The following is a 461,373-nucleotide window of genomic DNA, read 5'->3' as shown; positions in this document are numbered from 1 at the left end:
AAGGTGTGGGTGGTTTTGCGGCCATTGGCGGACTTTTTCCTGAAACATGGAACTGGGAAGTGTTCTGGGGCACAACGGCTTTCTTGTCCATTATGTTGGCCGTTCTGAACCTGTTGCCAATTCCAGCTTTAGATGGGGGGCATGTTATGTTTTTATTGTACGAAATGGTTTCCGGGCGTAAGCCAAGCGATAAATTTTTGGAATATGCACAAATGATAGGATTCTTTATGTTGCTGGCTTTGATACTGTTTGCCAACGGAAATGACCTATATAGATACTTAATGGGAAAATAGATTGCAAAATTTATTTGGGACAATAAAAAAAACAATTATATTTGCACCCGCTTAGATAAACAAAGCGAAAATATTTTCCTCCTTAGCTCAGTTGGTTAGAGCATCTGACTGTTAATCAGAGGGTCCTTGGTTCGAGCCCAAGAGGGGGAGCAACAAAAAGCTAGTCGAAAGACTGGCTTTTTTTGTTTTAGGCTATCTTCGTTGGGTTTAAGCCTGATTATACCGTTGGTTACTTCTCTTCTGAAAAGCTAACTTGTATGTAATTATTTAATGCTTGAAGTCTAGGCAAGACTTATAAAAAAAAAAGGTCCTGATGTTTTTATATCATCAGAACCTTCGTTTGTGTTAGGCAATTTTGTTTAAATCAATCCCAACCGGAAAGGCCAATAATTTCGCCATTTGGTCCTACAAAAAAAGTGTATTTGTCACGAGCGTAGTTTTCATTTTCCAGTTCGTAACCTTCTTCTTTTAGCTTATCGCCAATTGGGACAATGTCGTTTACTTTTAGCATAAAGTGGTTGTGGTTGGTGTTTCCTATGGGACCTATTGTATCTATAAATTCTGGAGCCGTTAGTGATAGCCCAATAGTCAAATCATCGGCCTTTAGTTTCATTACGAGCATTCCTTCAAGTCCAGGTCCGTGAAGTACTTCGGCATCGGCCATTTTAAAACCCAATATTTCACGGTATAACTTTAGGGTCTTTTCAAGCTCCAATACGTGCACACTAATGTACTTTAAACCTGTAACCCTTGCTTCTTCCGTGCTAGCTGCCTCAATAGCTTTAGGAGAAGAATCTGATGTTTGTGCAAAGCCATAATTAATGCCTGCTAATACAAAAGCTAATAAGAAGCAGATTTTATAAAGTGAATTTAGTGAACTGTGGTTTTTTTTTGTTCTGTGACTAGTAGTAGCCTTCATAATAACTTTCATAATAAATATCGTTTTGTTAAAACTATGATATTATATGATAATCTTAACCTCAATATAGCTTAACAAAAACTGAACATTTGCAATGTTCAAGACCTGCAACCATAGACATTTTGCACTGCGCTTCAATAAAAACTGAACAATTAATTATTGGTCGGAAATTCACAGGTTATGGTAAATATTTCTTTGTAAAATTACAATACGTGCATGCTTCGTGTAGCCCTAAAACCTGCTTGTCAGAATGGTTTTGGCCGTTTGAAATCAGCTGAAAACTTAATAGGGTAAACGGCAATAACCAACAATAAATAATATGAAACATTTTACACTTTATTTACCACTTTTCTTTCTTGTGATTTCCTGTTCTGAGGTAAAAAATGAGGAACAAAAAAAACCTGAAGAAACATACGAGTGGGAAGAATTAATTGATAAGGATTTAACCCAGTGGGATAATTATTTGAGCTATCAGCACCAACCCGGTTACGACGGTTCCGTACCACTAGATGAAAATGGGGAAGAAATAGCTCCGATAGGTTTAAACAATAGCGACTATACCGTTTTTTCAACGGTGAAAGAGGGCGAGGAAACCATTATCAAGAATACGGGAGAATACTATGGTTGCCTGATTACTAAAAAGGAGTATAAGAATTATCATTTTCAGTTAAAGTACAAATGGGGAGATAAAAAATGGGCCTACCGAAAAGATTTATTGAAAGACTCTGGAATATTGTACCATTCCGTGGGGCCAATGGCTGTTGAGTACTGGCGTTCATGGATGCTTTCTCAAGAATTTCAGATAATGGAGGGGCATACGGGAGATTTTTGGAGCCAGGCTAATTCTGCCATAGATATTAGGGCGTACAAACCGGAATCTGTTTTGGATCCATTGGCGCATGAGTCACAGGAGTATTTACCAATTGGTATGGGTAGTCCGTATAACAATTATTGTTTACGAAGCGGAAATTATGAAAAACCACATGACGAGTGGAATACGCTTGAGTTGATCTGTTATGAGGGTAAAAGTCTTCATATCGTAAACGGAGAGGTTGTTATGATTTTGAAGGACTCAAGATATATAGATGAAAACGGTAAGGAAGTGCCGTTGATTCAAGGGAAAATTCAATTGCAAAGTGAAGCTGCAGAGGTGTTTTTTAAAGATATCAAGATAAGACAGATTGATTCGCTTACACAGCAGCAAAAAGCACTTTTCTAAATTAAGACAAATTATAAAGACAGTATCATATGAAGATTAACGTGTTTCTGGTATGTAGTATTATAAGTGCATTTATTGCGTGTTCGTCAAATTCTGACGATGATGAAGAAATGGATAAAGGTCCTGAAGACCCCATGCAAGTAGATGATAAGGAGGAAGACAAGGAAGATGAGATAGCACCTTTCCAACTTTCTGATTTGGACCCTGATTTGCCTTCGTTTGTTTCTGTAGTTGATGATACCCCGGAGGGAATGGAGTGGGTAAAGGTGGAAGCCATGTCCGATGAGTTTGATTCATGGGACGATGATAAGTGGTTTAATTCTTTTTGGAACTATGGTAACACCCCGGTTTCTATGCGAAGTGAAAACTCTAGTGTGGTAGATGGCAAACTAAATATTCAGGCCACATTGGATGAGGGTAGTTCCCAATGGTTTCAAACGGCAAGAGTTCACTCCAAAACTAAAATAAGTTATCCTATGTACACGGAGTGTAGTATGAAAACCTCAAGTATTTCTGCGTTCAATACGTTTTGGCTGAACAATGGCGATATTGATGATAGGGATGAGATAGATATTGTTGAGAGCAATGCAAACCCAACTCCTGAGTGTAGTGATCAAACTACGAAACCAAGTAACTACCCATGGGCTCCGTGGGATTTCCCAACGCAGATGAACTCACAGTATTTTATTGCTAAAAGTGGTGTTACGGAAAGGCATGAGGATAATTTTGATACGAGAATGTTATCGGATGCAAATCCTAACAAAGGAAAAACGTGGGATGAAACCTACCATATTGTTGGTGCTTGGTGGAAGGATGCTAGAACGGTTCAGTTTTATTTAAATGGAGAGCCAGCTGGTGTTGTTACCACTAACCAAGACTTTACAAGAGAGCTAGAGTTAATATTTGATCTATGGACATCTGAAGAGTGTTATTTGGGAGGTTTACCACAAAAGGAAGAGCTAAATGACGATTCTAATAATACCATGCGTGTAGATTGGGTACGCACTTGGAAACTTGAAGAGAAATAGTAATACTTAACCTATTGGCATAGGATTATGTTTTAAATATAATGTGCAGAGTTTGTTTAAATTGAGTTAGTTTTCAGTTAGTTTAGTATGGGTTAGGGGCATGGTTAAAACCAGGCCCCTTCCTTTTTTAGCTGCCTTTTGCAGTTATATTTTGCAGATTTATTGTTGTTGTTTGATATCGTAGGTAAAAACGAATTTACCCTATCCACCGACCTGAGGGAAATTCAATTACCATTTCAGGTGGTATTAAAAATCAGGTGTAGTGTTGGAGACGCAATAAGTAGGTTGGTGCCCTTTATCTGGTGCCGGTATTCAATTTGAGGTTATAGTCATAGGTGTCATTTTTCATGTAGTCTTTGACCATTTGGTATTCTTCGTTTACCCTGTTGCCTTTTTCTAAGGACAAGTCGCATTCAAAACGTACAAAATGATAATTGGGGTACAATTCGTGACTAATTCCCCATGTTATGCCTTGTCCAGGGCTTGTGTTTACATCGGTAAAATTCCCTGGTCGGTAAGCACCGCCACCCTTGGGAATGGTTAAACCTTGAATTTTTGGGTAAAAATTTACACCGTCTTCAGAAAATAGAATGCTGTTTCTTTCAGGTCCTTCCGGCAAGGTAGCGCATACACCGTTACGATATGGCCATACCATGCTGCCATGTCCGCCCATTAAAACAGGATTGTACTTAGATTTAATATACGGGCCTTCAGGGTTATTGGCTATTGCAACCCCTGTGGCTAAGGGTATATCGGCATGTTCTTTATTAAATTTACCCGGTGATACGTTAGGGGTCCATGGTAAGCGGCCATGACTTTTGTAGTATAGAAAATATTGTCCTCCCTTAACAAAAAAGGTGGGTTCGTGTATAACCTCGGCATCCCAACTTTCTTCAGAACCGGTTTTTAATATGGGTTCATCCAATGCTTTCCAAGGTCCCGCCGGAGTGCTGGCTACGGACATGCCAATTACGTTAGGCGTAAAATCTCCGGATGTTTTGAATTGTTTTGACCAGCGAGCATCTTCAATGCTTCTTGCTGCTTGATAAACTAGATAATACTTGCCATTTGCAAACAAAATATCAGGATTAAATACGCTGCGGTGGTCATAACGGCCAGCTGTGCCACGCGAAATTGCCACTCCCTGTTCCTCCCAATTTAAGCCATCGGTAGAGGTTGCGTACCAAACATCGCACAAATCCCAGTGAAAAGCTCTTAGTGAATCGGTAGCGTCATTGGGGCCTACCACTTCGCTGTTAGATAGAGGTTTTGAATACCACATGTAATATTTACCATCAGTCTCTATTACACTAGAGGGGTAATAACGTTCTGCGCCGTCTTCCAACCCCTGTAGTTTTTTAAATGTGAATTGGGTATTGAATTCGTTATACTTTTCGTAAGAAATCTGATTTTCGCGAAAACGCTTGTAAGAGGCGCTTTCGTACGTCTCTGGTTCTTTGTGCTGGCACGAAGATAAACTTACTAGTATCAGTGCTAAAACAATGTTTGTTCCAGTTATAATTATGGCCTTTGCTGTCATAAAACAGTGGGTTTTATTATTTTCTTAGCGATATCTTTATGTTCAAATGGTGTTGCATTTTTACGAAAAATGAGGTTTAAGTAATATTCAACTTATTAAAAAGGACAGTAGCTACATGTAACATACTGTCCTTGCTTAATCAAACTCAACTCAACTCGTATTTTATTCTCCTTTGGCCCTATGTTGGGTCTTTCTTTCTGATGTAAAGCTCATAATACTTTGATAATCCCAGCTATTGTACATATGAGAAAGTCCCCAGCGTAATATTTCTGTAGGTTCTTTTTCATTGTCCGCAGTTCTATTTAAGCCAATGGCATGTGCAGTAACTCCGGGAATGACGGACATTATTTCAAAATTAATACCGTCAGGTGCCCATTGAATGGTGTTTTTTTCTGGACCATCTGTAGTAATTAAGGCCGCAACACCACCATTGTATGGCCAAACACAAATTTCATGACCGCTATTGCTAATTGGGTTGTATGGTGATTTTATGTATGGTCCTTCAGGTTTGTCTGCAATGGCAAGACCATGACGGATTTGTCTTCCGCCAAATGTAATTTCTTCTCCCATCTGTTCACCTTTGTAGTACAGATAAAACTTGCCATCAAACGGTATAATGCAAGGGTCATGAACCTTATGGCTGTCAAAGTCGCCTTTTCTTTCAACAGCAAATCTATCTTGTTCCTCACCTTTCCAAATACCATTGTCGGCAGGACTTAATATAGGTTCTTTACTTTTTGTCCAAGGGCCGTCAGGAGAATTGGACCAAGCTAGGCCAATTTGGTTTTTTACACGTACCGTATAGGGAGATTTTGCGGTTTGGTAGCTCAAATAATATTTGTTTTCATGTTTCATGATTTCTACGGTAAATACCGATCTGTCATCATATTCCCCTGCCTTGCCTCTAGGTACGGCTAGTCCTTCTTCTTTCCAAGTCTCTCCGTCTTCCGAAGTTGCATACCAAATGTCACAACGGTCCCAAGGAAATACCTTGTCGTTTTCAACGTCGCCCCCAAAACCTTGTGTTGGTCCGGTACTTTTGGAATACCATACATAGAACTTACCATTTTCTTTTATGACAGCACTGGGGTCTCTACGTACAACACCTTCTTCATAGGCTAAATCTCCTTTCAGCGGTTTTAAGTTAGAAAACTGAATAAACCATTCATTTCCTAAATCTACGGGCCATTTTAAGGCCCTTTTAGAAGCGGCACTTAAATGATCTATATCTGTAATGCCCAAATGGTCTATTTGGGCCTGAGTTATCCCTAAAGAGTCTAGTTTTTTCTGGTCATATGTCGTATTCTGGGCATAGCTATGATATGAAAGCATAGCGAAAAAGAGAAACGAATATAGGATTGTTTTGGTTCTAGAAATCATTGTAATAAGCGTTATTTAATTTATATGAATTTTGATGTTTCGTTTAAAGTGGGGCCGGTAAAATAGTTGTATTTAATTTTTGCCCATGTTTTGTTTCGTAATGGTACTTTTTATGAAATGTTTGGAAATAGACTAGTACGTTTATACTTGGCATATTTACCTTTTCTAGGTTTTTGTTGGGTTTATTTTTATGCTCGCACCTAAAATCATGTGTTTTGGTTCTGTTTTTTCTATTTGAGAAATCTGAACGAAAAATTGATGTATCAGTAATTTTTCCATTATTATTTTGACAAATATTAGTTAATAGTGGGTAAAATCTTTGGTTTTCTAATGAATAAAAACTGAACATTCTTAAAAACCGGTTCAATTTTCATGAATTTCAACTAAGCAAATATTATATTGACTTTGACTAGGAAAAAAAGACCCATGTTCAGTCTTGTATTTTCTAATGTTTAGTTGATTTTTAATTGTTCGGCAATAATTTTTAGATATGATGAAGCGTAGGAGATTGCTAAAAATGCTTAGTACTGTTTTTATTTTGAGCTGTTTGTTTGTAAAGGCGCAAGAGCCTTATGGCACTAATAAGTATATAGACAAGGCAAACCAACTCACGGCAAAAAAATTAGATAGTGCTATCTATTATCTGAAAGCGGGTATTGACTATTATTCGGAACAAAAGGATACCATAAATTTAATCAACAATCTGTGCCAGTTATCTGCGGTTTATGATAATGTGTTGGATTACGGAAAATCTTATGATGGATATTGGGAAGCGTTAATTTTAGCCGATCTATCCAATGATGATATTTCAAAATCCCGTATTTATCAAGAATTGGGTTGGCTGTATACCGCCTATAGAAGGGAAGAAGAATCATTGCGTTATTTTAATATGTCCCTTAAGCTAAAAAAACAGCTTTTTAAAGAGAAAAAGATAAGTCAGGATTATCTGGTCAGTAACTACTTTGCTATTGTAAATTGTTATAGGGTAAACCATAATTATATAATGGCAAAGACGTATCTAGATAGTTGTGAGCTGTCTTTAAAAAAGATAGACCCCAATAAAAAATCATATTACGTAGAAACGGAGAAGGGCTATTTTGATGCCATTGCAGGAGATTATGAAAATGCATTGAACACGTTAAACGAATCTAAACTCTTTTTTGAAAAGAAGAGCCCTTCATACCTTACTATTGTCTATTTTTTAATTGGAGAGGTGTATAAACTAAAAGGAGATTTTGAAGAGGGAATAAAGTACTATAAGGAATCTCTTAAGTTCTCGGAAATGTATAATAAGCATTTGGGTTACAAGCTATTTAACTATGAGGTTTTGTCCGAGCTGTATTATAATCAAAACAATTTTAAAGAAGCCTTTTACTACAATGATAAGGCACAAGAATTAAATGAAAATATATTCGGCAGAAAAAGTAAAAATCATAAACATTTATTTGAAATAAAAGATCGTTACAGACTTCAAAAAGAAAAAGAAAAGGCACTACTTAAAGAAGTACGAATTGAAAAGCTGGAAGACCAAAAAAGAATAGGTTTCTTACAAAATATCTTAATGGGCGTAATAGTGGTCTTTATGTTTTTATACGGGGTTCTTTTGTTTAGAAACCTAAGAAGAAAACACAAACTAGAAAAGCAAAAGACCAATGAGGTTATGATGTTGAAAAACAGGGAATTAACTGCGTCTGCCCTTCAACTGATTGAAAAGGAAGAATTTATTGCTAAACTAAAGCAGAATATTTCCAAAAGTGATGCCATAGACGCAAAGGCCATTCATAATATGCTCAAAGGTTTTCAAAATTCCCCAGGTGGAAATTGGAAGGAGTTTGAAGCACGGTTTACTTCTATAAACCAAAGCTTCTATGAAAAAATAAGGACAAAATATCCAGACTTGGGACAAACAGATTTAAAGCTTTGCGCTCTAGTAAAGTTAGGGTTTTCAAGTAAGGAGATGTCTTCTTTATTGGGCATTACAATAGAAAGTGTACATACTTCGAGATATAGGTTAAGAAAGAAACTTGGATTAGAAAAAGGAGAAAATCTTATAGATTTTATGTCCACAATTTAAAAGCGCTATATCTTCTAATATGTGGTATAAATAATACTTAAAAGAGTCAATACATGACTTGCAATTAAAAATGGGCAGCCTATTCAAAGACTGCCCATTTTACTATTTAAAATAGCGGTTAAGATTCGGGGGTTATACCTTTATGGTCTAACAGGTACTTCTGCTAAGAACATATCATCTATATGAAATTTAATAGCTTGTGGGTTGAACTCGTTATACCCTCTAATGAACCAACTTACTTCACCTGTAAAACCTGCATCAAATTCTTGTTTTTGATATACCCATTCTCCGGTAGGTAGGTCAGGAGTGAATACGGTAGGTATCAGTTCAAAAGCCCAGTTTGAAGGATATATTCTAATATCTGAGGATTCAGTACCTGAAGGAACTCCTGATAAGTCACTTTCTATATATATCCAGTAGCCAAACTCATATCTTTTACCTTCTTCAAGGGTTATTACCACAGGATTTCCACCGGCATCTCTATGTTCAACGATCATACCACCGTTGGGTCTAAAGTTGATATCGAGGCTCTTGGTTCCAGTGCGTGTGTTAACCACACCAATATCCAAATCATATTCGCCCCAATGACCTCCCCAACCTAGGTAAGCCCAATTATCAGGAGTTGATGTTTCTAATCCATAATCATATGGGGTAGAAGGATAAAGGTTGGCCAGTTGGTCAAAATCTGTCAAAAGAACATCAGTAAATGCTTCTGACTCCACTTCATCTACGGTTGTAAGTTTCCCGGGCGTATAGCTTACGTAAACTTGGTCATCATTATAAAGTTGTTCTCCACTTAAATCAAGAATAACAATATTGGCTTCGTTCTTGTCTATGGTCGCCGTAGATATAACAGGATTGATCAGAATAGGATTCATTTCATCTCTGTTATTTTCTATTCTAACGGTAAAATCGGCTGGATCTACCGTGCTTCCATCTATTTCTCGGCTGAATTCTAAAGCAATCTTGTCTTCACGTTCGGCCACTCTATCCAAAGTTACGGGAGCGGAAGATGGTATTACTTTTATCACTTTCTCAAAAGAAAGGGTATCCGCATCCGTTGGTCTAAACCTTGAGGCAATAAATTCAAGATCCCAAGACCCTAATCTATTGAACCGCATGTCTACCTCTTCTTCTGCACCGGAGTTTATAGTGGCAGGTTTTCCTCCATCCGAAGACCATGCAATTGCTTCCGGTTCGCCTATTGCGGTGTAGGTTAAACGAACGGAGTTACTGGCTTCTATTTCATTTTCTGCTCCGTTGGACAAATCCAATTCAGCTCCTACACTTCCATCAGGGTTTACATGATAGGCCCTTAGGACAGATTTAATAGAATCAATTACAGTGATTACGATGGTGGTGTCCAACTGCTTGGTGTCGCTTGGAACCGTACTATCATCATTTCGAAAAACATTGCCCTTAAAAGTTTGGCTTAGTTTAACGTCATATACTCCGGCCTTGTTAAAAACACCTTTTACTACCTCTTTGGATGACGTATTGGCTTTTTCTCCTGAAATACGAGAGTTTTCGGGGAAAGTCCATGTTCTGGTTTCAACTCCTCTAGAGATATCGCCAAAATCTATATGACCTCCAACAATTACTTTGTTTTGGAAATCCATTTCGGATGTTACGATAATTCTATGGTTCACATCGCTTATGTTCAGCTCCTCTTCTTTTTCGCAACTGAAGACAAGCAGAGCTAGGATGAAGAGTACACTTAGGATATTATATTTTTTCATGTCTAGCGGTTTTAGTTGTTTAAATTAGGATTGTTTAATACTTCTCCAGTAGGAATAGGAAAATAGTCATGTTGCGCCGAGCGATAATTTTGTGAGGATTGAATAAAGTCCGGTCTAACTCTTCCTGATATAAATAGAGGGGCCTCACCTTGTCCGGTCACATCTAAATTAGCTTCACGCCAAACTTCATCGGCACGTAAATCATCAAAAACCTCTTTAACAATACCCCAACGTACCAAGTCTTTATAACGGTGTCCTTCAAAGCATAATTCTATTGCTCGTTCCACACGTTGAATATGCGTTAATACAGTTTGTGCATTTGCAACTACCAAAGGATGGTCTCCATGAACTTGTTTGCTTACGTGCAGCTGTGGAAACATGCCACCGTTCAAATCCATATACTGTTGTAAAGTATAGACACCGGCTCTACTTCTTACCATGTCTATATATTCTATGGCAGTCATAAAGTCTCCGCTATCATTAAGTACGGCTTCGGCATACATTAATAAAACATCTGCATAACGGATATGTCTGAAATTAATACCACTACGTCCTCTTGGTGGTTCTGCATCTAGATGGTACCAGTTAGAGTGTTTTTTTAGATAGGCACTTTGTCCGCCTCCCCAACTTGCCTTTGCTTCTGCAAAAGGAGCAAGGTACCAGTCGCCTTCACCATTTCTAGGTGCAATGGTGGCGTTCATTCTTCTGGACTCTAAGTTGGTGTCGTTTATAGAATTGTTGGGGTCTACTTCATCGTAAACCAACATTTCGTGCAAGTTGTAAGAAGCGATTACGGTATTAAAAGCTCCGTATTGTAGGTGCCCAACTTCGGTACTGAGGGTAGTAGATTCAGCACCTGCTCCACCATTGGTAGTATCATCTTCTGCAAAACCGCTATTGCCAGGTTTTATATCAAAAGAATAATTTACTTCAAAAATAGATTCTTCATTAAATTCATTTTCGTGCCAGAAATTATCTTCAATATTTCTTGTTAAGCTATATATTCCAGAATCTATTACTTCTTTAAACAAAGTGGCTGCTTGCCCCCACTGTTCATCATAGAGGTATGTTTTACCTAATAACGAAGCTGCAGCACCCCAAGTGGCTCTACCTACATCGTTAGCTTCCCAAGATTCTGGTAAATTATTCATGGCAAACTCTAAATCTGGAATAATTATTTGAGTATTTACTTCTTCCATAGTAGATATGGACTTACTCAATTCTTCAATAGATTCTGCTACTCCATCATGTATCATAGCTCCTCCATAGGTATGAACAACTTGGAAGTAAAAGAAAGCCCTTAAAAAACGAGCTTGGCCCTCTATTTGCGCTTTGGCTTCATCATCAAGAGTATCTTCGTCTACTTCTTCTAGTTGAGAAATAATAGTGTTTGCCCTAAAGATGCCAACATACAGTTCTTCCCATTTGTTGGTTAAGTGAATTTGCCCGTTTGTATAAGTTAGATTTCTAAACGGATAAGGCCTATACCAAGATTCAGTACCAGCAATATCTCCTAACACAAATTCCTGCACTAACTCGGCACCACTAACGGAACGATATTGTAGAGCGCCATAAACCGCCGCGAGAGCAGCGTTAAAATGTCCTTCGTTTTTCCAAAAATTTGTCTCCGTAAGAGCATTTGGATTTTCTTCGTCTAAAAATGTACTTTCATTACAGCTAGCAATAATTAGTGCAAGAAGTACAAGACTTTTTGTTATTATTTTGTTCATTGATTTCATAGTTATTTTTTTAAAAACTTAATTGAACTCCTAGCATAAACTGGCGAGCAATAGGGTAGTTGCCATTGTCCACACCTCTTTGAAATAGACTATCACCACCTACTTCAGGATCATACCCCGTATAATTCGTAAAAGTGAAAGGGTTTACAGAGTTTAAATAGAGTCTTATTTTGTCTACTCCGTAGTCTTGAGTGTTTGGAATCGTATACCCTAAGGATATGGACCGGATACGTAGATAAGTTCCGTCTTCTAAGAACCAATCTGAAAACCCTCTTACATTAGAATGGCCTTCATTTTGTCTAAATGTTGGAATGTCCGAGTCCGGGTTTTGTGGTGTCCATTGGAAAACTTGATCTTGATGGCGCCCACCTATATAGGCTAGGTTTTTATTACCATTGTATACTTCAGTACCATAAGCCATATAGCTTTGTACGGATAAATCCCAATTGTTGTAATCTAGATTAAGATTTAGACCGGCTTCCCATTGTGGAATACCAGAACCAGAGAATACACGGTCATTGTCATTAATAGCTCCATCTCCATTTATATCTTTAAAACGTAAATCACCTAATTGTGGAGAGCTAATAGCACTTAAATCTAACTGTTGGTATTCCGTCAATTCTTCTTCGGTTTTAATTACACCATCGTTTTGTAATAAGAAGAAAGAACCGGCCGGATTATTTAAGGCTAAGAAGGTGGTGTTATCTCTATTAATAGTTCCCCCGGACTGGCCAAGCGTTTTACCATTTAAATTGGTGATTTTATTATCGTTAAGAGTCCATGTTCCTGATATGCCAAAGTTTAATTTGTCTCCTATTTTTCCTTTGTAGTTAGCTGCAAACTCTACACCTTTATTTACCATGTTACCGGCATTAAGGGCTACACTACCGTAAGTACTTTGAGCACGTGGTTGCCACAAACCGGAAGAAGGAGCGGTCTGCTCGTTAATTAACATGTCTTGTTTATCATTTTTATAGACATCGGCAGTTATATTTAATTTGTTTTGAAAGAGACCCAGCTCAAAACCAATGTTTTTAGAAACAGTTGTTTCCCATGCCACATTTGGATTGGCATATCTACGTTGAACTTGACCGTTTACTAGATTTTCGTCCGTTCCAAAAGGGTAATTTACCCCCGCTTCTATGGATGGAATAAAGGCATAATCCGGTATTCCATTAAAGCCTGTTTGGGCCCAGCTTCCTCTAATTTTTAGATTGTTAATGGCATCTACATTAAACCATTTTTCATCAGTAACATTCCACCCGGCAGAAAATCCATAGAAGTTACCATATCTTGTTTCTGGGGAGAACTTGGAAGAACCGTCACGTCTAAAACTTGCCGTTAATAAATATTTTCCATCATAGTTGTACTGTAATCTGGCCAATTTACCGGCAAGCGTATAACCGTTTTGGAATTCATTAGGGGATTTAGGGTCCGCTCCTGCATTTAATACTTGAACATCGTTTGATGCGTCATCGGCAAATACAGTTCCTACGTTAAGACTTCGCCACCTATATTTTTCATAAGAAGCGGCTCCTAAAAGATCAAAGTTGTGTAGCCCAAAAGATTTTTTATAATTTAAAATATGCTCAATGGTTTCTCTTTTGGAGAACCAATAGTTATAGTCTAATTCTGCGTTAAGGGTAGAGGCTGCAGGACTTAAATTTCCATTTCTATCTAAAGCAAGGTATTGTGGCTGAAAGAACTTTCTAAAATACTGTCCCTCATTACGACCTAAATTTAATTTATAACTTAAGCCATCTAAAACCTCATATTCTAAATTAAGAGATATACTATTGCTCTTATTTTCTCTTTCATCAATATTATCTAATTGCCTTGAAAGAAAGCCATAGAAGATTTCATTGGCAGCAGATATGAGTACGGTATTTTCACCAGTTCTATTTATTTGATCAAAAGGAGCACTATGCGGTACATTTTGTATGGCAAAACCGAATAAATTCCATGGTTCTTGTTTTCTGTTTTCAGTAGTTAAACTAGCAGAACCAAAAGCTTTAAATTTACCCTTGGTAAATTGTCCCGTAATTCTGTTTGTTAACCGGTCAAAATCAGAACTTATTAAAACCCCTTCTTGTTTGTAGTAAGTGGTGTTGAAATTATAAGTCAAATTTTCTGCACCGCCAGATAAGTTGAAAGAAACATTTTGAATTATAGCATTGTCATTTTGAACTTCATCAACAAAATTTGTATCCCAGTCTAGTGCGTTCGCATCCAATAAAAATGTCTGTGGCTCATCTCCTCCCACTTCTGCGGTGGTTTCTCTGTTATAGAGAAAATCTACCGTATTTGATAGAGGTGTTCCTGAAGTAATGTTTTGAATCCCGGTAAAGGTATTCAGGTCTATTTTCATTTTACCTTTCTTACCTCTCTTGGTTGTAATTAGGATTACTCCACCAGCTGCACGAACCCCATAAACAGAAGCGGATGCACCATCTTTCAGGATATCTATGGATTCTATTTGTTCTGGTGCAAGGTTAGGATTTCCTTCTTGAGGAATATTATCTACCACATAAAGGGGCTCTCCGCCATTTATGGATACCAAACCTCTAATTTGAACGTTGGCAGCTTCTCCCGGACGTCCACTAACAGCTTGAATGTTTACCCCGGAGACTTTTCCTTGAATGGCGGCTCCAATATCTGATACAGGAATTTTAACCAATTCTTCGGACGCGACTTGCGCAACGGCCCCGGTTACCTCTTTTTTCTTTTGGGTTCCATACCCTACAACAACCACCTCCTCTAGAAGTTGAGAATCCTCTTCCATAGATAGGCTTATAGTTTTGTTGTTGGCAGAAACCGAACGTTTTTCGGTTTTGAAACCTAGGTAAGAGAACACCAATGTTACACCCGGCGAGGCGGTAATTGAATATTTACCGTCAAAATCTGTTACTGCACCCTTGTTAGTGCCTTCTACAACAATAGAAACCCCTGGCAGTGGAGTTTTTTGTTGGTCTGTTACAACACCTGAAATGGTTTCTTGTGCGTACGCCCAGCTTATTCCTAATAGGAAGTAGAGCAGAAGGGCGCTCATTTTCATAAATCTTGGTTTTTGTCCTTTCATAATAATGAATTAGGTAGTTGGTATTTTAATGACAGTAGTAATATGTCATTGAAATGGATTAAGTATTTAATTATTGAAAAAAATTCAGGGATAAATTTATCAGATTATGAATTTGGGTAATAAAATACGTCCTCAATAAAAACTGGACATAGCTTTCCTATTTTCAAATTATTTATTGGTTTTAACTGAACTATGAGGATATTGGGAGAGTTTCAGAACGTATTTTATAGGGGATGAGCAATTTTTATGAAGTCTACATTTTCATTATGGAAAAGTTCTGGGGTAAATTACCTTATTCCTGTATTTTAGGTTGATTCCAAGGGGTGTTAAGAACCAAAGGAGCTTAAGGGTATTTGCTGAGATAACCAGTTTGTTCAGGTTTTGTTCAGCTCTTAAACTTAAATGAACAAGATATTTTTACCGTTCAGATATTGCTGTACAGGTAATGAATGTTTATAGCATAATTCATAGAAAAAGTATGTTGATATCTATTGGGGAAATGTAAATCATGACAATTAAAGTAAATAATGGCTAAAACTTTTGGATTGTCCTTTCTATAATGCTCGGTCTATTACAAACAGTAGAGTAGTAGTCAGTTATCTTTATTAGAAAGATATAGTACATTTTAGAGAGGTTTATAGTATAGGATAGAACTAGCGGGTTCTTGTGATTCTTGACATTTCTAAAGATGAAAATAATATTCAAGAAAGAAAGTGAATCTTGAATATTTGCGTCTTATAAATAGCATACTGTAGAATAATACTGTAGGAACATCCTGATTTTTCATTAATGAATTTATTTTTGGTCTAATAGTTTGATTAATAGTTAAATAAGTGTGTTAAATATGCTATCTTGTTTCGGTTGGAATTTTGCGTAGTACCCGTTCTGGAATTTAAAGAAACTGTAGCGAGATATTTGTCATGTTCGAATTCAATACACTAAATATCCATTAAAGTTTTGCCTAATAAAATGTCGATTAACTAATATTTAGGTCAATTGCCCCAGAAGATGTGATATTCGTGAAATGTTAATTATTTCATTCATATATTTGGCCGCTGTTGGATAAGATGCTAGTTATAGGATTGATTTTATAAACTATTAAAACCGACATAATCCCCCCATGAATTCAAAAAATAGATTTATTCTAATAAATTTACTTGCCTTTGAGTTTGTTCTGCTCAATGTGGTTTTGACCATATGTTTTATGTTCAAACTACCAGATTTTTCATTTAGCGATACAGCTATTCTTTGGAATATGGTTCGTTTAATGGTTATTTACAACGTTACATGGTTGGTAATCATTATGTACATACGCAATAGTGAGTTCTATTTTAATCCTGACTTTGGGTATTTTAAGAGTATAGTGACCTCGTTGTTTTTCTTTGTAGGTTTTGTGATTAGTGTGGTTATCTTGTTGAAAATTAGATACTTTGCTAGGTCAACTTTCATTATTCCAATTTTTATTTTTTCATATTTAAATCTTGTTAGCCATAAATATTTGTTGAGGTATTTAAAGAAAAGAGCGTCTCACCTTTTTTCTGATACATTGCTTATTGGTGCCGGCTATGATGAAAATAATATAAAAGGTTTTACAAATGCAATGACTCAATATGGATACAACATAATGGGGTATTTAGAAAACAAGGAGAAGAAACCAAATAATATTTTAGGGTTTCGCGTTTTTGGTGGTATTGATGATTTGTCTAAAGCATTAACAAATAATCGTATAGACGACATCTTTATAGCAATGGCCGGGATGAAACATGAGAAAATCATGGAAACCATTCAAATAGCAGATAGTTTTGGGGTACGAGTAAAATTGATTCCTAAAAACCCATTGCTTAAATCAAAGAATTATAAAGCAGTTACCATGGGTGATCTTGCTGTTTTTAAGCTAAGGGAGTCGCCTTTAGATCATTTTAGCACTACAATTCTAAAACGTTTATTTGATTTTTGTTTTGCTTTTCTTGTGTTGGTACTGTTGTCTCCAATTTTCTTGATTATTGCAGCTCTGATTAAAATTGATTCAAAAGGCCCGATTTTTTATACTCCCTATAGGAAGGGAGAGGCAGGAAAGACTTTTAAATGTTACAAGTTCAGGACTATGTCCGTGACTGAGGACCCGTTACATGGAGCGAAGTCCACAGTTGTGAACGACCCAAGAATTACGCGTATAGGTAAATATTTAAGAAAGGGAGATTTGGACGAATTGCCACAGTTTTACAATGTGCTTGTAGGCGAAATGAGTGTAATAGGACCACGACCTCATAGAATAAACCTGCAAAACGACTTTAGGAAAAGTGTAAACCATTATATGGTGCGGAGTTATATTAAGCCAGGTATTACAGGTTGGGCACAAGTTAATGGTTGGCGAGGGCCCACTGTAACCGATGAACAGAAAAATCAACGGGTAAACCATGATTTATGGTATATAGAAAACTGGAGTCCTTGGTTAGATGTAAAAATTATCTTCTTAACACTTTTTGGAAGTCATCATAAAAAAGCTTTTTAGCTATAGCTTTCCAAATGTGAAGTCGGACTAAGATTGACAAGCATGCTTATTTCGATTAAAAAAATTGACAAAAGTAAACTTTGAAATATGAGAATTATATCAAGTATAAAAAAATCAGGACTTTTCTTTTTGAAAGGGGTATACGAGGCTTTATCATTCAAGCGAATTAGTATAGCGCTAGTTACGTTGGTTTTGACCTCTTGCTATACCTCTAAAGGTGTAAATTATCTTCAAAGCCCGGATAGTGAAATGACCATAAGATTGCGTCCAACCGAATATGGTGTTCAGCCAAATGATGTGTTGAGTGTAAAGGTGCAAAGTAGAGATCCCGATCAAGTAGCATATTTTAATAACTCAACCGAAGAAAACATAAATCTACAAGCTAATCCTGCTTCGTTATTTTTGACAGGCTATACGGTAGATAAAGAAGGTGCGATAGATTTGGCTATTGTTGGAAAAGTCCATGTTCAAGATAAAACAATTGAGGAAATTCGTGATTTTGTTCAGTCGGAAATTGATAAATACTTATTGAATGCGGTGGTGTCCGTTAAGCTTACAAGTTTTAAGGTTTCAGTGTTGGGAGATGTCAAAACCCCCGGTACGAACTACATATACAATACCCAAGCTACTATTTTTGAAGCATTAAGCGCTGCGGGAGATTTGAATATTTCAGCTAAGAGAAAGAACGTAAAATTAATTCGCCAGAAGGGAGATAAATCTATTGTAGTTGATTTAGATTTGACGAGTCCAGAAATTATCCGTTCTCCATATTACTTCTTGCACCCAAATGACGTTCTATATGTAGAAACTTCAAAGGAGAATTTGTTTCAGAAAAACTTAGGGGTTTTCAGCTTGGTGCTATCTGCCATATCTACTACTATATTGGTCTTAAGTTTCAATTCCAACTAATCAAAGAATCGTAGTCCTTCTTAAAGTATAAAATAAAACTTCATTGCAATTTGACCACTTCAAGAGTTAGGAGGCGATGAGAGTTATAATGACAGCGAAATGAAAGAGAAAAAGAATAATCAAGTTAACCCTCAGCAAGAGATTAACCTAAAATTATTTTTTCGGAAAATCTATAAGAACAAGATGTTTTTTATGGCTAGTATAGGCCTGTTTGTGCTTTTGGCTTTAATATATATAGCATCGGCAACATCTATTTATGAGGTTTCAACTTCTATATTGATAGATTCAAAAGGTAGAAACCGAGTTTTGGGAGATAGTGAATACGTTGAGGGAGGTGTAAGTCTTATTGAGATGGAAAAAAACCTTTACAATGAAATAGGTATTTTAAAATCTTTTAGTCTCATAAGGCAGACCATTGAAGACTTAAATTTTGATATTTCTTATCACACAGAAAGCTTATTCTCATCAGAAGAGAAATATGGTTATTTTCCTTTTGAGGTGATGATGGACCGTTCCAAACCACAGTTATTTGGTGTGCCTTTTGAAATTGAATTACTGTCCGGTGATAATTATAAATTAACCATAGAGGGAGATGAGTTTGGAGTTTCCAACCCTTCCAACGGCTCTGTTAGGGAAGTTGAGCGAAGTTTTGATTTTTCTGGGGAATATAAGTTTGGAGATAAAATAGAGCATGAGTATTTTACATTCACTCTTAACAGACCCGAGTACAAGGTAAACCTTGAAGATTTTGAAGGAGAGGATTTAAGTTTTGTTATCCATAATATTGAAGGAGTGGCCAAAGGTTATATGGGTAAGCTGGAGGCCGATAATATTGATATACAGGCAAGTATTTTTAAAATTGTTTCTACAGGTCCAATTGTTAGTAAGGAAGTGGATTTTTTAAAACAATTAACGGAGAACTATGTTCAAAATGAACTCTTCTCCAGAAACGAGATTGCAGCAGGTAAAGAAGCGTTTATTAGAAATCAGTTAAGAGTAATTTCTGATTCTTTAACAAAGTTTGAAGTAAAATTAGAAGCTTATAAAATTGATAAGAAGGCCGTGGATCTTGGAGCAACAGCTTCCAATGCTCTGGACCAAACCAACAATTTACAAGTTGAAGCAGCTAAGATTAAAATGAGTATTAATTACTATAACTCTATTATCCGTAGCGTGAGGAACAATAGAAATAGTGATGAATTTATAATGCCTTCGGGAATTGGTATTGAGGATCCTTCTATTAATCAAAACATACTTGAATTAAAAGAGCTTTATGCGGAGCGATCAAGAAAAAAATTCTTTGTTACCAGCAATAATCAGGAGATGACTATTCTAAACGGCCAAATTCAGGAGTCTACAGAGATTTTGCTCAGTAATTTAAGAAGTGCGGTAAGATCTTCTCAGGCGGCTTTAGCCGGTATAACTTCCCAATTGTCTAGTATTGATGAAGAAATAAGTTCTTTACCTACACGAGAAATACAATTGTTGAATATTCAACGTCAAAATACGCTTTACGAAAACCTTTATAAGTATTTGAGTCAAGAATTGGCTAAAACAGGTATTGCAAGAGCGGAAAGCACATCTGATACGCGAATACTGGACGAAGCCAGAATGGTTGGTAACGGCCCTGTTGCACCTCAAAAGTCGCTTTTGCTGGCCCTAGCGGTAGTAATCGGTATGCTTATTCCCTTGGGTTGGATGATATTCTTTTCTCCTGACGATACTATAGAAAATGTACATCAAGTAATGGCTAATAGTGACATGCCTATCATTGCCAGTATTGTGCATTATGATGACGAAGTAAAAGAGAAATCCTTTAAAGTTCCTTATATAGGCCAAGAGCTGGAAAAGGCCATAAAAAAAATTAAGGGTAGTCAGCAGCTATTTGATTTTGTTGGACAGAATTTTAAATCTTCCGAAGCGGACTCAGAAGTAGCACTTTGGAAATTAAAAGAATCTTTCCGGGATTTGACGACCAATCTTAAACTGATAAATTCACAAGACAAGGGTGTTATAGGTATAACTTCTATTCTGCCGGAAGAAGGAAAAACATATAGCGCAATTAATCTAGGAATTACGCTTGCCGAAGCCGGAAAGAAAACAGTCATCATAGATGCAGACTTGCGCAACCCAAGTTTGGTAAACCATGTAGGTAAGGTAAAAGGTAGAGGACTTTCAAATTACCTGAAAGGTGAAGTGAACTCTATAAAAGATGTGATTCGAACGCATGAAAAGTTGGATAATCTAAAATTTATTCCAACAGCCGTAGTAGATGGTAATGTACATGAGCTTTTATCCGGAGATAAGATGAAAGCTGTAATAGAGGAGCTAAAAAAAGAATATGACTACGTGATTTTGGATACCCCAGCAGTAGGGTTGGTATCAGATTTCTTATTGCTCTTAGATGTTATGGATATTAACCTATTCGTAGTAAGAAGAAATGTTTCTAAAATAGAATTTTTAGAAGATTTAGAGAATTTGATTCCACGGGACAAGAAGAAAAAAAGTTATATCATATTTAATGATGCTCTCAAGGAAGACCATAAGTATGGGTATGAGGCCAAATATGGTTTAAACAAAGAGAAACAGTTGGTGGATAAATCATTTTCAGTTTAATCAGGTTACGTTGGATCTAAGAGAGATGTGATAGCTGTTAAGGTTTGATTGATTATGAAAAACTTGCCGAAGTTTTTATTTTTTTTAATTCTGCTTCTATATCCATTTTTTAGTTATGTGGTGTACAAGGTGACAGGAATGGAACCTAATTATGTATTGGGAATGATATTCCTAGTCTATCTAGTTTATCAAACCTATGCTTTGTATAGAACTAATACATCGTTTAAACTTCCTAATTATGTTATATTCTATGGTGTTTTTGTTTTATATGCCGTGCTTTGTAATATGTTCGTTTCAGAAGAACTAGAGGAAGGTGGGGTTGTAAAATATCTTTACTCTGATTCACTTATTCAAACGTTTATTGCTTTTTTGCTATTAGAGAATATTTCTTTTCCTTCCAAATGGATGGATTGGGCTTTGAAGGTTTTTGGCCTTACTCTTGTACTGGCTGCGATTGTTTCGGTTATACAAACTTTTAAACCTTTCTTTTTTCTAAAAACGGATGATCTTGTCCAAGGTTTGTCTTATGCAAGAATGCAAGAATATTATAATAATAATCCTCAGGAGGTTACGGGAGATGTGAATAGGTTTATTGATGGTTATAGGCATTCAATCTTTTCATATATCAATAAGGTGTCCGTTGGGGTTGATGCTATGGCAATATTTAGCATATTAATAGCAGTAAATTCCAAAAAATGGATAAAGACAACTTTGGTTTTCGCTTCAGCAGCAACAGTAGGCTTTTTATCTAGCGCACGCTGGATAATGTTGAATTTTATCGTTATTTCCAGCCAAAAAATATGGATAGGGAAAAACAAATTTGTGAAAGCTCTTAAATATGGTTTATATGGTCTTTTGCTTCTAACTTTAGTAGTAATTGCTCTTAGTTTTTCTGGTATTGATTTGGAGAAATTTATAGAAGAAAGACTTTTGTCTGATAGTGCAGGTACGCGATTGCTGGCTTTTGAGGTATTTTTTAAAGTGTTTCCTCATAATCCTATATTGGGAACCATGGGTATAGATACGGAGGAAGTTGTTAGATTACTAAGAGGGCGAAGTTCTCAGATTCATGTAGGTTATTTAAAGTTATTCTATTATTACGGATTGGTAGGCGGTCTTATCTATTTAACATTTTTGGGTTCGCTGTTGAAACGTATGTGGAATATGGGATTAAAATCTGGGTATTGGGGCGGTTTTTTTGCATTCATGGCATTTGCTGTAGCCAATCTTACTTTAGTGATATTTGATCTGTTTCATTACGGCCTCATGTTTGCCATTATTTTCTCAAACTATTACAGTACTAGTCAGGATTCTACACTTTCTTTTTCTACGAGAAGTAGTGCAACTAGTTCAAAAGTGAATTTATGAATATGAATAGTGCCCAGACCGTAAATAAATGTATAGAGTTATAGTCAACTTCATAAAGAAAATTGGACAACGTCTAAATAATGGTCAAAAAAGATCAGTAAAGGCGAAGAAGAATATTCTAGCTTCTTTTTTGATTAAGGGTACAAGTATTTTAATAGGTTTTTATATGGTTCCCTTAACAATTGGTTATGTTGATAAGGAGCAATATGGGGTTTGGCTTACCTTATCTTCTGTAGTTGGTTGGTTTAGCTTTTTTGATATAGGTCTAGGTAGTGGTCTTAGAAATAAATTGGCCCTTGCCCTTGCCAGAGATGAGATGGAAAAGGCCAAATCTTACGTAAGCTCAACTTACGCAATATTAGGAATGATAATTTCTGCAATCTTAGTTCTTTTCTTTATTATACAACCCTATTTAGATTGGGAGGTCATTTTGAACACTACAGAGGTTAGTGGGGCGGAACTTCGCTTGGTTGCTATTGCTACCTTCTCTTTTTTCTGCATTAATTTTATATTGAAATTAATCTATTCTGTTTTTTTGGCCTATCAACGCCCAGCATATCAGGGTTTCTATAATTTGTTGAGTAATATTTTGGCTTTGATGATTGTATTTGTGCTCACAAAGACTACTAAAGGTTCTCTCTTCTATTTAGCACTTGCCCTTGGCGTTTCTCCTATGGTTGTTTTAATGTTGGTAAGTGTTTTTATGTTTTATGGAGGGTATAGATCTATAGCTCCGTCTTTAAGTTATGTAAGGAAAGAACAGTTCGGAGAATTATGGGGTATTGGGGGGAAGTTCTTTATTGTCCAAATATCATCTATTATAATCTTTTCTACGGACAACGTAATTATCACTCAATTACTAGGTCCTTCCGAAGTGCCGGCATATGCCGTAGCGTATAAATATTTTGGATTAATTACGGCTGTATTTGCTATTGTTTCATCTCCTTTTTGGTCTGCTTATACAGAAGCATATGCAAAAAAGGATATTCAATGGATTTTAACTACTAATAAAAAACTCATTAAAGTTTGGATGGCACTGTTCGGACTTAGTTTGTTAATGTTACTTGGGTCTACTTATTTTTATCATTTTTGGGTCCCGGAAATTGAAGTTCCGTTCCTGCTTTCTGTAATTATGTGTATCTATGTAAACGTTTTAGCTTGGGGTAATATTTTTGTGGTATTTATAAATGGGGTAGGTAAAATTAAGCTTCAGCTAGTGGTTGGAATTGTAAGTATGTTAGTGAATGTGCCATTGTCCTATTTCTTTGCTAAAACATTAGCTTTAGAATCTGCGGGGGTAATTTTAGCGAGTATTATTTCAGTAGCGTATGGCCCTATTTTGGCGCCAATACAGTTTAAGAAAATTTTAAACGGTACTGCAAAAGGTATATGGAATAAATAATAGAACAAATTATAGAATAAAAGTTCAAAAAACTAAATTATGCGCGTACTCTGGTTTTCAAATAGACCCCCTTTAGGGGCATCTAACTCTAAAAATAGAGTTGGAGGAAGTTGGATTGAATCATTGGAGCAAGAGATAATGGCTAACTCGGATATTGAACTGGGAATAGTTTTTAGTGAGCTTGAAAAGGAAGGAAAGGAAATTACATCAGCAACCTCGCGTACAAGGTATTTTATGGTGCCGAGGTATCCATATGGTAAATTTAATCGCTGGTATAGCCGTTTTTTTGCAACCCCGCCTTCCGAAAATTCTTTGCAGCATTACTTAGATGTGGTTAGGAGTTTTAAACCGGATGTAATCCTTTTTTTTGGCACAGAATCAGATTTTCCTTTGATTATCCCAGAATTGGAGGTTCCCTCAATTATTTGGTTTCAGGGTAACCTTACAGTTTATGAAATGATGTATGAAAATGGACTTAAGGTAAGAAAGACTTTTGTGTTAGAGTCTATGAAACGTATTTTGTCTGGGGATACGATGTACCATAATTTTATAAAATTTAAGCGCTTGGTTCATCGTGAGAAGCGTATTTTTTCATTTGCTCAAAATTTTATAGGAAGAACTAATTGGGATAGAAGACTGGTAAGGACAATGGCACCTCAAGCTCAATACTTTCATTGTGATGAAGCTATGCGACCTCCTTTCTTGGCTAACCAATGGAAACAATGGACGAATAGAGACAAGTTTGTTATTACTACCACCATAAGAGGAAATCTGTATAAAGGTTTAGAAACCGTTTTCAGGACAAGTAAAATTTTAAAGGATAAAATAGGAAGACGTTTAGAGTGGCGTATAATTGGTATAGCCGAAGGAACTGTTTATACTAAGGCCGCACGAAAGGAAGCTAATTTTCCTGCATCTTTCCCCGAAGTAAAATTATTAGGTAATAAGACCGCTCCTGAAATGATCGAGGAATTGTTAAATTCTGACATATATGTACACCCATCACACATTGAGAATAGCCCAAATGGTGTTCAAGAGGCTATGTTGTTAGGGATGCCTGTAGTTGCTACTAACGTTGGGGGAACTCCAAGTATGCTTGTTGATGGAGAAGAAGGACTTTTAGTGCAAAGTAAGGATCCTTATGCTATGGCCGGAGCCATATTAGAATTTTCTGAATTCCCTGAAACAGCAAAGCTCATGGGTCAAAATGCTAGAAAATTAGGGCTAGTTAGGAATAGTAGCAAAAAAATATGTGATGATTTATTGAAAATATTTAATGAGTTGACAAGGCAAGATATATAAAATTCAGTCTTTCTTAAAAAAATTGTATAGAACACAAGGATTTGTCCTGAAAAAAATGAAATTGGAAAAGCAAACACAAAAGACCAAGCCACATGTTGTATTCATGGGAGAAATTAGATTTCCTTTTGGGTTGGCAGCCGTACAACGGCTTACTTTAATGAGTAGAGCATTTTTGCATGAGGGGTGTAGGGTAACGGTAATTTGTAGAAAGGGTTCTTGGGGCCATGACGAACATAAGAATTTTGAATATAAAGGAAACTTTGAGGGCATAGATTATATCTACACTTCAAAAGATGTTTATAGGCCAAATGGTTTCTTGAACCGGAATATTCAAAAACTTAAAGGTATAATAGGTGAGTTTAAGTATTTGCGAGAACTAAAGAAAAATGATAGGATAGACTTGGCTATTGTCCCCAATAGAGAAGTAATACACGCTCTACGCTATGTACTGTTCTCATATTTTCATAAAATTCCCACGGCTACTAATTTTGTCGAAATGGCCTCTTCTATGGAGCATAGAACCGGTTTTTTTCAAAGGATTAATGACAGATTAATAGATAATTGGGTTATAAAACAATATAGCGGAGCATTGCCTATAAGTGATCGGTTAATGCATCATTACAAGTTAAAGTCTCCATCTAAACCTTGCTTGAAATTGCCTATTTTATGTGATTTTGAAAAATTCAATAAACCTAAGAGTACCGTAGAGAAACCTTACTTTCTGTACTGTGGGAGTATTCGTTACAGAGAGGTGTTCAATTTCATAATAGAGTCATATAAGAGTTTGAAAATAGATGAAAGCACCAAGTTATATATGATTGTTAGCGGCGGAACTAAAGAAGAAACAGCACGACTAGAAGACGAGATAAATAATGTGTTTAGTACTCAGCCAATAAAATTATTCACCAATATTCCTTATGAAAAGCTAGTGTATCTCTATACAAATGCAATAGCGCTGCTCATTCCGTTAAGACCTACAATACAGGATACCTCTAGGTTTCCTCATAAGATAGGAGAATACTTAGCTTCAGGGAATCCAATAATTACAACGGGAGTGGGTGAAATAATGAATTATTTTGATGACGGAAAAACGGCTTTGGTGGCAGAGAAGTATGACGTTGTTTCTTTTGCAGAAAAAATGAAATATGTTATAGATAATCCTGAAATGTCAATAGAAATAGGGTTAAAAGGAAAGGAACTTGGATTAAGGGAGTTTGACTATAAGGCACATGGTAAAAGAATGTTGAGTTTTCTAAATTCACTATAGGGTTTGTATGGTCTTTTGAAGCTATTGATGCGTATATGGGGTAGACTTAAATGACGGTTTCAAGTACCAAGAAAAAGTATAAATAAAATCTATGAAATTATTTCTTGTTGGCGATTTTCCTGAAGATAATAAGACTTATGGGGGTGTCCAGGGTGTTTTGGTAAATATGGCCAATGAACTTGTAAAGCGTTCGGATGTGGAGCTGGTTCTTGTTTCTACTTCTTTTAATAGTGGCTTTACAAAATTTGAAAACGAATGTTCGGTTTACAAGTTAAGTTTTAGGCAATCTTTCTTAGAAGCAAGAAGGCAATTTAATAACATTGTTATAAAGGAAAGCCCAGATGTTATACACCTTCAAGGCGTAGTGCCTGGGGTGCTTTTATATAGGTCTAGCTATCGAAATTTTTTTGTTGTGACTCAGCATGCAATCCTTAGTGAGGAGCGTTTGTTACAGGTAACTATAAAGAGAAAAGTTCTATTTAGAATAAAAGAGATAGTTGAAAATTACTATCTGAATAGGATAAAAAACATCATTTTTATATCTAAATATAATAAGAGGATTTATTTTAGGAAAAATGACAAAAACTTAGATGTAAATTCTGAGCTAATCGTTAATCCGGTAAATGATATTTTTTTTCAGAATGACTCCAAAATAAATAATGGACAGGGTAGAAATGAAATGTACTTTGTTGGAGAGATAAAAAAACGTAAAGGACTGCATGTTTTAATACAAGCACTTCATTTGCTTGATAAAAAAGGAATAGATAGTAGGCTCCATGTAATTGGTGGATATAAAGAAATGGAGTATAAGAAAGAAATTGATAAATTAATAAGCTCACTTAATGTTTCTGAAAAAGTAATATTCTGTGGTTGGAAAAACCAAATGGAGGTTTTGCGATATGCTCAGGATATTCCGGTATTCGTTTTGCCCTCCTTTCAAGAAACATTGCCTTTAAGTATAGCCGAGGCTATGAGTCAAGGAAAAATTGTTGTAGCTACGGATATATGTGGAATACCTGAAATGATAAAAAATAACGAATCAGGTTATCTTTTTCCAAAAGGAAATTCTAAAAAATTAGCGAAGGTATTAGCTCAGATTTTTCAAAACCCCAATAAACAAGAAAAAGTACGGGAGAAGGCAAAATTTGCGAGTAAGAGATTTCAGCCAAAGGCTGTCATTGAAGAAACGATTAATTTTTACAAACATGTTTTATCAAAAAAATAAAGTCTCTTTGCTTTGATATATCGGAATAAGCCGTTTTAAATATGAAAATATTATTACTTATAGAAAGCCTAACCTCAGGGGGGCGAGAAAGAAGGTTGATTGAATTGTTGAAGGGCAGCAAACAATATAGCGGTATAGAACTAGGTTTAGTGGTTTTTTCAGATAGGATTCATTATAAAGAAGTTTATGATTTGGGTGTGCCCATTACTATTTTAAAAAGAGTGCCCAAAAAGAACCCAATGGTTTTTTATAGGTTGTTTAACCTATGTAAAAAATGGAAGCCAGATTTACTTCATAGTTGGGGGTCAATGTCTACCATTTTGGCTATACCATCTTCAAAGTTACTAGGTATACCCCTTGTTAACGGAAGTATTGTTGATGCGCCCGAAAATCTTAGTTTCCGTAATAAGGATTATTTTCGGACTAAATTGGCCATACCGTTCTCAAAAGTTATTGTAGGGAATTCTTTAGCAGGCTTAAGAGCCTATAATATTCCAGCTAAAAAAGGTCTTTGCATTTACAATGGTTTTGATTTAAATCGGATTTCAGAATTAAAGAACGAGTCCAAAGTTCGTCGGGAATTTAACATTACGACCCCTAAAATTGTTGGTATGGTTGGGAATTTTTCTGAAAGAAAAGATTTTAAGACCTACATCAAAGCAGCAATGATTGTATTGAATCAAAGGGATGACGTTACTTTTTTGGCTATCGGGGAAGGTCCAGATTTGGAGGAGTGCAAAAAAATGGTAGCAGATGAACATATGAGTAAGATTATTTTTACAGGTCTTCAAAGAGATGTAGAATCAATTGTTGCCATATTCAATTTGGGGGTATTAGCAACGAATATGAAGGTGCATGGGGAAGGTATATCTAATGCTATATTAGAGTATATGGCATTAAGCAAAGCTACAGTAGCTACTATTGGAGGAGGCTCTAATGAGGCTGTCGGAGAAGGTGAAACTGGTTTTTTGGTGGCACCAGCATCTCCAGAGGCAATGGCTAATAAAATTTCGCTCCTTCTAAGTAAGGAAGACTTATGTGAAACCATGGGTGTTGCTGCAAGGAATAGAATGGAGAATATGTTCGGTCTTAAAAAAATGACTGATTCATATGTTAAGTTGTATAAGGAGAGTCTTTTGTAGCTTTTTTTTGTGTTATAAAGGACTTCTAATAATCAGGATTGACGGCTCTATTGAGTTAAATAAACTATAGCAAAAATGAAAAATAAGCCGAAAATCGCATTTTTTGGTATTAAGTATTTTCCTTCTCGAGGGGGGACGAGCAGAGTAGCTGAGAATTTAATTGCTAACCTGGTCAGCGATTTTGATGTTACAGTGTATTGTTTTAAGAATGAAAATGCAAAAAATCACATAACCGGAGTAAAAGTAGTAGAGTTCCCTGAAATTAAACTTGGGAGTATTGGGGTATTTCTATACTACGGCCTCTGCTATTTACATATAAGGTTTTTTGGTGATTATGATATAATACACGCACATAAGATTGATAGTTTCTTTTTTCTTGACGGACTTTCAAAAAAAGCTAAAGTTATTGCTACTGCGCACGAGGCACCATATAAAAGGGATAAGTGGGGCAGTGTGGCTAAAAAATTCTTTAAACTTTGTGAAAGGCGTTTTTTAAACTTTAAAGGAACTAAAACAGCTATTTCAAAACCGCTTTGCGATTTTTATAAAGAAACAGAGAATGTAGATGTTCTCTTTGTTCCTAATGGAATTAACCTTTCTGAAAACAGATCCATAGCCCTTGGTGAAAAGTTTTGGCCGGTTCAATTACCAAAATTTACGCCTTTTGTTTTGTTTGCGGCACGTAGAATTATGGGTACCAAAGGTCTGCATACCATGCTCGAGGCATACAAGAAAATTAACTATAAAGGACATATCTTTGTAGCAGGGGAATTGGACAATTACCCGGCATACATTAAAGAGATTAAAGGGTTGAGCAAGGGGCTCAACGTGCATTTTCTTGGTTTTGTAAATCCATTACCAGCCTTACTAGCCTTGGTAGATTCATGTGAATATTTTGTATTTCCTTCCGAAACGGAAGGAATGTCAATTATGTTATTGGAAGTGGCAAGTACGGGGAAACCAATATTAGCTAGTGATATTCCAGAGAACACTCAAGTTTTTGACGAAAATGATGTGCTTTTTTTTAAAAACAAAAATGTTGAAGACCTTGTTGAAAAAATACAGTGGGCGGAAAAGAATGCGAGCAAATTCCAATTACTTGGAAAGCATGCAGAAATTAAAGTGGCCAATAGATATACATGGGATCGAATTGCTTTAGAATATAAGGGTCTTTATGAGAGTCTTTTGTAGTTGTGTTCTTTTTAATTTGAGTTATATTTTTTAATTAAATTACTTAGAATCCATTCTAATAAATAATGAAATTTTTAACCTTCTTGTTTCTATTCGTTTTACTCTCAATATCTGGGGATAGGAGGGTTTATGTTTTTGGGTTTCTAGATATAGTAGATTCCGAGTATACCTCGCCCGAAATTAAGAAATTTGGTCATTTTGTAAAACCATATTTTGCATCTGATACTGTTTGTAAAACAAAAGGAGGTAAAGCAAATGATACAGGGCTGAAAGTTTGGTGTTGGGATGATATTACTATACCCTCTTATGTTGGAAAGAAATCAATGAATTTTAGTAATAACCAACTAAAAGTTGATTCTGAGTGTTGTGAGAATCAGGTTTCGGTTGTAGAAGGAAGGCTTAAGTTTAGTATTACCCCCCTAATTGCCCAGCCCAATGATTGGTGCGATAATGATTTTAATATGCGGGCGGAAATTAGTACCACTCCTTGGTTGGTAAATCATCCAAAAGGAACAGAAGAGTGGTTTGGGTGGAGTTACATATTGGGTGAGAATTATGTAATTGACCAAGAAAATCCTTGGCTTTTGTTTCAAGTACATGAAGGGTCAAGAGGAAAAACACCTCTTATTGCATTGTGGGTCATGAATAAAGGGGGTCAGGGAAGTGGTCGCGCTGGAGAATTACATATTGTAAATTCTTCAAGTAATTATGGCAACCATTTTTATCCTACCAATATCATCCCCAAAGCAGGCCAAGCTTTAAACATTGTAGTACATGTTGTTTGGGGCGACGCATACAATGGTCTATTACAAGTTTGGATAGACGGAGTTAAAGTTCATGATCGCCAAGCAAGAACAGTTCGTTTCTCAAATCCGGTAGGCGGAAATGCCAAATGGGGCATTTATAAGTGGCCTTGGAGGGATATTAATGGGGTTACTAAATCTCAAAAGCAAGGGATTGACCAATTACAGGCCTTTATGGGGCCTTTGCGAATAATTACCAGAAGCCCGAATGACAAGGATTATTTTGCTAATTCGTTTAAATTGGTGTCTCCTTAATCTATTCTTTTTATGTAATGGTATTATAAGGGTTGTTTGTCATTTTTATACCGTTGCTAAAATAGGCTTGTATATCTTCCTCTAAAAAATGATTGTTTTTATTCGATGAGTAACCTTTCCTTAAAGTACTAAACACATTCAGGCTCCGTTAGGTTTAAACCCAAATAATAATTATTGAGACGTTTAAAAAAGTGTCCTAGTAATCTTTAAACCTACTTACTATGAAAATATTGAGAGCAGCTTTGTCTATTCTTGTATTGACCTGTTTTTTTTCTTGTGGTAAAGATGAGTCGCTTGATGTAAAAAGTGACGATGCTGAAAATAACCAAAACATTGTATCAATAACGAACGGAGAAAGTACGGAAAAGAGTAGTGTTACTAATAATTCTGGGGTTAAACCTGCTTCAAAAGATGATAAAGAAACGGTAGGAAGTGTTACTTGTTATACTAAAGGGGGAATGGGCAACACCACAGGTCTAAAGGTCTGGTGTTGGGGAGACATAGAAATTCCCGAGTATTCTTCAAAAGTAGGGGTTCCTTTTAGTAACGGGCAATTGAAAATCAATTCGGAATGTTATGAGAAACAAGTTTCAAAAGATGAAGGCTTTCTTAAGTTTAGTATAAACCCTACATATCCAGAGGTGGGCAATTGGTGTTCCAATGCATATAATATGCGGGCAGAGATAAGCACTGAACCTTGGAAGGTAAATCACTCTATTGGAACCGAAGAATGGTTTGGATGGAGTTATACATTTGGAAAGGATTATATAATAGATAAAGAAAGCCCATGGGCATTTTTTCAGGTACATGAAGGAACAGCAGGAAAAACGCCACTTATAGCTATGTGGTCTGTAAATGAAAATGGAGCTGGCTCCGATAGCGGAGGAGAAATTCTTGTGGTTAACAATAGTAGCGACGGTAAAAGCATTTATTACTCTACAGGAATAATACCAAAAGCATCTCAGACACTGGATATAGTGATGCATGTAATATGGGGAGATGAAAATAGTGGCATGTTGCAAGTTTGGATAGATGGTGCAAAAGTTGTGGATAAGCAGGAGCGTACCGTGCGGGCTTCGAATCCTGTTGGTGGAAATGCCAAATGGGGAATTTATAAGTGGCCATGGAGAAATGCGAACAATGTTCAGAAGTCTAGAAATCTTGGAATATCCAAATTAGAAACTTATATGGGGCCTTTGCGAATTATTACACGAAAACCTGACGATTTAGAGTATAAAAAGAATTCTTACTCAGTAGTGGCACCACGTTAATTGATTTGGTATGTATTATTGGCACTGAATTCTAGTCTATTTTTTTTTGATAGATACAACGTAATATTCTTATCGAATATTCAAAAGAAAGTATGTGGCCGTTGGTAAATTGGAAAATAGCATTAATTTTGGGCGCTTTAATAAAAGTTTCATGTTGCCTTATAAGGTAATGTCTATAACAGCCAAACCATAGGGAAGTGTTATTCAACTCCATAGAGTTTCTTATATTTTTACCAGTAGTATTTTTTTTCTATTGGTCTGTTTTTGGTAAGAGCCTAAAAGGTCAGAACTTACTCGTATTAGTAAGTTCCTATGTTTTTTATGGTTGGTGGGATTATCGTTTTTTATTTCTAATCTTTCTGTCTACGATTGTAGATTTTTTTATAGGGAAGGGCATTCCTGTACAAACTCAGGAAAGTAAGAAGCGTCTTCTTTTGTATGGAAGTATGCTATTTAATCTGGGGGTTTTAGGTTTTTTTAAGTATTACAATTTTTTTGTTGAATCTTGGATAGATTTATTTCACTCTTTTGGGTATGAAATTCAGAGTAAATGGACTCTTAATATTATACTGCCGGTTGGAATATCATTTTACACATTTCAAACAATGTCTTATACCATAGATGTATATCGTGGTAATCTTAAACCAACTAGAGATTTTGTTTCTTTTGCGTCTTTCGTTTCTTTTTTTCCTCAATTGGTGGCAGGGCCCATTGAACGGGCAACCAATCTGTTGCCCCAAATATTGAATGCAAGGGTATTTAAATATGAAATTGCTGTCCAAGGATTACGGTTGATACTTTGGGGTATGTTCAAAAAAGTGGTAATTGCAGACTCACTAGCTCCTGTTGTGGATAATATCTTTACAGGTTATGAAACATTTGGAGGAGGAACTTTAATATTGGGGTCAGTGTATTTTGCCTTCCAGATTTATTGTGACTTTAGTGGGTATTCGGATATTGCCATTGGTATCTCAAAACTATTTGGTTTTGAGCTAATGTCAAACTTTAAGTTTCCGTACTTTTCCCGAAATATAGGAGAGTTTTGGCGGCGCTGGCATATTTCACTCTCCACTTGGTTTAGAGATTATTTGTATATACCCTTGGGCGGGTCTAAGAAGGGTAAATGGATATCATTAAGAAATATTTTTATAATTTTTCTTGTCAGTGGTTTTTGGCATGGGGCTAATTGGACCTTTTTAATATGGGGTTTTATTCATGCTGTGTTATATATTCCTTCCTTTGTCCTTAAGACGAATAGAAAATATGTAAGTGTTATTGTTGCTGAGAATTCTTTCTTTCCATCACTAAGAGAGGTATTACAGATGGTAGTCAATTTTTGCTTTGTCACCATGGGCTGGGTATTTTTTAGGAGTGAAAGTACTGAAAAGGCAATCTCAATTATCGGAAAATTTTTCACGGAGTTTTCATACCATACGCCGTATAAGGATTACTTATTTTTCTATGTAATGCCATTTGTTATATTAGAATGGATATTCAGAAGAGATGAGCGTCTAACAGATGTCAACAAATATCTTTGGTTGGCATTAACTGTTATATTTTTAATACTTATAACGGCTAAATTTGGCAATCAACAATCATTTATATATTTCCAATTTTGAAAAAATTATTGATATATTTTTTTAAGTATTATGGGGTTCCTGGTGTTTTTGTGATTTTCTTTTTTCACACGCCCATGTCTTTATATTTAAATAAAGCGAATGAGGTTTACGATTTGGTCTCACGTGTACTAGAGGGAGGTATATCTACAAGGACCCTTCTTCTAGGAGATTCCGTGTGTAAGCAGTTTTATGGAGCAATAAAGAATGATGAAAACTACTGTCTTTGTGAAAACCAAAGCTATGAAGTGCCAGGTAACTATTTGTTGCTAAAAACTTTGGTAGAGGGTAATTCTCGTTTTGATAGGATGGTTCTGGTTATAAACCCTTTGACATTAACTTCGTCCCTAAATCAGGACTACACGTATAATTATTTCGTAAAGCCATTTAGAAAGCAATTAAAGGGACTCGACCAAAGTGAATTAAAGTATATAAATACTACATTCCCAAAAGAGGAGGTTTTGAAATTCAAATTTTCAAATTTTCAAATTCCAAATTCCTCTAATTCATTACAGATAAGTGAACTAGATTCGTTATGTATTTCTGACGTGAATTTGAAGTATTTAGGAAAAATTGATTCTATTTGTAATAAACGTGGAATTCAATTTAAACTGGTGAGTCCACCCTTGCCTTTGAATAACAAAGAAGTTATCAATAAATTTTCTGTAAGTAGGAAAGCTTATCTAAAAGATTATTTTAAGTCTATTGTTTATTATGATTCAGTGGATAGCAAGGATGGCATACATCATAAGAATGCAGAAAACTATATCCTTAAAAATAGTGGTCAACTAGAAAGTTTGTTACAGTTTTAGGAACTGTAAATGCTTAATCTGCATAGGGAATAATTTTTTTAATATCAATTTCTTTAATAATCTTCGCTGGAGATCCGCCCAGTAGTACGTTGTTTTCCAAGAAAGTTTTACTTACGGATGAATTGGCCGCTATGGCTATATTGTTCCCCAGAACTATATGGCCATATATTTTAGCGCCTGGGCCTATATAAACATTATCTCCAATTTGTGGAGCCTTACTAGTTCCGCCGGATGCGCCTATATTGGTACAGGCCTGTATTCTGCAATTCCTCCCAACTTTTGCTGCATTATGAACCACTATGGTTCCATAATGAAGAATAGCCAACCCTGGCCCAAAAACATTTGGCGCTATTGAAAAGCCTAGTTTAACTGATATTTTTTTGAACCGTAGTCGTAAATATTGATAATATAACTTGCCTAAAATATCCTTCCTGCAATTTTTATAATACTCAAGCTTCCTAAGTTTTTTTTGAAATTGCCACACATAATGGGGGGCAATAAATTCTTTAAGCGGAGTTTTCCAGTTTGCCTTAATGTCTAAAGCTTCTTGGTCCAATCTTAAATAGTTTAAATAGTCTTTTTTTGATTGTATCATTATATGCAAATATTACGAATATAGTAAGTAACAAAATAGATTTTACTTAACCATTAGCCAAGATAATATTTTATAGACTATTGTTAGCCGTAAAATAGGTTGTTCAAGAAGTGAATAATTATAATGAAGCTTTAAGCGAATAATTTTGAGTAAAGCTAGTTTGCTTTAAAGCTGGTCTTATCGCTATTTATAAAGTCAGGTTATAAGTGCTTTTTGAAAATAAAAGATGCATTTCAACGTTTTTTTTACATATTTCGTCGGCCAAAAGTTAATATTACACCGTATATAGCCCGAGTTTATATAGTAAATTTTTAACCCTACCCCAATAGGACTACTTATGAATTATACCCCAAAACGGACTTTGTCCTATTTTTTGTATTTTCTAGGAATAACTTTTTTATTAAATCTTGCCTGTAGTAAAGACGTAGAAACTTTAAGAGAAGCTGTAATTAGCAAAGATATTAGTCCTGTTGTAGATCAAGGAACACCTTCCGGTAGTCAGCAAGATAGTCTTGAGATAGAAGTTGAAGAACCACAGGTTAAGGACTCGGTTACAGTAGAAACCGAAATTAGGACATTTGTTTTTTATCCAATAAACGATGCATATCTACAGAATGGTAAGGGGTATAATGAGCCAATTGTTAGGTTAGAAGAGGAGAGGCGCACAAGCTATCTTATGTTTGATTTTAGCCCAATAGATTCTATTGGGGGTACTATTAATGCGGCAACCTTGATGTTCACGATTAATACGGATGATGGAAATGGCGAAGTAGATGTTTATAAGGGTGAATCGAGTAATTGGACGGAAACTGATCTTAGTGAAAAATCAGCTCCCGAGACAGGAGAGTTATTAGGGGTTGCCAAGCAAGAATATAGAATAGGAACGGAAGTCTCAATTGATTTGGAAGTTGGGGAACTTCAGTTGGAGCCTGCTACTTTTATATTAGATCATAAGGACGGTGATGATTTGGCATTTGCATCAAAAGAACATGAAAGTCAAGCAGGAAGTAGTTTAATAGTTGAATATGAAGTGCCTATTGGTGCAGATGATATTGCATTATTTGTAACGTCTCCGAAGGAAAATGACGATGAGACTCAAAATCCGAATAACATAGAAGAAGATAATACTACTGTAGAAGAGGCCCCAAAAGAGGTTCCTGCCGAAGAGGAGGAAGATAGTTCAGAGCAAAATGACCCTACAACAGAAGAGGAGGAGGAAGTAGATGTTGAAGAGGAAACACCACAGGAGGTTCCTGCTGATGCCTCTGAAAACGACCCGGACCAAGATACTACAACAGACAATAAGGGAGAGGACGATACAGATTCCAATATTGATGCGCTTCCAAACACACCATTTCCAAAAAATGAACCTCCTGTGGCAATAGCTAACGGTTCTCCGGTAAATGGGCAAGCTCCTTTAAAAGTTTCTTTTTCAGGTATTGATTCTTCAGATGATAAAGCTATTGTTTCTTACAAATGGAACTTTGAGGATGGCCAGACAGGTAATACAGCGGAAATTGAACACACTTTTGATAAAGCCGGCTCTTATGAGGTTACTTTGGTAACAAAGGATGAAGAGGGAATCTCTGCTTCAGATGTAGTAATGATAACCGTAGAAGAATCAAAGGGGAATAGAGCTCCTGTAGCTAAGCTAAGTGCAAGCAAAACCTCTGGAACTCTTCCCTTGGCGGTGAAGTTTACGGGAAGCGGATCAACCGATGATACTGGCGTCACGGCTTATTCTTGGGATTTCAAGGACGGGAATAGTTCGGATAAGTCCGATCCTTCACACACTTTTGAATCTGCTGGCTCTTATGAAGTAGAGCTAACGGTTACGGATGCAGGAGGCCTTAAGAATAAGGAAACTGTTTCCATTACTGTAGAATCAAAGGAAAATGGAGCCCCTGTAGCCAAGCCAAGTGCAAGCAAAACCTCTGGAACACTTCCTTTGACGGTGAACTTTACGGGAAGTGGATCAACCGATGATACTGGCGTCACTGCTTATTCTTGGGACTTCAAGAATGGGAATAGTTCGGATAAGTCCGATCCTTCACATACTTTTGAATCGGCTGGCTCTTACGAAGTAGTGCTTACAGTTACGGATGCAGAAGGGCTTAAGGACACGAAAACTGTTTCTATTAGGGTTGATGCTCCTGCAAATCAACCACCTATAGCAAAAGTTAGGGCAAGTACGCAATCGGGTCAGGCACCTTTAACAATTAATTTTACGGGAAGCGGATCAACCGATGATATAGGGGTTACAGCATATATGTGGGATTTTAAGGATGGTTCAACATCTAATAAATCCAATCCGTCACATACGTTTGATTCAGCCGGTACATACGAAGTAGAACTAACAGTTGCTGATGTTGACGGACTTCAAAATAAGGAAACAATAACTGTTAATGTTCAGGAACCAGTCAATAACCCTCCGGTTGCTGTAGCACATGCAAACACCCTTTCAGGTGAAGCACCGTTAGCAGTAAGTTTTACAGGTAGCGACTCGTCAGATGATAAAGGAGTTACTCGTTATGATTGGAATATTTCAGGAAATTATTCTAATGAAGTAAACCCATCACATGTCTTTACCGCTCCTGGGTTTTATGATGTTTCACTAACTGTAACTGATGAAGAAGGGCTTACGAGTACTTCATCATTAAGTGTGGATGTAACTCAGCCCAAAGTAGAAGGCCCTATTGATTGTAGCGTTGGGGGTAAAACTGCTGGGGAAACAGGTGAAAAAGTATGGTGTTGGGGCGATATTTCTTTTCCTAGTTGGTCAGGAAGTTCAGGAGTTTCGTTTAGTAACAAACAATTGTATATTGATTCGCAATGTGATGAACAACAAGTGACTAAATCTGGTAATAGACTTAAATTTAAAGTTAACCCTAAAAGTCCAAACACAGGTAGCTGGTGTAGTGAGGATTATAATATAAGAGCGGAAATAAGAACCGAACCATGGAATGTGCGTCACCCTAAAGGAACTGAAGAGTGGTTTGGGTGGAGTTATACATTTGGAAACAGCTATGTTATTGATAAAAATAATGAATGGCTATTTTTTCAAGTACATCCTGGCGTTTCGGGGAAGTCACCTCATACGGAATTAATGGTAAATAGGGAGGGGCAGTACGGAGGTCAGGCAGGTGAAATATATGTGATTAATCACGTTAATTATCCTGATTATGTTGCAACGGGTATTGTTCCTAAAGCGGGCGAAACCATAGATATTGTTGTTCATGCTATCTGGGGAGATAGTTCTAATGGTCTATTACAGGTTTGGATAAACGGTCAGAAATTTTATGATCAACGGACAAAGACTATTTATGATTCTCACCCTTGGGGAGGGAATGCCAAATGGGGAATATATAAGTGGCCATGGAGGGATGGGAATAAGGTGCAGGAGTCCGTTCAACAAGGTGCATCTGAAATTGAGACTTATCTTGGGACGATAAGAATGATTACACGTAGACCAGGAGATTCTGAATATGGAACGGATTCTTACAGTCAAGTTGCGCCTAACTAGTTTAATTAAGTTTTGGTTTTATTTAATAATTGAACGGTGTCTGAATATTTTACTTAACTATTGATATTCTGACGAGTTTGTAAAGATGATAGGTAATGAATAAAACCATTGTAGGTGCCATTACAATAAAATTTCTGCCTCTTCCGTCTAAGACTATAATTCCGCAGGCGTATATTAGACTAAAGAGCATTAATGCTTTTAATGCAAATGGAACATTTTTCCTTGCAATTATGAAAGGATAGAGACTAAGAAGCCAAAAGAATATTATAATCATATTAGGAATCATATATCCGTAAGTATTCATGCTTTGACTTCTATATGAGAAGGGGTAATGAAAAAAAAGTCTTCCAGCATTTGCCACAGTGTTTTTTAGATACTTAATAGGGTGGGCTTTCATATTGGTAATGGCTAGTGATTTTAATGCACTATCTCTTTGAATATGGGTTAATGACTGTAATTCTATAAAATTCTGTTTATGGTTTCGTGAAAGACTTTCGAGATTGTCGTAAGCATCATCTGAACTATACGTTTTGCTGCTACCATATAGAACGTCGTTAAAGGAAAACCAGTTTCCATATTCATTTTCATATGGGGTTGAGCGATGATATAAAATTTCTCCCCCTGCTGTGCCTAGATAAAATAATTTACCAGTTATTGAGAAGGCATATGCCAAAAAAGGAGATGTTAATATAAATCCGAAAATAAGAATGAAGAAAGATTTTTTCAGCTGGGGCCTATAATTTTTCCAAATAATCATACATGCTGGAATAAGTATTAGGCTGACCAAGATAACATGAAGAAAAATAATTTTCACAAATACAAGTAAGGCAAGGAATATAGAGGAAAAAATAAAATATCTAATAGGAGGGCGTTCTTTTTCGAATAACTTGAGAGTATAAAATAGAAGTCCGCATGTTGCAAAAAATGCTAAATGTTCAGAATATATGTAGGGAAGCCAACGTATTATGGGGGGGTATAACCCTAGTAGATAGACTAAATAAATATTTTTTTTGCTATCGGAAAAAATTTCGAGTGTCTTTTTAAAATAGACGAGCGAGAATAGTAGAAGTATGGCATTGATAAGTTTTGGCAGTACCAAGTCGGTATTTAAAGCAACAAAAGGTGCAATAATAAATGGATATGCCGGGCCATTGCCAAAACTAGGATTTTCAGTTTCCTCAAAAAAACCATTGGAAATATTTTCGGCATAGTGAAAATATCTATATTCATCTCCAATTAATTCATTGGAAGAAAAATATAGAACTACAAAGGTGTAAACGGCAAATAATGGTAAAAGTGGTAAAAAATCTTTTTGAAATCTTTTTTTGATCATGGGGAATAATAATATTATGGATTTCTAGTTTTTTTAAGGATTTCAGAGTTTAGATGAAACAATTCATCAAAATACCTTTTCTTTTGGAGCGATATAAACCCAAGCCCTAATAGTTGAATAGAAATTATCATTGCGGTACCGCCTACAATAAATGAGTATGGCCTTTGGCGAAACACCTCAGAAATAGCAGCAGCAAATCTATGCCCAAAACCTTTGGTTATCTCGGCCGTCATTGGATAAAGTTGAATTGCATCAATAACAATCCATAAAATCATGTAAAAGGAAGGGAGAAAGATAAGTAGCCCTAATATCCAAAAGAACATATAGGGCCTGAACATAAAACTGTTGGCCAAACCATTAAATATGCCCATAACAATACGTAAACTTGAGGTACGTATCTTACCAAGCTTTTGTTGTTCGGACCAATCTAGATGTGCAGGTATTTCTATAACTCTGGCTCTTAAAATATATGCTTTCAATAAAATCTCAGTATTTATATCAAAAGTACTGGATTTTGTGTTTAAAGAACGTATAAAATCACCATTATAGGCTCTTACCATACCCGTGAAAGTGTAGATGTTAAGCCTTGAAGCTTTTCGCATCATAAAGTTTACCGTCTTGCTTAACAATAGTCTCAGTTTTGGAACCGCGGTGTTCTTGCCCCCTTTCATATAAGGAGAGGCAATAACCATATCAGCCTGAGTGGTCTTTATTTCAGATAATAATTTTTCTATATGGTCTGGGGAATAACTTAGGTCAATATCCAGAACAATAACATAGTCGCCGTTGCTATGCTTGAAACCGGTTCTTAGCGCAGTTCCTAAATTTCTATTTACGATATGGTGATAGGCACTTAAATTGGGTTTTGATTCCGCTAAAGCATCGGCTATGAATCGCGTGTTGTCCGTGCTACCATCATTTACGATAATAATTTCCCATGCGTATAGACCCTCAAGAGTTTCTAAATAGTCATAAAGGAGGGATACGTTATTTTCAAGTATTGCTTCTTCGTTAAAAGCAGGCAATATGATAGAAACAAGAGGTTGCTTTAAATCGATTTTATTGATGGTGGTAGGCATATTGGTATCTTGTTTTCAGGTAGGTACAGGCACACAATAGTATAGGTTTTACGTATGTGATAATGGTAACAAGTTCAAAATTATGAAAAATTACTAGGAAAGCGTACGGACACCGACAAAGAGGGGTCTCAACACGGTAAATTCCCATTATTGCTTAGAGAAAGTTATGATAATTTTGTTTTTTCACTTGTTAATCGGGTACTTGCTCTGTTTTCAACCCCTTTTTATCGAGTATGCTATTTACATGCCCGTTCATATCTGTCAGGGTAAAGTGTTTGCCCAATTTTTTCATTACTTTCTTAAATAAGAACACCTTTCTTTCACTAGAAACATTCATTCCAGGGAAAAAAGCCAAACTGGTTATTTGATCACCTCCTATTAAATCTAACGGGTGCAACAAAAAGCTAGGTTGAGTCTTGGTTATCTTACAAAGGAAAATAGCTATATTCAGGTAAAGCGACATCAAATGGATGGAGATATTACTTATGTAAATAAGATAGCTGAGGTGAAAGGGAATTCTAAATATAGGCATGGTCGTTACCGGTAATTCCAACAACCGTTGGTTTTTTTTGGTCTTCCAGTAATAAGGCTTCAGCTTTTTAAATCCATCGGAAAATTTGCCAAAAATTTCTTTCCTATCCTCTTTTTCTTCCTTGGAAAGATTAGATGTGCTAAAATAGTACAGTCTGGCTAAAGGGCCTATGACGGTTGGTAATGTGGATGCATCGTATACATAACCTTTATCTGCGAGAACTTCCAGCAAAGTGGGACTCCAACTAAATCCAGGCCCCCTAAAACCCGTTGGGGCTTTTCCTGTTATTTTTTCAATAATATCATGGGCCGTATCTATTTCGGTGGTCATTTCTTCTCTAGAGTAGAGATGAAGCCACGTTTCGTGTACAAAAGAATGGTTGCCTATGTCATGACCAGCATCTGCAATATCTCTTAAGTATTTGTGATTCTTTTCAAAAGCAGCATCTTGACCCACAATAAAAAAAGTAATCTTCAGATTTAATTCATCTAAAACTTTTAAAACGTGTGGTACAAAGATATCCAAGTATGAAGGATAGCTTTCCCAACCCTCTTCACCATGTATCTTCATATAGGACCATTGGTTATCCATGTCCAAAGAAAGACTCGCAAAAGGTTTACTCATTTTATTGGGCTATACTTTTTTCTGAATACGATTCTATGTCACTTTTGAAATTCTTCATGAATTTATCCACGTGTGTAACTACCGAATTGTTGTTTACGGACTCACTTACAAACTGTGAGGTGTTAAGAACATAAAAATCTGGATGAGGTGTATTCACCTTTGGAACAATTTCAGAGTAATTAAGCACCTGCATGGGCTGCACCTTAAAAGCTCTGTGTACATGAGAGGAAATCATATCGGCTTCATCAAAATCCGGATAAAGATATTTAACCCCATCTAGGAAGTCGGCTGTAATTTCTTCATCTGATTTTGACCAAAGTTCGTTATCCTGGCCCACATATTTTGGAAAATACGTAATATGTTGGTTTGCGGTCTCTTCTAAATCTACCAAAGAACTCATACCGATTACGCCCGTAAAAGGAGTGTCATTATCTCCAATATTCAGCACGTAAAATGGTGTAATGGGTTTTTTGGTAACCAAAATGAGACAAACTACACCAAGATAGTCTATAGGTTTCGTGCTTTTTGAGATGTTATAGAGCTCAGGAACGGTTACCTTTTCCATCACATTAAGTGGGGAAGTAAAAACTACTTTATCAAAATGTTCAGTAGTGCCGTTGTAGCTTATATTCATTCCTCCGTCTGGATCTGGAGATATGTTTTCGACTTTACTGTCTAAAAGCAGGTTAGAACCTTTTTGTTTTAAATTTTCCTCAAGACGGTCAAAAATAGTCTTGTATCCACCATTAACATAGGCCATGTGCTCTTTTTTGGCTGCAGAGCTTCTTGCTTTGAACAATCTTTTAATGTAAGTCCAGATAAAAACAGCTGAAACTTTCTTATGGTTTTCTCCTAATTTGGCGTGTAACATGGGAGCCCAGAACTTGTCATAAGTCTTTTTGCCACCCAATTTAATTAGCCAATCGGTTACATGAATTTTTTCAAGTGCTTTCCAATCATCAGTTCTGGAGCCTTTTAGAATCGTATACCCTAACCTCATTTTATCAATAGGGCCAAGAAGGGGAAACAGTAGAAATTCAAACGAACTACTTACGGAATGAAACTTTTTGTTTTCGTAAAATCCCGTAAGTGAACGGCGCCATTGTATTTGGTCCTCTAAACCTATCTCGTTTAGAAAGTCAATTAAATCTGTATCCGTTGGTGTAATGGCATGATAAAACTTATCCCAAGTAAAATCTCCATAATTGTGATATGTAGAGAGCCCGCCTGGTAAATTATCCTGCTCTAATACTTTAACGGTTGCTTTGGTTGAGGAAGATATTTTCTGGGCCAATACTAGTCCCATTAACCCTCCTCCAACTATTGCTATTTTCATAAAATTTAAGCTTTTTGCAAAGAAACATTTTTCTGCCAATTAAACGTAATTCGGAGCCCTTCTTCTAACGAAGTCTTCGCTTTTATGCCAAGAATCCTTTCCGCTTTGGAATTGTCGGGTACACGTCTCATGACGTCTTGATATTTTCTGCCGGCAGATATTTCGTTATACGGAATCAACTTTACCTCAGAGGTTGTTGGTTCATCAGAAATTTCTTTTATCAATTTTGCAAGGTCTAGAATGGTAATTTCTTCGTTTGCACCAATGTTGAAAATTTCACCGTTTGCTTCGGGCTTAATGGTTGCGGCGTAAATGCCTTCAACGGTATCGTTTACAAAAGTGAATGTCCGGGTTTGCTGCCCGTCTCCATGAATAGGGATTTCTTTATTGTTCAAAATACAATCAATGAAAACAGATTGTGGGCCTCCCCACCATGATAGATTTTGATTTGGTCCGTATGAACCAAAGAATCTAAGGATAACTACAGGAAAATCGTAATCTTCCATATAAGCCAAGGCTAAGTGCTCATCAAAAAGCTTTGAAACAGCATAGGCCCAACGGGGCACTTTTGAATCGCCTATAAGACAGTTGCCGTCTTCTTTAAACGGGATATCCGGACTCATGCCGTACACATCAGAAGTGGAGGCAAGAACAAATTTGCATTTCAGTTTTCGGGCAAACTCCAACATGTTTTCACTGCCCTTGGAGTTGATTTTCAATGTATCAACGGCGTTACCGTATCTTGGTATTTTAAATGCCGCTAAGTGAACGATAACGTCAAAGTCATCGTCCAATCGGTTTATTAGTGTGGTGTCTAAAACATCGCCCTTGATAAAGTCAAAATTTTTGTGGTCAAGGCTAGCTTCAATATTTTTTAGAGAACCCATAGAGAGATTATCTATCCCTACAACACGGTGTCCTTCGTTTAACGACTTAACTAAAAAATTTGAGCCCAAAAAGCCGGCAACGCCGGTAATAAGAATTTTTTTGCTCTCAGTAATCATATGGTTAGGTTTGATTTTGTACTATATAGTTGTTTTGGGGGCGCAAGATACCGTAATAAAACAGTTTTATAAAATGGGAACTAGGTGTTTGGTAGAGAAAAACCGGGTCCATGTCGAAAATTCACAGATAGCTAATTTCTAAAAGGCTGTTTTATGAATAATTGATTGAAAGTAGGATATTTTGACATTTTTAAAGGAATTGTATAAAAACGCTATAATGTTGATTTTCAGAACTTGATATTTTTTCTCTTTTGGTTCGTATTTGAGGAGATATTGAAGGTTTTCAAGAAGATTTTTTCAGCGGAGACCCCTGAAAAATGTCTCAGATACACTTATACAAGGATTCTTTGCGTATTTTTGAAGGAACCATTAACAATAGTTTAGAATAAAATGGATAGAACATATAAGGATATACAACAAATTACATTGGCAGTAGATTGTATCATATTCGGTTTTAATGATAATAGGCTGGAGGTACTTTTGGTACATAGAGGTTTTGAACCTGAAAAGGACAGGTGGTCCCTTATGGGCGGTTTTGTTGGAAACCATGAAGATTTGGATGATGCGGCGCACCGGGTTTTAAAAGACCTCTCCGGTTTAGAGGATGTGTACATGGAGCAAGTGCGTACTTTTGGCAAAGCCAACCGCGACCCCTATGAGCGTGTGGTTTCTACTACTTATAGTGCATTGATCCTTAAAGAAAAATATAACCAGGAGTTGATAGAGGAGTACCGTGCGGAATGGTTTCCTATAGATGAGTTGCCGGATTTGATTTTTGACCATAAGGATATGGTAGAATCGGCCATTAGGCGTCTTCAAAGAAGAGTGCGTACATTCCCGATAGTGTTTAATCTACTCCCGGAGAAATTTACATTACCACAGCTGCAGAAGTTATATGAAGGTATTTTTCAAGTGGAAATGGATAAGCGCAACTTTAGAAAGAAACTTGCTACAATGGACTTTTTAGTGAAATTGAACGAAAAGGACATGTCGGAATCTAAAAAGGGGGCTTTTTTATATCGTTTTGACGAAAAAAAGTACAATAAAACAAAAAACTTTACAATTTAGGTATTAAGTGTTTTTGAAACACTTGTAAAAAGTTCTATATTAGTCTCTTTTACAAGGTGGCCTACTCTAAAACGCTATCTAAATTTTAAAGTTAATACACATGAGGTCACAATACGCCTATAGCTTAGGCTTGGATTTTGGTTCGGATTCTGTCCGTGCGCTATTGGTCAACACCCAAACGGGCGAAGAACTTGCTACTGCCGTACATTATTATAAACGTTGGAAAGAGGGTAAATACTGCAATCCTTCCGAGAACCGTTTCCGTCAGCACCCGCTAGATTATATTGAAGGAATAGAATCTACCATAAAATCCGTGGTTGGCGCTGTAGGGCCTGAAATTGCCGCTCAAATCGTTAGTATAGGTGTAGATACTACGGGAAGTACTCCTGTGGCGGTAGATCGGAATGGTACCCCTTTAGCTTTGCTAGATGAATTTAAAGAGAACCCTAATGCTATGTTCGTGCTTTGGAAAGACCATACGGGTATTAGGGAGGCAAACGAAATCAATGAACTTTGTGAGAAATGGGATATAGACTATTCACAATACGAAGGAGGAATCTATTCTTCCGAATGGTTCTGGAGCAAGATATTACACGTATCTAGAACAGATACTGCGGTGCATAAAGCTGCCTATTCATGGGTGGAGCATTGTGATTGGATACCCTTTTTGTTGACAGGTGGCAAAGATGTTCAGGAAATGAAACGCAGTAGATGCGCCGCAGGACACAAGGCTCTTTGGCACGAAAGTTATGACGGACTACCACCAAATGAATTTTTTGTGGCCTTGGACCCGCTTTTGGATGGATTAAGGGAACGGCTTTTTAATAAAACATATACTTCGGATATTCCTGTAGGTACCTTAAGTCCCGAATGGGCAGGGCGATTGGGGATTCCAGAGAATACGGTGGTTTCCGTTGGGGCTTTTGATGCCCATATGGGCGCTGTTGGTGCAAAAATAGAACCATATTACCTAACGAAAATTATGGGTACCTCTACCTGCGATGTTTTGGTAGCTCCTATGGAAGGCGAGGAAAAATTGGTCAAAGGTATTTGCGGACAAGTAGATGGTTCCGTCATTCCGGATATGTTGGGCTTAGAAGCCGGCCAGTCTGCTTTTGGTGATATTTACGCTTGGTATAGTAGGGTATTGGCATGGCCAATTGAAGAATTGATATCCAAGTCGTCCTTAATTGATGAGGATACCAAACAAAAACTGATTAAAGAGGCACTCAACAACCTTATTCCTGAACTTAGTGATGCGGCAAGTAAAGAGCCAATTGGAGCTTCGGGCGAGTTGGCATTGGATTGGATGAACGGAAGGCGTACCCCGGATGCCAATCAGAATTTAAAAGGGGTCATTGCAGGTATTAACTTGGGTAGTACATCACCTAAAATATTCAGGGCTTTAGTAGAGGCTTCTTGTTTTGGAGCAAAGAAAATAGTGGACCGGTTCCTTTCCGAAGGTATTCCCATAAAAGGGATTATAGCGCTGGGAGGCGTGGCAAAGAAATCGCCATTTATCATGCAAATGATGGCCAATGTGCTAAACATGCCTATTAAAGTAGTGGCTTCCGAACAGGCTTGTGCATTAGGTGCGGCTGTTTTTGGTGCTGTAGCTGCCAAGGTGTACAACAGCGTTCCCGAAGCCATGGAGCAAATGGGAAGCCCTTTTGAAACCATATACGAACCTGACCCTACCGATGCACGAGCATATTTAGAGGTGTATGGCGACTACAGTAGACTGTGCGAGACTATGGAACAACATATTATGAACGAAACCAATAGAAATGGGTAAGTATACAGCGTTAAAAGAGGAGGCCTTTGAGGCAAATATGCAACTTCCGGAATTAGGGTTGGTCCTGTTCACGTTTGGTAATGCAAGTGCCGTAGATAGAGATAAAGGGGTTTTTGCCATTAAACCAAGTGGTGTGCCTTACGCTTCGTTAAAAGTAGAGGATATCGTTATTTGTGATTTTGACGCTAAAATTGTGGAAGGTAAAATGAGACCTTCTTCCGATACAAAAACGCATGCCGTTCTTTACAAAGAATGGGATAAAATTGGTGGAGTCGTACATACGCACTCAACTTATGGTACGGCATGGGCACAAGCAATAAAAGATATTCCTATCTTCGGAACCACTCATGCCGATCATTTAATTGCTGATATTCCGTGTGCTCCTCCTATGAAAGATGAGTATATTCAAGGCGATTATGAGCATATGACGGGTTATCAAATAATTGATTGTCTAAAAGACAGAGGCTTGGATTATAATGATATAGGCATGATACTGGTTGGTAGTCACGCTCCATTTACTTGGGGAGCAACGGCAGCCAAGGCAGTTTATAATAGCGCAGTTTGTGAGGAAGTGGCTAAAATGGCACATCTAACTTTACAGATAAATCCCAATGCTGCAACGCTAAAGGAAGCTTTAAAGAAAAAGCATTTTGAGCGCAAGCACGGTAAGGACGCCTATTACGGACAAGGATGTTAAGTTTTAATTGAAATATAGTTTATGGGAATAGCAACGTTCATCGGGTTTACACTTTTAGTGGCAATTATTGCCTATTTATCAACCCGAAAAACAGATGAGACCTCTTCAGACGGTTATTTTCTGGGTGGTCGTAGTCTTACCGGTCCGGTAATTGCAGGATCATTACTTCTAACAAATCTCTCTACGGAGCAGATTGTAGGTATGAACGGTATCGCATATAGCGAGGGGATTCTCATTATGGCTTACGAGGTTTTGGCCGCTATAGCTATGGTGTTTACCGCTTTGGTATTGTTGCCAAGATATTTAAAAGGGGGAATTGCTACCATTCCACAATTTCTAGAAAAACGATATGGTAAATCAACAAAAACACTGGTGTCTCTTCTGTTTTTAGGAGGTTATGCCATTTCAATGCTTCCTACCGTTCTTTATTCAGGTGCTTTGGCGATTAATACCATGTTTGATTTGCCGCAGGCAATGGGTATGGGCGAAGAAGGAGCTCTTTGGGTTACCGTCTGGGGAATAGGTATAATTGGAAGTATCTACGCCATTTTCGGTGGATTGAAAGCGGTTGCTGTATCCGATTCTATAAATGCAATAGGCTTGATTATTGGAGGCTCCCTTATACCAATTTTCGGATTGTTGTATGTAGGTGACGGAAGTCTTTTTGCCGGAATGGACGTGCTTACGACTAATTTCCCTGAAAAATTCAATATTTTAGGAGGACCCGATTCTTCGGTGCCTTTCTGGACGCTTTTCACAGGTATGGTCATTGTAAACTTTTATTATTGGGGAACCAACCAAGCGATTATTCAAAGAGCGCTTGGAGCCAAGAACTTGCGTGAAGGTCAAATAGGATTAAGCCTTGCCGCATTCGTGAAGATTTTAGGACCTTTCATTGTAGTATTGCCGGGTATTATTGCTTTTCAGATTTTTAATGGCGAATTGACCAATGCGGACCAAGCGTATCCTATGGTGGTTAAAAAGGTGTTGCCAACGGCTTTTATCGGTTTCTTTGCAGCTGTCCTTTTTGGAGCTATACTTAGTTCTTTCAATAGTGCCCTAAACAGTTCTGTTACCCTTTTTGGTCTCGATTTTTATAAAGAATACATCAATAAAGAGGCTACGGAGAAACAAGTGGTAAAAGCAGGAAAGATATTCGGAATGTTCTTGGCCATTATTTCTATGATTATTGCCCCGCTATTATTTGGAGTTGAAGGTGGTATTTTTAACTATCTGCAAGAATTGAACGGGTCGTACAGTGTGCCAATTTTAGCGATAATCTTAGTAGGGTATTTAACTAAAAAGGTACCGGGTATTGCTGCCAACATTGGTATTGTTTTCGCCGTTGTTACGTATTTGGTAACCCTTTATATTGTTAAGCCGGATATTAGCTTCCTGCATGTTATGGGTATATTGTTCGTTTTGGTGGTACTATTAATGTTCGTTATTGGCAAGTTTTGGCCAAGAGAGAATGAGTATGTTCAGGTGTATACGAAGCAAGTGGATATCACTCCATGGAAATTTGCCAAGCCCGTTGGCTTTGTAATATGTTCCATTGTAGTGGGCATGTACGTGTACTTTTCTTAAGAATTAAAGTTTAAAAAATAATGATCGATTTAAGCAAGAACGAAATCTGGTTCGTAACGGGTAGTCAACATCTATACGGGCCGGAAACTTTGGCCCAAGTAGCGGAACATTCTTCTGAAATCGCCGAATATTATAATGTAAACCCAACAATTCCTGTTAAAGTCGTTTTTAAGCCTGTGGTTAAAACCCCAGGTGAAATTAGTGCTTTGTGCAAGGAAGCGAATAATACAGATACTTGTGTAGGACTGGTTATGTGGATGCATACTTTTTCTCCTGCAAAAATGTGGATTGCTGGTCTGCAAGCACTTCAGAAACCCTTTTTACACTTGCATACACAGTATAACCGTGATATTCCGTGGAACGCCATAGATATGGATTTTATGAATCTGAACCAGTCGGCCCACGGAGGCCGAGAATTTGGTTTCTTGGCTTCAAGGATGCGTTTGAACCGTAAGGTAATAGTTGGACATTGGAAAAGTGAGTCCGTTTTGCTAAAAGTTGGTAACTGGTGCCGTGTAGCTTGTGCCGTTGCCGATTCAAAAAATATGAAGGTGGCCCGTTTTGGTGATAATATGCGCCAGGTAGCGGTCACGGAAGGCAATAAGGTCTCTGCTCAGTTAAAATTCGGTTACGAAGTAAACGGGTACGGCGTAGGTGATTTGGTTAAATATATAGACGGAGTTGCTGAGGGCGAAATTAATGCATTGATTCAGGAGTATGAGGATTCGTACATCATTGCATCTAAAATAAAGCTTGATGGAAGCATGCGTAATTCTTTAAAGGATGCGGCCAAAATAGAATTGGGTATGCGCGCTTTTCTAGAGGAGGGCGGTTATACCGCTTTTACGGACACCTTTGAGGATTTACACGGAATGAAACAATTACCGGGTATAGCAACACAAAGATTAATGGCCAGCGGTTATGGTTTTGGTGGCGAGGGCGATTGGAAGACTGCCGCATTGGTACGCACCATGAAAGTTATGGGTTCTGGCCTTGAAGGAGGAAACAGCTTTATGGAGGATTATACCTATCATTTTGATCCTAGTAACACTACTGTTTTGGGTTCCCATATGCTGGAGATATGTCCGTCCATTGCTAAAGGAGATGTTTCTTGCGAAATCCATCCTTTGGGAATCGGAGGAAAAGAAGACCCCGTACGCTTGGTTTTTAATGCAGGCGCGGGTAATGCTTTAAATGCATCCATTGTAGATATGGGCAACCGTTTTAGAATGTTGGTCAATAAAGTAGAGGCTTTAGAAATTAAAAATGATATGCCAAACCTTCCCGTTGCTAGAGTGCTTTGGGATGCCAAACCTGACCTTCAAACGGCCGCAGCTGCTTGGATTTACGGTGGCGGGGCTCATCATACCTGTTATAGTCAGAATATCTCCGCAGAATCACTTGAGGACTTCGCCGAAATTATGGATATAGAGTTTTTATTGATTGATGAAAAAACAGACCTCCATCGCTTTAAACAAGAACTACGTTGGAACGATGCTGCGTATGGCCTAAAAGGGATTTAAAACTTCTAATCCAGTTCCAGTGCCTTTACGTGAATTATTTTAGAGCTAAGCTCCATTCGGTCAATGCCGTTTACTTCCATGAAAACCTCAAAGAACTGGGGTATATCCCCTAAGTCGGTTTTCATACGAGATTCCAATTGTTTTATTAAAACAGGGTTGGTGAAGTTTTTTAGACTTTGAGATGCTCCCGTATCCCATAATCCGGCAAAAACATAGATGGCATTGTTGTTAGGGCCTGGTGCTTTAATAATTATGGCGTAATCTTTATGGTATGTTTGGGCATCTCCACTGGGGCGGTAAATAGTGTCGGACCCTTCGGGTGAAAAAGTATCGCCAAGAGGATTGTATTTCACACTACTTTTCTCAATATAGTCTTTAAATATTCCAAGGGTCTTCGCCATTCCTACAACCATAAAATCGTTTTCCGGAAGCTCTTTTGGACCAAAACGTAAAACCGTACGCACGTTAAAATCTTTGTTCTTGGAAGTAAGAACTTTGCTAATATCCTTTACCCATTCCGTACTATTTCTAATTAGAAAACTGTATTCCATAGGCTCGTATATATAACCTTCACTATCAATTTTAGGAAGTGAATCGTAAAGTTGGTTCTCTGAGTTTATGAGCGCATTCCTAATCACTTTCTCGCGATGGGAAGCAGTATCTATTTCTCTGTAAATAAAAAGGTCTCCTAAGACCAGGATCATGGGCTTTTTTGAATTGAAAATACCGTTCCAAATTACAGAATCGGAAAATTGGTCCACAGTTTTATTGTTTCTATATAGTATCCAATTTCCAATAACAGAGGTCAATAAGAGAAAGCCAAGTAGAAGTAGTATCTGTTTTCTAGATAGAAATCCATTGGATTCTTTCGGCGTCTTTTTTTTAGTTTCAAATTCTACTTTGTAACTGCCTTTTGGTACACGCAACAAGATGGGGTCGTTTAACCCTTCATTTTGATAATAGGCCTTGAGTTTTTTCCTAAGGTTATACACATAGACTCGAATAAGTGTACTTTGTGAGGGGTCAAATTCTTTCTTGGCAAATATTTCTGTGGCAATGGTAGTTTCCTTGGGTACATCATCTTCCAAAGTACACTGTACAAGGTATCGCAACAGGTTGGCGTACGTAGTGGAATTGCCAAAAGACTTGCTTGAAATTATCTTGTTGACATAAAAAGTGTAATCCTTGGAATTCATTGCTTCAAAGAAGGAGTTTTTTAAAGATAACTAAAATTATTAACAGTTAACGAAACAGTTTTTTAACGCATTAACAGTTAAAATGCGGTTGTATATTGATAAAAATTCCAAAACCAATGCGATTTTTATCGAGACTATTTTTAGTTATCTGTTGCCTGTGTTTGAGCAGTTGCGGATGGAACGCACCCGAAGAAATTGAGGAAGCAATGGCCAAACTGCCGGAACGGGTAGATTTTAATTATCACGTAAAACCTATATTATCGGATAAGTGTTTTGCTTGCCATGGTCCGGATATGGCCAACCAAAAAGCTGGACTTCGTTTGGATATTGCCGAGAGTGCTTACGAAGCATTGGAAAGCTCGGGAAAGCATCCTATTGTACCTAAAAAACCCGGAGAAAGCGAGGTGGTAACTCGAATTTTATCCGATGACCTAGAACTGAAGATGCCACCTGTAGAGTTTAATGTGGCTTTGAGTAAAAGTGAAATAGCCACGATTACCAAATGGATCGAGCAAGGTGCCGAGTACAAACCCCATTGGTCGTTTATAAAGCCCAAAAAAGAAGAAGCTCCAGAAGTGACCTTCGCTGAATGGCCTAAGAACACTATTGACCAATTTGTTTTGGCCAAGTTGGAGCGTAAAAATTTAAGCCCTTCTGAAAGGGCTACAAAAGAGCATCTTATTCGCCGGCTCAGTTTCGATTTAATAGGATTGCCACCAACCTTGTTACAGATTGAGGATTTTCTAAACGACACATCGCCGGATGCGTATGAAAAAGTAGTGGACCGCCTTTTGGCGTCCCCGGCATATGGAGAGCGTATGGCTGCCGAATGGATGGATGTGGCCCGTTATGCGGATAGCGATGGCTATTTGGATGATAAACACCGTGATTTTAGTTCGTATAGGGATTGGGTGATAAAAGCCTTTAACGAGAACATGTCCTACGAGCAATTTGTAACATGGCAGTTGGCGGGAGATCTTGTTGAAAATCCATCGCAAGAAAGTATTTTGGCAACCGCCTTTAATCGCTTGCACAAAAAGAACTCTGAGGCGGGAATTGTCTTTGAAGAATATCGGGTGGAGTATGTGGCGGATCGTACCTTGTCTGTTGGTAAAGCATTTTTAGGATTGAGTGTGGAATGTGCCAGATGCCATGACCATAAGTATGACCCGATCAGCCAAAAAGACCATTATGAGCTTTTTGCCTTCTTCAATAGTACAAATGAAATTGGGACGCCAGTATACGGGCCAGGTCAAGTACCCGGACCATCACTTTTGCTGACAAATGATGAGCAGAAAGAAGTGTTGGAGTTCATGGATAGAAATATCGATTTAACACATAAACAATTGATTTCGGTTGAAAAAGAAACACCGGATGAGTTACACAATTGGTCAAGAAATCCTAAGGTTCTAGAGACTTCGCTGCAGAAAAGTTTAAAAAAGGGGTTGCAGGCCAGTTTAAATTTTGATTCGTTTTTACCTCGGGATAAGAAATCGTTCAGCACTCAAAACAACGGGGGAGACAGGCAGTCGGTAACCGTCAGGGAACCAATTATAGACAAGGGTCTAAACGGAAAAGCAGTTTTTTTTGGAGATTATACCACTATGAGAATGCCCGGAAAAGTAGGATGGTTTGATCAATCTGATCCATTTACCATTTCCATTGCCGTAAAACCGGATAGAAACTATGAAGAGGCCGCAATTTTCACGCATTCCGAAGAAGTTAGGCAAGGATTAAAAGGCTATTCTATGCACCTAGAGGATAACAAGCTTAAGTTTATAATTGCGCGTTCCTGGCCATCCAATGCCATTCAGATAAAAACAAAGGAATCTATTCCTGAGAAAGAGTGGAGCTCCGTAACCGTGTCCTATGATGGGTTGGGCAAAGCGGATGGAATTCATATGTATTTGAATGGAAAAGAGGTGCCGGTAGAAATTGAAATAGACAACCTTTATAAATCAATCTTATTCAAGAAAAATGCACATAATTATGCCTTTACCGGTTTTACTGTTGGCGTAAGTGGCAAATTTAAATCCTTTAAGGACGGTGGGGTGGATAATCTCAAGATTTATAACAGACAGCTGTCCCCTTTGGAAGTGCTTTACAGCATGGCTCCAAAAACGGCAATAGAAAAAGCAGGGCGTAACGGTAAGGAATTATTGACGGATTTCTACTACCTAAGTATAGACAAGGAGGCGGAAAATACAAGAATTAAGTTGAAGGAACAACGAGAAAAACAGCTTAATGAATTAGAGCCTATAAAAGAAATTATGGTATTGGGAGATTTGCCAAAGCCCAGACCTACTTATATTCTTGATCGCGGAATGTACGATGCTCCTACGGAAGAGGTGCAGCCCAATGTGCCGGAAGTTGTAATGCCCTTTGGCGATGATTTGCCCAAAAACAGGTTGGGACTTTCACAATGGCTGTTCGATAAAAATAATCCGTTAACAGCCAGGGTCTTTGTAAACCGTTTATGGCAAATGCACTTTGGTCAAGGTTTAGTGTCCACTTCGGATGATTTTGGAAACCAAGGCAGCTTGCCGTCCCATCCCGAATTATTGGATTGGCTGGCCGTAGCGTTTATGGAGTCCGGTTGGGATATCAAAAAATTACACAAGCTAATTGTTATGTCCGCCACCTATCAACAAAGCTCGGAACTTACCCCGGAATTGTTGGAAATTGATACAGACAATATCTTATTGGCGCGAGGCCCTAGTATGCGAATGACCGCAGAAATGGTAAGGGACAATGCTTTGGCTATCAGTGGGCTTTTGGTTTCTAAAATTGGAGGAGAAAGTGTTTATCCCTATCAACCGGAAGGCTTGTGGGACGAAATCAGCAACAAGCCCTGGCGCTACAGATACAAACAGGAGCATGGGGAGGGTTTGTACCGAAGAAGTCTTTATACGATATGGAAACGAACCTCGGCACCACCGTCTATGCAAATTTTTGACGGTGGAGACCGGAGTGTGTGCACCGTTAAAAGAAGGGAGACCAGCACTCCGTTACAGGCTTTGGTGCTATTGAACGACCCTCAATATATAGAAGCTTCGTACGTCCTTGCCGAAAGTTTGATTCAGGAAACCGCCTATAACCCGGAACTACTATTGCAAAAGGCGTTTCAACTAAGTACAGGTAGAAAAGCCCAAAAGGAGGAAATGGGTGTTTTGAAGAAGTTTCTTGATGATGAACTCCACCGTTTTTTGGAGCATGAAGAGGATGCCATCGCCTATTTGAATATGGGCGAAACCAAAATAAAAAACACCTCGGACCCAGTGAAGGTGGCGGCATTGGCAACGGTTATTAACGGAATTATGAATACTACCGAAGGATTCACCATACGATAAGAAGAAGATTATGAGAGATATTCATGAACAAAAGAAGTTTGAAGATACCCGTAGGGGCTTTTTAAAGAAAGCGTCCTTGGGGTTTGGATCCATTGCACTGTCCAGTCTTTTGGGTCCAACAGAATCTTTTGCCAATGATTTGCTGGTTTCTAAAAGGCCTTCGTTGGTAAACGCTCATGGAGGCGCATTGGGGGGAACCCATTTTCCCGCTAAAGCCAAACGGATTATTTATTTGTTCCAGAGTGGTGGTCCGTCTCAAATAGAAACGTTCGATTATAAGCCTTCCTTGGCCAAATGGCATGGTCAAGAAATACCTGATTCGGTTAGGGGAACACAGCGTAATTCTGGAATGGTGACTTCACAAAGCACTTTTCCCTTAGTACAGTCCATTTTCGATTTTAAACAACACGGTCAATCCGGTGCTTGGGTGAGTGAGCTTTTTCCGCATACCGCTGGTGTTGTAGATGACCTTTGTATTATAAAGTCAATGTATACCGAAGCTATTAACCATGAACCAGCGGTTATGTTTATGCAAACAGGCTCTCAATTAAGTGGTAGGCCTTCAATTGGGTCATGGTTAAGTTATGGCCTTGGGAGCGATAATAAGGATCTGCCTAATTTTGTAGTGATGCTTTCCAAAGGAGGAGGTGCCCAACCCTTAAGTTCGGCGGCTTGGGGTAATGGATTTTTGCCTTCCCACCATCAGGGAGTTCAATTTCGCTCGGGCAAAGATCCGGTGTTGTATTTGAATAATCCGCATGGGGTACACGATCACGACCGTAGGCGGGCGCTGGACTATATTTCGGATTTGAACAATCAGCAGTACGATATCTGGAAAGATCCGGAAATTCAATCTAAAATAAATCAATATGAAATGGCATATCGCATGCAGAATTCGGTACCGGATGCGGTAGATACTTCCAATGAGCCAGACCATGTGTATGAATTATATGGTGAGGATGCCAAAATTCCGGGCACCTATGCTGCCAATTGCTTACAGGCAAGGCGTCTAGCGGAAAAAGATATAAAATTTATACAGCTATACCATATGGGGTGGGACCAACATGGCGGGCTCCCCAATGGAATTAAAAGACAGGCATTGAGCACAGACCAAGCTACTGCTGGTCTTATTACGGACTTAAAACAACGCGGACTTTTAGAGGATACTTTGGTAGTTTGGGGCGGAGAGTTCGGGCGCACCAGTTTCTCGCAAGGTAGACTAACCGCTGAAAGTTATGGAAGAGACCATCACCCGGGTTGTTTTACCATGTGGATGGCAGGTGCGGGCGTCAAGGCGGGAATGGTCTATGGTGAAACTGATGATTTTAGCTACAATGTTGCCCGGAACGGGGTACATGTTCATGATTTCCAAGCCACCATAATGCATTTGTTGGGTATAGATCATGAAAAGCTTACCTTTAAACACCAAGGTAGAAGATACCGTTTGACCGATGTTCACGGTCATGTAGTAAAAGATATTTTAGCTTAATGCGCATGCCAACAAGAAGAGAATTCATGAAAAAAACAACCATGGGTACGGGAGGTATTTTAGCCATGACCACTGTGCCGTTCTATATTAATAATTCAAAAGTTAACCTCAGCGAAGAGATTATTGGACATGGTGATTTTAAATATCGGGTTGAAATGGGTTGGGGAGATTTGGACCCTAAGAAACACCCTGTAAATAATTGCCATGAAATGGTGATGGATAAAAAGGGAAGGTTATTTATGCTTACAGATCATGCCAAGAACAATATGTTGGTATATGATAAATCTGGGGTATTGCTACACAGCTGGACATTAAATTTACCTGGGGCACATGGCCTTACAATTCACGAGGAAGGAGGCGCGGAGTTTCTGTACATTACCGATCCGTCTTTGGGAAGGGTAATAAAGACCGACCTAGATGGAGGTGTGGTACTAGAGATAGCATCACCTGCTTCAAAGGGTATATATGAACAAAATGCACCGTTCAAACCCACAGAAACCGCAATAGGGCCCAATGGAAATATTTATATTGCCGATGGATATGGGTCACAGTTCATCCTGCAATATGACCCAAAGGGTAATTTCATTAGAAAATTTGGGGGAGACAGTTTTCTTTCGCCTGAAAAATTTAAACAGGCACATGGTGTTGCTATTGATAATAGGGATCCAGCAAACCCAACGCTACTTTGCACCGCACGTATTAAGAATTCATTCAAAAGGTTTTCCTTGGAAGGGGAGTATATAGAAGATTACTACATGCCCGGTTTGTTTGTGAGTAGACCTGTCATAGATGGTGAAAATGTTTACTCGGGAGTTTGTTTTGGTATGGAAGAAGGCAATTATAATATGCAGGCCAACAAGGGTTTTGTAACCATTTTGGATAAGGATAATAAGGTAGTGTCCAACCCAGGAGGCACGGAACCTACATATGAAAACGGGAAATTGAAATTAATGCTCCAAGAAAAACCGATTTTCAAACACTGTCATGATGTATGTGTAGATAACGATAAAAACCTATACGTATGTCAATGGAATGCGGGTGGAATCTACCCATATAAGCTCCATAGAATTTGAAACTAGTTTCATATTTGAAACAAATTATTTTTTGCTTGTTGGTTATTTTCTGTTATTCAAGGTTTTAATGAAAGTTGTAAATGTGTATCTTGGGCATTTAACAGCGAATTGAAACTTTATGAAAATCTTCTTTGTAGTTGTAGCCATTGCCCTAGTTATACCGTTTATGGGTAATGCTCAAAATGATGCCGAATATAATCCAGAAGCTAAACTTGCAGAACTTGGAATTGAACTTGTAGAGCCCTCCGCTCCCATGGCCAATTATGTAAATGCGGTACGTACCGGCAATCTTATTTTTCTTGCCGGTAAAGGACCAACAAAGGCAAATGGTGAGAATATTACAGGTAAGTTGGGGCAAGACCTTACAATTAAAGAGGGTTATGAAGCTGCAAGGATAACGGGCATCAATCAAATTTCGGTCTTAAAATCGGAATTAGGCGATCTTAAAAAGGTAAAGCGTATTGTAAAAGTGCGTGGTATGGTAAATGCCGTTTCGGATTTTACCGATCAACCCAAAGTTATTAATGGATATTCGGATCTAATGGTCCAAGTTTTTGGCGAACGTGGCAAACATGCACGTGCTGCAGTTGGCATGGGTTCGTTACCCGGCAATATTGCCGTGGAAATAGAAATGGTGGTTGAGGTAGAAGATTAGATTATGCGCAATCAAGGAGTGTTAAGTTGTATTTTAAAGAAGGCAGTGCTATGTCTTTTTGCCCTGTTATGTTTCAATAGCTGTAAACCGGATAAACCTGAACCGGAATTTTTGTTGCGAACGGCCCTTTTGGTAAACGAAGAACATACCTGGTATAAGGCTTTTGTATATTTTGGGCAGATTCTAGAAGAACGAACCGAAGGACGAATAAAGGTAGAGATATACCCTTCCGAGCAGTTGGCCAAGGAGGTTGAGGCCATTAGGCTCATTCAGGCCGATGTGATAGATATGACTACCACGGGTTCTATCTTAACCAATTGGTTTGAGGTGGCCACTTTCTGTGAGCTTCCTTTTTTAATGCAGGATTCAACGGATATGAATAGGTACATTAATGGTCCTATTGGTAAGTTGATGGAAGAAGAAATGATAAACAAGGCCGGTCTACGGTCATTGGGTCATTTTGAACGTGGTCCTAGACATTTAACATCAAACCGTCCTATCCGGCATCCGGATGATTTAAACGGGCTTATCGTAAGAATTCCCAATGTTCCATCTTTTGTTACGTTATGGAAAGCCCTTGGAGCAAAACCCACGCCCATGGCCTTTTCCGAAGTTTTTACCTCTTTACAGCAAGGTACTATAGAAGCACAGGAAAATCCGTTTGCATTAATCAACAATGCGGGCTTTTCCGAAGTACAGCAGTACCTGAACTTAACGAGCCATGTTGTAAGCTGGGTGTATCCCGTAGTGGGTGAAAAGCAGTTTCAAAGATTACCTCCGGACTTAAAGAAAATTTTTATGGAAGCTGCCAAAGATATGCAGGCCTATGAACACCATCTTTTTTTGGAAAACGAAAAAAGTGTTCAGGAAGAACTAAAGGCCAAGGGTATGGAATTTATAGAGGTGGATAAAGATGCTTTTCAACAAAAATGTGAGGAAGCTATTTACAATAGCCTTTCGCCTGAAATGCAAAAAATTTACGATCAACTGAAAACAGAGAAAGATGCTTCATAAAGCTATTGGACGTATTCTAAAAGTGGGGGCGTTACTAAGTACGTGGGGGCTGATTGCCACGGTGTTATTACAAATCTTTTGCAGATTTACTCCGCTTGCAACTCCTTCTTGGACGGAAGAAGCCTCAAGGCTCTTTTTTATATATGCTACATCTTTTGGTGCCGGTCTGGCCATGAAGAGCGAATATTATGTGCATTTAGATATGTTCTTTAGCAGGTTTCCTGTACGTATGCAGCGTACGTTGGTTAAGATTATTCCGGTAATAGTCTTGCTTTTGTTTGTGCTCATGGCTATTTATTCTATACAATTTGTAGTGTTGGGTATTCCTGAGAAGTCCCCCAGTATGGGTTTTAATATGGGTATTGCGTTTTTTAGTATGTTCATTATGTCTGCTTCTATTAGTTATTACCTGGGGAAAAGGATTCAAAGAAATTATAAAAATTCTAAAATATGATTTGGGTTCTTGTTATTGTATTTATCGTGTGTCTTGTGCTGCGTTTTCCAATAGCCTTTGCGCTGGGACTTTCTTGTTTGAGCTATATTTTGATGAAAGGTATTCCGTTGATTATCGTTCCTATGAAAATGTATGCAGGAATAGATGTATTTGTGCTTTTAAGTGTTCCCGGCTTTATTATGGCAGGAAATCTTATGAACCAAGGCGGACTAACGGAAAAAATCATCACGTTTTGTAACCATTTGTTGGGGCATATTAGAGGAGGACTTTCTTTAGTGAACATTGGTGCGTCAATGCTGTTTGCCGGTATTTCCGGTACGGCTATTTCAGATACGGCAAGCATGGGGTCTATTATGATTCCTGCAATGAAAAAGGAAGGTTACGATACTGGTTTTTCATGTGCGGTTACTGCGGCTTCCTCTACTATAGGGCCAATAATACCACCAAGTGTGCCTATGATTATTGCGGCTACTTTAAGCGGACTTTCCGTGGGTAAATTGTTTCTTGCCGGTGCGCTGCCAGGATTACTTTTGGGAATAGGGTTATTGTTGACCGCTTATTTCATATCAAAAAAGAAAAATTATCCCAAACATGCCCGTAGCAGTTTTAAGCAAGTGGCACGTGGTTTTGTAGATACGTTTTGGTCGCTTTTAATGACTTTCATTATTCTGTACGGCATTATCGGCGGAATTTTTACTCCTACCGAGGCTTCTATTATTGCCGTGGTGTACGCTTTAGTGATAGGTAAATTTGTTTATAAACGCTTGAATTTTAAGAATATTCAAGTGGTTTTTCTAGACAGCATGAAAACTTCGGCATCGCTTATGGTACTGGTTGGTTTTGCCAATCTATTCGGTTATATATTGATTACGGAGCAGATTCCACAAAGTATCTCCAATGAGATTTTAGGTTTCACGGACAATAAATACGTAGTGCTATTGCTAATTAATTTACTACTTATAGTGGTCGGGACCTTTATGGAAACTATTGCGGCATTACTTATTCTTTTTCCCATTTTGTTAAAGGTTGCTTTGGCAGTAGATGTTGATCCTATTCATTTTGCGGTAATAGCCGTATTGAATCTAATTATTGGTTTAACCACTCCACCTGTAGGTGTTTGTCTTTTTGTGGCATCTAGTATCGGTAAAATATCTATTGGGGAAGTAAGTAAGGCGGGTATGCCGTTTTTATTGGTCAGTTTTTTGGTACTCATTCTGGTAACCTTGTTTCCTTGGTTTTCGTTAGCTTTACCTAATCTGTTTATAGATTAAAGCTAGAGCGTATGATATTTAGTGTAAGGGTTGTTTTTTTCAGTTTGTTAATGGTGGTTACCACCGCCTTTGGTCAAGAGGGGTATATCTTAAAGGAGAATATTCCCTATTACCCGGAAACCGTCCAATCCCAAGATCAATACTTAAAAGAACGTTGCAAGTTAGATGTTTACTATCCCAAAGATAGTGTTAGTGCTCCCGTTGTGGTTTGGTTTCATGGTGGCGGGCTGGAAAATGGAGAGAAGAATATTCCGGAGGGACTGGAGGAAAAGGGTATTATAGTGGTGGCCGTTAATTATAGGATGCATCCCAAAGTAAAACACCCCGTCTATATAGAAGATGCGGCAGCGGCAGTAGCTTGGGTTTTTAAGAATATCTCTGAGTATAATGGTAGTTCTGATAAGATTTTTGTTTCCGGTCATTCTGCCGGCGGATATTTGGCAAGTATGGTTGGGCTGGATAAATCCTACTTGGAAAAACATGGTATAGATGCCAATAAAATTGCAGGCCTGGCTCCGTTAAGCGGGCATACCATAACACATATGACCGTTCGTAAAGAAATGGGAATAGAAGGAACCCAGCCTATTGTAGATAAATATGCGCCCTTATTTCATGTTCGTAAAGATGCTCCGCCTATGTTGTTGGTAACCGGTAATCGTGAGTTGGAGCTGTTAGGACGTTATGAAGAGGTAGCTTACTTTTATAGGATGTTGAAGGTTTTGGGCCACCCAAATGTACAGCTCATGGAACTTGATGGTTATGGCCATATCATGGTCTATCCGGCCTTACCGTTGATTGTTAATTTTGTAAAGGAAATAACAGAGTAAGCGTCAAGAACTTTTTACCTGAAACGGTTTAAAATTAGTTGTCCGGTTGTTTCTGCACTTCTAAAAAAACTTTATTTTTGCCCTCTGGATTAATTGGCCCCGTAGTTCAATGGATAGAATAGAAGTTTCCTAAACTTTAGATGCAAGTTCGATTCTTGCCGGGGTCACTTTTCTTGGAAATGGTTTACTAGATTTTATAGACGTCAAATTTTTTCACCAACTCGTCTATCCTTTTTTTGTTTTCCTCTAGCTTTTCCTGAAGTTCTTTTATCTGTTCTTTCGTAAGGGGGTTCATACCATCATTATTATGATTGTCCGTTTATAACGGCGCATGAAGGCTTACATTGTGTTTTATTTTTATGAATTACGATATTTTTATCATAAGAATTGTTGATAACTTGTTTTAAGACCGAATAATTTCAATTTTTTCTCTTGGCCCAAATCTCATACATAGGTTCTCCTTTACTGTTCTTTCCGGTATGGTGCCAGTCCGCATTCTTTAGCTCATAATTAAAATTTAGGGTAGCACCAACACGGGAATTATCTTTTGAGAAAAATTCAATATGCTCAACATACTTTCCGTTTTTAGAAGAAAAACTTCCGCCGCCGGTGCCAAAAAATTTCATGATATCCGTATTGTAGGCTATCCATTGAAAACGACCGTTCTTTAGAAATTTTAGTGTTTTTCTGGGGTTTTCCTCTCCCCTTCGTTCTTGTCCCGTATCTGGGCCACGGGTAGCGAAAAGCCACTTGCCATCCAGCTCTTGTTCTAACGGGGCAATGGGTTTAAAGGTTTGTTTGGATTTCATTTCAAGGATGAGATTTTCACCTTCGGTTTTAAAAGGAATATTGAGCGTTTTTAATTGGTCATTTTCATAATTAGAGTTGAATTCCAATTGTAATACGAGTTTGTTATCTTTTACTTGAACAAAACCGCCGCGCGTCATGATAAATTGGGCCGGCTTCTTCTCGTAGACGGTATGTGTAAAATAATCACCATCAATTTTGAGTTCATGGGTGATATTTTTTGCATCAACTTCTTCCTCAAAAAAGTAAGTGTTTGAAGGTATTTGCGCATATAATATGTTTGTAAGAGCCAAGAGTAAGCATAAACTGATGCTTTTTAGGTGGGGTATGCTGTTTTTTTTCATTTGTCAAGGGTGTTTTAATGTCTTAAAAATAAGATAATTAGCTGACATTTTTTGATTTTGTGGTAGTTGTAAAAACTTTTTTTCGCGTTTTATCGTAAATTTTTTGAAAACGCTTGTTTTTACAATTTTTTTGTTTTCATTTGTCCTGTCTTTAGCGACGTAAAACTGAAGGCATTATGAGCTTTTAGCTGAACAACATGCAGTGTGTTTCTATGTTCGGGCTATGGGAGATTAGGAAGTCAAATCTCATAGCAACCCATAAGATGGGCGACCGGATTTTAAAGCTAACTTCCGATTTTTTCACTTCTATTGTGCAAAGCCAGCACAACTACTTCTTTATTCCTACTACTCAGGAACAAATTCTTATATGATACCATCGGTAACAATTTCATAACGCGTACAAACGCATTACTTAAAAAAAATATACCGATTTTCATTCACAAGAATTAACAATGAATAATAAATATATCGATCTAATCGATCAGACTTACTTTTTCCCTCAAGAAGAGTTTACGCTTGAGAACGAGCATTTAAAATTTCACGATATTCCGCTTAAAGAGCTGGTAGATAAATATGGTAGCCCGTTAAAATTCACTTATTTGCCTAAGATATCTGACAATATTAATAAGGCAAAAAACTGGTTTGCAAATTCTATTGAGAAGAACGCCTACAAGGGCAAATACCATTATTGCTATTGTACTAAAAGTTCGCATTTTCAACATATTCTACACGAGGCTTTAAAGAACGATATCCATATTGAAACGTCTTCCGCTTTTGATATTAATATTGTAGAGCAGTTAAAAAGGGATGGTAAATTAAAGGACAATGCCTATGTAATCTGTAACGGTTTTAAACGTGAGCAGTACATAGAAAATATTGCTAGACTTATTAATAACGGTCATAGGAACTGTATACCCATTATTGATAATTATGAGGAGATTGACCTGCTGTCCGAAGTAATTGATGATACCTACAAAATAGGCATCCGTATAGCTTCTGAGGAAGAACCAAAATTTGAGTTCTATACCTCTAGACTGGGCATCGGCTATAAGAATATTGTACCCTTTTACGAGAACCAGATTAAGGATAATGAAAAGGTAGAGCTAAAAATGCTTCACTTTTTTATAAACACCGGAATTCGTGACAATGCTTACTATTGGAACGAACTGCTAAAGTGTCTTAAGGTCTATACACGTCTAAAAAAGATGTGCCCGTCTTTGGATAGCTTAAATATTGGAGGTGGTTTTCCTATAAAGAACTCTTTGGCCTTTGAGTACGATTATCAATATATGATCGATGAGATTCTAAATCAGATCAATATTACATGCCAAGAGGCAGATGTACCCGTGCCTCACATTTTTACGGAGTTCGGGAGTTTTACCGTAGGCGAAAGCGGTGGTGCCATTTATGAGATTCTGTACCAAAAGCAGCAGAACGATCGTGAAAAATGGAACATGATAGATTCTTCTTTCATTACCACATTACCGGATACTTGGGCCATTAACAAACGTTTTATCATGTTGCCTATAAACCGCTGGAACGATGAGTATGAGCGTGTTTTATTGGGTGGTTTAACTTGTGATAGCGATGATTATTACAACAGCGAACAAAACATGAACGCCATTTATCTGCCTAAATATAGACGGGACAAGCCCTTGTATATAGGGTTCTTTAATACTGGAGCTTACCAAGAGACCATTGGTGGTTACGGCGGTTTACAGCATTGTTTGATTCCGCAACCCAAACACATATTGATAGATAAGGATGCCAATGGCAACTTTACCTATGAATTGTTCAGTCCGCAACAAAAAGCAGAAGACTTGCTTAGTATATTGGGTTACGAAACCGAAAAAACCGCTAAGAACGGTAGTGTTGAGACCATTTCACAAAAAATTACATCAAACCTATAAACTTCATTTAATCAAGATGAGCACAACAAAGAATTATGCGGGAATTCCCGATAAATTCGCACAATTAGAGACGGCCAAGGTAGTTTTAATACCTGTGCCATACGATGGAACAAGTACTTGGGGAAAAGGAGCCGATAAAGGCCCTCAAGCATTTTTAGAAGCTTCTGAGAATATGGAGCTGTATGATATTGAGACCAATACAGAGGTTTACGAGCAGGGTATTCATTTAGCCGAAGCCATTACGGAAAACAGTTCTCCGGAAGCTGTGGTAAACGCCGTGCACAAGAGAACCAAAAAATACATTAAACGCAACAAGTTCGTTACCCTTTTTGGAGGAGAGCATTCTATTTCAATAGGTACAATACGAGCATTTAACGAGTGTTTTGATAATTTAACCGTTTTGCAGATAGATGCCCATGCAGACTTACGTGAGTCTTATGAGGGTACAAAGTATAACCATGCTTGTGCGGTACATGAAGCCAGCCAGACCACGAATTTAATTCAGGTGGGTATCCGTTCTATGGATGCCATTGAGAAAACGTTCATGGATGAGGAAAAAACGTTCTTTGCACATGACATGGCCCAAGATGAATACTGGATGGACAAGGTTATTGAGGCAATGACCGATAATGTTCTAATTACTTTTGATCTTGATGCGTTTGACCCTTCCATTATGCCTTCTACAGGTACTCCGGAACCAGGCGGTTTGTTCTGGTATGAAACATTGGAGTTCTTAAAACAGGTATTTGAGGAAAAGAATGTGGTAGGTTTTGATATTGTTGAACTTTGCCCTAACCCAGCCGAAAAATCTTCGGATTTCCTTGCCGCAAAATTGTATTATAAAATGCTTAGCTATAAATTTATGGGTGAGGCGGTAGATGATGAATATGATAACACCTATGATGTTGATAGTAAATCTGGAAATAACGGTTTAAAATTTGAAGATGACGAAGACTAAGGGAGCAATCTCAGAATTTATAGAAAAATACTATTTGCACTTTAATGCGGCTGCTTTGGTAGACGCAGCTAAAGGGTACGAAGCACAACTGGAGCAAGGCTCAAAAATGCTCGTCTCTTTGGCAGGTGCTATGAGTACCGCGGAGTTAGGTAAAATATTTGCCGAAATGATCCGTCAGGACAAGGTGCAGATTATATCATGTACCGGTGCCAATCTTGAAGAGGATATCATGAATTTGGTAGCACACTCACATTACAAGCGTGTACCTAATTATAGAGATCTAACTCCAAAAGAGGAATGGGAGTTATTGGAAAAGGGCCTGAACCGCGTAACGGATACTTGTATCCCGGAAGAGGAAGCTTTCAGAAGGTTGCAAGAGCATATTGTTAAGATCTGGAAGGAGGCCGAAGCTAAGGGAGAACGTTATTTACCACATGAGTACATGTACAAAATGTTACTTTCCGGTGTTCTTGAAGAGCATTATGAGATTGATTTAAAAGATTCTTGGATGTACGCTGCCGCGGAAAAAAACCTACCTATTGTTTGCCCAGGTTGGGAAGATAGTACCATGGGTAACATCTTTGCATCATACGTGCTAAAAGGCGAATTGAAGGCAAGTACTGTAAAATCAGGAATTGAGTACATGACCTTTTTGGCAGATTGGTACACTGACAATTCCGAAAACGGAATCGGGTTTTTCCAAATTGGTGGTGGTATAGCAGGAGATTTTCCTATTTGTGTAGTGCCTATGCTTTATCAAGATATGGAAAGAACAGATACACCTTTCTGGAGCTATTTCTGCCAGATTAGTGATTCTACAACAAGTTATGGGTCGTACTCCGGTGCGGTTCCCAATGAAAAAATCACTTGGGGTAAATTAGATATAGATACCCCTAAGTTTATTATTGAGAGCGATGCAACCATTGTTGCGCCATTAATTTTTGCTTATCTTCTTGACCTATGAGTAACAGAAAAGAAAATTCAAATTTAAAGCGCGTTATAGTAGACTTTAAAAAGTTGACGCCTGAAGTCCTTAAGCTGTTGGTAGAGGCATATCCAGATGGGTATGATGATAGAAATATAATATCGTTCAAAAATGCCAGTGGAGAACGTATTGAGGCGGTTGAGGTTTTAACGGAGGATACTAAGTATTTGGTTAAGATCAGTGCCAAGCTTGAGTATACGATGGAGAATTATGACGAGGATGATTATGAAGATTTTGATGATGATGATCCAGAAGCGGTAGTGGAGCCTGACCCAGAAGACATGGCTCAAGACGATGAAGACTAATATCGTTAATAGGTTTATGAACCCCCTTGTTCTATTCCAAGGTTTTATTGATAGAGATAGTAATTATATAATGTCCGTTCAATGAAAATAGAAGAAATAGAGAATATAGAGTTAAAGTTTTTGGACCTTGATGATTATCAAGAGCTTAAAACTGCAATGATATCCGCATATACCAATATGCCCGGCTCATACTGGAAAGAGAAGCACATTAAATCGCTGATCGATAAATTTCCGGAAGGTCAAGTCGTGATAAAAATTAATGGACAGTTGGCCGGTGTGGCCCTGTCCATTATTGTAGACTATGATAATTTTGATGATGAGCATACCTATGAGCAGATTACGGGTAACTATACTTTTGCCACGCATGAAGACAATGGTGATGTTCTTTATGGAATAGAGGTTTTTATAAAGCCGCAGTTTCGTGGACTTAGGTTAGGGCGTAGATTGTATGACTACCGTAAGGAACTGTGCGAAAAGCTCAACCTTAAGAGCATAGCTTTTGGAGGTAGAATGCCCAATTACCATAAATATAAAGATGAGCTTACTCCAAAAGAATATATTGCCAAGGTACGTAGAAAGGAAATTGCAGATCCGGTACTAAATTTCCAGATCAGTAATGATTTTCATCCTGCCAAGGTTATGAAAGGCTATTTGGAAGGAGATAAAGCATCTAGTGATTTTGCCATTTTAATGGAATGGGACAATATTTATTACCAAAAGCCTTCCAAAAAAGCATCGGCAAAGAAAACTGTTATTCGTCTGGGGCTTATACAATGGCAGATGCGGCCGTATAAAGATTTAGAGGAATTATTACAGCAGGCAGAGTATTTTATTGATGCCGTTTCTGGCTATAGGTCGGATTTTGCGCTGTTCCCCGAGTTTTTCAATGCACCGTTAATGGCCAAGGATAACCATTTGTCCACCCCTGATGCTATTAGGGAGTTGGCAAAACATACCGGTGCTATAGTACAGAAGTTCTCGGAATTTTCCATTTCGTACAACATCAATATCATTACAGGAAGTATGCCCGAAATGATTGATGGCCGCTTGTACAACGTTGGTTACTTGTGCAGACGTGATGGGAGTATGGAGCGCTATGAAAAGTTACACGTTACTCCGGATGAAGCCAAAGTTTGGGGTATGCAAGGGGGCAACCAGTTAAAGGCTTTTGACACGGATTGTGGAAAAATCGGAATTTTAATCTGTTATGATTCGGAATTTCCGGAGTTAAGCCGTTTATTGGCCGAAGAGGGAATGGATATTTTGTTCGTTCCGTTTTTAACGGATACCCAGAACGGATACTCAAGGGTGCGGCACTGTGCGCAGGCAAGGGCGATAGAAAACGAGTGCTATGTAGCTATTGCAGGTAGCGTAGGCAACTTGCCCAATGTTCAGAATATGGACATTCAGTTTGCCCAATCCATGGTATTTACACCTTGTGATTTTTCATTCCCAACAAATGGAATAAAAGCAGAGGCCACTCCTAATACCGAAATGATTTTGATTGCTGATGTAGATATAGATTTACTTCGTGAACTCAATCAATTTGGAGCCGTACGCAATTTAAAAGATAGGAGAAAAGATATTTTTGAACTTAGAAAAAAAGTATAGTTTGACTGATTTAAAGATTATAGGTAGTGAAGAATGGTGCGTGTTTGAAAACTTGGGTATTCCTGCCATTAAGGCAAGGGTAGATTCAGGGGCAAAAACATCGTCAATACAAGCAACCAACCTCAAGATAATTATGAAGGGTACTCAAGAATGGGTAAAGTTCGAGGTAAGCCCTTTGCAGGAGAACCGGAGTATAGCCATTCCTTGTCAGGCCAGATTGGTGGACCGTAGGATGGTTAAAAGTTCTTCCGGTATCTCCGAAGAGCGTTTGGTGGTACGCACACCTGTAACCATAGGAGAGGATACTTTTGAGATTGAACTTACCTTGGCCAACCGGGATACTATGGAGTTCCGTATGCTTTTGGGTAGGGAAGCCATTAATGAAAGGTATATTGTAAATCCGGCTATAAACTATCAAGTACAGGACTTTAATGATGAGGAGGTAAACAAAATGTACGCTCCTTACTTTAAAGAAAAGTCAGGTCTTAAAATAGCTTTGTTGGCAAGCAATCCGCAGTTGTATAGCAATAAGCGCATTATAGAAGCCGCGGAAGCACGTGGCCATGAAATTGTTTTTCTTAATGTAGAACATGCTTACATGAAGTTGGATGCCCGATCCCCCGAAATACGGTATAGGGGAGGAAATATTCTTAACGCTTTTGATGCGGTCATCCCTAGAATAAAACCATCGGTTACCTTCTATGGTTGCGCCTTAATCAGGCAGTTTGATAATCTTGGGGTATACTGCCAGAATTCGGCGGAAGCCATTACCCAATCTAGGGACAAGCTTTTTGCCTCTCAGTTGTTCTCCAAGAACGATATTCATATTCCTATTACTGGTTTTGCAAAATCGCCAATGGATACCAAGGACCTTATTAAAATGGTTAACGGTGCCCCATTGATTATAAAGTTGTTGGAAAGCACACAAGGTAAAGGAGTGGTGCTTGCCGAGACCAACAAGGCGGCGGAGAGTGTTATAAACGCCTTTAAAAGTGTAAATACCAATATCTTGGTGCAAGAGTTCATTAAAGAGGCCAATGGGCAGGATATTCGCTGTTTCGTGGTAAACGGAAAAGTGGTAGCTTCCATGCAACGTCAGGCAGAGAAAGGAGAGTTTAGGGCTAACATTCACCAAGGAGGAAAAGCCTCTATTATTAAAATTACCTCGGAAGAGCGTAAACTTGCTCAAAAAGCAGCCAAGGTTTTGAACCTTGCCGTAGCGGGTGTAGATATTATCCGTTCAAACAAAGGACCATTATTGTTGGAAGTTAATTCTTCTCCGGGTCTTGAAGGTATTGAGAATGCTACCGGTAAGGATATAGCCAATGAAATGATTGTGGCTATTGAAAAGAAGCTGAGGTTTAGTATGTAGCGTTCAAGTAGTTAAAAAACAACCTTTTTATAAAATGCGATTGTCTCTAGATTATGTAGATGTCAATCGCATTTTATATTTACGATAGGGAGCAGAGTAAAATTTGCATCTGTTGCCGGTTTCTTGATTTCAAGAGACTTTCTTTCCTATAAGTTTAAAATGCGCTATTTTTTTGTCTAATGCGCTTTTCATCCTCATTTCCTAATACTTCGTCGGGTTTGCTAAAATTAGCCTATCGGTCAAGTAATTTCTTTTTACGATTAAGTGTTAAATCATCGGCGTAGCACATGTTTTTTCCGATATAAAACACACTTTATTTGAGTATAACTATTTGATTAGTAGTTTTTTACACTTTAACGAGTAAAACGTACCACTTAAGAGAATTTCGTCAAGTATCCTGCAATGTGCCGTTCATAAATAGAGGAAACGAATTACAAAAATTAATTCTCTTAAGTTATGATCAGATTCAATATTTTACTTCTTATCGCTCTTGCAACTTTAATGACTTCATGTTCTACTTCTACTACAGAAGAGGATGAATTGTACAAGGTGGTTGCAACAACAAATGAAGAAGTAGAAATATCTATTATAGAGCAGGAGGTTATTGATGTTGTTAACGAGTATAGAGTTTCTGTTGGTTTAAACGAAGTAGAGTTTAACAGTGTGGCATATGGTTACGCAAATGCACACAACGAGTATATGATTTCCGAAGGAGTTATCAGTCATGATAATTTTGATAAAAGGGCTTCTAAATTATCAGTAGAAGCTAATGCGGATTTTGTTTCTGAGAACTTAGGTATGGATTTTACAAATGCTGATGATATTATTGAAGCGTGGAAAAATAGCCCAACACATAAGAAAGTAATGGAAGGTGATTTTAATTATACAGCGGTTAGTGTTACTGCAGATGAGAATGGTATTCTTTATTTTACACAGTTGTTTTTTAAATAGAACAAGAGAGTTGAATTAATCTTTAGTTACCTTATAATATAAGGCCTCCTATTTCGCATGAAGTAGGGGGCTTTTTTTATGCATTAATTATGGGGAAATCATATTGTCCTTTTTATTAGCATTGAATAGTATTGAGGCTATTCTCTTTACAAACATTGTAAAGTGTTGTTTATCAGTAAATAAAATATTTGTAGGTTTTGGAACTCGATAAATGACACTTTTAAACTACATTTTATCGATAAGAAATCCTTTCATCGAATAAATACGCATTTCACCGAGGGTATATAATAGCATAAACAATAATGTTTCTCGTATTTGAGTTTTTTATAAGACTTAACCTACACAGTTTGCCTATGATACGTAAAACTACGCTGAAGCAAAACTTTTTAATCTGGCTATTTTTTGTTTGTTCGGTCTCCTATGCACAGGATAGGGTTTATGCCGACGCCATTTCAAACCAAAGTTCAGTTACCCAACCAAATAACGCCATAGATTCGGATTTAGCAACCAATGCAATTGTACGGGCCGGTTCCGGAATTGTATTGGGTATTGGTAATTATAACGGTCTTTTGGAACTTAATTACCCTACTACGGTACCAGCAAACACTACCAGTTTTATAAAAATTGCTACTGAAGATGATATACTATCCAGTCTATTGGGTGGTAGCCTAGGTGGTCTACTTTCTGATATTGTTGGAACATTACTTGTTGGTAATCAAGAATTTTCTGTAGAGGCGTTCAATATTGATGATAGTGTACTTCAGACTAGTTCAGGACTTGTTAATGCGTTTTCATCAGATGAAGCGCGTGTGGTAAAGGATAAGAACGGAGATTATTTTCTGGCTCTTACGCCATCTAGTCCTTATGATAGGGTTAGTATAACCAATAGTGTTGGGTCCTTAATAGGACTGGGCCAAGAACGAGACCTTAATGTGTATGGGGCCTATTATGGAGAAGGAGATACTACATGTGGTGCACCTAATTATACTTCTTTTAGTGGAGAAGGCCTAACGCTAGATCTTTTAGGATTAGGCGGAGCCGGAGTTGCTAATCCCGAGTTTGCCATAGATGGTGATGATACTACCTTTTCTGAATTAAGTTTAGGCCTTGTTGACGTTTTAGCCGGGATTGAGCAGACATTTTATTTTGATAGTCCGGAAGATACAGGGGATAATTATTATATAAAGATGGCAATGGACCCGTCTTTGCTACAATTGGGTATAGCTAATTCAATTGAAGTAATTGGTCAAGATGGCGCGGGCCAATCTATATACTCAGATAATTTATCAAGTTTATTGGATTTAGATGTATTGGGTCTGTTAGAAAGTGGCCAGCCGGCAGTGATAGGTTTTGACCCTACGATCCCTGTTGATCGGGTAACTGTACGTTTATCATCCTTACTAGGTATCAGTATTGATCAGGAACTTTTAATTTATGATGTGTTTAGGGCTCCTGCAAGACCAGTAATAACTTCTACTTCAGATGACCTAAATATCTGTGCCGGTTTTAGCACTCGCGTTGTTGCGGAAGTTGAGAACGACGATAATGTTGAGTTAAGGTGGTACGATTCAGAAGAAGACGGGAATCTATTGGCAACCTTAGACTCAGGTGAAGCTTTCACTACACCTATACTTAACTCGGATACTACCTATTATGTAGCAGCTGCGGAAATAGGTTGTCTTAAAGAATCACCTAGAACCGAGGTTACGATAAATGTGGAGTCTGTTCCAACAGCAGATGATATAACTGTTTTAGGAAATGAAAACCCCATTTGTTCTTCGGATAATGTGGTATTGGTTCCAACCAGTTCTGTAGATGGTACATATTCATGGTATTTTGATGCAAACAAAACCAATGAGATTACAGACGGTCTGGTTTCTGGAGGAGCTACTTATGAAATAGATTCCAATGGTGTAATGACCATTACGGGATTAACGGAAGCAGGTGGCCCATACACGTATTTTGTATCCGTTAAACATGATTTGGCGGGTTGTGAAAATGCTCCGGGCGATTTACAATCGGTTGAAGTTAATGTTGTTGATTTTACAAAAACGGTATCTATTGATTCCAACCCAATGGTTAGCCTAGATAGTCTAATTGATATATTTAACGGTAACAATTCAGTAAATGTAACCGGAACTGTTTCTGGTGATGTTATGGTTGGTGAAACTATATCCTTAAGTATTAACGGTAATCTTTTTGATGGTGTCGTAGCGGCAGATTCATCGTTCAGCATTGCAGTAGATGCTATAGATTTGGTTTCAGATATAGATAATACGCTTGAAGCTTTTGTACAAGGTGTTTTGTGTACCGTATCCGAAGAAATTCCTGTAGACCTTCCGGATTTAATTATAGATGATATTTTTCAAGTTTTTTGTGCCTCTGATTTTGCTACTGTTGCAGATTTGGAAGTAGGTCTTAATGATATTGTGTTCTTTAATGACCTTACGGCAGGATTGCAATTAAATGCTAATACTCCTTTGGTTGATGGTGAAGTTTATTTTGCAGGAATTGCAGGTATACCTTCATCCGTGTTAGCTAGGGTGCAGATAACGGTACAGGTGAATGACGTTCCTATGCCCACGACAAATTCTAGTAGTCAGGTTTTTTGTGAAAGCGATGACCCTACGGTGGGAGATATTCAAGTTGATCAAACCAATGTTGTTTTTTATGATAGCCGTTTACGTGGAAACGCAATTGACCCTTCAACACCTATAGAAGATGGCCGTTGGTATTATGTTGCCGCTGTTGAAAATGGTTGCGAAAGTAGTGAGCGATTAAGAATTATGGCAAATATATTTGCTGATGGTATTTCACCTATTACAATAACCGGAGAATCTGAGGAAGTATGCCGAGGGCGTTCGTATACGTATGAAACCAATGCAGACAAAGAAGATTATGTTTGGACTGTAGCTGGTGGTACCATTACAGAAGGAGGTACTTCTACGGATAACTTTGTAATCGTTCGTTGGACGGAGTTAACCGGCACCCAAATTAGTGTTTCGTATACAGATGATTCAATATGTAGCCCAAGTAAAATGATGTCCTTAGACGTTGAGACAATCTCTTGTGGAATGGTTCTGGGCGAAGAATTTTGTTTAAAAGTCTTCAATGAATTCACTCCTAACAATGATGGTTTCAATGATTTTTTCACGGTTCAATGTATTGAAGATTACTCGAATACCGTAGAAATTTACAATCGTAATGGAAACCTTGTATATAAAACGGTAGACTACCGCAATACTTGGAACGGTCTAGCTAATGTAAAAGGTGTTCTGAACAATGGAGATCATTTGCCATCCGGAACATACTACTATTCCATTAAGATTCCTGAATTAGAAAGAAACCTTGTTGGCTGGCTTCAATTGGCTAGATAATAAGAAGTTCTTTAAACTATTCACACCAAACCTTTACCAGTTATGAAATCACTTTGCACCACTATAAAGATAGTTATGCTCTGCTATCTTGTTTTTAATATGAGCAGAATATATGGCCAACAACCGCCTCAATATACCCAATACATGTATAATACAGCGGCCTTAAATTCCGGATACTCGTCTAGAGGTATTCTAGAGGCTACGCTTTTACATCGTTCGCAATGGGTTGGTATAGATGGAGCCCCAGAGACACAATCCTTTTCTGTTCAGGGTAGATTGCGAGAAAGAGTAGGAGTAGGTCTTACAGCTATCAATGATAACATTGGGGCAGCTAATAATTTAGATGTAAACGGAACCTTTTCTTATGAGATTCCTACGGGCTATTTTACAAAGTTGTCTTTGGGAATCAATGCAGGTATAGATGTTTTAAAAGTAGACTGGTCCAAAGGAAGTTACCAAGACGGACTAGATCCTATTTTTGCCGAAAACGTAAATAAATTACGACCTGTATTTGGTGCAGGAGCATACTTTCATAGTGATAGGTGGTATGTTGGGGTTTCTACGCACAACTTTTTAAATTCTCAAATCTACAATGACAACGAGATAGAGGTGACTGATCGAAAAAGTCAGTATTATGTCATGGCAGGTTATGTTATGGACCTCTCCGATAATTTAAAATTCAAGCCGGCCATTCTAACAAAACATGTGGCCGGAGCGCCTATAACTGTAGATGTATCCGGTAATTTCTTGATAAAGGAAACCTTGGCTTTGGGTTTGGCCTACCGCTATAATGATGCGGTGAGTGCATTAGTTGGGTTGCATATTTCTAAAAGCTTCTTCTTAGGATATGCCTATGATTATTCCATAACTGGTTTAGAGAGTTATAATGATGGTTCGCATGAGATTATTCTCAAATACAACTTATTTGATGCTAAGAAAAGAGCATTGTCACCCAGATTTTTCTAAAAACCGACAACCATGAAAAAAATAATACTATACCTATTTTTGGGCGCATACCTTAGCGTTTCCGCCCAAAGCAAAGAAGAAAGGGCCAATGCCTATTTTGCCGATTTTAAATTTGATAAGGCAATTGAACTATATAGCAATCTGGCAACGGAAAAAAAGAGACCTTCTTTGGAAGTTATACAACATCTTGCGGATAGCTATTTTAATATGAATAGATATCAAGAAGCTGTAAAATGGTATGAGAAGTTGTACTTGATTAAAGGCAAAAATGTTGGTGAGAGCAACATTATAAAATTGGTGCAAAGCCTTAAGGCGAGTATGAAACTAGAAAAGGCAGATCAATTGCTGAGGGATTTTTATACGGATGAAAGTAGATTGAACATGATGTTGTCACAAAAAAAACATTTGGACAGCACACTTGCAGAGAAAGAGAAATACGAAACTACGAACTTGGCTTTCAATAGTAGAAAATCTGATTTTGGCCCCATGTTTTTTAATGACGGATTAATTTTTGCTTCTGCCAGGGACACCATAAAATCTAATGGGGAATTGTATCCATGGAACAAACAGCCTTATTTGGACCTCTATATTACAAGACCTGATGACGCGAGCTATATCCCGGAAAAATATTTGGAGAATTTAGAGTCTTCTTACCATGATGCCACTTTGACGTTTTCTTGGGATGGCCAGACCGTATATTTTACAAGGAACTATCTTAAAAAGAAAAATAAGTTGAGCGCCAATGAAGATGGCCTCTCCAATATGCAGATTTTAAGGGGAACGATACGTAACAATGAGCTGGTCAATGTAACTTCATTAAGCTTTAATAGTAAAGATTATTCTTGTGGACACCCAGCATTGAGTCCGGATGGGAGACATTTATATTTTACTTCTAATATGCCCGGTGGGTTTGGTGAGACGGATATTTATGTGGTTGATCTAAACAATGATGGCGATGTGCTTTCGGACCCTATGAATTTGGGTCCGGCAATAAATACAAGGGGTAGGGAGATGTTTCCGTTCGTAAGTAATGAAGTATTGTATTTTTCTTCGGACAGCCATTATGGATTGGGAGGACTGGACATTTTTGGTTCTGTAATCTCTTCAAAAACCGAGTATTCCCTTCCGCTTAATATGGGTAAACCTTTGAACAGTAATATGGATGATTTTTCGTTCATTAGAGCAGATAAAAAGGGCGATGGTTATTTTGCTTCTAACCGGTCAGGAGGTAAGGGTGATGATGATATTTACCGCTTTGAGAAGGTGAAACCTGTAGATTGTTTGGAATATTCAGGTTATGTAATGAACAAGCAAACGGGCGAACCCATTGCAAATGCCAATGTAGAACTGAAAAATGCGGCAGATGAACTTGTTTCTGTCCATAGAACGGATGAATTGGGTTATTACAACGTAATACTTCCTTGTAATAAGAAAAATACGTTGGTTTTTTCTAAAGCAGGGTTTTCCAAAGAAATAATCGTAATTGAAACTGGAGAAAACCCGGAAGCACCTTCTAAGGATAATAAGGTATACTTAACTCCTTTTGATAGTTTGGTTGAAAAAGATGGAGATGTAGAGAAGATAAAGGTAGATCCAATATATTTTGAGTATGATAAATTTGATATAACAGTTAGGGCAGAAATAGAACTGGAAAAAGTGCTTTTTGCCATGACTAAATTCCCTGAAATCAAAATTAAAATTGAGTCACATACGGATGCTAGGGGTACGGATGACTATAATTTGGAGTTGTCCGATAATCGTGCAAAGTCTACAAGACGCTACCTGATTTCAAAAGGTATTGATGCCGATAGGATTGAGAGCGCTCATGGCTATGGTGAATATCGTTTAAAAAATGAATGTGCCAATGGCGTAAAATGTAGTGCCGAAAAACATCTTGAAAACAGGAGATCCAATTTCATCATTGTTTCCAAACAAAGTAACGAAATCCGTAATTCTAAAAAATAAACTTGGACTTTATTCCGGATTTAAGTTTGTGATCATATGTTGGAAAATTTGGCTTAAGGAGCCAAGTTTTCCAACATTTCTTTTGTGGTTTTTTCTAGGTCAAATTCCGCTTGCCAACCCCAATCATTACGAGCTTCGGAATCATTAATGCTTCCGGGCCAAGAGTCCGCAATGGCTTGTCTAAAATCTGGTTCGTAAGAAATTTTAAAATCGGGAATATGTTTTTGGATGCATTTTGCCATTTGGGCAGGGGAGAAGCTCATGGCCGACAAATTGTAAGAAGAGCGCACCTTTACTTTTTCCGGTTCGGCATCCATAAGCTGTAGTGTAGCTTTAATGGCATCCTCCATAAACATCATAGGAAGTTCCGTGTCTTCTTTTAAAAAGCAGGTATAGGTGCCTTCAGATAATGCTTTGTGGTAGATTTCTACGGCATAGTCCGTTGTGCCGCCGCCCGGCATTGTTTTCCAACTTATTAGTCCTGGATAACGAATGCTCCGTACATCCACACCATATTTATGAAAATAATAATCGCACCAGCGCTCACCGGATTGTTTACTTATGCCGTACACCGTGCTGGGTTCCATAATGGTGCTTTGTAAAGTACCTTCCTTTGGAGTGTTAGGTCCAAAGACTGCGATACTGGAAGGCCAAAATATCTTATCTATTTTTTTCTCCTTTCCTAGGTTAAGTACATTAAAGAGCGAATTCATATTTAGGTTCCACGCCCGCATCGGAAATTTTTCCGCAGTTGCGCTTAACATGGCTGCCATGAGGTAAACTTCGGTAATTTCATAATAGGCCACAACCTCTTCAAGAGCATCGTAATCCGTAGCGTCTAAAATCTCGAACGGACCTGAATTCATCAAACTTTCGTTTCCTTCTCTAATATCACTTGCAATTACACTTTCGTTGCCATAAGTATCGCGTAAGGACAACGTTAGCTCCGTGCCTATTTGACCGCAAGCACCTATAATCAGAATCGATTTTTCCATTAATGTCTCGTTAAATGAATTGGGAATAAAGATAGCGTTTCTTAAAATTTGTACATTCGCTTTATGAAAAGAATCTTCTTCTTTGGTTTAGCGTTGTTGACCATAATGGCGTGTAAAGAACAGAAACAGGAATTGGTTGTTGAGGATACGGCAACTTATGAAATAGGTAATGAAAAATGGCCCAAGAAGCTGCCTATAAAGCCAGAAGCGCAGGCCATTTTGAAAGACTGGATAGAATTTGCGTCTTTTGAAACCAGTTTTGATGCCCTGCAAACGGTTGCCAATAAGGAAGATTTAAGTTTAGTGATCGAAGATATGATTACGAAACAAAACCAATTGGCGGAATCTACTTACCCTAAAGAATTTGATATTCCACAAGTAAAGAGTCGCCAGAAAATATTCAAAACCTATATGTTAAAGGTTAAGGGCGATTTGTACTATAGAACGGACCCCAATGAGTCGCTTTTACAAATGATAGAAGCCTATAATGCGTTCAGGAACCAGTTTAATGTTGTAGTAAATAATAAGCTGGATACAAATTTGATTTTGGATTTCTAAATAAAAAACGGCCTGTCTAGAATAGATAGGCCGCTTAGTATAAGAATGGTATAAGGATGGGTCTATTTAAAGTTTGTCTTTACCATGTAGAGTGAACTAGCGTCTATATCTGTAGTTCCTGGCAGTATTTTTTGCTCAATAACACCGTCTCCATCATTGTCCGATACCGCAAAGTCATCATCGTTAATAAAAGCAAGGGTGTTACTGTTCATAATCCAGATGCCCTCAAGTTTATCATGGGCATAACCAAATTCTGCTACAAGGTCTACTACTAGTTCCTTTTGAACTGGAACAATGTTTGCAGCTGCCAATTCCTGAATGGTTAATTGCTCAATGGTCTTATCTCCTATCATGAGGCCGTTTTCATCTTTAGGGTTGTTACCGCTTATATCAGTAGCCCCGTTAAGATTTATTTTGTAGATGTGTTTTTGGGCCGGTCCTTCACCAGCAAATTTGCCATCGCGTTCTACCACCAAAAACTCGGTGTTGGAAATTGCGGTAATTTCTGAGTTGGAAAGGTTGGCTTTTTCCTGAACGTATACATATTGTCTGGTGTAGCCCGTTTCCAAATCAAATGTTACGATGCGCGTAATATTGGACTGAATTTTTTCTGGGTTGTACATTGTAGATTGCATAATACCCACAAGGGTCTTTTCGTCTGGAGTAATAGCAAGACCTTCCATTCCCCGGTTGGCACGTCTTTTGGCAAAGACAGCAGGTAATTTTCGATCTCCCATACCTTCATTGACACCCATTGGGGATATGCGCTCTATTTGAACCCCATTGGCCGAATAGTGCACGATATGTGGCCCGTATTCATCGGAAACCCAAAACGTACCGTCTTTTAATGCTACGATACCTTCGGAATCCAGACCAAAATCATCAAAAGGAATTGCATTTCCAGCGGCATCATAAGGTATTTCACCAGTAGCTCCCTTTCCTTCGGGATTGGGTATTCCGGTTATGGTTTTGCCTCTTGGGTCTTTTAAAAGAATTTCATCAAGAAGTTCTATTTTTCCAGAAGAGGTAACGGTAAAGTGACCAATGCGTGGCGTGTATTCTGCAACAGGGAATTTCTTTCCATCCAAGTAGTTGGTATTCGGTCCACGGTCGGTAATAGCATAAAAATCGGCTTCTTCGGTAGGGTGAGCGGTAGCACCTGAGCCAAAACCGCCATTTCTAACTTCAACACCTCCGTTTATAGTGTTCAGGACCGTATGGGGCAATAGATATTGCGTGTTGGTTTTTAAAACTTCAGTAGGAGATACTGATTTGGGCGCGGGACCCTCACCAACAAAATCATCAATGTAATCGCAAGAATTTAGCATGCAGAGACCTGCACCCAGGAGCACTAGTTTTTTCATCTTTAAATATGGATTTTAGGGTTATATAGTTGGTGCTAAAGTTCCAATATTTAATAGGCCACATTGTTAAGTCAAAATGAAGAGATGGTTATCAAAAAAATACCGCACAATAGGAAAAACCTAAGTGCGGTATTGCAATGTTGTACAGTAAAGAGAAAAAACCTATTGCTTGTTTTTCGCTTCTTCCGCTGGGGGAGGATTTTTTCTAGATAGCAAGGCTTGTTTGCTTAAGCTTGCTAAATTAAAATTAGGGTCTATGGCAAGAGCTTCATCTATTTTGGCTATTGCGGCATCAATATCGCCTTTATTGTTGTCATATATGGTAAGTGCCCTTAAATGAAGAAAAGCCGCTTTTAAAGGAACTTCGTAAGGTTGTTGTCTTTCATAAAAAGCATATTTCATATCATCTTTTGCGTTGGCAATACCATACTCAATATTGGCAATGGCATCAGAATTAGCTCCAGTCTGGATTTTTAGATCGGCAAGTTCGTACGCCAAATAAGGGTTTGGTGTTCTTTTAAAAAGTTCTTCAAACTGCTCTAACGCGCGTTTAGGCTGGTTCAATGCCTTTAATGAAATAGCTTTTACCTGAACGGCCATATCTGAATCCGTTGGTTCTTTCTCAATACCAATGGTGTTCAGTGCCTGCATGTGCTGGTTGTTGTTGGCATAAACGAACGCCAAGGTGTCTTTGCGCTGTTTAGACGGAGAAATAACATTTAGGTGGGTAAGAGCGCTTATTACTCCATTGACATCTCCTTGAAGTCTCATTTCATCATAAAAGGCTTCATAGTGCTTTTGCAAATCGCTTTTGGTTTGTGCGGTGGCTGAAAAACTGATGCTCAAAAGCAATACGACAATTAATTTTTTCATGTATAACTATGTTTACGATTCTATCGTTTAGGTTGCGGTTGGCAAAATTAACAATATTATCGGTATGTAGCTGTGAATAAAAGCATAATGAAAAAGGATAAATGAAAAAAGGATGCCCAACGGCATCCTTTTTTATGTCGGTTTGGTTGTTTGTACTAGGCAACAAGTGAAATCTCGTTGTTTTGATACGATTTTAAAAGCATGGAGTAAAAAGCCACGCTTTTAGGGTCTTGATCAATACATGATACTAAAAAATCATATAAGTTTCTAAACCATAGGTTGGTGTGCAACGTAGGGATAGAGAGATTTACCTTTTTAGGGTCATAATCCTTGTCATCCATAACGATGTCCATTTCAACCCTGCGTCTATGATAATCTATAGACACTTTTGCTGCATTATAATGATTTTTTAAAATCGCTATATGCAACTTTTTCATTGATGGGGGAACTTTTTGCTTGGTACAGCTTGAAGCGATCAGATTCTCGATTTCTATCAGAATCCGGCTTCTTAAACCTGAATTTTCCATGGCAAATAGTTTTAAATTACAGACCAAAGTTACTTTTAAATCGATGAAATACAGGGTATATTAACAAGTATCCCGCCAGTTTGTTGTGAAATGATACGTAGCTGTGGTGAAAATCAACTACAACGTTGTAGTAAATTCAAATTTTTTAACGTTTGTAAGGGTGTAGGACTGTATTTGCTTGCCTTTTACGGCTGTGTCGTTATCATATTCAGGTAATGGTAAATCTAGTTTTTGAGCCTGTAACGTGTAATATTCCTTCTTACTTGGGTGATACGGGAAGACGGCATTAAACAGTTCTGGTGCCCAACCTTCATGCACGGACTTAAAGAGGATTCTTATACAATCGTTTAGATGAATTAGATTGATGGGGGCATTGCCATTTTTAAGGTTTTTTTTCTTTGATAACATTGTAACCGGATTCCTATTTGGCCCGATCAATCCACCAAACCGTACAACGGTAGTTTCAAATCCGGATTCGTTTTGAAACAGTTGTTCGCATTCCAAAAGTTGTTTCCCGGATTCAGTTGAGGGCTGTGGAGTAGTTTTTTCCGTAACCTCTCCATCTATAGCGCCATACACAGAAGTGCTACTTACGAATATTACTTTTTTTACGGACGAGGATTGCAGCGCAGTCCGAATCAGTTTCATTTTCTGAACGTAGTTTTCTTTGTTCTCTCCCCGTAATTTTGGAGGTACGTTTATAATAAGAACATCGGCATTGCTTAAAAATAAATTGATGTCTCCGGTTATTTGGGTTTCGGAAAGCGAAATAAGGAAGGGTTGAATACCGGCAGCGGAAAGGGAGGGGAGTTTATCCTTTGATGTTGTGCTTCCGTTTACGGTATACCCATTTTCTATAAATTCTTTGGCTAACGGTAGGCCCAACCAACCGCAGCCTATAATAGCTATTGTCTTATTCAAATTTGATGGTTTTGGTGGTGATAATTGCATCGTTGAGCACAAATGGCATAGGGATGCTGTTTTCCGGTCTTTTTGGGACGCTAAAAAGCGGATGGTCCAAAAGATTGTTTGAAGCTTCTTGAAAGGTGAGTTCAAGAATACTGTCTTTGGGTATGGTTATCTCAATTTCGGTATAGGCGTTGTCCGTGATGTAATGGGTAACCAATTTGGAAGCTTTTCTACTTTCTAAATAATATGGGGAAAGCTCAAGTTGATTAATTTTTACTTTTTCAACATTCATACTTTTGGTAAAGATATCCAGTCGGTTTACATCGCGTTGTGGCGTTATGCATAACTCTATGATACGGTTATTTTCAATAATCGTATCTCTTACGGTTTCAACTTTGGGGCCTTCTATTGCCTTTAGCGGAGCTTTTGCGGAACGTTTAAACAAAGTATTGTATTTACTGCTGATGAGGTGTTCGTTCAGCTTTTCGTCAATTTTATCTTCTTTTCCTAAAAAGGCTCCGTTCCATTCAATGGGCACTTGGTCGTAACTGGCCCATTGGGCCGTATTTGTTTCTTCATTAAGTATGTATACGAGGCTGCTGGGTTTGCCATTTTGGGCGTCAAATCCTGAGTGTATATGGGCATACGCCATAGTACCTATAAAACCGAACAAACCTAGGTAGGCCCACTTTTTTTTACGTGTGTACATACCAAATAGAGGCAACAAAAGCACAAATGTAAGTGTAACCAACAAAGTGCAACCAATCATCATTTTTAGGCCAAGACCCACAGGAAAACCTTTAATCAACGGGGTATAGAGCCATACAGCTGGCAGGCCTAAAAATACCATTAGTAGTACATTGGGCATTTTTTGATTCTGAATCACGTACCAAGCCGCAAGAAGAGCAAATACGGGTACAATAAAGAAACTTGCGCCCGGCAAATATTTTGCTAGTATACCACAGATAAATAACCATAATAACAGGGGTGCTACCACCAAATCTGCTGGGGCCATTTTTCTGAACTTATGGTATACCCCAAAAAAAATTGCCAAGGAAAGACAGGCAAAGGCAAATATATAGGCGTAGCCATTATACGTAAAACCGTGCAGGATATCATTGTAATTTGGGTAGGCCCATTTAAGAACGGGCCAGCTAAAATATCCTATGACTCCATTTAGGGCTATAACAAGCAACAGCGGAACAAATCCTGTTAGAGTAGCTTTAATGCTCAGTCTTTTTTTTCTGATTCCAGAGATAAAAATCAAGAGAAACAGGAAAATGGCAAGCCCTAACATGGGCCAAATCCAATCAAACGGATAAGAAATAACCCCGAACAAGGGTATGTTAAAGTACACATAGTCATTTAGACTTGGTAGTTGATCAAGCGCAATAGAACTAAAATGGACTAAAAGCGGAGCTAAATAACTGCCTTGGTGCGCCAAGGTGTTTTTATCCAAGCGCTCATAGGAATCTTGTGCTGTGTGGTAGTCAAAATGGTCGTCAATAAAAGCAAAATTGAATCCTTGAATATCCCGAGATTCCCTAAATACGGTAAGGTCCGTATCATTAGGAAGCATTTTGTAGATGCTGTAATAAAGGGAGTTGGCCATAGGAAATTTGGGGTTGGCCTTTATAAATTCGCTCACCAGATGTTGATTGCCCCTATTGGTTTCCATAAAGGTATAACTGGGGCCTCCGCTTCCTCTGGCCTCAAAATTAAGAACCAATCCTACATCTTTGGCCCAGTTGTGTTCGTTTACAAAAAGGTCCGCCCCGTTAAGACCAAGCTCTTCCCCATCTGTAAATAAAATAATGATGTCATTAATGGGCTCTTTACCTCTGGATAAAAAGGCCCGTACACTTTCTAAAATTGTAGCAACCCCGCTGCCTGCATCACTGGCACCTAAAGAAGAATGGGGGTGACTGTCATAATGGGACAATAGTAGCAAAGCTTTACCGTTGCCGCTCCCCTGTATCCTGGCCAAAATATTTATAGGTTTGCTCATGTTCCCCCAATCACCTACCGAATACCCACTTTGAAGCGAAGTCTCAAGTCCCATTTCTTCTAATTGGGAGATAATATAATCCTGTACCTTTTTATGTCCCGGAAAACCAATGGCATGTGGTTCTTGGGATAACGCCTTTACATGTTCTAATGCCCGGTCTGTAGAAAAAGAGCTTTCGGGAGCGGAGATATCTTCTTCGTAAACGGGCATTGAGGTGTGAAACCCCCAATAAATGGCAAATACTAAAAGCAGAAAGGAAAGTATGGAGGAAAATCTTTTCATAGGTTAAAGTTCTCAATTAAAAACATAAGATTCTAATAGATGATAGCTTTTCTTGTTTGTGTATTTTGAATGAAAATTAATATTATTTTTATTAAATAGATGAGAATATGATGGGTGATTCATCGAATAATTGGATTTTTCATTAAAAAAATCCTTATCTTTAGTAATTAACCTAATCTGCCGCTAGGCAATAAAAGCTAAACTATATGGGAATAAAAAGTTTTCAAGGCCCACGGGCAAAAGTAGATGTAAAGAAAGAATATGACGCGCCCATTCTAGTGTCTGACTACATGACCAAAAAGTTGGTGACCTTTACACCTGACCAGTCCATTTTGGAGGTTATGGAGCAGTTTACCAAGTACAATATTTCAGGTGGACCCGTCATGGATGACAACGGTTTTTTAGTAGGAATTATTTCTGAGGCCGATTGTATGAAACAGATTTCTGAAAGTAGGTATTTTAATCAGCCTATTTTGGATAAAAGTGTAGAGAAGTTCATGACCAAGGAAGTTGAGACCATTCCTCACGATATCTCAATTTTTGATGCCGCCGGTATTTTTGATAGGCATAACAGAAGAAGGCTTCCGGTTATGAAAGACGGTATTCTAGTAGGCCAGATCAGTAGAAAGGATATTGTAGTGGCCGCACTAAAATTATCCGGGCATAGTTGGTAATGTCATTTTATCCCCAAACACATTACTTAAAAAAATGAACATAAGATGTCTTCCTGAATAGGGAGGCATTTTTTTATGGTAAGCGTATTAATTACTCCCGCTTTACGATCATGTAGAAGTCATTATCCAATGGCAAATAACCTAAATCATATACAAAAAAGTACACCGTGCCTTTTTTGGTGGTGTAGAGACTAGTTATAAAATCAAAATCAAACCCTTTGTCTAATAACTTGGCTTTTGGAGTAGTGGTTTTTCCATCCTTTAGCGTAAAACTATCCAGTATTCTATAGTTCTTTCGTAAGCGGTTGTTGGTATTACGAATGAGGTTGTTACTATCCTTATTGGCTTGGTTGTGGTACGCATTTCGGCAATAATCGGAGCAGAATTTTTTGTCTGCTCTGCCTTTGATCTCGCTGCCACAGTCTAAACATTTTTTCTTCAACCTATTACTTTTTAAAATTGAATGTTACTTCTTGGGCAGCCCCGTCTTCATTACCTATCTGCGCATAGATGTTAATTTCATTGTCGCTTACTTTTTCAAAAGTAAAGCCTTCAAAATATACTCGGTTTGCTTCAACTTTAACCAACTTAAAAGATTGTACATCATCTTTTTCTTCCCATCCTTTTAAATCGGCATTAAAATGTTTAAGCTCGTATACCAATGTTTTATTAAGTTCTCGAATATGTCCCAGTTCATAAAATGAAACTTTGCCATCTGCCACCAGTTTAAAGGAGAACATCATGGAGCCTCCGGAAGGTGGTCCCCATATTTCTTCCGTAATTCCGCCAAAGGCCTCGCCTGACCAATTGCCTTGCATCCATGAAATATCGGACAGCGTAGCGTTGGGCGATTTTGTATTTTCCGGTAATGTTGTGGTGTTTTGAGCTTTAATGCTCAAGGAAAGAAAAAGGAAAACAAAAAAAAATCGGTTCATGGTTTACAAGTTTAAATGTCAGTAAGATACTGATTTATCCGTTTGTAAACGCATTTGTCCGCTTAGGGTTCTATATTAAGGTTGTATTTCTTTAAGAGACCTATAATCCCATCTTTGGAAAAGCGAGCCTTTTTAAGGTTTGTTGTTTCCGGATCTATGACATAGTTAATGGCGGTTCTAAAATCTGTGTTTGCAAGATCGGTACGTGCAAAAATAGCGGCTTTCAAATCACAATCATCAAAAATGCCACTCTTTAAAGTTGCTTCGGTAAAGTCGGCCTCAATCAACTTACACGAAATAAATTGTTGCTTAAGAAGCGTTAGCCCGTAAAAAGACGAATAGTTTAAATTGCAATTATTAAAACTAAAGTTCATTAAGAACGTATTGCAATCTTCAAATTTTAGTCCCATCATTTTACAATGGGAAAATGAAATTTCGTTAAAGGTGGTATGCCTAATATTGGCATTACTTAAATTACAATCTATAAACTCACAGTCCATAAAATTCTGGTTGTCCAGATAGGCATCGGCAAAATTACATCCTTCAAAAACGCAGTTTTCATAATCTCCTTTTGCCAATTTACTGCCCGTAAAATCCTGTGATGTATAAGTCTCGTCTGTAATAAAGGGCTTGCTCATAGGCGGAAAACGAATTGGTAGAATGTTACAATTTCTTGAATGGAGTTTGCAAAATCCTAAATTAAGAAAACGCTTTCACCTAACAAATTAATCTGCGCGCTCAACTTCACTTTCAAGCTTTAAGACCTTGCTCCCGTCTTTTTGTTTAATGTAGAGTGCCCTATTGTCTTTTGATCCTTTACGGGTAACTTCATTACCATCAATTTTTCGGGTTACGGACTCCTCATAGGTGTTTTCTACTTTTCCCGGGGCGCTTCCTGAGCCCCATTTCCATTTTACTTCTGTTCCTTTTCTGATCATTGCTTTTTATATAAACGTTTTAAAGCAAGGAATAAAAAAGCAAACACATCTATAGGAACAAAAAGAAAAAAACATACCTCAATCCATAAATGGATGATGGTCGGTTTAAGTTGAAGCCCTTCCAAGGCCTATCCTATAGATGTGTTAAAAAATAGCTTGCCTTATTTGCCCCCTCTTTAAAACCTCATTTTACACCTCAAACATTCTATAGTTGCAGTTCTTTGAAGCACATAACTAATTAACTCAGTAATTATGAAAAAAACCGAACTTAGACTAAAGACGTTCATACATAGCAAGGCTTTGCTATGTTGTATGTTGCTTTTAACAAGCTTTACCGTTATGGCCCAAAATTCCATTACGGGTACGGTATCCGATAGTAACGGACCGTTGCCAGGGGCTAATGTTATAGTAAAAGGAACTAATACCGGTGCTCAAGCCGATTTTGACGGGAATTTTACTTTAAACAATGTAGAGTCTAATGCTACCCTAGTATTTAGTTACGTAGGGTTCAAGACAAAAGAGGTGGCTTTAAATGGGCAGACCGTAATCAAGGTTACCTTAGAAGAGGATGCAGAGTTTTTGGATGAAGTAGTGGTAGTGGGTTATGGAACCCAGAAGAAAAGTGACCTGACCGGCGCTGTAGCAGTAGTAAAGGGCGAAAAAGTAAATATTGCACCTACCCCAAGTTTAACCCAAAACCTATCGGGTAAATTACCGGGGGTCATCACTAGGCAAACCACTGGCCAACCCGGTGCAGATGCCGGAGAATTTTTAATTCGAGGTAAAAGTACTTTTGGAAACAATAGCGCCCTTATTCTTGTAGATGGTGTAGAACGTAGTATAGATAGGATAGACCCCAATGCCATTGAAAGTATTACGATTCTAAAGGATGCGGCTTCTGCCGCTATTTATGGGGCACGAGCAGCAAACGGGGTAGTTTTGGTTACTACCAAGCGCGGTAGCCATGGTGCACCAAGCATAAGCTACAATAGTTCTTTCGGATTTCAATCTGCGGTTCAGGTACCGGAAATGCTAAATGCGGGTGAATTTGCCCAATACTTTAATGAGGCAAGTTTGAACAGTGGTGATAATCCTGCTTTTACGGACGAACAAGTACAACAATACCAAAATGGAACTTTGCCAAGTACAGATTGGTGGGGAGAAGTAATTCGTAAATCGGCTCCAATACAACAACAAGGTATTACCGTAAGCGGTGGTGGTGAAAGAGTGCGCTATTTTACTAGCATGGCCATGTTGGACCAAAAAGGACTGTATGAGACCTCTTCGTTTAAAAGGTATAATGTAAGGGCCAATGTAGATATTGATCTAACAGATAGATTTACGTTGGGTATAGATTTGGCAGGTAGAAAGGAAAGAATTGAGGATTCGAGTAACTCTCCGTTCAATCCACTATTGAATTCACAACCAACCTCACCTGCTTATGTGCCAGATAGTGTAGAGCCGGGTGGGTTAGGATATAACGGGGTTAATATCAATCCTATTGGAGAGGCCATTCACTCTGGATATAACCGAACCAATTGGAACGTTTTTCAAGGGAACTTTAAATTAAAATATGATATACCTATAGAAGGCTTGAGCACTACGTTCAAGTATAATTATGACCATTCTTTTAAAAATGAAAAGGAATTTAATGAGCCTTATACATTTTACGTGTCCGATCCAGTAAATAACATTTACACACCATTTACAAGTATTTCCAATATCACATTAACCGAAGGTTATGACGAAATCGTACAGGAGACCACACAGTTTTTTGTGAATTATGACAGGGAATTTGGGAAGCATAATTTAGGAGCCTTATTTGTTTATGAGAAAGTAGATAACGAAAGGAAAAATATAGAAGCGGGCCGCCAAGGTTTTGTTTCCCCATCTATAGACCAATTGTTTGCCGGTGGAGCAACAGGGCAAACTTCAGATGGTGGTGCTTCAGAAAGCGCAAGACAAGGTTATATAGGTCGTCTTACGTATAGCTATGCAGACAAGTATTTGTTTCAGGCCAATGTAAGGCATGATGGGTCCTATAATTTTCCAAAAGATAAAAGATGGGGTACGTTCCCTGCTTTTTCTGTAGGATGGAAAATTTCCGAAGAGGCATTTTTATCCAATGTAGATGCTTTAGAAACCTTGAAAATTAGGGCCTCATGGGGTAAGTTCGGTAATGATAGGGTAGATCCTTTTCAATTTTTGTCGGGGTATACCTTTAACTCAGGGTCAGTAATAGGAACTTCCGGGGCATATAGGCCAGGTATTCAAGATACGGGTATTCCAAACCCAAATATTACTTGGGAAACGGCAACTGCCAAAAACCTTGGATTGGATTTTAGTTTGTGGAAGGGGCGTCTTTCCGGAGAGTTTGATATTTTCAGTAAGCGCACCGAAGATATTTTGATAGCTAGAAACGCTTCTATACCGGATAGTTTTGGTGCAAGTTTGCCCAAAGAAAATTTGGGAATAGTAGATAACAAAGGTTTTGAATTGGCCCTGACCTACAAAGGTACTATTGGAGAAAATTTCAGGTTTGAAATATCGCCCAACATGACCAAGGCTACCAGTGAAGTTGTTTTTATAGATGAGCCAGAAGATGTAGAGGATAGAATACGAAAAACAGGCCGCCCGTTTGACCAACTATACGGGTACACTTCCGCAGGTTTGTTCAAATCTCAAGAAGAAATAGATGGGTGGGCAGACCAGGACGGTCAAGGCAACTCATCCCTTAAAACAGGAGACATCAAGTATGTGGATATAAATAATGATGATGTTATTGATGGTTTTGATATTCAACAAATTGGTAAGAGTGTTATCCCGGAAATAGTGTATGGCCTAAACTTTTCCATGGCGTACAAAGGGTTTGATTTAAATGCAAGTTTCCAGGGTGCAACAGACTTTAACAGCTATGCCTACATAGGGGCTTTTAGCCTTGGTTCTAACGCTATTTGTGGAAGGGTTTTGGATTCCTATAGAGAAGGCAATGAAAATGCCGCGTTCCCAAGAACCTACTTCAACACACCTCCAAATAACGAACGTACTTCTACTTTTTGGATGATAGACGGCTCGTACTTAAAGCTTAGAAATGTTGAGGTTGGCTATAATTTGCCAGATACGGTAATGGATAAATTGGGAATTGATTCAATCAGGTTCTTTGTTTCCGGTAACAACCTTTTGACATTTTCCAAATATGACTTCTATGACCCGGAGCGGCCCTCGGAAAAAAGTGGAAACTCTCTTTACTATCCGCAGTTAAGACGTGTAAACCTTGGTTTTAGTGTAAACTTTTAAAATTATAAAGATGAAAAGGATAAAAATATATACCGTTCTAATCGTAATATTTGCTTTTGCGATTTCGTGTGAAGATGGCTTTTTAGAAAGAGAACCGTTAGATATTATCAGTGAAGATGTTGTTTATAACGATCAGGGTTATGTAGAATCTGTTTTATACAGGCTGTATAACTATATGCCCGTGGGTTTTCCCGGTAGGGGTCAAACCAATCACCCGGGAAAAAATGCAAATGGCTTTTCCTCTATTTTGGATAATAATACGGATATAGCCATGACTAAAAGTGGGTGGATCGAATCATGGAAGGTAATTCGCCCAGGTCTAATTGACCCTACGAACAACCCGTTGGACAATTGGGATGTACTGTACAAGGGTATTTATCTTTCCAATACCATTCTTTCTAATATTCAAGATAGCGAGTTAGACGCCGATGTTAAAGTTAGAATTATAGCAGAAGCCAGATTCATAAAAGCCTTTTTATATTTTGACTTGGCAAGAAGATATGGTGCGGTACCGCTAATCAAAGAACTACAATCCATAGATGATGATCTATTGCTACCTAGAACACCGGTAGAAGAGGTTTACGCCTACATAGATGAAGAATTTACTGCTGCTGCGGCAGATTTACCCTCGGTTGCGGATATGCCGGATTCTGAATTGGGTAGGGCTACAAAAGAGGCCGCATGGGCATTTAATGGTAGAGCACAGTTATTTGCTAAAAACTACGCACGTTCTGCGGAATTGTCAAAAGCGGTTATAGATGGTGGTGGTTATACACTATCACCGGACTACGAGGGTCTGTTCCAAACATACGGTGGGGACACAGAAGTTATTTTTGAAGTACTTTTTAACGGTACGGATAAAGGTCACGGAATGGATAAAATAATGCTTCCGTTCAGTTATAGGGCAGATTGGGGTTCTCAATGTAATCCTACCCAGGAGTTTGTAGACAGTTATGAAATGGCCAATGGTCTACCAATTACGGACCCTGCATCCGGTTATAATCCCTTAAAGCCTTACGAAGGCAGAGACTCCAGGTTTTATGCAACTATTTTGTTCCAAGGAGCGGATTTTATGGGAAGGGAAATGGATGTTATTTTTCCTGACGGTGTAGATGCTCCGCTACGTACAGGGCTGCATAGTATAACCGGTTATTACATTAGAAAGTTTATGGATCAAAGTGCGCCTTTTGGTGTTGATTTTGGACAGAGCAAACAAAGCTGGATAGAAATGAGGTTGGCTGAAGTATTGCTTAATTATGCCGAAGCACAGAATGAAATATCAGGACCGGATGCATCAGTATATACTGCTATTAATAGTGTGCGTGCTAGAGCCGGTCAGCCAGATTTGGCAATGGGACTTTCTAAAGCAGATATGTTCAATGCCATTGTGCACGAACGTAAAATTGAATTGGCATTGGAAGGCCACCGTTTTTGGGATTTAAAACGATGGGGCATGGGAGTAGAAGTGTTGAACAACAAGGTGTTTACAGGAATGAAGGTATTGGCCGTAGACCCCGTAACCGGTGAAATGGAATTGGAACGTTTTCCAGTGGATAACAGGCCTGCTACCATATACCTTGAAAAGTTCGATTTATTTCCCGTTCCTCAAGCTGAAATTGAAAAGAACCCGAATTTGCTTCCTCAAAATCCGGGGTATTAATAGAAGTTTTTGTTAGCTTAATTTATGATTGAGTGAGTTGTAAGGGTTACAGGTGGTTCTGTAACCCTTTTTTAGTTTATGGGTTTGGTGTCGAGGTGTTTTTATGTTGCGGATTATCCATTTAATGTGTCCAATAAAGTAAGCGTTAGGTCTTGGAATAAAAGTCGAAGGGCAGTTACATTTGGTTTTTTCTTTTGAGGTTATCTCCGTCAACGGAAAAGAATCTAAAGGAAATGTTAAAATTAATGGCAAAAACTTTATATTTATCCCGATAGCCTAACCATTATATCTCACACATTATGAAAATATTTAAAATGAAACAACTAAGTATAAAGCTTGCATTAGTAATAGGAATGCTCTTTTTTTCAATAGATACATCTGCACAGGTCACGGATATTGCCGTAAAGGACAGTATGGATGTTGTAGATAAACGCCTGAGGTTTGGCTGCGGATTTGGTTTAAGTTTTGTTGGTGGAACAAACATAGCCCTATCTCCAAATTTAATTTATAGCGTTAGCAACAAAGTAAGTATAGGTGCAGGTATTCAAGGAAGTTATACTTCTATCAAAGATTTGCAGAATACCACAACTTTTGGGGGTAATGTGCTCACGCAATATCGTCCTGTTGAGAGATTTACTATGCTCTTGGAGTTTGCTCAACTTAAGGTAAACACTAAAACAGAGGCGGTAACGGGAGACATAAAACAAGATTATTGGGATTCTGCTCTGTTCATTGGCGCAGGATTGAATATTACCGATAAAATTGCTATTGGTGCAAAGTATAATGTTTTGTATGACAAAGATGAGAGTGTTTATACCAGTCCCATACTACCTTTTGTGAACATCGTGTTTTAATAAGCAAGATTTTCGCTTACATTAGTTTTTGGAGTTCTTCCATAAATTGGCCTACATGATAACCGTCTACCAAGGCATGGTGTACATGAACGGAAACGGGCATGAACAACCTGTCGCCTTCAGATGTCATTTTTCCAAAGGCAAACTTGGGGCAACTGTCCGGGCGTGCATAATGCCTAGCATGGGATATGGAAGTAAAATCTATCCAAGGAATAGCAGAACAATGTATCACGTTTTCGCCGGATTCCGAAGGCATAAGTCGGTTAGAATTACGTACTTTTTCTATGGCGGGAAGCGCTAAGTCAAGAAAGTCTTCAAAGTTTTCGCGATACTTTAAATGAGAAAAACCAAACGTGCCGTTTGCCCTGTTTATGGTGGGTGAGGCGTCAGTAGTTTCGTATTCGTACAACTTGCCATCAACAATTCTATACCTAAACTGAACCGTTCTGTTTGCGGCCACCAAAGATTTATGCAGATAGGACAGGAAAAAAGAATGGCCTTTCTCTTTTGCGGTGGTGTAGGTTTGGGTGCAATCTACTTTAGCGGTTATACCATAGAAGGGTTCATCAAACTTTGAAAAGAATTCAAAATGGTCTTTTCTGTACCAAGTTTCAATGGCTATTTCTTTACGCATAATTGGTGTTTACTGAGTGGAAATATTCGGTTTGGAAAAATAATCAATACAAGGGAAAATGGAGTACCCGGATATATTATTTTTTAGCTTAGGTATGACTAAGTTCAATAGTGTTATAAGTAAGCGTGTTAGTTATACAGGGTGTTTTCATGGGATATTACATGCTCCTTTACCTTGTTCTGAAACTCTTGGGGAGTTTGTTCTGCATGTAGTTTAAAAAACCTACTAAAATAGGAATGATCCTTAAAATCCAGATTGTACGCTATTTCCTTAATGGTATTCTCACTATGAATAATTTGTCTTTTCGCTTCCAGTATAAGTCGGTCGTGAATAAGCTGTACCCCGGTTTTATCCAGCTTTTCCTTTAAAATCTGATTCAGGCGTTTTGCACTTATACCTAATTTTTCTGCGTAGAACTGGGCATTTCTTTGGGTCTTATAATTTGCTTCAAGTAAGAGCATGAATTCGTAAACACGCTTTTCATTAATATCCTGTAAGGTAAAATGTTGTTCTTTTAAGTGAATCAATTTTAAGAGAAATACCTTTAAAACAGCTTTTATCATTACCAGATTAATGGCTTCTTGGTTATACTCTTCTTCTAAAAGCTGGAGTACGGATGCCAAGCCCTTAGAACTCTCAGTGTTAACTTGTAGGCAGGAGAATTCGCCCTGTATATTGAACATTCGGAAAACGTCCAGTAAAAATTCCTTTAAATCACCTTCCAAGAGCTCTTGTTTAAATGAGATAAGGACCCCATTTTTTCCGGCCTTATTAAGTTGATGTACACGATATGGGGGAATTAAATAAATCCAATCTCCTCTTAGCGTCTGAAAATCATGTTGTGGTTCATGAAGGGCGTCTTCATTTTGCAACCAAACAATTTCATAAAAATCCCGTCTTGCCGGATCGTTCAAGTATGCAGGAGGACAATTTCCCAAATCTCGGATGTACAATACTTTATCACTGAGCATAGCTGTGCTTTTTTTTAGAGGTTGAAAGGGGCGCGGTTTAAAGGCGAAAAATCGGCCGTAAAATTTCCCATTTCCAAAATGTACCACAAAAGTAGCGAATAACACCACACATAAAATGTATATGGGCAGATTGTACCAGTCATCTGTCAAATAGTATCAGTGTAAAGGCTATTTGCTAGGATAACTTTGTACTCGTTAATGAATAGAAATAGTTAGAGCTGATCGAGTTATGGAAAATGTACTGGAAAAAAAAGACGCAGAATTGGTTGAAAGTGCTTTGAATACCATCATAAATGAGCATATAAAACTAATTCATACCATCTCGTATTCCGAGATAGCAAAGTTGATTCCCGCAATTACCAATGCAGAACACATTTTTATAATGGGAGCGGGGCGTACGGGGCTTATGATGAAGGCCGCGGCCATGCGTTTAATGCATTTGGGGTATAAAGTGCATGTAGTTGGAGAAACTACGGCACCGGCCATTGAAAAGGGAGATGTCCTTATAGCAGGTTCAGGTTCGGGTACAACAAGCGGAATTGTTAGGGCTGCGGAAACTGCTGAAAAAGTGGGTGCGGGTGTCCTTTGTTTTACCACTAATGCCGATTCTCGTTTAGCGCTTTTGGCAGACCATACGGTAACCATACCTGCCGCGCAGAAACAGGAGCGCAATGAAACTATTTCCAAACAATACGCAGGTAGCTTGTTTGAGCAATCGTTACTGTTGGTGTTTGATGCACTTATACAGACGCTATGGGGTTTGGAAGGCGGTTCTGCCTCTGAGCTTTGGAAGCGACACGCAAATATGGAATAACAGATTTTGAATATAAATACATATAGAACATTTAAATAGCAAATTATGGCAAAGTTACAAGTAGCAATAGATTTATTAAAAATTGAGGATGCCATTGCATTGGCAACAAAAGTGGCACCTTACATTGATATTATTGAATTGGGTACACCGCTTATTAAAAGTGAAGGTCTATCCGGAATCAGAAAAATGAAAGATGCTTTTCCCGATAAATTGGTCTTGGCCGATTTTAAAACTGCGGATGCAGGTGAGTTGGAAGCTAATATGGCTTTTGGGGCTGGAGCGGATTATATTACCGTATTGGGAGCAACCGGAGACTCTACTATAGCAGGAGCAGTAAAAGCAGGAAAGGAACATGGTAAAGGTGTAGTGGTAGATACCATTGGAGTAAAGGATAGGGTAAAGCGTGCACAGGAAGCCATAGCTTTGGGTGCTGAGTTTGTAGAGTTACATGCCGGTTTGGACGAGCAGGCGGAAGATGGTTATTCAATTCAGGTTTTGATAGATGAAGCCGCAAGATCTGGAGTATCCGTTTCTATTGCAGGTGGTGTTAACAAAGGCAGTATAACGGCCGTTAAACAATCCGGTGTAACCGTAGCGGTAGCTGGTGCGGCCATATACGGAGCAGAAGACCCTGCACAGGCGGCCAAGGAATTAAAGCAACTATTGGAAGCATAAGTACGCTGGGTACAAGTTAGGGCAAAAGCCAAATTGGGTTAAATGAGGCATTAAAGGAAGGCCCATTTTGGCAATTGCCTATTTCTTGAAAGTTATATGTGCTTTGGACAAAGACAAAGCAAGTACCATTGGTTTAGTATAGGCTTGCAGGATGATTACCGTTGTGCAAGCCTATAATTTTTTATTAGAAACTGCTCCTCAAAACCTAGTTTTAGATATAGGTTTAACCCCATGTTGGAAGCCTGCAGTGTTATATACTCAAATCCGTTTTTGATGATTTTGTTAATCAGCAATCTCATAATTTGGTCTGCGTAGCCTCTTCTTCTCATTTCTGGAGGTATGCCAATGGCATGGATGCCCATAACCGAATTGGTTTGGTGCAGTATGGCCGTTCCCACGGCAAGTCCATCGGAATAGGCTATATAATACTCAATTTCATTGAGTGTTTTGTTAACGGTCTCCGGGCTAATTTCATAACCGAACGATTTTTGAAAGAGCACGGACCATAACTTGGCTTCGGTAGAATCCGTAACCCGTTCAATATTTACATCGCCATGAATATCAAAAAAGTGCGAAGGTTTTAAGGACATGCCCACTTGTTCAAAAATGAAAACAAAGTCGTTATTCTCTAAAAGCGCACTTTGGTTATCATCATAAATATCCCAAACCGGTAAGGTAATAGGTGCGGCCATTTCCCCTATTTTCTGTTTGATCAAGTCAACTGTTTCTTGATTTATAGGTTGATGTAGCCATAACCTATTAGGCCATTCAGAACCATGAATCTCGCAATATTCAAAAACCGGTGTTTTGTGGTAGCTGTCAAAAGCCGCTCCGGCGGTTTCCCAGAGCGATTTTAGATTCTTTATGTTCGTATGTATTAATTCCGCCCTTGTTTTCATTTTATATTGATTAAAATAATTCCTGAAATGAGTATAGCAAAACCTGCCCCTCTCTTAAATGTTATGGGTTCTACAGGTAGGTTTAGCCATCCAAAGTGCCCGGCAACAATAGAAAAGGCCAATTGCCCGAACAAACCCAAAGATATCATTGTGGATATGCCCAGTTTTGGAATGGTGTAATAGTAGAGGCTTATTCCCATTACACTAAATAATCCACCGGTAAACCAAAGGTAAAGGGGTATCTGTTTTACCTCGGTCCAATTTGGGGAGCTTTTAGAACTTAAGAGTACAAAGGTCACCGCAAAAATGGTACTGCTAAAAAATGCGGCAACAGATGCCAATAGGGGATTTTTTAACAGCACGGCCAAATTGGAGTTGAAACCACCTTGCGCAGCCAAAAAAACTCCACCTAACACGGCTAGAAAAGATAATGCGGTCTGGTTCATACAGCTTTAAATAATTCTTCCAATGGTTTTCTAACCTTAGGGCGATGTTGGGTGTGGTCTTCATGGGAGCGGTAGCCAATGGTTGCAACTACGGCGGCATTCAAGCCCTTTTCGGTAAGGCCTAGAATAGCGTTGTATTTATCAGCCTCAAAACCTTCCATAGGGCAGGAGTCAATTTTTAGTTCGGCACAAGCACTGAGCAAATTGCCAAGTGCCAAATAGGTCTGCCGGACCGTCCATTGAAAAGACTCCAATGCTGTCATTGTCTTAATTTTTCCTTTCATAAAGTTGCCATAGTCACTTAGGTTGTTCATTTCAATGTTCTGTGTGATGGCCGTCCGGTGTAGAAAATCATCTACGTGCGTATCTTCCACATAGGTATAATTACAAAAGACTATTAAATGCGAAGCGTCCGTAATTTGGTCTTGCCCCCAAGAAGCAGTTTTTAACTGTTCCCTTATTAACGGATTTTCAATTATGAGCACTTTGTACAACTGTAAACCGTATGATGAAGCGGATAGTTGAATGGCCTCCTTTATTTTTTTAAGGTCGTCCGGAGCTATCTTTTTTCTGGCATCGAATTTTTTGGTGGCATAGCGCCATTTTAGATGGTCTATGTAATTCATGATATTCTTGTTTTAAATTGATTGGACAAAAATATCAGAACGGAAAACCTTAAGCATTTACATATGTTGATTCAGGCTCTTTTTTTTAAATCTTTACGGATTCTACTGAGCTGAGTGGGCGTTATACCTAGGTGGGAGGCCAAATGGAGTTGTTGTATTCTTTGGTCAATATTGGGGTGTTTGGCGCGCAATTTTAAATACCGTTCTGTAGCATTTTCCATAACTAGGGAAATTTCCCTTTGTTCTTTTTCAATGACCCAATTGTATTCTAGATAAGCGATGTAGAAATCTTTCAAGTCGGTTTGGCGGCTAATGAATTCTCTGTATTTTTTATAATTTAGACTTATGAGAATGGTATCCTCTAAAGCTTCTAGGGTAAAATTTGAGGGCTTGCCCAAAATGCAGGAAACCGTAGAACCGGCAAAATCCGTTTCCAAAAAAATGTTTTTGTTGTAGATATTGCCTTCGGCATCCGTTACGTATGCCCGTAGTGCTCCTTTACATACAAAATGAATGTTTTTTGCTATTTGCCCGTTTTGGAGTAGGGTTTCGTCTTTTTTCAGCTTTCTAAACGTTACTATAGACTGAATTAAAGACCAAGATTGGGCCGAAATTTGAGTATAGCTTTCAAATTTTAGTTTTAAGTCCTTTATGTATTCTTCTTCTGTCAATAGCAATAAGATTGGTTCGGTGTCAAGCCATGTATTCAGCTTACAATACCACAACCTAAAAATACGTTTTCATTTCTAATCATAAACAAAAAAAGCCCTGTGAAGGGGCTTAAAACTATCTGTTTGCTGGCGGAATAACGGTTGCTATTTTTTTTCTTCACGTAAAATTTTATTCATCTTACGGCCTTTTGCCAATTCATCTATGAGTTTTTCCATACGTCTACATTGTTTGTACAGCTCAAACTCATCCTCAATTTCTTCAATCCGATAACCACAAACCACTCCTTTGATCAAATGTGCGTTTGGGTGTATTTTAGCCTCTTCAAAAAATGTTCTAAAGGTTACTTTTTCATTAATAAGTGCCTGTAAAGCATTTTGGTCAAACCCGGTGAACCATTCAATTACTTGATCAAGTTCTTCTTTTGTTCTTCCATTTTTCTCCAATCTAGATAAGTAAAGCGGATAAATGGAGGCAAATATCATGTTGGCAACCTTTTCGTTTTTTTCTGGTGTAACTTTCATTTTATTTTCAATAAGTTGGCGCTAAGGGTTTACCTAACTGAGGTAGTATACTGTTGCACCCCAAGTTAAAACGTGTTATTTTGTTTTTACCGTAAATGATGCTGTCAATCCAACACTAAAGTTTCGCGGTAATTTTTCAACCCCAAAAATAGCTCTTGAGTGTTGGCCTTTTTCTTCCAGCACTTTTACGAATATATCCGAAGCTCCATCTACAACAATTGGGGAGTCGTCCCAATTGGCTCCTGATTGAAAATAAGCATCAATATGGTTAAGGCCAACAATGTTGTTAAAACCAATTTTAGCCTCTACCTGAGCTAAAACATTTAAAGCACATAATTTCATTGCTTCGTAGCCCTGTTCTGTAGAAATTTCATTTCCTAACCGTCCTTGATAGCGGTATTCTGTATTTAGTATAGGAAATTGAATGGCTATGTAAGCTATATTTCCTCTAACATTAACAGAAACATAGCTCCCACCCGGTGTAGATACTTCTGGAAGTTCAAGGTTCAGTTTTTTTAGATTCTCTTTTGGGTTCATACGTTTAAATGGCGCTTACCTATTTTGGCAATTTTCTGTTCTGTCTTGTGTTTTCTTTGAATTCTATAACTCCTACATTTCTACATTGGCACTGGTGCATGATGAGAATCATATGTATATACAGTTCAAGGGCAAAGGGTGGAGTGAAGAATCAATGATGTTCAACCCCAAAATTAAGTTTGAGTTTTGGACAATGAGCTTATTGAGCTACATTTCTTTTATTATTTCATTCATTTGTTTAAATACTAGCTCAATATCATTTTTGGTTGTTCTCCAATTTACAAAAGACACTCTAATTCCTTTTTGGTGACTATAGACTGTTGGTGTCATAAATACTTTTCCCGTTTTGTTTAATTGAGTTAAAAATGTACCAACTTTTTCTTCGTTCTGAGGGCTGTTGAGATTAAAAACAATATTATTCAATCTTACGGGTGCTAGTAATTTAAAATTCTCGGATTCTTCTATTTTAGCTCCAAAATGTTTAGCTAAATCAATTGCATTTTCTACAATTTGCTTATAACCTTCTTTTCCGTATGCCCTTAATGAAAACCAAGCGGGTAAAGCTTTTAGTCGTCTTGAATTTTCAGGAAGAAAATTCAGATAATTAAAATTTTCCATTGGGTCTCCAAGGTAGGGGGCATTAGAGTTTTGAAAACTTTCAACTTGTAATGAACTATGTTCTCTTTTTACCAAAAACACTGCGCTTTCATAGGGTACATTTAGCCATTTATGACAGTCAATGGTTATGCTATCAGAATACTCCCAGTCTTGTACAAAGTGATTGTAGGCGTCAGAACAAGCAGCAAAACCACCAAAAGCAGCATCTGTGTGCCACCAAAAATTATACTTCTGTTTTAATTTGTTTATAGCATTAAAATTATCAAAATCAACTGTATTTACTGTTCCCGCACTTGATATAAGAATAAAAGGTTGCCCATTTAAGGCTCTAATTTTGGCTTCTAAATCGTCTATTGAAATAGCTTCCCTATTTCCTTCTATTGTATTTATTTTTGTAATGTTATTGCTGCCAATGCCCAATAGAGCAAGTGATTTTAGAGCAGAAGAATGCGGTGTGGCCGTTAGGATATTTATTTTTTCAGTAATACCTTCTTTGGCAAAATCTTTACCAAAGTTTTTACCAAACCACTGTTTGGCCACAGCTAGACAAGTAAAATTAGACATGGTCGCACCTGTTACAAAACCACCAACAAAAGATTTGGGAAGATTAAAAAGGTCTAAAATTAATTGTATGGTTTCTAATTCAATATTTGCAGATATATCTCCTTCTCCATTTATTGCTTGCGGATTTTGGTCGTAGATTGTTGCCAGCCAATCTCCCATAATAGATGCTGGCGTAGATCCGCCAATAACGTAACCCCAAAATCTAGGTCCAGAAGAGGATACTATTGTTGGTTCGAACCTTTGGTTGAATAATTGCAAAGTATTACGCGCACCAAGACCTTTTGAACCTAGATTAATCAATTCAGTTTTGTGAATATTTGCTGAGGTTTGTCTTTCATCTATTTTGTTTAGATAATCAATTCCCTGCTTTTTAACTTGTTCAAGTAGTGATTCAATTTCTAATAAGTCTGTTTGTAAAGTTTTGTTCATTTTTTTGGCGTTAACAACGGTTAGTGCGTGACACGTAGTGTTTAAAAGGTGCTAATTTTTGAATCTACACAGAACAAAATTAACAATTTGACTCCGTTAACAAAGAAGTATAATTTTTTGCTCCGGTACCTTTTAACCCAGTTGTTTATTGTAGCCAATGAATTTAAAATTAACTCTTGTTGGACTATCACTCGAATTGTGCAAAAATAACTTCACGAGTTACTTGCCAACGATTTTCTTCCCAAATTAGATCAATACTTAGGGCTATTTTTTGTTCCATTCCAGTCAAATTTACCTTTCGTTTTAAAACAACATGACCTGTATTTCCATTATGCTCTATATGATTAAACTCTGCCCAGGTATTTAAAGGAGCATCTCCATTGTCTCGTTTGGATTTGAATAAATTCACGAATGTTTGTTTGTCAGAAATCGTTTTTTGCCCTAAAGGATCAATCATAATAACCTGAATATTATCGTGATATATAGATTCTAGTTTATTTACATCAAAGCTGGTGGCTGTTTTAATGAGATTTTCAATGGTTTCTTTTACACCTATTTTGGATTGCTGTGTCATATTATTATTTTTTAGAGATATTTAAATTTTGTACATAATTCCCGAACACCTTACGGTCATATATCCATGAAATTATGGTCAATATAAGAGCTACAGTAGAAAACAGGTATTCTCCGTCTGATACCATCAAATGGGCAAAAAACGCTAAAACAGCATCAAATAGAAAACCGGCGTATGCCAACTCTTTTAAGAAATTTGATTTTTTAGTTAAAATGGCAATGGGAGCTAATATTTTGAGTATCGCTAAAGGGTAGATAATCCAAGTAGGAAACCCTAAACTTATAAAGAAGCCCTCTGCTCTTGGGTAATTAAAAATATACATCATGGCACCCATTATGAATAAGGCACAGAGCAATATGGTAGAAGCCCAGTAAATAATTTTGTTTTTTTTCATGATATTAAGTGTTTTCTGTTATCAAATTGTTTTTTAAATTTTTTAAAAGTTCTGTGGGTTCAAGTCGTGTCATATAATCTTCTTCAAAATGAGTGTACACGATTTGCATATTTTTATTAATTACATAGACGGCCGGCACTGGCAGTTCAAAATTGCTATTGCCATGAATTTTGGTAAAATCCATACCAAAGTTTTTGAATTCCTTTTTGGAGGCTTCATCTAGCTGAAAAACAATGCCAACAGCTTTCATAGATTGTGCATCTATATCTGTTAAAACCGGGAAGGATATTCCGTTTTTATTGGTAGTTGTATTAGCGAGTTCGGGTATTTCCGCACTTATTCCAACAATGTCCGTATTTAGTTGATTAAAAGATTTTCTTAATCGTTCATACTCTCTAAGCTCCATGTTACAATATGGACACCAGCCACCTCTGTAAAAGTTTAGAATTAGAAATTCCTGTTCTATTAAATTGCTTAACCATAAATTGTTTCCATTGCTGTTTTGAAGATTCATGTCGGGAACATAGTCGCCTACCTGTAGAGCATTTTCTTTTAACTGGCTTTTTCTGATGTCAGCAATACTATCGGTAAAGACTTTCATTATTGATTGCGGCATCCTTTCCATAGAAGCATGGCGCATTTGTTTTAGTTGTTCTTGTAATGTCATTTCATACCAAATTTTTGTTGGTACAAATATCTTGTCAAACAACTGTAGTTTAATTATCTCTGTTTGCAAAAAAATAGTCAATATCTAACCAAGTGTATTTTTTAGATTCTCTTAAATTTGATTTAGGGTTAGGTTTTAAGGGCTGCACAAACGCTTCTTGTTGGACATAAAAAAAAGCCCTAAAGGGGCCTATGTGAATCTATTTTTTGACTTATCCAGCGGTTTGTGAAATGGGTACTTTTGTTGTAGCTAGTTTTTTATTCATTTATAACACCAAACGGCTAATTCGTTCCCTGACGGGTCAACAAAATGAAATCTATGTTCACCAAGGAAAGAAAAAATCTGTTTAGAGATTATTCCTCGATTCTTAACAATCGTTTTCGTTAAACTTTCAAGACTCCTATGATATAAGACCACCAAAGCTCCGCTTATTATTTCATCTTCTGACTTTTCAAAACCATCTTCTAATCCACTATTTAAAAAAGCGGTATAATCAGGCCCAAAACCCTTCAATTTCTAATTGAAAGTTTTTTCATAGTAAAACTTTATTCTTGCTAAATCTTTGGCTTTGAATTCAATCTAATTGATGTGGTTGTTAGTTTCTATCATAAGTTTTAGTTTTTAGACTAAAATGCTAATTTTTAACAATTCACCTTCTTTGAGAGATAGTTTATTTCTTATTTCCAGTTTTATAGGCAAAATATAACAACCAATTTTTGTGTCAAACCAAATTGAAGTATTCCATTTAAAGTCTTCTAAAATTGCTGTTACTTTCATTCTGCCCCAACCTTCTTCTTGCCATTGTAAATTATCTCTAATTTCTTTTGATATATCATTTGGAACAGATATAAAATGCCAACTTGAGAAATTGTTTTTCCACAATTCATTTGAAAAGTTGTACCTGATTTTTGACATCATTTTTAGTTTTTAATTGGCTACAATGGTTGGGCTCGTATGCCTTGCACGGAGGTACGCCGTGTGCGATAGCAGCAGGCTAGCTAAAGCGCTGGCCAGTTTCCGTCTACGCACGAAACTAAAGCTTATTGTTTAGTTTTAATTTTTCTTGTCCAAAGCAAAAACCATAAGATTAAGCGACTTCATAAAAATATGCAAACCCTGCGACTAAGCCCGAAACCCGTATTGTTTATAGGTTCTGTTGTCATTAGTTTTTTCCGTTCGAGTTAGTTTTCTTATCGAGTAAAAATTCCATTTTCGTAAACTTGCTAAAAAGTCCATCAACACACCGATTGCGTTTGAGTAAAGTCCAATTGTAAAGTTAGGATACAATTAAAACCATTACAAGGGTTAGAATCCCAATTATGGTGGTTAAAATTCCCATGGTTTTTGATTTGGTCCATCCAGATAATGCAATAAGTGTAGATAGGGCGATTATCCCAATCATGAATGTTACTCCTCCGATTATTCTTGCAGTATGAAATTTGCTTTCCTCTATTTCTAAAGGATAGCCTTTGGTTGTCATCATCAAAATTGTTGTCATTGAAAACACGGAAATAAGGAAACTGCTTGCAGCAATGGTTGCCGTTATTTGTAGATATGTTGAAATTCGATTATTCGTATCTGAAACAATTAAATTAGCAATAAAAGCTATAGAGAAACCTGCTAATAATGCACTTATGAGGATGAAATGATTTGCAAGTTCATTCCAATATTCTGGAGTCATTTCAATCATAAATCGTACTGTTTTTTGAATTTCGAATTCTACTAAAATATTTTTTCAAAATTAATGACAACGGACTTGTGTATGAAATGTAGCGTGCAAAAAGACACTAACTTTTTGGATTAGCACTGAGCCGAATTTTTATATTTTGTTTTTAATTTCTCTCTTTTTAAAAGCCAAATTAAAAACTTGGCGATACTTTGCAAATATGCACAAACCTTACGGTTAAAAACCAGTTAGCTATGTTTTATACATTGTGTTACCGAACGTTTTTTTAATTCCAAAAATTTATTAAATCATCAATTTCAAAGTTACTTTCAGGAATGTAAATATTATCCCAATATACGTTTCCATTGATTTTGACAAAAACTTTATAATAACCAGAATTTAAGTCTTTTAAATTCAATACTAAATTTTTTGAATTCAAGTCATTTAACTCTATTTCGGGATTCAATTTAATTTCAGATTCAGAATATAAGCCCAAGTTTAAAATTGAATTAAAGTCTGTTTGTTCATATATTTTTTCTGCATTGGCACTTGCAAACCAAACATCAGAAATATTTTCAGATGCGGATAAGCTTAATGCTCCAGCTGGAGGGTTTGGATAAGCAGTAAATTTATTATCTGTAAGAACATTTGGGTTGCCTAATTTTATAGGTGCACTAAATTCAGAGTTTCTAATATTAATTCCAGTTACTAATTCAATATTAGTTTCAGACATAGAATTGTTGTTCTCATCGTCATTGCTACAGCTAATCGATACTAAAAGAGCAAAAATAATTGTCATTTTTTTCATTCGTATTCTTTTTTTTCAAATGTGGCGTAACGATTGATCTTTGAACAGTATGGGAGCAAACTGGCGTTTGCTTTCCGCCACGCACTTAGCGAAATCTTTTTTTTTGTTTTTTCTTTTCCTTGTTTAGAGCAAAATCTCAAAGATTTTGCGGACTTCATAAAAATACACAAAGCTTGCGATTAAGCCCGAAACCCGTATTGTTTATAGAAATGTTGTAGCCAGTTATTCTTCTCCGTAACTTATTTTAATATCTGGATTTTCATTTCTCCACCTTTCAATTTCAAGCATATTAATTCTATTCCCGAATAGTTCAACGTACTTCAATTTTGGGAGTTTTTTCAATTTCGGAATTTCATTAATCATGTTCAATTTATTCATGGATAAGTCCAAATACTCCAACTCTTTAAGTTTCTCCATATCGTCGGGCAAAGTTTTTATGTCCAGTCCATATAAGGTGAGTTTTTTAAGTCCATTAAGATATAGTAATTCCTTTGGTAAAGTTCTGAAAGGTGGGGTATAATTTCGTTGATTCATTGCACTTAATGGCGGATATATGGTCCAGCCTTCTATGCTGTCGTTAAATATTTCCAATTCCTTGGCTTTTTTCAATTCACCTATTTCCTTCGGTATACTATCCAGTCCATATTCATCAAGAGCGATGAAGACCTTTTCTTTATTTTCCAAATTTTTGAAAATGTGATTTGACTGACAGGAACAAATAAGGAAAAAAAATATTAAGAATATAAAGTTGTTCATTGGAAGGTTTTGCATAATGTTTGCCACCGGTTTAGCTATGAACAGTACGGGAGCAAACTGGCGTTTGCGTTCCGCCACGCATGTAGCGAAATCTTTTTGTTTTGTTTTTTCTTTTCCTTGTTTAAAGCAAAATCCCAAAGATTTTGCGGACTTCATAAAAATACACAAACCTGGCGGTTAAGACCAAAGCCCGTATTGTTTATAGGTTTTGTTGTGCTTTCGTTATTTCCGCTCGTAATTCATCTCCGATATTTACCCATTCCGTTTTGTCGGTCAATTCGAGCATAATTGAACATTCAGATTTCACAACGCCTATAATGTGCAAATACCATTCTAAATAATTCCAGTCAGTAGGTTTTGGCGAGTAAAGAGTTTTCTTGTTTTTGTCCCAATGAACCTCAGTTGCCGACCGGTAAATCATTGGATAAGTTGTCGAACAAGGTTTAATGTTTAATTTTCCTTTATCATCAATTTCAATTAATAATATTTTATCTCTATCCATTTTTCATTATTCCTTGAACTTGAACGGAATATGCAGAGTTCCTAAATTCATCTACTCCAACATATGTATAATATTCAGATAGGCATTTACTACAAAGAATTTTGTCAAATACGGGAAACCCACCATCTTTCGATTTTTGCGACAAACCAATGTTGTAATGTTTCTTCAGTCCATCATATTCTTGTTCGCTTATATTTTCCGTTTTACCTGTCCAACTATTTTCGATTTGGATTTTATAATTCAGTTTTAACTGATTTTTACAGGATAAACAATCGAAATCGTAGAATTCAATTTTGTCCTTTTTTCCTGTTACGAAATCAGGATTCTTAATATATGTTGGTTTTAAAATTTCCTCTTTCATTTTTTTATAATGAAGCACAACGGTTCGGCTCGTATGTTTGTTTCTATAGTTGAAGATAAGATATTTAAAATAATGCATTAGCTTAAACGAAAGAAAGCAAAGCCATTAGTAGCCTTAATAGCGGTTCAAAGAAAATTACTGATATTGATGTACACGCTTTGGAAAAATGAAGAGGTTTATGATGCCTATTTTGAAACAAAAAAGCAGCAAAAACATAAAGCCCTTGCTGCGCAGGATAACAAATTGATTACTCAACCTGTTTCCTAAAATATCAAAGAAAAAACTTGTTTTTTAACACAGTACCTAAGCGTAGTGCGGAAATAAGGAAACCTTTCGTTTCCGTCTACGCACGAAGCTAAAGCTTATTGTTTAGTTTTATTTTTTTTTTGTCCAAAGCTAAATCCATAAGATTTAGCGACTTTATAAATATACACAGACCTTTCGGTTTTGTCCTAAACTCCGCATTACGTTTAGGCTTTGTTATATTGCGTTTTTTTCTTCATATTTTCTTGCCGAATTTCCTAAAGGCACTTACGAATTGATAGTAACACCAACCCATTAAAATTCTTGAACTAAATGAAATAAAATAATTCATCCCTGATAATTCTGGTACAGAACTATTCTCAATTAACTGACTTAATCTGTGAGTTGGATTTGCCAGAACATATAGATTTTTCCAGTTTTCTAATATGAAATTGAATGTTTCACAAACACTCGTCCAATATGACTCTAGGCTAATCCAACCTATTGAATATGGAGCTTGCGGAAGGGCAAGCACATAAAGTAGATACAAGCCAGACAATACAAGAATGAAGCAAATGAAAGAATGAGTAATTGAGGTGCCGTGTTTGTTAGAAATGTTATTCAGGAATAAAATAATTTTGTCTTGACCACTTAGTTTTTTACTTTGTCGAATCGCTTCATACATTTTTCGGTGCATTTGTAACGCCTGTATCTGGTCCGATTGGTTTGATAAAGCGATTTTCAGTTGCTTATAATTTTCATATTGATTATTAAAATATTCAGATTCTTTTTTTAGAGGATAATGTATGTTTTCTAAGGCTTCAATAGACTTTGGAAACTCTGTTGCAGAAAATTTGGTATTTTCCAATGTAGTTCTGTAAAAACTAACAATGTCAAAGCTGTTTATTTGGACTTTGTTAAACCATGTATTTGATAAATCTGAATTTTTAATTTCCAGTTTACTATCTTTTTCTATGGCATGGAAATCATATAAGAGTAGTTTCGAGCTACTAAATTTATCAATAAATAGGCGATTACATGTAGTATGTTTGATATCAATAATTGCTTCTGAATCGCCCTTTAAAGAGATGTCTTTAAAAATGGCGTTTGAAATCTTGACACTTTTTGTAATATTTGAATCAAGACGAATTGAAATGGAAATATCTAGTTTTTTCAGTTCGTCGTTTGTCAAATGATATTTTGCCTCTATCAATGAATTATCTTCATTTTTTATACGCTTAATACCTTTTTCGGTTGATTTCTTAAACTCAACAATTAATTCTTGTGGATTGGTTATGTAAAAATTAGTTTTATATGAAAAAATCCTATCTAAAGATTCTTTTTCTTTGAGCTGCCTATTTACCTTTCGCATATGAAAATCTTCTATATAAAGATTATCGTCAGCATAAGAAATAAATAATTTTGTTTTTGGGTTATTGTTTATAAATGCTTTACAAAAGCTATTACGAATTGAAATAATTCTTATAGAAGAGTTAGTTATTACCAATCTTTCTAATACAATACATTTGAAAACAGAAGTATTGGTTAAAGAACATTTGTCTATTTCTAAATCTTGAATGAAGCAATTGACAAAATATAATAAGAAAGTTTGTTTATTTATATTTGATTGGATTTCGTGTTTATGCTTGTTCTTTTCAATTATGCAATCCTCAAATATCAATTCCAATTCCGTTATGTTGGTTTGAGTGAGATGAATCAGAAAAACTATTCCTTCTCTAAAAATGCATTTGCTGAAAACAAACTTTTTTTTTTGAAGTATGATATTTTCTAAATATTGAATATTTACTGCATTGGTAAAATCAATATTGGAAATTATTTCTTCATTTCCATTTAGATTTATAATAGCTCTACTAGATTCTGTCATTTATTTTAAAGGTTTGTAGAAATGCAATATAACAATTGTATAAAGCAACTAGTTGCTTTATCTCTATTTTAGACCTAATTTAATTAAATCTCTCAAACTATACTGGTTTGCAACGGTTGAAGTGTCTTCTTACAGAATATTTATTCGTTTTCAAACGTTTACAAACGAAAACAATTGTTTTGTAACCGAATACAATTTGCACCCCGTTCTATGTTTGCAGTGTTGAATCATTGTGGTTCAATAGTATGAACTGTTTAACGTAAAAATTAGTAAAATGAACGCCTTAAAAAACAAAGTACAGTTGATAGGAAACTTGGGTCAGGACCCGGAAATCGTAAACATGGACAATGGTAATAAACTGGCCAAATTTTCCATAGCTACTACAGAGAGTTATAAAAACGCACAAGGAGAGCGGGTAGATGATACCCAGTGGCACAATGTAGTGGCCTGGGGCAAGACCGCAGAAATTGTAGAAAATTATCTCAGCAAGGGAAAACAGGTTGCGGTAGAGGGCAAGCTTACCCACCGCTCCTATGAGACTAAAGATGGTGAAAAACGATACATTACAGAGGTACGTTGTAACGAACTTTTAATGTTGGGTAAATAGAATATACCGTTCTTTGCAAACCAAGCGATACCAAGATGACTCAATACCGTGTTTTGGCTTCGCTTTGTTTGTTAAACTGGTCCTTCCGGACAAGAATCTCTTTACGTACTACATGACGCTTACAACAGAACAAGAACTTCTTCCTCTTTTAAAAACAAATTTTGGTTACGATTCATTTCGGCCCAATCAATGGAACATCATTAGTGATGTGCTCGCCCAAAAAGATGTTTTGGCCATTATGCCAACGGGTGGCGGAAAATCGCTTTGCTTTCAACTTCCGGCCTTGGCCATGAACGGTACGGCTATTGTTATTTCCCCGTTGATCGCCCTGATGAAAGACCAGGTAGATGCCTTAACGGCAAATGGTATTTCCGCGGCCTATTTTAATAGTTCTCTAGAAGCGGAAAAAAGGGAAGCGGTAGAAACCCATTTGTATAAAGGCGAGCTCAAATTATTATACGTGGCACCGGAGAGTTTGGGGCTCTTACAACACATTCTTTCGGAAATAACCATTAGTCTCTTTGCCATAGACGAAGCGCATTGTATTTCTTCCTGGGGACATGATTTTAGGCCTGCCTATACCCAATTGGGCGGTTTAAAACAGCAGTTTCCCGAGGTTCCTATAATTGCGTTAACGGCCACTGCGGATAAAACCACTCAGGACGATATCCTGGAACAATTGCGTATTCCACATGCGTTGCGGCATTTGGCCTCTTTCAATCGTCCTAATATTTCATTGGAAGTACGTCCGGCGCAAGACCGTATCGGTCAGATTTTGGAGTTTTTGGCGGAACGGCCCAATGAAAGCGGAATCATCTATTGCCTTAGCCGAAAAAGTACGCAGACCATTGCAGATAAGCTATTGGCATCCGGTTTCAATGCCAAATCCTACCATGCCGGACTTCCCGCAGAAGAGCGGAGCAAGGTACAGGAAGATTTTATTACCGATCGCGTACCCATTATTGTGGCTACGATCGCTTTTGGTATGGGTATAGATAAAAGTAATGTGCGTTGGGTTATTCATTACAACCTGCCCAAGAACGTAGAGGGCTATTATCAGGAGATTGGCCGTGGCGGAAGGGATAGCCTACCTGCCCACGCTTTGCTTTTTTATAGTTTTGCCGATGTGGCCCAGCTGCGCAGGTTTATTGCCAATAGCGAAAATGCAGATGTGGAATACGCCAAGTTGGAGCGGATGCAGCAATTTGCCGAAGCATTAAGCTGCCGCCGGATTGCCCTGCTCAATTATTTTGGGGAGCACATGACCCAGAATTGTGGCAATTGCGACATTTGTAACCGTCCGCCCCAATATTTTGATGCTACCGTCCTCACCCAAAAAATCTGTTCCGGAGTGGCCCGTTTAAAGGAAAAGGAAGCCATGGGCATGTTGGTTGATGTACTTCGCGGCGCACAGAACGCCCAAGTGGTCGAAAAAGGGTATCAGCATATCAAAACCTATGGCGCCGTCAAGGACGTGTCTTGGCAAGATTTACAGCAGTATATCATTCAATTGCTGAACCAAGGGGTGCTTTCCATTAATTTTAGGGAAGGTGGCCGTCTTTCGCTTACGCCCCTCGCCAAAGAGGTACTATACGATGGCAAGCAAATTCAGCTGGCTATTCTGGAGAAAAAAGAAAAATCGCAAGCCAAGAAAACCAGTAAGAGCAAAATGGCCGCAACCGGATTGTTCGAGCGGCTCCGGGTGTTGCGCCAACAAATTGCAACTGAGCAAAATGTTCCGGCTTACGTAGTTTTTAGCGATGCCAGTTTAAAGGATATGGAACAGAGGCTGCCCAAGAACGAAACGGAATTTATGGAAGTTTCAGGTGTAGGTCAGGCCAAATTGGAAAAGTACGCCGCTCCATTTTTAAAGGAAATAAAGGCGTTCAATCAACCGGTAAAGAAGAAGAAAAAGAATCCCAGTCATCAGCTTTCGTTTCAAATGTTGAAAGATGGTTTTTCGGTGGAAGAAATAGCAATGCAACGCGGTATACAGGAAGGTAGCGTTTACAATCACCTACAAAAAGCACATGCCGAAGGCGCAGATGTAGATTTGAGTCGGTTTATTTCCAAAGATGAAATTGCAAGCATTAAAAAAGCACAGTCCGAACTTGATCAGCCCGAAGGCCTAAAAGTGTTCTTTGAATATTTTGAGGAGAAAATGCCCTACTGGAAAATTCAAATGGGCTTGTACCTGATCGGGAAGTAAAATGCTGGCTTCGGCTGCGCTCAGCCATGCATTTTACATGAACATGCAAAAAGCAAATTTTATGGGACCATACTATGTTTACATCTTAGAATGTGCCGATAAAAGTTTCTATGTAGGTTTCACCAATAACGTTGAGAGAAGGTTAGAAGAACACCAAACGGGATTTTACGAGAATGCCTATACGAATAAAAGACGACCGGTGAGGTTGCTATATCACTTACAATTCACAAAAGCATATCAAGCGCTTCAGATTGAGAAACAGTTAAAAGGCTGGTCTCGTGCTAAGAAAATAGCATTAATGAACCGTAAGTTCAAAACGCTTCAAATTCTTTCTGAATGCCGGAATTACTCGCATTCAAAGTATAAACCAGAGTAGGATGAGATTCGCAATGTCAGCAGCACCGTATAGCTGAGTACAGCCTGAAAATAGCTTTTGTTTATTAGCACCGTATGGCTGAGCGCAGACGAAGCCAGGTGCTACTGCCTCTTATCGATTACGCTAATAGGTTTTCTTCCCAGTTTGGACATCCGCAGTTTTTGGATTTCCTCGTTAGGACAGATTTCAATATTTGGGGAAACCCGCAACTTGGACCTAAAATGGTCCTTAATGGCCTGCATCAATTTAGGGTCTGCCGAGGAGGAAGCTATCTTTATCAGGATTTCATCCGTACCAATATCGTTATGATATATCTCGAACACGTAACCGTCCACTTCCTCAAAATCGTTCAAAAGATTGTCCATTGCGGGCGGGTAGAGGGTGGTGCCCTTGTACTTTATCATTTGTTTTTTTCGGCCAACCACAGGTCCTAAGCGCATGGTGTTCCTGCCACAAGCACAGGGTGAGGTATGCGCAACCACAATATCTCCGGTCTTAAAACGAAGCAAAGGCATAGCTTCTACACCCAAAGTGGTAATGGTGAGCTCTCCTTCTTTCCCATGGGCAACGGGCTGGTCGTTCTCATCTAAAATTTCCGCGATGATAAGCTCGGGATGGTGATGCCCTCCTTGCTGCTCCGAACATTCGGCAAAGGCGGTGCTCATTTCAGTGGAAGCGTAGGTGGAATACAGTTCAATATTCCATTTTTCCTTAATTTTTTGGGCAAGGACGTTCAATGAAAAATCTTGGTTTCGCAAAGATTCGCCAATGCAAATGGCACCTTTTACACCAGAAGCGTTAATGTCTATTCCATGATTTTCGGCATATTGAATCAATTTCAACAAAAACGAAGGCACCACAATCAGATAGGTTGGTTGGAATTTCAGGATGGTGTCCCATTGCAATTCCGGAATACCTGCACCCACACGAATAATACCTGCGCCCAATTTTCTCACTCCTAGAAAATAGGCAAGACCGGCCATAAAACGGCGGTCCATAGTAGTGGTCATTTGTATAATATCATCTTTACCCACTCCCGAACAGGCCAAAGAAATGGCTTCGTTATGCGCCAAGCGGTCTAAATCCTTATCGGTCTGGCCTAAAATTACAGGGTCGCCCAAAGTGCCCGATGTGGTCACAAAATCTATAATCTGCGATTTGGGCACGCAAAGAAAATCATTGTTATGTTGCTGTAACTGCTCCTTGGTGGTTACGGGCAGTTTGGCCAAGTCCTCAAGTGTATTAATGTCCGTTGGATGTATTTTATATTGACGAAAAAGACGTCTGTAGTAAGGCGACTTCTCGCTTACGTAACCTACGAGTTCTTTTAGCTTTTCTTCTTGAAACGCCTTGATTTCCGGGATGGATGCTTTTTCTATTTCTGGAATCATTATTTGAGCTTCCTTTTGGTTTTTTTAATGTACTTGTCTAGGACTTCCGTATCGGGTACTGTGGTTATCTCTTTGGAGCGTGCCGTCTCAAAAGCTTTGAGCGCTTCTTGATAGTTCTTTTCTTCATAGTGGTACTGTCCCACAAGAAAATGTACCTCCCAAAAGTCGGGATTTATGGCTACAAATTCGGACAAGACTGCAGGTTCAATTTTCTCTTCGGAAGCAATAGCAGCGGTTATTTCTCGGTTTAAATCTCTATAGCGTTCATAATGACGATAGGCCAAAGTACGCAGAAAAGGGTCCGGAGCTATATTTTTATCGGATAAAGAAATAGGTTTGGCCCCAGGGTTTTGGTCGGCATTTTTAAAGACCTCGTTTAGGTCATAAGCCACAAATTCTCCCAATTGATACGGGTTGCTGGAAACCCAGACCATAAGGTCTTCCGGTTGAAATACAATACCGTGGTGCGCCAACATTTGGTTGAGCGCCTTTTCATTCCCGTACCCGATACGTTTGTTATCCAGTCCGTTTTTGTTCCTTAGGATGTCTACCGCGAGCTTCGGAGTAACTTTGGGAGCTTCGTCCAGAAGTTCTTCCATACGCTCATAACGGTATTGGGAATGGCTTTCAAATATGTGTTTCCGGTTCTTTTTATCATCGGCGTATGCCTCACTTTGAAAGTGATTGGAGCAAACCAGTTGGTTCCCGTTTTCTACTTCGTAAACTCCAAAGTTATGCGGCGAAACCTCAATAAGAGCGGCTTTTTTATCTTTGGCACTTCCCACAAAAATAGATTCGGAAACAAAGACTTCGCGCTTTCGTGCAATGGCTATGGCTTCCTCAATGGTTGAGGCATACTGTAGAATTTCCCGTGTTACCAATGAAATGGGAGTCTTGGCCACTAGGGGGAATTTAGATTTTCCGGCATTGATGGTTACCGTTAGTCCTTGGTCGTTCATACCTGAGACTACGCCCACCATACCTGCCCAGGTAACGGACATGAATTTGTGGCCTTCATCGGGGGCTACAAAAGCAATGATTTTGTTCTTGGCAAAATCATCTCCCGCATAAAAATCAAAGTTCCTGCCTATTAAAAGTTTGCCGTCCGCAGTATGGTCTCCCCAAGCAGCAAAGGAGGAACAACCTACCAATGCAAGGTCTTGCAGGGCATGGCCAATGTCATGCGCTCCATGAAAGTACATGACGCGTGGGTATGGTGCTGCTATACGGTCATAGTCTTTGGAAGCATATTGAGAAATGCCATAAATTTCGGCCTTGTACTGCTCATCTAAATGCTTGTACATTTTTCGGTTGAACCAAGCCAAGAATTTCCGGAGCAGTTTCTGCTTTCCTTTTTTGGGTACGAGGTCGTCTATTTTTTCAATGAACACACGTTCCTGTTCCTGAAAAAGCTCTTGGGTGAGATTTCCTGTTTTAAGCCCCAGTTCATAAGGATTTCCGGAGACATAAAGTTCATAAAGCCCCTGTTGGTTCTTGGTCAAAAAATTAGTGCCCAGTAGATATGTTGAATCTGTAAGTTGCTGCCGCTCCGATACATTTGCTTCGTATTGGCTTATGTTGGGCAAGTCTTTTAGTGATTTAGAAACACCGCAGGACCCCAAAAGAAGGCCCAGGACCAGAAGAACGTATATTTTTGGTGCTATTTTTTTCGACATTACATCAATCAGTAAAAGCTAATAGGAACAATTAAGAGGTAAAAGTACGCCGCCTCAACTGTTTTTTATGGTTTTCAAGTTCTTTTCTGTCCGTTTTTTTGCCCATCGGTCTTTATAATCCAACCATTTTTGTCCGCGGTATTTGCGTGTTATATTATCTATGTGGCGCATAATCATAACATTGTAGAGCATATTGGCAAAACGCCCCGGGTGCCTAGGTAAGGCACGTAGCGTCATAGAAAAACCACCGTTTAAATAGCGTATGCTATGCCAATAGCCACTGGGCATATAGAGGGCATCTCCGTGTTTCATTTCGGCACGAATACATTGGGCATACTGTAAGGCCGGGTATTTCTCAAAATCCGGATGGTCCATGTCTATATCTTCAATATTATGAATGGAAAAAGGCACTTTGTACAGGTATTTTGTTTGTTCGGGAGAGAAGAGGTTTACCACTTTGTCCCCATCAAAATGAAAATGCATACTATCCGGTAAATCAATATCATAATGCATAAATACTTTAGACTTGCCACCACCAAAGAAGAGTGCCGGTAATTTTTTAAAGAATTTTAGGCCAATATCCGGGTATTCAAAGTCTTTGAGCAATTCGGGCATTTCCTTTAGGATGTTGTAAAAGAAAATCCGTAGATCCGTGGGTTCGGTTTTTAGGATTTCAATGTACTCGCTCAATTTCATTTCCTTTTTGGGCGCATAAACACTTTCCTTGTCCTTTGCAGGTTCATTGTTGTACAAGGGCACAATTTGGTCTCCGGCACGCTCTTGAATATAATCTAACTTCCATTTGGTATAGGCAGGCCAATCTTTGGTAAGCCCAGTAATTAAAACCGGCTTTTGTGGCTTGTAATAGTTTTTAATGAAGTCCGCTTTTGAGATGTTTTCTACGCGTTCTACCGGAGTTGTTTTAAACTGTCCCATTATGCATCTATTTTTTCGTTGGTCTTTGTGTGCCCTTTGGTTATTTTTTCAAGCAAATATTCGCTGCCTAGAATTTCGGAACAGGTAACTACGCTACTAATGGTCACGCCTAAAATACCGTGCATATTAATGCTCTGTCCGGTAAAAAATAGATTTTTTATTTTGGTTTTTGGGGAGATAAAGGTCTTTAGCGGATTGTTGAAATCTTTGGCGTAACCGTACATAGAACCCTCATTGCAACCAATATAATCCCTGTAGGACAATGGTGTAGATGTATGAATTGATTGTATGCTTTGCCGTATGTTCGGAAATTTTTGCTCAAGGGCGTTTAAAAACGCATCTATCTTGGTCTGTTTGAATTCTTCGTACGTTTCGCCCCTGCTATTTTTTTTTGCCACCGTATTAAAAGTTCCGGACCAAGGCTCTAGTTCTTCATAGCGCATATAGGTTATGGCGGTCAATTGATCCGCCCACTCATCTTGGTTCTTACGGGTGCCCATAGAGACCATGTAAGCTTCGGGCCAGGATTCTTGGGTATAGCGATGCGAGTTCCAGACCGACTCATAATTTTTAAAGTGATAGTAATTATGGTTCAGGTATTTAAACGTTTTGGGCTTTAGTACAATGTGAATGCTAAAGGCCGAAATAGTGCTATCTATACTCTGGATGCGGTTGGCGTACGACTTTCTAAAATGTTCTTGCCCTACCATCTTAATGGTAAGCTTGGGCTCTATATTGGATATGAAAAGGTCTCCTTTTATAACAGCACCGTTTTTTGTAGTGACCGATACTATTTGCTTGTTTTCAACATTAAACCGGGTAACCTCACTATGTTTATAGGTTTCGCCTCCGCTTTCCTTTAAACGCTTGATGAGCAATTTGGTTATTTGGCTGCCGCCATCTGCACATCTATAGGAACTTTGAATGTATGAATTAATGGATAGGGCATGCACATAGAACGGCGTTTTTCCTTCCTCACCTGCATACAATAAATTTGAGCCGGCAAGTACGGCACGCAACTTTTCGTTTTCCGTAACCGAGTCTATATATTTTTTGGCCGGTAAGGTAAAAAGCTCAGTGTCCTCATGATAGGGTTTACCAAGTCTTAGATTGTAAAGGGGAAAACGGCTGCAGGTTTCCTGAAGTTTTTTGCAATAGGTACTAATTGCTTCTTTTTCCTCCGGAAATTCCTTAACGAGTTTGTCTTCAAAATTTTTGTAACCCTGGGCATGCGGATATTCCTTTTCGTCACCATCAAAAGTAATCAGGTCAAAGCCGTCTTCGTCCAGTCTTGTAAGGGTTAAGCCGTCCAAAATATCAAGATACTCAAAGTAACGGTAAAGGTTCTGGCCTTTTTCAAGTCCTCCTAAATAATGAACGCCCGTATCAAAAATGGCCCTGTCGCGAACAAAGGTCTGTAGGTTGCCTCCGTATTGGTTGTTCTTTTCCAGAACACAGACACTTTTGCCCTCGCGTGCCATAATAATAGCAGAAACGAGACCGCCCATGCCACTACCAACTATCACAACGTCATAATGTTCTTTCATTGACCCTTTGTCTTTTTTAGTAGCCTAAAGTTATCATTTTGTTCGCTAGTAATGAAACCTAACGTTTCTAGTGGCTCCACTTCAATTTCCCGCGCATTTTTTAATAGAATCAATGTATTGAAATTGTTGTTTAGATGTTCCGCAAGCTGCTCCATTTCTAATTGAACGTCCAGAATAAGCACATCGGCAATTGTGGTAAGCGCTTCTTCCGGACTTTGGGCAATATTAATTTTGCTGTAGTGCCGGGTTAAGAAATTATGTTGAAGTAAAGAAGTGGCTTCTTGATCCTTAAGGTGTACCGTTATTTTTCTGTCTATGGAATCTAGGGCAAGGAGCAAATCTAACTGACCAAAACCCTGTGACAGATGTACGATTCTACTTTTTAAGTCAATTTTTTTCAGAAGGGAGTAGTAAGTCTCTTTATGGTTTTCTAAATCTTGTTCAACCGCTTTATATATTTGGTCGCCCTTGTATCTGTAATTTTCCAGCAGCGTTTTCTTCCAGTAATCTTCATCTTCTATTTCGTTTCTAAGTCTTCTGAATTCGCTTCTAAAATAGGCACCCAGCTGCTTGGCGCGCTCACTGTAATTTTTACCGTATTGGGTATCATGTGCCTTGATTCTTGGTAGCAGCTCAATGGTTATGCTACCATCTCGGATAATAAAACTGCCCTTGGGCAATACTTCGGAATTTCCGTGAATGAGCACCGGAAGAATGTCCAACTCAAATTGTTGTGCCAAATAGAAAGCTCCTTTGTGAAATCGCTTTATTTTATTGGTGGAAGATCTAGTGCCCTCCGGAAAAGCAATAATACTAAACCCTTGGGCCACTTTTTCTTTTAAAAAAGCCTCGCCATTTTCTATGCCACCGGAAACGGGGTAAGCTCCCGCCAGTTTTGCCGCACTACCAAAAACGGGAGAATTATAGACCCAATCATTAACCATGAATATAATCTTTGGATGCAGCATGCCAATGGCCAGGATATCCAAAAAGCTGGTATGGTTGGCAATAATCATTACGGGTTTTTCAAAAGTTTCGTTAAGCGGATTTCTTATTTCCTTGGATACAAGAGGGTTGGTGTACAGTACGGAACCCATTAATTTAGAAACTGCTCTATGAAAGCCCCGGTTTTGTTTCGTACGGCTTTCCGGTGATAGTTTAAGTTTTAACCATCCGTATATGGAGTATAAAAATCCGCCTGTTCCAAAATACCCGAACGATAACACTGAATGTATAAAGTACCGTACCGAAATTGGGCGTTTATCCGCACTGCCAATAAATAACCTAAACAATAAGGGCTGCACGGTAAAGGCCACGAATGCCGCAGATAGAATGCCTATTAATGATACCGTTGAAATGGTATAGAGAACGGGATGTTTCGCAAAAATTAAAACCCCCACCCCTGCAATTGTAGTAATCACCGAAAGTAAAATAGAGGTTTTATGGGTATGCAATACAGTTTCACCTGTCCTATATTCCGTGAGTAAACCGTTAGTGATAAATATGCTATAATCAACCCCAAGCCCAAAAATAAAGCTACAGATGATGATATTGAAAATATTGAATTCAATGTGAAAAAGGCCCATTATACCCACGGTTAAAAACCAAGTGAGAAAAATAGGGATACTCGTTACTACCGTTAGCGATAGGCTGCGGTAAAATAGCAAAAGGATAAGCAGTACTACAATAAGTGAGTACCCGATTAGGCTGTTAAAATCGTTTTTAAGGTTGCCCAAAAATGTCTCGTTTACTTGCTGGCGGTCTATGAGAAGTGTATTGGGTAAATTTTCGAACTGTTTGCGCAGCGCATCAATATGGTAATCATCTACCTTTACTAAAGAGGTAATGGTGGTGCCGTTATCATCATGAACAATGTAATCGTCTAGAGAAAAAGATTTTATGGGTTCAAAATCGGTTACCTCCATCGGCTTAAAATCCGAATGTAATAAATCATAGAATTTGGAGAACGTAGTGGGTTTGAACCCAAACTGGGCACTATTCTCAATTAGATTTTCTTTAGTAGTATTAATTTTGTCCGGACTCCAAAATTGTTTCCACACCCTAATTTTTTCTTCCTGTGTTTTCTTGGAACGAATGAGTCCACCAACCGAACTAAAACTTAATATGGACTTATTTTTTTCCAAGGTTTTAAGTACGTCGTAAAGCGAGTCGTTTTGCGCTAAGACCGTTTGGGTATCATTTCCGTAAGTAGAAATGTAGATAGATTTTGAACTGATGTCAGTTAAAATTTCCAATCGTTTTCTAGCCTCGCTAAGTACTTCGGTTTCATAGTTTAGCTTGGCAATGTCCTTGTTAAAAACAACCTTGTTATAAGTGAAAATACTAATGACCGAAAATAATACCAGTACAATAATGGCCCATTTGGATTGGTGAAAATCGAAAGCCGCCACACAATCTAAAATGGTCTTTCTTGAACTTACGGCTTTACTGGCAGAGTAAACCTGGGGAATGAACAACAGGGCAAAAACGGAAGCGCCAAGCACACTTACCGCTGCAAAAATACCAAGGTCCTGCAAAGCTTGCGACTCTAAGAAGAGAAGGCATAGAAATGCGGAAGCGGTTGTAAGGCTGCTCATAAGGATAGAAGGTGCCACCTCTTTGTAAAGACTTTCCGCACCATTCCCGTTACGGATGTGGGTAAGGATATGCAACGCATAATCTAAAGTGACTCCCAGTAGCACCGAGCCTATACCCAAGGATATGGCCGAAATTTTCTCACGTAGTATACAGAGAAAGGCAATGGATAATAGGGCGCCAATAAGCGTAGGTAAAAATAGGATAAAGGGTAATGCCAACTTACGGTAGAACAACATTAAAATTATAATAAGCAAGGTCATGGCAATGCTTACCGTAAATTGAATATCGCTACGAATCTGTTTAGCATTGGCCACGGCAACAAGGGCCGCACCGTAATATTCACTGTGTACTTTTGTGGCGTATGCCTTATTCAACTGCTCTTGCAAATCATAAAGTGCGTTTGAAAAAGGTAGATTTTTATCCGTCTCGTTAGAACCAAAAGCAGGGGTGAGGAAAAGCAGGATATTTTTTTCCTCTTTATCCAGAAGAAACCCGTTCTTTAATTTAAAATCATCTCCAACGCCTAGTTCTTGGAGCCTTTTGAGGGCAATAAAAGATAGCCGCAAAGGATCTTTGATGATGGTTTTTTTGGCTACAATACCAGATGGTGAAATCAGGGTACGGTAATTTTCGGCGGTTACTGTGGCAATACTATCGGGCTCAATTTTATCTGTAATGCTCGGGTAGTCTTCAGTTTCTAAAAAGAGTGGGAGGTTATTGTAAACTAAATCCAGTGTCTTGGGAACATCATCGGAATTTACCCGGCCTTGTACACCTTTTATAAAGTTGGCTTGGTTCTTTTCCAAACTGTCCAGTATGGCCTTCGCATATTTAGTGAGGTTGTCAACAGTACCTTTTTCTTCTTTTTGTATGTTGATGATAATCTTGTCCGTAAATGTTATGGACTTTAAAACTTTTTGTACCCGCTGAGCTTCTTCATTGGCGGGAATAAGAGAGGTAATATCATCTTCAAATTGAATTTTGGATACAATAAGGGAGAGCCCAATTAGAACCAATAAGAGTACCGCAGTGGAAAGGAGCCTTTTGCGGGCAATGAACTTATATGCTTTAAAGAAGAAATTACCCATTGTCTACCACCATTTTTTTCTTTCCCAAGAATAGAATTGTAAAGTAACCTACAATTCCAAAAAATAGGGCGGATAGGATAGCCAGGGCAAAACTGCCGATTAAATAGGTTTTCAAATTTTGAAGCATTCCAAAGTTTTCGGTCATGTTCTCTATTGAAAAAGAAACCTCTTCGCCGGTAATCAATACGCCTATTTTTACACTAAAATAGATAATAAAAGGTATTAAAGGAGGAAGACTAACGTTAGAAAATGCAAAGGTAATTGCTTTGTTCAGGCCAAATAGCGCTGCCAAAGCAAAAACGAGAATGGTCTGAAAACCCCAAAACGGAGCAATGCCCAAAAATACGCCCAAGGCAATGGAAAGCGCTTTGGTCTTTGGAGGGTCGTCACTACGCAGCAGGTCTTCTAAAAGGAATTTTTTAAATCCTTTTTTTTTTATTTTCCGAAGGAAGTTTCGGGGTTTGATGTATAAAATGGCTACAATTACCAACCAAGTATTGAGGATGCTTATGCGTGTAAAATCTGGTACGGTCCTAAAGTGGGAAACCCTTTCCGTTTCATCGTACAGGATACGCACGGGAACATTTTTAACCAATGTTCCATCCCATGCCAACCGAACGATAACCTCAATTTCAAATTCAAATTTTGGGGTGTAAAACTTTAAATCCTTCAACTGTTTTAAAGGGTATAGGCGGTAACCGCATTGGGTGTCCTGAAGTTTGGTACCAGTTTCGAACCAAAACCAAAAATTGGAAAATTTATTTCCAAAACTACTTTTGCCCGGCACGTCTTCTTGCTGCATGTTTCGTGAACCAAGGTACAATACATTGGGTGTTTCCTCTTTTTGCAGTTCATCTAAGAAAACAGATAGGTCTTCAGGAAAATGCTGACCATCCGAATCTATGGTTATTGCATAATCATATCCTTGGGTAATTGCGGCTTTAAAACCCACTTGAAGCGCATTTCCTTTGCCTTTGTTTTCCGGTAAATGAATTTGTTCAAGGGTAGGGTAGTCTTTTAAAATTTCAGCTGTGTTGTCCGTTGCGCCGTCATTAACGATGATAATGGAGTGGGTGCGTTCTAAAATACCATCAAGCACCCGTCTTAAGGTTCCACCGTTATTGTATGTGGGTACCAATACGCAGCAATTAAGTTGCTGCATAGTATTTTGGAGTGTTGGGGTAGGGGTTGACACGAGCAATTTTTTTCAAAGGGTTCAGCAGACCGGACCTGAATTTTCTACAAAGATACGTATTACGAACCTTGTAGCAATTGTCTTTCCGATTCGCTAAAAATCTCGGATTTGGAGATATATCCTTTAACGAAATCCTTGCTGTTTTTATTGGAAACGGAGTTAAAATTATCCAATATAAATTGCTTGTCTTCTTCAATGTTTTTAGTGTAGCCCGTAATCTTGGGTACATTCTCTTGTACGCTTAAACGAATGCACCGTATTTCTACATTTTTAGGCTTTGCCTCCAGAGCATATTCCAAAAGCTCCGCTCCTTCTTTAAAGTAGTTTTTCTTTTCTTTTATTCCTTTGGCGTACTTGGCCATCATAGTGATGACCGCTCCCTTATAAGCTACGAGGGTTTTGTCATCTGTCTTGGAGACGGACATTAGTTCTTCATGGAGGGTTTTTGTGGCCGCTTCACTATCCGCTGCCTCAATATAAGCCGTTCTAACTTTTGGCAAGTCTACTGGGCGTGCCATGGATAAAGCGGATACTATAAACAGAAAAACGAGCTTTAAATTCATAATGTCTAGGTTAGAACATTAAAAGTAGCACTAAGCTTTAGCGCCAATGTTTCTTCAAAGGAAGTGGTGTTTTTAACTTTTACCGTTTCATCATCCTCGGCAATGGTTAATGTAAGCTCAATAACATCATTTTTTTCGGGATTGATAATCGCCATAAACTTAATGTTTGACGCAACAGAGAGAAATAATTTTTTCCCAGTGGCCTGTTCGGTCAGCTCTTTGATAATCTGAATCATGCAAACTCCGGGCATTACAGGGTTTCCTGGAAAATGCCCTTTAAAGACCTCATGTGCGGCGTTCAGTTTAACCGTAGCCTGTACCGTTTGGTCTTCTTGTTTAAAATTTTCTACGGTGTATAAACCTTCGATCAACATGTGTTTATAGTTTAAATTTATATGCGGCACCTATCTGGAATACACCGTTAAGGTTACTTCCCGCTTCTTCGTACAGGTCATCTTCCCCAAAGAAATCAACGCTTATAGTACCCTGTTTGTAGCGTGCTTCAAGAATCAATCCAAAATCGAACTCATAACCTATACCTCCAAAAACGGAGACGTCTACAGGTAAAATTTCATCATCACCGTTAAAGTTGGTCAAATTAACAAAATTGTTTTCAAAGTTAATATCCACACCTAGGCCAACTATAAAATGAATGCCACTATTTGGGCTCACAAAGAATTTATTGGGTAACCCAATGGAGATGTAATTGATGTTAACGTCTCCATATTGGTCGGAGTTGGATTTTCCACCTTGATTGGAATACAATAGTTCTGGTTGTAGGGAGTAATAGTCAGAAAATGGAATGTCTACAAATGCTCCTACATAAATTCCGGATTTTGTGTCTAGGGTGGTGTTGCTAATGTTGGAGTTGTTCAATCCTAATTTTATTCCTGGGCGGGTCTGCGCGACTGCCGTTCCCGACAAGCCCAGAACCATTAGGGCAAAGAGTAGTTGTATTGTTTTCATTTCAACGCTTTTAATGCAATATGAAGTTTAAAATTATGGTGGGCTATTTCAATTTCTTTTGCAAATTGCTCTTCTATACGGGTGAATTTGAATTCTACTTTTTCTTTGTTTCGGTCTACGCGGGCAATTTTATGTAGTTGCCCATTGTTGTAATAAAAATAATGTTTTTTAGAGAGGATGTCCGTTTGTAAGACCGTATCCTGAGCTAGTTTAAAACTATTCTTTACCCTGGATTTCTCTTGTATCAAGGCTTTAAAATCCCTTTTTAATATATTAAGGAGTACTTTCTTGTCCAATTCCTTAAGAATGCGATTTACCTTAAAATCATTCCCTTTAAAAGTAAAATCAAAAATGGTATTCCCTATTTCTGTGGTAAATGCAATGCGGTGGTGTCTCTCACCTAGCTTTTTCACTATGAACAGGCCACCAAAAGATTTGTTGAAAGCATCTATTTTAGCCTTGTATACATAGTCTTTTTTGGTATTGGAAAAATAAGGGTTCGTAGTTTTTTCCTGAAAATCGTTAGCAGGCTCAAATCCTTTTTGAGAGGGATAAGAAGCACAGCTTACTAAAAGAAGGAGGCAAAAACTACTGAGTAAAAACCGCATCGGACACGTTTTTGTTCACGACGCGATCTGAAAATTTAATGTGCGTATAATCGTCGGAAGGTTCAATCATCTTTACCTCGGTAACATCGCCTTGGGCGTTAAACGAAAGGTGAAAAGCCTTTATAAATTTGGAGAACTGCTCATCTTTAGGGAGAAAGTAAACTAAGCTAGAATCGTTTATTTTAAAATATTTTATGTTGAATTCATCATCATTGAACATATCCCCGCGAATACTGGCGGTAATAAGTTGATTCAATTGTTTAAATATCTTGTTGGAGCCCACATCCATATTACTTTTATTACCGTCATCGTTAATGAACAGTGTTTCATTTTTGAAGAGAACGGAATAGGCAAAAGGCTTGGTGTATTCCCACTTTACCAAATTGGGCACTTTAAAAGCCAACTTGCCCTGGGAGACGATATCATCCGAAAGGAAATCTAAATGCTTGTATTGCGTAAAACCGCTCAATACCGTGGTTGTGGCGTTTGCCCTGGTCTTTACCTTGACCTTTAAAGCCGTAGCTTCCGCAGGGGTCATTTCTTTTTGGGCCACAGCGGATAAGGATATAAAAAATAAAAGAAAAAGTATCTTATGCATACGCTTCGATTTCTAGTAAACGGTCAACAGTAACCGAACTCAGATTTTTCTCTCGCAAAAATAACAATAACTGTTCCAAAACACGTATTGTTTTTTCGCTAGTGTCGTGAAGCAGTATAATATCACCTTTTGAAACCTTTTTCGTAATGCGTTCTAATATAGTTTTTTCGGACCTAGATGTGGTGTCCAGTGAACGTACGTTCCATCCAATGGCCTGTATGTTTAGCTGGTTAACGGCTTTTGCAATCTGTGGATTGGTTACCCCAAAAGCTGGGCGGTAGAGTGTCATCTCTTTTCCGGTTAATGTGTGCACTGCTTTTTTTGTCCTAGTAAGTTCGTTCATTACTTTATCCAACGAAAAAAAACCGAAGGTATTGGCATGCGAGTAGGTATGGTTACCAATAGTATGCCCTTGGGCAATGATTTTTTTTAGGATTTCCGGGTGTTTTTCAACCTGTTCGCCTATGCAGAAAAAAGTTGCTTTAGCATTATATTTTTCAAGTAAATCAAGAACTTTTGGGGTGAATTCCCTATTGGGTCCGTCATCAAAAGTTATAGAAACCCAATTGTTGTGAAGGGCTTTGTTGGAGTGTAAGGCGTATAAATGGTAGTTCCATTGGATAAAAAAAGAGCCAAATACGGTTATGGCGAACCAAACGAACAGTAATAAAAGAATAGTATGCCAAGGCGCATGACCAAAAAAATAAAGTGTTCCCAGTAGAAACAAAAGAGCAATGGCGGCGGTATTTACCCTATTCCGCTTTAGCATTTTTGGATTAAGGTGAGGCTATGGTTTTCTCCTCGGTATTGGTTGTACACCAAGATGGTCTGTAGTTTAGCAGGCTTAATAGAATTTAGTTGAACACTGTCCGGAACGGTCTGGGTCTTTAAAATTTTATTGGCCAACCAAAAGGCAAACCCCGTTGCGGTATCATATTCTCCTGAAAGATGCTTGTAATAAGCTTGCGGTGTGTTTGTTAAAAGGGAGTTGCTAAGTCGCTCATAATAATGGTCATAATTAGCATCACCATTGTTACCAAGAATAACCACGTCTATATCCTTAACGGTCATTTTGTTGCTTTCAAGAAAAGCAATGATTTTTGACTCTACCTGTTCTTTGGCAAGTGTATTGAACGTTTTTACTGCAAGTAATTCTGCATAGCAAGAGTTTGATTTTTCCTTGGAGAGCACAAAAAAGTGAGACCCTTCGCCCATGACCATACCTTCAGAATTGGATTGCAAAAGGTCTTTTGAGGCAACAGGTTCTTTTTTAATATGCCCGATCAGACGGTGCGTTGTTACGTGATGTTCTACCAATTCATCTACTCCTCCAACTAAAACCGTATCGGCCTCATTGTTCTGAAGCATCATTTTTGCATCTATAAGCGAAGACTCAAAAGAAACAGCCGAATGTACAAAAGTGAAATTATGTCCTTTACAGCCCAATCCTAGTGCAATTTGCCCGGCTACGGTATTGTGGGAAGACTGAATAAAGCGGGTAGGGGTCAAAAATTGTTCGTCGTTCTTTATGATGTCGCTAACGAAACGTTCCGAGTCTCCAATGCAACCTAGACCGGTACCAACGATAATGGCATCTACATTTTCTATTCCCGCCTCGGTAAGGGCGTTTTTAGAGCTTACAGTACTCATTTTTATACCACGGGCCATGCGTCGCGCCGCTGCTGGTGGAATGTATTCTTTGTAATTAGGGTTTATTACGTGAACCACGGAGTCCGTATACTCGGTTATTTCGTTAAGAAACTCGCTGTTGTCAAAAGTTTTCTGTGCCGAAACGGAACCTACGCTATTTATATATACTGGTTTCATTGGCTTCTTTGGAAAAGATTAGAGTAGAACAGTTGCCGCCAAACCCAAAAGAATTGGAGAGTACATGGCGTAACTCTTTTTGTTTTACCGTGGTTTGCGGGAGCAAATTAAACTCCTTCATGGGAGTCTTGAAATTCAGGTTGGGATAAATTATGTTGTTCTGCAATGCCAGAACAGAATATACGGCCTCTATACCACCCGCAACCGCCAATGTATGGCCTGTAAACGCTTTGGTGGAGCTGAATTCCGGTACTTGGTCTCCAAACATACGGAGCAATGCACGACCTTCGGAAAGGTCGTTGTTAGGGGTTGCGGTACCATGGGCGTTCACATAATCAATATCCGAAGGCTTTAAACCCGAAACTTTTAATGCTTTTTCCATGGCAAGAACCGCTCCATCCCCATTTTCGGAAGATGCAGTCTGGTGAAAGGCGTCATTAGCATTGCCATAACCCGTTACATAGCCCAATACTTTTTTGTTGTCCCTTTTTACTATCTCGTCGGATTCCAAAACAAGATAGGCAGCGGCTTCACCAAGATTCAACCCTTTTCTTTCATCGTCAAAGGGGGTGTTATAGGTGTCGGATAAAATCATCAAGGTCTTAAATCCGTTTATGGTGAATTTACAAAGGCTATCCGTACCACCCACCACTACACGGTCTAACTGTCCTGATTTTATCATTCTCGCTCCCAGCATAATAGCATTTGCAGCAGAGGAACAAGCGGTACTTATGGTGGAAACAAAACTTTCCGTTAACCCTAAATGGTCTGCAAGTTTTTGGGTAGAATCCCCAGCGTGGAGTCCGTTAATATGACCCCAATGCTCATCGCTCTCAAGGTATTCAAAATAATATTTTTCGGATTGGTCCATGCCACCCACGGTGGTCCCGGAGATAAGTCCGGTTTCGCAATCGTTTATATCGGTAATTCCAGCTTGGTTTAGGGCTTCATCGGCAGCAAGCATAGCCAAAAGAGCAGTTCTTGATACTGCTGTTTCTTTGGCAATACCAAGTTTTTGCTTTAATTGGTCATTGGTCATTTCAATTTCCCCGACCATAATATCGTTTTTATGAACGGTATCTACTTTAGAAATTCTTGAAATACCAATTTTACCGGAAACCAGCGCATCGTAGTTTTCTTGCACATTGTTTCCAATGGCAGAAATAGCGCCCATGCCGGTAATTGCTATGCCCTTGCACATATTAATTTGGATGTATTAATAGATATGGAATAAAAATACGAATCTTAGGCTTAAGTGCTATAGTTGTATGCGGCTAACTGTGCAGTACAACCGTGTGCTTGGCAACTTAAAAGACGATAGAACCTTTAGTTGGTTCGGTTAGCAGCTATATATGCGGCCATTGTATTTATAGATTCAAAGATTTTACGGCCCTCTTTTGGGTCTGCCAATCTAATACCGTAATCTTTGTCCAACATTACAATTAGCTCTAGCGCATCAATTGAATCAAGACCAAGACCTTCACCAAAAAGTGGGTCGTCGTTTGCGATTTCGTCAACGGAAACATCCTCCAAATTTAATTGTTCGATGATTTTTTTCTTCAATTCTTGTTTAAGTTCGCTCATTTTGTTCTGTATAATTTGGTAAGTTCTCCTGTATTATGGGGCAACACACCTTTTTTAGCGATAACGTATAAAAACGCATCATATTTTCCTTTGTCATAATCAACCCAGCCACATAAAACCTCTTTGGCTTTGCCTGATATCAGCAAATCATTGGCATAATCTGACAATAAATAGGGGTTAAACTCGGCAAATATAAAGAAACTATTTTCAGAATACAGTTTGTGGCGAATGCTAATTTCACCCATACAGATATTCGGAAGTGTGTAAACAAACACAGCGGGACTAGCAAATGCTCCGGATTCGTTACTGATGGCAGCTTGGTGCTTACGGTCAGTATCCAAACTTGAGGCTTTGTTTGAAAGGACAAGGGCGGTATTTTGTTCGCTGGTGTCCCGTAAAAGTACCTCGGCTCCCATAAATGCCAGTTTGCTGAGGTTGTCCATTTTAAAAAACTTTGAATAATCGGTTTTAAAGTGTTTGTATGCTGATTTTATAAAAGCCGGAAATTCTTCGGAATCATCGGAAAAGAGAATCTCTCCGTTCTTTGAGACTTTACCGTTTCTAATATGGCAGTATGATTTTATGTGATATTCAGGACTGCTCATGAATTAACTTTTTTAAAAATTGCCGCTGTATTACAACCCCCAAAACCGGAAGCGGTCTTTAGGAAAATATGATTTTCTTTTGGTGTGGTCTTGGTAATAATATTCAATGGTTGCGATACACCTAGTTCTTGGAATCCCGGCGAAGCAAAAAGGGTATTTGTATGTAAGGAGTGCATCCCGATGATGGTTTCCAATAGTCCGGAAGCCCCAAGCGTATGTCCAAAATAACCTTTTAAACTGTTCAAAGGTGTTTTTTGTAAGTTGGCCCTGTTGAAGGCAATGGCTTCCATTTCATCATTGTACATGGTAGCCGTACCATGAGCCGAGATGTAATCTATAGCGTCTGCATCTACTTTTGCTTGTTCCATTGCAGAAACAATACTTCGGTATAATCCTTCCCCAGTCCTTGATGGACCCGAAATGTGGTTGGCATCGTTACAGGAGGCCTCGCCAATAATTTGCACAGATTCGTCTACAAGATAGGCTTTGTCCTTGGTAACAAGTATGCTACAGCCTACCTCTCCAATATTAATACCTGCGCGAGTTTTACAATAGGGTCTGCAGGGAGATTCACTTAAGGCTTGAAACGAGTTAAAGCCGGTTAAAATAAATTTACTTACCAAATCCCCGGCAACTACAAACAAGTGGTCATAGCGTTCTTGGTGTATCAGTCTTTTGGCTACGGCCAAGGCTAAAACTCCGGACACACAAGCGTTGGATAGCACTATGGCTTCGTTTTTAAACCCGAAAAAAGTTTCTATTTTTTTTCCTAGCTCACCAAGATATGCCCGGTTTTCGTCAAACGGACTATCCGCATCCAAGACATCTATATTTCCTTTTGTGGTGGAAACGATCAAACCTACACGTTCCGTAAGTTCTATGCCCGATTTCTTAAGCGTATCCGCCAAGGAAACCAGAAGTATTTGCTCAAGTCTCGTGTGAGCTTCCTTAGAATCTAATTTTTGAAATTCGCTTTCTAGGTTTTCCTGATGGATTAGAGAGGAGTAAAACGGATTTGGCAGAACTTTGGAATCATCTACCAATGTAAGTCCGGTTACCTTATTTTTAATGCTATCTACCGCAGAAGCACTATCAAAGCCATATGCGGAAACAATGTTGTTATGTGACAAGTAAACGTTATTCATCTAAAAGGCCAACTTTTTTCTTCCAATCTGCAAAAAACTTTGGGATTACCAAGGATAATTCGCCCCCCAATTCAACAAAAACCTGAACCGTTTCTCCAGTGCAAACAACTGCCCCTTTAGGATTATAGATTTCATATTTAAAAATCATCTTTGCCGCTTGAGAGTCTACATAAGTTGTTTTTATGGTTGCAACATCTCCATAGCTTAATGGAAGCTTATGTTCACAGGAAGACTTTACGATAGGGGTTGAAAAGTTATGGTCTTTTTGGTCTAGGTACGAAATACCGTGGTGCCTACCAAAGGCCTCCCGACCATCTTCAAAATACTGAATATAATTGCCGTGCCAGACAATACCTAGAGGGTCCGTTTCTGCAAACCTTACACGGACTTCACTCGTGAAACTAATTTCTTTTTTGGTGTTAGACGGCATTTTTTCTTTCGTTATAAATTATGGCGATGAGCGTGGTGACCACAAAAAATATGAGTAACAGGGATATTTCGGGTATAATCTCAACAAAGGTCGCGTTGCGCAAAAATACATTATAAAATGCACTTAGCCCCCAATTCATTGGAGATAGGCTAGAGAGTACTTGCATGAATTTTGGCATGGCAAAAACAGGAACCCAAACCCCGCCAATTGCGGCCAAAATCACAACGAAAGTGGCTCCAAATGGTGCGGATTGTTCTTGTGTCTTGGCAACGGTACCCAATAAGAGGCCAAGGCCAACCGCCGCTAGACCAGCAAAAAAAGCAACTACGAACAATAGGGGCAGTCTTCCGGAAATATCTAGTTTAGGTAAACCGATGAGAGGGAAAAGAAAAATTCCCAATGCTAACATAAGGGCAAATTGAACTAATGAAACACCCAAAAAAACAATGGTTTTACCCCCCAATACGGTAGCGTAGGAAACAGGGTTGGTTCGTAACCGTACAAAAGTGCCCTGATTCTTTTCTTTCACCATATTAATGGCCAATGGCAGAATTATAAAAAATATGGCAAAGAGGGTCCAGGCAGGAATGTTATGTTGTGTAGAGTTAGGTATTAGTGCTTCTTTATGCTTGCTAGGTACAATTTCTGTAAAAGTGATGAATTTTTCGGTTTCAAAAATAGCTTCTGAGGGGTCGTCCGTTAATTGCTCTTGAAAGGCTCTGTAGATGGTTTCGGTTTCTATTTTAGAAATCATCTTATCAATATTACTTCGCACGGAACTTTTGAACGATTGCTGCGTTGCAGGGTCAAAATACAGTTTCACCTCTTTGGGTTCCAATTTGGACTTTACTTCGGGAATGTTTTCTTCGCCATCACTGAACTTAGCTAAGATGCCATCTACGTTCTCGTTAATTTTAATGTCTAGTTGAGAGGATAAGTCTTTTGGTATTACAATAGCCAATTGATAATCGCCCTTTAAGACTTGTTGTTTGGCTTCCTCATCCGTAGCGGCCATATCTACTTGAAACAATTTGGAATCGGCCAGGCTTTTTAAAATATCTTCGGATACTTTTCCTTTGTCCATATCTACCAAAAGAATAGGTAGTTTGGTCTCTTTTATACTTTTGAATGAATTGTCCTGAATTGTGGTAATGACAATGACCAATAGCAAGGGCATAAGAAATAGTACGGCCAACCCACCAATATCTCGGGTAATGAGTAAAAACTCTTTGTATGTAGAGGCCCAAAGTTTATGCATGGTCACGTAAAGCTTTACCGGTTTTGGCCAAGAATACTTCTTCTAGATGTGCTGCATTTTCTTCTTGGGCTATAAGTTCTTTAGGTGTGCCAATGCACACCAGTGTGCCGTGGTCAATAATACCTACGCGGGTGCAAAATTGTTCGGCCTCGTTCAAGTGATGTGAAGTGTAAATAATGGTAGTACCCGCACTGTTCAATTCCTTTAGGTAAGCCATAATAACGTTCTTAGACTGTACGTCCACACCAACGGTAGGTTCATCTAAAAATAGAACTTTTGGATTGTGTAAGATGCTGGATATTAGGTTTATGCGGCGTTTCATCCCTCCGGAAAAACTTTTAATTTTTTTATGGGCGAATTTTGATAGTCCCATGGTCTCAAGATGGGCATGGATATCGTCTTTTAAAGACTGACCTTTAAGTCCGTACATGCTTCCAAAATAGACGAGGTTCTCATAGGCCGTTAATGACGGGTAGAGAGCATATTCCTGAGGAACAATGCCTATTATTTGTTTTAGTCTGTTTTTATGGTCTTTGTAATTTAGCCCGTCTATAGTAAAGTGTCCTGAAGTAGGTTTTAGTAGAGAGCTAAGCATTGATATGAGAGTGGTCTTCCCAGCTCCATTTGGACCTAAGAGGCCAAAAATCTCACCTTCGGTTATGGTTAAATCCAAATCACGGACGGAAAAATCGTCGGCCCCTTTATATATCTTAGAAAGCTGGTTGATTTGGATCATGACATCAAAACTAATCGAAATTAACAAGATAAACCACGGTTTGTCTTATTAAAGACGATAAGGTTAAAAAGAGGGTTTTAAATGGCCTTTTTAAGTTTTTTGAAAAATTCCGCTTCGCTATTGGCAATAGCTTCAAGTTCATCGGCCACCTTATTGTAGGCATCATTTTCGGGGCTACGGTTTTTGTAGATACGTGAGGCATTCAATGCAAAGTCTCGCCAGTCATCTCCAATTTTGGTCATTTCCTTTGAGAGTTCGTTTAGTTTTTCGTTGTCTAGAACTTGGCTTGCCTCCTGTAGAAAAGCGGCATAGATATAACGGAAACCTCCGCCACCTGTACCTATTTCTTCTTGCATACGTACAATCTGGCCTAAATAATGATTAGCCACTTTAGCACCTTTTTTCTTGGGCCATTTACGAATAAGCTTGGAAATGGTCTTAATGCCGTTTGTTCCTACAATAGGAAAAGGGGCGGTCATTTCGCGACAGGTCTGTTTAATACCCTTTATAATCGCACTTTTCAACTCTAATTTTTCAGGAAATGAGGTTGGGTAATAGATATGGCCTTTAGGGGCGAATGCGCCTTTGGCAAAGCGTACTTTTTCAAGCTGTTTTTCGGTTAGGGTGGTAACCTGTTCCATAACAGGGTCACTGATTAAGTAGTTGCCCTCTTCCTTGCCATAGACCACTAGGTTATGTGCGTTAAAGTGAAAGCGGTAATCATCCGGAAAGTACATAAGGTTGTAAACACCCACTTGTAGGCCTACGGGGTTGTTCTTGGACAGATTTTCATCCAGGCGTGATTTTGCCGCTTCCGGATTGCTGAATTTTTCCCGTTTTATTTTGATACCTACTCTTTTGGCGAACCGGTTAAAAATAAAACCTGGCATAGCCCTATAGGTAACTACCGGAGCATGGTTTACTTTTAAAAAGGGAATATAACAGAACAAAAGGCCGGAACCTATGCCAAAGACCATGGGTTCGCTTACCTCAAAACCGTTGTGGCGCATTAGGTTACTTACCACACCGTTTTCGCAGTGTGCCGATTGTTTGTGGGTAAATTCTATTTGCATGCGGATGTTTAAGAAATGTGTTTCAATTCTTCAATACTGATTTCGAAAATATCAGCATATTTTTGAAGCGTTTTTTGGTTAAGTTTTTGAAAAACCTTTGGTTTAAAATGTCGCTTTACGCGCCATTGCCAAAGTCCAACATAGCTAGATAGAATGGGGAGGTCCATTTTGTGTAGCTCCATATAATATTCAATGGGGCTGGTCTCATTGTTTTCTACCCGTTTCTTAGCCGCGGCTACGCGCTCTTCAATATCTTTTATGGCGTTACTAAGAGCAATAGTTTTAGGGTCCCATCCGGAACTCAGTTCTGTAGTGTACTCGCCATTTTCATCAACGGCATAAGTGAGTTCTTTGGTTTGGGCAGAATCTAAAAGGCCTTTGTCCTGTGGTACTTCTTCTTTTTTCACTGGTCGTTATTTTGGGGGATTGTCACTATTTTTCCCTCTTAAACCTCATGGATCAAAAAGTTCAAAGTACAAGCTACGATTAATTCTTCATTTCTGAAAGTTTCAGAAGCTATGGTGCAGCTGCTAAAAGCTTCATTATCATATCTGGAAACGAGATTGCCTTTGGTTACAATGGTTTCGCCCACTTTAGGCAATGCGGTAATATGTACTTTTTTTACAGCGCTTATATAGCCAATGACCTTACTTTTACTTCCGTCTTTATCATCATCGTCAAAAAAACTTTGACCAACAATGGCGGCGCAGGTTTGGGCCGCGTTTTCAATAAGTCCGGTTTCGGATAGGTATTCATTGGCGACAAAAATACAGGATTCTTCTATTTTAAAATGCGTTTCAACCGAAGTTTCGTCAAGAAAAGGCGTTACGCTTGCCATAAGCATAGGTTCTCTATGGGGCAGGAAATTCTTAATGTCTATGTTTACGCGTGCTTCCAAATTAGTTTGCCAGTGCGGTTTTCATTTCACTTGTAGCCAGTATAATTCCTTCGCAGGTTACAGTGGCGGATACCATGGTTATGCCCATAATATCATGAAGGATTTCTACCGTGGTTTCCAGTTCTTGGCCTACAAATGGCAAGGCATTAACGGTAGCTTTTTTTATGGCGCCTATATATCCCGTCGGAGCGGGTTTCTGGGCCAAATAGTATTTGTAACCGGTGTGCAATGCCACGGTCTGTGCCATATTTTCAATAAGGCCCGGGGCCATAAACCGGTTTTCAAAAACAAACAGATTGTCTTCTGGAACAATAAGCCCGGAAACAATTTTTTTTTCTGAATATTCAAGCAATTTGCCCACCATAATAAAAGGTGGTTTTTGCGGAATAAGGTTTTGTAGAAACTCTTTATCGGTAATGGTTTCTTTCAATACATTCATGCTAGCACACAGTTAGATAGGCGTAAGTGTATGAAAAACGAGCACTTTCCGGAACATGCAACAATATTCTATCACCCTTTTTTAGTTTACCCGAAGAAACCAGTTCTTCTAGCATAAGGTATATGGATGCCGCACCTACGTTACCCACATGTTCAAGATTTAAAAACCATTTATCCCAAGGCATTTCTACGCCTTGTTCCTTCATTTCGTCATAAAGTCCCTGTTTAAAAAAGTACGAAGAAATATGGGGGAGGTAATAGTCAACATCATTGGGGCCAATACCATGTTTTTCATAAACCATTTTTAGGCAATCCACACCTTTTTTTAAGATGTTTTCACCCAACAGTTTTACATCCTGCTTAATGGCAAAAACAGATTTTTTAGCCCAATCTTCCGGAGCAAATTCACTCCATGGTTTTAGTTCGCCGCTCTCAAGCTTCTCGCCACCGGCGTACATGCAGGTCTCCATTTCATAAGCGTATGAAAAACCTTCCATCCACTCAATTTTTATAGGCGTATCTCCTTTGGGTTCGTTTTCCACTAAGATGGCTCCTGATCCATCGGAAAGCATCCATCGTAAAAAATCTTTATCAAAGGCAATCATTGGGTTCTCTTCCAATTCCTTTAAATGCTCAATTTCTTCCTGATAGAAATCTGCTTTGGTCCAAGTAGAAACTTTTTCTGAACCGGTACATACGGCATTGTTTACCTGCCCTGTTTTAATGGCCATATAGCCATATTTTAAGGCGTTCATGCCGGAACAACAAACACCGGAGGCGGAATTTATTTCCATATTGCCGTTTTTCAATACACCGTGTACCATGGCCGCATGAGACGGTAAAAGTTGGTCTGGTGTAGAGGTTCCGCAGGAAAGAAGTTCTATGTTTTGCTTGCTGAAATCAGAATCGCAAAGTTCTTCTATTGCTGCCGCGGTAAGCTGGGCATTATTATGGGTTACATTGCCATCTTCATCAATGGCATAGTACCTTTTCTTGATTTTGTTGTTACGTAGAATTATGCTCTTTGCCCTAGACTTTTGTCCGTCTATAAACCCTAATTTCTCTTCAATTTGGTCGTTTTCGACAGGTGAGTTGGGCAAAAATTTAGATATTTTGGTAATGTAAGCGTTTTTCATGTGTCAGTCTTACTCCTTATAGTCTACAGAGGCGTAATATTTATTTTCCCTTTTGATTTTCCTATACATTGGGATATAAGTGAGCAAAAATACAATAAAAACTATAGGTGCGATTATCCAAATGGCAAATATCAGGTAATAGTTGAAGAAACGTAGCCATTTTTTACGGGCAGGGTCTCCTTGGTCTCCCTTCTTTTTAATAAGGTTGGCCCATTTGGAAAACAATATGTTTCCACGTTTGTCCATCTGAACCAGTAGGTTACTGATTTTGGAAGCATCCAAACGATTCAATTTTTCTTGTAGGTAAGAAAAATCGGATTTTAAAAGAGCTTCGTTAATCGGATGGCCAAATTTATCTGCGGATGCAATGGTGTTGTCAGAAACTCCAGGTTTTGGAAAAACGCCCCAAAGGCGGTCCTTTTTGCCTTTTAGCATCCAATGCACAATAGTAATTACGCTAATATGATTGATGTTTTTGTCCACCAAGGCAATGTTTCCCACTAGTTTGGCATTTAATCCAATGAGCATTTTTTTCACCTTTTCCTGTGACATGGCCCACATATTGCGTACCCCAATTACGGTAATGACCGGGGTATTGTTCAAAAGGTTTCTTGCCGCTTCTGATTTTAAAAAGGAATTTAAGGGTATGGAAGGGGATAGGTACCAGACTTGGTGCCCTAAAATTACCAAATCATACTTCTTGGAAAGCACCGAAGCATCAGGTTTATTAATGGGTGTAGGAATTTGAAGGAAGGATTCCGGAAAAACATCAAAGAACCGCTCTTTCTTCCATGGGAATTCGTAAGGTTCCTCAGGAATAATTTGGTGGTAGGTGATGTTTGTTGACTCTCGGTTTAGAGGAGATAATACAGAATCTATAATTGTACGTAATTGCCCTGTTTGGGAGTAGTATACAACAAGTACTTCTTTCATTTTCATAAGGTTACGGTACAGCAGTTAGAAACATAATGATTAATAGCTGCCTTAGGGATAGACCAAATATCCTATTTATTTGTCTTATCTCCCCAAAAATCAAAATAATTAAACCATTGTAGTGGATATTTTTTAATAATCCACTCTAGGTTTTCGGTATATTTTTCCAGTAGACCTTGGGCATCACCACGTTTTACTTCTGCAGTTCGTGCGTATAGGTGGTAATGTTTTTTAGATTCTTTCATCACGTAAACGAACAAAACCGGAACCTTTAATCTGGAAGCCAATAAATAAGGACCCATAGGAAATTTTGCCGTGGCTCCTAAGTATTGCTGTTCCAAGAATTTTGTGCCCTCAATGTAGCGGTCTCCCGTAAAGCATACGAGTTCTCCATTTGTTAGGGCCGTATGAATTTCAAAGATATGGGACATATCTTCTTTTATTAGAATAAGCTTGATGTTGGATTTTGAGGTAACACTTTCCATATATGCCTTGATTTCTTCGTGCTCGCGATCCCATGTTACTAAGTTGATCGAAGAAAAGGCATTTATATCTTGGAGAAAATGTTGTGCAACTTCAAAATTACCAATATGGGCGCTTAATAGAATACCTCCTTTTTTCTGTTCTAGAAGACTTTCAATCTTTTCAATTCCGTCAAAATCATAGCTAAACCTGTCCCTTAAACCTGCGGATATGGCCGCCTTATCTATAATTGTCTGGCCAAAGACGTAATAGTTGCGGTAGACGTTATAGAGACTTTTTAAAGTAGAATACCCAAGTCTTTTGTGAAAATAGTAGAATATAGCCTTAGTACTCGCTACAGAAAATATACAGTAATAAAAAACTACGAAATGAAGGAGTAGGTATGAAGCACCTAGCCCTAGTTTTTTGATAAAGAAAATATAAATTCTATATCCTAAAACAGTGCCTTTGGATTTTCCTTCCCATTCTGTTGCCATATTTGGGTTTTCTCAGGGGAGTATCAGTGAAGTTTACGCTCAATAAGGTCGTAAAAATTCTGTAGGGTAGTAACGTTTATAAAGTCTTCACCTACTAGCTTTACGCCAAAATTGCTTTCTACGGCCACTACTAAATCAACAAAATCTAAGCTGTCTAAACCTAGAGTATCTTTAAGATTAGCATCGGCAGCGATTTCTTCTTCTTCGACCTCAAACTCGTCGATAAGGAAATCATCTATTTTTTGAATAATAACTTCTTTGGTCATCACCATCTTTCGCTAGCATTTTTTTAATATCAAAGCGGAGTTTGTACCACCAAACCCGAATGAATTGGACAAAAATACGTCAATTTTTTTATTTAACGTTTCCTTAACTATGTTTAATTTTGCTGCATTTTCATCAATATTTTCTAGATTGATGTTGGGTGCAACAAACGAATTTTGCATCATAATCATGCTGTAAATAACCTCGCTTGCACCAGCCATCCAACATTCATGTCCGGTCATAGATTTTGTTGAGCTTACCGGTGGGTTGTGCTGGCCAAAAACTTCATAAATGGCTTTTGCTTCATTGGCATCGCCTACCGGGGTAGAAGTAGCATGTGCATTCACATAATCTATTACCGAGGCTTCTATATTGGCATCTTGCAGTGCATTTCGCATAGCACGCGAAGGTCCGTCTACATTTGGTGTAGAGATGTGTCCTCCGTTTGATGAGAACCCATATCCTATAACTTCCGCCAAAATAGGCGCTCCTCTCTTTACTGCGGAATCATAGCTCTCTAAAATTAAAGTTGCTCCACCACCGCTAGGTACCAAACCGTTTCTGGCTTGGTCAAAAGGTCTTGAGGCTTTTGCCGGATTGCCATCTGTAGTGGCAAAAACACCAAGGCCGTCAAAACTGCCCATGGCCAGTTTATTTATTTCTTGTGCGCCACCCGTTATAATACAGTCCTGAAGACCACTTTTTATAAGGTGATAGCCCATACCAATAGAATGAGACCCACTGGCGCAAGCAGCACTAATAGTAAAGTTTACCCCTCTAAGCCTAAATATGGTAGAAAGGTTCATAGTTACGGTAGAGTTCATTGCCTTAAAAATAGCACCGGACCCTACTAATGTAGTGTCTTTTTTTTCTCGTAATATATCGGTAGATTCTACAACAGATCTTGCGGTACTGTCATTACCGTAGATGACACCAACTTCATTTTCATCAAAAAAACTGTCTTCTATCTTGGCATTTTTTAGGGCTTCAATAGTAGCCATGTAGGCATACTGGCCTTCTTCACCAAGGCTAAGTCTTTGTCTTCTGGATAGTAATTTTTTCAGATTAGGTTCTTCAACCATTCCTGTGAGCCCAGAGCGATAACCGAAATCAAGTCGTTCTTGATCATTGACGATACCTGATTTACCTTCGTATAGGGATGTTTTTACCTCGTCTAGGTTTTTGCCTATACAAGAATATATACCCATACCTGTGATTACTACTCTTTTCATTGCCCCTTCTGAAATTTAAGAATAAATACCGCCGTTGATATTAATGACTTCACCAGTAATATAACCCGATTTTTTTGAAGCTAAAAAAGATACCACATGTGCTACTTCTTCCGCTTCTCCAAACCTATTTGCCGGAATCATTCTCTTTAATTCCTTTTCGTCTAGGTCATTGGTCATATCCGTTCTGATAAAACCGGGTGCAACAGCATTTACTGTAACGTTTCTTTTGGCAATTTCTTGTGCAAGTGCTTTTGTTGCTCCAATAACTGCCCCTTTTGCGGCGGAGTAATTGGTTTGGCCGGGTGTGCCTTTAAGCCCTGAAACGGAAACCATATTAATAATCCGTCCGTATTTGTTGACCAAAAGCTTTTGGATAAGGGCGTTGGTAACATTAAAGAAACCATGAAGGCTGGTATCTATTACTTTGGACCAATCTTCATATTTCATCCACATGAACATGCCATCTTGTGTTATACCGGCATTGTTGACGATTACCTCTATAACATCGTTTTCATGTGCTTCTTGCCAAGCTTCCAAAGCGGCATTTACAGCTTTCGCATCGGTTACGTTAAAGGCCATAAGCTCACCTTTTCCGCCAGCTTCTTCTACCAATCTAAGTGTTTCGTCCGCAGCTGCTTTGTTGCTATTGTAATTTATAAGAATTTGGTAGTCCAAGTCTTTGGCCAGTTGTACACATACGGCACGTCCTATTCCTCTAGACCCTCCTGTTACCAATGCGTATTTTTTCTTTTCCGCTTTCTTTTCGTTCATCTAAGAATTGTAGATTTTATAACCCCTAAGGTTTTGGGTGTATGGTTTCCGTTCGCTAAGTCTTTGTTTAAAGCTAGTGAAATTAATAATTAAAAAAAGGAACAACCTTATTTAACGGTTACAAACGGTTCTGCATTTTGAAACCACTTATCGGCCAACAATTTGCCTTGTTCGTTAAAGTAGCCCCAACCTTTTTTTGATTTTACACGGGCAAGCCCATTTACAAAGCCTTTTTCCTCGGCACCTTTTAGGAAAGCAAAGTTTCCGGAAATACCATATTCCATTGGAATAATAATTTTACCGGTAGTGTCTATAAAGCCCCAATTCTTGTCCTTAACAGGAGCAAGGCCATTTTTAGAAAATACCTCTGCATCTCTAAATTGTGGTTCAATGACCATTTCTCCCTTTTCGTTAATGTATCCCCATTTTTTGCCAATTGCAACAGGGGCCAAACCGTTTGAAAAGGCTCTGGCCTTATCAAATGTAGGTTCCAGTACCCATTCTCCTTTACTATTTACAAAACCTGCTTTTTTCTCTCGGGAAGCATAGGTTAGTTTAGAGTCGCCATGAAAATTGTAAACCTTGGTAGCGTTGTCTATTGGGTTAAAGTTACCGTTGTGTATGATTCCAAAAGTCCCATCTTTTTTACCATAAACTCCGGCCTCTTTAAAAGTGTTACCTATTTCATCGTATTCAACGGGAATAACAACTTTTCCTGATGTATCAATCATTCCCCATAGTTCTCCTTTACTTACTTTGGCATGGCCATTTCGGAATTTTTTTATGGCATCGTAAGTGGGTTCCAAAATTAGCTTTCCATTGGTTCCTAGAAGTCCAATTTTATCTCCTGAACGGAAAAGGGCAACTCCTTCTTCAAAGTCATAATATTTTTCGCTACTTGGTGTTTCAAGTTTTTTGCCATTGGTGTCAATATATCTCCATTGGTCATCCTTAAGAACTAAGGCATAGCCTGAATTGAACATTTTTACCCTATCATATTCAGGTTTAATGGCCCATTCCCCTTTGGTGTTTATGAATCCCCAGAAATCGTTTTCCATGGCAGCGGCCAATCCGTTTGAAAAGCTATCCGCTTTGTCAAATTCTGGTTGAATAACATAGGCTCCGGTTTTATCTATGAAGCCAAATTTTCCATCTTCTCTGACCAAAGCATATTCCTGTGCACAAAGCGTGAATGCGTTGACGAGAAGTACGAATAAAAATGCTAGTTTTTTCATTTTACTTCTTTGTTTTGATGGTTAATAATATAGTTTTTTACCTCGTTTACATAAGGGTACATAATAGTGTCATCTTTAAACGGGGGAACTATTTTACGAACCGCGTCGTACATCATTCTTGTTTTTGAGGAAACTTTGTCCTTTAGATCTAGGTATTCTATTGCTTGGACAACGGTAATCATTTCAATAGCTATCACCTCAAATCCATTTTCTATTACTTTTTTGGTAATATTGGCTGCATTGGTACCCATACTAACAATGTCTTGATTGTCATTGTTATTAGGTATACTATGTACGTACATGGGGTTTGAAAGCATTTGATTCTCTGCCGTCGTAGATGTTGCCGTAAACTGTACACCTTGCATCCCAAAATTAAGGCCTAAGGTTCCTAGGTTTACAAAAGGAGGTAGAATGTCGTTAAGTTTTGAGTTCAGGAGGTAATTAAGTTGTCTTTCGGCCAACATGGTCATCTTGGTTACAACTAGTTTAAGCTTGTCCATTTCCAACGAGATGTAGTCTCCGTGAAAATTCCCTCCGTGGTATACATGTTTCTTTTCTACATTAACAATAGGATTGTCATTGGCAGAATTAACCTCTTCTATGAGTGTTTTTTCTACATGGTCCAAAGTGTCCAGCACTGGCCCTAAAATTTGGGGAACACAACGTAGAGAGTAATATTCTTGCACTTTTTCCTCAAAAACGGAAACGCCATTATTGTCAACATACAAATGATGTTCCCTTTTACGGGTAAGAGTGCTATCCTTTAAGTGGCTACGCATGGCCCGTGCAATTTCACGTTGGCCTTTATGCCGCTTGGTTTGGTTAAGGTCTTCCGATAAATGATCATCGTATGCCTGAACAATTTCATTTATGGCAGAGGAACAACAAATAGTCCATTCCAATAGCCTACGGGTGTATATAGCATTTACAATACCTATACCGGTCATTACGGATGTTCCGTTTATTAGACCTAAACCTTCGCGTAATTCAACTTTAATTGGTGTTATGTTCAGTTCTTCAAAAACCTCCGGAGTAGGTCTTCTTTCACCTTTATAGAACACTTCGCCTTCACCTATAAGAACAAGGGCTAGATGTGCCAATTGAACCAAGTCTCCACTGGCGCCAACACCACCGTGCTCATAAATAAGCGGTGTAACATCTTTATTTATTAAGTCGGTCATTGTTTCCAAAACGGATGGATGAACCCCTGAGTTGCCCAGACTAAGTGTATTCAAACGGGCAAGCATGGCCGCCTTTACATATTTGGGAGGAATAGGATTGCCGGTGCCGGAAGCATGGCTTCGTATTAGATTATATTGTAATTGAATGGTTTCAGAGTCCTTAATTTTATACTGTGCCATGGGCCCAAAACCCGTGTTAACACCATATATAACCTTGTTCTTTGAAAACTCTTTAAGAAAATCAAAACTGTCTTGTACCGTTTTAATTACCTTGTCATCTATAGATAAAACATCTTCTTTAAAAATGATACTGTAGAACTCTTCAATTCCTAACTTTCCTTTTATTTTCGGCATCTATGGTTGATTCTATGAGGTATTTGTAATATTTTAGTGACGTCTGTAAATAAGACTTGGCAACCTAAAATTAGCGATTTTGGATTGCAAATTTATAATAATTAGTGAATCAATGTCTTAATTTAGCACACAATACAATGTTCTGGTAACAGAAACCGTTTCCGAAACCAATAGAAACCTTGGATTCTTTCATTTTAAAATCAAATAAATGCAACAAGAAAATGTTGACGTACTCATTATAGGCGCAGGGCCATCCGGTTCCGTTGCTGCTGCCTATCTTCATAAACAAGGGCTTAAAATTAAGGTTGTTGAGAAGAGTAAATTTCCCCGGTTTGTAATTGGCGAAAGTTTAATTCCAAGATGTATGGACCATTTTGAAGCGGTTGGCTTGTTAGATTGTCTTAAAGCCATGAATTTTGAAGTTAAGGACGGCGCCCGTTTTATGAACAATAAAGGGGTCGTGTGTAATTTTGATTTTAGTAAGAAGCATGGAGATGGATGGGATTGGACGTGGCAAGTGCCGCGGGCAGATTTTGATGAGGCCTTAACGGACGAGTTGCAATCCTGGGGCGTGGATATTGCTTTTGAACAAGAGGTGACCGCAGTTGATTTTTCTGAAGACGGTTCGTCTAGCACAACTATAAAAGGTATAGATGGAAAAGTATCTACGGTTCACGCTAAATTTATAGTAGACTCTAGTGGTTTTGGTAGGGTGTTGCCCCGTTTGCTAAATCTGGAGAAACCATCTGAAATACCTATGCATTCTTCAATTTTCACCCATGTTGAAGATATTAAAAGACCCGAAGGCAAAGAAGGAACCATCATTACTTTTGATGTAATTGATACCGATACTTGGCTCTGGGTAATTCCTTTTTCCAACGGTTCTACAAGTATTGGGTTCGTAGGAAAGACGGATTATATGGAATCTTTTGAAGGCTCGAATACGGAGAAACTTCAGCAAATGATGAAGCTTTCGCCATATTACTTTGATAGGTTTGATGGGGTTGATTATACGTTTGAACCGCGAATGATTAAGAACATTGCAAAGTCTGTAAAACAACTATATGGTAAGGGTTTTGTGCTTACTGGTAATAGTGCGGAATTTTTGGATCCTGTATTTTCATCTGGGGTTACGTTTGCTGTGGAGTCGGCACATTTGGCATCTCAGTTAATAGCCAAAGAATTAAATGGTGAAAAAGTAGATTGGCAGACCGAATATACGGATTATATGTTGGAAGGAGTGAATGTATTTTCTACTTACGTAAAGGAGTGGTATACCGGAAATCTACAAACAATTTTCTTCCACAGTACGGAAAATCCGGTTATTAAGGAGCAGATTTGTGCTGTGCTGGCGGGTTATGTATGGGATAAGACCAATCCGTTCGTAAAGAACCATAATAGATTGGTAAAGACCGTTGCCCGTATAGCGGATATGGAAATGGAAGCCCAGGACAACTCTTAAAAATCTATTCAGGGTCTAGTTGATGTGGCCGTTGAAAATTTGGTTGGAGCATTCTAGTTGTTCAAAACGGCTTGTGCTTGAGCAAGGCTTAAGTCTATTTCTTCATCTAATTGGCTTACCTTTTTCTCTTCTTCTAACAACCATTCTTGTTTTTTAGGAGAGAGCGTCTTGCCTTTTAGCATTTCATCTGCATCAAAACGTTTTCCAAAGTTCTCCATCCAAACCATCATAGACTCGTTCGCATTTTTTAAATCTGCGATGGCGTTCTCGTATTTTGATTTTTTATACGAGGCGTTTGCTTTGGTCTGCAGCTTGTTGATTAGTTTGGAAACTAAAGGCATTTTATCCATTACCACATCATGGGATTTCATGACCTCTTCCATTTTTGTAGGCGGGGTAGTGGTGGTTTGTGCATTAATAGCAGCTGTACCCAAAACAAAAATTGTAGCAACGGTTAAAAACAAGTTTTTCATAGCAATAGGACTTTAGAAATTCTGTGCTTGGTAAAAATACGGGTTACGCAGGGCTAGAGGTTTTATTTATCTGCTAACGCATTGTTTTTTCGGTATACTACGCAATGCAATGTTTATTTTTTCAATAATTCTTCGGCATTTTGGATGCTTCCGTTTATTTGATCGCGTAAGTCCTTCACTTTTTCTTCCTCTTCATTTAACCAGATTTGCTTTTCTTTGGACAGTTCTTTGCCGTTAAGAATCTCATCTGCGGTAAAACGTGAGCCAAAGTTTTGCATCCAATCCATCATACTTTTGTGCGCGGCCTGCAGTTCTTTTCGGGCTTCCTTATATTTTAGGCCAACCTCCGTGCTGTCTTCCTTGCTGCTCAGTTCACCAACAAGTTTCCCCATTTTACTTATTTCCGGCATTACTTCGTCATGTATGGCCATAACGCTTTTCATCTGGGTAGTTTCTTTTTTTGAATTGCAGGAAAAGGTTAGCAAGGTAAATGCAAATGCTACAAATAGGGCTATTTTTTTCATCATTAGTTTTTTGCAAATATAATACTCCTGCAACGGTTAAAATAGCAGACGGAAATCAAAATTATGTGATAGTTGAAATTTGTGATTGTTTGGGTGTTTTGATATACAAGTACGCGTTGTGTTTTCTAAAAAAAGCCGCATCTTTACTTCTTTGTTTTAGACGCTATTCAACCCCAAGGAAATTTGAACGATTACAGTAAAAAATGGCTTTATTTAGTTCTACTATCTTTAGTGTGGGGCTCCTCGTTTATACTTATTAAAAAGGCTTTGGTAGGTCTAACGCCAATGCAATTGGGAGGCTTACGAATTGTATTTGCTTCATTAGTATTGTTTTTGTTCGGTTTTAGAACTGTTCGTACTTTAAGTCTTAAAGATTGGAAATGGATAACATGGGCAGGTTTGTTAAGTTCTTTTTTTCCGCCTTTTTTGTTCGCTTTGGCACAGACCCAGATTGATAGTGGCGTGACGTCTATATTTAATTCGGTTGTGCCGCTGTTAACTACCATTGTAGGAGTGCTTCTTTTTGGGGCAATTATTACCAAAAGGCAGGTGGCCGGGGTGTTCATGGGTTTGGCGGGTACGGTGGCGTTAATTGTTGCGGGAATGGATTTTAATCCCGATCAAAATTATTGGTACGCCATATTTGTACTGCTTTCCGCTCTAGGTTATGCGCTTAATATTAATATTATAAAGAAACATTTGTCTCACTTAAGACCGTTGGCGGTTACAACTTCTAGTTTCGCAATAGCGTTTCTTCCAGCATTGGCCCTAGTCTTTTATTCAGGGTTTTTTAACGAGGTTTCTGGCAATGTAGAAATGCAATCTTCTTTATGGTATCTTCTTGCATTGGCTATTATTGGTACTTCTATTGCTAATATTTTCTTCAACAAACTTATAAAGTTATCAAGTCCGGTTTTTGCAGCCTCGGTAACGTACACCATTCCCTTAGTGGCCATCTTTTGGGCGGTTCTTGACGGAGAATCACTTAACGCCTATCAATTGATAGGTGGGGTTGTGATTTTGTTGGGTGTCTGGATGGTCAACAGAAAAAAATAAGACTTTTCTACTCTTCTCTACATTTGAATCTTACCTGTGTTCTTGAGTAAAATCCTGATACGTTTCATAAAATTATTTCGATTTAATCTAAATAAAGGTTGTCGGTTCTAAATCGAAAAAATATATTTGCGCTTTATTTTAAAACAGTCTAAATAAGAATCATATGAAAAGACCAATTTCAAGATTATACGCAATGAGTGCTTTGGCCTTAGTGTTATCCGCTTGTTCAAGTGATGATAATAGTACTCCAGATGTTGATAAGGGAGAGCTTTTAGTGCGCGCTGAGGCAATTGAAAACTATGCAGATATCGTACAGGCCAATTATGCCGATGCTCTGGCAGACGCCCAGGCATTGCAAACGGCAATAGATACATTTGTGGCCGATCCTACTGAAACTAATTTTGAAGCTGCTAAAACCGCATGGTTGGCATCCAGAGAGTCTTACGGGACTACAGAAGCTTTCCGTTTTGCAAATGGTCCTATAGATTCTGGAGATACGGAAGATTTAGAGGGTTTGTTGAACTCGTGGCCTATGGATGAGGCGTATGTAGATTATGTTGAAGGAGATGCCAATGCGGGCCTTATTAATGATGATAATGCCACTTTTGAGATTACCAAAGAGAATTTAGTGGTTAAAAACGGTGAAGGTGATACTGAAGAAAATGTATCCGTAGGGTATCATGCCATTGAGTTTCTGCTTTGGGGTCAAGATAATACGGATCCATATGAAAAATTAAACGGGCAAAGACCGTATACTGATTATGTTGATGGGGGTACGGCAGCCAATCAAGATAGGAGAAGAGCTTATTTGCAACTTACCGCAGAACTTTTGGTAGATGACCTTCAGGCAGTTATAGATGCTTGGTCAACAAGTTATAGAACTGAATTTTTGGCTTTATCCGAAAAAGAGGCGTTGAACAATATTCTGGGCAGTATTGCAGAATTATCAAGTAGCGAATTGGCCGTTGAGCGTATGGCTGTTGCTCTAAAAAATCAAGACCAAGAAGATGAACATTCTTGCTTTAGCGATAATACACACCGTGATATTAGATTGAATTTTGAAGGGATAAAAAATGTATACACTGGGTCTTACAGCACTGTAAGTGGAGTTTCATTAGCTGATTTGATTAAAGAGGCCGATGCCTATTTAGCTTCGGAACTAGATACATTACTTGCTGCCGCTGAAACTGCCGTGAATGGAACGGCCATTCCTTTTGACTTTGCCATTGCTCAAGGCAACACAGGTGCTGAAGGAGCAAAAGTGCAAGCTGCAGTGGTAGCGCTTACTGATTTTGGAAACAAGCTCTTAGAGGCAAAACAAGCATTGGAAATCGACTAGAAATCGCTTTTTATAATATTGAAAAACAGGGTTGCTTTACTGCGGCCCTGTTTCATGTTTTAAGTTAATTATGAAACCATCAAACTATAAAATTAAAATTGATCGGTTCAAGTTTAGGGCAATGTTGGGTCTGTTGCTCTTATTGGCGGCTTCCTGTAATACAGCAGATGATTATGTTCCCTTGGTCCCAGAAGAGGGCGAAGAACGCTCTGGCGGCAACGCAACTTCTTTTATATTTTCTCCCGATGCTTTTGGCTTTTCGGTAGATGGTTTGTCCTTGGATGAGCAGATTACATTTGGGGTGGGTAATTCTCTATTCAATCAGAATTGGGTTACGGCTCCGGCATCTACAACGGCCCGCGATGGTTTAGGTCCTTTTTTTAATGCACGTTCTTGCTCCGGTTGCCATTTTAAAGATGGTAGGGGGCGTCCTCCCGTTTTTGAAGGTGAATTGGCCCATGGCCTGTTGTTGCGTTTAACTTTACCGGGAACAGGCGCCAATGGAGGAACCATTCCCGACCCTATCTACGGAGGACAATTTCAGGATAATAGCATTCTGGGCGTAGATAAGGAAGGTGTGCTCAAAGTAACATACGAAACGGTAGGGATAACCTATCCTGACGGAAGCTCCGTAGATTTACAAAAACCCATTTATGAAATGGTTAATTTAAACTACGGCGCCATGAACTCCGCGGTTCAGGTGTCGCCCAGAGTAGCCAATCAAATGATAGGTCTTGGGCTGTTAGATGCTATTCCCGAATCGGTTCTGCTGAGTTATGAAGATGAAAGCGATGCTGATGGAGATGGTATTTCCGGACGTGCCAACTACGTTTATGATGTGGAGTCTGCCAGCTTAAAATTGGGGCGGTTTGGGTGGAAAGCCAATCAGCCTACTGTAAAACAACAAGTGGCCGCCGCATTTTCGGGGGATTTGGGTATTACTTCTTCGCTTTTCCCGGACGAAAACTGCAATGAGACTCTAAATTGTGATAAAATTGCCAACGGGGGCAGTCCTGAAATTCCAGATGATAATTTAGACAATGTGGTTTTTTACTCTGCTACGCTATCCGTGCCGGCAAGACGTGATTTTGATAATGAAGAAGTACTCCAGGGCAAAGAACTGTTTAATTCCATTAAATGTTCGGGCTGCCATATCACTACTTTTCAGACAGGCACTTCCAATATTAATGCGCTATCCAATCAAACCATTAGACCGTATACGGATTTGCTTTTGCATGATATGGGGGACGCCCTTTCGGATAATGCACCTGAATTTAAGGCTACTGGTAATGAGTGGAGAACGCCGCCGCTTTGGGGTATTGGGCTGATCAAAACCGTTAATGACCATACAAATTTACTTCATGATGGGCGTGCTAGAAATATTGAAGAAGCCATATTGTGGCACGGTGGAGAAGCGGAAACCATAAAGAATAATTTTATGGACCTAGACAAAGATGACCGTGCGAAAATTATAAAATTTATTGAAACCTTATAATCTAGTTGATAAGATGAAATATCCGAAGGTAATAGTATATATAAGTCTATTTTGTGGCGCCTTTGCCCTGAACATATCCTGTGGGTCCGATGATAATCAGGCTGAAGAGAAAATGACCAGTGTTGAAGAAGGACGTAGGTTGCAGATCGAGAATTTGTACGATGCTCAAATAGAGCCGTTTCAGGGGTCACATATAGCCCTAACGGAAACGCTCATGGAGGCAGCCAAGGCTTTTAGGGAGCTGCCTACGGAAACATCGTTGGTAGACTTAAAAAACAGTTGGTCGCAAGCGTTTATGTTTTGGGAACAAGGAGAAATTTATAACATAGGTGTAGTCAGGAATTCTTTTGTGCATTCGCAAATTCATGAGTGGCCTGTGAACGTTGAGGTCATTGAGGAAAATATTGCTGGCGAAACCAGTATTGATGAAGCCTATATTGCTAGTTTGGGGGCTTCTTCAAAGGGGTATGGTGCCATGGAATATTTACTTTTTCATGCTTCTGAAACGGAAATTCTAAGTGAAATGAGTTCCGAAGAAAATGGCGAGAGCCGTTTGGATTATTTGGTCGCTTTGGCCGAAAGCTTGAACGGTAGCGCCATGAGCTTGCAGGAATTATGGACGGCAACGGAAACTTCTTTTAAAACTAGGCTTGAAAGCGGTGTAAACGGGAGTCAGAATTTGGCGGTAAACGCGGTTATAGCAGAACTAGAGACCATTAAACTAAGAAAGCTTGAACAGATAATCAACAACCCTAATAGTCCGGAAATGGGGTTGGAGGCTTTTTATAGTGAAACTTCAAGAGAGGCTATTCTTGTAAACTTGGAAGCTCTAAAAGAGACCTATACCGGTAATTTTGAAGCAGAAGGTTTTGGAATGGAAGACTATTTAGTAGAAGTATTGGACCGGCCGGATTTAAACGACTTAATACTTGCTAAGTTTGATGAGGCCCTTACTTTGTTCAGAGAGACTCAATCAAGTCTAGAGATTCTTGCAAAAGATAACCCTGATGCAATTGTAGAATTAAGGGATGCAGTTACAGAAATCATCGCTTTGTTGAAAAATGATTATTCCAGCGCTGCCAGTATTGTGGTTACCTTTAATGATAACGACGGGGATTAAGACCTATGGTTTTACTTCACTAGCCATTTTATTTATAAAACTTGGATGCAGTTGGGTAGTTTCAAAGCAACCATCTCTTTAATAAATACGGCCAAAGAATAGAGTGAATTCCCCATTGCTTTGGCCGTATAAAGAGTTCTGTTTACCTATCGTTCTTACTCAAAATCGGTTTCAGAAACTCCTTCGTTCACTTTTATTTCCGAAACGATAAATTCAAAACGTTGAGGTCCTACGGTCTGTGCCATGATAAACGGGAACTGTATACCGGAAACCTCTTTGTAATCCATGTAGTTTATGGTACTGGTCATAGTTTGGCCACCCATTTCGGCTGTTGTGGTTTCTTGAACTTTAAGTCCGCTTTCCATATCGTAGAAGACCGTTTTTTCTGCAGATATTTTAAGTTTATAGGCTTTTTTGCCATCAATACTTTCCACACCCTCTAAAGAAATATCGCTGTATAGGTAATTCAATTCAGGAAAAGGAGCGGCTTCATCCTTTACTTTTACAATTTCTTCTGGACCCATATCTTTTCGCTGTCCTTGCATCACCATATAGCCTTTGTCTCCATTAAATACTTGTTTGCTCATGGAGTTGCCGGCAACTTTTACATCTTGCATAAACTGGTCTTTTGCCGTTTTTTTAACTTCAAGGTTCAGTTTCATGCCTTGCATTTCCGCTTCGGCCAAAAGAAAATAGGACTCAACTCCGGCCAGTTTTTCTTTTCCTCCTATTGCTTTAATATAGTTGTTCAGAACTGTTTGCGCGGTAACATCTGCCGGCAGACTAGCGTTGTAGTCCGGTTTTTCGGTAGCATTGGCATACTTGTCAAAATATTTGACCGGAACCTTTTTGCCCTTGAACGTTACATTCTCTAAATTTTCAAGTATTTCACTGCCCTTACCTGCTACAACAATACGAATGTTGTTCGGTTTTAAGTATTTCTCTGCCGCTTGCTGTACGTCTTCTATAGTAATCGCATTTATTCTCTCAAGATAAGTCTTGTAAAAATCTTTGGGCAGGCCTTCGGTTTCAATATCCAAGGCATAATCTGCAATGGTAGAAGGGTCTTCCAATGCCATTACAAAACGGCCAGTGTATTTAGCTTTTGTATTTTCTAGTTCTTCCTTGGTAACCGGTTCGGTACGAATGCGTTCAATTTCCTTTAAAATTTCAACAACGGAACTATCCGTTACGGCATTACGGACACTGGCAGTAGCCCTAAAACGAGCAGGTACATATTTGTCATTGCCCAAACGGGAGTATGAACCGTAAGTATAGGCCTTGTCTTCACGTAGATTTAGGAACAAACGTCCTTCTCCGCCACCGCCCAAGATTTCATTGGCCATTAGTGCAGATAGGAAATCCGGGTCTTTTTTCTGTAGGCTTACCAAATTCTCTACCGTAATTTCAGATTGAACGGCATTGGGAACGTCTACAAAATTGATTTGTGTGTATTGGGCGTCCGCAGGTTTAGAGAAACCAAAAGAAGGCGGTACCGCTTTGGTCCAAGGTGTAAATTGTTCCTCTACCAAAGTTTTTACTTCATCAAACTTTATATCTCCCACAATTACCAAATAGGCATTGGCAGGAACAAAGTAGTCTTCGTAAAATTGAATAACGTCCGTAAGGGTTACTTTGTTAACGCTTTCTTCGGTCATGAACTCTCCATAAGGGTGTTTTTTAGTGTAGGCCAGAGCCAAACCAACCCTACCCGATATAGCGGAAACACTTTTTTCTTCGGATTTTAGGCCGGTTATAATTTTCTGTTTTTCCTTATCAAATTCATCTTGAGTAAAGTTTGGGTTTAAACCGGCATCTGCCATAAGCTCCAATACTCTAGGAAAATATTTGGAAAGCGAGCTGGCAAATGCACTTTGGGAACCAAAATTAATACGTGCTCCCAGAAAATCCACCTCCTCGTTAAAGTCGTCTTTTTTGATGTTTTTAGAACCTTTGCCCAACAAACTGCCCGTTAATACGGAAACACCTGCCTTGGTTCCTTCTAGAACAGGAGGGTTGTCTATACTTAGTTGAATGGAAACCCGTGGGAGTTTATTGTTTTCTACTACTAGGACCTTTAATCCGTTTCTGAGTTCAAAAGTTTGTGGGTCTTTCAGGTTTATCTCCGGAGCCGGACCTGCTTCCGGCATTTGGCTACGGTCTATCTGAGCCTGTCCAACGAGGACAAAGGCAAGAAGGAATAGGGTTGTAAATATATTTTTCATGAATAGTGTTTTTTCTTTTGGCGAAATAATAAAAATGGAACGGCGGTTTCTTTGATCCCGCTATGCATAGTTTTTAATTGGATTGTGATTCTTCAGGAAGATAATCTATAATTACCCGTTGTTCGGGTCTTAGGTACTTGTTCGCTACTTCCATGATCTCTTCGCGGGTAATGGACCTAAAAATGTCTATTTCTTTATTGATAAGCTCTGTATCGCCATACAACAAATAGTTACGCGCCAATGAATTTGCTATGCCTTCTACGCTAGAATTTGAGTTTACGAATTGGTTCTCGAACTTGTTCAGTAGTTTTTGATGGTCTTTTTCTGAAATTAGGCTATCCCTAACTTTTGCAATTTCCTCCTCCATTTCCGTATTTAGGGTCTCAAGACTGGTTTCTCCTACGGGAAGCGCATATACCAAGTACATGCCGTAGTCTTCCTGCCCTACGTTAAAAGCACCAACTTGCAGTGCCTGTTTTTGGTCGTCTACAATTTTCTTGTATAACTTGGAACTACGACCATCACTCAAATAAGTGGATATCATATCCAGAACATAGGCGTCTCTTTCTTTAAAACCTGGGGTTCTATATGAAATAACAGAGGCCGGAATCTGTATGTTGGGGTCATAGGCCTTGGTTCTAACCTCTTTAAGAATTGGGTCTTCTTTGGGATAGTTACGTGTTATTTCCTCACCTTTTGGTATGGAGCCAAAATAGTCTTCCACCATTTTTTTGGTGTCGGCTATATCAATGTCACCGGCAACTACCAATACCGCATTGTTAGGTACGTAGTATTTATGGTTATACGCAACAACATCATCTAGGGTTGCGGCGTCCAAATCCTTCATATAGCCAATATTAGGGTCTTTGTAAGGGTGCTTATTGAACAGATTTTTACCTACAACGGGAATGAGTTGGCCGTAGGGCCTGTTGTCATATCGAAGCCTTTTTTCTTCCTTGACTACTTCTTGTTGTGTGTCAATACCTTTTTGGTCAATAACGGGGTGCAACATGCGCTCGGATTCTAGCCAAAGCCCTAATTTTAGATTATTGGAAGGGAACACCTCGTAATAATAGGTGCGGTCTTGGGAAGTGTTCGCATTGTTTTTGCCTCCGTTGGAAGAAACGATTTCAAACCATTTGCCGCGCTCTATGTTCTTGGTGCCCTCAAAAAGCAAATGTTCAAAAAAATGGGCAAAACCGGTACGCCCTTCGGTACGGTCCTTTCCGCCCACATGGTACATAACCGAGGTTGTGACTATAGGCGCCGTATTGTCTTGGTGAAGAATTACATGAAGTCCATTATTGAGTTCGTATTCTTGATAAGTTACTTCTTGGGCCTGAAGGCAGAGCCCAGCCATAAGAAGAAAGCCTCCAGTAAATAGTTTGTTTTTCATTGTGTAGTGTTTAGATATTTTGTTAGTAGTTGACCAACTGGTATTGTTACACGAATATATCTGTTTTTGTAAGAAAAGTTAACTCTATCGCTTTTAATTAACACCTTTTTATAGCATCGTTTTAAAATAATTATTACCTTAAAGAATTGAACTTCAAAATATTGTAAAAATGAAACAATTTGCTCAACCCATTAGATTTGGAATCGCTACGAGCGGTTGCTTGATTGCTTATTTTTTGATACTCTCATTGTTTAATTTGCACACTAATATTTTCTTTAGCCTTTTTAATGGTGTCATTACAGGCTTTGGAATTTATGAAGCAATCAAGTATTTTAAATTGAAAAACCCGGATAGTTTTGACTATGGAAAGGGGTTTACCGCTGGTTTGGTAACCGGTTTTGTAGCTACATTGGTATTCACCATATTTTTCGCCTTCTACAGTACGGAACTAAACGGTATGTTTTTGGAACAACTGTCTACTGCCTGGTTCAATGATTACAAAAGTTTTGAAGGAATAGTATTCTTTACCGTTGCTATAATGGGGTTTGCTACATCTTTGGTGTTGACTTTATCGTTTATGCAACTCTTTAAAACAAGTCGTAATCTTAAGAGAAAATTGGTCAATCATCCCTGATAAAGAGGTTGATTGAAATAATGTAAAAGCTGCAATTTTATTTTGCGGCTTTATTTTTGGGCTTTGGACCCAAAAAAATGAGGGTAAAATATATAAAAAACACTTGTGGGTTAACGATTTAGACGTATATTTGCATCCGCTTATTGAAAAAATGGGCGGAAACAATAAACTAATATATACACAATTATGTACGCAATCGTAGAGATGGCAGGGCAGCAATTTAAAGTTGCGAAAGACCAAAAAGTGTATGTTCACCGTTTACAAACTGAAGAAGGTAAAAAGGTAACTTTTGACAATGTACTTCTTTTAGCGGACGGAACGAACATTACTGTAGGCGCCCCGGCTATAGACGGAGCCACTGTTGAGGCAAAAGTCGTTAAACACCTAAGAGGTGACAAAGTAATCGTTTTTAAGAAGAAAAGACGTAAAGGGTACCGTGTTAAGAACGGTCACCGTCAAGCTTTGACCGAAATCGTAATCGAGAGCATCGTTGCGAAAGGTGGTAAGAAAGCTGCTGCTCCTAAGAAAGAGGAGAAGCCTGCTAAAAAGGAAGCTGCACCAAAAGCTGCCGCTCCTAAGAAATCCGGAAAAGCGGACGACTTGAAAAAAGTTGAAGGAATCGGTCCAAAAATTGCCGAGACTTTAATCGCTGCAGGAATTTCTACCTTTGCCGAGTTGGCAAAGACAGATGCAGCTAAGATTTCTGAAATCATCGCAGATGTACGTGGTAACCACGTAACTGACACATGGCCTGCACAAGCTAAATTAGCTGCTGAAGGTAAGTGGGATGAGTTGAAGAAATGGCAAGACGAATTAGATGGTGGTAAAGCATAATTGCTAACCCCTTAAAGTATAATCAATATTGTGCAACCTGAAGTTTTCTAACGGAAGCACTTTTAAAAACCTAATATCATGGCACACAAAAAAGGTGTAGGTAGTTCTAAAAACGGTAGGGAATCAGAATCGAAACGCTTGGGCGTTAAGATTTTTGGTGGCCAAGCCGCTATTGCCGGAAATATCATCGTTAGACAACGTGGTACAAGACACAATCCAGGTGAGAATGTGTATGCCGGTAAAGACCATACATTGCATGCCCGTGTAGACGGACTAGTAAAGTTTGAAAAGAAAGCTGGTGGAAAATCTTATGTTTCCATAGAGCCGTTTGAGGCTTAAGAAGTATTTCTTTTATCGTATAAAAACCCTTTCCAAGTTTTTGGAGAGGGTTTTTTTGTGTTTACATGTCAGTTGAATTTTGACGAAATAGTGTCTCCTGATTTAATGGAAAAAACAAAAACCCCTTACACTTCTGTAAGGGGTTTCAATTCTAAATAAAAATTATGTCTTGACTACAATATTCTAGTATCTGTAATACTCAGGCTTAAATGGACCTTCAACCGTTACGCCAATATATTCGGCTTGTTCCGGATTAAGTTCCGTAAGCTCGGCACCTAAACGAGACAGGTGTAAAGCAGCTACCTTTTCATCTAAGTGTTTAGGTAGCATATATACCTCGTTTTTGTAATTAGCGCTGTTGTTCCAAAGCTCTATCTGTGCCAAAGTTTGGTTCGTGAACGAGTTACTCATTACAAAGCTTGGGTGCCCTGTAGCGCAACCTAGGTTTACCAAACGACCTTCGGCCAATACAATAATATCCTTGCCATCAATAGTGTATTTATCTACTTGAGGTTTTATGGTATCCTTGGTAGCTCCATGAGTTTTGTTCAACCAGGTCATATCGATTTCATTATCGAAATGGCCAATGTTACAAACAATAACCTTGTCTTTCATAGCCTCAAAGTGCTCTGGGCGAATGATGTCTTTATTACCTGTTGTGGTAATAACAACATCTGCGGTACCTACTACAGTTTCCAATTTTTTAACCTCAAAACCGTCCATACAGGCTTGAAGCGCACATATAGGATCAATTTCAGTAACGGTCACAATTGATCCGGCACCTCTAAAAGAAGCAGCAGTACCTTTACCAACATCTCCATAACCGGCAACTACAACTTTTTTACCTGCAAGCATGGTATCAGTAGCACGGCGGATAGCATCTACGGCACTTTCACGACATCCGTATTTATTGTCAAATTTTGATTTAGTAACCGAATCATTTACGTTAATGGCCGGCATAGGTAAAGTTCCCTTTTTGACACGTTCGTACAAACGGTGAACTCCAGTAGTGGTTTCCTCGGAAAGACCTTTAATGGCTCCTGCCAATTCTGGATAATCATCCAGCACCATATTGGTAAGGTCGCCACCATCATCTAAAATCATGTTTAGGGGCTGGCGCTCTTCACCAAAGAACAAAGTTTGTTCAATACACCAGTTAAACTCCTCTTCGGTCATACCTTTCCAAGCGTATACTGGAATACCGGCAGCGGCAATGGCAGCGGCAGCATGGTCCTGAGTAGAGAATATATTACAAGAGCTCCAAGTAACATCGGCACCCAAGGCTACCAAAGTTTCAATAAGCACAGCGGTTTGGATGGTCATGTGAAGACATCCGGCAATTCGGGAACCTTTTAAAGGTTGCTCTTCTCCGTACTCTTCACGTAAGGCCATAAGTCCTGGCATTTCGGCTTCTGCAAGTTCAATTTCCTTTCTTCCCCAGTCCGCCAAAGAAATATCTTTTACCTTATAAGGCACATAAGAAACAGTTTTGGTATCCATATTCTTTTTTATTTTTTACTTTCGTTATATTAGCTAAACAGCTATTTGTGGTTGCAAAGTTAAGAAAAACGTATAGAACCATATGCCTCTTTATAAGATAGTAAAGGTAAATAAGGACACTAAGGTGTACATCTGGAAGGTTACCGAAACAGAACAGGAGCTTTCTAAGGGTATAGACCTGACCCCGCATTGTCAAAACCGAATGGATGGTATGAAATCCGAACTACATCGTAGAGGGTTTTTAAGTATCAGGCATTTAATGGCTGAGGCCGGTTATGTTGATAAGGACCTTTTTTATGATGAATTTGGTAAACCCCATTTAAATGATGGTAATAAGATAAGCATTACCCATTCAAACCATTTTACGGGTATCATTATAAGTAGTAAGAACGAAGTAGGTATTGATATTGAAATGCAGCGCGAAAAAATACTGCGTATTGCCCATAAATTTACTCCTATTGAAGAGTACCGTACCATTGCCAATACAGATGCCCTAATACGGAAGCTTACCATAGTTTGGGGGAGTAAAGAAGCACTTTACAAGATATATGCACAACAAGGCCTTAGTTTTATACATCATATAGATGTATCGGACTTTACTTTTGACAGTGCCGCTACCACTGCCGAAATTTTATATCACGGAGATTTATCCCACTATCAAATACGTTTTATGGAGTTTGAAGGGTTCACTTGTGTTTATGCAATAAAGAGTTGAAATCAATAGTACGAGAACTAAAGATCACGTTAATAGTACCCCTTATAATAATCCTAGAAAATGAACATATCTGTAGAGCTTACTTTTTCTCCTCTTCAAGACGATTTTGAAAAGCACATTATAAATTTCATCAAAAAACTCCGCGCTTCCGGTCTTATGGTTTTGGAAAATCCGTTGAGCACCCAAGTTTACGGGGAATATGATCAGGTAATGGATGTTTTAAAAAATGATATAAAAGAAGCTTTTGAATTAATGGATAAAGGTCTGTTGTTTATGAAAGTAGTAAAATCTGACCGAAGCTCGTATGAACCCCATTTTTGATTGGATTTTTGCCCAGTACGGAGGCACGCCTCTACACTTGGTAGTGCTAGAAATTATTGGGGTAATCTTTGGTTTTCTTAGTGTCTGGTTCTCAAAGAAAGAGAATATTCTGGTTTTTCCTACCGGAATTATAAGCACGGCCATCTTTGTCTATATTCTACTGGTTTTTGGACTTTTAGGAGATATGCTTATAAACGCTTACTATTTTAGTATGAGCGTATTCGGGTGGTATGTATGGACAAGAAAAGTTGATGACACCCATTTTATTCCCATTACACGTACCTCTAAAAAGGAGAAACAATGGTCTGTTTTGCTGTTCGTGGGTACTATAATTTTTGTGTGTCTGATTTATCTGTTTTTTGATAAATTCAATAACTGGACGGCCTATGTGGACACCTGTACTACTGCAATTTTCTTTGTGGGAATGTGGCTTATGGCCAAGAAAAAAATAGAAAATTGGGTGTATTGGATTATTGGGGATGTCATTAGCGTTCCCCTTTATTGGTACAAAGGCCTTATATTTACTTCTCTGCAATATTTCTTGTTTACAATTATTGCAGTTTACGGTTATCTCGCATGGAAAAAAAGTTTGAACAAGAGCCCTCAGACATTGTTAAAGTAGTATTGTTCGGTCCGGAATCTACCGGAAAAACCACACTTTCCGATCAGTTGGCAAGGCACTATAATACCGTTTGGGTGGCAGAATACGCAAGAGAGTATCTGCAGAACAAGTGGAACAATGAACGAAAGACCTGCGAGCCTAAAGATCTTTTACCTATTGCCGAGGGACAGATGAAGTTAGAGAACGAACTCTCCAAAAAGGCTTCGGACCTGCTCATTTGCGATACAGATTTGCTGGAGACCAAAGTATATTCAGAAGCTTATTATCTTGGGTATTGCGATCCGGTTTTGGAGAAGCATGCATTAAATAATCATTATGATTTGTATTTGCTTACCTATATAGATGTGCCTTGGGTGGGCGATGATTTAAGGGATAAGCCCAATGAGCGGGAGCGCATGTTCCTCTACTTTAAAGAAACCTTGGAAAAATATAATCGTAATTTCATTATATTGAAGGGCGATAGAAAGGAGCGCCTAGAAACCGCTGTAGAACACATAGATAAATTATTGAATAAAAGATTAGATGACACTAACAGAAAATGATTTGGCTTTATTGGCTAAAAAGGGAATTTCAGAAAAAAAGGTACACGACCAAATAGAAACCTTTAAAGAAGGTATTCCGTTTGTGCAGTTGGAAAAAGCCGTTACCGTTGGTGAAGGTCTTTCTAAGTTTACCCAGGCCCAAGAGAAGGAACTGATACAAAAATTTGATGCCTCGCAGAGTAACTTATCTTTATTAAAGTTTGTACCTGCATCCGGAGCAGCATCGCGTATGTTTAAGGCGTTGTTTAATTTTTTGGATGCGTATGATCCATCAAAAGAAACGTTAGACAGTTATTTTGAGCGTACAAATGACAAAGCCTTAAAAGCTTTTTCCGAGGGGATGACCAACTTTGCCTTTTATGATTTGGTAAAACAACGTATTGCGGGTAAAACTTCGTCCAAGGATGAAGAAGTATATTTATTTGTAAAGCAAATGATGTCAGAAGATGCCCTGAACTATGGTTTTTACCCTAAAGGTCTTTTGCCGTTTCATAATTACGGAGATCATACCGCTACTCCTTTTGAGGAGCATTTAAAAGAAGCGGCGGTTTATGCCAAAACTGGCGATACGGCAGAGTTGCATTTTACGATAAGTGAGCAGCATGGCGATATGTTCAATACGGAATTCAATACCGTAAAAGAGCGTGTTTCCTCAGCAACCAATACTTCTTTCAAAGTAACGTATTCCAATCAAAAAACATCTACGGATACCATAGCTGTAGATATGCAAAATGAGCCATTTAGAAATGGCGATGGTTCTGTTCTGTTCAGACCAGGTGGTCATGGTGCACTTATAGAAAACTTGAACGAGCAAGAGGCGGATATCATTTTCATAAAGAATATAGACAATGTTACCGTACCAAAATTTGCAGGTGAGGTTGCAGATAGTAAAAAGGTACTGGCCGGGGTGCTTATAACGGTTCAAGAAAAAGCGTTTGACTTTGCAAAGCGTTTGGATAGTGGAAATCTAACTGCACAGCAGTTAGATGAAATCAAGAGCTTTTTAGAGAACGATCTTAATGTTCGTTTTTCAGATAGTTTTTCTGGTTTTAGCATAGGTGAACAAATAGAGGTTTTAAAGGATAAAATCAATAGGCCTATACGTATCTGTGGTATGGTTAAGAATGAGGGAGAACCTGGCGGAGGTCCGTTTTGGATCAATGATAGAAAGGGTAATATATCGCTTCAGATAATAGAATCGGCTCAAATAGATATGGAGAATGACCAACAGGCCGGTATTCTTAAGAATTCAACTCACTTTAATCCTGTTGATTTAGTGTGTGCTGTTAAAAACTACAAAGGTCAAAAGTATAACTTAATGAATTTTGTAGATGTAAAACAAGGTTTCATTACCGGTAAAACTAAAGAAGGTAGGGAGTTGAAGGCATTGGAGCTTCCTGGATTGTGGAATGGTGCCATGGCTTTTTGGAATACCATATTTGTAGAAGTACCTTCTTCTACTTTCAACCCGGTTAAAACTGTAAACGACTTATTAAGACCTGCCCATCAGGTAAAATAGGTTGTCTTACTGGTAACTCAAATAATTGTTTACTCAAAAAGTGTGTAATTTTTACACACTTTTTTTGTGTTTTACACATGTGTATACATTGTGTTCTAAATGTATTTTTATTGTATAATATTGATATTTAGGTGTTTGTGGTCTGTTTAGGTGTAAAAAACACTCTTGGCATTATTTTCTCTCTATACTAAGCAGTATCAAAACAAATCAATAATTTAAACACACACAAAATGAAAAATTTAATGTTTGCTGCAGTATTGTCTTTAGGTACAATGACTGCTTTTGCTCAAGAAGAAGAAACAGTAGTAGAAGAAGTAGCAACTGAGGTTGTTGAGTCTCAAGATGCATATGCTGAAATAGCTGCGGAAGAAGTTCCTGCTGCTATCTCTGAAGCTCTAGAAGCTGCTCACCCAGGAGCAACTATCTCTAAAGCTTACATGAACGAAGAAGCTGAATATAAATTAGAAGTTGCTAAAGAAGATGGCGAAACAGCTGAATTATATGCTGACGCTGAAGGTAACTGGATTGAAAAATAAGCTAAGTAGTTAGCTATTAAGTAAAAATGTTAGTAGAAAAGCCCTGTCTCATATGAGACAGGGCTTTTCGTTTTTAGTGACTTTCAAGTTTTGTTACTTAAGTTTTCCAAGTGCTCAATTTTACTTGCTCCTCGTTCATTGTCTGTATGGATGGTAGAAGCTGTATTGCAATTGAACCATAGAAGGGCGGGTTCGTGTATAATTTACACATTACACACCTAAAAATACACACATTTACACACTCTAAATATGTCTGAAATATTATAAGTATCTAGAATACAGTTATTTGTGTTGTTCGGGGTGTTTTGGTATCATTATTTCTATATACATATCAGAATATTAAATAAAGCATACGATCATGAAAAAAATATTTATCACAGCAGTTTTCGCAATAGGAAGTCTTTCAGCTTTTGCTCAAGAAGAAGCAACAGCAGTTGAAGCAACAGCAACAGAGGCAGTAGCCGCTCAGGATGATTTTTCTGAAGTATCAGCAGATGAATTACCAGAAGCTGTGACAGCAGCAGTTGCTAAAAACTATCCTACTGCATCTATAGACAAAGCATACGCTAACGAAGCGAAACAATACAAGCTAGAAGTATCTCTAGAAGATGGTACTGCAGGTACTTTATATGCTGACGAAAATGGTAACTGGATTGAAATGTAAATAACTTGAGTTATTTGTTTTGTATCAAGTTGGTTTGGTCAGAAAGGGGTTGCATCTGCAGCCCCTTTCTATATTTAATAAGGTTTCGGTTTTAAACTATTTTGTCCGCTATATAGGGCTCCTCTTAATCCGAAGTATAGTATCCGGTGTAATCTACATCCGGATTTTTTTGGGTTATCACTTTTCTGTATTTGTCATTTTATAGCTCGTTATGGGAGCCAATAGTTTTGGTGTTGCTTTCTGTAATACCATTTTGCTTTAATGGTAGGCCAATTGTGCACTTAACAGGTTGGTGATTGAGTAATGTATACTGTGGAATTATTACCCAAATGAAACAGTATTTTACAATAATACACACTTTCAAAAAGGATAAAATATTGTAAACACCTGTTATTTAGTGTATTGTGGTTTTTTAAAATATTGGTATCATCTTTTCTATATACTAAGGGAAATCAATTATTAATAAACATAAGACCTTAATATCATGAAAAAATTATTTATCACATCTGTATTCGCTTTAGGAAGTTTAACTGCATTCGCTCAAGAAGAACAAGCTGCCGAGGCTGTTGAAACTGCAGCAACCGAAGCTGTTGCTCAAGAAGAGTTTTCTGAAGTGGCTTTAGAAGAAGTTCCAGAAGCTGTAACTGCAATGGTAGAGACTAACTACCCAGGAGCAACTATCAACAAAGCCCACAAAAACGAAGCTAACCAGTACAAATTGGAAGTTTCTTTGGAAGATGGTACTTCTGGTGCCCTAATCGTTGATGAAGAAGGTAACGCTATTGAGCAATAAGAATCACCTTAAAGAGTTCCCCCAAATAAATTAATTACCACTATATATATTCACATTAAAATAAGAACAAAATGAAAAAATTATTTATCACCACCGTATTCGCATTAGGAAGTTTAACTGCATTCGCTCAAGAAGAGCAAGCAACTGAAGCTCAAGATACAGCCACTGAAGCTGTAGCTCAAGAGGAGTTTTCTGAAGTAGCTTTGGAAGAAGTTCCAGAAGCGGTAACTGCAATGGTAGAGACTAACTACCCAGGAGCAACTATCAACAAAGCCCACAAAAACGAAGCTAACCAGTACAAGTTGGAGGTTTCTTTGGAAGACGGTACTTCTGGTGCCCTAATCGTTGATGAAGAAGGAAACCCTATTCAACAATAAGAAGGGATTAACTTCATTGTTCCCCCTATAACAATAACATATCACCATTAATTGTTAACATATATAAAATAAGAATATCATGAAAAAATTATTTATCACCACCGTATTTGCATTAGGAAGTTTAACTGCATTCGCTCAAGAAGAGCATGCAACTGAAGCTCAGGATACAGCCACTGAAGCTGTAGCTCAAGAGGAGTTTTCTGAAGTAGCTTTGGAAGAAGTTCCAGAAGCGGTAACTGCAATGGTAGAGACTAACTACCCAGGAGCAACTATCAACAAAGCACACAAAAACGAAGCTAACCAGTACAAGTTGGAAGTTTCTTTGGAAGATGGTACTTCTGGTGCCTTGATCGTTGATGAAGAAGGTAACGCTATTGAGCAATAAAAATAGCTAAATTGTCGGAAGAGATTCCGAACCAATTTTGAGAAAGGAACCGTGCGATAACGGTTCCTTTTTTGCGTTTTGGACCACTTCTATAAGTATCTTTTATGATAAATTTAGAGGAGAAACAGCTTTCTTGTGCTATTTTTACGTAGATAGATACAGAACACTAGATTGCTTTTATGCCAAACCTTTTAATCATTGAAGATGATGCCGCATTTTGTCAAATGCTCCAAAAGTTTTTGACCAGACACGGTTACGAAGTAGAGACCAGTTTTACTGCCCCAGATGCCAAAGATAAATTCGGTAAAACCAATTTTGATTTGATTCTGACCGATTTACGTTTGCCCGATTATGACGGTATTCAACTTCTAACGGATATCAAACAGGTAAGTCCGCAGACCCAAGTTATTGTTATGACGGGTTATGCCGAAGTAGGTACTGCCGTAAACGCCATGAAAAAGGGAGCGTTCGACTATATTTCAAAGCCTTTTACTCCAGACGAGATTGTGATGATTTTGGATAATGCCTTAAAGGTAGAATCCGCTACAGTGGTAAAAACGGCTCCAAAAACCAATGAAGGAAAAAATAGTGCCGAGCCTAAAGTTGAGAAACAGCCAAGTCAAAATAGTGGCAAGAGTACTATTGTTAAAGGCATTAGTGATGCCTCTAAAAAGCTGGACGATTACATAAAGCTAGTGGCACCTACAGATATGTCCGTATTGATTACTGGTGAAAGCGGTACCGGAAAAGAGGTAACCGCTAAGGCAATTCACGATAACAGTAAGAGAAAAGATTTTAATTTCATTGCTGTAGATTGTGGGGCTATACCCAAAGAATTGGCTACAAGTGAGTTTTTTGGACATATAAAAGGAAGTTTTACCGGCGCGGTAGAGGACAAAATCGGAAATTTTGAGGCGGCCAATAAGGGAACCTTGTTTTTGGATGAGGTAGGAAACCTATCTTATGAGAACCAGATACAGTTGCTTCGGGCCCTTCAGGAACGAAAGATAAAACGTGTAGGGAGTACCAAAGAAATAAATGTTGATTTACGAATTATTACGGCAACCAATGAAGATTTAACGGAAGCCGTGGAAAAAGGAACTTTTAGAGAAGACCTTTTTCACAGATTGAACGAATTTTCTATTCAAATACCTTCGCTACAAGAACGTTCCGACGATTTAGTGCTTTTTGCGGAAAACTTCTTGAACAAGGCCAATGCTAGTTTAGATAAAAATGTAGATGGTTTTTCCGGTGAAGTTTGGGAGGCCTTTCAAGAATACCATTGGCCGGGTAACCTAAGGGAGTTGCAGAACGTGGTAAAAAGAGCGGTACTGTTAACCACAGGTGATGAGGTGCAATTGGATGCCTTGCCCAAAGAAGTACTTCAGCCGCAAGAAAAGGAAACTCCCATAGAGAATTTTTCAAAATCGGAATTTGAAAAAGACCGAATCATCAAAGCTTTGAAGAAAACTAATTTCAACAAATCAAAAGCGGCCAAATTACTACAGGTGACCAGAAAGACGCTCTACAATAAAATTAACCATTATAATCTTGATTTGTAGCCAGGCGTTCTTCCAATTCCGTTACTAGTTTTCTAACATCGTGTTTTAGAACCGTAAATGAGCTAGAGAGCATATCCGGGTCAAGGTCTTGGGGCGTGCAGAGCTCCATTTTTTCCAAAAGTGTTACACAGTTTTCTACTTTTAATTGCCTGAACATGGGTAGCATGCGGTGTGCCAAATGGTTTACTTGTGGGTAATCATTTGCGGTTACCGTTTCTTCAAGAAGCTGCATATTGGTTTTGGTATCGCTCAAAAATGTTCCTAATACGTCTTGGATGGCATCTTCGTTTTTTCCTAAGAACGAATGGATAATATCAAGATTGTACAGCTTAGGACCTTGATCGGAGACTTCCGTTTTTTCTTCGCTCTCTTCTTGCTTTTGGGTAGTTATGCCCAGTAGTTTTAGCGTAGCTATGAGTTCGCCTTTGGAAAAGGGTTTTTGCAAGACTTGAGAAAAACCTACTCCTATATACGCTTCGGGCCCTAAATCCCTTCTGCCCGTCATCGCAACTATAGGTTGGTTCGTGTAGTGTTTATATACCCCGGATTGCAGCTTTTTTAAGACTTCAAAACCGGTTACCTGTGGCATTTGAATATCGGTCAATACTAAATCATACGCAAGATGCGAGTCTTTTTCTATGGATAGAAAATTGGTAAAGGTATGCGCTGTAATTCCCATACTTTCGGCCAGTTCCCTTAACATATGTAACAGGGCCGTATCGTCATCAATAATAAGCATGCGCAGTTTTGGTGCCAAATAGGGCATTTCTTGGGTGGGCTTCTCTACTGCATCCGTTATTTCCAGAGGAAGCAACAAGGTAAATGTGCTTCCCAGGCCCAGTTTACTTTCAAGGGTTAATTTTCCTTTAAGAAGTTCTGCCAATTTTTTGGATATGGTAAGTCCCAATCCGTGACCGCCAAATTTCTTGTCGGTATTACTATCCGCTTGCGTAAATTCCTTAAATATAAGATGTTGTTTTTCTTTGGCGATACCAATACCGGTATCACTTACCTGAATACGTACGGAAATGGCTTTATCCTTTCCTTTTTCCGCGGTAGCGGTAATTTTAATTTGTCCTTCTTCTGTAAACTTAAAGGCATTGCCCATGAGATTGGTGAGGATCTGTCTGATCCTAAAGGGGTCTCCCAATACGGTTTGCCGTAATTGAGGAGCTATTTCCAACACTAATTTTAAACCTTTGTTGGCGTGAATTGCCTGTAGGTTTTCTGCGGTTTCCTGAATAAGGTGCGCAGGTATAAAGGGTACTTTCTCAATCTTGAGCTTACCGGCCTCCAGTTTAGAAAAATCCAATAAATCGTTTACCAAATTCCCCACATACTCAGATGCCGATTTTACGTTTTTAATGTAGCCGCTCTGCTTGCGAGATAGTTCTGTGCTTTCAAGCAATTCGCTATAACCGCTAATGGTATTTAGGGGTGTTCGTAGGTCATGACTAACGGTAGAAATTAACTGTTCCCGACTTTTTAAAAGGGATTCCGAAAATTTCTTTTCTTTTTCCAATCGTACACGGTAGGTCTGTACTTTCCAATAATCCCTGGTAATGAGGAAAGAGAATATGCCAACAATGAGAAAACCTAGTAATGCGGCCATACCGGCAATACGCGTGGTTCTTTTTAAGGTTTCCCGTTTTACGATACTGGTATTGTAACTGCTCGTGATTATTTCTTTTTCAAATGCGGCAATGATATTTTGTAGCTGTCTAGACAATTCAAGGTCGTTGCGGTTAGCCTCAATTTCTTTTTGGGCCAAAGAGCGTTGTGATCGTGTATCCACAAATTTTGCTCTGCGCAACATGGCTTTTGAAACGTTCAAAATAGAGTCTACATAGGCGGCATTCTTTGTGTTGTCTCCGGAATTTGGTGCGTTTCTGTTAATCAAATCGGCATATTCGCGTAGTGACTGCTGTACTTTGGGGGAGAGTTGTTCAAAATTTGTAAATAGATTCTCGGCAGAGAATTTACCGAACGATTCTTCTATTTTTTCAAATTCCTTAAGTGCTTTGTCCAAAGAGTTGGCGGAGTTGCTTTTGATTTTTAAACTACGTAGTTCGTTATTGTTGTTCACCTTTTGGTTCAATAGAACCTGCAGGCTGTCCAAAAGTCCTTTTTGTTCTTCGCCCAGCATCAACTTCTTTAGCGTGTCAATCTCTACCTGTATGGAGTCAATTTTAAGGGCGTAGGCATCAAAATTTAATTTTTCATTGCTCTGCAGCGCCAGTTTAGACAGACTTTCCGCTTCGTAAAGATTGGTCATTAAAGAACTTGTACGTAATAATTTTTCATCGTTTACCTCGGCAGTTTCGGTAGAAATGTAGGTTTGTATTTCGGTGTACACAAAATACCCTACACCCGCTGCCAATAATGCCAAAATAAGGTAGCTGGCAATAATTTTCAAGGTAAACTTGTTCTTGGATTTTCTAGAGGTGTTCGCCATAGGGGATCATGTGTACTAAAGGTGTTTTAAAAATACGTATATAATGCGTTTAGGGTTTACAAATAACCGTTAATTGTTTGACCCAATTGGTTAGGAAGCGGTCCTGGTAGGTCTTTTGCTTGAATTAGTTATGAAATATGGAAGTCCGTACCTATCTTTGCGCCATCTCAAAGGGGTGCAAACTCTTGTTGTATCAGATAAAACCAACCGTGTTTTGTTTGTTTCAGGATGAGCTGAGATTATACCCAATGAACCTGGGCGGGTAATGCTGCCAAGGGATAGTGATTCTATCACTTCTTGGAATTATGTATGTCCACTACCGGACGGAAATCAATCTAAAATCAGAATAACGCCCCTTTTATTCGTAGCTAATTTATACGAATGAAATACATTGTAATACTAGCGGTCTTTATAGGAATAATAGGCCCAGCTTTTGCTCAAGAAAAAGAAATTGACTCTGTAACGGGCAAGGAAATAAACCTAGATGAAGTATTTGTTTCTGCCATAAGGGTCAACAAGGCCACTCCTGTTACTTTCTCCAATCTAAAAAAGGAAGCGTACGCCTCCCGTAACTTGGGTCAGGATATTCCTATTCTCATGAACTTTTTGCCGGGTGTGGTAACTACCTCAGATGCCGGTGCAGGTGTTGGGTACACAGGTATTCGGGTACGTGGTAGTGACAATACACGTGTAAACGTAACTATTAACGGTATACCCTACAATGATGCTGAATCTCACGGTACGTTTTGGGTAAACATGCCGGATTTTGCTTCGTCTACGGAGAGTTTGCAGTTGCAACGTGGTGTGGGTACCTCTACCAATGGTTCAGGTGCTTTTGGTGCTAGTCTTAATTTGTTGACTGATGCGGTTGCGGATGAAGCGTATGCTCAAATTTCATCTTCTATAGGCAGTTTTAAAACGTTGCGGAACAATATAAAATTCAGTACGGGATTGCTAAACGACCATGTTGAAATTTCAGGGCGACTTTCAAGAATAAGTTCGGATGGGTATGTGGATAGGGCTTCGTCAGCTTTGGATTCCTATTTTCTTCAAGCGGCTTACACAGATGAAAAAACGCAGTTAAAAGCATTGCTATTTGGAGGGCATGAGGTTACTTACCAATCTTGGTTTGGATTTGACCCTTCGCCAATTAATCGCATTGGGCAAGATGGTAACATTGATTCGAATCGTTCTTTCAATATTGGGGGTGTGAAACTTGATGACAATGGCGATTTAGAAGGGTTTTATGATAAGCAGGAAGATAATTACAGGCAAAATCATGCTCAATTTCTTTGGAACGAAAAGCTATCGGATTTATGGAGTTTTAACCTTGCTTTACATTTTACGAATGGACGTGGTTTTTTTGAAGAATATGTGGATGATTATTACTATACCAATGTTTTATATGAAGGGGATTCGCAATTAAATTTTATTGGTCGAGACAATTTCATTTTAAATGGCGAAGAAATCACTTCTACCGATTATATCCGCCGCCGTTGGTTGGATAACAAGTTTTATGGGACCGTTTTTTCTGCTAATTATACCAAAGACCGTTTGGATGTTATTTTAGGCGGAGGCTGGAATTCCTACCAAGGCGATCATTTTGGAGAAGTCATTTGGGCGCGTTATTCAAATGATAACCAGATTCGTGATCGCTATTATGAAGACGATTCCAATAAATCGGATTTCAATTTTTACAGCAAGGCCAATTACGGGCTAAACGATAAGTGGAGTCTTTTTGCAGATCTTCAATATAGAAGGGTGGGGTATACGGCTAATGGCGAGGAAACAGGTCTGGTAGATGATACGTTTCACTTTTTCAACCCTAAAGCCGGAGTGGTGTTTGATTTAAACCGAAACAACAATTTTTATTTCAGTTATGCGGTGGCCAATCGTGAGCCCAATAGAAACGATTATGAAAGCGGAAGCCCAAAACCTGAAAAATTGAACGATTTTGAGTTGGGTTGGCGCTATGTGTCCACATCATTTCAATTGAATGCCAATGCCTATTATATGAGGTACAAGGACCAACTGGTGCTAACAGGGCAGTTAAACGATGTGGGAGCGCCGTTGCGTGCCAATGTAGGAGATAGCTACCGTGCAGGTCTTGAGTTGGATGCCAATATATTTTTGGGTGAAAAATGGCAAATACAACCCAATATTGCCATCAGTTCAAATAAGAACTTGGATTTCTTTTTTGAACGAGACGGGGTGCTGCGCGACCTTGGGAATACCAATATTGCGTATTCTCCAAATGTGGTCATAGGCAATCGTTTTGCATATTCTCCGGTAAAAAATCTTCAGATTTCGGCACTGTCCAAATACGTAGGCGAGCAGTATATGGGTAATATAGATTCAGAAAATTCTATTTTGGAAGCCTATTCGCAAACAGATTTTAATGTACAGTATGTGCTTAATTTTAAGTCGGTAATAAAGCGTATCACTTTATCTGCACTGGTAAATAACATTTTTGATGAGGATATAGTCTCCAACGGATATTTCTATACGTATGATGATAATTCCTCAGGTTCGGTTCAGACTATTGAAGGAGCAGGATATTACCCTCAGGCGGGTACTAATTTCTTATTGGGAGCAACGGTTAGGTTTTAAGTGCGATAGTAATTTTTTTCCTAAACGGATTGCGTCAATAACTTGTTGAATTAGTTTCTCTAGGCTTTACAAGCTGTTCTTAAATCTGTTATTTTTACTACAGATTCAAAGTATGGACTATATGGAAGAAAGAACAAAAGTTCGCTGGGGTATTTTAGGTTGTGGAAATGTAACCGAGGTAAAAAGCGGACCTGCCTATCAAAAAACAGAAGGTTTTGAGGTAGTTGCCGTCATGCGCCGTGATGCGGAAAAAGCAGCAGATTATGCCCAAAGGCACGGTATATCCAAATATTATTCAGATGCAGAAGCATTGATAAATGATACCGAAGTGGATGCCGTCTATATTGCCACTCCTCCTGATAGCCATAAACTGTATGCATTAAAAGTTGCTGCTGCGGGAAAGCCTTGTTGTATAGAAAAGCCAATGGCTCCGAGCTATGCGGATAGTCTTGAGATTCAGCAGGCGTTCACACAGAAGAATTTACCGTTGTTCGTGGCGTATTATCGCCGGTCATTGCCTCGTTTTTTAAAGGTGAAAGAATGGTTGGATGCTAATGAAATAGGACAAGTGAGACATATTCGTTGGTTTTTGGGAAAGCCTCCCAATGCTATGGACTTAAGTGGTGCATACAATTGGCGTGCGGATTCCAAAGTAGCCCCGGCAGGTTATTTTGATGATTTGGCCAGTCATGGTCTAGACCTTTTTGCTTATCTGTTGGGAGATTTTAAAAACGTCTTGGGAACTGCCTTGAACCAACAGGGGCTGTACTCGGCCAAAGATGCAGTAACAGGTCATTGGATTCATGAAAACGGAATTACAGGTTCCGGTACTTGGAATTTTGGCACTCACCAAAGAGAGGATTTAGTGGAAATATACGGGAGTGAAGGTAAAATCAGTTTTTCTGTTTTTGAAGAGGCCGATGTGGTCCTTGCCAATGCAAAAGGAAAAACACAATTGTTCATAGCGCATCCGGAGCATGTGCAGCAATTTCACGTAGAAAACTTGGAGGAAGACCTGTCTGGTGGAAAACGGCATCCTTCAACCGGAGAAACAGCTTTGCATACCAGTTGGGTAATGGATAGTATTTTGGGTAAGCTGTAACGGGCTAGGTCCATCGCTTTTAAAATTTCACAAAGAATTTATTCCAACTATATGAAAAAAATACCTGCTTTTGGTAGTAAGCTGCGTAAGAACATTGTGTCGGTTCCCGAGATTATAGATGAGTGCTCGGGAATACGGGTTTTTGGGCAGTTGTTGAAGTCCTTTCTGTTTAGTACGGATGTGGCCATTATTAGAAATACAAACGCCAATGCCATTATTGCCGTATATCCTTTTACGCCACAACCCACCATTTCCAACGCGTTGATTTTGGCGGCGGACAAACCTATTTTTTGCGGAGTGGGCGGAGGAATTACAACCGGTAACCGTTCTGTAGAGTTGGCGGTGCATGCAGATTTTCAAGGTGCTTTGGGTGTGGTCTTGAATAAACCGGCACCTAATGATCTTATCAGACAGTTAAAGGATAGAATAGATATACCGGTAACCATTACCATAGTATCCGAGAAAGATGATATAAAAGGCAGAATAAAAGCGGGGATTGATATTTTTAATGTTTCCGGTGCAGGAAAAACGGCCGATATCATTAAGCGCATACGCGATATTGATGAAGAGGTGGCTATTATAGCTACCGGAGGAAAGACAGATGAGACCATTCAATTGGCCATAGAAGCAGGTGCCAACGCCATATCATATACACCTCCAAGCTCCGGGGAGTTATTTAAAGATATTATGGAGCGTTATAGGAACGAATAAGCAGGCTTAGTTTGAAATCAATACAATATTGCCACTTCTTGTAGCGCGATACTCTAGCATGTCATAACGCCGTTCGTCATCCTTTGGGGCATTGGTCAGCTGGCCGGTATACAGGTTGTATTCGTAATCTTCGCAACCACAGGTAGCAACTATACCGTTTAGTACAGTTTGCGAGCAGTCGTTAGGTACATGGTTGGGGCATGAGGCCTCAAAAGCCCTGTATTGATCAATACCGGATTGAATTACGTAGACTCCCTTTAACCCAACTCCCGCATTCTCAACAAAAACAATGCTGCCAATGTTCGTGAGCTTGCTATATAGGGGCAGGTTTAGGTTCATATCAAACCTAAAGCCTACTTCTTGCAGGTAGGGATTGCGAACTACACCATCATTACTGCATGAGAGTAAGAATATCATAATAAAAAAGCTTAAAAAATACTTCATGGCAGAATTATCAATTAAAATGCATGGAACAAAATTGAACAAAAATTATGTATATTTGCGTTAAATCCTCTCTAAAATAACCGTTAATGTAGCGGTGTATGTAGAGGATTTTCTTATTTTACAAGATGTTTTAAACGAGTATCATATGAGTAACGTATCTTACTATACAAAAGAAGGATTGCAAAAATTAAGAGACGAGCTTAACTATCTAAAAGATGTTGAGCGTCCTAAATCTTCTCAAGCGATTGCTGAGGCAAGGGATAAAGGAGATTTATCTGAGAATGCCGAGTACGATGCCGCAAAAGAAGCACAGGGTCTGTTGGAGCTTAAGATTTCAAAGATGGAAGAGACTTTGTCCAATGCACGCTTAATTGATGAATCACAACTAGATACCTCTAAGGTTTTGGTGCTATCAACGGTAAAGTTGAAAAACCAGACCAACGGTATGGAAATGAAATATACATTGGTTGCCGAAAGTGAAGCGGACCTTAAATCGGGTAAAATATCCGTTAATTCTCCTATTGGCAAAGGCTTGTTAGGGAAAAAAGTAGGTGAAACAGCCGAAATTACAGTGCCTAACGGTACATTAAAATTTGATATTTTAGAGATAACAAGGTCTTAAAACTATCTACAATGGCATCTATCTTTACAAAGATTATAAACGGCGAAATTCCTTGTTATAAAATAGCCGAGGACGATAATTATTTTGCTTTTTTGGATATCAACCCCAATGCCAAAGGGCATACGTTGTGTATTCCTAAAAAAGAAGTAGACAAGATCATGGATCTTGATGAGGATTCCTACATGGGCCTTATGGCGTTTTCGAGAAAAGTTGGTAAGGCCATAGAGGCTTCCATTGAGTGCAAGAGGGTGGGTATGACCGTTATTGGTCTAGAAGTACCTCATGTACATGTGCATCTTATTCCGCTTACGAATATGCAAAATGCAACGTTTCAACATAAGGTTTCGCTGTCAGAAGAGGAATTTAAGGATACGGCCGAAAAAATTAGGGCCGCACTTCAATAGGCATTATTGAATCAGGAAATAAACTCCCGCAGCTACTACAGCTATCAATAGGAGGGAAAGTATCCAAAACAAGGAAGTAAACGTTAATGTACTACGGTCCGGGATGACCATTTTTTCATAGTATTTAAAACTTCGTTCAATATCGTCCGTCCAACTTACCGGATAAATGTCCGTACCGCATTTATTGCAGACAATTTTAGAGGTAACCTCGTTGGTAATGGAATTGAAAAGTTTCCCCGCTTTGTGTTTTTGGTAAAATGAAAGCTTTAAATCTTGATTAAAACATTCCGGACAGTTGTTTGTCAGGTCCGCTTCTTTTATCATTACTAACTTTTCCTTTGCCATTTTACTGCGTATAAGAAATATGAAATTTCACTTTTTATAGATTAGCCTTCTAACTTAGTGTCTTTAGGGTAAGTTGCATAACTGTACCCTGTTTATTCGACGAAAGTACTTTTATTTTCCCCTTATGGTATTCTTCCACTATTCTTTTGACTAGGGAAAGTCCTAGTCCCCAACCTCTTTTTTTACTGGTAACCCCAGGGTTAAAAATAGCCTGGAAATCGCTTTTAGGAATCCCATGGCCGGTATCCGAAACCCTAATATGAACCTGTTTCCCTTCCTGAATAATATCAATATGAATGCTTCCTTTGCCTTTCATTGCATCAATACCGTTTTTAACCAGGTTCTCAATAGTCCAGTTAAACAATGAAACATTCAGCATAACCTGAAGGTGGTCTACATTGGAGCTAAAAGAAAATTCAATAAGTTTTGAGCTTCGCAATTTAAGATATTCATACGCATCTCTGGTTTCTTTAACAATATCATGTGGGTCTAACTTAGGTAATGAACCAATTTTGGAAAATCTTTCGGTAATGGTTTCCAACCTAAAAATATCCTTTGCTATTTCTTTTGTAATCTCCGGGTTAATGTTTTCCGTCTTTAGAAGCTCGTTCCAGCCTAACAAAGAAGAAAGGGGCGTACCGATCTGGTGTGCCGTTTCTTTGGCCATTCCCGCCCATAGTTTATTTTGTTCGGAAGCCTTGTTAGTTTTGAAAAAGAAGAAAATTACCGCCGCAAAAAGAAATATGATGAGCAAAAGGGCAATGGGGTAGTACCTTAACTTATTCAGTACCTCGGAGTTGCCATAGTATAAAGTGGCCAAATGTTCGCCCTGTTGATCAATGGAAATGGGAATATTCTCATTCTGAAATTTTAGTATTTGATTCTGTACATAAACGGAATCTACAACCTTGTCCTTGGCCATATTATTGGTCTTGACAGACCCGTCTTTGTTTACCAGAATCATTGGGGTAGAGGTATTGTTCTGGAACACTTTAAGATGAAGGTTTCCTAAATCAGCATCTTCCGAAGATTGTTGGAATTCTGATTGCGCCGTGGCCCAAATTTCCATTTTAAGACGTTCTTCCTCTTTGAATTTTTTAAAGAAACTATTCGTATTCCAAAGTATAAGACTCACAATAGCAAAGGATGCAATGAGTAAAATAAGATTGGAAGATTTGTTCTTAGGATTAAAATTCATCCGAATAAATAGCTTTTAGAATCCGTGCGTACTTCAATTTTGGTATAGACGGAATTCATCAAAGATAACGTAAATAAGAAGAAAATGGTGTATAGGCTATCTGGGGTCTTGCATTTAATGCAGGCAATTTTCTTACCTTTATGCCATGGCAAAAGAGATGATTTCAGTACTTCCGGAGGCGGTTTCTACCGCACAGTTACATGGTTACCTTTTAGGAGCTGTAGGGCCTAGGCCAATAGCGTTTGCGAGTACCGTAGATGAAAAAGGGCATCCTAATCTTTCTCCTTTCAGTTTTTTTAATGTTTTTAGTGCCAATCCGCCTGTGTTGATTTTTTCACCGGCACGAAGAGTGCGGGACAATACCACCAAGCATACATTGCAAAATGTATTATTAACTATGGAGGTAGTGGTCAACATTGTTAATTATGATATGGTACAACAAATGTCCTTGTCCAGTACGGAATACGGAAAGGATGTAAATGAATTTGAAAAGGCCGGACTCACCATGGTGCCATCGGATATTGTAAAACCTTTTCGTGTGGCTGAATCACCGGTGCAGTTTGAGTGTAAGGTAACGAAGGTTGAAGCCTTGGGGCGTGAGGGAGGAGCAGGAAATTTAATTTTTGCCGAGGTAGTTAAAGTGCATATAGACCCGGATGTTTTGGATGAAAACGGTGCCATTGATCAACGAAAAATAGATCAGGTAGCCCGAATGGGCGGTAATTGGTACAGTAGGGCCAATTTGGGACTTTTTGAAGTACCTAAACCTCTTTCTACTTTAGGTATTGGTGTAGACAATATACCGGAACACATAAGGACAAGTAGTGTGCTCACCGGAAACGATTTGGGCATGTTGGGTAATGTAGAGGAAGTTCCCGATCAGAATGCAGTACAAGAGTTTGTGTCCGCACATGTAGAAATACGTTCGCTTATCAGTGGTGGGGAAAGAAAACCATTGGAATTAAAAGCTCAGGAGTTTTTGCGAAAAAACGATGTGCTTTCTGCTTGGAAGACATTATTGGCAGAGTAAAACTACTGGAAAACCGGTATGTTAGTAGGGTTTTATCAGATGAAACTGTTTCAGGGCAAAATAATAGCCACGTATAAATTTGCCCATTATGAAACCTTCTTTCCTTATCCTATTGCTTTGCTGTGCCATCACTTCAAAAATATTCTCCCAAGAAAATAGAGGCTCCCATCATATAGGGTCGGATTCATACATAACTGCTAACCCTTTCTCATTGTTGGATACATACGCCCCTAGATTGCGTTTGGGGTATATTCAACATATAAAAGGGCATTGGAAAATGGGTCTGGACGTGGGCTATGGTGGTAAAGGAATGGCTATTTTAAATGAAAATTTAGGCGAAAGTTATCGCTTGTGGGAAGTAAGACCTGAATTTTATTATATACTTAATCCTAAACTAAGAACTTTAAAATATCTAGCGGCGGAGTTGTTTTATGTAGATCAGTCCAATACTTTTTTAAATGGTGATTACCAGTCGGGAGGCTCAGGAAACTACACCTATGACCAAGCGGATTTTACACGACAAAAGTATGGTTTCCATCTAAAATTTGGTTTACTGTTAAATCTGGGAAAAAAAGCGGGCATCAATTTCTACGGGGGTATTGGCCTGCGCTGGCGTACAAGTGCATATGCCAATATTATTAATCAGCAGAGTGCGGATATCTTTAGGGAGTGGTATACTTCTCTTTATGAAGATATAGGTAAAAGGTTTGGACCAAACCCATCTTTGGGTATAAAGTTCTTTTATAAACTATAGCTCATAACCTTTAATAACTTCTGTTTGTTTTTTTAGGTGAATTATGCGATTAAAACTACTTTTATTGCTATAAAAATTAGTTCACATATAATTCATAATCATGGAAGTTCAAGGAAAAGTAAAGATGGTAGGAGAAACCCAAACGTTTGGTAACAATGGGTTTAGAAAGCGCGAAATAGTAGTAACAACAGAGGAGCAATATCCACAACATATAATGGTAGAGTTCGTACAGGACAAAACGGACTTATTAAACAACTTTAGTGTTGGTCAAGATGTAAAAATCAGCATCAACTTAAGAGGTAGGGAGTGGACCAACCCACAAGGTGAGGTTAAATATTTTAACTCTATACAAGGGTGGAGAATTGAAGGCGTTCAGACTCAGCAAAGTGCACCGGGAATGCCTCCTGTTCCACCAGCGGAAGCTTTTCAGCCTGCCGATAACCTTAACGAAGAAGATCACGACGATTTGCCTTTTTAGGAGTCAAACGTTTTAATCGTAATGTTAAAAAGCCCCAAGGATATAAAGTCTAATGGGGCTTTTGTATTTTTGTATATCTCATAACCCCAAAAGTGCAGGACCAAGAATCCAGAAATTCTATAGTTTTTTTGTCTGAAGAATTGGCGTTTCCCGCTGTGGAACATGCTAATTATGACGGTCTTTTGGCAGCTGGCGGAGACCTATCTGTAGAACGTTTGTTACTGGCCTATAAAAGTGGAATTTTTCCTTGGTTCAATGATGATTCATTGATTCTATGGTGGAGCCCGGACCCACGAATGGTTTTATTTCCCCATAAAATAAAAGTCTCCAAAAGCATGCGCAAAATACTGCGGGACGGCCGTTTTACACTAACAAAAAATACTTGTTTTAAGCAGGTAATAGAGGCGTGTTCCAGTATAAAAAGACACGATCAAGACGGTACTTGGATTACCAAAAGTATGAAGAATGCATATTTAAAAATGCATGAAAATGGGTTTGCCACTTCGTACGAAGTATGGGAAAATGATGACTTCGTAGGCGGACTTTACGGTATAGACTTGGGTACGGTTTTTTGTGGGGAAAGTATGTTCAGTAAGGTTAGCAATGCTTCAAAATTTGCCTTTATTAATCTGGCCCAAGAGTTAGAAGGTGAAAATTATAAACTTATAGATTGCCAAATACATACCGATCACTTAGAAAGCCTTGGAGCAGAAGAAATTCCGCGAAAAGAATTCATTAAAATCTTAGAGGCTGAAAATAAGAGAGGTCAATAAAAAGAAAATATGTTGTGTTTCATGGGTGTAATGCTCCGCACGATATTCTCCACCCACTTCTAATTTGGTTTCCCGGTTTAATAGCCAGCCCATATGAGAGGTAATCCTTTGGTCATAAACAGGTTTGTTGCCTTTGGCTACGCTCAACAAGGATTCTGTAGATGCTGAAACATAGGGCTCGCCAATATCCAATTCTTCTCCTTTTAACGGAGCATCAATAGATAAGCGATATCTAAAACGATGAACTGTTTGTGATGGGCTTATGCGTTGTTCGGCACGTAAACGGCTCCCTACGGTTATATTTTCATAAACATGTGAAAACTTATACTGTTCGGTTATTCTCAGCTCGTTTTCTCCCGGAGCATCAAAAGAATCCCTAAATCTATATTGTACGCCTAGGGCTATACTCTGCTCAAACCCAATTTTTATAGTTGAAAAATGAGAAAGGTCCAGTTGTCTTACTTGATATTTAAAATCGTCTTTGAAAATATAGGCCCGTTGGGCAATCTTAAAGTTGTGTGAGTAATTTGGGCTTACCTTATAGTTGAGCGAAATATCGGGCTCAAAATAGCCCGTAGTGTTTTCTTGACAGTAACCTAAGCTGCTTAAAAGTAGACCAAAAGCAATAAAAAGCGTTCTAGTAGAGTACGTGGTCATAGTTTGGTGGTAACGCTTTTTTAATCAGTTCAAACTTGCCTTCGGCATTAAAAAGTATTTCAAATTCTTCAAAGCTTTTTTCGCGCTTTCCATCAATGATCAATTCGTATTTTATGGAAGGTAACATTAGATTTTGAAAGGCGTTTTTTAAGGTCTGGTCAATATCATTTTCATCGGCAATATACTGCTGTTGAATTTTTTGTATTCGATATTTTTTAAAGTTGTTCTCCAAGTACGAAGTTATCTTTGCATAAGCCTCGTTAGGGATGTCTACTGAGGTTATAGTAATTTCAATATCTTCTAATTTGCCCTGTGCATCAAATTCAATGCTGTATTTTAAACGGTCTTTTTTAAATTTGGTCTCATAGCTTATTTTATCACCATCTATCTCTTTGTAAAAACGAATGCGCTTGGCATTTATCAGCTTTTGATGTATGAATAGGCGTGCATTTTCGGGAAACTGCGATTTTCTAATACGATGTTCGCGCTCATCTTTTATTTGTGCAAAGGCCATACTAGTAAAAAGAGTAAAAAACAGGACTAGAAAAGAGACGGACTTAAAATTCATAACAATTAAATTTTATACAATTTAGACTTCATCATACCTAAAGCAAGAAACTACATGGTCGTTTACCATTCCTACGGCTTGCATAAAAGCGTATACAACGGTACTGCCTACAAACTTAAAACCTCTTTTTTTTAAATCTTTGCTCAGAGCATCCGAGATCTTTGTTGTAGCGGGAGCATCTTTGTAATGTTCGTAGCTGCTTTTAAGGGGAGAGTGATTTACAAATCCCCAGATATAATTGCTAAAACTTCCAAACTCCTCTTGCACGTTCATAAACGCTAAAGCATTGGAAACTGTTGCCCTAACCTTTAATTTGTTTCTAATGATGCCCGCATCCTGGAGCAAGTCCTGAATTTTATTTTCATCGTATAAAGCAATTTTCTTATAGTCAAAATTGTCAAATGCTTTTCTAAAATTCTCGCGTTTCCTTAAAATAGTAATCCAGCTTAATCCGGCTTGAAAGGTCTCTAGGACCAAAAATTCAAATAGTGTATCGTCTTCTTTTACGGGAGATCCCCATTCTTCATCATGATAAGCTTCATAAAGCGAATCTCCTTTGCACCAACCACATCTTTGTTTTTCCATGTTGAGAATTTGAGCTGTAAAAATACGCCTTTATCATCAAAAGGTTACGGCTATGACCTATACAATTGCCTATTGTCCGTTAAGTATTAAGAAACTATAAACTTAAAGTTAAGAAGAAACGCAATGTTAAAAACTAACATGGAGAGGTAGGGGTTAAGGGTAATTTTGCCGCTTTAATTTTTCAAAAACCACTACAAAGAAATGAAAACAAATTACTTAAGCTATTTAAGAATAATGACCTTGTTCCTGTTTTTTGGAGCAGTACATATGTCTTTTGGCCAAGCAACGAACGCATCTGTAAGCGGGACTATAAAGGACGTTACCGGAGAACCTTTATTAGGAGCGGAGATTATCCTTAAGAATACTTCTACAGGTTTTATATCCGGAGCTATAACCAATGAGAATGGAACCTTTAAAATATTACAGTTGCCTTTGGGAGGTCCTTATGAAATAACGGCAAAATACTTAGGCTTCGCCGATGCCAAACAAGAAGGTTTTATGCTGAATTTAGGTGATGCCCTTACGGTGCATTTTGTGCTTCAGGAATCTTCTACCGCTTTAAATGAGGTAGTAGTCTCATCTAACAGTTTGTATAAAAGAATTGAGCAAATTGGAGCTTCTACAAAAATTGGAGCGGGACAAATAAAAAAACTGGCTACGGAAGGTAGAAACTTTACAGGCTTAACCAGTCTGTCCCCATTACAAGGTGCGGGAAGTATAAATTTGGGAGGGCAACGTAGAACATCTACAAACGTTACCATAGATGGTCTAAATGCTAGAAATACCTTAACGGCCGGTGAAATTGGTCGTGGTCCTTACACTATTTCACAAGAGGCTATTCGTGAATTTGAGGTCTCTACCAATGACTACAATGTTACAGAGGGTAGACAAGGTGGTGGTTCAATTTCAGCAGTAACCAAGGCGGGTACCAATGAGTTTAGCGGGAGTACGTTTTTCTATCATCGTGCAGATGGTTTACAGAGTAAGTATACCATTCAAGGTCAGGAGAGGGATGCAGATTTCTATAACTCGCAATACGGTTTAAGTATTGGTGGCCCAATCGTAAAGGATAAGTTGCACTTCTTTGCCGTTTTTGAAAGACAGGATGCAGGAGAGCCCACGAGCATTGCCGAAATACAGAATGCAGATGATGAAAATAGATTAGGTATTACTTCGGGTAACTTAGAGCGTTTTTTAGATATTGGCCGCAATGTTTACGGTCTAAGCAACTCCCAACAAGTAGGACAGTTTGACCGGGAAACCGAAGCAAACAATTTGTTCCTAAGGTTAGATTGGCAGATTAACGATAAGCATCGTTTAACCGTTAGAAACTTATACAATAAATGGGACAACCCTTTTAGTGTAAGTGACAATTCCAATATACAGGTTGCTGAATCTTATTCTGATTTTGAGTCTCAGGAAAACAGCATTATGTTGTCTCTTAGATCTATGTTGAGCTCTAAGGTAACCAATGAGTTTAAGTTTCAATACCAACATGCAGAACGTGCTTTTACCCCTAACTCCGAGCTTCCCCAATCTAATATTCCAAGGGCTATTGTTGAGGTTTCATCGGTTTTACCAAATGGAAATACTAGAAGTAGGAGCGTACAATTGGGTGGGCAGCGATTTACTCCGGAAACCAATCAAGAAAACCAAATTCAGTTTACGAATACCACATACGTAAATGCAGGAAAGTACAACCTTACTTTTGGTACGGATAATATGATTACCAATTTGGAAACCTTACTTTCCAACGAGCAAAACGGTCGTTTTTTCTTTGATTCGTTAGATGATTTTGAAAATCAAATAGCTTCGCGTTATGCTAGGGAAGTACCTCTACAAGGCCTTCCTCTTGTTAAACAGACCGTCTTAGATCTTTCATTGTTCGCTCAGTTGGAAACCGATATTACACCAGATCTAAATTTGGTTGCAGGCGTACGATGGGATGCTACCAAGTTTTTAGATGAGGCAGAGTTCAATCCTGTAGTGTTTAATGAACTGAACATTCGTACCAATGAAAAATTGGATGACTACAATAACATTCAGCCCAGATTTCAATTAACGTATAACCTAAAGGGAAAGAATACGGATATCTTTAAATTGGGGGGAGGTATTTTTTCGTCGCAGCCTCATTATTACGCACAGGTAAACAATATACAGAACAGTGGTACGCTGTTAGGTGCTATTGATGTTACCGGTGCCAGTGTTCCTACTCCGGACTTTGAATCCTACCGTAATGACCCTAGCACGGTTCCGGGTGTACCGGCGGGCGTTACTCCTTTTTCAACCATAAACGCGGTTGGTAAAGATTTTCAGGTTCCCACTATATACAAGGCCAACTTGAGTTATACGCACTTCTTTGGTGAGAGGTATAGCCTTGGTTTTAATGCACTTTATAGCCATACCAGTAATAATTATATTTATCAAGAAGCCAATCTTGTAGCGGAGCCTTACTTTGTTACGCCTCAGGGTAGGGAAGTCTTTGTTCCTGCAAATACCATTTCTGAAAATGGAGGGACGGATTGGACAAATTCTAGAATTTCTGACCAAGTGGGCAGAACTTTAGTACTAACTTCTGATGGTGTTCTAGATAATGTGGCCCTTGTAATAGAAGGTACGGCACAGATTGGCCAAGATGGATACTTAAATGCGAGTATGACTTTTAACCGATCAAAGGATAACTCTTCCTATAACTGTTGTGTGGCCAATACATCAACCTTTATTCCCGTGGAAGGTGATCCAAGAGATTTGAACTATGGGTATTCAGATAATCATTTTGATACCAAAATGGTCGTAAATGGCGCTACCCCTACGTTGAAAGGGTTTACGCTTGGAGCAACAGTAATTGGCCAAGGAGGAACGCGGTATTCTTTGCATGTAGATGATAACACCAGCGCCAATGGAGATTTTAACCTAAGGAATGACATAGCCTATATTTTTGACCCGAACGACCCTAATACGCCACAGTCTATTGTAGATGGGTACAATCAAATATTGAGCGATCCGGAAACTCCTGAGAATTTCAAGGAATATTTGAGAAATAGTTATGGTGGTTTTGCGGAACGTAACGGTGGAAAAAACCCTTTTGCGGCAACTGTTGATCTACGGCTTCAAAAGAGGTTTGAGACTAAAAATAAAAAGCAAGGTCTTGAACTGTCCGTAGACGTTTTCAACTTTGCTAATTTGTTGAACAAAGAATGGGGCCGAACCCATAATTTTGGAAGAAGACGCGATTTTATGCGCATTAACGGCTTTGATCAAGCATCTCAAGCTTATGATTATTCCGTTCAAACGGGTGCCGGTACTGAGCCTATTAATGGTACGCCATGGAGGCTTCAGCTAGGGGCGAGATATACATTCAACTAATCGTATTTTTTATTTTTTCTCAATCTAGGGGGCGTCAAAATCGTTTGGCCCCTCTAGTTTTTACAATCTAATTTAGGACATGAAAAAGAGTATTTTTTTAGCATTTGCATTGGTTATGATAATCGTGCAGTATGGAAGGGCGCAAGAAGAGAGCTTGACCCAACACGTAGTTTTGGTATCGGTAGATGGTTTTAGGCCTAATTTCTACCTAGAGGATAAATGGCCTACTCCAAACCTAAAAAAGATGGTTCGCGAGGGTGCTGCTGCAATGGGAGTAAGAGGGGTATTTCCTTCTGTTACCTATCCTTCTCACACTACAATAATAACAGGGGCATATCCTGCGGAACACGGTGTATACTACAATAGTCCGTTTGAAGAAGGTGGGCAGACAGGCCGTTGGTACTGGGAAAGTAATCTTATACAGACAGAAACGTTATGGCATGCCGTAAAAAGCGCAGGAAAGACTAGTGCTAGTTTTATTTGGCCCGTATCCGTAGGGGCTCCTATTGATTATAATATTCCGGAATACTGGTTGTTAAACAGTAAGGTGAGTAGAATAGAATCTATGCGTACCAAAGAGAATCCTAAGGGATTTTTAAAGGAAATGGAAGAAGAAGTTTTGGGAAAACTGAACGAAAAAACCTTTAATGGCGATTATTTAAATCGCGAAGATAGAACGGGTGAAATGGCGGCCTATACTTTGGAAAAATATAAACCCAATTTAATGACGCTGCATTTAATAGCTACCGATCATTTTCAACATGAGCAAGGTAGGGACGGAGAAAAGGTATTTACTGCAATTGCTGCCGTAGATCGGGCCATTGGTAAAATAATGGAAGCTGCGGAAAGGGCAGATATTCTTGATAAAACTACGTTCATTATTACGGGAGATCATGGCTTTGTTGATATTCACTCTGCTTTAAATCCAAATATCTGGTTAGTTGAGGAAGGTTTAATGGAAGACCAAAAAGACCGTGGCAACTGGAAAGCTAGTTTTCATACGTCAGGAGCATCGGCATTTTTAATGTTGAAAGATAAGAGCGATAAAAAAAGTATTGCCAAGGTACGTGCAAAATTAAATGGACTACCAGCTTCGATCAAGAAATTATTTAGAGTTGTAGAAAGAGACGAACTAGATGGTATTGGTGCAGATCCCAATGCAGTGCTCGCGTTGGCGCCTATACCTGGTGTTGCTATGTCATCAAGGACAAATGGAGAGGTGCTAACGCCAAGAAGGGGCGGAACCCACGGTTTTTTTCCCGATTTCAAAGAAATAGAAACCGGTTTTATTGCCTTTGGGGCGGGAATATATAAGGGCAAAAAAATTGAAAAAATGGGATTGGAAGATATTGCACCAGTTGTTAGCGAGCTGTTGCAACTCAATTTTAAAACTAAAAACGGTGTACTTTACCCCGGAATCTTAACCAATAAAAACTGATTTTTTCTTTAGTGCATTGGCAATAGTTTGGCGGGTGGCCCCTATAAGGTCACCCTTGTCCTTTTGGGTCAGCAAGTTGTAAAGAAGGTGTTCTTCTCCGTGTATATCCAACACGGGAATATTAAAGTGGGATTTTAGGAATTCGAGCTTTTGAAAAGTGGATCTCTCGTTTACTTGCCCCAGTTTTTTTTCGGCAAGACACCATCGTTTTAAAAGGTAGGCAATGAACCATTCCGAAGTAACTGGATTTTCAATAATGGTCTTTTTAAAAAAAGCCAAATCGTAAATGCGTATTTTGCTGTCTACCAGTGTTTTTGAAAATTCAAAAAACTGTCCGTTCAAGTATTTTAGGTTGCCAAAATAGTCGCCCGAGTAAATAACGTCATAGGTGTTCTCTTCTCCAGTTTCTGAATAGCCGCCTAACTTAACAACGCCTTGCACCACCTCGTACATATAGTTTTCTGCAAAAGGCGGTTTATAGATAATTTCGTTTTTGGGAACAATTACCTCTTTAACCGATGTGAAAAAACTGGGGTTTTCGCTATTTTTTAAATAACTATAGAAGCAAAACTCATGTTTTTTGTGTAATTGGGGTCGAATATTTTTCATAGCTCATCTACATTTATCTTTATCGGAACCCACAAATCTATTTTTGAAAAGTCAAGTTAACGTTAGGTGAATATTAAGATTAGTGGGGGTCGCGGGTGTTGCGGAATGCGGGGTTTCAAAATAATACAACCTTAATCTAATCGTAATCTACAGCTAAACCGCTTCTAAGATCTATATGGCATCTTGCGGAACTAATAAAAAATGAAAAATGAAAAAATTTAGTTTAGAAATATTCGGATTGGTTATTCTTACCACTATTATATCCTGTGAACACATAGATGATTTTATAGGTCATGGCGGTTCTACTACCAATAAAATTGAGAGCATAGAATTTCTTGATGAATATGTTTTGCCAGATGGAGCGGCGTATGCCAATACAACTGTAGGTGGGCTATCTGCTATAGATTATGCAGATGGTAAATGGTATATGATCAGTGATGATCCAAAGGCGCCTATCCGTTTTTACACAGCTGATATTTCATTTGGTGAAAACCAGTTTAAGGAGGTAACCATTAATGGCGTAACGGAATTGTTGAACGGTAGTAATTTGCCTTTTTCGGATGATGAAATTGATCCTGAAGCCATCCGGATTACACCTGGGGGTAGTGTGTTATGGTCTAGTGAGGGGAATGTTAAAGGCGGTGTAGATCCTTTTGTTCGTGTTGCCGGTTTGGAAGGTACCTATAAGTCTAGCATTGCTTTATCCGAAAAATTTAAAGTGTCCGGAGATGAGAATCGTGGGCCACGCCACAATGGCGTTATTGAAGGTCTTTCCGTTTCCTATGATAAGAAAGGATACTGGGCTTCAATGGAATTGCCCCTTGTACAAGACGGTCCGGAACCTGTGTTAGAGGATACGGATTCACCGGTAAGGATGGCGTACATAAATAGTTCCGGGGCATTCGGCAGAGAGTTTGCTTATGAACTAGATCCCATTGCCAGAAAGTTTGATGAATCGTCTTTTACGGTAAATGGAGTGGTTGAAATTTTAGAATATGATATGGACCGGTTTTTGGTTTTGGAGCGTTCTTTTTCTACGGGTTATGCTGATGGAGGTAACAATGTAAAAATTTATGACGTAGATGCTTCCAAAGCTACCGATGTAAGCCATATGGATAGCCTTAAGGATGCAGATTACACAAAAGCGACCAAGAAGTTGGTGTTCGATTTTGAGACGGTCAGAAATCAATTAACGGATGGTGTGGTAGATAATATTGAGGGTATCACTTTTGGCCCTCAATTAGAAAACGGTAATCGTTCCCTAGTTTTGGTAGCCGATAATAATTTTAGTGCTTTTGGCCCGCAGTTAAATCAATTTATACTTTTGGAGGTTAAATAAACTGCAATAGCAAACTTTATTAAAAGTCCGTTATGTTTTTGCATAGCGGACTTTTTCTATATGATATGCACTGTATAGGGCATTTTGTAAGTTTTTGCAATTAAGCCCTACCAATGTTACCCAAGTTACCAAGCTTGTATGTTTAACCTATTAACTTTGTTATAAATTAAAGACGAATAAAATGGCAACACCTACTACCAAAACAAACGTTTCCCAACTAATAGAAAAAGCCCTTTCACAAGCGGTTTCTTATGAAGATTACCGCGCTATGGTAAATCAGCTGGCTTTAGAAGGACGCTCAACAGGTCCGGTACAAACGGAAGCATTGGCCAATTACACGATGCTTAATGACCGCCGTATGAAACGTTTTGATAAAACCGTAAAGATTAGTGCGGAAGACGAAGCTACAATTGCCAAATTGGATAAAAAAATACAGTTGATAGTCCTTACGGAAAGTTGGTGTGGTGATGCTGCTCCCGCTTTACCGGTAATCAACAAAGTGGCCCAGCTTAATGACCACGTAGATTTTAAAGTGGTTTTACGGGATGAGAATGTAGACCTCATGAACCAGTTTCTTACCAACGGCGGAATGTCTATTCCTAAATTAATTTTTTGGGATGCAGAGAATCAAGAGGTTTTGGCAGATTGGGGACCAAGACCGGCTCCTGCGGCAAAACTAGTAGCGGATCATAAAGAAAAACATGGACAGCTATTGCCTGAGATCAAAGAGGAGATTCAACAATGGTACAATAAGGATAAAGGGCAATCTACGCTTAAAGAATTGTTAGCGCGCCTTCCCTTGAAATAGATAGGTGATCGTTCCCTTCTGAACCGATTTTTCGCCGGAGCTAAATTTAGCCTTAAGGGCATAAGCAATGGCGTTGTCTATTAAACATCCGTTAGATGTGCCGGAGCTTTTTGCATTATAATCGGCATCTACAACATTACCCATTGCATCAACTTGAATGTTAACTACAACTTTGCCTCCTTCAATACAAGTGTAGATTGGGGGAGGTAATCTATAGTTGCTACGGTTTACCAGTGAATAGGAAACAGATGTACGGCGTTTGGCCAAGTTGTTGGTAAATTCCTTTTTCTGGGCTTCTTTTTCGCCAAGCATTTGTTTGGCCTCTTGGCGTTTCTTTTTCAGCTCTTTTACGCGCTCTGCATATTCTGAGTCCGTAAGTTGCTCATTGGAGTCTTCACTGTTTTCAGAGGCTAATTTTTCTTCCAAAAGCTCTTCAAGTGTTTTTAAAGGTTCTGGATTGCCATAGCTTGGTTTTGCAGTTTCGTTATAGGCCATATGGCTCTTTATCGGGTCTGCTTTTTCAATTTCTTGCTCTAACTCCTCTTTTTCTTCAAGAAGCTCTTCAATATCTTCCTCAAGCATCATTTCTACCACATAGTCGTCCTGCTCTTTATCCTGGCCCAAATGTATGTTGTACAGTGCCAACACAATAATGGACATGGAAAAGATGGTAATAAGGAACGCTAAATGTTTACGGTTCAATGTCATAGTGGTATAACCACAATTTTAAAAATATATTTTAATTATTCGTTGAACGGAAAGGCTAGGGTGTTCTTTTTACGATTCTGATGTTTTTCCTAGTAGATTTTCCGCAAATATGTTGGGGGCAATGGCTTTATTTACGTTATAGTCGCCTATTTTGGTTCTTCTTAACTCTGATAAATGCCCACCGCTTTGTAGTGCTTGCCCCAAATCATGTGCCAAAGACCTAATATAGGTGCCTTTGCTGCAAACTATCCTAAATTTAACATTTGGGAGTTTCATTTCGGTAATTTCAAAGGCTGAAACGTTTACATTTCTCGTTTTTATTTCAACTTCCTTCCCTTCCCTGGCATACTCGTAAAGGCGTTTGCCATCTTTTTTTAAAGCCGAAAAAACGGGAGGACGTTGTTCAATATCACCTATAAATTGGGTAAGGGTCTCTTTAAGAAGTGTTTCGGTAATATGTTCGGTAGGGTAGGTTTGGTCAACTTCGGTTTCCAAATCGTAAGAAGGTGTTGTGGCCCCTAAAGTAATGGTACCCGTATATTCTTTGGCCTGCCCTTGAAGCTCGGGTATTTTTTTTGTGAATTTTCCGCAGCAGATAATCAATAGGCCGGTGGCCAAGGGGTCCAAAGTTCCTGCATGCCCAATTTTAAACTTCTTTAGTTTGAATTTTGAGCGAATAACCCATTTTAATTTGTTTACGGCCTGAAAAGAAGACCACCCAAGGGGTTTGTCTATTAGCAATATTTGTCCGGCAAGAAAATCTTCTTGGGTGCGAGAATCCATATAAAACGTATTAATCCCTGTTCAATGAAACTGGCCTAGCTCATATAACCGTAGCCAATAGCGATCAGTCCCACAATAAGGCAGTAGATGGCAAAGTAAGAAAGTTTACTCTTTTTTACCAATTGGATCATCCAGGTACAGGCGGCAAGACCCGCAACAAACGCGGCAATAAAACCGGCGCCCATGGCCACATTGTTTCCTCCATCAAAATTTAGGTCGCCGCTCATAAGGTCTTTGGCAATTTTACCAAAAATAAGGGGGACCACCATTAAGAAAGAAAAACGTGCCGCTTTGGTCTTGTCCACACCCAATAGTACGGAAGTAGAAATGGTAGCACCACTTCTAGAGATACCGGGCAACATGGCAATGGCCTGCGAGATACCTACGACCACAGCGTTGCCAAAACTTACTTTCTTGTCCGTGTCCTTGGCTTTGTCCGCAAAATACAAGAGTACAGCGGTAATCAATAGCATAAAGCCAACGAACCTAACATTGCCACCAAAGAAGGCTTCCAGTTGTTCTTCAAAAAAGAGGCCTACAAAAACTGCAGGCAACATAGATAGAATAATTTTTACGGAGAATTGGGCTTCTTCGTTCCATTTAAAACTTAAAAGGCCGCTAATGATTTCCCAGATATCCTTTCTAAAGACAACTATGGTACTTAGGGCAGTTGCAAAATGGAGTACTACGGTAAACAAAAGACTTTCTTCGGGTACGGAGTGGTCGCCTAAAATGGCTTTCCCCAACTCTAAATGTCCACTTGATGATACGGGTAAAAATTCGGTCAATCCTTGAATGATACCGAGAATGATGGCGTCTAACGTGTCCAAAATTAATTTTTCTTCTTGTGCGGATTCAACAATATGGCATATATCTCAATACCTAAACCAATAAGTACAAGGGTAGGGGCCAAACGTATTCTTCTAAAACTGTAAATGTCCTCATTAAAAACATTGGGATCATCACTACCACCTCCGCTCATAAGTATAAAACCTACCGCAATAAAGGCAAGGCCTACAAAAAAGAACGTATAGTTCTTTTTCTGAAATATAAATTCTTGCTTGGCCGGTTGGCCGTTCTGTTCTTTTTGTTTCTTACCCATGCTGCAAATTTAACGAAGTTCTACTTAAAAAAGTTTATGGTCGTAAAGGTTTATTGTTTGGAGGGTGTTTTTAGTAATTACGGGATTAATAGTACAGTTCGTCCGTTCTTAGGTTCAGGAACCGTTGCGTGGCAAAAAATGTACTGATCAAGGAAATAAAGATGCCCAGAATAAAGATGGCTCCGTACAATAGGCCCAATTGTTCAACATCTTTAAAGAGTTCTAGTTCCGGAAAATTTTTATCCAAATAATATAGCGCGCCAGTAATGGCAAGTAGGGCGATTAAAGCGCCGAACATGCCCAGTTTTACATTCATCCAAATAAAGGGCCGGCGTATAAAAGTCTTAGTGGCCCCCACCATTTGCATGGTTTTGATAATAAAACGTTTGGAATAAATGCTTAACCGTATAGAGCTATTGATAAGTAAAATGGCAATGAAAGTAAGTACACCACTGGCAATCAAAATCCAAAAACTAATGCGTTTTACATTTTCGCTCAACAGGCCAACTAGAGGTTTGTCATAGCTTACTTCTTCCACATAGGTCTTTTTGGCAAGGTTGGTAGCCAATGAATCTATTTCCTGTGGGGTTACAAAATCTGCACGTAACTGTACGTCTATGGAGTTTTTAAGCGGATTGTACCCCAAAAAATTCTGGAAATCCTCGCCAATTTCCTCGCTATGTTGTTTGGCGGCATCCTCTTTGGAAACGAACACGGCACTTTTGGTATGTTCTTCCTGTATCAGGTTTTTCTGAAGTTGGTCAATTTCGGACTCCTTGGCTTCGTCCTTTAGGAAAATAGAAATCGTGATCTGCTCCTTAAAGTGATCAGCCATTTTTTTGGTGTTGATGACCAAAAGCCCCAAAATACCCAATAAAAATAGCACCAATGCAATGCTCAGTACCACCGAAAAGTACGATGATATCAATTTTTGTTTCTGATACTGTTCAAAAGACTTGCCCATATTCGTGTATGCGACCGTAAATTTAGGAAAGTAAATTGAATAAACTTATTTTTGCGCCACATTGAAAAGAAAGATATCAGATGCACTACGATTTTAGGAAAATAGAGAAGGAATGGCAGGACTTTTGGGCCGAAAAAGAAACGTTCAAGGCCAAGAACAATTCCGATAAACCAAAATACTATGTGTTGGACATGTTTCCTTACCCTTCCGGGGCCGGATTGCACGTGGGCCATCCGTTAGGATATATCGCCAGTGACATCTATGCACGCTATAAAAGACACAAGGGTTTTAATGTTTTGCATCCACAGGGCTACGATTCTTTTGGCCTTCCGGCGGAACAATATGCTATACAGACCGGACAGCATCCTGCGGTTACTACGGAAAAGAACATTGCTACGTACCGTAGACAGTTAGATCAACTTGGGTTTTCTTTTGATTGGAGCCGTGAGGTACGTACATCGGATCCTAAATATTACAAGTGGACGCAATGGATATTCATTCAACTTTTCAATTCTTGGTATAATAAAACAACGGATAAGGCCGAATCTGTAGAGACGTTGATCGCCGTTTTTGAGGCGGAAGGAAATGCTAATGTACAAGCGGTCTGTGGCGAAGATATCGCACAATTTTCCGCGGCGGATTGGCAGTCTTTTTCGGATAAGAAAAAACAGGAAATTTTGCTGCAATACCGTTTAACGTATTTGGCGGAAAGTGAGGTAAACTGGTGTCCTGCTTTGGGAACGGTTCTGGCCAATGATGAAATTGTAAACGGTGTTTCAGAGCGCGGTGGTCATCCGGTGATCCGTAAAAAAATGACACAGTGGAGTATGCGTATAAGTGCGTATGCCCAGCGTTTGTTAGACGGGTTGAATACGGTAGACTGGCCTCAGCCGCTTAAAGATTCACAGACCAATTGGATCGGTAGGAGTGAGGGTGCTTCCGTAACTTTCAAGACCGTTACCACTAATGAAGTACAGACCTCTTATCCCATTGAAGTTTTTACTACGCGGCCCGATACTATTTTTGGGGTTTCGTTTATGACCTTGGCGCCAGAGCATGATTTGGTGGCCAAGATTACTACTGCGGAACAGAAAGCTGAGGTGGAGGCCTATATTGAAGCTACGGCAAAACGTTCGGAACGTGACCGTATGGCAGATGTAAAGACCATTTCAGGTGCGTTTACGGGAGCGTATGCAGAGCATCCGTTTACCAAGGAACCTATTCCGGTTTGGATCGGAGATTATGTATTGGCGGGTTATGGAACCGGAGCGGTGATGTCCGTGCCTTGTGGTGATCAGCGCGATTATGACTTCGCGAAGCATTTCAATATTCCTATTCCCAATATTTTTGAAGGGGTTGATATTTCCGAGGAAGCTTTTTCGGATAAGGATACGACCGTTATTGCCAATTCCGATTTTCTAAACGGATTGGATTATAAAAAAGCGACTCAAAAAGCCATTGTAGAGATTGAGAAAATTGGTGCGGGTACAGGTAAGGTCAACTACCGTTTGCGCGATGCCGTTTTTAGCCGTCAGCGCTATTGGGGCGAGCCTTTTCCGGTGTATTATGTGGATGGTATGCCGCAAATGATCGCTGCGGAGCATTTGCCCATAAAATTACCGGAGGTTGATAAATACTTGCCTACCGAAACCGGGGAGCCGCCTTTGGGCAATGCTACCGTTTGGGCTTGGGATACCGTAAACAATGAAGTTGTTTCTAACGATAAGATAGACCATAAAACCGTTTGGCCGCTGGAGTTGAATACCATGCCGGGTTGGGCAGGTAGTTCGCAATACTTTAACCGCTATATGGACCCGAATAACGAAGATGAAATTTTCTCAAAAGAAGCCATTGACTACTGGCAAGATGTGGACTTGTACATTGGTGGTAGCGAGCATGCTACAGGCCATTTATTGTACAGCCGTTTCTGGCAGAAATTTATGTTTGACTTAGGTTTGGTGCCCAAAGATGAGTTTGCTAAAAAACTTATCAATCAGGGGATGATTACTGGGACTAGTGCTTTTGTTTATCAATTAATACCTGGTGCACAAGCTGTTGATAATTCTATGTTTTTAGGAAAGCCAATTAAAGGATATTCAGAAGATATTTTTCTTAGTTCTGGGAAGGTTGCTCTTCTTGGTGAATTTATTTCTGATAATTTAGGTTATTTAGAGTCTTCGAAATCAAGGGAAATATTTGATTTTTTAAAGTCGAAAATAGACAGTTTAGAAGAATACTATTACCTAGATAATGGTGTGGAAATCCAATTAGGTTTAAAAGTTTTAAAGCAACGTGTTAACGTAAAGTATGTCAACGGAGCGGATGAACTTATGATAGAAGACCTAAAAGGGGACAAGGAATTTAAGGGTGTCTACGAAAAAGCTATTTTCATTGGTGAAAAAGGTGAAGTTATTGATGGAGGTAATGACATTTATAAAGTAGCAAGAGAGGTCGAAAAAATGTCCAAGTCCAAATATAATGTCGTCAATCCGGATGATATTTGTGAGGAGTATGGGGCAGATTCCTTGCGTTTGTATGAAATGTTCTTAGGGCCTTTGGAGCAGTCTAAACCTTGGAACACGGCAGGTATTACCGGTGTGCATGGTTTCTTAAAAAAACTATGGCGTTTGTACCACTCAGGGGCTGAGGGTGCTTTTGCGGTTTCGGAAGACGAGCCTTCAAAAGACAGCTACAAGACTTTACACAAGACAATTAAAAAGGTTGAGGAAGATATAGAGAACTTCAGTTTTAATACTTCGGTATCTACTTTTATGATTGCCGTTAATGAGCTAAGCTCCCAGAAATGTAATAGCCGTGCGGTTTTGGAACCCTTAGCGGTTTTGGTATCGCCTTATGCACCACATATTGCAGAAGAACTTTGGAAGCTTTTGGGTCATGAAGGTTCTATAGCTACCGTGGCCTTTCCAAAATTTGAGGAAAAATATTTGGTGGAAAGCAGTAAGGAGTATCCGGTTTCCTTCAACGGAAAAATGCGCTTTAAACTAGAGCTTCCTTTGGATTTGAGCAAAGATGAAATTGAAGCAGCGGTAATGGCCCATGAAAAAACACAACAGCAATTACAAGGGCGAACGCCTAAAAAAGTGATTGTTGTTCCAGGAAAAATAGTTAATATCGTTGGGTAGAAAACAAAAAGCTGTCAACTAAATAGATTATGGATTATATTGAAATTCTTGGGTTGGCGGCCGCTATTCTCACCACGGCAGGTTACGTGCCACAAGTGTATAAAACCTGGCGCGATAAGTCTACCAAAGATATTTCGCTCACCACCTATTTAGTGCTCTTTATTGGGGTTGTGCTATGGCTCACGTACGGTATATTAATAAGTAGTCTGCCCGTTACACTGGCAAACGGCATAACGGCCTTTCTGCTTTTATTTATGTTGATTTTAAAATTCAAGTACAAATAGCCAAAGACATTTTGGCAGCATAAAACTTCAAAACCTCGCCAAATTGATTTGGCGAGGTTTTTGCTTTTCAATAGATCAGTTAAGTATTCGTTTTGATTAGGCAACATCTAATCCGCATAGTATTAAAGACAAAGTAAGCGCGGCTGAAGTGAGCGTTAACAAAATGAAAGGTTTTTGATTATCTTTAAATTCAAATCTTAAAAAGAATAAAATTATGATGGGATATTATATATTGATTGGTGCCATAGCTTTGGTAAGCTGGTTGGTAAGTAGTAAGCTTAAAAGCAAGTTTAAGCACTATTCTAAAGTGCATTTGAGCAATGGCATGAGCGGAGCCGAAATTGCCGAGAAAATGTTGGCTGATCATGGTATTCGCGATGTTAAGGTCGTTTCTACGGCTGGTATGCTTACGGACCATTACAATCCAAAAAACAAGACCGTAAATTTAAGTGAAGGTGTGTATAACCAAAGAAATGCAGCTGCAGCGGCAGTAGCGGCACACGAATGTGGTCATGCCGTACAACATGCTCAAGCATATGAATGGTTGACTTTACGTTCTAAATTGGTGCCTATTGTTAGTGTTACGTCCGGCATGTCTATGTGGGTGGTTTTTGGTGGATTAATGTTAGGTGCCGCGGCCGGTGTTGGCCTAGGGTACTGGGTAGCGGTAGCCGGTTTGGTTATGATGGGTATGGCTACATTGTTCAGTTTTATAACCCTACCCGTAGAATACGATGCCAGTAACCGAGCTTTGGCTTGGTTAAAAGCAAAGAACGTGGTAACACCACAAGAATATAAAGGTTCGGAAGATGCGCTTAAATGGGCGGCAAGGACGTATTTGGTGGCTGCCATAGGCTCATTGGCTACTTTGGTCTACTGGGGTATGCAAGTGCTCGGTGGAAGAGATTAGTTTCAAAGATTATAAAGCAATAAAAAAGGCTGTCCAAAATGAATTGGACAGCCTTTTTAATTTGAGTTAATCTAATATTTTATTCCGCTTTAATGCGCTCGTCTATAAATTTTAAGGCGATACCATCGCGACCCATAATTTCGAATAGGTCAAGAATATCACGCATTGTTTTTTCTTCTTCCAATTGTTCCGTAACGAACCACTGTAAAAAGTTCTCCACACCAAAGTCATTGTTCTTTTTGGCCGAAGCAACAATACTGTTTATAGATTTGGTTACCTCAATTTCTTGGCTCAAAGCAGTTTCAAAAATTTCTTCCAATGAAGAGAAATCGTGATTTACGTTGCCAATTTCGGGAGATAGGGCGTTACCGCCACAATCGTTCACGAACTTAAAAATCTTCATCATGTGTTCTCTTTCTTCTGCCGCTTGTGCGTACAAAAAGTCTGCGCTTCCTAAATAACCACGTTGGTCGCACCATGATGCCATGGCTAAATATGATGCAGATGCTTTTCCTTCCATTTGTATTTGGGCGTTGAGCATATCCATGCTCTCTACCTTAATACTCATCTGTTGTCTTGCTATATCTTTCATTGTCTTTTTCTTTACTTAACGTAAAGTTATCAATAAAGTATGCGTATAACTAGGCCTTTAACCAATTTATAACTGGTTTTAGACTGATTAAAAATAGGAGGTTAGCCTCTTGAGGTAAGGGAAGGTGTCTGAGCTGCAATATCAAGTAAGAAAAATACACCGGTAAGCAATTCTTTAAGATCAAGAACCTCTAGGGTATTTAAAACAAAAAGGTGCTCTTTATTACAAAGAGATAAAATTTCAAAACCATGTGGATTCTTGTCCTCATCAAAATGGTCCTCAATGTTTATGCTCCAAACCCTCTGGCGTAAGGCAAGCAGTTGGCAAAACGATAAACGCACTACCTTTTGACCCAGGTCTATATAAAAGCATCTTTCCTTATCGGATTGGAAAAATATATAGTATTGTGATGAATGAATGCGTTCCATTGGGGACAAAAATAATCCTTATTTAGATTTAATCCAAACATTATATCTGAATTTGTCGATCAATTTGTTGGGCCAAGGAAATAAAGGTCTCCGTACGCGATACCCCTTCTATTTGTTGAATTTCTTTGTTCAATACGTGCATTAGGTGCTCATTGTCCCTGCAGAGTACTTTTATAAGGATGGACCAATTTCCCGTAGTGTAGTGACATTCAAGTACTTCTGGGATTTTCTCCAGTTGCTTGACCGCAACGGGGTTGCTCATGGCCTTATCTAAGTAAATACCAATATAGGCCATGGTATGGTACCCCATAATTTTAGGGTTGATAATAAACTTGGACCCTGAGAGTAGGCCGGAAGACTCCAGTTTTCGTAAACGCTGGTGGATTGCGGCACCGGATATACCAATGTTTCGGGCTATTTCAAGAATGGGTTTTCTAGCATCTTCCATGAGATACCTTAGAATTTTCTTGTCAATACCATCAATTTTAACTTTATCGTTACCTAGTTTCATGAGTTGAGTTTCAAATTGATGGTAAAAGTAGCTATTATTGTTTGAATTTTGTAGAGAGATATTTTCTCTTTATTGTTGAAATGTGAAGGATACCTATTCGCCATTGGACACAGAATCAGGATTATACCCTAAATACGGCACTTCATATTCCTTAAAATCGATACCATAGGTTTTGAGTTCTTTTAAAATAGGTTCATAGACTTCCTTTTTAATCGGAATTTGAACACCAGGCGTAGTGATTTTTTTGTTCAATATGGCCAAAGTGGCTATGGCAACGGGTAAGCCCACAGTCTTGGCCATGGCCGTATGAGTTCTGTTTTCTCCAATAACTACCATATTGGCATCTATTTGGTGTTTTTGGCCGTGTAGCTCATAACCGAACTTATGGTACATCACGATCATATCTTTATCGGAATCTTTTAGCGTCCAACTATCCTCAAGAATATACTGTAGCGCTTGCGCGGGTGTGGCATTTTTTAAGGGGATGGTCTTGTTCTGGTCAAAAAGGTTCAGTTCCAGTACTTTGTCCCACATACTGTCATCCTGATCTATTTTTAGGTAGTGACGTAGTTTAAGTTCTACCGAATCCGTTGGGGAGTACGGCAGAAATAGGTTTGTAAATTCTCGGTAGGACATGTTCTCGGAATTCTCGAGCGTATAGCTATCATCCGTCATTCCCAATTGTACGAACATATTCCAAGCCTTGGAAAATCCGGTCCTGCGCATTGTGCCCCTATAAAGGGTAAGTGCATCTTGTAGACCATAGGCTTCCCTGTAATTTAAAGAATCTCTATTGGCGTAGCCCTCAAAACGTCCGTAACCTTCAATGTCAAAAAACTCCGTACGACGAAACAGTTTGTGGTAAGGAACGTACTTGTAGGTACCTTCTTGGATGAACTTGGCAGCACCTCCTTGGCCGGCTAGCACTACATTTCTTGGGTTCCATGTAAATTTGTAGTTCCAGAGGTTGGTGTCGCTTTCGGGGGCAACGAGTCCACCACAAAAAGACTCGAACAATACTATTTTTCCGCCTTGATCACGAATTCTATCAATAATCTGCATGGCGCTCATATGGTCTATTCCGGGGTCTAGACCAACTTCATTCATAAAAACAAGACCTTTTTGTTTTACCTCTTCATCCAAGGCCTTTAAGGTATCACTTACATAAGATGCCGTTACCAAGTGTTTCTTGAGGGCAACGCAGTCTGCGGCAATCTTACTGTGTAAAAATGCGGGAAGCATAGAAACCACAATATCCGACTGTGAAATGATGTTTTTTCTATCTTCTTCATTCTGTATGTCCAGATGAATGGCCGTACAGTTCTTATGGTCCCGTGTGTGTTGGGGCAGGTTCTCCGGGTTAAGGTCGCCAATAGTAAGGTGTAATTTTTCTTCTTCAGATTTTTCCAAGAAATAATCCAAAAGGTACGATGTGGATTTTCCTGCTCCGATAACAAGTATATTTCGCGACATTTAGTTTTGTACTTTTAATATGTATAACGAGAGACTAAGGTAGTGATTGTTATATTTATAAAAAAATACATCATATAAGTTATGAACAAAACAATATGTCTCACGGGAATTGCATTGGGGGTAACTGCGGTTATTTTGGGTGCGTTTGGTGCCCATGGATTGGAAAAGTTAGTAGATACCAACTCTATAAAAACTTTTGAGACAGGTATAAAATACCAAATGTACCATGCATTGCTTTTGCTTGTTTTGGGTAGTATGAAACAGTTGCCCGAAGCTAGTAAAAAAATGATTTTCTATTTTCTCTTAGCAGGTATTATCTGTTTTTCTTTTTCGATTTATCTGTTGGCAACAAATAGTTTGAGCAGTTTTGATTTTAAGGTCATTGGGCTGGTAACGCCACTTGGTGGGACCTTGTTGATTATTGGTTGGAGTATATTTGGTTATCGACTTTTCAAACATTTTGACTAATTAATTCTCATTTTTAAGAGGGTTGAGTTATTATTTTGATAATTTTGATGTCTAAAATAAACTCTCAACTAACAATTCTTTAAAAATGGGAAAATCTATTTCTTTAAAATCGTACGGTATAACGCACGATAATTTACATTATCAGCTATCGCCATCAGAATTAGAAGCCATTACGCTAGAGCGAAAAATGGGTAAAAAAGCATCATCTGGTGCTTTAGCAGTAAACACGGGGGAGTTTACCGGAAGGTCTCCTAAGGACCGATTTATTGTTAAGGACGCCATAACCGAAGAAAAGGTCTGGTGGGGCGATATAAATATTCCATTTGAACCTTCTAAATTTGATGCTCTATATGATAAGGTCATTGCTTATCTAAATGAGAAAGAATTGTTTGTTAGGGACTGTTATGCTTGTGCAGACCATAATTACAGGATGGACATTAGGGTAATTAACGAGTATCCATGGTCCAATCAATTTGCATATAACATGTTCATTCGTCCTACGGAAGAAGAGCTAAAGAATTTTGAACCGGAATGGACCGTAGTAAATGCCCCGGGTTTTATGGCCAATGCCGAAGTAGATGGTACAAGGCAACATAATTTTGCCATTCTAAACTTTACAAGAAAAATAGCTTTAATAGGAGGAACCGGGTATACGGGAGAAATCAAAAAAGGAATATTCTCTGCTTTAAACTTTATACTTCCGGTAGAAAAGAATACCATGCCAATGCATTGTTCTGCAAATGTGGGAAAGAAAGGGGATACGGCTATCTTTTTTGGACTATCGGGCACTGGAAAAACTACCTTGTCTACGGATGCTTCCCGAAAATTGATCGGTGACGACGAGCATGGATGGAACAATGAAAATGCCGTTTTTAATTTTGAAGGGGGATGTTATGCAAAGGTCATTAACCTGTCTCAAGAGAACGAGCCGGAAATTTTTGGAGCCATAAAAAAAGGTGCAATTTTAGAGAATGTTATTATGGATGAAGCCGGCAATGTAGACTTTGCCAATACTTCCATTACTCAGAATACAAGAGTAAGTTACCCTATTTATCATATTGAGAACGTTCAAAGACCGTCCATAGGAAAGAACCCAAAAAATATTTTCTTTTTAACGGCAGATGCCTTTGGGGTGCTTCCTCCAATATCTAAACTTACACCAAGCCAGGCGGCATATCATTTTATATCTGGCTATACTGCTAAAGTGGCCGGTACGGAAGCTGGGGTTGTAGAGCCCATACCTTCATTTTCGGCTTGTTTTGGCGCGCCATTTATGCCTTTGCACCCCGCAAAATATGCAGAAATGTTAAGCAAGAAAATGCAGGATGCCGGAGTTAATGTATGGTTAGTGAACACAGGTTGGACCGGAGGGCCTTATGGTGTTGGGACCCGTATGAAGCTAAAATATACCCGTGCTATGATAAACGCTGTCCTTAATGGCGATTTAGGTTTGTACAATTATGACGATTACCATATTCATTCCGTTTTTGGAGTGGCGCAACCAAGAGAGTGCCCTGGTGTTCCAACAAAAGTGTTGAGCCCCAGAGCTACGTGGAACGATGATCAGGCCTATTACACTACAGCCTTTAAATTAACGAATGCTTTTAGGGAAAACTTTAAAAAGTTTGAAGCTTTTGCAAGTGAGGAAATACGCCGCGGTGGGCCACAGCGTTATGCATTTTAGGCCTTTTGTAGAAAGGATAAAACAAAAAGAAACCCTTTGTTCAATTTGTGAACAAAGGGTTTCTTTATAGCGTAAAGTAAGTGGTCTTACTTCTTGTTTGCCGTAGTAATATATTTCTGAAGCGCCATGGTCATAGACGGTGTTTCTGGCGTTGGAGCCTTAATATCTATCCGTAGACCTGCATCTGTAGCCGCATCAATAGTAGAGTTGCCAAAAACGGCAATTCTTGTATCGTTCTGCTCAAAATCAGGGAAATTCTGTAATAAGGATTCAATGCCCGAAGGGCTAAAGAATACCAAAATGTCATAGTATACATCCCTTAAATCGGACAAGTCGCTGATTACGGTTTTATAGAAAACAGCTCTTTTCCACTCAATGTCCAGACCGTCTAAAATTTCAGGTACAATAGGCTTTAATGCATCCGAAGATGGCAATAGAAATTTTTCGCCTTTATACTTTTTGAACAACGGAACCAATTCAACAAAGTTACGCTTGCCCACATAAATCTTACGCTTGCGGTAAACTACATATTTCTGTAAGTAGTAAGCTACAGCCTCCGACTGACAGAAATATTTCATGGAATCCGGTACTTTGAAGCGCATTTCTTCAGCAATTCTAAAGAAATGGTCAACAGCATTTCGGCTGGTTAAGATGATTGCCGTATAGTTCTTCAGGTCTATTTTTTGCTGTCGTACTTCTTTAGCATCTACACCTTCCACATGAATAAAAGGTCTGAAGTCAACTTTAACTTTTTCCTTATCTATCAGTTTCGAATACGGTGAGTTTTCCATCTTCGGTTCTGGTTGCGAGACCAAAATCGTCTTTACTTTCATATAAACCTATTGTTTAAGATAACTGCCAATGATAACAAACGGGGAAATTTCGAGAGCGCAAAGGTACAAAATAAAATAGAAAAAGTAGGAAGTGATAAATTTTTGGTGATTCCTTAACACTGTAACCCACCCGATTACATTTATGAGGAGGATTAAAAGTATGGCTATATAGACCACAACTTCCGAGCCCTGCGCCACGTAAGCCAATATTACGTTGGCCAAAAACATGATAATTCCGCTATAATTTAGGTAGGATAATTTTTTAAAAATAAGTTCTCCAATGGTCTTTCCGGAACCAAAAATGAACCCATTGCCTAGCTGTAAGATTATTTTTAATACAATAAACCCTAAAATACTGGCTAAGATTATGGGGTACATGAACGGGTATGCATCATTGGTATCACCTCTCAAAATTTGCCGCGCCATGTAAACGAACAAGGAAAAATTGATAACCTGGAAAATGGTAAAGAATATATGGAACCAATTCATCAACTTTTCCTTTTTACTGTACATAAAGATGTACTTATTGTTGAAAGGAAGTATTATGAAATTTAGAAAACGGCTATAGAACAATCCTTTTGCCAGTACTAAAAATAAAATACTGCTTATGAGTATAATGGTAATCCAATCGGCAGTGCCGGCAGTTCGTAATATGGGTTCCATTATTTTAGTTTTGTGTTTCGTCCGTTAATACCATAGTTGAGTCCGTTCTCCATTATACCTATTCTAACGTATTTTGGATCATTTAATTTTCTGGGCTTTGGAAATTTAAAGGTATAGGTAAGTGTATCCTTAGCTTTAATATGTGTAACCGAAGAATTTTTTAACTGGGCCTTAATGGGCAAACGGTCCTTTACTTTTTTAGAGGCGTTCATGTAAGCCACATTAAACCTGAGCTTATTTAGGTCTATATCAAAATCGTACGGATTGTATAGCTCAAAAGTCTGCTCCTGCTCAAAATCAAAACTTATGGGCCCTTCCAGTAGGGTTCTGAGTTTTCTAAAAGTTTCAAAATTGTCTATGTATTTGCCATACATTTTGGTGCCATCACTTTTTGTAAAGGTAAGTTCGGCATCAGAGGAGCGCTTAGATAGATACAGTATTTTTTTGTGCTGTACTTTAGATTCGGAATCATCAATAGAGTATTGATTGAGCCTGTAACTTTCGTTATTAAGGGAATAGGTGTCATTACCGGAATAAAAAGCGAACATGGGAGCGTTACGATATGAGTTCTCAAAAACCAAAGGCGTGTTGCCTACCTCGTCCGTTACGTCTTTAATCAGTTCAATATTGCCATGGGTCTCATAATAAATGGGAGACATAGGTTCATAAATAAGTCCCGCCCTTAGAAAGAGAATAATAGCAATATTTACAAGGCCCATTCTGTATATCCATTTTTTTGCAATTTCATTTTCCATCATAAAACGGAAAACAACAATTATAAGCGGAATAGAGATTACAATAATCCACTGGGTCTGAATCCTTCTATTGAAGCTGGAGATAAAGAAGAAAATAAGCACTCCAAAGATTAAAAAGAGGAGGGCTCTGGTGAACTTGTCGCTTGCTTTAGCTTTAAAAAGGCCCCAGTAAATCCATGGAAAGGTAAAACCAAAGATGGCCACAAGATTTACAAAATACCCTAATGTATACTTGTTAAAATTGTAAGGGTCGTTAGGACGGTCAAAGAGATGATAGTTTATGGTAACAAATTCATTCTCGTACAACCAGATAAAATGCGGTACATAACAGAGTAAGGCAACAATGACAGAAAGCCATGCATATTTGTTTAAAACCAATTTTAGGTTGGAAAGCAGTATAAATATGATGACCAAGGCCGCGTGATACTTGCTGTACATTAATCCCGCCATGGTAATGCCCATGACAATACCCCAAAAGAGGTCTGGTTTTTCAATAAACCGCTTGTAAACGTATAATAACAGTGCGGTAAAGAATAGTAACGGGGTATCCGGCAGGGTCAAAAAGCCATAGGCGTTCAAAAGCGTCATGGAATAGACAAGTACAAAGAAGTGAACCACATAGTCCTTCTTTTTAGGGTGGTCTACAATGTTCCAAAGAATGAATAAAGTGGCAGACGAGAGAATGCAACTCATAAATCTAACTCCCAGCTCGCCGTTAAAAAAGAAACTGCTAATTTTAATGAGAACGGCAACCATTGAAGGGTGGTCAAAATAGCCCCATGCCATGTTTTGCGCAAAATGCCAGTAATATGCCTCGTCAAAAATAAGCGGGGTAAAATAGGATTGAAGCAGGTTTAATAAAAAACCTATACCTAGTAAGATTAGAAAAATTCGTGGCAGTTTAGACTTCATTCTTTAGTTGGTGTCTCAAATAGAGGCTAGGTCTATTGTTGTTAGAACGCTCAAAATTACGAATTCTGATAGATAGCCGACCTTTAAAAATTTCACAATTCCATAGTTGGCATTTTTTGGAGACTTTTAAAATGTTATTTTTGTCAAAATTCAAGCGAATCCGTGTCAGACAGCCTAGTTATTATCCCCACTTACAACGAGATAGAGAATATAGAAGCTATTATTAGAGCGGTCTTTGGTCTCACTAAAGATTTTCATGTTCTTATAGTAGATGACAACTCGCCGGATGGCACTTCTGCAAAAGTAATAGAGTTGCAAAAGGAATTTTCCGGAAGACTTTTTTTAGAGGTCAGAAAGCAAAAATCCGGTTTGGGTACGGCTTATATACACGGTTTTAAATGGGCCATTGCAAAAGGATATGACTACATTTTTGAAATGGATGCCGATTTTTCTCATAATCCAGAAGATTTGTTAAGGCTTTACAGGGCATGTGCCAATGGCGCGGATGTAGTTGTAGGTTCGCGTTATAAAAAAGGAGTGAACGTGGTAGATTGGCCTTTGTATAGGGTGTTACTTTCTTATGGGGCTTCTTTTTATGTAAAGATGATAACGGGAATGCGTATACATGACCCAACCGCTGGCTTTGTGGTCTATAGACGTCATGTTCTAGAAAATATAAGTCTAGATTCCGTACGGTTTATAGGGTATGCTTTTCAGATTGAAATGAAATTTAGGGCGTATCTCAAAAATTATAAGATTGAGGAAGTGTCTATCATATTTAGAGATAGAGTAAGGGGAAAATCAAAAATGTCGTCATCAATTATCAATGAAGCTATCGTTGGCGTTTTTATGATGAAAATGCGCAGTATGTTTCAAAAATCTAGATTTTAGTATGGGAAAAATATTGATTAAGAATGCCAAAATCGTAAACGAGAACTCGATTTTTGAGAGCGATGTGTTGCTTCAGGATGATATTATCATGAAAATTGAAGCTAATATTTCTGATGATACCGCTAAAATTATAGATATCGAAGGTAAATACCTTTTGCCGGGAGTTATAGATGATCAGGTGCATTTTAGAGAGCCGGGCCTTACGCATAAGGGAGATATCTCCTCCGAAAGTAGAGCTGCCGTAGCTGGTGGAATCACAACTTATATGGAGCAGCCCAATACCAATCCGCAAACTACTACTATAGAAAAGTTAGAGGAAAAATTTCAAATGGGTGCCAAGTCCAGTTTTGCCAATTATTCATTTCCTTTTGGAGGTACCAATGATAATTTGGAAGAATTAAAACGATTGGATAAAAACGCCTGTTCAGGTGTAAAACTCTTTTTGGGGTCTTCCACAGGTAATATGCTGGTAGATAATGAGGAAGTAATTGAGAAGATTTTTAGAAATACAGAAATGGTAATCTCGGCACATTGTGAAGATGAGGGAACCATTAAAAGAAACCTTGCCGAGTATAAAGAGAAGTTTGGAGATGATATTCCCGTAAAATACCATCCTATTATAAGAAGTGAAGAGGCTTGTTATCTTTCTTCTTCAAAGGCTGTGGCATTAGCTAAAAAAACAGGTGCCCGTCTACATGTTTTTCATTTGTCTACCGGAAAGGAAACAGATTTGTTCAGGAACGATATTCCGTTAGAGCAGAAGAAAATTACAGCAGAGGTCTGTGTGCACCATTTATGGTTCTCAGAAGCGGAATATGATACCAAGGGCACTTTGATCAAATGGAATCCTGCAGTGAAAACGGCAGCGGATAGGGACCAGTTGTGGAAAGCATTGTTGGATGACCGTTTGGATGTTATAGCAACGGATCACGCCCCCCATTTATTAAGTGAAAAAGATAACGTGTATACCAAAGCGCCATCGGGCGGTCCATTGGTGCAACATGCACTCACCGCTTTATTGGATAAAGTGCATGAGAATGTGATTTCCGTAGAAAAAGTGGTGCAGAAAATGTGTCATAATCCTGCTATACTATTTCAGATTGAAAAAAGAGGCTATATTAGAGAAGGCTATTTTGCAGATTTGGTAGTGGTAGATATGAACGCTCCTTACCAAGTAACAAAAGAAAATATAGCGTACAAATGCAAATGGTCTCCGTTTGAAGGCACTACCTTTAAGTCTTCTGTGACGCACACATTTGTTAACGGTCACTTGGCCTATGAAAACGGAAACTTTTCTCCAGAGCGCAATGCAAAGCGATTAACATTCAATAGATAATATGAAGAAGTTAGCAGCGGTTCTGGTATTTTTTACGATTATATCCTGTAATGAGCAGCTTTTGGAAAAGCCTGAAAACCTTATTCCAAGGGAGCAAATGGTGGCCATTCTTCAGGACTTGGCCGTAGTGAACGCTGCTAAAACAACTAATATGCAGGTGCTTAGGGACAATGATGTAGAGCCTATGGACTATATTTTTGAAAAGTACAATATAGATAGTTTGCAACTGGTAGAAAGTGATCGCTATTACGCTTCACTACCTGTAGAATACGAAAAAATTTATAAGGAGGTAGAGGCTAACCTTGAGTCTGAGGCCAAGGTTTTGGAAGAGCAGAAAAAGGTGAACGATAGTCTTAGAGTGGCCAAGGAAAAATTAGAAAGGGAAAAAGCCAAGGCCAAAACTAATGATACTCTTCCTTAAATTTTTCACAACAAAATGAAATAGTTTCATCCAACGCCTCAAATTCAAAGTTTAAGGCGTTTTTTATTTTTTGATTGTTGTAGATTTCTCGGTGCTTTAAGGAATGAATAGAGTTTTTGGTGATTCTCCTTCCATTTTTAAAGAATAGGTTTTTTAGCCAATCTAACCATCTTCCTATTTCAAGTTGCCAATACTTTAGTTGCACGGATGGTGACTTTATGCCGAGTTCTACAGTTATTTTGGTCAGAATCTCTTTGAACGTCAGATTTTCGGCTACGGCAATATAGCGTTCGTTGGTAATTTCTGAATTCATCAAGGTTACCATCATTTTAATCACGTCATGCACTATGATAAAGCCTGTGCCACCAGGAGGGTAAAACCGATACCCTTTTTTTGCTACGGTAAACAAATCTCCACTACCGCTATGCCAGAATCCCGGACCTATGATTACCCCGGGGTTGACCATAACTACGGGCAAGCCTTCTTGGGAACCACGCCAGACTTCCATTTCCGCTGCCTGTTTGGTAAGTCCATATACATTGGCTTCACGAGGGGTCCACGCATTTTCTTCATCTGCCATGCCACTTCCCAATGTTCTTCCTATGGCGCCAATGGTACTGGTATAACATAGCTTTTGTACACCATGGGCAATACATAAGTTTACAATATTGGCGGTTCCTTCCGTGTTTATTTTTTCTAGCGTATCAAAGTTTTGAGGGTCAAATGAAATAAGAGCTGCAGTGTGGTATACGTGGGTAATCTGGTCAAAAGCAATTTCCAAGGCGGGAATATCTATAATATCGGCCTCTATCCATTCAATTTTATCAAACAGGGTTTGGGCATCATCTGTGTAATACCCAAAAATTTTGCGCACACGTTCCAGATTGCTTTGCTTTCTGTGAATGGCCCTAACGGAACTACCGCTCTGCACCAATTTCAATAAAAGATGCGAACCTACCAACCCCGTTCCTCCTGTAACCAATATCATGTTCCAAAGTTAGCGAATAGCGCTGAATAATTTCCTGTATTATTCAAGGGTTGGGCGGCGATTTACTTTTATATTTGCAGCTAAATTTACAGAATAGACGGACATGACTTCAAACTTTGTAGAAGAATTAAAATGGAGAGGCATGTTGCATGACGCAATGCCGGGAACCGAGGAACATTTAATGAACGAAATGCAATCTGCCTATGTGGGTATTGATCCTACTGCAGATTCTTTGCACATTGGCCATTTGGTAGGGGTAATGATGTTGCGTCATTTTCAATTGGCAGGCCATAAACCTTATGCGCTTATTGGTGGTGCTACGGGTATGATAGGTGATCCTTCCGGAAAATCAGCAGAGCGTAATTTATTGGACGAGCCTACGCTCCGTCATAACCAAGAAGCTATAAAGGAACAATTGTCGCGGTTTTTGGATTTTGATGGTGATGGGGACAATGCTGCCATCTTGGTCAATAATTATGACTGGATGAAGGATTTTTCGTTTCTAGATTTTATAAGGGACGTGGGCAAGCATATTACCGTAAACTATATGATGGCCAAGGATTCGGTTAAAAAGAGACTTTCAGCGGAATCCAAGGAAGGAATGTCCTTTACCGAGTTTACCTACCAAATGGTACAGGGGTATGATTTTCTGTACTTGTACCAAAACCATAATTGTACGTTGCAAATGGGCGGTAGTGACCAGTGGGGAAATATTACCACAGGAACGGAACTTATAAGAAGAATAGGGGGAGGCAAAGGCTATGCGCTTACCTGCCCGTTGATTACAAAAGCGGATGGTACTAAATTCGGAAAGACCGAAGGAGGTAATATTTGGCTTGATTCCGAAAGGACTTCACCCTATAAATTTTACCAATATTGGTTGAATACCTCAGATATAGATGCTGAGAAGTACATTAAAATATTCACGTTTCTTTCCAAAGAAGAAATAGACGAGTTGATAAAAGAGCACCAAGAAGCACCGCACATGCGTGCTTTGCAGAAGCGTTTGGCCGAAGAGATTACCGTAATGGTACACTCACAGGAAGATTTGGAAAATGCTCAAAAGGCTAGTAACATTCTTTTTGGACGGTCTACTTCGGAAGATTTGAAAGGTTTGAACGAAAAGACTTTTTTAGATGTTTTTGACGGAGTACCACAAGCCGAAATTTCTAAAGAGGAGCTTACTCCAGGATTGGATATGATTGGTGCACTTGCGGATAAAACGGGGTTTTTAGCATCAAACAGTGAAGCAAGAAGGGAGCTGAAACAGAATTCTATCTCTGTAAATAAAGAAAAAGTAAAAGCAGATTATCTCATTACGGATAGTGACTTGATCAACGGCAAATTTGTTTTGTTACAGCGGGGTAAAAAGAACTATTTTGTTTTAGTGGTACAATAGTTCGGCCGTTTTTTAAGATAAAAGGTAGACTAAAACGGGCTTGGAAAGCGTTATGTAGCCAGTAACATTTTTCAAACCCGAATTAGATGCGTAAATTTTTATTGATTCTTACCGTTTTTGCTACACTGACTTCTTGTGATAAGTTAGACGAGCTTACCAAATTTGATCTGGATTATACAACCCAGGTGACCATTCCATCCACAGCGGGAATAGACCTTCCTTTTGAAATCTTTACACCCGATGTAGAAACTAATTCGGAATCAGAATTTGAGGTGAATGATACGCGTAAAGATTTGATTGAGGAAATTAAACTAACTAAGTTGGAATTGGAGATTACCTCTCCGGACGATAGTGATTTTAGTTTTCTTGAATCTTTAAAAGTTTATATTTCTGCAGAAGATTTAGATGAAATTATGATAGCTTCCAAGGATGAGGTAGAAGAAACTGTGGGTGATGTTTTAGATGTAGATGTTATAGACGTAGATCTTAAGGATTACATTAAAAAAGATAAATTCAATCTTAGATTGGAAACCGTTACGGACGAGGCAATGAGTACTGATCATGAGATTGACGTAAACTCTACATTCTTTGTTGATGCCAAAATATTGGGACTTTAAAGAACCATTAAATTACAGCCTCTAACATCGGAATGGTCAAAACGGCCCAATACTTCAAAAGTGCCGTTTTCATAGGTCTTGCCTAAATCTTGCGTAGCTATAAATGCACATGAATCAATATTTGCCAAATCTATAACATTAATACCTCCAGTTTTTTTATGGTCTTGGTAGGCTAGTGGGTCTTCCGTATCGCGGATTAGGATTTTCATCCAAGGAGGAGTTTCAAAAATACCGTTTCCTTTTGAATAGCCTTGGGATAATAGTTCTGTCATGCCATATTCAGAATGTATGACCGGTACGCCAAAGCCTTCTTTTAAGATAGAATGAAGTTCTTCGCGAATAAGTTCCTTTCGTCGGCCTTTCATGCCGCCCGTTTCCATGATTACGGTGTTCTTTAGTTTTAGCGTATTGATTTCAACCATGTCCAAAAGGGCAAAAGAAACTCCAATAAGCAATATTTTTTGACCGTTTGCGTCTAGTTGAATCAGTTTATTGCGTAAACCATTTAGGTCGTTAAGATAAAAGCCGCTATCCGGATGCTGGCTCTGCTTAATCATATCATCAACCATATAAATAAGAGATGAGCCTTCTCTTTCCAGATAAGAAGGTAACAGGGCCAGAACGCAAAAATCTTCAACTTTACCGTAAAATAGTTCAAATGCATGTCTGAAACTTTTCTCATACAGAGAAAGCCGGTTTACAAAATGTTTGCTGGTGTTGCTTCCGGTAGTGCCGCTACTCGTAAAAATTGTTTCTGGGTGCTTATCTCCGGAAATAATTTCTTTCGATTTAAAAAAAGAAATGGGTAAAAAGGGGATTGCGGAAACTTCATCAACATTTGCATCGGACTTACCTAAATAGGTACAAAATTCTTGGTACACGGCATTGGTGCGATACTGGTGCCTAAAAACTTTTAAAGCTTGGGCGTCAAATTCGCTCTGTGTATTTATTTTAAATATTTCACTACCGTTCATAATGCTATTCCTTGTGCAAAAATAGTGATATCCTTTTCTGTAAAAAATAAACAAGATGGGTAAAAGTGTATATTTTTAATGTATCTGGTTATTCGTAAGTAACCATTTTTTTAATTGTTAATTCTTTTAACTAATCAGGTGTAAAATGTTAATGTTTTCTAAATACAAGGAAGGCTTGGGTTAAAGATTTTGTAGCCGTTTTTATACCTGTACCTTTACCAAAATAGCTATAAAATAGCATTTTGCTGTTTTTTAAAATGATATTATGAGTCAAATTAAAGAGAACGATAAGGTAAAAGTACATTACACAGGTAAGTTGACTACAGGTGAAGTTTTTGATAGCTCTGTTGAAAGAGGAGAGCCTATTGAATTTACTATGGGTCAGGGACAATTGATACCTGGGTTTGAAAAAGGTCTGATTGATATGAAAGTCAATGAGAAAAAAACCGTTAATATACCTAAAGAGGAAGCTTACGGAGAGCCTAAAGCAGAATTGATACAGGAAGTTCCAAAGAGTCAATTGCCGCAGGATATTGAGCCTAAAGTAGGAATGGGACTTGTTTCTCAGACCCAAAGCGGGCAGGAAATTAATTTATTGGTTACTGAGGTAAAAGAAGAAAGTATTGTTGTTGACGGTAACCACCCTTTAGCAGGTAAAGACCTTGTTTTTGATCTAGAGGTAGTAGAGATATTATAAAGTTGTATCATATGAACCCCTTGTATAAAGGGATGATATGGTAAAACATTACATATTTGTTTTTTAATTAAATTGAAATAGCTCCTGAAAGGGAGCTTTTTTTTTGGGCTACTTTACAACCAGTTTTCGGTTGCTGGTTTTTTGGTTTTCCGTAACCTGAAGCACATATACACCTGGTACAAGCCTAGAGATATTTAGATTGCTCTTGGAAATTTGGTCCGTAAGCACAATTTTTCCGAAGACATCGTAAACTTTAATATATTTTGATTGGTTGTCTCTGGTAATAACATTTACCACATCATTAAAAGCAGGATTGGGGTATAGCTTAAAACCGGGAATTTCTTCTTTTTTTTGATTTTGAAAATCAAATGAATCTTGGGCGGACATTCCAATGGTAAATACCATGAAAAGCATAAAGTAGGTAATGCGCATAACTATTGATTTGGGGTCAACAGTTTAAAGGTAGAAAATGGGGCGGGTGATTGTTCTGAAATGTTGTGAAAATGGCCTGGGTGTTGGTGAACGCCACATCAGTTTCCGTTCATCGCTATTTTGTTACCATTCATCGACAGGGGTTTGAAGTTTGTCGACAGGTGTCTTGGTTGTAATAAATTGAAAATAAGAGGATTCGGAAAAGGTGCTGTTGTAAAAAGAAAAGTGCTACTTAACGATTAATTTTCTTGTAGCTACTTTATTGTTTTGATAGACCCGTAATACATAAACACCAGCATCAAGATCAGAAAGATAGAGTTCGTTGCCGTTAATTTTGGTTTCTAGAACCTGCGTACCCAAAACATCATAAATTAGAACTTGCTTGGGTGCATTGTCATTTGTGCTAATGTACACCTTGCCATTCGTAACAGGATTTGGGTAAAGTTTAAAACCCTTAATATCTCCATTACTCTGGGTTTCTTGCCCATAGGAAAACGAGATACACAAGAATGTAATAATTAGGTAAAAGTGCTTCATATAATTATGTGAGCAAATAATATACCACGAATATACGAAATCTTTATTTTGATCGTTGCCCGAATTTATGAAATGTAAGAAAATATGTATAATCGGAACTTTGAGAGCATTAATTGACCAACATTTAATGGTTTGCCCTATACGAATAACTTAATCCATTTTTTTGGTAGAGCTATTTTAACTTGAAAATTGAACTTAGGGTAGCGTAAGCTCTTAAATATTTATGATTAGGTCTTTTTCGGTTACTTTATCATATACATCCCGGCTAAAAACATAGAGTTTGGAGGGCTTTTTTGCGTTGCCCTTTCGGGTTTCATTTAAAGGGACAATATAAATTTTCTTTAGAACCTTTTTTCGGAAATTTCGATTGTCAATTTCAATATTCAGGACAGATTCAAAAGCAATTTGAAGTTCGTTTAAGGTGAACTTATGTGATATAAAATCAAATATAATGGGCTCAACCATGATTTTTTGCTTCAAATCTTCTTGAGCGTCCTCAATTATTTTTTTATGGTCAAACCCCAGTTCTGGTAAAGCCTTTAGCGGAAACCACTTAAATTCATCATTACTTAGTTTAATGTTCTTTTTGGGTTGAACAAAATAGTACGCAATAGTCATGGATTGTGTTTTGAGTCCTTGACTTTTGGTCCACAACAAATCTTTGTCGGTTTTAATTCTAGAAGTAATGCCGTAGGTGTGAAATTGGATCCTGTTGAACTCGTTAAGGTTGGTTATGCTTTTAAAGATACTATTGGCAGACTCCTCTAAGGTTTTGTTGATAAAAGCACGTTCTCCCGTAATGACCCAGTCATCAATTATTGGGTACTCTTTTCGGAACATATTTAGCGTTCGTTTTTGCAATAAAACATACAGACCTTCTGGGCCTAAGCCAAAAATGACACAATTAACAGATACGTTATCCAGTTTTCTAAAATCCATTTAATACGGCTCTCTTATCTTTGTTTTAAACTTCATTTTGCATGGGCCTGAAGTTCTATTTCGTCAATATACAATGAACCCTTAAAAAATATAGATATAATTTTATTTTTTATGTAAATTCAAAGATTTTGGACACTGATTCTTTATTGTAAAAAAACATGCAAAACCCATTATACTTAAATATTGAGAACGTAGGAGCACTGCAGAATAGGGTATTGACCCCTGTGTTTGATCGGGACAAAATTAAAACAAGTATTGCTCATATAGGGGTAAGTAATTTTCATAGAGCGCATCAAGCATATTATATGCACGAATTGATAGAAAAGCATAATGAACTGAATTTTGGTATATGTGGAATAGACCTTTTGGATGCAGACCGAAAGATATATAATGTGTTAAAGGATCAAGACGGTCTTTATAGTTTGGTAATGAAAGATGCCAATGGGTCTCATCAAATAAAAGTTATTGGCTCTATTGTAGAGTATTTTTTTGGTCCTGAAAATCCCATGGCGGTTATTGAAAGACTTGCTCATCCTGATATTGAAATAATTTCGTTGACTATTGCCGAAGACGGGTATAATTTAAATGAGATAACGGGAGAGTTTGACCAAGAGAATCCCGTTGTAGAAGAGGATATGAGAAATCCGTTTTATCCTAAAACCGTTTTTGGATACTTGGTGCAAGCCTTTAAGTTGAGGAAGTTCAGGGGCCTAACGGGTTGTACTATCTTATCGTGTGACAATATCAAAGGGAACGGAGATACGATGAAAGCTTCTTTTTTCAATTATGTAAATAAGATGGAGCCCGAATTATTGCCTTGGTTAAAGGAAAACACAACGTTTCCCAATTCAATGGTAGATAGGATTACACCGCTCACACGCCCAGAGGATATTGAAATCTTGAAAAACGATTTTTTAATTGAAGATCAATGGCCGGTAGTCTGTGAGCCTTTTTCAAATTGGGTAATAGAGGATAATTTTTTCCATGGAAGACCAGAGTGGGAAAAGGTAGGAGTGCAGTTTGTGGAGCATATTGAATTTTATGATAAAATGAAGCTTCAGTTGCTTAATGCAGGTCATACCCTGTTGGGGGTGTTGGGCACGCTTCATGGATATAAAACCGTTGGTAAGGCTGCAAACGATGAAGATTTTATGCTTTTCCTAAAAACTTTTATGGATGAAGAGGTCATTCCTGTGCTGGACAAGGCCGAGGTTCATTTGGTGGAAAATTATAAATCTACTTTAATTACCAGATTTAAGAACCCGTATATTTATGATAGCCTGTCAAGAATTTGCAACGAAAGTTCTGTAAAAGTCCCCATCTTTATTTTACCAACGGTACAGGCGCAGTTGTCTAAAGACAAGGTTATTGATAGCGTTGCTTTTTTTGTTGCCGCATGGTGTAAGTATTATGATGGTTTGGATGATCAAGGTAAAGCCTATAAAATATCCGACTCTATTAGTAATGTTTTAATTAGAAGAGCTACCCAATCTCAGCAGGAACCGCTTAGGTTTTTAGAAATAGATTCTGTTTTTGGCGATTTAAAGAACAGTTACATTTTTGTAGAAAAGTACGTGCGCTATCTAAATCATATTAGAACGCGCACGATTAAAGAGTGTATAAAGGATTTTAATGCTAATCTGTTATAACATTTAAGATTGCACATAAATCATTTGGTCAATAGTAGCTTTCTCTATTTTTGGGTTGGCTCCTTCATGGCTGGCCACAATTGCACCAATAGCACAGGCATAGTCAAGCGCATTTTGAGGGGGAGTACCTTTAAGTAACTTGTTGATCAGAGATGCCAAAAAAGAATCTCCGGCGCCAACAGTGTCTACCACAACAATTGGGTAGCCATTGTTGTAATAAAATAAATCGTTTCTATAGAGTATGGCACCTTTACCGCCTCTTGTAACACAAATAGATTCTGTATTGGTATACTTCGCTATAAATTTGATGTTCTCTTCTAGAGACTCAGATTCAAAATCTAGCGCTTTCGCTATTTCAAGAATTTCGTCGTCATTAAACTTAATGAAATTGGCAGCGTCCATGAGTTCGGACAAGGTATCAGTTGTATAATGAGGGTCTCTAAGATTCACATCAAAAATCTTATACTTGGCCAATTTCAAAAGTGCAGATAGTGTGTTTTTAGAGAGGTGGTTTCTTGCAGCCAAACTTCCATAAATAAACGCATCTGCAGTCCGGGTAATATTTATGGTGTCCGGGGTGAGTTCAATGTAGTCCCAAGCTCTGGGGAACTCTATGCTGTAAGTGGCTGAACCTTGGTTGTCCAAAGAAACTTTTACGTCTCCGGTTTTCAGGGTATGGTCAACTTTTATACTTTGAGTGTCAATACCTTGTTTGTTTAGGAAATCAATTATTTCGCTACCTGGCGCATCATTTCCTACCTTGCTTATCAAGCTTACCCTGTTCTCCAATGATTTTAAACGCGAGGCAACATTTAAAGGAGCTCCTCCAATCTTTTTGTGAGTTGGAAATACATCCCAAAGAACTTCTCCAAAACAAACTATATTTTTCATTTAAATATTATTTAGAGCTTTATTGTTCATTTTATTTACACATTCTTCTACGCCATGTTTTAGAATGTTATGATAGGCTTTTGAATAAGAATCAACAAATCTTTTTGATTGATTTAGTTTTCCAAAAACGGATTCTATTTCTAAAAAAGCCGCGGGATTTTCTTTGGCAACCAGTGCTTTTTCTTTTAGGATTGTTTCAAGGGCATCTTTAATGTTCAAAGCGTTTCCTTTTTCATCAATACCGGCACTGTAAATGGCCCAAGCTGCTATTACAAAAGCTGCATGTTCAATAGGGCCGCCATTTTTTAATTGGGTATGTACTGTGGGTAAAATAAAAATGGGAATTTTAGCGGAGCTTTCGGAACAAATTCGGTCTATTTGATCTTTAATGTAAATATTTCCAAATCTTTGAAGCAGTGACTGTTTGTACGTTTTTAAATCGATTCCTTCCAAACTGCCTAAAGTAGGAGTCACCTCTTCATCCATATATGTGTGTAAGAAGGCTTGTATGGCTTTGTTATGAACAGATTCGTCAATAGTTTCATAGCCAATTAGAGCGCCTAGGATTCCCAAAACCGAATGCCCCGCATTCAACAGACTGAGCTTCATTTTTTCATAGGGAACTACGTCTTCAACAAATTGGGCGCCTACGGTTTCCCAGGCAGGTCTTCCGGAGATAAAATCATCTTCTATGACCCATTGCTTAAACGGTTCGCAAACTACGGGCCATGCATCCTCAATTCCGCTAGATTCTGTTAATAAGGCAATGTCTTTTTCAGATGTAGCGGGGGTGATTCTATCTACCATGGCATTAGGAAATGATACGTTGGAATTTATCCAAGGCGCAAGTTCCGGTTCCGCTATATCCACAAAACTCAGTAACATTTTTTGAGTCATATGCCCATTTCCCTGAATGTTATCGCAAGACTGAATGGTGCAGCCGGGCAAACCCATTTCTTTTCGGAGTTTTAATGCTTGGGTCAAATAACCAAAAATTGTTTTGGGAGCTCTTGGGTTTTCTAAGTCATGCTGAATTAAGGGATTTGTAAAATCAAAAGCACCTGTTGCTTCGTTGTAATTGTAACCACCTTCGGTAATCGTTAAGGTTATAATCTTAACATCCGCACTTGCCATTTTCTCTATTACTTGTATTGGGTTTTCCGGGGCAAAAAGGTACTCTACAATAGAGCCTATGATTTTTTTGGTCAAGGTGCCGTCCAATTCCTTCACAATAAGCGTGTACAATCCATCTTGCTCTTTAAGGGTATTGTAAATTTTAGTATCAAAATCCAGTAGGGCAATGCCGCAAATACCCCAATCCGAGTTAGCTGGGTCATGTAGTAATTGGTCTGTGTAATAGGCTTCATGAGATCGATGGAACCCCCCTATGCCTACGTGAACAATACCTGTTTTTAAAGAAGACCTATCATATTTTGGGATAAAAGTCTCATTTGAAAATTTGCTGAGGTTTTTGCTGTTTAATTTATAGCTAGTCATATTACGTAACGTTATGTTTTTTAGTTATTTGCTTTCGAACTTTTGTAAGAGAACGGCAAAGATGATTATGGCTCCTTTTACCACCTGTTGTGGGTAGGAGGGTACATTCAGGAGGTTTAGGATGTTGCTTATCAAGCCTAAAATTAGGACCCCCATTAAGGTGTTTATAGCAGTTCCTTTTCCCCCATTTAAACTTGCACCACCAATTACAACTGCGGCAATGGCATCAAGTTCCCAGGCCATACCCATATTAGGTGATCCCAAATTTGTTCTGGAGGCAACAATAATGGCGGCAGTTGCTGCCAAAGACCCAGAAATCGCATACACCAAAAACTTATATTTATTTACTTTGATACCTGATAATCTAGAAGCCTCTTCGTTGCTCCCTATAGCTATAATAAGTCTTCCAAATACATTGTAGCGTAGCATTGCCATTGCACATATGACGATGATAAAGAATACAATGGAAATGTTAGGTATGCCCAAAGTTGAATTGTTGGCAAAGTCGGACATGTAAAGCCCTCCGTAAGTTGTGAAGGTAATAGGAGAACCTTTTGAATAGATGAAACCTAGGCCCCTTGCAATGGTCATTAGGGCAAGGGTTGCAATAAAGGGTGCCATTTTTTGATATGCTACAAGATAACCGGCTATACTTCCCAAAGAAAATCCGATTATAACGGTCAATAGAATGGCTAGGGGTAAAATAAATGTATTCACCAAAATTGCGAAAGTAACAGCTAGCAAAGCCACCATGGATCCTACGGAAAGGTCTATCCCACCGGTTAGGATAACGATTAGCATTCCAATGCTAATGATGCCAATACCGGAAACCTGTTTCAGTAAATTGGATAAGTTTACCGATGTAAAGAACACATCCGAAATTAATGCTGAAAACACTACCAATACTATAAAAATGAAAATGGTGTTGTGTTTGATCAGAAACTTGAGAAACCCTCCAGGACTACTAAGCTGTTGTTTTATTGTTAAGGCCATGATTTATTTTTTAAATGGTTGGATTATGTTGTTTTTAATGCTTTTCCAATGGAGTAGCGAAGAATGTTCTCTTCGGAAAATTGCTCTTTGGTCAACTCGCCGTAAAAAGTGCCCTTGTGCATGACCAGAATTCGGTCCGATATACCCATTATTTCTGGCATATCGGAAGAAATGACCACTACACCTACACCTTTCTGGGCAACTTCATTTATAAGGTTATAGATTTCAACTTTTGCACCAACATCTACACCTCGCGTGGGTTCATCAATTATAATTACTTTACTGTCTATACTAAGCCATTTGGCCAAAGCCACTTTTTGTTGGTTGCCGCCACTTAAATTGCCCACGCTTACTTCTGAACTAGGGGTCTTGATATTTAGCTTATCAATTAAGGCGGATACGTTTTCTTGCTCTTTTTCCGTCTTTAAAAAGCCTAGTCTGTTGGAAATGGGTCCAAAATTGGTAATGCTAATGTTCTTTCTTATGGAAAGTGGTAAGAAGACGCCTTCTTCCTTACGGTCTTCGGATACAAAACCTATTTGATGTCTTGCAGCATCAACGGGCGACTTTGTTTTTATCTCTTTTCCGTTTAGAATTAAGGTTCCCGATTTTTTCTTATCGGCACCAAAAATCAATTTGGCAGTTTCGGTCCTTCCGCTACCTCCTAATCCGGCTATTCCTAGAACTTCACCAGGTTTAACGGAAAACGATACGTCATGAACCAGGTTGTTCTTAGCTGTTAAGTTCTTGACTTCAAAAACAGGTTCCAATCCTATTTTTGCATGACGTTCAGGGTACAAGTCTTTTAGTTCGCGTCCGATCATTAATCGAATAACACTATCCGTGTCAGTCTCGAAAACGGGCACGCAACCTGTGTCCACACCGTCCCTAAGGACTGTTATGGAATCTGCTATTTTAAAGATTTCCTCTAAATGGTGAGAGATGTAAATGATGGAAATGCCTTCTTTCTTTAACCTGAACAAATTGTCAAACAATTTTTGTGTATCAGTAGGGTCAAAAACGGTAGTGGGCTCGTCCAGTACCAGTACTTTCGTGTCTTCGGACAAGGCTTTGGCAATTTCTACTACTTGTTTTTGAACAATACTCAAATCTCTTACTCGCGCAGAAGCATCAATCTTAAAGCCTAAAGAGTCTATAAGTTCTTGTGCGTCTTGGGTTATTTTTTCCCAGTTCATCCAAAACTTATTTGCTCCAAGTTTGTGCAAATAAATATTCTCGGCAACGGATAGGTCATTTACCAGCGATAGTTCTTGATAGACCACACTAATGCCTTTTACCTGGCCTTCATGTGTGTTCTTTAGATTTAGCTCTTCGCCATTCAGCAAAATTTTCCCGCCATCTTTTTGGTGTACACCGCTTAGGATTTTTACTAATGTAGATTTGCCGGCACCATTCTCGCCAAGTAGTGCATGAATTTCTCCGGGCTTTACTTTAAGATTTACACCTTCAAGTACAGAAACCACTCCAAAGCTTTTTGATATTCCGGTCATTTCAACTCGGTATTCGCTATTTTTAGTCTTCATGTTTAACAAGGTTTGTTAATTGAGTATTGCGGACCTTCCTTAAAATATAGCATCTGGCCTGTAGTATTGTGCAGCATTCTCTTTTGTGATTAGTAATGGTGCAGTATATGAGTTCTTAGGGAAATCGGTTTTTCCGTTCATGTATTCAATGGCATACTGAACTGCGTTTTTTCCTATCTGTACAGGACTGTTCATGGCGGTGCACCCGTAAAAATTGGTTTCCATAATGTATTTAATAGCCTCTTTTTGCCCGTCTGCGCCGGCAACTATTAAAATATCATCAGTTTTGCCGGCCTGGGCAATTGCTTTTATAGCTCCTAGTACGCAAACATCAGATTCGGTAATGACTACGTTTACATCGGGGTGGGCAACCAAAACGTCTTCCATGGCCTGCAATCCGCCGGCATAGGACCAGTTGGTGTACATTTGGGTTTTAATGTTCAGGTCAATATAGCCCAACGTTCTAAGTTGTTCTTCCGTAATGCCCTGTAGCAGCCCTTGTTTACGGGTTTTGCCCACTGGGTTACCGGCATTACCGCTCAATAAGGCTATGTTCATTTTTTCTTTACCGAATTTTTTGGCTAGCCATTCTCCTGCAAGTTCTCCGTTTGCCAAGTTGTTGGATTGAATGGTGGTTACGAAATCTGCGGATGAGTCAATAGAACTGTCTATGATGAATACTGGAACACCGGCAGCTTTGGCGACTTTGGTGACGCCTACCAAGGCATCTGGGTCTAGTGGGTTAAGGAGAAGCGCATCAATACCTTTTGTGATTAAATCCTCAACTGCGGCAATCTGTTTGTTAATGTCATTTTGGCCATCGGCGGACAAGAAGGTCATGCCATTTTTTTCGGTAGTGGATTTAATGCTTTGGAACAGCGCTTGGTAGTAGGGTGCGTTAAGTGAGGGGGTGCAATAGCCTATTCTTTTTTCTGAGAGGTCTATTTTACTTACGAAATTTTCCTCCGTATCATCAGATGTGTTGCTTGAGGATTTGCTTGTCTCTAACTGCCTGGCACAACTACTCAAAAATAGTAAAGTAATCACCATGAATGGGCCAATGATTTTCATTAAAGCTGAATTTTTATTTTTCATAATCAATACTGTTAGCTGTTATTTAGGTTCAGGTTTTGTTAAAATAAGGAAAAATCAAGCGATAGGACCGTTGCTTGCTTCTCTGGGTTCCACATTGCAGTAACTTCAACCGGTAGTTCATAGTTGGCTACGGTAATATTCTTGTTCAGGGCCAATCCTACGTTAATAACATTTACTTTGTCCTGGGTGTAGAATGTTTTATCTGTTAGGAAAGACCATGCGCCACCGGCAAATAAGGATAGTTCGTAATTGTCAATTTTCCATACTTTGCTCTTTATTTCAAAATAATGCGTCCATGAGTTTTTTAAAGAGCCATCAGGTTGGATTTCATAATCTCCGGAACCACCACCTATAATGGTAGCCAGATATAGCAGTGTGTTTGGAGTAATGTTGTAACCAAAATTGATATCAACAAAATTATATCCCTGTGTTTTATCATAGCTCCAATAGTGAAGTGTGTCGCCCCTTTCTTCTACGCCTGTGTAATTGTTGTGCGATACGGCTTCGGCAAAAAATGTATCAGAAAGACGATAGACGGCATAAATGGAAACCTCCTTATAGTTGGCCCTTACGTTCTGCCCTGAATCATTATGGATAACATCGGTAGTGGTAAATCCGGCACCACCCCAAACACCAAGTGTGAATTTTTCATTCTTTGAATTATATTCCAAATGGGTGGCGAACATGGCTCCGGGATGTACTACAGAACCGTGCCATATATGCATGTTCTTTAGATGGCCGCCAGTGTTAAAAGGTTTGTAGCGGTCTTTGTTTTTTGTTTCGTCCTGTGCTACAGCTGAATTAATGCCAATGAAGAGAGTAAACAAGAAAACCGTCATAAAAGAGGCTTTATAGAATAGTTCAATTTCTTTGGGATGTAGATTCTTCAAAGTAAAACCGATTCTACTTTGTGAAATGGGTAGTATTAGTTTCATAATGTGAAGGTTACAAGTTGATTAAAATAAACGTCTTTTTGACGTTTATTAAGCAAATGAAAACTTTATTTTTTTACTTACCAAATTAATTAACATAAATAATGTCATATTTTACCTTAATTATATGCGAAATTACCTTTGAGACTTTTGCTTTTATTAGAAAAAGTGAAATTTTCATATGAAATGTAAATTATACGTTTGATGTTTGTTTAGTAGGGTGTATCTATGGTTTATAAGGCTAAATGATTTTATGAGAGAAATGAAAATATCATTGTTTAATGAACATTCATAACCACATTTTGTAGGATGTTCTATTGAAGAAAAACACATAGTCACTTTAGAAAAAGAGCAAAGAGGAATTTTATGAAAAAGTTGTCTCGGTCAGATGTTTTTGGAGTGATTTGGTCAGAATTCAAAGAGGTTTTCTTGGTAATCTCAAAGGGCTGTTTGATTAGGGCAAGTACCAATTTAATTTACTATTTTGAGCCCTGCTTTAACGCATAATTATTTAGTTCAACCTCAGAATTCCCCATTGCTTGTGAAGAAGTTACTTTTTTTAGTTTCTTTTTGTTTTATAGTTTGTTGTTCTTCAAAGAATGAACCTTCCGGTGTTCGCAGTACTGGAGTTTCGGACAGCACTTTGGTGTATTATAACCTTTCAAAAGAGAAGTCGCTTTCACTCCAAGAAAAACTACTGGCCATAAATGCATCTTACAAAAAACTAAAAGACCCCGTTGTTGATTCCCTTTATGGGTATGTGCTTGATGAAAAAAGTATGCTTCATTTTAGCTCGGGTCAATATGATAGTCTTTTGAAGTATAGTGATCTTTTGGTAAGCCAAAGGGATAAAATAGGTAAGGCATCGCTTTTAGCGGAACACTATTATTTAAGGGGGTATTATTTTGCTGAAATTGAGCACGATTATTTTAATGCCGTTGAAAATTATTCACGTTCAAAAGAATATTATCAAAGTCTGAACGATAGTGTTGGGGTAGGGGACAACTTAATGAACATTGGTATTATTCAAAAGAACAACAACGATTTTTTTGGTAGTAAAGAGACGCTTACCGATGCTCTAAAGTTTTTGAAATCACCTGCGGATAGGGCTAATTGCTATAATACTTTGGCAACCAATCATAGGAAATTGTTGAATTTTTCCGATGCTGTAAAATATTATCAAAAAGCAATTGGTACCACACAATCAAATATTGATAAGCTGATCTATGAGAATAATCTAGCTGCGAGTTACATAGATAGTAAGGCGTATGATGATGCTATTGATTTGTTGGGTAGGATAGCAAATGACTCCACTTTAAAGAAACATCAGAAAGAATATGCTCGGGTTTTGGACAATTTGGCCTATGCAAAGTGGTTGGTAGGCTCTTCTGTCCGGGAAGATGAATTTCAAAAGCCGTTGACCATTAGAATTAATAAGGGAGATAAAAGAGGGCAAATAGCCAGTTATACGCATATGGGCGAATTTTATGGTGCTGCCAGTCTGGAAAAATCCAAAGTCTATTTTGATTCGGTCATACGCCTATCTAAATCTTTAAAAATACCGCGTGCGGAAAAGGATGCTTTAAAACAGCTGATGAAGTTATTGCCGGCAGATGTAGGAATGAAAAATAGGTATGTGTTTTTGCAAGATAGTTTGTACGAGCAAGAATTAAAGGTAAAGACCCAATTTGCAAAATATAGGTATGATGACAGGTTTAAACAGGAGTCCATTCTACGCTTAGAAAAAGAAAATGCGGAACGCAAATTGGAAGTGGTTGAACAGCGAAATCAAAAAATTATATCCTATTCGGGCTTTGCGTTACTCTTATTCGTTTCTGTTTTTGCGGGGTTTTATTTAGTGCAACGGGCAAGGCACTTAAAACAGGAAAATAGGACAGTAAAGATAGAAGCTACGTATGAGACCGAAGCTGAACTGTCTAGAAAACTACATGACGATTTTGCCGGAAAACTAAATCATGCCATGGTTTTACTCCAAAACGGAGCCCAGCGTACCGAGGTCCTAAACGTGGTTGATGGCCTTTATAACCAAAGTCGGGATTTTTCAAGGGAAATCAATGATGTGGATACGGGACCCAAATTCAAGGAAGTGCTTTTTGGTATGTTAAGTGGCTATGGCAGAAATGCACAGTTACTGGTTACCGGAAGTTTGGAGGTAGAATGGGATAGTCTTTCTGCGTTAACGAAAAAAACCTTGTACAAAGTGCTGCAGGAGCTAATGATAAATATGCAAAAGCACAGTGGTGCTACAGTGGTGTCCATTCATTTTGAACAGTTAAAGAAAAAATTGGTAATTAGTTATGCCGATAACGGTAACGGAGCAACAAAAAGTAGCTTAAATAATAAAAATGGACTCTGGAATACAGAAAAGCGTATTCAGGCAATAAAGGGAAGTCTTACTTTTGATTCAGATAAGGGCGATGGTTTTAAGGCCCAGATTGAAATTCCGAATTAAAAAGTACAGATTATGTTCAAAAAAATACTTATTGCCGAAGATTTTCAGGACACCAATAAAGGTATAGTCAATGCCTTGGAGAACCGGTTAGAGGTAGAGGATATACAGGAAGAGCTGTATTGCGATAAGGCGTATAATAGATTTAAGGTTGCTTTTCAAAACGAGGAGCCGTATGAATTGTTAATTACCGACCTCTCGTTCAAGGAAGGGCCGGTAGAACGCAAACTAACTTCCGGACAATCGCTAATTGAGGCTATACGGGTGGTAGACCCCAATATAAAGGTTATTGTAAATTCTATGGTAGATGACCCAGCTGAAATCAATCCTCTTTTTACCGATCAGCAAATAAACGGTTATGTCTGCAAGGGCCGTAATGGGTTGAATGAATTGATTATGGCTATACAGGAGGTATCCCAGCACCGTACCTATGTTTCTCCGCAAATTAACCTAAATGGTGGGAGCGCCCTTTTTGAATTGGATAAGTATGATCTTATGATTCTACAAGATCTTGCCGAAGGTTTTACCAAAAAGGAAATCTCCGAAAAATTAAAAAGTCAGAATATTTCTCCTAACAGTGAGAGTACCATAGATAAAAAAGTAAGCAGATTGTTTGATGCTTTTGGGGCAAAGAACACCCATCACCTCATAGCCAAACTTATAAAACAAGGTAGAATCTAACACTATATTTTCCATTATATCACCCGACCAATAAATGTCAATCCCTTACGGATATCTGTAAGGGATTGTTTTGTAAAGGTGTTAGGTTTGGCAAAAGTTTTATAACCAATGACCAGATACTATGTTAACAATACGGCTCAGGCCAATGGAGACTATGATGTGCATAAAGAAGATTGTAGTTTGCTGGCCTTTATTTTGAGTAAAACCGATTTAGGGGTTCATGGTTCTTATTATTTGGCGGTAGATGCAGCTAAAAAAATTTATAAGCAGGCAAACCCTTGCCAACGTTGTGCAAAGAGCTGTTGTAGTCCATCCTAAAAGTTATAAAGAATAAGACCGGCCTGCAGAGGAGATGATTGGGGGATTGTCAAATTTGTGGGTTTGGTCTTTAATGCTGATGATTCACACAATAAAAAGTTCTACTGTGCGTTAGAATCGTTAAAATGCAAAATATATCGATGAGTGACATCTAAATTCTGTGATTCATACGTATGTGTATTGTTACGGACATATTATTCAAAATCCCCCATTCCCCATGACTTCATTTATTGATTACTTTAAAAGTAAACCCCTTTACAAGCAAAATTTTTTACTAGTTAGAATTGTTTTATTGGTAATGCTCTTGAGCTGTACAAGTGCAAGTGTATTTGCCCAAAAAACCAATTTCTCCGTGATGGAGGTTGTTGAAATAGAATTCAACAGCCAACAACAATATAGCAACCCTTACATGGAAGTAGATGTGTGGGTTGAGCTAAAAAAAGAAGGTTCGGCCGGTGAGGCATATCGTATTCCCGTATTTTGGGATGGCGGAAATGTATTTCGTGGTCGTTTGGTGGCTACTTCGCCCGGTAACTGGTCTTGGAAAGTGCTAGACGAGACCGTTACAAAATCTGACCGTGGTTTTATTGGTAAAAGCGGAACGTTTAGTGCATCTATTGCAGACGTGAGTAGCAATCCCAATAATCGCGGATTTATCAGGGTGGCCCCTAACAAACGAACTTTAGAGTATGCAGATGGTACTCCCTTCTTTTTTACCGCCGATACGTCTTGGTCCGCATTGACTGCAGTATTTGGTTTTGATCGTGCTAATGACATTTCCGGTATATCGTTTAAGGATTATATTTCAGCAAGAAAAAAACAAGGCTTCAACGGGCTTAACGTTATTGCAAGTTTTCCGGATGATACCTATTTGGAACAGTTAGGAAGAAATTTGGATCGCCCGGGTAAAGAAAGCGGATTGTGGGCCAGTGAGACTTGGGGTGAGAAAATTGCACCTAATGGTGAGACTCCTTTTGAATTGAAGACTAGAGGGCAATCCATAACCGATAAACTTCCGGAAGCGGATTATCAAAAAATTGACCCAAAATATTGGCAGTCCGTAGACCAGCGGATGCAATTCCTGTCAGAGCAAGGATTTGTAACCTTGTTCGAATCCATAAGAAGACATGAACGATGGCCATTTCGTTCTCAGGTAGAGAAAAATGCGTTTTACAATTATATCCGCTATCTGTGGGCGCGATATGGATGTTACAATATGATTTTTAGTTGGGTGCACCATGATACCAACTCGGGAAATGTATATCCAGAGTGGTTAAAATTGGTCAAACACGCAAATAGTGAACTTAACAAAAAAATTGGAGGGTATAAAATGCCCTATGGTCAGCCTAGGACCGCAATGTCATACAATACAACATTAAAGAATTGGGAACGGGACATACCTACGGCACTTGATATTCAAAATGTGAGTAATGCCGAGAGGGATGAGACCATGCACTCTTGGTTGCGGGATATTTATCACGGAAGAACAACTAAACCTGCCTTAAATTTAGAACCGTTTTATCCAGGTTGGGGTCTGCATTCCATGAACGAAATCAATCCGGGAATGGATGACACCAGCATGGCGCAAATGCAAATGTACGGTTCCGTGCTAAGTGGTGGTCTGGCGGGCCATGCTTGGGGAGATGCGTGGTACGCTGGTGCGGCAAGTTCTACCACAAGGTCTGGAGGAGCTACCGTTGTGCCTGTTAATGAGCCTCAAGTTAGCGCGCTTAACGCGTTTGAATCCCAGTCTATGGGGCATTTAAAAGATTTTATATTAGACAAGGGGCATGATTACAGTCAATTGGTGCCTGCTGCGGATACTCATTTAAGTGATAGTCAGGACTACTTGCACACCTTATCTGTGTCCAAGGACAAATCGTTCGCACTTGGTTTTTTTACGGCAGACTCTAGAAAGAATGCTAAAGCGCTGCCCACATTAAAGAACTTACAACCGTCAGAAACCTATCAGTTTCAATGGTGGGATGTGAACAATGGAGGTTGGATTTCTTCGGAGAATATCACAACAAATAGCTCTGGGGCTATGAAAACACCAACTGTACCCAATAATGACCGGACCAAAGGTTGGGCGTATAGAATTAGAACAGAGAATCTTGTTGATGAGGATGATGTAGATACTGATGAGACGGATACGGATACGGACACGGATACCGATTCGGATGTCAATTTTGCCCTTCGCATTAACTCTGGTGGACAGGCAACAACTTACAAAGGAGATACGTTCTTGGCAGATACTTACTATGATGAAGGCTTTACGTTGAATAGACCTCAAACCGGTCTTGGTGATCCGTTCAAAAAATTCAGATTTAGCCGTTCCCAGGTAATGAGTTATAATATTCCATTGAAAAACGGAGACTATACGGTAAAGCTTCATTTTGCCGAGTTGTGGTTTGGTGCTACCGGAGGAGGTTCCGGAGGTGTGGGTAAGAGAGTTTTTGATGTAAACCTAGAGGGTGTATTGGTAGAGGATAACCTGGACGTTTTTGCCCAAGTTGGAGCGGAGACCGTGCTTACTAAGGCGTACATGGTAAATGTTTCCGATGGACAATTAGAGATAGATTTTTCTTCACTGCCTTTAGATGGGGGTGTTAGGCATCCTATTATTAATGCCATTGAAATTTTAGGGACGCAAGAAGAGGTAGAGGTACCACCTGTTGCCGATAGTGAAGATGAAAGTATACCTGATTTAGTGGGGCATTGGCCGCTGGATGAATTGAACGGGGTGAGTGCGGGTGATACGAGCGGACTTGGACGCACGGGTGTGCTTCAGGACGGATTAACTTTTGATAAGGATAAAATAAGTGGTCAAATAGAAGGGGCTTTGTGGTTTGATGGAAGTGATGACCACATTCGTCTGCCAAATCTAGATGATAACTTACAGGAAGGCTTTTCGGTTTCGGCTTGGGTAAATCCTAGCAATGCAGAAGGTGGCTACCAAGGAATCGTAGGTAGTACTACTTCTGGAGGATTTATGATGTTCGTTAACCGAGGTAAACTTGGTTTTAAGGTAACTACACAGGAGAACCGAAGAAAATTAATAAGTAAGGGAGTTATTAAAAATAATGTGTGGCAAATGGTTACCTGTACTTATGATGGTAGTGATATGCGTTGGTATATAAACGGAGAAAACGTGCACAGTGAGGCGCTCTCAGGTACTTTAAAAGATAGGAATGTAGCTTGGATAGGATGGTCCGGATGGGGCAAGGAATATTTTAAAGGCGGTATTGATGCGGTGCAGTTGTTCAGTACGGCACTTACCAAGCAGCAAGTACTGTCCTTGTTTGAAGAAGAAAGTGCGGCAACGGGCTCTGGAGATTTGGCTTCCAAGTCTGATGTGTCAATGGATAATAATGTGAGGGCTAGAGTTACTCAGCCTGCATACGTTCATCCTAATCCAACTGTTGGTAACTTTAGGATAACCGGAATTGTAGAAGGTGAAAAAGATATTGTTGTGGCCGATTTTTCTGGACATGTATTACTCTCCTTAAAAACGGATGATGTAGAGCCCGAGTTAGACCTTTCGGCATATCCTGATGCTATCTATATAGTTAAAGTGCTTCAAAATGAGCTCGAATGGAGTTTTAAAATAATAAAGGAATAGGTGTAACTAATAAAACACGTTTCTTTTAAGACGTATAAGAATAGACCATGGCATTTTTGTTGTGGTCTTTTTTTGTTTGATACCCAATAAAGTTGTCGCTTTAATTTTTGAGGAAAGACTATTTTAGGGGGAGAAAGGAGGGGTGATACTTAAAACTAAAAAAGCCTCCAACTTGCGTTGAAGGCTTTTCGCGGTCTGGACGGGACTCGAACCCGCGACCCCCTGCGTGACAGGCAGGTATTCTAACCAACTGAACTACCAGACCGTGGCGTTTAGCGAGTGCAAATATACACCGCATTTTCAATTGCACAAACAATTTTCAATAAATTTTTCAGCTTTATATGAATTTCTTTCGTTCCGTCAAATAGGTGTTGAGTATTTGGGAGAAGTTGCCCTTTACATCAATTTCCACATATTTAATTTTGTATTGAGCGCATTTTAATTTTAAATCTTCAAAATAGGAGCGAACACTACGTTCGTAGGATTCTTTTATGTTACTGGAATACAAATCTATATGTTCTCCGGTCTCCACATCTAAAAAGCGTTTTGGAGTATTGTCAAAATCAAAATGGTATTCTTTAGACTTGTCCATGAGGTGAAATAACACCACTTCGTGCTTGTTGTATTTTAAATGTCTAAGGGCTTCAAAAATTTTTTCGTCGTCTTCAGAAGTTTGGAACATATCCGTAAAAAGAAAAATTAGGCTTCTTCTCTTAATGTTCTCCGCTATTTGGTGTAAATAGATGTAGGTTTCTGTCTGCTTCGCGGGTTTAGCGTCTTGGCTCAGCTCACTTAGTTTGGCCAATAGCATTTGGTGGTGCCGTTCACTGCCCTTTTCCGGGGCATAAAAATTATAGTTGTCCGAATAAACACTTAGCCCAACAGCGTCTCTTTGCCTTTTAAGGATGTTCATGAGCGCCGCTATGGCCAATACCCCAAAACCTATTTTGTTCAAATTTGTAACCGACAGGTCCTTTGTCTGCGGATAGTACATAGAGGCCGAGCTATCCAAAATCATATGGCACCTCAAATTGGTCTCTTCTTCGTATCGTTTGGTGTACAGTTTATCTGTCTTGGCGAAAAGTTTCCAATCTATATGTTTTGTGCTTTCGCCTGCGTTATAGATTTTATGCTCTGCAAACTCTGCCGAAAAACCATGAAACGGACTTCTGTGAATGCCACTTATGAAGCCTTCCACAACCTGATTGGCCAGGAGCTCTAGATTTTGGAAAAGTGATGTTTTGTTTAATTCGGATTGCAGGTTCATGTTACTAAGATAGGCATTAAACCGGAACTTTATCAGGACGGGAGCGTGGGTTTAGGGTATAAAAAAATCCCGCTAAAAGCAGGATTTTTTTATTGTTCTCCTCAAGAAAGAGGAATATATTATAAAGCAGCGTCAATCGCGTCTGTATATACTTTCTTAGGAGATACACCAACTTGACGGTTAATGATTTCACCATTTTTGAATACCAATACAGTTGGAATGTTACGTACACCGTATTTGGCGGCAAATTCTTGATTTGCATCAACATCAACTTTACCAACAACGGCTTTACCTTCGTATTCAGAGCTAACTTCTTCAATGATAGGTCCTACCATTCTACATGGTCCACACCATGCTGCCCAAAAATCAACTACTACAGGTTTATCGCTTTTTAATACTACTTCATCAAAAGTAGCGTCTGTTATTTCTAATGCCATGATTTTATGTTTTTATATATTATGCAAAGTTAGTCAAATATCTAACGGTTTCCTTACTAACGATACATTGGTTTTAGCTATTGTGTTATCAATCTAATTTATAGGGTCCAGAATTCATATTCTAAGCGGTAGTACACTAGTCTAATTGAGTTTATAATGCACGTCGTTCTTCATTAAATCCGCCAATAGCTCACTATTGATCTGTACTTTTTGTTTTCGGCAAGTGAGGCTTACTTTAATTTCTTCTTGCATTTCGTAAACAATAAAGTTAAGCGGATGGTTGCCCGGATAAGCGGTAAGGGTGTCCCTAAGTTGAATTACATCTTTCTCTTTAAGGTCATCTATATTCAGTTTAATGGTGAGTTTCTTGGCGTAAGCTTCCATCACCTCTTGTAAAAGCATAAAACTATTGAACTGAATACGCGGGTCTCCTTTTTTGCCGGTTTCTCGGTTGGTCCATCCATCTTTCACGAATACCTTGATATAGGCGAAGGAATTGATCATTAAGAAATGTCTGAACTTAAGGTATTCTTCGCCAAATATCCTGAACTCGTACGATTCCGAATAATCTTCAACAGTAAATGCGGCCCAGCCTTTTCCGTTTTTGGATACGCGGTGCTGCACGTCAGTAATAACACCGGCAAAAGCCAACTCCCGATTGACAACGTTTTGTAGATCGCTCAAATCTGAAAGGGAGGCGTTGCAAAAGGCATCTATTTCAGTTTTAAAATCATCTAACGGGTGACCTGAAATGTAAATACCCACCACTTCTTTTTCCCTGCGGAGTTTTTCCATGGTGCCCCATTCCTCACATGGAGGAACTACGGGTTCCGGTATCTGTACTTCGCTGGCATCACCAAAAAGACTAACCTGACTTGAGTTTTCGCTTTCTTGAAACTTGGCACCATATTTTATGGTTTTTTCCAGAAAGGTAACCCCATCACCCTCATCATGAAAGTACTGTGCCCTGTGGGTGTTTCCAAAAGAATCAAATCCGCCGGCAACGGCTAAACTTTCAAACGCCTTTTTATTGGCAGCACGTAAATCTATTCGCTTTGCGAAATCAAAAACCGACTTAAACGGGCCTTCTTCTTTTCTGTTCTCTACAATGGTTTCCACAGCGCCACGGCCAACTCCTTTTACCGCACCCATACCAAAACGAACAGCACCGGCATCGTTTACGGCAAATTTATAGTAAGATTCGTTTACATCTGGTCCAAGTACATCTAAGCCCATACGCTTACATTCTTCCATGAAAAATGTAACCTGTTTAATATCGTTCATGTTGTTACTCAATACCGCGGCCATATATTCGGCAGGGTAGTGGGCCTTGCAATAGGCAGTTTGGTACGCAATCCAAGCGTAACAGGTAGAGTGCGATTTGTTAAAGGCGTAGGCAGCAAAGGCTTCCCAATCTTTCCAGATTTTTTCCAATTTGTCTACGGCATGTCCTTTTGCTGAAGCTTGTTCAATGAACTTGGGCTTCATTTTATCAAGAACGTGCTTTTGCTTTTTACCCATGGCTTTACGCAAAACATCGGCCTCACCTTTGGTAAAGTCGGCCAGTTTTTGAGAAAGGAGCATCACCTGCTCTTGGTACACGGTAATTCCGTAGGTTTCCGCCAGATACTCTTCACAAGCATCCAAATCATATACAATTTCTTCTGTACCGTGTTTACGAGCAATGAAGCTAGGTATATATTCCATTGGGCCTGGGCGGTACAGGGCATTCATGGCAATTAGATCCGCAAAAACCGTTGGCTTTAACGAGCGCATGTGTTTTTGCATACCGGGGGATTCGTATTGGAACACACCTACGGTTTCTCCTCTCTGGAAAAGCTCGTATGTTTTTACATCGTCAAGCGGAAAATTCTCTGGGTCTAGTTCAATACCATGTTTTGCCTTTACGATTTTAACGGTGTCCTTGATCAAGGTCAGCGTTTTTAATCCCAAGAAGTCCATTTTCAGCAATCCCGCATCTTCCACAACGGAGTTGTCAAACTGGGTACAGTACATGTCCGAATCTTTGGCCAAAGCCACGGGTACGAACTTGGTAATATCATCTGGGGTAATAATCACCCCACAGGCATGAATACCGGTGTTACGAACGGAACCCTCTAAGATATATGCTTGGTTCAAGGTTTCGGATTCTAGCCCGTCCCCTTCGGAAATATTAAGGAGTTCGTTTATTTTTTCAAGCTCTTCGCTATTGAATTTGCTTCGAAGCACTTTTTCGTCAATCCCAATGATTTTTTTCAATTTGGACATGTTGGGAATCAACTTTGCCATACGATCCGCATCGCCCAGAGGTAAATCCAACGCCCTTGCCGTATCTCTAATGGAAGACTTGGCGGCCATGGTACCGTAGGTGATAATTTGTGCCACCTGATTGGATCCGTACTTGTCAATTACATAGTCCATTACCCGGCTACGGCCCTCATCATCAAAATCAATATCAATATCGGGCATACTTACACGATCCGGATTCAGGAAACGCTCAAAAAGCAGGTCGTACTTAATGGGGTCTAAATTCGTAATCCATAAACAATACGCAACGGCGGAACCTGCAGCCGAGCCACGACCAGGACCAACCGATACGTCCATACTACGTGCGGCCCTAATGAAATCCTCTACGATCAAAAAGTAACCTGGGTAGCCTGTCTTTTCAATTACTTGAAGCTCAAAATCCAGCCTTTCGTCAATTTCAGGTGTGATTTCGCCATACCTTTTCTTGGCACCTTCATAGGTGATGTGGCGTAGGTATTTGTTTTCCCCCCTTTTGCCACCATCCAGTTTATCTTCTTCAAACTGAAATTCCTCGGGAATATCAAAAGCAGGTAATAGTACATCTCGGGCCAAGGTGAATGTCTCTACTTTGTCCACAATTTCCTGAATGTTGATTATGGCTTCAGGTATGTCCTTAAAAAGTTCTTTCATCTCGTCCGAAGACTTGAAGTAGTACTCCTGGTTTGGCAATCCGTATCTGTACCCACGACCACGGCCTATAGGCGTGGCTTGTTTTTCGCCGTCTTTAACGCATAAAAGAATATCATGCGCATGTGCATTTTCCTTAGCGGCATAGTAGGTGTTGTTGGTGGCTACGAGTTTAACATTGTGCTTTTTGGCAAACTGTATCAGAACTTGGTTTACCCGGTCTTCATCTTCTTGGCCATGGCGCATGATTTCAATGTAGAGATCATCTCCAAAAGTTTCTTTCCACCAAATAAGGGCTTCTTCAGCTTGGTTTTCACCAACATTCAATACTTTACTTGGAACCTCGCCGTATAAGTTTCCGGTAAGCACCATGACGTCTTCTTTGTACTGCTCTATAATTTTTTTATCGATTCGAGGTACATAGTATTTTCCGTCCACAAAGGCAATGGAAGACATTTTTGCCAAGTTTAGGTATCCTTTTTTGCTCTTGGCGAGCATAACAATTTGGTACCCGTTGTCTTTTTGAGATTTGTTGGTGTGGTCTTCACAGACCTGAAATTCGCAACCTATAATCGGGGTAATTTCCAATTCCGGTTCAGGTAATTCGTTCAACGGTTCTTGTCCTTCTTCAAGTGTACCGTTTTGTGTTGCTTCGTAGCGCTTTAAATTGGCCTCGTTTCTTGCGACAACGCCTTTGTTGTGGTTGAGTACGCCATTTACAAAATGGAATGCACCCATCATATTGGCGTGGTCGGTCATCGCCACCGCTGGCATTTTTGCCTTTGCCGTGTTGGCAATCAAATCCGGAATACTGGTAGTAGATTGCAGAATGGAGAACTGGGTGTGGTTGTGCAAATGAGCAAAACTGGCCGACTCCAATGTAGCCAGGTTTTCCTCAATTTCTTCTTGAGAAACGCCACCAGTGTCCTTTTCCCAAAGTGCGTCGGCTATTTTTTTAGAAGCCTTTTTAAGGTTGATGTGTTTTAAACCGATAAGTTGAATCTCCTGAGGATTGGCCTCGTTGAAATTCTTGAAATAATCGGGCTGAACATCTAATTGTTCGGTAGTATACTGATGCTTGCGAATAAGCTCCAAAAAGCAACGCGTAGTTGCTTCAACATCTGCAGTGGCATTATGCGCTTCGCCAAAAGGTTCGCCAAACAGGTGTTGGTGTAGTTCCGTAAGTGTGGGTAGCTTAAATTTCCCCCCACGACCACCGGGAATTTGACAAAGCTGAGCGGTATGCTCTGTACAGGTGTCCAGGACCGGAAGTTCCTGCAATGGGTTTTCAACACCTAAACGGTGAAATTCCGCCCCCATAATATTTACATCAAAACCAACATTTTGCCCAACAATAAACTTTGTTTTGGACATGGCTATGTTGAACTTCTCTAGAACCTCCGAAAGGGAAACACCTTGTTGTTCGGCCAATTCGGTAGAAATTCCGTGAATTTGCTCGGCATCATAAGGTATGTTGAATCCGTCTGGGCGCACCAAATAATCTTGATGTTCAATACAATTACCCATTTCATCATGCAACTGCCAAGCTATCTGTATACAACGTGGCCAGTTGTCCGTATCGGTAATTGGGGCGTCCCAGCGCTTGGGAAGTCCGGTGGTTTCCGTATCAAAAATGAGGTACATAAGAGTTCGTGTTTCAGCTTAAAAAAGAGACTATAAAATTAAGCAAAAAGAACGCTCTTAGAGCGAATGACTTGTTAAGAGTTATTAACGGATCTGAAGTTGTAAGGGTTCTTGTAAGCAAAGGGTTTAAAGCGAGTGCGTTAGGTTGTAATTGTCACGGCTCGGAAAAAAGACAGGCAAAGCATCATTTTTATTAAAATTGAGTAGGTGAACATCAAAAAGAAATTCTATATTTGCAGCCCTTTAAAAGGGAAGATTTTAAAATGAATTAATAACAAGGGTCGGGCACCCTACAAATTAATGTGATATGCCAGTTAAAATTAGATTACAGAGACACGGTAAAAAAGGAAAACCATTTTATTGGATCGTTGCTGCGGATAGCCGTGCGAAAAGAGATGGTAAATTCTTGGAAAAATTGGGAATCTACAACCCAAACACCAACCCTGCTACTATTGAATTGAACATTGATAATTCAGTACAATGGTTACAAAACGGTGCACAACCAACAGATACAGCTAAAGCTATTCTTTCTTATAGAGGAGTACTTTTAAAGCACCACTTATTAGGAGGTGTTCGCAAAGGTGCTTTGACCGAAGAGCAAGCAGAAGAGAAATTTAAAGCTTGGTTAGAGGAAAAAGAAAGTAAGATTGCTTCTAAAGTTGATGGTCTTGACAAAGAAAAAGAGCAAGCCAGAGCAGAAGCTTTGAAAGCTGAAAAAGAAGTAAACGAGAAGCGTGCTGCTGAAGCTGCCGCTGCTGCATTGCCAGAAGCTCCTGAAGCTGAAGAGGCAGACGCAGAAGAAGCTCCGGCCGTAGAAGCTGAAGCATCTAAAGAAGAAGAATAAATAATTTAGGAACGAATGCGTAAGGAAGATTGTTTCTACCTCGGTAAAATCGTTTCTAAATATAGTTTTAAGGGTGAGGTACTGGTGAAGCTAGATGCCGATGAACCAGAAATATACGAAAACATGGAATCAGTTTTTGTCTTGATGAAAGACAATGCACTGGTTCCATTTTTTATTGATAGATGTCGCTTACATAAATCGGCCTTACTGCGCGTAGATTTTGAAGAAGTAAAGGACGAAGCTGCTGCAGACCGTATCATGGGGCACGAGCTCTATTTGCCCTTATCCGCTCTTCCCAAATTAGAGGGTGATAAATTTTATTTTCATGAGGTCATAGGGTTTGATGTATTGGATGAGGTGCACGGCAACATTGGAAAAATAACCGGGGTTAACGATACTACTTCCCAAGCTATTTTTGAAATAGAAAAAGATGGTAAAGAAATTTTAGTGCCTATCATTGATCAAATCGTAAAGAAAGTTGATAGGGATAATAAGACCGTTCACGTAAGCACACCGGAAGGTCTTGTAGACTTGTATTTAGGGTAAACCAGGCTTGTTAGGCCCGGTCTACCTTTTTTTGGTGCTTATTTCAGTGCATTCTTGCAAAACTTCACACATTTTTGGACTTCCGCCACGGCATTAGAGCCTTGTGGGATATCATACTCAAGTTCTATAGTTCCCGGGAAGGTGTAGTTTTTGTCCTTCATTAACTGTAATGCACCTGCCAACGGAGTGTCACCACTGCCCCAAACTAGATTTCCTTTGCCGTGTTCCAGTGTCTGTCTGTCCTTTAAGTGCATACTCTTAATATGCTCATGTTTGGTTTTTATGATTTCCAGTGGGGCGGTATTGCCTGCTGCAACAAAATGGCCCAGGTCTAGGTTTAAGGCATTGTATTTTGATTGCTCCAAAGCTGTATCCCAAAGGGTAGGTGTCTGTTGTTCGTGGCCATGGTAAGCAATATAAATTCCATGCTTTTTAGCAAAGTTTCCTAGTCTAAGTGTAGTAGCATCGTTACTTGGATGCTCTACGGTAACGTGGCTGGCACCTAAAACTTTTGCTGTTTTCATGCCCCAATCAATATCAGCGTCAGAATTGTTTTTACCAAAGGTGTTTCTTGGCTTAAATGCGTATATCTGTACTCCGGCATCATTGTACATTTTTCTGAACTTCTCAAACTTTTTCATATCGGCATTCTTTCGCCATTCCGTTACTTTGGCATTGTAGACTGCTTGTTCAGCTTGTATCTCAGCTAGCTCCTTTGCTTCGTTATCCGAAATGGCTCCGCTTTTTTTCTTTTTCATCAACCCAAAGTATACACTTCTGTCCAATGTGTTTTCTGGTCTTCCTGCGAAAGTCTCGGCAGGGTCGCCAATCAATTCAATAGCATTTATACCGCAGTCCAAGATATATTTTAAAGTGGCCTCCGCACTTTGATCTTCCATGCTCCTAAAGGAATAGGTAATAACCCCTATCTGTACTCCATTAAATTTGGAATTGGGTTTATTGTAATTTTTTAATATGGACGGAGCGCCAAACAAAGATGGAGTAATGAGACTTGATCCTGCGGCTAACGTTAAGGTGTTTCTCAAAAATTTGCGTCTTCCGGATTTTGAGTTGTTTTGCATTTTGGTATAATTTGGTTTAAAGTGTACGTGAGTTTTTATAACAGTTTATTGCTACAGGTAAGCTGAAATTATAATTTTTAAAGGGTAATTTCTATCAAGGAAATTAAGTATTTTCAATTCTAGGAACAAGTATTACAAACACTATAACAAAAGGAAAGACTGTTAGGTGTATTTGTAAATTTTAATGTTCTTTTTAAATTATAATTAAAATTAGTTGTTCTTTAGCGCATGCTTTAAAAATTAGCATCCTTAAAATTTAATGAACAACATTGTTCTATGAAACCGTTCAGATTCAAACAATTCAATATCAATCAAGACCAATGTGCCATGAAAGTAGGTACAGATGGGGTGCTGTTAGGGGCTTGGGCATCTATTGAGAATAACCCAGAGTCTATTTTGGATATTGGGGCCGGCACAGGGGTAATAGCTTTAATGCTGGCCCAACGTGGTCTTGCGGATACTATTGATGCTTTGGAAATAGATGAAGGTGCATATGAACAGTGTGTATCTAACTTTGAAATGTCGGATTGGGGTGATCGCTTATTTTGTTACCATGCCGGTCTTGATGAATTTGTGGAAGAATGGGAAGATCCGTATGATTTAATTGTTTCTAACCCCCCTTTTTATGCAGAGGATGTCTCAAGTGGCAACGCTTCTAGGGATAAAGCCAGACAAAATCAATCGTTGCCTTTTGATGAGTTGCTGGAAGGTGTATCAAAGTTAATGGCTAAGCAAGGGGCGTTTGCCACTATAATTCCACATAAAGAAGAGAGCACTTTTCTGAAAATGGCAGTCGGTTATGGTTTATACCCAAACCGAATTACCCATGTAAAAGGAAGTTCTACCGCTAAAATAAAACGCAGTTTATTGCAGTTTGGTTTTGAGAAAGTAGTGCCGGAGACCAATGAACTTACCATTGAAACAAGCAGGCATGAGTACACCAACGAATACATTGCGCTGACCAAAGATTTTTATTTAAAAATGTAACAATTTGTATTCGTAATGTTACGTTTCATCAGTATATTTGATTAAAATTCATCTTATGAAACCTGATTTGTTCGAAGCTCCAGACTATTTTAACCTTGATGACCTTCTTTCCGAAGAACATAAATTAGTGCGTGATGCAGCACGTCAATGGGTAAAAAGGGATATTTCGCCCATTATTGAGGAGTATGCCCAAAAAGCGGAATTCCCGAAACAAATTATAGGTGGATTGGCAGAAATAGGTGCATTCGGACCTTATATTCCTGAGGAATATGGAGGAGCGGGATTGGACCAAATTAGCTACGGGCTAATTATGCAGGAGATAGAACGTGGGGATAGCGGTGTGCGTTCCACGGCTTCAGTACAGTCGTCTTTGGTCATGTATCCAATTTACACTTATGGCACCGAAGAACAACGAAAAAAATATTTACCCAAGCTAGCTTCGGGTGAAATGATGGGGTGTTTTGGACTTACAGAACCCAATCATGGTTCCAACCCAAGTGGTATGGAAACAAAATTCAAGGATATGGGCGACCATTATTTGTTGAACGGGGCCAAACTATGGATTTCCAATTCGCCTTTTGCCGATATTGCTGTGGTATGGGCCAAGAACGAAGAGGGCCGTATTCACGGACTTATAGTTGAGCGGGGAATGGAAGGGTTTTCAACACCGGAAACACACAATAAATGGTCTTTAAGGGCTTCTGCTACCGGAGAGCTTATTTTTGACAACGTTAAGGTGCCAAAGGAAAATCTGTTGCCCAATAAATCTGGACTAGGGGCTCCTTTAGGTTGTTTGGATTCTGCCCGTTATGGTATTTCTTGGGGGGCGATCGGTGCGGCTATGGATTGTTATGATACCGCTTTGAGGTACGCTAAAGAACGTGTGCAATTTGGTAAACCTATAGCAGCTACCCAATTACAGCAGAAAAAGTTGGCCGAGATGATAACGGAAATCACCAAAGCACAGTTGTTAGCGTTTCGTTTAGGGCAATTAAGGAATGAGGGTAGAGCTACTTCTGCACAGATTTCTATGGCCAAGCGTAATAATGTAGATATGGCTATCAAGATAGCCAGAGAGGCCCGGCAGGTGCTGGGGGGGATGGGAATTACGGGAGAATATAGCATTATGCGCCATATGATGAACCTAGAGAGTGTAATTACTTACGAAGGCACCCATGACATTCATTTGTTGATTACAGGAGCTGATATTACTGGGTTTCCGGCCTTTCAATAAAAAAACTTACCGAAATTTATAGCTTTAGCTAAAATAGGGTTCCTCATATTTTAGATTCTTTTTTGTGTTTTAACCTGAAAAAGCCCAGTCCTATGTTGGATAAATATGGGGGTATTTTGAGTGGAATTACAAGAAAAGACGTTTTCACAACAGAAATCGGCCACTTCACATCATATTTTTTCAAAATGCGTAGGACCACCGTAAGTTTACAGTGTTAATCAAACAGAATTAAATTTTTTCATTTTCATATAGTGTTCTCGTAAAAGAGTCTTGTCGAAACCGATGAGACTCTTTTTAGTTTATGGCGTTTCGTAACTTTTCAGTCTAAAATTCAAAGGTCAGGTCTATACTGATGGGCTCATCATCATTTCCAAAATAATTTTCTGAATTTCCCTGGGGACCCATTTTATCCCCGGTTTGGAACTTGGTTCCTATGGCCGGAATATTTTTGACGAAAGAAATATCGCCTTCCGGAAAATCTACGGAAACTCTATGATTGAGGTCTTCTTTTGGTTGTTGCGGGGTTAGCATGCGTAGGAAAGTGTTTTCGGAATTACAGTATACTGTAAAAGCAGTATTATTTTTACTTTTTACCTGCACCCAATACAAACTGGAAAAGAAGCCTTTAAATTCTGGATACACAAAACCGGATTCACCCGTAACGGTGTTGTTGTAATCGTTTTCCCAAACTTTTAGTTTGGTACCTTTCATGCGGTTTCTCCAAACCCGGTAAGGACCGTCTCCCAGCCATTTCATGCCGGCAACCTCGGATTCCGGAAAAGAAAAGGTAATGCCTTTAAACCCTTCCACTATTTTTTTGCCTTTAATTTCAACATGCAGGTCCAATAGGCCGTTGGAGTGAACTGTCCATTTAATGACATCGGAACTATATTCTTTGTGGCTGGCCCAACTGGGAGATTTGTCGGACGCCTCAAAAACAGTAACTATCACTACTTGATCTTTAAGCTCGTTTACTTTTAAGGATTCTATTTTGTCCTTGTGGTCAAAAATTAGCGGTCCGTTGTTGAATGGAATAACTTTACCCCCTTTCTTAACTTCTTGCAACAAACTTGTTTTTTGGGAAAATGTATATTGTATTTCGTTGGCTATAACGGTAATGTTTCCAGCATCTATATGTGTGGTAATCGTTCCTTTTTCTGAGCGATGAATGTTGCGATTGTTTGTGTTTCTTGGTGTTTGTAGAGGGTAGCTCCAAGTAAATATTTCTAATCCGCTGGGGTCTGTAGCGGTCAAATATAGCGCGTCCGATGATTGCCAGTTTTTAGGTAATTCTACTTTAAAGGTTCCTGTGCTTTCAGGCTCTAAGCTGGGAAGCTGTACCGTGGCCTCGGATAGGATTTTAAGCTTGTCCGTTCCTTTGGGGCCATCAAATTGTACCCATTGGGCCACCATTTTAATATCGGCTAAATTGGTGTAGTGATATCTGTTCTGTACCCTGAAAATACCGTTGAAATAAGGCTTTATAAACCGGTCCTCAATATGAACGGGAGACCAAATTTCCTTAATACTGAAGTAACTGGCCTCTTTTTCGCCATAAGGTCCAACAATACCATCGGCAGCGTGATTGCCATCTGTATCCAGTATGCCGTTTTTGTCCGTTCTAACAACGGCCTCGTCCGCAAAATCCCAAAGAAAACCTCCAGCGGATAGTGGCATATTCCACATCTGTTTCCAGTAATCCTCTAATCCGGCACCGTGGCCACCATCATATAGACCATGTAAAAATTCAGTAGGGAAATAGATTTTATCCTTGGCGTAGGTATCATAGGCAAAAATATGATAGCTAGGATAGTGCATGGTGTTGGTTTTGTTAAAGATGTTCCAAGGATGAATGACCTCTCTTTTCTGAATATCCCACTTGGCATAATCATCGTCTAACTCAGTATTCCAGCCTGTTTCGTTACCATTGGCCCAAAGAAGAATAGATGGGTGGTTCACATCCCTAACTACGGTTTCTTTAACTATTTTCTCGCCTACTTTTGTGTCTAAATGTGGAGAGTGCCATGTGCAGACTTCGTCTATGACAAAAAGACCAAGAGAATCCGCTGCATTTAGAAAGTGGGTGTCAGGTGGGTAGTGAGACATGCGAACGACATTCATGTTCATGTCTTTCATCATTTTTGCATGTTCTATGCTAAGTGCTTTGGAAGTAGTTCTTCCCGAGGAGGGATAAAATGAATGACGGTTTACACCTTTGAACTTAATTCGTTGTCCGTTTACATAGATTCCGTCCGCCTCACGAACTTCAACCGTCCTAAAGCCAATGCGTTCCATAGTTTTGTGGAGCACTTCGCCCTTTTTACCCAAGAGTTCTATATTCAGGAAATAGAGCTGAGGTGATTCTGGATTCCATGATTTTATGTCCTTTGCCTTTGAAACAAAATTCCACTTTCCGTTTTCTTTAGTAATGCTGGTGGCCGGTAGGTCTTGCAATTTATTGTGGTTGATATCCAATAATGAAATGCGGAGCGATTGTGCTTTTTTAGATGTTGTGAAAATATCGGCTTCAATGCTTCCATTCGCTTTGGCGTCTATAGCTACGCGTTCTATATTTTCTTTTGGAAATGCCTGTAAATAAACCGGTCTATAGATACCACCAAAAATCCAGAAATCCGCTTGTCTTTCCGCATGGTTAATGGACATATTGGAGGAAGCTTTATTGACTTTAACCTCCAGTAAATTTTTTTCGCCGTACTTCAGGAGTTTGGTAATGTTGTACTTGAATTCGTAAAATGCACCCTGGTGTATTGCACCGGCAAGTTTTCCGTTAATCTTGACTTCGGTATCCGTCATAACACCTTCAAAGACAATTTTCACCTCTTTTTGTTTCCAGTCTTTGGGAACATTAAATTGATGTTTGTAAAGCCCATATTCGTTCTTACGCACGTCAAAGTCATCCTTTCCATAGTTGTAATTTCCAAAACCCTGTAGCTCCCAGCAAGATGGTACGCCAATAGTTGACCATTTGCCACTGTTCATGCCATCGGAACAAAAGAATTCCCAGTTTACCATATCGTCTTTACTTGTTCCTGAGAGGTAAACTTTTTGTATTTCCACATCTGTTGATGGTGCGTTGCTCTGCATGGCACTCGCTCCCAAAATAGATAGTAGCAGTAGAATAAAGGTTGAAGTGATTTTCATTTGTTGTTTTTTTAGAATGGTATTCAGGCAAGTTTTCTGGAATGGAAATAAAATTGATACTAGCAAATGTATGTTCCACACTTTATTATTAGTACTTTAACCTCTCTTTAACGGTAGCTATAACGGTTAAAATTGAACGAGATGCACCTATTTTACTGTATTCTATATGCAACTGACGAAAAAAATAGAACAAGAGGTAGTTTCTAAAATTAGGGATAGTGAAACTTTTAAAAATGCGCCTACAAGTAGGGGGTTGCTACAATATCTTTATGAGGCTACCAAACGAGGGGAGCATCTAAAAGAGACCGTAATAGAGCTTGAGTTCTTTAAGAATAGCCAGACGGATGAAAAAAGTAATCCAAGGGTGAGGGTTAATATATACAACCTTAGAAAAAAGTTGGCCGCCTACTATGCAAGCGAAGGTAGTACTGATGCATGGCAATTAAAAATTGATAAAGGCCAGTATAAAGTAAGGTTTGTAAAGAAGCAGGTGCCAGCAGGTTGGGTCCAAAAATTGAGTTGGACGCAAATTTTACCTTATGCTCTATTGTTCATAGCCTTGATATTGTTATTGGTGAATAAAATGCCATTAAAGAAACCGTTGTTATGGGAGTCTTTTTTGGATTCGGATACTTCTACTAACGTTATTTTGGGGGATCACTTTGGTGCCATGGGTAAAACCATGACCGGTGGTAGGGGCTGGACCAGAGACTTTCAAATAAACAGTGTTGATGAGTTTTATGACCTTTTAAAGAGGAAACCAGAGCTACAAGGGGTGCTACGTCCTGCAAACTATAGCTATACTACTCGTATGGCGGCTATGGCAACCCAACATTTGCAACAATTTTTTCAAACCTATGACCAGCAATTCTCCATCCGTTTTTCTACACAAATTACTTTGCCGGAAATAAAGGAAGGCAATGCCGTTTATGCGGGGCCAGTAAAGAACGATAATCAATTCATCCGATTTTTTAATGACGCCAATCCTTACTTTAAATTATCTGGACAAATGTTGGAGCTGTCCGGTCATCCTACTAAGAAGGATAGTTCGTTTGCCTTTGGAACTTCTTCTGTTGACCAAGAATATGCCATAGTTTCAAAATACCCGGGTATTGGTGCTACGGAGCATTTTGTTTTCTTTTCGGAACACGATATAGGGGTGAGTGCCACCGTTGAATACTTTACCAATGTGGATAGCCTCAAGACCTTTGAAACTAAATATTTAAAGGGTAAAAAATATTTTACGGCACTTTTTAGAGTTAGGGGAAAAAATAGAGTGGACACCGATTTGAAAATGGAAACAGTGGTCGGTTTTTAAAGGGTATCTACTTTTTCATGGCCCTGATAATTTTCTCCATTTCCACTTTTGAAGGTCGAGGTCTTTTTCTGAATGAGTTGGATTTTCCTGTCTCGCGATCAAATTCATCCGGTGTTCTAAAATCCGGAAGACTATCGTTTGAAGCTTTACGGATGCTATTCATTTCTTTACGAAGCGCCTCAAGCGTACTTTGATGCGCTGGGTCTTGTGCCAAGTTTTTTAGCTCGTAAGGGTCATTAACAACATCGTACAACTCCTCTTCTTGGCGCGGTGTTATAAAACAAGCTAACTGCGCTTGGTTGAGTTCCCCTTTTTTATTTAGCTCTTGCATAGATTTAAATGTACCTCCAACAAAAGCATCCGCAGATGGGGTGTTGGGTAAATCCGTATAGAAATTGCGGATGTATTTGTATTCTTCCGAGCGTACCGCACGGGTGTAATCTTCGTAATCATGCCAATGGTCTTCGGCATAAATAAGGTCTCTTACTTTTGTTTTGGTGTTTTCTAATAGCGGTGAGAAGTCCTCACCTTCAAAACTGGACAAAGGCTCCAAATTTGCTAGTTTCAGGAAGGTGGGTGCTATGTCTATTGAGCTTACCAAGTTAGAATTAACAGAATTGGATTCTACTTCATTAGGCCACTTTACGATCCATGGTGTTTTTATGCCGCCGTCATAAAGAGTGGTCTTATCACGAGGAAAAGGCCTGCCGTTATCGCTAATAAATAGAATCATAGTGTTATCCGAAATGCCCTGTTTATCCAATTCCGCCACTACTTTACCTACGTAATTATCAAGACGAGTAATCTCGTTGTAATAGTGGGCAAAGTCTTCGCGAACCTCTTTGGTATCCGGGAAATACGGGGGTAAAATTATATCTTCTAAAGCATGAGGGTTATCTATAATATCTTCTGTGTAAGGTCTGTGCGGGTCAACTGCCGCCAACCACAGAAAGAAAGGTTGGTCTTCCGGTCTTTGTTGAAGTACGGGTACCCATTCTTCGCAACCGCTACCATCACCCGTTTGTTTTGTTTTTTCACCTGTTGGCGATAACTGAAAACCTTGTGTACCTACGTCCTTTACAAGGTCAAAGCGGTCTTTGATGGAGTCGCCCAAATGCCATTTGCCCGCTTGTGCTGTCCAATAGCCAGATTTTTTAAGCTCCTCCACAAAAGTCACTCTATCCGATGGTAACGGCCAATGGAGTTGTTCGGCATCCGTATTATGAGGGTATAGGCCGGTAATAATACTGGTTCTGCTGGGGCTGCACGAACTGGCAGTCAAAAAGGCATTGTCAAAACGCATTCCGTCTTGTGCCAGTTGGTCTATATTGGGTGTTTTTATATTGGGATGGCCATAGGCACCACTATCGTCCCAAGCCATATCATCGGCAATTATGAGAATTATATTGGGACGTTCTTGGGTAACTTTCGCCTCTTCTTTTTTCTTTTCTGCACAGGAAGAAAGGAGTAAAAGACCTATTGAAAGAATAGATAAAGTATAGTTTTTGTACATGGCGGTTTATTTGGAATAGGGCCTTAGGTTTACTCTTAAAAGATAATCGTCCGCAGTAATGAACAGGTACCTACCATTATCACTAAACTCACAATTTCCAGTGTTTTTATCGGTTCTAATGGTTCCCAAATGCTTTCCAGAGGGAGAAATAACTAAAACCCCGTCAGGACCGGCTAGGAAAATATTCCCCTTTTTATCAATTTTCATTCCATCAGGAGACTGTTTACTAATACTGGCTTTGTGAAGTTGGGTAGCATCAAAGAATATTCTTTTATTGGCTACTTTTCCGTCACTTACTATATCATACACCAGGATTTTGGGTTGTTCTTTAAAAGAGTCCGCAACGTAAAGGGTTTTGTTATCATTGGATACGGCAATGCCGTTAGGGGCTTTTATAGAATCATCTAAGAGAACTAATTTGTTATCCTTGCTCAAAAAATAAACACCGTTAAAACCAATGGCACTTTTACCATTACCTAAACCAAAAGCAGGATCCGTAAAGTAAAGGTTTCCGTTAGCGTCATAATCCAGGTCATTGGGGGAGTTGAATATTTTTCCTTTATAATCGGTTACAATAGGGGTGAACTTTGGATGAAGCGAATCCTGCAAACTTGCAAGTCTACTTATTCTACGGTCTCCTACTTGGCAAATAACTAAATCTCCCTGAGGGTCAAGAATAAGTCCGTTAGACCCCTTTCCTGTATTGCCATTTGCAATTCCCGTACCTCCCGAAGGGGACATGTACAAGCTGAGCCCGTCTAAATTATGCCATTGGTAAATTTTGTTCTCGGGAACATCGGAAAATATGAGCTTTTGCTCCTTTGGTAACCATACCGGGCCTTCGGACCAGTTGAAACCTTCGGCAACCAGTTCAATACGGGCATGTTTTGACACTAGCGAATCAAACTCTGGAGCTAAACGTTCTATCCACCCGTAAGTGGGGTATTTTTTTAATGAGTCTAAAACCTTTTGAAATTTCCCTTTAAGCTGTTTTTCCTGTGTAGAGAGTTTACTGGATGGCAACGAATCTTTTTCCAGTACATCATTTTTGGTGTTATAGAACCTGCCGTCTCCGTATAGCTTATAGTTGGCGTTCAGTACAAATTCCGCTGGGGCAAATTGTTTTTTGTCCCAACCCGGTTTAGGGTCGTAGCTCATAAATACCCAGTCTCTACGCTCCACAGGCTCTCCTTTCAAGACCGGTAAAAAACTCTCCCCGTCTGGCTCAAAACCGGTAGGGGTCGGGGTGTTTGTAGCTTCAAGAATAGTGGGCATAAAATCTATGGCATCAATAAACTCATTTGATGCGCTGCCTTCTTTTATATGACCGGGCCAGTTAGCGATAAAAGGGACTTTAATACCTGCTTCGGTAGTTAAACCTTTGCCACCTTGAACCGTTAGGTCTCCCATCTTTGAAAAAATGGTTTGGTGTGTGCCATTATCGGAATACAACATTAAAAGCGTGTTTTCGCGTAAGCCTTTCTTTTCCAGATTAGTTACGATATTCCCGATAATTTTATCCAAATACTCTACCATATCCTTAAAGTATACGGTTTCGTCATTCAATCTTTTTTCAGCATATTTCCAATCGGAACTATCTGGTGTTGGATTAAAGGGACCGTGCGTTAAAGCCATAGGGTAATACACAAAAAATGGTTTATCCGCTTGACGGCCAACAAAATCGTTTAAATATTCCGAGAAAATGTCAGGGCCATATTTACCATCTGTTTCCTTTAGGAATTCTCCGTTTTGATAAATAGTTGGATTGGCAAACCGGGAACCTTTGTCTTCTGTGTGAAAGGCGTGAAACATGCTGTATTCATCAAAGCCCGCATCTTCTACTTTCATGCCAATACCTCTTCTGTGTTCACCTCCTGGGTAGCCTGGAGGGTCATAACTCTGTAGTTGCCATTTGCCCACCATACAGGTAGCATAACCTGCATCTTTCATAATATGGCCAAACGTTTTTTGTTTAGGATTTAAAATTCCAAAAGCTTCCCAATTACGAAAGTTATATTGCCCCGTCATAAGTTTTACACGTGTAGGGGTGCATAGCGGTTGTGCATACGCCTGATTGAACTGCATACCCGTTGCAGCGAGTTTATCTATGTTTGGGGTATTGTAAGATGTGCCTCCATAACTGCCAATTCCTTCGTACCCAAGGTCATCAACCATAATCAGGATTACGTTGGGACGCTTTTCTGAATTAGTATTGTTCGGCTTCTGGGCGTAACAGGAAACCGATAAAAAAAGGCTTAGAAGAAAATAAATGGTTTTCATAGGATATGCAATGGTTTAATTTTTGGTTGGTTTTTAAATCGAAAACTACTCAAAAGGGAACAGTTCTGATGCCTCACTTTCGCTTTCCATGATTTGCCTTATCTCCTTTTCTATTTCTGGATGTTCATTGGCAACATTCTTGGTTTCAGATGGATCATCGGCTAGGTTATAAAGTTCAAATTGGCCTTGGGGTTTTTTGGTAAAATTGTAAATAACACCTTTCCAGTCCCCTTTTCTAACTGCTTTTCGTCCTTTTTGAATAGGGAATTCCCAATACAGGTGGTCATGTTCTTTTTGGTCTTCTTTGCCTAAGAGGGTGGGAAGGAATGAAATACCATCACTAGCGGCCGGAACGTCTGTATTGGTGATTTCGGCCAATGTAGGCATAACATCCCAAAATGCAGAAACATGATCGGAGGTTGAGCCAGGTTTAATTTTATTGGGCCATGTAACAATAAACGGGGAGCGTATACCACCTTCGTACAAGTCTCTTTTAATTCCCCTTAGTCCTCCAGAACTATTGAAAAATTCAGGGTCTGCACCACCTTCGGCATGTGGGCCGTTATCGCTTGCGAACATAACAATGGTGTTTTCCGCAATACCCAGTTCGTCCAGTTTATCTAATATTTGCCCTACATACACATCCATACGGTATACCATGGATGCAAAGGCAGCGCGCGGCTTAAGTTGGGGAGCATATTCCATGTGAACAATGTCAGGACCATAGTCCGAGGTAAAATCGTTTTCTGCCGTAAAGGGTGTTTCCTCAAATTTGTCTTTGAACTTATCAAAAATGGAGTCTTTGGGAGAAATTAATTCTGCATGAGGCAAAACAAAAGGAACGTAGGCGAAAAAGGGCTTTTCTTTATTAGCTTCTATAAATGCCAAAGTTGCTTCCTGAATTTTATCCGGTGCATAGGTTTCGGTTTTTGTCCAGTCATTGCCATCAAGTAAGATTTTGTCTTCATTGTGCCATAAATGGGGAGGGTAATACCTGTGCGCCATACGCTGGCAATTGTATCCGTAGAATTCGTCAAACCCTTGTGCAACCGGGTCGCCTTCGCTGCCAATAAAACCTAATCCCCATTTGCCAAAAGCTCCTGTGGTATAGCCTGCTTTTTTCATGATTTCGGCTACGGTAACCGCATTGCCGGGCAGGGCCGTTTGACCCTCGCCTTCAAGTTCTTTATTACCTCTAATAGGAGTGTGGCCCGTATGTTGTCCCGTCATTAGGGATGAGCGGGCGGGAGCGCAAACGGGAGCTCCGCTGTAATGCTGTGTAAACTGTATGCCTCTAGCCGCCAATTCATCAATACGGGGCGTTTCAAACTTTGTTTGACCGTATGAGCTTAAATCCCCATAGCCAAGGTCATCCGCTAGAATGTAAATTACATTGGGCTGCTTTTCTTTTTGTGGAACCGTCTTTTGTTCCGTTTTTGCTTCTTCTTTGCAGGAGCCTAAACTCAATAGAGAAGAAATAGAAAAAAGGAAAAATAGGAAATGGGCAATACGTAATCTCATAGTTGTAAAGTTTTTTTGACTTTGATAGTGGTTATAACAAGAGTGAAACAAATTTAATGGCCTATAAGATAAAGCACTAAGCAATGTACTTATTTTACTTGTTATAGTTTGTGCCATTGATCATTTGTTGCATTATTAGAGCAAATTGATCATACCGATCATAGAATGTGTACTCAACAATACATTTCTTGTATTCTTATGTACATCTGTTTATTTGCTTCATTTTATCTTTAGGCATTGCTCTTTTAGCGCTATAATTCAATTAAGGTTTAATGGTAAATTTTCAAAAAGGAAAGACGGCTCTGTGTTTTCTTTTCTTTATATTTTTCTGCTCAATACAAGCTCAGTCACCCGAGTCTATTTCGGGAACTGTACTTTCTGATAGCAACGAACCCTTGGAAGCCGTTGCGGTTGTCTTGTTGAGTACAAAAGATTCTACCTACGTAGATTATACCATTACCGATGTAAATGGCGAGTTTAAAATAGCCGAAACCCAAAAAGGAGATTATATTTTAAACGTTTCTTCCTTGGGCTATATCTCCTTATACAAGAACATTACCTATACGGGAAAGGCCCTAGACTTTGGAAAACTGACACTGATTGAAGATACGTACGAACTTGAGGGGGTTACGCTAACGGCAGTGGTGCCTGTGCAGATTAAACAAGACACCATAGCTTTTAGTACCAGCGCCTTTAAAGTGGATCCAGATGATAATTTAGAGGAGCTGTTGAATAAAATTCCAGGAATGGAAATAGATTCTGATGGAAAGGTGAACGCCCAGGGGAACCAAGTGACTAAAATCATGATCGATGGAAAGGAATTCTTTGGTGGCGATCCCTCTATTGTACTCAAAAATTTATCCGCAGACGCCATTGGTAATGTAGAGATTATTGATAAAAAGAGTGATGAGTCCGAACTTACCGGTGTAGCGGACGGAAATAAGGAGGTGGTCATTAATTTTACCTTAAAAGAATCGAGAAAGAATAACGGCTTTGGAAAAGCTTCGGCAGGTCTGGGGCTTGATAATCGTTATTTTGGCAACCTCAATTACAACAAGTTTACCTCTAAAACCCAGTTTTCGGTCATTGGTAAAATTAACAACATAAATATAACGGGTTCAAATATTCAGGATTTTTTAAAGAATTCCGATGGAGTTGATGGCGATGATGAGGAAGAAGAACAGAACTCTGCACAAAAGACCAAAAGCCTAAGTGGGTATTTAAATACGGGAGTGGCCGGGATAAATGTAGGGCATGAGTTTAAGGAGAAAGAATCCTTGAACGGAGATTATTTCTATAACTATTCTAAAAACGACGGTACTTCCGTATCCAAAAGAATCACCTTTTCCAACGCTAATAATTTTGACTACGTTGCCGAGAACGAATACGTAAACACCAAGAACGATCACAATCTTAATTTGGATTACTGGAACAAATCCAACCCTAATAATAGTTTGATCATTAAAGGGCAAATGATTTCAGATGTAGTCAATAGCTATTCCAACCGTATGGGACGCTATTTTAAAGAAGAAGAACTAAATACGGCAAATGATAATGAGTCTACGGTGGATCGGGATAGGAAAAGAGCCAATTTGGGACTTAATTTCTATCAAAAATTGCGCAAAAAGGGGAGGAGCTTGGCAACAGGATTAAATACGACCTTTAATCGGTCTACTATGAAGAACAATCAAAATACATTGATCACTAGGCGTATAAATACCCCTAAGGAATCTGTTAGGGAACTGAATACTATACGGGAACAAGAACTCAATACATCATTGGTCAATTTTAATTTTAAATATACAGAACCCCTTGGGAGCAATCATTATATGAAGTTGGAGTCCTATATGGGCAATAAAATAGATAATGAAAATGTCTATCAGAATAAGATAACCGTAAATGCAAAGAACAAAGAGGAAATCCTAAAATACGATTATGACCATAATGAGAATAACTACCAAACCAGGTTGGCGCATAGCTACACCACGGGGAAAATCAATACCTATGCGGCCTTGGAGCTACAAGATATCGTAAGGAGGTTCGGGGTTGTAAACGAAGCGGCCACGGTAACGGACAGGTTGTTCGTTAATCCTCTGGCCACGGTGCAATACATGCCCAAAAGAGGTAGAAAATACAGGTTGAGCTATAAAAAGAATATTCGCACGCCAAGACCTTTTGAAAGTTCTACGGTAATCAACGATTTGAACCCGTTTTCTATACGTAAGGGAAATCCGGATTTGGTAGCCGAAAGGATGGATGCCCTGATCGTGTCCGCCATTGTGCATGATTTTAAATCGTCCTTTAGTTTTAATTCGCGAGTTCAATTTCAATATTCAAAAGATGCTATAATCAAGAGTGTTGATGTAGATGATGACTATGTTAGAACCTTGAGTTACGAGAATAACGGAATCAAACGAAGATTGAATACTATACTCGGGTTTAGCCAGAAGATAAAAAGTTTGGGGTTGCGCTACTCTTTCCGAAATAGGAACCTCTTTAATACCAATAACGCCATTATAAATTTTCAGCTTAATGAAGTTACTTCCCAAGATTTTCTCGTGAGTGCAACGCTGGAGAATAGTAACAAAAGTGTTGTGGACCTTAAAGCGGGAGCTACCTATAGCGTAAACAACACATCCTTTTCAATAGAGCGTGATTTAGATCGTAAGTACACTAAACAGCAATATTTTTCTATGTTGGATTGCGATTTAAGTACTAAAGTGAACTTTAATACCCAGTTTGATTATTTTATTTATACGGATAATGCTTTTGCTTCAAACGAGAACATTCCCCTATGGAACGCTACGGTATCCTATGCTTTCTCAAAAGAGAAAAGCCATGTCCTAAAACTGGTTTTGATAGATTTACTCGATAAGAATATTGATATCTACAGGCGCAGTACTACCAATTATTTTGAAGAAACCACCTCTGATAGTTTGGGGCGTTATTTTATTGTAAGTTATATGCACAAGCTTAATAGTAAACCAAGAAAGGGCTAGCCCGATAGGGCATAAAAAAAGCCTCCGGAAACTCGTAATCCGGAGACTTAAAACAAACTAACTAACACAACTATTTTAAACTTTCTTTGTATCCTTGAACGGCTTTTTTAAAGCCAATTTCTTCTCCATCTAACATTCTTTGGTAATCTTCGGGCCGCTCTTCTTTTACCCATTTTAGGGCATCTACAGAAATAGCGTGCTCAGGATGGTATATGGTGTTTACGGGTTTCATTTCTATATCATAGGCCTCGGTCTTGGCTCGCATTTTTTGCAATATATCTGCATATTTTGGGTCTTTTGCCAAATTGTGGAGCTCCTGAGGGTCTGTAGTAAGATGGTATAACTCTTCTTTGTCCTTGTTGGGGGCAAAGAACAGCTTTTGGCTTTCGTTTAATTTACCTTCGGCCTTTAGGGCACGCATTCGGTGCACGGCAGGGCGATAAAATTCTAAATACGCCTGTCCTGCGTCAAAAGGAACTTCGGGTTTGTCATTTCTAATATATTTCCATTCTCCCGAGGTAATGGCGCGGGATTTTTCTTCTATCTCGTCCCAAAGGTCACGTGCTCCGTAGACAAACTCACGTTTAAAATTAGAATCGAATATAGGTTTTCCGGTCATGTATTCGGGAATGTCTACTTTGGCAAAATCCAATACGGTTGCGGTAATATCCGTAGCAGAAACCACATCTTTTCTAACTTGACCGGTCTTTATATCTTTGGGGTAATAAACGAGCAGTGGAATGTGCAAGCCTGGGTCTTGTAAATACCCTTTTCCACGAATATTACAACGGCCATTGTCGCCTATAAAAATAACAACGGTATTATCGGCCATTCCTTTGTCTTCCAATTCTTTAAAAATCATGCCTACTTCATTGTCCAAAAACTCAATTTGGTCCAAATACTTGGCCCAATCCAGACGAATGATTGGGTCGTCGGCCATAAATTCGGGCAATTCTACTTTTGAAGGGTCTACAGGGTGTTTTGAGTTTTCACGAACCTCATCCCACCAATCACCTCTATGACTAGCTACCAATTGTATCTGGGCAAAAAACGGTTGGTCTTCTTTCTCAAAAGTATCGTACTTATCAAAAATCCCGAACTGAGTTTTTCCGTCCCAAGGACCAATGGGTTCGTGTTTAAAATTAGCATCTATTTTGCGCCCTTTTCCCATTACACCATGGTGGCCTAAAATAGTTGTGTAACCGGCTTCTCTTAACCAATAGGTAAAAGGTTTAAACCGCTCATCCAATGGAACGTCTCTATTGCTTCGGTGATGGTGCGCGTTTATTTTTACTTGGTGTGTACCGGTTAGCATTGCAGAACGACTAGGCGAGCAAATGGGGTTGGTTACAAAACAATTTTCAAATTTAGCGCCTTCTTGCGCCATCTTGTTCAGATGGGGTGTTTTAACACCTTTCATACCGTAGCACTCTAAGTCAATGCTCATATCTTCGGCCATGAGCCAAATAATATTCGGTCTTTCTTGAGCAAAAGTTAAACAGGTAAATAGCAAATAAATACCAGTCGTTATTATTTTATTCATTGATTCAATTTTCATTTTATACAGGCCTTCAGAGATGAACGGTTAAAACTCGGGAATAGCTTCTTTTTCCCATTTTTCTAACTGTTTCTTCATTTTTTTAGCTTGATCAACTTCTATATCGATGAGGTTTTTAGATTCGCTTTGATCCTCTTTTATATTGAATAGGTCATGTCTGCCACTGTGGTATTTTACCATTTTCCAATCTCCGTTCATTATAGCAGTGTATTGATCTTCATAACTACGGAAGAAAAACAGGTTGCGTTTTTTGAATTCCTTGCCCTGAAGCAAAGGCATCAAACTTTTTCCTTGAATGTTCTTGTTCTTGGATTTTTTACCTGAAGCTATCTCAACCAGAGTAGGAAACACATCAATAGATTGCACGGGAACATCACATGAAATGCCCGGCATAGTAACTCCCGGGTAAGAAATAATGAACGGAACTCGGGCACCACCCTCGCCTAAAGTGTTACCACCTGTTTTTCCTCCGGATAACGGAGCGTTACTAAAATAACCTCCTTGGTCGGATAGAAGGATGACTACGGTGTTCTTAGCTATGCCTTTTTTATCTAGTGCTTTTCTAACTTTCCCTACGGATTCGTCCATTGCGCTTACCATGGCAGCATATTCTGCGTCTTTGCCTGTTAAACCTTCTTTTTTATAGCGTTCTACCCAATCCGTACGGCCAATATGTGGCCCGTGTACATTATAGTACCAGAGCGATAGCATAAAGGGTTGCTCTTTTTCATATTCCGTTATAAATTTTTCCGCACCTTCTGTTAGTACATCGGTTAAATAAGTGCCTTCCGGAGAATCAGGTAATGGATTTCCTGTTTTAAAGAACGGCGCATAATAATTTCCGGGATGTCCATGGTTTCCTGTGCCATATTGGGCATCAAATCCTTGATGTACCGGATGGTATTTTTCACTACCTAAATGCCATTTGCCAATGAACATATTGTAATAGCCAAATTCTTTTAGCCGCTCTGCATAGGTAACTTCCTCCAACGGCAACCAATTTCTGGAGGGCATTTGAACAGGGTCTGTAGGCCATAAATTGAACTTTCCTCCGGGCATATTATTTTTAGCGGCCTTTTCCTTGCCATCAATAATATGGCGTACCATTTGAAAACGTACCGGTTCTTTTCCGGTCAGTAGCGAAGCCCTGCTAGGACTGCAGGTAGGTGTGGCAATATAAGCACGGTTAAAGTTGAATCCGTCTTTTTTAAGTTGGTCAATATTTGGTGTGTGGAATTTGGAATTCCTAAAACCAACATCGGCCCAGCCATAATCATCTACAAAGAGCAAAACAATGTTAGGCTTCTCCTGGGCCAAGCCTTTACCTAAGCCGATTAGAATTACTGCTAAAAGAATAATATTTTTCATTTGACTATCTCTTTTTTAGTTAACCACGAAAAATGCCGATTTGGGAATTGTGCTTTTTTCAATTGTAGGACCGCTCCATTGTAAGTCAAGTTTAGGAGTTGCTCCGGGTTTCTTTTTATAATATATGCGTATAGGGTGGTATCCCGCTTTTAAGTTCATCGTGCCTTTTTTCTCGGAACCCGTTTCATAACCGTAATCGGCATCAATGACACTCGCTTCATGAATACGGACAAACGTACTGTTGGAAGACTTTAAAGAGAAGGTATAACTGCCTTCCGTAGGGATTTGAATAAAACCTTCAAATAGAAAAACATCGCCTTTCTCTTTTACCTGAGCCACATTAGGTGTCCCTATTTTGCCACTTGCTACAGGGGTTAAACCATCCACTTTGGGCAACCAAGGTGCATTGTTTTTGAATGCGCTCCAATTCAATCCACTGTTTGGATTATGTAATGAAACAGCAGGAACTGCAGCGTTGTCATAAGGTCTTGCAGCATTCGTATCGGGCATGCGTACTTGAAGCACTCGTTCTTTCATCTGTACTTGTAGTGCCTCCATATTTGGTAGGGTGGCCAAGTTTAGGGTTTGGTGCGTGTCCTCAACAATATTGTAGAATTCAAAATCGTCATCCGCACTTTGAATGTTATAGCGTAGGCCAACAATATCTCCCTCGCGCATCATTTGCATTTGTTTTCGCACTCTGCCGCGATTGTTGGGTGCAAATTCTTCGTATTCCGGTGTTTTTCCACTTTGGTTGTACTCTACATAAATAAGGCTTTCTTGTTGCTTTCCCTTTCCGGTTAAAATAGGCAGTAGAGAAACCCCATCACTATTTACGGGTGCAGTATAACCCGCAGCTTCAGTAAACGTTGGGAGCCAGTCATAGGCAATGCTCGGGGACTTTATAACTCGGTCAGCCGGAATTTTAGTGGGCCAACGCGCAATTAAAGGAGTACGTTCCCCACCTTCAAGCACATCTCTTTTGATACCGTCAAAAGGTCCAAAACTGTTAAAAAAATCGGCCGCATATTCTTCTTCTAAATAAGACTCCATAGAAGGGCCATTATCCGAATTAAAAACAACTAAAGTGTTTTCATCAATATTAAGGTCTTTTAGCAATTGCAATAAATCGCCTACCTCACTGTCTATTCTACGGGTGCTAGTAGCATAACGTTTGTAGACGTCCGGCCAAGCCACCTCTGGCGTGCTTGGATTTTTATCATGGTCGTAAGTAACATTGACATAGTCACGATGAATGTACGAATCTACTTTGCCCGAAGCCGTATTTATCATGTTTCCTGGTTTTCCTAACCATTGTAACCCACCGTGTAACCCGCCTCCTTGTGGATAGGCCTGTGTGGGTAATTCAAGAACGGCATGTGGCGTGTCAAAAGCTAGGTACATAAAGAAAGGTTGCTCATTTTCTTTTTCCTTTACCTGTTCTATGATCCATTTTTTGGCAACGGCCGTCCATAAATCGCCCGTATAACACTTGTCCAGTCCTTTGCTTACCTCATTTTTGTTTTCGTAGACTTCTTTTTTTCCGCGATACACACCTTCAACGGGATAATGTTCATGACCATCTCTATGCCGTATATAGCCATAGTAATAATCAAAACCTCTGTTGTTGGGGTGTGCGGGCCAAGAATCTCCGTTTTCCGACCATCTATTTGAACCTTGTAGCCCCCATTTACCAATTGCCGCCGTTTTGTAGCCTGCTTTTTGCAATACGTTGCCCAGTGTGTGGTTATCTGCCAAAGCCTTATCAAACTGGCCATCGCGGACATTGGCATGCCCTTGGCTAACCCCCAATAGTACAGACGAGCGTGATGGTGCACATACCGGAGCTGCCGTATAATGATTGGTAAGCATAACCCCTTCAGATGCCATTTTGTCCAATTGTGGGGTTAATGCATAAGGCTCGCTACGATCATTTGTTTCTTTTCTTTGGTTTTGAAAGAACGCTCCAATGTCTCCATACCCCAAATCATCCGTGAGAATATAGATGATATTCGGTTTTTTTATCGATTTAGTTTCTTGTGCAAAGGAAGAATAACCCATGCCAAAAAGAAGTAGTGTTAAAAATCGTAAGGCAGCTCTTGAATGTACCATGGAATGTTTTATGGTTTACTAAAGTGTTTGGCTAACGGAATTTTAGTTTGGACATAGTATCATCGGTCTCTAAAATATTTTTGGCCTTTCCTTTATATCGGTTTTTCTTAAAAACTATATTTTTTGACGCTTTTACTTTAATGGCGGGATTATCTGGGTGCAACATTGGAAAAGTTCCTGAATTGGTAATGGTATTTCCCTCAAATAATAGTCCGTCTACATTGGAAATTTCCAATATCATATTATCAAACTGATTGAATTCGTTATCAATTATGCGAATATTTTTAAAGGCGATGTTGTCATTGTCGTCATCTGTAACAAAACGGATTACACCTCTATCAAATCCGCTATGCTGGTTATCCTGAAACGTGTTGTTTCTAATAGTGAGATTGGCAGCGTTGCCCGATTCAAACCAATGGCTGCTCTCAACAGGAACTAAGATAGCTTCCATTTCTGTACTGAAAAAATTATTCTCTATTAAGGTGTTTTTAGGATTGGATATCAAGAGGCCACGAGCCCTATTTCGGCTAATATTACAGTTCTGTACCACTAAATCCGGGTAGCCTTCTAAGTTTTCGATGAGGTCGCCAGTCTTTAAAGTAGGAGGTATGTTTTCATTGAATGTAATAATCTGGTACCGCCCATTTATAGGGGTAATGCTTTTTAGCGTAAGATGATCGTAACCAAAAAATGATTTTTGAAGATCTACCAACCCAATGGTATCATTTTTCTTTCCTATGGCAAAGCCTTGTTGTTGTGCATGGCCCATACGCACGCCAATGCTGTTATCACCTAAAATATCTATTACCTCTTGGTAGGTGCCGTGAACATTAGTGGCATCATCCAATTGATTGTTGAACGTACAATTTTTAAGGACAACCTTACCGCGGCAACCTACAAAATGTGTGGCATCTGCAGATGTAGAAACCATTCTGCCGTGAGAGGGTTTTACATGAAAGCCATCTAAAATAAGATCGGAAGAATTTTCGGCAATCAAGCCCATACCACCAGCGTGGTGTACGGTAACATTGTTGGCGTTGAAACCGTCCGTGCCCGTTATTCTAAATGCCGGGGCCAAACGATTTAAGCTTTGGTCTCCCTTGCAGACCATAATCATACCTACGGGAGGTAATTTTTTCTTATGGTTGTAAATCCTAACGGTGCCCGGCTTTATTTCTTCAACCTTTAAATTGTTTTCCTTGCCTCTAACTTTTTCTACTTTGGAACGTGGGTCTACTTTGTATTTGTATTTTATTTTATCGAAGTTGTGCTGCACTTTTGAGTTTCGAACAGTGGTAATGGACGTATACGATTCAGTGTCAAAAGCAATTGCTTGTCTTTTGGGGTCGTAGAGAATAGATTGTCCAAGATCATGCTCATAGTATTCCTTTAGGAAAATTAGTTGCTCGTTCCTGATTTCATAAGGGTACTCATCTGAAAATTGAACATCAAAAGTGTTGTTTTTTTCATCGTTGGCCACAATGGTTCCTTCGCTATGGAAGGGCATGGCCCAATCTATAGTTACGTTCTGTACCGTGATATTTTGCGAACCTTCAATCAGAAAAGGAATCATTCTGCCATGGTAAATAAAGGTAGAACCTTGGCCGTCTATAATCAGCTCTTTAAAACCAAGAAGAGGTAAGGCCGTTTTGGCCATAACATCATCATGGTTAGAAATGCGGGTAAAGCGCTCGTATGCCTTATCCGGATAAAAATGATAGGTTCCTTTTTCAAATTTTATTTCTGAAATGGGCTCTTTATCCGCACGCAGTATGCGGGCCAATACTGCTGGTGTGGCATCATCAGAAATAGATGTATTGAAAAGCACTTGCTCACCAACGGTATTTTGAGCATAAATATTTGTGGAAATTAGGGCAAATATAAAAACGGACCAACGGGCTATAATTTTCGGCATAGGTTTCTCGTGTTTAATAAAAGTGTTTGTTCTAGGCCAAATTATAGGCTTAGCGTGTTTTCTTTGTCTTTAGGGGTAAATATTATGTCTTTGGTCATTCAAGTCCCTGTTTATAGGCCAAAATCCAGTTATAGATTAAGGTTTTACAAGAATGAACATTGCTATTTCTTATATTTTGCAAACCCTTTGTTTCGCTTAAATTTTAAGTTTTTGGAGGATGATTCATCTGATGAAAGCACCTTCTCCGCGTCTCCTGTGTACGTGTTGTTGTAAATCTCAACATGGTCACAATTCTTAAAATCGAATTGATGTGCGTTTGGATATAGCGGAGCGGAACCGGACACTTGTTCAATTACGTTATCGGAAATAGTGAGTCCGTCTACCCGGTCTGCCCATACAATCCTATTATCAAAAGTTTTGATGGTGTTGCTGACGAAGCGGATGTTACGGTCATATGTTTGGGTCTGGTCAAAAGTCTTTCCTAGACGAGGTGTTATGTTTAAAATGGCATGTTCCATTCCGCTATAGGCACAATGGTCAAAATTGTTATTCTGGATCAGGACATCTTCTACCGCACCTGATTCAAACCAAAAATAAGTTTCCCCCCTAAAGAATATGGAGGACATCATAGAAGAAAAATTGTTATTTTCTATAACTGTTTTTAAGGGTGTTTTCAGGACAATATTCCTTGCTCTATGGTCTTTTATAGTACAACCACGCATTGTAAAAGTGGGGTTCCATGTTTTGTTTTCTAGGATATCGCCTTCGGCTAAATTATCTGGAAGTTTATTTTTAAAGCTGATGTCCGAATATTTATCGTTAACGAACGAAACACTGGCTACCGTGTTTTCTGAGGCTCTTTTGGGGCTGGGCTGCTGAATGAACCAGATTTCATCGCCCGAAGCAGCAAATTCAAAACCCATTTGTTCAAAATGTTGAAGGGATACGCGAACGGTGTGATCATCCAAAACCTTATCTACAACTACATAGGTGCCATGTACGTTAGTACCATCATCTAACATATGTTTAAAGGTGGAGTCCTCAATGAGAATGTCGCCTTTGCAATTGGCAAAATGCGTAGCATCTGCAATGGTAGAAACTACCCGGTCCGAACCGTCACGTACATAAATACCGGAATTGCTAATGGTAATATTTTCAGTTCGTTCAAAAAGAAAACCCATTCCCAATGCGTGGTGAATAGTTATATCTTCCAAATGAACATCTTTGGAAGACGTAATTTGAAAAGCAGGGGCATAACGGTTGTGGTCATGGTCTCCCTTTGAGTTTAGAATTGAGCCTACAGCCGGGTATTGTTTTAAATGTTCATGAAAACGTAGGACGCCATTGGGGCGTTTTTCTACCCAACGCGGTCTACTGCTCATATCCCATGCACCATGGGCTACCCGCTTATGTTGCGCATCAAAGGCAAGGGTGCTTCCCAATTCGGGAAAAGTAAAGCCATCTATGTTGGGGAACAAAATGCGTTCTTTCTTTAGTTCCCATGAAAAACCTTCGGTAAAAGGTTTAATGTCCCGCCAGCCCTCGGTTTCATTAACAGCAAGAACTTCACCTTGAAATAAGAATGGGATATCCCAATCCATTTTTAGGTTTTTAACCGTGAGTTTTTTGCAATTTTTAATTTGAAAAGGGGCAACCTGACCATGAAAAATAAATTCGGCACCATTACCTTCTATGGTAACGGAATCAAAATCTTCCAATAAGAAAATGATGTTCTTGAGTCCATTACCGTGATTGGTGATGTAGGAGTAGCGCTGAGTGGCGTAATCCGGCAAAAATTTATAAATCCCTTTATCAAAAACCAAAGTCAGGTTTTTGTCCGTTGCATTCTCTAGTGCTTTGCGGACCAAAGGCGTCATGTCCTCGGCCTGGGCTTGAATATGAATGGTCTGCTGTGCAGATAATGTATACATGCCTAAACACAAAATAGCGCTCAGGTATAGTGTTTTTATAGATTTAAAGTGAGTCATATGTATTTTTTAGAGGTTTACACCGGTGCCTTGAAGCGAATTATCATGGTCCCAAGTAATGAGCCATGGGTCTTTGGTCTCTTTTTGGAAAGTTTTCATTTTGGTCTTTAGGGCCTCTAGCACATTGGCGTAGTTTGGGTCGGTGGCCAAATTGATGCTTTCTTCCGGGTCTTTTGATAGGTCGAACAACTCAAACTCGGGCCTGAAGAGGTAATCTTTAACTTTGCGTTGTCCGTAGTATTCTTTTTCGTTTCGGTATACCTCTTGCCATGTAGATGCCGCCCAAAGGTCCGAAGCAAAGGGGTATTCTTGTCGCCATGCGATATTCCGAATAAGCTTGTAGTTTTTATCCCTTACGACTCGCATAGGGTAATACATTGTAATTTCATGAAAGGTATGCGAAGCATAAACTTCATCCCATCCTTTTGGGTTTTCTTGGCTCATTATTTTCTTGAACGATTTGCCATGGAAATCATTGGAATCATAGGAGATTTCCGCCATGTCCAAAATAGTAGGGGTAAGGTCTGTCCATGAAATAAGGGCATTGTTTACGGAGCCACCTTTTACATCGGACAAAGGGTCTTTTATGATACATGGGAGTTTAATGCCTGGCTCATAAACCGTAGTCTTGGCACCGGGGAAGGCCATTCCGTTATCCGAAATATAAATGACGATGGTGTTTTTATCCTTGCCCGTATCTTTTAGCATTTTCATGAGTTTACCAAAGCCTTGGTCTATTCTAGATACACTTTGGTAATATTGGGCTATTTCCTCACGACTCTCTTTGCTGTCCGGAAGGAAACTTGGAACTACAACATCTTTTGGGTCATAGGTAATTGTTTCAACTCCTTCATAACCTTCTTTCTTGTTCCCGAAACTATTTGGTACGTTCCAAGAGTCCGACTCAAAAGGAGCCCCACGGTGTGGATCGTCCGTACAGAAATAAAGAAAGAATGGTTTGTCTGAATTAAGCACTTCTTTACATTGTTCGGCCATTTCAACAGTATTTCTGGGATCGGCTTCCAGGACCTTTTGAAAATGATAGACAGATTCCGGTGCAACGTGGTATTTACCAATTCTTGCCGTTTCATAACCTGAGTTTTCAAGAAGAACGGGGAGAGATTTTATGTTATCGTAACTGCTAAAATGATGATAATCATGAACGTGTCCATAAGAGCCTGTAGCATGTCCGTAAAGACCGGTAAGTATAACGGACCTACTAGCGGCGCAGCTGGCGCTGGTACAATAGGCATTATCAAAACGTACACCTTCTGCGGCAAGTTGGTCCAAGTTAGGTGTTTTGATTACTTCGTTGCCATAGGCGCCAATAGCATCGGTGCCGTGATCATCAGAAACGAATAGAATAATGTTTGGGGAATTACTAACCTGGGCGCTTTCCTTTTCCTTGGTTTTTTTTTGCTCGTTGGAGCAGCTTGTAAGGGTAATTAAAATAAGTAAAATGGAGAAACTATACTTTAAAATCGTTTTCATGCGGATTACTTTTCGGTTTTTTGCATAATGAGATACAAAGAAGGGTTTTATTTCATAAAGCTGTGTGCCTTGCAGTTCACGAAATGTATTTGTTAGTACAAAATACGTTTTTGTTAAAAAAAAGGGCTGCCCCGGTTAAAGAACAGCCCAACAAACTAACTCAACTAATTTAGTTTTTTTGTGACCTTAATTAAGGTTGGGGTTCAGTGTGGTTTCTGTAGCTGGAATAGGAGTAAACCATAGGTTTTTATCTGATGGATCTCCTATTAAAGGAACTTCTCTTGAATCGCGACCTGCATTTGCTTCGGCAACTTTTTCCAAACGAACCAGATCTAACCAACGATTGCCACTAATTTCTCCCAAAAATTCATAGGCTCTTTCATTAACGATGGCATCGATCATTAATTCAGGTGTTGAAAGTTCGGCCAATGTATAATCAATTTCTGGGTCAGCAGTCATCCAAAAGCCTGGCTCTAAAGAAGCAACTTCAGCTTGTTTGGTGGCTCCTTTGGCATAAGCTCTTCTTTTCACCATGTTCAATTCTTCCAGTGCGGTGTCCAAATCTCCTAAATTTGCAGAAGCTTCGGCGTGCATGAGTAAAACTTCGGCGTAGCGCATTGCAATACGGTCATTAGAAGTTTGCCATGTATGTTCAAAAACATGATCAACGGGGTCCGTAGAATTAGGAGCTCTTGTGCCCCAAGTATATTTAGTAACAACAGGATTTTGAAATTCGTCAAAGAATTGATTTCCTTCAGTGGCGGTAGAAAATTCTTTTCTATAGCCTTCAGGGAAATTATTGAAATAGGTCCATTCCATGTATAAATCCATCCAATTGGCCCATCTAAAGCCATACACCCTGTTTTGAGTGATTATTGGCCACGATTCCCGTGACATTATGTGGGCAAAGATTACCTCTTTGTTAATTTGGTGCGGGTCTTGGAAACTGTGGGCAAAATCATCTGTTAAAGAATAGACACCATCACTTATAATTTCGTCTGTTAACTCCTTAACTCGTTCCCATTTATCCGTTTCATTGTAAGGGTAACCGGTTAATTGCATATATGTTTTTGCCAAGAAGGCCTTTGCAGCAGTTTTTGACACTCTACCATTAGATACTAAAGGGTTGGAGTCTCTATCATTAACGGCCCACTTTACCGCAAATTCTAAATCTTTAATTACTTGAGCCATAACCTCTCTTTTAGGAGTTAAGGAAAGTTCCAGGTCCGGAATGGGGTCAAGTGGCATGGGTACATCGCCAAAGCTTGTTGCAAGCCTAAAATAGCATAAGCCTCTTATGAAATAGGCATTGGCATGGGCTGCATTTAAGACCGCCTCTTCCACGTCTTCCGGGTGGGCATCGGCAATGTAGCTATTGCAGGCAAGTATAGCTTGGTAATTGCCATTGTAATCATTGGTGGCCCAAGAATTACCTGCAGTCTTTGCAAATTGATCTGATTCTAGTACAACCCACTTATTGCTGCCCAGCCTTGAAGTTAAGTCGTCTGCTCCTGAAAAATGGGAATAGTTGTCCAATCCCCAGGTGTTTCTACGTAAGGTTCCGTAGATGCCTATTATACCGGCGTCTAAAGTATTTTCATCCGAATAAAATGTGGCGGAGGCAACTACTCCATCCGATCCTTCATCTAATTTTTCACAACTCACCAATCCTAGTAGGATTGCAGTTGCAACAAGTGTTTTATATATGGTATGTATTCGTTTCATTTTTTTTCTTTTTTGATTAAAAGCTCACTTTAAGGCCAAGAGAAATTGTTCTTGTTAGGGGGTATGAAAAGGCATCAATACCTGATTGGGAATCACTGGATAATGCCGTACTAGAGCCTTCGGGATCTAGACCGGAATAGTCTGTAATGGTAAGAACGTTATCTGCACTCGCGTATAGTCTTAAACTGCTTATTCCTAAGGCATCTGTAGTATTGTCTGGAATGTTATACCCAAGTGTCATATTACTGATTTTAAAGAACGACCCCTTTTCTACATATTGGCTTACCACATAGGTTAGGGAGTAATCCGTTCCGTACGGCATAACCTGTTGTGTAGAAGAAGTGTTGGTAGGAGACCATCTGTCTCTATAATCGGTAGAGAGAATACCATAGTTCAATCTGTTATCCGTCCAATTATAGATGTCGTTACCTACACTTCCGATACACTGAATTGAAAGGTCAAAACCTTTGTAAGCCATGCTGGTACCTAATCCGTAGGTGAAATCTGGAGCGGCACTACCAATTATTTGTCTATCTTCTGCAGATATCACTCCATCACCATCTACATCCTCATATTTAACTTCACCCGGTCTAGAATTATAAGAATCTGCTTCTGCGGCTTCATTTTCTTGCCAGATTCCAGTAGCTTTCAGACCATATAGCGCCCCCATAGACTCGCCTTTCCTTACAATAAATTTATTGTTACCTCCAACTAAGCTCCAGATACCTATAGGTTCTTCATTGGCTATGAAAATTTCTTCCACAGGTTCACCACCGGATTCACCTAAGTCCTGGATGATATTTTTGTTTTTCGTGAAGTTGGCATATGCCGTCCATTGGAAATCATCTTTGTTCATGATATTCCAGTTAAGGCCTATTTCAACACCGTTGTTATCTATGTCAGCAAAATTATCTGTAATAGCAGATTGACCGGTGTATCTGGGAATTGACTTGGCAATGATAACATCTGTAGCTTTTTTGGAATAGACATCTACTGTACCGGATAGCTTGTTGTCTAAGATACCAAAATCTATACCCGCATTATAAGAAGTTGTTGTTTCCCATTTTAGATTATTATCTGTAATAGATCCCGGAACAACACCTTGTACGGATTCTCCATTGTCTAATTGGTACCATCCATAATTACGCCCATCACCACTATTGGATGCGGCAAATGTTTGTTGGATGGTTCCATAACCTACGGCTTGGTTACCAACTGCTCCAAAACCTACTCTAAATTTTAAGTTGCTCAACCAACTGGAATTTTGAATAAAATTTTCTTCGGAGGCTCTCCATGCAAAAGCGGCAGAGGGGAAGTAGCCCCATCTGTTATCCGAATTAAATCGAGATGATCCATCTGCACGCATAGAGGCCGTAAGCAAATATCTGTCTTTAAAGCTATAATTTAAACGGCCCATATAAGAGCGTAATTTACCGGTACCATAACCTGAATTAATGGACGATGGCGTACCGTTGGCCAAAAGGTGCCATTCATTGGCAAGTGTTGATAGACTACCTACGGTGGCTGTATTGTTACGGTTTACCGATTTTGAAAATTCATAAACGCCCGATATTTTAAGATTGTGCTCTCCAAAATCATTTTCATAAGTAAGAATACTGTTGGCCAACCAGCTATTGCCCCTGTTATATGCTTGTTGGGCGGTAACGTTATCTCTATTTATATTAATAAAGTCAGGAAGGGTTCTTTGCCCACGATAGTTCATAGAAAGGCTTCCGGCTGCGCTTAAGGATAATGTTAAATGGTTGGCAAGATCAATGTTCAAATCAATGTTAGACGTGATTTTATCATTTAGGTTTTCTTGGTTTTGCCTTACCTGCATCTCTGGATTTACTAGTCTCCCTACAAGAAAAGCACCATTATAGCTGTTATAGGTTGTTCCATCTATAAACTCGCCGTTCGCGTCACGTGATGCCCACATTTGAGGGAAGATTACAGCGTTACCAATTGGGTTTCCGGTACCTCCCGTACCTCTTCCGTTAGCTTGTGATTCTATATGTGTTCCGTATGTGTTAAATTTAAATTGAATGCGTTCACCAATGTTTCCTGAGATATTGGAACGAATAGAGGTTCTTCTATAAAATGAATTTTTTATGACTCCCTCATCATTTAAGTGATTGGCAGAGAAAAAATATTTTAGCTTTTCGGACCCTCCTGTAAGATTCAGGGAATAGTTTTGTCTATATCCTTGGCGCGTAATAAGATCTACCCAATCCGTTCCACCTCTGGATCGGAAACCAGCTATGTCCGCAGGTGAAAAGAACGCAGGTTTGTCTAATGAGGCTTGTTGTTCGTTCATTAGTTCCGCCATTTCATCTATTGGTAAAATATCGTATTGATTTACCATAGAACTCATTGCGATATTTGTATCAAAAGTAACTTTTAATGGGCCCTCTTTAGGGGCAACTGTAGTAATCAGTACCACGCCGTTCGCACCTCTGGATCCGTAAACAGCTGTTGCGGAGGCATCTTTTAGAAAGTTGATGGTAGCAATGTCGTTCGGGTTTATAGTTGAAATGTCGGCGCCAATGAAGCCATCTATTACATATAGGGGTTCATTTCCATAATTTATAGAGCTTCCTCCCCGTATACGTATTTTCATTTTTTGTCCGGGAGCACCGGTTGTTTGCTGAATATTTACTCCACTGATTTTTCCCTGTAACCCTGCCCCAATTTTAACAATGGGCGCCTTTAGTAGGTCTTTTGAGGATATAGACCCTACCGATCCTGTTAAATCGCTTTTCTTTTGGGTACCATAACCTACTACTACAACTTCATCTAACCCTGCGGCATTTTCTTGCATTACCACTTTTAAGGAGCTATTTCCTTTCGCGGTAACTTGTTGTGTAGAGAAACCAATGTATGAGACGGTCAATACCGCATCTGGTTTTTTAAGATTTATCGAGAATTTTCCGTCAAAGTCCGCGGTAACCCCATTTGATGTTCCCTTCTCCAGAATATTTGCTCCTGGTAATGGTACTCCGCTTTGATCAACGACCGTACCGTTTACGGTAGTATTCTGTGCTTGAATAATTGATGTTACAAAGAACAGCATCAAGAACGTTACGCTTATTTTTAGCGTATGTTTCCAGTTAATGAATAGTTGATTTTTCTTCATAAGAAATTCTTTTAGTTTGATTTTCTGAGTGTTGATAATTAAAGAGGTGGTTGGTTTGGTTTAAATTTTGAGCCTTGTAAGTTTTTGCGGAATAAACAAATTCCGAGGCTCTTTGTTAATTATTGTATAATAAAAAGTTAAATTTATGTGAAAATGTCAAATGTATGGTAATGAATAGGGTAGTTGTATCTCTGAGTTTATTTTTTGTGTCTCTCAGTAAATCTACTTAAGGAATACTATTCTAAAGGGGAGGGTAAAGTCTATTATAGGGGATATATCGTTTTAGAAAGCCACAAGGAGAGTTATGATTGTTTTCAATTCCTATGATTTTAAGACGTAGGAGGTGTGAGCGGTGTATTAAAACAAAACAAGTTATAAAACTCTTGTTTTAGTTGTTTCAAAAATAAGCTTAATGAGATCTTTCTTCTGTAGAAGCCTTATAGAACTGAAGGCTATCATTGTTGTTGGATACAATCAGTAGTTTTCCATACCTTTTGCTGACCAAGCTTTTGATGTGTCTGGTTTGCTTATCTAGTAACAATCCTGATGTAGAAATGGGTGTTTCTTTAAAATTACTGTTTCCCATATTTTTTAACAGCGTTCCATAGCCGGCGTCGTACCGTCCTAGCTCTGTGTTGGCATCATGGAAGTTTTCTCCCAGCAATAGGTCCAATCTCCCGTCTTGGTCAAAATCTAGCGTATGAATAGCATTTGCCGTAGAGAATTGAGCTGGGGTAGGTAACGGTCTAAGTTTGAATTTTTTGTTTCCAAGATTTTCAATGAAACAACTCCTGAATTCGTGAGTCTTTAAAATTTCTGCATTTTTTAACTCTTCTGGTGTAAAAATAGCCTTGAAGTCCGCTTGGGCAAAAGCACTATATGTGGGGAATTTTTTGCGGAGATATACCATTTGTTTTTCAAGAAGGCTTTTTGAGGAGAAAACATGTTCCTTTCCTTCAATGAAATGTGTAGTAACTCCTTCGGGCCAACCGTTCTTGTCAAAATCCGAATAGTACATTTGTACCGGTTCTTTTTCCGTTGCCCTTAATTTTGAGTTTAGTCCAAGATTGCCCGCTACCAAATCAATGTCGCCATCATTATCAAAATCTCCGTATGCTAGGGAGTTCCACCAACCGTTTGAAAACTGTAGGGAGTTGGCCTCTGGGTTAGCTTTATTAAGACTTCCGTTTGAATTGTAGTACACTTTAATAGGCATCCATTCACCCACCAAAACAAGGTCTTGCCAATCATCGCCATTTAAATCCACCCATTTTGCAGAATTGACCATTCCGCATTTTTCAAAAAGTTTTTGGGATGATGTATCCATGGAAAAACTGCCTTTTCCATCGTTTTTAAGAAGATATGAATCTGGAGAAGAACCGTATTTACCGGGGACAGAGCGAGAGGATATAAAAACATCATTGTCTCCATCTTTATCAAAATCGGCTAGTGCCAAGTCTGAAACCGTTGTATAGATTTCAGGAAAATTATCTTGTCTTGTAAAGTTGCCTTTACCATTGTTTATATAAAGTCGGGTAAGACTTTTAGGGTCTGGTTTTATTTCTTGGTTACTGCCGCTACCCACAATTAAGTCCAAATGACCGTCTCCATTAACATCTACAAAATCGGCTGCAGTATCTTCAGAAGCTGCATCCGTTTGTAGTGCTTTTGATGATGATGAGATAAATTTACCATTAAATCGCTGCAAGTAGATTTTAGAAGGTTGGTTTAGTGCCCCACCAACGAAAAAATCATCTAAACCATCGTTGTCGATGTCTCCCACGGCAATAGGAGGGCCCCAAGTGGAATTCATATGCGGAATTAAATGTTCCCTGTTAAATTCGTAAAATCGATTTTCTTGGTGCCGATAATCAATATCTAATTCGCTATTGTTTAAAAGGGTAAAAAGGGATTTAGGTGTTTTTTTGGTCTCTGATGATATGGTAGAAGCATTTTCTTGGGCAATGCTCAGCACTTGACCTGAATTCACATTTGTTAAAACGGTTTGCTCCTTGTTTGGCCATTGTACAAAGACGGTATCTACAACAGTGTTTTTGCCAACTGCAAAATTTAAATAAGGAGGGGTAGATGATAGATATCCGCGAACATTCAATAATTCCTGATATTGTTTTTGACCTTTATTCTTTAATATAACCTTAGCGCCAATTCCGTAATCGTTTCCGGCTAGACCCTTCAACTTTATTTTTAAATAATCCTTGGTTGAACTGTCATTCTCTATGGTGGTGTTTTTTAAGATGGATGCTTTTGCGTTAAGGTTGTTAATTACCAAATCTAGGTCGCCGTCATTATCAAGGTCTGAGTAAGTAGCACCGTTTGAAAAGCCTTTTTTTGTGCCGCCCCATTCAGAGGAAGTATTGGTGAAAGTAAGGTTGTTATTATTTTTAAAGAAGAAATTCTGCAAAGGATAACTTGGCATTTTATCGGTAAGGGCGTTGCTATAGTCATAATTACCGGAACGCAATTGTTTTTGAACCTCATTTCCTGAAAGGAACTGCATATAGTCCATATCATTACTTCGTCTAAAAATACCGTTGGTAATGAAAATATCTTTTTGCCCGTCCATATCAAAGTCATTAGCTAAAACAGACCAGCTCCAATCTGTGGCTTCAATGCCGGATAGTCTTGCTATTTCGCTAAAGTGCTCACCGTCTCTATTCAGTTGAAAGGTGTTGTGTGCATACTGGTGTTGGTACCCAAAAGACAGTTTGTAATTGAAAATGGCATATGAATCCTCGCCATGCGATGCTTTTAAAATTTCGGGCTCGTACGCCTGCATATCAAGAGACAGGATATCCGGTAAGGCATCATTGTTCAAATCGGCAATATCATTGCCCATAGAAAACCGACTGGTGTGTTTTATATGGGATTCTAAATCTTCTGTAAACGTACCATCTCCGTTATTAATGTATAGGTAATCATCTTCATAGAAATCGTTTCCAACATAAATATCAGGATAGCCATCTTTATTAATGTCTGCCGTGCTAATGCCCAATCCAAACCCTAATGGACTGCTATAGATACCTGATTCTTTGGTGACATCGGTAAACTTACCTCCATCGTTTCGGAATAACTTATCGCCATACGGACTGGAAATGAGTCGCTTTTCAGCACGGGGGAGAACACCGTCGTTAAAATTGGAGTGCGTCATAATATACGCATCTAGGTCTCCATCTAAATCATAATCAAAAAATGCGGTTTGCGTGGTTGCACCTTTTACTGTTAGGCCAAGTTCAATTGCACTTTCTTTAAATTTTGGAATACCTTTCTCGTCATTGCCTTGATTGATAAAGAGGAGGTTGTGCCCATTGGTTCCTGAAATTTTTCCGATCTGACTTACATAAATGTCCAATGTGCCATCTCCGTTTACATCTGCAAAACTAACTCCGGTGTACCATGAATTTGAATCGCCGCCAGTACCAGTTTGCTCGGTAATATCTTTAAAGTTGAAATTCCCCATGTTGAGGTATAATCTGTTCTGAACTTGATTTCCCGTGAAATATAGGTCATCAAGACCATCCCCGTTTAAATCGCCCGCAGCAACCCCACCGCCATTGTAAAAGTACATGTAGGAGAATAAGTTCAGGGTTTTGGAAGCTTTTACGGAATTGTCAAAATTTACGCCTGTAGTTTCGCTGGAAACCTCTTGGAAAAGAGTGTTTTTCCCAACTTGTGTTCCTGGTTTTTCTTTTTCTTGACAGGATACCAATAGCAACACAAAAGAAGCCAATAACTTCAACCGTGTGATTGGTAAAATAGAATAACGTCCAAAAGAAAGTGCAGGCATAGGTTTAATTTACGAGGCTATTTTTTATCGTTTTACCGAATATCCTTGTTCGCGATACGTCTCTAAAATCGTGGACATTTCTTGTACAACATCAGGGTGTACTTCAACAATATTATTTTTTTGCTCAGGATCCTTTTTCATATTGAATAAAAGGGCGGGTGTATCAAAATCTTTGTAACCTCTCAACTTTTTAAAAGAATCGGGCATTTTTGAATGTTCGCCAGAAGGTTTATTAATGTATAACCACTTCCCTTTTCGCAAACCCCAAATGCCGTTGTATGTATTGTGTACGGTTGCTTCCCGCAATGGAGTACTGTATTTTTCACCTTTTAGAAGGTCTAGTAAATTATAACTATCCGGTGCCGCATTTTCAGGAATTGTAGCGTTTGTGATTTCTGCCAGAGTAGCCATGATATCTACTTGAGAAATGACTTCCTTTGAAACGGTTCCAGCTTTAATTTGTTCTGGCCATTTAACGATGAAAGGCACGTGATGACCACCTTCCCAGACGTCACGTTTTAGGCCTCTAAAATCTCCCATACTAAAATGCTCGTATTTTTCTGCGCGCTCAAAAGCATATTTTTCAGGACCGTTATCCGCAGTGAAAATTACAATAGTGTTTTTATCTAGCCCTTTATCTTTTAAAGCTTTCATCACTTGACCCGCAACCCAATCAGTTTGGAACATATAGTCGCCATATGGGCCTGCTTTAGATTTGCCAACAAATTCTTCGTTAGGGATTATTGGTGCATGGGGAGAGGGTAGAGCCATGTAAAGGAAGAACGGTTTATCTGCTTCTTGTTCGTTGATGTAGGCTACTGTTTTTTTGGTAAGGGTAGGAAGTACCTCATATGGGTTCCAACCCTCAACTTTTGGGCCTGGCCTAAACTCCCATTCGCCTTCATTAACATTGAAACCTACATTATGAACGTCCATAACTGCTTTTGGAAGTTCAATAAATTGGTCGTTTTCAATCCATGCGTAAGGAGGAAAGTTAATGGTTCCATCACCAAAATAATAGTCAAAACCTTGATCTAACGGCCCGCCCGTGAGGGGTCCGCTCCAATCAATATCTTCCGGTCTGTAGAACTTACGTTTTTTGTTCCACTGAAAAACTTCGCCTGAAGGTTCGTTCTTGAATTTCCAATTCCACCCTAAATGCCATTTTCCGATGGCTGCAGTTTTGTAGCCATTGGTCTTCAGGAGTTCAGGAAGTGTAACATCCGATTCATTAAAAAATGGAGGGCCAAAAGAATTTACAATATCATGCTGTCTTCGCCAGTGATAGGTTCCTGTAAGTAACGCGTATCTACTAGGAGAGCAAATACCCGAAGAACTATGGGCATCAGTAAAACGAATGCCTTCCGACGCCAGTTGGTTTAGATTGGGAGTGGGTATTTTAGAATCCTTGTTCTGGCATTGTAGATCTCCATAGCCCATGTCATCTGCATAGATGATTACAATATTGGGTTGTTGAGCATAGTTTTGGAAAGTTACCGCCAAAGCAAAGAGTTTGGTAAGCGTAACTAGTCTTCTTTTTAGAATTCTCATGGAGTTAACTGTTAAAGGGAGATTGAAAATACTATTAATTTATGGGAATGATATAAAAAAGCCAGTTGACCTTTTTGTCAACTGGCTTTAGGATAGAACTAACTCAACAATTTTAATAAAAACAGATGTCTTACTGTTCTCATGTTTAAAAGACTATTAGTAATCAGGATTCTGCTCAAGAGCATCATTCTTGTCAATTGCACTTTGTGGCAACGGCCATTTATAATGTTTTGGAAGGAATACTCTATTGGCATCTACATGCGGATCGTAAAAACCGTTTAGTTTTTCTTCTGCTATGCCCCAACGCTTCAGGTCAAAATAACGTAAACCTTCAAAACCAAATTCGTATCTGCGTTCGTTACGAACGGCTTCACGAAGTTCTCCCGGATCTGTAGTAGTTATGGCGGGATAAGAACCTGTATCTCCTACAGCCACACCATATGCTCTTGCTCTTACCTCGTTAATAGCGTCAAGAACAGAGGTGTCAATACTGCCGGATTCTATTTTACTTTCAGCATACATCAACAAAACATCGGCATATCGAATGTGAATATAGTCTGTGCCTTCTGTAAAATTCTGTACTAGGGAAGCCCTTGTTTGTGGGGTTGTCCATTTTAACAAACCAAAACCTGATAAGGTTTTTTGCTCAATTTCAGGATTCCATTCCCCTACTTGTACTATTTTACTTAGTCGAGGGTCACGGTTGTCCAAAGGATTAGCTTCATCATAAAGAGGAGATTCATCTATTGGTAGACCATCAGTAGCTTCAAAAGAATTCACAAAATCTTCAGTTGGTTTAAGAGTTCCCCAAAAGCCTATCATGATTTCACTACCTCTATCTTGGAATTCACCAGGAGCACTTGAGTATTTTGTAGAGAAAATAATTTCAGGGTTGTCAACTTGTCCTGCATCTACAAAAAGGTCTTCGTAATTAGTAGATAGCGAAAAACTACCACCGTCCATTACGGCCTTTGCCGCTACAGCTGCTTCGGCATATTTTTCTTGGTACAAGTAAGTTCGGGCTAATAAAGCACTTGCAGAACCTTTAACAACATAACCATCTCCGTAAGGAGCTTCTGGTAAGTTGGCAGCAGCAAATATTAGGTCCTTTTCAATTTGAGCGAATATTTCTGACTCAGGAGCTTTTGGTAAATCTTGATTTTCCAAAGTAGTTGGTTCTATTCTAAGAGGAACCTCTCCATAAGTAGTAACTAAGTTATAATAGAAAAATGCACGTAGAGTGCTTACTTGACCTTTCCATCCATTTAATTTATCAGCCTCAATATTCTCAACCTGATCAATGTTTGCTAAAAAGAAATTACAGGTTTGAATTCCTTTATAACATACATTGTAAAGTTGTGCGATTGCACCGTTATTACCACCAGAGGTAGGACTTGCCGTTCCATCAATCAATTCTCTAAAACCATAATTGAATGTTTGATAACAATCATCTGTTAGGGCGTCCCAGTTGGGTTTGATTGTTGGAGGCCATCCGCCATCTGCACGTATAGCCAACATGTTCTGTTGTAAATTACTATATACACCGGTCAATGCTAGTTCTGCATCTTGCTCAGTCTGCCAAAAAGTTTCTGAAGGCAGTTGAGAAGAAGGCTGCTTGTCTAAAAAGTCGTCCTCGCACGAACTTATTGTGATCCCCAGAAAGGATAGAGCGAGTAATAAGATTGTCTTTTTCATTTATATAATATTTTTGATTGACTAAAATGTCATGTTTACACCTAATGTTAATGTTTTTCTAAATGGATAGGCATCTACACCATTAGCTTCCGGATCTACATCAATAGGGTAGTCTTTTTGGAAGGTAAGGTAGTTTTCTGCTGCAAAATAGAATCGTAATCTGTTGAACGGTGTCTTGTCCAATACGTCAGTAGGTAGAGAATACCCTAAGGTAACATTTCTTAATCTTAGATAAGACGTGTCCCATAACCAGAAAGAATTGTTATATACTGTAGCTCTACGTGTTTCTGCGGTTTCGTAATATACCGCAGGCAATCTAGAGTTTCTATTATCGGGCGTCCATGCTTCGGTTAACCAAGCTTTATCCGTACCGCCATCTTGTCTGAAAGGGTCACGGGCAATATAGTTTTTAGTACCTTCTACACCTTCCCAGAACATTCTAAAATCTAAGTTTTTGTAGTTTAAAGAAAGATTTAACCCGTACACGAAAGCAGGATATCTACCGTCTATATGGATACGGTCATCTCCATCGATAACACCATCATTGTTTTGGTCTTTCAATTTAATGAAACCTACCTTACCGGGTTGAGGTTGAGTAGCCGAACTTGCAATTTCCGCTTCATCTTGGAAGTAGCCATCGGCTTCCCACATGTACCAATCTTCAAAAGCGTAACCTTCTTCATTTATGTTTCTGTTCTGTATCTCTGGATCTCCAAAAGTTTTTAAACGGTTTTTGAACCATGAAACGTTTCCGTTTATGCTGTATCGTAAATCCTCGTTTATGCTATTGTCATGGCCAATAACAATGTCCCAACCTTTGTTGGTCATGGCACCTTGGTTAACTACAGGAGCATCCAATCCACTACTTTCATCAACTTGTAGTTGTCTTAATATATCTACGGTTTCTTTTACGTAGTAATCGGCAGAACCATATAGTTTTCTATTAAATAGATTAAAGTCTACTCCAAAATCCGTTACCGTTGTAGTTTCCCATGTAATATCAGAATCAACTAGGCTTCTTAAGCCGACTCCTGCAAGAACACTACTTCCAAAAGGATAGCCAAATTGGTCAAAAGATAGGGTAGATTGGTAAGGGTATATACCAGAATTTAATTCATCATCCTGTACATTAATACCAATATTTTGGTTACCCAATTGCCCCCATGAACCTCTAAGTTTTAGTTCGCTTACTGCTTCAATATCTTGAAAGAAATCTTCTTTGTCCAATCTCCAACCAGCAGATACCGATGGGAAAACACCTAATCTGTTTCCTTTAGCAAAACGTGAGCTGATATCTCCTCTTACGTTTGCTTCAAGAAGGTACTTTTCTTTGTAGTTGTAGTTGGCTCTACCAAAGAAACTCTGAATAGCCCAACTTTCAGAAAAACCGGTTGTAAATTGATTTTCTGAATTTACACCTTCTAAATCAGTGATTTTTCTATTTGGAATGCCAGTTCTTTGTGATCTAGTGAAATTACGATCAAAACCTTCTTGACTATACCCTCCTAAAACTTTAAAGTCATGGTCGCCAATCAATTTTGAATACGTCAGCGTAGAGAATAACGTAGTTTGCTTACTCCACGTATTATCAATAGTTAATTGTGAAGCATCACGAGTTGTTCTTAGGTATTCGCCTGTTCTATAATTGTATTCGTCATATTGAATACGTTGATTTTTATAGTAGTCATAATCAAACTTATAAGCTCCTTTTGTACTCCAAACCAAATCGTCTGAAAGCTTAACGTCAAAAAATAGGTTGCCATTAAAGTTGTATTGGTTCAATACCTCACCATCTTGAACCTCAAGTTCTGCTATAGGGTTGTTTCTAGTAAATCCTTCATCAAAACCAGGAAATTCTGTATCAGTTCCAGAGAATGCTTTACCTGAATAATGTCCTGTGCCATCTAAGGTATACACCCCCCAAGTTGGCCTAACTCTAAATAAATTGAATAAGCCGGATTCTGTGCCTGCCTGCTGAGGACCACTTGTTTTTGAAGCTACACCGGATACAGTACCTCCTACGGTAATCTTTTCTCCTATATCTGATTTTACACTCATAAAGAAGTTATTCTTCTTAAACCCTGAAGAGCGAATAATACCCGGCTGATCCCAGTTACCCATAGAAATATTATAGCTGGTGCCATCAATTGCACCACTAGCCGTTACAACATGACGTTGTACGATTGGGGTTCTGGAAGCTTCATCAAACCAATTTGTATTAGGAAAAGCTGGATTGCCTTGATTGTTTCGGTAAGCATCTATCACTTCTTGAGGATACGGATTGGCAGATGCTCCAGGTGTATTGATTAATGCCTGGTTCATTAAAGTCATATAATCTGCCGAATTGGATATCATTTGCGGTACCTTGGTAAAGGTCTCCGTTGACACACTACCGCTGTATTCAATCTTAAAGTTGTTGTTACCGCCACTCTTGGTAGTCACCAAGATAACACCGTTTGCAGCCCTAGAACCGTAGATAGCTGCTGAAGAAGCATCTTTTAGCACAGAAATGGAACTAATTACAGAGGGGTCTAAATCTTGTAGATTACCTTCTACACCGTCAATCAATACTAATGGAGAGTTGTTACTACCAAAAGAGTTAAGACCACGTATTTTAATGTTAAGGCCTTCATTACCCGGAGCTCCACTGTTTTGTGAAATTTGTAGACCGGCCGCTTGTCCTTGAAGTGCTTGAAACGCATTTTGTACGTTTCTGTCTTCCAAAGCTTCTTCATCTACAGCGGTTACCGAACCGGTAAGGTTTACTCTTTTTTGTTGGCCGTAACCTACAACGACAACTTCATCTAGCTTACTTGCATCTTCCGACAAAGTAACATTTAACGTGGATTCACCATTTACTGGTACTTCTTGAGTTGAAAAACCAATGTAGCTAAACACTAAAATAGCATCATTGGAGGCGGAAATTGTATAATTCCCATCAAAATCGGTTTGGGTTCCTGTTGTGGTTCCCTTTACTAATACGTTTGCACCGGGCAAAGGCATTCCAGTGTCATCTGAAACCGTACCACTAATAGTGTCATCTTGGGCGTGTAGTTGCATGGTAGCTAAAAGGAGTCCTAAAAAGGATAATCCCAGCCGGAGCAACAAAGGTTTTTTGGTCGATTGTTTTTTGTGTTTCATAAGATCATTTGAGAGTTTTGAGTTATTTAGGCGAATATAGTTTTGAAGTTAGTTTTGAAGTATAACAAATGGTTTCAATAGGGTGACATATGATCTGAGTATAATAGTTGTGAAGTCTGTTTTTTACTGGGGTAGAGAAGATATCTTGTCACTGTATAGCATATGCTGAAACCATGTATTTGTAGGTAAATAAAATGTCTCTCTTAATAAGAAGGGCTCTCAAGTACCGTTGTGCCTAGGACTTATTCAGTTCTTAGAATTATACTATTTCCTAAGACCATCGCCAGAAATTAATTTTTGTAACTGTTCGTCCATTTCTTGAACTATATCTTCACGCAGTTGTGCTAAATTGTTTTGCTCTCCCGGATCTGTTTTTAAGTTGTAGAGTTCCGGACTGGTATCCTTTTGTTTTTTCCTGGGACCAATAATATATTTCCATTCGCCAGAACGCAGGGCGCGTCGTGTGCGTGTTTCTTCCATCATAAAAGGTAATCCTTTTAAGTCTGTGCCCTGAAAAGCAGCTAAAGTGCTTCGGCTATCGCGAGCTTCGTCCGTTGGAATTTCCTGTTCTAAAAATTCTGCAAAAGAGGCTAGTAGGTCTATTTGGTTGACCAAGGCGTCTGATACCATTGGTTTAATTTTATTTGGCCAACGTATAATGAAGGGTACTCTCGTGCCCCCTTCATAAATTTGGAATTTCCCGCCGCGATAGATTCCGGAAGCATCATGGCCACGATCGTTTTCTCCGTTTGACCGGTTAACAGTAGTCCCGTCATCATAACCATCATCATAAGTAGGGCCGTTATCACTTGAAAATATAACTATGGTATTGTCGGAAATTCCTGCTTCTTCAATGGCTTTTAATATTTCTCCTGTTGCCCAATCAAATTGCACCATTGCATCTCCACGATACCCCAGTTTGGTAGCACCCTTAAATCTTGGATGTGGTGTTCTGGGCACATGAATATCCTGTGCGGCATAATAAAGGAAAAAAGGTCGGTTTTTCTTTTCTAAGATATATTTTTTAGCACGGTTTACAAATTCATCGGTTATGGTTTCGTCATTCCATAAAGCCGATTTTCCGCCAGACATATATCCTATTCTTCCAATACCGTTGATTATACTATTGTCATGCCCCATGGTACTGCGGTAGTACGTCATGGCTTCTGGATGGGCCACTCCGTCCGGATATGACGTGTTATTTTTATTTTGAACTTCAATAAGGTTTCTATTAACATAGATAGGGTCTTTTGGGTCAAGCCCCAGTACTTTATATCCGTCTAAATAGACACAAGGAACTCTATCATTGGTAGAAGGAAGTAAAAAACTACTGTCAAATCCAACTTCTAATGGGCCTGGTTTAACAATGCTGTTCCAATCCGTAGGTTGGTCTTTTGTTCCAATACCTAAATGCCATTTTCCTATTATTGCTGTTGTATAGCCTGCATTTTTGAAGAGCTTGGGCAAGGTGATAACATCAGTAGGGATAGTTAATGGTGCGTCCGGTGGAAGTATATTTATATTATCTCTAAAACCATGAATACCGGTAAGTAAAGAGTATCTTGAAGGTGTACAAGTGGCTGCAGAGCAGTGGCCATCAGTAAATCTAATTCCTTCACTAGCTAGTCTATCAATATTTGGAGTAGGAATCAATTTAGAGCCATAGGCACCAACATCACCATACCCAACGTCATCGCCATAAATAATAACCACGTTAGGGAGTACACTGTCTTGTGCCGATGCAAACCCTATACACAGCAATCCTAAAATAAAGTGGAATAGGTGCTTGTTCATCTTTTTGGTTTCTTGGATAAACCTTGGCCTGTTAAGTTGTTCTTGAAGAAGTCCGCTACTTTATTATGTTCATCCTTATCCATGAAAAAGGCATGTTTGCCATCTTTTACTACAATATATTCTGAATCAACATTTTGTTTTTGCAGCGCTTTGTAAAGTAACTCACTCTGTTCAATAGGCACCAAGGGGTCTTTTTCGCCATGCATGATTAAGAACGGTGGATCGTCTTTTGAAATGTAATTTATGGCACTCGCCTTTCTCGCAGCTTCTTGTTTTTCTATAAAAGGTCCTCCAAGGAATTTTACAATAGGCCTTATGTTTTGTTTTTCGCCTTTTGACTTGTCTGTTGAAGAGGTATTCATCAAATTTAAATCTGATGGGCCAAACCAATCGCAAACTGCTTGCACCTCACTAGAAACATTGGTGACACCTAGATTGCCTTCTAATTCTTTTGAGTTGTTGGTAGTTCCTATTAAAGAGGCTAAATGTCCCCCAGCCGAAGAACCCCATAGTCCAAAAGAATTTGCGTCTAACCTATATTGGTCTGCGTTTTTTCTAAGGTACCTAATGGCTGCTTTGCAATCATAAACTTGTTCTGGAAATTCTGATTCTCTGGTAAGGCGATAATTTACTGAAGCCATGGCAAACCCATGATTTAGTAGAAACGCCTGCTTTCCGAAAAGGTCTTTTGTGCCTTTTTGCCAACCTCCGCCATGAATCCATATAACGAGAGGATAGGGCTTCTTGAACTTTGTTGTATCCGGTAAATAGATATCTAAATTATGTCTGTTGTTGCCATCTAGAACATACGGTACATCACTAAAAGTTTGAATATTTTTAGGAATTAAAGAACGATCGGATTGTATGCGTTTTTTATACGCTAGATAGCTTTTGTATTCTTTTTCGTTTAGTTTCCAGTCAATATCCGAATCAGCTTGATCAAAAATATCCTGATCGAATAAAGGAATTTCCATTGGTTCTAACTTTCCATTTCCATTGATATCAAACTTTAGAAATTCCAGGGTATCCGCTTCTTGTTTTTTGTAATTGGGGTTAATACGAGACCGGAGGTTTATATTTCGGTATTTAACGGCAGTGTGGTCGCCCTGAAAGTATATTGGTCCAGGTTTAGTGTCATCTGCATTAAGGGCCCCTTTTGTAGCCCCTAAGACAGGTTTGTTATCTATAACTTTTTTACCGTTTAGAATAACGGTTACATGTTGGTCTACTAGCGTGATATCATATTTTTGCCATTCACCACCAACTTTACCTGCATTTTCACTAGGTGGTATACGGGCGAATACTGCGCCCACACCTTGTAGACCTTGCATTCTGCTATCTCTATCTACAACCTGTGTTTCGTATCTTCCACAGAGATAAATACCACTATTCCCGCCTTTTGACACATTGAATTCTAATTGTAGATTAAAGTCTTTAAACTCACCATTTGTGCGCAGGTTGCCGTATTTAGAAAAAGGATCAAAATTAAGTTTGGGAGTTGTGTTTACTAAAACGCCATTTTCGGCTCTCCATCCACTGATTTGATTTGGATTGGTTAGTCGCCAACCTGATAGATCCTTCCCGTTGAAAAGAGCAATAGGCTCTCCAAATTTCACTTTGTCCAAATCTGGTTTAGGAGGCAAAGAAGGCAAACGTTTGCCTTTAAAATCTAACTTTTTAATAGTTCCATCGGTCAAGGGCCAATCCATAGAGAGAAATATCTCATCACCATCAACAGTTGCCTTGGTTTGTACAGGAACTTTTTCTCCAGTTGGAGGGCCGCCAGGGAAATTGGGAGCGCCTACCTTATATAATCTTTTAAAATATAGGGTATCCGAACTGACCTTTAATTCAGAAATAGCATTGCCTAGGCCTACGGACCAAGCTTCTCCATCAAGAACACCTTCTTTTATATAAAACGAAAGCCATGCAGGGTGACCGTCAGGTAGAACCGAAGCCCAGTTTCCAATGAAAGGAATGATAGCTTTGTCCGGTGTCTTTTGAGCAGTTCCATTTATAGAGAAAATAAGCGTTAAAAATATAACCGCACATGCTATTCTGAAGGGAGTGTATTTCATAACGCTAAATTCTCTAAGTGTTTTTGTTTAAACTTGGGAGCCAGCTCTAATGAGTAAGTCTCGGGTCAGTTTAACCCCCTCTTCTTCTGAGGCGGTAGATGTGCCAAACTCAATACCAATAAAGCCTTTGTACCCTGAATCCTTAACCATTTTCATCATTTTAAAATAATCAATGGTGGTTTCGTTGCCCATTTCATCAAACTCAATAGACTTGGCACTTACTCCTTTTGCGAAAGGTAAAATCTCTGCGAACCCTTTGTACTTGTCGTACTCTGTCACACATTCTCGATTTTTGTTTTTTTCGATACAAAAGTTGCCGAAATCTGGTAACGTACCGCAGTTTTCTCGTTCTACATTCTTCATCACATTAGACAACCAGATACCGTCCGAAGAGAATCCGCCATGGTTTTCGACTAGAATATTAATGTTGGAATCTTTGGAGTAATCCGCAAGTTTGTGCAATGAGTCAATAGCAGCTTTTGCAGCTTCTCCCTTTTCTATTCCTCCACCTAAATTTACTCTAATGGCATGGCAGCCAAGAAAATGGGCGGCATCAATCCATTTGTGATGGTTTTCTATGGCTAGTAAACGTTTTTTGGAATCTACATCCGCTAGTTGCCCTTCTCTATCGATCATTATCAACACATTCTTGACTCCTTCAGAATCTGCTCTGTTATTCATTTCTTTGAGGTAGGTCTTATCTTTTGCCTTATCCATAAAAAACTGATTAACATATTCCAACCCTTCGCATTCAAAACTTCTAGCTTTCGCGGCAAAATCAAGATTATCCATTTTTCCGGCGCGCAGTGTATTATGAAAAGACCATTCTGCTAACGAGATTTTGAAAAATCGGTCTTTGTTTAGTTTTATCGTATCTGCGAAACCATGAAAAGGAACTCCGGCTACCGATACTAAAGTTGCCGCTTGTATTGATTTACTGATAAATTTTCTTCTTTGCATTTTCCTTAGTTTCTAAACTTTAGTCTTGATTTATTTAAAACTATCTACGTTTTTATACGCATTTATAACCGCTTGCTCACCTTCTTTATCAGGTCTTGAGTTACCGTGTTCCATACCCAGAATGCCATTGTAGCCTTTCTCTTTAATGAATTTTAGAACATTCCAATAATTGATTTCTCCAGTGGTAGGTTCTTTTCTTCCCGGATTGTCACCAATCTGTATGTAGCCAATTTCATCCCAGCAGGCTTCCATGTTGGGTATGAGATTGCCTTCTTGGATTTGTTGATGATATATATCAAAGAGAATTTTACATGAGGGAGAGTCTACGGCCTTACAGATTTCATAGGCCTGTGGCGAGTCTGTTAGGAATGCTCCCGGATGATTAAAAAAGTTTAGAGGTTCAAGCACCATTGTAAGATTGTGTGGCTCAAAAATTGCCGAAGCTTGTTTGAGTGTTTCAATAACATTGGCTCTTTGGTAACCTTCTTTTATTTTAGGAGCCACGTTACCGGGTACAACTGTCATCCATTTGGCATTCACTCGCTTTGCTACTTCTACGGATTCTTTGCAGTATTCTAAAAAAGCCTTTCTTTTTTCCGGGTCTCCAGAAGCTACATGGCCCTCTTTTAGAAAAACAGCTACAAATACACCCATTTCAATACCCCTTTTTTGCATGGTCTGGGCCATTTTCTCTTGCAGGGCTACATCTCGGGTACGCATCTTATTATCCTCAAAAGCGGTAAAGCCTTGATCTGCCATAAAATTTAGCTGGTCAATAGGGTCCTTGCCCGCATGATTTTCAAACATTCCCAAATGCGGAGCATACTTAAGATTGAATTTATAGGGGTCTTTTGGTGAAGCTAGGGTAGCGGCATATGATAGGCCCGAACCCATTGAAATTGCTCCTGTTGATAATGCTGTTTTTTGGATAAAGTTGCGTCTTTTCATGGCAGGTTCTTGGTTATTTATAAAATGGTTATGATGATTGATTTCACGTTAAATAGACCAAGCTTTCCCCCCAGTAAGTTCATCCAGATCTCCGCAGGCAATATATTTACCGGGAATAGAATCATATGCTAGCACTTCTTCACCAACATATTCCGTGCACTTGTAGCCCCAAATGGTCAGGTCTCTGATTTTTTTGGCAAAGGGAACGCCTTCGGCCTTTTTATCCGTCAATGCTTTTAATACCTCAGGTGCAAGATCGGCTTCGGTAAGGTCACTTATGTTCTCTTTGTTTGAACTTTCTAGGGCGTTCACGGCCAATTGGTTCAAGGTAGCCTTGAATTGGTCGCGCTGAGCAGGAGGCATTACCTCGTTTGCAAAACTGTCCAAAAAGATATGTACGTTAACTTCCGAGGCCGATAATGTATCGGTTTTGGGCAGTATACTATCTATAACGCCTATAAGTACCGTACCTTGGTCTTCATTGAGAAACTGAGGTACCCACGTAGTGGTTTTAGTATCGTTACAGCTTTGTAAAACGCTCATGAATGTGGGTGCGGCTACTACGTAACCCATAGACATTCCTATTTGCATTAATGCTTTTCTTCTATCCATGGTTATATATTTCCTTTTTTAAGTTCTTCTGCTGCATGATTGGCGGCCCTTGCCGAAAACGCCATATATGTCAATGACGGGTTTACACAACTTGATGAGGCCATAAAAGCACCATCTGTAACGTAAACATTGGGTACTTCATGTATTTGGTTATGACCGTTTAAAACCGATGTCTTTGGGTCTCTTCCCATACGGGCGGTTCCCATTTCGTGAATGCCGTGACCAATATTATACGAGCTGTTGTGGGTGTTGATGTCTCTTGCTCCGGCCTTTTTTAGCATTTCTGCCGCTTGCACTACGATATCTTCACGCATTTTTAACTCGTTGTCACGTATTTCTGCATCAAAGGTTACGGTAGGTAGGCCCCAACCATCTAGATTGTCATAATCTAGGGTCATACGGTTGTCTTGGTACGGAAGTATTTCCCCAAAACCACCTACGCCCATAGTCCATCCACCAGGTTTTAAGATTGCTTCTTTAAGTTCGGAACCCATTGAAAGTTCGGCAACGGCATCTTTCCAGTTTTTACGGCTTGCGCCTCCTTGATATCCAAATCCGCGTAGGTAATCTTTGCTTTGAGATTTGGCGTCTATATTTTTAAATCGAGGAATGTACACACCTCCTGGTCTTCGGCCTTTATAATATTTATCGTCGTAACCATCAAATTTTCCATTAGCCCCTGCACCTAAATGGTGATCCATTATATTTCTACCCAATTGATCGGAATCATTACCCATTCCGTTAGGAAAACGGTCTGATTTGGATTGCATCAAGATGGAAGCCGATGCTATGGCCGAAGCACACAAAAAAATAACCTTGGCGTTGAATACCAGTTCTTCTTTGGTCAATCGGTCAATGACCTTAACTCCTGTTGCTTTTTTGGTATCCGGGTCATAAATGACTTCGGTAACGATTGAATCCGGCCTTAGGGTTAGGTTCCCTGTTCGTTCCGCAGCTGGAAGCGTGGACGAGTTACTGCTAAAGTAGCCCCCAAAAGGACACCCTCTGGAACAACGGTTCCTGAACTGGCATTTGGTACGTCCCTCAAATTCTTTGTCACCCGTAATATGTGCTATACGGCCGGAGGTAACGACCCTTCCGTCTAGGTTTTCATAGACTTTATCCCTAAAATGTTGCTCTACACAGTTTAATTCCATCATTGGAAGGAATTGGCCATCGGGTAGTTGTCTTAGTCCCATTTTTTCACCGGATACGCCAATGTAGCTTTCTACCTTATCGTACCAAGGAGCAATATCTTTATAACGAACGGGCCAATCTACGCCATGACCATCAATTTTATTTGCTTCAAAGTCAATTTCGCTCCAGCGGTAACTATGCCTTCCCCAAGTAATGGATCGTCCACCTACATGGTATCCCCGCATCCAATTAAAGGGTTTGGTCTCATTGTAGGGGTGTTCCAAATCGTTTACGAACCATTTGTACGAATCTGCGCTTTTGCCTTTGTTGGTCCGGCTTTGCTTGGGACGTTTTGCCTTTTCTTCAATTGAAAGCTCCATGCCGTGTTTAAAGTCCCAGTCGTCCATATGGGCAGTGGTGTAATCTTTTATGTGTTCCACCATTCTGCCTCTTTCGAGCATTAAGGTCTTTAGTCCGTTTTCGCACAATTCCTTGGCGGCCCAGCCTCCGCTAACACCGGTGCCTACTACAATGGCATCATAGGAACTTTGTTCTTCGTTAAAATAAAATTTGCTCATTTGTTACGTTTTGAAAAATAGGTTTTGATATGTTTTATTCCAATAGAATACGAAAAACGTAGGCTGCTTCGCAAGGCTTTTGACCGTCAACCGATATGGAAAGACCTTTGGAGGACTGTTTCCACTTTATGTTGTTCTTACCGCTTATGAATTCTACAGATTTAATTCGTTTTGATGTATTGGGATTATTTTTTGAAAGTGATTTTATTGTGAATTTGCCATCTTGTGGCCAGCCCAATGCCGTTGCATAAAGGGTTTTTCCTTTGGTAGTAAAACGAAAGTCTTCCGGACCGGATTCCTTATTTTTCTTTTCGGAATGATGACCTGTTTCTACTTTTGTAGGGCCTTCGCCAAAGATGGTCCAAGGTCGTGTGTCATAAATTGCTTCGCCATTAAGACTTAGCCATTGGCCCATTTCGTTCAGTATTTCTTTGGCTTCTGAGGGAATGGTTCCATCGGCTTTAGGGCCTATATTCAATAATAAACATCCGTTTTTGCTTACGATGTCTATCAATTCGTCCAATAGGTAGTTGGAAGTTTTGTATTCTTCATTGGTTACATAGCCCCAAGAAATTTTTCCTATTGAAGTATCTGTTTGCCAAGGGTATTTGTAAATGCCATCCATACGGCCACGTTCAATATCTAGCACGATAAGGTCTTCAGGAAAGGATTTGTTTCTCATGTTCTTGTCCTGAAAAACTACACCCTTGTTCCATTCTTCACCTTTGTTATAGTAGTAGGCAAGTATTTTTTTGTGCATGACCTCAAAACCGGGTTTGTCCAACCCAAAATCGAACCAGAGCAAATCCGGCTCATAATTATCTATAATATCCGTGGTACGATTCCACCATAGGTTTAGGAATTTTTTGGTGGGTAACGTATCATTACCTACCGGCTCACCGTACAGGTCGTAAAATTCAGGATTGTTGGTGTCCCAAGTTGGGTCGTCTTTTTCATAATAAATCCTGTGTAACGCAAAATGGGATGATGCTCCAAACTTCATTCCTTTAGCTTTGACCGCATCGGACAATAGGCGCATAACATCTTTTTTAGGTCCTGTATCCTTCACGTTCCAACGGGTGTGGTTAGAAGCGTACATGGCGTAGCCGTCATGATGTTCCGCAACAGGTACTACGTAACGGGCACCGGCATTTTTGAACAGAGTAGCCCATTCATTGGCATCAAACTTTTCGGCCTTAAATTCAGGTATGAAGTCTTTATATCCAAATTTTGAAGGGTCTCCGTAATGTTCACGGTGATAGGTGTAAGGCTTTTTACCACCTTTGGACCATTTGGGCTCATATATGCCTTTTGGATATTTTTCACTACTGTACGCGGGTACGGCGTAAGGGCCCCAATGTAAAAAAATACCAAATTTGGCATCTTTGAACCATTCTGGAATCTCATATCCGGCTCTTATAGATTCCCATTCTGGCTGGAATTTTTTTGGTTTTATTTGAGCGTGCAATGCGGTTATCCCCATAAATAAAAAAAGGACGATCGCTACTTTTTGTGCAAATTTGGTTTTTGTTGTCATTCTGAATTTTGGCTTTAATTCTTTTTCGTTTTCTTTTCGGTGATAATGCCAATTTCAGGACGAGGTATATCTTTGGTTACGCTTCTCATAACATAAGGCTCCCATTTGTCACGGGCCTTTTGCCATTCTTGAAGTGTTTTAGTAGGATACCATGACGGCCAGCCTATACGGTTAAAATCATAATTTTTTTGGTTTTTGGCTACCCATTCGTCCACTGTTGAAAATGGATTCTTATCGGGAAAAACGCCAAGGGCCTTAAACTCTTCACTTACACCTTTATCTTTAATAACATGGGTGCGCCAGTTCTGCAGTTGGGCCAACAGCTCTTTTTTCACAGAGCTATATTCGGGGTTATCGGCTACATTGTCTACCTCAAATGTGTCTTTTTGTAGGTCATATAGCTCAATTTGCGGTTTTAAGGGGGCAAAGAAGGCGGCTTGCTCGGGAGTAAGCTCTCCTGTTAGGTACATAATGCTCATTTCGGCCAATACCGGATAAGCGTTTTCCTTGTATGGGTTATACTGTAAATATGGTCTTTCGGGCATTAAATTAAGAATGAGCTTATAATCTTTTGACCGTATGGAGCGCATGGCATCATGGGTTTCGTCCATTTTATCACGGGCGGCAAAAACGTACTTTCTGTTTTTTACCTCATCGCCTAAGAGGTTTTTTCCGTGTAGGGGAACTGGCGGTGTAACATGGGCGGCATCAAGTATGGTAGCATCAATATCCAAAGACATGACCAAGTCGTCATTTACTTGCCCAGGTTCTACTTGGCCCGGCCACCGCATAATCATGGGGATGCGGGTCCCACCATCATACAAAAATTGTTTGCCTCGTATGTGACAACGGCCATGGTCACCAATAAAGAAAACAATAGTGTTATTGGCCAACCCTTCGTCTTCAAGTCGTTTTAATAAACTGCCTATTTCCCGATCTACCAATTGCATTTGTTCAAGGCCATTGGCCCAATCGCGACGAACAAAGGGAGTATCTGCATAATAAGGGGGAAGCTCAACATCACTTATATTAATAGGTCTTTGGGGGTCTCGGTTCCAAGAGCGGTGCGTACCTCCAAAAGTGATTCTGGCAAAGAAGGGTTGTCCCGGTTTGCGGTCTGCCCAATCATTGGTATTCATAAAGAGCTCTTCCTTAGTGTCCGGTAAAAAGTTCATATCGGTTTTCCAACTCATTAGAGTGGTGAAATATCCGGCTTCTTCCAAGAGTTTAGGAATGGGCTTTATACCATGGGGTAGGGGTTGTTTGTTATGTTCACGATGTTGGTTGGCTCCAATGTAATTTTGATGAAAACCGGTCATCATTGCCGAGCGTGAGGTAGAACAGACGGGAGAGGTGGTAAAGGCGTTATTGTAACGAATACCCTCCGAGGCCAATTTATCTACGTTTGGTGTATGTATACCCTTTGTGCCATAACAGGATAGGTCCGGGCTCCAGTCTTCAATAGTAATCCAAAGAATATTAGGGCGGTTATCATTGGTTTCCTTTTGAGATGTTTTGGGAGTCTCTCCGCACGAGACGAGCATAAGAACACAGCAAAATAAAACTAGAGATACGTGTTTCTTTATCAAAAGCGTCATAAGGGCAATGATTTCCATAGTCCAAATGAAATAGAAATAAGGTAAACTTGTGTATGTACTAGTTTATCTATTGTCTCTCTCGGTACATTAAGGTAAATTTTGTCTTTAGGAATAAAAATCGGAAATAATGTGTCTAGGTCCTTTTTCATAATCCCATAAATAATCACCGGTAGCTTCAACGCACTTCTGGCTGATATGGTGTGGAAGTACCGAAACCAATGGGTATCCAATTTTGGATTTGAACATTTCCAAATGTCTTAGGTATTTCTCCTCGGTAATATCTTTTTCGGCATTCCCCCCAATATGGTCTAGGTTAATGCCCCGGCCTGGTGAGGATTTAAAGGAAATTTCATAATGGGTCTTTACACGGGCGGGCCAGTCATATTTATCGTTTAGCCATACATCATTGGTACGGGTAACATCGGTAAATTTGGTAAAGAAAATATCCGGAACGTGAAATTCCATTTCAATGGTAGGGTCAATGCCTTTTGCTGCTTTGTACAATTCCTTATGGATGTGTAACATATCAGATTTAGTGTTGTAAGACATATCGATTTTAAATTTGCGCACCCCCATTTTATAAAAGCGGTGGATTGTCTCCGAAGCGTACTCAAAAATATCTGCCTTGGGGTTCAGCCATCGCACACCCTTGTCGTACTCCGTTTTGCCTTGCGCTCTGTAAGCGCCCAAAAGATTAGGATTGTTCTGGGCAGCAATACTGGAGCCATGTATTTTAGGAAATGCTATCCATAGGCCGGGCGTAAACCCTTTTTCGTTGATAAGGTCCATGGTTTTTCTGAAATCTGGAAACTTTTTGGGGTCCGGATGCCACGAGCCGTAACCAGAGTTTAAACTGCCGTCCGGAAATTGGCCCCAGCCATGGTCCAAGGTCATTTTTCCCTTAGGATATCCGTATTCGATAATTTTATCTAAATACTTCGCTACAAAGTCGTGATTCAGTAGATTAAAGTGCCCTTTGGGAACATTGGATTGTATTTTCTGCTCTACCCAAGTACAATATTCCACATCTGCCCAAAAGTGAGGGAATACCTTGTAGGGCTGAATGTTCAGACGCTGCATCATTTGGGTATTGTAGGCTTTCCAAGCATCATCGCCATTACCGCTTTCATCAACAAAAAGTTCCTGTCCCTCAGGAACGTTTATGGTAAGGGTTTCTTTTCCATCAAAACCGAAAGTAGAATTTTCAAAACCAAAAGTGGTCATAAAACCAACGAATTTACCGGCGGCATCGCGGATAATAGGGGAACCGCTCATTCCACTAGCTGGAACCGTAAACGGATTATGGGTAAATGCATCGCTTAAGAAATAGTAGGCATCACCACCTTTTTGAGCAGGGGTGCCATCACTGTTGTACGGGCAGAATAAGGGTTTGGTAACCTTTATTTTTACTTGTTCTCCTCGGGTTGGGTCTTTTTTGCTTGCTACCTCATAATGTGTAGAGGCAGCTTTTACCGCCATTGGGCCGGTAACTCCGGCTAGGGCAACACCCATGCCAGCTCTTTTTATAAAATTTCTTCGGTTGTTCATGTTGTACTATTCTTGGAGCGAGAGTGTTTTGGTGAAATTTACCGGTAGGCCACCTTTGGGTAAAATGGTACTTTTTTTGACTTACTTGGTGAGAATGGAATTTGGCGGTAACGGCACTTTGTTTGAAGCCCGCCATGCTTCCAGCTCATCAAGTAATTTTTGTGTTGTTTTGGTATGGTCTTGGGCCAAGTTCTTGGTTTCTTTAGGGTCTGTCTTTAGATTGTAAAGTTCTAGTTTTCCATCTGCCAAGAATTGGATCAGCTTGTAATCTCCTTTTCGGATTACGGAACACGTGCCGTGTTTGTATTGGCTAGCCAAGTGCCAGAACAAGGGGCGTTGCTTAAAACCAGAGTTGTCTTTTTTAAATAGGGGAGTAAGGGATTTTCCATCTAATTGACCTTTGTAAGCAATGTTGGCCACATCCATTAGGGTGGGGAAATAATCCATAACTGAAATAGGGATTTCAGTTCTTCGGGCTCTTACCTTGCCAGGCCAGTGAATTAGTGCTGGCACTTTTATTCCGCCTTCATAAATTTCTCCTTTGGCACCTCTCAACTTTAGATTCTCCGAGGCAATAGGGTGATAGCCATTATCTGAGGTAATAATTAAAATGGTGTTCTCTTCTAGCTTGTTTTTTTTAAGATACGCCATGATTTTACCAATGTTCTCATCCATAGATTCTACCATGGTGGCGTAGCTGGCCATCCGTTCTTTATTCTTGCCTATTCCCTGCCCAGTTACGGGGTCGCCAGGCTTGCTCATGTATTTGTTAAAAAGTGCATCGTTCCTGTTTTTTATAGGACGATGAACCGCGTAAAAATGAAGGTTGACCAAAAATGGGTCGGTTTTATGATGGTCCATAAACTCAATGGCGTCGTCAGCCAATCTATCCGTAAGCCATTCGTCATTGGATTTTGGAGTTATAAACGGGTTGCTGAACGGAGCGCGATACCCTCCGCGTTCACTTTTGTACCCACCTTCTTCTAGGGCGGGGTCACCTCTAAAGGTGCCGCCCACATTTTTAATAAATCCCCTTCCTTCAGGATAGTATTGTTTTACGGTTGGGGTCTTATGGCTTTCTACCCAGGTAAAATCTCCCGCTTGGGGTTGGTCCAATCGTTGTTGAATAGGCCATTTCATGGCCAGTTCTTTTTCTGGATAAGGACCTACAATATGCCATTTTCCCAAATGAATAGACTTGTATCCGATTTCGGCAAGGGGTTTGGCGTAAATGGGATGTTCCTTTTCAACCGTCCATCTAGAGAATATATTTTCTTGAGCATCTCCTTTCTCCAATACAGGAACCGTGTACACTCCCGTTCGGAAGGATTGTTTTCCTGTAAAAAGTGCGGACCTTGAGGGCGAACAAGTAGGATACATATAGGCATTGTCAAAAACCAGGCTTTCTTTGGCCAAAGCATCTAATGCCGGAGTTTCAAAATAAGTAGAGCCATTAAAACCAACATCGGCATAACCAAGGTCATCCACAAGGACAAAAATAATATTGGGTTGTTTTTCTTGGGCCCAGTTGTACCCGAACGAGGCAAGGAATAACAATACAAAATAAAAAGACCTTGGTTTTAGATGCATAGGGCTAAATTTTTATTCGGGTTTTTTTATGTACTTGAGTGGGGCGATACGTTTTCCGGTTTTGTAATCCAATCGCTTACCGTAATAGATATAATTATCAAATATGTCCCCTTTGCCCAGTGTTCTAGGGTCGCCCTGAGCAATAAGTTCCGTCTCCATTTGGGTACGAAGCTTTTTGATGACCGTTGCATTTTCCGGTTTATTGGCCAGATTATGGATGCAGTGCGGGTCTTTCTCAATATTATAAAGTTCGTGTTCCGGTCTCTTATCAAAATTCATCTCAAAGAAAGGGTACTCCTCATCTTCCGGTTTAAGGGAGGTTAGGTAATTTTTGGTAGGAGAACCATCCGTATTCATAAAGCCATATTCTGGGTTGCCCACGGGCCATCTCTCGGGTTTTATATTGTGAACATATAAAAGCGAGTCGTTCCTGATGGCCCTTACCGGATAGGCTAGGTCGGTTCCGTCTTCATTGGCGCGTCCTATATCATGACGTTCTTTGCCTAAAAGCACATGGTCCCGATTTTTATCTATCCTACCGGATTCCGTAGAAAAAAGTTGTTTTGTAAGACTGCTTCCCGTCATTTGTTCGGGAGGCGTTTCACCCACTACCTCCATAAAAGTAGGGGCCAAATCAGAAAAGCTAACGAAATCGCTTACCGTACGGCCGGAAACAATTTTTCCTTTCCAATAAGCAATCAATGGAATATGGAAGCCTTCTTCATAAATCTGGCCTTTTACCCTTGGGAACGGCATACCATGGTCAGACGTTATGAGGACCAATGTGTTTTTTAGCAGCCCTTTTTTCTCAAGAGCTTTAATTGCTTTACCCACATGGGTGTCAAACCACTCTACTTCGTTTGCATAATCCAATAAATCGCCGCGAACCACTTCATTATCTGGATAGAAGGGCGGTACATTGGCTTCTTCTAACCTTCGGCCCGCTTTCTTCCAAGAATCCAATTCGTAAAAACGATGGGGTTCTTTGGTTCCCAACCAAAAACAAAACGGGGTATCCGTAGGGTTTTCATTGAGAAAAGCCTCAAAATTAGCGGCATAGTCAACATCCGTAATTCCTTTATACGGTGGTTCTAGTTTTATGGTGTTATATTCCGGCCCTGCGGGGTTGTCCTTAGTGTCATACACACCAGGACCCCAACCTTTGCCCGTATACCCTACACGATAGCCCTTTTTAGCCAATAACTGCGGATAGGTTTTGAATTCCAGAGGAAAACGTCCGTTATGGTCCGCGGCTTCCTTTAGCTGCCAGCTGTACTTGCCCGTTAAAATACAGGCCCGTGCCGGTGAGCATTTAGGGTTGCCGTTATATGCATTTTGAAATACCAATCCATCCTTGGCCAGTTGGTCTATTTCCGGCGTATTGATGAAGGTATCTCCATAAGCACCAAAACTCTTCATTGAAGCGTCATCCGCAATACAGAACAGAATATTAGGGCGCTCTGTTTTTGTTACTGTATTTTCACTGGTAGGAATGTTCAAAAAGGCTAACACGCCTACCATACTGAATTTTAAAAGGGACTGAAAAGTTGGAAAAGCATATGTTATCATAAACTTGATTTTTACAAGAAAGTTACAAATTGTTTGTGCAACGTAAACTAGGAGTAGGGATACATACCCTGCCCTATTTATTGAATTCCGTAATGGTTAAACCCCAAGTAAGTTTGGTGCCATCTGCCGCTGTAACTTCGTAACTGATAGGGTTGGTGCTAAAATCGCCAATCTCACCAAGGGCAGGGGCTCCGTTTGCCGGGGCCAACGTAGCTGCCGTAGAAATATCTGCGTAGCCCACTATTTCCGAAAGGCTTACCTGTGACCGTACTTCCTCCGGAAAATCGCCATTGGCAGGCGGCACAGTTATGGCGCAGGCTACCTTTTGATTAACCGTGTCTATGGTCGTTTCTACATTCAATTGAACCACTTGTAGGCGGTTAAAGTCTTGTGTGTCATCAATCCATCTATATTCGAATCTGAAATTGGTAATTTCGGCCTCGTTGAATGTGGGCAGCTCTTCTAAATCTGATTTCAGGCAAGAGGTCATTGTAATGCCTACGAGCAAGAATAGTAAGTATGTTATATTTTTCATTTTATACGAATTTTGTTGTGCGTTAGTTTACCAGCCTGGATTTTGATCTAGTTTTTCATTTAGGATACGCTCGTTTTCAGGAACAGGAAATAAGTAGCGTCTTGTAGAAAAGCGTTTTTTCTGATTGCCCGGTTTTAATATTACGGGTACGCTTTCAAAGCCTTTGCCATCTGCTGCAATTTCAAAGAAGGTATATTCTTTGTCGTTTAATTCCGAAATGATACCTCCGCCTTCTTCTTTACCCCATCTTAAAAGGGACCAATATCTATCGTTCTCAAAAAACAATTCTACGCGACGTTCAATTTTGTACCATTCCCAAACTTGATCTAAGGTCATGCCTGCCATAAGCTCCGGTAGTTTGCCATGCTCAACCCTGGTTTTGTTGATGTATTGAACCGCTGTTTCTGCATCGTTTAGGCGCAGCATAACTTCAGCATAGTTCAAATAGGCACGGCCTAATCTGGTAATGACCTGATGGTAATTTGTGAAGTTTACCGCTTTGTATCCTTCAATATCAGGATAAATACCCTTTCTTATAAAATAGCCGGATATAGTGGATGCCTCAGTACCCTTCGTACTTTGTACATAATGCATATTGCCACCAACTCTAGTGGTAATGGTATTGGTAAAAAGTTTTGAGGAATCCTGTACAATGGAAGCAAAGAAACGGGCGTCACGATGTTCGTTATATATAGCATCGGAAAGAAACCCTCCGTTAGTCTCAAAATCTTGAAAGTATGAGGTTTCGTTCCACCTTTTTGCTACTCCGTCCGTATCGGTTACCAAATAATCATCAACCAAATCGGCAGAAGGCATGGCGGTAGTCCACCCTAAAAATGATTCGTTCAGTTTTGGGGTACCTTCCGTTTTGGCAACCTCCATATTAGGAACAATACGTTGCATTGGAGTCAATACACAGAGCGTAGCATCTATATTGGTGTATAGCCCTAATATGATTTCCGATGAATTTAATGCATTGGTGTAATTGTTGAACAATTCTGCGTAATTAGGGTCTAGACTGTATCCTAGCGCAAATAAGTCTTCGCTTGCTTTTTTGGAAATGTTATAATAGTCTTCTTTTCCACTTTCTATATATGCAGCGCCGTGCAGTGCAATTTCTGCCAACATAGCATATGCGGCACCTTTTGTAAGTTCGCCAGTCTCTACATTGCTGGAAACAGGTAAATCTAGAGCTGCTTCCTGTAAGTCTTTGATGATAAAATCATAGGTCTCTTTTATGGTTTCCGATCGTGGTAACTTTAAATCGTCTTCAGGGGTAAGCACCTTATCTACAATTACGTATTTACCGAACAAACGTGCCTTTGAGTAATAGATTAAAGCACGTAACATCTTGCCCTGTGCAATCAATTTAGGTTTGATGTTTTCCTGGATGCCTTCCGAAGCGGCCACTTTTTCAATAATCAAGTTACAGTCTCTGATGACTTCAAAAGAATTTTGTTTTATAGGGGATTTTAACCCTAATGGAGCCCTTCCGTAGAAATAATAAGAGTTGTTTTTGGCCCAACCGGCGTCATAAAATTGATCGATCAGGTCTAAGGCCACTTTGTTGGCATTTACCAAAACGGTATTATCGGTAAAATCGTCATTACCGGCGCCACCTCCTTTTGGGTCTGGATCTTCCGGGTTGACCAATAATTCAGGCAATACCGAATTATAGGTGTTATAAATAAAACCTTGGGCAAGATTAGCATCGCTCCACACATCTTGTTCAGTGTACTTGTCTAAGGGTTTGGTATCTAAAAGGTCGTCGCTACATGAGAAGCTCATGAGGGCGATCAAAACAGAAAACAGGGTTATATATAAGTTCTTCATCATTATTTTTTTGAATTAAAATCCTAGGTTTACACCAAATGAATACGTGCGTTGTACTGGGTAGCCGTAGCTGTTTATCCCGTTGTTGGCACTTTGCACTTGTTCTGGGTCAAAAAAGTCTTTTACCGGAGAAATGGTAAACAGGTTGGTACCACTTGCAAATATTTTACAGGAAGAAATCCAGTTGTTATCCGCTAAAAACGTTTTCTTTAGGTCATAACCCAGCTGAATATTCTTTAATCTGAAATATTTGGCGTTCTTTAAAAAGTAATCCGAAGGGTTGCTTACAATATCATTATTGCCTCCGTTCACGGCTACTGAAGTAACCGGTCTAGGGTAGGATGCACCCGGGTTTTCCGGTGTCCAATAGTCCAATTGATAGATATACGTTAAGCGTTTGGCTTCTGCGGCAATAAACCGATCAAAACCAATATAACGGTTTCCGGCACCTTGAAAGAGACCGTTCATGAACCATCCTTTGTAGCTCATATTAAAATCTATACCGTAGGTAAGGCGTGGTTGAGAAGGAAGGCCTAGCAAGCGTTTATCCTGCTCGTCCACTTTACCGTCTCCGTTAGAATCCACATAGCGGATATCTCCACCTTGAGTTTCCGTAGAACTTAGCAAACGTGGGGTGTTTAAGATATCATTGTCATTTTGGTATAATCCGTCAGTAACAAATACTTTTCCACCTTGCCAGTAATCGGTCCTATGGGTTTCCCTTGTGTACGGGTTTTTGAGTGTAGCTTGGTCTTCGGTATCCAGTTGTTCCCATAATTGATTGAAATAAGAAACGTTACCTCCTAACCCAAATCTAAACTCGTTGATGTTTCCTTTGTAACGTAGCGAAACTTCATAACCGGCTCTACGTTGTTTAGAACCTGAGCGAATTTGAGGCAAAGGTTTGCCCAAAGGTTGGGAGTACACATTTTGTGGACTTACCAAAAACCCTGTGGTTAAGTAGTAGAAATACTCTAGGGTACCGCTAAATTTATCTCCGAATGTAGAGAAATCCAATCCGTAGTTGAACGATTCCCTATTGTACCAAGTGAGTTCGTCCGGATTTACCAAATTGCCTTCTGAGTAACCGTTTGCCAAGGCATTGCCAATAGTATAAACGCCAGATTCAAGATTGTATACGGGAATATAACCAAATCTGTTTACCCCTTCCGAGACACCTGTTTTACCATAAGAACTTCTAAGTTTTAAGGAGTTGATGATATTATCCTCTTTAAGCTTTTGCATAAAATTTTCCTCGGCAATATTCCATGCAAATGACATGGCAGGAAAGAATCCCCATCTTTTTTTAGGGGCAAAATTGTCATTACCATCATAACGACCACTAAGCTCAATGATATATTTGTAGTCAAAGTCATATTTCAAACGGAAAACATAACCTGCATTGGCGGCTTCCTGTTCGCTACCGTCATTGTCTTTACCCACGGCCGGACCGGCAAAAAGTTGGTCTACGGCACCGGACAGGTAATTTCTTCTTGAAGCTCCTAAATCTGCATATTTGCTGGTAGTCTGGTTGTACACAAAGGTAGCATCAAGACCGTGCATGCCAAAGGTGCGGGAGTAAGAAGCACTAGATTCAAAATACAATCTATTACTGTAGTATGAATTTAAGCTCAAGGCCGGTGGTGTTTGTGGTGTCAGTGAGCCGTCCTGCATGTAGAGCGGAACATTGTATTCCCATAATTTACCCCAACCATCACCATCACGGTAGTTGGCCATTACCCCTAATTTAAAACCTTCTATGTTGGGAACTTGCCATTTTACGTCTAGCTGTGCATTAATGAACTTATCTCGGGTCTTGTTATAACCCGCGTCCTTATCCGTTAAGGCAAGTGGATTGTCTCCGTTGCCGCCCCCGGCCAGTGTGCCGTCTAGATTATAACCTCTGTAAAGTGGGTCGGTATTTTGGTTTACGGCGCGCCAAACACCAAACATACCCGCAGAGGGTTCTTCGTAGTTTTCAATACTGGAGTTGAGGTTTACGCCAACCTCAAGACCTATTTTATCAAATTTGGTAGTTACGTTACTTCTAACATTGAATCTAGTATAGTTTACTACATCTTGTTTAAGCAGACTTCCTTCATCAATATACCCCATAGAAACAAAGTAGTTGGTTTTTTTGTCTCCTCCGGAAAGTGAAAGATTGTGCCTTTGCTCGGGAGCAAATTCCTTAAGGGTCAGGTCTGGCCAGTTATTGTCCGGATACGTGTCCAAGTCTGCGTGGGTCCTGATGGTTTCTAATTGCTCTGGGGAATACGGAACCGGTATGCCTTCATAGGCACTTGCAGCATTTTGAACCTGTGCAAATTCATAGGAATTCATCATTTCCGGTAATATAGTGGGTTGGCTCATTTGGTAATTGTAGGAGTAATTGACGTTTATTTTTCCGTCTTTTCCTCTTTTGGTCGTTACCAAAACAATACCGTTACCCGCTCTTGAACCATATACAGCGGTTGCCGCAGCATCTTTAAGAAAACTGATGCTTTCAATATCATTGGAGTTAATGGTTTGAAAATCTTGTTGTTCTGTAATGACCCCGTCAATCACGTATAAAGGGGAGCCACCACCACGAATGGAGATAGCCGGAGAGCTACCGGGAGCACCACCACTGTTTTCTACAATAAGACCGGATACTTGTCCTTGCAAGGCCTCGCCAACATTGTTGAAAGGGGTTTGTTCCAATTTTTCGGGTGCTAACGTGGTAACCGCTCCAACCATTTTTCGTTTGGTAGATGTACCGTAACCAATAACTACCACCTCGTCTAATTTGGCAGAATCCGTGTCTAATGAAATGTCTATTGTGGTTTTTCCATCAATAGTAACTTCTTGGGTGCTGTACCCAATATAGCTGAATACTAAAATGTCCGAGCCAGAAGGAACATCAATAGAATAATTACCGTCAAAATCGGTAACAATTCCTATACTGGTTCCCTTTACCAAGACATTGGCACCGGGAAGCGGCATACCGTCTTCGGTACTTATTACCGTTCCGTTAACTGTTGTTTGTGCAAAAGAGAAGCTGCATATGAGCACCATCACTAAGCAAAGCGAAAACAACCAACGCTGTGGAATTTTAGGTCTGTTTTTTTTCATGTTTGAGTTGAGTTATAAAAAATTTAAGTTGAGTAAAAGGCGCTATTTGGAATGTTAATTTTTTAACAATAGCGAGAAACAAAGGTATTTTTCAAGCAAAAAATGATGTATTCAAGCGTAAATTTTATGTCTCTTTAAATTCAAACTGATGGCTATTAAAATTTTAGGGCAGACCAGTAGAAGGTTTTTTTTTGTAGTGTTTTAGAGGCGGTTAACAGTAGCTAAAGACCCTTTTTGGATGGGGTTTGTAGCTGTAAGGTCAAGAGTAATCCCTTAAAACAAATGAGTTTTGAGGCGTAAAATAGCCTAAGATATTCAAGGCTATGAATTTGGGAATTTTAGTAGTAGGAGAGCGGTTAGTTCTGTGCGCTTGGCGTTATGAAGAAGTATTTTTATTCTGAGCTGAATATTTACCCGGTGTGGTATTGTACATTTCTTTGAAAAGTTTGCTGAAATGCGTTCGGCTTTTAAATCCGGTCATCGTATAAACTTCGTTTACGGATAAGTCCGGTTGCTGTACCAATAATTCCGCTGCTTTTTTCAGACGGTACATTTTTAGCATTTCAAACGGAGTTTTATCTGTTAATGCCTTCACTTTTTGATAAAAATGTGTCCGGTTAAGATAAAGTTGACGCGCAATTTGGTCCATATCTAGATTTTGATTGTCCAGGTTCTGAGCCATAAGATGGTATAGCTTTTCAAGAAATGCGTTATCGTTTCTAATGTTTAGGTTATTGTCCTTCGTAAGCGGAATACCAATTTTAAAACGCTCCCGTAATCGCTTTTTGTTTTCCAACAATGCTTCGGTGCGGGCAACCAACCGGCGGGCATCAAATGGTTTTTTTATGTAGGCGTCAGCTCCATCCTTAATACCCTGAATCTGATTTTCTATATCGTTCAATGCTGTAAGCAGAATTACCGGAATATGGCTTGTCTTAATATCGGCCTTTATACGTTTACAAAGTTCAAGTCCGTTCATGACGGGCATTTGAATATCACTGATTACCAGGTCTGGCCATTGGTCTTCCATAGCATCCAAACACTCCCTGCCATTGGTAAAGGTTTTTACCTCAAAGAATTTAGAGAGTACTTTTGACACATATAGCCGCATATCCAAGACATCTTCTACATAGAAAATCAAGTGGTCCGTGTAATCTCCGCTGGTTTTTATCTTGGAAATTTCGGTCTTTGCTATAGTTGTTTCGGCATTGGAAACTTTGTTTTCGGCAGATATTATGGCTTTTTCCTTTAGGGCCTGGTCATCTGCAGATTCTTTTTTAACCACCGGTAGACGTACCGTTATGGTCGTTCCTACGCCTATTTCGCTAAATGCTTCTAAATAGCCGTAATGCATTTCCACTAATTTTTTGGAAAAAGCAAGACCTATACCTGAACCTGTTGAATGTACACTTTCTCTTTTTCGTGATTGGTAAAACCTTTCAAAAATGTGGGGCAGGTCATCATCATCTATACCTCTACCGGTATCCGTTACGGAAACAAGTAGGTCTTTATCTTCACTAACATACTTTATGGTAATGACATCATTGGCACCTGTATATTTAAAAGCATTGCTTAAGAGGTTATTGAAAACTTTCTCTAGCTTATCGCGATCTGCAGATACTACTATGTTGGAATCATCGGAAATAACCTGTAACCTTTTATGGCTATTATAGGCCAGGAAATGAAAATCTGGGACTATACTTTCTATAAACTCATCAAAATAGAATCTTGAATAGTCCATCTCCATTAAGTTGGCATCTACACGTTCAAAATCATGAATCTGGTCTATGAGCTGCCCTATTTTTTTGGATTGCCTAGCAATGATGTTCAACTTTTCTTGAGAATCTATATTGTCTCTATACCGTTCCGATAGAAGTTTTACCGGACTGGAAATAAGATTGAGCGGTGTTTTGAGCTCATGGGATATATTGGCGAAAAAACGAAGCTTGGCCGCATTAACCTCCTTTACTTTATCTTTTTCTATTTGTTCTAGTTGAATATTGTAGCGCAGCGACTGTACTTTGATAATATTATATAGAATAACACCTAGAATTAGGAGGAAGGCCAAGGTATAGAGAATATAGGCCAAGGGAGTTTTCCAAAACGGAGGAGAAATAATTATGTTCAATGTCTTAGGTGCAGTCCACTCTCCAATAGAATTTGATGCCGCTACTTCTAAGGAATAGGTTCCGGGTTGTAGACCATTGTAATTGATCATCCGTTGGTCCGAAGTGGTCTGAAACCAATTTTGATCTACAGGTAATAATCTGTATTTTAAAAAATGATTTTCAGTTGATGCAAAATGTAGGGACAATGCTTCTACACTAAAGACATTCTCATTGTATTTAAGTTCTAAGGTCTGCCCGCTATGGAGCCGTTCGGATAGTAAGACCCTTTTATTAATGGTGTCTTGCGGGAATATAGTCTGATTGAAAATCTTAAAGTTTCCAAAGTGCAGTACCGGTAAGGGCTCCGCATCCATTATAGATTTGGGCTTAAAGAAAGAAAAGCCTTCTAGACCGGCCAAGACCAAAGTACCGTTGTTAAGATAGCCCGAAGCATACCAGAAATCTTCAAAGGGCAAACCGTCTTCTTTTCCAAACTTTCTGAACTTTTTTTCCTCAGGGTAAAATTTATTCAGGCCAACGTTGGTGGCTATCCACAAATTACCTTGGCTATCTACGTTTATACTTTTAACAACGTTGTTGGAAAGGCCGTCTTTCTCGGAGTAGGGAATAAATATAGGTTCGTTTTCACTGTTTTCTACTTTGCAGATTCCGGCACCTTCCGTTCCTAACCACAGGTTTCCGCTTGGGGACCTGATTATGGCCGATACAAAATTATTGGGTAGCCCGCCCTCTTTTTTGTCCATCCGTAGATGTTTGACCTCTGCGTTTTTTAGCAATGGGTCATCTTCAATATCTATTCTAAAGAGGCCGTCTTCTGCGGTGCCTACCCAGATAAAATCATACTTTGGGTCTGCATATACGTAACGGGCCAAGATCATTTTAGAATCTTCAAAATAGGGATTGTCGTTCAAGGCTTCTATTCGGGTAACAGAACCTTCTTCGTCTATGGTCAACTTATAGACGCCTATTCTAGTTCCAAGCCAGATGTTTCCCTTCTTGTCTTCGGTGATTTTATAAGAATCAATTTCCGAAAATTCGGGTAGGGAACTTGTATTTATAGGTTGTGGTCTTTTATCGCCTGGATTCAGTTTAAAATAGCCCTTGTTGGCTACTTTCATCCATGTTCGTTTTTTAGAATCTACGTAAACCGAAGAAATCTGAGATTCGTTCTTTTCGTCAAACGTAAAGGGCAAAGGTTTAAATTTTGCTTCCTTGGTATTGAACAAGGCAAGACCTCCTTGGTTTTTTGTGAGGTATACGTTTTGGTTGTCCAGTGGGGCTATATGAATTAAATGGCGGTCACTTACCCCAAATTCATAAGGACTCTTGCCTTTAAATTCCTTAAAAGGATTTTTTTTGAGGTCAAATCTAAAAAGACCTTTGTCAAAAGAGCCTACCCAAAACCTGTTGTTGGATGTAGCTTTAAAGCAACTGATACGAAGCTGTTTGTTCTGGAATTTAAAAAGCGAATAGTCTATGGTGGAATCATACTTTAGGCTATCCGTAGTGTTGATGCGAACCGCGCCATTGTTAAGCGTTCCCAACCAAAGATTGTTTTGATGGTCCAAGCCCGAACTATTAAAGCTTTCTGTGGCCAAGAGGTTGTTCCTTACTATTTGGTATAAATACTTATTATCCTTTTTTTCATATGCTAGAATAGCAAATCCTTTTTTAAGCGTAACTAAAAAAGAAGTTTCGTCCATACGCATTACAGACTCGCTATTAGTAATGGTATTCTCGGCTACTTTAGTGAATTGTTGATTCTTTAAGTTAAATGAAAGCAATCCCGCAGAAGTAGCATAAAGAGAAATAGTATCATCAATGGAAATGGAGTTATAGAATTCTACTGCTCCGTTACTATAGAAAGCGGTAGGTACATACTCTTCCTTTAAGGTATAATCTTCGTCAAAGGCCAAAATGCCGTACTTCTCCGTAGCACAGCGAATGGTTCCGTTATATTGATCAATGACAATATCCCTGACCACGGGCCCTTTAACTCCTTTCTTGGCAAGTTGATTGGAGTAAATGTTCGTGAATTTTTCTAGGTTATAATCATATATAGATATTCCTTCGTCCGTACCGATCCATATGTTGCCTTTGGAATCTTCTTTTAAAGACCTGATACGGTTACTTACAAAGACATCATCGTTTAGGGTGTTTTTAAAGGTCTTGAATTCATATCCATCATAACGGTTGAGGCCTTCAAAGGTGCCTACCCAAATATATCCTCTTGAATCTTCAAGAATGGAGGTTACCCCGTTATGTGCCAACCCGTTGGAAATCGTATAATTTTGCGAAAACTTAAGGCCGCCCTCTTGTGCCGAAAGACACAGGAAGAAGAACAGGCATACAAGTATGGAGTAAACTTTTTTGGACATAAAACCAGAAACCGATTTAGTACCTATATGATATTGGAAATATATTTTCAAGGTAGTAAAAATACTATAGTTGATGCTTAATCTAGCTTTTATTCCAGGTTTGTTGGAGCTAAAATAAATAATAAGTGCCCGTGCGCATTTGGCACAAGGGTATATTCAATTTAAGACAACTTATCGTTTACCACCTTTTCCATATAGCTCATACGGTCCAATGCTTTTTTTGTAAAATTATATAGGCTTAGGCTACGGTCCAAATTTTGATTTTCGTAAGCTACCTTATAATAGATGTTGTTGTTTAGGTAATCTGTTAATGCTCGTATACCGTGCAGAAAAGGCATGAGAACGGCACCCCATGGTAACATTTGTATTTCTGTCTTGGTTAAAAAGGAACTGTTTGTTGCAAGGCCGTCTATGAAAGCCTCAAATAGATCTTCGTTAAAAACAATTTTACTGTGGTCTTTTTCGTCCTCTGCGGCGGTATTGGCTATAGTTCGTACGGCATCGCCAAAATCGTAAAGGAAATAGCCTTTCATAAGCGTGTCCAAATCAATAAGACAAAGCGCTTTGTTGCTCTCTTTTGAAAAGAGAATGTTATTTAGTTTGGTGTCATTATGACAAACCCTGATCGGTAACTTTGTTAAATCTAATATGGAAAGTTTTTTTAAGATCACATTGCTAAAAGCTATGGCCTCTTCGGCAGTTTCCAATTTATTTGGAGCGGCAGATTTAAGGGCAGATTTAAATTGATCTTCCCGTAATGCGATATCATGGAAACGAGGTATAGTATCTACATAATCATTTAAATCCGCTTGTTGTAAAAGTAAATTGAACTTGGAAATTATCCTTCCCGCTTCAAAAGCAATATTAGTGTCTTCCGTAGTGTTGTATGCCGTGCTACCATCAATAAACGTCATTAAACGCCAATGGTTTCCTGTTGGGGAGATATAATGGCTGTTTCCGTTTTGCGGCGGCACCAAGGTTATTTTACTGTAGTCGTGGTCCTGTAAATAGATAAAGGCCTGTTGAATGTTGTTCATGACCCCCTTTACATCTGTAAAAACCAGATGGTTTACACGTTGCAATATGTAGAGTGGGGTAGGGCCATCAAAAACTAAGAAAGTATCATTGATCAAACCGTCTGTTAACGGTTTGATCAAGTACTTTGTTCGGGGCACCGAAAAGTGCCCTAATAGTTCATTAAGGTGTTCTATAGAATACCTGCTCATTATTGTTTTGGCCAAAGCGGAGAAGGGTACTTGCCCGCGTCTGTTTTGCCTTGAAGGTTAGCAACGGCTTTTTCACGGTCGCTGGCGTACGTTACACCAAACCAATCACCGCCAGAAGGTACCACCTTTACTTTTATTTCTCCCGCCTGTAGCATTTCTTGAACCGTTTTAGGAATATATAGTTCGCTAGTTGTAGCTAGGTTGTCATCAGCTAGGAAAGTTCTGAATTCACTTTCGATTTTATCAAAGATAGAAGGTTGGCAGACCCAAAAGTTCATGCTCACCTGTTCTTCGCCGGTATATTCGTTGCCAGAATCAAGATCCAGGACTTTACCATCTTTAGGTTCAAGTTTTAAACGCTCATCAACAGAGATCAAATCGTCTCCGTTAACTTGGCAAACTCCCCTTGAAACGGAACCATGTTCGGACAAGGTATTCTTTAAGGTATACCCAACTAGGGCAAATGTATTGTCATTATTATGCTCACGGGCAAAATTAGCCGCGTTTTCATAAGCGGATTGACCATAAAAATCATCTGCGTTTAAAACTGCAAAAGGACCATTGATCACGTTTCTAGCAGTCCAAACGGCATGCGCCGTACCCCAAGGTTTTTTACGCTCACCTGAGAATGAACATCCTTCTGGTAAATCTGTAATTTCTTGAGCCAAAACATCTAGTTTAATGTTGGCGGGTAATTTTGGTCTTAAATGATTTTCAGCCAAAGAAACATTTTCCTTCTTAGTAATGAGAACAATATGGTCAAAGCCGTTTTTGAGAGCATCATAGATGCCAAACTCCATTAAGAATTCGCCGTTAGGGCCTAAATCGTCAAATTGTTTTAGTTTTCCGTATCTACTACCGCTACCAGCGGCCATTAATAATAAGGTCATGTCTTTCTTTTTTTTGAGAGCCGCTAAAATAAGGTTTTAACCTGAAAACTTGTAGGTCATTTCTATTTACATAACAATTTTTTGACATCTTGTGGATTGCTCAGCATTGATGGTTTAGCCGATAATGGATACATTTTTGGCGTTTGTAAATTGAAATAAAGGCGTAGCAGGCTTTTTAAATATTTTGTGCGAGTCGGTTTTGGGCCTCCTTCAGAATTTCGATAACTCGGTTTTTTAAACTTTTAGGTTCTAGAATTTCGGCGTAATCACAAAACATAAGATACCACCTGGGGAAGCCATTTATAATGTCCGAAGTCATAAAGGTCATAAGAACTTTGTCCTTTTTCACCTCTTCAGATACAAAACCATATTGTTTTCTTCCAGCCGAAATGTACCGGGCAATAGTTTTGTCTATAGAAATCACAACCTTGGTTTTTTTCCTTTCGGGCTGTTTGTTCAAGTGCTCGTCCAATAAGCCATGTTCTAATGTAAAAGGATGGTGGCTTCTGCCAATACGCAGCATTCGGTCCGTTCTAAATTGTCTGTAATCCTTTCTTATGTGGCAATAGCCAAGCACGTACCAAAAATTATTCTCGTGAAAAAGCCCTACAGGTTCAATAAAACGATCGGATGGTTTTTCCGCATTCAAAGAATGATATTTTAGAGATACCTGTTTTTTATCCGCTATACTTTCAAATAGGATTTCCAGTGCGTTGGGTATGTTTTCATCAAAAGGAGTTAGGGACGGGTCTATTAAAATTTGTGCTTCCAGCGTAGATACCCAATCTTTCTCTTTTCCCCTTAAAACCGACTTTACCTTATACATGGCCGATTTATGATGGGTGCCCAATGAGGTGTCCGTAAACTTTTGCATTAATTTTTCTGCGGCAACAAAACTACAGGCTTCTTCTCTGGTAAACATAATAGGGGGGAGACGGTACCCTTCCATAATTGAATACCCTACACCGGCTTCACTTGAAATGGGCACCCCGGATGCTTCTAAAGAGCGAATATCTCTGTAAATGGTGCGGAGGCTTACATCAAAACGATCGGCCAATTCTTGTGCTTTTACAATTCGTTTTGATTGCAGTTGAATTAATATGGCTACTATGCGGTCAAATCTATTAATGGTATCCAATCCCATAAGAGTGCGGTATATATTCCAAAGATAAAACTTCAGAGACTGACCTGAATAATTTCGGAATTTCATTTTTTAGCTGTTCACGTACCTTGCGTACATTTTGTAAGCACAAAGAAAAAGGGAGAGGGTGACAACGGCTTGTCAGCATTACCAAAAAAAAGGTGAAGTTAAGCGCGTAGGGAGGAATCCCGGACTACCAGTGTGGTTTTAATCTCAACTGTTTTAGTGATGACGTCATGGGACGGGTTTTCGATTTCTTCTATGAGATACTTAACGGAGGTGCGACCAATTTTATCACCTGGTTGGTCTACAGTAGTTAGTTCCGGTTGAATAATTTTGGAATTTGCGGAGTTACTAAAGCCTACTACCGCAATTTCTTCAGGTATTTTCACCTTGAATTTATTGAGCGCCTTTATGGCTCCAATGGCGGCGTTGTCCGTAATGGCAAAAATGGCATCCGGCCTTTTTTTCATACTTAGAAGAATGTTGGTAAGGCGCCTACCGTGAATGAGTGAGATATCTTCCGTACTTAAAATAATCTTTTCTCGAATTTTGATGCCGTGGTGTTGCAAAGCGCGAAGGTAACCTGCATAGCGCTTTTCGGAATTGTATGAATTCTCTGTTTCCTTTATAATGGCTATGCGTTCTTTTCCTAACTCAATTAGGTGCTCCACGGCATTAAACGCTGCTTGCTCTTCGTCAATAACAATCTGGGTACACGGTATTTTTTGGGAAACTTTGTCAAACAGGACAACAGGTACCCGATTCAAAGTTTGCAGGAGGTCGTCTATTTTTTCAATTTTTCTGGTGAGCGACATTAAAATGCCATCAACTCCAAACTGGGTCATGGTATTGAGCATTTCCGTCTGTTTGGCTTCGCTGTTATTGGATTCTGATATAATTATTCGGTAACCCTGTTTTTCGGCTTCTTCCAATATGCCCTTGAGAACCGTAGAAGTGAAGTAGTGTGAAATATTGGGAACCACTACCCCTATGATGTTCGTTTTCTGCGACCGGAAACTTCGTGCGAACAAGTTGGGCGAATAGTTCATTTTTCGCGCCAAGTCTTTTACATTTTGCTTTGTGTTTGCATTAATATCCGGATGGTCGTTTAAGGCTCGCGAAACGGTTGATACGGAAAGATTTAATTCTTCTGCAAGTTCCTTTAAAGTGGTGTTGTGTCTTTTGCTCATGATATAAAACCCTATTGATTTTCAGCGTAATGCAATTTTATTTGGCATAAAATTAAGAATTGCAAACGATTGCGGGAACGTTTGCATATCAAATTTGCAATTTTTTTGTCGAAATAATACGATATTCAAATAGTTTTGGCTGTGTATTAACAAATTAACAATAACTCAAGTTCACTCAATTTAAAACTACAATTATGAAAAAGGTAATTTTTGCGGTTGTCGGTCTCCTATTCAGTACTGGTGCTTTTGCCCAGACAGGAATATCCGGAACCATTACGGATAGTGCTGGGGAACCCATTCCAGGAGCGAATATTATACTAGTTGGTAGTACTTCCGGTACCACATCAGATTTTGATGGCAACTATAGGTTTACAACAGATTTAGAAGGTAGCCAAGTCCTAAGAACTTCATATTTAGGATTCACCACGCTTGACAAGCAAGTGGAATTAAATGGAGCGGATATAACCGTAAATTTTGTGCTACAAGAAGGAGGGCAACAATTAGATGAGGTGGTGTTGACCGCGTCCAGTACGTTCAGGTCTCAAAAGCAAGCTCCATTGTCCATTAGCTCTGTAAAAATGAAAGAAATCACGAAACTATCGGCCAATAGCCAGGCAGATATTTTGCGAAGTGTGCCTGGTATTACTGCAGAAGGTGGTGGTGGTGAAACGGCAACTAATGTATTTGTTAGAGGTCTGCCTTCTGGTGGTCAGTATGTATTCAACCCTCTACAATATGATGGTATGCCTTTAATGAGCACCTTTGGCTTAAATTCTTCCGCGCATGATGTATACGCAAGACCGGATATTGGTTTTAAAGGGGTGGAATTTGTACGTGGTGGTTCTGCCATCTTATATGGTGCAGGTTCTGTGGCCGGTATCATTAACTATACAAGTAAAACGGGAGATACCAATCCTGGTAATATTATAAACCTAGAAGTTGCCAATATGGGACGGTTAAAAACCGACTTCTACAGCGGTGGCCAATTGGGTGGAGAAGATTCCAATACCTACTATGCTTTTACCGGATTTGTAAGACATGATCGTGGACCCATAGATACAGGGTTGCCTACAAAAGGGGTGCAGTTCAGAGCCAATATTAAGAAGAAATTTGATAAAGGTTCGTTTACCGTACATGGTCAGTTTATTAACGATAAGGCCCAGTTCTACCTTCCGTTACCTTTGTCCGGTGGAAGTAGAGAGCGTTTGGCCGGAAATGACGGTGAACCAGTAGAACAGTTATTAACCGGTGAACTGGCCAATACTTCTTTCCTTACCCCAGGAGGGACTTACAATAGCCCTATTGCCGATGGTGTTTCTACCACAGGTGGTTACCTTTTGGCAGATTTTGACTACAGATTGGAAGATGACCTAAGATTTAAGTCTAAAGTAAAATACGCAAACTACAAACATAATTTTGCCCTTTATGTTGGTGGAAACGGAGATAATGGTAATCCTATTACGTTGGATAACTACGTGGCAAGCATTGCTCCTGGCAATCTAGGGTACACCGCACAGTACCAAGGAGGAAACCCTAATTCACAAATAAACGGTTCAGATTTGGTAATAGACAACCTTCACGTAGACCGTTTACGACCAATGACGGATTATTCCGGAGAGGCTTCGTTGACAAAATCCATTGAAACCATGAACGGCGGCAGCCACAACATAACCTTAGGTACTTTTATAGCACGTACAGAGGCAGAGGATGTAAATTACCAGTATCGTGTTTTGTCCGAGTTCAACAATGCCCCTAGATTGGTAAACTTGAACTATACGGATGGAACCGGAGATAATGTAGTTTATTCGGAAGGCGGTTTGTACAACCGTATCGGTCAGACCTCAAATAACTTCCTATCCCAGAATAGAATGGCTTTTTATCTAACCGATGAGATGATTTTTGATAGATGGCGTTTTGATGTAGGCTTCAGATATGAGCATACAGATGGTGAGAACGCCAAGGGCGGAATAACAAGTGCAACGGTTTATGACAACCCCGAGTTGACTACAGCATTGAGCGATGTGCAAACTGCAGATGGAAGCTTCATTAGGTCTTCTATTAAAGCTTCAGGTTGGGCGGTTTCTTTTGCCGGTCTTTATGAGTTGAGCGATGCAACCAACCTTTATGCTAACTTCTCAAAAGGGTATTTCTTCCCTCAAATAAGGGGTTTTGCACCAGTAGCGGGTATTTCTGAAAATCCGTACGACCCAGAAAATATTATTCAGTTTGAGGCCGGTGCCAAGTTTGGTACGCCTAAGTTCTCCGGATCGGTTGCCGCTTACTATGTGGCTTTAAAGGACAGGGTTAAAATACAGCAAGCTATTGTTGGCGGACAGTTAATTGATGAAACCCGTTCTGAGCAAGATACTAGAACCATTGGTTTGGAGGCAACAGGTGATTATGAAGTGGCGAGTAATTTTAACCTAAGGGGAACAGTAACCTACCAAGGTCATGAAATTACTAAAAACACAGACTTTGATTTGGTGAACGGCACCTCTACAGAAGCCAACGTAGGAAATAAATTAGCAAGACAACCTAACTTTTTAGGGTCTTTGGGAGCTTATTATGACAACAATAAATTTGATGCCAACTTTGGTGTGAATTACACGGGCAGTAAATATGCTTCTGATGTTAATGACATAGAACTAGATGCTATTCCAATTGGTAGATTGGGTGCAGGTTACACTTTTGGTAAACCGGAAGAAAACCAATCCGTGCGTTTAGGTTTTTCCATCTTCAACTTGTTTGATAGTGATGGTATTACGGAAGGTAACCCGAGGGCAGGTGCCGCTGGCCAGAGCGAAACAGAGTTTTTTGTAGGTCGTCCCATACTTCCAAGAAGGTTCTTCTTGACGGCCACTTTCAACTTCTAAAAATCAATTTAAGATTTAGTTAAGTAGTTTTTAATTCAAAGGCACATTGGTGGTGGCTTGCTGCCAATGTGTTTTATTCTTACGCATGTTATGAAAGAAAATATAATCAATAGGGCAATTAGCGTTTTAGATGCCAATTTTCAAGAAGGAGGTTTTACTATCCCCAGTAAGGGACTCTATCCGTTCCAATGGAAATGGGATAGTGGTTTTATTGCGGTTGGCCTTGCCCATTACAATACCCATCACGCAAAAACGGAAATAGAGACTTTGTTGAATGCACAGTGGGATAATGGCTTTATACCGCACATTGTTTTTCATACAGATGATGATTCTTATTTTCCGGGGCATGATTTTCATAGATCGGATCTGCATCCTCTTTCTTCAAAGCAATATAAATCTACTGGAATGACCCAACCTCCGGTTACAGGGTTTATTCTACAGGATATGCTCAACATTGTAGAGGATAAGGAAGATATGCTCAATTTTATAAAAGGGCAGATAGATAAGGTATATGACAACCATGTATATTTCTATGAAAACCGAGACCCTCAAAATGAAGGTTTGGTTTACATTTATCATAATTGGGAATCCGGAACGGACAACTCTCCGGTATGGGACGATATTTGGGATACGATGAATCCGCCGGAATATACTTTTGAACGAAAGGATACCACTCATGTTGATGCTTCGGAAAGACCATCCAAGAGAGAGTACGACCATTATTTATACATCATTGATATTGCAAAAGAGAACAACTATGATGATACTAAAATAGCCGAACTTTCCCCTTTTTTGGTGCAAGATCCACTGTTCAATGCCATGCTCATTAAATCAAATCAGGCTTTAATAGAGCTTTATGAAATGATAGGAGGTAATGAAGATAAAATAGCCTACCTGCGTAAAAACCAGGAAAAGAGTATTGCATCTTTTAATAAAAAACTATGGAATACGGAATTGGGCGCTTATGTTCATTTTGATTTAAGGAATGAAAAGCCGATCAGGCACGTCTCCTCATCTTCCTTTTCTCCATTGTTCGCTGTAATTCCCAGTAAAGAAAGAGCTGAGGAATTAGTACATACCATGATGGATCGCTTTGGTGGAGATGACAAATACCTTTGTGCATCCTTTGATCCTACTGATGATCGTTTTAATCCAAGAAAATACTGGAGAGGACCTGTGTGGATCAATATGAATTGGATGTTGTACCGCGGATTAAAGGATTATGGTTACAATGATATTGCAGATCGCGTTAAGCAAGATTCCATAGAACTTATTGAGAGAGACGGCTTTTTTGAATATTTCGATTGTAGAAAAGATACAAGAGAGGAAAAAAGAAAAGGATATGGTGGTGATAACTTCTCGTGGAGTGCAGCTCTGGTAATAGACTTGTTAAAGAGTTAAAAGTACTCTGTTGTAATGTAGATTGAGGATAGGAGGCAAGTCTATGTATGCGTATAACCTGGGCGGTTATCGTAGACTGGTTGCTAGTTGTTGAGCGTCTCTTGTTCTCATGAGACTCAAAATGGCGGTAAATTGTTAGTTGAATACAATTTCCGCCATGGAGAGTCAATTATATTAAAATGTAAGATATTTCTGCTGTATTTTTAGAATTCTAAAATAATTGTATGGCAAATGTTTATCATATTCTGAGTGTTGAACAGAATAAAGAATAGGACACCAAACCAAAAGTATTTGTACTCATGAATTATTTAGACTATATCATAATCGTTCTTTACCTAGTAGCCTTTTTGGGGCTGGGCTTTTTGTTCAAGGAAAATAATTCCGGGGGCGATTATTTCCTAGGGGGGAGAAAAACATCCTGGTTGCCCTTAAGCCTTTCGGCTATGGCTACACAACTTTCGGCTATCAGTTTTATATCTGCACCGGCCTTTGTTGGGCTAAAAGATGGTGGAGGTATGCAATGGCTGGCCTATGAATTAGGAGTTCCTCTGGCAATGGCTTTTTTACTGATTGCAGTACTGCCAACTTTATATAAATCTGGAATTGTAAGTGTTTATGAATATTTGGAAAAACGTTTTGATGCTTCATCTCGTTTGCTTATCAGTTTTGTCTTTCAAATAAGTAGGTCGGTAGCAACAGGTGTAATGGTCTATACCATGGCATTGATTCTACAAGCAACCATACAGTTGGATTTTTGGATATCCATTTTGATCATAGGTTTGATTACCATGGTTTACTCCTACCAAGGGGGAATGAAAGCGGTTATTTGGGGAGATGTTATCCAAATGAGTATTCTTTTCATTGGTATTATTATTTGTCTTTTCTACGGGTTTAGTGAGTTGGGCGGCATGGATAATTTTTTGACCCATGTGGATAGGGACCGTGTTACGGCTATTGATTTTAGCAAATGGGGTTTTTCAAATGCAGAGGGTAATGACGAATTTGGTTTTTGGCCCATGGTAATTGGGGGCTTTTTTCTATATGCTTCCTACTATGGAACTGATCAGACCCAGTCACAACGGTTGTTGTCTTCAAGCAGCATGTCCAATCTTAAAAAGTTAATGATGGCCAATGGCCTGCTCAGGTTTCCCTTTACGTTAACTTATTGTATTATGGGACTTGTATTGGGTACTCTCTTGGTTCAGGATGCAAGTTTTCAGGAACAGATGGATCTGGTTTATCAAGCCAATATTTCGTCCTTGGAAGGAAAAAAGGCAGATTTAATGGTGCCTGTTTTCATTATAAAATATTTGCCAAATGGTGTTATAGGTATACTTATCGTTGCCATTATGTCTGCGGCTATGTCTACTCTAAGTTCTACCGTAAATTCCCTTTCCGCAGTTACTATGGAGGATTTTGTGAAACGGTTTAACCCCAATATGGCTGACAAAAAATATATGACCTACTCAAAGCTGTTATCTATCTTTTGGGGACTTGTATGTCTGTTTTTTGCCTTTTTTGCGGGAAATATAGAAGGTACGGTCATAGAGGTCATTAATAAAATAAGTTCCGTTTTTTACGGACCTATATTGGCGGCATTTATTCTGGCAATTCTTACCAAGAGAACACATGCCCTTGGAGCTAATATTGGAATTGTGGTTGGGGTGTTGTTTAATATCTATCTTTGGTTATATGTGCCCCAAATCTTCTGGTTCTGGTGGAACGCCCTAGGATGTTTGGTTACTGTTTTGGTAGCTCTTGCGGTCAGTTATACGGTTAAGAGGGAAGTTAATGAAGGCTTGGAGGTGGTTTACTATTCCGGGAAGAAAGAGGTGGCTATTTTGTTAGCCTATTTTGCGGCTATAGTAATGTTCAGTATTTCGTTGCCTAGTATTTTGAACTAAAATCACATTTATGAAGTTTATAATAGCCCCAGATAAATTTAAAGGTTCCCTTAATGGATTTGAATTTTGTGACGCTGTAGAGGAGGGTTTAAAGAAGGTGTTTAATGATGCCGAAATCTTAAAAATGCCTTTGGCCGATGGTGGGGACGGCACTATTGATGTGGTTAAACATTATATACAGGGGGAGAAGGTTGCCATAACGGTAAACGACCCCTTATTCAGGCCTATAAACGCCTCATATTTATATGCGGCTGAAACTCATATTGCGTATATAGAAATGGCGGAAGCATCCGGACTAAAATTATTAGAGGATGCGGATAGAAATTGTATGTATACCACTACTTTTGGAACAGGGGAGCTTATTGCGGACGCGCTAGAAAGGGGAGCAAAAGAAATTATTTTGGGAATAGGTGGAAGCGCCACGAACGATGGCGGTATGGGTATGGCCAATGCCTTGGGATATCGTTTTTTAGGTGACTTCAGTAAGGAGTTAGAGCCTATAGGAAGTAGTCTAAATAGAGTAAAGAGTATTGATGCTTCACAGGTGCATCCGTTGTTGGCCAATGCCAAATTCAAAATTGCTTGCGATGTTTCCAATCCATTTTATGGTGAAAATGGTGCGGCAAAAATATACGGGACGCAAAAAGGAGCTTCCGCAGAGGAAATTGAAATTCTAGATAAAGGCTTAAAGAGTTTTGCCAAAGTAGCGTTGGACACCTACGATATAAATCTTCAAAAAATAAAAGGTTCAGGTGCCGCTGGTGGAATTGGGGGTGGGGCTATCCTTTTTCTAAGGGGAGAGCTGACCTCCGGTATAGATTTGGTAAAGGAACTGGCTCATTTTGATGACGCAATTGCAGATGCCGATTGGATTATTTCGGGTGAAGGCCAACTAGATGAACAGACCTTATCCGGTAAAACTATTAATGGAGTGGTCAATTCTGCCCAGAAAAATAACATTTCGGTTGCTGCGCTGTGTGGTTCGGTTTCTATATCCATAGAACAGCAAGAAAAGTTTGGTTTGGCCTATGTAAATTCAATCGTAAGGGGAATTTCTACTTTACCCCAGGCTATGGCTTCCAGTTATTCAAATTTGGTAAATGCCAGTTATAATTTCGCCAAGCTGATACAATAGGGTTGGTGTAATCGACTTTAAATCAGCTTAAAATATGAAGTGGGTTTTAATCGATTTAAAAAAATATAGCATTTCAATTTTACTACTGACAAACTGCTGTCACTGCCCCCTTTTACATTTGTTCTTGTAATACAATACGAACCTTAAAAATGTAAATTATGAACACAGCAATTTCTCCTAACGAACAAGTAGCACAAGTAATTCTTCCTGCCGAACTATTGGCCCATTGGCAAGGGCATAGAACTTTGACCAGAAAGGTAATTGAAGCTTTTCCAGAGAAAGATTATTTTGATTTCTCCATTGGCGGTATGCGCCCGTTTTCAAAAATGGTTGATGAATTGTTAAGCATTGCGGGGCCGGGTATTCAGGAAATAGTTACAGGTACGGCGGTGCCTTTTACGGAAGAGGTAGCTCACGGAAACAGTAAAAGCAAGGTGTTGGAGCTTTGGGATAAAACTACAGAAGAAATCAATGCCAACTGGTCTAAGATAGGAATTGAAAAATTTCAGGAGACCATTAAATTGTTTGGGGAGTATGAAGGTACTATCATATCATCTATTCAATATTTTATAGATAATGAAATACACCACAGAGGTCAGGGGTATGTGTATTTACGGGCCTTGGGTATTGAGCCGCCCATGTTTTATGATAGGTCGGAAGCTTAAATCTTGGGTATGACTGTTCTAGTTTTTAAAACAACTGTAGGAAAACGAAAGGAAATAAGGCATTTAAAGCCCTTTTTAAATCGTATGGTAGAACCCGAAGGTAGATGGAATTTTGACTTGGAGGATTGTGACAATATCCTCCGGGTCGAAACCTGTCAGCATTCCTCTAAGGTAGCCTCACTGTTACAAGAGCAAGGTTTTGCCTGTGAGGAGCTATAATCTCGGCACCTGATAAATATCATATTTTAAGTATTGTAACTGGACTAAGTTTGTAGCAAACAAGATATAATTTATGTGCAGTTTAGTTCAGAAGTATAACGTTGCCGGACCTAGATATACCAGTTACCCCACTGTTCCATACTGGAATATGGATAATTTTTCGGTTAAGAAATGGAAATCCAGTTTAATCCAAAGTTTTGAAGAAAGCAATACAGAAGAAGGCATAAGTTTATATATACATTTACCGTTTTGCGAAAGCATGTGCACGTTTTGTGGCTGCCACAAGCGTATTACACAAAGGCATGAGGTAGAGGAACCGTACATCCGGTCCGTATTAAAGGAATGGAAACTGTATTGTGACTTATTCTCGGAACGCCCAATTATAAAAGAACTGCATTTGGGAGGTGGTACACCTACTTTTTTCTCTCCTGAGCACCTAAAAAACCTGATCAAAGGTATTTTTAGCCTAGCCAAAAAAGCCCAGGGCTATGAGTTTAGTTTTGAGGGTCACCCTAATAATACTACCAAAGAACATTTACAGGCGCTATATGATGTTGGTTTTAGGCGCGTAAGTTTTGGCGTTCAGGATTACAATATAAAAGTACAGCAAGCTATACACCGTATACAACCGTTTGCCAACGTAAAAAATGTTACGCAATGGGCCAGGCAGATTGGCTACACCTCTGTGGGCCACGACATTATTTTTGGCCTTCCCTTTCAAAAAGAGGAACATGTAAAGGAAACTATTTTGCGCACAAAAGAATTACGACCAGACCGTTTGGCTTTTTATAGCTACGCGCATGTGCCTTGGTTAAAAGGAAATGGCCAAAGAGGTTACAAGGATGCCGATTTGCCAACGGCCGAAGAGAAACGCCAACAGTACGAGACCGGTAAGGCCCTGTTAGCAGAAGTCGGTTATCATGAAATTGGTATGGACCACTTTGCTCTTTCAACAGATTCACTTTACAAATCCATGGAATCCGGTAGTTTACACAGAAATTTTATGGGGTATACCGCATCTAAGACCCAAGCCATGATTGGTTTGGGAGCTTCGAGCATTAGTGATAGTTGGTACGGTTTTGCCCAGAACGTAAAAGGTATTGAAGAATACCAACATTTGGTTGAAAATGGAGTTATTCCAGTTTATAGAGGTCATATCTTAACGGATGAAGATCGCGTAATTAGGAAGCATATCCTAAATTTAATGTGCGGTTTTAAAACCTCATGGGGTTTGTTCAGTCAACGTTTTGAAAGAATAGATGAGGTGGTGGAAAGGCTGCGTGTTATGGAAGAGGATAAATTGGTAAATATAGGTTGCTCAGGTATAGAGGTAACCGAAAAAGGACGCCCTTTCATCAGGAATATATGTATGGCGTTTGATGTGCTGTTACATAAAAAAGAGCCCCAAAGAAGATTATTTTCTATGACCGTTTAAAGTTGCCCTAATCGTTAAAAATAGATATACCATGAAAAAAATAATTGTACCCTTAGATTTCTCCCAACAGTCAGAATATGCCCTAAAAGTGGCGGTATCATTAGCCAAGAAACACGGCTCCGAAATTTTGGCACTGCATATGTTGGAACTTAACCAGGCCATGATAACTTCTACGGAGGGATTTCACCCTGAGCAAACTGTTTTTCTAATAAAATTGGCCGAGAAAAGATTTAGCGAATTTCTTAATAAACCTTATTTAAAAGGCTTAAAGGTTACCCCCATAATTAAACATTACAAAGTGTTTAGTGAGGTGAATGAAATTGCTGCCGATCATAATGCAGAACTCATTGTTATGGGTTCTCACGGCACGGATGGTCTAGAAGAAATTTTTATTGGTTCCAATGCTGAAAAAGTCGTGCGAAATGCTGATATTCCCGTATTGGTTATCAAAAATGAGATTACGGATTTTACTATTAACCGTTTTGTCTTCGCATCCGACTTTAAGGAGGAAAGTATTGCAGGTTTTGAAAAGGCAAAAGCTTTTGCAACTATGCTTAACGCAGAATTGGATTTAGTGTATATTAATACGCCAGGCGATAATTTTATGAGTTCCAATGATATTTATACGCGTATAAATAACTTTATTGGTAAGGTAAACCAAGCGTTGCAAGTTGAAATATATAATGATTATAGTGTAGAGCGCGGTGTTCTAAACTACAGTAAAAATAATAGTGCCGATGCCATTGGTATTTCTACCCATGGCCGTAAAGGCTTGGCCCATTTCTTTATGGGAAGTATTGGCGAAGATGTTGTAAACCACTCTAATATTCCGGTGGTGACCTTTAAAATATAGATGCACTTAAACTACGCAACTATGGGCGGTACGTTTTATACGGGCCGCCCTTTTTATTGTAGCCTATTTTAACTTCATTTCTGTAGGGTTCCATTGTACAGGCTCCTTTTTGTAATAACTTTCGTTGGCCAGTAACGCTGCTCCGGCGGCCCGTAATCCAAACGTTGGGTCTTGGATGACTTTTCCGTTTTCTCTTATGGCGGTAAAGAAATTATAGAAATGGTCGTGATGACCACCTTTGTAATCTTTTGGTGCTTGCCATTTGGTAGTTCCGGTTTCTAAAGCGGAGGCTCTGGTCTCCAGATTTTGCTGGGCATATCCGTTTTTGATTTGTTCTTGCATAGCTTCGGGAAAAGAAATAAGAGAGTAACCACCGGGAACCAGACTAAGTTTAGAGCGTTTTAGGGAAACGGAATTTTGGCCGATTTCCATTTCTCCTTCGGTGCCGATCAGTTTAAAACCGCTACCACCGCCGCTTCCGGCAATGAAGTTGATACGAAACGCAGCGTTGAAAGCGGAATGGGTTTCAGTTTTTGGATAGTCGTAAAGCGTAATGCTGACATCAGGCACATCCCTGCCGTCTTTCCAGTATCGCAATCCTCCTGTAGCCATGGCTCGGTTAGGACCGTGGGAATCAATTACGTGGTTCAAAGTGGAAAAGGCATGAACAAAGAGGTCACCTGCAACACCGGTTCCATAATCTCTGTAATTTCTCCATCTAAAGAATCGTTTGGGCTCAAAAGGAACTTTGGGGGCTTTCCCAAGAAATGTGTCAAAATCAACATTCTTTTTGCTGACATTTGGTGGAATAGGGTACTGCCAAGCACCTTCCGCTGAATAACGGTCATTGTAGAAGTCCAACATTACAATATCGCCAATGGCACCTTCCTTGTACAATTGCTTGGCTTTTTCATTTCCTAAGGACGACATTCCTTGGCTACCTACTTGACATATTTTCCCGGATGCTTTTTGGGCAGAAATAATAGCTTGGCCTTCTTCCCACTGCTGAACCATAGGCTTTTCGCAATAAACGTGTTTACCGGCCTGTAGGGCATCTATCACTATTTTCTGGTGCCAATGGTCAGGGGTGGCGATGATAACGGCATCAATATCTTTTCTATTTAAAATTTCTCTATAATCCCGGGTCGTAAAAATTGCTTCGCCCCATAATTCTTTGGCCCTTTCCAGCCTGCTGGTGTAGAGGTCGCATGCGGCAACCAGTTTTACACCGGAAACGGTAAGTGCCGCCTGAGTATCAAAAATGCCTTGGATACCGGTTCCGATTAGGGCAAGGTTTATTTGGTCGTTAGACGTGAATACACTGGTTTCATATGCACGTTGCATTAGGAAGCTTTCATCTTTAGATGCCGATAAAATAAATGGGGCAGAGGTTACTGCAGCAGAACCTAAAGCGGCTTTTTTGAGAAAATATCTTCGTGAGGAATTTTGTTTCATGTTTTGAGGACGATTACTGATTAGGTGGTTTGGAAGTGTAATTTAGACAATTGTTATCGCTACTGCAAATCATGGATATTGCCAAAATGAGCATTCTAGGCGTATGTGGTTTTATATAAAAGAACTATTAAAACGGATTACTTTCCGTAAACTGATAATTATCATAGCATTCCATTTGCAAACTTGTTATATTTACTAGTAAGAAACAGTTATGGCAATCAAAACAAAACAGTTATGGCAAAATTAGTTAGTGAAATGAAACAGGATGATTGCATGCAATTTTTAAGTGATCATTGTATAGGTCATTTGGCCTATGTGGCAGGCAGGAGTCCGCATATTGTTCCAGTTACCTATTTTTATGATAGGGAAAATAAATGTTTGATAAGTTACTCAGGGGAGGGCCATAAAATTGAATCTATGCGTAACTATTCTCAAGTGGCATTACAAGTTGATGATATTGAGGCCTTTCATAATTGGCGTTCCGTAAAGGTTAATGGTACGTTTGAAGAATTAAAAGGACCTACGGCCAAAAAATACCTTCACACCTTTGCCAATGGTGTGCACGAGCTTCTAAATAGAAATGAAAAAACTAAGGTGGATTTTATTGGCGATTTTTCAAGTAAAATTGAATCCAAGGAAGCACCTGTAGTGTATTGTATTCATATTTCCGATATAGTAGGTAAATATAGAAACGCAACCACTTAAGCATTTGGTTTTGTCTGCCGGTGCTGATACATCTGCATGAAGAGCATGGTGCTCATTTTTTGAGCTCTGTTTTTGGCAATCCAAGCTCTTTCTCCTTCAAAAAGCTCATCTAAGGTGGCAAACCAATGATTCAACCAAATACCGAAGTGTTCGGAAGTTATTGTACCATGAGTTTTATCATCTACTTCTTGATGGGCGGTAACGGGGTTGCCATTGTATTTGCGCTGCAGAAAAAGTTGGGTTTCCCAGAAGTCGGTCAAAAGCTTTAGGTGCGCTTCCCAATCAGAAATGATTCCATTAAAAATAGGACCAAGGGTTTCATCTTCCCGTATTTTTCCATAGAAGGTTTCAACAAGTAGCTGTACATCGTCTCTGCTTTTAATTTCCTTTTTTTCCATTACACCAAAAATACACTATTAGGCTTAGTTCTTAAAGCGTTCGTAAGTGGCCTGCTCAAGTTCTTGTCTAAAGTCAGGATGGGCTATGGCAATTAAAGCTTTGGCTCTTTCTTTTAGGTTTTTTCCAAAAAGATGCGCTACGCCATACTCTGTTACCACATAATGAACATGTGCTCTTGTTGTAGTTACCCCGGCTCCTTGTTTTAAGAAGGGGGTTATTTTAGAGATACCTTTTGCAGTAAGCGATGGCATGGCAAAAATTGGTTTTCCTCCTTTTGAAAGTGATGCACCACGGATAAAGTCCATTTGCCCTCCCACACCGGAATACTGTCTGCTGCCAATGGTATCGGCGCAAATTTGACCTGTAAGGTCTATTTCAATAGCACTATTAATTGCAGTTACTTTTGGATTTTTTCTTATAATGGAGGTGTCATTGGTATAGGCAGCTTCCTTAAAGTGTACCGAAGGATTGTCGTCAACAAAATCATATAATTTCTGTGACCCTACGGCAAAGCAGGTAACAATTTTTCCGGTTTTTATCTGTTTGTCCTCCCCTGTTACTACTCCCTGTTCTATTAAAGGCAGTATCCCGTCTGAGAACATTTCGGTATGGATACCTAGCCGTTTATGGTTGCCTAAATTGTTCAATACTGCGTTAGGTATGCTTCCAATACCCATTTGTAAGGTGGCACCATCTTCTATCAGTTCGGCTACGTTTTTGCCTATCCGGGCTTCAACGGGAGATATGGATAGGATATCATGTACATGTATAGGGCGATCTACCTCAATGGCACAGTCAATATTATTAATGTGAATGATGCCATCCCCATGGGTTCTGGGTACGGAAGGGTTAATCTGTGCGATTACTTTTTTCGCCATTTGAATTGCCGGCAGTGTAACATCTACCGAAACACCAAGTGAGCAATATCCATGTTTGTCAGGAGGAGAAACTTGTACCACAGCTACATCTATAGGTAAGATGCCTTGTCTGAACAATAGATGGATTTCACTTAAGAAAATAGGGATATAATCCCCCAAGTTACTATTGACCATGTTCCTAATATTACTGCCCACAAAACAGCTATTCATTCTAAAGCTTTTGTTATAAGGTGCTCGGGAATATTTGGCATCGCCTTCGGTATGAATAGATATAATTTCTACATCTTTCAACTCTTCATACCTATCGCATAAGGCGTCTATAAGAACATTAGGGGTCATTGCGGCACCTTGAAAAAATACACGGTCTCCGGATTTTACGGATGCTGCGGCCTCGGCTTTAGAAACAATTTTCATAACAATCTATTTTGTCATGCAAATATCTATACTAGAGGCTCTTTAAAACATGAACAATATCATATTTTGGCTAGTGCCATTAAAAAAAAGGGAACCCTTTAGGATTCCCATTTTTGCTTATCGTACAAATTATTTTACTTATTTGCCTAAATGCTTGTTGTAAAACTTCCATGCTTGAGAAGCTACATCCCGTCCTAGCTGTAGACCAGCTATATTATCGGCTTGAATATGATACCCGCCCATTACGCGTGAGATACCCGCCATGTTTGCGGTTTCGGTAAATGTTGGAAAGTGTATGGTAACCGGTTTTCCAAAATGAACTGAATCCAGTTCGGTTAGGGAACCAGGAATAAGTTCTACGGATTCCCCAAAATGTTCATCGCCTGTAAAAAGGCGAAGTGCCTCGGCACAACCACCACTAATAGTACTATGTCCCGAAGTGTAACTAGGGAAAGGTGGGCATAGAAAAATATCTGGCGAGTAAGGTCTCCATTCCTGTCCTTTCATTTCAACTATTCCCTTACCGGGTCCACCCCAAGCTTTAATGGTTTGGTCCTTGTAATACTCATGAACTAAGGCATACGGTCTGGCGTAATCATAGAACATTTTTGAATCCCACGAAGCTATAAAAGCGTCCATAGCCGTAATTTCCGTTAGGAAATACATTTTTACATCTTGATCTAAAGTATGGTTGTCACGACGAGAAACGTCTTGGGCAAACTTAAGCCAATGACCGGCCTGCTGAACGGACTGCGGTCCGTCTCTCATAAATTCAACCAACGCAATTTCTTCATCCGAAAGATTGGCTTGTAGGTCTACAATTTCCTTAACTTCTTTCTTTAATTGTTCGGAGCCAACCATTGGGGGAGGCCCCGGTCTAAATTGATCCGCTGAAGTTAAGGTAATTGGGGTTACCTTTTGCCAGTAAGGGGTAAGGCAACCTGGGGCATATTGCCCTCCTTTTCCATCGGAGAAATACTTGGGTTGCCAACGGTTAATATCCGTATTTTCATCTGCGGTGTTCACGGGATTGTAATTGGTATAATCAAAATAGGGTTCTCCGTTAGAGCCTGTAACCTCTCCATATTGATTACTACCATCATTTTTTCTAGCTTCAATAGTGGCCTTTGCGGCCAAATTCCCAACCCCTTCGGGAGTGTTTGGGTCCATTGAAGTATTATCTGGGTCAAGCCCTAAGTCAACCATAAATTTCCGGAACATTTCCGTATCTGAATAATAGTATTCCTTCATGGCTCCAAAAGCGGCATAGCTAATGGCAATCTCTTTGTTTTTTAGATTTTGCTCATCTGCGGGCCTACGGTCTACGCCTTTCAGATAAACAGGTATAGCGTTTTTGTCATATCTAGACCATGCGTCAAAAATAGAAACGAAAATGAGACCTAGGTAACGGGAGGTTATGGTGGGCCTAGGTTTAAATTTTTCGGTGTCCGAAGCTGTTGCATCCAATGCCATTTTGCCCCACTTATAGGCTATGTTTTCCGTTCCTCTTGGTTCTTCTTGATTTTTTTGGGCGAATGCTACGCCGGAGTATAATAACCCTACGGTAAGGGTTAGCATTAAAATACGTTTCATTTGATTGATTGTTAGGTTGTTGTTAACTTTCAAATATAAGGAAGGCCTTAAAATCTCAAAAATTTATCACGTAAGAACTTTCGTCATAAAGGCATATAATTCTTTCATTTGGGGTTTTCCTTTTTGTTTGCCGCCCCTTCCGAAAAAATATAGAGCGAACCATAGCACTATCAATGTTATCATTAGCCCTAACTGTAAATGATAAGGTTTGTCTAAGGAAGAGCTTGAATAGGCCCAAATTCCCAAAATGATGAATAAACAGGCTATTATAAAATGTACGAACATAAAGAAGGTCCATAAGGTTGGGTTTGGGCCAAAAACACCGTAGATACGACAATTGGTTTCATCTAATTCATCTATCTGTAAATGGAGTTGAGGCGACCAAAAATGATTGTTTTTAAAATCAAATTTGATAAAAACATGTTCGTCAAGCCTTTTAACTAGAAAAGGAGGGTATGCGGCGGTCTCAAATTTTTGGAGTACCAACTCTTTGGTTTCGGACACATCCAATTGAAACCTTGGGCGAAGTATAATTTCGTTGGGTAGCGGTTTCATAAGAGAATGGTTTTATGGCCGAGGCCCTTAATTATGGCATTCTATAGCACTTGAAGCTAATTGAGTTACAGGAGCAGGGGATACGTATGGAATACCCAGTCCAAGACCTCTAAGGATAAAAAGTAAACCTATGACCACTACAAAAACGGGAATAGCTTTTTGTACTTTTTGGCGTACGCTTCCTTTTAGTAAACCACTAAAATAGATTACCGTTGTCATAAGAGGAATAGTTCCTAGTCCAAATAACATCATGTAAAGACCACCTTGTAAAGTGTTGCCCATGGCAATTGCTCCAAAAAGTGCCATATAGACCAGACCACAAGGTAAAAATCCGTTTAAGAATCCAATAGTCAAAAAGGTATCTGCCGATTTTTTCTTCAGTTCTTTTCCAAGTTGGTTCTTAACCTTTGATATGACTTTGTAAATGGGTTTGGATAAATTGTATTTATTGAATGTTTTATAGGGAATCAATACAAGCAAAATCATTAAAACACCTACGGCAATAGAGAGTTTCTGTTGGGCGCCAAAGATGGACAGGCCTTTTCCAACAAGGCCAAAAACAAGTCCTATGATGGCATAGGCCATAAGCCTACCAAAATGATAAATAAAGATCTGGCCGAGTTTTTTGAAGTTGTTGGTTCTATCTACCGGAAGCATAAAGGCAATGGGCCCGCACATGCCTACGCAGTGCAAACTTCCCATAAGTCCTAATATGAGTGCAGATAGGATCATATGCTTCTTAAAAGGTTATGCTTTCTTTGTATTGAAAATCCTTTCCTTGGTGTTTCCAAGTAACTTTTATATCCCAACGACCATCCAACAAGCGTTTGTCAGGTATGAGCAAATGTGAATTGGACAGACTAATGGGTAAGTCAAAATCCAAGTGCTTATTGGACGGTCTGTAAAGGGATACAATACCGGATACCGTAGTGTTTGAATATGTTTTGGGAAAAATCACCAACAATCCGTCGGCGGTTTTTTCCAATTGAATTTGTTCATGGGAGTCAATGGCATTTTGCTCCGCGTCTATTTCTTTTTGATAACCAAGTTCCGCTTTATAATACTCTTCGGTTACCAAATCATGATTGGCATCATGGCTGGTAGTCATCTTGACCACAAAAAACATGATAAAACTGATAAATGCGATGATAGCTATGACAATACCCGTACCCCAATTAATTTTCATGATTTTTTATTTAGGTTCTATTTGTAACTACGTGGCGCCAAAAAGCGGGCCGTGGTAGTTTCTATTAATTTGTCTTTACTGTACACCCCAATTTTTAGGTTGTTCTTGTCTCCGCTTAAAGCGGATGCATTAATTTCTATGAACAAGGTACCTTCTGCCAAAGCTTCTGGCTGTACATCAAAATTTTCGTGGCGCACCAGTTTAATTTCCCCTTTTGGAGATATCAATTTAAAGTGAACATCTTCAACCGCCTTGGTGGTTTTATTCAATAATTTATAGGTGTACACGTTACTGATAATATTACCTTCTTTATGTTCGTAAAGCTGTCCCGGTAATCTTAGAATATTGGCTTCAAGGTCATTTCTTAAGAACATCATACCAATTAGTACTCCGGTTAATATGACCAATACCGCCGTATACCCCTTTAGGCGAGGCGTAAACTTGAACTTTTCTTTTTTGGTTATTTCGTCTTCGCTGGCATAACGGATCAAACCTTTTGGAAGGTTTACTTTTTCCATAATGGTATCGCACTCATCTATACAAGCAGTGCAATTAACACACTCCAACTGTGTTCCGTTTCTAATGTCAATCCCGGTTGGGCAAACATTTACACATTGAAAGCAGTCTATACAGTCACCATGACCTAGCTCTTCACGATTTTCGTTCTTACGCCATTTTTTCCTACCGTTTTCGGCCTCTCCACGTTTATGGTCATAAGCAACCACAATAGACTTGTTATCTAAAAGTACCCCTTGCATGCGGCCATAAGGACACGCAATAATACACACCTGTTCCCTGAACCAAGCAAAGACAAAATAAAATACCGCAGTAAAAATCAGTAGCGAAACCATGGTGCTTATATGCTGCCCTGGTCCATCCGTAATGTATTGTATCAATCTGTCGCTACCGATTAAATAGGCAAGAAACACATTGGCTATTATAAATGATATGACAAAGAAAATGAACCATTTTAATGCCCGTTTCCGAATTTTATCGGCATTCCATTCTTGTCTATCCAATCGCATTTGGGCACCGCGATCACCATCTATCCAATATTCTATCCTACGGAAAACCATTTCCATAAAAATGGTTTGTGGACACATCCATCCGCAGAAAATACGACCAAAAGCAACGGTAAATAAGGCAATGAAAACCACCCCAATGATCATAGAGATAACGAAAAGGTGAAAATCTTGCGGATAAAAAGGAAAACCAAAGATGTTGAAACGTCTTTCCAACACGTTGAACATTAAAAACTGATTGCCGTTTATTTTTATAAAAGGCGATAAAATCAGAAATGCAAGGAGCACGTAGCTAACATATTTACGGTATTTGTAAAATTTGCCACTAGGTTTTTTGGGATATACCCATGCCCTTTTCCCATCTTCTTTGATGGTGCCAATTGAATCTCTAAAATTATCTTGGTCTTGTGCCATTTTCTTTTCGCTTTATCAGCTAACAGGGCATATGAACCCTGCACTAATCAGTTTACGGAAACCGAAGCAGAATCTATTTCTACTTCTGGTGCAGCTTGTTGGGGTGCATTGGGGTCTACCCAAACATCACCTTCGGGAGCTTTGGGGTTTGCCGGAGTGGTGCCTTGAAAACTTAGGACATAACTTGCTACCTGTGCAATCTCTGCAGGTTTTAAGTTTTGTTTCCATGCAATCATACCTTTGCCATCACGACCACCTTCGGATATGGTATGGAATACGTTTTTGATGCCTCCGCCAAGAATCCAGTTTTGATCTGTAAGGTTGGGGCCAATACCACCGCCACCATCAATCATATGGCAGGCTACACAATTGCTTTCAAAAATAGTTTGACCAGCCTTTAGGTCTCCTGCATCTGTGAGCAGTTCAACGGTATTGGCGTCAACAAGATCTTTTGCATTTTTCTTATACTCCTCTATTTCCAATTGGGCTGCGGCAACTTCTTGCTCATACTCTTGATCCTGATCATAGTCATTGAACACATGAAAACGGGCCATGTACACTACGGCAAAAACAATGGAAGCATAGAAAAGATACACCCACCATGGAGGTAAGTTGTTATCTAGTTCCCGTATACCGTCATAGTTGTGGTCTAGTATAATTTCGCCTTCTTTTTCAATAGGCTTGGAGCCCAACATTTTTTGGTAGATTCTTTGTCCCCATTTCCACTCAAAGGTTTTATTTTTGGCCGCTAGATAACGTTCTTGTCCTTCTTTTGAAAGTGTTTGGAACATTACATTTTCAATGGCTCTGGTAATTACCGCAATTGCGATAAGCAAAAACAGGATAAAAACCAGGAACACCTGTACCATAGGGTATTTTATAAAGGCCGGCATTTCACCGGAATCAACGAAAAACTCCGTTAACCCGAATATTAAAAAGAATATGAGCGGTATCTTGATCCACCATGTAGATGTATTTTTCATAGGTCTAGGTTTTGTTGGTTATCTTCTTCTAAAGGCAATTCGCTAACTTCCTTTATATATGATTTTGAGGCTGTGATTACCCACCAGAACAGCAATGTGAAGAACACAAAAAAGATGAGTAATGATATCATGGGGTAGGTTGCTACACCATCTATAGTTTCCATGTAACCTTTTACAAATTTGAACATGATTTCTAATTTTTGTTATCAGATAATAATTCCCCGGTTTCCTTCACCTTAATATCAGTGCCTAAACGTTGTAAGTAAGCGATTAGAGCTACAATCTCACGATCTCTCATTTCTACGAATTCCTCACCGTTTTCGGCGGCATAAGCTTTATCGGCCTCATAGCTTTTTGCAAAATCAGGGTCTGTGTACAGGTTTTTTTCAATTTTTTCTGCCTGCTCATCCATTAGGGCATCGGCATTTGCAATATCGTCTTCGGTATAGGGTACGCCAAGGGTTACCATGGCTTCCATTTTAGTTTGAATATTGCTTCGGTCATGCTCGTTTCTAATAAGCCAAGCGTAGGCAGGCATTATTGAACCGGATGAGGTGCTTTGTGGGTCGTACATGTGGTTCAGGTGCCAGTTATCGGAGTATTTTCCTCCAACCCTTAATAGGTCTGGCCCTGTACGTTTACTACCCCAAAGGAATGGGTGGTCATATACGAATTCACCTGCCTTTGCATATTCGCCATAACGCTCTACCTCACTTCTAAAAGGACGAACCATTTGTGAGTGACAGCTAACACAACCTTCTCGAATATACAGGTCACGACCTTCTAATTCTAACGGAGTATAGGGTTTTACACTGGTAATCGTGGGTATGTTAGATTTTACCAATATGGTCGGCACAATCTGTATAATGCCGCCAATCAAAATAGCAACAGTTGCTAAAATTGTTAATTGAATAGGCTTACGCTCTAACCATGTATGGAAAGTTTCACCAGCTGTTCTATGTTTTGAAACACGAGTAAGTGCTGCAGCTTCGGCCAACTCATCTTCAATAACGCTACCGGATTTTATAGTGCGCACAACGTTATAGATCATGATTATTGCTCCAAAAATGTAGAGGCTGCCCCCAATAGCACGCATCCAGTACATAGGCATAATTTCTACTACGGTTTCTAAGAAGTTACCGTAAACCAAAGTGCCATCTGGGTTAAAGTCTTTCCACATTAAGGCCTGTGTGAACCCGGCAACATACATGGGCAATGCATATAAAATGATACCCAAGGTTCCGATCCAAAAGTGAAAGTTTGCCAAGCCGGTAGAAAATAACTTGTTCTTGGTCATTTTAGGAACCAACCAATAGATCATACCAAATGTCAAGAATCCGTTCCACGCCAAAGCACCAACGTGTACGTGGGCAATAATCCAGTCGCTAAAATGGGCAATGGCGTTCACGTTTTTAAGCGAAAGCATTGGACCTTCAAAAGTGGCCATACCATAACCGGTAATGGCAACCACCATAAATTTTAGAACGGGATCGGTACGTACTTTGTCCCAAGCCCCACGCAAGGTTAATAGTCCGTTGATCATACCACCCCAAGAAGGAGCCAAAAGCATGATCGAGAATGCAACCCCTAAGTTCTGTGCCCAATCCGGTAAAGCAGAATATAATAGGTGGTGCGGACCTGCCCATATATAGATAAATATTAATGACCAGAAGTGAACTATAGAAAGTCTATAAGAATATACCGGTCTGTTGGCCGCTTTTGGAACAAAATAGTACATAAGGCCCAAGAATGGGGTAGTCAAGAAAAAAGCTACCGCATTATGGCCGTACCACCATTGTACCAATGCATCTTGAACTCCTGCGTAAACCGAGTAGCTTTTTAAGGCACTTACGGGCAATTCAATATTATTGAAAATATGAAGTACGGCAACCGTTACGAACGTAGCCAGGTAAAACCAAATAGCTACATATAGATGGCGTTGCCTTCTTTTGATCATGGTACCAATTAGGTTGGCCCCAAAAGCTACCCAAACCAAAGCAATGGCAATATCTATAGGCCATTCAAGTTCAGCATATTCTTTAGAGCTAGTATACCCCAAAGGGAGTGTTATGGCCGCCGCAACAATAATAAGTTGCCAACCCCAGAAATTAAACTTGCTTAGAAAATCACTGTACATACGTGCTTTAAGCAAACGCTGAGTGGAGTAGTAAACCCCGGCGTAAATGGCATTTCCTACAAATGCAAAAATTACCGCGTTGGTATGCAACGGGCGTAAGCGACCAAAACTTAACCATGAAATACCATCGGTTAAATTGGGGAACATGAACATAAAGGCCAATAATAAGCCCACAGACATACCTACAATACCCCAAAACATGGTTGCATAGAGGAAATTTTTCACGATTTTGTTATCGTAATAAAACTGCTGAACTTCCATAATTATACTTGTTTATTTAGTTGGATTTTCTCTTTCTCTACTTTTTTAGCGACGGTCTTTTTAGGCAAGACCAATTCATCTTCAAAAAGCATGCGTACAGAAGGGGTGTACGAATCATCATACTGACCACTTCTAACTGAAACGATAAATGCTATGAAAAATAGGACCGCAACAAGAATGCTGATAGCCAATAACACATAAATTACACTCATACCTACCTGAATTATGGTGTAAAACTACGGTACGGTTTCGCCATTAAATATGACTTATATCAGGTTTTGATAAATACCTTGAAGATTATTTGTGTGCGAGTTAATTGTCTGTTATTATGTGTGTTGCGTTACTATTTGTGAGGAAAAAGTGAAAACAGATTTTGAGTTAGATGAAAGTAGGCCTATAGCAGAAGTTTAGGCTTTTTTGGTGTTCTGGTAAATGGAAATTAAAGCCGCAATAATAATCAAGTTTTTGATTACGTACTGGCCAAGGAGAGTAGGGGCAAAAGGGCTAGAAGTAAACGATATCTCACTTAAAAGTAAAAGAGAGGTAAAGGTGCAGACCATATGGGCAAGGGTTATAATTACCGTTTGCTTTCTATAAATATCCAGAAGCAGGAAAATACCGATTCCCGCTTCTAAAATTGCCAAAAGAATGATAGAGGTTTCCCTAGGGATAAGTCCCATCGTGAGCACACTAATGGTGTCTTTGGCCATTTCTTCGGCCGGGCTGGCATCACTAAAGAATTTTAAACTCCCAAACCATAGGTAAACAACACCTATTGAGATTTGCAGGAGTGAAATTTTCTTAAAATGAGTGTATAGCAAAGCTGTCTTTGAAGAAGGCATGTATTGTTTAGTCTAGTTGAGTTGGTTTTTGAACCTTACAAACCTAACTTTTTATAGCATTCGGATTGGTTTTTTAACAGTTAAGTTTTCCGGTTGCATTCAATTTCTTCTCCTTTGTAAGAATAGCCTTTAGAGGTTATTTTAATTCTCTTCCTATTACATTGGTAGCTACCGTTGCGAACGCCACTACGCTTATAGAACTTAAAGGCATTAAAATGGCTGCGATTACAGGCTCCAGTTGTCCTGTAATGGCAAAGTATAGACCAATAATATTATACATTAAGGATAAGAGAAAGCATAATTTTATAATTTTCATAGCCTTTTTGGAAGCCATGATATACTTGTTCAACTGTTGAAATTTGGAAGCGTCCATAATTCCATCACTGGCAGGAGAAAAAACGTTAATGTTTTCGGAAATGGCAAGTCCTACTTCGGCTTGGGCCAATGCTCCGGCGTCATTTAGTCCATCGCCTACCATGAGTACTTTTTTACCTTGTTCTTGCAAGGATTTTATAAACTCCAGTTTGTGCTGTGGTTTTTGGTTGAAGTAAAGAGGCGTAAGCTTGGGCAGCAATTTTTCCAATCGTGGTTTTTCTCCTTCGTTATCTCCTGATAGGATGGCCAATCCAAATTTTTTGGACATTTCTTGGAATACTTCAGAAACCCCATCACGGTATTGATTGTGAAAAACGTAGCGGCCTTTATAGGTGTCATTACTGCTAACATGTACAGAAGTCGTAAGTGCGTCAGCAGTTTCTGTGTTGCCTACAAAAGTGGCGGAACCTGCTTTTATGTGGGTGTTGTCCTTTATGCCCTCCACACCTTTGCCAATATGCTCTTCGTATTCATCTAGGGTAATAATGTTTTGCTGGGCCAACAGGTTATAAAGGGTTCTACTTAGTGGGTGGTTAGAGCCTCGCAAGGTATTTTTAAGCAAAGAAGCTTCAGCTTCCGAGAGGGGCATTCCCTCATAGGTGGCGGTACTTTTTTTAGAAGTAGTAATGGTGCCTGTTTTATCAAAAATAGCGGTATCTATTTGTGCGAGCTGTTCTATGGTTCTGGTATCTTTCAAGTAAAACTTGTTCCTGCCAAAAATACGCAGCATATTACCAAGGGTAAAGGGTGAGGCCAAAGCAATCGCACATGGGCAAGCAATTATTAAGACAGCCGTAAAAACGTTCATAGCCTTGCTTGGGTCATATACAAGCCAGAACAGTGCAGATAAAAAAGCAATGGAAAGTACCGCAATGGTGAATCTTCTTCCAATACTATCGGTCAAGGTCTGAAACTTAGTGGCTTTATCCTCTTGAAAAACACTGTTTCCCCACAATTGGGTAAGATAACTCTGTGAAACCGATTTTAAGGCCTCCATCTCTATAGCACCCTGAAGCTGTTTTCCGCCGGCAAAGACTTTGTCTCCCGATTCTTTTTTAACCGGTTCGGATTCACCGGTAACAAAACTATAATCAATACGGGCTTGTCCGTTTATCAGTATACCATCAACAGGAATCAATTCTTCGTTTCTAATCAATAATCGGTCGCCTTTTTTTATGTCGTGCACTTGAGCGGTTTCTTCTTTGCCTTCTTTGGAAATACGGGTTATGGCAATAGGGAAATAGGATTTGTAGTCACGTTCAAACGATAAAAAAGAATAGGTTTTTTGCTGAAAAAATTTTCCTAGGAGCAAGAAAAAGACCAAACCGGTTAAGGAGTCAAAAAATCCACTTCCCCAGCCAAATGTAATTTCTAGTGTGCTGCGCAGAAAGAGTGCCAAAATTCCTAAGGCAATGGGTACGTCTATATTCAATAGGTTACTTCGTAGTCCTTTATAGGCCGATATAAAATAATCCCTACCTGCATAGAGGAGGACAGGCAATGAAAACAGGAACATGAGCCAATGAAATACCGGTTCATATCTGTTGAGCCAGAACTCACCGCCCGATGCATCACTGGAGGAGAGGTCAAAATAATCAGGAAAAGAAAGAAACATGACATTGCCAAAAGCAAAACCGGCAACCCCAAGTTTATAAATTAAGCTGCGATCGGCACCTTTCTTTTTATTATCAAAATCATCTAGTGAAATATTGGGTTCGTAACCAATCCTTGCTAAAAGAATGACAACTTCTTTTAAAGAAACATCAGCACTGTTGTATGTAATACGGACCGTCTTCTTAGGGAAATTTACTTGCGTACTTTTTATAGACGCGTTTAGTTTGTTAAGGTTTTCAAGCACCCAGATACAGGAACTACAATGAATGTGTGGAATATGGAGGTTAACAATTTGGATGTCTCCATCATTGAATTCAATAAGACGTTCAGTAATTGCTGTTGAATCTAAAAAAGCGTATCTTCCATCAATAGCTTTTGGGGTTGCCCCTGCAGCCGATTGTATATCGTAATAGTAGTTTAAATCATTGCTAGATAGAATTTCATAAACGGTCTTGCAGCCGTTACAACAGAAATTTTTATCATCTAAGACTATGGCATTGGATTCACAGTCATTACCGCAATGGAAACAATTATTAGAATTCATCTTTACACTTGCTAATACCTGTTACAAAGGTGCGGGTTATAGATGTTTAAAAACATGACAATTGTCAGGTTTTGTGTAGATTACGAACGGTACCTTTGTAGTGTCAGGTATAAATAATAGAGTTATGAATAGTAGATGTGAAAATTGTATAATACGGCAATTCAATTCGTTACGTGCTATGAGCAAAGAAGAATTGAAGAAAGTGTCCGATTCCAAAATCTCCAAGACTCTTAAAAAAGGTGAAGCCCTTTTTCACGAAGGTCAACAATTAGATGGTGTTTTCTGTGTTAGGGACGGTGTGTCCAAAATGTCTAAACTTAGTGCCAACGGAAAGGACCAAATAGTGAAGTTGGCCAGTAAGGGTGCTGTAATGGGGCAACGTTCCGTAATTGCGGAAGAGGTAACGAACCTAAGTGCTATTGCGGTGAGTGATATGGAGGTGTGTTTTATACCCAAAGATGTTATTTCCAATACGCTTGACTGTAACCCGAATTTTGCGGTTGAGGTATTACGCCATATGGCCCACGATTTAAAGGAGGCAGATGATGTTATTGTAAATATGTCCCAGAAAACCGTGAAGCAACGAATGGCCGAAGCCTTTTTATACCTCAAAAAGAATTACGGAGAGGATGATGAAGGATTCTTGAAATTAACCTTGTCGAGAGAAGATTATTCCAATGTGGTGGGCACTGCTACCGAATCCTGTATCCGGATTATTTCCGAATTTAAGAAAAAGGGATTGATCAAGACTTCCGGAAAACGGATTGGGGTGGTTGAGGAACGTAAACTTTTAGACCTAATTGAAGGTTTCTAAAAGCGCACTTCTCAAAAACTGATATATGTCATAGTTTGCCTATGGGTTTGGTTCTACTTTTACCCTTGAAGATTTCAATAAAAAAAGTAGATGAAAAATATTTTACTTCCCACAGATTTTTCGGCAAATGCATGGAATGCGGCGCGTTACGCCATAGAGCTTTTTGAAAATGAAGCTTGTAACTTTTATGTGCTAAATACCTATACGCCCCATATTGCACACAGTAGGTTCATGGCTGCCAATGTTTCTGACGGACAAATAGAGGATTCGGCACGAAGACAATCAGAGGAAGGGTTAACTAACTTCATTTCAGGAATACAGGCCCAGTTCCAAAACCCTAAGCATAAATTCACGGCCATATCTTCTTTTTCAATGTTGGTAGACGAGATACGGGAAGTGGTGGATGATTATAACATAGATTTGGTCATTGCCGGAACCAAAGGGGCATCTAGTCTAGATGAGGTCTTTATGGGGAGTAACACGGTACGAATAATAAAGGCGGTAAAGAGATGTCCGGTACTTGCCGTTCCTCAACATTTTAAATTCAAAACACCGGACGAAATAGCTTTTGCAACAGATTTCAATCGTTTTTATACGGAGTCGGAGCTTAAGCCTCTTTTGGATATGGCCCTTACCTTTAACGCCGTAATTAGGATAGTGCACGTACAGCACAAAATTTCCGCATTAACGGAACTTCAGAAGTTTAATTTAGGTATGCTGCGCAAATATCTAAATGGTGTGGAGCATTACGTACATACGGTTTCGGAACTGAATTCCATTTCCAAAACGCTTGAGGTGTTTAGCAATGAGCTGGATATTCACCTGTTGGCCATGCTCCATTACCAACATAGTTATATGGAAAATATAACCAGAGAGCTTGTGGTGAAACGTGTGGCTTTTCACACTCAGATACCTTTGTTGGTTATACCGGAACTGGGTATGTGCAGTTCTTTAAAGAGCCGGAAAGAGGAGAGTTCTTTAATTTCTGAGTAATCAATTTTTACCATAGCGGGACAAACAAAATCCTAGTTTTTTTATTGCGATAATTTTATATGTTATATTTCTCAAAATAAAAAAGATACTCTTGGGGTTCTTCTTAATTTTGTAAAAAAATTAGCGATGAACCTTCCTAATACAGGTCAGAAGAGATTAGTGATCATTGGTGGCGGTTTTGCCGGAATATCACTAGCAAAAAAACTTAGTGAAATAGACTTACAGATTGTTTTACTGGATAAGCATAACTACCATACATTTCAACCCTTATTATATCAAGTTTCAACCAGCGGTCTTGAGCCGGATTCCATTGCGTACCCTATTCGCAAAGTGCTAAAACACTTGGAGAATTTTTACTTTAGACTGGCCAATGTTGAGCGTATTGACCCCGAACAAAAACTGATTTTTACAGATACGGGAAACCTAGAATATGATTATCTGGTTCTGGCAACAGGTACAAAGACCAACTATTTTGGAAACCAGCAGATTGCCCAGTACTCCATGTCTATGAAGAGTGTGCCGCAGGCATTGGACATTAGAAGTCTAATGTTGCAGAATTTTGAAAAGGCAGATGATTCCCAAGACCCTATAGAGCGCAAAGCCTTACTTAATTTTTGCATTGTGGGAGCGGGACCAACGGGAGTTGAGCTTGCCGGGGCATTTGCAGAATTAAAGAATAATGTATTTCCAAAGGATTATAGGCACCTGAATGTAGATGAAATGGAAATCAACCTGTTCGAGGGCGGCCCTAGGGTCTTACCTCCAATGAGTGAGAACGCCTCTAAAAAGGCTACCAAATTTTTAAAGGAATTGGGTGTGCGCGTACATCTAAATGCTATTGCCAGTAATTATGATGGAGAACAGGTTACCTTAAAGGACGGAAGCACGCTACGTACTAAAAACTTTATTTGGACGGCGGGTGTAACGGGTGCTGCAATTGAGGGTTTTGCACCCCATATATTGGTAGAACGATTGAATAGGTATAAAGTAAACCGGTTTAATCAAGTAGAGGGGTATGATTCGGTTTTTGCTATTGGAGATATTGCTTATATGGAAACAGAGGCTTTTCCCAAAGGGCACCCACAAGTGGCGCAACCTGCAATCCAACAAGGGGAGCTTTTGGCCAAAAATTTGGAGAAATTGCTAGAGGGTAAGGAAATGAAACCTTTTACCTATGTAGATAAAGGAACCATGGCTACTGTAGGAAGAAATAAGGCCGTAGCCGACATCAAAAAACTAAAATTTGGAGGCTTTTTCGCATGGTTCATTTGGATGTTTGTGCACTTAATGGCGCTTGTTGGTTTTAGGAACAAGGTTATTGTATTTTTTAACTGGGCCTACAATTACATCAATTATGATAAAGCGGCAAGGCTTATTCTTAGGCGTTTTACCCCTAGATCATAGTTTAGCGGTACAGATAGCAATTAATTAAAATGCTTTAGTATCTTTGCCATGTTGTGTTGTGACCCAGAGCCTGTATAGGTTTGGGCCAATGAAAGGCTTTCCATGTTGGAAGGCTTTTTTTGTGCGCTGTTTGCAGGTGGTTTCCCTTTTAGGGTAGCGATCGGGCACATGAAACCATCGGGCTACCTTTAGGAATTAATAGGTAGACCTAATGATATTCTGACTCTAAAAGCTTAGATTTTTTGCAGTTGGCGTTCAAGAAGATTTTCTTGGTTGCGTTTAGAAGTTACTTTGTTCTGGATGGATAACCATGCTTTTTTTGCCTTTTCCGCTTTTAACTGATATTGTGTTTTTTGCATGATACGAGGTTTAAGGTTTTGGTTTTTTACTGGTTTTTTAAAACTGGTCAAAAGAGTTGAATCTTTTCAGTTTTACATCGCTCATTCTCATCAACTTAACAACACTTCAAACTTACGGCAAATAGATTTGTTTTCATCGATGAAACACGTTAATAAAACGTTTTTTCCATTTTAAGAATTTTGTCCTGTTCTAATAATTTCATCCATTTATAAAAAGGGCCAAATATGCGATATCGATAAAAAAGCCGTATTTTTAAACTAGATTTTTAAAGAAAAAACGATGCCTTTATATCATAAACTAGGAAAGTTTCCGCAAAAGCGACATACCATTTTCAAAAAAGACGATGGCACTTTGCACTACGAACAATTGTTCGGCACCATTGGTTTTGATGGCATGTCTTCTTTACTATATCATTTACATAGGCCTACCCAAGTAAAAGAAGTGGGCAAAACTTTAGATATTGCTCCAAGGGCCGCTGTAGAATACAATATAAAATCTAGGCTGCTCAAAGGGTTTCAGGTTGCTCCGGAAGATGACTATTTGCAGAGCCGTAAAACCGTTCTTTTTAACAATGATGTTCACGTAGGGCTTGCGGCACCAAGAAAATCGTTAACGGAGTACTTTTATAAGAATACAGATGCAGATGAGCTTTTGTTCGTTCATAAGGGTTCGGGAACGTTAAAGACCTTGTTAGGAGAAATTCCTTTTGAATATGGGGACTATTTGGTGATTCCCAGAGGTATGATATATCAGATTGAATTTGATACCGAAGACAACCGTTTGTTGATAACCGAAAGCTATCATCCTATTTATACGCCTAAAAGATATCGTAACTGGTTTGGACAACACTTGGAGCATTCGCCTTTTTGCGAGCGTGATTTTAAGTTGCCCCAAAATCTCCAGACTTTTGATGAAAAGGGCGAGTTTTTAATTAAAGTGAAGAAGCAAGGGCAATTGCACCATATGATTTATGCTACTCATCCCTTTGACGTTGTGGGCTGGGACGGGTATAATTTTCCGTATGGGTTCTCAATTCATAATTTTGAACCTATTACGGGTCGCGTACACCAACCGCCACCAGTACACCAGACGTTTGAGACCAGTGCCTTTGTAGTATGCTCGTTCTGTCCTAGGTTGTACGATTATCACCCGCAGTCCATTCCCGCACCGTACAATCATTCCAATATAGATTCCGATGAGGTGCTCTACTACGTAGATGGTGATTTTATGAGTAGAAAAGGTATTGATGAAGGATACATCTCCTTACACCCTGCAGGTATTCCCCATGGTCCGCATCCAGGCACCTATGAAGCCAGTATAGGAAAAAGCAAGACCGAAGAACTTGCGGTTATGATAGATACGTTTAAGCCTTTAAAATTAACGCAACAGGCCATGGATATTGATGATGGCAAGTATTATAAGAGTTGGTTGGAGTAGAGCTCACAGCGGGTCTGTTATCTTTTTGCTAAAGCCCATGCTTACGTTTTGCTTTTTGGATACTTTTGAGAAAAGAAAAAAAAGAGACAAGTGATATTAGATTTAATAAAGAATAGACGTTCTGTCTTTCCAGCACAATATAATGACAAGCCAATAGCCAAAGCCGATATTGAGAAAATATTGGAAGCGGCCAATTGGGCACCCACCCACAAGAAAACCGAACCGTGGAGGTTTCGAGTTTTACAGGGCGAGTCCCAAGAAAAATTAGGATTATTCCTTTCTCTGAAATATTTGGAGAATGAACCGAACCCAAAAGAATTCAAAGCCAAAAAACTGATTGAAAATCCTAAACGTGCCGGTGCAATTATTGCTATTTGTATGCAAAGGGACCCTGCTCAAAGTATTCCTGAATGGGAAGAAGTAGCTGCTACGGCAATGGCGGTCCAGAACATGTGGCTCTGCTGTACGGATATGGGTATAGGTTGCTATTGGAGCTCACCGGGACTCGTTAAGCACATGAACGATTTCTTTGAAATGAACCAAGGCGAAGCTTGTTTGGGTTTTTTCTATATGGGCTATACGGATGAGGCCATCCAAGAGGGGCAGCGGACCCCAATTGCGGATAAAGTAGTTTGGATGGATTAAGGCCTGTCCAAAGCCTATTCCCTGGTGTACGTATACGTGTTTCCTCCTTGTTTTAGTAGCATGGTCTTTTCTTCTGGGTTAAATTCCAGACGTACGCCTGCTTGGTGAAACTCAAAAGCATGCTCTTCTACAGCTTCCAACGGAAATGAAGGCTGACCGGTAGCTTGTGCTGTTAAGTTTCCTTCACTCTCGGTAATAGTAAGTTTTAAGTGCAGTTGTTTGCTTCCATAAATGCCTAAATATTTTTCTAAATCTTCTGCCGTAACCTCAATGGTTTTAAAATTGGGTAGGCTAAAAGACTTGTCATAATATGCCGCTAAAACTGCAATGAGAATATCATTGTTGCTATAACGAGTGCCGTTAGATGTGAGTGCCACGGAAATATGGTCCTTGGGAAATGTAGCTAGTTGAGAAGTAAAACCGTCTATACCACCATTGTGTCCAAATCCTCTTTTAGTAAAATAAGGCATTTCAAACAATCCCATGCCGTAACCATCTTCAAAAGTCTTCATTTGTTTTAGACTTTCTTTGGTAATAAGTTTTCCTTCATATAGAGCGGTGGAAAAGGTATTAAGGTCAGTAGGAGTAGAGACTATGGCCCCAGCTCCTATTGGGATGGACATATGGGTTTCAAAAGACTTGTTCCAGCGGGTGTCATAATTATATGAAAAAGCCTCATTGTTGTTGGTATCTATGGTGCTCCCCATATAGGTGTTTTTCAATTTCAGGGGCTCAGTTATTTTTGTTTTAATAAGATTAGCGTAACTGTCCTTTAGCACGTCTTCCAGAATAAAAGTCAATAGCTGATAATTGGAGTTGCTGTATTCCCCTTTACTATTAGGTTCAAAAATGCTACCCCCTTGTTCTATTAGTTCCAGTAGTTGCTGTCTTGTTTTAGGTTGCGTATTCCACAGAAGGTAATCCGGTCTGCTGGTAACATTGGCAATACCGCTTCGGTGATTAAGCAAATTACCAATAGTAATGTTAGAGGCATTTTTAATGTTAGGAAAAAAGTCGGCTATAGGTTGGTCCAGAGTTATTTTTCCTTCCTCAATGGCCATAAAAGTAAGTACGGAAGTAAACATTTTAGTAATGGAACCCACTCTGAATTTTGTGTTTACATCTACTTTCTTTTCGGTTTCCATATCGGCATAACCAATAGTCTTGGTGTAAATGGTCTTTCCTTTATGGGAAAGGGCCACACTTCCCATAAAACGGTCATGTTTTTCCAGAGCGGTAAATAGGCTGTCTAGCTTTGGGGAACTGAAATTTTGTGAAAAAAGAGAAAGACTAATGAGGGTAAAACCAAGTAAGCAGATTATCTTTTTCATGAGATGAGATGTATTAGTTAAGAAATGGAAATAATTCTAGCCGGTAGTTCCATGCTTTGGAGATAAAGAGTCCTAAATAGATTATAGCGATTAAGAACTTCATAAAAGTTCCGGTCAAAAAGCCTAAGAACGACCCAAATGCGGCTTTAGTGGCTGTTTTTCCATCGGCTTTGTTCAGTAATTCGCCAACTAAGGCACCAACAAATGGCCAAATTATAATTCCAAACGGACCTAAAATTGGAAAGAAAAGGGCAACCAAAAGACCAAGAGTGGTACCAATAACACCATATTTTGTACCCCCGAATTTCTTTGTCCCCATGGCCGGAATTACATAGTCCAAGCCAAAAACCAACAGGGCCAGAGCGGCTGTAATTCCCAAGAACAAATTGTCTTGGGGGACCGCCTGAGTAAGGTGTAATAACAATAGGCCTACCCAACTAATAGGAGGTCCGGGTAGAACCGGTAGGAAACTTCCCAGAATGCCAATGAGCATAAAGATGAAGCCTAAAATGAGTAATACAATGTCCATTTTATCAATTTTCTGTTTGACGAAGATAACCTCATTTTGTTACACCCTAAAAGGATATGAATTTAATTACTTGCTGTTTTGTTTGATATTCAGTTAGTTAGTATCCGTTGATGTGATTTTTATTTTTTAAACTAAAATATTAGTTTAAACTATATTTTTAGTTATATTTGTTTTGTAGATGAACTAAATACTTAGTTAAATGAAGCAATTAACAAAAGCAGAAGAAGAGGTGATGCAGCAGTTGTGGCAACTGGAAAAATGCAATGTTGCCGCTATTATTGAACAGTTGCCAGAACCCAAACCGGCATACAACACGGTATCCACAATTGTAAGGATTTTAGAAAGCAAAGGTTTTGTAGACCATGAAAAAGAAGGGAAGGGGTATCTGTATTTTCCCATCGTAAAGAAGTCGGATTACAGCAATCAGAGTATTAACAAGCTGGTAGACGGGTATTTTCAGGGTTCCTTTAAAAGTATGGTCTCTTTCTTTATGAAGAAGAACGATATGAGTCTCTCGGAATTGGAGTCCATTTTAAAGGATATTAAAAAACCTGACGAGACAAATAAAAAGAATAATTAAAATCTGTTTTGATGATACAGTACATCCTAGAGTGCATCGCCTTTCAATTGGTTTTTCTTGTTATTTATGATTTTTTCTTAAAACGGGAGACCTTTTTTCAATGGAACCGCTTTTATCTTTTGAGCACATTTTTGCTGTCTTTAGTGCTGCCCTTTATAAAAATAGAAGCCTTTAAAACCACAGTGGAACAGCCCTATATTGAATATGGCGAGGAATTTTGGGGGGTAAATAATGCCCTTGTAGTTGGGGTTCAGGAGCCTACGGCAATAGACATTTCATGGCAAATGGTATTATTTGTATCTGGAGCACTAGTAGCTACGTTGTTATTGGTCTATAAGCTGCGCCAGCTGTATCTTTTGAGTACAAAAGGAGACAGGATTAGTTTCAAGGAGTTTACGCAAATATTGATTCCCAATAGTAATATGGCTTTCTCCTTTTTTAAATCAATTTTTATTGGGGATAAAGTTTCAAAAACGGATTACACCAATATCATAGCCCATGAATTGGTTCATATAAAACAAGGGCACTCGTGGGATTTGCTCTTCTTTGAGCTCATGCGCATTGTTGGCTGGTTTAATCCGCTGGTCTATGTCTACCAAAATAGAATTTCGGAATTGCACGAGTTCATCGCCGATGCAAAAGTTGCGAAAAACAATAAAAACGAGCAATATCAATTGTTGCTTTCCCAAGTATTCCAAACTCAAAATATATCGTTCATCAATCATTTTTTTAAATCATCATTAATCAAAAAACGAATTGTCATGTTACAAAAATCACAATCAAAATCGGTTTTCAAATTAAAGTATTTGGCATTGTTGCCCTTGATTTTAGGGATGTTGTTTTATACTTCGTGCGAAAACGATGATGAAAACAGTCTGGAGGATAATGAAAATATAATAACCGTAAATAGCGTAGATAACCTCTCTGAAGAGGAGGAAACTAAGGTGTATGCAAGATTGAAGTCTCTAGCCGATTCCGAAGAAGCCTGGAGCTTAAAGGTAGAAGATTCTGAAAATTCATTGAAGTTCGAAAGTACAAAGGATGACGTATTTGTTTCGGGGATTAACAATGAGCCAATTCGGGCTAAAATGACTATTGATAATAATGGCTCACCAAAGTACTTTAAAAACTTTATGCCTTCTGCAGGCGAACCGTACGATTGGAAAAAGATTTATAGGGAAGAAAATCTAGTGCCTTTTACTTATGCTGACGAAGTTCCTGTTTTTCCGGGTTGTGAAAATGAAAATGATTTAAAAGCTTGCTTTCAACAAAATATCCAGAAACATATTAGTAAACATTTTAATTATCCCCAAGAAGCTCAGAAACAGGGAATTCAAGGCAGGGTAAGTATTATGTTTACTATTGATGAAGATGGTTCAATTGTAGATATTCGAAAAAGAGGTCCCCATGAATCATTAGAAGCTGAAGCAGTCCGTATTATTGAAAAATTGCCGCGTATGACACCGGGTTCTTACGAGGGTAAAACAGTCAAAGTTCCATTTTCAATTCCTATCAGTTTTAAATTAGAACAGGCAGGGTTTAGTCCGTCTAGTACTGACGATATTTATGCGCAAATGCAAAAGGAAGAAATAGCTAAATTATCCGCTGAGGCCCAAATAGCTTATGGGAATTCCGTGGCTTTTAAAGAAGTAGAAATCCCCCCTGTTTTTCCGGGTTGTGAAAATGCGGATAATATACAAGACTGTTTTCAGAAAAGTGTAAATCGGCATATTTCCAAGAATTTCAGATATCCGCAGGATGCACAAGAAAGAGGGATTCAAGGCAGGGTTCTGGTAATTTTTTTAATGGATACCTCAGGAAACATTACTCATATTTCTACAAGAGGCCCGGATAAATCTTTAGAAGAGGAAGCGGAACGTATTATTTCTAAATTACCTAAAATGTCCCCGGGTAAACATAACGGTAAAAATGTAAATGTACCATATTCAGTTCCTATCACTTTTAAACTTAGATAAACTTGAGAGTCATAGTTAGTATCTTTTTGTTAGTTTTCTGTGTTACATCAGAAGCCCAAATAGCAACAGCCTCCGTAGCAGATAGTCTCTTCGCTACAGGTAACTACATAAAGGCGATTAACCATTATGCCGAAGATGGTTCCATTACTTCTACTTTACAGATTGCTAGGGCCTATAACGCTATTGGCAATTATGAAAAAGCAATTTCGCAGTATCAGAATGTGCTGTCTCAAGATGCAACGCTTCAAATTGCAAAATTTGAACTGGGAAAGCTGTATCTGAAAACAAAAGACTTTACGAATGCGGAGGCGCTATTCTTAGAACTGACGTATGCTGCAAGTAACAACCCCGAGTATCATTTTTATTTGGGAGAGACTTTTCGTGAAGAAAAAAAGACGGAGCGTGGTCTGGCGTCTTACAAAAATGCAGTGGTAATTGATAGTACACATTTAAGAAGTCTATTTCAATTAGGGAAATATTATGTGGGCCAGAGAGAAAAAGATTCGGCCTTAACATTTATTGATAAGGGACTTCATTTCTATGAAAATGATGTGGTGATGCTCAACTTAAAAGCATTGGCGTATTATAACAATGATGAATACACTAAAGCGCGTCCGTATTTTGAAAAGTTAATAGCATTGGGCGAGCATAAGGAATATATCTACGAGAAATTGGCCTACTGTTATTTTAAAGAATGGGAGTTTGAACCGGCAAAGATAAATTATAGAAAGGTGCTGGAGTTGAATGATGAAAATGCCGATGCCTATTTCAATTTGGGTCAGGTGTTTTGGAAAGATCGGCAAATAGATAGCGCTCAATACTATATTGAAGAATCCATTACGGTTCAAAAGCCCTTTTTGTTAAGAGAATATGTAGCTTTAGCGGGAATCGCAAGGAATAATGACGATATGAAAACAGCTTTGAAATACTACAAACTGGCACATCAAGAAGATCCTGAGGATGCACTGGTCTATCACAATGTTTGTACAGTGGCGGATCAGTATTATAAAGACCCTAAAATCAAATTAACGTATTATGAAAAATTTGACGAGAGATTTGGTGATAAAAACGACTATATGTCCAAAATGGTAAACAAGCGTATTTCTGAATTAAAAGAGGAAATCCATTATGATGTAAAATAACCACTATCGTTTTTCAATTCCATTTTTTAATTGAAAACTGCCATTTTGGAGTATTTTCCTTGCGGGAATAGCGATTCATAGCACAAACCTCCACAAAAAATCGTAATTTCCGCCTAGAATTTAGGGCAATGCGAAACCTCACAATTTTATGTTTTTTGTTCTTACTTACCGCATGCAATTGGTCGGTGTCAAAGGAAGAGAAAACCCAAGAATTGGTCAATAAAGAGATATTGAGCATAGATTGGGAAGATGTGGACCAATACCCTCTTTTTGCCGATTGTGATGAAATTGCTTCTAAACAAGAGCAAAAGCAATGCTTTATGGCAACGCTTTTGGAACATTTTTCCAAAACGCTAGAAGAATCGGACTTTGTGGTTGAAGAAGCCGTAAAAGACACTATTTTTGTAGACTTTTTAATGGAGGCTTCAGGGGCCATATCCCTTTTACATATTGATAAAGGTAATATAACCGAAGACCAGCTTCCAGGTTTTGATCAACAAATAGGAAAAAGCCTGAACAGTTTGCCCAAAATTGAACCCGCACTTAAAAGAGGTATTCCGGTTAGGGCAAAATTTAGAATTCCCATAGTACTTCAATAAATTAAAATATTTGGCAACAGAAAAAATTATACTCGGTATTGACCCAGGTACTACCATTATGGGCTTTGGTCTTATAAAAGTGGTAGGAAAAAAAATGGAGTTCATCCAAATGAACGAATTGATGCTCAAAAAGTATGACGATCACTACACCAAACTTAAACTCATTTTTGAGCGTACCATAGAACTGATAGACACCTATCACCCGGACGAAATTGCCATTGAAGCTCCTTTCTTTGGGAAAAACGTACAATCTATGCTTAAGCTAGGTCGTGCGCAAGGTGTGGCTATGGCTGCCGGACTTTCACGCGAAATTCCCATTACCGAATATTTGCCAAAAAAAATAAAAATGGCGATTACCGGAAACGGAAACGCCAGTAAAGAACAAGTTGCTAAAATGCTGCAAAGTGTATTAAAGCTAAAAACCTTACCTAAGAATCTTGATAGTACGGATGGTCTTGCTGCAGCAGTTTGCCATTTCTATAACGAAGGGAGGGTAGAAGTTGGTAAAAGTTACACTGGGTGGGACGCTTTTGTAAAGCAGAATGCGAAAAGGGTGAAGAAGTAAGGTAGGGATTAGTATTAGTACTGAGTATTGAGTAAAGAGTATTGAGTAATGAGATTCCAATGATGAAATATATAAATAGGAGGAAGTTAGAAGTAGAGGTAAAGGATAATTAAACGAAAAAAAACTTGTGTAAAGCATTTCCTGATGGACGTTTTTTAACTTCTACTAACTACTAACTACTAACTACTAACTACTAACTACTAACTACTAACTACTAACAACCAACAACCAACAACCAACAACTCAATACTAACTACTAAAATCTCAATACTATTTAACCCATGGGCGGCATCTACATTCATATTCCTTTTTGCAAACAGGCTTGTCATTATTGCGACTTCCATTTTTCTACTTCTATGGGGAAGAAAGAAGCTATGGTCCAGGCATTGCAGAAAGAGCTTTTCTTGAGAAAGGATGAGTTTATGGATGAAGTGGTAGAAACCATCTATTTTGGGGGAGGAACACCTAGTGTATTGAAAACTGAAGAAATCCAGTCGATAATTGATTCGGTTTATGAGCACTATACGGTTTCGGAGCATCCGGAAATTACCTTAGAAGCCAACCCGGATGATTTATCCACGGAGAAAATAATATCTCTTTCCAAGAGTCCTATCAATCGTTTAAGTATAGGGATTCAATCTTTCTTTGAGGCGGATTTAAAGTTGATGAACCGGGCGCACAACGCCAGCGAAGCCGAAAATTGTATAAGGGAAGCCATCACATATTTTGATAATATTTCTATCGATTTAATTTACGGCATTCCGGATATGACCAACGAACGGTGGAGGGAAAACATAGAAAAAGCTCTTTCCTTTGGAGTTCCACATATCTCCAGCTATGCCCTCACTGTTGAGCCACAAACTGCCCTTGCCAACTTTATTAAAAAGGGCTTGGTAAAGAATGTTGATGATGAGGTGGCACAGGCGCATTTTCATATTTTGTCCGAAACTTTGGAAGCCGCCGGTTTTGAAAACTACGAGATATCCAATTTTGGGAAGCCCGGATATTTTTCGCGGAACAATACAGCATACTGGCAACAGAAGAAGTACTTGGGCATTGGCCCGTCTGCCCATTCCTATGATGGGGTTAGTAGGGGCTGGAACATCAATAACAACCCAAGATATTTGAAGTCCATTGAAAAAGGGGAGCTCCCTATGGAAACCGAAACATTATCAGTGACCGATACCTATAATGAATATGTAATGACAGGCTTGCGAACCATTTGGGGTGTATCGCTTTCTAGAATTGCATCTGATTTTGGTGAAAAATATCGTGAGTACGCTTTAATGCAGGCCGAAAAACATCTTAAGGATAACTTACTTCATATTAATGGAGACACACTACTGACCACTAAAAAAGGTCGTTTTTTGGCAGATGGTCTCGCATCCGACCTTTTTATGGTAAATTTGGGGTAAATATGAAAGTGAAAATGAGTGCTGTTGTACAGTACGGAAAAGGATAACCGCTTTTAAGTTTTTTAAAGCAAGGATTATCCTAAAAACAGAATATTTTTTATGATTGCTACTATAAAACATAGAACAAGAAACTACCCTATAGACCTTACTAAACCCTTGGATATTTCAATAGCTATAAAGGGTGGCGAGCAAAATGTAAGTGCATGGTATGTGGCCCCGCCAACAATTGAGCCGCACGAGGAAAAAGGGTATGTTGGTAAAGTGTCCGAAGGGGCTTCCATCAATTTTAATGATATTTCATTCAACCCGCATGCCCACGGCACACACACGGAATGTGTAGGTCATATTACCGAAGATTTTCATTCTATCAATAAAAACTTAAAACAATTTTTCTTTCTGGCGGAAGTCATTACCATTGCTCCGGAAATGGTAGATAACGACTTTGTGGTTTCAAAAAAGCAGCTTAAATATGCTTTGGGGAACAAAAAGAGAGAGGCCGTGGTTATACGTACCCTGCCTAATATGAAACAGAAAAAGTCCCGCCAATATTCACATTCAAACCCTCCTTACCTCACAGAAGAGGCTGCCGAGTTTCTTGTAGAAAAAGGTGTGGAGCATTTGTTGGTAGACTTACCTTCCGTAGATAAAGAAAAGGATGATGGAGCACTGGTAGCCCATAAAGCTTTCTGGAATTTTGGAGGGAAACTTAGAAAAAAAGCCACTATAACGGAGTTTATTTATGTTTCCAATTCTATTGAAGATGGCACGTATCTGTTAAATATTCAGGTGGCTCCTTTTGAAAATGATGCCAGCCCCAGTAGACCTGTACTTTATAGAATTATACAAAAATGACCAAGTGGCTAAAGGTAGAGGAGTTGGGTATGTTCTTGTTTGGGATATACATGTTCAGTCTTTTGCCATATGCCTGGTGGTGGTTTGTAGTGTTGCTGTTAACTCCTGATTTTAGCATGTTGGGCTATCTTTTGGGGAATAAATGGGGTGCCGTTTTCTATAATATTTTTCATCACAAAGGAATTGCTCTTGCCATCTATATAATTGGGGTGTATCTTTCGGCACCCGTATTGCATTTGGTAGGGATTATCTTATTTTCGCATGCGGCAATGGACCGTGTTTTTGGCTATGGTCTGAAATATGATAAAGGTTTTAAGTTTACCCACTTGGGGGAAATAGGAAAATAAGAATGGATAATATTTTCGATACTTTTTTAGGTCTTATTCTAGGTGCTATCCTAATGTATTGGGTGTATTCTTATTTTAGGAAGCAAAAAAGTAAAGAACTTACCAAGCACCAATCCACAGTATTGGTAGAGAAAATACAGAGCGTTTGTAAGTTGGTTTCGGTAGAAGGCGATTTTGCAGAAATCTACAGGTACGAGAATATAAAGGAACGCTTTATGAGTTTGGTAAGCAGCAAGAAAAAAGCGCTGCTGGTCATCAATGCCAAGGCCCACATTGGTTATGATTTAAAAAAAGTAAGGATAAAGGCCGATAACGAAAATAAAAAAATTATCCTGACCCATTTTCCGGAACCAGAGATTCTATCCATAGAGCCGGATATTCAGTTTTATGATATTCAGAGTGGTATGTTCAATTTCTTTTCTTCGGATGATTTAACCCTATTGAACAAAGAGGCCAAACAGCACATAAGGGAAAAGATTCCGCAGAGTGGACTGATGCAAACCGCCAGGAAAGAGGCTATTCAAGCTGTTTTATTAATTGAAAAGATAGTAGAGACCATTGGTTGGAAACTAGATTACACAGCTTTGGAGATTACGGAAAAACAAAAACAAATGCTCGAAGATTAATTTACATATTTTAAAAACAACAGACATGAGAACACTTACTATTTCAATATTATTTTTAACACTTGCCATTACCGCTAATGGCCAAACAAAGAATGACATGAGAGAATTTGACCCTAATTTTGCCCATACCGTATACTTTTGGTTTAAAAATCCGGATAGCAAAGAAGACCGAGCTACATTTGAGAAGTCGCTTCAGAAATTTTTGGATAATTCGGCCTATGCCAAAACCAGTTTTATAGGCGTTCCGCCAAAGGCTAGTAGAGATGTGGTAGATGGTTCGTTTACCTACTCGTTAATTGTAACTTTTGAATCTGCTGAAGCGCAGCAGAACTATCAGGACGAAGCTCCTCATAAGGTATTTATAGAGGAATCTAGCGCATTATGGGAAAAGGTAATCGTTTACGATTCTAAGGGAATACAGTAAGTTTTATGGTCGTTTATAAGTATGCCACGCTGGAAGATGCGTTGGCAATAGCCCAGTTACATACTAAAAGTTGGCAAGAGAATTACCGAGGAGTCTTTAGCGATAATTACTTAGATGAATTGGCTCTTGCCGATCGCCAAAAAGTATGGCGGGATAGACTTGGTAACCCAAGTTTGGACCAAAAGGTAATCTTGGCGGAGAAAGACGGAGTTATGCTTGGTTTTGCGTGCGTATTTTTGAATCAAGACAACACCTATGGTGCCCTATTGGATAATTTGCATGTTTCAGCAGAGACCCAAGGCCTTGGTGTTGGAAGACATTTAATGGCGCGCGTTGCAGATGAGGTAGAAAAAAGTACTTCTGATAAGGGCATGTACTTGTGGGTGCTTGAGGGTAATAAATCGGCACAAGGGTTTTACGACTCTCGCGGAGGAAAACGATTAGAGACCGTAGAAGGGAACGATATTGGGGATACGCCTATCATGAAAGTAAGATACCATTGGTCATCCTTGGAAAAACTGAAAGTACCCCAACAGTAAAGGGCCTTAAGAAATGATGAACGTTGAAGTATTTCGGGAGTATTGCATTGCCAAGAAAGGAGTAACAGAGGAATTTCCTTTTGACGAGAAGACCTTGGTATTTAAGGTTATGGGTAAAATGTTCGCTCTTTGTGCTCTGGAAAGGCTTCCACCTCAGGTGAATCTAAAGTGTGATCCAGATAGGGCAATAACGCTTCGGGAAGAGTTTGATGGTCATATCATACCCGGCTACCACATGAGCAAAGTTCATTGGAATACGCTTTTGTTGGATAACCTACCTCCAAAACTAATCACGGAATTGGTAGACCATTCCTATGATTTGGTTATTTTCAAATTTACCAAAAAGCTCAAGGCGGAGTATGATGCTCTTTCTTAGAAAACGTCATCACTTATTTAAAAAATCCGTGTAGGATATATGCAGCAACTAGAATCTTTTTATAACGGTGAAATTGAAAAATATACCAAAGAGTTAGCGCAAATAAAGAAGCTATTATTTGCTTCGAGCATGCTGCGTTTGGCCATATTTTGTATGGCCGGTTTTGGCGTTTATCTAACTTTAGGAGATGCCAAATGGGTTATGGCCGTAGTGTTGGTAACCATTGTATTTTTTCTTTTTTTGGTAACCAGACATGCTGGACTTCAGTACAAACGAGATAGGCTGTTGGCGCTGCTGGATATTAACCGGACCGAATTAAAAGTATTGTACCGTGATTTTCATGACCTGCCCGAAGGCGATGAGTTTAAGGATCCACTTCATTATTTCAGTCAGGATATAGATCTGTTCGGTAGGGGTTCATTTTTTCAGTATGCCAACCGTACCGCCTTAAAACAAGGGGCGGAAACCTTTGCTGCTCTTTTTAAGGAAAACGAGATAGACGGAATTCCTAAGAAACAGGAAGCTATACAAGAACTCGCCAAAATGCCGGAATGGCGACAAAATTTTTCGGCAACGGCTTCTTTGGCCAAAACCGAGGGTAAAACGGATGCTATTGTAAAATGGTTGGCGGGCTACGAAGCTTTTATCCCTAAAATAATGGGATATCTGCCAATGGTGTTTTCTGTAGTTTCCGTGTTGTTGTTCGCGCTTTATTTTTTTGATTTTGCTCCGGAATCGGTTTTAATACTCTGGCTTGTCCTAGGTATGGGCATCACGGGAATCTATACTAAAAAAATCACCAAGCTTGGAGGAGATGCTTCCCAGGTACAGAGCAGTTTTCAACAGTACAACAAATTACTAACGTTGATCGAGGATACGGAATTTACTTCCGATTATCTAAAGCAGTTGAAGGGTAACGTGCTTCGGGATAAAGAAAAGACTTCTTTGATCATAGCACAGTTTTCCAAACAGCTCAATAGTCTGGACAAGAACAATAACATTATTTACCTCTTCTTTGGGAACGGTTTTTTTCTTCGCACCTTGACACATTGCTATGAGATTGAAAAATGGATCGGAAAGCATGGTGCTTTTGTAGAAAAATGGTTTGATACTATCGCAATTTTTGACGCGTATAACAGTCTGGGCAATTTTGGGTTCAATCATCCGCAGTACAATTATCCTACCGTTACTAAGGATGGAGTGGTTCTAAAGTCCACCGGGGCAGGGCATCCATTGCTTAATCCGGAAAAGAGCGTCCTAAATGACTTTCAAATAGATCGGGAACAGTTCTTTATCGTTACCGGAGCTAACATGGCCGGAAAAAGTACTTTTTTACGTACCGTTTCATTACAGATTGTAATGGCCAATGTAGGGCTTCCGCTTTGTGCTAAAGAGGTGGTATATTCTCCCATAAAATTGATTACCAGCATGCGTACTACGGATTCGTTAACGGATGACGAGTCTTACTTCTTTTCGGAATTAAAACGATTGAAATTCATTGTAGACGAAATTCAGGAGGATCGTTATTTTATTGTCTTGGATGAAATTTTGAAAGGAACCAATAGTACGGATAAGGCCGAGGGTAGCCGGAAATTCGTGGAGCGTTTGGTAGCTTCAAAGTCCACCGGAATTATTGCCACGCATGATTTAAGCCTTTGCGAGGTGGCCGATACATTGCCTCAGGTTGAGAACCATTATTTTGACGCTGAAATCATTAATGATGAACTTCATTTTGATTATAAGTTTAAGGACGGAATTTGCCAGAATATGAATGCTTCGTTCTTGTTGAAGAAAATGGAAATTGTAGAATAGCTAGTCAACTAACAATCAAAAATGGATTCGTTAACCCAGATAGTTTTAGGAGCCGCCGTAGGTGAAGCCGTTTTAGGTAAAAAGGTTGGGAACAAGGCTATGCTCTATGGGGCTATTGCAGGTACTATTCCAGATTTGGACGTCACGGCACGTTTTCTTTTTGATACGGTTACCGCAACCGAAATCCATAGGGGTTTTAGCCATTCCATTTTCTTTTCCTTACTGTTTGCGCCCCTATTTGGATGGCTTATCACCAAGATAGAAAAGAAAAGCGAAGCTACTTTTAAAGATTGGTCTTGGTTAATGTTTTGGGGTATGTTTACACACCCTATATTGGACACCTTTACCACGTGGGGCACCCAGTTGTTCTGGCCCTTTAAAATCCGATTGGCATTTCAGAATATTTTTGTCATAGACCCATTGTACACGGTTCCGTTTATCATTTTCTTGATAATGGCCATGCGGCAAAAAAGAACATCGCCCAAACGAAAAAAGTACAATAGGTTGGGGTTAACGGTAAGTACAGCCTATCTGTTGACCACCTTAATTTTAAAGTGGGTTGCCTATAAAGAGTTTCTTTATAATTTAGAAATACAAAGCATATCTTATGAAGCCATAGATACCCGGCCTATGCCGTTCAATTCTCTTTTGTGGACCGCCAATGTAGACGCTGGTGATTCCTACTTGATAGGGTATTATTCTTTTTTTGATACCCAAGAAATTAAATTCACCTCTTATCCCAAGAACCATGAACTTCTTGGAGACTTAAAATCCAATGATAAAGTAGAACGACTTATTGCTATAACCAATGGTTGGTATACGATAACCGAGAAGGCCGGTAAATTATATTTTAATGACCTAAGGTTTGGACTTATTAGTATAGACCCTAAAGAGTCTAAGTTTGCTTTCAGCTACGAACTTAAAAGAGGTAGTGATGGGTTAACTGTTCAAGAAATGCCTAAGTACCGCGCAGATGCCAAACGACTGTTAAGTGCGCTTTGGGAACGTATATGGGGCAACTAGTTTCTTAGGGTCCTGTTCCTGAGTGTAGATACATTGTTTAAACTGTTCATTTGCTGCGGAAATGCTATCATTTGGCGCTTTTTTGTAATCGTTAACATCTTTTTTTTAGGGAGTAACGTATTTTTTTGACGGTTTCACAACAAACAAGAAAATTGAGGTAGTATAATTCTTACCTTTAGTTTATCTTGAAAAAATGACGGATTGAAGAGCTTAAAAGAGAGATAGGTTTTATGGAGGATTTTGCGGGATATAGGGATGAAAGACCAAGTTTAAACTACGTGGAAAACCTCGTAGGTGCCCGCGATGTTGAATTTGAACGTAAATTTGTTACCCTTCTAAAATCCGAATTTTCATGGGACCTTGGTAAATATCTTTACCACATAAAATTAGATGAACCCAGGGCCGCTGCAGAAATAGTACACAAATTAAAATATAAGATAAGCGTGCTGGGCATGGAAAAGACCTTTGCCTTTGCAGAAGAGCATAAGGAAAGGTTGCATGCGGGAGACGCAGCTTTGGATGAGGACTTTAAAAAAGTACTCAAAAAAATAAACGTCTTTTTAGAACTGCTGGATTACTAACCTATAATTGCTTCACCTGAAGGTCTCTAAAGGCATCTGCCTGTAATTTTAAAAGTTCCTCGGCTTTTTTCTTTTTGTACGCGTAAACTTCCTCTTCCCGTTTTATCTCATTGTAGATTTTCTCGTTCAGAGCCGTGTCCGCTAAAAGTATTTGTTCTCGTTGTTGTATTTTTTGACGTGCCCATGTATGAAGCATACTTTCTTCTTCCTCCAATTTTACATCGTAAGTTCCTTTTGGGGATAACAGTTTGGCAATAATAGGGGAGGTTTCAATAGCAAGAAATAGTAAAAATATAAAGAAAGAGGGCCGCCACGGCAGCTCATTAAGAGCATTGATCCGGGCCATGAGGCCATCAAAACCATCTATTACAGGTTGGGAATTTTTAACCACATCTGCATATTCTGCATTTAAAGCTGAAATTTCGTTTTCTATTCCCGTTATCTTTTGGGCATTGGTTTCTTTTAGAACATTCAACTCCGCCAAAGCGGCATCGTGTTTTTCACGTTTCTCTTCATAAACTGGGCCTTTACCCAGTTTTAATGTTCCTGAAGTCCCTTCTGCTTCGGTTATATAGGTGTTGTACAAAGCATCCGTTTCAGCTGTTTTGGTAAAAATTTCGTCCTTTAATTGAGTAATATCGGCATTTAGTTTTTCAATGGTTGGGGTGTACTGTAAGGCTAGCTGATTTTTATTGGCCAGTGTCATCTCATTTTTTTGTTCCAACAACACTTGATTGATTTCCTTTTCAAAAATTTTCATTTCCAACGGCTTTGAAATAACTACGGCAATGATTATTGCCAGTAGCAGACGTGGTGCTGCTTGCAAAAGTTCGTTGCCAAAACTGTCCCGTTTTTTAATGGTGGAGACAATAAAGCAATCTAGATTAAAAATCAAGAGTCCCCAAATGAGACCAAAGAAAACAGCCGTGTATACATTGTCAAAAACAGTATAGAGAGCATAACTACTGGCAATAAAAGCCATGAGTGCAGTAAAGAATACAGTAGCGCCAATACCGGCATATTTGTTCTGTTCGCCTTTAGAACAGGTTTTTAGAATGGAGGTGTCCGCCCCCGAGCAGAGGATAAAAAATTGCTGTACCATGATGTCCGATTTTTTTTGATGATACCCATTGCTGGGCAGATTGATGATGAATTAGACGTAAGTTACGTTTTTTGTTACAAAAAAAGCCTTCTGTTTAGAAGGCTTTAAGACACAAATGGGTTACGGTCAGTTGTTAATTATAATTGGCTTAACGGATAATTTTACCTTGGGTGGTTGATTGTTGCTTGTGCGTGTGTCTATATTTATGCTTTTGTTTTTCTTTAGTAATTGAATGGCCTTTTTAGAACTTATTTCCTTTTCGTCCAAATAGAATACGGCATCTTTCGTGGCCATTTCCTTAACATGCTCCAGAGGCGTTTTTGGTTTTGGTGGACTTTCTGGTCTTACAATGTGAATTTTGTGTTCAAACTTCTCCTCATTAAAAGGATGGTCTGTAAGCTCTAAAATATGCACATCTTCAAAAGCAACTATTTCTTCCAGGGCGTTTCCCACGGCATGTTCCACAAGTTTCTCAATTTCAATTTTTGCTTCAGGAGGGGTAGGTGGAGTAGGGGGTTCCGGCGGCTCGGGTATATTTGGAAAAGGCTGGGCACTGGAGCGTTGTTTTGTGCTCATTTGGGCATAGAGGTAAGCCATACGGTCTAATTCTGTCTTTTGGATACGAATGCCTTTGCCCTTGGCTAACATTTTATTGTACTTTTTGGCCAATCCATTATATTCAGAAATCTCTTCTGCACAAGCTCCTTTTTTATCGCTTTTGTTTTCAGGGCATTCAGGAAATGGCTGTGCTTCGTTTTGCTGTTTTTTGGACATTTTACCATAAATAAGCTCCAAAGTATTTATATCTTCTAGGGATACATTTCTCTTTTCCCTTGGGATAGCATTGTACTTTTTGGCCAATGCGTTATAACGGGCCACTTCCTGCTCAGTGGCTTCGCTTTGATAGGCTTGTACGGCAGAGGTTTCTTTAGGTACGGTAATCTGTTCGCTAAAGCTGAATAGGAGCATGGTAATCAAAGGCAGAACGGCGACGCTTCTTAAGACCACCGATTCTTTTGAGGTTGTTTTTTTCATGACTGTAAAACGTTTTTTGATTGATGAATAATTGATGGCGTTAGCCAGACTCGACTGATAATCTTTACCGTTTGTTGATGAGGCAAACGCTAAAAGTATATTTTGATATTTAGGGGTTGGAGTACCTTGGTTAAGAACTGCCTGGTCGGCAAGGAATTCATGATTTAGTTTGATCCAGTTTTTTATGATGTATACCAGTGGGTTAAACCAAAAGATAATTTGCAATAGTTCTATAAACAGAATGTCCAAACTGTGCTTTTGTTGGGCATGCGCAGCCTCATGCAGCAGTACTTCTTGGGGAATTTCCCTTGCTTCAAATTCTTGTTTGTTCAGGAAAATGTAATTGAAAAAGGTATGGGGTACAGTAATATCACTAAGCAAAACATTAATAAAGGATTGCATCCGTAATTTTGGATTGTTGCGGATGTTAATCAGGATATGTCCTAAATTTTTAAAAAACCGAAAGGAAAAAAGTAGCACCCCTAACGAGTATATGAATAGTAAGAGGGTGGTGGTATCCAAACTAACGGACTTTTCTTCGCCTGCAGGCATTGCCATTTGGTTTGATGCCGTTGTAATGTGGTCTATTTCATGGGCCAAAGAAGGAACTTCTACATACTCCACAAACGTTATTGACGGAATTACAATGGACAGTACTAAGGCCAGAAGAAGATATATGCGTTTAAAACCGTGCATACGCTCATTCTCTAAAACTAACTTATAGAAAGCCATAAATAGGGCCAAGCAAGCGGTAGATTTTAATAGGAAGAGAACCATGGTTATCGCTTTTTAATTTCGTTGTCTATGAGATTTCTTAAATCTTCAAGCTCCTTTCTGCTCAAGTCGGTTTCTTTGGTAAAGAAAGAAGCAAATTGCCCCGGACTATCATTAAAAAAGTTTTTAATGAGTCCGTTTACGTGTTTGGAGAAGTAGTCTTTTTTTCTGACCAATGGATAGTATTCACGGGATCGCCCTAAACTTTTGTAGGCCACAAAACCCTTGTCCGTCATTCTTTTTAAAAGGGTTGCTACAGTTGTAGTAGCGGGTTTTGGCTCAGGGTATGCATCCAATAGGTCTTTCATGAAAGCTTTCTTTTGCTTCCATAAAATATTCATAAGTTCTTCTTCTGTTTTGGATAATTGCATAATACGCTGCATTTGTATTCTACAAACATAGAGCATAAAGTTTTATTCTACAAACGTAGAGTTGTTAATTGTTAGTTAATGTATTTTTGAACGTGCGTTAGGGATAGCAACGGAAAGCCCGCATTAGCTTTTTTGCTAAGCGTACTTGCAATGTATAGCCCGGCCCGCTTTTTAGCGGGAACGCCCTTCTTGGGGTTCAAGGGGTAAAAAGGGCGGTACTGTAGTCCGTATTAGGGTTGAAAACTTTACATTTGATCCCATATTTAAACGTTATGAGTGTACTTGAAGAATTAAAGGGTAGAAGTGGCAATACCTGTGAACTATGTGGTGCCACCAATGAGCTTAGTGTGTACGAAGTGCCACCTGTTTCTACGGGTGGGATTGATGGTAGCCTACTGGCGTGTGCTACGTGTGTTGGCCAGATTGAAAATCCTGATACTACGGATGCCAACCATTGGCGCTGTTTGAACGATAGCATGTGGAGCGAGTACGATGCTGTAAAGGTGGTGGCCTGGCGTATGCTTTCCCGTTTAAAAGCGGAGGGTTGGCCTAAAGACTTGTTGGATATGATGTATCTTGAAGACGCAACTTTGGAATGGGCGAAAGCTACCGGAGAAGGTTTGTCCGAAGCCGAAAAAATCATTCACCGGGATGTGAACGGGGTTATCTTGGAGAACGGCGATAATGTTGTGCTCGTGAAGGACCTTAAGGTAAAAGGTTCTAGTATGGTGGCCAAGCAAGGAACACCGGTACGGAGGATTTCCTTAGATCGTGAAAATGCCGAATATATTGAAGGTAAGGTTGATGGTCAGCAAATTGTGATTATTACCAAATATGTAAAGAAGATATAAATCTATCAAGAAATATAGTTGTAAGAAGGTAGTCATAACTACCTTCTTACAATGTTTTAGAAATCTGATTTTATTTGCTCTACGGTGATAATTTTCGAAGTTAAAATTTCAATTTCCTCACAGCTAAATCTTTGATTAAGTTTTTTTAAAGCTTTGATAATAGAATGAATTTCACTCTCTTTTTTTACGAAGATATATTTGATGTCATTAGAGTCGAAACAGAGTCTGTGTTTAAATAATTTTTGGTTTTCCTTTTTCACTAGCTGTTCATCTTTAACCTCTCTTGAATTTAAAAAAAATTTTGCGTCACCACCGAAATTGAGCTTTGGTACATATCTCCATTCTCGTTCATTATAAAATCTGATATTTTTATATTGCTTGTCACTTTTTCTGAAGGGACCATCATAAGATTTTGTAAAGCACACTAAATTTATGTACTCATCATAAATCTTATTAGATATTTCATTACAATCCCTATTTAAATCTAGAAATATGCTATCTGATAATTTTCTTATTGAATCAGAAATTAATGAATCAGGATTTATATAGAGAACAGGATTCAATTTTTTTTCTATACCCCATTCTTTTGTCATACCTAAACCATAACTTCCATACATGTCAATATGATTGCCAATCTGACTTAACGAAATATCACAAAAACAGGTCATTGGAATAGCGGCTGAGAATTCACTTTGATAGACATTACTAAGTTTTAAATTCTCAAGACAATATCTCGGCACAAAAGACTGCTCCAATATATTGATAAGAAACTTTCTTTTTGGAGTAAAATGAAATAAACAATTAGAACTAATATTACTCATTTATAAAAGATTTAAGGTGTAGCTAACTCTTCTAGAGCAATATTATTTTACTTGTTCATTAAGGTAAAGTGATGATAGAAATAAGGTATGGTCTCTATGCCTTTTAGATAGTTCCAAACTCCAAAATGTTCATTGGGCGAATGAATGGCATCGCTATCCAACCCAAAGCCCATAAGAATGGTCTTACTGTTCAGTTCTTTTTCGAACAGTGCTACAATAGGAATACTACCACCACTACGCTGTGGAATAGGCTTTTTGCCAAAAGTGGTTTCGTAAGCTTTGGAAGCCGCTTGATAGCCAATTGTGTCAATTGGGGTAACATACCCTTGTCCGCCATGGTGCGGTTTTACCTTTACGGTAACCCCTTTTGGGGCAATGCTTTCAAAATGGGTTTTGAACAATTGGGTGATTTCCTGCCAATCTTGGTTGGGTACCAAACGCATGGATATTTTGGCGTAGGCCTTACTGGCTATGACCGTTTTTGCACCTTCACCGGTGTAACCGCCCCAAATGCCGTTTACATCTAACGTGGGTCGTATGCTGTTTCGCTCGTTGGTACTATAGCCATTTTCACCGTCTACGGAAGTGATATCCAATGCTTTTTCATAGGCATCTAGACTAAACGGAGCCTTGGCCATTTCTGCTCGTTCTTCTAACGAAAGGTTCTCTACCTTGTCATAAAAACCGGGAATGGTAATATGGTTGTTCTCATCATGGAGCGAAGCGATCATTTTGGTAAGTGCGTTTATAGGATTGGCAACGGCACCACCGTACAGCCCAGAATGTAGGTCTCTGTTAGGTCCGGTAACCTCTACCTCTACATAACTTAGTCCGCGTAATCCTGTGGTAATGGAAGGAACGTCATTTGCGATCATTCCGGTATCGGAAATCAATATAATGTCGTTGGCAAGCTTTTCACGATTGTTGGCTACAAAAACCGCTAAGTTGTTACTGCCCACTTCTTCCTCTCCCTCGATCATAAATTTCACATTGCAGGGCAGTTGGTCGGTTTTTACCATAAATTCCAATGCCTTAACGTGCATATACATCTGGCCTTTATCATCACAGGCTCCACGGGCGAAAATAGCGCCTTCTGGGTGTAGTTCCGTTTCCTTGATTATGGGTTCGAACGGAGGCGAGTTCCAAAGGTCTATTGGGTCCGGTGGTTGTACATCATAATGACCATAGACAAGAACCGTAGGAAGGTTGGGGTCTATAATTTTTTCGCCATAGACGATGGGATAACCATCCGTCTCGCATATTTCTACCGTCTCGCATCCGGCATTTTCCAGTGCGGTCTTTACTGCTTCCGAGGTGTCAAAAACATCCTGAGAGAAGGCGGAGTCCGCGCTTACTGACGGAATACGAAGGAGTTGTATAAGTTCATCTAAGAACCTTTGCTTATGATTTGAAATGTATTCTTGTACGTTTTGCATGTAGCAAATTTAGAGTGTAAATTAAAAATACGAAAAAGAACGTTTTTAAGTGGTGGAAAATTTAGAGAATTAAAATTTTGCATTATATTTGCATCCCAATTTGATTGGGAGATGCAGGCGTGGTGGAATTGGTAGACACGCTAGACTTAGGATCTAGTGCCGCAAGGTGTGAGAGTTCGAGTCTCTCCGCCTGTACAACGAGAAGCCTTTCAGGAAACTGAGAGGCTTTTTTTATGGGGAATGTTTTGGGGAATGAAAGAATAAGGAGATGCTAGAAGCGTGCTCCGCCTAGACAATGAGAAGCCTTTTAGGAAACTGAAAGGCTTTTTCAATGGGAGTTTTAGTAATTAAATTTAAGGAGACTATGAATAGCGTGTTGGGTAGTAAAAATTTTTATTTGATTTTTTTAAAAGACTCCTCTAAAATTATATTAGGAACCTCTGTCCTTAATATAAGAGTGTTTTCGCTTATCTCTAATATTTTGCTGTCGAAGGCTTTATCACCTGTTTTTTCATCAGTAACAGTGATATCAACTTCATTTAGTTTATATAATTTGTCGACAACAAAATCTTCTTCGCAATTTAAATAAGCGAACTGTATATATCTACCTTCTTTTGTAAACTCAATGTAATCTGGTTGGAAATTACTGCAATCTTCTCCAGAATGGACAAACGGATTAGTAGAGCCTCCATTTGTTCGGTTAGAAACATAAGTCCATTTGCCTACTAATAATTCTGAATAGTTGTTAGATGCTGTCGAGGAGTTTTCTTCGCTTGAATTACTACAAGAAAAAAGGAACGTCACTAGCGTAAGTAAAAAGAATCTATTCATCGTAAAACATTAATTTATTATTGCAATTATACAATTTAAAAGAAACGTATACTTACGGAATTTCGTAAATACTATAACTTTATATCATGCAAATGATATGTGTAAAAAACTTTTTAGTCGCCGGTTTGTTCTTTAGCCGAAAGCTATATTTTTGGGCTTTAAGATAAACTCCAAATTTTTCATCCAATTATATTGAACGAAAATTATTCATAAAATTTCTCGGAAATCCTAGAGCTTATCTTTTTTACACCTAGCTTTGTGCCGATGCCACTCTAAGTTTTTTAGTTTTCTTGTACGTACGTCCATACCATAATAGTACACCGGTAACTGGTAAACTGGCGGTGAGAAGTCCAACGATAAAAACAATAATTTTCCCCACAATGCCTCCAATGGCACCAATGTGAATATCATAGTTCATCCGGAGAATTTTATCTGAAACGTCCGCATTGCTGTATTTCCCATAAATACTAGGGGTTTCAATCTCTTCTAACGTATTCTGGTCAAAGAACCGAAAATCGGAATCATAAAAAAGACCATCACTGTTGGATACTTCTATATATACGCTAGATTTTTCGGAATCAGGATAATGTAATTCAAAGCTTTTGGCTTCAGGAGATTCTTTTTGGAGCTTTACGATGAGCCTGTCTATTGGTAGTACATCGGTATTGGCGGCAAGGGCTTCGCTATTATTTTCGGGAATGATAAAACGGGCTTCTTTTTCGCCTCCTACCATTTTGTACATTCCGTATTGAAGCCAACCGTAAGAAAGAATGGAGCCGGTCAAGGCCAGGACAAAAGCCAAGGAACAGATATAGAATCCAATAATGGAATGTAAGTCAAAGTTCTTGCGCTTCCATCGTGTGGTTTCTTTCCAATCAAACTTTAGTCTTTGTCTTAGGTTTTTACGCTTTTTGGGTATCCATAAAATTACTCCGGAAATTATGATGAGCATAAAAAGCAGAATAGAAATCCCAACCACTTGTTCGCCAATAGCCTTGGGTAGCCACAAGCGCATATGTCCTTTTAGAATAAAGGCAAAAAATCCTGTAAGATGGTTGTCTACTTGAATGAGTTCTCCCGTGTACGGATTTAGAAAAACACTTTGGTAAAATTCGGGTTCGGCATCGTAAAAAATAACCTCAATGGCATCATCTTTTTGTCCAAAGACAGTACCATGTACATGGTTGTCCGGAAAAATTTCCTTGGCCAATGCCCTTGCTTTTGTAGGAGTTAGCATTGCGGCCTCTTGGGGCGTAACCTTTTTATATCCGTCATACAGACTTTCAATTTCTTCCCTAAAGGTCCAACAACATCCGGTTACGGCAACAATAAAAACCACCAGACCTGTGGCCAGACCAATAACTTTGTGAAGTGTAAGAATTGAATTTCTATATTTCATAATACTGTTTATATAAATAGATTATCACCCGTTGCTCGCCAAATATTAAAAAGTATAAGTGAAATTGGCATAAAGCGCCCTTGGGGTTTGTGGTGTAATGGTGGTCCACCCCTTATAATATTCTTTGTTGAATACGTTGTTCAATTTTAGACCAATACGATATTTGTCCGCTTGATAGAAGACAGAAGCATTCGCAATGGTATAACTTGGTAATATGAACTCTCCTGTTGATGCGTAGTTAATGGCAAAACGATCACTGGCACCGTTAAAACCAAATCCTAGCCCAAAACCGTCTAGAGAGCCATTCTGAAATTCGTAATTGGCCCATAGGTTGTATACGGTTTCCGGCCCTGCTTCCAAAGGTCTTCGGTTTAATATTTCAGCATTATCGGATACTGTGGTCTCACTATCGTTATTGCTGTAACCGGCCCTAATATTTAGGCCATTAATAGGGTTGGCGTTAACTTCTATCTCAAAGCCTTTGCTTTCAACTTCGCCTCCTTGGATTTTATTAAATGGCGAGGCTGGATCCGTAATTACCCTGTCTTTTACGTTTATGTCATAATAACTAATTGTAGCGTTAAGACGGTTGTTGAAAAGGTTGGTCTTTATACCGAATTCTAGCTGATTTGCTTGCTCGGGGTCAAAGGTTTTTAAGGTTTGTGGGCCTGCATTTACATCGCCAACTAAAGCAGGTGCTACATTGGTAAAGCCGTTTTGGTAATTGGCAAAGACCGATAATTTGTCTTGGATCGGTTGGTACAACAAGCCAAATTTAGGGGAGAAAGCCGTTTGGTCAAAATCATCTTCCAATGTGGCCAAGTCACCTTCATTATCAAAAACATCCAAACGTAAACCTACCATAGCCGATAACGAAGGGGTAATGTTCAATACATCTGCGGCGTAAGCGCTGTAGATGTGCGATTTGGATTTTATATTACTTACACCCTGTGAAGCAAGTGCGGCATCTACCCCGGCCGTGGACAAAGGGAAGAGGTCTTCTTCTACCTCTGGCGTAAACGGATTGTCTCCGTTTGAACCACCTTCGGGAGTAATATTGCCATAGAAAGCATACCCTGTACTATTGTCCGTTTGGGTAGAGTTGTAGTAATCAATACCAAAAACAAGTTTGTTCTGCATACCGGCCAGTTTAAAGTTTCCGATAAAATTTTGCTGAATATCCGTAGTTTGGGTATTTGCATTTTGCTTGCTTATGTACCGGGTAAAAGTGTCGTTGCCCAGCACACCAAAATCGAATAAATAGGAATAGTAACCGCGGGTTGAAGTAGAACTTTTGGAAAGAATGGTCTGTGATTGCCAAGAATCCGATAGTTTATAATCCATTTCTATACGGTAGTTCTGGGTGGGATTTTCCAGAGAAAGGTCGTTGCTTGTAAAGGACAATTTATTGTTGTACCCTAGCTCTTCTAGATTGGCCGATTCTGTTGGAGCGCTCCGGTTTAGGAACAAAAACATGGGGTTGGTTTGTTCTGCCTGTGAAATTTCTCCGTAGAATGAAAATGATAGTTTATTATTTACACGATAGGAGAGGGATGGAGCCACAAAGAAAGACTTTCTAAATCCGGCATCCTGAAAACTTTGTTCCGTGGCATAAGAGGTGTTCAATCTAAAATAAATATTGTTGGCCTTATCTAGCGGGGTGTTGAAATCACCACTAATTTGATTGAAACCATAGGTGCCCGAGGTAAAGGACAATTCGCCGCCCGTACCTACATACGGTTTTTTGGTAACAACATTTATTAGACCGCCATAGGAAGTTACGGCATTACCGAAAAGTGTTGCCGATGGGCCTTTTATAACCTCTATACGCTCAATATTGGCGGCATTTATAGTTCCGTTGGTAAGACCGGGCAATCCATTTACCAACTGGGGTTGCACAGAAAATCCGCGAAGCGAATAATAACCGGCACCGTCACCACCACGGCCTGTGGAAGTCCATAGTTTTTCAACACCTACGGCACTCTTTAGGGCATCTTCAAAGGTAGTAGTAACTTGGGATTTTAATAAATCTGTAGTTATGGTGCTATATACCTGTGTGTTTTCTAGGTCTTTAAGAGGTAGTTTGGCCACGTAGGCCGTTTCTTTTCTAGAAAACTTGTTGCGTCTTTCTCCTTTTACGACCACTTCACTTAATATTTCATTTCCCTCATATAGCGTAATGCTACCCAGGTCTTTGGTTTGGTTTGCAATAACGGTTAGAGTCAATTCTTTGGTCTTAAAACCAAGGTAGGATATGGTCAATATATGCTCTCCGGTGCTGATGTCTGCGATTTCAAAACTGCCGTCTTCATTGGTATACGCTCCCACATTGCTGTTCTTGATTGATACGTTCACCCCCATAAGAGGGGTTTGGGAGTTATCTGTTATGATTCCTTCAATTTTACCGACTTGAGCGAACGATGAGGTTAAGGAGGAAAAAACAAGAATTACCGTAAGTAGTTGTCTCATGCTTATTTAGACTAAATATGAATAATTGATTTCGGCAAAAGTAATTTTTTGCATAAAACCTACAAAGATTATTTAGATTTAATTTAAATAAAGGTTTTCTTGAGTGAAAAATTATAATTGATACAGCGGTGCAAGTACAATTAAATGTTGATAGATATTTACATTGCAAAAGTATGAGTACAGCTTGAGTCTTGCCGATGGGAAAGTTTATAGACTTTTTCCAGTGTACGCCTTCCGTTTAGCATATAGTCACCCACATAATCCAGATGATGTTTGTTTTCATTTAGTAATATGTTGAAATCAGATGAGAAAAGTACATCCTCTTCAATTTCCTTACATAGCTGACATAACCTTGCTCCTGTATTCAGAACGGTACCGTGAAAGGCAATGTCTCTTTTGTAATCTCCAACTTCGGCAATAGCTACGGATCCATAGCTAACACCAACCTTAAATTTAGGTACGATTCCAAAATTGCTTGAGAAGTTATCTCCAGCATCAAATAGTGAACCTTGAAAATCTAGATACAAATCAATGCAATTTTTTGCTGCACTCGAGTCGGAAACTCTCCATGTCAGAACAGCCTCATCTCCTACATATTGATAGACTTCAGCATTATAATTTTCGATATGGCTAGTCAGTTTTACGAAACACTCCTGAATGAGCCTGCTGTATTTTAAGTGTCCGATTTCTTCTGCTATAGTCGTTGATTTGTTAAGGTCTAAAAACATAAAAATTCGTTTGTCTTCCTTAGGTTTGAAATATGTACCTATTATGATATCGTACAGATTGGTAGACCCAAATTTTCTAGAAATCTGAAAGTATACACTAAAGTGAAAACTCACGACAAAAAAGTATATCGTATAGACTAAATTGAGCGATGTGGTCAAATAACTATAATGTTTATTTACAGCTTCATTTGGACTTAAGGGGAGTAGTTCTCTTATGAAATATGAACTACCTAAATGAAGTATAAAAATGACCGTGAACTGCAAAACGGTTTTAAAAAGTACAACAATGGCAAATGGATAGTCACCAATCATTGTCCGCATGAACAAAACCTCGCTTATACCAATGGTTAAGCAGTAAAGAGTTGTAATAGGGACAATTACCGAAAAGGTATATTCTAGATATGGTAGCCAATCTCCTTTTTCAAAAACCTTGATATTTAGAACAACATCAAATGCTATGATAGCTAAAAGCCACATCAGAGCTAGTGTTAATACCCTGATGATTTGTTTTTTCTTCATACGGCTAGTTGGGCAATGACCTGATTAAAAAGTAAATCTTTTTGTTATTTTAGGTTATCTAGAGACGGGATATCTAACTGATCAGTTCTGTACAGATAAGTGATTTCTTTGTTCTCATAATTTGTATAGGCATCTATCAGTGTAGATTGGGCATTCTGCGCCATGGCTTGTGCATCTAACAAATCGGTTAAATTACTTAAGCCGTTATCATAATTATCCCTGTTCACTTTTAAATTTTCTTCTGCCAATTGCTTGTTTTCCAATGCATATTGAATTTGCTCGTGTGCATTCAATAAATCATACCAGCTTTGGGTAATAGCCACTTTTAATTGATCTATACCATCCATTCGGTTGTTCTGGGCTATTTCTTCTTGTATTCTTTCTTGCTTAAGTCTTTGCTTACCGCCACCCCACCAATCTGAAATAGGGATACTTAAAGAGCCAAAGGCAAAGCCGGTAAACTTGCTATCCAAATCATCATCAAAAGCCCCAAATTCAACGGCACTCACTCCTACCGCCAAAGAAGGTAACATATCTGCTTTTGCCATTTTAGTCTGTAGGCTACTTGCCGTTATAGACTTTTCAAGAAGTTCATAATTACTGTTACCAGTAAGATCCATATCTGGCTCGGTATACATAAAATCAGGAACCATAATTTGATCAAAATCTGCAGCGGCTTTCATGTTTGGTGAATATGCCACGCCAACATAAAGAGAAAAATCCAGCAATGCGAGTTTGCGCATGTTCTCCAATCTACTTTTATTTAAAAGCAATTCGCTACGGTTGACCTTTACCTGTAACAATTGATTTTTGGCAATAAGACCCGCTTCCAATAGATCCTGCTGTTGCTTTAAAAGTTCATCTAGATAGATCTCATTGGTCTCTACCACTTTTTGTTGCTCTTGAATTTGTACCAATTGCCAAAACTTATTTTCGGTTACCAACAAAACGCTATCTACCGCTTGTTCTGCCCTAATTTGAGAAGTCTCCAGTTGTATATCTGCCAATGCATTGGAATTTCTAATTTTTCCGCCGGCATAAATTACTTCGGTTGCCGTTGCACTGGCATTATATAAGTTATCTATACCATTGGGAAGAAAACCCTCTATAGGATCAATGAGATCATTAGGTGCATATAGCCCAAGTGCACTAGCCTCTACATTAGGAAAATAATTTGCCACCATTTCCCGTTTAAAGGCTTCTGATTTCTCTATGGTCAGCAAACCGTTCTTAATGGCATTACTATGCTTTAAAGCAGCTTCTTTACTTTCTTCCAATGAAATTTGTTGGGCAAAAACATTCCCTAATATAGCCACGGAACAAAATATCGTTAAAAAGCTACGTGATTTACCAACCTTGGATAAATAAGTATTTATGTGTTTCATTACTTAAATTCTACTATTAAACATTAGTGTTGACCACTTCTTCCGTGGTAGTCTCATTATCCTCTTTTCTAAAGAATAACCAGTAAAGTACAGGAAGAACAAATAAAGTAAGTACCATGGAGAACATAAGTCCGAAAGCAATTACGGTACCCAGCGGTCCCCATAAACTAGAGCGACTAACGATCATAGGTATTACCCCAACAGCTGCTGCGGAAGATGTCAAGAAAATAGGGCGCATACGTCTTTCCGCTGCTAGAATAGCGGCTTTTTTAACACTGTAGCCATGTTCATGCCTTAACTCATCTGCATAATCAATTAAAATAATTCCGTTTCTTACTACAATACCACATAGCGCCAAAAGACCAAGGAATGAAGTAAATCCAAAAGGATACTGCATCAATATCAACCCTAAAGCCGCACCAAAAATGCTCAATGGCATGGTGATAAAACTTAAAAGTGCGTGCATAAAGTTTTTAAAGTGCCATAGCAGTATCAAGAAAATCAATACCACACTAAGCATAAGGGAAAGTCCCATTGGTTTATTGTTCTCTATTTGCAGCTCATACTCACCACCATACTCTATTCTGATATCCTCCGGAAAGGTGATCTCATCAATATGAGGTATCATTTCTGCGAGTACCTCATTGGCAACCGCATCTTTGGTAATGTCTACACGAACGGTAAGGCAACGGTTTCCATTTCTATTGGTAATTTGTTCTTGAGACCATTGCGGAGTAATCTCAGCTACTTGTCGTAAAGGAACCTTTGCTTGTTTCTGTGCAGAAATTATAGATAGCTGACGCAGATCCGATACATTTTGGCGATGCTGATTCTCACTTTTGATTTTCACATCAATAGTATACTCCTCATCCCAAACCTCGGTAGCTTTTAAACCCGTAGTGTTCACTGCAACGGCATTGGCAATATCTCTGTTGTTTAGACCTAGCCTTGCAGCTTCATTCTGCTTAACATCCATTTTAACAGCTTCTTTCATACTGCCAAAGTCAGTTCTGCTCCAAAGTGTTTTTGGGGTATTACGTGCAATATTGATTATGGTATCGCCATATCTTTTAAGCTGATCAACATCATTACCATACAACCTTACCTCTATAGGCGCGTTGGTACCTGCCATATCCAATTGCTTCATTCTTAAATATGCATTTGGATACATATCCGCATATTTTTCATCGTACTCGTTCAAAACCTCAACAGTAGCATCGTCAGATATGGTGGTTACCAAAATTTGTGCATAGTTTTTTGCTGGCAGGTTTGGTGCATACAGCGTATGGAAACGAGGAGAACTCTGACCAATAAAACTCGTGTAAAATGCGACACGCTCATCGGCTTTTAATACTTTCTCCAATCCGTTTACCACCTTGGTAGTTTCATCTAGACTACTCCCTGGGTTTAAATTGATCTCTATTGAGAATTGATTACGTTCCACTTTTGGAAATAATTGCTGGCTAATGCCTCCAAAAAGCAATACACCTACCACTACTGCCGCAATACCTAAACCAATGGTCAATTTATAACGCTCCATGGCTTTATTGACCGCATTATCAAAAAAGGACTGCAGTCTGTCCAACATAGATTTTTTATCATCTTGTCCTTTTTCTTGAGGGTTATCATGTAATCCCTTTTTTATGAAAAGTGAATTAATGAAAGGCACCAATAAAATAGATATGATCAAGGATAATGTAAGCGCAATAATTATAACGTACGGAAATGCGCTTATAAAATCTGATGCCACACCTTCCATGAAGAACAACAACGGATAAAATGTTGCCGAGATAGCCAATGTTGCGGTAAATACAGAAGGAAAAAGCTCTTTGGCGCTACTAACGGCAGCTTCAGGTATTGACATACCCTCATCAAGTTTCTCTACATAGTTATCTATAATTACAATAGGATCATCTACTACAATACCCAGCACCACAATAAGAGCCGCTAACGTTACCGTATTCAGTTCTATTCCCATAAAGTACATTATGGCAAGTGTTGCTGAAATGGTAATAGGTATGGTAGCTGCCGCCACCGATGCCACCCTGAACGGAAGCAATATTAGGGTAACGATGATTACACCGATCAAGGCATAACCAAACTCTTTCATAAAATGGCTTATAGAATAATCGACCACTTCTGGCTGATTCGCAATTTTTGTAATGGTAATATCACTTGGCAATTCACTGATGACCTTTTCTAATCGCTCATCAATTTCTTCACCAAATTGAACAATGTTGCCTTTCTTCGCCATTTCTAAAGTAATGATCATACCCTTAGAGCCGCTAATGGTCAAATAAGAATCTGGGTCATCATATTCACGAACAACGCGGGCAACATCTCGTACTCGTATAATATTTCCGTTTTCTTCCGTTTTTATGGACTGATTGGCAATATCGGCTTCGGTCTTCAAGGTAGTTTCAAGATAGATAGGTCTTTCCCTTTCTGAATTTTCCAAGGTACCCGCGCTAACCACGGCACCTTGATTCTGTAAACTGTTGGAAATACTGCTAGGCGTTATACCATAACTAGCCAATTTATCTTGATCTACATACACGGCAATTTGCTCTGTAAGTCCGCCCGAATGCGAAATTTTCGCCATGTTATCTATCTGTCGTAATTCATCTTCTATATCCTCTACATGGCGTTGCAGATCTTTGTACGGTCTAGTATCTGACTGTACACCAAGTATTAAGGCTGCCGTACTACCAAAATCACTGTTTACCATAACACCCTGAACTTCTCTAGGAAGCTCAAGCTGTTGAAAGATCAAGACCTCTGACTTTAATTTATTCCAAAACTGTTCAGTAGCATTATGGTCAATTTTGTCCGATATCTCTACATAGATGTACATTAGACCATCTTTGGAATACGAATAGGTTTTGGTCTTATCAACCTCATTGTACCCAAATAAAAACTCTTCTACTTTTGAGGTCAGTTCTTGCTCTACCTTTTCAGAAGAGGCACCCGGATACGACCCAATGATAAGACCTTGTCTTATGGTAAAGTCGGGGAATTCGTTTCTAGGCATGTTAAAAAGCCCATAAGCACCCATGAGCACCAAGCATAACGCAAGTACTATAGGAAATGTAGAATGTTTAAAGGCCCAATCTATGGCTCCGCTTTTTTTCTTCATCTTAAAAACTACTTAGCGTCATTAACAATTTCTACCGGTGTACTCTGTGTTAGTTTGTGATAACCAGATATAATAAGATGATCTCCTTTGGCAAGTCCCTTTTTAACCACTATACCACTATCATACAATTCGCCAGTTTCTATATATTTTCTTTCCGCGATACCATTGTCAACTATATATACATACTGTTTACCATCTTCTGTAACCGCAATACTTTCTGAAGGAATTACGATAACCTCTTTTACATTTTTACCATTGTCTACCTTATCCTGTAAACGCACATTACAGGTCATACCAGGTTTTATCTGTTTATAAGGATTGTTCAATTTTACATATGCCGTATACACTGGTGAACCTTGATTGGATTGTATGGAAACTTCATCCACAATTCCTATAACTGATTTTTCCAATGTTGGGAGATTTACATTTGCAGAATCACCTTTTGTTATGGAATTGATTTCTCCATCAGGTATTGGAAATACAGCTTTTACAGCGTTAATATTCACGATCTCCACTACCGGTTGACCAGGTTGCGCCAAATCACCAACATCCATCATTTTGTCACTAACATACCCGTCCATTGGGGCATATAGTTTTGCATGTCGCACATTTTCATAGGTCATTTTTGCTGCTGCCTGTGCCTGCTCATATTGTGATCTAGCTTCTAACATTCTTATCTCTGCAATACTTCCTTTTTGGAAAACATTATTGATACGCTCGTAATTTTCTTTTGCCAAACGTACCTGGGCAAGTTGTTGTTCATATTGGCTAGAGTAAATAGTAGCATCAATTTGCGCGACCAATTGGTTCTTCTTTACAAAGTCGCCAATAGATACAGGAACATGTACTACATTACCAGATACTTGAAAGCTAGACTTTATAGCTACATCTGCTTCTATTGTACCATTATAAGCTACTTTACCTTGAGAATTATTGGTATTGAGACCAACGTTCATAACCTCTACCTTAATGGTTTTATTTACCTTGGGTTTTTCCTCGTTAGCACAGCTTATAGTTAATAGCACCAAAAAAACAATTGAAAGGCTTTTTGGTAGATACCACAGGTATTTTTTCTTCATACCAAATTCAGATTTACGCATCATATTAGAATTATCTATTTTGAGGCGCAAAGTTAACGTAGCATTTAATCGTAAAAATGGTAATTAAATATCCTATTATGGTATTATTAGAACATTATACCATAAAAAAGCACTATTTAGCTCATAAAATGGTAGTTTTAAATAAATAAATAAATACCATTTTCTATGGAAGATATACCACAAATTGGAATACCGGAACTGTATGCTGATTACGCAAATCAAAAGAGTATCACACAGCCGAAATTTATTTTACTGAAGCCTGAAAATATGCCCGAATACATAAAAAGTGGCAATCCGTTTAGAAACGTTAACTACGGTATCTCATTTTTTGTGGAAAGCAATAGTGAACTAAATATTGATTTCAATAGTTACAAACCCAAAAAAAACACGGTTTATTTTGGAAGCCCCGGGCAAGTATTCGCCATTAACGGTGAGTTTACAGAAGGTATTGGCGTACTCTTTCAAGCAGACTTTATATTAAGACATGGAGCACAACAATGGTTACAATCCTTACCCATTTTCAATAGATTTTTAAGTGAGCCTTTTATTGAATTATCAGAAGAAGATTTACTGATGTTTCAACGGCTTATAAATGAAATGGACACAGAATATGTGAATGATGATTTTTTAAAATACGAAATGCTTGAAGCTCAACTCACCCAAGTCCTCGTAAAACTATCAAGACTTTACCGAGCATCAAAAGAAAGTAAAATAAGTGTTGACACCCAACATATGATGACTTTAGAGTCTTTAATAAACAAACAGTTTAAAAACAATAGAAGTGTAGTAGATTATGCCGCTCAATTATATATGACGCCCCAAAACCTTAACCGCATTACCAAAAAGGCTATGGGTAAGAGCGTAAGTGAACTGATCAATGAAAAGTTGATCATAGAAATAAAAAGGTATCTAGTATATACCGATATGAGTAGCGAAGAAATTGCCCATTTCTTTAATTTTTATGACAATTCTTACTTTACAAAAACATTTAAAAAAGCTGTAGGCGAAACCCCTAAAGCCTTTAGAAAGAGGCAAAAAGAACTACTAAATGTAGATGGTTAATTTATTATTTCTTATTGTGATTGTAAATAGGGTCGAAAAATAAAAAAGCCACTCAACATACAATTGAGTGGCTTTTGGCACTTAGCTAAAACAAATATAAGTGCTTGTTTTAGAAGGTAAATGCGAGTCTTGCGTAGTAATAAGAACCTGCAAAGCCCATTTGTACGGCATCCCAGTACCCGCCTGAATCAGACCAGTCATCTTGTTGGTCAGGATACACATTAAACAGATTATTACCACCTACACTTAGTTTTAAACTTTCAGATAGTTCAAACCCAAAATTTAGATCAGTAACTATTTTTGCACTATACCTATCGGTTGCTCCATCTAATAAATCGGCTTGCGAAGAATAACCTAAATCAGCAAAATCCTCAAAAATCTGGTAGTCAATAAGTTCTATCTCACTAAAACGGGTGAAGCTTAATGCAGCATCAAACCAACCTTTTGTGTAGTTTAGGTTTAAGTTTAATTTACTATCAGGTGCAGAGGCCAATAAGAAACCCTTGTCACGCTCACCAAAGAATGTGCTTTCATCCAAACTTCCGTTATTTACATTATCAATCTTCATATCATTGAAGTTGGCCAAAAAGGTTACGCCAAATGAACTGTCTTCCGAAAGCGTATTTTTGTAAGCCAAAATAACATCAAGACCTGAAGTTTGAGTATCTACACCGTTTACAAAGAATTGAGCTGAATTTACATTGGGTATCTGCGGTGCAGGGAAATCTCCCGTAAGTACAATACGGTCTTTAATTTTTATATAGTAACCATCTACCGTTGCGGTAAAGTTACCGGCTTTGGCGGTGAAGCCTAGTGCGGCATTAAATGCTTTTTCTTCTTTTAATGGCCCTATACCGAAAGAAGCGGTAACCGGACTGTTATTTGGAGAAAGAAGCGATTCCGAAGCTACACCACCAATAAAGTTGGTGAATTTAAGGTTGTAATAGATTTGCGCTAATGAAGGTGCTCTAAAACCTGAACTAACGGAACCTCTTATGTTAATGTTCTCGGATGCTTTTAATCTTGCCGCCAACTTACCGTTAGTGGTACTACCAAAATCACTAAAATACTCAAAACGAGCGGCACCACTTACCAAGAATTTTTCGGTAACGTCCAGTTCTAAATCTCCATAAAGTGAAACGTTGCTTCTGCTTCGGTCTACTTCGTTGGCAGGACTATAACCGGGGAAACCTTGTGAGCCTCCAGGTCTTTGATTGCCCGTTATCGGATCCGTAGGAATGGTCTGTGTGGCAGGGTTTGTAATTAGCACACCATCTACATCAAAAGTTCCGTATGACGAGGCCTCACCTGCAAAAATCTCAAAATTCTCGGTTTTGTACTCTGCACCAAAGGCTAGGTTCATACCGGACATGATATCTTCATAAAATTTAGAAACATCCAAGTTGGTTACGTTTTGGCTAAGGCTGTGTCCACCAGCGTCGAAATCTGTAGGTGATGTTTCTTCAAGAGAAGCATTTAAAGAACCTTTAATAAAGTAATGGAATAAATTCTTTCCGAAAGTGTTACTTATATCTACGTTCCAACCGTTTTCCATTTCAGTTCGTACCCCAACAGCAACAGAGTTGTCAATAATATTAGAAGTGATACGAGGTGTAAAAGCATTAGGGTAAATACTTACTACATTACGTTCCGTAGGATTGTTCCGGGTAAAGGCAAAGGCATCTGTATCTCTATAGTTTCTACCTCCAAAAGCGTAGATTTCCGTATTATCCGTAACCGGAATGTTTATGTTTCCAAAGAAATTAAACCCATCTATAGCGGCCTCGCCAAAGCCCCTTCTAAAATCAAAACCGGGTCTTAGAATTTTGTTTTTCGCTATATACTCCGTAGTAAAGTTGGCGTAACCTTCCTCGCCGATCTTAACGCCATAATTAGCAGCGAATTTTATAGACCCACCGTCAAAGTTTTGATCGTCGCCTATGGCGTTTCCATCTCTTTCCGTGTCTAGTCGGTTACCGTCTGTGTTGGGTGTCCCATCAGGGAAATCTCCTTGGGCATTAGTGCTATAGGCACCATAGCTAATAGATCCGGAAAGTTCATCCGTTCTATCTTTTAGTACAATATTGATAACACCGGCAATGGCATCCGAGCCATACTGTGCAGATGCACCGTCCCTTAAGATTTCTATTCTTTTAATTGCAGACGATGGAATGGCATTAAGATCGGTACCCGTGTTGCCTCTACCACGTGTTCCAAATACGTTGATCAATGAAGATTGGTGTCTTCTTTTTCCGTTGATCAGGACCAAGGTTTGGTCAGGGCCCAGACCACGTAAAGAAGCGGGGTCAATATGATCTGCTCCATCGGATCCGGACTGTTTGTTCGCATTAAATGAGGGTGCCGCATATTGTAATAATTGGTTAACCTCAATTTTACCCGTTTTGGAAACAACATCCTCCATAGGAATTACGTCAACTGCGGTAGCTGTCTCCGTAGAAGTCCTGTTGGGGTTTCTTGATCCCACGATAACCACATTGTCTAACTGGGCTGCAGCTTCGTTCAAGGTAATGTTAAAAGAACTTTTTCCGGCAATGGTCACTTCCAAGGTTTCGTACCCAATATAGGATACAACAAGAACAGCGGTGTCATCTGGAGCGGTAATGGTAAAATTACCGTCAAAGTCAGTTTGTGCTCCTGTTGTGGTTCCTTTGATTACAACACTTGCTCCGGAGAGGGGTTCGCCGGATGCATCCTTAACGGTACCTTCAATTTCCCTTTCTTGGGGCAAACTAGGGGCTTCTGTTTTCTTGGTGAGTACAATTTGCTTTCCGTTTATCTTAAAATCGAAATTGGCCTTTTTAGAAAGCTTGGTCAATACCTGTTCAAGTGCTTCCTCTTTGGCGTGAAACGAAATCTTTCTGGTATCGTCTATCTCTTTTGTATTGTAGAAAAAACGATATTGGGTTTGCGTTTTTATTTCGTTCAAGATGTTTTTTAGCGGCGTATTCTCATAATCCAACTCAATTTTTTTTTGAGATGTTGTGCCCGCGCTCACTTGAAAAACAATAAAGAACAGCGAAAACAAATTGAGCATGGTCTTTAGATTTAGTTGCTTGAGGCGCTTGGTGGCCTGAGCACTGTGTTTTTGGTTTTTTTTCATGATCATTGTGAATTTGATAGTTACTAATTAGTTGTTTTTGTTTATAAATGAGAGTGTTACATTAGCTTTTGCTTTTTATGGTTATTGTGTTTTGATTTATTGTATAATTAAATGGAGTGCTAAGTGAAATTGTATTGAGTATAGACTCTATGCTTTCATTTTCAAATTCGCCCTTAAAGACTTCATTGTTTAGATGTTGTGCGTTATTTTGAAATTTTACTTGATGAATCCTTTCAAGTTTGACCAGGATTTCGGAAAACTTAAGGTTGTCAATAATTAGTTTGTTCTGCATCCAGGCGGTATAAAGCTCTGTCTGCACTTTTGCTTTACTAAAGTTACTTTCGGACTTTTTGTAATTGGCCTGGAAACTTGGGGTCAGGTTTATTTCGTTGCTAGGAGCGTTAGATTCGTTAATGCTGACTTTGCCTTCTACTAAAGTAGTAGCAATGGTTTCTTCGTTTTGGTATGACGAAACATTAAATTGTGTGCCTAGCACTTTAACGGTAAGACCTTGGGTCTTTACCAAAAATGGCTTTTTCTTGTTTTCGGTAACATCAAAAAAGCCTTCGCCCTCAAGAAAAACAGTTCTGTTTACTAAAGAATCATTATTAAAATTGGTAGGAAACTTTAGCCTGGAACCAGCGTTTAACCAAACTGAAGTACCATCGGACAGTTTAAGTTTAAAGGTCTGTCCGTAGGGAATATAAATTTCGTTATAAACCACCGGCATAGATCTATTCTGGTTTTTGGACTGAAAGCTGAGTTCGCCTCTGTTTTTGTCGGCAATTATGTTTCCGTCCGCATCCGTCAATACCTCAGAACCATTACTGGATAGAATTTTGGTGCTGCCGTCTGCCAAAGTAATAGTTATGTGCTCAATGGGTTCTTGATCAGTATCAATGCTCGATATAATGGGTTCTGCCTTATTTGTTGAGAATGGGGAGTTCAGGAGCTTTAAGCCTCCCAGTACCAACACTATGCCTAAAGTAGCAAAGGATAGGCCGTAAAGAAGCCGTTTTCTGTTGCGTTTTTTTACTGAAATTCTAGCGTTAAAGGTTGAAAAACCTTTCTCAAAATCAAAAGTTGAAGCGGTTTCTTTATTGGATTCCCTAATTCTCTTTTTAAAGATGCTTAAATTGACCTCATTTGTAGATACCCAGGTCTTTAGGTGTGTTTTCTCTTCGGAAGAAATAGTCCCGTCCAGCCATTTAGAAATTAGTTCGTGGTAATTCATAAATATTTACACCTTTTAACTTAATGATGCATAATTGTCAAAAAACCCCTACTTATGAATGATTTTTATTTAAATTTGAAAGAATACTATAAAGAATGAACGAACAGAAACTGGTCAAAAAGATGCAGAGCGGCAATGCCGAAGCGTACCGGTATTTGTTTTCCGAATACTATGATTGGTTGTGTAACTACATTTTTAAAATGTGTAACAATCGCTATTTAGCAGAGGATATTGTTCAGGATACTTTGGTGCATTTATGGGAAAAACGAGCTCAGTTACATATTAATGGATCGGTAAAGAATTATTTGTTCAAATGTTGTTACAATCAGTTTTTACAACACGTTAGAGCAAAGAAAATAAACTTTGATACCTTGGATAAAATCAAATGGGAAGTTATTGCCGATACCGCTTTTGAACGAGACAGGGTAGATGAGAAGCTAGAAAATCTAAACGTTCTTATTTCGCAGCTGCCACCACGGTGTAAAGAAGTTTTCGTGCAAAATAAGTTGGAAAAAAAGAAATACAAGCAGATTGCATTGGATATGGGTATTTCCATTAAGACGGTAGAAAACCAAATGTCTAAAGCGCTGCACTTTTTAAGACAGCATGCTACTACTTTCTTATTACTGAGTCTAACTTTTCTTTAAACTTCTTTTTAAAACATAGCTTGTATAAGCTCCAATGCCAAATTTCCACTTGGGTATTTTATCGCAAGTATTTACCCAATTGATAAGTGTTCCTAAATGAGCTGAGGAAATATTTACTTGATCCCCTTTTTTATGAGTAAAGCCCAATCCTTTTTTACCTCGATCCTCCGTAGGAGCGAACATGGTGCCTAAAAAGAGAACAAGACCATCTGGGTATTGGTGGTTCTTGCCTATCACCTGAGAAACCAGATTTTCAGGAGTGCGACTGATCTCTTTCATTTTATTGCTTCCAGAGGTGGTAAAACCATCTTTTCCTTCCATGGCAAATTCCACATCGCAATTTTTAACATCATCTAGAGAGAAAGTGTCATCAAACAAACGGAACATAGGGCCTATGGCACAAGAACCATTCTGGTCTTTAGCCTCGCCCAGTAAAAGGGCGCTCCTGCCCTCATAATCACGAAGATTTACGTCATTACCCAATGTGGCGCCCACTATTTTGCCGGAAGAGGATACCGCAAGTACAATTTCCGGTTCGGGATTGTTCCATTTAGAACTTTTTAAAACACCTATTTCCGCACCAAAACCAACGGTGGATAACGGTTGGGCTTTTGTAAAAACCTCTGCGTCTTTTCCTATACCTACTTCAAGATATTGAGACCAAAGACCTTTTTTTTGCAATTCTTCCTTGAGCTTCTCGGTCTCGGGAGAACCGGCTACTACTTTATTTAAATCATTGCCTAATGTGGCGTATATGGTCTGGCGGATGTCATTGGCCGCATGGGCATCTCCTTTGGCTCTTTCTTCAATGACTCTTTCCAGTAGGCTTTTGATAAAAGTAACACCACAAGCCTTTATAGCCTGAATATCATTTGGAGCAATGAAATATGGAATCTTGGGATTTCTATTGAAATACAGAGAGTTCTTAAGAATGTCCGTTACTTTACCAAGTTTGGGCAAATTGGTCAATGCCTTTAATTTGGTAACGGGGTCTTTACTATTGATTAATTCGCTGGTAGAATTGTAATGTGCAGAAAGATCATAAACGTTTCCTTTTCTGGCTAAAACTACGTGGGGTCCGGCCACTCCATTATATGCTTTTTTTGATGGTACAGCGCATCTGCCTATCCATGTACCTGTTTCCGCCAATTGGGGGATAAGGGTGTTCAAGTCAATGTATTTCATTTTGTAGTATTGGTGGTCTTAGAAAATACGTAAATAAAGCTAGTTTGGATGTTTGTGCTTTTGGATGAAAACTAGTGCTTTCATTAAGATAGGTCTATTAAACAATAGAAAGATTACACGTATTATAGGAATTTAGAGATTGAGTGCGAACAGCTCTAAATTCTAAATATAAATTGAAGCTCCTGCTGGGGACTGGGATAATTATGAAAGATGCAGGCTTTAGCGTGAGATTGACTATTAATGAAACTTTAGTTTGGAAAAACCTGGGAGCAGGTAAGGAAATCTCTGTTGGATATAGTAAATAGATCAGGTTATGCTATGAACCTACTTGCAATTTTATGAAAATTAAAAGGCCCTTCTACAGGGCCATTTTTATGTTCGGTCAATTCAATGTTTTTAGGGTGCTATAAGATTCCTATCAAATCTAAAACGAGTGCCACCGGTACTGCTAATAAGATAAATACCAGACAGGCAATCATAATTCTAAGAAATCCATTGAGCATTTTTACTCCAAAAGTTAGCTCTTGTTCCATAAGTGTTAGATTTCTTTAAATTTAAGAAATTAATAAATATGAAGCTTAATTTTTGCGAATTATTTGACTTAACTGATTTATGTTTAGTATGTTTCTTGGTTGAAGTGTGTAATAAAAACGGTGAAACGTATCTTGGTTAAATGGAAATACCGATTATTCAGGTAATTTGCATCACTTTTTTAGAGGGAATCACAAGTTTATGAAAACCTGGATTCTTGCAAAAGGGGTGAATTTTAAATAGAAATTTACAGGAGCTTTCGAATGTGGTTCATGATTTCCGAGCTGGCCCCTTTATTTTTAGAAATGTAGCCTGCATTTATTTCGCCTGTCTTTTTTCGGAATTCGGGACTATCTAAGAATTTTTTCAACAGTTCACCAAATGTCCATTGGTCTTTTATGGGGTAAATACCCTTCCGGTCTACCAAATCTTCCGCTTCTTTAAACCCTTCGTAATGAGGTCCAATAATAACCGGTATTCCAAAAACAGCTGGTTCTAAGGTATTGTGCAATCCGGTAGAAAAAGCTCCGCCAACGTAGGCGATATCGGCATAACTATAAATTTTTGTGAGCATCCCTATATTGTCAATAATTAACACATCATAATCGCGAAGATTGTTGTTGTCAATTTTTGAGTAGAGTGTGGTTTTTTTTGTAAATGCACCGGCAAGGCCCAAAATTTTATCCTTTTTTATAGTATGCGGGGCTAGTACGTACTTTAAGTTTTTAGGAGCATGGTTGATGTGGTCTATTAATATGACTTCATCTTCGGGCCAAGTGCTTCCGGCAACAAAACATAGTTTGTCGTTTTTAAAGACTTCCATAAAATCCAAGGTGTTATCTCTATCCAAAATTTCGGAAACACGATCTAAGCGGGTGTCCCCACTAGTTTCGGTATTGGTTATTCCAATGGATTTCAATAGTTTTTTTGAATTTTCGTCCTGAACAAAATAGCCCGAGAATTTTTTAAGTGTATTTCTCATAAATCCACCGTAAGGCTTAAAGTAAACTTGGCTTTTTTTGAACAAGGCAGAAATTAAAATGGCCGGGACTTTGTTGGCTTCCAATGCCCTTACATAGTTAGGCCAAATCTCATATTTTATAAAAATGGCCAAGTCCGGATGTACGGATTTTATGAAGCGAGATGCATTTTTTTTGGTGTCCATGGGCAAGTAGGCCACAACATCTGCTGCAGAGGTATTCTTTTTTACCTCATATCCTGATGGAGAAAAAAAGGTGAGTACAATTTTATGGGTAGGGTATTCTTTTTTTAGCTTTTCTATAATAGGTAGCCCTTGCTCAAATTCACCTAGTGAAGCGGCGTGTACCCAAAGTGTTTTGTCTTCTTTGGAAATAGCGTTATCCAGTAGGTAAAAGGAATGCTTTCGGCCGTTTACGAACAACTTTAATTTAGAATTGAAATGGGCCAGAATTTTCAGGAAGAACCAAGAAATCTGAACAATCACATTATAGATGCTATGCACTGATTCATATTTTGGGCTAAATTACACTTCTTTACATAAAATTGTACTGCTTGGTTTCGTATTTTTGCACAGATTTATATAATTCATGGCGATGAAAAAAATTCAAATGGTCGACTTGGGAGGCCAGTACGAAGGAATAAAAGAACAGGTAAATTCGGCTATAGCTACTATAATGGAAACTTCGGCCTTTATAAACGGTCCGGAAGTACAGTCGTTTCAAAAGGAGTTGGAAGAATACTTAGGTGTAAAACACGTTATTCCTTGTGCCAATGGTACGGATGCTTTGCAGATTGCCATGATGGGCTTGGGACTCCAGCCTGGAGATGAGGTCATTACTGCAGATTTTACTTTTGCTGCCACCGTAGAGGTAATTGCCCTTTTGCAATTAACACCGGTGTTGGTAGATGTGGAACCAGATTCGTTCAATATAGATATTGCGGCTGTTGAAAAGGCCATAACGCCTAAAACCAAAGCCATTGTTCCTGTTCATTTGTTTGGGCAATGTGCCAATATGGATGCTATTATGCAATTGGCGGAACAGCATAACCTATATGTTATAGAAGATAATGCACAAGCTATTGGAGCTGATTATTTGTTCGATAATGGGGGTAAACAAAAAGCTGGAACCATAGGTCATGTGGGCGCTACTTCTTTCTTTCCCTCAAAGAATTTAGGGGCATATGGAGATGGAGGAGCAATCTTTACCAATGATGATGAATTGGCGCATACATTAAGAGGTGTTGTAAACCATGGTATGTATGAGCGCTACCATCATGATGTGGTAGGGGTCAATTCTAGATTGGATTCTATACAAGCGGCGGTTCTTCGTGCAAAACTGCCAAAGTTAGATGAGTACTGTGACCGCAGGAGACAAGCGGCCAGAAGTTATAATTCCGCTTTTAAGGGGCAAGAACATATTATTACGCCTGTAACGACCAAGTGTAAAAATGAGATTTGCCAAGATTGTACCTGCCACGTATTTCATCAGTATACATTAAGGGTCACCAACGGAAAACGAGATGCTTTGGTAAAGCATTTGGCCGAGAACGATATTCCTTGCGGGGTTTATTACCCTATTCCCTTACACAAGCAAAAAGCCTATGCGGATGAGCGTTATAATGAAGCAGATTTTCAGGTTACGAACCAATTGGTGAAAGAAGTTATTTCATTGCCTATGCATACAGAGCTGGATGATGAGCAAATAGATTTTATTACAACAACAGTTTTAAATTTTGTAAATGGTTAAGAGTGCTTTCGCTTCTTAATCATGGATTTTTAAAAACGAATTAGATTATAAATTACAGAAGGAACCAAACAGGTGTTTTATAGGTTTCGAAAAAATTGAACTATGAAAATATTAGTGACCGGCGGGCTCGGCTTTATTGGATCGCATACAGTTGTAGAACTTCAGAACAAGGGGTTTGAGGTGGTAATAATAGATGATTGTTCTAATTCATCCGAAAAAGTATTGGAGGGTATTTCTTCAATATCCGGTAAAATGCCACTTTTTGAAAAAATAGACTTAAAGGAAAAGTCAAAGGTTGAAGATTTTTTCAGAAGACATCAGGATATTGAAGGGGTAATTCACTTTGCAGCCTCAAAAGCAGTTGGTGAAAGTGTTGAGAAGCCTCTTCTGTATTACGAAAACAATATTGGTACGCTAGTATACCTATTAAAAGAACTGTCTAAGAAAGACAATTCCAATTTTATATTTAGCTCTTCTTGTACGGTTTACGGTCAAGCCGATGAAATGCCTATTAGTGAGAAGGCCCCGGTAAAACCGGCAGAATCGCCTTATGGTAATACCAAGCAGATGGGCGAAGAGATAATTCGCGATACCTGCGCTATTACGCCGGCATTGAATGCTATAGCGTTGCGCTATTTTAATCCTATGGGAGCGCACCCGAGCGCTAAAATTGGGGAATTGCCTATTGGTGTGCCACAAAATCTAGTGCCGTTTATTACGCAGACTGGTGTGGGCCTAAGAGAGCAGCTATCTGTTTTTGGAGATGATTACCCTACTGAAGATGGCACTTGTGTTCGTGACTATATTTACGTAGTAGATTTAGCTCAAGCACACGTACAGGCACTACAACGGTTGTTGGATAATAAAAACGAAGATAACTACGAAGTCTTTAATCTAGGTACTGGAAAAGGAAGTTCAGTGTTAGAGGTAATACACAGTTTTGAAAAAGTTTCAGGAAAAAAGCTGAATTATAAAATTGTAGATAGAAGACCTGGTGATGTTATATCTGCTTATGCGGATACAAAGAAAGCAAATGAAGTTTTGGGCTGGAAAGCACAATATTCCTTAGATGAAGCAATGAAATCCGCTTGGGAGTGGGAACAAAAAATTAGGGCTTAACCTAATTGTCTTGTGTTTTCTGTAACTAGGGGTTATTTTTTTGTAAATCCAAAACCAACGTTACACTCAACAACGTAGTTAATTTATGGTTTTGAATTTTTCCAATAGTACAGAATTGCTTGCCAATGCAGAAAAGAACGACCTTTATAAAAAGTTGGTTGCCCAATTGATAAAGGATTTTGGTCTGGCCAATATTCATATTGGCCTTAGTCCAGATGTACATCCGGAGGGTTTAAAAAGTGTTCTAAAGGAGAAAATATATTACCTTATCATGGAGCGTTTTTCTGAATACCTCAATTTGCTCTACATTGTAGATGTTCCGGAGAAGGCCTTTAAAGAAATAACCGTCACCGATGTAGTTGAGGTGGCGGATCAAGTGGCCTTTCTCATATTAAAAAGAGAACTACAAAAGGTATGGCTTAAAAGTAAGTACTCCTAAAAGTAGACCCTCACAAAAGGAAGCCAGGCATTTGCATAAATACTCTTATTGTCATCATAGAGCAGGTTGTAGCTAATTCCAAGCGTAAAATTCCGGTCTGTATATCCTAGTCCTAGGAATAGTGCCGGAGACCAATAATTGTCTTCAATATCAGGAAAACCGTTAATAGAAATTGATCGGTTAATTCGTAATTGCTCTAGTTCCGCAGAAATTTGAAGAAATGGTAAAGGGTTGTACAAAGAAAGGATGCTGCCGCCATAAGCGTACCTTTTGTCATTGTTCAATTTGGCATAGTTAAACGTCAAACTAACGCCACTGGAAAATTGATCGTTAAATTGATATATGGTACTAGGTGAGACAGATGCATTAAAGCCGCCATTGGTGAGTCCAAAACCTAGCCCGCCTCCAAATTTTACGTTATTCCAGAAATCTGAAGGTGCAGAAGTGTTCTGTGCGGAACAATTTAATGCAAAAACGATAAGAAATAACCCTAAAAAAGTACTTTTTGGGATCTTATAAAGTTTTTTAATCATTATCTTTATTTTTTCAAAATTGCATACTAAGATACATCCCAGAAATGGGAAATATTGTATTTTTGTACCCATTTATTTGCATGACAGAGAATCTTCTATGGACAAATATTCCTTTCTAAATACCGCTCATACTTCTTTTTTTGCGGAATTATACGACAAGTATCTTATCAATCCCGACAGTGTAGAACCTAGTTGGCGTGCCTTTTTTCAAGGTTTCGATTTTGGAACCGAATCTGCTCTTGACGGGTTGGATGTTGAGGCTTTAATAGCTGAGAGTGGCGCACAGGGCGGTGCTGTACAGCAAATGCCGGAGTCGCTTCAAAAGGAGTTTCAGGTTATTCGCTTGATTGATGGTTACCGTAGCCGAGGGCATTTGTTTACTAAAACAAACCCTGTTCGCGAACGTAGACAATATGAGCCTACACTGGATATTGAGAACTTTGGACTCTCACAAGGTGATATGGATACGGTTTTCAATGCCGGTGAGATTATTGGTATTGGAGCAAGTAGTCTAAAAGAAATTATTGATCATTTACAACATATTTATTGCGATGCTATTGGTGTTGAATATATGTATATCCGTAAACCGGAGCGTGTTGAGTGGATTCAGAATTGGTTGAACGTAAATGACAATCACCCAAAATTTGATGCCGAGCACAAAAGACGGATTCTGAAAAAATTGAATCAGGCTGTTTCGTTCGAAGGTTTTTTGCATACTAAATATGTAGGTCAGAAACGATTTTCCCTAGAAGGTAATGAGTCATTGATTCCTGCTTTGGATGCTGTAGTGGAGCGTGCTGCCGAGCTTGGTGTAGAGCAGTTTGTTATGGGAATGGCCCACAGGGGGAGACTTAATGTACTTACCAATATTTTTGGAAAAGCCGCAAAGGATATCTTTAGCGAGTTTGATGGTAAGGATTATGAGCAAGAGATTTTTGATGGTGATGTAAAATACCATTTAGGCTGGACGTCCGAACGTAAAACGGATAACGGTAACAGAATAAAAATGAACATTGCACCCAATCCATCGCATTTGGAAACCGTTGGTGCCGTTGTAGAGGGTATAGCCCGTGCAAAACAAGATGCTCATTTTCCGGATGACTTTTCAAAAGTATTGCCAATAGTTGTGCATGGTGATGCGGCTATTGCAGGCCAGGGTCTTGTGTACGAGTTGGTTCAGATGGCTAATTTGGATGGCTATAAGACCAACGGAACTATTCATATGGTGGTCAATAACCAAATAGGTTTTACCACAAACTATTTAGATGCACGTACGTCTACCTACTGTACGGATGTGGGTAAAGTTACTTTAAGTCCTGTTCTGCATGTAAATGCAGATGATGCAGAAGCTGTGGTGCATGCCTCACTTTTTGCTCTGGAATACCGTATGCGTTTTAATAGAGATGTGTTTATTGATTTGCTAGGGTATAGGAAGTATGGTCATAATGAAGGTGATGAGCCTCGTTTTACACAACCTAAATTGTACAAGGCTATAGCTAAGCATCAAAATCCGCGTGATATATATGCGGAAAGATTGTTGGCGGAAGGAATTATAGAGGCCGACTATGTAAAAAAATTAGAAGAGGAATACAAGGCTTCTTTGGAAGAAGAGCTTGTAGATTCCCGTAAAGAAGATAAAACGGAAATCACTCCGTTTATGGCGGACGAATGGAAAGGTTTTTCCAATGTTCGTGAGTGGGAGATGATGGAGAAAGTAGATACCACTGTTGATAAGGAGGAACTTACCAAGGTGGCAAAGGTAATCACACAACTGCCAAAGGATAAGAAATTCTTGCGTAAGGTAGAGAAATTGGTGAGAGACCGTAAAAACATGTTCTTCGAGACCGATAAGCTAGATTGGGCTATGGGCGAATTATTGGCTTATGGTACTTTGTTGCAAGAAGGTTATGGTGTGCGTATGTCCGGTCAAGATGTTGAACGTGGTACTTTTTCGCATAGACATGCCGTAATGAAGGTAGAGGAGAGTGAAGAAGAAGTAATGTTGTTAAATCATCTTAGTGACAAGCAAGCTAAGTTTCAGATTTATAACTCATTATTGTCCGAGTATGGTGTAGTTGGTTTTGATTATGGTTATGCCATGGCAAGTCCCAATACATTAACTATTTGGGAGGCGCAGTTTGGGGATTTTAGTAATGGTGCCCAAATTATGATAGACCAGTATATCTCTGCGGCAGAAGATAAGTGGAAACTACAGAACGGATTGGTAATGTTGCTTCCTCATGGTTATGAAGGTCAAGGAGCGGAACATTCCTCTGCTCGTATGGAAAGATATTTGCAGCTTTGTGCAAGGGACAATATGTACATAGCAGATGTTTCAACTCCAGCTCAGATGTTCCATATTTTAAGAAGGCAGATGAAAGTTAATTTCAGAAAACCTCTTATCATATTTACGCCAAAAAGTTTATTGAGGCATCCTAAGGCAGTTTCGTCCGTAGATGAATTGGCAACCGGTAGTTTTCAAGAAGTTATAGATGATGCTTCCGTAACTGTAGAAAAGGTAAAGACTCTTGTGTTCTGTACCGGTAAATTTTATTATGATTTATTGGCGGTAAAAGAAGAGCAGAATAGGGAAGATGTGGCATTGGTTCGTGTAGAGCAATTGTTTCCGCTTCCGACTGAAAAAATGAAGGAAATCATTGCAAAATATGACAAGGTGGACGATTTGGTGTGGGCACAGGAAGAGCCAAGAAACATGGGGGCTTGGAGTCATATGATGATGCATTTTAGTGATTCGCACAAATTCAGGGTAGCTTCAAGAAGATTTTATGCTTCTCCAGCGGCCGGTAGTGCGGTGCGTTCAAAAATGAGACATCAGCAAGTAATTGATTATGTATTCGATAAGACAAAGAATAATATGTCAAAACCAATACCTAAACCTACTAACGATTAAGGTTTAGGCGATTTTAATAGTAAAGATAACACAGCAAATAAGTATAGCATGATATTAGAAATGAAAGTCCCATCTCCGGGTGAATCTATCACCGAAGTAGAAATTGCGGAATGGTTGGTAGAAGATGGTGATTACGTTGAAAAAGACCAGGCCATTGCCGAGGTGGATTCAGACAAGGCTACATTAGAGCTTCCTGCTGAAGAAAGTGGGGTTATTACGCTAAAGGCCGAAGTTGGTGATGCTGTTGCCGTTGGAGCCGTAGTTTGTTTAATCGATACAGATGCTGCAAAACCAGAAGGGGCTGCTGCGGAAAAGGGTTTAGCTGAAGATAAAAAAGCGGAGCCTAAAAAGGAAGAGGCAAAAGCGCCGCAACCTGCACAGGCAAAAGAAACGTATGCTTCAGGAGTAGCTTCTCCTGCTGCTAGAAAAATATTGAGTGAAAAAGGTATCGATTCTTCTTCTGTAAAAGGAAGTGGAAAAGATGGGCGTATCACTAAGGATGATGCTGTAAACGCTGTTCCTTCTATGGGTACACCTACCGGAGGAAGTAGAGGAGAGACGCGTTCAAAACTGTCTATGTTGCGCAGAAAAGTTGCGGAGCGTTTGGTTTCCGCTAAGAACGAAACAGCAATGCTTACCACCTTTAACGAGGTTGATATGTCTGCTATTTTTGAACTTAGAAAGCAATATAAGGATGATTTTAAAGCCAAGCATGGTGTAGGTTTAGGTTTTATGTCCTTTTTTACAAGAGCCGTAGTTCGTGCATTGGAAATGTATCCGGCGGTAAATTCAATGATTGATGGGAAGGAAATGGTTTCCTATGATTTCTGTGATATTAGTATTGCGGTTTCAGGTCCTAAAGGATTGATGGTTCCGGTAATTAGAAATGCGGAGAACCTTACTTTTAGGGGGGTTGAAGCGGAAGTAAAAAGATTGGCTATTCGTGCCCGTGAAGGTGAAATCACTGTAGATGAAATGACCGGAGGTACATTCACTATTACTAATGGAGGTGTTTTTGGGTCAATGTTGTCCACACCAATTATCAATCCACCGCAAAGTGCCATTTTAGGAATGCACAACATTGTGGAAAGACCTATTGTTAGAGATGGGGCTATTGCTATTGCACCTATAATGTATGTGGCCGTATCTTATGACCACCGTATTATTGATGGAAAAGAATCTGTAGGATTCTTGGTCGCCATTAAGGAAGCATTGGAAAATCCAGAAGAATTATTAATGGATGGTAATGTTAAGAAGGCTTTAGAAATGTAGAAAATACTCTTCCTTATAATATATAACCCTAAAATTTTTAAGTCTTTTAAAGAGTTTTAGGGTTTTTTCTTGTTGCATAATTACGTCTTTGGGGTATGTTGCCTACATTCTTAGATATACACAATATTTGTCATAATCAATGACTGCTTTTGCTTTTTTTAGGACATCTGCACCTATGATTCCGTCTACCGGAAAACTGTTGTGTGCGGTTAGGGCTTGGTTAACATGAACTAAATCAAAAAGTACAATTTTTAAAGTTTTCGCTTTCCAGTTGCCTATTTGAATTTTGTTTTTGTCAGATATAAGGGTTTCCATATCCGTGGCTCCCGCTCCTGCGGCTTTAATTTCAGACGCTTCGGAGGCAAGTCCAAATTGCTTTATTTTGTCAATGCCAATACAGGTGTTTGATGCCCCGGTGTCTAAAATGAATCTTCCGGTAATACCATTTATTTTAGCTGAAATCTCAAAGTGATCGGTTTTGGTGAGTTTTAACGGGATTTGGGTGTACTTTTTTTTTCGTAGGAATCTTTTCAAAGAGGACATGTATTCTTTTTGTCAAAGATAAGGCTATTTTTGCAGCATGATACTAACGGATACCCACACACATTTATACAGTGAAGCTTTTGATGAGGATAGGGAAATTGCTATTGATAGGGCAATTGCCATTGGTGTAAAACGGTTTTTTATACCAGCTATTGATTCAACTTATACAGGTGCTATGTTGGCACTAGAGAAATCATACCCGGAACATATTTTTTTGATGATGGGCTTGCATCCAACTCATGTAAAAGAGAATTACAAGGAAGAGTTGGGCCATGTAGAGGAGATGCTTGAGCAACGTAATTTTTATGCCGTTGGTGAAATTGGCATTGATTTGTTTTGGGATAAAACCTTTTTAAAGGAGCAACAAGACGCTTTTAGGGCGCAGATTCAGTTGGCAAAAAAGTATAAATTGCCCATTGTTATCCATTGTCGTGATGCTTTTGATGAGGTTTTTGAGGTTTTGGAGAGTGAGAAAGGAGATGAGTTGCATGGAATTTTCCATTGTTTTACGGGGAATCTGGAACAGGCTCAAAAAGCAATATCCTATAATATGAAGCTGGGTATTGGTGGTGTGGTTACCTTCAAAAATGGAAAAATAGATACGTTTTTGGCTGAAATTCCACTGGAGCATATCGTTTTGGAGACTGATTCGCCTTACCTGGCTCCGGTGCCATATCGTGGAAAACGAAACGAAAGTGCATACCTTATGAATGTGCTTGAAAAACTGGCCGATGTTTATAATGTGTCTACGGAGCTAATAGCAGATGTCACCACAGAAAATTCAAAGCAGGTATTTGGGGTTTAAAACGTCCTGTTTCTTCAGTATAAAAATAAATATGTAGGGTTTGGGAGATAAAAGTAACATCCTTTTAATATACACGGGCGGTACTATAGGTATGGTCAAGGATTATGAGTCGGGGGCGCTTAAGGCATTTAATTTTGATAAATTACTAAAGAATATACCCGAGTTAAAGCAGTTGGATTGTACCATTGATTCCGTTTCTTTTGAGGAACCGATAGATTCTTCCAATATGAACCCAAAGCATTGGGTAGAGATAGCTTCTATTGTAGAGAGTCATTATGATTCCCATGATGGGTTCGTGGTACTTCATGGTAGTGATACTATGAGTTATACGGCTTCTGCATTAAGTTTTATGTTGGAAAATTTGGCCAAGCCGGTCATTTTTACCGGATCGCAATTGCCCATTGGAGATTTGCGGACAGATGCAAAGGAAAATCTGATTACTTCCATTCAAATAGCGGCTTTGCAGCGAAACAAAAGGCCTGTAGTGCAAGAGGTAGGCCTTTATTTTGAATATAAATTGTACAGGGGCAATCGTACCACCAAAATAAATGCGGAGCATTTTCAGGCGTTCGCATCGTTGAATTACCCTGAATTGATTGAGTCCGGTGTTCATTTAAAGGTAAGTGAAGAATATTTGCTACCTTATGTGAGGCGCAAAAGGTTCAAGGTCCATAAAAATATGGATACCAATGTTGTGGCTTTGAAACTTTTTCCAGGTATTGGGCCTGCTGTTTTGGAAAGTGTGGTGGCTATTCCGGGATTAAAAGGTTTAATTTTGGAAACATATGGAGCCGGAAATGCGCCAAATGAGCCTTGGGTCATAGATATTTTAGAAAAGGCAAAAGAAAATAATATTCATATTATAAATGTTACACAATGCTCGGGAGGTAGTGTTTCTATGGGGCGTTATGAAACAAGTAAACAGTTGGAGCGGCTGCAAGTTATTAATGGTAAAGACATTACGACCGAAGCTGCAATTGCCAAGTTAATGTACCTTTTGGGTAATAATGTATCGCCAAAATTGTTCAAGAGCATATTTGAGACTTCGCTGCGTGGAGAGATTCAAGAAAATTAATAGTTTTAATTTCATCAACTAATATTTTTTTTGTTATTTGGGCACCCCTTAAAAAGGGTGATCTTGTCTGGTCTGTTTTTGTAAAAAGGTAGAAAAGGACAGGTTTAAAATAGAGAGGTGGCCGAGTGGTCGAAGGCGCACGCCTGGAAAGTGTGTATACACCAAAAGTGTATCGAGGGTTCGAATCCCTTCCTCTCTGCAGAACAAAAAGATTTTTCAGTTTAAATTAGTTTGAACTGGAAATATTTGTAAGTTTAATTTTTATATGCAAAATGGAGGTCTATGCTTGATTTGTTCAGGCACGGACGCGGGTGTGAAAACCTGTTTCAATGTCTTGCTCAGTATTTGGCAACCACTTCCCCGATGCAACGAAGTTTTACTTTTTTTATTGTGATTTTTTTTTATCTTTAACCCTATTAAATAACTAATTTAAGTTTGAACAAATGAAAAAATTATCCTCTATCCTAGCCGTGGGCGGGTTGTTTGTAATGAGTACAAATACTGTTAATGCAATGGCTAATACAGCAATGATGCTGCAAGATGCCCCGGCTGAAGCTGAAAAAGGTTTCACCCAAGTGTTGAAAGAAATGTTTATACAAGGTGGTGCCGGCTTTATGGGTATTGTTCTTTTATGTTTGATTCTTGGTCTTGCGGTAGCGATCGAAAGAATCATCTATTTGAACATGGCAACTACGAATACTGCTAAACTAAGACAACAAGTAGAAGATGCATTGGCATCGGGTGGTGTTGAAGCTGCTAAAGAAGTTTGTAGAAACACTAAAGGACCTGTTGCTTCCATTTACTACCAAGGTTTGGATAGAGCTGGAGAAAGTGTAGAGTCTGCTGAGAAGGCTGTTGTAGCTTATGGTGGTGTTCAAATGGGTCAATTGGAGAAAAACGTTTCTTGGTTGTCTTTATTTATCGCTATTGCTCCAATGCTTGGTTTCATGGGTACGGTAATTGGTATGATTAAGGCCTTCCAGAAAATTAGTGCAGTGGGTAACTTAAGTGCGTCCCTTATTGCAGGTGATATCCAGGTAGCGTTATTGACTACGGTATTCGGTCTTATTACCGCTATTATCCTGCAAATCTTCTATAACTATATTATCGCTAAGATTGATAGTATCGTTAATGATATGGAAGATTCGTCTATTGTTTTGATAGACATGTTGGTGGACCACAAAAAATAAGTTTCACACGTAATACCTAAAATTATGCACAAAATTGTAAAGATAATATTGGTTGTTGTGGGCTTGATAGGCGCTGCCTTATGGTTCATGCTTCCAGAGTCTGAGACACCTGCCTCTGAGGCGGTAAATAACGGGGCTCTTAACGGAATGTTCGCTATTACTTGGTTGCTATTGGGAATAGCGGTTGTGTTCAGTCTTGTATTTGCTCTTAAAAACCTATTTTCTAATCCAGCTAATTTAAAGAAAACACTATTTGTAGTTGTTGGTTTCCTTTTAGTTGTTGGGATTGGTTTTGTAATGGCTAGCGGAACCGATGTTAGCGTTCAGGAAATGGCAGACAGAGGTGTACCGACTGATGAGGCTGAGATAAAGCAGATCGGAGCAGGTATAAATGTATTTTTCATATTAACCTTGGTGGCCGTTGGGTCTATGCTTTGGGGTGGTGTGAGAAAAATGATAAAATAATTAAAGAACTGAATTATGTCTAGAAGAGGAGGACCAGCAGAGGTAAACGCCGGATCAATGGCAGACATAGCATTCTTGCTACTAATATTTTTCTTGGTTACCACAACCATTGAAACGGATGCAGGTTTGGATCGTATGTTGCCACCTATTGAGCCGCCTACAGAAGAGCCACCGGTAATTAAGGAAAAGAACATCTTTACCGTTAATATTAACCGTAATGGTCAGTTGTTAGTGGAAGATGAGCTTACTGATATCAAGAGTCTAAGAGAAAAGGCAATGGCTTTCTTGGATAACGGTGGTGCACCATCAGGTTCTCCTGAATATTGTAGTTACTGCCAAGGAAAGAGACTTCCTGAGTCATCTGATAACCCGGCAAAGGCTATTATTTCTTTGAAGAACGATCGTGAGACTAAGTATAGCACTTACATAACAGTTCAAAACGAATTGGTAGGGGCTTACAACGATTTAAGAAACCGTGAGGCTCAACGTCTTTATAAGAGAGATTTTACTGATATGGAAGCTGAATATTTGAATCCAGAAACTGATTCCGGTAGAAAAGAGGATCTAAAGGAGAAGGTTAAAAGGATACAAGATTTATTTCCACAGAAGTTATCTGAGGCAGAGACCGGATCATCCAATTAATTAAGAGTATAAAAGAATAATATATGTCAAAGTTTAAAAAGAAAAAGGACGGAGGTTTACCAGCGGTAAATACTGCTGCGTTACCTGATATTGTATTTATGCTTTTATTCTTTTTTATGACCGTAACGGTTATGAAAGATAACACATTGAAAGTAGAGAATACTTTGCCTAACGCTAGTGAGACCAAGAAATTGGAAAAGAAGGACCGGGTAATATATATTTACGTAGGTGAGCCAACGTCTCAGTATGTAGCTCAATTTGGAAAGGAAGCTAGAATTCAATTGAACGACAAGTTTTCTTCTCCTTCTGATGTAGGTGATTATATTCTACAAGAAAGAGCAAAGAAGCCACAGGAACTTCAAAATGTTTTGACAACGGCTTTAAAAGTAGATAAGAATGCTAACATGGGTTTAATATCTGATATTAAACAACAGTTAAGAGAGGTAAATGCATTGAAAGTTAACTATACAACTTACGATGGAGATGCTTTTAATAACTTGCAGTAGTATTTCTTAAACTTATATGACAAGCGCCTCAGAATTTTTTCTGAGGCGCTTTTTATTTGCTTAATTTTGAGTTATGATTCGTTATGTTGTTATTCTGTTTTTTATGTGCTGCTTTGGCATGTATGGTCAAGTGGTAGGAGATTCAACAGTCGTTGATTCTAGATATTTTGAAGATCAATTTTACATTGGTATAACCTATAACTTTCTTTTGAATCAGCCAGAAGGTGTAAGTCAGCGAAACCTGTCTTATGGTTTACAGGCGGGTTTTATAAAGGATATCCCTTTAAATCATAGCCGTACTACCGCATTAGGGCTTGGTTTTGGTTACGGGGTATATTCGTATTATTCCAATCTTAAAGCAGAGGAAACAGCTTCAGGAATTTTGTATAGCATACTTGAGAGTGATAATGACTTTAAGCGTAATAAAATTGAAACTCATATGTTGGAGGTGCCTTTTGAGGTGCGTTGGAGAAACTCTACAGCCTCTGAGTATAAGTTTTGGAGGTTGTATGCTGGGATGAAATTTGGATATGTTTTTGGGGGAAGGTCCAAGTTAGTGCCTGTGGATACTGGTAAAATATCTTTTTATAATGAAGATATTCGTGACTTTCAATATGGACTTACCTTAAACTTTGGGTATAATACCTTCAACTTGCATGCCTATTATTCCTTAACCGGTGTTTTTAACGATAATGTGGTAGTGGGAAACGAGAGCTTAAATACCAAGCCACTTAGAATAGGGCTTATTTTCTACATATTATAGACCAAAGTTTAAAGCCAGAAGCGTATAATCATTAGCTGCGAAAGAAAGCCAACTAAAAATCCTAGTATTATCTCTGCTCTTGTGTGTGCCTTGAGATATAGTCTGGAAGTAGCTACCAGTCCCGTTAGCAATGTAAATATGCTCAGCCCTAAGGTTATGTTTACCTCAAAGTGAATGCTTAGTGCCGTTAGAAACATAACCAAGCTCCCCATACCCATGAGGTGCATACTTATTTTTAATTTAAAAAATAACGTAATTAGGGTGGTTAGAGACGCGATTATGAGTCCAACAAAGTAAAAGTGTAATTCAGCAATATTGGTGTTGGGAATAACCTTGTAAACCACGAATAGCAGTAAAGTAATGTGAATGTATATTGGGTATCTACGCTCCCTGGCAGATGACATAAAAATACTCGTTACCAAACCTAAATTCTTAAGTATAAAATAGACGATTATAGGAATGATTACCGTTAAGATAAATATGGGTAAGACATTCGCACTTTGAATGGCTATAGGGCTGTATTTTGGCGTAATTAGAAAGTAGGCTAAGGTTCCTGCTACCGGAATAAACAATGGGTGAAAAACGTAGGATATGGCCTTTAAGAAAACCTTCATTAAATTTGTTTGCGCAATCGTGCTACAGGAATGTCTAGCTGCTCTCTATATTTGGCAACCGTTCTACGAGCTATAGGGTAGCCTTTCTCTTTTAAAATTGCCGCTAGTTTATCGTCTGTAAGGGGTTTTTTCTTGGATTCTTCGCCAATAACCGTTTCAAGAATTTTCTTGATTTCCTTGGTAGAAACATCCTCACCTTGGTCGTTTTTCATTGACTCTGAGAAAAACTCTTTAATCAATTTGGTGCCGTAAGGGGTATCAACGTACTTGCTGTTGGCAACCCGGGAAACAGTAGATACATCCATTTCTATTTCATCTGCAATATCCTTTAGTATCATAGGGCGAAGGTTGCGCTCGTCTCCGGTAAGAAAGTACTCGGATTGGTAGTGCATGATAGAGTTCATGGTAATGAAAAGCGTCTGTTGCCGTTGTCTAATGGCATCTATAAACCATTTGGCAGCGTCTAATTTTTGCTTTATGAATAGGACCGTATCTTTTTGCGATTTTGATTTTTTCTTGGCGTCTTTATAGCCTTTAAGCATGTTGTTGTATTCCCTAGAAACATGTAGCTCCGGTGCATTTCTGCCGTTTAGGGTAAGTTCTAGTTCCCCATCAACAATGCGAATGGAGAAATCGGGGACGACATGCTCTATCATCCTGTTGTTTCCGGAATAAGAGCCCCCAGGTTTTGGGTTTAGTTTCTCAATTTCGGAAATAGCATCTCTAAGTTGTTCTTCAGAAATATTGTACTTCTGAATAAGCTTCTTATAATGCTTTTTGGTGAACTGCTCAAAAGACTTCTCAAGAATTGTGATGGCGAGTTCAACACTGGGAGTAGTTTCTTTTCGTTTTAGTTGAATGATGAGGCATTCTTCAAGCGAACGGGCCGCAACGCCGGGAGGGTCCAGTTTTTGAACTAATTTTAAAACCCTTTCAATTGTTTCTTCATCAGTATAGATATTCTGAGTGAAAGCTAGGTCGTCCGTAATATCGGCTATCGGTCTACGGATGTAGCCACTTTCATCTACACTCCCAACTAAAAATTCGGCAATACTCCATTCTTCATCATTTAAATAAACCGTGTTAAGTTGATTTAGTAAATATTGATTGAATGAAGTGCCCGCCGCATAGGGAACGTTTTTTTCCTCGTCGTCCGAGCTATAGTTGTTGGCTTTGGTTCGGTAGTCCGGTATTTCATCATCACTTAAATAGTCATCAATATTGATGTCTTCCGCGGAAATGATTTCACTATCCGAATCTTCATTTTCGTAAGTGTCCGCAAACTCATCGTCCATTGCGTCTAAATCTTCCTTGCCGCTTTCCAATGCAGGGTTTTCCTCTAGCTCTTGCTTTAGCCGCTGTTCAAAAGCCTGAGTAGGCAACTGAATCAACTTCATTAGCTGTATCTGCTGAGGAGATAGCTTCTGCGATAATTTAAACTGTAAGTGTTGTTTTAGCATTTAGGACTAATATAGCTTGCCTTCTAAGATAACTATTTCTAACTAAAATTCTGCATTTTGGGGAGTTCGTGGAAAAGGAATTACATCACGAATATTACCCATGCCCGTAGCAAAAAGTACCAAACGCTCAAATCCAAGACCAAAACCACTATGAACGGCACTACCAAACTTTCTAAGGTCTAGATACCACCATAGTTCTTCCTCATCTATCCCTAGAGCGGCCATTTTCTCTTTTAGGACGTCTAGGCGCTCTTCACGTTGAGAACCACCCACAATTTCGCCAATACCAGGAAAAAGTATATCCATGGCACGTACGGTCTTGCCATCTTCGTTTAGGCGCATGTAGAACGCTTTTATTTTGGCAGGATAATCAAATAAGATAACCGGGCACTTAAAGTGTTTCTCTACCAAGAAACGTTCATGTTCACTTTGTAGATCGGCACCCCATTCGTTTATAGGGTATTGGAATTTTTTCTTCTTATTGGGTTTACTGTTTCTTAGAATATCTATGGCTTCGGTATAGCTTACACGTTTGAAGCTGTTCTCCGATACAAATTTCAACTTTTCAATCAGCGGCATTTCGCTTCGTTCTGCCTGTGGTTTGGTTTTTTCCTCGTCTAAAAGACGTTTTTCCAAAAATTCAAGGTCGTCTTGGCAGTTTTCCAAAACGTATTTAATAACGTTTTTTATAAAATCTTCGGCAAGATCCATGTTGTCGTTAAGGTCAAAGAAAGCCATTTCCGGCTCTATCATCCAAAATTCCGCCAAATGCCTAGATGTGTTACTGTTCTCTGCGCGAAAAGTGGGGCCAAAAGTATATACCTTGCCCAATGCCATGGCATACGTTTCCGCTTCAAGCTGTCCGGAAACCGTTAAATTGGTTTCCTTTCCAAAGAAATCCTCTTTATAATTGATTTCGCCATCTTCGGTCAATGGTGGTTTCTTGCTATCTAGAGTTGTTACTTTGAACATTTCTCCCGCACCTTCGGCATCGGAACCTGTTATGATAGGTGCATGAAAATAGTTGAATCCGTTTTGTTGAAAATACTGGTGAATGGCAAAAGACAATGCGGAACGAACCCTCATTATGGCAGCAAACGTATTGGTACGTATGCGCAAATGTGCTTTTTCCCTCAAAAACTCTAATGAGTGCTTTTTAGGTTGAATAGGATAGGTTTCCGGGTCTGCGGCACCAAGAACGGCTAGGTCGCTTACCTGAATTTCAACTTTCTGGCCTTTTCCTTGACTTTCCACCAAAGTACCTGTAATCTTTACAGCTGCTCCGGTGTTAATTTGTTTTAAGACGCTCTCGTCAAACGATTCAAAATCTACAACACATTGCAGGTTGTTAATGGTAGACCCATCGTTCAGGGCTATAAAGCGATTGCTTCGGAATGCTTTTACCCATCCGTTTATAGTTACTTCTTGTAGTAAGAGGTTTTCTGAAAGTAGTTCTTTTACGCTATACGAGTTCATCTAAGTCACTTGAAAATTGAAGCGCAAAGATAAGTTTTTGAGAAAAGAATCAATACTTCTAACGGTTTAAATCAACCTCAATTTTTAGTTACATCGTCTTCGCCTTGCGGCAGAATGTCTATTTGGGGCTTTTTCAAGATTTTTTTACTCGCAATATTCCTTTCAAGAGACAATAATAGGGAAGGAAGGAGGATAAGGTTAGCTAACATAGCAAACATTAATGTAGCAGAAACTAAGGCGCCCAAAGCTACGGTTCCACCAAAATTTGAAATGATAAAAACCGAAAACCCAAAGAAAAGTACGATGGATGTATAGAACATACTTACTCCAGTTTCACGTAAGGCCGCGTATACTGATTTTTTAATCTGCCATCTATTGGCTATCAACTCTTGCCTGTATTTGGCCAAGAAGTGAATGGTGTCATCTACGGAAATACCAAAAGCAATGCTAAATACCAGTATGGTAGAAGGTTTGATGGGTACACCTACAAAACCCATAATACCAGCGGTCACGACCAACGGTAGTAAGTTGGGAATGAGTGAAATAACAATCATCCGGAATGACCTAAAAAGATAGGCCATAAATAGGGCAATCAAGAAAATCGCGAATGCCAGGGATAGAATTAGGTTTTTTACGAGGTATTTTGTGCCTTTTAAGAATAGCAATGCGCTTCCCGTCATATAAACGTTATAGCGGTCTGCAGGGAAAAATTTGTTGATATTCTCGTTTAGTCTTTCTTCAATTTGCTCCATGCGGTCCGTTTTTACGTCTTGCATAAAGGTGGTGATACGAGCGGTTTGCCCTGTGCTGTCTACAAAGTTTTTCAGTAGGTTCCCATTTCCGTCGGAATTTTGGGCAACTTTCATTATAAAGTTGTTCTCCTGTGAAGTAGGTAACTGATAATATTTTGGAATGCCATTGTAAAAGGCCTGTTTTGAATATTTGACCAAATTTACTACCGAGATGGGCTTTGAAAGTTCCGGGATTTCAGTAATTACCTCACTTAATTGGTCTATGCGTTTTAGGTTGGCCGGTTTTAAAACTCCTTTTGGCCTTTTGGTGTCCACTACAATTTCAACGGGCATGATACCGTCAAACTCCTTTTCAAAAAAACGAATATCCTTAAAAAATTGAGCGTTTTTTGGCATGTCCTCTATGGGGCTTCCCGAAATTTCAATTTGATAGATTCCAATTATACTGGTAATAAGAAGAATCAAAGAAACGATGTAAACCGCAATTCTACGTTCCCTAACAATGCGCTCCATCCAATTTACAAAAGCATCTATCCAGCGCTTGTTAAGGTGTTTTAGGTGCCTTGTTTTAGGAAGCGATAAAAAGCTGTAAATAATGGGGATGATGAGTAGCGATAATATAAAAATACCAATGATGTTAATGGATGCTACAATACCAAATTCCTTAAGCAACTTACTGTCCGTTATAATGAACGTTGCAAAACCGGATGCAGTGGTCATATTGGTCATTAAAGTGGCGTTACCGATCTTGGATATAACGCGCTGCAATGATAAGGCTTGGTTACCGTGTTTTTTGACTTCTTGCTGATATTTATTGATTAAGAAGATACAGTTAGGTATACCTATAACGATAATCAGCGGTGGGATTAAAGCGGTAAGAACCGTTATCTCATACTGTAAAAGGCCTAAAATACCAAAGGCCCACATTACCCCAATTATAACCACGCACATAGAAATGAAAGTTGCCCGGAAACTTCTAAAGAAGAAAAAGAAGATGAGTGAGGTGACACCTAGGGCGGCCAGGATAAATTTCCCAATTTCATCTATGATGTTTTGGGAGTTCATGGTCCTAATATAGGGCATACCTGAAACACGAACATCCAGTCCGGTCTCAGATTCAAAGTTTTCTATCAGGTGGTTAAGGTCTTCAAGGATAAAATCTTTTCGGACACTCGTATTTACAATATCCCCATCTAAGTTTGCTATGGTTCTGACCGTACCGCTCTCTTTGTTAAAGAGCAAATTGTCATAGAAAGGAAGGTCATTAAACAGGTGGTTTTTTATACTGTCTATTTCTTTTTTGGTCTTAACCTTGGAGCTAATGAGCGGCTCAAGAACAAACTTTTGATTTTCGTTGTCCTTTTTTAGTTCTTGAAGGTTATCTAAGGAGAGTACAAAATCTATCTCGGGAAATGCAGCAAGCTGTTTGCTGAATTTGTTCCATCTGTTTATGTTGGTAGGGGTAAAGAGGGTAGAATCGTGAATGGCAAAAACTATGGCGTTGCCTTCTTCACCAAACTGTTTAAGGAAATCACGATACTCCAAGTTAACAGGGTGGTCATCCGGAAGAAGGTTGGCCTGAGTGTTGCTGAAGCGCATATTCTTCCATTGCATACCCAAGAAAACCGTAAATGCAACGATTAAAATAAGTATCAAAATACGATTTCGGAGAATTATACTTGCTGTCTTCTCCCAAAAACCTTGTTTAAGTTTGGCTGCCATCGTTCGATTTTTCCGAGCGCAAAGGTATAGAATGATTAGGTCTGTTCCTAAAATGTAATATTTAATTAACGTATGGGGCTAAATTAAAAAAGCAGCCACTAAGGCTGCTTTTTTAATTCTATTGGAAATTGGGAGGTTAAACCTTCATAATTTCCGCTTCTTTTACAACTAAAAAGGCATCTACCTTTTTTATGTACTTGTCTGTAAGTGTTTGAACATCAACTTCTGCGTTTTTCTGTAAGTCTTCAGAAACATCGCTCAAATCACGAATTTCCTTATTGGCATCTTGGCGAGCGCTACGGATACCTACTTTAGCATCTTCCGCTTCGGCTTTGGCCTGTTTTGTTAATTGAATTCTTCGTTCCTCGGTTAATGGCGGTACATTAATGATTACAAAGTCGCCATTGTTCATAGGGTTGAAGCCTAGGTTGGAGTTCATAATGGCTTTTTCAATTTCCTGTAGCATATTCTTTTCCCAAGGTTGCACAGAAATAGTACGTCCATCGGGAGTATTTATGTTGGCTACTTGAGAAAGTGGTGTCTGAGAACCATAGTATTCTACCATTACGGAAGAAAGCATAGCCGGACTTGCCTTTCCAGCTCGTATCTTCATAAATTCTTTTTCCAAATGCCTCATGGCAGCATCCATACTTTCCTTGGCGGAGTCTAGTATAAACTGTATATCTTCATTCATAATTCAAATATAATATAAGCGGCAAATAAAACTAAATTAAGGCTAAAGATTTACAACAGTACCAATATTTTCGCCTTCTACTAATTTAATTAGGTTGCCCTTTTTGTTCATGTCAAAAACTACAATAGGCAGTTCGTTCTCTTGGCTTAACGTAAACGCAGTGGTGTCCATTACTTTGAGGCCTTTTAAAAGTACGTCTGCAAAAGAGATGGTGTCAAACTTGGTTGCGTTTTTGTCTTTTTCAGGGTCGGATGTATAGATACCGTCTACACGGGTACCTTTTAGAATTACATCAGCCTCAATTTCTATAGCACGCAAAACGGCAGCGGAGTCAGTTGTGAAATAAGGGTTTCCCGTTCCGCCTCCAAAAATTACTACGCGGCCCTTTTCTAAGTGGCGCATGGCACGTCTTCTGATAAAAGGCTCGGCCACTTCGTTAATTTGAATGGCAGATTGTAGTCGTGTTTGTACGCCCTGCATTTCTAAGGCGCTTTGCAGTGCAAGCCCGTTTATAACCGTAGCTAGCATGCCCATATGGTCGCCTTGTACCCGATCCATCCCGGTTGCGGCTCCAGTAAGTCCTCTAAAAATGTTTCCTCCACCAATTACAATGGCAATTTCTACACCTTTCTGTGCTACTTCTTTAATTTCTTCTGCATATTCGGCTAGACGTTTAGAGTCTATTCCGTATTGCTTTTCACCCATTAGGGCTTCACCGCTAAGTTTTAAGAGAATTCTTTTGTATTGCATGGCTAGTATTTCGTTGTGGCAAAAATAATCAAAAAATCTTAGGGTTGGTTTTTGAAGCGACAGATAAAGTGAAGCTTAATTATTTCCTAATAATGGTGCAGGATTCTAGTAAATTTTATATTCTTGTAATCCTCTAAAAATAGGGGTATTACTTACATATAAGTGTTAAAATATATACGATGAGAAAATTAAGTTTACTGGCCGTAACTATACTATTGGCCGGTTGTGGGGCAACAAAGAATGTACTTACTGCGGATAAGACTCCGGTTTTGGCGGTTTTGGATTTAAAGAACGTGGTTGATGATAAAGTTGCTGTTACGGTAGATGCTGGTGCTTTCACCACAGATGAAGTGTCTTTTTTTATACCAAAAACCGTTCCTGGCACCTACAGTACGGATAATTATGGGCAATATATTGAAGGCTTCAAGGCTTTGGATTACGATGGAAAGGAGTTGGCTTTCTCTAAAAAGGACGATAACACATGGACGATTTCCAACGGAAGAAACTTGGATAAAGTTACGTATTATGTAAATGATACCTATGATACGGAAGGGGAGGTAAAGGATAAGGTTTTTTCTCCTTCCGGAACAAATATTATAGCGGGTAAAACCTTTATGCTCAACCTACACGGTTTTGTTGGTTATTTTGGTGGACTTAAGGAGGTACCTTATGAATTGTCTGTTTCAAGGCCGGAAGCACTAAAGGCTACAACGTCTTTAACTCCCAAGAAACTGGAGTCTCCAGTTGCAAATGTTGATGTTTTTACTGCGGATAGGTATTTTGATGTAATTGACAACCCTATTCTTTATGCCAAACCAAATACGGAGACTTTTGAGATAAATGGTATAACGGTTACATTAAGTGTTTACTCTCCAAGCGGAATTTATTCTGCATTGAGCCTAAGAGATCGTATGGAGAAAATGATGGGAGCCCAGAAGACATTTTTGGGAGAGATCAATGGAACCAAAATTTATAACATCCTATTGTATTTGTCAACTATGGAAGCTGATGATGCTTCTGGTTTTGGGGCATTGGAGCACCATACCTCTACGGTGGTTGTTTTGCCTGAGGCAATGACAAAGGATAGATTAGAGCAGGCAATGGTAGATGTTGTTTCTCACGAGTTTTTTCACATCGTCACACCGTTAAATGTGCACTCCGAAGAGGTGCAATATTTTGACTTCAACGACCCTAAAATGTCCCAGCATTTATGGATGTATGAGGGAACCACGGAATACTTCGCCAATCTTTTTCAGATTCAACAAGGGCTTATTGATGAGGCGGATTTCTATGAGCGTATGATGGGTAAGATAAATAATGCAAAAGCTTATGATGATGATATGTCTTTTACCGAAATGAGTAAGAACATTCTGGTAGAGCCCTATGAAAAGAACTATGCGAATGTTTATGAAAAGGGTACTTTGATTAACATGGCGTTGGATATTCAGCTAAGGGAGCTTAGTAATGGTGAGAAAGGTGTGTTATGGTTGATGAAGGAGTTAACTAAGAAGTATGGTAACAACACGCCGTTTAAAGATGATGAGCTTATAGATGAAATTGTAGCTATGACCTATCATGAAATCCGTGATTTTTTTGATACCCATGTTATTGGTAATACCCCGATTAATTACAACGATTACTTGAAAAAAGTAGGGTTAAAAACCGCTTTGGTTGAGCAGGAGACCGGATATTTTTTAGATGGGGATAATCCTTTTATTGATGTTGAGCAAGGCGATGAAAATGTAGTTTTTATACGAAAAGGAATACAGTTAAATAGCTTCTTTAATGACTTACAGGCTCAGGGAGGCGATGTTATAAAGAGTATTAACGGTACGCCAATTACTTTAGCGTCCATAAGGTCTATTATAGGGCAGAGTTTTGCGTGGTCTCCGGATACTGAGATTAAAATGACGGTTAAACGAGGAGAAGAGGAACTTGAGTTAGAAGGTAAGGTTGGTAATCCAACTTTAAGTATTGAAACGATAACTCCAATTGCAGATGCTAGTGCAGATGCCGTTAAGCTAAGGGAGATTTGGATGAAAGGGAAATAAGGTGGTTTTTCAATAATTTGAGTCGTCCTAAAATAGGTTGACAGTTTTTAAATAATAAATATCAAACCAGAGAAGCTAGCTTCTCTGGTTTTTTGTTGTGTATAAAGTTAGGTGTTTTCATATTAAGGCTCAAGTGTGGTCTTTTGCCGTTATAGGTTCTTATCGATTCGGCTATGAGCTTTTTCAATTCTTTTCCATTGTTACATTTATAGATTAGGAATTCACCTTTCAATATGCCGTTTATCCGTTCCGCCAAGGCATTTTGGTAGCAATCATACCCATCCGTCATCGATGGGGCCATGCTATTTCTTCTCAGTTCTTTTTGGTATATGGCCGAGCAATACTGCAATCCCCTATCGGAATGATGGATCAGGTCTTTGCTCGTCGATCTATTGCCGTTCGCCATTTTTACCGCCTTCACCACATTCTCCGCACTCATATCGTCACTAAGGTGATACCCCATTATTTTTCTACTATAGGCATCGGTCACCAAGGAAAGGTAATGTGTCCGCTCCCTGCTTTTAATTTACGTAATATCACTGACGAAGAACTCCTCCGGTCCGCAAACTTCGGTTCCCTTCATCAGATTGGGATATTTTCTAAGCCAATGCTTGGAGTTCGTTGTCCTGGTGTAATTCTTCCTTGGCCTTATCAACATCGATTCCGAGCGTAAATATCCGAACAGGGCATCTCTTCCTATCTTTAAATTGTGCATTGCGAGCTCGTCCTTTAAAAGATAATACAATTTTCGTGTACCGAGCCTGGGCATATCCTTGCGGACACCTTCGACCAGGTTCTTTACCTTTAAAAAATCTTGTTCTCTTTTAATGGTACGTTTTTCTCCTTGGTAGACGGCCTGTCTACTTATCCCAAACAATCGACAACAACGGGATAAACTTAATCGTTGTTCTTGTCGGATGCGCTGGATTGATTGGGTGAATGCTTTTTTCTGATAGCGGTACCATACTGCTTATCGGCGATATCGATCATGGTATTGAGAATTTTGTTCCGTAATTTTTCATCGGAAAGCTCTCTCTCCAAGCGTTTGATCTTCTGTGCAGGTGTTTCTTTTGATTTTGGCATTTGACGGCGTATTGGTTTGCTCCAATCCAATGTACCATGTTTTCTCAACCAAACCAAAACCGTGCTCCTGCCTTGAATACCATAAGCCTTTTGTGCCTGCTTATAGGTCATCTCGCCTTTTTCGACCTGCTGGACAACACTGAGTTTAAAGCCCAGATTGTAATCGCGTTGAGTACGCTTTGTTACCGTAATACTTGAATGTTTCATAAATAAGTCAATTTTATGTTAACTTATTTCAGGACGGGACAAATATAAATAAAGAGCGCTACTTTCTCAGTAGCGCTCTTTTTGTTTTAAAACGGACTTTGTAATTGATGGGAAGTTGTCTGTAACTTTTGTTCGTGTAAAAGAGAAATAAGAAATAGATTAGGAAAAAAAAGAAACCCGGTCTAACATAATTCGTTAGACCGGGTTTTATATAAGGTTTAATCTCTGATTTATCCTACTGTTGCACGCTTAAAGCCTGTAACATGAACATCTCCGTAAGATTCAACATACTTTGCAACGCTTATTTTTTCATCTTTAATGAAATTTTGATCTAATAAACATTGTTCTTGATCTAAAGTAGTGTTATCCGAAACAAATCTTTCCATTTTACCTGGAAGGATTTTATCCCAAATTTGCTCTGGCTTGCCTTCAGCTTTAAGTTGAGCTTTAGCATCTTCTTCTGCTTTGGCTATAACTTCATCCGTTAATTGAGACATTGAAATGAACTGAGGAACGTTTTTAAGGGTTTTACCTAAACGGCCTAATTCTTCATTGTCTTTTTCTATAACGGCAATTCTAGCTTCTGTTTCTGCAGCAACAAATGCAGGGTCAAAATCTTTGTAAGATAATGTAGTAGCTCCCATTGAAGCAACTTGCATAGAAAGGTCTTTTGCCAACACGTCTGCAGACTCTACTTTGGCGGATAGGCCAACTAAAGCAGCAATCTTGTTAATGTGAACATATGTTCCAACGTAAGGAGCCTCTAGTTTTTCAAAAGCAGTGATTTCTAGCTTTTCACCAATAACTCCTGTTTGCTCGACTAATTTATCGGCAACGCTCATTCCTCCAAAATCCGCATCTAAAAGAGCTTCTTTAGAGTCATAGTTTAAAGCTATTTCCGCAAGTTGGTTTGCTAAAGCTAGGAAGTTTTCGTTTTTTCCAACAAAATCAGTTTCACAACCTAGAACGATTGCTACACCAGCGGTTTGATCTGCATTCAATTTAGAAACAGCAGCACCTTCCGATGAATCTCTGTCGGCTCTTTTTGCGGCTACTTTTTGACCTTTCTTACGAAGAACGTCAATTGCCTTGTCAAAATCTCCATCAGCTTCAACCAAAGCGTTTTTGCAGTCCATCATTCCTGCGCCAGTTGCTTTTCTTAATTTGTTTACTTCTGCGGCTGTAATTTTTGCCATTTTCTGTGCTATTTTTCAATTTGCTCTAAGATAGAGTGTAATTTCAGCTCTATCTTAAAGCAAATGTTATGTTATTATTATTGTTTGCAATAAGGTGGCAGAACTTATTCTACGCCTCCTTTAACATTGTCTTGCCATTCTTTAAGCTCGTCCCATTTACCGTCAGCAGCCATTTGAGCTTGCTTTGGCCATGAAGTTGGGTCAAGGTGGGCCATTCTAGAGCTAGCCTCTGTAAGGATTTCCTTGATTTTTTCAGGGTCACCTTCGGCTAATTTAGCGTAAGAGTCAAAACCGGCGTTTACCAAAGCTTCGGCAGCTTTTGGTCCTACACCTTCAATTTTTGTAAGATCAACAGATTCTGTAGCGGCTGGAGCTTCTGCTTTAGGAGCTTCTTTTGCTACTTCTTTCTTTGGTTGCTCTTTTTTGGTTTCTTCAGCACCTTCTTTACCTGATTGTTTTTCAGATTTACGCTCAGCAAGACCTTCTGCGATTGCATTGGTTACTTGAGTCATAATAATATCGATAGATTTTGAAGCATCATCGTTAGATGGAATCAAATAATCAACATCTCTTGGGTCTGAGTTTGTGTCAACCATTGCAAAAATAGGAATGTTCAATTTTTGAGCTTCCTTAACAGCAATGTGCTCACGCATAGTATCAACAATGAACAATGCACCAGGTAGACGTGTCATGTCAGAAATAGAACCTAAGTTCTTTTCTAGTTTAGCACGAAGACGGTCTACTTGAAGACGCTCCTTTTTAGATAATGTCATGAACGTACCGTCTTTTTTCATACGATCGATAGATGCCATTTTCTTTACCGCTTTACGAATGGTAACGAAATTGGTCAACATACCACCAGGCCATCTTTCTGTGATGAAAGGCATGTTTACGTTCGCTACTTTCTCTGCAACGATGTCTTTTGCTTGCTTTTTTGTTGCAACGAAAAGAATTTTTCGTCCAGATGCAGCAATTTTTTGAAGAGCCTCGTTGGCTTCATCTAATTTTGCAACTGTTTTGTAAAGGTTGATAACGTGAATCCCGTTACGCTCCATGTAGATGTAGGGCGCCATGTTAGGGTTCCACTTTCGTGTAAGGTGGCCAAAATGCACACCAGCTTCCAATAATTGTTTTACTTCGACTTTCGCCATTTGAATTTAGTTTACGTTCTTTTGAATAGGCAATGCCTGAGTGGTATGTCTATAAATAGACAAGCCTCGAGCATTTAGATGCTAAACTAACGGTGCCTTTGAGCATGAGATGCTCTTGGGTCTCCCGAATAACTATCTTGTGAAAAATAGTTTTTAATTTATTCGCTTTAAGCGAACTTTCAATGAACTTTGATTAAAGAAAAATATAAAAAAAGGTATCCATCGTGAAATGGATACCGTAATAATCTTGAATATTAACGTTTAGAGAACTGGAATTTCTTACGAGCTTTCTTCTGTCCAAATTTCTTACGTTCTACCATTCTTGGGTCACGAGTTAATAAACCTTCTGGTTTAAGAGTTAGTCTATTTTCTTCGTCAACTTCACACATAGCTCTAGAAAGGGCTAAACGTATAGCTTCTGCTTGACCGGTAATACCGCCACCGTATACATTAATACTTACATCGTAAGCATCTTCGTTTTCAGTAAGTGCAAAAGGTTGTTTAACCTTGTACTGAAGAGTTGCCGTTGGAAAATAGTCATTAAGGTCTCTTTGGTTTACAGTAATATTTCCTGTACCTGCTGAAACGTATACACGGGCAACCGCTGTTTTTCTTCTGCCGATTTTGTGAATGGTCTCCATTACTTGAATTCTTTTAAGTTGATAACCTGTGGTTTTTGAGCTTCATGATTATGAGCTGTACCTACAAAAACCTTAAGGTTTCTGAAAAGGTCCGCACCTAATCTGTTCTTTGGAAGCATGCCTTTAACCGCTTTTTCTACAATTTGCTCAGGTTTTTTGGCCAAAAGCTCTTTTACAGATGTAGAACGCTGACCACCAGGATAACCTGTGTAACGCAAATAGGTCTTATCGTCCCATTTGTTACCTGTTAAATTGATTTTCTCAGCATTGATAACAATCACGTTATCACCACAATCAACATGAGGGGTGAAACTTGGCTTATGTTTTCCTCTAAGCATTTTGGCAACTTTAGAAGCCAATCGGCCTAAAGTCTCTCCTTCTGCATCAACTAATAGCCACTGTTTGTCAACAGTTGTTTTATTGGCAGAAACGGTCTTATAACTTAATGTATCCACTACGGTTACTTTTTAATTAAACACTTCAATCCCGTCAAACGGGCTGCAAATGTACACTAATTCTATTGAAAAACAAGCGCTGTTTTCGGAAAATTTTTAGTTAAAAACACTCTTTTTCAATTTCTTAATCATTTTTATGACAAAAAAACAGATCCTAGGTGTTCAAGAATCTGTTTTTTTTTAAAGGAGTACTTTGGCAAGTTACCCGATTTAGGGTGTTGGATTTACAAATTTAAGGTTAATCCAACATTGTAATATTTGTTTTTGCCAATATTTCTCCCATCTATAATTGTAGCGCCTCCAATATTAGCTCCAATAAATTTTGTAAAGGGAACAAAAACGGTTCCTCCCAGTTTTGAGTAGTTCACGATTGTTTCCGGAAAATTTCCGGCAAAACCGGGACCCATTATGTCAACCCCGTTCAATGACGATTGTGAATCTAGGAATGCGTCTAGGTAAAAATGCTTACCGGCATAACCTAACTTTAAGACTGCATTAACCACATCAGGAGCGTCAAAATCACTACCGTTACCCAAGCTAAAATTGTTGTCTGCTTTGCCTCTATGTCCATAGCCTCCCATGACCATGGCAAAAAAGCCGTTATTGTTCTTGTATTGTAAGCCTACTTTGGCATCTATACCTGGTGCGCCGGATCCCAATGATAAGATTCCGCTAGGTTCATAACCTAAGGGTACGGACCCGCCCAAGGCGACAATATAGGTCATTGATCCATTCTCTAGGTTTTTGGTAAATGGAGCCCATTTTAAGAAGATACTAAGGTCCTGAAAATCTGACTGCTCTGTTGTGCCGTTGATTGGGTCAGCTACACCGTTACCCTCTTTTTTTATGTATGGTAAATTTGCAATTGCGGTTAAATTGTCCGTAACGGCGTAAGTGGCATGTAGGCTATAGATGGTTTGGTCTATTTCATTATGTGCGGGCACAGGACTTACCTCTTGGCCACCTACATAGAACTTATCATAATTACCTGATAAATAGGATAAGGAAATACTTGTTTTTCCTTTCTTGCTAAAGAAACCATCAATAGGGCCTTGAGCGTTCAGATTACTTGTAAAAAGCAAGGTTGCGATAAAAATCTGGAGTAAAACTGTAATTCTGTTTTTCATAGTTATAGGGTTCTAAAATTTACAGTTTTGTACGGCACTTTATGTTTGCCTTACATATTAAATGTTAAAATTTAGTTTGACCTATAGGAGTAGTGGGGTATATGTAATGTCTTAGATGATATTAAGTAGTTGATTTAAAGGCGGGAGTAGTGTCCTGAGCGATTGAAGTAAGAGTATAATTCCGTACTGAAAACAAAACAAAACAAAATCTTTAAATGATTATTGCTTGTAGAATTTAGTGCAGATCTTTTCTTCGTTAGAGTGTACATTAATAATATAAGCCCCGGCATCTAGAGAGGACACAGGTATGCTAATAGCATTTCTTCGGATTTCCCATTGATGGGATAATACGGTATTTCCATAAATATCCATGACGGATATATTAGCCTTTGCGGTATTCTTTAAACCTAAAATATTAACTACGTTGCTAGCGGGGTTAGGAAAGACCTTTACTTTCTTTTTGGTGGTTATGTTCGTGCTATGGCCAGTTTTGTGCATTGGTGTATCTTGCGCATGGCTATTGCACACTAAAAAGAGAATGGTAAAAAGGGTCGCTAAAGTTTTCATTTTAAATTTAACTTGGCCTATTGTATTTGGAATAGGACTGTAAAAGTAAAACTGAAAAGCCCTTTACACGAAAAAATGTTGTGAAAGGGCAGGTTTTGTATGTCTAATGCGCCTCCAGCCAATCTTGGCCAAGGCCAACTTCTACATCTAGCGGTACCTCTAGTTTGTAGGCGTTCTCCATTTCGGATTTTATCAATCCGCTTAATTCATCCAATTCCGGTTTGTAGATATCAAATACCAATTCATCATGTACCTGTAAGAGCATTTTGGATTTGTAGTTGCCTTCCGATAATTTCTTGTGAATGTTGATCATGGCAATTTTAATAATATCTGCAGCGCTACCTTGAATAGGGGCATTAACGGCGTTACGCTCTGCAGCCCCACGTACAATGGCATTACTTCCGTTGATATCTTTTAAATAACGTCTTCGTCCCAAGACTGTTTGTACATAGCCATTGTCACGGGCAAAATCTACCTGCTCGCTCATGTAATTTCTTAGCTTTGGGTAGGTTTTATAATAGGTGTCAATCAGTTCTTTGGCTTCGGAACGGGATAAATCGGTTTGGTTGCTCAATCCAAAGGCGGAAACCCCATAAATAATTCCAAAGTTTACGGTTTTGGCGTTGCTCCTTTGTTCGCGAGTTACTTCTTCAATAGGTACATTGAATACTTTTGATGCCGTGGAAGCATGAATGTCTTCTCCGTGCTTAAATGCTTCTATCATCGTAGTCTCTTCGCTCAACGCGGCAATGATGCGCAGTTCTATCTGAGAATAATCCGCAGCCAATAAAATGTAGTCTTCGTTGCGGGGTACGAATGCTTTACGAACTTGGCGGCCTCTTTCCGTACGGATAGGGATGTTCTGTAAATTAGGATTATTACTGCTCAAACGGCCAGTAGCTGCAACGGTTTGCATATAATCTGTGTGGACTCTTCCCGTTGTGGGTTCTACTTGTTCCGGTAAAGCATCAACGTAGGTGCTTTTGAGTTTTGCCAACCCACGGTAATCCAATACGTTTTGAATAATTTCATGGTCCTTGGCCAAATAGGAAAGAACATCTTCCGCGGTAGAAAATTGACCTGTCTTTGTTTTTTTCGGTTTGTCTACCAATTTCATTTTGCTGAAGAGAATTTCACCTAGTTGCTTTGGTGAACCAATATTGAATTCTTCACCTGCAGCTTCGTAAATTTTTTCTTCAAGATTTTTAATATCGTTGTTCAGGTCTTCCGAAAGGCTGTTCAAAAATTTCTTGTCCAGGTTGATGCCTTCCAGTTCCATATCGGCCAGAACACGTAGTAGCGGAACTTCAATATCTTTAAAAAGAATATCGGTTTTGGCCTCGGCCAGTTCCGGTCTAAAATGCTGTGCCAATTGAAAAGTAATGTCTGCATCCTCTACAGCATATTCCGTTTGCTTTTCCAAAGGAACATCGCGCATGTTTAGCTGATTTTTTCCTTTCTTGCCTATAAGCTCAGTAATGGAAATAGGGGTGTAGTTCAAATAGGTTTCGGAAAGCACATCCATATTATGTCGCATATCCGGGTTTATAAGGTAGTGCGCCAACATGGTGTCAAAGAACATGCCTTTAACCTTAATGTTATACTTGTTCAACACCTTAATGTCATATTTAAGGTTTTGACCTATTTTTTCAATGGTTTCCGATTCAAAGAAGGGGCGTAGGATTTCTATAAGTTCCTGTGCTTCCTCTTTGTTTTCGGGGAATGGAATATAGTATCCTTTAGTGGCTTCCCACGAAAATGCGATACCTACAAGCTGGGCTTCCAGCGGATTTAATGAAGTAGTTTCCGTATCAAAACAAACAGAGGTTTGTTTCATTAGGTTTTGGACAAACAGCTTCAAGGCCATACCCGGTGCCACGCTTTGGTAAACATGGGGAATATCCTTAATGGTCTTTCTGCTAGAGCTGTCCGCTATGGTTGCTGCAGATGCGCCATCGCCACCAAACAAAGAAAATTGCCCGCTTCCGGCAGATGAGGAAGTTGATGTCTGCTTTTTTGCCGTTTCGGTATTGCTTACTTGGGTTTGGGGTTCTGTTTCCCCAGAGAATATTTTAATAAACTGGTCTTTTAACCTTCTAAATTCCAGTTCCTCAAAAATCTCTTGCACTTTTTCACTGTCGGGGACTGAGAGTTCGTAATCTTCGGCATTAAAAGTAACATCGCAATCTATACAGATGGTCGCCAGTTTTTTAGAGAGCAGCCCCAACTCTTTGTTCGCCTCTACCTTTTCTTTCATTTTGCCCTTTAGCTGGTCCGTATTCTCTAAAAGGCCTTCCATAGAGCCAAATTGCTCAATGAATTTTTTTGCGGTTTTGTCTCCAACGCCAGGTAGTCCGGGTATGTTGTCACTGGCATCACCCATCATTCCTAGGTAGTCTATGACCTGTTCCGGCCGTTCAACTCCAAAACGTTTTTGTATTTCGGGAATGCCCCAAATTTCTATTCCGTTACCCATTCTTGCCGGACGGTACATAAAGATATTTTCGGAGACCAACTGGCCAAAATCTTTATCGGGTGTAACCATAAAAACCTTGTAATCTTCTTTTTCAGCTTGTTTTGCAAGGGTTCCTATAATATCGTCCGCTTCCCAACCTTCAAGAATTACCGAGGGTATGTGCATTGCCTTAAGAATGTCCTGGATATAAGGAATGGCAGTACGGATAGCATCGGGGGTTTCATCTCTATTGGCTTTATACTCCGGGAACAGTTCGGTACGTTCGGCACTTCCTCCTTTATCAAAGCAGACGGCCAAATGGTCTGGTTTTTCACGTTTAATCACATCAAAAAGTGAATTCATGAACCCCATAATGGCAGAGGTGTCCATGCCCTTGGAGTTGATTCTCGGGTTTTTTATAAGTGCGTAGTAGCCACGAAAAATAAGTGCGTAGGCGTCTAGTAAAAAGAGTCGTTTTTGTTCTGGCATTTTATAGTTTTTCAAAAGGATTCAAAGCTAATCAAGTTTTTGAATTCTTTTAAGTGTTTTAAGATTTGATATAACTTTCCGATGGATTATTTACGTGCCCTTCTTTAGAAAAGGACCTATACGTAAACCCGGGGTGAATGCAATAACTTCCTGTTTCGCCTGCTTTGTTAACGGCTATAAAACCGATTTGAAAATCATTCCGCCCTTTATTTTTGGCCATGATTCGCTCAACCCCTTCTTTACAAGCTTCCTGGGGAGATTTTCCTTGACGCATTAATTCCACGATAAGAAAGCTGCCTACCGTACGAACTACCTCTTCGCCAACACCTGTTGCTGTGGCTCCGCCAATCTCATTATCAACAAACAGCCCGGCGCCAATAATTGGAGAGTCGCCAACACGACCCGCCATTTTGTAACCCATGCCACTTGTGGTACAAGCTCCTGAAATATCGCCGTTGGCATCTATGGCAAGCATGCCAATGGTGTCATGGTTTTCAATATTTATAATAGGCTTGTATTGCGAGGTTTTCTTCCATTCCATCCACTCTTGCTTTGATTTTTCGGTAAGGAGGTTGGTTTTCTTGAATCCCATTTCGTAAGCAAATTGCTCAGCTCCTTTTCCGGCAAGCATAACATGGGGTGTTTCTTCCATTACTTTACGTGCAACCAAAATAGGATTTGCAATATTTTCCATGGCCAGTACCGCACCGCAATTCCCATCTTTATCCATAATACAGGAGTCCAAAGTAACATTTCCGTCTCGGTCGGGTCTGCCACCAACACCCACCGTCTGGTTGTTTACATCGTTTTCTTCAACCATTACACCTTGGGTTACGGCATCAAGAGAAGTACCGCCTTCTTTTAAGACTTCCCATGCTTTGGAGGAAGCTTTATGAAAATCCCAAGTACATATAACTATAGGCTTTATAGCTGCGGAATTATCTGTAACCCGGTCTGTAGGCGGGGGAGTTTTGCCAGCCATTAAAGGGGCTGAAATTAAACCGGCCGTGGCGGCAGTTGAATTTTTTAGGAACTTTCTTCTTTGCATGGGTTTAAGATTTCTATTTTAGGTGTAGTTTTAAAATGCCACTTGGGCATTAAATATAAGTAAAATGCTAGTAGAAGTCTGTGCCAATTCATTGCAATCTGCATTAAATGCCCAAAAGGGCGGTGCGCATCGCATAGAACTTTGTTCTGAACTTGCCGTAGGAGGAATCACCCCCTCATACGGACTGTTGAAAAGCGTTCGTGAGCAAATTTCTATTCCCGTTCATGTATTGATTCGCCCTAGAAGCGGTGATTTTACCTATACCCCCGATGAATTGAAAATTATGATGCGAGATATTGAATTATGTGTTGATCTGGGGTTTGAAGGCGTCGTTTCCGGTGTTTTAAATGCTGATTTTACAGTAGACAGGGACAGAACCCGAGCGTTGATTGAAGCTTCAGCAGGTTTGAAGTTTACGTTTCACCGCGCGTTTGATTGGGTAAAAGACCCAATGGTCGCACTAGCACAACTGGAAGATTTGGGTGTAGATTATATATTAACATCAGGACAGCGGAAATCCGCCCCTGAAGGGTTCAAGCTCTTGAACGGGCTTCGTGAAAAATCTACAACCGTTACCATTGTGCCGGGCGGTGGTGTGAGGCCGGATAATGTAATGGGTTTTAAGGCGTCCGGATTTAAGGTGGTTCACCTTTCGGGTACTAAACTGTTAAGGGCATTGCCCGAAACGGACCGGGTACCTATGAATTCTCCATCGTTTTTAAGCGATTCTGAAATTACCGTAACCCACTCAGGTACAATTGCAACTATCGTAAATAGGGTTAAATAAAATCTAAATGAGGCAATACCCGTCTCAGTTTAAAATATCTTTGTAGCTATGCTACGTTGGATTATTTTTATTGCCGTTTATATTGTTATGGGCCTCTATACTTTACAGGCCTTGAAAACCGTAACCAGATACCCTTGGGTGTACTATCTCTTTATTGCGATAGCCGTATTGGTACTGGGTAATTTTATTTATCAATTTACATTAGGTGAAGAGGAGGGTAGGGTCCTGAGCAGGTCTAAAAGCTATGCTTTTGGGTTTTTATTGACCGTATTGGCCTTTCAGTTGGTGACTATTCTTTTTCTTTTTTCCGAAGATATTTTTAGGGTCATATCTAGTGGGTATCAAAAGTTTTTTGGTCAGTCTAAAGAGTTTACCTTGCCAGAACGCAGAAAATTTTTGAGCATATTGGGTCTGGGCTTGGCGGCTATTCCTTTTGGCGCATTGCTCTACGGAATGTATAAGGGGAAGTACAATTTTAAAGTATTAAGGTATACTTTGGAGTTTGATGATTTGCCCGCTGGGTTCCATGATTATCAAATCACTCAGATATCCGATGTGCATAGTGGTAGTTTTGATGATAGGAAGAAGATAGAATATGCTGTAGACCTGATTAATAAACAAGAGAGCGATGTTATCCTTTTTACAGGTGATATGGTGAATAACATGGCTACCGAAATGGAGCCGTGGGCAGAACTTTTTACCACTCTTGAAGCCAAGGACGGTAAGTTCTCAGTCTTGGGAAATCATGACTATGGCGATTATGTAGAGTGGGAAACGGAAGAAGCGAAACATCAGAATTTGGAGGATTTAAAGAACCTGCAAAGAAACATGGGCTTTGATTTGTTGTTGAATGAAAATCGGTTTTTACAAAAAGGAGGCGATAAGATTGCCTTGGTTGGGGTTGAAAACTGGGGACGTGGTGGTTTTAAAAAAGCCGGAGACCTTAAAAAGGCGGTAGCCAATGTAGATAAAGATGATTTTAAGATACTCATGAGCCATGACCCTTCTCATTGGGAAGATGTTGTTTTGCACGATGCGTATCATTACCACCTTACCTTAAGTGGCCACACACATGGAATGCAGTTTGGTATAGAAATTCCTGGTTGGATTAAGTGGAGTCCTGTAAAATGGCGCTATAAATATTGGGCGGGCATCTATCAAGAGCTTGGGCAATATATAAATGTTAATAGGGGTTTTGGTTTTTTAGGGTATCCGGGTAGGGTAGGAATTTGGCCTGAAATAACCGTAATCACGCTTAAAAAGAAAGCTTAACACGATTTTAACGCCACCTAAAGTCTATAAAATTGGGGGTATAGGTGGCAATTTAACATTTTTTCTTACATTTGGTTCCTAACCCAATGAACTACGTATGTCAAAGTTTGGTGAACTTATAGATTTAAGAATCCCTGTTCTTTTGGATTTTTATGCGGATTGGAACGAGCAATCGAATGCGATGCACGCCGTTTTGCGTGATGTAGCCGCGGCTTTGGGTGATAAAGGCAAGGTTATTAAAATCGATGTAGATAAAAATAAGGAGCTTGCTCAGGCACTTCGTGTTAAAGGGCTTCCTACACTTATGATTTATAAAAAAGGTGAAATGGTATGGCGCCAAAGTGGTGAGCAAGATGCCAATACACTTATTGGAATCCTAAACGAATACCTATAATAATAAATACTTGCTGCTAAAGAGCTTTTTCTTTTGAGCGGTATAGATGGAATAATAAAAAAATGCCCTTCATTGCTGAAGGGCATTTTTTTATTTCTGTATAGAGTAAGCTAACTTAGTTAGTGGCCGGTACCAATGTAGTATCTACGGGGTTTTCTCCTGCCGTAGCTGCGTCTATTGCCGTAGTGTCAGAAACAGGAACTGTATCCTCTAAGTCAGGATTCTGACCAGGTTCTAAATCATCCTCTTGTAAAATATTGTCCCTGTAGAAATGCTGAAACTTGTCTATATATTCATTGAATATTAGAGTTTCCTTTTCTGCCATCTCACGGTCGTTGTTTCCGATCAGAATATCAATATTTCTACGGTACCCTTCCATATCGGCAATGATATCGTCTATCTTGTCATATTGCTCTTCAAGAGGTATGCTGGCGTAATATTCCAGACGGTCTTGATAAATATATTTCAATTTCCCGAAAAGCTCGCGAGCTTTGGTGGTTTCGCCTACTTTGTAATATCCATCTACAAAAGGCTCAACAAAAGTATAGTAGCCAAAGTATTCAACAGGAAGGTTTTTTATAGTAAGGTCTATAATATCCTTGGCCTTTTCTATTTTGTCTTCTTTTAGCAATTGTTCTAAAAGTCTTGCTAAGTTACTACGGTAAGACAAGCCTTGAATACGGGTTTGAGGGTCATGGTAGATGTCCGAGCTTCCAGAGTTGCCCCAGTCCCAATTCATAACTACATCGTACATCAGGTCGGAATCAATTCGTCCCATTTCAAAAGAGTTTCTGCGTTCGGTCTTGATGGGTACTAATTTGTACGCCATGCCATCTAATTGCAAATAGTCTTTCATCCAAATAAATTCGGCATCATCAAAACTTCCTCCTGAGAAATAGATAGGGCGTTTCCAGTCATTGTTGGCAATAATATCCAACATCATCATGCTTTTCTTGGTAATGGCGCTTTTTGGAAGGTCTATATCAATATAGTCTACGATCAAGGCCGAATCCTTTTCTTTTACCAGACCTGTTTCCAAGACGTTTTTCTTGTTTACCGGTATGCGTAATTTGTTGGTAGGGTAGTACACGATATTTTGGCTGCTTTCAGAATAAGCATCTATATCAATATTCTCCTGTCTTTCTAAGATGTACTTCAACTTTGTCTGTGGGTTGTCACTATCTACCCACTTTATAAAATCTTGAATAGACCAACGGCTTTCTGATATTTTCTTGTTGAAAAGTGGGTCTACGGTTTGGTAGTATAGCACATCACGAGTTCCCCAACGATACTTCTCATGGGCAATTTGTGATGGTATGGCTTCACTTTCATATGCCTTTCTCTTCATTTGGTCAATATACCAATCCGTTTCAAAAAGGCTGGTACAGACAATACGAACATCGGTACGGTAGCCTTCAATTTCTTGGGCGTACCATAACGGGAAGGTATCATTATCCCCAATGGTGAACAGTATGGCCCCTGCATCTTCTTGGCAGGAGTCTAGATAGGCTTTTGCCGATGAATTTGCGGTAAACCGATTAGATCGGTCATGGTCATCCCAGTTTTGTACTGCCATAACAGTAGGAACCGCTAAAAGACAAATAACGGTTACGGCCGGAGCCAGTATTTTAGGGGTGAGGTACTTCTTGAGTTCATCAAAAAGTCCGTATACGCCAAGGCCCATCCATATTCCAAAGATATAGAACGAACCTACAAGGGAGTAGTCTCTTTCACGAGGTTGAAAAATATATGGATTGGTGTAAAACTGAATAGCCAAACCTGTGAACAAAAAGAAGATTAAAAGTACCCAGAACTGTTTTGGGTTTTTACTTATTTGAAACAATATGCCTACTATGCCTAGAATTAAGGGGAGTAAGAAATAGGTGTTTCGGGCCTTGTCATTCTTAACTTCGTCCGGAAGATTACTTTGACTTCCTAGACGTGGACTATCAACTAACCCAATGCCACTTAGCCATTCTCCGTTTCCGTTGTAACGGCCCTGAACATCATTGTTCTTCCCGGAGAAATTCCACATAAAGTAACGCCAGTACATGTATCCGAATTGAAACTGTACCATGTATTTAATGTTCTGCCAAACTGATGGAGGTTGAACCTCTATATAATCGCCAAACCTTCTTAGGAAACTAATGTATTGTTCGGCATCTATTTCGCCATTGGCAAAGCCTTCTTTTACTTGGGTAACCGCTTTTCTCAACTCCTCGTTGGATTGTGTCATCTTAAAATCCAAGGGCCCAAAATAGCGCATGTAGTTTTCTGCGTTCTGACCACTCCACATTCTTGGTAAGAAGCCTATATGTTTAGGGTCGTCTCCAGGTACGGCGCCTTTGTAATAATTTACGATTACATATTTCCCTAGCTTTTCGTCCTTTTCGTATTTAGGTGCTTCGTCCTTGTCCTCGCCACCAACCCCAAAAGTGTTGGAGTAATATGTCCCGTAAAACGGACTATCAACACCGGGGTACTGCTCACGGTTATAATAGGCCAATAAAGCACGGGCATCTTCCGGATTGTTTTCGTTGATGACCACTCTTGCATTTGCGCGAATAGGAAGCATCATCCATGAAGAGAAACCTAAAAATAGGAACATTAAGCATAGAACAATGGTGTTGGCCGTTTTGTAACTGTTCTTTCTAGTGTAGTTAAGCGAAAAATAGAACGCGCCAATGAATATGAGCCCCATAATGATGGTGCCCGAATTAAACGGAAGGCCAATAGTATTAATGAAAAATACTTCGCTCCAACCAAAAAGTTTAAGAACATAGGTTAAAGAGAATTTGTAAACCAGCATCAATACTGCAATCACAGCAATATTGGCCAACAAAAAGTTCTTTACTGTTGTTTTTTTGTATGTTTTGAAATAGTAGAGTAAACCTATTGACGGTATAGCCAAGAAGCCCATGAACTGAACCCCAAAAGTAAGGCCAACCACAAATGAGATAAGCACGATCCATTTGTTTCCTCGTGGGTTTTCAAGGTCGTCCGTCCACTTTAGGCCAAGCCAAAGTAATAATGCCATTAGGAGACTTGCTGTGGAATATACCTCGGTCTCTACTGCGTTGAACCAAAAGCTATCCGAAAAAGTAAAAGCAAGGGAACCAACAATTCCAGAGCCAAAAATAGCAATAGCCTTGCTGTTGGTTATAACATCATCTTTTTGTTTTATGAGTTTTTGGGTAAGGTTGGTAATGGTCCAAAACATAAACAGAATGGTAAATGCACTGGAAACACCAGAAACGTAATTTACCATACGAGCCACTTGGTCAGGTTCAAAAGCAAACATGGCAAAAAAGGCCCCGATCATTTGGAGCAGTGGTGCTCCAGGAGGGTGGCCCACTTGGAGTTTTGCAGATGTGGCAATGTATTCACCGGCATCCCAAAAACTGTTCGTGGGTTCAACGGTTATTGCGTAAGTAATTAGGGCAATAAAAAAGACGGACCATCCAAGAAGATTGTCCCATTTTTCGAAGTTCTTTGAAAACATGTACTACGTGGTTTAACCAATGCGGCGAATTTACTAATTAATATAGATATGGAAGGTCATTTTTGATAAACCTTTAACAAGCTATTTGTAAGGTGAATATAGAAAGAATTGTAGTCAAAGGCTTGTTGGCGGAGGTTAAGCGTATAAAAATGAATCAAATTAGTAATTTTATGGTGCTGAAAATCTGTAAGTTGTGTAGATTTGGAATTATTGTAGCAGAAAATGTTTGTGCAAACCAAACTTTGTTTTAAATTTGCACGCTCAAATGCTGAACTTGTTTCGGCAGAAATTACGGTAATGGCCTATGGTGTAATTGGCAACACAGCTGGTTTTGGTCCAGTCGTTCTAGGTTCGAGTCCTAGTAGGCCAACAGAGTTAAAAAGCCCGATACGGAAAAGTATCGGGCTTTTTTTTGTTGGAATTTTTCATATAGGACGATTGTCATGCTCTGTATCCTCGGGATGTTCGGGAGAGTTGTCTTCCGTATCTAGGTTTTCATTGCTTGCTTCCTGTTCCGTCATTTCTTCGTTATGCTCGTTAAGTTGGTCCTCTGCTTCGTTCCGTGCCAAAATCTCTTCGTCTATCTCATCTAGCATAGTGCCCATTTTCTTTTTGTCCTTTATCATGGCCCAGGTCATAACCAGACTGGTGGCAATAATTACGAACAAAAGAATTCCCGATTCAAAACCGGCAACCTCTGCTTCCGTAGGAATGGCGTAGAAAAGAAGTATAGTGATCAATCCCCTTGGGGCAATAAAGGCTTGTGGTAGGATGTCTTTACCGATAAAAACCCGCAAAACAAGAAAACGGATTACGTAAATGGAGGCTATAATTAGAATGCTTACCATAGCAACATTTAGGCTCATTAAAGAAGCAAGTACAATGGTAACTCCAAAAATCACGAAGAAAAACGTTCGGACAACAAAAGCCGTTTCTAGGGTTATGATGTGCAGTTCATGATAGATTTGGTGCATTTTTTCCTTTTCAAGAAAAATAGCCGTCTTTCCGGGAAAGAACAATTTAACGTTTGCAATGACCAACCCAAATATGAGGATTATAATCAATGACGATAAATGCATCTTTTTACCAATAGCGTACAATAGTAGCAGTACGGCAATCAATAAAAATTGCTTGGCTTGGCTTTTTATCTTTTGGAAAATCAGAACCAAGGCGTAACTGGCAATAATGGCAATAACAATGGTCAGAACAATATTACCGGCAAAAGCAACGGGGCTAGAATCGGTTTCGGGATCCAATCCTCCGGTAAGGAAATAGAACATCATGATACCCATTATGTCCGAAAAGGTGCTTTCATAAATGTGAAACTCCTTTTTGTCCTCTCTAAGACCGGTAACACTGGGTATGATTATGGCGCTGGATAAAATAGATAAAGGGGTAGCATACAGCCAGGCAGACTGCATGGTCATACCTTCTATAAATTGGTAAAGAATTAAGGCGGCTACCCAAGCGGAAGCTACAAGCCCGAGTAGGGCAATGGCCATGGATTTGAGAATGGGTATGAGTTTTTCTCTTTTCAGTTCAAGCTCTAGGGCGGCTTCTAATACAATCATGATCAGTCCTACCGTTCCGATTATTTCTAAGGTACCGCGCAGGTTTTTTTCAAAATCTATTTCGGTTCCAATAATGTATTTCAGGGCAAATTGTAAAACAACGCCCAGAACTATTAGCATAAGTACGGACGGAATATTGGTTTTTTTAGAAATGCCATTAAACCAGAAAGAGATGATGACTATGGCAGAAGCACCAATAATCATATTGTAAGAAGAGAGTATTTCCATGGTTGTTAATTTGGTTGGGATATTTTAAAAGTACTATTAAATCGTTAATTTTAGATGAAATGATATGATATAAAACTCTTTAAATGAATCGGATATTGCGGGAAACAAAAAAATCGTATATTTGCAACACTGAAAGGATATAAAAGTATTCATGAGGGGACAATTTAGTCCTCTTTTTTATTTCTAAATGTTATGTTGAAGAGTAAAGTCGAAGCCCTTTTAAAAGATGCCCTAGAGGAAGATGGGTCTTTGTTTTTAATAGATTTTTCGATGTCTGCAGACAATACCATTAAAGTGGTTTTGGATGGGGATGAAGGCGTAACCGTGCAGGACTGTATGAAAATTAGTCGTGCCATAGAGCATAATATAGACCGTGACGAACATGATTTTTCGTTAGAGGTCGCTTCTGCTGGGGCGGCATCGCCGTTGGTAATGCCAAGACAGTACAATAAAAATGTGGGAAGAAAGCTTGCCGTACGAACGGAGGCCGAAACCTATGAGGGAAATTTAACCGAAACTACCCATGATGGTATTGTTCTTGAATGGAAAGCACGGGAACCCAAACCCATTGGAAAAGGGAAAGTTACAGTTCAGAAAAAGGAGCTAATCAATTTTTCTGATATAAAAGAAGCAAAAGTCATTTTAAAATTTTAAAGGTAATAGTAGCATAATGGAAAATATTGCACTGATTGAGTCTTTTTCGGAATTTAAAGACGACAAATTTATAGATAGGGTAACCCTAATGGCCATTTTGGAAGATGTATTCCGTAGTGCGCTTAAGAAGAAATTTGGTTCCGATGATAATTTTGATATTATTATCAACCCGGATAAAGGCGATTTGGAAATCTGGAGAAATCGTATAGTTGTTGAAGATGGTGAGGTTGAGGAACCAAATGAAGAGATATCACTTTCGGAAGCGCGTAAAATTGAGCCGGATTTTGAAGTTGGTGAAGATGTTTCGGAAGAGGTAAAGCTTATAGATTTAGGTAGAAGGGCCATCTTGGCGCTTCGTCAAAACTTGATTTCAAAAATTCACGAGCACGACAATACAACCATTTACAAGCACTTTAAAGATCTTGAGGGTGAAATTTACACCGCAGAGGTACACCACATTCGTCACAAGGCAATTATTTTGCTGGATGATGAAGGCAATGAGATTATTTTGCCAAAAGATAGACAGATACCATCTGACTTCTTTAGAAAAGGAGATAATGTTCGTGGGGTAATAGAAAGTGTGGAGCTAAAAGGTAGTAAGCCTACTATTATTATGTCTAGAAGCTCCCCTAAATTCTTGGAACAATTGTTTTTCCAAGAAATTCCGGAAGTTTACGATGGTCTAATTACCATTAAAAAGGCGGTTCGTATTCCTGGTGAGAAAGCAAAGGTTGCTGTAGATTCGTATGATGATCGTATTGATCCGGTTGGTGCCTGTGTAGGTATGAAAGGATCAAGAATTCACGGTATAGTTCGTGAGTTGGGCAATGAAAACATTGATGTTATCAATTGGACGGCTAACCCACAATTAATGGTGACGAGAGCATTGAGTCCAGCTAGAGTTTCTTCTGTGAAGTTAGATGATGAGAAGATGACGGCGCAGGTTTACTTAAGACCAGAAGAAGTTTCTAAGGCAATTGGTCGTGGCGGACATAATATTCGTTTGGCCGGGCAATTAACTGGTTATGAGATTGATGTGTTTAGAGAAGGTGTTGAGGAAGATGTTGAGTTAACAGAGTTTACAGATGAGATTGATGCTTGGATTATAGAAGAATTCAAGAAAATAGGATTGGATACAGCTCGTAGTATTTTAGAGCAAGATGTAGCCGATTTGGTGAAACGTACGGACTTGGAAGAGGAAACTATTTCCGAAGTTGTGCGTATTCTTAAAGAAGAATTGGAAGATTAGCTATGAACTCGTCATGGGTTTTAATACTTTAGCGGAAAATACTGCTAATGTGTTGGAATGTAAAACCCTTTTGAGTTCTGTATATTAGCAAGGATTAAAGAGAATTAGGAGAAAGTATTTATGGCAGACATTGCAAAAATTAGGCTTAACAAGGTCCTCAAAGAGTTTAATATTTCTTTGGATAGGGCGGTTGATTTCCTTGCCTCTAAAGGGCATGAGATTGATGCGCGACCTACTACAAAGATTTCCGATGAGGTTTATGAAGTGCTTCAAGGAGAATTTCAGACCGATAAAAGCAAAAAAGTCGCCTCTAAAGAAGTAGGCGAAGAAAAGCGTAAGGAAAAAGAGGCTTTGCGATTGCAGTTGGAGCAAGAGCAAGAGGAACGACGTTTAGCTAGAGAAAAGCGTGCAGCTGCGGCAGAAGAAAAAACTTTGACAGGTAAAGTTGAGCTTCAGGGTCCCAAAACAGTTGGTAAAATAGACTTGGATGCCGGTAAGAAGCCTAAAGAAACTCCTGCTCCTGTAGAGGAAAAAGAAGAAAAGGTTGAAAAAGAGGCTGTTGCTGAGGTTGAAAAACCAAAAGAAGTAGAGCAGCCTAAAAAGGTGGAAGAAGAGAAGCCTAAGGTTGAAGAGAAACCAACTAGGACTATACTTCAGAAACCTAAAATTGTTGGTAAGCTTGAGGAAAAGAAACCGGAAGCACCAAAAGAACCTAAAGCTAAGGTAGAAGAAAAAGCTCCTGAAAAAGTAGAAGAGACCAAAGCGGAATCTGATTCTGAGAACTCAGAAGAGAAAAAAGACGATGGTGTCTTAACTACAAAGTATAAGAAGCTTACCGGTCCAAAGATTACGGCTAAAATTGATCTTTCTCAGTTCAACAAGCCTAAGAAGAAAAAAGAGGAGCCTAAAACAGGTGATGCTGCCGGTGATCGTAAAAAACGCAGAAGACGTATAGTTAGTAGTCCTGGTAGTGGCGGCGGTAATAAGAGCAATGCTCCAAGACAGCGCGGTACTGGTCCAGCGGCTAGAAAAGGTGGCGGTGGAAATCCAAGATACGGTGCTCCTAAAGTAGAGCCTACTGAAGAAGATGTACAAAAACAGATTAGAGAGACCTTGGAGAAATTACAAGGAAAGTCTAAGAAAGGAAAAGGTGCTAAATATAGAAGGGATAAGAGGGATCAACACCGTCAACAAACGGAGAAAGACCTTGAGCAGCAAGAATTAGAGAGCAAAGTATTGAAGGTTACGGAGTTTGTAACCGTAGGTGAAGTTGCTACCATGATGGGTGTAGGTACTACTGAAATTATTTCGGCTTGTATGTCACTTGGTATTATGGTTACGATGAACCAACGTCTTGATGCTGAAACCTTGTCTATTGTTGCAGATGAGTTTGGTTACGAAGTTGAATTCGTTACTGCTGATCTGGAAGAATCAATAGAAGTTGAGGCAGATGCTCCTGAAGATCTAGAACCGAGAGCTCCTATTGTTACCGTAATGGGGCATGTGGATCACGGTAAAACATCTTTGTTGGATTATGTTAGACAAGCTAATGTAATTGCAGGTGAAAGTGGTGGTATTACGCAGCATATTGGTGCGTATGGTGTAACTTTGGAAGGTGGTCAGAAAATCACTTTCTTAGATACACCGGGTCACGAAGCCTTTACCGCGATGAGAGCAAGGGGTGCACAAGTAACGGATATTGCAGTTATTGTTATTGCTGCAGATGATGCTATCATGCCTCAAACAAAAGAAGCAATAAGTCACGCTCAAGCAGCTGGAGTACCAATTGTTTTTGCTATAAATAAAGTGGATAGGCCAACGGCAAACCCTGAGAAAATTAAGGATGGGTTGGCTCAAATGAATTTATTGGTCGAAGATTGGGGCGGTAAGATACAGTCTCACGATATTTCGGCCAAGACAGGTCAAGGTGTAAAGGAATTGCTTGAAAAAGTATTGCTTGAAGCCGAATTGTTAGAGCTTAAGGCTAATCCTAATAAGATGGCCAATGGTACTGTAGTAGAAGCCTTTTTGGATAAGGGACGTGGTTACGTTTCTACCATATTAGTACAAGGTGGAACCCTTAAAATTGGGGATTATGTATTGGCAGGTACCAATAGTGGTAAGGTTAAGGCTATGCAGGATGAACGCGGAAAAAGTGTTCAAAAAGCTGGTCCGGCCACGCCAATTTCTATTCTAGGTTTGGATGGAGCGCCACAAGCAGGTGATAAATTCCATGTGTTAGAAGATGAGAGAGAGGCTAAGCAGATAGCTACTAAGCGTTCGCAATTGCAGCGTGAGCAGTCTGTTAGAACACAGCGTCACATTACGTTGGATGAAATCGGAAGACGTATTGCTTTGGGTGACTTTAAGGAGCTTAACATTATCTTGAAGGGTGATGTTGATGGTTCTGTGGAAGCCTTAACGGATTCGTTCCAAAAATTGTCTACTGAAGAAATTCAAGTGAATATTATACACAAAGGAGTTGGTGCTATTACCGAATCCGATGTGTTGTTAGCTTCGGCATCCGATGCTATTATTATTGGTTTTAACGTAAGGCCAATGGGTAATGCAAGAGATGTTGCGGAGAAGGAAGAAATTGATATTAGAATGTACTCTATTATCTATGATGCGATCAATGATCTTAAGGATGCTATGGAGGGAATGCTTTCTCCTGAAATCAAAGAAGAGATTACGGGTACCGCAGAGATTAGAGAGACCTTTAAGATATCCAAAGTTGGTACGATTGCCGGTTGTATGGTAACCAATGGTAAGATTTTCCGTAATGCAGGTATACGTCTTATACGAGATGGTGTAGTTGTTTATACAGGAGAGTTGACATCCTTAAAACGTTTCAAAGACGATGTTAAGGAAGTGGCCAAAGGGTATGATTGTGGTCTGCAGCTTAAGAACTATAATGATATAGTTGAAGGGGATATTGTAGAGGCTTTCAAAGAGGTAGAGGTTAAGAAGAAATTAAAATCTAAATAGACCTCTTGAGAATATACATATCACTGTTAAATGAGACAGTATAGAGCAAAAAAAATCGACCTTAACGGGTCGATTTTTTTGGTTTTAATAACATGGCGTCCGGATATTTCTGTCGGACTTCTTTAAACTTTCGTTCGGCGTCTAGCTTGTTCTGGAATCTTCCTACCCTTACTCGGTATGTAGGTGAATCAAAGTCTATTTTTGAGGGTAGGTCCGGGAAATCTTGCTCAACGTTAGCTTGAATACTTTGAGCCTTATTATAGGAGCCGAAGCCTACTTGAATGCGGTAATATTCCGAACTTTCGTTGGAGGTTTTATATATTTCTATTAAATCAGTGATTTTTTGGTCTTGTTCAATGTTAATTTGGCCTTGTTGGGCATATCCAAATGTTAAAGACGCAAGGGAGAAACTGAGTGCAAAAATTGTCTTCATTGTAGTGAAATAATTGGGTTTTAATAATTTATACAAAAGTAGCGTATTCCTCGGCATTGTAAAGGATGACATATTATTTAGAATAGATATAAATTAGGAATTATCAATCCGTTAACATTTTCAAAATAAAGTCTATTACGTATTTTTGCCTTCGATTTTAGCACTGATAAGAATAACACAAGTTTTCTATAAATGAAATTATCGTGCCAAGATGTCGATAGAAATAAGATTCATATGAAAAAGGTTCCGTACCGCCATTCGATTTCTAAGGTTTTAGGTTTAACTCTATTTGTTTTCCTTTTATTTTCCGTTTCTATATCTGCTCAAGATGGTGGAAGCGAAGATGGGGCTTCTTCCGAAGCTGCTGCATCTGGTGATACTGCGGGAGATCCGGCTAAAGGTAAAGCGTTGTTCAATCAGAATTGTGCAGCTTGCCACTCTTTAAATCGTAAAATGACAGGTCCAGCTCTGGCTAATGTAGAGACTAGATTGTCAGATGACGAAGGTTTAAGTCGTGATTGGTTGTATCAATGGATTAAGAATAGTCCTGGGCTTATCGCTTCAGGTGATTCTTATGCTAATAAGATTTATGCTGAGTACAATCAGGCGGCAATGACTCCGTTTCCAACCTTGTCTAACGAGGATATTGATAATATTTTGGCTTATACGGCCGCTCCTCCAAAAACCGCTGCTCCTGCGGCTGCGGCTGGTGGTGAAGCTGCTGGTGGCTCTGGTGGTGCTTCCGATGGAATTTCAAATGAAATAGTTCTAGGTGCTTTGGCACTCGTCTTTGGTCTTTTGGTTGTGATGTTGTTCTTGGTGAACAAAACATTGAGAAGAATAGCCGAAGCTAATGGGGTTGTTTTGGAAAATGAAGCATCCGAGAAGAGATTGCCACTTTGGAAAGCGTTTGCTAAAAACCAATTTTTGGTATTGGTGTCAGTTATTTTCCTTTTGTTGGGTAGTGCGTATTTTGCTTACGGATGGATGATGCAGGTAGGTGTTGATCAAGGGTATCAGCCAATTCAGCCAATACATTACTCACACCGTATCCATGCAGGGGATAATAAAATTGAATGTAAGTATTGTCACTCGTCTGCACGTGTTTCTAAGACTTCTGGAATTCCTTCCTTGAACGTGTGTATGAACTGTCATAAATCAATTTACCAAGTTGCTGATGAAACTTTGGAAGAAGGTAAGCGTGAGTATGGTGTTGATTATAACAAGGAAATCAAAAAGCTTTATGCCGCTGTAGGTTGGGATGAGGAAAATCAGAAATATACTGGTGAGAGTCAGCCTGTAGAATGGGTGCGTATTCATAATTTGCCTGATTTTGCATATTTCAATCACTCTCAGCACGTAAGTGTTGCAGGTATTGAGTGTCAGCAATGTCACGGTCCTGTTGAGGAAATGGAGATTATGTATCAATTTTCGCCTCTAACAATGGGATGGTGTGTTAACTGTCACAGAGAAACTGAAATTAAGGTAGAAGGTAATGCTTACTACGAAAAAATTCATACCGAGCTTTCCAAGAAATATGGTGTTGAAAAGTTAACGGCTGCGCAAATGGGCGGGCTGGAATGTGGAAAGTGTCATTATTAATCGAATCTAGAAAGTAGCTAATTACATAGAAAGTATGGCATCAAACAAAAAATATTGGAAGAACGAGGCGGAATTAAATCCGAACGATTCCATTGTTGAGACGCTAAGACAGAACGAGTTTGTTGAGCAAATTCCAGTAGATGATTTTTTGGGAGATAAGGAAAGTCTATCTGCTACATCTACCAATAGAAGGGATTTTCTTAAGTACGTTGGTTTTAGTACCGCAGCGGCTTCATTGGCTGCTTGTGAAGGACCTGTGCATAAATCTATTCCTTATGTTGTTCAGCCAGAAAATATTGTTCCAGGCGTTGCTAATTATTATGCTACAACTATAGCGAACGGTTTTGACTTTGCAAGTATCCTTATTAAAACAAGGGAAGGTCGTCCTATTAAGGTTGAAAATAATAAAGATGCCAAGGTTGCCGGTTCTGCCAATGCAAGAGTTCAGGCATCTGTACTTTCCTTATATGATAGTACGCGCTTACAGGGGCCAATGGCAAATGGAGAGCCTACTGAATGGTCTGTTTTGGATGCTGCTGTAAAAGCAAAATTAGGAAGTCTTAAAGGTTCTGGTCAGCAAATCGCATTGTTGACACAAACATATGCTAGCCCGTCTACGGATAGATTGATCGGTGAATTAAAAGCTGAGTATGGTAATGTAAACCATGTGGTTTATGATGCTATTGCCGAAGATGCCGCAGCTAGTGCTTATGAAGCTAAATACGGTGAGCGTGCTTTGGCGGATTATGATTTTGAAAAGGCGGACCTTATAGTTTCTTTTGGGGCGGATTTCTTAGGAGATTGGCAAGGAGGAAGCTATGATGGAGGGTATGCAAAAGGTAGAGTGCCTAAAAATGGCAAGATGTCGCGTCATGTACAGTTTGAGGCGAACATGACCTTGAGTGGTGCCAATGCGGATAAGCGTGTTCCTTTGACGCCAATGCAGCAGAAAATAGCTTTGGCTCAGTTATATGCTAAGTTGAACGGTACAAGTGTTGGTGGTGAGCTTTCTGAAAATGTTCAGAAGACCATAGATGATGTGGCTGCTCATATAAGAAAGAATAAAAGTAAGGCCGTAGTAGTTACGGGTCTTGATGATATACATGCTCAAACGGTTGTTCTTGCAATTAATGAAATGTTGGGTAGTAAGGCTTTTGATCCTGCTTCTCCTCGTTATGTAAGACAAGGAAATGTTAAGGCAGTACAGAAGTTGATTGCGGATATGAAGGCGGGCAAAGTTGGCGCGTTGATTGTAGATGGTGTTAACCCAATGTATACGCTTCCTAATGCAGCTGACTTTAAAGAAGGTGTTGAGAAAGTTGGTCTTTCTGTTGTGTTCTCCAATAATTGGAACGAAACTACGGAAGTAGCGCAGTATACTGCGGCGGCTAATCATTTCTTGGAGTCTTGGGGAGATACCCAAATCAAGAAAGGGCAATACAGTTTGATGCAACCTACCATTAAAGAACTTTTTGATACAAGACAGTTTCAGACTGCATTGTTAAAGTGGTTGGGTAGTGATAAAACATATTACGAATATGTAAAGGAAACCTGGTCTCAGTCAATATTGGCTGGAAATGATTGGAATAAAGCATTGCATGATGGTGTTTATTCTGCGGCAGGTATGACTTTAAGCTCTGATGTGGATTCAGAAAATGCGGTTTCCGAAGAAGAAGATAAAGAAACAGCAAGTGCCAATGTAATTGAGGAGGTGGCTGCTCAAGCCGGTATTCCTATTGCTACGGCTATTAATAGCTTGGTAAATGCTACCAGCGGAGGCGGTGTTGAGCTTACTCTTTACTCTAAAACGGGTATGGGTGCAGGTCAGCAGGCTAACAACCCATGGTTGCAGGAGTTTCCTGATCCGATTACTAGAGTTTCTTGGGATAACTATGTTACCGTTTCCAAGGCGGATGCTGAGCGTTTAGGTTTTGTAAACGAGCACGTTGCCAATGGAGGTTTGGACGGTAGTTATGCCAACGTTACCGTAAATGGAGTTGTGCTAAATAACGTTCCGGTAATTATTCAGCCAGGTCAAGCTATTGGTTCTATTGGTCTTTCATTAGGATATGGAAGAAAAGTAGGAATGAAATCTGAGATGCAGACAGGTGTTAATGCTTATCCGTTGTATCAGAATTTCACCAATGTTCAGGCAGCTACTATTGAGAAAGCTTCGGGAATGCATGAGTTTGCATGTATTCAGTTGCATAAGACCTTAATGGGTAGAGGTGATATCATTAAGGAGACTACCTTGGAGATATTCAATACAAAGGATCACGCTGAGTGGAACGAAGTTCCGGTGGTTTCTTTGGATCACCAAGAGGTTCCGGCTACATCTGTTGATTTGTGGGATAGTTTTGATCGTACTATAGGTCATCACTTTAACATGTCTATAGATTTAAATGCGTGTACCGGTTGTGGTGCATGTGTTATTGCTTGTCATGCGGAGAACAATGTTCCTGTAGTAGGTAAGGAAGAAGTTAGAAAGAGTAGGGATATGCACTGGTTGCGTATCGATAGATATTATTCTTCGGAAGATACTTTTGAGGGAGATAATATTAAGAAGGATGAGTTTGATGGTCTTTCAGGTGATAATGGTTCTTTAGGTGGTTTTGGTGAGTTGGAGCATCCAGCGGCTAATCCTCAAGTGGCATTCCAGCCTGTAATGTGTCAGCACTGTAACCACGCGCCATGTGAAACTGTTTGTCCGGTTGCGGCAACATCTCACAGTCGCCAAGGTCAAAACCATATGGCATATAACCGTTGTGTGGGTACTAGATATTGTGCAAACAACTGTCCGTACAAAGTTCGTAGATTCAACTGGTTCTTGTATAATAACAATGACGAGTTTGATTACCATATGAACAATGACTTGGGTAAAATGGTATTGAATCCTGATGTAAATGTTCGTTCAAGAGGGGTTATAGAAAAATGTTCTATGTGTATTCAGATGACTCAGAAGTCTATCTTGGATGCGAAAAGAGATGGTCGTCCTGTTAAAGATGAGGAATTCCAAACGGCATGTTCATCTGCATGTAGCACAGGAGCTATAATCTTTGGTGATGTTAATGATAAGGAAAGTGAAGTTTCCAAATTGGCAGAAAGTGATCGTATGTACCATTTATTGGAGCATGTGGGAACTAAACCAAATGTATTCTACCATGTTAAGGTTAGGAATACGAACGAAGCATAAAACCGTATTTAAGTAAACAACTATAATAGATTTATATGGCGTCGCATTACGAAGCACCTATACGAAAGCCCTTGGTTATTGGGGATAAAGGCTACCACGATGTAAGTGTGGATATAGCCGCTCCGGTTGAGGGTAGGGCCAATAAGCATTGGTGGATTGTGTTTTCCATTGCCTTAGTGGCATTTCTTTGGGGTGTTGGTTGTATTATTTATACAGTCTCTACCGGTATTGGAACATGGGGTTTGAACAAGACCGTTAACTGGGCTTGGGATATTACCAACTTTGTTTGGTGGGTAGGTATTGGTCACGCGGGTACTTTGATATCTGCCGTACTTTTGCTTTTCCGTCAGAAATGGAGAATGGCCATTAACCGTTCTGCGGAGGCTATGACAATATTTTCTGTTGTTCAGGCGGGTCTTTTCCCAATCATTCACATGGGTCGTCCTTGGTTGGCATATTGGGTATTGCCAATTCCTAACCAATTTGGTTCGTTATGGGTAAACTTTAACTCACCGCTACTTTGGGATGTATTTGCGATATCTACATACCTTTCAGTTTCTTTGGTATTCTGGTGGACAGGTCTACTTCCTGATTTTGCGATGTTACGTGACAGGGCTATCCTTCCTTTTCAAAAGAAAATATATAGTCTGTTAAGTTTTGGTTGGAGTGGTCGTGCTAAAGATTGGCAACGTTTTGAAGAAGTGTCGTTGGTTTTGGCAGGTTTGGCTACACCACTTGTACTTTCTGTACATACCATTGTATCTTTTGACTTTGCTACATCGGTAATACCAGGTTGGCATACAACCATCTTCCCGCCATACTTTGTGGCTGGAGCAATTTTCTCTGGATTTGCAATGGTGAATACACTTTTGATTATCATGCGTAAAGTGTGTCACTTGGAAGATTATATCACTGTTCAGCATATTGAGTTAATGAACATTGTTATTATGTTAACCGGTTCTATTGTAGGGTGTGCATATATAACAGAGCTTTTTATGGCTTGGTATTCAGGTGTGGAATACGAACAATACGCTTTCTTGAACAGAGCTACTGGACCTTACTGGTGGGCTTACTGGTCAATGATGACTTGTAATGTGTTCTCTCCTCAGTTCATGTGGTTCAAAAAATTGAGAACTAGTATTATGTTTTCTTTTGCTATATCTATTGTAGTGAACATAGGAATGTGGTTTGAGCGTTTCGTAATTATCGTAACATCGTTGCACAGAGATTACCTTCCATCTTCATGGACTATGTTCTCACCAACATTTGTAGATATCGGAATCTTTGTAGGTACTATTGGATTCTTCTTCGTGTTGTTCCTTCTTTACGCTAGAACATTCCCTGTAATCGCTCAGGCAGAGGTTAAATCTATCTTGAAGTCATCTGGAAGTAAATATAAAAAACTAAGAGATGCGGGTCAGCCATTATATCAGATAACTAAATTGTCTGCTGCTGATACTAAAGAAGAAGTTATTACTGATGATGTGCTTATGGGAGAAGTTGCACCTCAACAAGATACCAGTGAGAGTGTTTCTGAGCTTTTGAGTACTATTGGTAAGTTTGATGCAACAAAAGAGACTGCTGATGACCTTAAGCAAATTAAAGGTGTAGGTCCTCAAATGGAAGCAACACTTAATGAAATTGGAATATTCACTTTTGCCCAAGTGGGTAGAATGACCAATAGGGAGTATGATTTGTTGGATTCAATAACAGAATCTTTTCCAGGTAGAGCGCAAAGAGACGATTGGGCCGGTCAGGCAAGATTATTAAATAATAAGAAACAATAGCTATGGCATCTAAAGCGATACATGCATATTATGATGATGATGACGTGCTAATGCTTGCCGTTAAGAAGGTAAAGGCAGCCAAGCATCACATCGAAGAAGTATATTGTCCATTTCCTGTTCATGGCTTAGACAAGGCTATGGGGTTGGCTCCAACACGTATTGCCATTACGTCGTTTATTTACGGCTGTATAGGTCTTAGTGTAGCTACGCTTATGATGAACTACATCATGATCGAGGATTGGCCTCAGGATATTGGTGGGAAGCCTAGTTTTAGTTATATAGAGAACATGCCGGCATTTGTGCCTATTATGTTTGAGTTAACTGTATTTTTTGCGGCTCACTTAATGGTGATAACTTTTTATATGAGAAGCCGTTTATGGCCTTTCAAAAAAGCAGAAAATCCAGATGTACGTACTACGGATGATCATTTCTTAATGGAGATAGATATTCATGGTAACGAAAAAGAGTTAAAAGATCTGTTGTTGGATACAGGGGCAGTGGAGATAAACATAGTTGAAAAAACCAGTCATTAAATATGAACAGTTTTAGCAAAATAGGAATCGTTTTTGGGTTGCTACTGTGTGTTACGGCTTGTGCCGATAAGAACAGTCCCAACTATCAATATATGCCTAATATGTACGAGCCAGTAGGTTACGAGGCGTATGGTGAGGTAGATTTTCTTCCTAATCGTCAGGAGGCAATGGTTCCACCGGCAAATACTATTTCTCGTGGCTGGATTCCTTACGGATATGAAAATACACCGGAAGGTAAAGAGTTGGCAAGAGTTCAAAAAAGTCCATTGGATTCAGTGAACATTGAAGAGGATTTAGCTGCGGGTGGTCAATTATATACCATTTATTGTGCTATTTGCCATGGTGATAAAGGTGATGGTCAAGGTACGCTTGTAAAAAGAGAAAAGATTTTGGGTGTACCAACATATGCGGATGAAGCTCGAAATATTACAATAGGTACAGCTTACCATACCATTCATTACGGATTGAACTCTATGGGTTCTTATGCATCTCAGATGAATACTAAAGAGATGTGGCAAGTTTCGGAGTACGTGATGAAATTGAAACAAGACTTAACGAAATAATACTTAGAAAAGGGATATGTATACGTTTTCAAACAAATTAAAGATCGGTTCCTTTATTTTAATGGCTCTTGGGATACTTGGTATTGCTATCGGATTTATATCGGCACCAAGCACCGTAGAAGAGGCAAAAGCTATAGTGGCCAGTCATGGCGATGGACATGGAGATGCCCATGGTGCGGTAGAAGCATATGGCGCTGTTGCAGAAGGACACGGTGATGCTGTTGAGGCTCACGGTGAGGAACATGATTCTTCTCACGACGAACACCTTTTACATCAATTACAGAATAAGCCTTGGGCCGCTTTATATGTAGCCGCATTCTTTTTCTTTATGATTGCTTTGGGGGTTTTGGCTTTCTATGCAATACAACGTGCAGCGCAGGCCGGTTGGTCTCCGTTACTTTTTAGGGTTATGGAAGGTATTACCGCATATATAGTTCCTGGTGGAATTATCGTTTTTGTAATACTGGTTCTGTCGGTTTTACACATGAACCACCTGTTTGTGTGGATGGATGCCGATGTAGTTGCGCATGATCGCCTTTTACAAGGTAAGGCCGGTTATTTAAACCCTACTTTCTTCTTAATACGTGCCGCTATATTTTTGGCAGGTTGGATGTTTTACAGAGAGTATTCTAGAAAACTTTCACTAAGACAGGATGAGTCTAACGACAATGCCAATTTTAAGTTGAACTTTAAATGGTCTGCTGCATTCTTGGTATTTTACTTAGTATCGGAATCTATCATGTCTTGGGATTGGATTATGAGTGTTGATCCACACTGGTTCAGTACTTTGTTCGGATGGTATGTTTTTGCTAGTATGTTCGTATCAGGTATTACCGTAATAGCTATGGTAACCGTGTATCTGAAGTCTAGAGGTTACTTGCCAGATGTGAACAATAGTCACATACATGATTTAGCTAAGTTTATGTTCGGTATTAGTATATTCTGGACATACCTATGGTTCTCTCAATTTATGCTTATATGGTACTCTAACATACCAGAAGAGGTTACTTACTATGTAACGCGTATTGCAGATTATAGATTACCATTCTTTGGAATGATAGTAATGAACTTTTTGTTCCCTGTGTTGCTTCTTATGAATAGCGATTTCAAACGTATGAACTGGTTTGTGGTTCTAACAGGTATCGTTATTTTAGGTGGGCACTATATGGATATATTCAATATGATTATGCCATCAACTGTAGGTGATCAATGGTTTATAGGTATACCTGAAATAGGGGCTGTTCTTTTCTTTGCCGGCCTATTCATTTTCTGGGTGTTCCGTGCATTGTCAACTGCACCTTTACAGCCTAAGCGTAACCCGTTTATTGAGGAGAGCAGACATTTTCATTATTAGTATTTTTAACGTATAATAGTAGAACATACGATGACTACATTATTGACTTTAGTGGTTTTAGCCTTGGTGGCAATTGCGATATGGCAGATGACGAAGATATTTGAATTGTCTCAGCTCAAAGCCGAAAATTCTCAAATAGCCAACGATTCGGATAACAAAACAAACGGATACCTTCTGTTCGCGTTTCTTATCTTTATTTACGGTATTACAATTTTTAGTTTCTGGAAATATTCTAAGTTTTTACTTCCGGAAGCTGCATCTGCTCACGGTGGGGAGTATGACTCTTTAATGTTGGTTTCCTTCATTATCATTTTCATTGTGCAGACCCTTACACAGGCTTTGTTACACTACTTTGGTTACAAGTATCGTGGTGTTGAAGGTAAAAAGGCCCTTTTCTTTGCGGACAGTGATCGTCTAGAGTTTATATGGACTATAATTCCTGTAATAGTACTTTCTGGACTTATCCTTTGGGGCTTATATACTTGGACTACTATTATGGATGTTAATGACGAAGACGATCCATTAATTGTGGAGCTTTATGCACAACAATTTAGTTGGACGGCTAGATATGGCGGTGAGGATAACGTATTAGGTAAGGCTAACGTTAGAATGATTGATATCAATAAGGCCAATGTACTTGGTTTGGATGAGTCTGATAGCTATGCGGCAGATGATATCATCGTTAAAGAATTACACCTTCCTGTAGGTAGAAAGGTTAATTTTAAAATGCGTTCGCAAGATGTGCTTCATTCTGCATACATGCCGCATTTTAGGGCTCAAATGAACTGTGTTCCGGGTATGATTACTGAATTTTCTTTCACTCCAATTTATACTACGGAAGAAATGCGCCAGAATCCTGATGTGGCTGATAAAGTAAAACGTACAAACGAGATTAGATCGGAAAGAGCGGCTAATGGAGAGGAAAATTCCGACCCATGGGAGTTCGATTATATTTTACTTTGTAATAAGATATGTGGAAAGTCTCACTATAATATGCAAATGAAGATTATTGTTGAGACTCAAGAAGAGTATGATGCGTGGATAGCCGAGCAAAAAACCTTTGGGCAGAATGTAATGGGCCAAGCATCTACAGATGAATTCAAGAACATTGAAACTGCAACGGCTAGTCACTAATACGAGTTTTCGTAAGGTATAGTCTAGGAGCGCTTTAAAAGAAAATTAAAATTAAAGAATAACAAATATGTCTGTTACTGCAAATGCACAGTTAGATGACCATGCACATGACGATCATGAGCATCACCACAAGCAAACTTTTGTAACCAAATATATATTTAGTCAAGATCATAAAATGATCTCTAGACAGTATTTGATTACTGGTTTGATAATGGGAGCGCTAGGCATCGCAATGTCAATTATGTTCCGTATGCAATTGGCATGGCCAGGGGAATCCTTTGGTATCTTCGAGACCTTTTTAGGAAAATGGGCTCCAGATGGAGTTATGGATGCAGATGTTTATTTGGCATTGGTAACCATTCACGGTACGTTAATGGTATTCTTTGTTCTTACACAGGGTCTGAGTGGTACATTTAGTAACTTACTTATTCCGTTGCAAATTGGTGCAAGGGATATGGCTTCGGGCTTTTTGAACATGCTTTCGTATTGGTTGTTTTTCTTGTCTTCTATAATAATGATTTCCTCTTTATTCGTTGAAGCAGGACCGGCTGCTGCAGGGTGGACTATTTATCCTCCGCTAAGTGCATTGCCAATGGCTCAGCCTGGTTCAGGAATGGGTATGACATTATGGTTGGTTTCTATGGCTATTTTCATTGCTTCATCTCTTATGGGATCGTTGAATTATGTAGTAACCGTAATTAACCTTCGTACAAAAGGAATGTCTATGACAAGATTGCCACTAACAATTTGGGCATTCTTTGTAACGGCCATTATCGGTATTATATCGTTCCCGGTACTATTATCTGCAGCTTTGTTGTTGATAATGGATAGAAGCTTTGGTACGTCATTCTTCTTGTCGGATATATTTATACAAGGTGAGGTATTACACTACCAAGGTGGTTCACCGGTATTATATGAGCACCTTTTCTGGTTCTTAGGTCACCCTGAGGTATATATTGTAATCTTACCTGCCATGGGTATTGTATCCGAAGTAATGGCGGTAAATGCTAGAAAACCTATTTTTGGTTATCGTGCAATGATTGCTTCAATTTTGGCGATTGCATTCTTGTCTACAATTGTATGGGGTCACCATATGTTTATTTCGGGTATGAATCCGTTCCTAGGTTCTGTATTTACATTTACAACGCTTTTAATCGCTATTCCATCTGCAGTAAAAGCCTTTAACTGGATTACTACACTTTGGAAAGGTAACTTACAGTTAAACCCTGCCATGTTGTTTTCAATAGGTATGGTGTCAACTTTCATAACAGGTGGTCTTACAGGTATTATCTTAGGGGATAGTACATTGGATATTAACGTACATGATACATATTTTGTTATTGCTCACTTCCACTTGGTAATGGGTATTTCTGCACTATATGGTATGTTCGCAGGTATTTATCACTGGTTCCCTACTATGTTTGAAGGTAAGATGATGAACAAGAACTTAGGTTATATCCACTTCTGGGTTACCGCAGTTGGCTCGTATGGTATTTTCTTCCCAATGCATTTTGTAGGTATGGCCGGTGTTCCAAGAAGATACTATGAGAATACCGCTTTCCCAATGTTTGATGAATTAACGGATATTCAAGTATTGATGACCGTATTTGCAATTATCACCGCAGGTGTTCAACTTATATTCGTATTTAACTTTGTAAGAAGTATTTTCTACGGTAAAATAGGTCCTAAGAATCCTTGGAAGGCAACAACCTTGGAATGGACAACACCACAGGAGCATATTCACGGTAACTGGCCAGGAGCCATTCCTGAAGTTCACCGTTGGGCTTATGACTATAGTAAGGTAGACGAAAACGGAGAGTACATTCTTCCAGGTCAGGATTTTGTTCCTCAGACCGTACCTTTACAAAAAGACGAAGAAGAGCTTCAACATTAAAATACTAGACTAACTCAAATTAAAATGCCTGACTTTTATAGTTGGGCATTTTTTTTGATACTTTTATTTAACATTCTTGTTGCGTAAGAACAATAAGAGATACATTTGCAAATTATAAGAGAAGGGTCTAATCAACTGGTGTCAAAGGGACTGTAGTATGAGAAATTTTGTTTTTTTAATTGTTTTATTATTTACTTTTCAGGCTTTTGGGCAACGTAAACCCAAAATAAAGGGGAATAAAGTTGTGATAGATGTTTATCAAGAGTTGCCTGCTTTTCATGCAATTGAACTACGCGATGATCTTGATATTAAGCTACATGATTCTACGGAGGAAGGCGTTGCTATCACTGCTGATGACAACCTAATTGACGTTTTAAGGTTTAAGGTTCAAGATAGCGTGCTTCAGATTAGCTCCTTCTATAACATCACCCGTAAAAAGAAATTGGAGATTACGGTTAACTATATTTACCTGGAGGCCATTACAATGTATGATGGGAAAATTGAAATGGACGGAGCGGTTAATGCAAAGGATCTTTATGTAGATCTACATGAATCCGCAAAATTGTATTTAAATGCCGATGCCGAAGTTTTTAATATCAATATGGAAGGTAACAGTTCAGGGGAATTCAACTTAAAAGGACAAGAGATAAATTTGGTTTTAAAAGACAGGGTTGATGTAAAGGTATTTGGCACAAGTGATTTAAGTAATGTAAAGTTGTACAAAAACGCTACCGCTATTTTGGAAGGAACCACATTTGAATTGTATGCGAACCTTTTTGAAAATTCCAATCTAAAAGCTAAAAAATTAGAGTCAGAAGCTGTTTATCTTACTGTAGAGGAGTCCGCTACTGCGGATATAAACAGTACCAAAATCTTACAACTTTCTTCAAGTGGTAACGCCAGGACTCATTTGTATGGGGAGGGCAAGGTAGAGATAATAGACTTTCTAGATACTTCTGAGTTACATAAGGAGAAATAGTTAGAAATACGATGTTATTTGGCAATAGGGGCGCTCATACAATGCTCTGGTATGCCAAACCCATCTACTAGGACTCCTATATGGGATCTTAATTCACTTGATAACCGTTCTACACGTTGGCGGATGGCCTTGGATTTGGTCCCGCCAATATAGCCTTGTTCTAAATACCATTCCGCATCTTGTCTTATAGTATAAAGTGCGTGTAACGTTCCTAGTTTCCGAAACAATGCTTTGTTCTTGGCGTCGGATATGGTTTCTGCAAAATCATTGTAGGTAGAATAAGCTAGTTCATTGCTATAGGCTTTGCCCAATGCCAATAGGTGGCTTTGTACTTTAAGAAACGCTTGGTAAGAAGGTATTCCCGTTTTAATATAGTCTCTAATTCGCATAGCCAGGGTATAGGTCAACCGTCTGGTACGGTATTCAAAAGCATGCTTGTGGAATTTAGGATTGTACAAATGATCCTTATCTACTTTGTTACTGTAAATAGGATTGATCGTGGTTAATTTGTCATTGATCTGTATGCCCAATATTTTTAGTACTGCGGAAAATCCTGCGCTATTAAACTCCGATTTAAAGTCTGATAGAACCCCCTTGGCGGCCAATAATAACAGTACGGTATTATCACCCTCAAAAGTGGTGAAGATATCTACATCGCCTTTTAAGTCGGCTATACGGTTTTCTAAAAGGTAGCCTTTACCGCCACAAGCTTCGCGGCATTCTTGAATGGTGTCATTTGCATACCAAGTGATGATAGATTTTAAGCCCGCCACTTGGGTTTCTATCTTTCGCTTGTCTGGTTGGGATGGGTCACAATATTGTTGCATCATCTTATCAAGGGTTATGTGATAGACGTAAGCGCTAGCCACTAGAGGCGTTAGACGCAACTGGTGCGTTGGGTAGTCCATTAAAAGGTCTTCCTGTACCTTAATACTGTCATTAAATTGTCTGCGCTTTAAGGCATGTTTAATGGCAACGGTTAAAGCAAATTTAGCACCTCCCAAACCTGCTCGGGCTACACAAATTCTTCCGCCTACCAAGGTGCCCAACATGGTAAAAAAACGTTTGTTTGGGTTTTTTATATCAGAGTGGTAAGTCCCATCTTCTTTAATGTCCCCATATTTGTTAAGTAGATTTTCTCTGGGTACGGCAACTTGATTGAACCAAATTTTACCGTTATCAACTCCGTTCAAACCTAGTTTGTAGCCGTTGTCTTTCACGTTTATTCCGGGTAAAAGTTCGTGTTTTTCATTTCTAAGCGGAACCAGAATGGCGTGCACACCTTCGTTTTTTCCATTTACGATAAGTTGCGCAAATACAGATGCCATCTTGGAGTGCAATGCATTTCCAATATATTCTTTATTATCGTTTTTCCCCGGGGTGTGAATTACAAGTTGATCCGTTTCGTTGTTGTAAGTTGCCGTAGTTTTTATTCCCCGTACGTTGGACCCATGGCCGGTTTCGGTCATGGCAAAACAGCCTAAAAGCTCCGCTTTTCCTGTTTGTGAGAGGTACAGGTCATGATGTTTTTTGGTTCCTAGCTTTTGGATACTTCCTCCAAAAAGACCAAACTGCACTCCAAATTTTATAGAAAGGCTGCCATCGGCAAACATCATATTTTCAAACATATAAGCATAACCTTCCATATCATCGGTTCCGCCATATGCCTCTGGATAGGCCATGGCTCCATAGCCCTTATTGGCTAAGAATTTAACTTGGTTCAGAACAACATTTCTGAAATCTTCTTTGTTTCGGTGCACTTCCCACTCAAAAATAGGGTCGGCCAATACTTCCCTGAAATCATCCACTAGTTTGGCATGCTTCCCTTTTAAAATCGTATCGATTTCTTTGGAATCATAAAATTCCGAGGTAGTTTCATGAATCACATCAACATCAAAAAGGTGATTGTAATGATTGGGTTGAATACCCAGTTGTATTTCAATATGTTTTAATTGTTCGTTAAATGGACATTCGTCTTTATAGTGGCACACTACCTTTTGGCTAAACGTGGCTAGTGGGTAAGTTTCGCTTTCAATTAATTTAACTCCTGAATTGGAAATAGTCTGTTTCCATTTTTTTAGTTCTGTATTTGCGGGCGGATTTTGTGTATTAAGCCACGTAAGTAATTGTGCCCTGCTCTTTTCGGATAGGGTTTTATCTGCGTCTATCGCATTTTGTACAACATTGATTTCGGATGCTGTGAGCAGGTCATCGGACCAAATAACATAGTAAAATGGGATGTACTGAAGAATTTCTGAGGAATAAGTGGAGTCTTGCATAGAATGAAATTACGAAAATTATCTTCAAAATAATGCGGCCTATGGCCATATAGAAAACGGTAGATTAGGGGCGTGAAGTATAGTGGGCTTGTTTCTTTTTCTGCTATCTTTGTCTTAATATGAATGAGTACTTAGACGCCGAAGGAGAGAATTTTACCCCTGAGGAATTTGATATAGAAAGAGCTTTGCGCCCCATAAGTTTTGATGACTTTACGGGCCAGGAGCAGGTATTGGAGAATTTAAAGGTTTTTGTGGAGGCCGCCAATCAACGAGGAGAGGCATTGGATCATACCTTGTTTCACGGCCCTCCGGGACTGGGTAAGACCACTTTGGCCCACATTCTTGCGAGTGAACTGGGGGTAAGCATCAAGATTACTTCCGGACCGGTTTTGGATAAACCGGGCGATCTTGCAGGTCTGCTTACCAATTTGGATGAGCGCGATGTACTCTTTATTGATGAAATTCACCGTTTGAGCCCAATAGTAGAGGAGTATCTGTACTCCGCAATGGAAGATTATAAAATTGATATTATGATCGAGTCGGGCCCCAATGCACGATCGGTACAGATAAACCTGAATCCGTTTACACTGATCGGGGCTACCACCCGTTCGGGATTGTTAACAGCACCCATGCGTGCGCGTTTTGGTATTCAGAGCCGCTTACAATATTATTCTACGGAATTACTTTCAACCATAGTTGAGCGTAGTGCAGAAATACTAAAAGTTCCTATTTCCCAAGAAGCTGCAATTGAGATTGCAGGTAGGAGTAGGGGTACACCTAGAATTTGTAATGCCCTTTTAAGAAGGGTGCGCGATTTTGCTCAAATCAAAGGTAATGGAAGCATAGATATTGATATTTCAAAATTTAGTCTAAAGGCATTGAACGTAGATGCTCACGGATTGGATGAAATGGACAATAAGATTCTTACTACCATTATAGATAAATTTAAGGGAGGCCCCGTAGGTATTACCACATTGGCAACGGCGGTTTCCGAAAGTGCCGAAACCATAGAGGAAGTATATGAACCTTTCTTGATTCAGCAGGGTTTTATTATGCGAACACCGCGTGGCCGTGAAGTAACAGATTTGGCATATAAACACTTGGGGAAGCTCAAAGGAGGAGTGCAACCAGGATTGTTTTAAGATGAATTCTAAAGAGAAATATTCCGAACTTATAAAAACCGAAGCCAAACGCCTCGGTTTTTTGTCTTGTGGTATTTCCAAAGCGGATTTTTTGGAGGAGGAAGCCCCTAGATTGGAGAAATGGCTCAATAACAATATGCACGGCGAAATGTCGTACATGGCCAATCATTTTGATAAACGTTTAGGCCCACGTCTTTTGGTAGACGGGGCTAAATCCGTCATTTCATTACTGCTGAATTATTATCCCGAAAACACACAAGAGGAAAACACATATAAAATATCCAAATACGCTTACGGGCAAGATTACCACCATGTCATTAAATCCAAATTGCGTGAGCTGCAAAATTTTATTTCTGAAAATATAGGTGAAGTTGGGGGTAGGGCTTTTGTTGATTCCGCGCCCGTTCTGGATAAGGCATGGGCCGCTAAAAGTGGCCTGGGGTGGATAGGGAAGCACAGCAACCTGCTCACCCAAAGGGTAGGTTCTTTTTATTTTATTGCCGAGCTTATTGTTGATTTGGATTTGGAATATGATTCTAGGGTTACGGATCATTGCGGAACTTGTACTGCTTGTATAGATGCATGCCCAACTGAAGCTATTGTGGAGCCCTATGTGGTTGACGGAAGTAAGTGTATTTCTTATTTTACCATTGAGCTCAAAAATGAAATTCCAACGGAATTTGAGGGTAAGTTTGATGATTGGGCCTTTGGGTGTGATGTTTGTCAAGATGTATGCCCGTGGAACCGGTTTTCAAAACCTCACCAAGAACCCTTGTTCAATCCACATCCGGAATTATTATCCATGTCCAAAAAAGATTGGGAAGAAATTACCGAAGATGTTTTTCGAAAAGTTTTTCAGAAGTCGGCAGTAAAAAGGACTAAATTCTCAGGTTTACAGCGCAATATCAAATTTCTAAAATAAAACAGCAAACTACGAAAACGTTAGAGTTTGTTATCTTTTATATTTTCTATACAAGTTTTTTCAGGTCGATGATTTATTGTGCTATCTTGTTTGATAGTTTTTATACCAAAACCAACTTCAAATGAGCTTTATTAAAAAACCGAGTTTAAGTTTTTGGCAGATTTTCAACATGAATGTCGGCTTTTTGGGCATCCAATTCAGTTTTGGACTTCAGCAAACCGCAATCAATCCTGTTTTTCTGTTTTTGGGAGCATCGGAAGATATGTTGCCTATTCTTAATATAGCTGGACCTGTAACGGGTTTGATCGTTCAGCCTATTATCGGAGCTATATCGGATAAAACTTGGTCGCCCCGTTTTGGTAGGCGTAAACCGTTTTTTCTGATTGGAGCTATTATTGGTAGTCTTTGCCTTTTTGCATTTCCGTTAAGTCCCGCCTTGTGGTTTGCAGTAGGGTTACTTTGGATTTTAGATGTGGGAAACAATATGGCAATGGAGCCTTACCGTGCTTTTGTAGGGGATAAGTTGCCAGAAAAGCAATTGAGTCTGGGGTACCAAATGCAAAGTCTATTTGTTGGTGCCGGTATTGTTTTAGCCAACGCATCCATTTTTTTGTTCCAAGATTGGTTTGGGGGCGGAGATGTTGCGGATGTAGCCGGTTCCATACCTAAGTGGTTGTATTACTCCTTTTTTATAGGAGCCTTTTTGTCCGTATCAACCATTCTTTGGTCCGTATTAAAAACTCCCGAAATTCCACCTACGGAAGAAGAAATGGAAGAAATCAAAGCTCATAAAGCCCTTTCTTTTGGGGAACGTTTTAATATGCCCTTCATAGAAATTGCCAAAGCGGTAAAAGAAATGCCTTCTTTTATGTGGAAACTCTCTGCTGTCTATCTTTTTCAATGGTATGCCCTATTTGTGTATTGGCAGTTTATAACACCTTTGTTCATGAATACTATGGGGTTTGATTTGTCCGGAGCTGCCGCGCAATCGGCAAAAATGAGCACTACGTACAATATTACCACTATGGTCGTAGCGTTGGCATTGGTACCATTGGCGCTTAAATTCGGGAGTAAAAAAGTCTACGCGGCCAGTTTATTGGGTACAGGGCTAGCACTTTTCGCTATCCCATATGTTTCCGATCCTATTACCGTGCTGTTTCCTATGGTCCTATTCGGTATAGGTTGGGCGGCTATGATGGGTATACCTTATACCATGGTTTCCAAGATTGTGCCTCAGGATAGACGAGGTGTTTATATGGGTATTTTAAATATGATGATTGTTATTCCTATGGGAATAGAGACGCTTACTTTTGGACCTATATTTAAGAACCTTCTTGGTGGTAATGCCGTTAACGCTATATTGTTCGCTGGGGTGTTTTTTGTTCTTGCCGCGGTTCTTTCTTTACGGTTGAACGTAAAGGAGGCCAAAAAGGAGAATATGGGCTAGTTGGGTTTTATACCTGTAAATCGCGTAAATTCTTGGAAATTTATCCTCTAAACTGGCTACACATATCCGAAGAATACCCTTAAATTTGTTTTCTTAAATCTAATATTCCTATGGGTAATCAAAAACAGAGAAGGGAAGCATTGATATATCATGCTAAACCGCAACCTGGCAAAATAAAAATCGTTCCTACAAAACCTTATTCAACCCAGCGAGATTTGGCTTTGGCCTATTCGCCTGGTGTAGCAGAACCTTGCTTGGAAATTGCTAAGGATAAGGATAATGCCTATAAATATACCTCTAAAGGAAATCTGGTGGCCGTTATATCCAATGGTACGGCCGTATTGGGGCTTGGTAATATTGGTCCGGAGGCCTCAAAACCAGTTATGGAAGGGAAAGGATTGCTGTTCAAGATTTTTGCGGATATAGATGGAATAGATATTGAAGTTGATACGGAGGATGTTGATAAATTCGTGGAGACCGTAAAAATGATCGCTCCTACTTTTGGCGGCATCAATTTGGAGGATATAAAAGCTCCGGAAGCTTTTGAAATAGAAAGAAGGCTTAAAGAAGAGCTTGATATTCCGGTAATGCATGATGATCAACACGGAACGGCCATTATCTCTGCTGCAGCTTTGTTAAATGCGTTGGAACTGTCCGAAAAGAAAATAGAAGAAGTCCGCATTGTTATTAGTGGTGCTGGTGCTGCCGCTGTTTCCTGTACAAAGCTGTATAAGGCTTTTGGTGCAAAGGCCGAAAATATTGTGATGTTGGACAGTAAAGGGGTTATCAGAAAAGATGCCGAAAATCTATCTGCTTCCAAAGCGGAATTTGCTACGGATAGAAAAATTGATACTCTTTCCGAAGCAATGGTAGATGCCGATGTTTTTATCGGACTTTCCATAGCCGATATCGTAACACCGGATATGTTAAATTCAATGGCGGAAAACCCTATTGTTTTTGCCATGGCAAACCCTAATCCTGAAGTAGATTACGACTTGGCCATAAAGACCAGGAAAGATATCATTATGGCTACAGGGCGTTCCGATCATCCTAATCAGGTGAATAATGTACTTGGTTTCCCTTTTATTTTTAGAGGAGCCCTAGATGTACGGGCTACTGCTATTAATGAAGAAATGAAAATGGCCGCCGTTAAGGCATTGGCCGAACTTACCAAACAACCCGTGCCGGAACAGGTAAACATTGCTTATGGGGAAACGCGATTAACGTTCGGTAAAGAATATATAATTCCCAAACCTTTTGATCAACGTCTTATTTCTGAAATTCCACCGGCCGTGGCCAAAGCTGCCATGGATAGTGGCGTGGCCAAAAGCCCTATTGATGACTGGGACCGGTATAAAGAAGAACTGCTACAACGTTCCGGGAACGATAACAAAGTAGTGCGCTTATTGCACAACAGGGCAAAAATGAACAAAAAACGTATTGTTTTTGCCGAAGCCGACCATCTTGATGTGTTGAAGGCCGCTCAAATCGTACATGAAGAGGGTATTGCTGAGCCTATTCTTTTAGGTAGAAAAGAGATTATTTTAGAATTGAAAAAGGAATTGGATTTTGATGCCGAGATAGATATCTTGGATCCAACTTCCAAAGAGTTTGATGAGAAACATATACGCTACGCAACCAAGTTTTGGGAAAGTAGAAAGCGTAGCGGCACTACACTTTATAGTGCGAAAATAAGAATGCGCGAGCGCAATTATTTTGGAGCCATGATGGTGCTTGAAGGTGATGCAGATGGAATGATATCTGGATATTCAAGAGCGTACCCAACGGTTGTAAAACCAATTTTGGAAGTTATTGGTAGAGCGTCAAATGTAAAGAAGGTATCTACGGTAAACATTATGATTACGGATAGAGGTCCATTATTTTTGGCAGATACCTCTATCAATATAGATCCAAATGCGGAAGAAATTGCAGAAATAGCTCAAAATGCGGCAAATGTGGCTTCAACTTTTGGATTTGACCCTGTATTGGCTTTACTGTCTTATGCAAACTTTGGGTCTTCTAACCATCCGCATGCAAAAAAAGTAAGGGAAGCGGTTCGTATTTTACATGAAAGCAACCCAAGTCTTGTGGTAGATGGCGAAATTCAAACAGATTTTGCCCTGAACAAAGAATTGTTACAGAGTCAGTTCCCGTTCTCCAAACTGGCGGGTAAAAAGGTAAATACCCTAATTTTTCCAAACTTGGAATCGGCGAACATTACTTATAAGCTCTTAAAAGAACTGAACCAAGCAGATAGTATAGGTCCTATTATGGTTGGTCTAAGAAGGTCTGTTCACATCCTTCAATTAGGTGCAAGCGTAGATGAAATGGTAAATATGACGGCGGTTGCTGTTATAGATGCACAGGAAAGAGAAAAAAGGAAAAAGGCCAAAACAGAGGCCAAGTAATAGTAATTGCCCGGTTCTAATGACCGGGCAAAATAATTCCCCAAAACCACCCCGGATATGATTACCCATCTTAAAGGAAAACTTGTAGAGAAAAACCCAACCTATGTAGTGATAGAATGTGCTGGAGTTGGCTATTTTGTAAATATTTCCTTGAACACTTTTTCTAAGATAGGCGATTCGGAAAATATTAGTTTGTTTACTCATCTTCAAGTAAAGGAAGACTCACATACGCTTTTTGGTTTTGCCGAAAGATCAGAGCGCGAGATTTTCCGTCTTTTACTATCGGTTTCAGGTATTGGTTCAAGTACGGCCCGGACCATGCTTTCTTCATTGGAACCGGCCCAAATTAGAGACGCAATTGCCAATGGAGACGTGGCTACAATTCAGTCCATTAAAGGTATAGGAGCCAAAACGGCCCAACGTGTAATTCTAGACCTTAGGGATAAGATTTTAAAAGTTTACGATATAGGCGAAGTTTCCGCTCCTACGAACAATACAAATAAAGAAGAAGCGTTATCTGCTTTAGAGGTTCTTGGCTTTGTAAGAAGATCCGCCGAAAAGGTAGTTGACAAAGTACTTATCCAAGACCCCTCGCTCAGCGTAGAGAACATTATTAAACTTGCGCTTAAAAATTTATAACAAGTTTGAAAACAGGGGCCAAACTATTTCTTAAATCACCATTTAAGCTTACACTCCTATTTTTATTTTTGCTCGTTTCCTCCGGTGTATCGTACGCCCAAGAAACAGAAAATGAAGATAGGGAAGAGCAGGAAGTGGATTCCGTAAAGACCGGTTTTTCTTTGGGTAAGCTCAAAATGGAAAACCCGGAAAGTATTGTCTCTAAATACGAATACGATCCAAATCTAAATATGTACATCTATTCTGAAAAGGTAGGTGATTTTGATATTGGATACCCGGTGATACTTACTCCCGAGCAATATTATGAGCTGGTACGCCAAGAAGGAATAAAGGACTACTTCAAAGAAAAATCCGATGCCTATGCCGGAAAAAAAGAAGGTAGTGAAGAAGCAAGAAAAAACTTACTTCCCAATTTTTACGTAAACAACAGTTTTTTTCAATCCATTTTTGGAGGTAACACTATAGAGGTAATCCCACAGGGATCCGTGGCTATGGATCTAGGGGTTATCTGGCAAAAAAATGACAACCCCTCTTTATCCCCAAGAAACCGCACCAATCTATCTTTTGATTTTGATCAGCGTATAAGTCTAAGTATGCTTGGTAAAATAGGCGAAAGATTACAGGTTACGGCCAATTATGACACAGAAGCTACTTTTGATTTTCAGAATATTGTTAAACTGGATTATACACCTACGGAGGACGATATCATTCAGTCAATAGAGGTGGGTAACGTAAACATGCCGCTCAATAGCTCCCTTATAACGGGCGCACAGAGTCTTTTTGGGGTAAAAACTCAGCTTCAATTTGGTAAGACCACGGTTACTGCAGTTTTCTCGGAACAGCGTTCTCAAAATAATACAGTTGTAGCACAGGGCGGTGGTACGGTAAATGAATTTTCCGTTTCGGCACTTCAATATGATGAGGATAAGCATTTCTTTCTGGCCCAGTATTTTAGGGATAATTATGATGCAGCTTTGGTTAACTACCCCTACATCAGGAGCCAAGTACAGATAACCCGTTTAGAGGTTTGGGTTACCAACCGTAGTCAGCAAACCTTAAACGTTCGTAATATAGTTGGTATTCAAGATTTGGGAGAATATGACCCATTGTTAGCAGGTGAAAATAAGACTAGAATCTCAGGGAATGCCCCTGCAGGATTTTTCAATGTAAATTCAGGGCAACCTAACCAGTTGCCACGTAACGATGCAAATGATTACAATCCTGCGTTAATTGGTCAAGGAGGAGCGCTTACCCAGAGTATTCGTGATGTGGCTACCATTGAGCAAGGTTTCAATGTTTCGGGCTACCAACCTAACCAAGGGTTTGATTACGCTTATCTTGAAAACGCAAGAAAGTTGGAGCAGGGTAGGGATTTTCAATTTAATACCCAATTGGGCTACATTTCATTAAACCAACGTTTAAGCAATGACGAAGTATTGGCGGTAGCCTTTCAATATACCTATAACGGAAAAGTATATCAGGTTGGTGAATTTGCCAATGGTGGGGTAGATGCAACAACGGTTTCCGGATCTTTGGAAAACCCTATTATTGATAATAACACCTTAGTGCTGAAATTACTGAAAAGTAATATTACCAATGTGTCCGATCCTATTTGGGATTTGATGATGAAGAATATTTATGCCACTGGTGCTTTTAGGTTGAGTCAGGAAGATTTTAAAATGAATATCCTTTACTCTAACCCAACACCAAGGAACTATATTACTCCGGTTGAAGATTTTCCTGCCCAAACGGATGGAGGAAAACCTTTGCAAGAGCGCATACTGTTGGATATCTTTAATTTTGATAGACTTAATGCCTACAATGATGTGCAACCTGGTGGTGATGGTTTTTTTGATTTTGTTCCGGGCATAACCGTAGATACGCAGAACGGCCAAATTATATTTACGAAAGTTGAGCCTTTTGGGGAATATCTTTTTGAACGTTTAGGTGGTGGGGATTATAATACCGAAAGCGGATATAACGCCAACCAAGAGAAATATGTATTTAGGGATATGTATGAGCTTACCAAATCTGCGGCCTTACAAAACCCGGAAAAAGATAAGTTCTTATTAAAAGGTAGATACAAGTCAGAGGGAAGCAATGGCATTCCGATAGGAGCTTTTAACGTGCCCAGGGGTTCTGTGCGTGTTACCGCTGGAGGAAGACAGTTGCAGGAAGGTATAGACTATACGGTAAACTATCAGGCAGGTACGGTTCAGATTCTTGATCCAAGTTTGGAGGCATCCAATACCCCGATTAATATTTCAGTAGAAAATAATGCCGTATTCGGTCAGCAAACCCGTCGTTTTACAGGCGTAAACGTAGAGCATCAATTCAACAAGAATTTTGTTTTAGGGGCCACTTTATTAAACCTAAATGAAAGGCCATTAACGCAAAAGTCCAACTTTGGCGTAGAGCCTGTGAATAATACCGTATTCGGAATCAATGGAAATTTTTCAACCGAAGTTCCTTTCTTGACCCGTTTGGTCAATAAACTACCTAATATAGATACGGACGTTCCGTCTAATCTTTCGGTTAGGGGAGAAGTTGCTTGGTTAAAGCCTAGTTCACCTAAAAATGCCGACTTTCAAGGGGAAACAACAACATACTTAGATGATTTTGAAGGGGCTCAGGCTCTAATTGATATCCGCTCTTCTTTGGGTTGGGCACTGGCAAGTACACCGGTGGAATTTTTGGATTCACCCACTCAAAAAGGTTTGGAAACTGGTTTCGGTAGGGCAAAAATGGCTTGGTATTCTATTGACCCTGTCTTTTATACCAACCAAAGGCCTGCGAGTATCAGTGATAATGATATTTCCACAAACGCCACAAGAAGGATATTTATAGATGAGGTTTTTCCTCAGGTTGAAGTAGCTCAAGGACAGACGCGTCAACAGACTACATTAGATTTAGCGTATTACCCTGAGTTAAAAGGCCCGTATAACGCAAATGCTAATTTTGGTACTGAATCTCCCAATGATAAATGGGGTGGTATCATGCGGTCTTTGAGCAGTACCAATTTTGAGCAGGCCAATGTTGAGTTTGTTCAGTTTTGGGTGATGGATCCTTATTTAGAAGGAACTGCAACAAGTCAAGGAGAATTAGTGTTTAACCTAGGTAATATTTCCGAAGATATTTTGGCGGATGGCCTTAAGCAATACGAAAACGGACTACCAGTTAACGGTGAGGGAAGTGTAAAACCGGAAAATCCTACGTGGGGTCCGGTTCCGGCAACCCAGGCCTTAGTGTATGCCTTTGATGTTAATGAAGGCAGTCGCTCACAACAAGATCTTGGTTTTGATGGTCTTAATGATGGAGCCGAAGCCGCAATTTATGGGGACGATAATCCAGAAGATCCAGCTTTGGATAACTACGAATACTTCTTGCAACGTGATGGCGGGATACTTAATAGATATTTGAACTTCAACAACCCGCAAGGAAACTCGCCGGTTGAGGTAACTAATGATAATAGAGGGTCTACCACATTGCCGGATGTAGAGGATATTGATCGTGATTTGACCATGAATACGGTAAACAGTTACTATGAATACCGGATTCCTATTAAACCCAATACGACCATTAACGATAAATATGTAACCGACATTCGTGATTCATTAGTGCTTTCAGGAAATAGAATTCCTAATGAAAGTACAGTGCGTACCCGATGGATCCAGTATAAAATTCCGTTAAGTGATTTTACCGAAGCAGTAGGTGGTATCAATGATTTTCGCTCTATAAGCTCATTACGTATGTACATGACCGGCTTCTCTAGTGATGTGCTTTTGCGTTTTGCTACGTTAGATCTTGTACGTGGAGATTGGAGAACCTATACTAAGTCTCTTGATGTAGATGACCCAAATACGGCAGATGATGCCACTACCTTAGACGTTAATGCGGTTAACATTCAGGAAAACGAAAGTAGAAGTCCTATTCCTTATGTGCTGCCTCCAGGTGTTCTTCGTGAGCAATTGAACAATAACAATACCATTATACAACAGAATGAGCAATCTCTTTCTTTGGTGGTGGAAAATTTGGAGTCTCAAGATTCTAGAGGTGTATTTAAGAATCTTGATATAGATGTGCGTCAGTATGAAAAATTAAAAATGTTCATACATGCCGAGAAAATTTTAGAGACAGATATTTATGATGTAGACCAACCTTTGGTAGGTTTTCTTAGAATAGGAACTGATTTCTCCGAGAACTTTTATCAGTTGGAAATTCCGTTGGAGTTCACCTCTTTTGGAGCTACTTCCGAAGAAGCTATTTGGCCGGATAATAACCAGATGGAAATTGTGCTGGCAGACCTTAATAAGGTAAAGTCGGTTTGGATTTCGGGAACGGACTTAAGTGAAATCAGGTATTTTGAAGTGATAGACGGGGAAGTGGTTTCCGTGGATCCGCTTTCGGCAAGAACTCCAGGTAGATTGCGTATTGGAATACAGGGTAACCCTTCTTTAGGAAGTATCCGTAGTATGATGGTAGGGGTAAAGAATGTAAGTAGAACCCCGGCAAGAGGAGAGGTCTGGTTCAATGAACTTCGTTTGGCAGGTTTGGATAATGAAGGTGCTTGGGCCGCATTGGCCGCCGTAGATGCAAACTTCGCAGATTTTGCGAATGTCTCCGCAACCGGTAGTACCAGTACTTCAGGTTTTGGGGCCATTGATCAGATGCCCAATGAACGGGCTCGTGAAGATGCGCTTTCCTATGATGTAGTTACCAATGTAAATCTCGGACAGTTACTTCCTAATAAATGGGGTATTCAACTTCCGTTCAACTACGGTATATCGGAACAAATGATTACGCCTGAGTTTGACCCGGTATATGATGATTTAAAGTTACAGGACAGAATTGATGCTGCAGATAACCCTGAAGATGCAAAGGCCATTGAACAGCAAGCAGAAGACTATACCAAGCGTACCAGTATAAACTTTATAGGGGTCCGCAAAGATAGAGGAGAAGAGGCCGATGCCAATTTTTACGATGTAGAGAACTTTACTTTTAACTATTCGTACAACGAAACCAATCATAGAGATTTTGAAATTGCTTCTTTAGAGGATAAAAACGTTGCTGCAGGCTTGGTTTACAACCATAATTTTAAGCCTGTAGAAGTGGCGCCTTTTATGAAAAACGACTCGCTGTTTACTAGTCGGTATTGGAGGTGGTTAAAAGAATTGAACTTAAGTCTGTTGCCAACCAGTATATCGGTTAATTCTAATATAGATAGGCAATTCAACCAACAACGTTTTAGGGATGTTGTGGAAGAAGGGGTAGATAAATTGGAATTGCCAACGTTGCAACAAAGAAATTATCAGTTTAATTGGCAGTATGCGGTAAATTATAGCCTTACCAAATCACTCCGTTTAAATATGACCGCCAGTAACAACCACATCGTAAGAAATTATTATGAAGATTTTGTAAACGGTACTGGGGATGAAGACCAACGTATAGATGAGACGTTGGGACTTTGGGACGGTTTTTGGGATTTGGGAGAGCCTAATAGGCACGCCCAGCAATTAGAATTAAACTACGACCTGCCTTTTAGTAAAATTCCTGTACTGGATTTTATAAATGCACAATACAGCTATACCAGTAATTTTGATTGGCAGCGTGGTGGCGATGCACTTAGGGAAGTAGCGTTGGAAGATATTAATACAGTACAAAACGCTAGTACGCACAACCTAACTGCTAATCTTACCATGCAGAAGTTCTATGATATGATAGGGCTTAAAAAACGAAGTGGAAAATCTGCGGCCAATAGGGCTCCGGTGCGAAGGGATAAAGCGGGTAACCCGGCCTCGGGCAGTGAAAAGACAGAAAAGAAAACTAGTGGTCTTTTCAATACGGCGGTAGATATCCTCACTATGGTAAAACGGTTGAACCTTAATTATAATGAAAGCAGAGGTAAAGTGCTCCCAGGGTATACGCAATCCGTTGGTTTCGTAGGTTCGTTAAAACCTTCGTTCGGTTTTGTTTTTGGTAGTCAGGCAGATGTGCGTTTTGATGCCGCAAGAAAAGGATGGTTGACCGGTTTTGACGAGTTTAACGAGCAGTACATTCAGAATATCAACAAACAATTGAATATTACGGCCACGGCTCAGCCCATTAAAGATTTAACGATAGATTTATCTGCGGATAGACAGTTTTCTAATAGTTATCAGGAGAATTTTAGTGTTATACGTAATACGGACGGTTCGTTGGAGTATAATAATCTTTTAGGTAACGAATACGGGAACTTTAGTATTTCTACAGTAATGCTCGGAACAATTTTCAATAAAAGTGACGAGTTTGATTCCAAAACGTTTGAACAGTTTAAGCAAAACCGTATTATCATCGCCAATCGTTTAGTAGCGGATAGGGGAGAAGTGGCAAACATAAATCCAGAAACAGGTTTTCCTGAAAAGTACAGTAAAACTCAGCAAGATGTGTTGTTGCCGGCTTTCTTTGCGGCATATACAGGGCAGGATGCGGAGCGTGTGAACTTAGATGCCTTCCGTGATATCCCAATTCCTAACTGGAATTTGAAGTTTACAGGTCTTATGCGTAACAAGTGGTTCAAGAAAAGGTTTCAGCGTTTTTCTGTGAGCCACGGTTATCGGGCAGCCTACAGTATAAACTCTTTTCAGACCAATCTAGAAAAAGTACAGCTAGAGAATGATGGTTTGTCTACATTAGACCCTGAGACTGGAGATAGAATGCCAGACCTTATTTTAAACAACGTGGTATTGAACGATGAGTTCAACCCGTTGGTGCGTATGGATTTTGAAATGAAAAACTCCGTAAGTGTTCTAGCCGAAATGAGAACCAGTAGAACCTTGGCGCTTAGCTTTGATAATAACCTTATGACCGAAATGAACGGTAAGGAATACACCGTAGGTCTTGGGTATAGGTTTAAGGATGTTAAGTTTGTTACCAACATTGGCGGAAACAAGACGCGTTTAAAAGGGGATTTGAATTTAAAGGCAGATGTTACGCTTAGGGACAACATCACTATAATTAGAAATTTAGATATTGACAATAACCAGATTACATCAGGTCAAAACTTACTGTCCATTAAATTTACTGCGGATTATGCGCTAAGCAAAAACCTGAATGCCTTGTTCTTCTATGATCATTCATTCTCGCAGTTTGCTGTATCTACTGCTTTTCCTCAGACTACAATCAATTCAGGATTTACTATTAGGTATAATTTTGGTAATTAATGAGCTTTCCAATAGGTTGCAGAGGTGTAAATCGTGCACTATACCTGAGTCTAATATTAAGTTAGGGTAATTTTTGGCTTTTGCCCATTAACTTGGTCTTGTTTTTTTGAAAACTCTTTCAGAAAACAATACATTTGTTTTCATAAAAATTAGACCATGAATATACCTGCAGAATTAAAGTATACAAAGGATCACGAGTGGATCAAATTAGATGGCGATGTAGCTACCGTTGGCATTACGGATTTTGCTCAGAGTGAATTGGGCGATATTGTATATGTGGAAGTAGAGACCGTAGATGAAACCTTGGATAGAGAAGAGGTTTTTGGAACGGTTGAAGCGGTAAAAACAGTATCCGATTTGTTTCAGCCTTTGAGTGGAGAGATCATAGAATTCAACGAAGCTTTGGAAGATGCTCCCGAAAAAGTGAATTCTGACCCTTACGGCGATGGTTGGATGGTGAAAATTAAAATTAGTGACGCCTCTGAAGTAGACGATCTTTTGTCTGCAGATGATTACAAATCACTCATTGGTGCTTAAAAACAACAAGTATACGATTGCGTTTTTGGGCTGGATGGTATTTGTTACCTTTTTTAGCCTAGTTTCTTTCTCTGATACTGAAGCTGCTAATATAGATATACCCAACCTTGATAAGGTAGTTCATTTTTCTTTTTACTTTGGGGCCGCTTTTTTGGCAGTGCTATTTATCAAGGAAAGGACAAAAGGAGGTGTGGAGCTACGCAAGGCTGTTTTATATGCCGTAGTGGGGGCTATTATTTATGGTATAATTATTGAGGTATTACAGTATAGTTTTACAGCAGATCGTCATGGCGATATCCTAGATGCATTGGCAAATAGTGTGGGTGCAATCTTAGGGTCATTGGCCGTTAAATCCCTTTTTTCCAAGGAAAGGTGGTTAAAATGGAAAAATTAGTTGCTTGTTAAAGGAATATTTAATTAAATTAGCAAACATTAAAACACAAAATTATGGAACCGAAAAAGAATCCGAAAGCAGATATAGGCCGCAATAGCGGACTCTATTTTGTTATTGGTCTGGCACTTACAATGGCATTGGTATATGGTGCGCTAGAGTGGAAAACGTACGATAAGACAAATGACTACGATATTTCAATGAATGTAGATGATGAATTGGACGAAGAAGTTCCTATGACGGAGCAGATTAAGACGCCACCGCCACCACCGCCACCAGCGGCTCCTGAAATTATTGAAGTTGTTGAAGATGAAGAAGAGGTTGAGGAAACTGTAATTGAATCTACTGAGACAAGTCAGGAGGAAGAGATTATTGAAGTTGAAGATGTAATTGTTGAAGAAGAGGTAGAAGATGTAGATGTACCTTTTGCAGTTATTGAAGATGTACCTATTTTTCCAGGTTGTGAAAGTGAGTCTGATAAAAGGGCTTGTTTCCAGAAGATGATGCAAAAGCATATCGGAAAAAACTTTAGATACCCAGAAATTGCCCAGGAAATGGGGGTTCAAGGTAGGGTTAGTGTAATGTTTACCATTCAAAAAGATGGTAGCATTGGTAACGTTAGAATGCGTGGACCGGACAAAAACCTAGAAAAAGAAGCTGCTCGTATCATTAGTAAGCTTCCTAAAATGACACCAGGTAAGCAACGTGGTAGAGCTGTAAGGGTTCCATTCAGTATTCCTATTACATTTAAATTGCAATAAGCATCGCTTACAAAATATATTCAAGGCCTGTCTACAACGTAGACAGGCCTTTTTTTGTTGATTAACCTTATAATCGCTCTTTAATTTTTGATGGCTTTGTATGGTATAATATAAAGATGTCCAATTGGTTGCAGAAATAGAGGTTGAAAGCTATCTTTGCGGTTCGAAAAAAGATGAATGAAGACAGCGGTGAATACGGCAACAACTCCTTCTCTGGCGTTGGCAATGGCGGATTTTAAGGAGATTACCAAAGCCAGACTGGCAATTAGTGTGGTTTTTTCTTCTTTGGCCGGTTATTT

Annotated in this window: 380 protein-coding genes, 6 tRNA genes and 1 pseudogene (2 of these 387 running past the window's edge); 182 read left to right on the top strand and 205 right to left on the bottom strand. The window is 39.2% G+C overall.

What is annotated here, in order from left to right; all coding sequences use genetic code 11:
- Together rseP and KO513_RS09920 are read left to right on the top strand one after the other, a co-directional pair.
- On the top strand, nt 1–293 hold the end of the coding sequence (gene rseP, locus KO513_RS09925) for an RIP metalloprotease RseP (RefSeq protein ID WP_215913254.1). 1,066 nt of this gene lie to the left of the window's left edge; only the last 293 of its 1,359 coding nucleotides appear in the window; the start codon falls outside the window, past its left edge; the stop codon is at nt 291–293.
- A gap of 76 nt (nt 294–369) precedes the next feature.
- Nucleotides 370–443 (top strand) — tRNA-Asn (locus KO513_RS09920).
- Nucleotides 444–657: 214 nt separating this feature from the next.
- On the opposite strand, the gene KO513_RS09915 is transcribed toward KO513_RS09920, so the two are convergent.
- Entirely contained in the window at nt 658–1,224 is a 567-nt protein-coding gene (locus tag KO513_RS09915) for a VOC family protein (RefSeq protein WP_215913253.1), read from the bottom strand.
- Between the two features lie 307 nt (nt 1,225–1,531).
- Here KO513_RS09915 and KO513_RS09910 point away from each other — a divergent pair, with 307 nt between their 5' ends.
- On the top strand, nt 1,532–2,431 hold the full coding sequence (locus KO513_RS09910) for a 3-keto-disaccharide hydrolase (protein ID WP_215913252.1): 900 nt from the start codon (nt 1,532–1,534) through the stop codon (nt 2,429–2,431).
- 29 nt (nt 2,432–2,460) lie between these two features.
- A complete protein-coding gene (locus tag KO513_RS09905; protein WP_215913251.1) occupies nt 2,461–3,459 on the top strand; it encodes a family 16 glycosylhydrolase in 999 nt (332 codons plus the stop codon).
- A gap of 295 nt (nt 3,460–3,754) precedes the next feature.
- On the opposite strand, the gene KO513_RS09900 is transcribed toward KO513_RS09905, so the two are convergent.
- On the bottom strand, nt 3,755–4,999 hold the full coding sequence (locus KO513_RS09900; RefSeq protein ID WP_215913250.1) for a glycoside hydrolase family 117 protein: 1,245 nt from the start codon (nt 4,997–4,999) through the stop codon (nt 3,755–3,757).
- Between the two features lie 162 nt (nt 5,000–5,161).
- Nucleotides 5,162–6,379 (bottom strand): glycoside hydrolase family 117 protein, encoded by a 1,218-nt coding sequence (locus KO513_RS09895; RefSeq protein ID WP_215913249.1) that lies wholly within the window; start codon nt 6,377–6,379, stop codon nt 5,162–5,164.
- 490 nt (nt 6,380–6,869) lie between these two features.
- On the opposite strand from KO513_RS09895, the gene KO513_RS09890 reads away from it, so the two are divergent.
- Nucleotides 6,870–8,453 carry a tetratricopeptide repeat protein gene (locus tag KO513_RS09890; RefSeq protein ID WP_215913248.1) on the top strand — a complete coding sequence of 528 codons (1,584 nt, stop codon included), beginning with the start codon at nt 6,870–6,872 and terminating at the stop codon, nt 8,451–8,453.
- 140 nt (nt 8,454–8,593) lie between these two features.
- Here the strand turns inward: KO513_RS09890 and KO513_RS09885 are convergent, their stop codons facing one another.
- The 3 genes from KO513_RS09885 to KO513_RS09875 are packed head-to-tail and all read right to left on the bottom strand — an operon-like array spanning nt 8,594 to nt 14,986.
- Nucleotides 8,594–10,192, bottom strand: coding sequence for a hypothetical protein (locus tag KO513_RS09885; RefSeq protein WP_215913247.1), 1,599 nt, complete (start codon nt 10,190–10,192; stop codon nt 8,594–8,596).
- An 11-nt stretch (nt 10,193–10,203) separates the two neighbouring features.
- Nucleotides 10,204–11,922: a RagB/SusD family nutrient uptake outer membrane protein gene (locus KO513_RS09880; protein ID WP_215913246.1), complete on the bottom strand. Its 1,719-nt coding sequence runs from the start codon at nt 11,920–11,922 to the stop codon at nt 10,204–10,206.
- A gap of 19 nt (nt 11,923–11,941) precedes the next feature.
- Complete coding sequence (locus KO513_RS09875) at nt 11,942–14,986, bottom strand: SusC/RagA family TonB-linked outer membrane protein (RefSeq protein ID WP_252735749.1); 3,045 nt, start codon at nt 14,984–14,986, stop codon at nt 11,942–11,944.
- A 1,144-nt stretch (nt 14,987–16,130) separates the two neighbouring features.
- Between KO513_RS09875 and KO513_RS09870 the strand changes: the two genes are divergently transcribed.
- From KO513_RS09870 to KO513_RS09805, 14 genes are all read left to right on the top strand, one after another.
- Entirely contained in the window at nt 16,131–17,522 is a 1,392-nt protein-coding gene (locus KO513_RS09870) for an exopolysaccharide biosynthesis polyprenyl glycosylphosphotransferase (RefSeq protein ID WP_256439079.1), read from the top strand.
- 87 nt (nt 17,523–17,609) lie between these two features.
- Entirely contained in the window at nt 17,610–18,431 is an 822-nt protein-coding gene (locus KO513_RS09865) for a polysaccharide biosynthesis/export family protein (protein ID WP_215913243.1), read from the top strand.
- 99 nt (nt 18,432–18,530) lie between these two features.
- The gene (locus KO513_RS09860) at nt 18,531–21,047 is read left to right on the top strand and encodes a GumC family protein (RefSeq protein WP_215913242.1); all 2,517 of its coding nucleotides are present in this window, start codon (nt 18,531–18,533) and stop codon (nt 21,045–21,047) included.
- A 138-nt stretch (nt 21,048–21,185) separates the two neighbouring features.
- On the top strand, nt 21,186–22,415 hold the full coding sequence (locus tag KO513_RS09855; RefSeq protein WP_215913241.1) for a hypothetical protein: 1,230 nt from the start codon (nt 21,186–21,188) through the stop codon (nt 22,413–22,415).
- A gap of 28 nt (nt 22,416–22,443) precedes the next feature.
- A complete protein-coding gene (locus tag KO513_RS09850) occupies nt 22,444–23,817 on the top strand; it encodes a lipopolysaccharide biosynthesis protein (protein WP_215913240.1) in 1,374 nt (457 codons plus the stop codon).
- Between the two features lie 39 nt (nt 23,818–23,856).
- Nucleotides 23,857–25,119: a glycosyltransferase family 4 protein gene (locus KO513_RS09845; protein WP_215913239.1), complete on the top strand. Its 1,263-nt coding sequence runs from the start codon at nt 23,857–23,859 to the stop codon at nt 25,117–25,119.
- A gap of 55 nt (nt 25,120–25,174) precedes the next feature.
- Nucleotides 25,175–26,386: a glycosyltransferase gene (locus tag KO513_RS09840; RefSeq protein WP_215913238.1), complete on the top strand. Its 1,212-nt coding sequence runs from the start codon at nt 25,175–25,177 to the stop codon at nt 26,384–26,386.
- Nucleotides 26,387–26,477: 91 nt separating this feature from the next.
- Nucleotides 26,478–27,611: a glycosyltransferase family 4 protein gene (locus tag KO513_RS09835; protein WP_215913237.1), complete on the top strand. Its 1,134-nt coding sequence runs from the start codon at nt 26,478–26,480 to the stop codon at nt 27,609–27,611.
- A gap of 41 nt (nt 27,612–27,652) precedes the next feature.
- Complete coding sequence (locus tag KO513_RS09830; protein WP_215913236.1) at nt 27,653–28,753, top strand: glycosyltransferase; 1,101 nt, start codon at nt 27,653–27,655, stop codon at nt 28,751–28,753.
- A gap of 75 nt (nt 28,754–28,828) precedes the next feature.
- Nucleotides 28,829–29,944, top strand: a complete 1,116-nt coding sequence (locus tag KO513_RS09825; protein WP_215913235.1) for a glycosyltransferase family 4 protein — start codon at nt 28,829–28,831, stop codon at nt 29,942–29,944.
- A gap of 65 nt (nt 29,945–30,009) precedes the next feature.
- Complete coding sequence (locus KO513_RS09820) at nt 30,010–31,002, top strand: heparin lyase I family protein (protein ID WP_215913234.1); 993 nt, start codon at nt 30,010–30,012, stop codon at nt 31,000–31,002.
- 221 nt (nt 31,003–31,223) lie between these two features.
- The gene (locus KO513_RS09815) at nt 31,224–32,273 is read left to right on the top strand and encodes a heparin lyase I family protein (protein WP_215913233.1); all 1,050 of its coding nucleotides are present in this window, start codon (nt 31,224–31,226) and stop codon (nt 32,271–32,273) included.
- A 197-nt stretch (nt 32,274–32,470) separates the two neighbouring features.
- Nucleotides 32,471–33,892: an MBOAT family O-acyltransferase gene (locus KO513_RS09810; RefSeq protein WP_215913232.1), complete on the top strand. Its 1,422-nt coding sequence runs from the start codon at nt 32,471–32,473 to the stop codon at nt 33,890–33,892.
- Nucleotides 33,893–33,966: 74 nt separating this feature from the next.
- On the top strand, nt 33,967–34,701 hold the full coding sequence (locus tag KO513_RS09805) for a hypothetical protein (protein ID WP_215913231.1): 735 nt from the start codon (nt 33,967–33,969) through the stop codon (nt 34,699–34,701).
- Nucleotides 34,702–34,714: 13 nt separating this feature from the next.
- On the opposite strand, the gene KO513_RS09800 is transcribed toward KO513_RS09805, so the two are convergent.
- Nucleotides 34,715–35,296 (bottom strand): serine O-acetyltransferase, encoded by a 582-nt coding sequence (locus KO513_RS09800; protein WP_215913230.1) that lies wholly within the window; start codon nt 35,294–35,296, stop codon nt 34,715–34,717.
- A gap of 337 nt (nt 35,297–35,633) precedes the next feature.
- Here KO513_RS09800 and KO513_RS09795 point away from each other — a divergent pair, with 337 nt between their 5' ends.
- Nucleotides 35,634–38,819, top strand: coding sequence for a PKD domain-containing protein (locus tag KO513_RS09795; protein WP_215913229.1), 3,186 nt, complete (start codon nt 35,634–35,636; stop codon nt 38,817–38,819).
- 49 nt (nt 38,820–38,868) lie between these two features.
- On the opposite strand, the gene KO513_RS09790 is transcribed toward KO513_RS09795, so the two are convergent.
- From KO513_RS09790 to KO513_RS09770, 5 genes are all read right to left on the bottom strand, one after another.
- Nucleotides 38,869–40,152, bottom strand: a complete 1,284-nt coding sequence (locus KO513_RS09790) for a hypothetical protein (RefSeq protein ID WP_215913228.1) — start codon at nt 40,150–40,152, stop codon at nt 38,869–38,871.
- 14 nt (nt 40,153–40,166) lie between these two features.
- Nucleotides 40,167–41,231, bottom strand: a complete 1,065-nt coding sequence (locus KO513_RS09785; RefSeq protein ID WP_215913227.1) for a glycosyltransferase family 2 protein — start codon at nt 41,229–41,231, stop codon at nt 40,167–40,169.
- Between the two features lie 190 nt (nt 41,232–41,421).
- Nucleotides 41,422–42,387, bottom strand: coding sequence for a polysaccharide deacetylase family protein (locus KO513_RS09780; protein WP_215913226.1), 966 nt, complete (start codon nt 42,385–42,387; stop codon nt 41,422–41,424).
- A 1-nt stretch (nt 42,388) separates the two neighbouring features.
- Nucleotides 42,389–43,723 (bottom strand): NAD(P)/FAD-dependent oxidoreductase, encoded by a 1,335-nt coding sequence (locus tag KO513_RS09775; RefSeq protein ID WP_215913225.1) that lies wholly within the window; start codon nt 43,721–43,723, stop codon nt 42,389–42,391.
- Between the two features lie 5 nt (nt 43,724–43,728).
- The gene (locus tag KO513_RS09770) at nt 43,729–44,727 is read right to left on the bottom strand and encodes an NAD-dependent epimerase/dehydratase family protein (protein WP_215913224.1); all 999 of its coding nucleotides are present in this window, start codon (nt 44,725–44,727) and stop codon (nt 43,729–43,731) included.
- A gap of 390 nt (nt 44,728–45,117) precedes the next feature.
- On the opposite strand from KO513_RS09770, the gene KO513_RS09765 reads away from it, so the two are divergent.
- The 5 genes from KO513_RS09765 (at nt 45,118) to araA (ending at nt 51,397) form a co-directional block, all read left to right on the top strand.
- Complete coding sequence (locus tag KO513_RS09765; protein WP_215436129.1) at nt 45,118–45,795, top strand: NUDIX hydrolase; 678 nt, start codon at nt 45,118–45,120, stop codon at nt 45,793–45,795.
- Between the two features lie 100 nt (nt 45,796–45,895).
- Nucleotides 45,896–47,590, top strand: a complete 1,695-nt coding sequence (locus KO513_RS09760) for a ribulokinase (protein WP_215913223.1) — start codon at nt 45,896–45,898, stop codon at nt 47,588–47,590.
- Entirely contained in the window at nt 47,583–48,287 is a 705-nt protein-coding gene (locus KO513_RS09755) for an L-ribulose-5-phosphate 4-epimerase (RefSeq protein WP_215913222.1), read from the top strand. Before KO513_RS09760 ends, KO513_RS09755 begins: the two co-directional genes overlap by 8 nt.
- A gap of 21 nt (nt 48,288–48,308) precedes the next feature.
- Nucleotides 48,309–49,874 carry a solute:sodium symporter family transporter gene (locus KO513_RS09750; protein WP_215913221.1) on the top strand — a complete coding sequence of 522 codons (1,566 nt, stop codon included), beginning with the start codon at nt 48,309–48,311 and terminating at the stop codon, nt 49,872–49,874.
- A gap of 20 nt (nt 49,875–49,894) precedes the next feature.
- On the top strand, nt 49,895–51,397 hold the full coding sequence (gene araA / locus KO513_RS09745; RefSeq protein WP_215913220.1) for an L-arabinose isomerase: 1,503 nt from the start codon (nt 49,895–49,897) through the stop codon (nt 51,395–51,397).
- A gap of 5 nt (nt 51,398–51,402) precedes the next feature.
- Here the strand turns inward: araA and KO513_RS09740 are convergent, their stop codons facing one another.
- Nucleotides 51,403–52,593, bottom strand: a complete 1,191-nt coding sequence (locus KO513_RS09740) for a hypothetical protein (RefSeq protein ID WP_215913219.1) — start codon at nt 52,591–52,593, stop codon at nt 51,403–51,405.
- Nucleotides 52,594–52,709: 116 nt separating this feature from the next.
- On the opposite strand from KO513_RS09740, the gene KO513_RS09735 reads away from it, so the two are divergent.
- The 9 genes from KO513_RS09735 (at nt 52,710) to KO513_RS09695 (ending at nt 62,893) form a co-directional block, all read left to right on the top strand.
- A complete protein-coding gene (locus tag KO513_RS09735; protein ID WP_215913218.1) occupies nt 52,710–55,943 on the top strand; it encodes a DUF1553 domain-containing protein in 3,234 nt (1,077 codons plus the stop codon).
- Nucleotides 55,944–55,953: 10 nt separating this feature from the next.
- The gene (locus tag KO513_RS09730; RefSeq protein WP_215913217.1) at nt 55,954–57,432 is read left to right on the top strand and encodes a DUF1501 domain-containing protein; all 1,479 of its coding nucleotides are present in this window, start codon (nt 55,954–55,956) and stop codon (nt 57,430–57,432) included.
- A 26-nt stretch (nt 57,433–57,458) separates the two neighbouring features.
- On the top strand, nt 57,459–58,505 hold the full coding sequence (locus tag KO513_RS09725) for a 6-bladed beta-propeller (RefSeq protein ID WP_252735746.1): 1,047 nt from the start codon (nt 57,459–57,461) through the stop codon (nt 58,503–58,505).
- 118 nt (nt 58,506–58,623) lie between these two features.
- Entirely contained in the window at nt 58,624–59,160 is a 537-nt protein-coding gene (locus tag KO513_RS09720) for a RidA family protein (protein ID WP_215913215.1), read from the top strand.
- A gap of 3 nt (nt 59,161–59,163) precedes the next feature.
- The gene (locus tag KO513_RS09715) at nt 59,164–60,174 is read left to right on the top strand and encodes a TRAP transporter substrate-binding protein (RefSeq protein ID WP_215913214.1); all 1,011 of its coding nucleotides are present in this window, start codon (nt 59,164–59,166) and stop codon (nt 60,172–60,174) included.
- Nucleotides 60,164–60,628, top strand: a complete 465-nt coding sequence (locus KO513_RS09710) for a TRAP transporter small permease (RefSeq protein WP_215913213.1) — start codon at nt 60,164–60,166, stop codon at nt 60,626–60,628. The genes KO513_RS09715 and KO513_RS09710 overlap by 11 nt, the downstream gene beginning before the upstream one ends.
- Nucleotides 60,625–61,899: a TRAP transporter large permease gene (locus KO513_RS09705; protein WP_215436109.1), complete on the top strand. Its 1,275-nt coding sequence runs from the start codon at nt 60,625–60,627 to the stop codon at nt 61,897–61,899. Before KO513_RS09710 ends, KO513_RS09705 begins: the two co-directional genes overlap by 4 nt.
- An 11-nt stretch (nt 61,900–61,910) precedes the next feature.
- Entirely contained in the window at nt 61,911–62,726 is an 816-nt protein-coding gene (locus KO513_RS09700) for an alpha/beta hydrolase (protein ID WP_252735745.1), read from the top strand.
- Between the two features lie 95 nt (nt 62,727–62,821).
- Nucleotides 62,822–62,893: transfer RNA gene (locus KO513_RS09695), tRNA-Arg, on the top strand.
- Between the two features lie 252 nt (nt 62,894–63,145).
- Here the strand turns inward: KO513_RS09695 and KO513_RS09690 are convergent.
- Nucleotides 63,146–63,877: a hypothetical protein gene (locus KO513_RS09690; protein WP_252735743.1), complete on the bottom strand. Its 732-nt coding sequence runs from the start codon at nt 63,875–63,877 to the stop codon at nt 63,146–63,148.
- 452 nt (nt 63,878–64,329) lie between these two features.
- Between KO513_RS09690 and KO513_RS09685 the strand changes: the two genes are divergently transcribed.
- The 10 genes from KO513_RS09685 to KO513_RS09640 all read left to right on the top strand — a co-directional run bounded on the left by KO513_RS09685 (nt 64,330) and on the right by KO513_RS09640 (nt 78,277).
- Nucleotides 64,330–65,787, top strand: coding sequence for an arginine decarboxylase (locus KO513_RS09685; protein WP_215913212.1), 1,458 nt, complete (start codon nt 64,330–64,332; stop codon nt 65,785–65,787).
- Between the two features lie 16 nt (nt 65,788–65,803).
- The gene (gene speB, locus KO513_RS09680) at nt 65,804–66,745 is read left to right on the top strand and encodes an agmatinase (RefSeq protein WP_215913211.1); all 942 of its coding nucleotides are present in this window, start codon (nt 65,804–65,806) and stop codon (nt 66,743–66,745) included.
- Entirely contained in the window at nt 66,732–67,709 is a 978-nt protein-coding gene (locus KO513_RS09675) for a deoxyhypusine synthase family protein (RefSeq protein WP_215913210.1), read from the top strand. The genes speB and KO513_RS09675 overlap by 14 nt, the downstream gene beginning before the upstream one ends.
- Entirely contained in the window at nt 67,706–68,035 is a 330-nt protein-coding gene (locus tag KO513_RS09670) for a hypothetical protein (protein WP_215913209.1), read from the top strand. Before KO513_RS09675 ends, KO513_RS09670 begins: the two co-directional genes overlap by 4 nt.
- 81 nt (nt 68,036–68,116) lie before the next feature.
- A complete protein-coding gene (locus KO513_RS09665) occupies nt 68,117–69,646 on the top strand; it encodes a bifunctional GNAT family N-acetyltransferase/carbon-nitrogen hydrolase family protein (protein WP_215913208.1) in 1,530 nt (509 codons plus the stop codon).
- A gap of 1 nt (nt 69,647) precedes the next feature.
- Nucleotides 69,648–71,018 carry a 30S ribosomal protein S6--L-glutamate ligase gene (gene rimK / locus KO513_RS09660; RefSeq protein WP_215913207.1) on the top strand — a complete coding sequence of 457 codons (1,371 nt, stop codon included), beginning with the start codon at nt 69,648–69,650 and terminating at the stop codon, nt 71,016–71,018.
- Between the two features lie 456 nt (nt 71,019–71,474).
- Entirely contained in the window at nt 71,475–71,969 is a 495-nt protein-coding gene (locus tag KO513_RS09655) for a CAP domain-containing protein (RefSeq protein WP_215436088.1), read from the top strand.
- A 353-nt stretch (nt 71,970–72,322) separates the two neighbouring features.
- Nucleotides 72,323–75,346: a gliding motility-associated C-terminal domain-containing protein gene (locus KO513_RS09650; RefSeq protein ID WP_215913206.1), complete on the top strand. Its 3,024-nt coding sequence runs from the start codon at nt 72,323–72,325 to the stop codon at nt 75,344–75,346.
- A 42-nt stretch (nt 75,347–75,388) separates the two neighbouring features.
- A complete protein-coding gene (locus tag KO513_RS09645; protein WP_215913205.1) occupies nt 75,389–76,312 on the top strand; it encodes a PorP/SprF family type IX secretion system membrane protein in 924 nt (307 codons plus the stop codon).
- Between the two features lie 12 nt (nt 76,313–76,324).
- On the top strand, nt 76,325–78,277 hold the full coding sequence (locus tag KO513_RS09640) for an OmpA family protein (RefSeq protein ID WP_215913204.1): 1,953 nt from the start codon (nt 76,325–76,327) through the stop codon (nt 78,275–78,277).
- Between the two features lie 53 nt (nt 78,278–78,330).
- On the opposite strand, the gene KO513_RS09635 is transcribed toward KO513_RS09640, so the two are convergent.
- Nucleotides 78,331–79,272, bottom strand: coding sequence for an NAD-dependent epimerase/dehydratase family protein (locus tag KO513_RS09635; RefSeq protein ID WP_215913203.1), 942 nt, complete (start codon nt 79,270–79,272; stop codon nt 78,331–78,333).
- Nucleotides 79,273–79,335: 63 nt separating this feature from the next.
- Between KO513_RS09635 and KO513_RS09630 the strand changes: the two genes are divergently transcribed.
- Nucleotides 79,336–79,830, top strand: coding sequence for a hypothetical protein (locus tag KO513_RS09630; protein ID WP_215436073.1), 495 nt, complete (start codon nt 79,336–79,338; stop codon nt 79,828–79,830).
- Nucleotides 79,831–79,892: 62 nt separating this feature from the next.
- Here KO513_RS09630 and KO513_RS09625 read toward each other — a convergent pair whose 3' ends face one another.
- The 5 genes from KO513_RS09625 to KO513_RS09605 all read right to left on the bottom strand — a co-directional run bounded on the left by KO513_RS09625 (nt 79,893) and on the right by KO513_RS09605 (nt 85,793).
- The gene (locus KO513_RS09625) at nt 79,893–81,194 is read right to left on the bottom strand and encodes an esterase-like activity of phytase family protein (RefSeq protein WP_252735741.1); all 1,302 of its coding nucleotides are present in this window, start codon (nt 81,192–81,194) and stop codon (nt 79,893–79,895) included.
- 162 nt (nt 81,195–81,356) lie between these two features.
- Nucleotides 81,357–82,067 (bottom strand): hypothetical protein, encoded by a 711-nt coding sequence (locus KO513_RS09620; protein ID WP_215913202.1) that lies wholly within the window; start codon nt 82,065–82,067, stop codon nt 81,357–81,359.
- 155 nt (nt 82,068–82,222) lie between these two features.
- Complete coding sequence (locus KO513_RS09615) at nt 82,223–82,594, bottom strand: hypothetical protein (RefSeq protein WP_215913201.1); 372 nt, start codon at nt 82,592–82,594, stop codon at nt 82,223–82,225.
- Nucleotides 82,595–82,711: 117 nt separating this feature from the next.
- A complete protein-coding gene (locus KO513_RS09610; RefSeq protein WP_215913200.1) occupies nt 82,712–83,515 on the bottom strand; it encodes an SDR family oxidoreductase in 804 nt (267 codons plus the stop codon).
- Nucleotides 83,508–85,793 (bottom strand): M28 family peptidase, encoded by a 2,286-nt coding sequence (locus KO513_RS09605; protein WP_215913199.1) that lies wholly within the window; start codon nt 85,791–85,793, stop codon nt 83,508–83,510. Before KO513_RS09605 ends, KO513_RS09610 begins: the two co-directional genes overlap by 8 nt.
- 206 nt (nt 85,794–85,999) lie before the next feature.
- Here KO513_RS09605 and KO513_RS09600 point away from each other — a divergent pair, with 206 nt between their 5' ends.
- Nucleotides 86,000–86,467, top strand: a complete 468-nt coding sequence (locus KO513_RS09600) for a CBS domain-containing protein (RefSeq protein WP_215436065.1) — start codon at nt 86,000–86,002, stop codon at nt 86,465–86,467.
- Between the two features lie 91 nt (nt 86,468–86,558).
- Here the strand turns inward: KO513_RS09600 and KO513_RS09595 are convergent, their stop codons facing one another.
- From KO513_RS09595 to KO513_RS09580, 4 genes are all read right to left on the bottom strand, one after another.
- Nucleotides 86,559–86,909, bottom strand: coding sequence for a hypothetical protein (locus KO513_RS09595; protein WP_215436062.1), 351 nt, complete (start codon nt 86,907–86,909; stop codon nt 86,559–86,561).
- A gap of 4 nt (nt 86,910–86,913) precedes the next feature.
- Nucleotides 86,914–87,402 (bottom strand): DUF6265 family protein, encoded by a 489-nt coding sequence (locus KO513_RS09590; RefSeq protein ID WP_215913198.1) that lies wholly within the window; start codon nt 87,400–87,402, stop codon nt 86,914–86,916.
- A 62-nt stretch (nt 87,403–87,464) separates the two neighbouring features.
- Nucleotides 87,465–88,040, bottom strand: coding sequence for a pentapeptide repeat-containing protein (locus tag KO513_RS09585; RefSeq protein ID WP_215913197.1), 576 nt, complete (start codon nt 88,038–88,040; stop codon nt 87,465–87,467).
- An 87-nt stretch (nt 88,041–88,127) separates the two neighbouring features.
- Nucleotides 88,128–88,340, bottom strand: coding sequence for a DUF2945 domain-containing protein (locus KO513_RS09580; protein WP_215913196.1), 213 nt, complete (start codon nt 88,338–88,340; stop codon nt 88,128–88,130).
- Between the two features lie 252 nt (nt 88,341–88,592).
- Here KO513_RS09580 and KO513_RS09575 point away from each other — a divergent pair, with 252 nt between their 5' ends.
- From KO513_RS09575 to KO513_RS09565, 3 genes are all read left to right on the top strand, one after another.
- Nucleotides 88,593–91,637: a SusC/RagA family TonB-linked outer membrane protein gene (locus KO513_RS09575; RefSeq protein WP_215913195.1), complete on the top strand. Its 3,045-nt coding sequence runs from the start codon at nt 88,593–88,595 to the stop codon at nt 91,635–91,637.
- Between the two features lie 10 nt (nt 91,638–91,647).
- Nucleotides 91,648–93,297 carry a RagB/SusD family nutrient uptake outer membrane protein gene (locus KO513_RS09570; protein ID WP_215913194.1) on the top strand — a complete coding sequence of 550 codons (1,650 nt, stop codon included), beginning with the start codon at nt 91,648–91,650 and terminating at the stop codon, nt 93,295–93,297.
- A 314-nt stretch (nt 93,298–93,611) separates the two neighbouring features.
- The gene (locus KO513_RS09565) at nt 93,612–94,151 is read left to right on the top strand and encodes an alpha-ketoglutarate decarboxylase (protein ID WP_215913193.1); all 540 of its coding nucleotides are present in this window, start codon (nt 93,612–93,614) and stop codon (nt 94,149–94,151) included.
- Nucleotides 94,152–94,167: 16 nt separating this feature from the next.
- On the opposite strand, the gene KO513_RS09560 is transcribed toward KO513_RS09565, so the two are convergent.
- Together KO513_RS09560 and KO513_RS09555 are read right to left on the bottom strand one after the other, a co-directional pair.
- The gene (locus tag KO513_RS09560) at nt 94,168–94,785 is read right to left on the bottom strand and encodes a chloramphenicol acetyltransferase (protein ID WP_215436045.1); all 618 of its coding nucleotides are present in this window, start codon (nt 94,783–94,785) and stop codon (nt 94,168–94,170) included.
- A 128-nt stretch (nt 94,786–94,913) separates the two neighbouring features.
- On the bottom strand, nt 94,914–95,756 hold the full coding sequence (locus KO513_RS09555; RefSeq protein ID WP_215913192.1) for a helix-turn-helix domain-containing protein: 843 nt from the start codon (nt 95,754–95,756) through the stop codon (nt 94,914–94,916).
- Nucleotides 95,757–95,985: 229 nt separating this feature from the next.
- On the opposite strand from KO513_RS09555, the gene hxlB reads away from it, so the two are divergent.
- Both hxlB and hxlA read left to right on the top strand, forming a co-directional pair.
- Nucleotides 95,986–96,570, top strand: coding sequence for a 6-phospho-3-hexuloisomerase (hxlB, locus tag KO513_RS09550; RefSeq protein WP_215913191.1), 585 nt, complete (start codon nt 95,986–95,988; stop codon nt 96,568–96,570).
- A gap of 45 nt (nt 96,571–96,615) precedes the next feature.
- Nucleotides 96,616–97,245 (top strand): 3-hexulose-6-phosphate synthase, encoded by a 630-nt coding sequence (gene hxlA, locus KO513_RS09545; RefSeq protein ID WP_215913190.1) that lies wholly within the window; start codon nt 96,616–96,618, stop codon nt 97,243–97,245.
- 155 nt (nt 97,246–97,400) lie between these two features.
- Here hxlA and KO513_RS09540 read toward each other — a convergent pair whose 3' ends face one another.
- The 16 genes from KO513_RS09540 to KO513_RS09465 all read right to left on the bottom strand — a co-directional run bounded on the left by KO513_RS09540 (nt 97,401) and on the right by KO513_RS09465 (nt 108,285).
- Nucleotides 97,401–98,144 (bottom strand): GNAT family N-acetyltransferase, encoded by a 744-nt coding sequence (locus KO513_RS09540; RefSeq protein ID WP_215913189.1) that lies wholly within the window; start codon nt 98,142–98,144, stop codon nt 97,401–97,403.
- The gene (locus KO513_RS09535; protein WP_215913188.1) at nt 98,141–98,590 is read right to left on the bottom strand and encodes a DMT family transporter; all 450 of its coding nucleotides are present in this window, start codon (nt 98,588–98,590) and stop codon (nt 98,141–98,143) included. The genes KO513_RS09540 and KO513_RS09535 overlap by 4 nt, the downstream gene beginning before the upstream one ends.
- The gene (locus tag KO513_RS09530; protein ID WP_215913187.1) at nt 98,587–99,216 is read right to left on the bottom strand and encodes an NAD(P)H-dependent oxidoreductase; all 630 of its coding nucleotides are present in this window, start codon (nt 99,214–99,216) and stop codon (nt 98,587–98,589) included. The genes KO513_RS09535 and KO513_RS09530 overlap by 4 nt, the downstream gene beginning before the upstream one ends.
- Nucleotides 99,217–99,287: 71 nt before the next feature.
- The gene (locus KO513_RS09525; RefSeq protein WP_252735739.1) at nt 99,288–99,887 is read right to left on the bottom strand and encodes a Crp/Fnr family transcriptional regulator; all 600 of its coding nucleotides are present in this window, start codon (nt 99,885–99,887) and stop codon (nt 99,288–99,290) included.
- A gap of 144 nt (nt 99,888–100,031) precedes the next feature.
- Entirely contained in the window at nt 100,032–100,409 is a 378-nt protein-coding gene (locus KO513_RS09520) for a DUF2200 domain-containing protein (RefSeq protein ID WP_215913185.1), read from the bottom strand.
- Nucleotides 100,410–100,484: 75 nt separating this feature from the next.
- Nucleotides 100,485–100,946 (bottom strand): RidA family protein, encoded by a 462-nt coding sequence (locus KO513_RS09515; protein WP_215913184.1) that lies wholly within the window; start codon nt 100,944–100,946, stop codon nt 100,485–100,487.
- 207 nt (nt 100,947–101,153) lie between these two features.
- Nucleotides 101,154–102,557 (bottom strand): pyridoxal phosphate-dependent decarboxylase family protein, encoded by a 1,404-nt coding sequence (locus KO513_RS09510; RefSeq protein ID WP_215913183.1) that lies wholly within the window; start codon nt 102,555–102,557, stop codon nt 101,154–101,156.
- A 187-nt stretch (nt 102,558–102,744) separates the two neighbouring features.
- Nucleotides 102,745–103,131 carry a hypothetical protein gene (locus KO513_RS09505; protein WP_215913182.1) on the bottom strand — a complete coding sequence of 129 codons (387 nt, stop codon included), beginning with the start codon at nt 103,129–103,131 and terminating at the stop codon, nt 102,745–102,747.
- Nucleotides 103,132–103,135: 4 nt separating this feature from the next.
- On the bottom strand, nt 103,136–103,525 hold the full coding sequence (locus KO513_RS09500) for a DoxX family protein (RefSeq protein WP_215913181.1): 390 nt from the start codon (nt 103,523–103,525) through the stop codon (nt 103,136–103,138).
- A 4-nt stretch (nt 103,526–103,529) separates the two neighbouring features.
- Nucleotides 103,530–104,192 (bottom strand): peroxiredoxin-like family protein, encoded by a 663-nt coding sequence (locus tag KO513_RS09495; protein WP_215913180.1) that lies wholly within the window; start codon nt 104,190–104,192, stop codon nt 103,530–103,532.
- Nucleotides 104,193–104,813: 621 nt separating this feature from the next.
- Nucleotides 104,814–105,110 (bottom strand): DUF1905 domain-containing protein, encoded by a 297-nt coding sequence (locus tag KO513_RS09490; RefSeq protein ID WP_215913179.1) that lies wholly within the window; start codon nt 105,108–105,110, stop codon nt 104,814–104,816.
- Between the two features lie 358 nt (nt 105,111–105,468).
- Nucleotides 105,469–105,882 (bottom strand): hypothetical protein, encoded by a 414-nt coding sequence (locus KO513_RS09485; RefSeq protein ID WP_215913178.1) that lies wholly within the window; start codon nt 105,880–105,882, stop codon nt 105,469–105,471.
- Nucleotides 105,883–106,144: 262 nt separating this feature from the next.
- Nucleotides 106,145–106,666, bottom strand: a complete 522-nt coding sequence (locus KO513_RS09480) for a hypothetical protein (protein WP_215913177.1) — start codon at nt 106,664–106,666, stop codon at nt 106,145–106,147.
- A 222-nt stretch (nt 106,667–106,888) separates the two neighbouring features.
- Complete coding sequence (locus KO513_RS09475; protein WP_215913176.1) at nt 106,889–107,350, bottom strand: hypothetical protein; 462 nt, start codon at nt 107,348–107,350, stop codon at nt 106,889–106,891.
- A 271-nt stretch (nt 107,351–107,621) separates the two neighbouring features.
- Nucleotides 107,622–107,924: a hypothetical protein gene (locus tag KO513_RS09470; RefSeq protein WP_215913175.1), complete on the bottom strand. Its 303-nt coding sequence runs from the start codon at nt 107,922–107,924 to the stop codon at nt 107,622–107,624.
- A complete protein-coding gene (locus KO513_RS09465) occupies nt 107,917–108,285 on the bottom strand; it encodes a hypothetical protein (protein WP_215913174.1) in 369 nt (122 codons plus the stop codon). The genes KO513_RS09470 and KO513_RS09465 overlap by 8 nt, the downstream gene beginning before the upstream one ends.
- 144 nt (nt 108,286–108,429) lie before the next feature.
- Here KO513_RS09465 and KO513_RS19725 point away from each other — a divergent pair, with 144 nt between their 5' ends.
- Nucleotides 108,430–108,552, top strand: coding sequence for a hypothetical protein (locus tag KO513_RS19725; RefSeq protein WP_256439078.1), 123 nt, complete (start codon nt 108,430–108,432; stop codon nt 108,550–108,552).
- A gap of 232 nt (nt 108,553–108,784) precedes the next feature.
- Here the strand turns inward: KO513_RS19725 and KO513_RS09460 are convergent, their stop codons facing one another.
- Nucleotides 108,785–110,413, bottom strand: coding sequence for a hypothetical protein (locus tag KO513_RS09460; RefSeq protein WP_215913173.1), 1,629 nt, complete (start codon nt 110,411–110,413; stop codon nt 108,785–108,787).
- Between the two features lie 274 nt (nt 110,414–110,687).
- On the opposite strand from KO513_RS09460, the gene KO513_RS09455 reads away from it, so the two are divergent.
- The 3 genes from KO513_RS09455 (at nt 110,688) to KO513_RS09445 (ending at nt 113,605) form a co-directional block, all read left to right on the top strand.
- Nucleotides 110,688–111,020 (top strand): single-stranded DNA-binding protein, encoded by a 333-nt coding sequence (locus KO513_RS09455; protein ID WP_215913172.1) that lies wholly within the window; start codon nt 110,688–110,690, stop codon nt 111,018–111,020.
- Between the two features lie 13 nt (nt 111,021–111,033).
- Nucleotides 111,034–113,229 (top strand): DNA helicase RecQ, encoded by a 2,196-nt coding sequence (gene recQ / locus KO513_RS09450; RefSeq protein ID WP_371735559.1) that lies wholly within the window; start codon nt 111,034–111,036, stop codon nt 113,227–113,229.
- A 61-nt stretch (nt 113,230–113,290) separates the two neighbouring features.
- Entirely contained in the window at nt 113,291–113,605 is a 315-nt protein-coding gene (locus tag KO513_RS09445; protein WP_215913171.1) for a GIY-YIG nuclease family protein, read from the top strand.
- A 101-nt stretch (nt 113,606–113,706) separates the two neighbouring features.
- On the opposite strand, the gene KO513_RS09440 is transcribed toward KO513_RS09445, so the two are convergent.
- The 32 genes from KO513_RS09440 to KO513_RS09285 form a co-directional block, all read right to left on the bottom strand.
- Nucleotides 113,707–114,996 carry a phenylacetate--CoA ligase family protein gene (locus tag KO513_RS09440; protein WP_215913170.1) on the bottom strand — a complete coding sequence of 430 codons (1,290 nt, stop codon included), beginning with the start codon at nt 114,994–114,996 and terminating at the stop codon, nt 113,707–113,709.
- On the bottom strand, nt 114,996–116,672 hold the full coding sequence (locus tag KO513_RS09435) for a C45 family autoproteolytic acyltransferase/hydolase (RefSeq protein ID WP_215913169.1): 1,677 nt from the start codon (nt 116,670–116,672) through the stop codon (nt 114,996–114,998). The genes KO513_RS09440 and KO513_RS09435 overlap by 1 nt, the downstream gene beginning before the upstream one ends.
- A gap of 54 nt (nt 116,673–116,726) precedes the next feature.
- Nucleotides 116,727–117,608, bottom strand: a complete 882-nt coding sequence (locus KO513_RS09430; RefSeq protein WP_215913168.1) for a cupin-like domain-containing protein — start codon at nt 117,606–117,608, stop codon at nt 116,727–116,729.
- Complete coding sequence (locus KO513_RS09425) at nt 117,608–119,155, bottom strand: phytoene desaturase family protein (RefSeq protein WP_215913167.1); 1,548 nt, start codon at nt 119,153–119,155, stop codon at nt 117,608–117,610. Before KO513_RS09425 ends, KO513_RS09430 begins: the two co-directional genes overlap by 1 nt.
- Nucleotides 119,152–122,841, bottom strand: a complete 3,690-nt coding sequence (locus KO513_RS09420; protein WP_215913166.1) for a 1-acyl-sn-glycerol-3-phosphate acyltransferase — start codon at nt 122,839–122,841, stop codon at nt 119,152–119,154. Before KO513_RS09420 ends, KO513_RS09425 begins: the two co-directional genes overlap by 4 nt.
- The gene (locus KO513_RS09415; protein WP_215913165.1) at nt 122,834–124,003 is read right to left on the bottom strand and encodes a DUF2062 domain-containing protein; all 1,170 of its coding nucleotides are present in this window, start codon (nt 124,001–124,003) and stop codon (nt 122,834–122,836) included. Before KO513_RS09415 ends, KO513_RS09420 begins: the two co-directional genes overlap by 8 nt.
- A gap of 92 nt (nt 124,004–124,095) precedes the next feature.
- Nucleotides 124,096–124,599 (bottom strand): ubiquitin-like protein Pup, encoded by a 504-nt coding sequence (locus KO513_RS09410; protein ID WP_215913164.1) that lies wholly within the window; start codon nt 124,597–124,599, stop codon nt 124,096–124,098.
- A gap of 5 nt (nt 124,600–124,604) precedes the next feature.
- Entirely contained in the window at nt 124,605–124,973 is a 369-nt protein-coding gene (locus KO513_RS09405) for a 3-hydroxyacyl-ACP dehydratase (protein WP_215913163.1), read from the bottom strand.
- A 4-nt stretch (nt 124,974–124,977) separates the two neighbouring features.
- Nucleotides 124,978–125,565, bottom strand: coding sequence for a porin family protein (locus KO513_RS09400; RefSeq protein ID WP_215913162.1), 588 nt, complete (start codon nt 125,563–125,565; stop codon nt 124,978–124,980).
- Complete coding sequence (locus tag KO513_RS09395) at nt 125,562–126,173, bottom strand: hypothetical protein (protein WP_215913161.1); 612 nt, start codon at nt 126,171–126,173, stop codon at nt 125,562–125,564. Before KO513_RS09395 ends, KO513_RS09400 begins: the two co-directional genes overlap by 4 nt.
- On the bottom strand, nt 126,154–126,771 hold the full coding sequence (locus KO513_RS09390) for a LolA family protein (RefSeq protein WP_215913160.1): 618 nt from the start codon (nt 126,769–126,771) through the stop codon (nt 126,154–126,156). Before KO513_RS09390 ends, KO513_RS09395 begins: the two co-directional genes overlap by 20 nt.
- A complete protein-coding gene (locus KO513_RS09385) occupies nt 126,764–127,540 on the bottom strand; it encodes a polysaccharide deacetylase family protein (protein WP_252735737.1) in 777 nt (258 codons plus the stop codon). The genes KO513_RS09390 and KO513_RS09385 overlap by 8 nt, the downstream gene beginning before the upstream one ends.
- Nucleotides 127,534–128,598, bottom strand: a complete 1,065-nt coding sequence (locus tag KO513_RS09380) for a beta-ketoacyl synthase N-terminal-like domain-containing protein (protein WP_215913159.1) — start codon at nt 128,596–128,598, stop codon at nt 127,534–127,536. The genes KO513_RS09385 and KO513_RS09380 overlap by 7 nt, the downstream gene beginning before the upstream one ends.
- Nucleotides 128,576–129,799, bottom strand: a complete 1,224-nt coding sequence (locus KO513_RS09375; protein ID WP_215913158.1) for a beta-ketoacyl-[acyl-carrier-protein] synthase family protein — start codon at nt 129,797–129,799, stop codon at nt 128,576–128,578. Before KO513_RS09375 ends, KO513_RS09380 begins: the two co-directional genes overlap by 23 nt.
- Nucleotides 129,800–129,924: 125 nt before the next feature.
- Complete coding sequence (locus tag KO513_RS09370; protein ID WP_215913157.1) at nt 129,925–130,182, bottom strand: phosphopantetheine-binding protein; 258 nt, start codon at nt 130,180–130,182, stop codon at nt 129,925–129,927.
- Nucleotides 130,179–130,787 (bottom strand): 3-oxoacyl-ACP synthase, encoded by a 609-nt coding sequence (locus KO513_RS09365; RefSeq protein WP_215913156.1) that lies wholly within the window; start codon nt 130,785–130,787, stop codon nt 130,179–130,181. The genes KO513_RS09370 and KO513_RS09365 overlap by 4 nt, the downstream gene beginning before the upstream one ends.
- Nucleotides 130,784–131,932, bottom strand: coding sequence for a beta-ketoacyl-[acyl-carrier-protein] synthase family protein (locus tag KO513_RS09360; protein WP_215913155.1), 1,149 nt, complete (start codon nt 131,930–131,932; stop codon nt 130,784–130,786). Before KO513_RS09360 ends, KO513_RS09365 begins: the two co-directional genes overlap by 4 nt.
- Nucleotides 131,925–132,362: an acyl-CoA thioesterase gene (locus KO513_RS09355; protein WP_215435982.1), complete on the bottom strand. Its 438-nt coding sequence runs from the start codon at nt 132,360–132,362 to the stop codon at nt 131,925–131,927. Before KO513_RS09355 ends, KO513_RS09360 begins: the two co-directional genes overlap by 8 nt.
- Nucleotides 132,352–133,620 carry an ABC transporter permease gene (locus KO513_RS09350; protein ID WP_215913154.1) on the bottom strand — a complete coding sequence of 423 codons (1,269 nt, stop codon included), beginning with the start codon at nt 133,618–133,620 and terminating at the stop codon, nt 132,352–132,354. The genes KO513_RS09355 and KO513_RS09350 overlap by 11 nt, the downstream gene beginning before the upstream one ends.
- Nucleotides 133,613–134,356: an ABC transporter ATP-binding protein gene (locus KO513_RS09345; protein ID WP_215914003.1), complete on the bottom strand. Its 744-nt coding sequence runs from the start codon at nt 134,354–134,356 to the stop codon at nt 133,613–133,615. Before KO513_RS09345 ends, KO513_RS09350 begins: the two co-directional genes overlap by 8 nt.
- 77 nt (nt 134,357–134,433) lie before the next feature.
- Nucleotides 134,434–135,429 (bottom strand): BtrH N-terminal domain-containing protein, encoded by a 996-nt coding sequence (locus KO513_RS09340; RefSeq protein WP_215435976.1) that lies wholly within the window; start codon nt 135,427–135,429, stop codon nt 134,434–134,436.
- An 8-nt stretch (nt 135,430–135,437) separates the two neighbouring features.
- Nucleotides 135,438–135,836, bottom strand: coding sequence for a hypothetical protein (locus KO513_RS09335; RefSeq protein WP_215435973.1), 399 nt, complete (start codon nt 135,834–135,836; stop codon nt 135,438–135,440).
- Nucleotides 135,837–135,874: 38 nt separating this feature from the next.
- A complete protein-coding gene (locus KO513_RS09330) occupies nt 135,875–136,267 on the bottom strand; it encodes an ABC transporter permease (protein ID WP_252735735.1) in 393 nt (130 codons plus the stop codon).
- A gap of 61 nt (nt 136,268–136,328) precedes the next feature.
- Nucleotides 136,329–136,766, bottom strand: coding sequence for a hypothetical protein (locus tag KO513_RS09325; RefSeq protein WP_215435968.1), 438 nt, complete (start codon nt 136,764–136,766; stop codon nt 136,329–136,331).
- Nucleotide 136,767: 1 nt separating this feature from the next.
- Nucleotides 136,768–137,901, bottom strand: a complete 1,134-nt coding sequence (locus tag KO513_RS09320) for a beta-ketoacyl-ACP synthase III (protein ID WP_215913153.1) — start codon at nt 137,899–137,901, stop codon at nt 136,768–136,770.
- A 9-nt stretch (nt 137,902–137,910) separates the two neighbouring features.
- Nucleotides 137,911–138,834: a dialkylrecorsinol condensing enzyme DarA gene (locus KO513_RS09315; RefSeq protein WP_215913152.1), complete on the bottom strand. Its 924-nt coding sequence runs from the start codon at nt 138,832–138,834 to the stop codon at nt 137,911–137,913.
- Nucleotides 138,835–138,905: 71 nt separating this feature from the next.
- Nucleotides 138,906–139,793, bottom strand: coding sequence for an LpxL/LpxP family acyltransferase (locus tag KO513_RS09310; protein WP_215913151.1), 888 nt, complete (start codon nt 139,791–139,793; stop codon nt 138,906–138,908).
- Between the two features lie 23 nt (nt 139,794–139,816).
- Nucleotides 139,817–140,059, bottom strand: coding sequence for an acyl carrier protein (locus tag KO513_RS09305; RefSeq protein WP_038237449.1), 243 nt, complete (start codon nt 140,057–140,059; stop codon nt 139,817–139,819).
- Between the two features lie 12 nt (nt 140,060–140,071).
- Nucleotides 140,072–141,289, bottom strand: coding sequence for a beta-ketoacyl-[acyl-carrier-protein] synthase family protein (locus tag KO513_RS09300; protein ID WP_215913150.1), 1,218 nt, complete (start codon nt 141,287–141,289; stop codon nt 140,072–140,074).
- A gap of 15 nt (nt 141,290–141,304) precedes the next feature.
- Nucleotides 141,305–142,060 (bottom strand): 3-oxoacyl-ACP reductase FabG, encoded by a 756-nt coding sequence (fabG, locus tag KO513_RS09295; protein WP_215435955.1) that lies wholly within the window; start codon nt 142,058–142,060, stop codon nt 141,305–141,307.
- 107 nt (nt 142,061–142,167) lie between these two features.
- Nucleotides 142,168–143,295 (bottom strand): WG repeat-containing protein, encoded by a 1,128-nt coding sequence (locus tag KO513_RS09290; protein WP_215913149.1) that lies wholly within the window; start codon nt 143,293–143,295, stop codon nt 142,168–142,170.
- On the bottom strand, nt 143,292–144,830 hold the full coding sequence (locus KO513_RS09285) for an HAL/PAL/TAL family ammonia-lyase (protein WP_215435949.1): 1,539 nt from the start codon (nt 144,828–144,830) through the stop codon (nt 143,292–143,294). The genes KO513_RS09290 and KO513_RS09285 overlap by 4 nt, the downstream gene beginning before the upstream one ends.
- A gap of 208 nt (nt 144,831–145,038) precedes the next feature.
- Between KO513_RS09285 and KO513_RS09280 the strand changes: the two genes are divergently transcribed.
- Nucleotides 145,039–146,292: an NAD(P)/FAD-dependent oxidoreductase gene (locus tag KO513_RS09280; protein WP_215913148.1), complete on the top strand. Its 1,254-nt coding sequence runs from the start codon at nt 145,039–145,041 to the stop codon at nt 146,290–146,292.
- A 53-nt stretch (nt 146,293–146,345) separates the two neighbouring features.
- Here the strand turns inward: KO513_RS09280 and KO513_RS09275 are convergent, their stop codons facing one another.
- Both KO513_RS09275 and KO513_RS09270 read right to left on the bottom strand, forming a co-directional pair.
- Nucleotides 146,346–146,765, bottom strand: coding sequence for a hypothetical protein (locus KO513_RS09275; RefSeq protein WP_215435943.1), 420 nt, complete (start codon nt 146,763–146,765; stop codon nt 146,346–146,348).
- 113 nt (nt 146,766–146,878) lie between these two features.
- Nucleotides 146,879–147,292, bottom strand: a complete 414-nt coding sequence (locus KO513_RS09270) for a hypothetical protein (protein ID WP_252735727.1) — start codon at nt 147,290–147,292, stop codon at nt 146,879–146,881.
- A 180-nt stretch (nt 147,293–147,472) separates the two neighbouring features.
- Between KO513_RS09270 and KO513_RS09265 the strand changes: the two genes are divergently transcribed.
- From KO513_RS09265 to KO513_RS09250, 4 genes are all read left to right on the top strand, one after another.
- Entirely contained in the window at nt 147,473–148,345 is an 873-nt protein-coding gene (locus KO513_RS09265) for a DMT family transporter (RefSeq protein WP_215913147.1), read from the top strand.
- A gap of 163 nt (nt 148,346–148,508) precedes the next feature.
- A complete protein-coding gene (locus tag KO513_RS09260) occupies nt 148,509–149,684 on the top strand; it encodes an imelysin family protein (RefSeq protein ID WP_215913146.1) in 1,176 nt (391 codons plus the stop codon).
- Between the two features lie 70 nt (nt 149,685–149,754).
- Nucleotides 149,755–151,179 (top strand): di-heme oxidoreductase family protein, encoded by a 1,425-nt coding sequence (locus tag KO513_RS09255; RefSeq protein ID WP_252735725.1) that lies wholly within the window; start codon nt 149,755–149,757, stop codon nt 151,177–151,179.
- Nucleotides 151,180–151,192: 13 nt separating this feature from the next.
- A complete protein-coding gene (locus KO513_RS09250) occupies nt 151,193–152,299 on the top strand; it encodes an imelysin family protein (RefSeq protein ID WP_215913145.1) in 1,107 nt (368 codons plus the stop codon).
- A gap of 155 nt (nt 152,300–152,454) precedes the next feature.
- On the opposite strand, the gene KO513_RS09245 is transcribed toward KO513_RS09250, so the two are convergent.
- Nucleotides 152,455–154,524 carry a M16 family metallopeptidase gene (locus tag KO513_RS09245; RefSeq protein WP_215913144.1) on the bottom strand — a complete coding sequence of 690 codons (2,070 nt, stop codon included), beginning with the start codon at nt 154,522–154,524 and terminating at the stop codon, nt 152,455–152,457.
- A 73-nt stretch (nt 154,525–154,597) separates the two neighbouring features.
- Nucleotides 154,598–155,920: a M16 family metallopeptidase gene (locus tag KO513_RS09240; protein WP_215913143.1), complete on the bottom strand. Its 1,323-nt coding sequence runs from the start codon at nt 155,918–155,920 to the stop codon at nt 154,598–154,600.
- 169 nt (nt 155,921–156,089) lie between these two features.
- On the opposite strand from KO513_RS09240, the gene KO513_RS09235 reads away from it, so the two are divergent.
- The 3 genes from KO513_RS09235 to rpmA all read left to right on the top strand — a co-directional run bounded on the left by KO513_RS09235 (nt 156,090) and on the right by rpmA (nt 157,727).
- A complete protein-coding gene (locus KO513_RS09235) occupies nt 156,090–156,554 on the top strand; it encodes a DUF4199 domain-containing protein (protein WP_215435929.1) in 465 nt (154 codons plus the stop codon).
- 186 nt (nt 156,555–156,740) lie between these two features.
- Nucleotides 156,741–157,388, top strand: coding sequence for a 50S ribosomal protein L21 (gene rplU, locus KO513_RS09230; protein WP_215435927.1), 648 nt, complete (start codon nt 156,741–156,743; stop codon nt 157,386–157,388).
- Between the two features lie 78 nt (nt 157,389–157,466).
- A complete protein-coding gene (gene rpmA / locus KO513_RS09225; RefSeq protein ID WP_013992723.1) occupies nt 157,467–157,727 on the top strand; it encodes a 50S ribosomal protein L27 in 261 nt (86 codons plus the stop codon).
- Between the two features lie 183 nt (nt 157,728–157,910).
- Here rpmA and ahcY read toward each other — a convergent pair whose 3' ends face one another.
- Nucleotides 157,911–159,227: an adenosylhomocysteinase gene (ahcY, locus tag KO513_RS09220; protein ID WP_215435924.1), complete on the bottom strand. Its 1,317-nt coding sequence runs from the start codon at nt 159,225–159,227 to the stop codon at nt 157,911–157,913.
- A gap of 82 nt (nt 159,228–159,309) precedes the next feature.
- Between ahcY and KO513_RS09215 the strand changes: the two genes are divergently transcribed.
- The 11 genes from KO513_RS09215 (at nt 159,310) to KO513_RS09165 (ending at nt 167,263) form a co-directional block, all read left to right on the top strand.
- The gene (locus KO513_RS09215; RefSeq protein WP_215913142.1) at nt 159,310–159,942 is read left to right on the top strand and encodes a 4'-phosphopantetheinyl transferase family protein; all 633 of its coding nucleotides are present in this window, start codon (nt 159,310–159,312) and stop codon (nt 159,940–159,942) included.
- Nucleotides 159,943–160,002: 60 nt separating this feature from the next.
- Nucleotides 160,003–160,263, top strand: coding sequence for a thiamine-binding protein (locus KO513_RS09210; protein WP_215435918.1), 261 nt, complete (start codon nt 160,003–160,005; stop codon nt 160,261–160,263).
- On the top strand, nt 160,247–160,885 hold the full coding sequence (pnuC, locus tag KO513_RS09205; protein WP_215913141.1) for a nicotinamide riboside transporter PnuC: 639 nt from the start codon (nt 160,247–160,249) through the stop codon (nt 160,883–160,885). The genes KO513_RS09210 and pnuC overlap by 17 nt, the downstream gene beginning before the upstream one ends.
- Nucleotides 160,840–161,427, top strand: a complete 588-nt coding sequence (locus tag KO513_RS09200; RefSeq protein ID WP_215913140.1) for an AAA family ATPase — start codon at nt 160,840–160,842, stop codon at nt 161,425–161,427. Before pnuC ends, KO513_RS09200 begins: the two co-directional genes overlap by 46 nt.
- Nucleotides 161,408–162,946: a DUF4301 family protein gene (locus tag KO513_RS09195; RefSeq protein ID WP_215913139.1), complete on the top strand. Its 1,539-nt coding sequence runs from the start codon at nt 161,408–161,410 to the stop codon at nt 162,944–162,946. Before KO513_RS09200 ends, KO513_RS09195 begins: the two co-directional genes overlap by 20 nt.
- A 230-nt stretch (nt 162,947–163,176) precedes the next feature.
- On the top strand, nt 163,177–163,482 hold the full coding sequence (locus tag KO513_RS09190) for a hypothetical protein (protein ID WP_215435913.1): 306 nt from the start codon (nt 163,177–163,179) through the stop codon (nt 163,480–163,482).
- A gap of 358 nt (nt 163,483–163,840) precedes the next feature.
- Nucleotides 163,841–164,146 carry a hypothetical protein gene (locus KO513_RS09185; RefSeq protein ID WP_215913138.1) on the top strand — a complete coding sequence of 102 codons (306 nt, stop codon included), beginning with the start codon at nt 163,841–163,843 and terminating at the stop codon, nt 164,144–164,146.
- Nucleotides 164,147–164,630: 484 nt separating this feature from the next.
- Nucleotides 164,631–164,939 carry a hypothetical protein gene (locus tag KO513_RS09180; RefSeq protein WP_215913137.1) on the top strand — a complete coding sequence of 103 codons (309 nt, stop codon included), beginning with the start codon at nt 164,631–164,633 and terminating at the stop codon, nt 164,937–164,939.
- A 71-nt stretch (nt 164,940–165,010) separates the two neighbouring features.
- Nucleotides 165,011–165,316 carry a hypothetical protein gene (locus tag KO513_RS09175; RefSeq protein ID WP_215913136.1) on the top strand — a complete coding sequence of 102 codons (306 nt, stop codon included), beginning with the start codon at nt 165,011–165,013 and terminating at the stop codon, nt 165,314–165,316.
- A gap of 79 nt (nt 165,317–165,395) precedes the next feature.
- Nucleotides 165,396–165,701, top strand: a complete 306-nt coding sequence (locus KO513_RS09170; RefSeq protein WP_215913135.1) for a hypothetical protein — start codon at nt 165,396–165,398, stop codon at nt 165,699–165,701.
- 179 nt (nt 165,702–165,880) lie between these two features.
- Nucleotides 165,881–167,263, top strand: a complete 1,383-nt coding sequence (locus tag KO513_RS09165) for a sigma-54-dependent transcriptional regulator (protein ID WP_215913134.1) — start codon at nt 165,881–165,883, stop codon at nt 167,261–167,263.
- Here KO513_RS09165 and KO513_RS09160 read toward each other — a convergent pair.
- A complete protein-coding gene (locus KO513_RS09160; RefSeq protein ID WP_215913133.1) occupies nt 167,238–169,718 on the bottom strand; it encodes an ATP-binding protein in 2,481 nt (826 codons plus the stop codon). The two genes, KO513_RS09165 and KO513_RS09160, sit on opposite strands and share 26 nt — an antisense overlap.
- A gap of 381 nt (nt 169,719–170,099) precedes the next feature.
- On the opposite strand from KO513_RS09160, the gene KO513_RS09155 reads away from it, so the two are divergent.
- The 3 genes from KO513_RS09155 to KO513_RS09145 all read left to right on the top strand — a co-directional run bounded on the left by KO513_RS09155 (nt 170,100) and on the right by KO513_RS09145 (nt 174,141).
- Complete coding sequence (locus tag KO513_RS09155; RefSeq protein WP_215913132.1) at nt 170,100–172,328, top strand: TonB-dependent receptor; 2,229 nt, start codon at nt 170,100–170,102, stop codon at nt 172,326–172,328.
- A gap of 121 nt (nt 172,329–172,449) precedes the next feature.
- A complete protein-coding gene (locus KO513_RS09150; protein ID WP_215913131.1) occupies nt 172,450–173,430 on the top strand; it encodes a Gfo/Idh/MocA family protein in 981 nt (326 codons plus the stop codon).
- Nucleotides 173,431–173,481: 51 nt separating this feature from the next.
- A complete protein-coding gene (locus KO513_RS09145; RefSeq protein ID WP_215913130.1) occupies nt 173,482–174,141 on the top strand; it encodes a hydrolase in 660 nt (219 codons plus the stop codon).
- 6 nt (nt 174,142–174,147) lie between these two features.
- Here KO513_RS09145 and KO513_RS09140 read toward each other — a convergent pair whose 3' ends face one another.
- The gene (locus KO513_RS09140; protein WP_215438718.1) at nt 174,148–174,558 is read right to left on the bottom strand and encodes a hypothetical protein; all 411 of its coding nucleotides are present in this window, start codon (nt 174,556–174,558) and stop codon (nt 174,148–174,150) included.
- Nucleotides 174,559–174,730: 172 nt separating this feature from the next.
- On the opposite strand from KO513_RS09140, the gene greA reads away from it, so the two are divergent.
- Both greA and KO513_RS09130 read left to right on the top strand, forming a co-directional pair.
- The gene (gene greA / locus KO513_RS09135) at nt 174,731–175,207 is read left to right on the top strand and encodes a transcription elongation factor GreA (protein WP_215438717.1); all 477 of its coding nucleotides are present in this window, start codon (nt 174,731–174,733) and stop codon (nt 175,205–175,207) included.
- An 11-nt stretch (nt 175,208–175,218) separates the two neighbouring features.
- Nucleotides 175,219–175,611, top strand: coding sequence for an HIT family protein (locus KO513_RS09130; protein ID WP_215913129.1), 393 nt, complete (start codon nt 175,219–175,221; stop codon nt 175,609–175,611).
- A gap of 3 nt (nt 175,612–175,614) precedes the next feature.
- Here the strand turns inward: KO513_RS09130 and KO513_RS09125 are convergent, their stop codons facing one another.
- Together KO513_RS09125 and KO513_RS09120 are read right to left on the bottom strand one after the other, a co-directional pair.
- A complete protein-coding gene (locus KO513_RS09125) occupies nt 175,615–175,956 on the bottom strand; it encodes a hypothetical protein (protein ID WP_215913128.1) in 342 nt (113 codons plus the stop codon).
- Nucleotides 175,957–176,005: 49 nt separating this feature from the next.
- Entirely contained in the window at nt 176,006–177,154 is a 1,149-nt protein-coding gene (locus KO513_RS09120) for a sensor histidine kinase (RefSeq protein ID WP_215913127.1), read from the bottom strand.
- 145 nt (nt 177,155–177,299) lie between these two features.
- On the opposite strand from KO513_RS09120, the gene KO513_RS09115 reads away from it, so the two are divergent.
- The 4 genes from KO513_RS09115 to aat all read left to right on the top strand — a co-directional run bounded on the left by KO513_RS09115 (nt 177,300) and on the right by aat (nt 180,189).
- Nucleotides 177,300–178,184 carry a flavin reductase family protein gene (locus KO513_RS09115; RefSeq protein ID WP_371735543.1) on the top strand — a complete coding sequence of 295 codons (885 nt, stop codon included), beginning with the start codon at nt 177,300–177,302 and terminating at the stop codon, nt 178,182–178,184.
- Between the two features lie 88 nt (nt 178,185–178,272).
- The gene (locus tag KO513_RS09110; RefSeq protein ID WP_215913126.1) at nt 178,273–178,938 is read left to right on the top strand and encodes a hypothetical protein; all 666 of its coding nucleotides are present in this window, start codon (nt 178,273–178,275) and stop codon (nt 178,936–178,938) included.
- Between the two features lie 100 nt (nt 178,939–179,038).
- A complete protein-coding gene (locus KO513_RS09105) occupies nt 179,039–179,416 on the top strand; it encodes a DUF3127 domain-containing protein (RefSeq protein ID WP_215438712.1) in 378 nt (125 codons plus the stop codon).
- 92 nt (nt 179,417–179,508) lie between these two features.
- Nucleotides 179,509–180,189 carry a leucyl/phenylalanyl-tRNA--protein transferase gene (gene aat, locus KO513_RS09100; protein ID WP_371735541.1) on the top strand — a complete coding sequence of 227 codons (681 nt, stop codon included), beginning with the start codon at nt 179,509–179,511 and terminating at the stop codon, nt 180,187–180,189.
- Here aat and KO513_RS09095 read toward each other — a convergent pair.
- From KO513_RS09095 to KO513_RS09085, 3 genes are read right to left on the bottom strand one after another with little or no spacing between them, the layout of a single operon-like run.
- A complete protein-coding gene (locus KO513_RS09095) occupies nt 180,160–180,846 on the bottom strand; it encodes a DUF2490 domain-containing protein (RefSeq protein WP_215913125.1) in 687 nt (228 codons plus the stop codon). The genes aat and KO513_RS09095 overlap by 30 nt on opposite strands.
- Nucleotides 180,827–181,414 carry a hypothetical protein gene (locus KO513_RS09090; RefSeq protein ID WP_215913124.1) on the bottom strand — a complete coding sequence of 196 codons (588 nt, stop codon included), beginning with the start codon at nt 181,412–181,414 and terminating at the stop codon, nt 180,827–180,829. The genes KO513_RS09095 and KO513_RS09090 overlap by 20 nt, the downstream gene beginning before the upstream one ends.
- Nucleotides 181,415–181,435: 21 nt before the next feature.
- Complete coding sequence (locus tag KO513_RS09085; protein WP_215913123.1) at nt 181,436–181,999, bottom strand: DNA-3-methyladenine glycosylase I; 564 nt, start codon at nt 181,997–181,999, stop codon at nt 181,436–181,438.
- 201 nt (nt 182,000–182,200) lie between these two features.
- On the opposite strand from KO513_RS09085, the gene KO513_RS09080 reads away from it, so the two are divergent.
- Both KO513_RS09080 and KO513_RS09075 read left to right on the top strand, forming a co-directional pair.
- Nucleotides 182,201–185,365: a TonB-dependent receptor gene (locus KO513_RS09080; RefSeq protein WP_215913122.1), complete on the top strand. Its 3,165-nt coding sequence runs from the start codon at nt 182,201–182,203 to the stop codon at nt 185,363–185,365.
- Between the two features lie 79 nt (nt 185,366–185,444).
- Nucleotides 185,445–186,803 (top strand): alkaline phosphatase family protein, encoded by a 1,359-nt coding sequence (locus KO513_RS09075; protein ID WP_215913121.1) that lies wholly within the window; start codon nt 185,445–185,447, stop codon nt 186,801–186,803.
- Here KO513_RS09075 and KO513_RS09070 read toward each other — a convergent pair.
- A complete protein-coding gene (locus tag KO513_RS09070) occupies nt 186,786–187,412 on the bottom strand; it encodes a Crp/Fnr family transcriptional regulator (protein WP_215438706.1) in 627 nt (208 codons plus the stop codon). The genes KO513_RS09075 and KO513_RS09070 overlap by 18 nt on opposite strands.
- Before the next feature lie 208 nt (nt 187,413–187,620).
- On the opposite strand from KO513_RS09070, the gene KO513_RS09065 reads away from it, so the two are divergent.
- Both KO513_RS09065 and KO513_RS09060 read left to right on the top strand, forming a co-directional pair.
- Nucleotides 187,621–188,751: an esterase-like activity of phytase family protein gene (locus tag KO513_RS09065; protein ID WP_215913120.1), complete on the top strand. Its 1,131-nt coding sequence runs from the start codon at nt 187,621–187,623 to the stop codon at nt 188,749–188,751.
- A 181-nt stretch (nt 188,752–188,932) separates the two neighbouring features.
- On the top strand, nt 188,933–189,559 hold the full coding sequence (locus KO513_RS09060) for a thioredoxin family protein (protein ID WP_215913119.1): 627 nt from the start codon (nt 188,933–188,935) through the stop codon (nt 189,557–189,559).
- Here the strand turns inward: KO513_RS09060 and KO513_RS09055 are convergent.
- From KO513_RS09055 to KO513_RS09035, 5 genes are all read right to left on the bottom strand, one after another.
- Entirely contained in the window at nt 189,536–190,219 is a 684-nt protein-coding gene (locus tag KO513_RS09055; protein WP_317195434.1) for a hypothetical protein, read from the bottom strand. The genes KO513_RS09060 and KO513_RS09055 overlap by 24 nt on opposite strands.
- Nucleotides 190,220–190,336: 117 nt before the next feature.
- Nucleotides 190,337–191,050, bottom strand: coding sequence for a tRNA pseudouridine(55) synthase TruB (gene truB / locus KO513_RS09050; RefSeq protein WP_215913118.1), 714 nt, complete (start codon nt 191,048–191,050; stop codon nt 190,337–190,339).
- Between the two features lie 35 nt (nt 191,051–191,085).
- Nucleotides 191,086–191,880 (bottom strand): undecaprenyl-diphosphate phosphatase, encoded by a 795-nt coding sequence (locus tag KO513_RS09045; RefSeq protein ID WP_215438701.1) that lies wholly within the window; start codon nt 191,878–191,880, stop codon nt 191,086–191,088.
- A gap of 2 nt (nt 191,881–191,882) precedes the next feature.
- The gene (locus KO513_RS09040) at nt 191,883–192,152 is read right to left on the bottom strand and encodes a DUF3098 domain-containing protein (RefSeq protein WP_215438700.1); all 270 of its coding nucleotides are present in this window, start codon (nt 192,150–192,152) and stop codon (nt 191,883–191,885) included.
- A gap of 85 nt (nt 192,153–192,237) precedes the next feature.
- Nucleotides 192,238–193,116: a cell division protein FtsX gene (locus tag KO513_RS09035; protein ID WP_215438699.1), complete on the bottom strand. Its 879-nt coding sequence runs from the start codon at nt 193,114–193,116 to the stop codon at nt 192,238–192,240.
- Between the two features lie 80 nt (nt 193,117–193,196).
- On the opposite strand from KO513_RS09035, the gene KO513_RS09030 reads away from it, so the two are divergent.
- The 3 genes from KO513_RS09030 to KO513_RS09020 all read left to right on the top strand — a co-directional run bounded on the left by KO513_RS09030 (nt 193,197) and on the right by KO513_RS09020 (nt 197,453).
- Nucleotides 193,197–196,259 (top strand): leucine--tRNA ligase, encoded by a 3,063-nt coding sequence (locus KO513_RS09030; RefSeq protein WP_215913117.1) that lies wholly within the window; start codon nt 193,197–193,199, stop codon nt 196,257–196,259.
- Between the two features lie 29 nt (nt 196,260–196,288).
- Nucleotides 196,289–196,543, top strand: coding sequence for a SemiSWEET family sugar transporter (locus KO513_RS09025; protein ID WP_215438697.1), 255 nt, complete (start codon nt 196,289–196,291; stop codon nt 196,541–196,543).
- Between the two features lie 214 nt (nt 196,544–196,757).
- Nucleotides 196,758–197,453, top strand: a complete 696-nt coding sequence (locus KO513_RS09020) for a zinc metallopeptidase (RefSeq protein WP_215438696.1) — start codon at nt 196,758–196,760, stop codon at nt 197,451–197,453.
- Nucleotides 197,454–197,532: 79 nt separating this feature from the next.
- On the opposite strand, the gene KO513_RS09015 is transcribed toward KO513_RS09020, so the two are convergent.
- The 4 genes from KO513_RS09015 to KO513_RS09000 all read right to left on the bottom strand — a co-directional run bounded on the left by KO513_RS09015 (nt 197,533) and on the right by KO513_RS09000 (nt 200,457).
- Complete coding sequence (locus KO513_RS09015; protein WP_215438695.1) at nt 197,533–198,045, bottom strand: ferritin; 513 nt, start codon at nt 198,043–198,045, stop codon at nt 197,533–197,535.
- A gap of 101 nt (nt 198,046–198,146) precedes the next feature.
- Nucleotides 198,147–198,473 carry a hypothetical protein gene (locus KO513_RS09010; protein WP_215913116.1) on the bottom strand — a complete coding sequence of 109 codons (327 nt, stop codon included), beginning with the start codon at nt 198,471–198,473 and terminating at the stop codon, nt 198,147–198,149.
- Between the two features lie 40 nt (nt 198,474–198,513).
- Complete coding sequence (locus KO513_RS09005) at nt 198,514–198,984, bottom strand: Lrp/AsnC ligand binding domain-containing protein (protein WP_215438693.1); 471 nt, start codon at nt 198,982–198,984, stop codon at nt 198,514–198,516.
- Nucleotides 198,985–199,077: 93 nt separating this feature from the next.
- Nucleotides 199,078–200,457 (bottom strand): saccharopine dehydrogenase family protein, encoded by a 1,380-nt coding sequence (locus KO513_RS09000; protein ID WP_215913115.1) that lies wholly within the window; start codon nt 200,455–200,457, stop codon nt 199,078–199,080.
- A gap of 81 nt (nt 200,458–200,538) precedes the next feature.
- Here KO513_RS09000 and KO513_RS08995 point away from each other — a divergent pair, with 81 nt between their 5' ends.
- Nucleotides 200,539–200,925, top strand: a complete 387-nt coding sequence (locus KO513_RS08995; RefSeq protein ID WP_215913114.1) for a DUF423 domain-containing protein — start codon at nt 200,539–200,541, stop codon at nt 200,923–200,925.
- 85 nt (nt 200,926–201,010) lie between these two features.
- Entirely contained in the window at nt 201,011–202,609 is a 1,599-nt protein-coding gene (pckA, locus tag KO513_RS08990; RefSeq protein WP_215438690.1) for a phosphoenolpyruvate carboxykinase (ATP), read from the top strand.
- Between the two features lie 86 nt (nt 202,610–202,695).
- On the opposite strand, the gene KO513_RS08985 is transcribed toward pckA, so the two are convergent.
- Genes KO513_RS08985 through KO513_RS08975 form a run of 3 tightly spaced genes read right to left on the bottom strand, consistent with a single transcriptional unit; the run spans nt 202,696 to nt 205,772 of the window.
- Nucleotides 202,696–203,442 carry a uroporphyrinogen-III synthase gene (locus tag KO513_RS08985; protein ID WP_215438689.1) on the bottom strand — a complete coding sequence of 249 codons (747 nt, stop codon included), beginning with the start codon at nt 203,440–203,442 and terminating at the stop codon, nt 202,696–202,698.
- A 6-nt stretch (nt 203,443–203,448) separates the two neighbouring features.
- Complete coding sequence (locus tag KO513_RS08980; RefSeq protein WP_215913113.1) at nt 203,449–204,105, bottom strand: DUF4271 domain-containing protein; 657 nt, start codon at nt 204,103–204,105, stop codon at nt 203,449–203,451.
- Entirely contained in the window at nt 204,105–205,772 is a 1,668-nt protein-coding gene (locus KO513_RS08975) for an ArnT family glycosyltransferase (protein ID WP_215913112.1), read from the bottom strand. Before KO513_RS08975 ends, KO513_RS08980 begins: the two co-directional genes overlap by 1 nt.
- Nucleotides 205,773–205,934: 162 nt before the next feature.
- On the opposite strand from KO513_RS08975, the gene KO513_RS08970 reads away from it, so the two are divergent.
- From KO513_RS08970 to KO513_RS08960, 3 genes are read left to right on the top strand one after another with little or no spacing between them, the layout of a single operon-like run.
- Nucleotides 205,935–206,663, top strand: a complete 729-nt coding sequence (locus tag KO513_RS08970; RefSeq protein WP_215913111.1) for a polyprenol monophosphomannose synthase — start codon at nt 205,935–205,937, stop codon at nt 206,661–206,663.
- 1 nt (nt 206,664) lies between these two features.
- Nucleotides 206,665–207,999 (top strand): dihydroorotase, encoded by a 1,335-nt coding sequence (locus KO513_RS08965; RefSeq protein WP_215913110.1) that lies wholly within the window; start codon nt 206,665–206,667, stop codon nt 207,997–207,999.
- 1 nt (nt 208,000) lies between these two features.
- The gene (locus KO513_RS08960; RefSeq protein ID WP_215913109.1) at nt 208,001–208,420 is read left to right on the top strand and encodes a DUF4296 domain-containing protein; all 420 of its coding nucleotides are present in this window, start codon (nt 208,001–208,003) and stop codon (nt 208,418–208,420) included.
- Here the strand turns inward: KO513_RS08960 and KO513_RS08955 are convergent.
- Nucleotides 208,401–209,408 (bottom strand): NAD-dependent epimerase/dehydratase family protein, encoded by a 1,008-nt coding sequence (locus tag KO513_RS08955; protein WP_215913108.1) that lies wholly within the window; start codon nt 209,406–209,408, stop codon nt 208,401–208,403. The genes KO513_RS08960 and KO513_RS08955 overlap by 20 nt on opposite strands.
- Before the next feature lie 103 nt (nt 209,409–209,511).
- Between KO513_RS08955 and tyrS the strand changes: the two genes are divergently transcribed.
- The gene (gene tyrS / locus KO513_RS08950) at nt 209,512–210,807 is read left to right on the top strand and encodes a tyrosine--tRNA ligase (RefSeq protein ID WP_215913107.1); all 1,296 of its coding nucleotides are present in this window, start codon (nt 209,512–209,514) and stop codon (nt 210,805–210,807) included.
- Between the two features lie 86 nt (nt 210,808–210,893).
- On the top strand, nt 210,894–211,424 hold the full coding sequence (locus KO513_RS08945; protein WP_215913106.1) for a hypothetical protein: 531 nt from the start codon (nt 210,894–210,896) through the stop codon (nt 211,422–211,424).
- On the opposite strand, the gene KO513_RS08940 is transcribed toward KO513_RS08945, so the two are convergent.
- Nucleotides 211,421–212,398 (bottom strand): LuxE/PaaK family acyltransferase, encoded by a 978-nt coding sequence (locus tag KO513_RS08940; RefSeq protein ID WP_215913105.1) that lies wholly within the window; start codon nt 212,396–212,398, stop codon nt 211,421–211,423. The two genes, KO513_RS08945 and KO513_RS08940, sit on opposite strands and share 4 nt — an antisense overlap.
- A gap of 265 nt (nt 212,399–212,663) precedes the next feature.
- Here KO513_RS08940 and KO513_RS08935 point away from each other — a divergent pair, with 265 nt between their 5' ends.
- Nucleotides 212,664–213,095: an FKBP-type peptidyl-prolyl cis-trans isomerase gene (locus KO513_RS08935; RefSeq protein ID WP_215438679.1), complete on the top strand. Its 432-nt coding sequence runs from the start codon at nt 212,664–212,666 to the stop codon at nt 213,093–213,095.
- A 108-nt stretch (nt 213,096–213,203) separates the two neighbouring features.
- On the opposite strand, the gene KO513_RS08930 is transcribed toward KO513_RS08935, so the two are convergent.
- From KO513_RS08930 to KO513_RS08920, 3 genes are all read right to left on the bottom strand, one after another.
- Nucleotides 213,204–213,527: a T9SS type A sorting domain-containing protein gene (locus KO513_RS08930; protein WP_215438678.1), complete on the bottom strand. Its 324-nt coding sequence runs from the start codon at nt 213,525–213,527 to the stop codon at nt 213,204–213,206.
- Between the two features lie 228 nt (nt 213,528–213,755).
- Nucleotides 213,756–214,064 (bottom strand): T9SS type A sorting domain-containing protein, encoded by a 309-nt coding sequence (locus tag KO513_RS08925; protein ID WP_215438677.1) that lies wholly within the window; start codon nt 214,062–214,064, stop codon nt 213,756–213,758.
- 213 nt (nt 214,065–214,277) lie between these two features.
- Nucleotides 214,278–215,003, bottom strand: coding sequence for an NUDIX hydrolase (locus tag KO513_RS08920; RefSeq protein ID WP_215913104.1), 726 nt, complete (start codon nt 215,001–215,003; stop codon nt 214,278–214,280).
- 158 nt (nt 215,004–215,161) lie between these two features.
- Between KO513_RS08920 and KO513_RS08915 the strand changes: the two genes are divergently transcribed.
- A complete protein-coding gene (locus tag KO513_RS08915; protein ID WP_215913103.1) occupies nt 215,162–216,652 on the top strand; it encodes a mannitol dehydrogenase family protein in 1,491 nt (496 codons plus the stop codon).
- Between the two features lie 3 nt (nt 216,653–216,655).
- Here KO513_RS08915 and KO513_RS08910 read toward each other — a convergent pair whose 3' ends face one another.
- Genes KO513_RS08910 through KO513_RS08885 form a run of 6 tightly spaced genes read right to left on the bottom strand, consistent with a single transcriptional unit; the run spans nt 216,656 to nt 223,607 of the window.
- Nucleotides 216,656–217,543, bottom strand: a complete 888-nt coding sequence (locus KO513_RS08910) for a carbohydrate kinase family protein (protein WP_215913102.1) — start codon at nt 217,541–217,543, stop codon at nt 216,656–216,658.
- Entirely contained in the window at nt 217,544–219,040 is a 1,497-nt protein-coding gene (locus tag KO513_RS08905; protein ID WP_215913101.1) for a mannitol dehydrogenase family protein, read from the bottom strand. It lies immediately after the preceding gene.
- 24 nt (nt 219,041–219,064) lie between these two features.
- Complete coding sequence (locus KO513_RS08900; protein ID WP_215913100.1) at nt 219,065–220,033, bottom strand: ABC transporter permease; 969 nt, start codon at nt 220,031–220,033, stop codon at nt 219,065–219,067.
- 23 nt (nt 220,034–220,056) lie between these two features.
- Nucleotides 220,057–221,577: a sugar ABC transporter ATP-binding protein gene (locus KO513_RS08895; protein ID WP_215913099.1), complete on the bottom strand. Its 1,521-nt coding sequence runs from the start codon at nt 221,575–221,577 to the stop codon at nt 220,057–220,059.
- 39 nt (nt 221,578–221,616) lie between these two features.
- Complete coding sequence (locus tag KO513_RS08890) at nt 221,617–222,672, bottom strand: substrate-binding domain-containing protein (protein WP_215913098.1); 1,056 nt, start codon at nt 222,670–222,672, stop codon at nt 221,617–221,619.
- 38 nt (nt 222,673–222,710) lie between these two features.
- Complete coding sequence (locus KO513_RS08885; protein ID WP_252735723.1) at nt 222,711–223,607, bottom strand: hypothetical protein; 897 nt, start codon at nt 223,605–223,607, stop codon at nt 222,711–222,713.
- A 538-nt stretch (nt 223,608–224,145) separates the two neighbouring features.
- Between KO513_RS08885 and KO513_RS08880 the strand changes: the two genes are divergently transcribed.
- From KO513_RS08880 to KO513_RS08865, 4 genes are all read left to right on the top strand, one after another.
- Nucleotides 224,146–226,077, top strand: coding sequence for a tetratricopeptide repeat-containing sensor histidine kinase (locus tag KO513_RS08880; RefSeq protein WP_215913097.1), 1,932 nt, complete (start codon nt 224,146–224,148; stop codon nt 226,075–226,077).
- A gap of 12 nt (nt 226,078–226,089) precedes the next feature.
- On the top strand, nt 226,090–226,755 hold the full coding sequence (locus KO513_RS08875) for a DNA-binding response regulator (RefSeq protein WP_215913096.1): 666 nt from the start codon (nt 226,090–226,092) through the stop codon (nt 226,753–226,755).
- 108 nt (nt 226,756–226,863) lie between these two features.
- A complete protein-coding gene (locus KO513_RS08870; protein WP_215913095.1) occupies nt 226,864–227,073 on the top strand; it encodes a hypothetical protein in 210 nt (69 codons plus the stop codon).
- A 217-nt stretch (nt 227,074–227,290) separates the two neighbouring features.
- A complete protein-coding gene (locus KO513_RS08865) occupies nt 227,291–230,695 on the top strand; it encodes a LamG-like jellyroll fold domain-containing protein (protein ID WP_215913094.1) in 3,405 nt (1,134 codons plus the stop codon).
- Nucleotides 230,696–230,886: 191 nt separating this feature from the next.
- On the opposite strand, the gene KO513_RS08860 is transcribed toward KO513_RS08865, so the two are convergent.
- From KO513_RS08860 to dnaE, 4 genes are all read right to left on the bottom strand, one after another.
- A tRNA-Asp gene (locus KO513_RS08860) sits at nt 230,887–230,960 on the bottom strand.
- A 72-nt stretch (nt 230,961–231,032) separates the two neighbouring features.
- Complete coding sequence (locus KO513_RS08855) at nt 231,033–231,962, bottom strand: DUF58 domain-containing protein (RefSeq protein WP_215913093.1); 930 nt, start codon at nt 231,960–231,962, stop codon at nt 231,033–231,035.
- A gap of 119 nt (nt 231,963–232,081) precedes the next feature.
- Nucleotides 232,082–232,399: a thioredoxin gene (trxA, locus tag KO513_RS08850; protein WP_038237640.1), complete on the bottom strand. Its 318-nt coding sequence runs from the start codon at nt 232,397–232,399 to the stop codon at nt 232,082–232,084.
- A gap of 141 nt (nt 232,400–232,540) precedes the next feature.
- On the bottom strand, nt 232,541–236,977 hold the full coding sequence (dnaE, locus tag KO513_RS08845; protein ID WP_215913092.1) for a DNA polymerase III subunit alpha: 4,437 nt from the start codon (nt 236,975–236,977) through the stop codon (nt 232,541–232,543).
- Nucleotides 236,978–237,284: 307 nt separating this feature from the next.
- On the opposite strand from dnaE, the gene KO513_RS08840 reads away from it, so the two are divergent.
- Nucleotides 237,285–237,821 carry a 30S ribosomal protein S16 gene (locus KO513_RS08840; RefSeq protein ID WP_215438663.1) on the top strand — a complete coding sequence of 179 codons (537 nt, stop codon included), beginning with the start codon at nt 237,285–237,287 and terminating at the stop codon, nt 237,819–237,821.
- Nucleotides 237,822–237,836: 15 nt separating this feature from the next.
- Nucleotides 237,837–238,367, top strand: a complete 531-nt coding sequence (gene rimM / locus KO513_RS08835) for a ribosome maturation factor RimM (protein WP_215913091.1) — start codon at nt 237,837–237,839, stop codon at nt 238,365–238,367.
- A 38-nt stretch (nt 238,368–238,405) separates the two neighbouring features.
- Here the strand turns inward: rimM and KO513_RS08830 are convergent, their stop codons facing one another.
- Complete coding sequence (locus tag KO513_RS08830) at nt 238,406–239,449, bottom strand: sugar phosphate isomerase/epimerase family protein (protein WP_215913090.1); 1,044 nt, start codon at nt 239,447–239,449, stop codon at nt 238,406–238,408.
- 276 nt (nt 239,450–239,725) lie between these two features.
- On the opposite strand from KO513_RS08830, the gene KO513_RS08825 reads away from it, so the two are divergent.
- A complete protein-coding gene (locus KO513_RS08825) occupies nt 239,726–240,436 on the top strand; it encodes a tRNA1(Val) (adenine(37)-N6)-methyltransferase (protein WP_215913089.1) in 711 nt (236 codons plus the stop codon).
- Between the two features lie 55 nt (nt 240,437–240,491).
- Nucleotides 240,492–241,670 carry an acyl-CoA dehydrogenase family protein gene (locus tag KO513_RS08820; RefSeq protein WP_215438647.1) on the top strand — a complete coding sequence of 393 codons (1,179 nt, stop codon included), beginning with the start codon at nt 240,492–240,494 and terminating at the stop codon, nt 241,668–241,670.
- A gap of 324 nt (nt 241,671–241,994) precedes the next feature.
- Here KO513_RS08820 and KO513_RS08815 read toward each other — a convergent pair whose 3' ends face one another.
- Complete coding sequence (locus KO513_RS08815) at nt 241,995–244,832, bottom strand: glycoside hydrolase family 2 protein (RefSeq protein ID WP_215913088.1); 2,838 nt, start codon at nt 244,830–244,832, stop codon at nt 241,995–241,997.
- A 166-nt stretch (nt 244,833–244,998) separates the two neighbouring features.
- Between KO513_RS08815 and KO513_RS08810 the strand changes: the two genes are divergently transcribed.
- Nucleotides 244,999–246,150 (top strand): hypothetical protein, encoded by a 1,152-nt coding sequence (locus KO513_RS08810; protein ID WP_215913087.1) that lies wholly within the window; start codon nt 244,999–245,001, stop codon nt 246,148–246,150.
- 7 nt (nt 246,151–246,157) lie between these two features.
- Here the strand turns inward: KO513_RS08810 and KO513_RS08805 are convergent, their stop codons facing one another.
- Genes KO513_RS08805 through KO513_RS08795 form a run of 3 tightly spaced genes read right to left on the bottom strand, consistent with a single transcriptional unit; the run spans nt 246,158 to nt 251,464 of the window.
- Nucleotides 246,158–247,663, bottom strand: a complete 1,506-nt coding sequence (locus tag KO513_RS08805) for a sulfatase family protein (protein ID WP_215913086.1) — start codon at nt 247,661–247,663, stop codon at nt 246,158–246,160.
- Between the two features lie 6 nt (nt 247,664–247,669).
- Nucleotides 247,670–249,943: a sulfatase-like hydrolase/transferase gene (locus KO513_RS08800; protein ID WP_215913085.1), complete on the bottom strand. Its 2,274-nt coding sequence runs from the start codon at nt 249,941–249,943 to the stop codon at nt 247,670–247,672.
- Between the two features lie 45 nt (nt 249,944–249,988).
- Nucleotides 249,989–251,464, bottom strand: a complete 1,476-nt coding sequence (locus tag KO513_RS08795) for an arylsulfatase (RefSeq protein WP_215913084.1) — start codon at nt 251,462–251,464, stop codon at nt 249,989–249,991.
- A 272-nt stretch (nt 251,465–251,736) separates the two neighbouring features.
- Here KO513_RS08795 and KO513_RS08790 point away from each other — a divergent pair, with 272 nt between their 5' ends.
- Nucleotides 251,737–254,463, top strand: coding sequence for an outer membrane beta-barrel protein (locus KO513_RS08790; RefSeq protein WP_215913083.1), 2,727 nt, complete (start codon nt 251,737–251,739; stop codon nt 254,461–254,463).
- Between the two features lie 70 nt (nt 254,464–254,533).
- Here the strand turns inward: KO513_RS08790 and KO513_RS08785 are convergent, their stop codons facing one another.
- The 31 genes from KO513_RS08785 to KO513_RS08635 form a co-directional block, all read right to left on the bottom strand.
- Entirely contained in the window at nt 254,534–256,006 is a 1,473-nt protein-coding gene (locus tag KO513_RS08785) for a sulfatase family protein (protein WP_215913082.1), read from the bottom strand.
- 42 nt (nt 256,007–256,048) lie between these two features.
- Nucleotides 256,049–257,389: a sulfatase gene (locus tag KO513_RS08780; protein ID WP_215913081.1), complete on the bottom strand. Its 1,341-nt coding sequence runs from the start codon at nt 257,387–257,389 to the stop codon at nt 256,049–256,051.
- 15 nt (nt 257,390–257,404) lie between these two features.
- Complete coding sequence (locus KO513_RS08775) at nt 257,405–259,501, bottom strand: sulfatase-like hydrolase/transferase (RefSeq protein ID WP_215913080.1); 2,097 nt, start codon at nt 259,499–259,501, stop codon at nt 257,405–257,407.
- Between the two features lie 31 nt (nt 259,502–259,532).
- Nucleotides 259,533–261,416: a right-handed parallel beta-helix repeat-containing protein gene (locus tag KO513_RS08770; RefSeq protein WP_215913079.1), complete on the bottom strand. Its 1,884-nt coding sequence runs from the start codon at nt 261,414–261,416 to the stop codon at nt 259,533–259,535.
- A gap of 161 nt (nt 261,417–261,577) precedes the next feature.
- A complete protein-coding gene (locus KO513_RS08765; protein WP_215913078.1) occupies nt 261,578–263,404 on the bottom strand; it encodes an alpha-1,3-galactosidase-related protein in 1,827 nt (608 codons plus the stop codon).
- 9 nt (nt 263,405–263,413) lie between these two features.
- Nucleotides 263,414–264,895, bottom strand: a complete 1,482-nt coding sequence (locus KO513_RS08760) for a sulfatase family protein (RefSeq protein ID WP_215913077.1) — start codon at nt 264,893–264,895, stop codon at nt 263,414–263,416.
- A 186-nt stretch (nt 264,896–265,081) separates the two neighbouring features.
- On the bottom strand, nt 265,082–266,620 hold the full coding sequence (locus KO513_RS08755) for a RagB/SusD family nutrient uptake outer membrane protein (RefSeq protein ID WP_215913076.1): 1,539 nt from the start codon (nt 266,618–266,620) through the stop codon (nt 265,082–265,084).
- A gap of 16 nt (nt 266,621–266,636) precedes the next feature.
- Nucleotides 266,637–269,756, bottom strand: coding sequence for a SusC/RagA family TonB-linked outer membrane protein (locus KO513_RS08750; RefSeq protein WP_215913075.1), 3,120 nt, complete (start codon nt 269,754–269,756; stop codon nt 266,637–266,639).
- Nucleotides 269,757–270,165: 409 nt separating this feature from the next.
- Entirely contained in the window at nt 270,166–273,561 is a 3,396-nt protein-coding gene (locus KO513_RS08745) for a VCBS repeat-containing protein (RefSeq protein WP_215913074.1), read from the bottom strand.
- A 24-nt stretch (nt 273,562–273,585) separates the two neighbouring features.
- A complete protein-coding gene (locus tag KO513_RS08740; RefSeq protein ID WP_215913073.1) occupies nt 273,586–275,112 on the bottom strand; it encodes a sulfatase family protein in 1,527 nt (508 codons plus the stop codon).
- 156 nt (nt 275,113–275,268) lie between these two features.
- Nucleotides 275,269–276,807: a RagB/SusD family nutrient uptake outer membrane protein gene (locus KO513_RS08735; protein ID WP_215913072.1), complete on the bottom strand. Its 1,539-nt coding sequence runs from the start codon at nt 276,805–276,807 to the stop codon at nt 275,269–275,271.
- 21 nt (nt 276,808–276,828) lie between these two features.
- A complete protein-coding gene (locus tag KO513_RS08730) occupies nt 276,829–279,948 on the bottom strand; it encodes a SusC/RagA family TonB-linked outer membrane protein (RefSeq protein ID WP_215913071.1) in 3,120 nt (1,039 codons plus the stop codon).
- A gap of 264 nt (nt 279,949–280,212) precedes the next feature.
- Complete coding sequence (locus KO513_RS08725) at nt 280,213–281,742, bottom strand: sulfatase family protein (protein WP_215913070.1); 1,530 nt, start codon at nt 281,740–281,742, stop codon at nt 280,213–280,215.
- Nucleotides 281,739–283,820, bottom strand: a complete 2,082-nt coding sequence (locus tag KO513_RS08720) for a family 16 glycoside hydrolase (protein ID WP_215913069.1) — start codon at nt 283,818–283,820, stop codon at nt 281,739–281,741. Before KO513_RS08720 ends, KO513_RS08725 begins: the two co-directional genes overlap by 4 nt.
- A gap of 27 nt (nt 283,821–283,847) precedes the next feature.
- The gene (locus tag KO513_RS08715; RefSeq protein WP_215913068.1) at nt 283,848–284,780 is read right to left on the bottom strand and encodes a sugar phosphate isomerase/epimerase family protein; all 933 of its coding nucleotides are present in this window, start codon (nt 284,778–284,780) and stop codon (nt 283,848–283,850) included.
- Nucleotides 284,781–284,810: 30 nt separating this feature from the next.
- Nucleotides 284,811–285,728: a hydroxypyruvate isomerase family protein gene (locus KO513_RS08710; protein WP_215913067.1), complete on the bottom strand. Its 918-nt coding sequence runs from the start codon at nt 285,726–285,728 to the stop codon at nt 284,811–284,813.
- Nucleotides 285,729–285,776: 48 nt separating this feature from the next.
- Nucleotides 285,777–286,340 carry a gluconate 2-dehydrogenase subunit 3 family protein gene (locus KO513_RS08705; RefSeq protein ID WP_215913066.1) on the bottom strand — a complete coding sequence of 188 codons (564 nt, stop codon included), beginning with the start codon at nt 286,338–286,340 and terminating at the stop codon, nt 285,777–285,779.
- A gap of 2 nt (nt 286,341–286,342) precedes the next feature.
- The gene (locus tag KO513_RS08700) at nt 286,343–288,055 is read right to left on the bottom strand and encodes a GMC oxidoreductase (RefSeq protein ID WP_215913065.1); all 1,713 of its coding nucleotides are present in this window, start codon (nt 288,053–288,055) and stop codon (nt 286,343–286,345) included.
- 34 nt (nt 288,056–288,089) lie between these two features.
- On the bottom strand, nt 288,090–289,592 hold the full coding sequence (locus tag KO513_RS08695; protein WP_252735721.1) for an alpha-L-fucosidase: 1,503 nt from the start codon (nt 289,590–289,592) through the stop codon (nt 288,090–288,092).
- A 14-nt stretch (nt 289,593–289,606) separates the two neighbouring features.
- Nucleotides 289,607–291,208, bottom strand: a complete 1,602-nt coding sequence (locus tag KO513_RS08690) for a sulfatase family protein (RefSeq protein WP_215913064.1) — start codon at nt 291,206–291,208, stop codon at nt 289,607–289,609.
- An 87-nt stretch (nt 291,209–291,295) separates the two neighbouring features.
- The gene (locus tag KO513_RS08685) at nt 291,296–292,738 is read right to left on the bottom strand and encodes an alpha-galactosidase (protein ID WP_215913063.1); all 1,443 of its coding nucleotides are present in this window, start codon (nt 292,736–292,738) and stop codon (nt 291,296–291,298) included.
- A gap of 81 nt (nt 292,739–292,819) precedes the next feature.
- Nucleotides 292,820–294,328, bottom strand: coding sequence for a sulfatase (locus tag KO513_RS08680; protein WP_215913062.1), 1,509 nt, complete (start codon nt 294,326–294,328; stop codon nt 292,820–292,822).
- Nucleotides 294,329–294,340: 12 nt separating this feature from the next.
- A complete protein-coding gene (locus KO513_RS08675; protein WP_252735719.1) occupies nt 294,341–295,897 on the bottom strand; it encodes a sulfatase family protein in 1,557 nt (518 codons plus the stop codon).
- A 73-nt stretch (nt 295,898–295,970) separates the two neighbouring features.
- Nucleotides 295,971–296,432 (bottom strand): DUF5018-related domain-containing protein, encoded by a 462-nt coding sequence (locus KO513_RS08670; RefSeq protein ID WP_215438625.1) that lies wholly within the window; start codon nt 296,430–296,432, stop codon nt 295,971–295,973.
- A 27-nt stretch (nt 296,433–296,459) separates the two neighbouring features.
- Complete coding sequence (locus KO513_RS08665; protein WP_215913061.1) at nt 296,460–298,268, bottom strand: RagB/SusD family nutrient uptake outer membrane protein; 1,809 nt, start codon at nt 298,266–298,268, stop codon at nt 296,460–296,462.
- Between the two features lie 12 nt (nt 298,269–298,280).
- Nucleotides 298,281–301,376: a SusC/RagA family TonB-linked outer membrane protein gene (locus KO513_RS08660; RefSeq protein WP_215913060.1), complete on the bottom strand. Its 3,096-nt coding sequence runs from the start codon at nt 301,374–301,376 to the stop codon at nt 298,281–298,283.
- 376 nt (nt 301,377–301,752) lie between these two features.
- Nucleotides 301,753–305,883: a hybrid sensor histidine kinase/response regulator transcription factor gene (locus tag KO513_RS08655; RefSeq protein ID WP_215913059.1), complete on the bottom strand. Its 4,131-nt coding sequence runs from the start codon at nt 305,881–305,883 to the stop codon at nt 301,753–301,755.
- Nucleotides 305,884–306,044: 161 nt separating this feature from the next.
- On the bottom strand, nt 306,045–307,109 hold the full coding sequence (locus tag KO513_RS08650; protein WP_215913058.1) for a phosphotransferase enzyme family protein: 1,065 nt from the start codon (nt 307,107–307,109) through the stop codon (nt 306,045–306,047).
- Nucleotides 307,109–307,999 carry a nucleotidyltransferase family protein gene (locus KO513_RS08645; protein WP_215438620.1) on the bottom strand — a complete coding sequence of 297 codons (891 nt, stop codon included), beginning with the start codon at nt 307,997–307,999 and terminating at the stop codon, nt 307,109–307,111. Before KO513_RS08645 ends, KO513_RS08650 begins: the two co-directional genes overlap by 1 nt.
- A gap of 175 nt (nt 308,000–308,174) precedes the next feature.
- Nucleotides 308,175–309,143 (bottom strand): helix-turn-helix transcriptional regulator, encoded by a 969-nt coding sequence (locus KO513_RS08640; RefSeq protein WP_215913994.1) that lies wholly within the window; start codon nt 309,141–309,143, stop codon nt 308,175–308,177.
- Between the two features lie 164 nt (nt 309,144–309,307).
- Nucleotides 309,308–310,333: a LacI family DNA-binding transcriptional regulator gene (locus KO513_RS08635; RefSeq protein ID WP_215913057.1), complete on the bottom strand. Its 1,026-nt coding sequence runs from the start codon at nt 310,331–310,333 to the stop codon at nt 309,308–309,310.
- A gap of 194 nt (nt 310,334–310,527) precedes the next feature.
- Here KO513_RS08635 and KO513_RS08630 point away from each other — a divergent pair, with 194 nt between their 5' ends.
- From KO513_RS08630 to KO513_RS08595, 8 genes are all read left to right on the top strand, one after another.
- Entirely contained in the window at nt 310,528–313,206 is a 2,679-nt protein-coding gene (locus KO513_RS08630; RefSeq protein WP_215913056.1) for a TonB-dependent receptor domain-containing protein, read from the top strand.
- Between the two features lie 90 nt (nt 313,207–313,296).
- The gene (locus KO513_RS08625; protein WP_215913055.1) at nt 313,297–314,607 is read left to right on the top strand and encodes an MGH1-like glycoside hydrolase domain-containing protein; all 1,311 of its coding nucleotides are present in this window, start codon (nt 313,297–313,299) and stop codon (nt 314,605–314,607) included.
- Between the two features lie 299 nt (nt 314,608–314,906).
- The gene (locus tag KO513_RS08620) at nt 314,907–316,511 is read left to right on the top strand and encodes a sodium:solute symporter (protein ID WP_215913054.1); all 1,605 of its coding nucleotides are present in this window, start codon (nt 314,907–314,909) and stop codon (nt 316,509–316,511) included.
- A gap of 10 nt (nt 316,512–316,521) precedes the next feature.
- Nucleotides 316,522–317,646 (top strand): glycerate kinase, encoded by a 1,125-nt coding sequence (locus tag KO513_RS08615; protein WP_215913053.1) that lies wholly within the window; start codon nt 316,522–316,524, stop codon nt 317,644–317,646.
- A gap of 158 nt (nt 317,647–317,804) precedes the next feature.
- Complete coding sequence (locus tag KO513_RS08610; RefSeq protein ID WP_215913052.1) at nt 317,805–318,311, top strand: DinB family protein; 507 nt, start codon at nt 317,805–317,807, stop codon at nt 318,309–318,311.
- A 9-nt stretch (nt 318,312–318,320) separates the two neighbouring features.
- The gene (locus tag KO513_RS08605) at nt 318,321–318,530 is read left to right on the top strand and encodes a hypothetical protein (RefSeq protein WP_215913051.1); all 210 of its coding nucleotides are present in this window, start codon (nt 318,321–318,323) and stop codon (nt 318,528–318,530) included.
- A 73-nt stretch (nt 318,531–318,603) separates the two neighbouring features.
- The gene (hemN, locus tag KO513_RS08600; RefSeq protein WP_215913050.1) at nt 318,604–319,965 is read left to right on the top strand and encodes an oxygen-independent coproporphyrinogen III oxidase; all 1,362 of its coding nucleotides are present in this window, start codon (nt 318,604–318,606) and stop codon (nt 319,963–319,965) included.
- 31 nt (nt 319,966–319,996) lie between these two features.
- Nucleotides 319,997–320,818 carry a universal stress protein gene (locus KO513_RS08595; protein WP_215913049.1) on the top strand — a complete coding sequence of 274 codons (822 nt, stop codon included), beginning with the start codon at nt 319,997–319,999 and terminating at the stop codon, nt 320,816–320,818.
- Nucleotides 320,819–320,881: 63 nt separating this feature from the next.
- On the opposite strand, the gene KO513_RS08590 is transcribed toward KO513_RS08595, so the two are convergent.
- Complete coding sequence (locus KO513_RS08590) at nt 320,882–322,273, bottom strand: Gfo/Idh/MocA family protein (protein ID WP_215913048.1); 1,392 nt, start codon at nt 322,271–322,273, stop codon at nt 320,882–320,884.
- A gap of 234 nt (nt 322,274–322,507) precedes the next feature.
- On the opposite strand from KO513_RS08590, the gene KO513_RS08585 reads away from it, so the two are divergent.
- Nucleotides 322,508–322,978 (top strand): pyridoxamine 5'-phosphate oxidase family protein, encoded by a 471-nt coding sequence (locus KO513_RS08585; protein ID WP_215913047.1) that lies wholly within the window; start codon nt 322,508–322,510, stop codon nt 322,976–322,978.
- Here KO513_RS08585 and KO513_RS08580 read toward each other — a convergent pair.
- From KO513_RS08580 to KO513_RS08520, 13 genes are all read right to left on the bottom strand, one after another.
- Entirely contained in the window at nt 322,975–323,376 is a 402-nt protein-coding gene (locus tag KO513_RS08580; protein WP_215913046.1) for a group III truncated hemoglobin, read from the bottom strand. The two genes, KO513_RS08585 and KO513_RS08580, sit on opposite strands and share 4 nt — an antisense overlap.
- 24 nt (nt 323,377–323,400) lie before the next feature.
- Complete coding sequence (locus KO513_RS08575) at nt 323,401–324,669, bottom strand: acetyl-CoA hydrolase/transferase family protein (protein ID WP_215913045.1); 1,269 nt, start codon at nt 324,667–324,669, stop codon at nt 323,401–323,403.
- Nucleotides 324,670–324,807: 138 nt separating this feature from the next.
- Nucleotides 324,808–326,262 carry a vanadium-dependent haloperoxidase gene (locus KO513_RS08570; RefSeq protein ID WP_215913044.1) on the bottom strand — a complete coding sequence of 485 codons (1,455 nt, stop codon included), beginning with the start codon at nt 326,260–326,262 and terminating at the stop codon, nt 324,808–324,810.
- A 66-nt stretch (nt 326,263–326,328) separates the two neighbouring features.
- A complete protein-coding gene (locus KO513_RS08565) occupies nt 326,329–326,817 on the bottom strand; it encodes a GTP-binding protein (protein WP_215913043.1) in 489 nt (162 codons plus the stop codon).
- A gap of 27 nt (nt 326,818–326,844) precedes the next feature.
- Entirely contained in the window at nt 326,845–327,549 is a 705-nt protein-coding gene (locus KO513_RS08560; protein WP_215913042.1) for a sulfite exporter TauE/SafE family protein, read from the bottom strand.
- A 7-nt stretch (nt 327,550–327,556) separates the two neighbouring features.
- Nucleotides 327,557–328,003, bottom strand: coding sequence for a FixH family protein (locus KO513_RS08555; protein WP_215438603.1), 447 nt, complete (start codon nt 328,001–328,003; stop codon nt 327,557–327,559).
- Between the two features lie 17 nt (nt 328,004–328,020).
- Complete coding sequence (ccoG, locus tag KO513_RS08550; protein ID WP_215913041.1) at nt 328,021–329,439, bottom strand: cytochrome c oxidase accessory protein CcoG; 1,419 nt, start codon at nt 329,437–329,439, stop codon at nt 328,021–328,023.
- A gap of 47 nt (nt 329,440–329,486) precedes the next feature.
- Nucleotides 329,487–330,422 carry a cbb3-type cytochrome c oxidase N-terminal domain-containing protein gene (locus KO513_RS08545; protein WP_215913040.1) on the bottom strand — a complete coding sequence of 312 codons (936 nt, stop codon included), beginning with the start codon at nt 330,420–330,422 and terminating at the stop codon, nt 329,487–329,489.
- A complete protein-coding gene (locus KO513_RS08540; RefSeq protein WP_215438600.1) occupies nt 330,419–330,610 on the bottom strand; it encodes a CcoQ/FixQ family Cbb3-type cytochrome c oxidase assembly chaperone in 192 nt (63 codons plus the stop codon). The genes KO513_RS08545 and KO513_RS08540 overlap by 4 nt, the downstream gene beginning before the upstream one ends.
- Nucleotides 330,611–330,615: 5 nt before the next feature.
- Entirely contained in the window at nt 330,616–332,820 is a 2,205-nt protein-coding gene (gene ccoN, locus KO513_RS08535) for a cytochrome-c oxidase, cbb3-type subunit I (protein ID WP_215913039.1), read from the bottom strand.
- Nucleotides 332,821–332,822: 2 nt separating this feature from the next.
- Nucleotides 332,823–333,032, bottom strand: a complete 210-nt coding sequence (gene ccoS, locus KO513_RS08530) for a cbb3-type cytochrome oxidase assembly protein CcoS (protein WP_215913038.1) — start codon at nt 333,030–333,032, stop codon at nt 332,823–332,825.
- 195 nt (nt 333,033–333,227) lie between these two features.
- The gene (locus tag KO513_RS08525) at nt 333,228–333,662 is read right to left on the bottom strand and encodes a doxx family protein (RefSeq protein WP_215913037.1); all 435 of its coding nucleotides are present in this window, start codon (nt 333,660–333,662) and stop codon (nt 333,228–333,230) included.
- Between the two features lie 136 nt (nt 333,663–333,798).
- Nucleotides 333,799–336,195, bottom strand: a complete 2,397-nt coding sequence (locus tag KO513_RS08520; RefSeq protein WP_215913036.1) for a heavy metal translocating P-type ATPase — start codon at nt 336,193–336,195, stop codon at nt 333,799–333,801.
- A 178-nt stretch (nt 336,196–336,373) separates the two neighbouring features.
- Between KO513_RS08520 and KO513_RS08515 the strand changes: the two genes are divergently transcribed.
- From KO513_RS08515 to KO513_RS08505, 3 genes are all read left to right on the top strand, one after another.
- Nucleotides 336,374–337,009, top strand: a complete 636-nt coding sequence (locus tag KO513_RS08515) for a Crp/Fnr family transcriptional regulator (RefSeq protein ID WP_215438739.1) — start codon at nt 336,374–336,376, stop codon at nt 337,007–337,009.
- Nucleotides 337,010–337,099: 90 nt separating this feature from the next.
- Nucleotides 337,100–338,002, top strand: a complete 903-nt coding sequence (locus KO513_RS08510; RefSeq protein ID WP_215913035.1) for a universal stress protein — start codon at nt 337,100–337,102, stop codon at nt 338,000–338,002.
- A gap of 126 nt (nt 338,003–338,128) precedes the next feature.
- Nucleotides 338,129–339,406, top strand: coding sequence for an NAD(P)/FAD-dependent oxidoreductase (locus KO513_RS08505; protein WP_215913034.1), 1,278 nt, complete (start codon nt 338,129–338,131; stop codon nt 339,404–339,406).
- 233 nt (nt 339,407–339,639) lie between these two features.
- On the opposite strand, the gene KO513_RS19720 is transcribed toward KO513_RS08505, so the two are convergent.
- Nucleotides 339,640–339,765, bottom strand: coding sequence for a hypothetical protein (locus tag KO513_RS19720; RefSeq protein ID WP_256439076.1), 126 nt, complete (start codon nt 339,763–339,765; stop codon nt 339,640–339,642).
- 280 nt (nt 339,766–340,045) lie between these two features.
- On the opposite strand from KO513_RS19720, the gene KO513_RS08500 reads away from it, so the two are divergent.
- On the top strand, nt 340,046–341,203 hold the full coding sequence (locus KO513_RS08500) for a homogentisate 1,2-dioxygenase (protein ID WP_215438593.1): 1,158 nt from the start codon (nt 340,046–340,048) through the stop codon (nt 341,201–341,203).
- A gap of 90 nt (nt 341,204–341,293) precedes the next feature.
- Nucleotides 341,294–341,848 carry a nitroreductase family protein gene (locus tag KO513_RS08495; RefSeq protein WP_215438592.1) on the top strand — a complete coding sequence of 185 codons (555 nt, stop codon included), beginning with the start codon at nt 341,294–341,296 and terminating at the stop codon, nt 341,846–341,848.
- Between the two features lie 14 nt (nt 341,849–341,862).
- Here KO513_RS08495 and KO513_RS08490 read toward each other — a convergent pair whose 3' ends face one another.
- Nucleotides 341,863–343,179, bottom strand: a complete 1,317-nt coding sequence (locus KO513_RS08490) for a serine hydrolase domain-containing protein (protein ID WP_215913033.1) — start codon at nt 343,177–343,179, stop codon at nt 341,863–341,865.
- 13 nt (nt 343,180–343,192) lie between these two features.
- Nucleotides 343,193–343,708, bottom strand: a complete 516-nt coding sequence (locus tag KO513_RS08485) for a DUF456 domain-containing protein (protein ID WP_215913032.1) — start codon at nt 343,706–343,708, stop codon at nt 343,193–343,195.
- A gap of 199 nt (nt 343,709–343,907) precedes the next feature.
- Here KO513_RS08485 and KO513_RS08480 point away from each other — a divergent pair, with 199 nt between their 5' ends.
- The 15 genes from KO513_RS08480 to KO513_RS08410 all read left to right on the top strand — a co-directional run bounded on the left by KO513_RS08480 (nt 343,908) and on the right by KO513_RS08410 (nt 356,565).
- Nucleotides 343,908–344,288: a BlaI/MecI/CopY family transcriptional regulator gene (locus KO513_RS08480; protein ID WP_155598441.1), complete on the top strand. Its 381-nt coding sequence runs from the start codon at nt 343,908–343,910 to the stop codon at nt 344,286–344,288.
- An 11-nt stretch (nt 344,289–344,299) separates the two neighbouring features.
- A complete protein-coding gene (locus KO513_RS08475; RefSeq protein ID WP_252735717.1) occupies nt 344,300–346,264 on the top strand; it encodes a M56 family metallopeptidase in 1,965 nt (654 codons plus the stop codon).
- A 2-nt stretch (nt 346,265–346,266) separates the two neighbouring features.
- Entirely contained in the window at nt 346,267–347,406 is a 1,140-nt protein-coding gene (locus KO513_RS08470; protein WP_215913031.1) for a tetratricopeptide repeat protein, read from the top strand.
- A 128-nt stretch (nt 347,407–347,534) separates the two neighbouring features.
- Nucleotides 347,535–348,005: a hypothetical protein gene (locus KO513_RS08465; protein WP_215913030.1), complete on the top strand. Its 471-nt coding sequence runs from the start codon at nt 347,535–347,537 to the stop codon at nt 348,003–348,005.
- Nucleotides 348,006–348,015: 10 nt separating this feature from the next.
- Complete coding sequence (gene ruvC, locus KO513_RS08460; protein WP_215913029.1) at nt 348,016–348,570, top strand: crossover junction endodeoxyribonuclease RuvC; 555 nt, start codon at nt 348,016–348,018, stop codon at nt 348,568–348,570.
- A gap of 281 nt (nt 348,571–348,851) precedes the next feature.
- The gene (gene hemW, locus KO513_RS08455; RefSeq protein WP_215913028.1) at nt 348,852–349,985 is read left to right on the top strand and encodes a radical SAM family heme chaperone HemW; all 1,134 of its coding nucleotides are present in this window, start codon (nt 348,852–348,854) and stop codon (nt 349,983–349,985) included.
- Nucleotides 349,986–350,084: 99 nt separating this feature from the next.
- Entirely contained in the window at nt 350,085–350,837 is a 753-nt protein-coding gene (locus tag KO513_RS08450; protein ID WP_215913027.1) for a cyclase family protein, read from the top strand.
- Entirely contained in the window at nt 350,834–351,184 is a 351-nt protein-coding gene (locus KO513_RS08445) for a DUF4260 domain-containing protein (protein WP_215913026.1), read from the top strand. Before KO513_RS08450 ends, KO513_RS08445 begins: the two co-directional genes overlap by 4 nt.
- Nucleotides 351,185–351,186: 2 nt before the next feature.
- Nucleotides 351,187–351,810, top strand: coding sequence for a DUF4230 domain-containing protein (locus tag KO513_RS08440; protein WP_215913025.1), 624 nt, complete (start codon nt 351,187–351,189; stop codon nt 351,808–351,810).
- Between the two features lie 25 nt (nt 351,811–351,835).
- A complete protein-coding gene (locus KO513_RS08435; RefSeq protein ID WP_215438580.1) occupies nt 351,836–352,234 on the top strand; it encodes a Dabb family protein in 399 nt (132 codons plus the stop codon).
- Nucleotides 352,235–352,239: 5 nt separating this feature from the next.
- The gene (locus tag KO513_RS08430; protein ID WP_215913024.1) at nt 352,240–352,773 is read left to right on the top strand and encodes a GNAT family N-acetyltransferase; all 534 of its coding nucleotides are present in this window, start codon (nt 352,240–352,242) and stop codon (nt 352,771–352,773) included.
- 16 nt (nt 352,774–352,789) lie between these two features.
- On the top strand, nt 352,790–353,149 hold the full coding sequence (locus KO513_RS08425; protein ID WP_215913993.1) for an MmcQ/YjbR family DNA-binding protein: 360 nt from the start codon (nt 352,790–352,792) through the stop codon (nt 353,147–353,149).
- 39 nt (nt 353,150–353,188) lie between these two features.
- On the top strand, nt 353,189–354,961 hold the full coding sequence (locus KO513_RS08420; protein WP_215913023.1) for a MutS-related protein: 1,773 nt from the start codon (nt 353,189–353,191) through the stop codon (nt 354,959–354,961).
- A gap of 21 nt (nt 354,962–354,982) precedes the next feature.
- On the top strand, nt 354,983–355,984 hold the full coding sequence (locus KO513_RS08415) for a metal-dependent hydrolase (protein ID WP_215913022.1): 1,002 nt from the start codon (nt 354,983–354,985) through the stop codon (nt 355,982–355,984).
- A gap of 230 nt (nt 355,985–356,214) precedes the next feature.
- Nucleotides 356,215–356,565, top strand: a complete 351-nt coding sequence (locus tag KO513_RS08410) for an Hpt domain-containing protein (protein ID WP_215913021.1) — start codon at nt 356,215–356,217, stop codon at nt 356,563–356,565.
- 1 nt (nt 356,566) lies between these two features.
- On the opposite strand, the gene KO513_RS08405 is transcribed toward KO513_RS08410, so the two are convergent.
- The 3 genes from KO513_RS08405 to KO513_RS08395 form a co-directional block, all read right to left on the bottom strand.
- Nucleotides 356,567–357,667: a DUF4407 domain-containing protein gene (locus KO513_RS08405; protein WP_215913020.1), complete on the bottom strand. Its 1,101-nt coding sequence runs from the start codon at nt 357,665–357,667 to the stop codon at nt 356,567–356,569.
- Nucleotides 357,668–357,793: 126 nt separating this feature from the next.
- Complete coding sequence (locus KO513_RS08400; protein WP_215913019.1) at nt 357,794–359,479, bottom strand: M56 family metallopeptidase; 1,686 nt, start codon at nt 359,477–359,479, stop codon at nt 357,794–357,796.
- A gap of 2 nt (nt 359,480–359,481) precedes the next feature.
- Complete coding sequence (locus tag KO513_RS08395) at nt 359,482–359,847, bottom strand: BlaI/MecI/CopY family transcriptional regulator (RefSeq protein ID WP_215913018.1); 366 nt, start codon at nt 359,845–359,847, stop codon at nt 359,482–359,484.
- Nucleotides 359,848–360,119: 272 nt separating this feature from the next.
- Between KO513_RS08395 and KO513_RS08390 the strand changes: the two genes are divergently transcribed.
- Nucleotides 360,120–360,698, top strand: coding sequence for a PhnA domain-containing protein (locus KO513_RS08390; RefSeq protein ID WP_215913017.1), 579 nt, complete (start codon nt 360,120–360,122; stop codon nt 360,696–360,698).
- A gap of 56 nt (nt 360,699–360,754) precedes the next feature.
- Here KO513_RS08390 and KO513_RS08385 read toward each other — a convergent pair whose 3' ends face one another.
- Both KO513_RS08385 and KO513_RS08380 read right to left on the bottom strand, forming a co-directional pair.
- Nucleotides 360,755–361,519: an abortive infection system antitoxin AbiGi family protein gene (locus KO513_RS08385; protein WP_215913016.1), complete on the bottom strand. Its 765-nt coding sequence runs from the start codon at nt 361,517–361,519 to the stop codon at nt 360,755–360,757.
- 47 nt (nt 361,520–361,566) lie between these two features.
- Complete coding sequence (locus tag KO513_RS08380; RefSeq protein WP_215913015.1) at nt 361,567–362,955, bottom strand: dipeptidase; 1,389 nt, start codon at nt 362,953–362,955, stop codon at nt 361,567–361,569.
- A gap of 113 nt (nt 362,956–363,068) precedes the next feature.
- Between KO513_RS08380 and KO513_RS08375 the strand changes: the two genes are divergently transcribed.
- Nucleotides 363,069–363,150, top strand: a tRNA-Leu gene (locus KO513_RS08375).
- A gap of 198 nt (nt 363,151–363,348) precedes the next feature.
- Here KO513_RS08375 and KO513_RS08370 read toward each other — a convergent pair.
- The 7 genes from KO513_RS08370 to KO513_RS08340 form a co-directional block, all read right to left on the bottom strand.
- The gene (locus KO513_RS08370) at nt 363,349–363,786 is read right to left on the bottom strand and encodes a hypothetical protein (RefSeq protein ID WP_215913014.1); all 438 of its coding nucleotides are present in this window, start codon (nt 363,784–363,786) and stop codon (nt 363,349–363,351) included.
- 250 nt (nt 363,787–364,036) lie between these two features.
- Entirely contained in the window at nt 364,037–365,185 is a 1,149-nt protein-coding gene (locus KO513_RS08365; protein WP_215913013.1) for a PepSY-associated TM helix domain-containing protein, read from the bottom strand.
- Nucleotides 365,186–365,230: 45 nt separating this feature from the next.
- The gene (locus tag KO513_RS08360) at nt 365,231–367,654 is read right to left on the bottom strand and encodes a TonB-dependent receptor (RefSeq protein ID WP_215913012.1); all 2,424 of its coding nucleotides are present in this window, start codon (nt 367,652–367,654) and stop codon (nt 365,231–365,233) included.
- 158 nt (nt 367,655–367,812) lie between these two features.
- Nucleotides 367,813–368,859 carry an adenylate/guanylate cyclase domain-containing protein gene (locus KO513_RS08355; RefSeq protein WP_215913011.1) on the bottom strand — a complete coding sequence of 349 codons (1,047 nt, stop codon included), beginning with the start codon at nt 368,857–368,859 and terminating at the stop codon, nt 367,813–367,815.
- Nucleotides 368,860–368,945: 86 nt separating this feature from the next.
- Nucleotides 368,946–370,286, bottom strand: a complete 1,341-nt coding sequence (locus tag KO513_RS08350) for a TolC family protein (RefSeq protein ID WP_215913010.1) — start codon at nt 370,284–370,286, stop codon at nt 368,946–368,948.
- A 16-nt stretch (nt 370,287–370,302) separates the two neighbouring features.
- Entirely contained in the window at nt 370,303–373,422 is a 3,120-nt protein-coding gene (locus KO513_RS08345; RefSeq protein WP_215913009.1) for an efflux RND transporter permease subunit, read from the bottom strand.
- An 8-nt stretch (nt 373,423–373,430) separates the two neighbouring features.
- Nucleotides 373,431–374,501: an efflux RND transporter periplasmic adaptor subunit gene (locus KO513_RS08340; protein ID WP_215913008.1), complete on the bottom strand. Its 1,071-nt coding sequence runs from the start codon at nt 374,499–374,501 to the stop codon at nt 373,431–373,433.
- A gap of 186 nt (nt 374,502–374,687) precedes the next feature.
- Between KO513_RS08340 and KO513_RS08335 the strand changes: the two genes are divergently transcribed.
- On the top strand, nt 374,688–375,584 hold the full coding sequence (locus tag KO513_RS08335) for a helix-turn-helix domain-containing protein (protein WP_215913007.1): 897 nt from the start codon (nt 374,688–374,690) through the stop codon (nt 375,582–375,584).
- Between the two features lie 109 nt (nt 375,585–375,693).
- Here KO513_RS08335 and KO513_RS08330 read toward each other — a convergent pair whose 3' ends face one another.
- Nucleotides 375,694–378,705, bottom strand: a complete 3,012-nt coding sequence (locus tag KO513_RS08330) for a TonB-dependent receptor (RefSeq protein ID WP_252735715.1) — start codon at nt 378,703–378,705, stop codon at nt 375,694–375,696.
- A gap of 61 nt (nt 378,706–378,766) precedes the next feature.
- Entirely contained in the window at nt 378,767–379,939 is a 1,173-nt protein-coding gene (locus KO513_RS08325) for a FecR family protein (RefSeq protein ID WP_215913006.1), read from the bottom strand.
- A 95-nt stretch (nt 379,940–380,034) separates the two neighbouring features.
- Here KO513_RS08325 and KO513_RS08320 point away from each other — a divergent pair, with 95 nt between their 5' ends.
- Complete coding sequence (locus KO513_RS08320; protein WP_215913005.1) at nt 380,035–380,586, top strand: RNA polymerase sigma factor; 552 nt, start codon at nt 380,035–380,037, stop codon at nt 380,584–380,586.
- Here KO513_RS08320 and KO513_RS08315 read toward each other — a convergent pair.
- Both KO513_RS08315 and KO513_RS08310 read right to left on the bottom strand, forming a co-directional pair.
- Nucleotides 380,572–381,771, bottom strand: coding sequence for a fumarylacetoacetate hydrolase family protein (locus KO513_RS08315; protein WP_215913004.1), 1,200 nt, complete (start codon nt 381,769–381,771; stop codon nt 380,572–380,574). The two genes, KO513_RS08320 and KO513_RS08315, sit on opposite strands and share 15 nt — an antisense overlap.
- A 778-nt stretch (nt 381,772–382,549) precedes the next feature.
- The gene (locus KO513_RS08310; protein ID WP_215913003.1) at nt 382,550–383,785 is read right to left on the bottom strand and encodes a 3-deoxy-D-manno-octulosonic acid transferase; all 1,236 of its coding nucleotides are present in this window, start codon (nt 383,783–383,785) and stop codon (nt 382,550–382,552) included.
- A 91-nt stretch (nt 383,786–383,876) separates the two neighbouring features.
- Between KO513_RS08310 and KO513_RS08305 the strand changes: the two genes are divergently transcribed.
- The 3 genes from KO513_RS08305 to KO513_RS08295 all read left to right on the top strand — a co-directional run bounded on the left by KO513_RS08305 (nt 383,877) and on the right by KO513_RS08295 (nt 386,589).
- The gene (locus KO513_RS08305) at nt 383,877–385,031 is read left to right on the top strand and encodes a DegT/DnrJ/EryC1/StrS family aminotransferase (protein WP_215913002.1); all 1,155 of its coding nucleotides are present in this window, start codon (nt 383,877–383,879) and stop codon (nt 385,029–385,031) included.
- A 102-nt stretch (nt 385,032–385,133) separates the two neighbouring features.
- Nucleotides 385,134–386,150, top strand: coding sequence for a UDP-glucose 4-epimerase GalE (gene galE / locus KO513_RS08300; protein WP_215913001.1), 1,017 nt, complete (start codon nt 385,134–385,136; stop codon nt 386,148–386,150).
- 85 nt (nt 386,151–386,235) lie between these two features.
- Nucleotides 386,236–386,589, top strand: a complete 354-nt coding sequence (locus KO513_RS08295) for a hypothetical protein (protein WP_215913000.1) — start codon at nt 386,236–386,238, stop codon at nt 386,587–386,589.
- On the opposite strand, the gene KO513_RS08290 is transcribed toward KO513_RS08295, so the two are convergent.
- Nucleotides 386,586–387,122 carry an alpha-ketoglutarate decarboxylase gene (locus tag KO513_RS08290; RefSeq protein WP_252735713.1) on the bottom strand — a complete coding sequence of 179 codons (537 nt, stop codon included), beginning with the start codon at nt 387,120–387,122 and terminating at the stop codon, nt 386,586–386,588. The two genes, KO513_RS08295 and KO513_RS08290, sit on opposite strands and share 4 nt — an antisense overlap.
- A gap of 97 nt (nt 387,123–387,219) precedes the next feature.
- Here KO513_RS08290 and KO513_RS08285 point away from each other — a divergent pair, with 97 nt between their 5' ends.
- Nucleotides 387,220–390,033, top strand: coding sequence for a 2-oxoglutarate dehydrogenase E1 component (locus KO513_RS08285; protein ID WP_215912999.1), 2,814 nt, complete (start codon nt 387,220–387,222; stop codon nt 390,031–390,033).
- Nucleotides 390,034–390,081: 48 nt separating this feature from the next.
- The gene (odhB, locus tag KO513_RS08280; protein ID WP_215912998.1) at nt 390,082–391,305 is read left to right on the top strand and encodes a 2-oxoglutarate dehydrogenase complex dihydrolipoyllysine-residue succinyltransferase; all 1,224 of its coding nucleotides are present in this window, start codon (nt 390,082–390,084) and stop codon (nt 391,303–391,305) included.
- Between the two features lie 102 nt (nt 391,306–391,407).
- Here odhB and KO513_RS08275 read toward each other — a convergent pair whose 3' ends face one another.
- Nucleotides 391,408–391,848: a retropepsin-like aspartic protease family protein gene (locus KO513_RS08275; RefSeq protein ID WP_215912997.1), complete on the bottom strand. Its 441-nt coding sequence runs from the start codon at nt 391,846–391,848 to the stop codon at nt 391,408–391,410.
- A gap of 37 nt (nt 391,849–391,885) precedes the next feature.
- Here KO513_RS08275 and KO513_RS08270 point away from each other — a divergent pair, with 37 nt between their 5' ends.
- The 8 genes from KO513_RS08270 (at nt 391,886) to KO513_RS08235 (ending at nt 397,294) form a co-directional block, all read left to right on the top strand.
- Nucleotides 391,886–392,653 (top strand): TatD family hydrolase, encoded by a 768-nt coding sequence (locus tag KO513_RS08270; protein ID WP_215912996.1) that lies wholly within the window; start codon nt 391,886–391,888, stop codon nt 392,651–392,653.
- 40 nt (nt 392,654–392,693) lie between these two features.
- Nucleotides 392,694–393,728 carry an asparaginase gene (locus KO513_RS08265; RefSeq protein ID WP_215912995.1) on the top strand — a complete coding sequence of 345 codons (1,035 nt, stop codon included), beginning with the start codon at nt 392,694–392,696 and terminating at the stop codon, nt 393,726–393,728.
- A gap of 111 nt (nt 393,729–393,839) precedes the next feature.
- Nucleotides 393,840–393,927, top strand: a tRNA-Ser gene (locus tag KO513_RS08260).
- Between the two features lie 244 nt (nt 393,928–394,171).
- Nucleotides 394,172–394,918: a MotA/TolQ/ExbB proton channel family protein gene (locus tag KO513_RS08255; protein WP_215912994.1), complete on the top strand. Its 747-nt coding sequence runs from the start codon at nt 394,172–394,174 to the stop codon at nt 394,916–394,918.
- A gap of 24 nt (nt 394,919–394,942) precedes the next feature.
- Nucleotides 394,943–395,383 carry a hypothetical protein gene (locus tag KO513_RS08250; protein WP_215912993.1) on the top strand — a complete coding sequence of 147 codons (441 nt, stop codon included), beginning with the start codon at nt 394,943–394,945 and terminating at the stop codon, nt 395,381–395,383.
- A 15-nt stretch (nt 395,384–395,398) separates the two neighbouring features.
- Nucleotides 395,399–396,025: an ExbD/TolR family protein gene (locus KO513_RS08245; RefSeq protein ID WP_215912992.1), complete on the top strand. Its 627-nt coding sequence runs from the start codon at nt 395,399–395,401 to the stop codon at nt 396,023–396,025.
- Nucleotides 396,026–396,048: 23 nt separating this feature from the next.
- Complete coding sequence (locus tag KO513_RS08240) at nt 396,049–396,531, top strand: ExbD/TolR family protein (RefSeq protein WP_215438547.1); 483 nt, start codon at nt 396,049–396,051, stop codon at nt 396,529–396,531.
- Between the two features lie 73 nt (nt 396,532–396,604).
- Nucleotides 396,605–397,294, top strand: a complete 690-nt coding sequence (locus tag KO513_RS08235) for a porin family protein (protein ID WP_215912991.1) — start codon at nt 396,605–396,607, stop codon at nt 397,292–397,294.
- 8 nt (nt 397,295–397,302) lie between these two features.
- Here KO513_RS08235 and KO513_RS08230 read toward each other — a convergent pair whose 3' ends face one another.
- The 6 genes from KO513_RS08230 to pyrH all read right to left on the bottom strand — a co-directional run bounded on the left by KO513_RS08230 (nt 397,303) and on the right by pyrH (nt 404,762).
- A complete protein-coding gene (locus KO513_RS08230) occupies nt 397,303–397,908 on the bottom strand; it encodes a hypothetical protein (protein WP_215912990.1) in 606 nt (201 codons plus the stop codon).
- Nucleotides 397,908–399,368 (bottom strand): RNA polymerase factor sigma-54, encoded by a 1,461-nt coding sequence (gene rpoN, locus KO513_RS08225; protein ID WP_215912989.1) that lies wholly within the window; start codon nt 399,366–399,368, stop codon nt 397,908–397,910. The genes KO513_RS08230 and rpoN overlap by 1 nt, the downstream gene beginning before the upstream one ends.
- A gap of 42 nt (nt 399,369–399,410) precedes the next feature.
- Nucleotides 399,411–400,844: an asparagine--tRNA ligase gene (asnS, locus tag KO513_RS08220; protein ID WP_215438543.1), complete on the bottom strand. Its 1,434-nt coding sequence runs from the start codon at nt 400,842–400,844 to the stop codon at nt 399,411–399,413.
- Nucleotides 400,845–400,921: 77 nt separating this feature from the next.
- Nucleotides 400,922–403,318, bottom strand: coding sequence for an efflux RND transporter permease subunit (locus KO513_RS08215; protein ID WP_215912988.1), 2,397 nt, complete (start codon nt 403,316–403,318; stop codon nt 400,922–400,924).
- 136 nt (nt 403,319–403,454) lie between these two features.
- On the bottom strand, nt 403,455–404,012 hold the full coding sequence (gene frr / locus KO513_RS08210; protein ID WP_215912987.1) for a ribosome recycling factor: 558 nt from the start codon (nt 404,010–404,012) through the stop codon (nt 403,455–403,457).
- A gap of 42 nt (nt 404,013–404,054) precedes the next feature.
- Complete coding sequence (gene pyrH / locus KO513_RS08205; RefSeq protein WP_215438540.1) at nt 404,055–404,762, bottom strand: UMP kinase; 708 nt, start codon at nt 404,760–404,762, stop codon at nt 404,055–404,057.
- Between the two features lie 179 nt (nt 404,763–404,941).
- Here pyrH and KO513_RS08200 point away from each other — a divergent pair, with 179 nt between their 5' ends.
- On the top strand, nt 404,942–406,813 hold the full coding sequence (locus KO513_RS08200; protein ID WP_215912986.1) for a M61 family metallopeptidase: 1,872 nt from the start codon (nt 404,942–404,944) through the stop codon (nt 406,811–406,813).
- A 61-nt stretch (nt 406,814–406,874) separates the two neighbouring features.
- On the opposite strand, the pseudogene KO513_RS08195 reads toward KO513_RS08200, so the two are convergent.
- The 9 genes and pseudogenes from KO513_RS08195 to KO513_RS08155 form a co-directional block, all read right to left on the bottom strand.
- A pseudogene (locus tag KO513_RS08195) lies at nt 406,875–408,103 on the bottom strand (IS3 family transposase).
- Between the two features lie 230 nt (nt 408,104–408,333).
- Nucleotides 408,334–409,299 carry a translation elongation factor Ts gene (tsf, locus tag KO513_RS08190; protein ID WP_215912985.1) on the bottom strand — a complete coding sequence of 322 codons (966 nt, stop codon included), beginning with the start codon at nt 409,297–409,299 and terminating at the stop codon, nt 408,334–408,336.
- 104 nt (nt 409,300–409,403) lie between these two features.
- A complete protein-coding gene (gene rpsB / locus KO513_RS08185; RefSeq protein WP_215912984.1) occupies nt 409,404–410,450 on the bottom strand; it encodes a 30S ribosomal protein S2 in 1,047 nt (348 codons plus the stop codon).
- A 254-nt stretch (nt 410,451–410,704) separates the two neighbouring features.
- Nucleotides 410,705–411,091: a 30S ribosomal protein S9 gene (gene rpsI / locus KO513_RS08180; RefSeq protein ID WP_215438536.1), complete on the bottom strand. Its 387-nt coding sequence runs from the start codon at nt 411,089–411,091 to the stop codon at nt 410,705–410,707.
- Nucleotides 411,091–411,546 carry a 50S ribosomal protein L13 gene (gene rplM, locus KO513_RS08175; RefSeq protein WP_215438535.1) on the bottom strand — a complete coding sequence of 152 codons (456 nt, stop codon included), beginning with the start codon at nt 411,544–411,546 and terminating at the stop codon, nt 411,091–411,093. The genes rpsI and rplM overlap by 1 nt, the downstream gene beginning before the upstream one ends.
- A 224-nt stretch (nt 411,547–411,770) precedes the next feature.
- Complete coding sequence (locus KO513_RS08170) at nt 411,771–412,673, bottom strand: hypothetical protein (protein WP_215912983.1); 903 nt, start codon at nt 412,671–412,673, stop codon at nt 411,771–411,773.
- A gap of 219 nt (nt 412,674–412,892) precedes the next feature.
- Nucleotides 412,893–413,240, bottom strand: coding sequence for a T9SS type A sorting domain-containing protein (locus KO513_RS08165; protein WP_215438534.1), 348 nt, complete (start codon nt 413,238–413,240; stop codon nt 412,893–412,895).
- A gap of 103 nt (nt 413,241–413,343) precedes the next feature.
- Nucleotides 413,344–416,184: a DNA polymerase I gene (gene polA / locus KO513_RS08160; RefSeq protein ID WP_215912982.1), complete on the bottom strand. Its 2,841-nt coding sequence runs from the start codon at nt 416,182–416,184 to the stop codon at nt 413,344–413,346.
- Nucleotides 416,185–416,242: 58 nt separating this feature from the next.
- The gene (locus KO513_RS08155) at nt 416,243–417,232 is read right to left on the bottom strand and encodes an isoaspartyl peptidase/L-asparaginase family protein (RefSeq protein ID WP_215912981.1); all 990 of its coding nucleotides are present in this window, start codon (nt 417,230–417,232) and stop codon (nt 416,243–416,245) included.
- A 64-nt stretch (nt 417,233–417,296) separates the two neighbouring features.
- On the opposite strand from KO513_RS08155, the gene KO513_RS08150 reads away from it, so the two are divergent.
- From KO513_RS08150 to KO513_RS08140, 3 genes are all read left to right on the top strand, one after another.
- Complete coding sequence (locus KO513_RS08150) at nt 417,297–418,019, top strand: copper homeostasis protein CutC (RefSeq protein WP_215912980.1); 723 nt, start codon at nt 417,297–417,299, stop codon at nt 418,017–418,019.
- Nucleotides 418,020–418,067: 48 nt separating this feature from the next.
- Entirely contained in the window at nt 418,068–419,291 is a 1,224-nt protein-coding gene (locus KO513_RS08145; protein WP_215912979.1) for a metallophosphoesterase, read from the top strand.
- 97 nt (nt 419,292–419,388) lie between these two features.
- Nucleotides 419,389–419,685 (top strand): thioredoxin family protein, encoded by a 297-nt coding sequence (locus KO513_RS08140; RefSeq protein ID WP_215438529.1) that lies wholly within the window; start codon nt 419,389–419,391, stop codon nt 419,683–419,685.
- Nucleotides 419,686–419,800: 115 nt separating this feature from the next.
- On the opposite strand, the gene KO513_RS08135 is transcribed toward KO513_RS08140, so the two are convergent.
- Nucleotides 419,801–423,187, bottom strand: coding sequence for a glycosyltransferase family 117 protein (locus KO513_RS08135; protein WP_215912978.1), 3,387 nt, complete (start codon nt 423,185–423,187; stop codon nt 419,801–419,803).
- A 298-nt stretch (nt 423,188–423,485) separates the two neighbouring features.
- Here KO513_RS08135 and KO513_RS08130 point away from each other — a divergent pair.
- Nucleotides 423,486–423,557: transfer RNA gene (locus KO513_RS08130), tRNA-Gln, on the top strand.
- A gap of 55 nt (nt 423,558–423,612) precedes the next feature.
- Here the strand turns inward: KO513_RS08130 and KO513_RS08125 are convergent.
- On the bottom strand, nt 423,613–424,986 hold the full coding sequence (locus KO513_RS08125; RefSeq protein WP_215912977.1) for a cation:proton antiporter domain-containing protein: 1,374 nt from the start codon (nt 424,984–424,986) through the stop codon (nt 423,613–423,615).
- A 192-nt stretch (nt 424,987–425,178) separates the two neighbouring features.
- Between KO513_RS08125 and rimP the strand changes: the two genes are divergently transcribed.
- The 3 genes from rimP (at nt 425,179) to infB (ending at nt 429,877) form a co-directional block, all read left to right on the top strand.
- Entirely contained in the window at nt 425,179–425,640 is a 462-nt protein-coding gene (rimP, locus tag KO513_RS08120) for a ribosome assembly cofactor RimP (protein ID WP_215438526.1), read from the top strand.
- 16 nt (nt 425,641–425,656) lie between these two features.
- Nucleotides 425,657–426,889, top strand: a complete 1,233-nt coding sequence (gene nusA, locus KO513_RS08115) for a transcription termination factor NusA (protein ID WP_215438525.1) — start codon at nt 425,657–425,659, stop codon at nt 426,887–426,889.
- 120 nt (nt 426,890–427,009) lie between these two features.
- Entirely contained in the window at nt 427,010–429,877 is a 2,868-nt protein-coding gene (gene infB / locus KO513_RS08110) for a translation initiation factor IF-2 (RefSeq protein ID WP_215912976.1), read from the top strand.
- Between the two features lie 61 nt (nt 429,878–429,938).
- Here infB and KO513_RS08105 read toward each other — a convergent pair whose 3' ends face one another.
- Complete coding sequence (locus KO513_RS08105) at nt 429,939–430,310, bottom strand: SPOR domain-containing protein (protein WP_215438523.1); 372 nt, start codon at nt 430,308–430,310, stop codon at nt 429,939–429,941.
- Between the two features lie 234 nt (nt 430,311–430,544).
- Between KO513_RS08105 and KO513_RS08100 the strand changes: the two genes are divergently transcribed.
- The 9 genes from KO513_RS08100 (at nt 430,545) to KO513_RS08060 (ending at nt 443,349) form a co-directional block, all read left to right on the top strand.
- Nucleotides 430,545–431,912: a c-type cytochrome gene (locus KO513_RS08100; RefSeq protein ID WP_215912975.1), complete on the top strand. Its 1,368-nt coding sequence runs from the start codon at nt 430,545–430,547 to the stop codon at nt 431,910–431,912.
- A gap of 34 nt (nt 431,913–431,946) precedes the next feature.
- Complete coding sequence (locus KO513_RS08095; RefSeq protein ID WP_215912974.1) at nt 431,947–435,105, top strand: TAT-variant-translocated molybdopterin oxidoreductase; 3,159 nt, start codon at nt 431,947–431,949, stop codon at nt 435,103–435,105.
- Nucleotides 435,106–435,140: 35 nt separating this feature from the next.
- A complete protein-coding gene (gene nrfD, locus KO513_RS08090; protein ID WP_215912973.1) occupies nt 435,141–436,892 on the top strand; it encodes an NrfD/PsrC family molybdoenzyme membrane anchor subunit in 1,752 nt (583 codons plus the stop codon).
- 2 nt (nt 436,893–436,894) lie between these two features.
- A complete protein-coding gene (locus KO513_RS08085) occupies nt 436,895–437,425 on the top strand; it encodes a DUF3341 domain-containing protein (RefSeq protein WP_215912972.1) in 531 nt (176 codons plus the stop codon).
- A 2-nt stretch (nt 437,426–437,427) separates the two neighbouring features.
- Nucleotides 437,428–437,988 (top strand): c-type cytochrome, encoded by a 561-nt coding sequence (locus KO513_RS08080; protein WP_215912971.1) that lies wholly within the window; start codon nt 437,428–437,430, stop codon nt 437,986–437,988.
- 16 nt (nt 437,989–438,004) lie between these two features.
- On the top strand, nt 438,005–439,342 hold the full coding sequence (locus tag KO513_RS08075) for a quinol:cytochrome C oxidoreductase (protein ID WP_215912970.1): 1,338 nt from the start codon (nt 438,005–438,007) through the stop codon (nt 439,340–439,342).
- A gap of 30 nt (nt 439,343–439,372) precedes the next feature.
- A complete protein-coding gene (locus KO513_RS08070) occupies nt 439,373–440,476 on the top strand; it encodes a cytochrome c oxidase subunit II (protein ID WP_215438517.1) in 1,104 nt (367 codons plus the stop codon).
- 67 nt (nt 440,477–440,543) lie between these two features.
- Nucleotides 440,544–442,370, top strand: a complete 1,827-nt coding sequence (locus tag KO513_RS08065; RefSeq protein WP_215912969.1) for a cytochrome c oxidase subunit I — start codon at nt 440,544–440,546, stop codon at nt 442,368–442,370.
- Between the two features lie 157 nt (nt 442,371–442,527).
- Nucleotides 442,528–443,349, top strand: coding sequence for a GIN domain-containing protein (locus tag KO513_RS08060; protein WP_215912968.1), 822 nt, complete (start codon nt 442,528–442,530; stop codon nt 443,347–443,349).
- 14 nt (nt 443,350–443,363) lie between these two features.
- Here the strand turns inward: KO513_RS08060 and KO513_RS08055 are convergent, their stop codons facing one another.
- Nucleotides 443,364–445,628: an acyl-CoA dehydrogenase family protein gene (locus KO513_RS08055; protein ID WP_215912967.1), complete on the bottom strand. Its 2,265-nt coding sequence runs from the start codon at nt 445,626–445,628 to the stop codon at nt 443,364–443,366.
- Between the two features lie 119 nt (nt 445,629–445,747).
- Between KO513_RS08055 and ruvB the strand changes: the two genes are divergently transcribed.
- The 10 genes from ruvB to cyoE form a co-directional block, all read left to right on the top strand.
- A complete protein-coding gene (gene ruvB, locus KO513_RS08050; RefSeq protein WP_215438513.1) occupies nt 445,748–446,770 on the top strand; it encodes a Holliday junction branch migration DNA helicase RuvB in 1,023 nt (340 codons plus the stop codon).
- 1 nt (nt 446,771) lies between these two features.
- Complete coding sequence (queG, locus tag KO513_RS08045; protein WP_215912966.1) at nt 446,772–447,692, top strand: tRNA epoxyqueuosine(34) reductase QueG; 921 nt, start codon at nt 446,772–446,774, stop codon at nt 447,690–447,692.
- 121 nt (nt 447,693–447,813) lie between these two features.
- A complete protein-coding gene (locus tag KO513_RS08040; RefSeq protein WP_215912965.1) occupies nt 447,814–449,139 on the top strand; it encodes an MFS transporter in 1,326 nt (441 codons plus the stop codon).
- Between the two features lie 110 nt (nt 449,140–449,249).
- Nucleotides 449,250–451,547, top strand: coding sequence for an NADP-dependent malic enzyme (locus KO513_RS08035; RefSeq protein WP_215438510.1), 2,298 nt, complete (start codon nt 449,250–449,252; stop codon nt 451,545–451,547).
- Nucleotides 451,548–451,604: 57 nt separating this feature from the next.
- Entirely contained in the window at nt 451,605–452,186 is a 582-nt protein-coding gene (gene ruvA / locus KO513_RS08030; RefSeq protein WP_215438509.1) for a Holliday junction branch migration protein RuvA, read from the top strand.
- Nucleotides 452,187–452,191: 5 nt separating this feature from the next.
- Nucleotides 452,192–459,385, top strand: coding sequence for a T9SS outer membrane translocon Sov/SprA (sprA, locus tag KO513_RS08025; protein WP_215912964.1), 7,194 nt, complete (start codon nt 452,192–452,194; stop codon nt 459,383–459,385).
- Between the two features lie 156 nt (nt 459,386–459,541).
- The gene (gene gcvH / locus KO513_RS08020) at nt 459,542–459,922 is read left to right on the top strand and encodes a glycine cleavage system protein GcvH (protein ID WP_215438507.1); all 381 of its coding nucleotides are present in this window, start codon (nt 459,542–459,544) and stop codon (nt 459,920–459,922) included.
- Nucleotides 459,894–460,316 carry a VanZ family protein gene (locus KO513_RS08015; protein WP_215912963.1) on the top strand — a complete coding sequence of 141 codons (423 nt, stop codon included), beginning with the start codon at nt 459,894–459,896 and terminating at the stop codon, nt 460,314–460,316. The genes gcvH and KO513_RS08015 overlap by 29 nt, the downstream gene beginning before the upstream one ends.
- Nucleotides 460,317–460,369: 53 nt before the next feature.
- Entirely contained in the window at nt 460,370–461,074 is a 705-nt protein-coding gene (locus tag KO513_RS08010; protein ID WP_215438505.1) for an energy transducer TonB, read from the top strand.
- A gap of 177 nt (nt 461,075–461,251) precedes the next feature.
- Nucleotides 461,252–461,373: the start of a heme o synthase gene (gene cyoE / locus KO513_RS08005; RefSeq protein ID WP_215912962.1), read on the top strand. 778 nt of this gene lie beyond the right edge of the window; 122 of the gene's 900 nt are visible here — the first part of the coding sequence; its start codon is at nt 461,252–461,254; its stop codon lies off the right edge, out of view.

It is taken from the genome of Zobellia sp. B3R18 (assembly GCF_018860715.1).
Lineage (GTDB): Bacteria > Bacteroidota > Bacteroidia > Flavobacteriales > Flavobacteriaceae > Zobellia > Zobellia russellii.
Note: the sequence above shows the minus strand (reverse complement) of the source record. Positions and strands in the feature narration are given on the sequence as shown.

Coding starts and splice junctions, on each gene's coding strand:
- KO513_RS09915 (WP_215913253.1), bottom strand. CDS start 1,224: ATGAAAGTTATTATGAAGGCTACTACTAGTCACAGAACAAAAAAAAAC.
- KO513_RS09910 (WP_215913252.1), top strand. CDS start 1,532: ATGAAACATTTTACACTTTATTTACCACTTTTCTTTCTTGTGATTTCC.
- KO513_RS09905 (WP_215913251.1), top strand. CDS start 2,461: ATGAAGATTAACGTGTTTCTGGTATGTAGTATTATAAGTGCATTTATT.
- KO513_RS09900 (WP_215913250.1), bottom strand. CDS start 4,999: ATGACAGCAAAGGCCATAATTATAACTGGAACAAACATTGTTTTAGCA.
- KO513_RS09895 (WP_215913249.1), bottom strand. CDS start 6,379: ATGATTTCTAGAACCAAAACAATCCTATATTCGTTTCTCTTTTTCGCT.
- KO513_RS09890 (WP_215913248.1), top strand. CDS start 6,870: ATGATGAAGCGTAGGAGATTGCTAAAAATGCTTAGTACTGTTTTTATT.
- KO513_RS09885 (WP_215913247.1), bottom strand. CDS start 10,192: ATGAAAAAATATAATATCCTAAGTGTACTCTTCATCCTAGCTCTGCTT.
- KO513_RS09880 (WP_215913246.1), bottom strand. CDS start 11,922: ATGAACAAAATAATAACAAAAAGTCTTGTACTTCTTGCACTAATTATT.
- KO513_RS09875 (WP_252735749.1), bottom strand. CDS start 14,986: ATGAAAATGAGCGCCCTTCTGCTCTACTTCCTATTAGGAATAAGCTGG.
- KO513_RS09870 (WP_256439079.1), top strand. CDS start 16,131: ATGAATTCAAAAAATAGATTTATTCTAATAAATTTACTTGCCTTTGAG.
- KO513_RS09865 (WP_215913243.1), top strand. CDS start 17,610: ATGAGAATTATATCAAGTATAAAAAAATCAGGACTTTTCTTTTTGAAA.
- KO513_RS09860 (WP_215913242.1), top strand. CDS start 18,531: ATGAAAGAGAAAAAGAATAATCAAGTTAACCCTCAGCAAGAGATTAAC.
- KO513_RS09855 (WP_215913241.1), top strand. CDS start 21,186: ATGGAACCTAATTATGTATTGGGAATGATATTCCTAGTCTATCTAGTT.
- KO513_RS09850 (WP_215913240.1), top strand. CDS start 22,444: ATGTATAGAGTTATAGTCAACTTCATAAAGAAAATTGGACAACGTCTA.
- KO513_RS09845 (WP_215913239.1), top strand. CDS start 23,857: ATGCGCGTACTCTGGTTTTCAAATAGACCCCCTTTAGGGGCATCTAAC.
- KO513_RS09840 (WP_215913238.1), top strand. CDS start 25,175: ATGAAATTGGAAAAGCAAACACAAAAGACCAAGCCACATGTTGTATTC.
- KO513_RS09835 (WP_215913237.1), top strand. CDS start 26,478: ATGAAATTATTTCTTGTTGGCGATTTTCCTGAAGATAATAAGACTTAT.
- KO513_RS09830 (WP_215913236.1), top strand. CDS start 27,653: ATGAAAATATTATTACTTATAGAAAGCCTAACCTCAGGGGGGCGAGAA.
- KO513_RS09825 (WP_215913235.1), top strand. CDS start 28,829: ATGAAAAATAAGCCGAAAATCGCATTTTTTGGTATTAAGTATTTTCCT.
- KO513_RS09820 (WP_215913234.1), top strand. CDS start 30,010: ATGAAATTTTTAACCTTCTTGTTTCTATTCGTTTTACTCTCAATATCT.
- KO513_RS09815 (WP_215913233.1), top strand. CDS start 31,224: ATGAAAATATTGAGAGCAGCTTTGTCTATTCTTGTATTGACCTGTTTT.
- KO513_RS09805 (WP_215913231.1), top strand. CDS start 33,967: ATGTCTTTATATTTAAATAAAGCGAATGAGGTTTACGATTTGGTCTCA.
- KO513_RS09800 (WP_215913230.1), bottom strand. CDS start 35,296: ATGATACAATCAAAAAAAGACTATTTAAACTATTTAAGATTGGACCAA.
- KO513_RS09795 (WP_215913229.1), top strand. CDS start 35,634: ATGAATTATACCCCAAAACGGACTTTGTCCTATTTTTTGTATTTTCTA.
- KO513_RS09790 (WP_215913228.1), bottom strand. CDS start 40,152: ATGATCAAAAAAAGATTTCAAAAAGATTTTTTACCACTTTTACCATTA.
- KO513_RS09785 (WP_215913227.1), bottom strand. CDS start 41,231: ATGCCTACCACCATCAATAAAATCGATTTAAAGCAACCTCTTGTTTCT.
- KO513_RS09780 (WP_215913226.1), bottom strand. CDS start 42,387: ATGAGTAAACCTTTTGCGAGTCTTTCTTTGGACATGGATAACCAATGG.
- KO513_RS09775 (WP_215913225.1), bottom strand. CDS start 43,723: ATGAAAATAGCAATAGTTGGAGGAGGGTTAATGGGACTAGTATTGGCC.
- KO513_RS09770 (WP_215913224.1), bottom strand. CDS start 44,727: ATGATTACTGAGAGCAAAAAAATTCTTATTACCGGCGTTGCCGGCTTT.
- KO513_RS09765 (WP_215436129.1), top strand. CDS start 45,118: ATGGATAGAACATATAAGGATATACAACAAATTACATTGGCAGTAGAT.
- KO513_RS09760 (WP_215913223.1), top strand. CDS start 45,896: ATGAGGTCACAATACGCCTATAGCTTAGGCTTGGATTTTGGTTCGGAT.
- KO513_RS09755 (WP_215913222.1), top strand. CDS start 47,583: ATGGGTAAGTATACAGCGTTAAAAGAGGAGGCCTTTGAGGCAAATATG.
- KO513_RS09750 (WP_215913221.1), top strand. CDS start 48,309: ATGGGAATAGCAACGTTCATCGGGTTTACACTTTTAGTGGCAATTATT.
- araA (WP_215913220.1), top strand. CDS start 49,895: ATGATCGATTTAAGCAAGAACGAAATCTGGTTCGTAACGGGTAGTCAA.
- KO513_RS09740 (WP_215913219.1), bottom strand. CDS start 52,593: ATGAATTCCAAGGATTACACTTTTTATGTCAACAAGATAATTTCAAGC.
- KO513_RS09735 (WP_215913218.1), top strand. CDS start 52,710: ATGCGATTTTTATCGAGACTATTTTTAGTTATCTGTTGCCTGTGTTTG.
- KO513_RS09730 (WP_215913217.1), top strand. CDS start 55,954: ATGAGAGATATTCATGAACAAAAGAAGTTTGAAGATACCCGTAGGGGC.
- KO513_RS09725 (WP_252735746.1), top strand. CDS start 57,459: ATGAAAAAAACAACCATGGGTACGGGAGGTATTTTAGCCATGACCACT.
- KO513_RS09720 (WP_215913215.1), top strand. CDS start 58,624: ATGAAAATCTTCTTTGTAGTTGTAGCCATTGCCCTAGTTATACCGTTT.
- KO513_RS09715 (WP_215913214.1), top strand. CDS start 59,164: ATGCGCAATCAAGGAGTGTTAAGTTGTATTTTAAAGAAGGCAGTGCTA.
- KO513_RS09710 (WP_215913213.1), top strand. CDS start 60,164: ATGCTTCATAAAGCTATTGGACGTATTCTAAAAGTGGGGGCGTTACTA.
- KO513_RS09705 (WP_215436109.1), top strand. CDS start 60,625: ATGATTTGGGTTCTTGTTATTGTATTTATCGTGTGTCTTGTGCTGCGT.
- KO513_RS09700 (WP_252735745.1), top strand. CDS start 61,911: ATGATATTTAGTGTAAGGGTTGTTTTTTTCAGTTTGTTAATGGTGGTT.
- KO513_RS09690 (WP_252735743.1), bottom strand. CDS start 63,877: ATGAAAAAAAACAGCATACCCCACCTAAAAAGCATCAGTTTATGCTTA.
- KO513_RS09685 (WP_215913212.1), top strand. CDS start 64,330: ATGAATAATAAATATATCGATCTAATCGATCAGACTTACTTTTTCCCT.
- speB (WP_215913211.1), top strand. CDS start 65,804: ATGAGCACAACAAAGAATTATGCGGGAATTCCCGATAAATTCGCACAA.
- KO513_RS09675 (WP_215913210.1), top strand. CDS start 66,732: ATGACGAAGACTAAGGGAGCAATCTCAGAATTTATAGAAAAATACTAT.
- KO513_RS09670 (WP_215913209.1), top strand. CDS start 67,706: ATGAGTAACAGAAAAGAAAATTCAAATTTAAAGCGCGTTATAGTAGAC.
- KO513_RS09665 (WP_215913208.1), top strand. CDS start 68,117: ATGAAAATAGAAGAAATAGAGAATATAGAGTTAAAGTTTTTGGACCTT.
- KO513_RS09655 (WP_215436088.1), top strand. CDS start 71,475: ATGATCAGATTCAATATTTTACTTCTTATCGCTCTTGCAACTTTAATG.
- KO513_RS09650 (WP_215913206.1), top strand. CDS start 72,323: ATGATACGTAAAACTACGCTGAAGCAAAACTTTTTAATCTGGCTATTT.
- KO513_RS09645 (WP_215913205.1), top strand. CDS start 75,389: ATGAAATCACTTTGCACCACTATAAAGATAGTTATGCTCTGCTATCTT.
- KO513_RS09640 (WP_215913204.1), top strand. CDS start 76,325: ATGAAAAAAATAATACTATACCTATTTTTGGGCGCATACCTTAGCGTT.
- KO513_RS09635 (WP_215913203.1), bottom strand. CDS start 79,272: ATGGAAAAATCGATTCTGATTATAGGTGCTTGCGGTCAAATAGGCACG.
- KO513_RS09630 (WP_215436073.1), top strand. CDS start 79,336: ATGAAAAGAATCTTCTTCTTTGGTTTAGCGTTGTTGACCATAATGGCG.
- KO513_RS09625 (WP_252735741.1), bottom strand. CDS start 81,194: ATGAAAAAACTAGTGCTCCTGGGTGCAGGTCTCTGCATGCTAAATTCT.
- KO513_RS09620 (WP_215913202.1), bottom strand. CDS start 82,067: ATGAAAAAATTAATTGTCGTATTGCTTTTGAGCATCAGTTTTTCAGCC.
- KO513_RS09615 (WP_215913201.1), bottom strand. CDS start 82,594: ATGGAAAATTCAGGTTTAAGAAGCCGGATTCTGATAGAAATCGAGAAT.
- KO513_RS09605 (WP_215913199.1), bottom strand. CDS start 85,793: ATGAAAAGATTTTCCTCCATACTTTCCTTTCTGCTTTTAGTATTTGCC.
- KO513_RS09600 (WP_215436065.1), top strand. CDS start 86,000: ATGGGAATAAAAAGTTTTCAAGGCCCACGGGCAAAAGTAGATGTAAAG.
- KO513_RS09590 (WP_215913198.1), bottom strand. CDS start 87,402: ATGAACCGATTTTTTTTTGTTTTCCTTTTTCTTTCCTTGAGCATTAAA.
- KO513_RS09585 (WP_215913197.1), bottom strand. CDS start 88,040: ATGAGCAAGCCCTTTATTACAGACGAGACTTATACATCACAGGATTTT.
- KO513_RS09580 (WP_215913196.1), bottom strand. CDS start 88,340: ATGATCAGAAAAGGAACAGAAGTAAAATGGAAATGGGGCTCAGGAAGC.
- KO513_RS09575 (WP_215913195.1), top strand. CDS start 88,593: ATGAAAAAAACCGAACTTAGACTAAAGACGTTCATACATAGCAAGGCT.
- KO513_RS09570 (WP_215913194.1), top strand. CDS start 91,648: ATGAAAAGGATAAAAATATATACCGTTCTAATCGTAATATTTGCTTTT.
- KO513_RS09565 (WP_215913193.1), top strand. CDS start 93,612: ATGAAACAACTAAGTATAAAGCTTGCATTAGTAATAGGAATGCTCTTT.
- KO513_RS09560 (WP_215436045.1), bottom strand. CDS start 94,785: ATGCGTAAAGAAATAGCCATTGAAACTTGGTACAGAAAAGACCATTTT.
- KO513_RS09555 (WP_215913192.1), bottom strand. CDS start 95,756: ATGCTCAGTGATAAAGTATTGTACATCCGAGATTTGGGAAATTGTCCT.
- hxlB (WP_215913191.1), top strand. CDS start 95,986: ATGGAAAATGTACTGGAAAAAAAAGACGCAGAATTGGTTGAAAGTGCT.
- hxlA (WP_215913190.1), top strand. CDS start 96,616: ATGGCAAAGTTACAAGTAGCAATAGATTTATTAAAAATTGAGGATGCC.
- KO513_RS09540 (WP_215913189.1), bottom strand. CDS start 98,144: ATGAAAACAAGGGCGGAATTAATACATACGAACATAAAGAATCTAAAA.
- KO513_RS09535 (WP_215913188.1), bottom strand. CDS start 98,590: ATGAACCAGACCGCATTATCTTTTCTAGCCGTGTTAGGTGGAGTTTTT.
- KO513_RS09530 (WP_215913187.1), bottom strand. CDS start 99,216: ATGAATTACATAGACCATCTAAAATGGCGCTATGCCACCAAAAAATTC.
- KO513_RS09520 (WP_215913185.1), bottom strand. CDS start 100,409: ATGAAAGTTACACCAGAAAAAAACGAAAAGGTTGCCAACATGATATTT.
- KO513_RS09515 (WP_215913184.1), bottom strand. CDS start 100,946: ATGAACCCAAAAGAGAATCTAAAAAAACTGAACCTTGAACTTCCAGAA.
- KO513_RS09510 (WP_215913183.1), bottom strand. CDS start 102,557: ATGAACAAAACTTTACAAACAGACTTATTAGAAATTGAATCACTACTT.
- KO513_RS09505 (WP_215913182.1), bottom strand. CDS start 103,131: ATGACACAGCAATCCAAAATAGGTGTAAAAGAAACCATTGAAAATCTC.
- KO513_RS09500 (WP_215913181.1), bottom strand. CDS start 103,525: ATGAAAAAAAACAAAATTATTTACTGGGCTTCTACCATATTGCTCTGT.
- KO513_RS09495 (WP_215913180.1), bottom strand. CDS start 104,192: ATGACATTACAAGAACAACTAAAACAAATGCGCCATGCTTCTATGGAA.
- KO513_RS09490 (WP_215913179.1), bottom strand. CDS start 105,110: ATGATGTCAAAAATCAGGTACAACTTTTCAAATGAATTGTGGAAAAAC.
- KO513_RS09485 (WP_215913178.1), bottom strand. CDS start 105,882: ATGATTGAAATGACTCCAGAATATTGGAATGAACTTGCAAATCATTTC.
- KO513_RS09480 (WP_215913177.1), bottom strand. CDS start 106,666: ATGAAAAAAATGACAATTATTTTTGCTCTTTTAGTATCGATTAGCTGT.
- KO513_RS09470 (WP_215913175.1), bottom strand. CDS start 107,924: ATGGATAGAGATAAAATATTATTAATTGAAATTGATGATAAAGGAAAA.
- KO513_RS09465 (WP_215913174.1), bottom strand. CDS start 108,285: ATGAAAGAGGAAATTTTAAAACCAACATATATTAAGAATCCTGATTTC.
- KO513_RS09460 (WP_215913173.1), bottom strand. CDS start 110,413: ATGACAGAATCTAGTAGAGCTATTATAAATCTAAATGGAAATGAAGAA.
- KO513_RS09455 (WP_215913172.1), top strand. CDS start 110,688: ATGAACGCCTTAAAAAACAAAGTACAGTTGATAGGAAACTTGGGTCAG.
- KO513_RS09445 (WP_215913171.1), top strand. CDS start 113,291: ATGGGACCATACTATGTTTACATCTTAGAATGTGCCGATAAAAGTTTC.
- KO513_RS09440 (WP_215913170.1), bottom strand. CDS start 114,996: ATGATTCCAGAAATAGAAAAAGCATCCATCCCGGAAATCAAGGCGTTT.
- KO513_RS09435 (WP_215913169.1), bottom strand. CDS start 116,672: ATGTCGAAAAAAATAGCACCAAAAATATACGTTCTTCTGGTCCTGGGC.
- KO513_RS09430 (WP_215913168.1), bottom strand. CDS start 117,608: ATGGGACAGTTTAAAACAACTCCGGTAGAACGCGTAGAAAACATCTCA.
- KO513_RS09425 (WP_215913167.1), bottom strand. CDS start 119,155: ATGAAAGAACATTATGACGTTGTGATAGTTGGTAGTGGCATGGGCGGT.
- KO513_RS09420 (WP_215913166.1), bottom strand. CDS start 122,841: ATGGGTAATTTCTTCTTTAAAGCATATAAGTTCATTGCCCGCAAAAGG.
- KO513_RS09415 (WP_215913165.1), bottom strand. CDS start 124,003: ATGCAGCAACTTAATTGCTGCGTATTGGTACCCACATACAATAACGGT.
- KO513_RS09410 (WP_215913164.1), bottom strand. CDS start 124,599: ATGAATTTAAAGCTCGTTTTTCTGTTTATAGTATCCGCTTTATCCATG.
- KO513_RS09405 (WP_215913163.1), bottom strand. CDS start 124,973: ATGTTGATCGAAGGTTTATACACCGTAGAAAATTTTAAACAAGAAGAC.
- KO513_RS09400 (WP_215913162.1), bottom strand. CDS start 125,565: ATGAAAACAATACAACTACTCTTTGCCCTAATGGTTCTGGGCTTGTCG.
- KO513_RS09395 (WP_215913161.1), bottom strand. CDS start 126,173: ATGCGGTTTTTACTCAGTAGTTTTTGCCTCCTTCTTTTAGTAAGCTGT.
- KO513_RS09390 (WP_215913160.1), bottom strand. CDS start 126,771: ATGCATAAGATACTTTTTCTTTTATTTTTTATATCCTTATCCGCTGTG.
- KO513_RS09385 (WP_252735737.1), bottom strand. CDS start 127,540: ATGCTAAAGCGGAATAGGGTAAATACCGCCGCCATTGCTCTTTTGTTT.
- KO513_RS09380 (WP_215913159.1), bottom strand. CDS start 128,598: ATGAAACCAGTATATATAAATAGCGTAGGTTCCGTTTCGGCACAGAAA.
- KO513_RS09375 (WP_215913158.1), bottom strand. CDS start 129,799: ATGTGCAAGGGCATAGCAATTACCGGCATGGGCGCTATTTCTGCCATT.
- KO513_RS09370 (WP_215913157.1), bottom strand. CDS start 130,182: ATGAGCGAACTTAAACAAGAATTGAAGAAAAAAATCATCGAACAATTA.
- KO513_RS09365 (WP_215913156.1), bottom strand. CDS start 130,787: ATGAGCAGTCCTGAATATCACATAAAATCATACTGCCATATTAGAAAC.
- KO513_RS09360 (WP_215913155.1), bottom strand. CDS start 131,932: ATGAATAACGTTTACTTGTCACATAACAACATTGTTTCCGCATATGGC.
- KO513_RS09355 (WP_215435982.1), bottom strand. CDS start 132,362: ATGCCGTCTAACACCAAAAAAGAAATTAGTTTCACGAGTGAAGTCCGT.
- KO513_RS09350 (WP_215913154.1), bottom strand. CDS start 133,620: ATGCATAAACTTTGGGCCTCTACATACAAAGAGTTTTTACTCATTACC.
- KO513_RS09345 (WP_215914003.1), bottom strand. CDS start 134,356: ATGATCCAAATCAACCAGCTTTCTAAGATATATAAAGGGGCCGACGAT.
- KO513_RS09340 (WP_215435976.1), bottom strand. CDS start 135,429: ATGCAAATAGAATTTACCCACAAACAATCGGCACACTGCGAAAACGGT.
- KO513_RS09330 (WP_252735735.1), bottom strand. CDS start 136,267: ATGGCAAGCGTAACGCCTTTTCTTGACGAAACTTCGGTTGAAACGCAT.
- KO513_RS09325 (WP_215435968.1), bottom strand. CDS start 136,766: ATGAATGTATTGAAAGAAACCATTACCGATAAAGAGTTTCTACAAAAC.
- KO513_RS09320 (WP_215913153.1), bottom strand. CDS start 137,901: ATGAAAAACGCTTACATTACCAAAATATCTAAATTTTTGCCCAACTCA.
- KO513_RS09315 (WP_215913152.1), bottom strand. CDS start 138,834: ATGAAAGAAGTACTTGTTGTATACTACTCCCAAACAGGGCAATTACGT.
- KO513_RS09310 (WP_215913151.1), bottom strand. CDS start 139,793: ATGGCAACAGAATGGGAAGGAAAATCCAAAGGCACTGTTTTAGGATAT.
- KO513_RS09305 (WP_038237449.1), bottom strand. CDS start 140,059: ATGACCAAAGAAGTTATTATTCAAAAAATAGATGATTTCCTTATCGAC.
- KO513_RS09300 (WP_215913150.1), bottom strand. CDS start 141,289: ATGAAAAGAGTAGTAATCACAGGTATGGGTATATATTCTTGTATAGGC.
- fabG (WP_215435955.1), bottom strand. CDS start 142,060: ATGAACGAAAAGAAAGCGGAAAAGAAAAAATACGCATTGGTAACAGGA.
- KO513_RS09290 (WP_215913149.1), bottom strand. CDS start 143,295: ATGAAAAAACTAGCATTTTTATTCGTACTTCTCGTCAACGCATTCACG.
- KO513_RS09285 (WP_215435949.1), bottom strand. CDS start 144,830: ATGCCGAAAATAAAAGGAAAGTTAGGAATTGAAGAGTTCTACAGTATC.
- KO513_RS09280 (WP_215913148.1), top strand. CDS start 145,039: ATGCAACAAGAAAATGTTGACGTACTCATTATAGGCGCAGGGCCATCC.
- KO513_RS09275 (WP_215435943.1), bottom strand. CDS start 146,765: ATGAAAAACTTGTTTTTAACCGTTGCTACAATTTTTGTTTTGGGTACA.
- KO513_RS09270 (WP_252735727.1), bottom strand. CDS start 147,292: ATGATGAAAAAAATAGCCCTATTTGTAGCATTTGCATTTACCTTGCTA.
- KO513_RS09260 (WP_215913146.1), top strand. CDS start 148,509: ATGAAAAGACCAATTTCAAGATTATACGCAATGAGTGCTTTGGCCTTA.
- KO513_RS09255 (WP_252735725.1), top strand. CDS start 149,755: ATGAAACCATCAAACTATAAAATTAAAATTGATCGGTTCAAGTTTAGG.
- KO513_RS09250 (WP_215913145.1), top strand. CDS start 151,193: ATGAAATATCCGAAGGTAATAGTATATATAAGTCTATTTTGTGGCGCC.
- KO513_RS09245 (WP_215913144.1), bottom strand. CDS start 154,524: ATGAAAAATATATTTACAACCCTATTCCTTCTTGCCTTTGTCCTCGTT.
- KO513_RS09240 (WP_215913143.1), bottom strand. CDS start 155,920: ATGAAAAACAAACTATTTACTGGAGGCTTTCTTCTTATGGCTGGGCTC.
- KO513_RS09235 (WP_215435929.1), top strand. CDS start 156,090: ATGAAACAATTTGCTCAACCCATTAGATTTGGAATCGCTACGAGCGGT.
- rplU (WP_215435927.1), top strand. CDS start 156,741: ATGTACGCAATCGTAGAGATGGCAGGGCAGCAATTTAAAGTTGCGAAA.
- rpmA (WP_013992723.1), top strand. CDS start 157,467: ATGGCACACAAAAAAGGTGTAGGTAGTTCTAAAAACGGTAGGGAATCA.
- ahcY (WP_215435924.1), bottom strand. CDS start 159,227: ATGGATACCAAAACTGTTTCTTATGTGCCTTATAAGGTAAAAGATATT.
- KO513_RS09215 (WP_215913142.1), top strand. CDS start 159,310: ATGCCTCTTTATAAGATAGTAAAGGTAAATAAGGACACTAAGGTGTAC.
- KO513_RS09210 (WP_215435918.1), top strand. CDS start 160,003: ATGAACATATCTGTAGAGCTTACTTTTTCTCCTCTTCAAGACGATTTT.
- pnuC (WP_215913141.1), top strand. CDS start 160,247: ATGAACCCCATTTTTGATTGGATTTTTGCCCAGTACGGAGGCACGCCT.
- KO513_RS09200 (WP_215913140.1), top strand. CDS start 160,840: ATGGAAAAAAAGTTTGAACAAGAGCCCTCAGACATTGTTAAAGTAGTA.
- KO513_RS09195 (WP_215913139.1), top strand. CDS start 161,408: ATGACACTAACAGAAAATGATTTGGCTTTATTGGCTAAAAAGGGAATT.
- KO513_RS09190 (WP_215435913.1), top strand. CDS start 163,177: ATGAAAAATTTAATGTTTGCTGCAGTATTGTCTTTAGGTACAATGACT.
- KO513_RS09185 (WP_215913138.1), top strand. CDS start 163,841: ATGAAAAAAATATTTATCACAGCAGTTTTCGCAATAGGAAGTCTTTCA.
- KO513_RS09180 (WP_215913137.1), top strand. CDS start 164,631: ATGAAAAAATTATTTATCACATCTGTATTCGCTTTAGGAAGTTTAACT.
- KO513_RS09175 (WP_215913136.1), top strand. CDS start 165,011: ATGAAAAAATTATTTATCACCACCGTATTCGCATTAGGAAGTTTAACT.
- KO513_RS09170 (WP_215913135.1), top strand. CDS start 165,396: ATGAAAAAATTATTTATCACCACCGTATTTGCATTAGGAAGTTTAACT.
- KO513_RS09165 (WP_215913134.1), top strand. CDS start 165,881: ATGCCAAACCTTTTAATCATTGAAGATGATGCCGCATTTTGTCAAATG.
- KO513_RS09160 (WP_215913133.1), bottom strand. CDS start 169,718: ATGGCGAACACCTCTAGAAAATCCAAGAACAAGTTTACCTTGAAAATT.
- KO513_RS09155 (WP_215913132.1), top strand. CDS start 170,100: ATGAAATACATTGTAATACTAGCGGTCTTTATAGGAATAATAGGCCCA.
- KO513_RS09150 (WP_215913131.1), top strand. CDS start 172,450: ATGGAAGAAAGAACAAAAGTTCGCTGGGGTATTTTAGGTTGTGGAAAT.
- KO513_RS09145 (WP_215913130.1), top strand. CDS start 173,482: ATGAAAAAAATACCTGCTTTTGGTAGTAAGCTGCGTAAGAACATTGTG.
- KO513_RS09140 (WP_215438718.1), bottom strand. CDS start 174,558: ATGATATTCTTACTCTCATGCAGTAATGATGGTGTAGTTCGCAATCCC.
- greA (WP_215438717.1), top strand. CDS start 174,731: ATGAGTAACGTATCTTACTATACAAAAGAAGGATTGCAAAAATTAAGA.
- KO513_RS09130 (WP_215913129.1), top strand. CDS start 175,219: ATGGCATCTATCTTTACAAAGATTATAAACGGCGAAATTCCTTGTTAT.
- KO513_RS09125 (WP_215913128.1), bottom strand. CDS start 175,956: ATGGCAAAGGAAAAGTTAGTAATGATAAAAGAAGCGGACCTGACAAAC.
- KO513_RS09120 (WP_215913127.1), bottom strand. CDS start 177,154: ATGAATTTTAATCCTAAGAACAAATCTTCCAATCTTATTTTACTCATT.
- KO513_RS09115 (WP_371735543.1), top strand. CDS start 177,300: ATGGCAAAAGAGATGATTTCAGTACTTCCGGAGGCGGTTTCTACCGCA.
- KO513_RS09110 (WP_215913126.1), top strand. CDS start 178,273: ATGAAACCTTCTTTCCTTATCCTATTGCTTTGCTGTGCCATCACTTCA.
- KO513_RS09105 (WP_215438712.1), top strand. CDS start 179,039: ATGGAAGTTCAAGGAAAAGTAAAGATGGTAGGAGAAACCCAAACGTTT.
- KO513_RS09095 (WP_215913125.1), bottom strand. CDS start 180,846: ATGACCACGTACTCTACTAGAACGCTTTTTATTGCTTTTGGTCTACTT.
- KO513_RS09090 (WP_215913124.1), bottom strand. CDS start 181,414: ATGAATTTTAAGTCCGTCTCTTTTCTAGTCCTGTTTTTTACTCTTTTT.
- KO513_RS09085 (WP_215913123.1), bottom strand. CDS start 181,999: ATGGAAAAACAAAGATGTGGTTGGTGCAAAGGAGATTCGCTTTATGAA.
- KO513_RS09080 (WP_215913122.1), top strand. CDS start 182,201: ATGAAAACAAATTACTTAAGCTATTTAAGAATAATGACCTTGTTCCTG.
- KO513_RS09075 (WP_215913121.1), top strand. CDS start 185,445: ATGAAAAAGAGTATTTTTTTAGCATTTGCATTGGTTATGATAATCGTG.
- KO513_RS09070 (WP_215438706.1), bottom strand. CDS start 187,412: ATGAAAAATATTCGACCCCAATTACACAAAAAACATGAGTTTTGCTTC.
- KO513_RS09065 (WP_215913120.1), top strand. CDS start 187,621: ATGAAAAAATTTAGTTTAGAAATATTCGGATTGGTTATTCTTACCACT.
- KO513_RS09060 (WP_215913119.1), top strand. CDS start 188,933: ATGGCAACACCTACTACCAAAACAAACGTTTCCCAACTAATAGAAAAA.
- KO513_RS09055 (WP_317195434.1), bottom strand. CDS start 190,219: ATGTCCATTATTGTGTTGGCACTGTACAACATACATTTGGGCCAGGAT.
- truB (WP_215913118.1), bottom strand. CDS start 191,050: ATGGATTCTCGCACCCAAGAAGATTTTCTTGCCGGACAAATATTGCTA.
- KO513_RS09040 (WP_215438700.1), bottom strand. CDS start 192,152: ATGGGTAAGAAACAAAAAGAACAGAACGGCCAACCGGCCAAGCAAGAA.
- KO513_RS09035 (WP_215438699.1), bottom strand. CDS start 193,116: ATGGGCAAGTCTTTTGAACAGTATCAGAAACAAAAATTGATATCATCG.
- KO513_RS09030 (WP_215913117.1), top strand. CDS start 193,197: ATGCACTACGATTTTAGGAAAATAGAGAAGGAATGGCAGGACTTTTGG.
- KO513_RS09025 (WP_215438697.1), top strand. CDS start 196,289: ATGGATTATATTGAAATTCTTGGGTTGGCGGCCGCTATTCTCACCACG.
- KO513_RS09020 (WP_215438696.1), top strand. CDS start 196,758: ATGATGGGATATTATATATTGATTGGTGCCATAGCTTTGGTAAGCTGG.
- KO513_RS09015 (WP_215438695.1), bottom strand. CDS start 198,045: ATGAAAGATATAGCAAGACAACAGATGAGTATTAAGGTAGAGAGCATG.
- KO513_RS09010 (WP_215913116.1), bottom strand. CDS start 198,473: ATGGAACGCATTCATTCATCACAATACTATATATTTTTCCAATCCGAT.
- KO513_RS09005 (WP_215438693.1), bottom strand. CDS start 198,984: ATGAAACTAGGTAACGATAAAGTTAAAATTGATGGTATTGACAAGAAA.
- KO513_RS09000 (WP_215913115.1), bottom strand. CDS start 200,457: ATGTCGCGAAATATACTTGTTATCGGAGCAGGAAAATCCACATCGTAC.
- KO513_RS08995 (WP_215913114.1), top strand. CDS start 200,539: ATGAACAAAACAATATGTCTCACGGGAATTGCATTGGGGGTAACTGCG.
- pckA (WP_215438690.1), top strand. CDS start 201,011: ATGGGAAAATCTATTTCTTTAAAATCGTACGGTATAACGCACGATAAT.
- KO513_RS08985 (WP_215438689.1), bottom strand. CDS start 203,442: ATGAAAGTAAAGACGATTTTGGTCTCGCAACCAGAACCGAAGATGGAA.
- KO513_RS08980 (WP_215913113.1), bottom strand. CDS start 204,105: ATGGAACCCATATTACGAACTGCCGGCACTGCCGATTGGATTACCATT.
- KO513_RS08975 (WP_215913112.1), bottom strand. CDS start 205,772: ATGAAGTCTAAACTGCCACGAATTTTTCTAATCTTACTAGGTATAGGT.
- KO513_RS08965 (WP_215913110.1), top strand. CDS start 206,665: ATGGGAAAAATATTGATTAAGAATGCCAAAATCGTAAACGAGAACTCG.
- KO513_RS08960 (WP_215913109.1), top strand. CDS start 208,001: ATGAAGAAGTTAGCAGCGGTTCTGGTATTTTTTACGATTATATCCTGT.
- KO513_RS08955 (WP_215913108.1), bottom strand. CDS start 209,408: ATGATATTGGTTACAGGAGGAACGGGGTTGGTAGGTTCGCATCTTTTA.
- tyrS (WP_215913107.1), top strand. CDS start 209,512: ATGACTTCAAACTTTGTAGAAGAATTAAAATGGAGAGGCATGTTGCAT.
- KO513_RS08945 (WP_215913106.1), top strand. CDS start 210,894: ATGCGTAAATTTTTATTGATTCTTACCGTTTTTGCTACACTGACTTCT.
- KO513_RS08940 (WP_215913105.1), bottom strand. CDS start 212,398: ATGAACGGTAGTGAAATATTTAAAATAAATACACAGAGCGAATTTGAC.
- KO513_RS08935 (WP_215438679.1), top strand. CDS start 212,664: ATGAGTCAAATTAAAGAGAACGATAAGGTAAAAGTACATTACACAGGT.
- KO513_RS08930 (WP_215438678.1), bottom strand. CDS start 213,527: ATGCGCATTACCTACTTTATGCTTTTCATGGTATTTACCATTGGAATG.
- KO513_RS08925 (WP_215438677.1), bottom strand. CDS start 214,064: ATGAAGCACTTTTACCTAATTATTACATTCTTGTGTATCTCGTTTTCC.
- KO513_RS08920 (WP_215913104.1), bottom strand. CDS start 215,003: ATGGATTTTAGAAAACTGGATAACGTATCTGTTAATTGTGTCATTTTT.
- KO513_RS08915 (WP_215913103.1), top strand. CDS start 215,162: ATGCAAAACCCATTATACTTAAATATTGAGAACGTAGGAGCACTGCAG.
- KO513_RS08910 (WP_215913102.1), bottom strand. CDS start 217,543: ATGAAAAATATAGTTTGTTTTGGAGAAGTTCTTTGGGATGTATTTCCA.
- KO513_RS08905 (WP_215913101.1), bottom strand. CDS start 219,040: ATGACTAGCTATAAATTAAACAGCAAAAACCTCAGCAAATTTTCAAAT.
- KO513_RS08900 (WP_215913100.1), bottom strand. CDS start 220,033: ATGGCCTTAACAATAAAACAACAGCTTAGTAGTCCTGGAGGGTTTCTC.
- KO513_RS08895 (WP_215913099.1), bottom strand. CDS start 221,577: ATGAAGACTAAAAATAGCGAATACCGAGTTGAAATGACCGGAATATCA.
- KO513_RS08890 (WP_215913098.1), bottom strand. CDS start 222,672: ATGAAAAATAAAAATTCAGCTTTAATGAAAATCATTGGCCCATTCATG.
- KO513_RS08885 (WP_252735723.1), bottom strand. CDS start 223,607: ATGAAACTAATACTACCCATTTCACAAAGTAGAATCGGTTTTACTTTG.
- KO513_RS08875 (WP_215913096.1), top strand. CDS start 226,090: ATGTTCAAAAAAATACTTATTGCCGAAGATTTTCAGGACACCAATAAA.
- KO513_RS08870 (WP_215913095.1), top strand. CDS start 226,864: ATGACCAGATACTATGTTAACAATACGGCTCAGGCCAATGGAGACTAT.
- KO513_RS08865 (WP_215913094.1), top strand. CDS start 227,291: ATGACTTCATTTATTGATTACTTTAAAAGTAAACCCCTTTACAAGCAA.
- KO513_RS08855 (WP_215913093.1), bottom strand. CDS start 231,962: ATGAACCTGCAATCCGAATTAAACAAAACATCACTTTTCCAAAATCTA.
- trxA (WP_038237640.1), bottom strand. CDS start 232,399: ATGGCATTAGAAATAACAGACGCTACTTTTGATGAAGTAGTATTAAAA.
- dnaE (WP_215913092.1), bottom strand. CDS start 236,977: ATGTACCTCATTTTTGATACGGAAACCACCGGACTTCCCAAGCGCTGG.
- KO513_RS08840 (WP_215438663.1), top strand. CDS start 237,285: ATGCCAGTTAAAATTAGATTACAGAGACACGGTAAAAAAGGAAAACCA.
- rimM (WP_215913091.1), top strand. CDS start 237,837: ATGCGTAAGGAAGATTGTTTCTACCTCGGTAAAATCGTTTCTAAATAT.
- KO513_RS08830 (WP_215913090.1), bottom strand. CDS start 239,449: ATGCAAAACAACTCAAAATCCGGAAGACGCAAATTTTTGAGAAACACC.
- KO513_RS08825 (WP_215913089.1), top strand. CDS start 239,726: ATGAAACCGTTCAGATTCAAACAATTCAATATCAATCAAGACCAATGT.
- KO513_RS08820 (WP_215438647.1), top strand. CDS start 240,492: ATGAAACCTGATTTGTTCGAAGCTCCAGACTATTTTAACCTTGATGAC.
- KO513_RS08815 (WP_215913088.1), bottom strand. CDS start 244,832: ATGAAAATCACTTCAACCTTTATTCTACTGCTACTATCTATTTTGGGA.
- KO513_RS08810 (WP_215913087.1), top strand. CDS start 244,999: ATGCAACTGACGAAAAAAATAGAACAAGAGGTAGTTTCTAAAATTAGG.
- KO513_RS08805 (WP_215913086.1), bottom strand. CDS start 247,663: ATGTACAAAAACTATACTTTATCTATTCTTTCAATAGGTCTTTTACTC.
- KO513_RS08800 (WP_215913085.1), bottom strand. CDS start 249,943: ATGAAAACCATTTATTTTCTTCTAAGCCTTTTTTTATCGGTTTCCTGT.
- KO513_RS08795 (WP_215913084.1), bottom strand. CDS start 251,464: ATGAGATTACGTATTGCCCATTTCCTATTTTTCCTTTTTTCTATTTCT.
- KO513_RS08790 (WP_215913083.1), top strand. CDS start 251,737: ATGGTAAATTTTCAAAAAGGAAAGACGGCTCTGTGTTTTCTTTTCTTT.
- KO513_RS08785 (WP_215913082.1), bottom strand. CDS start 256,006: ATGAATAAAATAATAACGACTGGTATTTATTTGCTATTTACCTGTTTA.
- KO513_RS08780 (WP_215913081.1), bottom strand. CDS start 257,389: ATGAAAAATATTATTCTTTTAGCAGTAATTCTAATCGGCTTAGGTAAA.
- KO513_RS08775 (WP_215913080.1), bottom strand. CDS start 259,501: ATGGTACATTCAAGAGCTGCCTTACGATTTTTAACACTACTTCTTTTT.
- KO513_RS08770 (WP_215913079.1), bottom strand. CDS start 261,416: ATGCCGAAAATTATAGCCCGTTGGTCCGTTTTTATATTTGCCCTAATT.
- KO513_RS08765 (WP_215913078.1), bottom strand. CDS start 263,404: ATGACTCACTTTAAATCTATAAAAACACTATACCTGAGCGCTATTTTG.
- KO513_RS08760 (WP_215913077.1), bottom strand. CDS start 264,895: ATGAAAACGATTTTAAAGTATAGTTTCTCCATTTTACTTATTTTAATT.
- KO513_RS08755 (WP_215913076.1), bottom strand. CDS start 266,620: ATGAAACGAATACATACCATATATAAAACACTTGTTGCAACTGCAATC.
- KO513_RS08750 (WP_215913075.1), bottom strand. CDS start 269,756: ATGAAGAAAAATCAACTATTCATTAACTGGAAACATACGCTAAAAATA.
- KO513_RS08745 (WP_215913074.1), bottom strand. CDS start 273,561: ATGCCTGCACTTTCTTTTGGACGTTATTCTATTTTACCAATCACACGG.
- KO513_RS08740 (WP_215913073.1), bottom strand. CDS start 275,112: ATGAGAATTCTAAAAAGAAGACTAGTTACGCTTACCAAACTCTTTGCT.
- KO513_RS08735 (WP_215913072.1), bottom strand. CDS start 276,807: ATGAAAAAGACAATCTTATTACTCGCTCTATCCTTTCTGGGGATCACA.
- KO513_RS08730 (WP_215913071.1), bottom strand. CDS start 279,948: ATGAAACACAAAAAACAATCGACCAAAAAACCTTTGTTGCTCCGGCTG.
- KO513_RS08725 (WP_215913070.1), bottom strand. CDS start 281,742: ATGAACAAGCACCTATTCCACTTTATTTTAGGATTGCTGTGTATAGGG.
- KO513_RS08720 (WP_215913069.1), bottom strand. CDS start 283,820: ATGAAATACACTCCCTTCAGAATAGCATGTGCGGTTATATTTTTAACG.
- KO513_RS08715 (WP_215913068.1), bottom strand. CDS start 284,780: ATGCAAAGAAGAAAATTTATCAGTAAATCAATACAAGCGGCAACTTTA.
- KO513_RS08710 (WP_215913067.1), bottom strand. CDS start 285,728: ATGAAAAGACGCAACTTTATCCAAAAAACAGCATTATCAACAGGAGCA.
- KO513_RS08705 (WP_215913066.1), bottom strand. CDS start 286,340: ATGGATAGAAGAAAAGCATTAATGCAAATAGGAATGTCTATGGGTTAC.
- KO513_RS08700 (WP_215913065.1), bottom strand. CDS start 288,055: ATGAGCAAATTTTATTTTAACGAAGAACAAAGTTCCTATGATGCCATT.
- KO513_RS08695 (WP_252735721.1), bottom strand. CDS start 289,592: ATGACAACAAAAACCAAATTTGCACAAAAAGTAGCGATCGTCCTTTTT.
- KO513_RS08690 (WP_215913064.1), bottom strand. CDS start 291,208: ATGGAAATCATTGCCCTTATGACGCTTTTGATAAAGAAACACGTATCT.
- KO513_RS08685 (WP_215913063.1), bottom strand. CDS start 292,738: ATGAACAACCGAAGAAATTTTATAAAAAGAGCTGGCATGGGTGTTGCC.
- KO513_RS08680 (WP_215913062.1), bottom strand. CDS start 294,328: ATGCATCTAAAACCAAGGTCTTTTTATTTTGTATTGTTATTCCTTGCC.
- KO513_RS08675 (WP_252735719.1), bottom strand. CDS start 295,897: ATGATAACATATGCTTTTCCAACTTTTCAGTCCCTTTTAAAATTCAGT.
- KO513_RS08670 (WP_215438625.1), bottom strand. CDS start 296,432: ATGAAAAATATAACATACTTACTATTCTTGCTCGTAGGCATTACAATG.
- KO513_RS08665 (WP_215913061.1), bottom strand. CDS start 298,268: ATGATGAAGAACTTATATATAACCCTGTTTTCTGTTTTGATCGCCCTC.
- KO513_RS08660 (WP_215913060.1), bottom strand. CDS start 301,376: ATGAAAAAAAACAGACCTAAAATTCCACAGCGTTGGTTGTTTTCGCTT.
- KO513_RS08655 (WP_215913059.1), bottom strand. CDS start 305,883: ATGTCCAAAAAAGTTTACTCCATACTTGTATGCCTGTTCTTCTTCCTG.
- KO513_RS08650 (WP_215913058.1), bottom strand. CDS start 307,109: ATGAGCAGGTATTCTATAGAACACCTTAATGAACTATTAGGGCACTTT.
- KO513_RS08645 (WP_215438620.1), bottom strand. CDS start 307,999: ATGACCTTATTATTAATGGCCGCTGGTAGCGGTAGTAGATACGGAAAA.
- KO513_RS08640 (WP_215913994.1), bottom strand. CDS start 309,143: ATGGGATTGGATACCATTAATAGATTTGACCGCATAGTAGCCATATTA.
- KO513_RS08635 (WP_215913057.1), bottom strand. CDS start 310,333: ATGAGCAAAAGACACAACACCACTTTAAAGGAACTTGCAGAAGAATTA.
- KO513_RS08630 (WP_215913056.1), top strand. CDS start 310,528: ATGAAAAAGGTAATTTTTGCGGTTGTCGGTCTCCTATTCAGTACTGGT.
- KO513_RS08625 (WP_215913055.1), top strand. CDS start 313,297: ATGAAAGAAAATATAATCAATAGGGCAATTAGCGTTTTAGATGCCAAT.
- KO513_RS08620 (WP_215913054.1), top strand. CDS start 314,907: ATGAATTATTTAGACTATATCATAATCGTTCTTTACCTAGTAGCCTTT.
- KO513_RS08615 (WP_215913053.1), top strand. CDS start 316,522: ATGAAGTTTATAATAGCCCCAGATAAATTTAAAGGTTCCCTTAATGGA.
- KO513_RS08610 (WP_215913052.1), top strand. CDS start 317,805: ATGAACACAGCAATTTCTCCTAACGAACAAGTAGCACAAGTAATTCTT.
- KO513_RS08605 (WP_215913051.1), top strand. CDS start 318,321: ATGACTGTTCTAGTTTTTAAAACAACTGTAGGAAAACGAAAGGAAATA.
- hemN (WP_215913050.1), top strand. CDS start 318,604: ATGTGCAGTTTAGTTCAGAAGTATAACGTTGCCGGACCTAGATATACC.
- KO513_RS08595 (WP_215913049.1), top strand. CDS start 319,997: ATGAAAAAAATAATTGTACCCTTAGATTTCTCCCAACAGTCAGAATAT.
- KO513_RS08590 (WP_215913048.1), bottom strand. CDS start 322,273: ATGAAACAAAATTCCTCACGAAGATATTTTCTCAAAAAAGCCGCTTTA.
- KO513_RS08585 (WP_215913047.1), top strand. CDS start 322,508: ATGGCAAAATTAGTTAGTGAAATGAAACAGGATGATTGCATGCAATTT.
- KO513_RS08580 (WP_215913046.1), bottom strand. CDS start 323,376: ATGGAAAAAAAGGAAATTAAAAGCAGAGACGATGTACAGCTACTTGTT.
- KO513_RS08575 (WP_215913045.1), bottom strand. CDS start 324,669: ATGAAAATTGTTTCTAAAGCCGAGGCCGCAGCATCCGTAAAATCCGGA.
- KO513_RS08570 (WP_215913044.1), bottom strand. CDS start 326,262: ATGAAACGTATTTTAATGCTAACCCTTACCGTAGGGTTATTATACTCC.
- KO513_RS08565 (WP_215913043.1), bottom strand. CDS start 326,817: ATGAAACCGCTACCCAACGAAATTATACTTCGCCCAAGGTTTCAATTG.
- KO513_RS08560 (WP_215913042.1), bottom strand. CDS start 327,549: ATGATCCTATCTGCACTCATATTAGGACTTATGGGAAGTTTGCACTGC.
- KO513_RS08555 (WP_215438603.1), bottom strand. CDS start 328,003: ATGAAAATTAATTGGGGTACGGGTATTGTCATAGCTATCATCGCATTT.
- ccoG (WP_215913041.1), bottom strand. CDS start 329,439: ATGGCACAAGACCAAGATAATTTTAGAGATTCAATTGGCACCATCAAA.
- KO513_RS08545 (WP_215913040.1), bottom strand. CDS start 330,422: ATGAAAAATACATCTACATGGTGGATCAAGATACCGCTCATATTCTTT.
- KO513_RS08540 (WP_215438600.1), bottom strand. CDS start 330,610: ATGTTCAAATTTGTAAAAGGTTACATGGAAACTATAGATGGTGTAGCA.
- ccoN (WP_215913039.1), bottom strand. CDS start 332,820: ATGGAAGTTCAGCAGTTTTATTACGATAACAAAATCGTGAAAAATTTC.
- ccoS (WP_215913038.1), bottom strand. CDS start 333,032: ATGAGTGTAATTTATGTGTTATTGGCTATCAGCATTCTTGTTGCGGTC.
- KO513_RS08525 (WP_215913037.1), bottom strand. CDS start 333,662: ATGCCTTCTTCAAAGACAGCTTTGCTATACACTCATTTTAAGAAAATT.
- KO513_RS08520 (WP_215913036.1), bottom strand. CDS start 336,195: ATGAATTCTAATAATTGTTTCCATTGCGGTAATGACTGTGAATCCAAT.
- KO513_RS08515 (WP_215438739.1), top strand. CDS start 336,374: ATGAGCAAAGAAGAATTGAAGAAAGTGTCCGATTCCAAAATCTCCAAG.
- KO513_RS08510 (WP_215913035.1), top strand. CDS start 337,100: ATGAAAAATATTTTACTTCCCACAGATTTTTCGGCAAATGCATGGAAT.
- KO513_RS08505 (WP_215913034.1), top strand. CDS start 338,129: ATGAACCTTCCTAATACAGGTCAGAAGAGATTAGTGATCATTGGTGGC.
- KO513_RS19720 (WP_256439076.1), bottom strand. CDS start 339,765: ATGCAAAAAACACAATATCAGTTAAAAGCGGAAAAGGCAAAAAAAGCA.
- KO513_RS08500 (WP_215438593.1), top strand. CDS start 340,046: ATGCCTTTATATCATAAACTAGGAAAGTTTCCGCAAAAGCGACATACC.
- KO513_RS08490 (WP_215913033.1), bottom strand. CDS start 343,179: ATGAAAAAGATAATCTGCTTACTTGGTTTTACCCTCATTAGTCTTTCT.
- KO513_RS08485 (WP_215913032.1), bottom strand. CDS start 343,708: ATGGACATTGTATTACTCATTTTAGGCTTCATCTTTATGCTCATTGGC.
- KO513_RS08480 (WP_155598441.1), top strand. CDS start 343,908: ATGAAGCAATTAACAAAAGCAGAAGAAGAGGTGATGCAGCAGTTGTGG.
- KO513_RS08475 (WP_252735717.1), top strand. CDS start 344,300: ATGATACAGTACATCCTAGAGTGCATCGCCTTTCAATTGGTTTTTCTT.
- KO513_RS08465 (WP_215913030.1), top strand. CDS start 347,535: ATGCGAAACCTCACAATTTTATGTTTTTTGTTCTTACTTACCGCATGC.
- hemW (WP_215913028.1), top strand. CDS start 348,852: ATGGGCGGCATCTACATTCATATTCCTTTTTGCAAACAGGCTTGTCAT.
- KO513_RS08450 (WP_215913027.1), top strand. CDS start 350,085: ATGATTGCTACTATAAAACATAGAACAAGAAACTACCCTATAGACCTT.
- KO513_RS08445 (WP_215913026.1), top strand. CDS start 350,834: ATGACCAAGTGGCTAAAGGTAGAGGAGTTGGGTATGTTCTTGTTTGGG.
- KO513_RS08440 (WP_215913025.1), top strand. CDS start 351,187: ATGGATAATATTTTCGATACTTTTTTAGGTCTTATTCTAGGTGCTATC.
- KO513_RS08435 (WP_215438580.1), top strand. CDS start 351,836: ATGAGAACACTTACTATTTCAATATTATTTTTAACACTTGCCATTACC.
- KO513_RS08430 (WP_215913024.1), top strand. CDS start 352,240: ATGGTCGTTTATAAGTATGCCACGCTGGAAGATGCGTTGGCAATAGCC.
- KO513_RS08425 (WP_215913993.1), top strand. CDS start 352,790: ATGAACGTTGAAGTATTTCGGGAGTATTGCATTGCCAAGAAAGGAGTA.
- KO513_RS08420 (WP_215913023.1), top strand. CDS start 353,189: ATGCAGCAACTAGAATCTTTTTATAACGGTGAAATTGAAAAATATACC.
- KO513_RS08415 (WP_215913022.1), top strand. CDS start 354,983: ATGGATTCGTTAACCCAGATAGTTTTAGGAGCCGCCGTAGGTGAAGCC.
- KO513_RS08410 (WP_215913021.1), top strand. CDS start 356,215: ATGGAGGATTTTGCGGGATATAGGGATGAAAGACCAAGTTTAAACTAC.
- KO513_RS08405 (WP_215913020.1), bottom strand. CDS start 357,667: ATGGTACAGCAATTTTTTATCCTCTGCTCGGGGGCGGACACCTCCATT.
- KO513_RS08400 (WP_215913019.1), bottom strand. CDS start 359,479: ATGGTTCTCTTCCTATTAAAATCTACCGCTTGCTTGGCCCTATTTATG.
- KO513_RS08395 (WP_215913018.1), bottom strand. CDS start 359,847: ATGCAATTATCCAAAACAGAAGAAGAACTTATGAATATTTTATGGAAG.
- KO513_RS08390 (WP_215913017.1), top strand. CDS start 360,120: ATGAGTGTACTTGAAGAATTAAAGGGTAGAAGTGGCAATACCTGTGAA.
- KO513_RS08385 (WP_215913016.1), bottom strand. CDS start 361,519: ATGAGTAATATTAGTTCTAATTGTTTATTTCATTTTACTCCAAAAAGA.
- KO513_RS08380 (WP_215913015.1), bottom strand. CDS start 362,955: ATGCAAAACGTACAAGAATACATTTCAAATCATAAGCAAAGGTTCTTA.
- KO513_RS08370 (WP_215913014.1), bottom strand. CDS start 363,786: ATGAATAGATTCTTTTTACTTACGCTAGTGACGTTCCTTTTTTCTTGT.
- KO513_RS08365 (WP_215913013.1), bottom strand. CDS start 365,185: ATGAAATATAGAAATTCAATTCTTACACTTCACAAAGTTATTGGTCTG.
- KO513_RS08360 (WP_215913012.1), bottom strand. CDS start 367,654: ATGAGACAACTACTTACGGTAATTCTTGTTTTTTCCTCCTTAACCTCA.
- KO513_RS08355 (WP_215913011.1), bottom strand. CDS start 368,859: ATGTGGCTTTTAGCTATCATAGCATTTGATGTTGTTCTAAATATCAAG.
- KO513_RS08350 (WP_215913010.1), bottom strand. CDS start 370,286: ATGAAACACATAAATACTTATTTATCCAAGGTTGGTAAATCACGTAGC.
- KO513_RS08345 (WP_215913009.1), bottom strand. CDS start 373,422: ATGAAGAAAAAAAGCGGAGCCATAGATTGGGCCTTTAAACATTCTACA.
- KO513_RS08340 (WP_215913008.1), bottom strand. CDS start 374,501: ATGAAGAAAAAATACCTGTGGTATCTACCAAAAAGCCTTTCAATTGTT.
- KO513_RS08335 (WP_215913007.1), top strand. CDS start 374,688: ATGGAAGATATACCACAAATTGGAATACCGGAACTGTATGCTGATTAC.
- KO513_RS08330 (WP_252735715.1), bottom strand. CDS start 378,705: ATGAAAAAAAACCAAAAACACAGTGCTCAGGCCACCAAGCGCCTCAAG.
- KO513_RS08325 (WP_215913006.1), bottom strand. CDS start 379,939: ATGAATTACCACGAACTAATTTCTAAATGGCTGGACGGGACTATTTCT.
- KO513_RS08320 (WP_215913005.1), top strand. CDS start 380,035: ATGAACGAACAGAAACTGGTCAAAAAGATGCAGAGCGGCAATGCCGAA.
- KO513_RS08315 (WP_215913004.1), bottom strand. CDS start 381,771: ATGAAATACATTGACTTGAACACCCTTATCCCCCAATTGGCGGAAACA.
- KO513_RS08305 (WP_215913002.1), top strand. CDS start 383,877: ATGAAAAAAATTCAAATGGTCGACTTGGGAGGCCAGTACGAAGGAATA.
- galE (WP_215913001.1), top strand. CDS start 385,134: ATGAAAATATTAGTGACCGGCGGGCTCGGCTTTATTGGATCGCATACA.
- KO513_RS08295 (WP_215913000.1), top strand. CDS start 386,236: ATGGTTTTGAATTTTTCCAATAGTACAGAATTGCTTGCCAATGCAGAA.
- KO513_RS08290 (WP_252735713.1), bottom strand. CDS start 387,122: ATGATTAAAAAACTTTATAAGATCCCAAAAAGTACTTTTTTAGGGTTA.
- KO513_RS08285 (WP_215912999.1), top strand. CDS start 387,220: ATGGACAAATATTCCTTTCTAAATACCGCTCATACTTCTTTTTTTGCG.
- odhB (WP_215912998.1), top strand. CDS start 390,082: ATGATATTAGAAATGAAAGTCCCATCTCCGGGTGAATCTATCACCGAA.
- KO513_RS08275 (WP_215912997.1), bottom strand. CDS start 391,848: ATGTCCTCTTTGAAAAGATTCCTACGAAAAAAAAAGTACACCCAAATC.
- KO513_RS08270 (WP_215912996.1), top strand. CDS start 391,886: ATGATACTAACGGATACCCACACACATTTATACAGTGAAGCTTTTGAT.
- KO513_RS08255 (WP_215912994.1), top strand. CDS start 394,172: ATGAAAAAATTATCCTCTATCCTAGCCGTGGGCGGGTTGTTTGTAATG.
- KO513_RS08250 (WP_215912993.1), top strand. CDS start 394,943: ATGCACAAAATTGTAAAGATAATATTGGTTGTTGTGGGCTTGATAGGC.
- KO513_RS08245 (WP_215912992.1), top strand. CDS start 395,399: ATGTCTAGAAGAGGAGGACCAGCAGAGGTAAACGCCGGATCAATGGCA.
- KO513_RS08240 (WP_215438547.1), top strand. CDS start 396,049: ATGTCAAAGTTTAAAAAGAAAAAGGACGGAGGTTTACCAGCGGTAAAT.
- KO513_RS08235 (WP_215912991.1), top strand. CDS start 396,605: ATGATTCGTTATGTTGTTATTCTGTTTTTTATGTGCTGCTTTGGCATG.
- KO513_RS08230 (WP_215912990.1), bottom strand. CDS start 397,908: ATGAAGGTTTTCTTAAAGGCCATATCCTACGTTTTTCACCCATTGTTT.
- rpoN (WP_215912989.1), bottom strand. CDS start 399,368: ATGCTAAAACAACACTTACAGTTTAAATTATCGCAGAAGCTATCTCCT.
- asnS (WP_215438543.1), bottom strand. CDS start 400,844: ATGAACTCGTATAGCGTAAAAGAACTACTTTCAGAAAACCTCTTACTA.
- KO513_RS08215 (WP_215912988.1), bottom strand. CDS start 403,318: ATGGCAGCCAAACTTAAACAAGGTTTTTGGGAGAAGACAGCAAGTATA.
- frr (WP_215912987.1), bottom strand. CDS start 404,012: ATGAATGAAGATATACAGTTTATACTAGACTCCGCCAAGGAAAGTATG.
- pyrH (WP_215438540.1), bottom strand. CDS start 404,762: ATGCAATACAAAAGAATTCTCTTAAAACTTAGCGGTGAAGCCCTAATG.
- KO513_RS08200 (WP_215912986.1), top strand. CDS start 404,942: ATGAGAAAATTAAGTTTACTGGCCGTAACTATACTATTGGCCGGTTGT.
- tsf (WP_215912985.1), bottom strand. CDS start 409,299: ATGGCAAAAATTACAGCCGCAGAAGTAAACAAATTAAGAAAAGCAACT.
- rpsB (WP_215912984.1), bottom strand. CDS start 410,450: ATGGCGAAAGTCGAAGTAAAACAATTATTGGAAGCTGGTGTGCATTTT.
- rpsI (WP_215438536.1), bottom strand. CDS start 411,091: ATGGAGACCATTCACAAAATCGGCAGAAGAAAAACAGCGGTTGCCCGT.
- KO513_RS08170 (WP_215912983.1), bottom strand. CDS start 412,673: ATGAAAAACAGAATTACAGTTTTACTCCAGATTTTTATCGCAACCTTG.
- KO513_RS08165 (WP_215438534.1), bottom strand. CDS start 413,240: ATGAAAACTTTAGCGACCCTTTTTACCATTCTCTTTTTAGTGTGCAAT.
- polA (WP_215912982.1), bottom strand. CDS start 416,184: ATGCCAGAACAAAAACGACTCTTTTTACTAGACGCCTACGCACTTATT.
- KO513_RS08155 (WP_215912981.1), bottom strand. CDS start 417,232: ATGCAAAGAAGAAAGTTCCTAAAAAATTCAACTGCCGCCACGGCCGGT.
- KO513_RS08150 (WP_215912980.1), top strand. CDS start 417,297: ATGCTAGTAGAAGTCTGTGCCAATTCATTGCAATCTGCATTAAATGCC.
- KO513_RS08145 (WP_215912979.1), top strand. CDS start 418,068: ATGCTACGTTGGATTATTTTTATTGCCGTTTATATTGTTATGGGCCTC.
- KO513_RS08140 (WP_215438529.1), top strand. CDS start 419,389: ATGTCAAAGTTTGGTGAACTTATAGATTTAAGAATCCCTGTTCTTTTG.
- KO513_RS08135 (WP_215912978.1), bottom strand. CDS start 423,187: ATGTTTTCAAAGAACTTCGAAAAATGGGACAATCTTCTTGGATGGTCC.
- KO513_RS08125 (WP_215912977.1), bottom strand. CDS start 424,986: ATGGAAATACTCTCTTCTTACAATATGATTATTGGTGCTTCTGCCATA.
- rimP (WP_215438526.1), top strand. CDS start 425,179: ATGTTGAAGAGTAAAGTCGAAGCCCTTTTAAAAGATGCCCTAGAGGAA.
- nusA (WP_215438525.1), top strand. CDS start 425,657: ATGGAAAATATTGCACTGATTGAGTCTTTTTCGGAATTTAAAGACGAC.
- infB (WP_215912976.1), top strand. CDS start 427,010: ATGGCAGACATTGCAAAAATTAGGCTTAACAAGGTCCTCAAAGAGTTT.
- KO513_RS08105 (WP_215438523.1), bottom strand. CDS start 430,310: ATGAAGACAATTTTTGCACTCAGTTTCTCCCTTGCGTCTTTAACATTT.
- KO513_RS08100 (WP_215912975.1), top strand. CDS start 430,545: ATGAAAAAGGTTCCGTACCGCCATTCGATTTCTAAGGTTTTAGGTTTA.
- KO513_RS08095 (WP_215912974.1), top strand. CDS start 431,947: ATGGCATCAAACAAAAAATATTGGAAGAACGAGGCGGAATTAAATCCG.
- nrfD (WP_215912973.1), top strand. CDS start 435,141: ATGGCGTCGCATTACGAAGCACCTATACGAAAGCCCTTGGTTATTGGG.
- KO513_RS08085 (WP_215912972.1), top strand. CDS start 436,895: ATGGCATCTAAAGCGATACATGCATATTATGATGATGATGACGTGCTA.
- KO513_RS08080 (WP_215912971.1), top strand. CDS start 437,428: ATGAACAGTTTTAGCAAAATAGGAATCGTTTTTGGGTTGCTACTGTGT.
- KO513_RS08075 (WP_215912970.1), top strand. CDS start 438,005: ATGTATACGTTTTCAAACAAATTAAAGATCGGTTCCTTTATTTTAATG.
- KO513_RS08070 (WP_215438517.1), top strand. CDS start 439,373: ATGACTACATTATTGACTTTAGTGGTTTTAGCCTTGGTGGCAATTGCG.
- KO513_RS08065 (WP_215912969.1), top strand. CDS start 440,544: ATGTCTGTTACTGCAAATGCACAGTTAGATGACCATGCACATGACGAT.
- KO513_RS08060 (WP_215912968.1), top strand. CDS start 442,528: ATGAGAAATTTTGTTTTTTTAATTGTTTTATTATTTACTTTTCAGGCT.
- KO513_RS08055 (WP_215912967.1), bottom strand. CDS start 445,628: ATGCAAGACTCCACTTATTCCTCAGAAATTCTTCAGTACATCCCATTT.
- ruvB (WP_215438513.1), top strand. CDS start 445,748: ATGAATGAGTACTTAGACGCCGAAGGAGAGAATTTTACCCCTGAGGAA.
- queG (WP_215912966.1), top strand. CDS start 446,772: ATGAATTCTAAAGAGAAATATTCCGAACTTATAAAAACCGAAGCCAAA.
- KO513_RS08040 (WP_215912965.1), top strand. CDS start 447,814: ATGAGCTTTATTAAAAAACCGAGTTTAAGTTTTTGGCAGATTTTCAAC.
- KO513_RS08035 (WP_215438510.1), top strand. CDS start 449,250: ATGGGTAATCAAAAACAGAGAAGGGAAGCATTGATATATCATGCTAAA.
- ruvA (WP_215438509.1), top strand. CDS start 451,605: ATGATTACCCATCTTAAAGGAAAACTTGTAGAGAAAAACCCAACCTAT.
- gcvH (WP_215438507.1), top strand. CDS start 459,542: ATGAATATACCTGCAGAATTAAAGTATACAAAGGATCACGAGTGGATC.
- KO513_RS08015 (WP_215912963.1), top strand. CDS start 459,894: ATGATTACAAATCACTCATTGGTGCTTAAAAACAACAAGTATACGATT.
- KO513_RS08010 (WP_215438505.1), top strand. CDS start 460,370: ATGGAACCGAAAAAGAATCCGAAAGCAGATATAGGCCGCAATAGCGGA.